This window comes from Bacillus sp. FSL L8-0199 (assembly GCF_038005705.1).
In the GTDB taxonomy this organism is placed as follows: domain Bacteria; phylum Bacillota; class Bacilli; order Bacillales; family Bacillaceae_G; genus Bacillus_A; species Bacillus_A cereus.
Map to the genome: position 1 here is coordinate 2,158,284 of NZ_JBBOTS010000001.1, position 461,373 is coordinate 2,619,656.

Here is a 461,373-nt window from a genome sequence, read left to right on the forward strand (position 1 = left end):
AATTTAAATATAGTTTTTAAAAATAATGCGTGGGGAATTGTTAGAAATGAATTGATTGCTAGAGCTAAAATTATATTAAATATTCATTTTTACTTATCAGGAATTCTTGAAACACCTCGCGTGTCTTATGCAGTCGCGAATAAGAAATTTATTATTTCCGAAAATAGTAATCCAGAAGATGAGGTAGAGTGGCCAGGAATTGTATTTACTCCGTACGAAAAAATAATTGAAAACGTAATGAAATATATAGAATTACCAGAAGAACGGAAAAGATTAGCGGAAAAAGCATATAATCATTTTGAAGCAAATGAAAGTTTAGGTACATTGAGCATGAGAGATGAATCAAAGTAATTGTACGAAACTCATACGAAAGTATGAGTTCTTTTTTGTTTATCATACTATTTTATGAAACAAGTTAACTCTTTATATTGTGTTTTGTATAGAAATTTCTGATAATATATAAGTTGAACTTGAAAACAAAGGGGAGAAATAATCATGAAACTAGTCGTTATTAACGGTACACCAAGAAAATTTGGTAGAACTCGCGTGGTGGCAAAATATATTGCGGATCAATTTGAAGGAGAATTATATGATTTAGCAATTGAGGAGTTACCTTTATACAATGGAGAAGAGTCGCAACGTGATTTAGAGGCAGTAAAAAAATTAAAAACGTTAGTGAAAGCTGCGGATGGGGTTGTATTATGTACACCAGAATATCATAATGCGATGAGCGGTGCGCTGAAAAACTCTTTAGATTACTTAAGTAGTAGTGAATTTATTCATAAACCAGTTGCGTTGTTAGCGGTTGCTGGTGGCGGTAAAGGTGGAATAAATGCATTAAACAGCATGCGAACGGTCGCTAGAGGTGTTTATGCAAATGCAATTCCAAAACAAGTTGTGCTTGATGGATTACATGTGCAAGATGGTGAACTTGGGGAAGATGCAAAACCATTAATTCATGATGTAGTTAAAGAATTGAAAGCATATATGAGCGTATATAAAGAGGTGAAAAAACAACTAGGAGTGGAATGATATGTCCTCACTTTATCATGATTCTCGCTTGTATTACATTCTAGGAGCCAATAGTCTATCTGCTATTGGTTCCGGAATTGTTATGATAACGATTCCTTGGCTGTTAATTAAAGAGAGTGGAGGAGAGACAACATTTGGTTATGTTTCTATCATTGCAACCCTCATTATGTTTTTATTAACACCATTCATTGGGCAAAGTATTGATCGTTTTTCAAGAAAATCTTTATTGCTATGTAACGAAGGAATCGGAATAGCCGTAATCGGAATAATGGTTATATGGGGATTTGCTGGGCAACCTTATCATTCTATTCACTATATTCTTATTTATATAGCCGGATCATTCTACTATTTATTATTTTATCCTACAATATTTGCGTTCAACCAAGAGATATTTCAAGCAGAACATTATAAAAGTTTAAGTGGAACGATGGAAATACAAGGACAGTTAACACAAGTTATTTCTGGAGCGGCCGCGAGCTTCTTAATTGAAATTGTATCTTTGAAGTGGATTTTGTTAGTAGACATGTTAACTTTTGCTGGAGCATTTTTTCTTTTCTTATGTATACCGTACGTAAAGAAAAAAGAAGTGAAAAGAAAAATAACATTTAAGAAGCAATTGTTTGAAGGAATTCACTTTATGAAAAAACGTCCTAAGCTCTTTTGGTTCTTACTGGCCACTTATATGCCGTTTATAGGTGTTATGATGGCAAATTATTTAATACCAGTTTATATTTCGGATATACTTAAAGCCAATGCCTCTGTATACGCAATAGAGGGAATGATGTACGGTGTCGGAGCGGTTGTTGCAGGAATCTGTATTCCACTCATAATGAAATATGTAAAAACAGAAGTTTCAATCGTTATGACGATGTTCATTTATGTAATTTCAATTACCGCAATGATTATTGAACCTTCCGTAATTTTCTTATATTGACTTGCAATTTTTCAAGCAGTTGGAAATGCGGGTACAAGAGTGGCGAGAAATGTATTGATGATGGAGGAAATTCCAAACGAAGTAATGGGACGTGTAGACAGCTTATTTCGCCTAATTGGTACTGGAATACGAATTGTATTATTAATGCTGTTTACAGCGGGTGTATCTAAAGCCGGAGTAATGCTTCCATTTTACGTATTAAGCTGCATATTGATCTTCTCATTAGGAATCGCTATTTATTATGTACTATCACAACGTAAAGTAGCGGCGAATGTTTCTAATAAATCAATCGTTTAAAAAACACTTCTGCCGCCCTTTCTTTTTCTGTATAATAAAAAGAAAGGGAGTGCAAACTTATTTATGAACAAATGGATCTTTCTTATCATTTTATTATTACCGCCACTATATATCATTTATATGACGTTTAGAATGAACAAAGTTGCTCGTGAAAAGTTGAGCTATCACTCTCCGTACGTTCTTATACTGGGTGCAAAGTTATTTGGAGATAGACCGTCTTTATCTCTTCAAAATCGTTTGGATGTAGCGTTGGAGTATTTATTTTCCCATCCTGAAGCGAAAATAATTGTTTCAGGTGGTCAAGGAGAAGATGAAGATATACCGGAAGCTCACAGCATGAGAAACTATTTAATGGTACACGGTATAGATGAGAGTCGTATTTTAATAGAAGATCAATCTACAAATACGTATGAAAACTTAAAGTTTAGTATGGATTTATATAATGTGAAACATGCGGTAGTTGTAAGTAATACGTATCATTTATATCGAACGAAAATAATTGCAAAGCGTTTAGGCATGAAGATGGAGGCACTAGCTGCTGAAACACCAATTCGTTCTAAGAGAAAAATGTATGTTCGCGAATATGCTGCTATTATGAAAACAATATTGTTCGACCGTTAGAGCTCAAATGTGAGCTCTTTTTTTATTTAAAAGCGTATCATTTGAAATGAATGCCATATTCCATCAAAATAAAGGAAACAACAGTAAAGGAGTTGTATTTGTGATTCAATTTAATCATGTGTCAAAATCGTATGAAGATGGCACGAAAGCAGTGGATTCATTGCATTTAGAAATTAAAAAGGGAGAATTTTTTGTTCTTATCGGTCCGAGTGGTTGCGGGAAAACCACGACAATGAAGATGATTAATCGTTTAATCGAAACGACTGAAGGATCGATTTTAATCGATGGAAAAGATATTCAACAATATAATATAAACGAATTACGTTGGGATATAGGATACGTGTTGCAACAGATTGCTTTGTTTCCTCATATGACAATCGCTGAAAATATTGCAGTTGTTCCTGAAATGAGGCAATGGAGCAAAAAAGAAATTAAAGCACGCGTCGATGACTTGTTACATATGGTTGGATTAGAGCCGGATATATATCGAGATCGTATGCCTGATGAATTGTCAGGAGGACAAAAACAACGTGTCGGTGTCGTGCGAGCATTAGCCGCAAACCCGAAAATCGTTCTTATGGATGAACCATTTAGTGCGTTAGATCCATTAAGTAGGGAACAGCTTCAGAAGGATATTGTACAGTTGCAAAAAAAGATTCAAAAAACAATCGTGTTCGTAACACATGATATGCAAGAAGCATTATCACTTGGAGATCGCATTTGTATTATGAAAGAAGGAAAAGTTGTTCAACTAGATACACCAGAAGGAATTATACATAATCCGAAAAATGAATTTGTAGAGGAGTTCATTGGAAATCATGGGCGAACTTGGTATGAGGGGAAAAGTGTAGCAGATGTATTGCCACTTGATCAAAGTGTGCAATTAGAAGGGCAGGCGCTATCATTACATTCTTCCTTACAAGAAGCACTAGTTCGTGTGCGTGATGAAGAGGTCGTTCCAGTTGAAGAAAACGGTCAATATATTGGAGCGTTAACAAGTCGTCATATTGTCAATTACATTGTTGAACAAATGAAGGAAAGAGGCTAAACAGTGACTAATTTTATACAAACGTTCCAAGAACGAAAAATAGAATTACTAACTGCATTAAGTGAGCATTTACAAATATCGCTTATTTCATTATTTTTTGCAGTAATTATAGCAGTGCCACTTGGCATCTTATTAACAAGAAAAGAACGAATGGCTGAATTTATAATAGGAACTTCTGCAGTAATGCAGACAGTGCCATCACTTGCATTGCTTGGACTCTTAATTCCGTTAGTAGGAATCGGAAAACTTCCAGCGATTATCGCATTAGTTGTGTATGCACTATTACCTATTTTACGAAATACATATACAGGAATAAGGGAATTAGATGAATCTCTAATAGAAGCCGCGAAAGCTATGGGGATGAATAGTTGGAGAAGGTTGTGGAAGGTAGAACTTCCTCTTGCATTGCCTATTATTATGGCCGGTATTCGTACAGCGATGGTATTAATTGTTGGAACGGCTACATTAGCAGCTCTCATTGGTGCTGGTGGGCTCGGTAAGCTTATATTATTAGGTATAGATCGAAATGATCATGCACTTATCATTTTAGGGGCCGTACCAGCCGCGTTACTCGCTTTATTCTTTGATATAGTACTTCGCATACTTGAACGACCGAAACGCTCTTCTAAGCGTGTTATATTGACGATATGTATTGTTTGTATAATGATTGCTTCTCCATTTCTTTGGAGTACAGAAAAGAAAGATATTGTTATTGCGGGCAAACTTGGATCAGAACCTGAAATTTTAATTCAAATGTATAAGCAGCTTATTGAACAAGATACAGATTTACACGTACAATTAAAACCAGGTCTTGGGAAAACAGCATTTGTATTTGAAGCGTTGAAATCAGGGGAAGTAGATATATACCCAGAATTTTCAGGAACAGCTTTATCTACTTTCGTGAAAGAAGAACCAAAGAGTACAAATCGTGATGAAGTATATGAGCAGGCTCGCGTTGGAATGGAAAAGAAATATAATATGATTATGTTGAAGCCAATGGAGTATAACAATACATATGCACTAGCCATGCCGAAAAAAATAGCAGATCAAAAGAATATAAATACAATTTCTGATTTAGGGAATGTTGCGCAGGAAGCCAAAGTAGGATTTACATTGGAATTTGCTGATCGTGAAGATGGTTATAAAGGAATGCAAAAATTATATAACTATAAGTTCTCAAATGTTAAAACGATGGAGCCGAAGCTGCGTTATAGCGCAATTGAATCTGGAGATGTTAACGTAATTGATGCATATTCAACAGATAGTGAATTGGAGCAATACGGACTGAAAGTGCTAAAAGATGATAAAGGGTTATTCCCACCTTATCAAGGAGCACCATTATTAAGAAAAGAAACGTTACAGAAATATCCTGAACTTGAAAAGGTATTAAATAAATTATCTGGAAAGATTACAGATGAAGAAATGCGAAAAATGAATTATGAAGTTAACGTAAATGGTAAAAGTAGTGAAGAAGTCGCAAAACAATTTTTACAAAAAGAGAATTTACTTCGTTAAATTTACAAGAAATATACAAATTTATATGTTTGAAATGACCGTTCATTACAAAATGAGCGGTTTTTTTGTGCATACTTATACATTTTTTCAAAAAAGTATTCCATTTTTGCTCATTTTCTTTTAGAATAAGTAATGTTTTCCTGAAAAAATATAAGAGAAACGTCTATTAGAGAAAAAGGTGACTTTAATAGTTGAACGAACATAACACCTAGAATGACAGATGGGGTGGTACAAATAGAAAAGAAGTTAGGATTTTTTCCATTAATCGCATTAGTAGTTGGAACAATGGTTGGTGGCGGTGTTTTTAGTTTACCGCATGATTTAGCAGTAGGAGCAAACAGTGGTGCAATAATAATTGGCTGGTGTATTACAGCGATGGGAATGATTCCCCTTGCGCTCGTATATCAAACGTTAGCAAGACAAAAACCGGAACTTGAAGGTGGAATTTATAGTTATGCACGTGCTGGTTTTGGTGAATATATTGGATTTAATAGTGCTTGGGGATATTGGCTAGCAGGAATCTTAGGTAATGTCGCAACAATTATGTTACTGTTTAGTACATTAGGTTATTTCTTTCCAATTTTCAAAGGAGGAAATAATGTTGCGTCTATCGTTGGGGCATCACTTTTATTATGGACACTTCATTTTCTAATTTTATTTGGGATCCGTGAAGCTTCTATTATGAATGTTATCGCAACAATAGGGAAGTTAGTTCCAATCGTTTTATTTATTGTTGTAATGGTAACAGCCTTTCGCTGGGACACATTTACACATGATTTTTGGGGAGAAGGAACGATCTCACTTTCCGCTATACTTGGTCAAGTGAAAAATACAATGCTTGTAACACTTTGGGTTTTCATTGGAGTTGAAGGAGCGGTTGTATTATCTGGAAGAGCGAAGAATAGTCGAGATGTTGGTAAGGCAACAGTATTGGGACTTATTTTAGTAATGTCCATTTATATTTTAATTTCTGTCCTGTCAATGGGAGCTATGACAAGAGGCGAACTTTCTGTGTTAGAAACTCCGTCAATGGGACATGTATTAGAGCACGTTGTTGGCCCATGGGGTGCAGTTGCGATTAACATCGGATTAGTTGCTTCACTTGTCGGTACATTAATTGGCTGGTTTTTACTTGTTTCTGAAATTTCTCATGTAGCAGGAAAAGATGGCGTATTTCCGAAAGTCTTTACGAAAACAAATAAAAAGCAAACACCGCACATGGCATTATGGATTTCAAATGGTGTTGCCCAAATTATATTTATCATCGTTTTGTTTTCGGAATCGACATATCAAATTATGTATTTCATTGCATCAACATCAATTTTATTACCATATTTATTATCAGCGTTATTCCAATTTAAATTAGTCATTACAAACGAGCTAAAAGACGCAAAATTAAAAAACGGAGCGTTGGCTTTAATTGCTTCTATTTACTCTGTATGGCTTCTTTATGCAGCTGGTTTAAAGAATTTACTACTCGTTTCAATTGTGTATGGAATTGGAATTATTGTTTATACGTTTGCAAGAAAAGAACAAGGGAACCGTTGCTTTGTAGGTGCAGAGAAATATGTGATGTGGGCAATTATTGTTGCGGCTATCACATCCATATATATGTTATTAACTGGAAATATAAAAATGTAAAAAGTCCTTTTCATTTAAAGGGCTTTTTTCTTTGTTTAGAGAATATTTACTACATAAGATATTCAGGAGGGATGAGAATGGAAAAAAAAGAACAGTTGTCTAGAATAATTGATTTAGCTAGTGAGTTAAGGAAAGTATTAGTGCAAGAATCTTTTTTTAATCATCATCCTGAACTGAGAGGAGTCATTGAAAATTTAGCAAGTTCTGTTGAAAATTTGGCGGAATTACAAATAAGTAAAGATGAAAACGCTGAAGATCGATTACGTTACGTACTTGCGAAAATGAAAATTGCTCATAATGCAATTTTACAAGAGAAAAAAGCATTTCCTTCTCATTAATATAAGTTTTTATTTTGAACCTGGCGGATAACGTCAGGTTTTTTATTTCTAGTTTTTCGTTTCTTTCATACACTAAGAATAGTATGAAAAAAGAAGGTGACTAAGGTGAAATTACATAAAGCTCTTCAGCCAAGTTTTATAAAACGAATGTACTATATGAGATTTTTAGGGAAATTTACAAAAGCTGAGAAAGAGAAGAGTGGAGAGAATTTCTTTGTACAATGCTTATCGCCAATACCATTCACTTTACAGGAACAATTTACAAATGAACCATATGTATTTGAAGGGTTATGTAGCAATAAAAAGAATGAAAAAATCTTTTCGGAATTAAAGAAGAGGAAATTAGAAAAGCAACTAGTAATGTTTCGTCTTTATTATGAAAGAGGAAATGTATACGTGGAGTTAATATGTACAGAAGAACCGAAAGAAATAGCAAGCAGCTATAAAATGATTCCGGCACCTAAAGTTACAAATAATAAAAAAAGAGAATCTTTAGAACGAAAACTTAGCAACGGTTATTTATCATTTCTTATGCCAAAATTTCCGAAAGACTTTGAGCCTCCCGAATTATTGTGGCACGATGGAAGACTTTACGGAAACATATCCCTAAAGTCATCAATTAGCTCAATCGCCTATTTTGAACAGAAACGTGAATGTAAATATATAAACTGCAGTGACTGGACGAAGTATGTAGAAATAGCGGTAGAAGATCAATTATATTTTGTAAGTGATTATGTGTATGAGCAATTAAAAAAACGAATGCATGAAGAAGGTAAGCTAGTTGAAGTAGAGGATATAAAAGTACAAAAAGATGAATGGGAATGGGATGAGCGTGAATCGTCTTTTTTACAGTATGTACAAAGTATGGTGCATAATAAAGGGTTATATTTGGATGAAACGGATATTTATAATTTCCATATAAGTGTAAAAACAAATATGTTAACGATTCTTGGTGGTATACCGGGCGTTGGGAAATCACGGTTTGTGCAAACTTATGCAGAAGCATTAGGGTTACAGTATGGGGAAGAGTTGGTTTGGATTCCGATTTCGCCATCGTATCAAGAACCACATGATTTACTTGGTTACCTTCATCCAAATGGTACTTTTATTGAAAGTGAAACGAAGTTAGTTAGAACGTTAATGAAGGCGAAAGAAAATCCCAATCAATTGTATATAATCGTTTTTGATGAAATGAACATGTCTTATATTGAGCATTGGTTTACTCCGTTTCTATCTGTTCTTGAACTTGAAACAAAAAATCGTATTTTAAACTTGTATGAGGGTGTACAGGACATAGAGAATTCAATTCCATCAACAATTGAAATTGGAGAAAATATTATATTTGTAGGTACTGTGAATTTTGATGAAACAACAAAAGAGCTCTCTGATCGATTATTAGATCGAACGAACCTAATAACGTTACAGAAAATTCCGTTTTGTGAGATGGACATGGAACAGGGGAAAGTCGTATTACATCCACCTTTGAAAGTAACAGCGGGAGAATTTCGGATAAATTGGATGAGAAATAAAGCGATGATTGAAGTGTTTTCTGAAGAAGAATTAGAGCTATTAGATAAGTTGCATGTCGTATTGTCATCACATGACGCGTCTAAGGGAATTTCTTTCCGATGTGCAAATGCAATTGCGACTTATTTGCAAAACATACCGTTCCAAAATAATCATACCTATATGATCAGTAGAGAAGAGGGGTTTGATTTACAAATAAAGCAGCGTGTATTGACGAAAATCAGAGGGACCGAAATGATGGTTGGGCCTTTACTTTCTGAAGAAGCAAAAAGGGGGGCGACCTTAGTACCTCTTTTGCAATCTGCACTTGCAAACAGAGTATCTACATTTGAACACTCTTTAGCATATATACGAGAAAAACGTAGAGAACTGGAGCTGTATGGATATGCAAAATGAAGGGCGTTACGAAACAAAAATCGTTGATACGAATGAAACGCTCCCTTTTGTATTAAAGTTAATCATTGGAAATGAGGGGAAAGGAGATTATATTTTATTAAATCGTCTTTGTACATCTACTACAGCATTAGTTCAATGTATTTATAAAGTACAAGAATTAAAACCAATAAGATTGCAGTACAATTATGAAATTCCAATGAATATTACTTTTATATGGAATAAAGTATATGAGGGACAGAAAAATATAAAAGAGGCTCAATATGAAATAAATGAAAAAAAACAAAGAGTATTAATATATGAACATGGGAAAACAGAATTCTTTTATCCATGGCGCTGTGGTTTATACCATTTTGAAGTGCGTATAGAAGATACAACGTATTATGGCGCATTTCAAATCGTACCGAAAAACTTTTTTGATGATCAATTTGAAATGATTCAAGACTATGTGAAGTCAATTTTAAATGAGTTGATTTTGGATAGAGGTTACTATAAAAAGACCTTCTCTGCACTTAGCGATATTGAGGATTCTTCTTATTTAGTGTTACTTAGAAAGTTACCCCAAAAAATGAAAATGATAAAGCAAATCTTTAAGAAAATAGAATCAAGCTCAAAATTTATAAATGAATATAAATGGGAAGGAAAAGAGCGAAGGCCAACAAGAAAAGGAACTATAGTGGCAGAACGAAAACCTTATGCCAAACATTATAATCGTAAGTTTATGGAACAAAAAAATAGTAAGGAAAATGCATTTCTTAAATATAAAGCGATGCAATTTTATCATTATTTAATTGAAGCAAAAAGTTTTTTACGTCAAACAATTGAAATCTTAGAAAGAGAAAAAAAGAAAAAATCAGAAGAGTTTCAAGCCGTAAAAACGATTATACAAACAATTGAGCGTAATGGATCGGTAACTGATAGAGAGAAGCAAAAATATAAAAATATACATTTACTAAAAGAAGCCGATTTACGAAAGAGCTCAATGAAAATACAAGAATATAAAATATTGGCGCATATTGTGCATGAAAATGTACAATACTTTCAAATGTTAATGCATTCTTCGTTTTGGAGGGAAGTTACTGAAACAAGTAACATGAACTTACATGATTTACCGATACCACATCAACAATTACTACATCATTTAGAAGTACTCCCGCAATATACGGATCAATCTCCATCGTTATTATTTGTTTATAAGCCAACGTTTTTAGTGTATGAATATTACGCTTTTTTTATCGTTATTTCAATTTTAGAGCAAATTGGTTTTGAAGCTAGAAACTCTATCCGTGAACAAATACAAGAACATTTTTATGTAGATGGATTACAAGATGGAACGACAGTAGTTTTAGAACGAGATGATATAAAGGTGCATGTTGCATTTAATGACTTAATTGAAACACATCCTCTTATTGCATTAAGTAAAGGTAGTAATTTTTACAATGGTGAGGATACGAAGAAGCCAGATATTCGCTTAGACTGTTATGTAAAAGAAGATGGGAAATACGTATATAAATCTTCTATTATTATTGAAGTGAAGTATAGTCCAATGTACAATATTTTTCAGCACGTCGGAAATACGAAAGCAACTGAGCAAATGTATAAGTACTGGTCTATAAAGTATGTAGAAGAACAGGATGGAAAGCGAGTCTATTATCGAAGGTCAATTTATGAAGTCATTTGTGTATATCCAGGAAGCCATATGCATAGTAAAAAAATTGAGTCTGGATGCGGCGTTTTCTTGCAGTTATATCCATATAAGACGAAACAAGGGGAAGAGAAATTAGCTGGAAAACATGGGATGATACAAATTTTTGAAAAATGGTTAAAAAGCATTAAGAAGTAAAAGAAATCCTTTTTCATAAAGGATTTCTTTAGATTAAGAAGAATTATATGCTGTATGGAAAGAAACATAATGTAATTTAGATTTGAAAAGTGCTACAAATGTGTTATTAAAAGGAATGTGAGCGCGGGATAAAAGTCGATTAAATTGGAATCTAATTCATTTTGCAGAATATAATAAGTCATAAATATTTTTAGTTGCATACGAAGATTTGTTCTTATATGATAGATAGTGAAAGCGTTATCAAAAACAGAGCGGCGATGGGAAAGGCGGTTAAATATGTTCCAGCGTGTTCAAACAAAGGAAGAACATTTTGGGTTCGAGCAACTATGGGGAGATTTTTGTGAAGAAAGAAACTTAATGTTCGTAGAACGTAATTTAAATCCATCACGATTTTTATTAATAGAAGATGAACATCCTATTGGTACAGTAGAATGTATTAAGTATACGATACCTGAACAATCAAATTCTGAGTTTTTCTATCCGTTTTCTAAAAATGATTTAGTAAAAGATTTGAAGAATGTGTATGAAATAGGTAAGTTAAGTATTTCGAAAACGTCTCGTGGGAGAGGACATTTCAAAAGGCTAACAGCTATTTTATTTATACATGCGTTAGAAACAAAAGCTGAATGGTACATTGCAGCAGTAACAAAAAGAATGTATATGTATTTACTTACACTTGGTTTTCCAATTGAGCCAATAGATAATCCATTTCAGTTTCATGATACTTTACAAGGTGTACCAGTAAGAATTCATGCTCGAAAAGGGGTTACGCATTTGTATTCTTTAAAAGAATTTCGTGATGTGATTCAAGGGAATGCTCATGCACAGGCATTAATTGCAGAATACAGTAAAAATATTATGTTAACGAAATAAAGCGAAGTGAATATGTATAATAAAGAGAATAATATTTGTATAGGATATAACTCTTCATTAAAAAAGACCCTTATTATTTTAATAAGGGTCTAAAAATTATAATCCAAATATACTAAAAATCATTTTGCGGCGCTTCGGTTTCTTTTCTCGTTCATATGTTGGTTTTGAATCAGGAGTAATATAAATGGGTTCTTCTTTCGTTAGGGCAGCTTCTAACTTTTGAATTCGCTCTAACATTTCCTCCATTTCACGACGGTGTTGTAAAAGTTGGTACGTGACGACATCATTTGCCTTATCTTGCATTTGTTCTTCCATTCGATCAAGTCTTCTCGTAATAGTGTTTAATTGATCAGCTAATTGCTCAAAATCATTCGATGATATGTTTTGAACAATTGTATTAACTTGAGTTTTTAATTCCTCAACTTCATTTGAGGAAGCCTTTTGAGTAGATTGAGAATTTTGAGATTGCTCTATTTGAAATCGATGGTGTTCTAACATTTGATCGACATCCTCTTGTGTGAAAATAAAGTGGCCATATTTGTTTTTCTCTATCGTAAGATTTAATTGTTGTGCGATCCGGACAACAGCCTTTGGGCTAACACCTAATTTCTTTGCGATAAATGGTGTTTTATATTCCAAAATAATCCCTCCTATATATATCCTGTTGAATGATTTCGAGCTATGAAGTAAGTTCCCTTCTAGTGCGACAAAAGAAGTGTGGAATCGGCAAAGAAAGTGTTTTTTCACGAAATTGAGTTGAGAAGAATAGTTCGTTTAAATAAAAATGTTTTATCGTAACATTTAGAATAATTTGACGAGTGTAAATGAATTAGATTATCATAATGATAAATATCTTTTTTATGTATGCATATAATATATAAAAAGGTGGTTGCTAATGTAGAATTTTGTTAGAGTATTAGAATGCTTACTTCACTTGAATAAAATTAAGTAGGAGGTGGCTTCCTTGCTTACAATGTAAGTAAGGAAAAGTATTTGGACATATATAGTATAAGTATAGTGATTGTTTTAATTGCTTTAACGGCATTTTTCGTTGCAGCAGAATTTGCAATTGTTAAAGTGAGAAGTTCACGAATTGACTATTTAATTGCAGAAGGAAATAATCGTGCAAAATCGGTCAAAACAGTCATTACAAACTTAGACGAATATTTATCTGCTTGTCAGCTAGGAATTACTGTTACAGCTTTAGGAATTGGGTGGTTTGGTAAACCTGCGTTAAAGCAAATGTTTGATACGCTTTTTGCAAATTGGAATATCTCTACTCAACTAGCAGACATTTTTGCTGTGATTTTAGTGTTTTTGTTAATTACTTTTTTGCATGTTGTAATAGGTGAATTGGCCCCAAAAACATTTGCAATTCAAAAATCTGAACAAGTGAGTTTACTTGTTTCTAAGCCGTTAATTTTCTTTTATCGTATTGCATTCCCATTCATTTGGCTATTAAATGGTTCAGCTCGAATCATTACGAAGCTGCTAGGGCTAAAACCGCCGAAGGGACATGATGAGGTTCATTCAGAAGAAGAATTACGGTTGTTAGTTTCAGAAAGTTATAGAAATGGTGAGATTAATCAATCTGAATATAAATATGTGAATAAAATTTTTGAATTTGATGATCGGATTGCAAAAGAAATAATGGTACCTCGAACTGAAATGAATATTATAAGTAAAGAGATGTCTGCTGAAGAAGCTCTGCAAAAAATGTCTCGTGAAAAATATACAAGGTATCCAGTTGTTGATGGCGACAAAGACCACGTAATAGGTTTTGTGAATTTTAAAGATATTTTTACTGAATTTGTACAACATAAAGCTGTTAATAAGAAGACAGTAGAGCAATATATGAGACCAATTATTTTAGTTATCGATTCTATTCCAATTCATGATTTGTTTTTGAAAATGCAAAAAGAAAGAACACATATTGCTATATTGATAGATGAATATGGTGGAACATCTGGACTTGTTACTGTTGAAGATATTCTGGAAGAAATTGTTGGAGATATTCAGGATGAGTTTGATACGGATGAGCAGCCAGAAATTCAAAAGGTTAGTGAAACGAAGACGATACTAGAGGGAAAAGTACTTGTTAGTGAAGTAAATACGTTATTTGGTTTAGGGATTGATGATGATGGTGTTGATACAATCGGTGGTTGGATTTTAACGAAGAATATAGAGATTGCTGAAGAGGATTCCATTGAAATTGAAAATTATAAGTTTTGTGTGAAAGAATTAGATGGACATTATATAAAAAGATTAGAAGTTACAAAGATAGTAGAATCGATTGTTATTTTAGAAGATGAAAAACAAATTTCGTTACAAGAGCAAATTAGCTCGTAAACTCTGCTATATAGCAGAGTTTTTTTGAGCATAATGTTTTTTGAGGGATAGGAGCTATGATACAATGACATAAGTCAAACCTTTCACTAGGTGAAGTATTGTTGTATACATATATTTGGAAGGAGAAGAAGTATGAAAAAGCATTTATATATAAATGGAGACTGGAAATCTGTAAACACGTATAAACCATTGTACGCACCATATTCTGAAGAAACATTAGCGGAAATTGCACAAGGAACGGAAGAAGATGTAAAAGAGGCTGTTACTGCTGCAAAAAATGCAATGACAAAAATGAATACATTATCTGCATATGATCGTGCGACTATTTTAGAGAAAGTTGCACAAAAAATGGATGAAAGAAGAGAAGAATTTGCAGAGATTATTGCAAAAGAAGCTGCAAAACCAATACGTGCTGCAAGGGGAGAAGTAGATCGTACTGTTCAAACGTACAAATTTGCAGCTGAAGAAGCGAAGCGTATATATGGTGAGACATTGCCATTAGACGCCGCACCTGGTGCGGATGGGCGTATCGCATATACAATCCGAAAGCCGATTGGGGTTATAGGGGCTATTACACCATTTAATTTCCCATTAAATTTAGTAGCGCATAAAGTTGGACCAGCAATTGCTGCCGGAAATACAGTTGTATTAAAGCCAGCTGATCAAACGCCATTATCATCTTATGCATTAGTTGAGTTATTTGAAGAGGCAGGATTGCCAAATGGAGCTTTAAATATCATTTCTGGCCCTGGCTCCACGGTTGGTGAGGCCATCGTCAAAAATGATTACGTTGCTTCTATTACTTTTACCGGAAGTCCAAAAGTTGGAATTGGAATAAAACAAAAGGCTGGGCTAAAACGAGTTACGTTGGAACTAGGATCAAATGCTGCTGTTATCATTGATGAAGATGTAGAGTTAACAGATGAAATAATTGAACGTGTAAAATGGGGAGCATTTGTTAATAATGGACAAGTTTGTATTTCCGTACAACGTGTTTTTGTACATGAAACGAAAATGCATGAATTTCTTTCGAAGCTGAAGAAAGCGATGGAATCAGTTGTTGTTGGTGATCCACTGCTTGAGGAAACGGATGTATCAGCTTTAATTTCAAAAAAAGATGTAGAGCGAATTGATATGTGGGTTCAAGAAGCAATTAAGGAAGGAGCAACTGTTTTATGCGGTGGTAAAAAGCGCGATGCAAGAATTTTTGAACCGACTGTATTAACAAATGTTCCAGATCATGTATCTGTGCAGTGCCAAGAAGTATTCGGCCCACTCATGACAGTAAATACATTTAAAGAATTTGATGAAGCGATTGAACAAGTAAATAATTCGCGTTACGGCTTACAGGCAGGTGTATTTACAAATAATTTAGTTAAAGCAATGCGTGCAATTGATGAGCTAGAGGTTGGTGGTGTCATGATTAATGATATACCAACGTTCAGAGTAGATCATATGCCTTATGGTGGTGTGAAAGAAAGTGGTACGGGGCGTGAAGGAATTAAATATGCAATAGAAGAAATGACAGAAATGAAATTAGTATGTATTAAAAAATAAAATAGAAAAACTTAAAACTTGCACTAAAAAACGAGTAGGAAATGTTTACGATTCCATACTCGTTTTTTACGCTTCTAGTAACTATTTAATTAAGTGTAACTTTTACTTCATTTCTTGTTTGAAAATAGTATCTTCTACATAAATTTGTTCTTTATCTACAGCAGTAGCATGAGTTAATACTAAACCGATTGGTGTTTTTGTATCTTTATTTTGAACAATTGTAAAAGGAACATTTTTTTCGTTTGCTAATTTAATGTATTTTGATAAATGTGGGTAAGCAATGCCACCATTTAGGAGGAGTTGTAATGATTGAGAAGGGCGCATGCTACCCGCCACTTCAGAGTATACATTACTTTGCATTACTTGACCGATCGTTAAAGCGATTTCCACACGCTCACGTAATGTAGTTAAATACATATTACGTTCTTCTGGTTTGTTTTGCTTTTGGCCGTAAATGCCTTCTTGGAGATAATCTTCCACATTTTTATTTACCATATTTTTCACACCTTTCATTTTCTATTGTACGCAAGAATTAAAAATGATGCAAAAAAAGTCGTTTTGACTACGGAAATAATGAAAATATGTGAAGGAAAAAGGGGATTTGCATACAATTAGTTAAATAAGAAAGAAAAAATAATTTTATCAACAGAAATTAACAAAATGTGACAAAAATCTATTAACGAATCGTATTTTTTGTGTTAATATTCAAAATATAAAGGGTATTCGTCGTATGGAAATGGAGGGAATGGAGGTTTTTCCAATCGATAAGGATATTAAAGAAATATTTTGTTCACACTTGAAAAACAATAGGCACCAATTCGTAGAGAACTGGAAAAACAAAATGATAATTTCCGAAAAAGATCCATTTAAACTAGAAGTAGTTCAAAATGGAGAGGATTTACTAGAGTTAATTATCGAACTTACTATGGAAGATAAAGATATAAATTATCTTCAACCGTTATGTGAGAAAATTGCTATTGAACGTGCTGGAGCAGATGCGAATATTGGAGATTTTGTTTATAACGCAAACGTGGGAAGAAATGAACTTTTCGAAGCGATGTGTGAATTAGATGTTAGTGCTCGTGAATTGAAACCAATTATGGCAAAAATACATACTTGTTTTGACAAATTAATTTATTATACCGTTTTAAAATACTCGGAAATTATATCGAAGAATTTAGAGGAAAAACAGCAATATATTAACGAAACACATAAAGAAAGACTGACGATTTTAGGACAAATGTCAGCTAGTTTTGTACATGAATTTCGTAATCCGCTTACTTCCATTATGGGGTTTGTCAAATTATTAAAGGCAGATCATCCGAGTTTATCGTATTTAGATATTATTTCGCATGAATTAGATCAATTAAATTTTCGTATTTCGCAATTTTTACTCGTATCAAAAAAAGAAATGTGGAATGAATCGGAACGGTTTTGGCTTAATGACTTGTTTCAAGACATTATACAATTTTTATATCCGAGTTTGGTCAATGCGAATGTTTTGATTGAAAAGAATTTACCGTATCCAATTCCGCTTGTTGGTTATCGAAGTGAAGTGAGACAAGTATTTTTAAACATATTAATGAATTCAATTGATGCTCTTGAATCAATGAAAGAAGAACGAAAAATTATCATTGATGTATTTGAAGAAGATCAAGCTATTCGAATTGTGATAAAAAATAATGGACCAATGATTCCAGCTGAAAATGTAGAAACGATTTTTGAACCATTTGTAACTACTAAAAAGTTAGGAACTGGTATTGGATTATTTGTATGTAAACAAATTGTGGAAAAACATAATGGATCCATTATGTGTCGATCAGATAACGATTGGACAGAATTTCAAATTGCATTTCAAAAATAAACAGTCTACACCAAATGAATGGTGTAGACTGTTTTAATTTGTGAGTATAACGGCTTCTAATTTAGGATCTTTAGTTGAATAACCTACTATTGAAATTGTATAAATAACATTTGGTTCAACATTGAATTTCGGTATAGTCAATAAAACGTTTTTATTATCTGCGAGTGAAATTTCAATATCTGCTGTACCAGGGCTAACTTGCAAAAAATCTGTTATTTGTTTAAAGAGTACATTTTCAAATAAATGATCTCCATCTTTTAAATCTACATTTACAACAGGGGTATCTGGAGAGAAATGTGCAAACCGTATTTTTGCTTGACCAGCTGGTAAATGTGTATTATCAAGTATAGGCTGTAATTGTAGGTGATTATCACTATTTATTGCAGCAAGAGTGTAAGTATGATTTCCCATTATTGGTACCAACGCTGAAAAGATTGGAGTTTCATTTCCGACAGGAACAATGTCTATACGGTATTTACCTTGCACTAATGATAAATAAGGGCTGAATTGCTTAAATGAAATATTTTTAATAACCTTTTGTCCGTTTACTAAAATGTCAACTGCTGGTATATTTGGATCGGCATGAAAAATTCTTATATGTGACGGTAAAGCAGCTTCTTGTGAGTCTCTTGTTTCATACGCCTGTACAAGTTTTGATAGTGCATCGTAATATTTCATATATAATTCTATATATTTTTTAGGATTACGAAACTGATAGTAACGTGCGAGCTGTTCGTATTGCGTAACTTCTTGTCCATATTTTTCGATTTCAGATTGAGACATGAACATTCCTCCTTTGTCATCATTAAAACTATATGCGAAGCAAGAAAGCGGTTATGCAAAAAAAAAGATTTTATAAGGGGAAAATTAAAAATTGACAACAAATATGTTGTCATAAAGAGGTGCTGGTGCTTACGAGAATTTCGTAGAGTAAAGCAGTACATATGACTGCACGAAAGTAAAATAAATTCCAAATTGAAAGTGTATTTCAATTAACATATTGAATACATGTCCAAAAATCGCTAGAAAACTAGGGATTTTTTTAATTATAGGCAAATACACATACAAAGTGATAATTGTCCTACATAAATTATAAAGGAAAGATAGTTTGAATCTGAGGAAAGGGGTGCCACTTCGGGATAGAGATATCCTGATAGTAATTGTGATGTGAATGAAGTTATGAAAAGGTTTTGTGTTATAGGCTGTAGGATGAATTTGTAAACTTCATTTTTCTATTTATTTTAGCAATTGACAGTATTAACCCATAAGAGAGCGTCATGACGAACTGATTAGTGTGGTTAATCGGTTCTTTTTTTATAGTTTAAAAATGAAAAGTTTACATATTAAATATGAATCTGAATTGATTAGTAAGGTGGGGTGTCGAAATTTGTTTTAAAATATGCAATTTAAAGTAGGATAATAGGAAGGAGTTTAACGGGAGTTCCGTCGAAGTGTACAGAATGTCGGTATTTAAGGACAGCTGGCATTATGCTATAAAAACATTTGGTGATGCAGTCATTTCATATAAAAGGGAGGGTTATTTGGGCGTATAGAAAAGGGTTGGTCTTCGTTTTATAGTTCTGAATTTTCTGTTTTATAAATATTTTTAAGCACTCATTTGTATATTTTATAATAGTTTTTTGATAAATTCACTGCTTTTGCAGAGGATTCTTTTTTATGAAAGAAACGTCAATTTTCTTCATATATATATACAAATTGGAGAAATGGGGGAGCGCTATGCGCGATTACTTAATTAAACCACTTGTTGGTCAGCCGTATCCAATGATTTCACATGGAAAAGGTGTTTATTTGTATGATCAAAATGGCAATAAATATTTTGATGGTTCGTCAGGAGCAATTACGGCAGGTATTGGGCATGGCGTAAAGGAGATTGCAGACGTTATTAAAAAGCAAGCTGAGGAGATTGCTTTCGTTTATAGATCACAGTTTACGAGTGAACCAGCTGAAAAATTAGCGAAGAAGTTAAGTGATTTAAGTGTAGGAGATTTGAACTGGAGTTTTTTTGTAAATAGTGGTACGGAAGCGAATGAAACAGCTATGAAAATTGCAATTCAGCATTTTCAAGAGCGAGGTATTCAAGGGAAACATAAAATTTTATCAAGATGGATGAGTTATCACGGTATTACGATGGGTGCTTTATCGATGTCTGGTCACCCACTACGTAGACAACGTTTCGTATCTATTTTGGAAGATTATCCGACTATACCAGCTCCATATTGTTTCAGATGTCCTGTTCAAAAGGTATATCCAACTTGTCAGCTGGCATGTGCGACTGAACTAGAAAGATCAATTGAAAGAATTGGTGCAGAGCATATTGCTGCTTTTATTGCTGAGCCGGTTATTGGAGCAGCTGGAGGCGCGGTTGTTCCGCCGAAAGACTATTATAAAGTCATTAAAGATATTTGTAATCATTACGATATTTTATTTATTGCGGATGAAGTAATGACTGGGCTTGGTCGTACTGGAGCATGGTTTGCGATGGAGCATTGGGGCGTAGAGCCGGATATTATGACACTTGGTAAAGGATTAGGAGCGGGATATACACCGATGGCAGCTACAGTTGTAAGTGATCGTGTTATGGAACCAATATTACGCGGATCACGTTCAGTAATGAGTGGTCATACGTTAAGTGCAAATCCATTGTCTGCAGCAACGGCTTTAGCTGTTATTGAATATATGGAGAAACATAATCTCCCTGAAAAAACAGCAGAAAAGGGAGATTATTTAATAAAGGGCTTGCAGAAAGTTCAGCAACAATCGACAATCATTGCTGATGTGCGCGGAAAAGGGTTGCTAATCGGAGTAGAATTGCAACCGTTTACAAAAGCGTCGGAGCTTATTTCAGTTGCAGCTAAAAACGGCCTGCTTTTATATCAAGCAGTTTCAGGGCAAGCAGGAAAAGAAGATAGTGCACTGCTTGTAGCACCGCCAATGACAACTACATATTCCGAGTTAGATGAATTACTTTCAATTTTCTCTAAAAGTGTGGAAGAGATGATGCAAAAAGGAGGGCATAGTATCGCATGACAACTATTACAAATACATTCGGTAAATTAAAAGAAATTGAGGAAGTAATTTCTTTGTTCCATGATGATATGACATTAATGTTTGGGGGATTTGGAGGGATTGGATCCCCTCCATCTTTAATACAGGCAATTTTAGAAAAAGGCGTTACAAATTTAAATTTGATTGGAAATGACACTGGATTTCCTGATGTAGGTATCGGTCGTCTTGTTACAAATGAAAGAGTTAAATCACTAATTACTTCTCACATTGGCTCCAATCCAAATGCAGGAAGGCAACTAAACGAGGGAAGATTACAAATTGAGTTTTCTCCCCAGGGAACATTAGCAGAGCGCATTCGCGCTGGTGGCGTTGGTCTTGGTGGTGTTTTAGTTGATGTTGGTGTTGATACAATTGTGGAAGAGGGAAAACGAACAGTTGAAATGAATGGTAAGACCTATTTAGTTGAAACAGCATTAACTGCTGAAGTTTCAATTGTATATGCAAAGAAGGCAGATCCGTTTGGTAACCTTGTATTTGACAAAAGTGCACGAAATATGAATCCTCATGTAGCTATGGCTGGGGATATAACAATTGTAGAAGCAGAAGAAATAGTCCCGCTTGGAAATTTAGATCCAGAGGAAATTGTCGTTCCAGGTGTTTTCGTAAATTATATTGTACCGTCGGAAGGAGTGAACTGGAGATGGGTATGGGCGTAGAAGTGAGGGATAAGATTGCTAGGCGTGCGGCGAAAGAAATACAAAATGGTATGATTGTAAATTTAGGTATTGGCATACCATCGCTTGTACCAAATCATTTGCCTGACGATATAAATGTTATGTTTCATGCGGAAAATGGAATCGTGGGCATGGGACCAACGCCAAGTAAAGGGAATGAAGACGAAAATTTGTGTAATGCAGCAGGTTTACCAACTTCTCTTATAACAGGAGCGAGTTATTTCGATAGCTGCACAGCGTTTGGGATGATTCGAAAAGGTTTGCTAGACATAACGATTCTTGGTTCATTACAAGTAAGTGAAAATGGTGATTTAGCAAACTGGATTGTACCTGGAAAACGTGTTCCAGGTATTGGTGGAGCAATGGATTTAGCACAAAAAGCGAAGCGGGTCGTTGTTGTGATGAATCATGTTGATAAGTACGGAAATGCAAAAATTGTTTCAGAGTGTACATTGCCATTAACTTCAAAGAAATGTGTAGATTTAATTATTACTGATATGGCAGTCATGGAGGTAACTCCGAGTGGACTTATATTACAAGAATTAATGAGCCCATACACAGTAGAAGATGTAAAACGACATACAGAAGCTGATTTTCAAATTAGTTCTAACTTACTAGTAATTGAATGAAGGGAGATGTAATATATGGAGCAATTAAAAAAGCAAGTTTGTGATTATATTGAGAGCCATGAAGAGGAAAGTGTGAAATTTTTAAAACGATTAATTCAAGAAAAGAGCGTATCTGGTGATGAAAGCGGTGCGCAGGCAATTGTGATTGAAAAATTACGTGAATTAGGTTTAGATCTCGATATATGGGAGCCCTCCTTTTCTAAAATGAAAGATCACCCTTATTTTGTATCACCCCGTACAAGTTTTTTGAATAGCCCAAATATTGTAGCGACTTTAAAAGGAAGTGGCGACGGGAAATCTATGATATTAAATGGGCATATTGATGTAGTTCCAGAAGGGGATGTGAATCAGTGGGAACATCACCCTTATAGCGGTGAGAAAATAGGGAATCGTATATATGGCCGTGGAACGACGGATATGAAGGGCGGAAATGTCGCACTTATGCTTGCGATGGAAGCGATCATTGAATCTAGCATTGAATTAAAAGGAGACATCTATTTTCAAAGTGTAATAGAAGAGGAAAGTGGCGGAGCAGGGACATTAGCAACTATATTACGAGGATATAAGGCAGATGGTGTCATTATTCCAGAGCCTACTAATATGAAGTTTTTCCCGAAACAACAAGGTTCCATGTGGTTTCGTCTACGTGTAAAAGGGAAAGCTGCACACGGTGGAACGCGCTATGAAGGGGTTAGTGCAATTGAAAAAAGTATGTTTGTTATAGAACATGTAAGAAAGCTAGAGGAGAAAAGAAATAGTCGAATTATAGATCCGTTATTTAAAGAAATTCCGATTCCAATTCCAATTAACATTGGGAAAATTGAAGGAGGGAGTTGGCCAAGTTCTGTTCCCGATGAATTAATTTTAGAAGGAAGATGCGGTGTTGCGCCGAATGAGACTATAGAGGCGGCAAAAGAAGAGTTTGAGAATTGGATTGCTGAATTAAATGATGTGGACAATTGGTTTGTTGAAAATCCAGTAGAAGTAGAATGGTTTGGAGCGAGATGGGTTCCTGGTGAACTAGAAGAGAATCATGAACTCATTACAACACTTCATCATAACTTTGTTGAAATCGAAGGGAACGAACCAATTATTGAAGCATCTCCGTGGGGGACTGATGGAGGTTTATTTACACAAATTGCAAACGTACCAACAATAGTCTTTGGTCCAGGAGAGACGAAAGTAGCACACTATCCAAACGAATATATAGAAGTTGATAAAATGATAGCTGCCGCAAAAATTATTGCATGTACATTACTAGATTGGTGTGAGGTGAAAAAATGAAATACTATGAATCTTTTAGAGAACAGACGAATTGTTATACAGTAGAAGGCGTTTTAGATTATTTTAATAAGCGTATTCGGGTAGATCACTATACAGGAAATGTTGAAAGTATTATACAGACAATTGACGAACTAGCAGAGAAACATTCTTTCACTAAATGCATTATTAAAGGAAAGGGAGAGCATGTTTCAACATGGCTCTCTTTCGGTTTTTTGTTGGAAGCAACGATACCTCATTATTTTCAAGGACACGATGCATACTTTTTCGTGAAATATAATAATGATGAAAGACGAAATAGTATGCATTGGACTGAGGAAGATACTATATTAAGCGGTGTAAAAGGAAAAGAAATAAAAGAAAAAGTAGTTCCAGAGGAATTTTTGCTGAGAAAAGCGACTGAAGAAGATGCAGAAGAATTAGCAACTGTATTCGGAAAAGTGTTTGAAGTGTATCCGACACCTTTAAATGAAGCGAGTTATGTATTACAGACGATGAAAGAAGACGATACAATTTACTACGTATATGAATTTGAGGGGAAAATTATTAGTACAGCATCTGCAGAAATGAACATAAAGGAAGGGAATGCAGAATTAACGAATTGTGCTACTTTACCTGAATATCGTAAACATGGATTTATGAAAAGTTTACTAATTAAATTAGAGGAAGAACTTCGAGAAAGATCTATTTTCTGCTCCTATACAATTGCTCGATCGCTTTCTTTCGGAATGAATGCTGCCTTTCATCAATTAGGCTATACGTATACAGGAAGACTGGCAAATAATTGCTACATTTTCGATAAGTTGGAAGATATGAATATATGGGTGAAAGATCTATCTAGCTATTCGAAAGCAGTAAAACTTCCGCTTCAAAATTTGGCTGTAAAGCAAAACAGTTAGGCGGAGCTGGGTGTTTGAAAAAGCCGTACTAATTAGAGTTTCGAGTTATCTAATGAAAATATAAAATTGATTAAAATTATAGAACGGAATCGTCATGCTTACAATCGCACATAGGTGTGCCGAAAATTCGGCATGTAATTGCTGGATTTTCGGCAAGAGGGGGGATGACATTGCTAGCAGTTTCGACACAAGAAGTCATTGAAGCGATTTTGGGCAGTATTGATGAGGCTATACACGCTGTAGATGAAAATGGAATTACAATATTTTATAATTCTGTAGCTGCAAAACACGATGGATCGAAGATTGAAAAAGTGTTAGGGAAACATCTGTTAGAAGCGTTCCCGTCTTTATCAAGGGAAACGAGTACATTGATGAAAGTACTAGATACAAAAAAACCTATCGTACATCAGGTACAACATTATCAAAATTTAAATGGTGAAGATGTTTGTACAGTAAATACGACGTTACCTATTTTTATAGATGGGAATATTGCTGGGGCTGTTGAAATTGCAAAGGATTACTCTACAATTCAAAAACTTACTGACACAATTGTTGACTTACAGTCGAAAATAAAGCGATCATCTAGAAAAAAAGTGATTAAAAAGCACGCTGCATTTGAGACGATAGTGACAAATGATACGCGGTTTAAACAGACGAAAGAGTTAGCACAAAAAGTAGCACCAACAGACGCGAATGTTTTAATATATGGTGAAACAGGAACAGGAAAAGAACTGTTTGTACAAGCAATTCATGAAGCTTCTAAAAGAAAAAACAAGCCATTTATTGCACAAAACTGTGCAGCTTTACCAGAGTCGCTATTAGAAAGTTTATTGTTTGGAACGACAAAAGGAAGCTATACGGGAGCGATTGAAAGAGCTGGGCTATTTGAACTTGTTGATGGTGGTACATTATTTTTAGATGAACTGAATTCAATGCCTCTTGATTTGCAGGCAAAAATGTTACGAGTGTTAGAAGATGGAGTCATTAGAAGAATTGGTGATAATAAGACGAGAAAAGTAGATGTTCGTGTTATTACCGCAATGAACCAGCCTCCAGAAATATGTTTACGAGAGAATAAAATTCGCACTGATTTATATTATCGCTTAAACGTATTTTCATTATATATCCCACCGCTTCGTGAAAGAACTGAGGATGTACTATTATTAGCATCTTATTTTTTGAAAGAATATAATAAAAGTTATAAAAAAGGTGTACTTCAAATTGATGAGGAAGCGAAAGATAGACTGCAAGCTTATCAGTGGCCTGGAAATGTCCGGGAGTTAAAACATACGATTGAACATGCTGTTATTATTGCAGAAGGGAATACATTAACAGCCAATTGTTTACCACGTACATTTCGGAAAGAAAAGTTTTCGAAGAAGAAGGGTATAATGCCACTTAGAGAAGCACTTCATCAAACAGAAAAAGAATTAATAGATCAAGCGTTGATTGAAACGGAAGGGAATATACTACAAGCCGCAAAAATGTTGGGTATCCCTCGTCAAACGCTTCAATATAAACTGAGCAAGTACGACAAAACCGCCGAATAATCGGCGGTTTTTGTGTGTTTGCACCAATAAAAGAGCGTTTACATATATAAAAAGTAATGAATATGATGTTAAGTATTGATTTCATACAACGCTTAAAAATATTTTTTTGCTTATGTAATAGGGTTCTCCGCACATTTACTTATCAACAATGCAAAGTTGGCATAACTATTGCTTATATAAAGGATGAGCGTATAAAAAGGGGGAATAGCAATGTTACATGATGTATACAAACCAAATCGTCACTGGAAGGATATCGAATTATGGAAAGATGTTACTGAAGAGCAATGGAATGATTGGGTTTGGCAATTAACGAATACGATCAAAACGTTAGATGACTTAAGAAAAGTGATTAACTTAACACCTGAAGAAGAAGAGGGCGTTAAAATTTCAACGAAAACGATCCCGTTAAACATTACACCGTACTATGCTTGGCTAATGAATCCTGATGATCCACGCTGTCCGATTCGGATGCAATCAGTACCGATTTCGGAAGAGTTATATAAAACAAAATATGATTTAGAAGACCCACTTCACGAAGACGAAGATTCACCAGTTCCAGGGCTAACACATCGTTATCCGGACCGTGTACTATTCTTAGTAACAAATCAATGTTCTATGTATTGTCGTTACTGTACACGTCGTCGTTTTAGTGGACAAATTGGAATGGGTGTACCGAAGAAACAATTAGATGATGCAATTGCTTATATTCGTGAAACGCCACAAGTACGAGATGTATTAATCTCCGGTGGTGACGGACTTCTAATTAACGATAAAATTTTAGAATATGTATTAAAAAATTTACGAGAGATTCCGCATGTTGAGATTATTCGTATCGGAACGAGAGCACCAGTAGTATTCCCGCAACGTATTACAGAAAACTTATGTAACATTATTAAAAAATACCATCCAGTATGGTTAAATACACATTTCAATACATCTATTGAAATTACTGAAGAATCGAAAAAGGCATGTGAAATGTTAGCGAATGCTGGTGTTCCAGTCGGAAACCAAGCAGTAATTTTAGCTGGTATTAACGACAGCGTTCCAATTATGAAAAAACTTATGCATGACTTAGTAAAAATCCGTGTACGTCCATACTACATTTATCAATGTGACTTATCTGAAGGTATCGGTCACTTCCGTGCACCAGTATCTAAAGGTCTTGAAATTATTGAAGGTTTACGTGGACACACATCTGGTTATGCTGTTCCGACATTCGTTGTTGATGCGCCAGGTGGAGGCGGTAAAATTGCACTTCAGCCAAACTATTTAATCTCACAAAGTGCAGATAAAGTTGTACTTCGTAACTTTGAAGGTGTTATTACGACGTATCCAGAGCCAGAGAGCTATATTCCAGGAAGAGCGGAAGGATACTTTAAAGAGATTTATCCGAACTATGAAGAAAAACGTTCAGATGTTGGTATCGCAGGTCTTATGAGCGATAAGAAATTTAACCTCGTTCCAGACGACTTACAGCGTATGAACCGTCGTAAAGACTACGAAGATAATGATACTCATGCATCTTTAAAAGATAAACGTGATAAGCGCGATCAATTAAAAGATAAAAAATATCAAGCACAAATGGCTAAATTAGAAGAAAACGACAAAAAAACTGAGGGTGATGCAGTATGAATTGTATGTGGTGTGACAGTACAGAAGCGAAAGAAAGCTTGAATACTGTATATTGGGAATTACCAGATGGTACGAAAGCCATTGAAATCCAAGAGACACCATGTATTTCTTGTTCCTCGTGCGGGATGGACTATCAATCAGACCATACAGTAAAAGAAATTGAAGATCAATTATTCTTAATTTACACGAAAGATTTACCAAAACAACTAACATATGAAGAATTAATGGGAAGACCGCGTCTATTAAAAAGAAATTATTTCGACTTTTAACCAGCTTTTATGCTGGTTTTTTTCTTTTTTGCCTTGTATAATGTACCCAAGTTAGAAAGGTAGGGAATATTTTTGAAAAAGACATTTTACCATTATATGATGAAGCATCGTGCAGCTTTATTTAGAAATGAAATTTCAGATTTAGCAGAGGCGATGTATGATGATTTAAGTTTTCCGAAGCAATCTGAAGACTATGATGAAATTAGTTTATACTTAGAGTTGAGCGGAATGCTAGAAAGTATGTCTATATTTGATGAAGCCTGGGATTTATACATACAAGATAGATAAAAACTATTTGAAAACATACAGAATACATTACTTTATTTAAAGTGAAGTATTCTGTATGTTTTTTTATTATGAAATTTGTTGATTTGAAGCTAGTCTAGTTACTAGCTTTTGTTTGAGTGTAATGTAAATTTTATAAGATTATATTTTTTATTGAAAAAATTTATGAATATAAGCTTCTGTGATAAGCGTTTTTATGTAGGTTGCATATACTGATATCAAAATCACGACGTCAAAAAAAGGAGAGATAGAGATGGCAAGAAAAAAACAACCTAAATACAACGTAGGGGACATAGTCGTGATTACGCTATATGGAACCGTTGGGAAAATCACAAATATGAAGGTTTTAGATGGAGTTTATGTATACGAAGTCAATAATCACGATGGCTTTTACGTAGAGCAAACATTGCAGCACGTTACAGAGCAAGATATGAAAAAGGGCGATACGGAGTGGATTGAATTAAATTATAATTTCACGTTTGGTGATCTTGTGCAAGTAACTGGATATGATAAAGATGTTTTCCGTATTGTTGGTTTTCGTACAGAAGTATGGAGATATAAGAATGACGCATGGGAAGATACAATTTATGAATTGTCACGGATTACGGATGGTGAATGGTTAGAAGCGGATGAATCAGATTTAACGTTACTCGCCAATGCTCAAACGGCAAATACAATTTTGAAGAAAATGAAACAAGATAAAGCAGGTATGAATAAATTGGATTTAGGAAAGTTAAAGTCAATTAACAACTCGAAAAAAGTGAGTGTTAAGACGAATCGTCAAGAAATCATTGATGGATTACTTGACATTTATAACGATTATCAATTATTGTTCGATACATTTAAAGATGAAGAATATAAAATTGTAATGGATGTTGTTCATAATTATTTAGTTAAATTGACAGAGAAAAAATAGTTAACTAGAAAGAGAGAATAAATTGAACAACAACATATGCAGTATAAGGTATGCCTACAACTATTAAAAAAATAAAAAGCCACTTTATAAGAGAGTCTGCCCATTGATCTTCATGCATGAACTCTTCTTTTGTTTGTCCTACTTCATATTGATTTTCCATTATTATTTCCCCCTTTGAATAGCTTGTACTACAATCGTATGCATCTCGTCCAAAGCTTATGACTTATAAAAAAATAAAATCTATTTTTCTAATCTCATATACATAATTTTGAGATTTTTTCATAAAACAGAAATAAAGGAGTGATGCTCATGAAGGAAATTGAAGTCGTGATTGATACGGAAGAGATTGCGGAGTTTTTTTATGAGCAACTAATTGAAAGAGGGTACGTCCCAAAACGAGAAGAAATTGAAGATCTCGCAGATATTACATTTGAGTATTTATTAGAGAAATGCATGATTGATGAAGTTTTTGATGAAGAGGATGAATGAAAGTAACGACGGGCATAACTCGTCGTTTTTTACTCTTTACAAACCTGTCACAAATATAGTCAATAATTATTGGTATAATGAAAAGGAAATTTTACTCAAGAGGTGAAGGAATGTTCAAAAAAATTATTGATTCTTTATTAGGAAAGAAAAAATATCGTTCGTATTCAAGTAGTGATTATCGTCGTAGAGGGCGCTCGTATTCAAGTAGCGATTATAAACGACGTTCATCTGGTTATGGACATCAACATTATAAAAGAAAACGTAAAAGCCGTAGCTTCTTTTCAAGTAGCTGATGAAATGGCGTCGTGTACTAGCATTATTTGATAGACCACTGCGAAAAAATACAATTGTTGCAGAGCGTTATAAAATTGAATCAGTAATTGGAATGGGCAGTTATGGGGTTACATATGTCGTTAATGATTTGCAAATAAATAGATATAAAGTCTTAAAACAATTAAGACAAAGTAAACAAAGATATGAGTCTGGTAGAAAATCATTTGAACAAGAGAAAATGATTTTACAAACATTAAATCATCATGCAATTCCTAGTCTATATGATCATTTCATATGGGAGAAAAAGAGCTTCTTTGTGATGGAGTACATGCCTGGTAAAAATTTTGAAGATTATATTTTCATAGATGGGTATGTATATACAGAACGTGAAGTTTTTGAGATTTTATATGAAATATTAGAAATTGTATCGGTGTTTCATAGTGAAGGCATTATTCACCGAGATTTACGCATTCCAAACATATTAATGAAAGAAAATCAAATTAGTATTATTGATTTTGGATTGGCTAAATGGAAAGGTGAGGATGATGAGCGAGCTACAATTTACGAAGGTGAACAAGCTTTGATGCGAGAAGTTCAATTTCGTAGCGACTTTTATGCGCTCGGTCATTTCTCATTATTTTTATTATATGCAGGATATGAATCTAATGAAAAACAGGAAAAACCATGGTACGAAGAATTAACTTTGGAACATTATAATCGCGAAATGCTTATGCGAATGTTACAAATAAAAACGCCGTACTATGAGAATGTACAAGATTTAAAACAAGATGTAGCTTCTGCTTTAGAAAGGATGGAGACTCCATGTTTCAAAAGTTTTTAGCAAGCGTTGGTATTGGAAGTGCAAAGGTAGATACTGTTCTTGAAAAAGATGAGTATATTGTTGGGGAAGAAATAGTTGGAAAGGTTCATATAACTGGAGGTTCAGTTAGCCAACAAATTGAAAGCATTTACTTAACATTATCGACGTCGTATGTACGAGAAGTGGATGATAAAAAAGTAACAGCAACATATGATTTAGAGCGAGTACGCTTAACCGAACCTTTTTCTGTAGAACCGAATGAAACAGTTGACATTCCATTTTCTTTTCCAATGCCAATTGAAGCACCACTTACACTTGGTATGAAAACGGTTTGGATTCATACAGGTCTTGATATTAAACGTAGTATAGACCCAAGTGACCGCGACTACGTTCAAGTGTTACCTAATGCATTATTAAGTAGTGTTTTAGATAGTGTAAATGAATTAGGGTTTAAAGCACGTCATATAGAATGTGAAGAATTACCGCACCGATTACGTAAACAAGTTCCATTCGCACAAGAATTTGAGTTTATTCCGGTTTCTGGAGAGTACTACGGCAGATTAGATGAATTAGAATTATTAATTTTGCCACGTGCATACGACCGATTAGAAATAATTATGGAAGTAGATAGAAAATCACGTGGATTAGCTGGTTTATTCGCTGAGGCACTTGATCTTGATGAGAAGGTTATTCGTTTCACTGTAACAAGAGAAGATATCCCTGAGATGAAGCAAAAAATTAATAATTATATTTTTTAATAAACTATGCATAAAAAAGAAATGGAGAGGAAAACTAAAACAACCGCTCCATTTTTTTGCATAGTGAGGTTATGTATGTGAAACGATATCGACATTTATACTTGCTAAGTTTTACGTTACTCATTTGTTTTGTCGTATTATCACTTTCGTATCATACCGCTTGTATTGAGAACTTTGACAATATAGTCGCACATTTTATTCAAAGCTTTCGAAACGATTATTTGACGACCTATTTTACTTGGGTGTCTTTTATCGGTTCCAAAAGAATATATTTTCCATTACTCATTATTCTTGTAATGTATTTTCTCGTTAGAAAAAAGTTGCTTAGTGCGTTGCTTCTAACAATTAATTACTACGGATCACGTTATTTAAACAGTATGCTTAAACTATGGTACGAACGAGCAAGACCTGATGTCACCCAGCTTGTTACTGCAACTGGATATAGTTTTCCGAGCGGTCATACGATGAATGCTACTGCTTTTTTAGGATTTATTGCATACGTCACAATTACTGAAGAGCGTATTTCGTTGCATAAAAAATTGTTAATTATTCTTATAGCAAGCTTTGTTGTATTATCTATTTCAGTTAGCCGAATATATCTTGGCGTGCACTATCCATCTGACATATTAGCAGGATGGGCAGCTGGTGGTAGCTGGCTCGTTTTATGTGTTATATTCCATAAAACGTTCATAAAAAAAGAACCTATGTCATAATAGGTTCTTTTTTCATTGGCTCAACATGAATGTGTGCATGGTAAATTCCAAACTTTTTGCGAAGCATAGCTTCGATGTTGTCGGTAATACAGTGACTTTCTCCAACATCCATGCGAGCATCTACTTCAATTGTAATATCAACGTACGTTTGATTCCCGTACATACGTGCTCGAATATCTACAATGTTTTCCACACCGCCAATATGCTCAATAGCATCAGCGTATTCTTCCATTTTATCAGGATCAATTCCATCTGTAAGCATATGAGAAGATTCTACGAAAATCTCCCATGCAGTTTTACAAATAATAAGACCGACAATTAAAGCGGCAATAGGGTCTAAAATAGGCATTTGGAACTGAGAACCGACAATACCTACTACAGTACCAATACTTACGAGTGCATCTGATAAATTATCCTTTGCAGCGGCTTCTAATGATTTACTTTTTGTTCGTGCTGCAATTTTTTTCGTATACAAATACACGCAATACATAACGACAGCAGAAAATAAAGCAACCCATGCAGCGAGTACATTAGGCGCTGCTTGTTTCGGATTTAAGAAAGATTGAATGGCACTAATAACAACTTCTAATCCGACTGTTGCCATAATGAAGGACGCAACAAGTGATGCGATTTGTTCAGCCCGCGAATGCCCATACGGATGATCTGGGTCACGAGGTTTACGAGATATTTTTAGACCAATTAATATCGCTAAAGAAGCACCGATATCCGTTAAGTTATTTAAACCGTCAGCACGTAATGCGCTAGAGAGGGTAATATAACTGATGATGATTTTCATAGAGGATAAAAATATGTAGGCCATAATGCTGACAATAGCGCCTTTATCAGCTTCTTTATGAGAAAGAGTATCCATTTTAATCACTCACCTTTCTTTAAAGGAATTTCTTTCTATAAATAGAGTATCAAACGAAAGTCGTGTGGGTCTATACAAACATTGTTGACGTTTTATAGCTTTTTAAGAAGGGGATAACAAAGTTTCGTGAAGGAAAAATATGTTGAAAAGTACAAAGTCAGGGTGTAAACCGAATTGGAGTTTATTTACTAAAGAGAGAGGAGGGGAGATGGATCAAGAAACGAATACTTTTCTTACTACATATTATTCTTATCATGACAAGGTGTAATTCATTAAACGAGGAAAAACGTCAAAAGATAATTATGAAAGCAGATGAAAGCCCTCTGAAAAATATTTTCCAGAGGGCTTTCATCTTAGTATGCTTCTAAAAACTCAGTAACTTGCTCTTCAGTTTTTGCATTAGCACTATGTAAGTGGCCTAGCTTCTCACCGTTTTGGTATACAAGTAAACTTGGAATACCCATTACTTGATACTCTTCAGCGATACTTGGAAACTCATCTTTATTAATAGAATACCATTCAAATTTATTGAACTCTTCCATTACATCTCCGATAAAGTTGTCCATACGTACGCAATCTGGGCACCATGTAGTAAAGAACTTAACAACTACTGGCTCCTCGCTTGCGATGATGTCTTTGAATTCTTGTTCTGTTTTAATTTCTTTCATAAGTAAAACTCCTTTCAATATCACACGAATTTATATGCAAAATTCGTATTTGCAAACATGTTGCAAACTTATTATTTGTTTTTTAGTTTTGTAGTTCGTTCACACTTATAAAATTGTATGTAACATGACTGCGCTACTAAGTGTGAAAATAACGGAACCTCACTTTTCTTTATAAGCTTTTTCCAGGATTGTGTCAAACTTTTGAATTTTATACAGAAATTAAAGAAGCCCAAACTTTGATTAAGTATGGGCAGAGTGACTAAAATTAATCGCTTATTAATTTCGAATAAATATTTAAATCGATAAGCTTTTCAGCTAATTTTTCGCTCTTTCTCAGAGTACCTTCAAAAGTAAAGTTTAATTTTTCTAATACTTTTATGGAATTTACATTTGCAGGTTCAACTTTTACAAAAATTGAATCAGGTTAGAAATTATATGGTTGTAATGGGAATTGAGGGATATGAATAAAAAAATTGTATCCCGCATTAACGGGCAGTAAGACCCCCACTGATTAAAGTTTCACTTTATTAGGGATTTGCCTTAAACATTTATTACAGTCAAGAATATTTATAATAATATGAACTAAAAAAGGTCCAATTTTTGTAATGTTGGAGGGGAGTATTGTGGACATAACTCAAAGCGTGGCAAGAATAGTGGTTAATGGGAAAGACCTTTCTTTCACTTCAGTTCAAACCTCTGCATGGAATCATGGACCTGTAAATGATTTAATCGTTACGACGAATCAGAGAGTGAATGAGCTTTATCAATTCATGTGGTCACAAGTACCGGTTACGATGTCGGTATATTTTCTTCAAGGGGCGGATTTACTTAGATTCGTTAGGGTTGCTGGAATTGATGAGCGTGTAAACGGAGAATATGTATATCATTTCATTTGGTAATAAGAAGAATTAAAAGTAGTCTAGCAGCTACTTTTTTATTTTATCATTTGAATATAAGCGAGCGAACTAGCATTATAGTACCAATGAAATAAAGAATCATAATATAATGTGTAACAAATTATACGGAAGTGAGTTGAAAATTATGTTTTATTCATATATTAATTCTGAAGCTGGCATGCGACCAGCGTATGGTACGTCTATAACGTATAGTGGAGCACAAAGTACAGTTCAAGCTATTCAACAAGCATTGCAAATGCAACAACAAATGCAGCAGCAAGGAGTACAACCATATTACTCATCCGTAGAGTATTTTTATCCAGTACATCATGTTACACCGTACGGAAGTTCTTTTCTTACTATTCCATATGGAACTATATACAACTTATAACTAGTAAGGAATGAAGTGGTTTATATAAATAAGGGTGCAGATTAATAGCGCCCTTATGAATAAGAAAAATAGCTAGTCCAAACCTTATAAATCAATCTTACATAATATGTAGTAATAAGTTTGAAAGGGGAATTAGTATGTCTTGTTATTACTACTGTAAGTATTGTAAGGAGTATAAAAAGAAGCATCATGATTGTTGTAAGAACATTAGTAAGTGTCATGATAATAAGGACAATCTTGTTAGAGCATCGGCATTTAGAGCTAGAAATACTGTGAATCAAAATGTTCCTGCTAATACTTTTGTGAAAGTGTTATTTCAAAATGAACAATTTGATTTAGCGAATGAGTATAATCCAGCAACATCTATTTTTACGCCGAAGACTAAAGGAGTATATTCTATTATTGGAACGATTGGTTTCTTTCCAAATGATCCAACTTTAAATTATAGAGCGCGTGTAGAAATTCGTGTGAATGGAAACGCAGCGATAGCTATAGATAATGACTTTTTTGGTCCAATAAGTTTTGGAAATGTCGTAAGTGTTTCGACGATTGTTCAATTGAATGCAGGGGATGAAGTTGAGATTTATGCACAAAGTAGTATAGATGGGGTTTTAAGTCCTTTAGAAGATGGGGCACATTTTGAAGCAGCAAGATTTCCTTCTCCAATTAAATAAAACAGATCATCAAATGTTTTTTAGTAGGTTTAGTTAATCCCCTTACCAAATGGTGGGGGATTATTATTGTTTTTCTAAAATATATAAGTAAACAGGTTAAGTATAGTTTAATTTGTAAGGGTTTCAATCTTCTTCAGATAATAAACAGAATAATAAGTAACATGCTTGTGAAAACTCATTGTTAGTAAGTTTACTAGTTTTCTTATAGAACAAGAAAGACGGAATACATAAAAGATCGTATCGTTACGTTTTTTCTTTACTATATAGAAATTATATATTGAACATAGATTTGTGTAGGGAATCCTAATACACTGAAAAGAATAACATAAAGGCGATTACACTATATAAAAACAAAATCAATCCTAAGATGAGTAGTATTGGATGCAACTTGAACATATTTGACCTCCTTGAGTATATAAAGAATTTTAATATATTGTTGGTCAATTTAGAAGGGGGACGGTTGCATAAAAAAAGAGCATACATAAAAAGTATGCTCCAAAGAAAGATAGGTTTTATGAGTGGATAATCTCCATACGATAATATATGTTCTATTAATAAAAACGTGTAAAAAATCAATGAATTATCAATGGAATATCATAAAATGAGTAATTTTAATTTAGGAATGCAGTTATTTTCTTTCTCAGTTATCTTTAGGTAACAAAGTTGTGAAAATCGTGCATTATGCGGACTAACAACGGGATAACGATCGTACTTCAGTTACATATTTCTTAAAGTCTGGATATTGCGTGATAGTTTGACATTTAGGGGTGCATAGTTGATTAATTATAGACACATTTGTAATTACTTCGTTACAAGGACCGAAAAATGTAACTTTTAGTTTTGAATTTGGTGGGATTTTAAACACGATAGGTTTTTTTTCCATGAAATCAGCTCCTAATATTGAGTGTTATAATTTAAAGGATATAGAGTCGTATTAGTATAATATGAAATTTCAGTTGATTTGCTTATAATAAAGAATTTTATAGTAGTAAAAGTGATTAAAGATGTAAAGGGGAAATTGAGAATGCGAAATAAAATGTTTAATTAATATAATCAATAAATACGAAAATGAATAATATAATTAATGCATTTTTTAGTTTGTTACATATTATGTTAGTAAGAATGGTATAAGGAGGTAGTATAAAGTAGTGGAAGAAAATGTACAAGCTCAGCTTTCGCCACCGTGGATCACATATTTTAATGAATTAAAAAATTCAATAGGTGCTGATCCAACTGTTACAGTTGGGCCACTTATTCCTGTTGGTGGTAATTATATTATTTTAGTGCATGCGTTAAGCAACGAAAAAGCGAGGGCATTAGCAACGCTTTTAAAATCTTTTGTACAATTTGGGAATGTAAGTGTGACAGTTATTGTAACGAATAATGAGAATGAAATTGTAAATCCATTTCCTTGTCCACTAGATGCATTTGAAATAGCTCATTTATTTCAAGTAGCACTAGAAAATAATCCTTATTTTGAACAAGTTGTGGTACAGCCTCAGTTCCCTGGCGGACCGAATGTTGTCTTTCCGGTTTTCGCTGCGGAAGTCATTCAGTTTTTCAATGACGACATTTCTAACTTATGTCAAACGTTTACAGGTGTTGCTGGCAATGTATTTCGTGATGTAATGAATGATGAGATTTGTAGTATACCAATTCTATTTTCCACAAGTTGTGTTATGAGTAGTGAAAATCAAGAATTGCAAAATACAGATTTAGCACCAAAGTTGTTTTATTAAACTGTAAAAAGGCATTTTCATTAATAGAAAATGTCTTTTTTATGCACCAATAGTGTTCAGGTTGGAAAATTGTGATTTAAAAGGAGTAAACTTCAATTAATTAAAATTTTTCTAAATCTCAAATTTCATGTAGAGGTAGTAATTTTGACTTAAGAATATATAGAAAATGAGGGATGAAATTTTTTAGTTGAAAGGAAATTGATACTGAAAGTTATAACTTAATAATATAGGGATTTTTTCTAATATATGTAAAAATGATTGATAGGACGAGATTACATAATAAATGAATAGTAGGGTGTATTTCGAATATTTTATGTGGCAAACATGTTAAAACTAATAGAAATATTTCTGAAAGAGAATATATTTTGAAAAACGGTAAAGATTCTTTTTACTTATATTATAGATAGCTAGTTTTAGAGAGCTGAGGCTTACAATAAAACTAGCTATGAATAGGACATTCAAAAGGAGCTGGAATGTATGGGGTATATTGTAGACATTTCAAAATGGAATGGAACTATCAATTGGGATATTGCAGCATCACAGCTAGATTTAGTGATTGCTAGAGTTCAAGATGGCTCTAATACGGTGGATTTTATGTATCAAAATTATGTTAGTGAAATGAAAAAGCATAGTATCCCATTCGGTAATTATGCTTTTTGCCGTTTTATATCTATTGCTGATGCAAAGAAAGAGGCACAAGATTTTTGGAATCGTGGTGATCAATCTGCTAAGTTTTGGGTAGCGGACGTAGAAGTTCAAACGATGGTAGATATGCAAGGCGGGACACAGGCATTTATTGATGAATTACGCCGTTTAGGTGCGGAAAAAGTAGGATTATATGTAGGGCATCACACGTATCTATCATTTGGAGCACGTAATATTGAAGCTGATTTCGTATGGATCCCTCGTTATGGAGGGAATAAGCCAGCATATCCATGCGATATGTGGCAATATACGGATTCAGGGAATGTTCCTGGGATTGGGAAATGTGATCTGAATCGATTAGTAGGAAATAAGTCACTTTCTTGGTTTATAAATTCGAACAAAGCAAATCAATCTAACATAGTGTATACACAGCAAACGAATGGCATTGGTATTGCAGTTTCGAAATATCCTGATGGATATGGAATAAATTTATATGAAAACCCCATGAATCCCCAATTTACAGGTACACTCACTCAGAAAATTCCATATTTAATCTTAGCAGGTTATTGGGGAGGCGGTGAGCAAGATATGATTTGTTTAGGGAACGATAAGCAGTGGGTATATTTAAAACATTTTAATGTGAAATGGTTTTATGCAACTTCAAAATATCCTGTCGGTTACGGAGTAAATTATTATGAAGAGCCTGAATGTATGAATTATAAAGGAAACATAGATGGATCGACATCTTTTCGAGTGTGGGGTAGAGTGGGAAATGCGGTAGATATCGGGCAGAATAGTTGGATACCTGAAAAACATGTAATTATTAAGCAACTATAGAAGCTATATTTTTTTGAGAATTATATAAAGAGTCTTCTTACTATGCATAGTAAGAAGACTCTTTATATTTAAAAATGAAAATACATGATACATAGTCAACTCATATGAAATGAATTACATGTAGAAAACACACTGTTTTCACAATGACTGTGTATAGTTAATTTGCATAATGATAAAAGTGAGGTATTTGAATTGAAAAAGAAGAAAATATTTATTGGAACAATTATTTCATGCATGATGCTAGCATTATCTGCATGTGGTTCCTCAGACAACGTAGTAACATCAAAAGTAGGAAATGTTACAGAGAAAGAATTAAGTAAAGAATTACGACAACAATATGGAGAAAGTACTTTATATCAAATGATGTTAAGTAAGGCATTGCTAGATAAATATAAAGTTTCAGATGAGGAAGCAAAAAAGAAAGTAGAAGAAGCAAAAGATAAAATGGGTGAAAACTTTAAAGCGACTTTAGAACAACTTGGGTTGAAAAATGAAGATGAATTAAAAGAAAAAATGAAGCCAGAAATTGCATTTGAGAAAGCGATTAAAGCAACAGTTACAGATAAAGATGTGAAAGATAACTATAAACCAGAAATGAAAGTAAGTCACATTTTAGTGAAAGATGAAAAAACGGCTAAAGAAATAAAGGAGAAAGTAAATAATGGTGAAGATTTTGCTGCCTTAGCAAAACAGTATTCAGAAGATACTGGTTCAAAGGAACAGGGCGGGGAAATATCTGGTTTTGCCCCTGGGCAAACAGTGAAAGAATTTGAGGAAGCTGCGTATAAATTAGATGCAGGCCAAGTAAGTGAGCCGGTTAAAACAACTTACGGTTACCATATTATTAAAGTGACGGATAAAAAAGAATTGAAGCCATTTGATGAAGTAAAGGATAAAATACGTAAAGATATAGAACAACAAAGACTACAAGATACGACAGGTAAATGGAAACAACAAGTAGTCAATGATTTATTGAAAGATGCTGATATTAAAGTGAATAATAAAGAATTTAAAGATACATTTAAATTTCTAGAAAAGAAATAATGACTGTAATCATAATTAGAAAAGGGAACTCATATAGAGTTCCCTTTTCTAATTAGTGTGTGAGTTATAAATAGATAGTAAGACAATACAATATTACATTTAAATATTAAGAATTACAATGGAAAATTATGGATTATAATTATTTCAACGAAAGTGAATATTCTACGGTTTTCATTATGCAAGTTTATTACATATATTTACTCTTTAATAATGGATATCGAACATAATTTAAAAAATAATACATATAATGTTTTTGAATAAATATTTAACATGGATAATTAGTAAAAAGCTGAGCATTCGATTGGAAAGGATGTTCTTTTTCATATGAAAATTTTAGGATAAAGAATGAATCGTTTTAAACGCGTCATTTACCACATCAATAAATTAAGGTGGTGGAGAATATATGAAAGTAATCTTTCAAGGAGAGGGCGGCGCGAAAATTTTTGAGTCATATGATGAAAATGTAAGTGATTTATTAGCTATATTAAAAGAAACGAAAGGGATTAAAATCGGGATGGTTGAGTATAAAGTGTTAAAGTACGAACTTAATTATTTTCGTCATCCGAAAAAAGCGGATACAGAGAGAGAGTTATATATAATAGTACAACCTAAGTATATGTAATAAAATATAATAATAAAAATCATTGATTCAGTTTTGTAAAGTTCCATAGAGTATGTAAGAAAAGAGAGTGTTGTAAATGCTCTCTTTTCTTATGCTTTGTGAGTTCGTTCATCATAGTATATGTTTTCAGTTATAGATGGTTAATAAACGATAAAAATTTAAAACCTTTTCGTTTAGGCAGGGATTTTATATTTGAGTAAATAAATATACTATGAAGTATTTTTTATACGAATACTGGAGGAGTATAAAATGAGTTTAGCAAGTTACATAGGCTGTAATGTAGAAATTCCGTTAACGGATCCGGATTCTAATAATCTAATTGTTTTTGGACCGTGTTTTTCAGATGAAAGTATGCTTGAAATTGTAAAAGATTATCAATTCTAAACAAATTACACATATGAGGTTTCAACTAGTTGGGGAATTGAACTTGTCGAGTGGCAAAATGTAAAGGAAAAAAAGAAGCGAAAGAAAAACTTTTAACTTTATGCAAGATTATGGAAGGTTATTTGGAAGATGGAGACTATTTCGAATTATTTAGTTGTTGGGTTGGTGATGAAGATAAGGAACGAGTAGGGGAATTGAACTTAAAAATAAATCATTTTAATATAGATGAATTATGTATTCCAGAAAGAACATTAGTTAGGATAGAAAAATAAGCTTTGAAATATTTTTTAGAAAAGGGCGATTTCACTTTGGGTGAAGTCGCCTTTTAGTTGTTATATGCATGTTATATAAGAAATGAGAAGTTTATTTGATAAAGGAAAAAAGTATGGAGATAAATAAAATTATGTTTTTTGTTAAGAAATAATAAGTATGGCTCTTCTCAAAAGAACGTAAGTTCGTGTATAATAAGAACGAATGTTCTTTTGAGAGGTAACCTAATTATAGTTTAGAAGTAAATCCGAGTTTAGTAAGTATTAAAAATAACTAAGGGATAGTATGGCTAAATAAATGTATAAATGATCAAGGAGATAAAAAATGAACGATGTAAAGATACAAAAAGAAGAAAGAGAGTGGGTTCTGTTTACAGTAATGTCCGAACAACTTTTAAATATGAGAAAGATTATTGGAGAGAAATTAAAAGTACAAAAACCGCTTTTAACAAATGAAGCAAAAGAGAGAATTTCTGATAAATTATTAACGTCATTATTGTCTGAGAAAGAAATATTGGTAACATATTTTGAAGATGGTTACATACTAACAAGCTACATGACTGTTGTACATATCAATCCGGTAAAACAAATTGTAATTTGTACAGACGCCTTTTATAAAACTTACGTATTTAACGCTATGGATATTATTGAAATAACGTAAAAGAAGCTGAATATTAAATGGCAGCTTCTTTTATTTCTGGTTTATGAGACAAATAATACAAGAAAAAGCAGCTAGCTTCGTGCTAGCTGCTGAGCCCCAGGGAAAGGGAGAAAAAGATAGGGTACTCCAAAATCAACAAGAGCTGTCAAACAGCCTGATTATAGTATAGACAAATTAAAATTTTCTATACAGAAAGTTGAACATAAGATTAGGCTGTACCCACTTGGTTTTGATCTGCAAGGTCAGAATCAAATGTATTGGTCGCGCTAACACCGCTAAAAGTATTAACAACAAAACCAACGTTTGATGCGCCGGAACCATTATAAGCTTTCGTATTTTCTTTCGGAGATACGTTGTAGAAATCACCTAAGTTAAATGATCCATTGCTATTTTGTACAACTAAATTTCCTACAACTGATGGCATAATTTTCACCTGCTTTATAATAAGTTGTTAACATTACTATATGGAGTTATAGTCCAGATGGTTCATACAATAAAAATTGTGGAATAGTAAAACGTTTGGAGCATGGATTTCAATAAAAGTGTGTTAAAATTAATATAATAAAGTTGAGTAATTTTTTAAAAAAATTTGTATAATTGATATATATGAAAATAAAGGAGGCAAAATGTAATGAAAGATATTATGAAAAAAGTTGATTTAACAGATGCCAAATCAAGTAATCTTGTTGCACTAATTTATAGTAATGAAGTTATATTAGTTGAAGACGCATTTTGTCCAAATGAAATAAAATTAAAGTTTAATGAAATTGCAATTTTATCTGCAATTAAAACAGCCCATATTGCGAAAGTGTCTATTAGGAAAGAACTTGAAGCGCTTTTTCATGATACGGGTGTTATATTAGTGAAACAAAATGTTGATTATGGTAGTAGCCAATCTATTACCATGCATTTTGAGCAATTTAAAAAATTGCAAGATGAGATTGAACATTTAAATAAAACTATATAATAAAGCAGCTAAATAAAGGTTCTATCATAAAGATGGAATGTGTTGTGTTGAAAAAGTGGTTTAAAAATTATTTGGGTGAATCGCATTGTAAACATAAATATATTTTTATTAAGATGCAGGATAATGAGGATTTTAAAAAAGGTATATTAGGTGTAGTTTATATTTACCAGTGTGAGAAATGTGGAAAAGAGAAGCTGAAATGTAAAAACAATAATGAAATAAACAATGAATTTTTAGATATATAGCAAAAAGTAACCATGATGGTTACTTTTTTTGCTTATGTATGCAATATCAAAACCATTACTAAAGTATGAGTTGAGTTGATACTATAGTAAATCGCTGAATAAAAATGAAGAGAGTAAGATATAGGGAAGGAGGATGAGAGAAATGAAGCGAAAAGAAATTAGTAAATCTGTAATTATTACAGGTGTGACACAAGGGTTAGGACGTGCGATGGTTGATCGATTTCATGAATTAGGGTGGAACATATATGGTTGTGGACGTTCAAAAGATAAAATTGAAGAACTAAAAAAACAGTACAGTAAAATACATGATTTCCAAGTAATTGATGTTTCAGATTCTCAGCAAGTTAACAATTGGGCAAATTATATACTTAATAGACATACGGCTCCCAATCTGATAATAAATAATGCATCGATTGTAAATCAAAATGCACAACTTTGGAAAATTACGGCTCAAGAATTCGAAAGTGTAATGAATGTAAACGTGAATGGTGTAGTAAATGTAATAAGAGCGTTTGTTCCCGCAATGGTATCTAGGAAAGAAGGAATTATCATTAATATGAGTTCTAGTTGGGGGAGAGAAGGTGAAGCTGAGCTTGCGCCATATTGTGCCTCGAAATTTGCAATTGAAGGTATCACTAAATCTATGGCCCTGGAATTACCCCATGGCATGGCTGTAGTTGCTTTAGATCCTGGAGGGAGTATTAGTACTCCAATGCTGAAGTCATGTGCGCCACAATATATAAATGAATCGCCTACACCTGAAACTTGGTCACATAAAGCGATTGAATATATATTGAATATAACAATAGATAAAAATGGAGATTCATTGACATGCCCAGCATGCGTATAAAAAGCACCTTTAAGGTGCTTTTTATATTAGTAGCACATTATATCATTCACAAAATTACATCTGAAAAATAAAATAAAAGATTAAGGGTGAGATTTGTTTGTTTTGAAAGCTTTAGAAAATATTTGAATAGGTGATAAAAATGAATCCAAGCAGTTTAAAAGTGACAGGGGCATGGTTTCAAGTAGGGGGGAATCTTACAGCTGCTATTGGAACGACAAGAGGATTTATTGGAGAAGAGAAAGTTGAATCGGAACTTGTTATTGTAGGAAGCTCATTACAAGCCCTCGGGTATATATTACAAATCATTGCGAGCAATTATGATGATGGGGAAGAAAAAAGAGAGAATCAAAGTAAATTACTTGATCAAATAGGAATTGAGTTATTAGCATTAGGAAATATATCAAATGTAATAGGAATATATTTTAATATAAATGAACAATTGAAAGAGAATGATTATCTTATCATTACAGGGAACAGTTTACAATCGATTGGTGCTTTTTTAGGAGTAGAAGCAGCTTTGGTGGATATAAATGTATTACAGAAAATTATTATACTGGGTAACTCCATGCAAAGTTTAGGAGCTGGATTACAAGCGTATCAAGGTGTTTTAAATGTATTGAAAGATGAGAAAGAAAATAAAGATAGTATTTTTGATAAGAAGGATGAGAGAATCATTGCACTCATTGGTATTTGGATACAAGCGATAGGAACGTTAATTTCCGCAATTGGAATAACTGCAATAGAGGAAGAAAATAGGCTAGAAAACAATGAAAAGTCTGAAATACTTATATAAATAGAAGGGGATACATTGATTTTAGAGGCAGGTTAAGATTAAAATGGTAGTAGGTTTTTTTGCGTATATTTTGAAAAGTGATATATAAAATATAAAATAAGGAGTTTTCAAGGGATGATGTATTTATTAGCAATTTTTCTTCCACCTGTTGCTGTATTATTTTGTGGAAAACCAATTCAGGCAATCATAAATTTCATATTAACATTAATATTTTGGGTTCCAGGAGTTATACACGCAATTCTTGTAGTGCATGATAAAAAAGCTGATCGGCGTTTGAAAAAACAAATTCAAGCATATGATGAAATTAATAAGAGAAATCGAAGATAATTCATCTGCCAAATGTTTTTAAAAGAAAGGAGGATTAACCTCCTTTCTTTTTTAGTGGGTGTTAAGTTTAAATTTTTGTGTGGCGGAAAGAATTTTTAATGTAAGTATTATGATAATAACTTTTAGATTGTGCATGTAATAGGCCAGTATAAATGCTTTCTGGTACATTAAAGAAATCATACATACCATGCTTTAATTGGATTCGCAAAATCATAGAAAAAGGATTATAACCAACAGCAACTATATTTTTTGAGGTAACCGGAGATAGCTTCATTATTATGCAACTCCTTATTTTTCATTTTTAATAATTCTTTGTAGGAAACGGTATTGTGGTGTTGAAATCTTTATAATTAAAGAGGTATTATACCAATATTAAATATATTAAATATTGGTTATACGTAATTATAAGTAAGTTCACACGAAGTTCATATCGATATGCTATTTTTATTTCACCTTTGATTTATTAATAAGAAAATATTGACCATTTGAAAAAAAGGTATATTATTTATACGAGGTAATAAAAATTCACTTCTTTCATTATTATGCTAAAAGGGGCAGCATTATTAGAAAATTAGAAGTGAAAATAGTATGTATAAGAGCCATTCTAAAATTTGTAATCTGTGAATTGGGAAAATATTGAATGCTCCAGGTCAATACACTTTCTTGCCTAAACGTATTTACGAAAGTGACCTCAATATTTTTAATTAAATCAACGGGAGAATTGAAAGGCAGGAGAAAGTAACATGTCAGAAAATTATCGTTCTCGCGAGGAGCGACGACAAGTTAAAAAGAAAAAACAACCAGCTTCTAAAACACAAAAACCAAAAGGTAAAACATCATTTTTCCGCAAGTTTTTAATTACTTGTTTATTACTTGGTATTGTAGGTTTAGTGGCGGGGGTTGCTACCTTTTTCGTAATGATTAAGGACGCACCAAAACTGGAAAAAGCAAAACTTGTTAATCCGTTATCCTCAAAAATTTATGATAAAAACGGGGATTTGGTATATGAATATGGAAAAGAAAAAAGGACGAATGTTACGTATGATCAAATACCTAAATTAGTAGAAAATGCATTTTTAGCGACAGAAGATTCACGTTTTTATGAGCATAGCGGAGTAGACTTTAAAGGTACTGCCCGTGCTGTTTTAGTGAGTCTTAAAGGAGATTATGGCTCTCAAGGTGGAAGTACGATAACGCAGCAAGTTATTAAAAACTACTTCTTATCTATGGATAAAACACCAAAGCGTAAGGCGCAAGAAATATATTTAGCTTATAAGCTAGAACAACAGTATTCAAAACATGAAATATTAGAGATGTACTTAAATAAAATTAACTTAGGTAATCGTTCATATGGTATCGCAACAGCAGCACAAAACTACTATGGTAAAGAATTGAAGGACTTAACATTACCAGAAGTTGCGATGCTTGCAGGTTTACCGAAAGCACCGAATAACTATGATCCAACGAAAAAAGAAAATGTTCAAAAAGCAACAGAAAGAAGAAATGTTGTTCTAAACTTAATGAATCGACATGGATATATAACAAAACAGGAAATGGAAGAAGCGATAAAAGTTGACGTAGAAAAGGGACTCAAGCCTGCAGCTCAACTACAAACAATGCCATACCCTGCATTTATGGATGCAGTTGTGAAAGAAGTAGAAAAAGAATTACCAGATGCTAATATCGGTTCTGACGGTTTAGAAATTTATACAACGTTAGATCCGAAAGCACAGAAACTTGCTGATAATATTTTAAATAATAATATCATTGATTATCCGAACGATAAATTCCAAGGTGCATTCACATTTATGGATACGAAAACAGGAGAAGTTCGTGCTATAGGTAGTGGCCGTGGAGAAAATAAAGCTGTATTTAAAGGGCATAATATGGCAATTGAATTAGATCGTGCAGCTGGTTCAACGATGAAGCCGATTTTCGACTACGCTCCTGCAATTGAATATTTAAAATGGGCTACGTACCATCAAATTGATGACTCTCCATTTAAGTATTCAACGGGACAAGAAGTACGAAATGCAGATAGAAGTCATATGGGTCCAATTACAATGCGTGAAGCATTAAAAATGTCGCGTAATATTCCTGCAATTAAAACTGCAAAAGAAGTAGGGATTAGTAAATCGAAAGAATTCTCTGAGAAACTAGGTATTACATTTAATACAGCACCGACAGAATCGACAGCGATTGGTACAAATGAAGTATCGCCAACTGAAATAGCGGGTGCTTATGCGGCATTTGGTAATGAAGGTAAATATACGAAACCGCATTTTGTTAAGAAAGTCGTTTATCCAGACGGTAAGTCACAAAGTTTTGGACAAAAACCAAAACAAGTTATGACAGATTCTACCGCATACATGATTACTGATATGCTTCGTTCTGTAGTTACATCAGGTACTGGTACATCGGCAAATGTAGGCTCTTTAGATGTAGCTGGTAAAACGGGTACGACAAACTATTCATCAAAGCAATTAGCTCAATATAAAATTCCAGAAAGTGCAACTCGTGATAGTTGGTTCGCTGGATATACACCGCAATATACGATGGCAGTATGGACTGGGTATATGAAAGATGGTAAAGACGAGTATATTAGTAGTAAAAATACGAAAATTGCACAGTTGATCTTTAAAGAAATGATGAGCGAAATGGCTACAGATAAATCACGCTTTAAAATGCCAAGTAGCGTTATTCAAGAAGGTAGTGAGCTACGTATAAAAGGTGAAAAACGTGATTCATCGCCAAATACTAGCGTACCGGATACAACGGAGCAACCAAAACAAGATCAACAGCAAAAAACTGAAGAAGAGAAAAAGCAAGAAGAATTAAAGAAACAAGAAGAACTGAAAAAACAAGAAGAACAAAAGAAACAAGAGGAACTTAAGAAGCAAGAAGAACAAAAGAAACAAGAAGAGCAAAAGAAACAAGAAGAACAAAATAATGGAAATGGCCAAGGAACGACACCTCCAGTAAATAATGGAGGAGGCCAAGGAAATACGACACCTCCAGCAAATAATGGAGGAGGTCAAGGAAATACGACACCTCCAGCAAATAATGGAGGAGGTCAAGGAAATACGACACCTCCAGCAAATAACGGAGGAGGTCAAGGAAATACGACACCTCCAGCAAATAATGGAGGAGGTCAAGGAAATACAACTCCACCAGCGACCACACAACCAGAGACTGGCGGTAATGCAGGAGAGGCCCCTGCTAATAATGGGCAATAAGAAAAATTTATAAAAAATATTAAAAAGCACTTAAGATTTGTGAAAATTACAATCTTAAGTGCTTTTTTCATTTAAATGTAGTAGCTATGAAATGATGTGTTTTAAATGTTAAACGTACCATAAAAATTTTGAAAATAAATTGATGGGAAATGATAAAAGACTTGAGCTTGAGGTAGTGGAGCGTAGCTAGGATGATAAAAGGTAGTGCTACTTGGATGGGCACCATGATGCCAAAATGAAGGGGTAACTTGACCGGGAATTTGATATTGCTGCCAAGTTGCGGGAAGTTCAATTCCTACATCGGAGCTAGCTGTATGAACTGCAGGAACATGTATCCCAGGAGTCGAAGGAACTACGGCAGTTACTCTTAATAATACCCACATAAAATATTCACTCCTAAGTTGTGTTAATAAATTAGTATATTCTTTTCACACGTATAAAGGTACATATATAGGACTTTCGTTTAAAACATGCGTACAAAGTCTTAAGACTAATGTAAGCTGATGGTGGACTATTTAATATGAAAAGATACGTCTATTTGCGGAGGGAAAAGAGATAAAAAAAATATACAATGAGGGTGTTAATCGTAATATTTTACGAGTGTATGGAGGTATTTTTATGGAACGATTATGGACGAAATCATTTATTCAAATGACTTTCGCAATGTTATTTTTATTTACAGGATTTTATTTACTTGTTCCAACGCTCCCGCTCTTTATTAAAGAGATAGGTGGCAATGAATCGCAAGTTGGACTTATGATGGGGATGTTTACAATAGCTGCTGTTGTAATACGACCGATTATTGGAGGAATGTTAGATCAATATGGTAGAAGATCCTTTATTATTTTCGGACTCATCTTTTTTGGCTTAACGATGTACTCCTATAATATAGCATCGACTATTGTCCTTTTAGCTGTTTTACGTGTTATTCACGGAGTAACATGGGCTGTTTCTACAACAGCTGTTGGAACAGCAATAACGGATATTATTCCAGATTCACGCCGCGGTGAAGGTATGGGTTGGTACGGGATGGCGATGACAATTGCAATGGCGATCGGACCTATGATTGGATTATGGGTTGTGCAAAATTATTCATTTGATGGTCTATTTTTATTAGCGACGTTGTTATCTTTTATGGCAGTCGTATTATCATTAATAACGAAGATGCCATTTACGCCACAAAAAGAAAAAGGGAAGATGCAGCTATTTGAGAAATCCATATTAACAATCACGATTGTAGTATTCTTTTTATCGTTTGCATATGGAGGAATAACAACCTTTTTACCGTTATTTGCATCATCAATTCATGTGAATCCGGGAACTTTCTTTCTTGTATATGCAATTGCATTAACAATTGTAAGACCAATTTCAGGGAAACTATTAGATAAGTATGGAGAAGTATTCATTATACTTCCAGCATTATGTATTACTATTTTAGCTATAGTTGTTTTAACTATTTCAAATGGTTTGATAGGTGTAATTATCGCAGCAACATTATACGGTATTGGATTTGGTTCAGCACAGCCAGCTTTGCAAGCGGCAATGCTTACAATTGTCGATCCGAGTAAAAGAGGAGTTGCAAATGCTTCATTTTTTACAGCGTTTGATTTAGGAATCGGGTTAGGTGCTATTTTACTTGGAGTTGTTTCACAAATGTTTGGTTATCGTATTTTATTTTCAGGGAGTGCAATTTCAGCATTGATAGCCTTAATTATTTTCGTCTTTTTTGTAAAACAACGATTAGGAAAAAAAGAGTTTGCGTAAACTGGAGGAATAAAGATGAGAATTTCAATTGATCGTAAGGCTCTGCAATGGTTCCAGGAAGAATTACGTATAAAGCACGGTGAATCTGTACGTTTTACTGTAAGGTACGGAGGGAATAGTTCAATTCAGCCCGGATATTCTTTAGGGGTTGTTGCTGAGAAACCCGATGGCGAAATAGTGTCAGTTGAGAAGGAAGGTATTATATTTTTTGTAGATTCTGATGATCTTTGGTATTTTCAAAACTATGATTTATTTGTAAGTTATCATGAGGAAATGGAAGAAATTCAATTTAATTATGTAAAATAATAACTTTATTAAAAATGAATAAGTTTTATATAAAAATTATATTTAAGAGATATTGAAATAAATATCATATAGTAACGAGCTGTATTTATGTACAGCTCGTTTTTTCTATTTCTCAAATAAAATTAGAATAATTGTATATTTGGCGGTGTTATATGAAAAATCTTTATATCTTGTTTTTAAAAATACGCAAAGAAGTCTATCCTTTCTTTATAAAATATAAGAATTATTTTCAAAAAATTGTATTGTTACAGTAAGAAAAGTGTAGGAAACTTATCATTATAAAATAAATTGAAATCTTCTAAAAACTCTGATACATTGAAATAGAAATGTAGTTTCACAATATTGTAAAGGCTTACAGTTATGTGCACGAAGATCTATTAGGATTGGAGGAAATAATGATGAAAGCTGAAGAAAAATTTTCCCCGGGATTAGATGGTATAGTGGCAGCGGAGACGAAAATCTCGTTTCTTGACACAGTAAAAGGTGAAATTGTAATTCAAGGGTATGACTTAATCGAACTCTCAAAAACAAAAGAGTATTTAGACATTGTGCACCTTTTATTGGAGGAACATCTACCGAATGAAGATGAAAAAGCAACACTTGAAAAGAAATTAAAAGAAGAATATGCAGTACCAGAAGGTGTATTCAACGTACTAAAGGCATTGCCTAAAGAGACGCATCCCATGGATGGATTACGTACAGGTGTGTCAGCGTTAGCTGGTTACGATAATGATATCGAAAACCGCTCGTTAGAAGTGAATAAAAGCCGAGGGTATAAGCTGTTAAGTAAAGTGCCAAACATTGTAGCAAATAGCTATCATATTTTAAATAATGAGGAGCCAATTGAACCTCTTAAAGAATTATCTTATAGTGCGAATTTCTTCTATATGTTAACTGGTAAAAAACCAACTGAACTTGAGGAAAAGATCTTTGATCGTTCCCTTGTTTTATATAGTGAGCATGAAATGCCAAACTCTACATTTACAGCTCGCGTTATTGCATCAACACAATCAGATTTATACGGTGCTCTAACAGGTGCAGTTGCATCTTTAAAAGGAAGTTTACATGGCGGTGCAAATGAAGCGGTTATGTACATGCTTTTAGAAGCTGGTAATGTTGAGAAATTTGAAGAGTTATTACAGAAGAAACTATATAACAAAGAAAAAATTATGGGCTTTGGACACCGTGTTTATATGAAGAAGATGGATCCAAGAGCACTTATGATGAAGGAAGCTTTAAAACAGTTATGTGATGTAAAAGGTGATTATACACTATATGAAATGTGTGAAGCTGGAGAAAAGATTATGGAAAAAGAAAAAGGAATTTATCCAAATCTTGATTATTATGCAGCTCCAGTATATTGGATGCTAGGTATTCCAATTCAACTTTACACACCAATCTTCTTTAGCTCTAGAACAGTGGGGTTATGTGCGCACGTTATTGAGCAACATGCAAATAATCGTTTGTTCCGTCCACGTGTAAATTATATTGGCGAGCGACATGTACTTAGTAAATAAGAACAACTGGGGAGTTGTTAGCGCCGCCCGCCAGATGGGTGTTTGACCGACACCCATCATTAATAATAACGAATTTTCGACAGAAAGGGAAGAATAGCATGATTAAAACAAATGAAATTAAGCAAAAAGATGCATTATTAGAAGAGATTACCGATTATGTATTAAATAAAGAGGTTACTAGTGCAGAAGCATTCAGTACAGCTCGTTACGTATTACTTGATACACTTGGATGTGGAATTTTAGCACTGCAATATCCAGAATGTACGAAATTACTAGGACCAGTTGTGCCAGGAACAATCGTGCCAAATGGTACACGTGTACCAGGTACGTCTTATGTACTAGATCCAGTAAAAGGTGCATTTAATATCGGATGTATGATCCGTTGGTTAGACTATAACGATACTTGGCTTGCAGCAGAGTGGGGACATCCATCTGATAACCTAGGCGGAATTTTAGCAGTTGCAGATTATATTAGCCGTGTTCGTATTTCAGAAGGAAAAGAAGCTTTAAAAGTACGTGAAGTATTAGAAATGATGATTAAAGCACATGAAATTCAAGGCGTGCTTGCTTTAGAAAACAGCTTAAACAGAGTTGGTCTTGACCATGTATTATATGTAAAAGTAGCAACAACTGCAGTAGTTGCGAAAATGCTTGGCGGAACACGTGAAGAAATCTTTAATGCATTATCACATGCGTGGATTGATAATTCTAGTCTTCGTACATATCGTCATGCTCCAAATACGGGCTCACGTAAATCATGGGCTGCAGGTGACGCAACGAGCCGCGGTGTTCATCTTGCAATGACTGCTCTAAAAGGTGAAATGGGTTATTCAACAGCATTATCTGCGCCAGGATGGGGATTCCAAGATGTATTATTCAATAAACAAGAATTAAAATTAGCAAGACCACTAGAGTCATATGTAATGGAAAATGTATTATTTAAAGTGTCATATCCAGCAGAATTCCATGCACAAACGGCTGCAGAATGTGCAGTGAAGTTGCATCCGGAAATTAAAGAGAGATTAGATGAAATTGACCGTATTACAATTACAACTCATGAATCAGCAATTCGTATTATTGATAAAGAAGGTCCATTAAATAACCCAGCTGATCGTGATCATTGCTTACAATACATTACGGCAATTGGTTTATTAAAAGGAGATATCGTTGCAGACGATTATGAAGATGCAGTAGCAAACGATCCACGTGTAGATGAATTACGTAATAAGATGGTTGTTGTTGAAAACAAACAGTACAGTTTAGATTACCTTGACCCGAACAAGCGCTCAATCGCCAACGCTGTTCAAGTTCACTTTAAAGATGGCACAGTAACAGAAAATGTGGAATGTGAATATCCACTTGGTCACCGCTTCCGTAGAGACGAAGCAATTCCAAAAGTTGTTCAAAAATTCACTGCAAATATGGCAGGTCATTATTCTAGTAAGCAACAAGAACAAATTCATGAAGTTTGTTTAAATGAAGAAAAACTAGAAAATATGAATGTAAACGAATTTGTAGATCTATTCTTAATTTAATAATAGGGGGAATTTAGAATGGCTTGGGTTGTGAAAAAGCAGTCAACACAAGAGGAGCTTGCGAATCGATTCCGAGCTTTAGTAGAAGCAAATGAAATTTTGCAAATTCCAGGTGCTCATGATGCAATGGCGGCTTTAGTTGCAAAAAATACAGGTTTTTCAGCTCTTTATTTATCAGGAGCTGCTTATACTGCAAGTAAAGGCTTACCAGATTTAGGTATCGTGACGTCTACTGAAGTGGCTGAGAGAGCAAGAGATTTAGTAAGAGCTACAGACTTACCTGTTCTTGTTGACATTGATACAGGATTTGGTGGTGTACTAAATGTGGCGAGAACAGCTGTAGAAATGATGGAAGCGAAAGTAGCAGCTGTCCAAATTGAAGATCAGCAATTACCAAAAAAATGTGGACATTTAAATGGTAAGAAACTTGTTACTACAGAAGAATTGGTTCAAAAAATTAAAGCGATTAAAGAAGTTGCACCGAGCTTATACATTGTGGCACGTACTGATGCTCGCGGCGTTGAAGGATTAGATGAAGCAATTGAAAGAGCAAATGCATATGTAAAAGCAGGTGCAGACGCAATTTTCCCTGAAGCGCTTCAATCAGAGGAAGAATTCCGTCTATTTAATAGTAAGATAAATGCACCTTTGCTTGCGAATATGACTGAATTCGGAAAAACTCCATATTATAGTGCAGAGGAATTTGCGAATATGGGCTTCCAAATGGTTATTTATCCTGTAACTTCACTTCGCGTTGCAGCGAAAGCGTATGAAAATGTGTTTGCTTTAATTAAAGAAACAGGTTCTCAAAAAGATGCACTTTCTAGTATGCAAACGAGAAGTGAATTATACGAAACAATTTCATATCATGACTTTGAAGAGTTAGATACTGGTATTGCAAAAACAGTATTATCAGAAGATCAATAGATAAAGCAGCGAAGGCGATGAAAATACATCTTTGGCAAAATAAAATGCTTGATGTGAAAAATCATCGCCTTCTATTTTCAAAAAAGATATTCCACTCATCGTAGACGAGCATAAGCAAAAAGCTATGAAAGCCGAATGATAGGGGGATACATATGGAGAAAACGAAGTTACCATGGGATGAATTTTTTTCACTCAAAAAAGATATAAATCATACTTACTTTACACCAGAAGATTTTTCAGGTGATGAAGATTTAATCGCAAAAACGACAGAACAATTTGTTAAACAAGAAATTGTTCCACAAATGGAGAATATTGAACAACATAACTATAAAGTTTCTCGTCAATTATTTGAGAAAGCTGGGGAACTTGGATTATTAGGCATTGAGGTACCAGAAGATTATGGCGGGTTCGAGTTAGGAAAGGCTGTCTCAGGTCTTGTAGCAGAGAAAATGGGTTACGCTGGTGCGTTTAGCGTTTCTTTTAATATACACGCTGGTGTCGGTACATTGCCTTACATATATTATGGAACGAAAGAGCAAAAAGAAAAATATTTACCGAAAATCGCATCGGGAGAATGGATTGGGGCTTATGCTTTAACGGAGCCAAATGCTGGTTCGGATGCATTAAGCGCAAAAACAAGCGCCGTATTAAATGAAGAGGGAACAGCTTGGAAGTTAAATGGTGAGAAGCAATGGATTACAAATGCTCATATGGCAGATGTATACGTTGTTTTTGCGAAGACAAATAAAGGAATGACAGCGTTTATTGTCGAAAGAACATGTGAAGGTGTATCTATTGGATTAGAAGAAAAGAAAATGGGGATTAAAGGTTCTTCAACAGCGACTCTTATTTTAGAAGATGTTGTCATCCCTGCTGAAAATGTTTTAGGGGAAGTTGGGAAAGGGCATCACGTAGCTCTTAATATTCTTAACTTTGCTAGACTTAAACTTGCTTTTGGAAATATTGGAACAGCAAAACAAGCAATTGGTTTGTCGGTTCAATATGGAAAAGAGCGAAAACAGTTCCAAACGGAATTAGTAGACTTTACGATGATTCAAGAGAAGATTGCAAATATGATCATTGCTACATATGGAGCCGAAAGTGCAGCTTATCGTACAGCAGGTGTAATTGATGAAGCAATTCATGAGAGCGATGAGGATCTTATGAAGAAAATGTCCCAATTTGCAATTGAATGTGCACTGAATAAAGTAAATGCTTCTGAAACACTTGCTTATATCGTAGATGAAGCTGTACAAATTCATGGTGGTTACGGTTATATGCAAGAATATAAGGTAGAACGATTATATCGTGATGCTAGAATTAGTCGTATTTTTGAAGGAACGAACGAAATTAATAGATTAACAGTTGCTAAAATGTTAATGAAGCAAATCGAACAATTAGAAGATACTGAAGTAGAAAGTGATGTAGCAAATGTCGAAAGAAACCATCGTTACATTTTATTAGCGAAAAAATTGTTGAAACAATCTTTGAAAACGCTCTCTAAAACTCCGGGTCTAAAAATTGACCAAGAACAAGAATATTCACGTGTAATTTCAAATATGTTGACGGACGTGTACGTCATGGAATCAGCGTTTTTACGTACGAGAAAAGCGGTAAGTAAAAATGGTGAGGAAAAAGAACGTACGAAGCAATTAATAACGGATGTTATTTGTGAAGAAGGATACCGTAAAGTAGAAGAAGCGGCGATTTCTGTACTTTCAGCAGCTGTCACAGAAGAACAAGATAGACATGTGATTTTAGCTGAAATCCGTCAATTATTAGTGCCTGTATACACGAACGTATTTACGAAGAAGAGAGAAATTGCGAAAGCTATTATAAATCGTGGGAAATATATTGTGTAAATAGGAGGAAAGCGATATGAAAAAGATTGGTTTTATCGGTTTAGGTAACATGGGGCTTCCAATGTCAAAAAATCTAGTTAAATCAGGTTACACAGTATATGGCGTGGACTTAAATAAAGAGGCGGAAGCGTCCTTTGAAAAAGAAGGCGGAATTATCGGTCTATCAATCTCAAAACTAGCAGAAACATGTGATGTAGTTTTTACAAGTTTACCTTCACCTCGCGCTGTTGAAGCGGTATATTTTGGAGCAGAAGGATTATTTGAAAATGGTCACTCGAATGTAGTTTTCATTGATACAAGTACGGTATCGCCGCAGTTAAACAAACAGTTAGAGGAAGCTGCAAAGGAAAGGAAAGTAGACTTTTTAGCAGCACCTGTGAGCGGTGGTGTAATCGGAGCCGAAAACCGCACATTAACGTTTATGGTTGGTGGATCAAAAGAGGTATATGAGAAAACGGAATCTATCATGGGCGTACTAGGTGCGAACATTTTCCACGTTAGTGAGCAGATTGATAGTGGTACAACTGTTAAGTTAATTAATAACTTATTAATTGGTTTTTATACAGCTGGTGTGAGTGAAGCTTTAACATTAGCGAAAAAGAACAATATGGATTTAGATAAAATGTTTGATATTTTAAATGTAAGTTACGGTCAAAGTAGAATTTATGAACGTAATTATAAAAGTTTTATAGCACCTGAAAACTACGAGCCAGGATTTACTGTGAATTTATTGAAGAAAGATTTAGGATTTGCAGTTGACTTAGCTAAGGAAAGCGAACTCCATTTACCGGTAAGCGAAATGTTATTAAACGTATATGACGAAGCGAGTCAAGCTGGATATGGTGAAAACGATATGGCTGCTTTATATAAGAAAGTTAGCGAGCAATTAATTTCTAATCAAAAATAAATTATACAAAGGAGAGAATACAATGATTACAACTGAAATTAAACGAGTAAAAAATCACATTAACGGTGAGTGGGTTGAATCGACAGGTACGGAAGTAGAAGCAGTGCCAAATCCAGCGACTGGGAAAATTATCGCTTACGTTCCACTATCTCCAAAAGAAGATGTCGAAAAAGCTGTTGAAGCGGCAAAAGCAGCATTTGAAACATGGTCTAAAGTACCAGTTCCGAATCGTTCAAGAAATTTATATAAATATTTACAGCTATTACAAGAAAACAAAGATGAGCTTGCAAAAATCATTACGCTAGAAAATGGTAAGACGCTAACGGATGCAACAGGTGAAGTACAGCGTGGTATTGAAGCGGTAGAACTTGCAACATCTACGCCAAATTTAATGATGGGTCAAGCACTTCCGAATATCGCTAGCGGAATTGATGGATCGATTTGGCGCTACCCAATCGGAGTTGTTGCTGGTATTACGCCGTTTAACTTCCCGATGATGATTCCGTTATGGATGTTCCCACTTGCAATTGCTTGCGGTAATACATTCGTATTAAAAACATCTGAAAGAACGCCACTTTTAGCGGAGCGACTTGTAGAGTTATTCTATGAAGCTGGTTTTCCAAAAGGAGTATTAAATTTAGTACAAGGCGGAAAAGATGTTGTAAATAGCATTTTAGAAAATAAAGATATTCAAGCTGTTTCATTCGTTGGATCTGAGCCGGTAGCTCGTTACGTTTATGAAACTGGTACGAAACACGGGAAACGTGTACAAGCGTTAGCTGGTGCGAAAAACCATGCGATTGTAATGCCAGATTGCAATCTTGAGAAAACAGTACAAGGTGTAATTGGATCTGCATTCGCAAGTAGTGGAGAGCGCTGCATGGCATGTTCAGTAGTAGCAGTAGTAGATGAAATTGCTGATGAATTCATTGATGTATTAGTAGCAGAAACGAAAAAATTAAAAGTAGGCGATGGTTTTAACGAAGAGAACTATGTTGGACCATTAATCCGTGAATCTCATAAAGAGCGCGTTTTAGGCTATATTAATAGCGGTGTAGCAGATGGGGCAACTTTATTAGTAGATGGCCGTAAAATTAAGGAAGAAGTTGGAGAAGGTTACTTTGTAGGTGCAACAATCTTTGATGGCGTGAATCAAGAAATGAAAATTTGGCAAGATGAGATTTTTGCTCCAGTATTAAGCATTGTACGAGTTAAAGATTTAGAAGAAGGTATTAAACTAACAAATCAATCTAAATTTGCAAATGGTGCAGTTATTTATACGTCAAACGGTAAACATGCACAAACGTTCCGTGATAATATCGATGCTGGTATGATCGGTGTAAACGTAAATGTTCCAGCACCAATGGCATTCTTCGCATTTGCAGGAAACAAAGCGTCATTCTTTGGTGATTTAGGTACAAATGGTACAGATGGCGTTCAATTCTATACACGTAAAAAAGTTGTAACTGAGCGCTGGTTTTAATATAAAATAAACAGCCAAATTAGTTATTAAATGAAAACCACCACTATTAATAGTGGTGGTTTTCATCTTGTTAATTACTTTTTTCAAAAGCAAGTTTAATACCAAAACCAATTAAGACGACTCCCGTTAACCCTTGAATATAACGTTGCGTCTTCGGTTTTTTCATAAAAGCACTAATTTTATCAATTAAAAATATATAAAAAGCGAACCAAATGGCTGTTAAAACGAGGTAAGTAAGGCCCATTACGAGTAGTTGGATAAACGTATTATGATTTGGATTTAAAAATTGCGGTAAAAACGTTAAAAAGAATACTGCAACTTTAGGGTTTAATAAATTTGTAAGAAATCCTTGGCGAAAGCAAGAAGTATGTTCGTTTTCATTATTCAAAGATAGATCATTTGTATCTAAGTTTTCTTTGTTTCTTACTGCTAAAAGGGCTTTAATACCGATATATATTAAATAGAGAGCCCCAACGTACTTGAAAATAGAAAATAAAAGAGCTGACTTTACAATAAGTGCAGAAAGACCAATTACAGCAGCTAAAGTATGAATTAATAGTGCAATACATGTACCAAACACTGTTTTCACTCCACCGACTTTACCAGCAACCAATGTATTTTTCGTAGCCATTGCTGTATCTGGACCAGGTAAAATGATAAGGCAAATAGACATAATGATGAAAAGAAGATAATTTTCTATCATAGCCGCCCCTCCTTTTTATTTTTAGAATATTTGATTAAAATCAGTGTAGCACAAAAATGGATTTAATAAAATTAAATTTTATTAAAAAGCATTAAATAAAAAGGCTATATAGTAGCTGTAATTACAGCTACTATATAGCCTCGATTTTATACCGCTATTTGCGGGTAGTAAGATTTTTACCGCACAAGATTTAGCTGAAGCAAAGAAGTTAGGTGGGGGATGAACGAAACACCCCCTCATGACAGTTTCATTTTATGCATTAAGTAAGTTAAAGAAACGATTCACATCTTCTTCTGAAACGTCACTTAACTGTTTATATTTATAATTCGGATTTTGATCTTTATCAACGACAACGGAGCGTACTCCTTCGAAGAAATCTTCATGTCTCATGAAATTTTTAGCAAGTATAAGGTCCGTAGCGAAACATTCTTTAACGGATTTATCTTTTCCATCAATAAACTGTTTTAATGTTACTTTTAGTGAAATAGGGGATTTTGATAACAGTGTTTCTTTCGTTTTTAGAGCAAAGGAACTTTCATCTTTCTCCAATGAATGGATGATTTCTTCAATTGTATCGAAAGCAAAATGTGAATTGATTACTTCTATTGAAGGAGCAAGCTCGCTTTCTAAGTTTGGAGCAGTTGCAAATGTACGAATAACTTCTTTTAAATTAGTATGTACATCATCTTCTTTATGCCAATTTACACTTTCAAGTTCAGTAAGAAACTTTGGTAATGAATCAGATGTCATAAAGTAATCAGCAGCATTAATAAATAATACGTCAGAAGCTTTTAAAATAGATGCTGTTAAAGCAACGAATCGTCCTGTATATCCAGGCGCTTTATTTAAGAAATATGCAGCTCCGACGTCTGGGAAGAAGCCGATATTCATCTCTGGCATTGCCCATTTCGTACGCTCAGTTACAATGCGATACTTCGCACCATTTGTAAGACCGACACCACCGCCCATTACAATTCCATCTAAACAAGCAATAATCGGTTTTGTATATTGATAAATATATGTATCAATTTCATACTCTTCTTCAAAAAAACGTTCTGCATGTTGCAATGCCACTTCATTGGAACGCGCTTCATAAAGAGTTTTAATGTCGCCGCCTGCACAAAAACCTTTTGTGCCAGCTCCTTTTAACACGATAAGTGCAATACGCTCATCGTGTTCCCACTCTTTAAGTTTTTGTCCGATAGGTTGTAACATGTCATAAGATAAAGAATTAAGTGCTTTTGGACGGTTTAAAGTAATTGTTGCAACGCCGTTTTCACTAACAGAAAATAAAACGTGTTCAGTCATAATGCATCCTCCCTTACATATCTTCTTATTCTTAATTCTTGATATGTACTGAAATGTCCTTTATAAATTTCGTCAAAAGTTGACGGTAAATATTAATTTGGTCACCGCATATTTTGACGAGTTATCTTTGCAGGATTTCAGAGACTGAGGGGGAATATTACAACATTACTGTAAGTGTAATTATTTGAAGTTATAATGATAAAAGCGCTATTATATAGGTGTGAATTGTTCATTATCAATTCTAAAAAGAGTGTTTGAAGAAAAAATGAATCGTACAATTGTAATAAAAAATTTTACACTGAATTAGAAATAGAGAAAGGAGAAATCGGAATGCCAGGACCTTTACTATTGTCGGTTATTATTTTGTCTTCTTTAATGATAGGAATAACGCAGTATTTTCATCATACAGATACGACAGAAGAAGTGAAGGATAAAGTACGTCTCGTATTTCCGATTTTTATAATATCTATTTCATTCTGTATTTTATTAAATAAAGATGGGTACATTGTCGCAGTGTTCTCATTTTTCGTCGCAATCGTTTTAATTACCGTTTTATATTATGTAATGAAAGACTTTATACAAAAATAAAGATGTCACAATAGGCATTTTTATTTTGGGAAAAATATAAAATTTCACATACCGTATTTTATATAAAATACATAAAACATATAACAATAGAAAAGTGTGTACTTTGCTGTGTATGTACTTGTCAATCTTGCATAGCCACTATACTATTAAAATGTAGAGATTATAAAAAGGGGTTGTATCTATCATGAAATTTGAGATGCACACAAAAATTATTTCAAATGAAAAAGAAGTAAGATTACATATTGAAGAAAATATATTTCAATTAATATTGGATGGTTATCACTTATTTACAGTTCAAGAAATATTGCCTTTATATAAATCAAATGAAGAAAGAATTGGAAGTGCAACGATATTAAAGCTAGAGTGGGAGAACGGAAAAACTATAATAAACTATCAACTCGTTTCACTAAAATCAGTAAATTAAAAGGAGTAGAAAAATATGAAGTTATTTCATACAGCGGATTGGCATTTAGGTAAGCTTGTTCATGGCGTGTATATGACTGAAGACCAAAAGATTGTATTAGATCAGTTTGTACAGGCTGTTGAAGAAGAAAAACCTGATGCTGTAATTATTGCAGGGGATTTATATGATCGAGCAATTCCACCTACAGAAGCAGTAGACTTATTAAATGATGTGCTGCAAAAAATAGTTATTGATTTACAAACACCAGTTATTGCAGTAGCTGGTAATCATGATAGTCCGGATCGTATCCATTTTGGAAGTAGTTTAATGAAAAAACAGGGCTTGCATATTGCAGGTCAATTTCAATTCCCGTATGAACCTGTTGTACTAAATGATGAATATGGAGAGGTTCACTTCCATCTAATACCGTATGCAGACCCAAGCATAGTGAGGCACGTGTTGAAAAATGAAGACGTACGTTCTCATGATGATGCGATGCGCATTTTTATGAATGAGCTCTCTGAAACGATGGATAAAGAAGCTAGACATGTATTTGTTGGACATGCATTTGTAACTTCTTCAGGAGAAGCGGAGGAGAATACAAGTGATGCAGAACGACCACTTTCAATTGGTGGTGCTGAATATGTAAATAGTCATTATTTTGATAAGTTTCATTACACAGCGCTTGGACATTTACATCAAGCGCATTTCGTACGTAATGAGACGATTCGATATTCAGGTTCACCACTTGCCTATTCAATTTCTGAAGAGAAACATAAAAAAGGTTATTACATTGTAGAACTGAATGAAACTGGTGAAGTAGCAATTGAAAAAAGGTTACTTTCACCACGTCGTAAAATGCGAACAGTAGAAGTGAAAATAGATGAATTATTACAGCACCCAGTAAGTGAAGATTACGTATTTGTAAAATTATTAGACGAAAACCCTGTCTTACAGCCAATGGAGAAAATACGATCTGTATATCCAAATGCAATGCACGTTGAAAGAGCGATGCAAAGACGAGAACTCACAGATACAAATGAAGTAACTGTTTCAAGACATAAAACGGATGATTTATCTCTTTTAAAGGCTTTCTATAAAGAAATGAAAGGGTTAGATTTATCAGAAGAGAAAGAACGCCTATTTATAGATGTATTACAAACAGTGCAAGAACGGGAAGGTGAACGAGGATGAGACCGATTCAGCTTATTATGACAGCATTCGGGCCATATAAACAGAAAGAAATAATCGATTTTGAAGATCTTGGAGAACATCGTATTTTCGCTATTTCTGGGAATACAGGAGCTGGAAAAACAACGATTTTTGATGCGATTTGTTATGTGTTATATGGTGAGGCTAGTGGAGAAGAACGTAGTGATACGAGCATGCTTCGAAGTCAATTTGCTGATGATAATGTTTATACAAGTGTTGAACTAACCTTTCAATTAAAAGGGAAACGCTATGAAATAAAACGACAACTTGGACATAAAAAACAAGGGAATAAGACCATTACAGGACATGCAGTAGAATTATATGAAGTTATTGATGGAGAAAACGTTCCAGCCGTCGATCGTTTTCATGTAACAGACGTAAACAAAAAAGTGGAAGATTTAATTGGGTTAAGTAAACATCAATTTAGCCAAATTGTTATGTTACCCCAAGGGGAATTCCGAAAATTATTAACATCTGAGACGGAAAACAAAGAAGAGATTTTACGTCGTATTTTTAAAACGGATCGTTATAAGTTAATGCGTGAGTTACTTGACCAAAAACGAAAACAATGGAAAGACGTCTTACAAGAAAAGCAGAAAGAGCGAGAGTTATACTTCCGTAATGTTTTTAAATTACCAATCCGTGATGGAGCATTATTAGAGACATTAGTGGCACAAGAACATGTAAATACGCATCAAGTAGTAGAAGCGTTAGAACAAGAAACAACCGTGTATAAGGCAGAGGTTGAGCAATTACAAGTAGAACAAGATGTTCAAACGAAGCAATTAAAGGATGCAGAAACACGTTTTCATGCAGCAAAATCTGTAAATGAGAAATTTATAGATTTACAACAAAAGAATGAGAAATATAACACTTTACAAGAGAACCGTGCAGCAATTGAAAGGAAAGAAAAATTCTTTAAACGTGCGGAACAAGCAAAGCACTTATTACCATTTGAACAATGGTATGAAGAAGCGATGGAAAATGAGCAGAAAGCTGAAAGTTTGTTAAAACAGATAATCGTCAAACAAGAACAGATAATGAATAGCTTTGAACTTGCTCAGGAGAAGTATGAAGTAGTAAAGAATAAAGAAGCTGAACGAGAAGATGCTAAAAAACTTGTTCAAAGATTAGAAGAGTTACAAGCGATCATTGAATCATTAGCTGAGAGAAAGTTGAATTTACAAAATGCCGAAATTCAAATAGGGAAATTAAAAGAAAGTATGCAAAAGTTGGATCAACAACTAGAAGAGCATACAAACCAAAAACAGAGAATGTCTGATGAATTGCAGCAATTAGAACAAGCACTTGAGCAATATGTAGCTAAAGTGGAAGAACTAACGAATATGCGAGAAGATGCAAAAGTTTTAAAACAAGCATATGATGTTTGGCAAGAAAAACAAAAATTCGAGCAAGAAAAAGAAGCGGCAAATAATAAAATGCAAGTGGCAGTTCGTGCATATGAAAACATAGAGCGCCGCTGGTTAAGTGAACAAGCTGGTATATTAGCTCTTCATTTACATGACGGTGAATCTTGTCCGGTATGTGGTAGTACGAATCATCCACAAAAAGCTACAGAGCAAAGTAATGCGATCGATGAAAAAGAGTTAAACGATTTAAGAGATAAGAAGAACATTGCTGAAAAATTCCATGTGCAAGTAGAGGAGAAATGGAATTTCTATCGACTACAATATGAACAAGTGATAGAAGAAGTTGTGAAGCGCGGCTACAATTCGGAAAAATTAGCTGAAACATATAGTGCACTTGTTCAAAAAGGAAAACAATTAGCTGCAGATGTTAATACGTTAAAAGCAAGTGAAGAAACACGTAAGCAGATTGCTGCGAACATGAAAAGCGTAGAAGAAAAAATAGAAGAACTTCAGAAACAAAAACGAGAAGTGGAAACAATGCAGCACCGTACAGAAATGGAGTGTATGCAACTTCGTACGTCATATGAACATGATAAACGAAATATTCCAGAAAACTTACAAACAGTACAAGCTTGGGAAGCACAGTTTAATCAAGCTATGCAGGAACTTAGGTTAATGGAGGACGAATGGAAGAAAGTGCAGGAAGCGTATCAGCATTGGCAAAATGAAAATATACGTATTCAAGCTGAACAAAAAGGTGCTTCTAATCAATTTGAAAGTGCAAAATTAAAGAAAGAAGAGACTTTCGCACGCTTTATGAAAGAGCTAGAACAAAGTGGGTTTACAGATCAATTCACGTATAAAGAAGCCAAATTAAGCGATGCCGAGATGGAGATATTACAAAAAGAAATTCAAGGTTATTATTCATCGCTTGAAGTACTTGCAAAACAAATTGAAGAGTTAAACTCAGAATTAAAAGATAAAGAGTATATGGATATTACATCTTTAGGTGAACACATAAAAGATCTAGAAATTAATCTCGATATAATTAAAGAAAAACGTCAACGTGCGCAAAATGCGGTAACATATATTTCTGATTTACATGAAAACATTAGACGTATTGACGAACAAATTCACGAGGAAGAAAAAGCCTTCCAAGAACTTGTTGATTTATATGAAGTAATGAAAGGTGATAACGAAAGTCGTATATCATTTGAACGTTACATCTTAATTGAGTATTTAGAACAAATTGTTCAAATCGCAAACGAACGACTACGTAAATTATCAAATGGACAATTTTATTTAAAACGAAGTGAGCGAGTTGAAAAAAGAAACCGCCAAAGTGGATTAGGTTTAGATGTGTACGATGCATACACTGGCCAAACGCGCGATGTAAAAACATTATCCGGCGGAGAGAAATTTAACGCATCACTTTGCTTAGCGCTAGGAATGGCAGATGTCATTCAAGCATATGAAGGTGGTATTTCTATCGAAACGATGTTCATCGATGAAGGGTTCGGTTCATTAGATGAAGAATCATTAACGAAAGCAGTAGATGCCTTAATTGACTTACAAAAATCAGGCCGATTTATCGGTGTCATCTCACACGTTCAAGAGCTGAAAAACGCAATGCCAGCTGTATTAGAAGTAACGAAGCAGAAGGATGGATGTAGTCAGACTAGGTTTGTGGTGAAGTAAGCTTAGAAAATGGAGTAGGGAATCTATCGATACTTTTAGTGTCATATGTATGAATCATAAAACGTCGTCTCTTCATATTGGAGGCGACGTTTTATTTTATAAAATATCTATGAATTATCTGTAGAAGGCGGCGTATTCTCCAAACGATTATAAGCTTTAAAAGCTGAAATTGCCGATATAACCCCGCCTACTAAAAATAAAGTCGATCCTCCAACTAAGATGATACGACTGACATATGTTTCCCGTGCTTCTTCGACTTCTTCTTGTAACGCTGTAGGCATATGAATCCTCCCTTTATAAAAGTTGTTTTATAAATAGTATATACAAACGCCTAAAATGTGTTAAAATAACTGATGATTTTATGCAGTGGGTAATTAGATGAGTAGGATGCGAGTGGCTAAGTAAATCTTCATCACAAATTTATGTGAACTTCACATAGAGCACATATTAACATTGTATTATGTATATGTACCAAATAAATAAATAAAGTGAATGTAAGTTCTGTTTTCAAAAATTTAAAATCCTTTTATTTCTATATGAAAGTTTTAATCAAGGGTTTTAAAAAATTTGGAAATAGATCTTATGAATATGGAATTCATATAAAAGGGGAATGTCTTATGACAACATATACGAGTGAAATGAGAAAAACTTTAGTTTCAGAAGAAGATGTAGATATTTTAAAAATTATGGCGCATCCAATCCGACTGCAAATTGTAAATGAATTAAGTACGAGAAAAACTTGTAATGTAACACAATTAACAGAGTTACTGAATATTCCGCAATCTACTGTTTCACAACATTTATCAAAAATGAAGGGTAAAGTGTTACGAGCAGAGAGAAGAGGTTTAGAAATTTATTATCATATTAACAATTTAAAAGCGAGTAAGATTGTTAATGTTTTAGGGTATATAAACTAGTGAAATATTTTTATATAAAATAGCCCCTGCTGTTGAGCAGGGGCTATTTTGTGGTGTTTTATGTATTTGTATTTAAAACTTTATAGTTTTTATGGTTTACAATTGTTCGATCAAATTCAAAAGTACCACCGCTTACATTTGTAATTTCAACTAAGACCGATTCAGTATAAAGTTTTAATACAGATCCTGTAATCTTTAAATTATTTCGTTGAAAAAGTATAGTATCCCCTACGTTTGCTTTCATAGTACCTCCTCATTAAAGACAGAAATATTTTTTTATTATATATATTAAACCACGGATAGATATATTAGTGAATATTTAGTTTTATTTATTGGAAAAAAATTTGTTCTCTAATAGAAGAGTATAAAGTACTCCTATGTTAAAAGTTATATTTTATTTAAGTTTATCCCGCTATTTGTTGGGCAGTAAGACCCCCGCCTCAAAATTCAGTGGAAGCAAAGAAGTTAGGCGAGGGCCCTGTTGCCCGTAAAAGCCCGATTGGTGAGGGCTGATTAAAGTTTCACTTTTTAAAAAAGGGTTCAAAAACAAATGTAAATCGAGCTTATACAAAAACTACTTATTAAATAACTGTTACGTATTTAATAAGTAGTTTTTGTATTTCATCCTTCGTTTTTTGTAACTGATTCTACGTTTTTGACGCTCTACCTTGTAAGTGCTTACATAAACAAAAACATCTTATACAATGAAGGTGTCAAATCAAAAGAGGTGACCAAAATGAACATAAAAAAAGTAAATTTAGCGAATAGCATTGAAATAGAAAGAGGAGGCGGAAAGGTATGAAAAAATCACCTGTTAATCCATGGCTTGTTGTCCTTGGCACAGTTATAGTACAAATGGGGCTTGGGACGATATATACATGGAGTTTATTCAATCAGCCTTTAGTTAGTAAATATGGTTGGAGTCTTAACGCTGTTGCGATAACTTTCTCAATTACTAGTCTTTCTTTAGCATTTTCAACTTTATTTGCGAGTAAATTGCAAGAAAAATGGGGACTTCGTAAACTTATTATGATAGCTGGATTAGCATTAGGACTAGGATTAATACTTAGTTCACAAGCATCCTCACTAATATTACTTTATGTACTAGCGGGAGTTGTTGTAGGTTATGCAGATGGTACAGCATATATCACTTCACTATCAAATTTAATAAAGTGGTTTCCAGAGCGTAAAGGTTTAATTGCTGGTATTTCTGTCTCTGCATATGGTTCAGGTAGCTTAATCTTTAAATACGTTAACGCACAGTTGATTGAATCAGTTGGTGTATCCCAAGCATTTATATACTGGGGTTTAATTGTTACAGCTATGATTGTAATTGGTGCTTGTTTAATCCATCAAGCTGCAGATCAAGGAGCAGTTCATGAAACAAAAACTGAGGAATACACAACGAAAGAAATGTTAGGCACAAAACAAGTATACTTATTATTTATCATGTTATTTACATCATGTATGAGTGGCTTATACTTAATTGGTATGGTAAAAGACATTGGTGTTCAACTTGTAGGACTTAGCGCAGCAACAGCAGCTAATGCGGTGGCTATGGTTGCAATCTTCAATACATTAGGTCGTATCATTTTAGGACCGTTATCGGATAAAATTGGGCGTTTAAAAATCGTTACTGGTACTTTTGTTGTTATGGCGAGTTCAGTCTTAGTTCTAAGTTTTGTAGATTTAAATTATGGTATTTACTTCGTATGTGTAGCAAGTGTAGCGTTTTGCTTTGGTGGAAATATCACTATTTTCCCAGCTATTGTTGGTGATTTCTTCGGTATGAAAAACCATAGTAAGAACTACGGAATTGTGTATCAAGGATTTGGATTTGGGGCGCTTGCAGGTTCCTTTATCGGTGCACTTCTAGGTGGATTCAAACCAACGTTCATGGTAATAGGTGTATTATGTGTCGTGTCATTCATTATCGCAATTTTAATTCAAGCACCTAAACAGAAAAAAGAAAAAGAAGAAGAGTATCGTAGCGTAGCATAAGTATACAAATCTTCTATAACACTATGATTACGAAAAAGCATCCTATTCTATTAATTAGGATGCTTTTTTATGAGTTATTTTAACAAGGTTAAATTACTTTTGGGATTTTTATAGATGTAAAAGTGAGTGGAATACCCATTTGGAATATAATAAATTGATACATCGTATTCGAAATATATATTAAATCTTAAATGATAAAGAAGACATTCATTAGTATTTGTAAGATATATTTTCAGAAAAATATTGAGAAAATATATACTTGAGTTTTTCATAAAGCATTGTAAATGAACGTATCTCTAGTTTAGTTTCTTCAATTTTAAAAAGAGGACTTTGAATTTTATTTATAATATAAGTACTTTTAATGCGTTTACATATGATTTTATTAAGAAGCATTAAAATGGTTTATCTGAAAAATAAAAAAAGATTGACAAGTTTATTGAGAAACATTATCATTTCGGTGTAAGATGGTAAATGAAAAACATTATCAATAAAATGAATTTTAAAGTAATGCGCACTTGACCAATTAGTTTAGTAAGTGTATTATTTTTTACAACACAACTGATAATGAAAATCAATATCATCGGTGTTGCTTAATGAAATTAATGTTTATGTGAAAGGATAGAGAAAATGAACTTAGGGGAATTTGATGGGAAAACAGTTTTAGTAACAGGTGCAGCACAAGGCATAGGCAGTGTCGTTGCCAAAATGTTTTTAGAAAGAGGAGCCACAGTTATTGCGGTTGATCAAAATGAAGAGGGGTTAAATGTACTCTTAAATCAAAATGAATTAAACAATACACGTATGAAAACGTTTCGTTTAGATGTGAGTGATAGCGCCGCTGTTGAAGACATGGTAAATCATATTGCAAATGAAATAGCGCCAATAGATATTTTAATAAATGTTGCAGGGGTTTTACGTATGGGACCAATTCATTCGTTAAGTGATGAAGATTGGAATAAAACATTCTCTGTAAATACTACAGGGGTTTTCAATATGTCCCGAGCGGTAAGTAAAAATATGATGTTAAGAAAATCGGGGGCAATTGTTACAGTCGGTTCAAATGCGGCAAATACGCCAAGAATGGAGATGGCTGCGTATGCTGCGTCAAAGGCCGCAACGACGATGTTTATGAAATGTTTAGGACTAGAGCTTGCGGCATACAATATACGCTGCAACTTAGTTTCTCCAGGTTCTACTGAAACTGAGATGCAAAGATTACTATGGGCTGATGAGAATGGAGCTAAAAATATAATTGCTGGTTCTCAAAATACATATAGACTCGGAATTCCATTACAAAAAATTGCACAACCTTCAGAAGTTGCTGAAGCAGTGTTATTTTTAGCCTCAGATAGAGCAAGTCATATTACAATGCACAATTTATGTGTTGATGGCGGCGCTACGTTAGGAGTTTAATAAAAATTCAGGAGGTTATTATATTATGAATGAACATATAGCTGTAAAGGAATTGTCAGAAAAACTTTTAGAAGATTATAAGACTGAATCTTCATTCTTTTTCGCTTCACCAACTCGAACGATATTAGCAGAAGGAGAGTTTACTACAGTAAAGCATCGTGAAATTGAAAGTTTCCCAGAGCTTGTGCAAGCAGAATTACGTAATGCGAAACAAGCTGGAAATCCAAATCCTATCGTTGTGGGTGCTTTGCCATTTGATCGTAGAAAAGAAGTCCAACTCATCGTACCAGAATATAGCAGAATTTCTGAGCGTTTACAATTGGATACAACAAATCAGCTTGAAACAAATGAGAATGTAACATTTGAAATGACACCAATGCCAGACCCTGAAGTTTATATGAATGGTGTGAAGCAAGGAATTGAAAAAATACAGGACGGTGATTTAAAGAAAATCGTTCTATCCAGATCGTTAGATGTTAAATCTTCCGAAAAGATTGATAAGCAAAAACTTCTGCGAGAATTAGCAGAGCATAATAAGCATGGTTATACATTTGCTGTAAATTTACCGAAAGATGAAAAAGAGAACAGTAAGACGCTAATTGGAGCAAGCCCTGAATTACTTGTTTCACGTAATGGTATGCAAGTTATTTCTAACCCGTTAGCTGGTTCAAGGCCACGTAGTGAGGACCCAGTAGAAGATAAAAGAAGAGCAGAGGAATTACTTTCTTCGCCAAAAGATTTACATGAACATGCGGTAGTAGTTGAAGCGGTTGCCGCTGCACTTCGTCCGTATTGTCATACATTACATGTTCCAGAAAAGCCATCAGTTATTCATAGTGAAGCGATGTGGCATTTGTCTACAGAAGTGAAAGGTGAACTGAAGGATCCAAATACTTCTTCTTTACAATTAGCAATTGCCCTTCATCCTACGCCAGCAGTTTGCGGAACTCCGATGGAAAAAGCAAGAGAGGCTATACAGCATATTGAGCCATTTGACCGCGAGTTCTTTACAGGAATGCTAGGATGGAGCGATTTAAATGGAGATGGAGAATGGATTGTTACAATTCGTTGTGCTGAAGTACAAGAAAATACACTGCGTTTATATGCAGGAGCTGGGGTTGTTGCTGAGTCAAAACCAGAAGATGAGTTAGCAGAAACATCAGCTAAGTTCCAAACAATGCTAAAAGCTTTAGGGTTAAGAGATAGTTCACTTAATGAAAAATAGGGGGAAGAAAGAATGCTAGTAGGTTATACAGAATGGCCAAAAGAATTTGCCGATCGTTACCGAGAAGCAGGATGTTGGCTTGGTGAAACATTTGGAGGAGTGTTAAGAGAGCGGGCTGAGAAATATGGAGATCAAATCGCGGTTGTAAGTGGTAAGAAGCATATAACATATAGTGAACTTAATAAAAAGGTAGATCGTTTAGCAGCAGGTTTACTCAATTTAGGAATAAAGAAAGAGGACAGAGTTGTAATCCAGTTACCTAACATTATCGAGTTTTTCGAAATATGTTTTGCACTATTTCGAATTGGAGCGCTTCCTGTCTTTGCACTGCCTTCACATCGAAGTAGTGAAATTAGTTATTTTTGTGAGTTTGGCGAGGCGAGCGCTTACGTTATTTCAGATAAGGCTCTCGGTTTTAATTATCGAAAACTAGCAAGAGAAGTGAAAGAGAAAGTGCCAACTTTACAACATGTAATTGTAGTGGGAGAAGAAGAAGAGTTTGTGAACATAAATGATCTGTATATGGATCCCGTCTCATTACCAGAAGTTCAGCCAAGTGATGTTGCATTTCTCCAATTATCAGGAGGCACAACAGGTCTTTCTAAATTAATTCCTAGAACGCATGATGACTATATTTATAGTTTGCGTGTTAGCGCTGAAATTTGTAATTTGAATGCAGAAAGCGTCTATATGGCAGTTCTTCCAGTAGCACACAATTACCCAATGAGTTCTCCAGGGACATTTGGAACTTTCTATGCGGGTGGAAAAGTGGTATTGGCAACTGGTGGTAGTCCAGATGAGGCCTTTGCTCTTATCGAAAAAGAAAAAGTTACAATTACAGCGCTCGTTCCGCCATTAGCAATGATTTGGCTTGATGCTGCATCTTCTCGTAATGCCGATCTATCAAGCCTAGAGGTTATTCAAGTAGGTGGTGCTAAGTTTAGTGCTGAGGTTGCAAGACGTATACGCCCTACATTTGGATGTACGTTACAGCAAGTATTCGGTATGGCGGAAGGATTAGTGAACTATACAAGATTAGATGATCCGGAAGAAATTATTACTTATACACAAGGTAGACCAATGTCTGCACTCGATGAAGTGCGAGTTGTTGATGAAAATGACAACGATGTACAACCGGGCGAAGTAGGTAGTTTATTAACACGAGGTCCATATACAATTCGTGGTTACTATAAAGCCGAAGAGCATAATGCACGATCATTTACAAAGGATGGGTTTTATCGCACAGGTGATCTTGTAAAAGTAAATGAACAAGGATACATCATTGTAGAAGGAAGAGATAAAGATCAAATTAACCGTGGTGGTGAGAAAGTTGCCGCGGAAGAAGTTGAAAATCATCTATTAGCACACGATGCGGTCCATGACGTAGCAATTGTATCTATGCCTGACGATTATTTAGGTGAACGCACCTGTGCTTTTGTTATAGCTCGCGGACAAGTTCCGGCAGTAAGTGAATTAAAAATGTTTTTAAGAGAACGTGGTATAGCGGCTTATAAAATTCCAGATCGAATTGAATTTATTGAATCATTCCCGCAAACAGGAGTCGGAAAAGTCAGCAAAAAGGAACTACGTAAAGTCATTGCTGAAAAACTTATTACAGTAAAACAATAATAAAAACCGGAAGGAAGTGATTAGATGGCTATCCCATCTATTTCAGTATATAAAATGCCAATTGAATCAGAACTACCAAAAAATAAAGTGAATTGGACACCAGATTCGAAACGTGCAGTGCTTTTAATTCATGACATGCAAGAATATTTTCTTGATGCATATAGCGATAAAGAATCCCCAAAAGTAGAACTTATTTCAAATATTAAAATGATAAGAGAAAAATGTAAGGAACTTGGTATACCAGTTGTTTATACAGCACAACCTGGTGGGCAAACGTTAGAACAACGAGGTTTATTACAAGACTTTTGGGGTGACGGTATACCTGCTGGACCAGATAAAAAGAAAATTGTTGATGAACTTACTCCTGATGAGGATGATATATTCCTCACAAAATGGAGATATAGTGCATTTAAAAAGACAAATCTATTAGAAATTTTAAATGAACAAGGAAAAGATCAACTCATTATTTGCGGTATTTATGCGCATATTGGCTGTCTTTTAACAGCTTGTGAAGCATTTATGGATGGTATAGAGCCGTTCTTTGTAGCAGATGCAGTTGCTGATTTTTCACTAGAGCATCATAAACAAGCATTGGAGTATGCATCTAATAGATGTGCAGTAACGACATCAACAAACCTACTGTTAAACGATTTACAAAGTGTAAAAGATGATGAGAGTGAAGGAATCACTATACAGGAAGTGCATGAACTAGTTGCACAACTACTTCGTGAGCCAGTAGAGAGTATTGATATTGATGAGGACTTATTAAATAGAGGGCTTGATTCGGTCAGAATTATGAGTTTAGTAGAGAAGTGGCGTCGTGAAGGGAAAGAAATCACTTTTGCAGATTTAGCAGAACGTCCAACTGTTGCAGGTTGGTACAGTTTACTATCTTCACAAACAGCACAGGTGCTGTAACAAATAGACTACATAATAAAGGGGTAGTAAAGAATGCCTAACAGTCAAAAGATTCGTCATTCGTTATCATCTGCGCAGTCTGGTATGTGGTTTGCGCAACAATTAGATCCGCTTAATCCAATTTACAATACTGGGGAATATGTAGAAATAAACGGAAATATTCATCAAGAAATTTTCGAATTAGCTGTACGTAAAGTTGTAATGGAAGCAGAAGCACTTCATGTTCGCTTCGAGGAGGATGAATTTGGCCCATGGCAAGTTATTGAAGAATCACAGTTTCATATGCATTTTATTGACGTTCGTAAAGAAGAAAACCCTGAAGAAGCTGCTAAAGTATGGATGAAAAATGATTTATCTATGCCAGTCGATTTGAAAAAAGATACATTATTTACTGAAGCACTTATTCAAGTTGAAAATAATCGTTTCTTTTGGTATCAGCGCATCCATCACATTGTGATGGATGGCTATGGATTTTCACTTCTTAGCCAAAAAGTAGCGAATGAGTATACATCACTTATAGAAGAAACAAACAAGAATGAAAAGCCATTTGATTCTCTTACAAAAGTCGTGCAAGAAGATATTGAGTATCGTGAGTCTAAAAAATTTCAGGAAGATCGTACTTTTTGGTTAGAAAAATTTGCGGATGAACCAGAAGTTGTAAGCTTGGCAGAGCGAGCACCGAGAACATCAAATGGATTTTCACGAGAAACAGCTTATTTATCTAGTTCTAGCACGAAAACTTTATTAGAAGATATCAATATTTCGTTAACAAGTTGGCCGGAATTCATTGTCGCTGTAACAAGTATTTATATGCATAAGTTAACAGGTGCACATGATATTGTTTTAGGTTTACCGATGATGGGACGTCTAGGTTCGGTATCTATTCATACACCAAGTATGGTAATGAATTTAGTGCCACTTCGTATTACAGTAACTCCAAATATAACTCTTGCGGAATTATTGCAACAAGTTTCTAAAGAAATCCGAGATGTACGTCGCCATTATAAATACCGTCATGAGGAATTAAGAAGAGACTTAAAGTTACTAGGTGAAAATCAAAGGTTGTTTGGACCGTTAGTGAATGTTATGCCTTTTGATTACGGGCTAAATTTTGCTGGAAATCGTGGTATTAAGCATAATTTATCAGCAGGACCTGTCGATGATTTATCAATAAATGTATATAAACGTTTTGATCAAAATGAGCTAATGATTCATTTTGATGCAAATCCTGAAGTATATAATGGCGCGGAGCTAGCATTGCATAAAGAAAGATTTATGAATCTATTTGAATTAGTAGTAAATAATTATGAGAAAAACGAGTCGATTGGAAAAATAAACATTACTCTGCCTGAAGAAAATCATAAAGTTTTATTGGAATGGAATGAAACGAAGGAAGACGATGAGTTAATCAGTCTGCCTATATCATTTGAAAAACAAGTGCAAAAAAATCCCAATAAACTAGCCATTACTTGTGACGGTGTAAACCTTACGTATAAAGAGCTAAATGAACGAGCGAATGAACTAGCACATTATTTAGTAGAAGAAGGAATACGACCAAACCAGTTTGTAGCTTTAGTATTCCCTAGATCAATAGAAATGGTAGTTAGTATGCTAGCAGTCTTAAAGGCTGGTGCAGCGTATTTACCAATAGATCCAGAATACCCAGCAGAAAGAATTAATTATATAGTAAATGATGCAAAACCAGTTTGTATCATAACACATTCATCTGTTTCATCTAAGTTAGTTATAGAAAATGATATGAAAAAAATTGTATTAGATGAAGAAGAAACGAAACTAGCGTTATATACATATTCTCGTATGAATATAGCATGTAAGAATGATGTATCACTTTTAAACCCAGCCTATACAATATATACTTCAGGCTCAACAGGAAACCCAAAAGGTGTAATTGTTCCTATGAGAGGTTTAAGTAACTTTTTAATGGCTATGCAACAAAAGTTTTCATTAAATGAAAATGATCATTTATTAGCAGTTACAACGTTTGCATTTGATATTTCTGCTCTAGAAATTTATTTACCTCTTATTAGTGGTGCAAGTTTAACAATTGCGCAAAAAGAAGACATACAAGAGCCTTCTGCATTAACGACACTTTTACATGAAGAAAGAGTGGCCATTATGCAGGCTACACCGACGCTTTGGCAGGCGTTAGTAACTGATTATCCAGAGAAGCTACAAGGGCTAAACATACTAGTTGGTGGTGAAGCTCTTTCAGCGCATTTAGCAAATAAATTAAAAGAATTAGGTTGCTCAATAACTAATTTATATGGACCAACTGAAACGACGATTTGGTCTACTTTCATGAACATTGATGAAGGTGAAAAGGGTATACCTCCTATTGGAAAGCCAATTTGCAATACAGAAGTGTATGTATTGGATGCAGGGTTACAACCAGTTCCACCTGGAGTTATTGGGGAATTATATATTGCAGGGGAAGGACTTGCAAGCGGATATTTAGGAAAACCTGAGTTAACAGCTGAACGGTTTGTTGCAAATCCTTATGGAGAATCAGGGAAGCGCATGTACCGTACAGGAGATCTTGTGAAATGGCGTAGTGATGGTGCGTTAGAGTACATTAGTCGCGCAGATCATCAAATTAAAATTCGTGGATTCCGAATTGAATTAGCTGAAATTGAAACGGTATTACAACGACATGAAAATATTCAACAAGCGGTAGTAATAGTACGAGAAGATCGTCCAAATGATAAACGCATCATTGCGTATATCGTTGCAGAAGAAAAGGAACCGATTAATCTTTCAGAAATTCGTTCTTATGTTTCAGAAAGTTTAGCGAATTATATGATACCATCGGCATTTGTTGTGCTAGAAGAATTACCATTAACGCCAAATGGTAAGGTTGACAGAAAGAAATTACCTGCTCCTGATTTTAATGGAATGAACAATGAGAGAGTTGCTAGAAATCCGAAAGAAGAAATATTATGTGATTTATTTGCAGAAGTACTTGGTGTTTCTCGAATTAGCATTGATGATAATTTCTTTGAAATGGGTGGACATTCACTTCTCGCATCTCGTTTAATGGCAAGAATTCGTGAAACGTTAAGTGTGGAATTAGGAATCGGGAAACTATTTGAATCACCAACTGTTGCCGAACTGGCGAAACAATTAAACGATGCAAAAAGTGCAAGACCAGCTATTCAGAAAGCAAGTAGGCCAAATGAAGTTCCACTTTCATTTGCACAGCGCAGGTTATGGTTCTTAAATTGTTTAGAAGGTCCAAGTCCTACTTATAATATTCCGCTAGTCATTCGTATGAATGGAATATTGAATCGGGAAGCATTACAAGGTGCTTTTTATGATGTAGTTGAGAAACATGAAACACTTAGAACAATTTTCCCTAACGTATTAGGTAGTTCTTATCAGAAAATTTTAGATATGGAAAACTTAAATCTAGAAATGGTTATAACTAATACATGTAAAGATGAATTAGAAAGTGTACTTTCAGAGGCGGTAAGGTATAGTTTTAACCTCGATTTTGAGCCGGCAGTTCGTTTGCAACTTTTTACAGTGAGTGAAAACGAACATGTATTATTAATTCTATTACATCATATTGTAGGTGATGGCTGGTCATTACAGCCGTTAACGAGAGACTTTACAGCGGCGTATAAAGCGCGATGTCAAGGTGACAGAGTTCAGCTGGAGTCACTTCCCGTTCAATACGCAGATTATGCACTTTGGCAACAGCAATTGCTAGGTGATGAAACGACACCAGAGAGTCTTATTTCAACACAATTAGATTTTTGGAAAGAAGAACTTAAAGGTTTACCAGACCAAATGGAGTTACCTACAGATTTCCAGCGTCCAATTGAGACGAGTTACCGCGGGGAAACAATTCATTTTCATATAGATGAAGGTATGCATAGTAGGTTAGTAGAGCTTGCACGTGAAAATGGAGCTAGTTTGTTTATGGTATTGCAAGCAGGGCTTAGTGCACTATTTACAAGATTAGGTGCAGGCACTGATATACCAATTGGAAGTCCGATTGCTGGAAGAAATGATGATGTACTCTCTGACATAGTCGGCTTATTTGTAAATACATTAGTGTTACGTACAAATACATCAGGAGATCCAAGTTTTAAAGAATTATTGAATAGAGTAAAGCAGACAAATCTTGCAGCTTATGAAAATCAAGATGTTCCATTTGAACGACTCGTTGAAGTGTTAAACCCAGTGCGTACTCGAAACAGCCACCCGTTGTTTCAAGTTATGTTAGCTTTCCAAAATACGCCAGAAGCAATCTTTGATGCCCCGGATATAGAAGCGAGCCTTGAAATTCAAAGCGTCGGTTCTGCAAAATTTGACTTAACATTTGAAATTAGTGAGAGTAACGGGGGTGACGGTACTCCGAACGGTTTACATGGATTACTAGAGTTTAGTACCGATTTATATAAACGTGAAACGGTTCAAAAACTAATAGAAAGATTTATTTTGTTATTAGATGATGCAGCGAAACATCCGGATCGATCAATTGGCACATTAGAAATATTAACTGTAGCAGAGAAAAATACAGTGTTAGAAAAGTGGAATGGTGGTTTTCAAATTGCACCAGAAATGACATTGCCACAATTATTTGAAAAGCAGGCTCATATAAATCCAAATTCTATTGCTGTTGTCTTTGAAGATAAGAAATTAACTTATGAAGAGTTAAATAGAAAAGCAAATAAAATAGCTCGATTCCTAATAGCAAAAGGGATTGGTCCTGATCAACTCGTTGCTTTAGCGATGCCAAGATCATTAAACATGGTTGTAAGCTTATTAGCTGTTCTTAAAGCTGGTGCTGGATACCTTCCGTTAGATCCAGATTACCCAGCAGACCGTATTTCATTTATGCTACACGATGCGAAACCATCATGTGTTTTAACGAATTCAGAAGTGGAAATTGAATGTAATGAGGCACTAAAAGTTTTAATTGATAATGTAAAAGTAATAGCAGAAGTTGAGAAATATAGTGAAGACAATATTGATGAAGTGGAACGCATTAAGCCATTATCTCCATCACATATTGCTTACGTTATTTATACGTCAGGGTCAACGGGTAGACCGAAAGGCGTTATGATACCTCATCAAAATGTAGTAAGACTTTTAGGAGCAACTGATCATTGGTTCCAGTTTGACGAAAACGATGTTTGGACGATGTTCCATTCATATGCTTTTGATTTCTCGGTTTGGGAAATTTGGGGACCTTTATTATATGGAGGGCGTTTAGTTGTAGTGCCACATACTGTAAGTCGCTCGCCGAAAGAATTTTTACAGCTTCTTGTTAAAGAAAAGGTTACGGTTTTAAACCAAACTCCATCAGCGTTCTATCAATTGATGCAAGCAGATCGTGAAAATGAAGAGATTGGTCAAAAATTATCTTTACGATATGTTGTTTTTGGAGGAGAAGCACTTGAGCTAAGTCGCTTAGAAGGTTGGTATAGTCGACATCCTCATAACGCACCAAAGCTTATTAATATGTACGGTATTACGGAGACGACAGTACATGTTAGTTATATTGAAATAGATGAAACTATCGTCTCTTTACGAGCAAATAGTTTAATTGGGTGCAGTATACCTGACCTTAAAGTGTATGTGTTAGACAACTATTTACAACCAGTGCCACCTGGAGTAGTTGGAGAAATGTATGTTGCAGGTGCAGGGCTTGCGCGTGGATATTTAGGAAGAGCAGGATTAACGGCTGAACGCTTTATCGCAGATCCATTTGGCAAGCCAGGTACAAGAATGTATCGTACAGGAGACTTAGCTCGCTGGCGTAAAGATGGGACGCTAGATTATATAGGACGTGCAGATCATCAAATCAAAATTCGTGGGTTCCGAATTGAATTAGGAGAAATAGAAGCAGTCATAATGAAGCACCCTAAAGTTGAGCAAGTAGCCGTTATTGTACGTGAAGATCAACCAGGGGATAAACGGTTAGTTTCTTATATCGTTGCATCAAATAATGAAGCGATTGATACGAATGAAATGCGTCAGTTTGCTAGTGGTAGTTTACCAGATTATATGGTTCCATACGCTTTTGTAGTAGTAAATGAGTTACCTTTAACTCCAAACGGTAAATTAGATAGAAAGACATTGCCAGCTCCAGAATTTATTGCATCATCTTCTAGTCGTGGTCCAAGAACACCGCAAGAAGAAATGTTATGTGACTTGTTTACAGAAGTGCTAAGTGTACCTCAAATTGGAATTGATGACGGATTCTTTGATCTTGGTGGCCATTCACTCCTTGCAGTGCAACTTATGAGCCGCATGAAAGAGGCGCTTGGAGTGGAACTAAATATTGGCACTTTATTTGCAGCACCGACTGTTGCAGGGTTAGCTGAAAGACTTGAGATGGGGAATGGTCAAAGTGCATTTGATGTGTTGCTTCCATTACGAGCAAGCGGGGATCAATTACCACTATTTTGTGTACATCCAGCTGGTGGATTAAGTTGGTGCTATGCAGGACTTATGAAATCTTTAGGAACAGATTATCCAATCTATGGTGTACAAGCACGAGGTATTGCTAAAAATGAAGAACTTCCAAAAAGTTTAGAGGAGATGGCGGCGGATTACTTGAAACATGTTCGTGAAGTACAGCCTCATGGACCATATCGTTTATTAGGTTGGTCGCTTGGAGGAAATGTTGTGCATGCAATGGCGGCGCAATTACAAAATGAAGGGGAAGAAGTAGAATTACTCGTTATGCTTGACTCTTATCCTGGACACTTCTTACCGAATACGGAAGCGCCTACTGAAGAGGAAGCGTTAATCGCATTACTTGCTTTAGGCGGATATGACCCAGATAACATGGATGGTAAACCACTTACAATGGAAAGTGCAGTTGAAATCCTTCGTAAAGATGGAAGTGCATTAGCAAGTCTTGAAGAAGAGACTATATTGAACTTGAAAGAAACATATGTAAATTCAGTAGGGTTGTTAGGGAAATATGTACCGAAAGTTTATAACGGAGATATCTTATTCTTTAGATCTACTGTTATACCAGACTGGTTTGATCCTATTTCTCCAAATACGTGGCTAAATTATTTAGATGGGCAAATTGTGCAGCACGATATTGATTGTAGACATAAAGATCTATGTCAGCCAGGTCCACTTACGGAAATTGGACAAGTATTAGCGAAATATTTGCAGAATAAGAAAGGGGTAAGTAGAGTATGACGAATCCATTTGAAAATGATAATTACACATATAAAGTATTAATAAATGAGGAGGGCCAGTATTCTCTCTGGCCTGCTTTTCTCGATGTACCTATTGGCTGGAATGTCGTATATGAAGAAGCTAGTAGGCAGAGCTGCTTAGAATATGTTGAATATAACTGGAAAGATTTGAATCCACAAGGTAATCAAGTTCGCGAAAAAACATTAGTAGGAAAACGATAATGAAAGAAAAACTAAATCCAAAAGTAGTTGTAAGTATCGTTTATATAACTGCGATGTTTATGGCTGCGATGGACGCAACGATTGTAAATGTAGCACTGCAAACGATAAGTAGAGAACTACAAGTACCTCCATCTGCAATGGGGACGGTGAATGTTGGATATTTAGTTAGTTTAGCTGTTTTCCTTCCGATTTCTGGTTGGTTAGGAGATCGTTTTGGTACGAAAAGAGTATTTTTAATTGCTCTTTTCGTATTTACAATTGCATCTGCTTTATGCGGAATGGCTAACGATATTACTTCATTGAATATTTTCCGTATTATTCAAGGTGCTGGCGGAGGGCTTTTAACACCGGTCGGAATGGCGATGTTATTTCGAACATTTTCACCAGAGGAAAGACCGAAGATTTCCCGGTTCATTATACTTCCAATTGCTGTAGCACCAGCAATTGGTCCTATCATCGGTGGTTTCTTTGTAGATCAAATGTCTTGGCGTTGGGCATTTTATATTAATCTACCGTTTGGAATCGTTGCATTGCTATTTGGACTTCTATTTTTAGCAGAACATGTTGAAAAATCAGCTGGTCGCTTTGATTCGCTCGGCTTTATTTTATCAGCACCAGGATTTGCGATGCTCATATATGCACTCAGCCAGGGACCATCAAAAGGGTGGATTTCTCCAGAAATTATGAGTACTGGGATAGCTGGGGTTGTATTCATTACATTGTTTATAATTGTAGAACTGAAAGTAAAGCAACCGATGTTAGATTTACGCTTATTAAAAGAACCAGTCTTTAGAAAGATGAGCATTATATCATTATTTTCATCAGCTGGTTTATTAGGAATGTTATTTGTTTTTCCTCTTATGTATCAAAATGTGATAGGAGTTTCTGCACTGGAATCAGGACTTACGACATTTCCAGAGGCGATTGGATTAATGATTTCTTCACAAATTGTACCATGGTCATATAAGAAATTAGGAGCTCGAAAGGTAATTTCTATTGGATTAATATGTACGGCGGTTATATTTGTTTTATTGAGTTTTGTAAATCACGATACGAATCCGTGGCAAATCCGGGCATTATTGTTTGGTATCGGTATTTTCTTAGGTCAATCTGTCGGTGCGGTTCAATTTTCTGCCTTTAACAATATCACGCCGCCTTCTATGGGGAGAGCGACTACTATATTCAATGTGCAAAATCGACTAGGTTCAGCAATAGGAGTAGCGGTTTTAGCTAGTATACTAGCTGGTTTTGGAGGTAATAACGTTCAATCCGATTTTTTACCATATCAAGCAGCATTAATTGGGTCAGCAATATTTTTGCTCATAGCACTACTATTTTCTTTACGTATTTCCGATAAAGAGGTAATGTCAAAGAAGAAAGAAAAAACATTATCTGTATCAGAAAAAGAGAAAGTACTTGTCAATGAATAACAATATACGTATGCTTTTTTATGAAAATTGATATTCGTTGAATAAAGGAGAGTTTACATGATAGAAAGTAAAGTTGTAGATTCTATTCCAACTTTGAATGAGAATGATTGTCAAATATGGTGGGCAAGAATTTCGGATTTACAATCATGGCATTACAATTTACTAAATGATATAGAGCGAGAGAAAGCAAATTCGTATCATCATTCGGCAGATCGAGCTCGTTTTATAATAGGTTGCGTAATAAGTAGATTAGTTCTCGGCAAGATACTTTCTATGTCACCAGTCCAAGTACCAATTGATCGAATGTGCTCAGTATGTAAATTGCAGCATGGAAGACCACAATTACCAGAAGGTAGGCCGCAATTATCCGTTTCGCATTCAGGTGAGTGGGTTGTCGTTGCATTTACAAAATCTGCACCTGTTGGCATAGATGTAGAACAAATGAATCCAAGTATAGATGTTATGAAAATGGCAGAAGGTGTATTAACAGACATTGAAATAGCGCAAGTTATGAAACTGCCAAATGAACAGAAAATAGAAGGTTTTTTAACATATTGGACTCGAAAAGAAGCGGTGCTGAAAGCGACAGGTGAAGGACTAATGATTCCACCAGTACATATTACAGTATCAGCTCCAAATGATCCTCCAAACTTGTTGGTTTTTAAGGATAGACAAGAGTTAGCAAGTAATACAATGATGGAAGATGTAAGGCCTAGTTTAGATTATAGGGCTTCTGTTGCAATATTCAGTAAGGAAGTGACTGAAATTACGCAATTAGACGCGGCAGCACTTTTAAATCTTAAATAAAAAAATTACAGAAGAGGTGTTCCTCATGTTAGTAGCGGAAAATAGAAAGAATGAATTCACTTATAATGTACAAGCAATTAAAAATATTTTATTTTCTGGAGATACATCATCCATTCATGCTTTAGAAAAGCTTTTAAATGATACAGTTCAGTTTGATGTTCTTGAACAAGAGGCACTTGGTAGACAGTACATTCCGAAAGAAGCAAAGAATTTCTTTGATAAAGATGGAACATTTCTTTACCGTGTATCTAATGTTAGTTATAAAGGAAAGGTGTTATCTGAAAATCTAATTTTTGCAGACACTTCGTTTTTACCGGACGCAATAAAGAGTGAATTAGAGAGTGGAAATATTCCTGTTGAAAAGCTTATAGAAAAGATGGAAGTAAGAAGAAACGTATTATATGAAGGATATCAGCCATCTGGAAATATTATTGAATTGTTTGATGGATGTTCTGTTACAGCGAATGTGTATCCAACTAGAAAGTATCAATTTGTAAGTAACTGCAAATGTGTATTTTATATTTGTGAAGTGTATCATGCAGAGAATATAAAGCAATTGCTTAAATAAAAACAAGAAACCAGCCTATAAAATGGCTGGTTTCTTGTTTTTATTTAACAGCTTCTTTTAATTCTTTACCTGCTTTAAATGCAGGAACTTTACCAGCGGCGATTTGAATTTCTTCGCCAGTTTGCGGATTACGTCCTGTACGAGCAGATCTTTCGCGTACTTCAAAAGTTCCAAACCCGATTAGTTGAACTTTATCTCCAGATTGTAATGCATTAGCAATTGTGTCAAATACGGATTGTACAGCTGCAGAAGCGTCCTTTTGAGAAATATCAGCTGATTGAGCTACGTTTTTAATTAATTCTGTTTTGTTCATGTTTTCACCTCATAAAAAAATTTTTGGAATGAATGTTTTAGTATAATAGATAGTAAAGATAAAGCTATCACTATGATTAGAAAGAATACTATATAATTATGTTAATTTCGTTGCAAGAGACTGAATCCCTTCTATTATTTAGGGATTAATTAAGAATCGATGCATATAAAAAGCTTTAATATGAGGATGAGGGGGAGTATACGAATGATTTTTCGTGAAAAAAATGAGAAGGAAAGTATTTTAATTAGTCAACATGATCATGGTTTTTTAGCTGGAGAGATTGCAAAGCATATAAAAGAAGACTTTTTTGAAGATAAAACATATTTAAAAGAAACAGTTGATGCAATATATGAGCATGACAGAGGATGGATAGAGCTTGATAAAGTACCAATTTTGAATGATGCTAAAAATATTCCATATACATTTATGGATTGTCCAAGCCCATTACGTTTTGTTTTTTATACGATTGGATTGAATGAAATTGAAAATTCTAATCCATACGGGGCATTGCTTTGTAGTAAACATTTTTTATCATTTCCACTAAACGAGGAAGATGAAGAGATGATGTCATTTTATAAACATGAATTAGAACGACAAAAAAGAATTTTGAAAACGTTAACAAAGGAACAGTTTGCGATGTTCGATAAGCATTATAGATTATTAAAGTTTTGTGATGAACTTTCTTTATACGTATGTATGAATAAGCCTGGTGTCAAAAAGAAAGATGAAATTGATTTATTTAAAGATGGTTTTGAAGGAACAGAAATGTTTAATAGTAAAGAGGAGAAACTTATTCAAGCTGAATGGGTGGACGAGGAAACAATTCGGATTACACCATTTCCATTTCAAACGGAATTTTATACGTATGTAAAATATAAAACGATAAATAAGCATGAAATGAAAGAAAAAGGGATTGCAAAGGCTGATAGAGAATCAGAAATGAAGAAACAAGCCATTCGTTTCATACAATAAGGAGGTAATATAAATTGAAAGATTATATATTAAAACAGTGTGATTACCATGCTTGGGCTAATACTAGATTATTCAATCGATTAAAAGAGTTACCAAACTATGAGAAAATTTTTAATGAGCAGATACAGAGTGTATTCCCATCCATTAAGGATACTTTTGTGCATATTTATATTACAGATCAAGTGTGGTTACATATATTGCATGGTAAAAGTATGAATGAAGCAATACAAGACCGAGAAGATTTACGAAAACAAATTGAAACTAAATCGTTACATGAATTAGAAAAAATGTTTGAAAACATGGCAAATCAATATAAAGAGTTTTTAATTACAATACAAGATGTGAATGCTGTATTTGTTATTGAGAATCCATATGTAGGGAAATTAGAAACTTCGATTTTAGAATTAGTGCAACATGTTGTAAATCATGGTACATATCATAGAGGAAATATAACAGCGATGATCCGTCAACTTGGTCATTCGTCGACAATGATGGATTTTGTACTGTATTTACATATGGTTAAAAAGCAGGGAGAGTAATATAGTTTGTAAGAAGGAGAGGCTTTAATTGTAGAAGTCTCTCCTTCTATTTTATCCGGCATTAATGGTAGATCGACCGATTAAAATTTTACTTTATTTATTAAGAAGCTTTATTTTCTTGTAATTGCTTAGCGTATTGTACAGCCTTATATGCATTGACTCTACCGTTTTTCCAGTACGTACCTGTACCACTAATTTTATCAGTAGTAGACTCAATAATTTGGCGGATTTGTGTATTGCTATATCCTTGATTTGCTAAAAGAGCTGCGACTCCTGCAACATGAGGTGTTGCCATAGATGTACCACTTAATGATTGATACGTACTTCCTTTATATGTTGAATATATATTTGAACCTGGTGCTGCAACATCTACCCAGCTACCATAAGTAGAGAATGAAGATTTTCTATCTGATTGATCTGTAGAAGCAACTGCAATTACTTCGCTGTAATAAGCAGGGTAATTAGCTTTTGTATTTCCAGCATTTCCAGCAGCTGCAACTATAACAGAGCCTTTATTCCATGCATATTGAACGGCTTGTTGTAATGCAGTACCACCATTTGGAGCTCCTAAACTTAAACTAATTACTTTTGCACCCGAATCAGCAGCTTCTCGAATACCTTGCGCTACAGCATCAAGAGTACCACTTCCTTGATTATCTAATACGCGGACAGCATAAATTGAAGTTTGTGGGGCAACACCAGCAATTCCGACGCTGTTATTCGTAAGTGCTCCAGTAATTCCAGCGCAATGTGTACCATGACCATTACCATCATCAGATGTATTGTCGTTATCAACATAATCATGCCCGTAAATTACTTTCGAAGCCAGATCAGGGTGTGAGCCTTGAACTCCTGTATCAATAATAGCTACTTTCACACCAGGATCACTTCGTTGGCTATCCCAAGCTTGTGGAGCTTGAATCTTTTGTAACCCGTATTGATTATTAAAATATGGGTCGTTTGGAGTCCAAAAGGCGTGAACGTAATAATTCGGTTCTGCATATTCCACATCTGGATTATTTTTATAGCTCTTTATTTTTTCTTTTACAGTACCTTTTGAAAATTGTACGACTTCAAAACCTAACTTATCATCTTTAGATAAGACATTAGCTCCGACAGATTTATGAAAAGATTGCACATTACTTAAAGATGCATTTTGTTTGAACTTAACGATTAATTGGTTAGGAACGTAATCAGTAGATGATGTTTCAGCGCTTGAAGTATTCGTGTTAAAGAAGAAACCACCAATAATAAATGATAAAACAGATAGGAAAACGATGATTTTGTTTTTCAAAAGATTTTTCCTCCCTTTTCTTGGATGAGTTTTTCAGTGACACCTTAATGTCGCATTCCTTTTCAACTATATAGTTAGACCATACGATTTATGACATTTATGTGAAAAACTTTTGAAGGAATAAAAAGGAGTAAATATTGATATAAATATATTTTTAATGATAGTAATTAAGTAAAAGAGGGGATGAAAAAAGGAACGCTCATCATGTATGAGTCATTCCTTTTTTCATAGATTAACTTGCCTGTTTTTTATTATTTTCTTTCAATTTCTCTGCTTGTAAAAAGCGATTCGTTTCAGCAACAACAATACTACTTAATCCAATTAGACCAATCAAGTTTGGAATTGCCATAAGTCCATTTGCAATATCAGCAAATGTCCATACGATTCCTAGCTTTAAATTAGCACCAATTGCAATCATAACAATAAAGATTGCTTTATAATATTTAACTGCACTTTCTCCGAATAAATAAGCTACACATTTTTCTCCATAATACGACCAGCCTAAAATAGTAGAGTAGGCAAATAAAATAATTGCGATACCGAGAATCATACTACCAGCAGTACCAAATACAGATTGGAATGCAAATGTTGTAGCTTCAACGCCAGTTTTACCAGATCTCCAAGCACCTGTAGTAATTAATACTAGTCCTGTAATTGTACATACAATAAACGTATCTAGAAAAGTACCAGTCATTGAAACTAAAGCTTGCTTTGCAGGCGAATCAGTTTTTGCCGCCGCCGCGGCAATAGGGGCACTCCCTAAACCAGCTTCGTTCGCAAATACACCACGCGCCATTCCGATTTGAATAGCTGATGCAACTGTTGCCCCAATAAAACCACCAGCAGCTGCTGTACCATTAAATGCACCAGAAAAAATAAGTGAAAATGCTTCTGGAATTTGGTCGTAGTGATAGAAAATAATTATAAGACCAGCAATTATATAAAAGAAAGCTTTAATAGGAACGACATATCCCGTCACTTTCCCAATTTTTTTTACACCGCCTAAAATAACAATTGCGATTAAAAATGACATTACTATACCAGTTAAAGCAGGAGGGAAAGAGAAATTAATTCGCATTGCCTCTGCAACTGAGTTAGATTGCACCATATTACCAATACCGAAAGAAGCAGTTGTGCCGAATATAGCGAATAATACTGCCAGCCATTTCTTACCTAAACCACGCTCTAAATAATACATTGGTCCACCTGAATATTCACCATTTTCATTACTAACACGGTATTTTACTGCAAGTATTGCCTCGGCATACTTTGTTGCCATACCGAATAAAGCGGTAATCCACATCCAAAATATTGCACCAGGACCACCAATTGTAACAGCTGTTGCAACACCGGCTATATTTCCCATACCAATCGTTGCGGCCATAGCTGTCATGAGTGCTTGGAAGTGACTAATATCTCCAGAAGAAGAGGTATCTTCTGATTTTTTAAATGCTAGTTTGTGAGCGTATAATAGTTTACTAAACTGTAAACCTTTTAAACGCACTGTGAGAATGATACCTGTTCCAACGAGTAGCAACAAAGTTGGTAATCCCCACACGTATTGATTCATTTGTTCTAATACTTTACTTACTGTCTCCATCTTTATTCTCCTTTATTTAGAAAAAATAAAAACCACTTCAAGTAAATGAAATGGTCTCTGGAGAAACAAGGGATAGAAAAATAAACCGATACAAATCGGCATTTTCTTTCGCTTGTCTCTGTCCTTTTACCTGAGAGATTATCCGCTATATTAGCGGATTTGCTCCTTCGGTGCTCGTTTTCCTCCGCGCTCTATGAAAGCGAGAGGGAGTCTCTCCAGAGATTCGTCCCCATGCAGTTCTACTTGTAACCAAGACCTGAGAGTTTCAAAGCTGGTATAACAACTTTTTGCCCCGTCGGTAGATCAATAGACCTTCTCCTGAATGGTTCATCCGAATTATAAAATTTATAAACACATTGATTGTAAATCAATAAAAACATTATAGACATACAAATTGTGAATTGCAATCATTTTTTATTTTAAAATAGTAAATAGTTTTATTTTTTTGTAAGTCCTAATTTATCTTCAACTTCATTTAAAGTAGATAAAGCGATGACAATATGTTGATCCGCAAGTCCTAAAGCTTGTTTTGTTTTTTCAATAGTTTCATCGGTTGGAGTAGAGTTATTTGCTCCGTCTATAATTAAATTTGCTGCATTTTTCATGAAATTTGATGCGGATTTAAACTGAGTTGTGAATTGAATTAGTTGTTTTTGTATATCTATATCTGCTATATTTTCTTCAATTTTAAGCGTGTCTATTTCGTTCATAATTGTTTCGTACTGCTTGGAAACAGCACTCATTGTAACTAATAGTTTATTTCGATCTACTGAATCTCCATTCGTGTTAATCTCTTCCCAGGCAGGTAACCAATCTTTTTCGATGATGTCATTATAATGAGTAGTCAATTCATTAATTTTAGGTTGTAATTTAGTTTTGAAAGTTTTTGTATCCGCTGTTTCTACAGTTGCTTTTTCGTTGTTATTTTTAACATTAGTAACATAGAAAATCGTACCGAAAATGATGAAAATAGAAATAACAACTGTCCATTTAGTAAAAAGTAATTTCTGCAATATGTAACGCCTCCAAAATTTAAAAACTTATAATTATAATATATAACAATAATGTTGTTTAAAGTAGAGAAAATAGGTTAGAAATAATTAAAATTATTTCTTCTCTATACATAAATAATTAAAGTTAGTAAAATGATGAAAGTTATATGCGAGAAAAGAGGGTTTTTAGTGAAAATGAATAGAAGAAAACTGGTTTTAAGTATTTCAATGGCTATGTTATTAGTTGGTTTAATTGCATTCATATTTATGAATAAAGAATCTAAAATTAAAGATTTTCCAGTGCCAATGTCAGCAATCCATATTAACGATGATAAGGAAGAGGACTATCAATATATAAGTGTAATGCCAATTACAAAGGCGAGTGGATGGGAGAACTTAGGGGAAAATGGGCATACTGTTAGTTTTAAAAAAGGGGAGCGGAAGGTAGCAGTAGTACATTATCCGGGAGAAATTACGTATTATTTATTTGAGAAAAAGATGAATAAGGGAGATTAGCTAAAGATGTAATTCATTAAGAGTTACATCTTTTTTTATTCTGAATCATTTGAAATTAAATTCGATAGATGTTTTGATAGATGTAGTGATAAATATGATTAGTTCTATATGTCTATAAAAAGTATTAGGGTGATTATAAAAATATTATGTGAACTAATTATTGTGAGAAGAAGATAAATTATATGCTAAAGGGGGAATTAAAAATGCTACTAAAAACAATCTACTGTAAGGTGGAAGAAGAGAAAAAGGAATTGTTTTCAAATGCGCAAGGAAAATGGCGTGATATACGGCACCTAGATGGTTTTCATGGACAATTTGGTGGATGGTATGAAGATGAGGCATGTGTATTTACTTTATGGGAAGATAGAAGTACATATCAATCATTTATGAATGGTGCTCACGATACAATTTATTTAAATAGTAATCAAGAGGATACGTTTCTTGCATGTGAAATTGAATTATTTCAAACGTTGTATGATATAACTGATACGCATTTGAAAGACCTTGTTACAGAAGGATCATTCGTAAGAGTTGCTATATGTGATGTAAAGATGGAAAAGGAAAATCATTTTTTACATAAGCAAGAAACAATTTGGAATAAAGGAATGGAAAAAGCAAAAGGAATGTTAGGTGGAGTAGTTGGGAAGTCTTTAAAAAATGAAAATCGTTACATAGTGTTAACGTATTGGAAAGATGAAAAGACACATCAACATTATGTGGAAGAGATTTTCACAGATTTATATAAATTAGCTAATATTCATGAAGAGATAGAAGAGATAAAAGGAAAACAAGCTGTATGTAAGGAAGAATGGCTTGTATATTAAACGCTGAAAAAGTGCATAAATGAATGTATAATAAAGATATTTTCTTATAAACAAGTAATTAATAGAAGACGTTATATACCCTTTCATGTTAATATATTTAAGTTATAATAGGAGGCTTACCCTTTTGTATTGTACGGTAGAAGCAGTGTGAGCTTGAAATTTTTTTTAGAAAAGGATGTGCCTAATTTGCGTATCAATAAATTTATTAGTGAAGCTGGAAAAGCGTCTCGACGTGGAGCGGATAAACTAATTAATGAGAGAAGAGTAATTATTAACGGTAAGGTTGCAAAAATTGGTGACCAAGTGAACCCAGGTGATGATGTACGAGTAAATGGAGAGCAGCTTCGAATTGCTCGAGATCACGTATATATCGCTTTAAATAAACCAGTAGGTATTACATGTACGAGTGAAAAATCAGTAAAAGGTAATATTATTGATTTAGTGAATCATCCTTTACGAATTAGCCACATTGGACGTCTTGATAAAGACTCTGACGGTTTAATTTTGTTAACGAATGATGGCGATATTGTTAATGAGATTTTACGTGCTGAAAACAAACATGAGAAAGAATATATCGTTTCAGTAGATAAGCCAATTACACCTGATTTCTTAGAGAAAATGGCAGCGGGTGTTAAAATTTTAGGAACAAAAACGCTTCCTTGTGAGATTACACAGTTATCAAAATATGAGTTCCAAATTATTTTAACACAAGGGCTAAATCGCCAAATTCGCCGTATGTGTGAAGCTTTAGGTTATCAAGTATACACGTTAAAACGTACGAGAATTATGAATATCGAATTGAATAATTTACCAGTTGGGCAGTGGAGAGATTTAACGAAGAAAGAGAAAAGACGTCTATTCGCAGACTTAAATTACGAACCACAAGATTGGTAAAATTGTGAAGTGAAACCAAAAAAATTTGGTTTCGCTTTTTTAAATTAAATAAATAATTTTTTTAAACACTTGCAAAAATAAAATGAATAAGATATATTAAATAACAATAAATGGATGTTTTACAAAAAGCAAAGAAAAGGACACGAGTTATTTTACCCGGTTATACAGAGAAGGAAGGAAAGCTGAGAACTTCCTAACGCAGAAAAATAACTTACCACCTTAGAGCTGCACTAGGGAAATGAAGTATCTAGTGCCGTGTATGCGACGTTATCGCAAAAGAAGCCATTATGTTTTTTTGTGATGGGAATCTGGGTGGAACCACGGATATAAGCATATTCGTCCCTATATTTAGGGATGAATATGCTTTTTTGCATTCAATTTCATAATAAGCGAAGAAAAGGACACGAGCTATTTTACCCGGTTATACAGAGAAGGAAGGAAAGCTGAGAACTTCCTAACGCAGAAAAATAACTTACCACCTTAGAGCTGCACTAGGGAAATGAAGTATCTAGTGCCGTGTAAACGACGTTACCGTAAATGAAGCCATTGTATATTTACAATGGGAATCTGGGTGGAACCACGGGTAAAAGCACGCTCGTCCCTATTTTAGGGATGAGTGTGCTTTTTATTATGAAATGGAGAGATGAAAAATGAAAGAACAAATGATTGAAATTAAATTTCCAGATGGTAGCGTTAAAGAATTTGTAAATGGAGTTACTTTAGAAGAAATTGCTGGATCCATTAGCAGTAGTTTGAAAAAGAAAGCAGTCGCGGGGAAAGTAAATGATGGATTATATGATTTACGCCGAGATATTGAAGAAAATGCGGAAGTGGAAATCATTACTATAGATTCAAATGAAGGGGTAGAAATTGCAAGACACTCCGCGGCACATATTTTAGCGCAAGCTGTAAAAAGATTGTATGGTGATATAAATCTTGGAGTAGGACCTGTTATTGAAAATGGATTTTATTATGATATGGATCTTCCAAGTAGTGTAAACATAGAAGATTTACGAAAAATCGAAAAAGAAATGAAAAAGATCATAAATGAAAATATAAAGATAGAACGAGTTGAGGTTTCTCGAGAAGAAGCAGCTAAACTGTTTCAAGAAATGAACGACCGCTTGAAATTAGAACTTTTAGAAGCAATTCCTAGTGGGGAAAGTGTAACACTATATAAACAAGGTGAATTTGTAGATTTATGTAGAGGACCACATTTACCATCTACAGGTTATTTGAAAGCATTTCAATTAACTCACGTTTCCGGTGCATATTGGCGAGGTGATAGTAATAACCAAGTGCTTCAGCGCATATATGGTGTTGCATTCTCTTCTCAAAAAGAATTAGAAGAGTATTTACATTTCGTTGAAGAAGCAGCAAAAAGAAATCATCGTAAGTTAGGCAGTGAGCTTGAGTTATTTATGTTTTCTGAAGAGGCTCCGGGAATGCCGTTTTATTTACCGAAAGGACAAATGATTCGTAACGAATTGGAAGCATTTTTAAGAGAAATTCAAAAAGAGTATAAGTATCAAGAAGTACGCACTCCGTTCATGATGAACCAAGAAGTATGGGAGAGATCAGGGCACTGGGGACATTATAAAGATAATATGTATTTCTCTGAAGTAGATAATAAAAGTTTTGCATTAAAACCGATGAACTGCCCAGGGCACATGCTTATGTTTAAAAATAAATTGCATTCTTATCGTGAATTACCGATTCGTATGTGTGAATTTGGTCAAGTACATCGTCATGAATTTAGTGGTGCGTTAAACGGATTATTAAGAGTACGTACTTTCTGCCAAGATGATGCACATTTATTTGTAACTCCAAAACAAATTGAAGATGAAATTAAATCAGTAATGGCGCAAATTGATTACGTATATAAAACTTTTGGATTCGAATATGAAGTAGAGCTTTCTACTCGTCCAGAAGATTCAATGGGTGATGATAAATTATGGGAGCAAGCAGAAGCGGCATTAGAAAATGTATTACAATCGCTAAATTATAAATATAGACTAAATGAAGGTGACGGTGCATTTTACGGGCCGAAAATTGATTTTCATATTAAAGATGCTTTAAATAGAAGCCACCAGTGCGGAACAATCCAGCTTGATTTCCAAATGCCAGAGAAATTTGATTTGAATTATATAGATGAAAATAATGAAAAGAAAAGACCAGTTGTTATTCACAGAGCAGTTTTAGGGTCATTAGATCGCTTCTTAGCAATATTAATTGAGCACTTTGGAGGTGCGTTCCCGGCATGGGTGGCACCAGTTCAAGTGAAAGTAATTCCAGTTTCAAATGCAGTACATGAACAATATGCCAATGAGATTGCACATAAATTAGCACAAGCTGGAGTTCGTGTTGAACAAGATGCACGAGATGAAAAATTAGGATATAAAATAAGAGAAGCACAAATGCAAAAAGTACCGTATGTTCTTGTTATTGGGGATAAGGAAATGGAAAACGGAGCTGTAAATGTACGTAAATATGGGGAAGAGAAGTCAGAAGTTATTGCGCTAGATGTATTTGTGGCAAGTATTGAAGAAGAAATAAAGAATAGAAAATATTGATTGTAAAGAAAACACACTATTAGCAATTAGTGTGTTTTCGTTTTTATCTTACAAAAATGTAAGGTAAATGTAAGCGAAATCGAGGGAACGAGTTGTAGAAAAATGAGAATATGGAGTAGGAAATAGGTTCATGTTAAGGGTGTAACTCTTATTGAATGAATAATTAAAAAAATCTTAAGAATTCACATGGCAAAATAATAAGAAATATGTGAGAAATTAATTTTATACAAAAGGGATGGAGTGAAAGAGATGTCAACAAATGTAGTTACTGTAGAAAGTGTAGAAAAAACGTATGGGAAAAGAAATGAGAATCAGTCAAAAGCATTAAGGGGTGTATCGTTAAGTATTAAAGAAGGAGAATTTGTCGGGATCATGGGACCTTCTGGGTCTGGCAAAACGACTTTACTTAATGTGATAAGTACACTTGACCAAGCGACAGGTGGTAGTGTGACGATAGCTGGTACAAATATTACTTCTATGAAGGGCAATGCGTTATCTGATTTTCGCTCTCAAAAATTAGGTTTCATTTTTCAAGATTTTAATCTTCTAGAAAACTTATCAATTTATGAAAATATAGCTTTACCACTTTCTTTGCAAGGCGTACCGTCAAGTGAGATTACTGGAAAGGTAAATGACGTTGCCAAGAAATTAGGTATCACCGAAATTTTAACAAAATATCCGACGGCTGTTTCTGGAGGACAAAAGCAAAGAACAGCGGCGGCAAGAGCTTTAGTACATAATCCAGCAATTGTATTAGCAGATGAACCGACAGGTGCGCTTGATAGTAAAAACGCAAAAAGTTTATTAGAAGCGATGCAAGATTTACATGAAAATCACAATGTAAGTATTTTGATGGTTACACACGATGCATTTAGTGCAAGTTATTGTGAGCGTATTTTATTTATTCAAGATGGTCTTCTTTATAAAGAATTAAATCGTCAAGGCACTCGAGAGAATTTCTATCAAGACATTTTAGGTGTGCTCGCTCATATGGGCTCAGCTGCTGAGTCTAAGTAGGGGGGGCGAAACTATGTTATTTAAATTATCACGTCATAGTATGAAAAAGATGTTAAAAGATTATATGGTTTTACTTATTGGCCTCGTTATTAGTATTAGTATTTTCTACATGTTCCAAACGATGGCGATGAATAGTGAATTTACGAAAGATAATAGTCTAATTAGTAGTATTAGACTCGTCTTTTGGGTAGGTGCAATACTATTATCTTTCATTACTGTATTTTATATTATATATGCCAACTCTTTCTTGCTCACATTAAGAAGAAAAGAACTCGGTATGTACATGATGCTTGGTGCAAAAAAGAAAAAAGTAGCACAGTTATTATTTATTGAAACATTCGGTATGGGTATTGTCAGTATTATTATCGGTATTTTAGTAGGGATGTTACTTGCAAGTGTAGCAGGAAACTTTTTAATGAATGGAATGGAAATTTCAGCAAAAGGTAGTTATGCATCTGTATACACACCAGCAATTTTAGTCACAGCTATTTTCTTCTTAATACTATTTTTCATTACTGGCTTAATGAACAGTGTCCGATTGTTACGTAAAACTGAACTAGAGTTAATTCGTGAAGATGAAACACTAGATGAAGTGAAGAAAAGTAAAACTCGCATTATAATAATGACAGTACTTGGTGTATTACTAGTAAGTACAGGGTACTATTTTATGATTAATGTAAAAATATATGCTGAATTAGGTTTTATTATAGCAACCATCGTTACAACACTTGGAACATATTTCATCTTTAGTTCATTACTCCCATTTTTTGTGATGAAAATTAAAGGAAATAAAAAACGAAATGAAACGGGCTTAAATAGTTTTACATACGCACAGCTACGCTTTCGAGTTAATAGTTTATCAAGAGTATTAGGTACTGTAGCTATGTTAATTGCATTAGGCGCAGGTGCGATGACTGCAGGTATGGCTTTCCAAAAAAATGTAGGTATTATGACAGACCTTTCTCGTGTATATGATGTTGCAATTCATGATCCAAACGAACAAGATACAGCAGCATTAAAAGAAATGGAAATTGTTGAAGAAAGCAAGTACAAGTATAAAGTAGATGGGGAAGCGGTGTATTACTTACGTAACGACTTAGTAGCGAAGCCACCACTAATTTCCGAACGCTTTGATACGAAAACTTTAAAAGAACCTGCGCGTAAACGGGTGGCTGAACCTTTAACTGAACCCGTATATTCTGCTTTGGAAGCTCCTGAAGTAGCGAATAAGCTTCCTCGTATGCCAAAAGATTGGGAAGATGCTATTGTAAGAGAAATACAACTTACACATAATCAATTTAACGGAAAACCAGTAAGAATTGCAGATGAAGAGCATTATAAAGGGATTCAAGGAACAGAACATACTGTAACATTAGCAAAAGTAGATGATATGAAAAAATATAAACCGTTATTGATCGAAATAGATAAGAGACAAAAAGCACAAATTGAAAAAGCAACAGGTGAAAAGGTAGACTTATTTACGAAAATGACAATTTATCAGTTTATGAACAGCTTCATGAGCGGAACGATGTTTATGGGATTTTTCCTCGGAATTGCCTTTTTAGCAATGATGGCAAGTTCCCTTATGTTCAAAATATTAACAGGTGCTTCTCGCGACGTACGCCGTTATGAAATGTTACGAAAAATTGGTGTGAGACGTAGTATGTTAACGAAAAGTATATATAAAGAAATTTCATATTTATTTATCTTCCCAGCGATCATTGGCATTTCTCACGTTTTAGTAGGGCTTAACTTATTCAGCTTTATATTAGTTGACCCGTTTGTGAAAGTGTGGGTGCCAATAGGAATCTTCTTAGTCATTTATTTCATGTATTACTGGATAACTGTTCAACTTTATAAAGGTATGGTAATGCCGAAAGAAGAAGTAGCTAAATAGTTTATGAAAAGAGTCCTTTTGTTGAAAGCAAGGGCTCTTTTCTATGTGTTTTTATAAAAATGTGTATGCGAGATGTTTTCAAATCTTTCTGTAATGAATATAACTTGTTAGACGTAATTCGTTATAACGTTGGATTATCACATTCTCAAACTGTCTTATTAGAAAAGGATTTAAAAAATCCATTGCCTACTAAGGTGATTGAAATGAAGCTACCGTTTTATTTCTTTATAGGGAAATATGACTATAACACTTCATTGCATGCAGCAAAAACATATTTTGATAAGATAGAAGCAGATCAAAAACAATTTATTACTTTTGAGAAATCAGCTCATTATCCACAATTTGAAGAGAAAGAAAAATTCTATAAGTGGATGTGCGATACATTCATAAAATAAAGTATATCCGAACTTTAGAGAATTGAAATAGTTAGCGAGATGTATAAAGATTTTTAGATGCATAGTATTAACTGAAGCGAAATTAAATAAAAAGACTCTTGATAAAAAATAAGAGTCTTAAGTACAACCAACTATGGATGACTTTTCTTTTTATAGAGAGATACAAAAATAAAAAAGATAGCTGAAGACAAATTGTTTTCAGCTATCTTTTTTCGTTTAAAGTGGAGGTAGATCAATCTTACCTTCTTCAAATAATTCTTTTATCATATGCTTCGTATAACCAGCGGCTTGACCAAATGTGATTTTTGCTGGCATTGGTGCTTCGTTAGCATCTACAACTACATCAATAATACACGGTTTATTTTGTTTTACTGCATTTTCGAAAGCGGGAAGGAGTTCATCTAAATTCTCAACACGGTATCCAATACCTCCACACGCCTCTGCATATTTTGCGAAATCTGGGTTCGTTAAGTCTGTTTCGAATTCGATATTACCCATGACTTCTTGCTCGAATTTAATCATCGCAATTTTATTATTGTTTAATACGACGACAACGATTGGTAATTTATATTTTACAGCTGTTACGAAGTCATTCATCGTCATTCCAAATCCACCATCACCACAAACTGCAAATACTTGTTTATCCGGGAAAGCAATTTTTCCAGCAAGTGCACCAGGTAAACCGCAGCCAAGTGTTGCGAGCCAGCTAGAAATGATAAATTGTTGGTTTGTCATACGGAAGTGTCTTGCGGTCCATACTGTTACATTTCCAACATCGACTGATAGAATTGCGTCATCATGTGCTACTTGCTGCAGAGCATGCATAACGCGTTGTGGTTTAATTGGAATGGAAGAGTCTTCTTCTTGATCGTGTAATTTATCTTCCCACTTTTTCATCATTTCTTGGTGCTGTTCTAAGAAGGAATGATCTGTGTGTTCTTCAACATTTTCAATTAACCATCGTAATGTTTTATCAGCATCACCAGCTAAACCAATATCTGTCGCATAACGTTTCCCAATTTGGGCAGGATCTGTATCGATATGAATTGTTTTTGCTTTTTCAGGTAAGAAGCCGGTGAACGGATAAGAAGTACCGACCATAATTAAAGTATCTGCATGCTTCATTGCTTCATAAGAAGGTTTCGTTCCAATTAATCCTAATCCACCGATACAAAGAGGATGCTCATCAGGAATAATTCCTTTAGCAGGTAATGTAAGTACGATTGGAGCACCAATATGTTCTGCTAATGCAAGTAAAGATTCTCTCGCATGTTTTGTTCCTTTTCCAGCTAAAATCACAGGCTTTTTCGCTTCATTTATTGCGAGTTTCGCTGCATCTAAATCTTCTTTTTGTGGAAATAATTCAGGCAAAGTAAAAGAAGTATTTGTAACACGGGCACCATTTTTCACTTCGAATTTTGGGACATCATCTGGAATAGTAAGAACGGATACACCTTTTTTCGTATAAGCCATTCGAATTGCTTGATTCACTACGGCAGGTAGTTGCTCTGCTGACATAATACGCTGGTTATAAACCGCAACATCATCAAACATTCTTTCTAAATTTACTTCTTGGAAAAAGTCCGTTCCAAGTAAATCGGTTTCTACTTGACCTGAAATTGCTAGAACAGGGGCTTTATCGAGTTTCGCATCATATAAACCATTTAATAAATGAATAGCACCAGGTCCTGCAATTGCCATACAAACGCCAAGTTTTCCTGTTAATTTCGCATAGGCGGCCGCTGCTAATGCACCAGCTTCTTCATGGCGAACTTGAATGAATTTAATTTTATCTTGTTTTTTTCTTAAAGCTTCAATGATAGAATTGATGGAATCTCCAGGCATACCGTATATGTGTTCTACTCCCCAATCAATTAATAAATCAACTAATGCTTCACCTGCTGTTTTCCCAAACATAATTGTTCCTCCTTATAATAGGTAGATAACATTATGTTTTGAATAAAAAGGAAAAATATACAAGTAAGAAATTTATCTAGTTATTTGTAATCCAAGAATCAGTGTGGGAGGAACAAAAGTTTCACTTTAGCAACTTTAATGATGACCAGCGAATAAAGTGAACAATGTTATTAGTAAAAAACCACTAGTTGCCCACATTAGAAATGTAAGGAAAGAGAGCTGTTTCTTAGCTTTCCAAAGCATTTCATGAATTGTGACATATCCAAGTGAACCAATAGCACTTCCCATAATGAGGCCTTGCAGGTGAAGAGCTTTTCCTTCCATCAAAATGCCAAAAACTGTGCCAGTACCGAGAATAAGAGAAAGTAATAAAGTCGTTAATAAAAAGGAAATATATTTATGTTTTGTAAAAAGAAATGGAATAATTAAAGCTAATCCTTCTGGAATATGGTGAACGACGATTGCTATTAAAAAGGGAATGGCAGAGTCATTATGATTTATAAAAGCTGTACCTAACGCAAATCCACTAGGTATATTATGAATAAATATAGCGAAAGAGAGAAAAAGGAAGGTTTGCCATGCTTGTTGATCTTTTTTATGTATCATTGGATGGTGACAATAGTTATCTAATAAGCTCATAACTAAAATACCGATAGCTATACCAAGTATAGGCCCAATCATTTCGTAGCTTGAAAATGTTTCAGGAATAATTTCAAGTGATAATAATCCGAATAAAATACCACCACATAATGCGTATAAACGCTGCATCTTTTCTTCAATGAGTTGGCGTGTTGCTACTCCAACAGCACCTCCTAATAGTAATCCACCGAACGAAAAAAATGTTACAATCATTGGAATCCATAAACGTTCCATAGTATCACACTCCGATTCTATTCCCTTATTTTTAGCTTACGAAAAGGAAAGTTAGATTAGTCCAAGTAATTGTGTTTGATTATAGAGAAAAAAGTAGTGATTCGTTATAATTTATATATTAATTTTAAGTGAGAAAATGAAAAGGGGAATTGGTTATGCAACAAATTAAAAAAATAGGAAACTCATTTTGGTATATGACACCTGTTTCTGAAACAGATAGACCTATCTTAGGAATGGTCGTTGGACAAGAAAAAACGTTAATGATTGATGCAGGAAATTCAGAAGAACATGCACAATTATTTTTAGAAATGTTAAAAGAACAAAATGTATCGAATCCTGATTTTGTAGCATTAACGCATTGGCATTGGGATCATATTTTTGGATTATCTGTATTACAGAATGCATTAACTATTTCGCACGCTGAAACGAAAAAAGAAATGCAGGCAATAGTATCTTATGAATGGACAGATGAAGCGTTGGACGCACGCGTAAAAGAGGGTACTGAAATTGCATTTTGTGCGGATTGTATCAAGAAAGAGTTTGAAGAAAAAGCGAGAAATATTAACATTATTCCTCCAACCTTAACGTTCCAGGATCAAATGGAATTAGACCTTGGTGAAGTGACATGCGTGTTAAAACATGTGGGCGGAGATCATGCGCATGATTCAGTTGTTATGTATATAAAAGAAGAAAAGATATTGTTTGTAGGAGATTGTATATATGCAGATATTTTTTCTTCAAAGTGGAACTATACGACGAAAAGAACGTTTAAATTGATAGATGAATTAGAGAAATTTGATGCTGAGACATATATTCTTTCTCATGGGACAGCTATAAATCGAGACGAGTTTTTACAAGAAATTCATTTGATAAAAACAGTAGGAACATATACAGAAGCTCATAAAGGCGATGAAGAGAAGATAAAGGCAGCGTATAAACAAGAGCTAGATAGAGAATTAAATGCAGATGAGTTAGAAACAATAACGTATTTTGTCAATGGTTATGAAATGAATAATCTGTAAGACACTACATTAATCAAATATAATTAAATTGCACAAAAAGAGTATTGAAATTTAATTCAATACTCTTTTTAATAGTTAAATATCTAGTTACAACCAATTTCTAAAATTGGGGCTCGTTATCTGAAGTTATATCACTTTATAGGGGTTCAGATAGAAGCTTTCTTTGCTAATTCAGTAATATATTCAAAGAAAACATCATGTTTTACATCATAAACGACATTTACAGGTCGTCCATCAGTAGTTTCTTCTGTACGTCCTTGGCTTGGTCCGTATGTATGAACGATACTATTAATCGTTTCAGTTTTTGCAAGGCTAGTGTTTCCGACAAAAGCGGTAGTTAGTACATCCCATAAATAGTAAGTAGAGTTCGTTGAGAAGTGAACGAGAGGAGGGACCATTGCATAGCATTGACCAAGGAAATCCATACCAATATACTTTCGCTCTTTTGCCCACTGCTCACGTATGTTTATAGTTAACGGAACTTGGTTTGTACTTTCTAGTGTCACTAAGTCGATTTTAATTTTTGCATCCCATACACGAGCTACTGCTTCAGGATCCCAAAACGAATTCCACTCAGCTGTTCCATCATGCTCTGGTTCATGTACATTGCCAGCTTTAAGAAATGTACCACCCATCCAAACAAGGCGTTCAATTTGATCTTCGATTATGGGAGCTTCATATAATGCACGAGCAAGGTCAGTTAGGGGCCCAGTAAATAATAAAGTTGTTTTTCCTTCCGTTTGTAGAAGCGTTTCTATTAAATGATGATGCGCGGGTTTTGCCACCACGGGTGTTACAACTTTTCCAGACTCATTTAAAATTGGTAGAGCATCTACATAAAATGCATGCATCCGCCAGTCTTTCGGAAACGGGTTTTGCCCGCGAGAGTTTGAAGCGGCTACGGCAATATTACCTTTGCCGAAGCGATCGATAATTTTACGACTGGCAGACATTGCGGGTTCTAAATAGCAGTCTGCTGGGATAACAGATACACCCGTAAGTTCAATGTTTTCCATTTGAAGTAATAAAAATAATGAAATTAAATCATCTACGCCGCCATCATGATTGAAGTACACTTTTTTCTTCATTGTAATCTCCATCCTATATGATTTAGTTAGAAATTAAATATGAATTGAGGAAAAGTCATCAATAATTTCCACCACTTCAATTTCTCCATTAATCAGTAGCTCAGGAAGCTCATTTCTAATATTTCCTTTCCAATACTCTCTAGCTTGTTCGATTTTTTGAGAAAAAGGAATTCCATCTTCTTTCGGTAAAAGATTCCCGTCACCTTCAAAAGAACTTCCAATCACTCGTAGTTTAACAATCTGTAAAACTTCTCGATTGTAAGAATCAAATAGCGCTCTCCATTTCAAAGCATCCTCATAGCTTTTAGCAGCATATAAGCAAGATAACCTGGAAGGGTATTCAGGGAATTCTTGTAGTCTAACCATTTCTACAATTGTTTCTCTAACTGCTCTAATTGTTTGATCCATATAACTCATAACTACTTTAGTATTTTCATTATTTATATGTAATTCGTTATTTTTATAGTGTTTATTTAAAATTTGTATGCCATCTTCACCACTAGCATTTAATTGTTCTCTTTCAAAAAAGAAGTGATATAGAGTATTGTGTTGATTTTTGTTAAAAGGAATGATTTGTCCGATATGCATTTTTTTCCTTGTTACGATGTGATATGCGTAAAATTCTGCTTCATTCATGGTTATCCTCCTAGTAATAGTGTAATGCAATGTTAAATTTAGTAATTCAACATTGCGATATATATAACCTCTATAAGTAAAAGTGAGAATTTGAGTAGAAAGGAAAAATATGAAAACGCTTTAAATTTGTTCACAAAATGTTCACTTACGAAGGGGTTTCCAATGTCGATATAATGACAAAGACTCAAAGAGAAAGGATGATGAAATTTGCCAACAACAAGAAAGGAAAACCTCCAATTTGGCATGATGATGTGCCTTGGGATGGTTATCGTAATGACGTTTTACAATTTACTAATGAATGAAACAGGAGGACCAATTTATATTAAAGAGATTGCATTAGAACTATTAATTGGCTTTATTATTGCACTATTAATTGAAATATGTATCGTTGGACCTTGTGCGAAAAAAATTGTATTCATATTGCCATTTGATAAATCTAAAAAAATAAATATTATCGTTGCAATGGCGACAACTATGGTAATTGGAATGGTGTTCTTTATGTCATTTTTCGGTATGGCTATGATGTATTTACATGGTGGACTACAAGGAGATTCATTTGTTTCCATTTATTTTTCGATTTTTATTAAAAATTTCATAATGGCATATCCATTACAATTAATTATTATGGGACCGCTTGTACGTTTCTTATTTGCAAAGTTTGTTATGAAAAAGAAATCTTTTAATGTAGCGTAATTTTCATTTTTAAAACATTATATATAAATAATGAAAAACACATCTCGCATTTTTGAGGTGTGTTTTTGTTCATTCCAAGTTATTTTCATAGTGATGTGACATTTGTCCTTTTGCCATTATAGGATGATGGTTTTTAATTAAGTCAGAAATAAAGGATGAGGAGATGATTTTTTGAAAGGTATTCTATTTGCTATTTTTGCGGGGATATTTATAACACTTCAAGGTACCTTTAATGCGAAACTTAGTTCACATATCGGTATATGGTCGACGAGTATTATAACCCATTTAATTGGATTCATTATTGCAACAACTGTATTTTTATTAAAGAAAGAGGAGAAAGTAACAAATTTAAAGAGTGTGAAAAAAATATATTTAGCAGCTGGTGCATTTGGTGGATTCATTATTTGTGCAGAAACTATGGCGATATATTCATTAGGAGTTACATTGACAGCTGGCACACTAATGGTTGCTCAATTGTTAACGGCAACAGTTATTGAAATGAAAGGACTGTTTCATATAAAAAAGATACAGATGGAGAGATATCATATTGTGGGAACGATAGTAATGATTATAGGTATTGTTGTATTTAATATGTAAATGAAAGGAGAAATGAATATGGAGAATAGATCAGGTTTAATTACGCATTATTTGAAAACCAATAAAACGCTCGAGGTTTTTTCAGAAATAGATACAGCTTATTTTCAATTAAATCACTTTGAAAAAGGCGAGCTTATTTGCAATATAGATGACGAAATGGATCGTTTATATTTTGTTGTTAAAGGTAAAGCAAAAGTTTACACGATTACACCTGAAGGGAAGAAACTAATCCTTCGCTTTATCAATCCATTGGCCATTGTTGGTGATATTGAATTAATTCAAAATAGCAAAGCACATAATGTCGTTGAAGCTTGTTCAGATGTTGTAGCAATCTCTATTTCTAATACGGTTATTAGAAACAAGTTATTACATGATCCTATATTTATGAAGTTCTTGCTTGAAAACATTGCGAACACATTAAAAATATCGACTCGTTTTACTGCTCTTAATTTACTTTATCCTGTAGAAGTACGTGTAGCTAGTTATTTACTTTCAATTTCAACAGATAGTAACGGGAATATGTATAAAGAGGATTTGGATGCAACTTCGGTAACGAGTATTGCGGATTTTATAGGGGTAAGTTATAGGCACGTAATACGGGTATTACAAAAATTTTATAATGAAAAATTAATTGAAAAGAGTAATGGAGTTATTGTAATTAAAGATTTTTCTAGAATGAAGGAAGTCGCTAAAGATAATATATATGAGCAATGAAAGGGAGAGGAAGATTTTGATTGGATTTAGTTTAGCTACATTAGCAGGAATATTAATTAGCTTACAATCTGTTTTTAATGCAAAAGTAAATGAAAATGTAGGACAGTGGTTAACGACTACATGTGTCCTTGGAATAGGTCTCATTAGTTCTATTCTATTTTATATCATTACAGAAAACAGTATTAACATTAAAGTGTATACTACAAATTATTTGTTTTATGTAAGTGGACTGTTTGGCATCGGGTTAATTATTTGTATAATGGGTGCAATAAAGAGCTTAGGTCCAGCATATACGGTGCTAATTAGTCTTATTACTCAATTGGTTGTTGCGTTATGCATTGATACATTCGGATTATTTGGAATGGAGAGTGTTCCATTACAAGTAAATAAATTAGTTGGTATAGTTTTATTAATTGTGGGAGTAGGAATTTTTAAAAATCTATTTTTGAATAAGAAAGCTATTCATATAAATGAGGATAGTGTCTAAAGGATACAAAGGGAGAAAGTGTGAATGGTCAGAACTTATACATTTAGATAGTAATAAGTGAGCGATGAGGAGAGAGGGTAAATGAATCAGTTAATGTTGCAAGATGGTGTACACTATTTGAAAATCAATGGGGTATTGCATTGGTGTAAAGTTGCAGGGGCAGCTCATAATACAGTTCCTCTCATTATTGTACATGGTGGTCCAGGTGGCAATCATTATGTATTCGAAAGAACACTTGGGTTGAGGTTAGAAGAAAATATGACTGTTGTTTATTATGAACAAAGAGGATGTGGTAGAAGTGAGGCACCACAAGATGACGGTGAGTACTCAATCAATACTCTAGTCGAAGATTTAGAGGAATTAAGAAAGCAATTACATGTAGAGAAGATAAATTTGTTAGGATATTCTTTTGGTGGACAACTTTGTTTAGAGTATGCTTTGAAATATCCGAAAAATGTTGAACAAATGGTATTACAAGCACCATCGTTAGATGATTTAAATGATATGTATACTGTGCAGATAGAAGGTTTTCTACAAGTAACGAAAGGAGAAATGAAAGAAGAAATATTGATAATAAGTAAGTCAGAAATTCCTTTAAAAGAAAGGTATAATCAAGTTTGGAGTATAGTTGATACAAAAGCTGTAGATCGATTATTATTTAAAAATGAAGAATTTGCAAAGCTAAATCGGAGTCTTTGGGAGGAAAGTCAGTTAAGTAATACAGGGAAGATGAGCAAAGTTATTTTTGGAACAAAATCATCTTTACCGCTTATTGAGCGTATTAAAGGTTTAGAAATTGATACGTGTGTCATAGTTGGAGCGCATGACTATAACACGGGTGTAGGAATGAGTTATAGAATAACGAGACAATTGAAAAATGGTAAACTTGTTATATTTGAAAATAGTGGACATTTCCCAGATATCGAGGAGACGGATAAAGTATGTGAAACAATTATTGAGTTTTTGGAATAAAAGGGGGATATTAAGGTCGAACCGAATTAATAGAGTTGAATTGGTTATTGGGATATTAAATCATGTAATATGCTAATTGTTTACTTGTAATTGAGGAAGAATCAATTAGTGTATTTGGAAAATAAGTAAAAAAGACCTCGTAAGGTGGAGGTCTTCTTGATTTATTATTTAATATTTTGAACTTATATGAACTGAAGTAGAAGAGTATGATAAGCAATTTCAGGGAACGAGAATATAACCGAATATAAAATATTACTAAACGTATATAACTAATGAATACAATGTCTTTTTCAGTTATTAAGTTGTAAATCATTTTATGATAAAATCTTTTACATAATTTAATAAAGGGGTAGTATTCAATGGGTTATTTCTCAAATGGTTTATTAGTTTTGTTTGTGCTAATCGTATGCAGTTGTATATTTTTTGGTTGATAATATAATGAGAGTCTTATATAAAAGAAGTTATCTTAAGTGAGATAACTTCTTTTTATTTTATATTGAGAAGGAATTCTATCTTTCTTATTGAAGTTTGTTCTAGTTATTTTTACATCGATCAGATTTGTGTAAAGGGAATTTTATGAAATATAAACAAGCCAGAGAATAGGGAGTATTTACATGGAAAATAGTATACGCTACACAAGTGAACATCCTACAGATTTTAATGGATCATTATCCTTATACGAATCTTTAGGATGGAATTCTCTTAAATTAACGGTTAACGAGTTAGAACGAATGTGTAAGCAAAGTTGGTATGCAATTTATGTTTTTGATGATAAGAGGTTAGTAGGGATGGGGCGTGTCATATCAGATGGAGTAATAACAGGCGTTATTTGTGGAGTTGGTGTATTGCCAAAATATCAGTCTAGTGGCATCGGAAAAGAAATAGTGAAACGATTAATCCAGCACTGTGAACAAAACAAGGTTATTCCACAACTTATGTGTGTAGAAAAATTGCAATCTTACTATGAATCTATAGGGTTTGAAGCATTCTCTATTGGGATGACAAAACATATTATAAGATAGAGGTGCTTTATCCCGCTATTTGCCGGGTAGTAAAACCCCCACGGATTAAAGTTTCACTTTATATTTTCAGTTTACTCATACATATTTTCAAACTTCAACATAAAGGAGAATGGCTGTATGGAAATCGCTAAAGGGATAGAAATGTTACAACTTGAATTTCAAGAATTTGTTATTCATCCAATTCTTTTATGGGATGATGAAATGGTAGTATTAATAGATACGGGTTTCCCAGGACAAATTGAAGATATACAAGTAGAGATGGAAAAGGTTGGGGTATCATTTGATAAGTTAAAAGTCGTGATTTTGACGCATCAGGATATTGATCATATAGGTAGTCTTCCGGAGTTGTTGCAGCGCTGTCGAAGTAATATTAAAGTTTATGCGTACGAACTAGATAAGCCATATATCGAGGGGGATTTACCTTTATTGAAGGACGGAAATGTAGAGAACCGACCAAAAGGAAAAGTGAGTGATACTGTGATTGATGGGCAAGAACTTCCGTATTGCGGTGGAATACTAATTCTTCATACTCCAGGGCATACTCCGGGTCATATTAGTTTATATTTGAAACAAAGTAAAATTCTTATTGCAGGAGACTCTATGTATAGTGTGAATGGGATGTTAGGAGGAATTCACGCCCCAACAACTATAAATATTAAGGAAGCAAAGAAGTCTTTGAAGAAGTATTTAAATTTACATATTGAATCTGTAGTTTGTTACCATGGGGGATTTAGTAAGGGGAATATAAATGTTCAACTTCAAAATTTGTAAAAGTTAAAGTGAAATTTTTTGTTAAACAGCATTGAAGTATAATCTGATTATTAGTATATAAATAAATTATAAAAGAGCATGTTTGAAAAAATTCAAACATGCTCTTTTATTAAAGCAAATCAGTTTAATATGAATGATCTAATCCGTTCCAATAAAAAGAAACGATTTCTTGTGCTAATTCATCTATATTTGCAAGAATAGGATTGTGATTTTCATCTTTAAAATTCCCAATTGATAATAAAGATACGAAAGCATGAGCCGCAAATTTAGCGTTTCCTTTCGGAATTTCTCCGATGTGCATCGCGTTATCGAGTGCTTTTTCTAGTACTTCATACATATTATCTTCAGCATTTTTTAATTGCTTCAATTGCTCTTTAGATAACGACAGTTTTGCATCTTTCATAAAATTTTTCATATCAATATCCATCGTTGCGTGTAAGTAAACTTTAGCGAAGTCTAATAATCTTTCTTCTAAAGTTTTGTTTGTAGAGAGTATTTGAGACATATTCTCACGTATACGTACCATCATTTCGATCATAGTAGCGGTAAATAAATCGGCTTTTGTTGAATAGTAATAGTAGACAGTTGCTTTCGTAACGTCACAAACTTTTGCGACCTCATCCATAGAAACGACTTGATAATTTTGTGTAAGAAATAAGCGGGTTGCTACTTCTAAAATGGTTTCTTTTGTAGATTTTGTATTTTTATTTTGACGCGGCCTTCCGAGAGGACGTTGTTTTTGTTCCAAATCCATTCGCTCCTGACATTTATGATTGAGATAATTATAACATAATTTTCAATCACCCTTGATTAATTAACCGACCAGTATATATAATTAATAATGGAGGGAAAAAGGAAGGTGGGTTTTTTATGAAAAAGCACCCGTTACATATGTTAGGGAGGCTTGTAGCAGGGAGAAATACGCAATGGATCACTTTATCGGTGTGGGTTCTTATTACATTATTACTTTCATTTACGTTACCACAAGTAAACAGTACGAAAGAACCGAATCCGAAAAATTTACCTGAAACAGCTATGTCACAGCAAGCGGAAGCGCTTATGAAAAAAGAATTTCCGAATAATGCAGGGAATCCGCTGTTAGTAGTATGGTATAGAGATGGTGGATTACAGTCACAGGATTATAAACTCATACAAGACGTTTATAAAGAGTTAAAAGCTAGTCCTTTAAAAGAACAATCAACGTTACCACCATTTGATACAATTCCAGAGCAAGTATTATCAAAAAGTGCATCAAAAGATGGTACATCATTTGTTACACCGGTATTCTTTAATAAATCTGCTGGTACGGATATATTAAAAGGAAATCTTGAAGAGTTTAGAAAAATAGTGAATAGTAAGGTGGATGAAGATCCATTTAAACAAAAAATAAGTGAATCTGGTTTACATGTTCGATTATCTGGACCTGTAGGTATTCAAACGGATGCAGTTAGTTTATTTAGTCAAGCAGATGTGAAATTGTTAGTGGCTACTGTATTATTAGTCTTGGTCCTATTAATTTTACTTTACCGTTCGCCAATTTTAGCAATTTTACCTATACTTGTTGTTGGCTTTGCATACGGCATCATTAGTCCTACACTCGGTTTTTTAGCTGATCACGGATGGATTAAAGTGGATGCCCAAGCGATATCAATTATGACAGTATTATTGTTTGGTGCTGGAACGGACTATTGTCTATTTTTAATTTCGAGATATAGAGAGTACTTGTTAGAAGAAGAAAGTAAATATAAAGCATTGCAACTTGCGATTAAAGCTTCTGGCGGTGCAATAATAATGAGTGCGTTAACTGTTGTACTTGGATTAGGAACATTATTACTTGCTCATTATGGTGCCTTTCATCGATTTGCAGTACCATTTAGTGTTGCTGTATTTATAATGGGAATCGCAGCTTTAACGATTTTACCAGCACTATTATTAATTTTCGGTAGAATTGCATTTTTCCCGTTTATACCGAGAACAACTTCAATGAATGAGGAGTTTGCAAGAAAGAAAAAGAGGGCTGTAAAAGTTGAAAAATCAAAAGGCTCCTTTAGTAAAAAACTTGGAGATGTAGTAGTCCGAAGACCGTGGACAATAATTATGCTAACTGTGTTTGTATTAGGTGGATTGGCTTCGTTCGTACCACGTATTCAATACACATATGACTTATTAGAATCGTTTCCAAAGGATATGCCTTCTCGTGAAGGGTTTACGTTAATTAGTGATCATTTCTCAGCTGGTGAACTAGCACCAGTAAAAGTGGTTGTTGATACGAAAGGAAAAGAGCTTCCTATTAAACAAGAACTAGAGAAATTTTCTTTCGTAAATACAGTGAAAGAGCCAAAAGAGGGAAAAGAAAATAAGCAAATACAAATGTATGAAGTTTCTTTAGCGGAAAATCCATACTCAATTGAAGCGTTAGATCAAATTCCTAAATTGAAAAGTAATGTAGAAAAAGTATTAAAAGATGCTGGGATTAGTAATGCTGAAGAGCAATTGTGGATTGGTGGAGAAACAGCTTCATTATATGATACAAAGCAAATTACTGAACGTGATGAATCAGTAATTATTCCAGTAATGATTAGCATTATCGCTTTACTATTACTTGTTTATTTACGATCGGTTGTTGCGATGATTTATTTAATTGTAACTGTCGTTTTATCATTCTTCTCAGCGTTAGGAGCAGGATGGATATTACTTCATTACGGTATGGGATCGCCGGCCATTCAAGGTGCGATACCGTTGTACGCATTCGTATTTTTAGTTGCTTTAGGTGAAGATTATAATATCTTTATGGTTTCAGAAATATGGAAAAACAGAAAGACACAAAATCACTTGGATGCAGTAAAAAATGGTGTAATACAAACAGGTAGTGTTATTACATCGGCAGGTTTAATTTTAGCAGGAACTTTTGCAGTGTTAGGCACACTTCCAATTCAAGTATTAGTTCAATTTGGCATTGTAACTGCAATTGGCGTATTACTAGATACGTTTATCGTAAGACCGTTACTTGTACCCGCAATTACAGTTGTGTTAGGCCGATTTGCTTTTTGGCCAGGTAAACTTTCAAGAAAGAGTGAAGAAATACAAAAGGTGGATGCCTAGTTAAAAAAGCCAAGGATATTTTCCTTGGCTTTTTTCAATGTAGTTAATTAATTTTTCGAAGTCAAATCATCAGCTGCAGCGTGATCAGCATCTTCAATTGTTGTTTCGGGCATTCCGTATAAGCCGTTCATTGCTTGTTCTTCGATAGTAAGGTTTGCAGTATTATTATTTTGAATAGATGTAGTGTTTTCAGTAACATTTTCTTTTTTATTCATATTTTTGTTATTCATGTATGTATCCTCCAAATTTTATTTGATTTATCTATAGTATGTGGATGGATTTCCAGAAATATGTGAATTGATTCTTACATATGTTATATAATTAAATAAATAATTAGGGTGAATTGTAAACTGTTAGGAGTGAACAATTATGGTGAAAGCAAGGGAATTAGCCTTCTAAAATAAAAAGAAAATTTTAGGAGGCTATTAGAATGAAGTTTCATGTAATTGATAGAGAAGATTGGAATAGAGAGCAGTATTTTGAGCATTATTTAAAGTTGAAATGTACATTTAGTATGACTGTTAATGTTGATATCACGATGTTATTAGAGGAAGTATATAAAAAGGGAATAAAATTTTATCCCGTTTTTATATATTTAATTTCTAGAGTAGTAAATAATCATAAAAAATTTCGAACATGTTTTAACGATGAAGGAGTTTTAGGCTATTGGGAGGAAATGATACCGAGTTATACGATCTTTCATAATGATGATAAGTCTTTTTCAAGTATATGGACGGATTATTCAAGGGATTTCCGCACTTTCTATAAGAATTATGAAGACGATATGAGATGCTATGCTAGTGTTCATGGTTTTTTCACGAAAGAAAATATTCCGCCTAATGTATTTCCAATTTCTAGTATACCTTGGACTAGTTTTACTGGATTTAATCTTAATATTAATAATGATGAAAATTTTCTAATGCCAATTATAACTTGTGGGAAATATTTTAACGAAGGAAACAAGGTTATGCTACCAGTTTCATTGCAAGTACATCATTCGGTTTGTGATGGATATGATGCGAGTCAATTTATAGAAGATTTACAGCAGTTAAGTAATACTTGCAACGAGTGGCTTAAGTAATATCTAATTTTTAATTATATAAAGTGAAACTTTAATCAGTGGGGTGTCAGCCCCCGCTGATTATTAGCCCGACCCCCACCTAACTTCTTTGCTTTCGCTGAATTTTGAGGTGGGGGTCTTACTGCCTGGAAAATAGCGGGATAAAATTGAAAATGAATAAAAGAAGAGAACATGTTTACATTACATGGTCTCTTCTTTTATTCATTAATACTAAGTGATTGTGGAAAATATAGGGTGATTTGTAGTTTAATAGAAAAGAGAGTGATTAGTATTAATTTTCTTTGTTTTTAAAAGAATAAGGATATAAATGTTTTAACAGGGGGGGGAATAAAGTGAAATTCATAAGCATTGAAAAAGATGAGATCTTAATTGGGGATATGGCAAAATTGTATTGTAAAGTATTTGAGAAAACAAATTTCAATGAAATGATCGAACGAATGAATAGGCATATAGAATATACAGGTTTTAAAGGTATAGTAGCAATAAATGATGAAAATGAAGTAGTTGGCTTTACTTATGGTTATCGCTCAATGGAGGGACAGTACTATAATCAATTAATGAGAGAAGCGTTACATCTAGAGCAAGTAGACGAATGGTTACAAGATTGTTTTGAATTTGTAGAGTTAGCAGTTCACCCACAATATCAAAATGAAGGTCTTGGAACGAAATTACATAATAAATTACTAGAAGGGCTTTCAAATAGAACGAGTGTTTTAACAACACAAGTAAACAATGAAAAAGCACGTTCGTTATATGAAAGATTAGATTGGGTAAATGTATTGGAGTCATTTCATCCAAGTACAAATGATACTCCATATGTAATAATGGGAAAAGCATTAAAAATAAAAGTGAATTGATAATTATAGCATTCACAACAGTTGTCGGTTTGTAATAATGAAGGGGAAAACAGCAATGATATCTATAGAAAAAGCTACAATTTTAGATGCTGAGAAATTAACAGAAATAATGAAAAGAACATTTGATGCAGAAGCAAAACAATGGCTATATGGACAAGATGATGTCATTGATTATAACATTCAACCACCAGGATATTCTTCAGTTGAAATGATGGAATATTCCATTGAAGAATTGGATTCTTTCAAAGTTGTAATGGATAAAGAAATAATTGGAGGGATAATAGTTACGATTTCTGGTAAGTCGTACGGTCGAATTGATCGTATTTTTGTAGATCCTGTTTATCAAGGAAAAGGAATTGGATCACATGTTATGAAATTAATAGAAAAGGAATATCCAAACATAAAGATTTGGGATCTCGAAACATCTAGTAGACAAATTAATAATCATCACTTTTATAAAAAGATGGGCTACCAAATGATTTTTGAATCGGAAGATGAGTATTGTTACGTGAAAAGAATAAAAACAAGCTCAAACAAAGCGAGTGTAGTTACAAATAAAGATATGAAAAATAGTCAATACGAAAACTGTAATTTAGCAAATACAGGGTATTATCAAGTGAATTTAAAAAACAGTTCATTTGTTGGTAGCAATATAATGAATACGAATATGAGTAATTGCAATGTAAGTCAATCAAAGTTTAGAAATATAAATTTTAGAAGGTCATCATATGCAGATTTAAATCTTTCTGGCAGTAAATTTAATTTGGTGACTTTAGGTGGAGTACAATTCAAAAATACAAGTCTCGGAGATGAGAAGGAACCTATTTTATTCGATAAATGTGACTTGGAAGGTAGCACCATAAGTAACAGTAATCTGAAAAATATTGAAATAGAAAATTGTAATATAGTCGGGATGAAACTAAATGGTATTCCAATTGAAAATTTACTTGATTTATATAACGAGGTGAAAAGTTAACCAAATCCATATTTGTTAATCTTTTTGGAAAATAAGTGTTATATCGAAATAATTATGTAAAAATGACATAAAGAAATACGAGTGAGAAGGTCATTCATACATGTTTCTAGAATACACACAAACAAATATATTGTTATTTATATGGAGGAGAGAAAGATGGGGATCAACGTTAGAGCAGTAGAAATACAAGATGCTAGAGCAATTCATCGTATATGTATACAGGATGACGTTTTACCGTATATGGTTTTCCTACCTAGCATACGTGTAGAAGCTATGGAAAATAGAATTCGAAATTTAGCACAAAATCAATTTGAATTTGTTGCAGAATATGATGGAGAAGTTGTTGGGTTTGTAGGTTTAACACAAAGTCCGGGCCGAAGATCTCATTCAGGCGATCTATTCATTGGGGTAGACAGTGAATATCATAATAAAGGAATTGGGAAAGCACTTCTTACGAAGATGCTTGATCTAACTGATAATTGGTTAATGTTAGAGAGAGTAGAACTAGGTGTGTTAGAAACGAATCCAAAAGCAAAAGCTTTATATGAAAAATTTGGATTTGTAGAAGAGGGAGTAAAGATAGGGAATTTGAAAGCTCACGGAAAGTTTATTAATGAAATTATGATGAGTCGTTTTAGACCGAATGGTTTAATTGTACATAATTAATAGTTAAAAGCATGACAGTATACTGTCATGCTTTTTCATTAGAATTTGGCTGTAATAAAAATAATACTAAACCAATAAAAATAACTGTAATTCCTAGTCCTTGTTGTAAAGAAATAGTCTCATGTAATATAAAGTACGCTAGCATACAAGTGCCAATTGTTTCACCTAAAATACTCATTGAAATTACAGTAGCACTCATCCATTTTAATAACCAATTAAAAATGGTTTGTCCTAAAATTGTAGCAATGAAAGCTAATCCAATAAAGCACAACCAAGTTTGTGTAGAGTAATGGATGAAAGATTCTTGTTGCATGAAAGCAAATATGCTAAGAAAGCCAGCACTACTTCCATAACTAATTACCGAATAGGGTATAAGTGACAAATCTTTACGAACGTGTTGGCTAATGAAAAAATAAGCAGTAATGATACCGGCAGCGATAAATGCTAAAATATCTCCATATAAAGCTTCTCCACTAATTTTGAAATCTTGCCAGCCAATGATGATACTACCTGAAATAGCGATGAGGCAACCAATAACCGCTCCTTTCGTAAATCTCTCCTTAAATAAAAAATAACCACCAATCATTGAGAACAAAGGTTGTAACGTTACGATAACTGTAGAGCTTGCTACAGAAGTATATTGTAATGATTCAAACCATAGTACATAATGTGCAGCTAAAAATAGCCCAGATACGAATCCAAGTGCCCATTGTTTTTTCGGTAAAGTTATTAGCTCATTTCGACTATTTTTATTAAATAGTAATAACGGTAACAGGATTAGTGTGGCAAAGAATAATCGGTAAAAAGCAATGATTGTCGCAGGAGCATCTGCCAATTTTACAAAAATTGCTGAAGTTGATAAGGCGAATACACCAAAAAATAAGATGCAATATGAAAGAATAGGTGATTTCAAAGTTTGTCCCTCCGATAGAATGTTTATTATAATAAACTTAATGCGATATAATGTACAAAAGTAAGTATATAAGTCCCTGAGATAATAGGAAAGGATTATTTGCCTTTGTTTAGTATGTCAGCACAAAGACAATGAAATATGCATTATGATGGACGAAAGGAAGTTTTACTATGATACATGATAGGCTTGGACAAACAGTATTAAGTTATCGTAAGAAAAATAATATGACAATTCGTGAATTCGCTGAGTATGCAGGGATTAGTACATCACTAATTAGCCAAATTGAAAGAGGACATGCTAATCCTTCTTTAAATGTTTTGGAGTTAATTGCAAAAGCATTAAATGTACCGCTGTTTACACTTTTTATTAATGATATTGATACAGATTCGCTCATTTCTAAGAAAAAAGATCGAAAAAAAGTATATCGGGAAAACAATGATCACATTGTATATGATGTATTAACACCTGATTTTATGAAAGCACATATTGAAATGTTAATGATGGATTTAAATAAACAAGCAAACACAACAGAAAGCCATTATTCCCATGAAGATAAGGAAGAGATTGCTGTTATTATGAAAGGGGAAGTGTACGTGGAATTGGAGGGAAAAGAATATTTTTTAGAAGAAGGCGATGTTGTACGTATTCCACCGAATGTGAAGCATCGATTTTTGAATAAAAGTGATGAATCGAATCACATTTTATTTGTACTGACACCATCTTTAGGATGAAAATATAGTGATTTTTATTAGGGGAGAAAGAAAATGGAAAACAAAAGTATTTTAAAAGGCGGCCTTTCAATTATTTCTCAATGCAAAAAAGAAACAAATGATATTTGGCATGCGCATTTTGGAGCAGCTACAATTGCTAGTTATTTTAATCATATAAAGAGAGCTCCAAATTATAAAGATATAACATTAGAAAAATTCCGGTATGTTATTCATTCTTAATGAACGTCAATAATCTGTAAAAGGAAGCTTAATCTAGTTTCTTTTTTTGTTAGTAGTATATTATTTTTTCAAATATGTAAGATTTTACATGCGTATTTTACTTTTACTAATTATGTAAGTAGGCTATACTGAAATACATACATTTTATTTTTGGAGAGATGTAAAACGACATGGAACTAGCGAAATTAGAAAAAGTAATTGAAATAAAAAAAGAAGAACTTTTATATTTAGTATCGGATTATGGAATTCAACATGAAAAAGTATTGGCATTGAGTCAAGAACTAGACAAATTAATCAATTACTTTATGTTTTTAAAATAAAGAGAACTATGACGTGGTTTGTATATGTTATAGTTCTTTTTTATTAGGTAATTTGAAAATATATTCAAATATATTGTCTAATTTCTTACAGAATGCGCAACTTGCTAGTCGAATATAAGGACTTTTGGTTATAATAAAAAGGAATTATTAATTGTATCGGTTAGGAGCGCAGCACATATGAAAACAGTTGTTGTTATCGGTGGAGGTATAACGGGACTTTCTACTATGTTTTATTTAGAAAAATTAAAAAAGGATTATAATATCGATTTAAATTTAATTCTTATTGAGAAAGAAGAGTATTTAGGTGGAAAAATCCATAGTGTGGAAGAAAAGGATTTCATTATGGAGTCAGGAGCGGATTCAATCGTTGCTCGTAATGAATATGTTATGCCACTTGTAAAAGATTTAAATTTAGAAGATGAAATGGTATATAATGAAACGGGTATTTCTTACATATATTCTGAAAACATGTTACATCCGATTCCTTCTGATACTATATTTGGGATACCGATGAGCGCCCGGTCGTTGTTTAGCAGTACACTAGTCTCAACGAAAGGGAAAATCGTAGCTTTAAAAGATTTCATAACGAAAAATAAAGAGTTTACGAAAGATACATCACTTGCTCTATTTTTAGAAAGTTTCTTAGGGAAAGAGTTAGTGGAAAGACAAATTGCTCCTGTGCTTTCAGGCGTATATTCTGGTAAATTGAATGAGCTTACAATGGCATCTACATTACCATATTTACTAGATTATAAAAATAAGTATGGAAGTATTATTAAAGGTTTTGAAGAGAATAAAAAACAATTTCAATCAGCAGGAAATAAAAAATTCGTATCATTTAAAGGTGGACTATCTACGATAATTAATCGCTTAGAAGAAGTGCTGACTGAAACTGTCGTAAAAAAAGGTGCTATAACGACGGCTGTAAGTAAACAAGAAAATCGATATGAGATTTCTTTTGTAAATCATGAAACAATACAAGCTGATTATGTTGTTTTAGCAGCTCCACATGATATAGCACAAACTTTATTACAGTCTAATGAGTTAAATGAGCAGTTTAATACATTTAAAAACTCATCTCTTATAAGTATTTACTTAGGATTTGACATACTAGATGAACAACTACCAGCTGACGGCACAGGGTTTATTGTAACGGAAAACAGTGATTTACATTGTGATGCTTGTACATGGACAAGTCGAAAGTGGAAACATACATCGGGTAAACAAAAATTATTAGTAAGAATGTTTTATAAGAGCACCAATCCGGTATATGAAACAATCAAAAATTATAGTGAAGAAGAATTAGTACGAGTAGCTTTATATGATATTGAAAAGAGTCTTGGAATTAAAGGTGAACCAGAAGTAGTCGAAGTTACAAATTGGAAAGATTTAATGCCGAAATATCATTTAGAACATAATCAAGCGGTTCAAACATTGCAAGAAAAAATGACGAATCTTTATCCAAATGTATATTTAGCTGGTGCCTCATATTACGGTGTCGGAATTGGTGCGTGTATTGGAAATGGAAAGAATATAGCCAATGAAATAATGGCTATATTAAATAAATAATACTGTAGAATAAATAAAAACTGTCTCTTCAGCAAAATGGAGGAACAGTTTTTATTTATTTTATTTGAATGGAAATTTTGTTGTTTTTTACATTTTTTTCTTTTATTGTTAATGTTATTTCTCCAGACTCTTTAAATGAATACGGTGATAGTTGATAAATATCTTTTATATCATGTTTTTCCTGTAATTTATTTACCGGTATTGATACGATATTTGGCTTCCATGTTTCTTGTTTTCCTGAAGGATATTCTATAAGTATTACCGGATTTTTTAACTGTATTGTTTTCCAAGAGATGAAATATAGTTGTACTTCTGTATCTTTTTTTAATAATTCTTCGGAGAAATAACCGAATTCGCCTACATTACCGAAAACAGTATAGTTTTGATTTTTTAATTTAATATCTAAATAACCAGGTTGATATGTTACTGCATGATAAGTTCCATATGAAAGTGAGAGTATGGCAGCGATTAAAATACCGATTGAAAATGTCGTAAAGCTATTGCCTTTAAAGCTAGTCATCATGAATGAGTTTGGTGTGAATTTCTTTGCGAATAAAAAAATAAGTAATATGAGTAAGAGGGATAAGCCGATGAATATATACATAGGAAATTTTCACCTCCACAATAAAATAATATATTAACTATATTTTACCATAAATGTATGGGGTAGGTTGGTTGTTTAGAAGGAGAAAATGAAGAAACAATTTCTTTACAGTTCTTGATAATTTAAAATTCGATTTATGGAAATTATAGCGTGATGTTTGAGGTGCAATCAGAAGGTATCTAATTCGTGTATATAGAATTAAGAGAGAATGTGCCATTAGAAATGTTTGATTTATGGAACAATAAGGACTTTACTAATTATACATATTTTTTCTGATATAATGAATGAGTAGAGAGAAAGGAGTGATCCTATGGCATTTCCTATATTAGAAACAGAACGCTTACGTTTAGTTGAAATAGAACAATCTTATTGTCAAAAAATATATGAAATCTTTTCATTGGATGAAGTGACGTGTTACTACGGTATGAATTCTTTTACGGAGTTTGGACAAGCTTCACGTATGATCGAATCTTTTTCAAAAAATTACTTTGAGAAAAAGGCAATACGATGGGGAATTGTGTTAAAAGAAACGAACGTTTTAATAGGAACAATTGGACTAAACAATTTACAATTATGGAGTAAACGATCTGAGATTGGATATGATCTGCATCCTCGCTATTGGGGAAATGGTTATGCTTCAGAAGCAGCTGGAGAAATTATTGATTATGGATTTAAAGATTTAGGTTTGTTTAGAATTGGAGCTATTACATATCCTGAAAATGTTACTTCTTGTAGAATGTTATCTAAAATTGGCTTCCAAAAGGAAGGGCTATTGCGCGGATATATTCATCAAGGAAATAAGCAACACGATGCATTATTGTATTCTATAGTGCGAACTGATGTTGAGGACATAAATTTATAATAAAAAAACCTCTTAATTAAAAGAGGTTTTTTTTATTATAAATTAACCTAATTTAGGTAATAAACGTTCTCCGCTTTTCATGCTACTTTTACATAAAGGGCATTTAGGCTCTTCTTCAAATGAAAAGTTCTTTCTCATCCATCCTAAACAATCCTCTGATTCACATTCCCAAACAGGGGTTTGTTCTGGTGGTACTTCTGCTACATCGTTCTTTCGATTGCGATACATGTAACCACTCCTTTTATGTAAAAAATTTTAGTTATATATTAAAAAGGTTGTTAACCTTGCTGGTAACAACCTTTTTATTGTTTGAATTATAGCTTTACAACGTTTTTAGCTTGAGGTCCGCGGTTACCTTCTTCAACTTCAAAGCTAACTTCTTGACCTTCGTCAAGAGACTTGAAGCCGTCACCAGTGATAGCTGAGAAGTGAACGAATACATCGTTACCGTCTGCAACTTCGATGAAACCGAAACCTTTTTCGCTGTTAAACCATTTTACTTTACCTGTTAATGTCATGGTAATGCCTCCTAAAAGTAGAAAAATTACAATATGATCGGCCTTATTTGAATGAAAATAAAATTTCACATATTATCAAAAACCCATAAGGGGTACAAACTGTCCCTGATTGATACTTGATAATATGCAAAGAAAATATAGTGTTAAATTGACCTTAATTACTATCTTACAACAAATGGTGGGAAATAGCAAGTGCTGGTAATGCCACTGAGTAATCTGGGTGATAATAGTAAAGGCACAAAGGCACCTCTTTTATTTATATATTATTCCTAATTTGGATTTATGCAAAATCATGTAAGAAAAACTTAGAGTAAATATTAATAATGTATTTTTTGTGGTAAAATATGGTTGTTTACTGTTGGTAGTTAAATATTATAAAAGGAGAAAAGAAAGTGAAAAATAATTCATTTTTAATAATTGAAGCAGCAAAAGCAGGGAGAAAAAAGGTCCATCCAGTCTTTGCTGTAATATTAGCCATTATATTTTTGACTTTAGGCGAACTTTTTATGTTATTTATGTTATTTTTACCGAAAGCTGAAACGATATTCATGAAAGGTATTTATGACAATGTTAGAATGGTGTTAACGTTTGGCGGAGCTATATTTATTTTATTTATATGGGTTCGTTTTGTAGAAAAAAGACCTTTTTCATCCATTGGCTTTTGGAAAGAGAAATGGATGAGAAAGTATTTAAAAGGTGCGTTAATAGGGTTTTTATTTATTTCAACGCCAGTTATTTTACTATTATTAATGGGGAGTGTGAAATTGCAAGTACAACATATTACCTCAACAGTGATAGTAGGAATAGTAGGATCTCTAGTTGCCTTTTTAATACAAGGGGCAACGGAAGAAATTATTGTACGAGGTTGGTTATTCCCGGTTCTTTCTGTTAGAAGTCGTATATGGGTTGGAATAATTGTAACTTCATTTTTATTTGGATTTCTTCATCTACTTAATCCGGGAATTACAATATTATCTATATCGAATATAATATTAGTGGGTGTTTTCGCAGCTTTATATGTATTGAAAGAAGACGGTCTGTGGGGAATATGTGCATGGCACTCAATTTGGAACTGGGCTCAATATAATGTATATGGTTTTGCAGTTAGTGGCACAACTGTATATTCTACTCCAATTTTTAAGTCTATAACAAATGGACCAGAAACATTGCATGGAGGCACGTTCGGAATTGAAGGTAGTATCATTACAACAATCATGCTCACTATTGCTTCAATTGTTTTATGGAGAAAGTTATGGGGAAGAAAAGTGAAACAACGAAATTTTAGTTAATGAAAGAGGAAGAAACTATGGGGATAATAGCATTTGAGGGAGCAAGCGCTGTTGGTAAAAGTACCACGTGCCGTGAATTAGAAAAGAATTATGGTGCTTATATAATACCTGAAGTGAATTCTTTATTTGAAAGGCCAAAAAATGAACATAGAACATGGTATTTTGAAAAACAAGTTGAGCGCTGGAATATAGCTGTTCAGAAGTCAAAGCAATATGAATTAGTAATACTCGATGGCGATATATATCAGCCACTTAGTTATAATTGGTGTTTTCATTTTGATATATTTAATCAGCCATTATCTTTAATAGAAAATTTTTATAAAGAAAAGATGATAAATAGGGAAATTGGTTTTCCAGATCAATATTTTTATTTATATACGAACGATGAAGAACTTAGAAAGCGGAAAGTATCTGATGAGACGAAAAGAAGAAGAAACTTCGAAAAACATTTACATATATCAAAATCGTTTCAACGTTATTATGAAAATTTAAATACTGTTACAGATGGGTATTGTAAATTAATTGAGGCGAAAAGTGTAAGAAATAATGAATTAGAAATAGTGAAAAACTCAAAAAAATTGAACGTGTGTGAAGAAAGACGTTTTGATGTTTCGAAGTTAGATGTTATTACGAAGTGGTTAAAAGAAAATCGTGCATAAAGTAAAAACAACGAGTGTTGTAGAACGCAATCGTTGTTTTTTTTGTTTCTTTATAAATATAAAGGAAAAATTTGTAGAATATTTTCATTATTTAACAGAATAATCTTTTAATTTCAAAGGAAAAGAAATACAATATGAGGAAGTATATATAAATAATATGATAGGGGATGGGATGCGATATTTTGAATGAAGTAACAGTTTTTATATAAGAAATAATTAGGTAGTCAGAACGGAGATATTTGGGAGGAAACAAGCGAGATGAAAACATTTTTGAAAATAATAGGTGTTATAGCTGGTATGGCGGTAATTGGAGTAGGTTTAACATATGGTATGCTGCATTATTTAAATAATAGTAAACCAGCTGCGAAAAAGGCATCACCAGCTGCTCCAGCAGTAGAAGTATTAGCTGATAGTAACGTAAAAGCAGAAGATGCAAAGCTTTTAGAAAATGGAAATTATTCATTGCCGAATAGTGGTTTTAATAAAAATTTTAAATGGACAGATGAGAACATACAGACAGCATTACATGAAATGGCACATCAAAAAGCGAAAGCTGATCAAAAGTGGGGCTATATTTTTATTACACAAGAGCGGATTGAAAGCTTAATTGATATTGTAAAGAGTAATAATCTTGTGCAGGGAAGTACATATGTAGAAATTTTAGAACGATGGAAACAAGGAAAATATGAAAAAGTTGATGGGGATCATAATAAGATTTGGAAATTACAAAGTGGGAATTTAGGAGAAGGAAAAGGAGTAATGTCGGAAGCTGAGCAAAAAGAATTAATTAATCAAGTGTTTATGAACAAAGGTACATATTCAGGTAGTAAATTAATTGCAGGTGGGGGACAGACTAATAAATAGTATACTAATTAATGAAAGAGAGTAATTGCTTATTAGGCAATTACTCTTTTTCTATGTACATCTTAATATTTTAGTCTCGTTCAAGTAAGGAAAGAAACGACTGTAACACCGGGGAAATCCATCTAGATTTATGATAGATTACATGACTTTGAATAACTGTTGGAGTTTCGATAGGCTGAAAACATAGTTGTTCTTTTTGACAACTTTCTTGTACAACAATATAAGGAAGAATTGAAATGCCTAACTTACACATAACGGATTGTTTAATTACTTCAACATTGGAAGTTTCAAATGTTTTAGCTGGAATATTTCCACTTTGACGTAAAAAACAATCTACCATTGGCCTATAGCCGCAGCTTTGTTCTGTAAAAATGAACTGGGTGTCCTGTAATAACTGGAATGGATTTGTATGTGCAGAGGAATAAGCTGGTAAAATCCATCCAAATGTTTCATTACTAAAAGTACGCGTAATAAAATCATTATGTTCTATACTTTCTCCAATTATGAAGACAACGTCTGTTTCTCCTTCACGTAATTTTTGTAATGCTTGTTCATTTGTGTTTGTTTCAAGTACGATATTTACTTTTGGATTTTTCTGTTTGTAAGTACGTAATAATTGTGGTAATCGGTATACCGCTAATGATTCATTAGATGTAATACTTAATGTACCTTCTAAATAATCTGTATTTTGGGGGATTTCTTGCGCTTTTTCATATATTGAAAGTAATTCTAATGCATAAGGATGAAATTGATGACCTGCTTTTGTAAGTAGCACTTTTTTCCCTAACCGATCGAAAAGAGGAATATGTAAATCGTTCTCTAAAGCTTTCATATGTGCTGTAACAGTAGATTGCGCATAACCTAGCGCATGCGCAGCCTTAGAAAAATTACCATACTTCACAATGGCGCAAAATGTTTTAACATGTCTCATTTCCATAAGCGATCCCTCTTTTATTATCATGATTTGTGAATGATTATATCATGTATTTTAATTTTCCAAATGATTAAATTCTGTATAAAATGAAATTGTAGAAATATTCATTCAGGTGATATTGGAGGAGAAAAGATGAAAAAAAAGGGCTATCATGTAGCTGTTGTTGGGGCTACAGGTGCGGTAGGGCAAAAAATTATTGAACTGTTAGAGAATGAAATGAAGTTTAATATAGTTGAAGTTACATTGCTTTCGTCAAAACGATCCGCTGGTAAGAAAGTAAGATTCAAAGGACGAGAGATAATTATAAAAGAGGCAAAAACAACTAGCTTTGAAGGTGTAGATATTGCCTTTTTTAGCGCTGGGGGAGAAGTATCTAGACAATTTGTAACTCATGCAGTTTCTAGTGGTGCGATTGTAATTGATAACACAAGTGAGTACCGAATGGCACAAGGTGTACCGCTCGTTGTTCCGGAAGTGAATGCGCATACTTTAAAGCAGCATAAAGGTATCATTGCAGTTCCAAATTGTTCAGCATTACAGATGGTAACAGCACTTCAGCCGATTCGAAAATCATTCGGTTTAGAAAGAATTATCGTTTCAACATATCAAGCTGTATCGGGTTCTGGCATTCATGCGATTCATGAATTACAAGAGCAGGCTAAGTCTATGCTTGCTGGTGAAGAAGTGAAAAGTAATATATTACCGGCGAAAAAAGATAAAAAACATTACCCAATAGCGTTTAATGTACTGCCTCAAGTAGATATATTTACAGACAATGATTTTACTTTTGAAGAAGTAAAAATGATTCAAGAAACGAAGAAAATATTAGAAGATGAAAACCTGAAAATGGCAGCTACTTGTGTACGTGTTCCAGTTGTATCAGGACATTCAGAATCAGTTTATATAGAACTGGAAAAAGAAGCAACCGTTGCGGAAATTAAGGAAGTATTAATGGATGCACCAGGTGTTATTTTGCAGGATAACCCTAGTAAACAGCTGTATCCAATGCCATTATATGCAGAAGGGAAAATAGATACATTTGTCGGAAGAATACGTAAAGATCCTGATATGCCAAACGGATTCCACCTCTGGATTGTTTCCGATAACCTATTAAAAGGTGCGGCTTGGAATTCAGTTCAAATCGCAGAGACTTTAGTAGAAAAGGGAATACTTTAATCTAGTTTGAAAAACCGGGGAATCGATAATGATTTTCCGGTTTTTATCCCGCTATTTGCTGGGCAGTAAGACCCCCACTGATTAAAGCTTCACTTTATTTAATAATTGTTTTCTTTATTTCGCCCAACTTTAATTTAAATTAGTCGTTATTGAATTTTTATAAATATCTACTTTATGTGCAGTGAAGCGTAAGGTTTTGGATTCTGCATGAATTGTTAGGTTAATAATAATCGATAACGGCATTTCGACCGTTTTCACAATATCTTCTATAGCAATATACTCATTTTCTGCTTCGTTATAATAAACAACAGAACGAATTACTGCCTCGTTATTTTCAATGTCAATTTCACACATCATAGGGAACTTTTCACCATTATGTAAGAATAGTTCGCCTAGTACGATTGAACCGTTTAGCTCCTCTGTAAAATTAGTAGTTGCTGCTAGTTTTACCCATGTTTCGTCATGTTCTTCGTTTTCCTCTTCATCTATTGCCCATTCCCAAATGGGGTTTTGTTTTAGGTCTTCAATAGTTAATTCATCAATTGGTTTGCAATTGCTCATACATAAATTCTCCTTTTGCTTTGATAAATAAGTTTCTTAGTTTCATGAATTAGATGATTGCTTATAAGTGGGGACAATGTATTGTTTTTGTTTATTGGATGTCAAATCACTTTATTTTGGAACTCTATTATTACCATAATCTTAACAAGGCAATTATCAGTTAGCAAATAATCATTAGTTGAGAGTTTTGATGAGGTCTGATGTGAAGGAAAGATAGTGAAAAACAACAGGAATGAATAAAAGTTCTTTAGTACTATGTGGTATAATATGGTAGTGTAAAGAGTGCGTTTATACAGGAGGGATTACCAATGCTAAAAGTTATGTTACCATTTGTTCTTATCTTTTTTCTTGTTATTGCGATGTATATTGCTTATCAAAAGAGAAAAAAATCTGGGATAAAAGGATTGAAAAGTGCGTTAACTTCTATTTGCTTCTTTTCACTCGCAATTTTAAATATGTTTGCATATTGGTTTCACTTTGGCGGTGCTTTTACTTGGTTATTTTCAATTGTATTATTGCTAGTTGGTGCATATTTTACTAAATATATTCCAATATCTAAAAAGGTACATTAAAATCTATAAGAGTTTAATATAATGTTTACTTTGTTTTGAAAAGAGATTATTCTACTAGATCGTTGTGAAACGGTTTCATAGGATAATCTCTTTTTTTAGTTTTGGAAAGAACTTACTGTGCTTTTTAGTTGTTCAATAAATTCTTGAGTTGCAGCACACATATATTTATCTTTTCTATAAATTAACCCTATTTCAATTGTTGGAGTAGGGTTTTCTATTTTAATAGCTTGAATGTTATTATTTTGTAAAAAGTCTATATATGGTTTGGGTAACACTGTAATTCCCATTCCTTTGGAAACCATTTGGATTAAAGATTCCATCGTGCTAATTTCTAAAATTGGTCTTGGTTTAAAGTTGAATTTTTGACAATGAGATGTAATTAGTTCGGTTAAAAAGAAATTTTTAGGTAAAAGAATTAAAGGATAGTTCTGTAATTCAGCAATAGATACATGATTACGTTCAGCTAATCGATGACCAGTGGGCACGACTAATGTAAGATCGCTTTTGTATAGAGGGATAGAGATAATCTCTTTATCTTGCACCGGGAGAAATGTAATTCCAATATCTAGTTCGTTTTGTAATAATTTTTCACGGATATCTCCTGTGCGAAGCCCTAATACAGAAAGCTCTATATTGGGATATAAATTATTGAAATTTAAAATAGTTAGTGGTAGTAAATAATTTACGACGGTTAACAAAGCCCCTATTGTTAAGGAACCTTGCTGTAATCCGTTTAGGTCTTGAATAGCTGAACGAGCTTGTTCAACTTCATGAAAAATGGTTTTACTATGTGATAATAAAATCTTTCCTGCTTCAGTTAAAGATATTTTTTTACCAATTCGATCGAAAAGTGGCATTCCTAGTTCATGCTCTAATGCACGTATTTGTTGACTTAGAGAAGGCTGTGAAATATTTAATTTCTCAGCTGCTTTTGTGAAATGTAATTCTTTTGAAACAGCTAAAAAGTATTCAAGTTGTCGTAATTCGATTGGAATCACCTCAAGTATAATAATAGGTTATACCTATCATTATTATATAAATAATTGAATTGAACAATGATTTTAGAGGTTTTATAATCATCTTTATATAACAGAGAGGGTTGTAAAAATTAATTGAGAGAAAATACATGTAACACCTTTAAAGGAGGAAATAGAATGGCTAATGAATATCAATTATTATCTTTAAATATAGGGTTACCAAAAGAGGTTACATACGGCGGAAAGGTAGTTCATACAGGCATAAATAAGAAACAAGTAAAGGAACCGGTATATTTATCCTTTGTAAAATTTAATGGGGATGGACAAGCTGACTTAGTTCATCATGGAGGAGTAGATAAAGCAGTTTGTGTTTATACTGGTGATCACTATCCATACTGGGAAAAAGAATTGAATCAAGATCTTGTATATGGGGCTTTCGGAGAAAATATAACAGTTAGTGGTATGAGCGAAGAGGATGTTTGTATTGGTGATACGTTTGAGCTAGGACAGGCAATCGTACAGGTAACACAACCAAGGCAACCTTGTTTTAAATTAGCAAAAAAATATAATATTCCAAAGTTACCACTATATTTTCAAGAAACAGGATATACAGGATTTTATTTTCGTGTATTAAAAGAAGGATGGGTATCATCAGTCGACACCTTAAAAAGACTACAGTCTGATCCAAAAGGTGTTTCAGTAGCATTCGCTAACCGTATTATGCATAAGGAAAAACAAAATATTGAAGGGGTAAAAAGGATATTAGAAGTAAATGCACTTTCAAATAGTTGGAGAAAGTCTTTTGAAAAGCGTATAAGTGGAGAAGAAATTAATACGAAGGAAAGACTTGAAGGGATAAAAGAATAAAAATATTTTATTATAAATAGTGTATTTCTATTAGTAAAAGCTAATTAGAAAGCGCTATTTTTATAAAATAAACTAATTAATATCCGAAAATCTTAATATTTTTTTATTCGACTTATTTTCAAATAGTCGAAACATAAAATTAATTAGACTTTTTTTTTATGTTTTATGATAGTATATTGATTGGTAAGACCTCTATTTTTAAGAGTAGGTCATATAAGTATATCTAATTTAATGGAATTTAACATTTGGAGGTACAACATGGGGAATGTTGAAAAATTGGCAAGTCTTCTAATAGAAGAACCGAAAAGAGAGCAGTTATTTCCTTTATTTGAAGAAGTGTTGGGAATTACAACTCAAACATTGAATGATTTTTCGGATAAAGGATATTGGGATGATACATATAAAGCTTTATCATTTTTACAAGAAGATAAAGTGATTGCAAATGTTGCGGCATTTTCACTCCCATTATTAATTAATGGTGAAAAAATAAATGCGGCGGGTATTCAATCAGTAATGACACACCCTAATTTCCGTAGACAAGGGCTAATGACACAATTAATGAGTAAAATGATAGAAGAAATCGATAAGAAATGTGAATGTGCATTATTGTTTACGGAAAAACCTGAACTATATACAACATTTGGATTTAAAGTTGTGCAGGAATATTTGATGACTATACCATATGATAAAAATATTAATAATAACGATTCACTACTTAAAAAGTTAGATTTCTATAATATAGAGAATAGACAGTTAATACATGAAACTATTGATAGTAGCCAAAGACTTTCAAATAGTTTTTCAACTTTAAACTTCCATCCTTCATTTTATTTGAATATGTATGATTCGGAATGGAATGAGAAATTGTATTATTCAGAGAAACTAGATGCTTTAATCGTTTATGAAGTAGACAATGAAAAGTTGAAATTATTTGGAGTATTTGCGCCAGTACTTCCGGTTTTAGATGAATTATGTGGAGAAATCAATGAAAGGTTTACGGAAATCGAATTTTATTTTTCTCCGGATCAATTAGGGATTGAGGATGTACAGTTTACAGAATTACAGTCTAGCAAGTATTTAATGGTTCGAAGTGATAAAGAGTTAGATTTTAAAGGTTATAAATTTCCAGTATTAGCGGAGTTTTAAATGTCTATATAAATGCTTTATTATGGAGGAGCTATGAATATATCGTATATACCAGAACGTATTGAGCAACTCACTATAATGAATGTACCTGAATACTATAAAATTAATGATAATCATGCGTTTATTGTCCGTTCGAAAGCAGAAACCGATTTTTGGCTTAAAACACATTATGGTTTTGAAGTCATGAATGGTCATGTATTTTATAATGAGATGATGACAGACTTTCAAGCTGAAGTTCAGTTACGTATGAATCCAAATTCAAAATTCGATCAATCAGGTCTTTTTGTTATGATTTCGGAGAACTGTTGGCTAAAAACATCTTTAGAATATATCCCTGAAGGGCCATCTCACTTAGGTGCTGTCGTAACGAATAATGGATATTCTGACTGGTCAACGCAAGATTATCCAACTGAAGCAGCTAAGCAACAACTGCGTTTTCGAATTATTCGAAAACGCGGTGATTATACAATATATGTGAAAAAGAACCATCAATGGGAACAAATAAGAATCGCTCATTTAATGGAGGATATAGGGAATGAGCCTATTAAAATAGGTTTTTACACGTGTAGTCCTTCTAAAAATAAGGGATTTGAGACTGAGTTTTTAAATTTTACAATTGAAGAAATATAGATGAAAAAACCGTATTCTTTTCATTAAGAATGCGGTTTTTGTATTTACATAATATAAAGCACATTTATTGACCAGAAAGTCATTAATACTTATCATTTAATAATGTTAAATATTAATTTGCATAATATAATAAAAGTAATGAAGAAATTACAAAAAATATCACTTAAATAAGGAGGGATATGAATTATTCGGTGGTAATTTCATGGGAAAAGGAGATTATGTATGAAATCATTTCGTAAGTTATTACAGTATTTAAAACCATACATGTTCTTCGCTATTATTGGACCGCTATTTATGGTACTTGAGGTTGCGATGGACTTAATTCAACCGACTATTATGCAACATATCATTGATGTTGGGATTGCAAATCGGGATTTAAATTATGTAATAAAAATGGGGCTTCTTATGATAGGAGCAGCAGCACTCGGTTTAGTTGGAGGGCTTGGGTGTATGATATATTCTACAAAAGCAGCTGTTAATTTCGCTACTGACATACGAAAAGATGTGTTTGCGAAAATAGAAACATTTTCTAGTAATAATCGTGATTCATTTGGAACAGGTAAATTATTAACGATCGTGACGAATGATATCACTTCCATTCAATCAGCAATGACAATGACATTACGTGTTCTCGTTCGTGGTCCGCTGTTATTTATGGGAAGTATAATTATTGTTTTTGTAACAGCAAGAGAGTTATTTCCGATATTACTTGTAGTTGTTCCGATTTTATTACTTGCGATTATTTTAATTGCAAGCAAAGCAAGTGGTACATTTAAAAAGGTGCAAGAGGCATTGGACAAAGTGAATACAAAGTTACAAGAAAATTTATCTGGTGTACGTGTTATAAAAGCGTATGTAAGACAAAAATATGAAATCGCTCAATTTGGAAGTGTAAATACAAATTTAACGAAGATAAATATTCGAGCTGTGCAACTTATTTCTTTAATGATGCCAATCATTATGCTAGTTGTAAGTGGCGGGATTGTCGCAACATTATGGATTGGTGGAGAAAAAGTATTCAATGGAACGCTTCAAGTAGGAGCGATTTTGGCATTTATTAATTACTTGAATATCATTTTAATGTCACTTATGTCGATTAGCATGGTATTTATTCAAATTGCGCGAGCTTTTCCATCTGCGGATCGTGTACAGCAAGTGTTAAATACCGAGATTGATATTATAAGCGAAGCGAATGCAATCGAACCTGAGAAAATCGAGGGGAATATCGAATTTAAAAATGTTAGTTATAGCTATACGAAAAATAATGAATACGTTTTAAAAGATATTTCGTTTAGCATACAAAAAGGTGAAAAAGTAGGGATTATTGGATCAACTGGAAGTGGTAAATCTAGCTTAGCGAAACTGTTACCACGTCTATATGATGTGGATCAAGGTGAAATATGTATAGATGGAATAGATGTTAAAACATATGATTTGCAAAAACTCCGTGCTTCAATAGGGTTTGTACCTCAGAAGGCCTTGTTGTTCTCAGGTAGTATAGAAGAGAATTTACGTTATGGTAAAGAAAATGCAACACATGATGAGCTGGAAGTAGCAGCTGCATCAGCTTGTGCGACTGAGTTTATTAATAAGCTGGAAGAATCTTATCAATATAATTTAACACAAGGTGCGACAAATCTATCAGGTGGACAAAAACAACGTGTATCAATTGCAAGGGCACTTGTGAGAAAACCACCGATTCTCATATTAGATGATTCTACATCAGCAGTTGATGCAAAATCAGAGGCTACTATTCAAACAGCTTTAAAAACAAAATATAAAGGCACAACGACTTTATTAATCGCGTCCAAAATTTCTTCCATAATGGATGCGGATAAAATACTTGTATTAGATAATGGTGAATTAGTTGGCAATGGTACACATGAACAATTGTTAGAACGAAGTGAGGTTTATCAGGAAATTTATCTTTCCCAAGGTGGTAATTTGCATAAAGAAGGTGGGGAAGAACATGCGTAATTTTCAAGGGCAATTTGCTAATAAAGGTGGACGAAACACACCAAAGATGGGAAAAGCTAAAAATGCCCAAGGAACTGTAATGCGGATATGGAACTATATGGGCTATCAAAAAGCTGCTCTAATGTTTGTTATATTTCTAGTCGTTGTTACTACTTTACTTGGATTATTAGGTCCCTATTTTATGGGAGTCATTATAGATCAATATATTGTACCGAAAGATTTAAGTGGTACAGCAAGAATGTGTATGTTACTTATCGCGATTTACGGTGTAACTGTACTTTTAACATGGTTACAAACATTTGTCATGATTAACGTTGCATTAAAAACAATTCAAAAAATACGACAAGATATTTTTGAGAAAATCCAAACGCTTTCTTTACGGTTCTTTGATGTGCGTTCTCAAGGTGATTTAATGAGCCGTGTGACAAATGATATAGATAATTTGAACCAAGCTTTGACACAAAGTGTTGTACAAATTATTTCATCAGCGCTAACTTTTATAGGTGTAACGATTGCGATGTTCGCCTTAAATTGGATTTTAGCAATTGTAACTTTAATTACAGTACCTATTATGTTTTACGTTACAAAAAAACTAGTTGCATATAGTGGTAAAAACTTTGCGAAGCGTCAAAAAGATTTAGGTGAATTAAATGGATTTATTGAGGAAGCAATTACAGGTGCGGATGTTACGACGTTGTACGGAAAAGAAAAAGAAACTGTACAAAATTTCAATAAAATTAATGAACAGCTAAGAGTTTCAGCTACGAAGGCTGATACATTTTCAGCTTTTATTTTTCCAAGTATGAACTTTATTAATAACTTAGGTATGGGGCTTGTCATTGGGACTGGATCAGTTATGGTCTTAAACGGAATGACAACAGTAGGTGTTATTGCGGCTTTTATTAATTATTCTCGTCAATTCTCAAGACCGTTAAGTCAATTTGCGACTTTAATGAATACAATTCAAGCGGCAGTTGCTGGTGGAGAACGTGTTTTTGAGATTATGGATGAGGTACCAGAAATTCAAAATAAAAAAGACGCATTTGTTGTACAAAATTTACAAGGGCATGTTGCACTTGAGAATGTTTCATTTGGCTATGCAGAGAATAAAACGATTTTAAAAGAAGTGAGTCTTAAAGCGCAGCCAGGAGAGACAATTGCTTTAGTTGGTCCGACTGGATCAGGGAAAACAACAATCATTAATTTGTTAACTCGCTTTTACGATATACAGCAAGGACAAATTCATATTGATGAAAAAGATATAAAAGATTATGATATTAATTCTTTACGAAGTAAAATAGGAGTAGTTTTACAGGATACGTATTTATTTGCTGGTTCGATTATGGATAATATCCGTTATGGACGCTTAGATGCTACTGATGAAGAAGTTATCACTGCAGCTAAGGCAGCATCTGCACATTCTTTTATTAAGCATTTGCCAAATCAATATGAAACAGAAATTGCTTCAGAAGGATCGAATTTAAGTCAAGGGCAAAAACAACTTCTTGCGATTGCACGAGCAATTTTAGCAGATGCAGATATATTAATTCTAGATGAAGCGACATCTAATATTGACACAAGAACAGAATTACAAATACAAGCAGGACTAAATAATTTAATGAGAGGTCGCACAAGTTTTGTGATTGCTCATCGACTTAAAACAATTGAAAAAGCAGATCAAATCCTTGTTATAAAGGATGGAAGAATTTTAGAAAGAGGGAATCATGAATCTCTCATGGAAGATAAAGGATTCTACTTTGATTTGTATACGAGCCAGTTTAAAATATAGTAAAAGCATTGATATGTTGCGGTTTCTCTTGAGAGGAGAAACCGCATTTTTTTATATTTGTAAATATTATTCTAATGGTCTTTCAATACATAGTTTAACAGCATCCGCCTGCATTCCAGGTAAAACATGTGAATAGCGATTTAATATTATGAACATATCTTTATGACAGAAGTGTTCACTTGCAGTCTTTAGATGTATATCTTGTTTCAAAAGTAGTATAGCATGTGTATAACGTAAAGCATAAAATCGAACTTTAAAATTAAATAAAAAGAGGGCTGTTAAAAGCGCTCTGAGACAAACTATATATTTAGAGAGGAATCAAGATAATATATGGATATTGTTTGAGAATGTTGTAGGTTTTAATTAAAAATAAAGCACACATATAAGTGTGCTTTTATGAACGCTTTAGATTTGTATGACTATATAGTCAACATACAATAAAATATGCTTGTTTGATATAAATGTGTGTCAAATCTATAAAAATATTTTTTAGTGTGTATAAGGAACATTAAATGTTAGTTAGCCAAGTCTTTTGTTTTTATCCCGCATTAACGGGCAACCCAATTGGTGAGGGCTAATAATCATGGGGGGATGAACTAAAACCCAATGATTAAAGTTTCACTTTATTAACGAATTTGTGCAACTGTTAACGCTGCAGAACGAATATCTACTGTACCTATTACTTCAACGGGGACAATTTGAATTAAATCACCTGGGTTTAAGTTAATTAGAATGACGCCACTTGATACATCGACTTCACCAGTTCCAATAATATTAGAACGGACTGCGGTTCCGGATCCTGCAATAACATTAGTCGATGAATTTAATGTCAAGAAAAAGCGTGCTGCTTCTGGGGCTACTGGAACGTTATCAAGACTAATCGTTAATGTATAGCTAATTTGATAAATACCAGCTACTTGAATTTTAATACCAGTTCCAGTACTAATTGTATCATTGATTACAGGGACAGTAATGTTAGGATTTGGGCCTGTACTAGGTAATAGTAGTGGTGTAAATAATGTTGCAAATTGAGGTGAAGTAGCATTGAAGGCAAAACCTAGGGCAGGTAGTGTACTAGGTGCTTGTGCTTCACAATTAAAATTAGTGAATTTACGAATGGATGAGCGCATATTTTCACTCCTTTCTTGTATTTAGATTTCGTGAGTATTAACTTCACGTTTTGGACAAGCATAATACAATATATGAAAATTTATAGTAGATAGTGCACAAGCGTTACTATTATGGATAAAGCTATGAATAATAAATACAATATCGAAAAAGCAGTTAGCTAATTTAGCTAACTGCTTAGTAGGTTCTCCAAGAGCAAATAGGCGAAAAAATATTGTGCTATATAAAAGATCACTATAGATAAGTGCTCTTTTTGAGAGTGAGTATAAATTTCTATTATTCTATTTAGTATATGCACTTGTATTATGTAGTTGCTACTAAAATTGATGTAAATTTTTAAAATTAGAGGTTTCTTTTAATGAAACCTCTAAAAAGACAACTAAAGTTACGTTATAGTAAATTCAATTGCGATAGGAGTGCCTCCATCTAGGACTGCTCCTCCTACAATAGTAGCAGCTGTAGTAGTCACACCAGTAATAGTATCACCTGTTTGAATAACACCATTAATATAAAGGGTTAAAAAGGCATAAGAAGCAGGGAATGTTGTTACAGCACCAGTGTCATCAGTGAAGTCTGTGTTAGCAAAAGTTAAATCTGCTCCAGCAGCAGTTCCTGTTGCTGCTGTGCTTACAAATCGTCTTCCAGCTATAAAAGGTTTAACGATAGGCATTTATGTTCACCCCTTTTTGAAAATTAACTCGGACAAGTGTTTTGAAAGTTTTGTCCTGTATCGTATAATATGCTGTGCTTCTACTAAGAGATACGGCTTGTATACTAGTAAATAAGTATAATTATTATGCGTTTTATAAGTTAGGTTCTTATAAGTAATTAAGTGGTTAAGGTTGGATTTTGTATATGGTATGTTTATGTAAAAAAAGAGAGCTCTTTTAGAAAGAGCTCTTAATCAAATTATTATCTTAGTGTTGGAGGGAGACTGGCGGCCTCAGTGACAGATGGTAAAAATAATTTCCGTGGTATTGTAATAAATTCAAGCGCAATTTGCTTTGGATAAAAAAGTATTTGAGTTAAATCTAGAGCATGTATTAATAGTATCATGAAGCTTGTAAGAATGATAAAACTACCCCAAAAGAAACTTTTTGAAGTGTTGCGAAAATCTTTTATTAAAGAAAAGAATGAAAAAAATGCGGTAACAATGAGAATGAAAAATTTATACTTATCAGCCATTGTAATCCTCCTAAAGAACAGTAATTTATATTATACCGTATTTTTCAATATTATTATAAAAAGATTTTAAAGTGAATAATAAAAAAAAATAAAGCCATAACTTAAAACATTAGTTTAGGTTCTATTGTTTGAATTCTTTGTTTTAGAAGGTATATAATCTGAATTTGAAAATTTTCCAAATGAATTACCATTTTTTATTTCTGATCCAACATCAAGTGCTGAATGAAATGGTATGAAAGATTATAGGCTAGTGATACGAGATTAAATAAGAGGAATTTGCGTGCAGCAAGAGTTCTAGCTCAGATTTCTACTAGAGAAAAGTATTTAGTTGGAGTTGGTATGATAATAAAAAACGGATAGATGTCGAAACTAAATATTCATGACATTAAGGACAAAGATCAGGAAATATAATTTGGTATTCTGGGAATAACCGGAGATCCGTAGTTAAGGTTGCATAGTATTTGTATTTTTTTTCTAATTTTTCAATTGTTGTTAAGTGATGAGAACCTAATCCACGTCGTACACTATGTTGAGAAAGAGTCGGCCCAATTTGTAATTTTCGTTTTTTCATTGGATCGTTCCATGGACTGTAAAAAAATTTAAAAATAAAAGCAGGTTCCATGTAAATGCTATAAGGATAATGCGAACCATGTCTCCCGACTCTATAGTTCCCGTGCGAATTATTGTGAATTAATCTACCGTTAAGATATAGTTGATTTGGATTAGGTTGAATTATTATGCCGTGATAACGTTGTTTAACAAGCGGAGAACTATATCTTGGATTAGTGTAGCCATAAGTCGGTTCATCAATCATCATAATCATTCTTATTGAAAACATATTGCCGCCCATAGTGCTAAGTGATTTAAAAAATTGTTCTTTATTATAACAGCACAGGAATTCTGTCGTATTCAATACCATTTTCCATCCTGTAATTTCTCTTTCAATTTCCATAACTTCTTGATCAACTAAATAAGCATCAAATTCGAGTGATTTTGAGTTTCGTATTTCCCAATTAGGAGCGAATGTTTTACAGATTTCAACTGAACGATCAGTGGATCCACGATTAATAAGAATGCCATGATCAAATAGCTTTGTATGGTGCATTAACCACCATGGAAGTAAATATTCTTCATTGTAAAAATGAGAAATTAAAGTAGTCTTAATCAAAATCACCTCCGTATTTAACCTGCTTCTTATTTAATATGATATGGAAGGAAACCTATTGTTAGAAGGTTTCCTCTTAAAAGTTTTAAACCACATAGGGTATGTGGATGGATTAGTATATAAAGTAGTCTGATTTTTATTTTTTGAATATAAAAAAAGACACTCAATTGAGTGTCAATATAGTATTGCTCTCGCGTATAGGATTGGAGATGTTCCTCAAATACATATTGAGATGGTCTGTAAAGAAGAAACAATCTTCATCTTTAATGTAACATCGACATGGGTGAGTGTAAATTGATAATATATATACGGAAAATTTAGTATAGATGTTTTCTACTATGGATATAGTAAAATTTATTTTTATTACTTAATCACTATCGTAATATTTATCAATTGAGTATTTAGATTGTTTATTATAAAAACAATGAATCATTTTTTTAATCAATTCGTATAATTGTAAGAGAGGCACCTGTTGATCCGCCTCCAACTAAATTCACGACGGATAATATACCAAATAATTGTAGTGAGATTGTATTACCAGCATTTAAATTAGTAATTAAGTTATTACTATAATTTGAAGTGGATAAAGCGGGAGAAAAAATAGAGCCAGGAATTGGCGTAGAAGCGTTTAATAGTAGTCTAGTTCCAGCAAGTAGAGCGGTTGTCGTATTAACTTGATAGGTTAAATGATATCTTCCAGTTACAGGAATTGTAAATACGTCATTTGAAGCGTTAACTGTAAAATTACCGAGACTTTGGTTATTTGCCAGTGGAATGTTTGTTCCTCCTAATACGACTGAAACAGAACCACCTGATGTATTATTAGCGAACATAGAGTTTGTTGTAACGATTGAACCAGTACTCCCGGTAGGTCCAGTACTTCCGGTAGGTCCAGTACTTCCGGTAGGCCCAGTACTCCCGGTAGGTCCAGTACTTCCGATAGGCCCAGTACTTCCGGTAGGTCCAGTACTTCCAGTAGATCCAGTATTCCCGGTAGGCCCCGTAAGCCTGTAAGGGAAAATAATGTCAAGAGCCATTGACATTAGTTCCTTTTTTCTAATTTCATTATTATCTTGAATATAAATCACCTCATCTTTTTAAATAAGAATGTTATAGATTTACTACTTTTTAAATAGAATGATCAATTTATTATATTAATAATAGTGGCTATAGCAACGGTAAAATGTGTAATACATGTAATAATTATTATGAGAAGAAAAGAGAATAGTTATAAAGTTATTCTTTAATGATAAGGTCTAAATGATATGTATGAGTTAAAAAACATGTGGAATGAGGTATTAACTTGAAACGCAATGACAAATTATCATTGAATAAGGGGATGATAGGACCAGAAAATATTGGACCTACATTTCCGATTCTTCCACCAATTTATATTCCAACCGGAGCAACAGGACCAACTGGAATAACGGGACCGACCGGAGCGACAGGGATAACAGGAGCAACCGGAATAACGGGAGCAACCGGAGTAACAGGACCGACTGGAATAACGGGACCGACCGGAATAACAGGAGCAACCGGAATAACGGGAGCAACCGGAGTAACAGGACCGACTGGAATAACAGGACCGACTGGAATAACAGGACCGACTGGAATAACAGGACCGACTGGAGTAACAGGACCGACCGGAGCAACGGGACCAATTGGAATAACGGGACCAATCGGAATAACGGGGCCGCCCGGAATAACAGGAGCAACCGGAATAACAGGACCGACCGGAGCAACAGGACCAATTGGAATAACCGGGCTAACCGGAATAACGGGACCAACCGGAGAAACGGGGCCGTCCGGAGCAACAGGAGCAACCGGAATAATGGGACCAACTGGAGTAACCGGGCTAACCGGAGCAACGGGACCAACTGGAATAACGGGATCGCCCGGAATAACGGGACCAACCGGAGCAACAGGCCCGACCGGAGCAACAGGCCCAACCGGAATAACAGGCCCAACCGGAGCAACGGGACCGACCGGAGCAACAGGCCCGACTGGAATAACGGGGCCGACCGGAGAAACGGGGCCAACCGGAATAACAGGCCCAACCGGAGAAACAGGCTCGACAGGAGAAACAGGCCCAACCGGAATAACAGGCCCAACCGGAGAAACGGGGCCGACCGGAGCAACAGGCCCTACTGGGGGTATTGGTCCTATCACAACAACCAATTTGTTATATTATACTTTTGCAGATGGAGAGAAACTTATATATACAGATGCCGATGGGATACCTCAATATGGTACAACGAATATATTATCGCCTAGTGAAGTTTCATATATTAATTTATTTATTAATGGAATAATGCAACCACAGCCATTATATGAGGTGAGTACTGGTAAATTAACTTTATTGGATACTCAACCTCCATCGCAAGGATCTTCAATTATATTACAATTTATCATTATTAATTAAAAGGACAGATCCTTAATGAAAAGGAATCTGTCTTTTTTGTTCTACATTAAAGTAGTTAAATTTAAGTGATGAAACATTCAATCTTTGATATCTTAAATAGTTGAATGGTAGAGGGTTTTATTTCTTTTCATAGTTTATTGGAGTGAATTATAGAATGAATTTTCTGACATAATGTATGAGAGTCTCTATAATACAAACGGCTTCATGTTTAAAAAGAGAACACAATCTTAGTAAAGAAATAATGTATATTTATATAAAAAAATGGCACTGTTAATTGTTGAGTATATTCAAATTAATATGTGTATTTAAACCTAAGAGATAAACGTGGAAAAATAAAATAAACCCGTAAGTTTAGGTATTTAATCTAAGCAGTCAATTATTAAAAACATATAATTAATATGTGAGTCATGAACATAATTAAATAGCGTTTGTAAGTTTAATTATATTTCATGTTTCCTATTTTAAGTCAATATATAACATATTTTTTTACAACTTTATGATCCTTATAATAGGAAAAACTCAAATATAAAACAAGTAAGGAGGACATAAATGACAAACAATAATTGTTTTGGTCATAACCACTGCAATAATCCGATTGTTTTCACTCCAGATTGCTGTAACAATCCACAAACAGTTCCAATTACTAGTGAGCAATTAGGTAGATTAATTACTTTACTAAACTCTTTAATAGCGGCTATTGCAGCGTTTTTTGCAAATCCAAGTGATGCAAACAGATTAGCTTTACTCAATTTGTTTACTCAACTATTGAACTTACTAAATGAATTAGCACCTTCCCCAGAAGGGAATTTCTTAAAACAATTAATTCAAAGTATTATTAATTTACTACAATCTCCTAACCCAAATCTAAGTCAATTACTTTCTTTATTACAACAATTCTACAGTGCTCTTGCACCATTCTTCTTCTCTTTAATTATTGACCCTGCAAGTTTACAACTTTTATTAAACTTATTAACTCAATTAATTGGTGCTACTCCAGGAGGCGGAGCAACAGGTCCAACAGGTCCAACAGGTCCAGGAGGCGGAGCAACAGGTCCAACAGGTCCAACAGGTCCAGGAGGCGGAGCGACAGGTCCAACAGGCCCAACAGGAGCGACAGGTCCAGCAGGTACTGGTGGAGCAACAGGTTTAACAGGAGCAACAGGTTTAACAGGAGCAACAGGCTTAACAGGAGCGACAGGCCCAACGGGAGCAACAGGTTTAACAGGAGCAACAGGTTTAACAGGAGCAACAGGCTTAACAGGAGCGACAGGTCCAACAGGAGCAACAGGTCCAACAGGAGCAACAGGTTTAACAGGAGCAACAGGTTTAACAGGAGCAACTGGTGCAACTGGTGGCGGAGCTATTATTCCATTTGCTTCAGGTACAACACCATCTGCGTTAGTTAACGCGTTAATAGCTAATACAGGAACTCTTCTTGGATTTGGATTTAGTCAGCCTGGTGTAGCTTTAACTGGTGGAACAAGTATCACATTAGCATTAGGTGTAGGTGATTATGCATTTGTAGCACCACGCGCAGGGGTTATTACGTCATTAGCTGGTTTCTTTAGTGCAACAGCTGCATTAGCTCCATTATCACCTGTTCAAGTGCAAATACAAATATTAACTGCACCTGCAGCAAGCAATACGTTTACAGTACAAGGCGCACCTCTTTTATTAACACCAGCATTTGCCGCAATAGCGATTGGTTCTACAGCATCAGGAATCATACCTGAAGCTATTCCAGTAGCAGCTGGGGATAAAATACTGTTATATGTTTCATTAACAGCAGCAAGTCCAATAGCTGCAGTTGCTGGATTTGTAAGTGCAGGTATTAATATCGTTTAATTTGTTACAATGTTTAGTAGGAAATTAAACAGGGGTTTGTATATAGTCCTTCCTAATAAATTTAGGAAGGACTATATTTTTTGAGGAAATAAGTAATAAATCAATTGAATAATTACTCTTTATTAAGTTCGTATAAAAAAGTATAATTTACCCTTTCTCATTTAAGGCATAAGTTATGTAACTTTAAAAATTTCCGATCAGCAAAAAAAGATGAATTCTTTTAAAAAAGAATTCATCCATAAAATAAACTATTTATTTTTATTGCAGTTACATCCTTTTTTCTTTACATAGCCTTGCTCGGCTAAGTCTCTTTGCGATTGGGAATTGGAAGATTGAGAATTGGAAGATTGAGAGGATGCTGAAGAGCTACTATTTTTATTATAAGAGTAGTTTTTTCGATAGTTATAATTACTCATAGTACTATCACCTCCAATTTAATATATAAATATTATATGTATGTACACTATCAATTGTTACTATTTTTAATAGGAAGAGAAGATACAATAAAAAAATCTCCTCGGTATTTTCCTAGGAGATAAACTGTGTTTTTTTGAAAATTTACAAATTAATAGCCCCAGTAAAGAGGAAAGTAATAAGAATCTTGGTGATGCGGATTATGTTGTTGAGCGAGGGGCTGGGTTGGATAATTTTTCGTTTCACGGTTTTGATTGCAGTTTGCCGGAGGACCAATTACAGTAGTTGATTGAATAGGGGAAACCGCTTGTTTCCATTGTTGTTCATTGAGGCAGTAAGTATGGGCCATCATATGAGCCGGAGTTAATCTTAAAATATCAGAACCGAAAATAACTTCTGGCGCTGGGGCATTGAAAATAGCTAATAAATGAGTATTATCTGCTGTAGCAATTTCATAATGCCACCACGCTTGTGGAATGTTGGCAACTTGCCCCGGTTTTATCGGTAAGTTTAAAATTTGATTCGTAAATGGATTAAGTAAAGAAACAACAGCAGACCCTGAAATACAATAAACAAGTTCAGCTGCATTTTGATGAATATGTGGTTCTACAACATTTCCTGTACTTAAATAAATATCTAATAAAGAAGTATTTTCTAAAGTATTTAATTGTTTAATACCGAGTACATTTATATAATTTTGGGCATCTTTCCGAAAAAAATTACTTTTATTTACATCATAAGTAAAATTGGTTGAGGGAGAGGTATAGTCGATGTTGGCAGTCAATTGTATTACCCGCCTTTCTATAGGGAAGTTAGGTTACAAAATTAGGATATGAGTCTAGTCTTTGTTTTGTGCTGTTGTCGGCAGCTTAATAAATTCACTTATTTCATAAAGAATAAGGTGTTAATACTAAACTATATTCGTATTCCCATTCATACTTTGGATTGATGGAAAAAAGTAATGAAAATGTTAATTTAAAAGTACATCAATCATTTATAAGGAGTGAATGTTCATGTCATTTAGTGAAATGATTAGAAATGAAGTACTCAGCTGGGCGGGTGTTTCTGAAAAACCGCATCGATTTGGTGGTATTGAAATAAATTATGGTAAGAAAGAACTTGGCCATCTTCATGGTGATAAATTAGCTGATTTACCATTTCCGAAGTTAAAGCGAGATGAATTAGTGAAGCAAGGATTGGTAAAACCACATCACGTATTACCTGAATCAGGATGGATCAGTTATTATATAAAGAGTGAAGAGGATATTCCATTTGCAATTGAGTTATTTCGTATGCAATATGACCGAATTAAAAAGTAATGAAATAAAGTAGGGTAATAAAAATTTATTTTCATGTCACATCCCTCCTTAATCGTTCGTCTTGTATGTAGAACGATAAGGAGGGATTTTATTATGAATACATTTGATGTAGCAATTATTGGCGGTGGGCTTGCTGGATTAACAGCATCTATATATTTAGCGAAAGCTGGAAAGAAAGTGATTGTATTAGAAAAATCCAGTCAATTCGGTGGCCGAGGGATGACTATAAATAAAAATGGAATCTGCATGAATCTTGGTGCACATGCTTTATATAGAGGCGGAGCAGCGTTTATAACTTTTAATGAGCTCGGTTTGAATCTTCCAGGTGGAATACCATCTACAAAAGCACATGGAATATGGAAAGGGGATATATTCACCATCCCAACAGATTTTCGCTCAATTTTATCAACACCACTACTTTCGTGGTCTGCAAAAGTACAATTCTCACGTCTTATGATTCGTTTAGGAAATTTAGATGTAGGAGAAGTTCCGAAAATGAGTCTAACTACATGGGCAGAAAATGAAATAAAAGATCCAATGGTTCGCAATATATTTTATGCGCTATGCCGGACAACAACATATACGTTTGCTCCTACAATACAATTAGCATCATCTGTACTAAAGCAAATACAGCTTTCTATAAAAGCAGGAGTGCTTTATGTAGATGGTGGTTGGGAGACGATAATAACAAAATTAAGAGATTTAGCGAATGATGTCGGGGTAAAATTTTTGGCTAAAAAGCATGTTTTGGAAATAGAGCATTATGAAGATAAACAAAGAATACATTGTGTTGATGATGAGGTTTTTGAAGTAGGTACAGTCATCGTGACGACTCCGCCAAAAGAGGCTTGTAAAATAATAAAAGGTGCAGAAGGAACAAGTTTGCATAGATGGAGTGAACAATCGGTACCGGTTACTGTTGCTGCATTAGATATTGGCTTGAGACAATTACCCAATCCTACACATCAATTTGTATTAGGATTAGATCAACCTATATTTTTCACAAATCAATCGAGAGCAGCTAAATTAAGTGAAGATGGATCAATTGCAGTGAGTCTAATTAAGTACCATAATCCTATGCTAGAGATGAATCATATTCATGAAGATAAAGAACAGTTGGAAAGTACGATGGAGTTGTTACATCCAAATTGGAAAAGAGAAGTTGTTGCACAGCAATATTTACCGAAAATAACAGTAGTACATGATTTTCCTCATATTGACCGTGTTGAAAAAGCGGGTCCTAATATACCTGAAATGCCAGGTGTTTATGTTGCAGGAGATTGGGCAGGGCATGATGAAGTATTAGCTGATGCTGCGGTAGCAAGCGGGAAACGTGCAGCGTTACACATTTTAAAGCAATATGAAAGTGAGGCAGTTCATCATGGAAACGGAGCAGTTATATGAAGCGTATCAACTATTATTATTTTCGTTAGCATACAGAATCCTTGGGAGTGTTATGGATGCTGAGGATATCGTTCAGGATGTATTTATCTCGCTAAATAATATAGAAGATCCTCAATCTATAGAAAATATGAAAGCATATTTATGTAAGATGGCGACAAATCGTTCTATTGATAAATTACGATCGGCAGCGCATAAACGTAACGTGTATGTAGGGATGTGGTTGCCAGAGCCAATTGTAGAAGAGAGTGATGAGCCATCAAAGTCATTTATAATGAAAGAATCCCTTTCCACCGCATATTTATTACTTTTACAACAATTATCTGAGGTAGAAAGGATTGTTTTCATATTAAGAGAGGTTTTCAGTTATGAATACGAAGAAATAGCTTCAATTGTTGATAAGAGTAGTGTGAACTGCAGGAAGATCTTTCAACGTGCACGAAAAAGCATGTTGGAGAAACCGAAGCAATCAAAATTAAGCACGGAGAAAATGGCTTCTTATGTTGAAAAGTTTGTATCATCATTACAGTGTGGGGATGCGGAAGGTATGTTAGAAGTATTAAAAACAGATGCTATACTCAAAGCTGATGGTGGTGGTAAAGTTACGACTGCGATTAACCCGATTTATTCTGCGGATCGAATTATACGTTTGTTCTTTGGGATTGCACAACGATTGACAGAAGAGTACACTGTTGATTTCAAAATGGTCAATGGTATACCAGGAGTTATAGTTACAATAAATAATAAAGTAACTTATGTTCTTTCGTTTGCATTTGAGGATGAGAAAATTTCAAATATTTATATGATGGTTAACCCTGAAAAACTTATGTATTTAAATGTAAAAATATAAAAAAGCGCATTTCTTCAGAAATGCGTTTTTTATTATTTTTCTAACATTTCAAGAGGTACATCTTTTTCGCCAGCTACCTCAAATTTAATTTCCCCGTCTTCTTCATAAATACGTGTAATAATCGGTATAGTAATCATTAATTTTTTATGCTGCTTTCGTTTTCGAGCAGCATCTAAGCTAATCACGTTCATTTGTAAGCATCCTTTCTTCTGGAAATATATAAACAAAGAAAATGCGTCCGAAAAGGGCGCTTAATTGAATTTGAAATACCGATTCATTTAAATGGGGTTTATATAATTTAATAACTGCAATTTTAATATGAAATAATATGAATGGAATAATTGCACGTAGAAATTAACTTTACCAAAAAACGAAACAATATGCTATAAAAAAATTCAAATCTTTGTCATATAACAGGAAAAAGGTTTTTGTTTCGCATATAATGAAAGTAGACGGGCAGCAAGAGCTTTTTCATCATATTGCTTTGGAAAGGCGATGAAAAAAATGGATACGTTAGATTCATTATTATTTCAACTTGAACAATATGGAGAAGAGCATGATCGAAATAAAAAAACAAGGGAAGAAAAATTACGGAATATTACTCGTGAGATGGGGCAATTTTTATCAATTTTAGTAAAAGGGTGTAGCGCAAAAAACATTTTAGAAATCGGAACTTCTAATGGCTATTCTACATTGTGGTTAGCTAATGCGGTAGAAGAAACAAATGGAAATGTAACAACTGTAGAGCTTTCTTCAGAACGAGTTGGAGAGGCACTTGTCAATTTTGAAAAGGCAAACCTTTTACAAAGGATTGATGTTCATAATCAAGAAGCAGGGGCATTTTTAGATGCGCAATTAGATCATTCATTTGATTTTATTTTCCTAGATTCAGAGCGTACGCAATACATGTGGTGGCTTGAGCATATAAAACGCATTTTACAACCAAAGGGTTTTCTTGTTGTTGATAACGCAACCTCTCATGCAAATGAATTAGCCGAGTTTAGAAAAATGATAGAAGAAGATGAAATGTTTGAAACGGTTTTATTGGCATTTCAAAATGGAGCATTTGTAGCGCATAAGAAGAAATAGGGTATAGCGTAATATAATTATCACATTGAAAAAGGGTGTATGTCAAAAGATTGAGTACAGTAGGATAGGAGAACATAATTTATAGTAACATACGAAGAATCCGCCTTCAGCATGTCGTTCTCTAGGTCTTAAGTCTGAGGAAAATTATGTTGATTACAGGTATACTTATAGTAAGAAACAGGGAATGACTGCATAAACAGGCATTTCTAAAAAAATCGATTTCAAGCAGTCAGAATGTATATGAAATACGATATAATTGATGAAATATAGTGCATATAAATTCGCACATATAAATAAAGGAGCGATTTTGTTGACTGAACTCGAGAAAAAAGAACCTGTATCGATCGTGAAAGATAATAATGTAGAAGTAGTGGTTGATACAGTTATAAAAGATGCAGAATTAGAGGAACTGAATAAAGAAGCTGATCTTTATGTACAAAAGTTAAATAGCGAGCAAAATACAGATTTATCAAAAGTATTGTCTCAGCTAGGAGATTTAGGAGATAAAGAGCAACAAGCAGCAGGACAAACGTTGTCAGCATTAAAACGTCCTGTAACAGCGATGATGAATGGAAAAAACGAAGAAATTCCAAATACATTGTTAGAATTACGAAAAGTGGTATCAGAGCTTGATCCCAATTCACTTAAAGCAAGTGGTATGAAGAAAATTATGTTTAAAGTATTCAAGAAAAACCCACTTGAAACATACGTGCATAAATATCAATCTATAGATAAGCAAATTGAGGAGATTATAAGATCCCTTCTAATTGGTCGTGACAACTTACAAGAAGATACAGTTGGTCTTGAAATGCTTAAAGAGCAATCGCATGATAAAATTCACGCTCTTGATAAGCAAGTATACTTAGGGAGAAAACTTGCTGGCATGCTGGAAGCTGAGAAACAAAATCCAGAACGTCAAAGAGATATTCCATTAATTAACGATGCGTTAGAAAAGATACTTGTACGTACACGTAATATGCAGCAAGCGAAAAGTGTTTTATTACAATCTATCGCATCTGTAGACATTATTAAGAAAAATAATGAAAAGTTAACAGAGGCAATTCGTAATGCAATTACGATGACGCAAAACGTTGTAACGGTTTCAGCTGCTATTCAGTTAGCGTTAACAAATCAACGGAAAACAATCGATGCAGTGAATGCGACAAATGAAGCAATTGAATCGATGGTATTAAGTAATTCTCAAGCGTTAAAACAAAATACAGAAGAAACGACAAAATTGCTTGAAAACCCTGCTATTAGCATGGATAAATTACGTGAATCATTCCAAAATGTGTTCGCTGCAATTGAAGCATCTGAAAAATCGTCAGAACGTATTATCGAGTCAAGTAAGAAGTTCGTTATTGAACTAGACACATTTAATGATGAGATGAAGCAGAAACTCATTCAGCGTCCAAGGAAATAACGGATTATTAGAGGAGGTGAACAAATGAGTTTCATTCAAACAGTATTATTACTACTCGGTACATTGCTTTTAATAGCATTTACTGTCGTTGTTTTAGTGGTATATTTCGGACGGAAGCTGTATTTTTCATGGACGAAGCCATATAAAAGAGCGCAAGATTCTTTAGACAAGTTATCAAACAAATCAATACCGTTTCTACAAGAATTTACACAACATCCACTGTTTTATCGTTGGATTCGCACTGAAGGAAAGAAAGAACAAAATACATTAAATACTCTATTTTGTGCATCAGGTCAACGTACGAGAGAACAAGTCTTCTCGATGTTACCGAAAGAAAAGCAGAAAAAAGTGCATGTAATGGCAAAAACTACGAAAAAGCTTACGAATGAAGATATTGATGTAGCTGCGATGAAAGTGAAAGATTTCTTAAGACAAGAAACACAGCAAACTGTAAAACCGACAGACTTATCATTTTACAAATTGTATTTTTATGACCGTTATCCAGACGCATTAAATACAATTCAAGCGTATAAACGCTCAATAAATCCTTCATTACAAAGAACGGTTGATGATATTACAATTTCAGTATTGAATGCACTTCCGTACTATCAAGAGCAACGCATGTTTGAACAACAACATAAACTTGAAACGTTCTTAATGAAAGATTTAACGGCCATGTTATCGTTGGTAGTACAATTACCACCTTCACAAAGACCAGAGAAGGAAGAAGAACTGAAAATCTACTTGGAAAATTTCCAAAAAGAAATGGAAGTAGTAGAGCGAGATATTCGCGACTCAATTGATCACGATTTAAATGTGAAGATGAGAGCAGCGACTGAGAAGTTTAAGAATAAATAGAAGAGATCGCCTAAAAAGTTGAATGTTTCAGCTTTTAGGCGTTTTTTTTGAATTGAGGGAGTGTAATCTTTTGTGAAATTGTATATACAAACGTTAATAAATGGTAAAATATAGAGTGTTTTTTTATACTTTGTGTAAACAATTATTATAAAAGGGGTATGATATTGTGCTATTTGAGTTAGTCATACTATTTGTAATTCTATTTTTATTTCTTGGCTACCCTATTAGTAAAGCTTGGGATAGTTTCCAATCGAAGAAGGAGAATTCCTCAAGTATACTAAAGTTCGAGCCGCAGGAAATATTATCAATGGGTTTGAGTTATTTTATCTTTGGTTTAGGTATTATGTGGAATGCAAATGATGTAAGAGCAGGAATACCATTACATAAATTTGAAAAGAACGGAATGATGTCTGATCAATATGCTTCTTTAGCCCATGACTACATTGCGATAGTAGTTCTCTTAGTTATTTTAGGTGGAGTTTCGTATTGGAGATTAACAACAGGATTAATAAAACTTTCACCAATATTTTATATTTTTTATAGTACTTTAATGATAGTAAACATTGTATATACATTCATCTATATTACCCATACAGGCTTTGCCTTTTATACGGAATTAGGAGGATTGAGATACATTCCAGTCTTTTGTATTCAAGTTGGAATGCTTGCCTTTAGTCTATTATTCTTAGCTAAATTAAGAAATACATTAGGTTATTTCATACAATCTCAGAATGAGAAAGATTATACGCAGAGCAACAGAATTATATTATTGCTGTATCGTATTTCTTTTGGATATCAAAAAATGGCTACAGTCTGGATGATAAGTTTATTTCCTGTCTTGTTAATTGTTCAATTTATTTTAATACTGTTTGGCCAAAAACCAGATAGTTTTATAAGAGTGTTTATGGAAACAAGTAGTTTTAATTATTCTAAGATTCCTGCCCCAAGTCCTCAAATTGTCTCCGGCGATGGGCATTATTTATGTACAGTTTCTGTGAAAGGCCATAAAAACATCGTTAAGCCATTACGAGCAGGAATTAGGCATGGGGAAAGAATTACAGTTAATCGACAGTTATTAATTGCGAACGCTTTTGAAAATGTAATTGAGGAGCGGGTACCAAAATGTCATAAAGTTATTCGTAATTTTTATGATAAATACGGTTATCCGATTAGTAAACATATTAATACGAAATGGTCGGCTGATTTTGTTTATATTTTAATGAAGCCACTAGAATGGTTCTTCTTATTTGTACTTTACACAGTAGATAAAAACCCTGAGAATAGAATTCATATTCAATATAGTGAACTACGAAAATAAAAGTAAGAGCCCGCATTCAAAAAAATGGGGGCTTTTACTTTTATTTTGCTTGAATAGTAGATTTACTAGAAGCCACACTTTCATTATGCAATCGATCAACTGCAGTTACGACATACGTATACGTTTCTCCAGAAATAACTGTTTTATCTACATAAATTTCTCCAAGTTTTGTTTTTCTTACAGTAGTAAGTAAATTTTTCGGATTTTGTATATCCACTTCATTTTTCCCATTCGCGCGGTAAATAGCGTAATAAGCAGAATCATTATCTCTATTGTCAATGATACCGATTGCAATACCTTCATCTCTTGGAATGGCGCCTTTTAAAGTCGGTTGTTTTGGTGGATCATGATCAAGCCAAGGCATAGGCGGGATTAATGCAGGATATTTATATATGTCTTTTGAGAGTCTATCTTTAACTCCAAGTGGATTGTTATTAATATCTTTTAAGCTAAAATGCATACTACCTTTTATTTCAGGATATAGCCGGTTTAATGCAATTTGTCTTGGATATTCTTCTGGATCAGACCAAGCAGGGACGGAGTTATTATTAATTTTATAGGCCGCTTGACCGATGTATAGGTGAATCGGTTTGTTATTTGTTTCTTTAACCCACCAATCTACTAATATGTCATATGCAGCTGGGGTGAAACCTATATTCCAATATATTTGCGGTGTAATGTAGTCAATATATCCTTTTTGTATCCACTCACGTGTGTCAGCATAAAGGTCATCATAGTTTCTTTGGCCTGCGGTTGTGTTAGAGCCAGTCGGATCGTCAGCTATATTTCTCCATACGCCGAACGGACTAATGCCAAACTTTACATATGATTTTTCTTGTTTTATAGCAGTATTTAAATCTTTTACAAGTTCATTTACATTGTTACGTCGCCAATCTTCTATATTTGTAAATCTACCGTTATTATATGTTTCGTACGTTTTCTGATCTGGAAATTCTTCACCGGCTACTTTATATGGATAAAAATAATCATCCATATGCAGCGCATCAATATCGTAATTTTGCACGATTTCTAAAGCACCTTCTGTTATAAATTTTTTCACTTCTGGAATACCGGGATTGTAATATAACTTTCCGCCATAAGAGACAACCCAATTGGGATGTTGCCTTGCAGGGTGATTATTCGATAATCGATTTATATCGGTGTGATTCATCGTTATTCGGTATGGGTTAATCCAAGCGTGGAATTCTATATTTCTTTTATGAGTTTCTTCAATCATAAATGCAAGCGGGTCATAACCAGGATCTTTTCCTTGTGTTCCTGTAATGTATTCAGACCAAGGACCGTAATTTGAAGGATAGAAAGCATCAGCGGTTGGTTTAATTTGTACAACAACTGCATTCATACCAGTGCTTTTTACATCGTCTAATAATCTTATAAATTCTTGTTTCTGTTTTTCAATGGGTAAGCCAGTTTTTGAGGGCCAATCAATATTCAGAACAGATGCAATCCATACAGCACGTAATTCATGTTTTTTGTATGCAGTATTTACTTCAGCATAAGTAGAGTGAGGGGGAATGAAAGAGAAAGGGATGAACAAGATGACGATACAACATATCATTAATAAACGTTTAACGATCATTTATACGCCTCCCTATCATATGATTATTTAAAATAATATAGGAGGCGAGGTTGACTTTGCAATAGAGAAAATTGCATATTGAAACATTAATTTAATAGGAAAAATATTTTTAATGAAATTTACTTTCATTATAACTAAATTCATTTACTACTTCATATGCTTGTTAGTAAAGTGAAACTTCCTTTCATTTGAAGGGTAATAAATTATAAGTATAGGAGGATTAATAAATGAAAGTTTTGTTCGTCTGTTCTGGAGGAATGTCCAGTGCAATTGTTGTAAACGCTTTAAAAAAAGAAGCGGAGAAAAATGGTGTGAACATGGAAGTGCATGCAATTGGAACGAATGAGGTAGAGGAAGAAGTAAAGAATGACTGGGATGTCGTAATGGTGGCACCTCAAATAAGACACCGATTTGACTCTGTAAAAAAATTTGCAGAGGAGGAATCTATTCCGTGTGGCATCATTCCACCGCAAGCGTACACGCCACTTGGAGGCCCGACTTTATTAAAAACTGTAAATGAATTAATTAGTTAGGGGGAAGCGTTATGAATAAGTTTGTCACGTTTCTTGATAAAAACTTATCTGGCCCGATGGCAAGGCTTTCTGAGCAGAGGCATCTACAAGCAATCCGTGATGGAGTTATTTCGGCGTTACCATTTATTATAGTAGGAAGCTTTTTTTTAATAGTAGCATTTCCACCACTGCCGAAAGATAGTTTCATATCGGTTTGGGCATTAAAGAATCAAACAAGTATATTGATACCATATCGTTTAACTATGTTTATTATGTCCTTATATATAGCATTTGGAATAGGATATAATTTAGCGAAAAGTTATAAATTAGATGCTTTATCAGGAGCACAGCTTGCGGTATGTTCACTACTTTTAACATTAACGCCTGAGTTAATTGATAAAAAAGGATTCATGCTTCCGATGACAAATCTTGGAGGTCATGGATTATTTGTGACGATGATCGTCTCTATTTTATCAGTTGAGATTTTAAGATTTTGTAAGAAGAATAACGTAACGATAAAAATGCCAGAACAAGTACCACCGTCAGTATCACGTTCATTTGAAGCACTTATACCTGCAGCATTCGTTATTATTATTATGAGTCTTATTACAGTCGTTTTTAAAGTTGATTTACATTACGTTGTAGATAAACTAGCCGCACCGTTAGTAAAAGCTGGTGATAGTTACTTTGGCGTTATTATACCTGTATTTTTAATTACGTTTTTCTGGTCTTTCGGGATACACGGAGTATCAGTTGTAGGTACTGTGGCAAGGCCACTTTGGGATGTGTATTTAGGAAAGAACGGTGAAGCTGTAGCAAGTGGAGCGAGTCATTTTCCGTTTATTGCACCAGAACCGTTTTATCAATGGTTTATTTGGATTGGTGGTTCGGGTGCAACGTTAGGGCTTGTGTTAGCTATGATTGTATTTGGTCGATCAAAATATTCGAAAGCATTATCGAGAACATGTATTGTCCCTGGGATTTTTAATATAAATGAACCGGTTATATTCGGTTTGCCGATCGTATTAAATCCAATTTTAATTATTCCTTTCGTCATTACACCGTTAGTAACAGCTACTATAGCGTATGCTGCAACCGCAATGGGATTTGTAACACCAACGCATATTATGCCGCCATGGACATTACCTGCTCCAATCGGTGCATATTTAGCAACAGGTGGAGATTGGCGTGCGATTGTATTAGTTTTTATAAATATAGCAATATCGTTCCTTATTTATTTACCATTCTTTAAAATGTACGACAAAAATATGCTTGAAATTGAAAAGAATGGTGACGGAGAGTCGGTTAATCCTTAATCTGCATGCTGTTATTTTGAGTGATAGACTTTTTGTCTATCACTTCTTTCACATTAAAATTAGAAAGGGGGAAATTGAATGAATATAAAATTTAGTTATAAAGGTGTGTTTTTATTATTATTTGGAGTGATTTGTGCAAATTTACTTTTTGTCCCTTTATTAGGCATGCTAAATTTATCACAAATGCATAGTATCTGGCTCGTTACAAGTATTGCGGCAAGCGTTTTGCTTACGGTAGTTGTTTCTTTCATTGATGGATCGTTTGCATCGAAAGCTCAGTTGTTTTTTAGATTTATATTGTTTTCGATTGGTTGTACGTTGGTTACTTACATGATTGTTTTTTAGTAAATAGGAGGTCATGCACGTTATGTATATTGCAGGGGTAATGTCTGGTACTTCATTAGATGGAATAGATGTAGCGCTCGTTCATATAGAAGGAAGTGGTGTAGATTCTAAAATCGAACTCATCCATTTTACTACTGTTCCATTTTGTAATGATATGAAAAATGAGATCCAACAAGCGTTATCAATTGAAACTTCGAATGTCCAACTTATATGTAGCTTGAATTTTAAACTTGGTTTATGCTTCGCCAATGCTGTAAAGGAAGTTTGTAAAGAGGCCAATTTTCCTTTGAGACAATTAGATTTAATAGGCTCTCACGGACAAACGATTTATCATCAGTCAAAGCAAGAAGAGAATATTATTTCTTCAACATTGCAAATTGGGGAACCAGCAGTAATAGCATATGAAACAAACACGACGGTTATCTCGAATTTCCGAACGATGGACATGGCGGCAGGGGGACAAGGTGCACCACTTGTACCATATTCAGAGGTTATTTTATATCGGCATCAAACTAAAAATAGACTACTACAAAATATTGGCGGGATTGGTAATGTTACAGTTGTTCCAAGTAAACGAAGTAAAGAGAGTGTTATTGCTTTCGATACTGGACCAGGCAACATGGTAATCGATGAAGTATGTCAAAGATTATTTCATGTACCATATGATCAAAATGGTTGGATTGCAAAGGAGGGGGTAGTTGTAGATGAAATTTTAACATACTGCATGAACCATCCATTTTTGAACATGAAACCACCAAAATCAACAGGTAGAGAACAGTTTGGAGAAGCGTTTGTGACTGAATTATTGAATCGATTTAAAAAGCATAGTAAAGAAAATATATTGGCAACTGTCACGATGTTTACAGCATGTTCAATTGTTCATCATTATAAGGCGTTTATTTTGCCGTATTATGAAATTGATGAGGTGATTTTAGGTGGTGGTGGAAGTTATAATAATACACTTGTTGAAATGTTACGGAATGGATTAAGAGAAGAGAAATGTAGCATATGTATACAAGAAGATATTGGTCATTCTTCAGCAGCGAAAGAAGCAATTGCATTTGCTATTTTAGCAAACGAAACGTATCATCGTAATCCGAGTAATGTGCCGAGCGCAACAGGTGCTAAGAATTCCGTAATTTTAGGGAATATAACATTCCCTCCATACGCAGATGAAAATGAGGCGAACATATGAAGTATATGATTGGAGTAGATGGCGGGGGAACGAAGACCGAGGCAATTGCATTTGATCAAGATGGAAATGAAGTTGTAAGAGGTACGAGCAGATTTGGAAATGTATTAATAGATTTTGATCAGGCACTTTTGCATATTATGGAAGCAATTAATCAATGCCAGAAGAGTTTAATAAATGAGCATTGCGTTTGTATTTGTTTAGGGTTAGCTGGTATAAGCGGAGCGAATACAAATGAATTAACATTACGTTTAAAAAAGAAATACGGAACAAAAATTGAAATTTTTAATGATGCAATGATCGCGCATGCAGCTGCTTTAAAAGGTAAGGAGGGAATATTAACTATAGGTGGTACAGGTGCAATTTGTATAGGAAAGAAAGGGGAAGTATATCAGTATAGCGGTGGATGGGGACATATTTTAGGAGATGAGGGGAGCGGATATTGGATTGCATTACAAGCTTTAAAGAAAATGGCAATTCAGTTCGATCAAGGAATCAGTCTTTGTCCATTGAGTTTGAACATTCAAAGGCAGTTTCAACTTTTGACACCGTCTCATATAAAAAGCTTAGTATATACTTCTTCTAAAGATAAAATTGCAGCAATCGCGCCATTAGTTATTCAGGAAGCGAGAAATGGCAATGATGATGCGCATGAAATTATGATGCAAGCTGGAAAGGAATTGGCAAGGATTACAGTAAGTGTTTATAACAAGTTGAACTTTAAGCACTCAACGCCAATTGCAGTAAGTGGCAGTATATTGCGTTTAGTTCCTGAAATATTTGCTGTATTTAAGAAATGCTGTGAAGATAGTATGAAAGAAATTACATTCGTATCACAAGCAGAAATGGCAGTGAAAGGAACATATTATTTAATGAGGGATATATATTTTTAAAAATAGTGTATGAGAATTTTTGTATGATTTGTAAAAATATGATGTTAAAATGTATAAAGGGATGTATGTTAAAAACGTACAATATACGTAGTAATTGAATATTGTATATGTAATCCCATGTAGAAAGTGAATGATTACATGATTAATAGTATGCAGTTTTTGTATTTGGTGGCTTCTTATTTAATTGGAAACATATTGACCGCTTATATAGTAACAAAATTGAGACATAACGTTGATATTAGGGATGAAGGAAGCGGAAATCCTGGCGCAAGAAATATGGGGCGCGTATATGGAAAAGGGTATTTCATCGCTACATTTTTAGGTGATGCGATTAAAGGGGCAATCGTTGTTGCTGTAGCAAAATCTCTTTTTGAAGATCCTACATTCGTAATGTTAACATTATTGGCCGTTATTATTGGACATATTTATCCAGTTTTATTTAAAGGCAAGGGCGGTAAAGGTATTTCAACATTTATAGGAGGACTAATCGCATTTGATTATTTGATAGCGCTTACCCTCTTAGGCATTTTTATTGTATTTTATTTAATATTTAAAGGGTTTACGAAGCCAGGACTAATTACAATTGCTTGTTTACCAATTTGTATGATTCTTTATTCTTATTCTATTGTTACCACTATATTAAGTGGAATGATTATTGTACTTATTCTATATGTGAATCGAGAATAAAATGAATGTTTAATAAGTGGGGATAATCTCCACTTATCATTTTTTATTAAATAGATAAAGGAGATAAGGCATGGGGTTAATTTATAAAGTTGCTGATCAAGATTGGGAATTTGAAAGTATACATAAATTAAATTATAAAACTTTTGTGGAAGAGATACCACAACATGAAGAAACGAAAGACCGGTTTCGTATAGATCGGTTTCATAAAGAAAATACATATTTAATTTGTTTAGATGAGGATAGATTAGTAGGTATGGTCGCAGTGCGGGGAAAACGACCATTCTCGTTAGATTATAAAATCTCAAATTTAGATGTTTATTTGCAAGAGCATGGAGAAAAAATGTATGAAATTCGTTTACTTTCAGTAGAACGTGAATATAGAAATGGAAGAGCGTTGTTAGGATTAATTCGTTTTCTACATCGTTATTTGCTTCTAAATGGATATGAATTAGCACTCATTTCTGCAACAACACGTGAACTAGCTTTATATGAGCAAATGGGATTCAAATCTTTCCATACGTTAGTTGGTACAGAAGAAGCAGCCTTCCAGCCAATGTATGTTACCCCTGCTATGTTTGAAGAGTCGAGTGTTGGGGGGATTATGACGAAAGAATATACGTTTTTACCTGGTCCAGTAGATATTGAAGAGAACGTTCGAAAGGCATTTTCTACGCGGCCTATTTCGCATCGCTCTAAGTCATTTCAAGTGATGATGGGCAATGTGAAAAAACAGTTACTTTACATGACAAAAGCAAAACATGTACAGCTTATGTTAGGAACAGGGACGTTAGCAAATGATGCGATTGCTTTACAGTTACGCTCTTTAAAAGGGAAAGGACTAGTATTAACAAATGGGGAATTTGGTAATAGATTAGTTGGACATGCAAAACGAGCACGGTTACATTTTGATACTTATAAAAAAGAAATGGGAGAGCCGTTTATTTATAACGAATTAGAAGAAATAATAACAACTGGAAATTATGAATGGATTTGGTTTGTTCATCATGAAACATCTACTGGAATGTTAAACGATTTAAACGAGCTAAATACTCTTTGTAACGAGAATCAAATGAAACTATGTGTAGATTGCATAAGCTCAATTGGAGCAATACCATTAGACTTGAAGGATGTGTATTTTGCAAGTGGTGTTAGCGGTAAAGCGATTAAATCATATACAGGAATTTCTTTCGTTTTTCATAACCACATTGTAAAAATAAACGAGGCTGTGCCGGCCTATATGGACATTGGTATGTATGAAGAAAATGAAAGCATTCCATACTCACAATCATGGAATTTAATTTATGCATTGCAAGAAGCGTTGAAGAGATTTGAAGATGAAAAGGCATTTGTAAAAATTAAAGAGACATTCGATTATGTTGAAGAAGTTATTACTGATATGGGTTTAAAGCTTGTTTCACCTAAAAAACATGCCGGGCCAATTATACTTACTATTGTATTGAGCGAAGATCATTCTTCTAAAGTAGTAGGCGATGCATTAGCATTACAAGGATACATCGTTCATTATGAGTCATCTTATTTACAAAAGAATAATTGGATTCAAATTGCATGTTTAAATCATTATAAAGAACGTGATATGAAGAGAATGTTAAATTGTTTGCAAATGTGTTTATTTCAGAGTGGGGTACATATATAAAGACTTTTTCTTTTCGTATAAAGGAGCTACGACTTACGAAAACTTAGAAATAGAACAGTGGAAGAGGTGTCAGTATGATAACTAGAAAACTACGATTACATATAGACGATATTAAAAAAGCTCACAAAATTCTAGATAGAAATGCTCGTAAAACGCCATTAGTAAAATCTTTTTACTTGACTAGTAAAACGGGCGGAGAAATTCATTTGAAATTAGAAAATATGCAATTAACGGGTTCGTTTAAATTCCGTGGCGCATTTAATAAAATGTCGCGGCTCACGGATCAAGAAAAAGAAAGAGGTGTAATTGCATGTTCAGCAGGTAATCATGCACAAGGAGTTGCATTATCTGCTCATTTACTCGGTATTAAGAGTAAAATTGTTATGCCAATTTCTGCACCGCAGGCGAAAGTTGAAGCAACAAAAGGATATGGATCTGAAGTGATTTTACATGGTGAAACCTTTGATGATGCAAAGGCAAAATGTGAAGAAATTATAAAGGAAACAGGTGAAACATACTTACATCCATATGATGATGTAGAGGTAATGGCTGGTCAAGGTACAATTGGATTAGACATTCTTGATGATATGTGGGATGTAGATACTGTCATTGTACCAATAGGTGGAGGCGGAATTATTTCTGGTATTTCTGTAGCATTGAAATCTTTTAATCCATCCATTAATATAATTGGTGTCCAAGCAGATAATGTTCATGGAATGAAGGCATCTTACGATAAAGGCGCAATCGTAGAACATTATGAGGCGCCTACTATTGCAGATGGTTGCGCAGTTAAAATACCAGGAGAATTAACATTTGAAATTGTAAAAGAATTAGTAGATGATATTGTAACTGTATCAGAAAAAGAGCTGGAAGTAGCGATGAAAGATTTATTACAACGTGGGAAAGCTGTTGTAGAAGGTGCAGGTGCATTAGCAACTGCTGCACTTCTTGCAGGAAAAGTTGATAGCTATATAAAAGGAAAAAAAGTAGTAGCGGTTATATCTGGTGGGAACGTAGACTTACAGCGCATATCAAGTGTATGTGAGCACTTTTTTGTCGCTAATGAAGTGAAATAGTTTTATAAAAGAAGAGCTAAGAGAAATAGTCTTAGCTCTTACTTTTTGCCTACTGTTTACTGTAAGTAGCAATAAACTTGCAAAATTTGCTGTTTAAAAATTATTTTATTTAAGCGCCTATTTTTACACATATCTTTAATGTTACAATAATTATTTCAATATTGTCGAAATGTAAGCAGAAATTTAATATAATAGTTTTAATGTGCTAATGAGCGGTGAGGAGGGCAGGTCATGAATAAAGAAGAACAGGTCATGAACGGTTTCAGGGAATTATATAATAAGCTGGTTTGGCTTAATAAAGATAAGATGGAAGAAGGTCTTAAAGGTTTTAAGTCTTCTGAAGTCCACTGCATTGAATATATTGAAAACAATGCAGATTCTAACGTGACGCAACTCGCAGAGGCTTTTTATGTGACTCGCGGTGCTATAAGTAGAATGACTAAGAAGCTCATACAAAAAGGCCTTGTTGAAAGCTACCAAAAGTCAGAAAATAAGAAAGAAATTTATTTTAGGCTTACCGAACAAGGGAAAGAAATTTATAAAATCCATGAAGATCTGCACAAAGAGTTTCAAGAGCGGGATAAAGCTGTATTTGAACAAGTAACTGAAGAAGAATTCAACAGTATAATTAGCTTTGTGGAAAAGTATAGTAGACATTTGGATGTAGAAATAAAGAAACAAGGTATACATATTAAATCGTAAAACATTTTAAGAATAAATGGCAGCCTTACTCTAATATGAGAATAGGCTGCTTTTTTATCATTTCATGTTTGTTGACTAATCAACAAAACGGAGTTATCATTTTGTTGACAAAGCAACAAAACATTTTAAGGAGAGAAGTTAAATGTCTATATTTAGATCACAAAATGAAAGGGAAACTGAAAAAAGCATAGATAAACATGCTTTACTATTCGGACTTATTTCTGTATTTCTTTGTGGTATAGGTTTCAGTATCATCATGCCTGTAGTCCCATTCTTAGTACAGACATATACAAGTAATCCGGAAGAACAAGCATTAGTTGTTACACTACTAACTTCCGTATATGCGGCCTGCGTGTTTTTAGCTGCTCCAGCACTCGGGGTTTTAAGCGATAAGTATGGCCGTCGTCCATTACTTTTAATATGCTTATTTGGTTCTGCAATTGGGTACTTAGTTTTTGGCATAGGAGGAGCTTTATGGGTATTATTTGCTGGACGGATAATAGAAGGTATAACAGGTGGGAGCATAAGTACTATCTTCGCATATTTTGCAGACATCATTCCGAAAGAGCAGAGAACGAAATACTTTGGATGGGTGAGTGCAGTTGTAGGTGCGGGAACTATTATTGGACCAACTCTTGGGGGCTTACTTGCAAAGTTTGGTCATTCTGTACCTTTATACTTTGGAGCGTTCATAACTTTATTAAATGTTTTATATGGTATGAAATACATGCCTGAGAGTCTTGACAAAAATAACAGGTTAAAAGAGATTACTTTTGTAAGGTTAAATCCTTTTGCACAGCTAGCAAATATACTTTCCATGAAAAATTTAAAATGGTTACTTGTCTCAGCGTTTTTACTTTGGATACCTAACGGATCTTTACAAGCAATTTTCACGCAATTTACAATGGATACTTTCAGTTGGAAACCTGCATTAATCGGACTTATGTTTTCAATTTTGGGCTTTCAAGATATTGTTTCACAAAGTTTTATAATGCCAAAGCTTTTAATCAAGCTTAGTGATAAACAAATGGCAATTCTTGGGATGGTTTCGGAGATTATAGGATACAGTTTTATTGCAGCATCAGCTGTATTTTCACTCTCTCCACTACTTATCGTTGGAATGCTAATGTTTGGTTTTGGGGATTCAATTTTCGGTCCTTCATTCAACGGGATGCTTTCAAAGTCTGTCAGTTCTAATGAACAAGGAAGGATTCAAGGTGGAAGCCAATCTATTCAAGCTTTAGCAAGAATGATTGGTCCGATTATTGGAGGACAAATCTATGTATCACTTGGTCATGCCGCACCTGCTTTTATGGGTATGATTCTTATAGTAGCGGCAATGTCAGTTTTGTATAAGGGAATGCATGCAACTGTATAACAGATAGATATAAGAACAAATAAAAGGGAGTCAGAACTTAGGGACAAGTGCTGATTCCCGATTTGTTTACGGTTTGAGAGCTAAGAGAAATGCTTTTGTTTAGGAATTTATTCTGCTATGCTCTCATGGTGAAGGGTAATATTCAGTGAGGTGGAACTATCATTAATTACAGTTAGCTTTATTTGAAAGTAAAAAGGTAGGTAAATGACTAGATAATTTCATTATGCTTGTGCTGAAGTAAATAATGACTCCATCTTTACTTTGCTCTTTTCTCGAATTTCAGCATCTGCGGTATGCTTATAGGGACAAAAATTATAAACCGAGAAGACAAATAGTCCCCCATTACCCTGAAGTATAATGGGGGAAGTTTCTTGCTGGGATTCTGAAAAATTTAGAAAAAACTTTCTCAACATTGTTTGAGAAAAGAGTGAAACGAATGTTCTAAATTTTATGATAAGATGAAAATAAAAAAAAAGAGCAAAAAGACCCACGGCGTTACAGTAGTGCGGTAACACCACTGTAACGTTTTACCCTAGCGAATGTAGGTAAAACTTTCCATGAGTCAGCTTCAAGTATATCATACTTCAAATAGTTTTAAATCCATATGGATCGTTTTCTTGTTGAGAAAATCAGGGGCTGTGTCTTGTGTTCTATTTAGGGGGATACGGATGAGGGCTTTGATGAATGAACTGAATAACACGATTCAGTCAAAAAATATGAGTACAAGAAAGTTAGCGAAAGATACAGGTATTAGTAGAACAACAATTACAAATGGTCTGTCCTTTGCAACTGGAGAAATGAAATTTGATGTTTTTGAAAAATTGGTTCGTCATGTGTATAAAAGTCCCATAGAACAAACAAGAAGGATTAAAGATTTTATTTTAAAGTGTGGAACTAGCTTGAATGTAAGAAAAGCATTGAGTTATTGCCAGGTAGCAGGAGAATACGATCTTATAGATATGTTAATCGAAAAGTTCAAAGCGGAAACAGAAGACCCAGACTTAAAGAAGCTTCAAAAAGATGTACGTAAATATTTAAATGTATACAATCTATATAATCATCGGAATATGAATCGAAAAAAAGGACAAAGTCTTCTGGAGGAAATATACAAAACGCGTGTTTCATCAGATTTGGAGTGTCAGGTATTATTAAATACATTACTAATGGCAGCAGAATATGATAATCAAAGGTATAGTGCTATGTCATCATACGCGGACGCGGCAGAAGCTTATGTCGCTAAGATGGATAACGGTTATATTAAAGATTGTTTACGCATGCAGCATATGGAACGAATTGCGTACACTCAGTTGCATGCCAATGAAATTGATAGCTGTAGAGCTACGTGCCATGCGATTATAAATTCCGAATTGAATTTTACAGTAGTAAAAGCTACAGCATATTGTTGTTTAGGTGAAAGTTATATTTTTGAGAATCCATTAATGGCAGAAAAATATATCTTGAAAGCTATTCAATGCCTTGAAGGTATAAGTTCACCGAAAGGAACTCAAAAATACAACTCTTTTAAAACGACTCTTGCCTTTTTATATATTGAGTTCGGATTTAATTTAGATAATATTGATTTTGATTTTATTAGTGATGGTGATCTTGCTTATTATGAGTGTTTATATGGTGATAAGCAAAATGGTTATAGAATTTTTGAAAGGTTAAAAGATCAAGGTCTATCTGCTTTCCAAATGTACTATCTTTCTAGAATTGAAAATGATACAATTATCGCGAGGGAATCTTTAGAAAAATTTGAAAAAACGGGAAGTATAATATATGCGCAACTTCCGAAGCGCATTTTAATAACTGAAGGAGTGTTGTAAAATGAAAAGAATTTTAGTCACTACATTATGCGCACTTGCGTTATCAATTGGGGTTATCGGTGCTGGTGCAGATCAGACTAAAGATTTAGGTAAAGAAAAAGCTACTGTACATACTAAAGAAGTACAATTAATGATGGTCGATCCCGGTGGGATGTAATATAAATGAATAGTTAAAAAGACGCTACTTATAGTAGCGTCTTTCGTCTTTTATAGGCGTGTCACGTTTTTGGGAGTTCCGGAAAAATTATACCAATTGATACATATTTCACAAATCGGTAAGGATGAAGGGGAGGAAATAAGGTGAAAAAAGAGACGGCCAAACAAGAAACAAAACGCTTAATTAGGGAGTTGTTCGGAGCTGAAAAAGTAAGTTGTGATATGAATTATCTAATGGAGGAGTTGTATAAGCAAGGACAGATTACTCCAGAGCAGTACAAACAAATTACAGCTATATTGCAACAAAAAAAGGAATAGCATCTGGCTAATCCTTTTTTACTTATTGCTGCTTTCTTTGTAGGAGTTGTCTTAATAAAACATTAGCAATTTCAGCTTGCTCATCCGTAATTTCTACCCCATCAGAATGAAGTCTGCCTTGATCTAAAAAGTCTTTTACATTAAAGTTAAGACCGTTTGGATTTTCTGTTCTTCCTAAGATGAAGTCTGTAGTAGTATCAAATATGTCTGCTAGCTGTACAAGAACCTCAGCGTTTGGTTTTCTTTTATTTGTCTCATATCCACTATACGTAGAATCGTTTTTACCAATACGATCTGCGACTTCTTGCATTGTCCAACCACGTCTATTTCGTAAGAATTTTAATTGAGCTCCTATATCCATACTTTTTACCCCCGTTAAATTCTTTTTTATATTTTTCATCGATTTTATTTTTTATAAATTTTATAAAAATATATAAAACGTTTTTTATTTTTTTGTTGTTATCTATATATAAGATAACACTTTATTGGACAATTACACAATGGTAAATACACGCATATTGCAAGTAAAAATAGGTAGGTGTTTATGAAAAAGTTGAAAAATCACTTTACTTACTTGCAAAACGCCAGTATAATAAAAATCATTAAAGGTTGTCTGGAGGTGAACATATGAAAAGAACTTGGTTAGCCGATTTACGTGGTAAAAAACGTATGTCACAGGCGGCTCTAGCAGATAAGGTTGGTGTAACCCCTGGACATATTGCAGATTTAGAGACTGGTAGACGCGATCCGGGAGGAAAATTAGCCTTGCAAATCGCAATTGTACTCGGGTTCCCTATGGAACATTTTTATTTACCTATCTACTTGCAAAACGCCAGTAAAAAAGAAATTAGACAATCGTTTGAACTGGGATTTCCACCAGAAGAAGAATTTTTAGAGCATTATCCTCATTACGTAGAAAAAACTGTAGGGGGCTGAGGAGTGTGGGGAAAAAGACATCCGGCTTATACATCCGTAACGAGTACTACGGTACAGAGAAAAAGGAAGTTCTATTTCAAGAAGTTTACGAAAAATATTTAGGTGTTAAAGTAACGGTCACAAGAAAGAAAAAAACAGAAGTAAAGGCAAGTTAAATTATTGAAAGGAGGTGATACACATGCAACGGTACGTGACTTATGCGACTCGGTTAGTAAAAGCAAAAGACGTAAAAGCTGTATGTTGCGAAAGTAAAAATTACTTCAAGAATGGCTCAGAAGAACAAGCGGTAAACATCATGTTAAAGCTAACAGAAAGGAGTGGACGTGTTGGCCAACATTAACGAGATTTTCGTGGAAGGTTTCCAATCACATACGAATAGTCATTTCAATTTAGGAAATGGGCTAAATGTAATTACTGGACCATCTGATAGTGGTAAAACATCCATAATACGAGCGGTTCGCTGGGTAGCATTTAACGAACCTCAAGGTGAGGCTTTTGTAAACGAATCAGTTGGACAGGCTACTGTAGCGATTCACATGGATAACGGCATTATTATTTCAAAGCACCGTAGAAAAGGAAAAACATCGTACAGAATCCAAACGGATCCTGGAGATGCGGGGAGTGTATTTGAGAAGTCAGAGGTACCGGAAGAAGTAAAACAATTGCTCGGTATCACAAAGCAAACATTTGGGGATTTTGTTACTGCTTTAAACTTTGCATTTCAGCTTGAAGCACCTTTCTTAATAAGTGAGACACCATCATCGGGTGCGAAAGTTCTAGGTAAGCTAGCAGGAACAGAAGCTGTCGATCTCGCGGTAAAAAGTGTTTCAAAAGATACATACGCAGCAAGGCAAGAGAGGTTACTAGCTGAAAAAGAAATTGAGAGATTAGCAGGTAACTTACTCGAGTACTTGGATGTGGATGATAAAGTACAGCAATTAAAAACAGCTGAAAGTTTGATGGAACATGCAGAAGAATTGCATAAAAAGAAAGAGGTACTGCAGCAACTACAAACTCAACAACAGATAGCGTTTGAAAAATTCCGTGTAGCGTTTGTTGAGGATGAGAGACTCTCAAAAGTGCCGGTTCTTATACAAATATTTGAAGAAACAGAAAAAGACCAGCAGCGTCTGCAAACACTACTGGACTTACAAAAAAGATACGAGTCACTGTCCACCGCCAAGAAGACATTGACTGAAACATTAAAACAATTTGATGGATTAGTAGAAGTAAGTAACTTATTACAAGATTCTACTAAATCCGAAGAAATATATTCTTTGCTTTCTATCTTATCACAAAACTATAAGAAGTATAGTCAAGTATTACAAGAAGCTCAATTACAGGTCGAGAGGTTAACTGTAATTGAAAACATTAATGTAGCTGTGATTGAAGAGGAAGTAAAGAAAACGGTTGAGTTAAAGAAACTCTATGTACAACATAGCGTGGTTAAACAAGGCTACGAAAAAACAAGTAAGGATGTAGAAAGATTATCTGTACCTGGTAATGCGTCAGATCAACTACAAGAATGCGAAACAAGTATTACACAACTAAGTCAAATAAGTGTGCTCTTACAAAAATACCAGAATATACACAATTATTATATGAGCTGGACAAGTCGTGCGGAACATTTAAATGTTCCGAGAGAAGTGGTAATACAGATTGCAAATGCTGAGAACAATGTCACTCATTTAGCTGAATTAAAAGAGTTGTTACGAAACTATATGATCTGGCATCAAAGAGTACGTCATAGTACAAGCACATTGGAACTATATGAAAAGCACATTGAAAATTACACAAAGGAATTGGAAGAGACATGGAACGAGGCTGGTGGAGTTTGTCCGCTATGCGAATCGCCGATGTCTTTTGAACATTCTCATTGAGAGGTGATTAGTGGTGATTGATACAGAAAAAATGAGCGATTTTTTACAAACAGCTGAGAGGCTGAATAATTCATTAATGGAAATTAATGAGATTATTGAAGCTTTTGACGATACATCTAATGTTTTAAAAGTCTCACTATTTCATAAAAAATTTAATGAGAATTTATTAGTGAGTGAATCAGAAAGTATAGGAGAAAAAACTATTGATTTTGCTATCCGACCAACTGTGTTGGCCTGCTTAAGAGATCAAAAGAAGTTTCTTGAATCAGAGCTACAAAATTTACTATCAAAACAACTTGAAGGGGGAAATGAGTAATGGAATTAAAACAACGTATTGAAATTGCAAAAGCAAATTTAAAGAAAGCAGAAACAGCAAAAATCCAAGCAGAGGCGGAAAAGTCTTCAGCTGAAAAGCAATTAACGGAAATCGCTGAACAAATGGCGCAGTACGGGGTAACGCCCGAAACGATCCAGGAAGAAATCAATAAGCTTGATACATCAGTTAAAGAAAACCTGGAGCATGTAGAACGACTCATCCCGCAGGTATAAGGAGGCTATTTTTATGTGCGAGCTTCTAAAAGCAAGAGCGGATATCCGTCAGGCAAGCGATAAATTGAAAATGAAAATCGGTCAACGTGATTTGTTAGTTAAGCAACAAAAAAGCGCAGAAGCAAGAAAAGCAAAAGCTGAGGAGCAACTTGGGGAGTTTGATTTAGTACAAATTCTTCTTCAAAAGACAAGTGATTATGCAAGGCAGCAAGCAAAACGTCGTATAGAAGAAATTGTTACGTCAGCTCTTACAGTTGTTTTCGATAAAGACTACAGATTCGAAATTGAAATTGCCGTAAAAGGTAATCAACCAGTAGCAGAGTATTGGTTACAGTCTGAAGATGTAAGAACGCAATTAAAGCCACCTGATTATGATCGCGGCGGTGGTGTAGCGGACGTAGTTAGTCTAGCGCTCAGATTGGCCGTAGGGGAGATTAGTGGTGTAAGAGGCCCATTATTCTTAGATGAGGTTGGAAAGCACGTGAGTCAAGAATATGCTCCGAACGTGGCGTACTTCTTGAAGGAATACAGTACAAAATTTAAACGTCAAATCATTTTAATTACGCACAGTACTCACTTGGCTGAGATAGGTGACGTAGCACTTGGTGTGACTCAAAAACAAGGAAAAAGCGTAGTAACTGCTTTATAGAAAGGGAGATATGGATATGTGTATGAAATGCGAAATTAAAAATGCATTAAAAGGTGCATTAGCTAACGCTGCAGGTTTAAAAATTACTGAGGAAGTTATCGGGAAAGCAACGGAAGCTCAGTTAAAAAAATTACAAGCTGCGGATGAAGCGGAGAAAGCTATTAAAAAACAGCTGCAAGCTGAATATAAAGCTGAGATTGCTCCTATTCGTGAAAAGTATGTAAAACGAACTGAGGAACTATTAAAACCAGTTTTTGAACGTCATGACACTGCTTGTATAGAAATTCAAAATGCTTTAGGTATTAAAGAAGATGACGATGTATCAATAGATCTTGGAACAGGTGAAATTACAAAAGAAGTTATAGAAGAAAAAGAATCAAGCAACCTTCACTAATGCACCGTATTGTTGATGGCGGTATTACCTTAGATACGACGTTACGAAGAGCACGAAAAAGCAGAGGTGAGAGTATGAAGTTTCTATATTTCGGTGATCCACATATAAGAGGTACCAATCCTCGTAACCGTAAGGATAACTACAAAGAGTCATTAATTGCAAAATTACGTGAGATTTTTGCTTTAGCTAAATATAAAGGTGTGACAGCAATTATTCAACCTGGAGATACGTTTGATAGACCTGAGGTTACGACAAGTGTGTTACTAGAGTTTGCAAAGGTACTGAAAGAAAGTCCAGTTCCGATCTATACGACAGCCGGTAATCATGATATTTACGGGTACAATCTTGCAACGTATGAACGAACAAGCCTTAGAGTACTGGAGTTAATCGTCCCGCAGCTTACAGTCATTAATGATCCTGGACAAGCGCATATGTTTCACCAAGACGGTAATCACGTCCAGTTAACATTTACACCGTACAGTGATCAAATTGATAAAGCTGGTTATGGTTATTCACCAGAAGTTACTGAAGATTATGAGTTAACTAAAATACATGTAGCTCACGGTATGTTACTTGACCATGATCCACCTTTTGATCGGTATACAAAAGTGCAAGATGTAAAAACAGATGCGGATTTGGTTTTGTGTGGACATGACCATACAGGTTTCGGTATTTATAATCGTTCGGATGGAAAAGTATTTGCGAATATCGGTAGTATCACACGTTTATCGGCTTCAGAAGCTGAGATTAATAGACCGATACAAGTACTTCTTATTGATGTAAAATCACCAGGAGTTTTTGACTTAGAACGGATTCCACTTCAAAGTGCAAAACCTGGTGAAGAAGTACTTGACCGAAGTCGTATTGAAGCAGAAAAGAAACGTGCCTACGCCATGGAGGAGTTCGCTTCATTAATTCAAACGGAAACAGGAGAAGATGTGCTAGTCGATATTAATACGATTGTTGAGAGTATTGCTGAGACAGAAAGTATTAATCCTGATGTAGTAGAAATAGCGTTAACGAAAATCGCAGAAGCGAAGGAGGGGTTACGAGCGTGATTGTTACTAAACCGCAATTTGATGAAAACGAATTAGGTGAAGGCACACCGGTGCAATTGTGTATTTCTAGTAAAAAAGAGAAAGACTGTAAAACAAATTGGAACGGTATTGTAGTTGGTTTTACTCCCCTAAAGTTAAAGGTTGCTGGCTACACACCTAAGTGGGCTTTAGATATCGAAATTGTAGAAATCAGTATTGACCAGGTTTTAAAAGAAAAAGTATCAATTGAAAAATTGGTTCGACCGATACGTTGTACAAATCCTGGGGAGGTTTCAATAAATGACTGAATTAAATAATCAAATTCGTAGCCTACAAGAAGTCCATGGGAAAGAAAAGTTACTTGCTGCCGCAACCGAAATTTTAGGCAAGAAAGTACCGACTGACTACGTTCGAGTATTAGATCCACTTGAGTTACAAGCATCCTTACAACAAATCGATGCTGCAGTACAGGATGTTCTTGAAAAAGGTAAGGCGCGTGAAGAAGCTTACGGTGAAAAAATTAAGTTACTAAAACAAAAAACTAAACTTGATACACAGGTCAAGTTAAAAGAAGCTGAAGCTTTTATGGCAATACAGCATGAAGGTAAAAGCCAATATGTAATTATTGATAATCAGAAAGTTATTTTAGGAAATGATAAAATGCGTGATGCTTATCGCCGTCAATATTCAAAGAGTGAAAGAGAAGAACTATCTACCGTTGAGGCGGAATTAAATGCAATAGATATTGGTCTATCTGCAGCGAAAGATGCTTGGGAAACAGCAAAAGAATCAGCTGATCTTGTAAAGGCAAAAGCTTACGTACAAGCAAATCTATTGAAGTTTTTGGCGTAGGAGGTTGCTATGGATCCAAAACAAACAGCGATGAGGAATAAACAGCGTGAACGTCAACAACGTGGAGATGACTTCCAAGCTGAAATCAGAAGAAGCTGGAGGCATGTTCCGAATGTATGGCGCATGAGAATAGCTGATGGTGCAGGTGCAACCCGTCCAGGCGATGAGATTGTACTAACATCTGAAGTAAATATATTAGCGGAAATGAAACGTACAGAGAGTCGTAGATTTTCACTAGATTATATGAGACCGAATCAGATTATCGGTTTACGAGACTTTGATCAAATTATTGAAAAGAATTTAGGTTTAGTGTTTATAAGTTTTCTAAACGAAAGCAAGAGGCTCGACGAGGCTTACGCATTCAGACTTATTACAGCTCTTATCCATATGAAAAAACGAAACGTGAACCATATAAAACTTGAAGAATTTCAAAGTCAGACGGTTCCCTGTGTACCACTTCCAAGACTTACATACCACGAACCTTCTTACGATCTATCGGGGGTGCTCACTTGCTACAAATCTTTGTAAAACACAACATCCGAATAAGAGGTGCTAGTACACCTCTTAAGGCAGCAATTACTAAGGCGCTAACATTTGATAATCCAGCGTATTTGAAAGCAAAAAAACAACGTAGACCAACATGGGGCGTACAAGCAAAACTTGAATTGTTTGTATATGACAGAGGCGATATTGTTACGCCTCGAGGGTTCTTGTCAAAGCTGGAAGAGGTACTGAAAAACTTAGGCTACGACCCAAGTAAAGTTATTACCTCACAGATTTCATATGGCCGAGATGTTAGTTTCGGGGAATGGAATGACGGGTTTGTATTAAAAGAGGATCAGACACCGATGGTTGAAGCACTTATGCAAGAAAACGGAATAGGTGTAGCACCGGCTGGTTCAGGTAAAACCGTAATGGGCATGCGCTACATTTACGAAAAGGGTAAAGCAGCATTATGGCTTACGCATACAAAAGACTTAATGTATCAATCCGCAAAGCGAGCTAAGGCTACAATGCCTGGTATCGGTCGTATCGGCTTTTTCGGTGACGGTGTACATGATTGGGGAGACGGTAAACTAATTGTTGCTACAGTACAAACCTTGCAGCGAAATCCACAAATAATCGATGCACTAAATGATTTTATCGGGACGGTAGTAGTGGATGAAGTCCATCACTTTCCGGCAATACAATTCATTGAAACAGCTGGGAAGTTAACAGCTGAAAATGTGATCGGTCTCACCGCAACACCTTCCCGAAAAGATGGATTAGAAATCTATATGTACAACGGTGTAGGTCCAAAAGTGTATGAGATTAGCAGAGACGGAATGTATGAAGCTGGGAGACTGGTAAAACCGACAGTGAAATTCGTATATACCGAGTTCAATTACGAGACGGCAAGTAACCGTAACGAGATTAATAGTGTGGATGCTGGTGGAGAAGATCTTGATTACACAGATCTAATAAGGCACCTCATTTCCGATAAAAAGCGTGCGAAGTTAGTTGCTGAGAATATTGTTGAGTCTGCAAGTTTAGGGCCATCCATTGTTATAACAGAATCAGTTCGTTACTGTTTCGTACTTGAAGAACTCGTAAAACGAATGGCAAAAGCAAGATTCAGTATCGATGTTAGAACCGCTGTAGTACACGGAGGTATTAGTCGTTATACCTGGAGAAAAGCAAAAAGCGAAAAACATGCACAACAGCTTATCAATAGTGGTCATGCGGTAGATAAAAAGCAAGGTAAGTACGGTTGGCAGGTAAAGGTTGCTCAGTATTCAGAAAAAGAAATTCGCGAATGGCAAGTGACAAAGCAGCAACGTAAAGACATTTTAGAGGCTTGCGACCGAAAAGAAGTAGACATTTTATTTGCTACTCAGTTAGCTCGTGAAGGACTGGACATGCAGCATTTAGCAGTTGGTCACATGGTAATGCCGAAACGTGGTGATTCACGGGAGAGCAATAGCGGCTCATCGGTAGAGCAAGAAATTGGACGTATTATGCGTCCTGATCGAAACAATCCGGATAAAGAGGCATACTGGTTCGATTACGTTGACTACAATGTTGGAGTATTTAAGGACCAATATCACAGCCGTAGGAAGGTATACAGCCGAATTGGATTGACGGTACCGAGAAAGCCGAAAACAGAACGTGATACAGTAGCCAGTTTCTTAAATGATATGCCTTGGTGAAAGGGGTGATAACGATGGGTAAGTACGAATATGTAGGTGCACTTTATGAAATTACAGAATTGATTGCTTCAGCGAAAGAGGTGAAGTAAGTGGATCCAGTAGATAAAGAACAGGCAGAGAAAACATTCCAGGTAATTGTAGATACAGCTAGTAAAGTTTGGAATGCTATGAAGACTGTAGTTCAAGGTATTGGTGAGGGGTTAATAGCGACAGTAAGGGAAGCACAACCATTTTTAGCAGAGGTTCAACGACTTGAAACGAAACGCGCGAAACGTAGAAGACAAGTAACCTATCGAAAAAAGAAAAGCCAAGCAAAACGAAAAGCATGGAAAAAACATGGCCTACAAGGGCGCAGGAGGAAAAAATAATGACACAAGAGACAAATCAAAATGAAGTAGTGGTACAAAATAACGCGGTGGCGAAAAGAAACGATGGAAGCAATTATATAACAGCTATTTTAGAAGAAACAAAGCAAGGGTTTGTTGAAGCGAATAACGGTCTCGATATGGATTTCGTCCGTATGGGCGAGTGGTTAACAGTTACCAAGAAAGGTAACTTTATTGAGAAAGACGATGAGAATGTATCGTATGGTGACAATATTGATGTAGTAATTGGATACGGTGAGCAACGTTGGTCTGTATGGGGATTAGAAGAATCACCGGAGGCTGGACAATTAATTGTAGCTGAGAGAACAAAAGAAGAAGCAGAGATAGTGTTAAATCAGTGGCTAGCTGAGAACCCGCAAGCACAAGAAAGATACGAGTTAGACGCTATTCAGCTTCGTTATATGGCATCAGTGGTACCAGTATCAACGTTAAGTCCTGACGATTTCCCACGTATCTACTTAATGAGCTTCAGCCCAACAGACACAATCATTTTCGGTCGTTTTGCGATGAATGTATACACAGGGAAATATAAAGCTTTAGAAATCCCGTCAAAACTTGGGGTAAACAGAATTGTTACACGTCTTGTAACAGCTGAAAGAAAGAGCCGTACAAATGCTAGTAATCAATGGATTGGTATCGACTTCCAGCCTGTAGGTGTATTTAAACCAGAAGATTACGGAATTAACGTAGAAGAAACAGAACAAGCAGAAAAAGCTTCAGAATAATTAAGGAGGGCGTCTACAAATGGCAAAAAAGAAAGACAAAACAAGTGAGTATCAATATGTAGACGCATGGTACAGCAATCAGAACGGTAGAAGCATTCCGTGGAAACGAATCCCTTCCTCTGAAGTGAAGCAATTCCAAACGGGAGAGGCATTCAATTTCAATTGTTTTGCTACAGTTCAACGATTTGCGAACGACACAAAAGTAAAGGGGGAGGCATTTATTGCTCCCCTATATTTTGACCTTGACCATGCGGAAGACCCATCAGTCAGCCAAAAGGATGCAATAAAGCTGGTGGAATTTTTTACGAAAGAAATGGACATTCGTGAATCGGATATGTGGATTTACTTTTCTGGATCAAAAGGGTTCCACATCTTAATAAGCTCCGATGCGCTCGGTATTGAACCGAGAAACGACCTTCATAAAATCTTCAAACATATGGCTGGGTACTTAGTACATAGACTAGGACTCACGTCACTAGACCTTGTGGTGTATACAGAAAAGCGGATGATTCGTTTACCGAACAGTATGCATCAAAAAACAAACCTATTTAAAACAGAAATTAGTGTAAATGAGTTAAACAAATTAACACTGGAAGAAATTAAAGATTTAGCGAAATCACCAAGACATGCTGACGATCTGCTTTATACGGCAGAAGAACGTAAAAAGGCAATGAAATACAGACCTCGTACAGGGTATTTACTAATAAATAAGACAGAAGAATATGAACAAGCTGCAGCAACGAGTGCTCGTAAGTATGCGAAAGAAGAATTCCAGTTTAAGAAAGATAAACCACCGGCATGTGTAGTTGATATTTTAAATGGTGGATGGAAAAAAGACGGTGACCGAAACCAGGCAACAGTACAGCTTGCATGTTACTTCAAAGACGCTGGCTACACGAGAGAAGAAACAATGAAAGAGCTGGAAGACTGGGTGCTTAAATTTACATCTGAGGATAACGAGTATGGTAAGCAACAACGTGTTGCGAATACGAGAAGTGTTATCGATGCGGTATACAGCGGTGATAACACATACAAATTTGGTTGCGCGTTTATTCGTTCACTACATGGCGAAAAGAAACCAGGAAGCAAAGATTATGAACGTGTAGCTTGTGCTGGTGATATGTGTCATTGCATTAAGAAGAATGCTGAGGAAGAAGAAAATGCAAAGTTACTTCATTTAGCAGAGACAGGCAATGCGGATCTTACTGGAAAGCTTGTAAAAACACGTGTCATGGTTGCAGGGAAAAAGCATACGCCTTACATCATTCCGAAAAACATTGAGTACCATTGCTGGGGCAGAGAAAGTTGTAAAAAGGTACATTGCCCTCTATACGACATCCATACACATACAGGATATAAAGACCTGGGCGTAAGTGATCGGGAAGTTATTCAAATGACAGGTGTAGGTGACGATAATATAAAAGGCATTTTACGAGAAATATCAGGCATTCCAAATTGTCCGAAATACAATACCGATATTTTAGAAAACATGAACGTTGAAGAGTTGCTTGTAATCCCGATGGCTGAAGAAGATGACGAAAAGCAAGAGCAGCATAAAGGGAATTATGTACTACGAAAAGTGTACGCCGTAAATGGACTAAACGTAAGTGAGAATAAGTACTACGAATTAACAGGTTATGTATACCCACATCCAAAGAATCAGGAGTCAACACTACTTGTAAAGAGTGCGGTACCGCTTCAGGATGTGGTTGAAAGTTTTGAGCTAAATGAACAAGTGAAAGAAGATTTAGCAACATTTCAGCCAGCAGATTATACAGCAGAATCAATTGAACAGAAACTAGGAGCAATTTGTAACGATTTAACGTACAACGTAACACACATCGTAGAACGTGATGAGACATTACTTGCAGTATTGCTAACACTTCATAGTGTTTTACGTTTTAAAGTACCGTGGGATTTAAATCCGTTACGTGGTTGGGTGGAATTAAAAATAGTAGGTGACACAGGTACTGGTAAGTCCGCCCTCATTGAAAAAGTAATGAAATATGCAGGACTTGGAACACGAGTGAATGCAGAAAGTACGTCTCGTACAGGTCTAACGTACAAGATGGAACAGTCAGGTGCTCAAGGTGCATGGTACATCGTTTGGGGTGCGTGGCCGTTAGCTGATAAAGAAATGATTTGGATTGATGAAGATACAGGTATTACGAAAGATGATTATGGTGAAATGACACTTGCTCGTTCTGACGGAAAGCTGGAAGTAAAACGAGCTGTAACAGCTGAAACACCTTGTAGAGTACGTGCCATCATGTCAGGGAACGTACCGAAAGGGAAACGACTCGCTGATTACTCTCAAGGCGCAGAAAGTTTAAAAGATATTTTCAATAACGAGGATATACGTCGTTTTGACTTTGCAGTTTTTATGAGAGCGAGTGATGTGGATCCTGAGTTGTACAACCAAACGCTTGCTACGTATCCATCGATTATACAGAAGGATACTTTGAAAAATAACATCTTATATGCTTGGTCACGTAAGCCGGAGGACGTGCTATTTACAGACGGTACGATTGATAAAGTACTGGAAGTTGCGACAGACCTTGCGAAAGTATATGGAAATGCGAATGACATACCACTTGTTTCTCCTTCAGATCAGCGGAATAAAGTAGCTCGTTTAGCAGTAGCGCTTGCAGCACTTACACATTCAGTTGATGAATCAGGTGAAAGAATTCAAGTTTGGCCGGGACACGTTGAGTTTATTGGGGAGTATTTAAAAGCTTTATACAATGCTCCAGGTTGCGGCTTAAATTACTATGCTCGTTTAGCAATAAAAGAGGAAGAAATGACAGAAGAAAGATACCAGAAGTTTACGGCAGATCTTAAGAAAATCGATACGTTAACAGGCGAAATGAAATTCTACGAGTTTATCAAACTGTTCGCTCAGCAGAAGTATTTACGACTTGGTGATGTTGAGGCGATGCTGTCTATCGATAAAGAAGAAGCGAAAGCAATCGTAAATCAATTAGCGAAAATGAGGATGATCCTTTTAACAAGTGGTGGCTATCGAAAAACGCCACGCTTTAATGCATACATTGCGTATTGCATGAAGAAAGGACTCTTTGACCATATACAAGATGAGTACTACTAATTATATGGACAAGCACTACAAATATGACTGGAAGTGAAAATATGAAACTCGGAAGTTTATTTGGAAGACCTAAAACATTAGCAAGTAGTAAAAAACAGGTACCGGTAAAAGAATCAAAACTAGCGGTTGAAATGGAAAAAAAGAAAAAGCCGGGACAATTCGATATTGTTTGGCCAAAAGTGGAACCGCAGCAAGTGAAAGATTATAAAGCGATTCTTACAGTCTCAGAGTTAAAGAAATACTTAGAACGTTGTATACAAACAGGTAAAGTAGGATTCGACTGGGAGACTGCAGCAAGTAAAGAAATTAGAGTGCATTATAAAAAGGCGTTTGAAGATATAGAAGAAGCACGTACTACAGGGATTATCGATGATAAAGAAGCGGAAAGCCGAAGTGAGAGCTTAGAAAAAGCGTATTTAAAAACACCATTGGATCCGTGGAAAGGTGAAATTTGTACGGTATCGCTGTCAGCGGCGGCACACGAGTCAAGAGTTGTTCCAATCTCACATAAAGTTGGCCAAGTATTTGAACCAAGTATGGATAGAGATGAAGCTAGGAAATTAGTTCTAGATTTGCTTGATGAATTCCTATTTAAAAATGAAAAGGTATTAAAGATTGCGGTCAATTTGTCTTTTGAAACGAAATATGCAGCGAAGTACGGTAAATACATTTTAGGAAAAGTAGCAGATCCATTGATTATGTGGGTACGGTGTTTACAGATCGCAGCACCTCAAAAGATTAATAACCCGAAAAAACCTACAAGCGGATGGGGTTTAAAACCAGCTACGAAACACATTTTTGGTGTAACGATGAACGACTTTTCAGCCCTTTTAAAGAAATACAAGGTCAATTTCTTTGACGAAATTGATGCGAGTAAAGGTGAAGGGTTGCTTTACTCAGCTGAAGACTCGGATTATGCTGTGCAGCATTACGAATATTGGTCTCAAATTGCAGCTCAAATTCCGCGATATGCGGAATGGCTTCATAAGATTGAAATGCCATTCACACGTGTTATCGGCCTTATGGAATATTGGGGGATGAATTGGGATCCAAACCTTGCAACGCAAAAGAAACAAGAAGCAGAAATTATGCAAGAGCAAGCGGCTGAACGTATTAAACAAATCGCGAAAGAAACGTTCAATGTTGATATAAATACCGGTAAATCAGGTAAGACAAACGAAGTAAAAAGTTTAATGTTTGATTACTTAAAAATACCGGTAGCAAAGTATGGAAAAACAGGTGCGAGTCTTGATCAAGAGGCACTTATCGATATGGCATTTATGCTTGAGAATAAGTTAAACGATATCGATGAAGAAAAGTACCTCAGCATATCGTTGCCTGAAAATTGGGAAAGTATTGATCCTGACAAGGACCCTACCTTAGATAAGTTAGAGCGTGGAGCGATTCGTATCGCAAAACGTGAACCACATCCTTATAAGGAACAAGCGTTGGAGGTTATCGATCAGCTGAAGAAAATCCAAAAATACACGACATTACTTTCTTCGCACATCATAGGACGTGAAAAGTACTTGAACTTTATGAGTGGACGGATCCATGCAGGGTACAGTCCATTTACAGAAACAGGACGCTTAAACAGCTTTAATCCGAACGGACAAAACGTACCGAGACCAGATAATGATGAGTTTAAGATAAGAAACTTCTTTGTACCTAAACCAGGAAAGATATTATTCTTCATTGACTTCTCAGGGTTCGAGCTTCGCTTAATGGCATGGAAATCAGGCGATGGGGTCATGATTGAGTTATTTAACACAGGTGGCGATATGCACCGTAGAACCGCATCTGTAATGACTGGAAAACCTGAAGATGAAATTGTAAAGAAAGAACGTACGGATGCAAAGGCAGGAAACTTCGGAATCTCTTATGGCGGTACGGAACACGCTCTACAGTTCACATTTAAAACGAAATACATGATTCGTAAAACATTAGATGAATGTGCGCAGATCGTGAATGCCGTTAAAACAGCGTACAAACGCATACCAGAGTATCAACGCAAGATTGTTTTAGAAGCACGGGAGCAAGGTTATGTTCAAACGATTTATGGATATATGAGGTTACTGCCTGGTATTAACAGCGCGAATAGAAGAGATCGTGGATCAGCTGAGAGACAAGCAGCGAATACACCAGTGCAAGGAAGTGCCGCTGACATTATGAAGAAAGTACAAAATGAAATTTATGAATCTATTGGTAAACAAGAAGGTGTACTTGCTCATGGTAGTGTCGATATGATTGCACAAATTCACGATGAAATCATTTTTGAAATAGATGATGATCCAGAGATTGTAGTGGCAGCAGAAAAACAAATTAAACAAGTTATGGAGCAACCTCCAGTACCAGGATTTCCAGTCCCGATTGAGGCAGAAGGAAGTGTAGGTTATCGATGGGGCGAGAAAATGAGTGTTGAGTCCTGGCTTAAACAAAGGGAGGAATAGCATGTGGGAAGAGGAGAGGGACCGCGTAAATCGATGTTTACAAAGCGTCACGCAACAGTATTACCACGTGTAAAACCAGCAAGAATTGTGGGAAGCATTGCTGGAGAACCGTACAACATGGTTTGGGTAGTAAGTTCATTAAGAAAAGATAAAAAGACTGGTGTGTTAGACCCAGCACCACAGGATCCGTACGCAGAATTACTATTCAGCAGTTGCTTTAAAAAATGGAGGGAAGATGATGAACGCCTTGAACCGCCAACAACGCCGGGCGAATGAACGTGAGAGAAAGAAAACAAGGGAGCGGCAAAGTTTTCATAGAGGTGAAGTGCAGCAAGTATCCCTCTTATCGTATAAAGATGGCCGAACATTAGCATTACGAGCGGTAAAAGAAGTGTTAGGTTTGGGGCCAGTACGTTTAGAGCGTATACAGAAGCGATTGGAAGAATTAGAAAACGAGAATTTTAATGAACTATTTTTAGAGCATTTAAGAAAATAAAAAGCTGTAGAAAGGAAGTGCAGTTGTGGGTGGTAGACAGCAAGGAAAGGGGTACGAAAATCGGAAAAGTGATCGGAAGATGGAAAGATTAAAACGTGAAATGAGTAAGCAAAAAAGAAAAGTAGCAAAAGGTGAGCCACGAAAGGCGGTAGTGTACTTGGACAGTTCAGAGCAACAGTTAAAAGATGTGATGCAAGAAAATCGTGATTTGCAGTTAAAAATTGATTTATACAAGTCTCAGGTGAAAGTAAAAGATAATTACGCAAAACGTGTATTGAAAGAAAATAACGAATTACGTGAGAAGAATAAAAGTTTACGAAAGAAATTCCTTGCATTAGTAGTTTCCTATATGATCGCAGCGACAATCGTAAGTTTAGTAGTACTAGGATGAGTATCTTGTATGCTGTGAAATTTGTTGTGGGTAACAAAGCATAGGTAGATTTAGTCACCGCAGATAATAAAATACAAGCGATGAAAATTATAAGAGAAGAACGACCGAGCTGTTATATCGATTGGGTAAAGGAGGAGTTATAGTGCGTCAATTAAACGGTAATAAGGTTTTCAAAGATGATAATGAGTTCTGGAAAGAAGTGTACTACTACATGGAAGAGCACAATTGTTATAAGGATGAGGCTGTAAAAGCAGTAGAAGAGCAATTCAATAATAAGAATGAGAAAAGAGTAAAAATTATTGAAGCTGTAAAAGAAAAGTTGATTTGTGCAGGAATACCTGAAAAGGACTCTTTAAAATTCGCAGAAACTGCACCTTTTGTTAATTCCTTAACTGGTGCTAGTGTAGAGAGAATGGTGAGAAGTTTTATAGATTTGTTTAAAAAAGGGGAGCGTGCAAAACAATGAACATCATTCATTTATTCCAGCTTCAAAAAGACCTTGATAACAAGATTGTTGAAAAACGTGGTTTACAAAACGTTCCATTGTTTCAAGAAAAGAAATTATCATTTCGTGATGAACTAAGTGAATTGCTTCATATGTGGCGCGGTCATAAGTTCTGGAGTGAAAATAACAAGCCGATTACAAAAGGTGTACGTAACAAAGGTCAAATGATGGAAGAAGATAAGGTGTACTACAATCCGTTATTAGACGAATTTATTGATGCACTTCACTTTGCTTTATCGATTGGATTAGAACGTGAATGGAATAAATATATCGATGCCTTTGTAGTACGTAATAGCAAAGGAAATACAAAAACGGAAATTATCGATGTGTTTAACGATTTATATGAAAACAAATTATGGACTGCAGCACACTACATGACCTTGATGAATGACTTGGCGTACTTAGGTGCAGCACTTGGATTTTCGGCTATTGAAATTTACAACGCATATATCGAAAAAAATAAAATCAATCATGATCGTCAGGCATCCGGGTACTAAAAGGAGGCGAAATGGTGGCAAGATATACGTTATGGAAGAAAGAAGAAGTGGCGTATTTGGAACAGTATTGGGGAATATACAGCATCAAGCATATGGCAATAAAATTTGGACGTTCAGTAGATGCTGTAAAAATAAAAGCGCAACGCTTAGGTTTAGGTGACGCAAGACTACATTTTGACGGTATTACTATTTTACAGCTTTCTGAGGTTATAGGTGTCGATTATAACTGTATAAAAAGCTGGAGCAAACGTTTCGGATTTCCTATCAAGCTCAAATTGTTTTCATCAGAGCAGAAAGTAAAAGTTGTATATTACCGTGATTTATGGAAGTGGTTAAAAACATATAAACACGTGGTGGATTTTTCTAGAATTGAACCAGGTATTTTTGGTCCTGAACCAGACTGGATGTCAGAGAAGCGTAATGCAGACCTAGTAGCAAAAAAGAAACGTGGAAAACCCTGGAGCGAAGACGATGATTTGTTGCTTAAAAGCTTAGTAAATGCACACTGTTACACATATCCAGAAATTGCAATGCGGTTACAACGTACTGAGGGATCTGTGAAACGTAGACTAATGGAGTTGAAAATTAAATCTAGACCTGTACGTATAGATAATCATACAAAATATACAAAGCAAGAAGTAAAACAAATTGTGGATTTATATGATCGAGGTTACAGCATCGATGTAATTGCAGAGAGGTTAGGAAAAAGTGCATTAGGTGTTCGTGGGAAGATGGAAAGAATGGGGTATAGGTTTAAAGGGAAGGTTCCGATACTACCTAAAGATATTTTTTGTGCAATAGAAAGGTTTAGCGAATAGGGATTTGGTGATGAGGGGGAAGTTAGAACAAAAATAAACGAACTAACTTCATGTCTAATATACATTTTAAGCGTCAAAAAGAATTATTCAAAAGTAATGAATTACATGATGTCTTTAAAAAAATTTTTGCTCACGAATCTCGCAGACTTCATCTGGTAGTGGAACGACAGAAATTAACTTGTCAGCTATTCTCACTGGGAAAGAAAAAGTTTTTCTAGAAGTAATTATTTCCAAGGTGTTTTCACCAATATTTACATTACTGATGTCATTGAAGTAAAAAAATAAATGACCTCTTAAAGAAGTATATGGAGGAATATCTACAATTGGTTGTAACCATGTGTCATCTATTGGGAAATAAAAACTTTGCTCTTCTCCTCCATAAAAAGTTACATTATTTTTTTTTCGCTTAGTGGAATTTGTAGTGACGTGATACTCAGAGTTAGGTCTACAATAGGAAGTAAATTCAAAGCTATTATTTAATGTGAATTCGATTATAGAAATAGGTAAAGCACTCTTGTTAGTAATAGTAACATCCATAATGACTCTAAAATCGCTCTGCCAATATAAGTCAGGTGTTTCAGTGTCAATTCTATCAGGTTTTAAAATAAAAGCGGTATGTAAACCCCTTGGCTGACTGCATGTAATATTTGCACGATTCCTCCAAAAATTTGCAAACGTAATAAAAAAAGTTGCTATAGATATTAGAAATGCTGCAATTGGAATTATGTTAGATTTTAAAAATTCGATCATAATTACCTCCTTTTATTATCATTATACGATATGTATATTGGTGAGACAATTAACTTACTGAAAATCTTTATTTAAGAGAAAGAGGAAGTGGTAATGGTTGATACGGAAGTACTTTCATAATTATCTAGAAAGGAGTATCCGATACTATGAAACCAGTAAAGGCGAAATGTGAAGCATGTGAGCATGTGTTTCGTGTCCAGATGCTCGTAGCGCGATTACCGAACCGTGTGGACAAGCACTACTTCATTTGTTCAAACTGTAAAACGGAATTTGTAAGTTATTATTCGAACCGTGAAATGAGACAGCTGCAGAAAGAAATTTCGAAATTATACAACGGTTTCCGTAAATGTTATACAAAGGACCAGGCAAAAGTGATTCAGGCAAAAATCGATAAAAAAGATTTAGAGTTTAAGTGGCTATCAGATAAATTACGAACGGAAATTGAAAATAATTTACCAAATTAAAGGGGGATGAAGTTATATGGATATACCTAAACAATTGATGATTGGTAGTGTACCGTACGATGTGGAAGTCGTAAAAGGATGGCTTGAAGAAAGAGAAAACGGAGAAGTAAGAATTGCAGAAGTAACGTATCACGAACAACAAATCAAGATTTCGGACAATGTAGCGAAACATGAAGGGCAAATGAAAAACGTACTTCATGAGGCTATTCACGCAATGCTTTATGAATACGGACTAGATCGTTTAAATAAAGAAGCAAACGTAAACGCATTAACTACAGTCTTTTTCGACTTTATTAAAAATAACATCCGTGGTGGTATCTCCAGCTTTGTAGGTCATCAATACTTAGTGCTTACGTCACCTGAGAAACAAGTAGCGAAAGAGGAGCAACATGGATTTTCATTTATCAATACAGCAGGAGAACTTGTGGACGTGGTTAATCAGCACCCACCAGAAGTAGATGTATCGGCATTAGGTGCTGCAATGGCAAAGGCGGAAGTTCATAAGACTGTGGATCTAGGTGTTACGCATGAACAGATTCAGGAATCGGCTGTTAAGATGGTCACTGATAAGCAGACTCGTAAACTGCCAATTGTAGAAGTAAATCGTAGCTCGTTTCCTATGGAAGAGATAGCAAAAATCACGAAAAAAGAAGAGGCGGATCCGACTCATTGGAAAACAGGTATTAAGTATGATGACGAAGGTAAACCGAGATATCGTACACGCTATGAGTGCTGCATGTGTGGGAATCGCGGGAATCAATATGAGTATCAAGAGAATAAATTTACAAAATGCCATAACTGTAACGCGAAACTCAAGATAGTGCAGGCAACGAAAAATGGATTCCCTGAGCGCGACGCATTCGGTAATTTTTACGTGGCTAATGAAGAATACAGCGTTATTTTGGATGGTGAGTAAAGATGAAGAATATACCTACAAAAAACATAAGTGAAGAACTGGAGACACGTGAAGGTGTCACAACAGTGCAAGTAAGTCCCCATGAAAAAATTGAAGTAGCCGGTATTAGGGTTGAGGGTCCGGCTGTGATTCTTATTAATAAGGATAGGAGTGGTTGGATGGAAATTATATGTGATTATCCGATTTGGACAACGTGGTTTATCTGCGTAGTATTCTTTGGTTTAGCAAGCGTTATAGAAGCTGTTAAAAAGTAAGGAAAAGGAGCTGAAGTGAAATGAAATCAACAGGTATCATTCGTAATATTGATCCATTAGGACGAATTGTAGTTCCAATGGAATTACGCCGTACATTAGGTATCCAGGTAAAGGATCCTATGGAGATTTTCGTAGATGGTGAATCTATTATTCTACAAAAATATAATCCTAATAACTCTTGCCAAATTACAGGCGAGGTTTCAGAAGAAAATATTGAACTAGCTGGCGGTAAACTCGTGCTAAGTCCTGAAGGGGTCGATCAGGTATTAGCGGAACTCGAAGCACGTTTGAAGGGGTGATAAAATGAGCGAACCTAATAAGCAATATACAAATATCGAACTGGAAATGATTTTGGATAACTTTGTAAAGGCGTTACCTATGCAAATGCGTATGCAGCGTGAAATGTCTAAAGTATATAAAGCACGTTTCGATGCACTTGTTTCAGAAGGTTTTACTGAACAACAAGCACTAGAAATTGTAAAGTCACGAGGTATAGAGTGAAAGGTTCGGAAGCAATTTTACGAGTGATGCACCAGGTAGGAGGAGAAATCCCGGCTACGCAGTTTGATACGTGGCTAGGACAACTCTCTCAGTTAGGTCTACTGGAGCAAGTCACGAAAGATAATGAGCATGTTTATTATTACCGGCTTACGGATAACGCAAGACAGTTTTTAGCGAAGAAGGGTGTTATTTAGTTCTTAACTTGTTGAAGTGTGGATAAGAAATGTTTGAAAGCCTCTTGCATTTCTCTAACATCTTTATACCTTTCTTCTCTGTTAGGATTAGTGCCTTTGTCAAAAAATGCTTTGAATTGCTCGTTAGTAAAAGCACCCATTGTTGTTCGACCTGTAAATATAAAGTAAATGAGTCTTGTTAATGCGTATATCTCGTGATGAATTTTATAGTTAGAAAATCCATCAAACGCCAGTTGTGGATCATTAAAAGCGCCTTTCATTTCCGTAAATTGATTAGTCAGTTGACTTTCTTCTAGTTTTATCAAACCAAAATCAGATACTTTAATAATCTCTGCTCCATCATAAATCTTTATTAATATGTTAGATGGGCTGATATCTCTATGTAAAACATTTTTACTATGGATATATGTAAAGGCTTTAAATATTTGCTGAATTAAATTGATTCTTTTGGAGAAATCTAGTGTATTGTTTCTCTTTGAAATATAAGTATACAGAGATTCATCGGCATATTCCATTATATATTGATGGTTCTCCTTATCAAACTTAAAAACTTCAAGAACGTAAGGGGATTTTAGTTTGCGCATTTCTACAAATTCAGTGCAAAATCTTTGATACTCTGCCTCTGTTAAATTACTATTTGCTTTTTTTACGGCGAAAAAACAATTGTAAAATGTATCTTTATATTTAAAAACTTTTGCATAAGAACCTTCACCTATTATTTTTAGCTGAAATGGGATTGTAGTATTTGCTCTTGTTATGGAAATTCCGTTTTGTAATTCGAATATTTGTCCCATTCTGATTACCTTTATTTCATTGAATTCAGGGGGGATGGAACTACCACCACTTGTTTTTAAAAATGATTTGCACTGTTCGACTATTTCTTTGTAATAAGGGCAAAAATCAAAAGCAGCTTCAGTATTTATTAAATAGGACTGGAGTTTGACTATATCATGGATATCTCTAAAAAGTTCTCTACTTTCATGCGCTGTATAGTATCCAGTATGTAGTCTACTGTTTAAGTAATCAAATAGTTCAGTAAACTCAGCGTGGTAAAATGAAAAAATTTCTTTTAATGGAGAAGGCATCTTCTGATAAAACCCGCTATATTTGTTTAAGTTTCGTTCACCTCTTTGTTGAATAATGTCGTCAAGCGTATTGTGTAGAAATATATTAACATTTTCTGTAAGATTGACCATGTTTCGTTACTCCTTCTTGTAAGCTAAATGATTTTATTTTAATAATAACAGAAAAGATGAATATCCGGTTGTTATAATGTTTAACTTTAATCAAATAATTTAGGGATGGTAAAAGGAGGTACGTAAGTGAATTATTTAGATCATATTCCACAATTAGTATTACAAGTACCGGCTACCATTTTAAAAGATGCCCTGTATATTGAACAACAACTGAGATTCGTAGAACGTGTGGCGGCAAGGAGTAAGGAACATGACATCTGAGAAAATAAGGGATTTACAAATAGATGGTGTGGACGTTCCGTTTTATGATGGATTAGAAAATGTATGTATTCTTTAGTAAATATATGGGGATTAACCTTCCAAAACCTATGTTTTTTATATATTATTAAATATAGCAATTTAATAATTTGTGGAGTAATACTATCATCGGGAGTGGAATAAAGTGGATGAGAATAGAAAAGATATAATGGAATACTATGATGAATGGCATAGGGAGCAAGACACAGATATAAAGTGGTATCGTAAAATATTGCAAAAAAGATGGTTAAAAAAAATCGGAAAAGGTAATTTGATGGCAATTTCTTTTTTGGTTTTTTTGGTAAGTATCACTTGTTATTTTTATAAAACAGAGAGCAAGGCTTATGCCACTTTGAATGCTAAATTTCGTGGCTGGGAATCTGACTTGACTTTTGCTTCTTTGAAATTGGAATCTAATAACTATGTTTTTGGTGTGGATAAAGATCCAGCGGTTTTAAAAAATATGGTACCTATGTATATAGATATTAACGGGGATAAAATATTAGTTCAAAAAGAGTCTTTAATAATACATGCACAATTTATTATGTCAGATAGTCCGCTCAGAATGAATACACCTTGGCCTATAGCAAAAGGGGATTTATCTTTTATGCCTGTGAGAAATCCTATGGGTGTATTTGGTGATGAAAAAGCATTTTTAGGTCGTGTACATTTAGAAAAAGTATATATGGGAACAAAACAAGAACCAAATCAAGTGCTATTGGAACATTCTGGAGGGTCATCAGTCAAGTTAAATTTATCTCCGTCAATTTATGAAAAAAAATTAAATTTTAAAGTATTTATTAATGGTGAACGCAAGGTGATTCCTGATAATAAAATTACTTTGATACCATATAAAGAAAATGAAGAAAAAGAATCTATCAAATTTATTGTAAATAATTTTGTAGATTTTGGATTTGATCATCATACAGGAATAGAAAACTCTGAAGTATCTAATTTTTATATTGAATCCTCTAATACTTTTCTAAAAACAAATACAGATGACGTAGCTGTATTAAATATCATGAAGTCTGCCAATCCTCAAAAAATTGATGTACCCAAGAGTCGTGTCTTGGGTAACGGTAATATGAATTCTACTCTTAGCTTTGATGGTAAGTCTTTTGCAGCAGATGTTACAGGTGTTTTTAATGAAATGACTATTGCGGAAAAAAGTGTATTCCCGAATATTTGGCAGTGGGCTAGGGATAATGCAATTACTATTTTGACCACAATATTAACTGCTGCTATAACTGCATTTTTAGGAAGAGAATCACTGTATAGTAAGAAAAAATGAGAGTTTTAGATGAATTTATATAAAATAGTCATTTTTTAATTCATGGAGCCAAAATGGATTTAACATTAGGAAAAGGGAAAATAGAAAAACTATTGGTTTGTTTAGAACACTTTGAGGATTTCTTTATGCGTGGCTTTATGAAAAAATTGCCTGCTTATAAATCACAGCTACAGCTTTTTACACGAAAATAAAAATATATAAAAGAAAAGTTTTTAGGAGGGGGTCTAATACACTACAGTACTTAAAAAAGAAAAACAAAATAAAAAAGACCCCCCTAAAAAAATATACCTTATATATATAATATAAATATAAAACTAATAATTATTTATTATATATATAGTATTATTTATTAATAGTTATATAGTATGTAATACTATTAATGGTTTAAGGTTTTTGTTTTAGGGGTTTGATTTTCTGAGTCAGGAGGTTCGGAGATGACCGGAATTGATGGCTATGTTTCAAAGAAGACAATACAACTATGGCTGGAGAATTACGAGTCACTGGCTGTAGGTGATCGGTTCCCTGATGCACCGCCTAGCTTTACTGGACCTGGTACACTGGACGGGAAAGGTGATGGACGGTTGAATAAGATTGTGCTGGATCAGGCGATTAAACAATTACCGAAGAACATGAAATATATAGTGCTTGCTCGGTATGTGTACAAGATTCCTAGAAGGAATACATTACGGACTATGAATATCACTGCAAAATTGTATTACGCACGCTGTAAACAAGCCGTGGACATATTACACATGACTATTAACGGTGATATGGCAGGTATGGGAAGTTTAATAAAAAAGTTGTACGAGGCTTGACAAGGTGGGTTCATAGTAGGTACAATTTATGTTAGGATGGTGAAATTGTGTCCTACTCCAATACTAAATAATACGCATAGCCATGAGGCCCGTCATTAGGGTATCATGGCTATTTTTATGCACGTTGGATTTGGCTGAATGTGGTGTATATAGTAAGTAGGAAATAGGAGAAACTGTACAGCATACTATGAACTGTAGGCAACGCGAAAGAGAAACCTTAGGGTAATTTCGCCAGTCGCTCTCTCCTGAAGAAGACGGCCCTTTGAAACTCAGGGGGTCATGATCCAATGTTCAGTTAGTTAATAAGGTGAAGCTTATGCATTAATTCAAGTGATTGAAGCTGTGTGTATGGCTTACAAACGTTGATATAACAAAGGTGTATAATAATTGTATATTGGTTACGTATTGAAAAAAGAAAGAATCATTGATATCAATGGATTTCGCTTCTATGCAGTTTACATAACCAATGTTATAGGCAGTCATTTTTAATACAATATTCATCGTTATTCAAAATAGACATTTTAGATTATTAAACATTTGGTTTTGTTTTAATCCCCCGGGGGAGGTCAAATCTGGTGAGGGGCTGGCAGGCGCTCGTAACGTTCCGTCAGAATTTTGAAACTCGGGTAGTAGGATTTTAGTGAAAATTTAAAAGAATGCGTAATTTCTATGGTATAATTAACAAGACTTAACTTACATTTTCTGTAGGAAATGAGATGGGAGGAAGAAGCATGAATACATACGAAGAGAAATATGCAAAAACAAAAGAGAAGCAGTTAGCTTTGTGGAAAGAAATGGTTCATAGGGCATTTGGTGAAAACCAAAATGATTTAATTAAAATTACTGACCGCAACCAGATAATTGAAATTTTAAATGCGGTTGGTACAGATGAAGCGGATAATCATACCTTTTTACCTACAAGTGGTGGCCTAGATTTACATGGAGCCACAGCATCATATGAAGAAGGTCGTATAGAGTTAACATTTGAAGGCCGTACTACATATATAGTAAACCCCGACTCATTGACTTTTCACCAAGTAGGGGAAGACCCTGAATGGTGGTATTTTAGACTAAATACTAAGCCTTTTAAAGCTAGTGGTGTCTATGAAGAAACAACTCCAGTGGAACAAGTATTTGAATCAGAACTTGATAAGGAAGTATCATGGTCTATGAGCTATTATGGAGAAGAAGTTTTAGAACTTGAAGCTGGTGTGTATGTAGATTATGCTGTTCGGGAGATCGGCCATCTAGGTTACGATGAGTATGGAAATTCAATTCCACTTCCTGATAGTGCACGTACTGTACATAGAGGGATTAATGGCGGTTCTTATGCTATTTTTTCTAAATATTCACTATACAATCGAGTTAGTTCAACGTATGATGCTAGACACAATAAAGTAAGTGATGATGAATTCCGAGTTTATATTAACAATATAGTAAATGCATTAAATAAAAAATAAACGCTATGTTATGAAAATATACGAGTTTCAAGGCAGTCGATATTAAATCGATTGCCTTTTTCTATTTCACGAAGAAAGGAGAGCGAAATGATGGCGAAGTTAGACGAGTTAAAACAGAAACTTACGGCTAAACAAATTCAAGCGGCGTACTTGCTTGTAGAAAATGAGTTGATGGAATCGAATAACGAAGAAAAAAGAACCCAAGACGAAATGGCGAACGAGCTTGGTATAAATCGGACAACGCTTTGGGAGTGGCGAACTAAGAACCAGGACTTCATCGCATTCAAGAGTGAGGTGGCCGATAGTTTTCTCGCAGAGAAGCGCGAGCAGGTATACAGCAAGTTAATGCAGTTAATTTTAGGGCCGCAACCGAGTGTAAAAGCTATGCAATTGTATATGCAGCGATTCGGTTTACTGACTGATAAGAAAGTAATCGAGGGTGATCTAGGAAATGCAACCCGTACAAATGCGGAAATCGAAGAACAGCTTCAGAAATTAAAAAAATTGACAGGCGAGTAAAAGGAGGGCGGGCTACATGGCATATATAGACGGTAAATGGTTAGCCCGTCAAGAACGTCAGGAACGTATTAATCTTGTAGCAGAAAGGGCGAAGAAATTACAGGAGCTGTACGAAACTGGTGAGGTTACAGAATATTACATGGATACACTACTTGCTGACATCGATGAGTTAGAAAAGTTAAAAAGGGTGCACCGTGGAGAACATGACATGCTGTACTTCATGTATGAGTATTTCTCTGAAGAAGGGAATCCAGGGAATCCGGATAACTTAATCCCTGCCGGAGTAACGATGGATGATGCTGCAGAATTTCACCAAACGTTATGTGGGCTTTTAGATGACATCACAACAGGTAGGGAGAAAAAGAAAAAAGTGGCCTGGAGTGTAGGACGTGGTCATGCAAAAACCGCTTATCTGAGTAACGGTTATTTGTGTCATCAAGTCGTGTATCGATTAAAGCAGTATATTGTTTTGATTTCTGAAACATCCGATGTAGCCGGTGACTTTATATCCTGGGCGCGTGATCAGTTAAAGTACAACGAGAAACTACGTGAAGATTTCGGTATCTTACTTCACGAACAAAAAAGCAGAAATGAAGTAGATAACGATAAAGAGTTCGTGACTTTAACAAACACGAAAGTCGAAGCAAAAGGTATAGGGACGCAGGTACGTGGTTTACGACACGGTTCGAAACGTGTACAGCTCTATATTTTGGATGACTTAGAAAGTAAAGAAAACACTGCGACGGTTGACTTAATTGCGAAAAATAAGCGTTGGTTCAAGGAAGAATTGCTTCCAGGTTTGAGTCGTCAAGAAGGTGCTTGTATTTATATGGGTACCATCGTTTGTTACGACAGTTTATTGCATCACGTGATTAAAAATCGTCGTGATTTCGTATCCAGGTCATTCCCGGCAATTTTGAAATGGTCAGAGCGTGAAGAGTTATGGCAAGAATGGCGTGAGATTCGTCAAGTGGATGAAGAGGGCGCTTCTGATAAAGCTCGTGAATTTTACGAACAAAACAAAGAAGAAATGCTTCGGGGAACAAAAACATTATGGCCATCACACTTCCCTTACATCGATTTGATGGAAATTAGGGAGGATGACGGAACAAAAGCGTTTAACCAGGAGTATCTATGTAACCCGACTGATGAGGAAAGACAGATATTTAAACCTAAATATTTCACGTACTGTACTGAAGATGATTTAAAAGATAAAAAACTTTTGTATTACGGTGCGGTTGATTTCGCGATGGGTAAAGAAAAAGGTGACTATAGTGTAGTAGTCACACTTGCGAAAAACGTTGAAACAGGAACTTGTTACGTTATCGATATTTTTATGGAGCGTGTCCATCCAAATACGTTGTTAGAAAAGGCTGTAGAATACACGCTGGAATATCAATACGAAGCACTTGCGGTAGAGGCGCAACAAGCCCAGGAATGGTTTGCGGAGAAGGTTGGAGAGGAATTGCAGAAAAAAGGATATCCTTCATCGACTCGTTTAAAACAAATTAAGCAGCGTACACGAAAAGCACTACGTATTGAGTCGTTATTACCAGATATACAGAGCGGTAAATTACGTTTTATGAAACATTTACGTGCTTTATTGGAGCAATTTGAAATGTATCCGATGCACCCACACGATGACGGTCCGGATGCGGTTCAAATGGCTTTTTCTATCGCATATAAACGTGCAAGACGTAAAGCAGGCACTACAGGGAATTCAAGATATTGAGAAAGGAGGGGCTTGAATGAGAGTACAAGGTGACCGGAATTTTATGAATCCAGTGGAAATTGTAATGCCAGTCCGTACCGCACTCGGCGATTCTGAGTGGACACGCATTATGTCCGAGGTTCGCTTGTATGAGCGTTATGAAGGAGACTTAAACGTATGGTCTGATTATAAAAAACCAGACAATCTCGACTACGAACCTACGAAAATACAACTTGATTATCCTCAAAAAATCGTAAACATGATTGCAGCGTGGCAATTTGAAAAAGAACCGAAAGTCACAGTTCCTCCTGATGTGATAGACGATCCAGCTCTTATGATTCAATCAGGATATGAACCTAGTGAGGAGCAACAAGCAGAAAACAGTAGAGCGAAAGCAAAGGAGCGGTTATTAACATGGGTTTGGGATGACAACCGAATGCATGAGAAGCTATTAGCAGCAGCAAAAGACAGGGCTATTTCAAAAACAGGTGTGTATGCTCGGATTCATTATGATAAACGTCGCGGTGAATTTAAGATTATTTGGCATCCATCAACAGAAGTTATCGCAAAGTATAGCGACTGGGATATAGATCAGCTGGAAGAGATTCATTTTATTGCATGGCTTGATGAAGAACAAACGAAAATGTGGAAGTTATCATATTACTTAGTTTGGCATGAAGAAGCGGATGAGTATGACTGTGAAATTGAAGAGGCTGTCTACAATGGCGATTTAGAAAAGCAAGAGGATAGGGTTGAGCGTTCATCAATGGGTATTGATTTTATTCCAGTTGTACCGGTGCCGACTGAAAAGCTCAGTAAGCGGACTACAGGCTATAGTGAGCTTGAAAAAACGATTAAGCTTTCTGACGAAATCGACAAAAAGATGTCTGATTACTCGGATGCGCTACGTTTTGAAATGTTCGCTATTACGTTGCTAACGAATGTAGACGAGGATCCAAAGAATCCACTTCAAGTTGCACCAGGTGCGAAATGGGATTTAGGTGATGGTGCGGAAGATACCGGTGAACCAAGTGCTAAGAAATTGGAGAGTGGATTTAGATTTAAAGAAACTATCGAAGCGTATCTGGACCGATTGCAAAAACGCCTACATGAAAAAGCAGAAGTACCAATGGTGAATACGGCTGATATGAATACAGGTGGTATAAATGACATGGCCGTGCAGCTTTTATTCAGTAATATCATTTCAAAAACACAACGCTCATGGGTGATATGGCAATCACGCCTCCAAACCTTAAATGAGTATATTTTGCGTTATATGAAAGCGAGGCAGGATGACCCAAAATTCAAATACGATAAAGAGATGTTAGCAAAAGTAGATAACTATTATGCTAGTAAGGTTATTTTCGGTTTACCGTTACCACAAGATCAAAAAGCACTTATCGAACAGTTAGGCGATGAAATTTCAAACGAAATCGAATCAATTAAAGGTGCGATTACGAGAAGTGGTAAAGAAAATGCGGAACAGAAATTCATGGAGATTATGCAAGAACGAATGTTGAAACGACAGTCTCAGGATCCGTATAACGAAAAGTAATACTTGCCTTACGAAATGGCGCTATAAACTTTCGGAAATTATAGCCGACAGGCTCAAAATGGAGGATTTGCAAATGGAATACGTAAAACAAGCTACAGCATTAAAATTTTTTGTAGGACAAGTACAAAAAACACCTAAGTTCCCACTTCGATTAGACCTACAGTTTTTCTCCGATGGTGGCGGTTCTGGGGATGATCCAGACAAAAAGCCTGGGGGTACTGACGATCTGTCAAAAACTTTTACGCAAGAAGAACTAGATGAAATTGTTAAGAAGCGCTTAGAACGTGAACGTGGTAAATCCGCTGAGAAATACGGTGATTACGATAATGTGAAAGCGAAACTAGCCGAATACGAAAAAGCTGAGGAAGAGCGTAAAAAGCAAGAAATGACGGAAATTGAACGTTTGCAGGTTGAAAAAGAAGAAGCTGACAAAAAGGCACTAGAAGCTTCCGAAGCAGCGCAAAGAGTACAAGAAAAAGCAAATACACGTATTCTAAATACGGAAATTAAGAGTATTGCACGTGCTTTAGATGCAAATGATTCAGGTGACGTATTGGCGCTTTTAGATAAGTCGACTATTCAACTTGATGAGAATGGTAATTATCAAGGAGTTGAAGAGGCTGTTAATGCGCTAAAGGAAAGTAAACCTTGGATGTTCAAGAAAGTTGTGGGGGCAGATGCAGCTGGTGGCGCGAATCCAGGAACAAATCCGAGAGCGAATGAAATTCTTGCTTTAGAAAAAGAGCTGGAAGAAGCAAAAGCAAAAGCGTTAAAAGATTCAAAATTTGCGGGCGAAGTAACACGTATTTATAACAAGTTGTTAGAAGCAAAATCGAAGAAATAACGGATCGTTGATTATAAGTCAGCGGTTTTTTAATTTAAAAAATTTGAGGAGGCTACAAATATGCCAGTACCAACTACGTACGAATTTCAACAACAAGTAAGACAAATGCAAGCGAATGTGGATTTAATTCTCACGAAAGCACCAGTTCTTTTCGGGTTAATTGGTGTAGGAGACACTTTAACACAAACTAAATTTGAATGGCAGAACGACTATTTAAACTCTGATACAGGTATTGTAAAAACTGCCGCAGCTGTTGGGGATACGGACCTAGTTTTAGAAAAAGGTGAGGCTCGTAAATTCACTGAAAATGCTCTGGTACAAAACGGCTTAGAAGTGCTACGTGTAGTAAGTGTTGATGAAAATGCCGATAAAATCACTGTGCAACGTGGTTACGATAGTACGAAAGCGGAGGCAATTACAGCTGGTGGTGAATTAAAAGTCATCGCAAGACCGAGACCAGAAGGTGAAGATGCTTTCCGTAAGAATGAGATCAATGACCGTTTGGTGTCACATAACTTCTCACAAATCTTTTCAAGATACGCATCTGTTTCACGTACACAACAACAAGTGAACACATATGGCGTATCAAACGAATTAGATTATCAAGTAAACCTGCGTTTACAAGAGATGATTCGTGAAGCTAACACTTCTCTAATCTATGGTCGTAGAAATGTTGGCTCTCCAACACAACCACGTACTACAGGTGGTTTATTTGCATTTGCGGGTATTGAAGGTTCTCATAAGCAAGACTTTAAAGGGAATGAAATTGCGGCAAAACCTTTAAATGACGCTGTAGAACAAGTATTTACTCGAGGCGGTTCAGCAAATACGATTCTATGTGGACCGAATATCGCACGACAAATCACAAAACTTGGTGGCGATACAATTCGTACTACGCGTCAAGATACTGCGGCAGGTTACCAAATCTTATCGTTTGTATCGGATTTACCAGGTGGAGCGATTTCTAGTGTGGTAGTTGATTTAAATATGCCTAAAGATCGTGCGTTACTTCTTGATACAGAAAAAGTAAAGGCCCGTTACTTAACTCCAATTTATGATCAAGATGCTACACCAAATGGTGCTGATTACTTCTCTCGTGTCATTCGTGGGGAATTTGGATTTGAAGTTAAGAATGCGAAAGAGTCTATCGCTGTTCTTGAAAATATCTCTAAAACAATGGCTTAAAAGGTAGCGTGTATGCTACCTTTTTGTATTTTGAAAGGAGTTTTATGCATGTCTATTTCTGAAAATCAAGCACAACGTTTAAACAGATCGATGCCGATTGCGAAAGACACATCACTTGGCAATATTATTAAAGGTCTTGAAGAAAAAGTAGCTCTAATACCCAAAAAGGTTGATAAACAACCAGATAGTACAGCGACTGACGTAGCGGGTGTAGTAAAAGACTTAAACGCCCTTATTGCAAAGTTAAAAGCTGCAGGAATCATGACGCCTTAACAGAATACAGTGACGGAGGTGACGCCAAATGAAGGTGTCGGAAAGGCTGGAGAGTCGGTTAGCAAAAGTTCCAAAAGTAACTCCGGAAGACATCGGAAATTGGCTAGCTGAAGCCGAAGCTGAGTCAGAGTTAACTGAAAAAGTAAATGCAAATGCTATTTTTTATCTTGCGCTATCATTTGCTTATGAATCGATTGCAGCAGACGCAGCACGTTTTTTTTCGTATACAGATGGTGAGGAGTCGGTTGATAAATCGATGGTCTTTGCTAACTATAAGAAATTATCAGCAGATGCGCTTAAAAAATATAGAAAATATAGACGTGGAAAAGGTACTCACCAAACATTTGCTAAGCGAGCAGATGGGAGATGATTACATGAGCGATTCTCAAAAAGAAATGGATGAAGTACTTGATGCCATTTCCGAAGAATTTAAAGAGGAGCATGAAAAACAAGTTTCTGATACTGTAAAGGCCATTATCCTAATACGTTTGTTTTTAGTTGATTTATTGAATGACTATCAAAAGGATGGAATCGTGAAGCGTAGTAGATTAAATGCGTTATTACGAGACCTTACTTTATACGAAAAAGAATTTCGTAAACAAGCAGAGCGGTCATTCCATACATTGATTGAAAACACGTCGAAATGGACCACATCAAAATTATCAGAAGCAGGTTTGGACGTGAAATCTATAACTGCAGTAAATAAGCAAATTATTCAAGGGGTTATAAAAAGACCTGGTGAAGATGGTTTAGTTCTGTCTGATCGTGTATGGAATTTATCTGGAGATATGAGAGATCGATTAAGTAGTGTCATTCGTCCATCTGTATTAAGGGGCGAGAGCATTACAATGATTTCTCAAAAGATAAAGGACGTACACGACAATGAGAAATGGAAGGTTGAGCGTGTAGCAGTTTCTGAGAGTACTAACACATACCGAGCAGCTACTATACAGAATGGATTAGAAAGTGAAATTGTGACAGGTTATCAAATTATTGATAATGGTCACCGTCACAGATATCATTCAAAGCACACGTGTTACAAGCTAGCGAGACGCGATGCGTACGGTTTAGGGGCTGGAAAGTATCCGAAAAATATTCCGGAAAGCCTTATGAATCAATTAATAAGCCCACATCCACAATGTTCGTCACGGCTGAACTACTTAATAAGCGAGGAGGTGTAGCAATTGCTTACTGAAGATGACATTAAAGAGATTCGCGAAAATCGTGAAATGATTGAGCAGGGACGTAGAGAACCGGTGATTTTATACATTAAAGGGGTTTCTGAAAAGGATCCAATTACAGGAGAAGAAATCCAAGGTGACCCCCGAAAAGAAACTGTTCAATTAGTTTGGAAGAAATTCACGTCAGTGGAAAAGACGAAGTTCGCTGATCTCGATGTTAAAAAAGGGGAGGCGCTTGTTACATTTCCTCTTAATGTGGACTTAGAGAACATTGAAAAAATTGAACGTAAAGGTGTTTTTTACGTTATCGAACTTATCGATGAACGAGGGCTTGGTGGCGTAAACCGTCGTGAGGTCATTGTAAAGAGGGTGATTTGATGAGAATCAGAGTTGTTGTTAAAGGAAAATCAAATGTGTTAAAAGCAAATAATCCCAATAGATACAAAACACCAATTGAGCAAACGGTAGAAAAACATACACGCTTACAAGCTAATCAAGCCTCTAATCGAGCACCGATATTACACGGTCCTTTATCTGAAAGTATTCCTGCAAGTGTAAAGATAGTAGTCGGTGCGAGAATTATTGGTACGTATGGATCTCCTCTTATTTACGCGGCGGTACAAGAATTTACGCACAAAACCAAAAAAGGTTTTATGCGTAAAACAGCATTTGAAGGTGAGCAACCATTTGTTGAGGATATAAACAAAACTGTTCAACGTGTAGCAAAGGGGCATTAATTATGTTGAATGATGTAATGTATTCATTAAAAAAGTTGCTAGATGTTTTTGCGCCTACTACATGGATATACGATGGTGTTTCTGTATCAGGAAAAGACAAACCCTTCATAACCATTGAGGATTTGTCAGGAACAATTAGCAGGTTTTCAAAGGAGAATTTTTCGCGTAATCATCTGATTCAAGTTGGTGTGTATGCAGATAAAGTTTTTGATAGGAACGATTTGCAAGATAGAATAATTAACCGATTCGAAAAGGGTTCAATTGACTTGTACGATACAAGTAAAAAGAATCCAGAACGAATCGGTTTTTTTAATGCAAAAGTAAAGGATTTTGAACCACTGTCTCAAAAAGACGTTGAGATTTTAACAGCGAAACATTTGAGTTTTATTACTATAACAATCAGAAATTAGAGGGGGACTAAAAATGGCAGAAGTGAAAAAAAGTAATGCACCTGAGTTTAAAGGTGCCGAAACACTTTACTTGATTGACATTCCGCAACCTGATGGGAAAACTACAAAAACAGTCCGATTTTTTAACCAAACGTCAGGTTCACGGTCAATTGAGGCTGGAGAAATCGAGTTGAAAACGAAAGATAAGAGTGGATCTGATTACGGTGACGTAACACAATCCGCTAGTATTGAAGGGATTTGTACTGAAGGTGACGAGGGACTTGATTATGTAGAAGAAGCAATTCTTAATAAAGTTTTAGTAAGAATTCATGAAGTTAACCTACGTAGCGCAACCGCTTCTGAGTTTAAAGTTAAATCAGGAACATACATGTTGAATAGTTTGGAACTTTCTCATGAAAATGAGGAGTACTCAAAGTATTCTATTGGCTTAAAATTAAATGGAAAAATTTCTAAAGGGACGCTTAATAAAGTACCTAATGGCGCGCCAACTGGTGACGTAGCTACTCCTGAAGCGTAATAGTAAGTCTATTTACTATTAATTAAGAATGTTTATGGGGGTGGAGATTTTTGGATATATCTAAAATCGAAAAAATTGCAGTCGCATCTTCAATTCTTTCAACATTCGGAGAGGATGCATTGGCTCCTCACGTTGATTTAAATCGTTTATCAGAATTATGTGAGGAATCGACTCGAAATTCAACAGCGAGACAATGTGGTGAAGCGACAGTTAGTGTTTTAAATAAGATTATTGATAGCTTGTCAGAGGAGGGTGAACAATGAAGCTAGATCAACAAGAGCAAGCGGTTATTATAGGCAATACAATTATGATGCTTGGTGGGCATGAAGAGGTAACTAATTATGTCGATCCTAAGAAGTTGGCCAAAGTAAGTGATATTCACAATGAGCTATACGATAATACAACCCCGCGTGAGCGAAGAGAAGCAATGATTAGTTTGCTTAATAAAACAATGGATGAATTTGTGGGAAATAAATAATTGAGATCTGAATAAGCGTTCATATAGACGCTTTTTTATTTTGAACAAAAAATAATTGGAGGTAATTATTATGGCTGAAAAATCATATACGCGTTTCGTAATTAATGGTAAAGAACAAGAACTGAAATTCTGTTTACAAGCACTGAGGTTATTAGATGAAAACGGTGGGCCGATGCAATTCGTTTCCCAAACCATGCAGGGCGGAATTACTAATTTCACGGATGTGGTTTATTACGCACTGATTCATACAAATGAGGGAATCACGTATGAAGCTGTACAGAAAGAGATTGAAAATATGTTTAATGCTGAAAAACTAGACCTTGATGAAATTCTAAAGTACAACAAAGCAGTTGTGCTAAATAGTTTTTTCTTCCAGAAGACAGTGAAGAAACTTCTAGGGACAATGACAGCGGAACAACAGAAATCGTTCGAGAACCTGTACGCATAAATATTGATGAATTGCAAGGTGAGTGTTTTCGTTTTTTTAATATGACCACCTTGCAATCTTGGCGTATTAGTCTCAAGGAATATCACCTTATGTTGAACGGATATAAGGAACAACTACTTGATAAGTACGAGTTTGCAAGTGTACAAGCTTTGTTTAATCGAAATGCTCAAAGTGACAAAATCAAGTCATTAGCGGATATATACACACGTCCAGAAAGTGTTCGTGATATTGAAAAACAAGCAAATGAACGGAAAGAAGTAGTTGAAAAAATTCAAAGGAACGAATCGTTCTTTGATCAAATAGAATCGATGATTAGAAGTCAAATAAAAGAAGAGGAAGGGTAGGTGAGGTGAATGGGCCAGAACAAGGTAGAAACTCAGGTGATTGCGGATATATCTAATTTAATAAGTAACCTTGGACAAGCTACACAAGCATGGAATACATTTTTTCAACAGATTAGTAGACCACCTCCTATACCACCGGCTCCACAACCGCCGTCACCTCCACCATTACCGCCAGCGCCACCAGCACCACCGCCTCCTGATTATTCAGGGTGGCGTGCTAGATTTCAAGAAGTAGGTAATCAAGCAATTGAAATGGGCCGACGTGTACAGCAAACAGGGCAAACAATGCAAAATGCATTTGGTCCTGCAGCTGCAGCGTCGGCTTTTGCTTTAGGGAGTATGATTCAAAAGTCACGAGAATTTGAATCACAAACTCGTAAAGCGGCGGTTTTAACTGCAGGTGACTACGGTCAAGTAAAGAAAGCGATTCTTGATATGGCAAAGGATTCTGTGTATTCAACAGGGCAGGTAGCAGCGGCTTTTGCTGAAATGGGTGCGAAAGGTTTTGATTCGGCTCAGGCAACGTCCGCATTACCTGGTGTGTTGAGTGCAGCGGCTGCGTCAGGCGAAGACCTGGGGATGGTTGCTGATACGATTACGTCAGCTTTAAACTCATTTGGTATGGAGGCAAGTCAAAGTACACATGTTGCTGATGTTCTAGCAACAGCCGCAAACGCAACAGCTGCAGGTGTAGGGGATATGCAATACGCTTTTAAATATGCGGCGGGTCCAGCAGCTCAATTAGGCATATCGATGGAAGAATTAGCGGCTTCTGTTGGTATTATGTCAAATAGCGGTATTAAAGGGGAGACCGCTGGTACAGCATTACGTGCATCTTTACTACGTTTAGTTAAACCGCCAAAAGCAGCGGCGAATGAGTTAAAACGACTTGGCGTATCTATTACGGATCAACAAGGTAATATGAAACCATTGTCTCAAATTATTGGAGAATTAAAAACGGGAATGGAAGGTATGACAAGTGCACAAAAAGGCGCGGCGTTAGCAACAATATTTGGGACAGAAGCTGTATCAGGTATGATGGCACTTGTAGCAGCGGGGCCTGAAAAGATTGATGCTTTAACACAATCCTTAGTGAACTCGGACGGTGCTTCTAAAAAAGCTGCGGACTCCATGCTTGAAGGATGGGCCGGAGCACTGACGAAAATGGAAGCCTCTATTGATGTTGCGGCACGTGCATTTACTGATGCATTAGCTCCTGCATTAATGGCCGTAGCTGGAGTAGTCGAAACCTTGGCAAACGCTTTTATGAAATTACCAGCTCCTGTGCAGACGGTGATTGCTTCCGTAGTAGCATTTACTACGGCTTTTTTAGTTGTAGCAACGGTAGCGGGTATTGTTATTAACGCAATTGGAGGAGCAATAATTACTATCGGCAAACTAATGCTTTGGATGTCAGGAACATCAAAAGCAGCAGTAATGCTTCGGGCTGCTTTATCAGCATTAAGAGCTGGATTTGCTTTATTGTTAGGACCGGTTGGTGCGGTTATTGCAATTCTAAGCTTAGTGGGGGTAGCGCTAGTCCAATTATACAAACATAATGAGACTTTCCGAAATGCTGTGAATAATGCGTGGGAATCAATAAAAAATGGGACAGTAGCAGCCGTTGAGGCTATGAAAGCTGCTTTTGATTCTTTAGGTTCTTATCTCGGGACAATACCGGAAAAATTTTCAGCAATGGGTACAGCAATTAGCGCAGCGTTAGAGGCAGGGTTAATTAAAGCCGGACAGGTGTTTTCTGGTTTTGCAACAGCTGTAGAGATTTCGCTAGCTGTAATAAAAGCGAAATTTAGTGAATTTGGTCAGGGGATAAGTGGTGCGTTTAGTTCAGCGATTTCAGGACTTAGTTCAGCATTTGCTGGAATTGGATTAGCTCTTTCTCCAGTGTTTAATTTTATCAAAATGTCTTTTTCCTCAATAGGAAATACGATAGCCACTTTAACTCCATTAATTGTACGTTTAGGCTTATCGTTTTTAGGTGTTTCAGGCCCTGTAGGGTGGGTAATCGCTATTGTAGCTTCTTTAGGTGCTACTATATTTAAATTGATAAATACAAATGATCAAGTGAAGTCTGCTTTTATGTCGGCTTGGCAGTCTATACAATCGATTTTTAGTTCTGTGATGTCTGCGATTTTGCCGGTTGTTCAGTCAATAGCTCAGGGGATTACACAAGCATTTGCACCACTAGCTCCTGAATTTGCGAAAACGGGACAAGTTATAGCAGAAAGTTTCGCCACACTTGGACCTGCTCTTTCTGAGTTAGGTACGGCTTTTGGTGAGTTAGGTTCTACAATAGCTAGTTTGTTTAGTGAAGTAGTACAAGCTGTAGTACCGATAGCACTCGACTTATTCCGTTTGTTTGGAGAAACAATCCAAGCCGTAGTACCTTTAGCGTCTGATTTATTTAAACTTTTTGGTCAAGTAATACAAGAAGTAATGCCTATGATTACTGAATTAATTCAGATGTTTGCTGATACGACAATAGAAATTATGCCAGTGATAACGGAGGCTATACAACAAGTAGCTCAAATATTTACTGAGCTAGCAACTACAGTTTTACCGATATTCGCTCAAGCTTTTCAAACGGCATTCCCTATCATATTACAAGTAATCCAGGCGGCGTTTAGCATAGCAGGAATGTTGATTCAAGGATTCGGAGAGATCCTATCCATCATAGCAACGTCAGTGATTCCAATCATCCTTCAGGCGGTACAAGCGGTCTTCCCAGTAATAGCTGGGATTATAGCTGCTGCGATTTCCGTTGCGATTCCTATTATTCAATTATTAGGCCAGGTAATCTCTATCATAGCGACTACAGTTATTCCTTTAATTTTGCAAATAGTCCAGACGGTTTTCCCGGTAATAGTTTCTATAATTCAAGCTGCGATTCCTGTAGCCACTGCGATACTTGAAGGTCTAGCAACAATAATAAAAGGCGTAGTGATCCCGGCGATTCAATTTATTTTGTCGATTGTCCAGGCGGTTTTCCCCGCTATTATGGGCGTAATAACCTCTGCTATTGGGATAATCACCAACATAATAAAGCTTTTCACTTCAGTTTTAAAAGGAGATTGGAGTGGGGCGTGGAATGCGGTGAAAGGCATTACGTCGAGTGTGATGTCATTAATCGGAAATATCATCCAAGGGGCAATAAATTTAATTTCCGCGGTCGTGACTGGTGGACTAAATTTAGTGAAATCTATTTTTTCTAGTGTTCTATCAGCGATAGGTTCTCTAGTAAGCTCAATTTTCTCGGGGATAGGCTCGGTTATTTCATCTGTTATGAATGCAGCAGGTAGCATCATTTCCTCAATTTGGAATGCGGCTAAGTCAGCGACATCTAACATCCTAAATTCTATCTATAACACAGTGACTCAAATTTTTGGCAATGTAAAGTCATTCCTAAGCGGAATCGATTTAGGAAGCATAGGGAAAAATATGATGCAGGGGCTTTTAAACGGTATAAGTTCTATGGCTGGGGCTATTTGGGACAAAATTACGGACATCGGAAATGGAATTAAAGATAAAATTTCAGGACTTTTATCGATTCACTCACCGAGTCGTTGGTTCAGGGATTTCATTGGTGTCAATATGATGAAAGGGTGGATTAATGGTATTGATGCAATGAAAGGCGCTGTACAAAGAACAACCGAACAAATGACTGAATGGATGAAACCTGAAGCTCTACAAGTAGAGACTGTATACGGAATGCCAAGAGGACTTGGTGCGTACCAGACAGCTAAACCACAAGCAAGCTCAGGAAATGCGGATTCCGGAACTGCTTCAAATTCTACAGCTAGTGAAAGACAACCCGCGTATATTAATATACAGCTTGGTAGACAAGAGTTTAATAGGTTCGTTGATGATATTACTGGAGAGCAAGAAGCTGTAAAAAAACGGAAAGATGTATTTTAAAGGAGGGCGGTAGATTGTTAGTTTTTAATGGGATTAATCTAGAAGAATATTTCGAGCAAAAATACGAAAAAGGATTTTTTATGGTTAACGATATAAGAGGGCGCGGAATTTTAAGTGACGAAATTAATGAGTTAACGGTACCTCACCGCCCAGGTTCATATTTTTTAAGTAAAAGGACTCCCAAGAGAGTATTAGAAGTAGATTTCTCTCTTAAGGGAGTCTCTCTTTTTGAACTAAGGAAACGGATAGATGAATTGAATGGTTTATTAGATACAGAAGAACCTGTAAAAATTACCTTCACAGACGAACCAGATATTATGTATTACGGGATTAAGGAATCTGTAGAGGAGACTTTAGAAAAATCTAATATTCATCAAGCAACTATTACACTAATATGTCCAATGCCGTATAAGTTAGGGAATGAGAAAACGGTTGACTTTGAAAATGACGGTCGAGGGTTAATAGCCAACATTCAAAATAAAGGCAGTGCGGAGTCAGAACCTATCATCGAAATTGAAGTTGAAAACCCTTCTACATTTTTAGATGTTCGGAATAAGAGCGTATATCTTCCAAACAAAGAAGATTATTTTCGGATTGGTTACCCGTTACAAGTAAACCAACTTCCAGTAGAGTGGAAACAACGTGTAATGTGGGATGAAATGTCTACTACAGTAGGATGGACAAGTGTATCACAGTTTGAAAACACTAAAGGTGGAGGTACATTCAAATCTAATGGACATCAATTTTATGTAGAAGATTATGGTGATCAGAATTACAAAGGGAATCATGGAGCGATTGCTAAAAAAAGTATTCCTAGCGGACCATTACAAGATTTTATAATGGATGCTTATGTAAGGTTCAACTGCAGTAGTTATGTACAAATGGGACAAGTAGAAGTGGCCCTACTGGATGAGACTAGTAAACCTGTAGTTCGATTGTCGCTAAACGATGTATATTGGGAGGCTGAAGAAACTTTTGGTGTTGCTAAGATTGCCTATCCAGGGCATCCAGCTGAACAAATGATGATCCATACGCGCGGTATGTATCCTTGGACGTGGAATAATTTTTACGGAAAGTTATGTGTTTACCGTATTGGGAATGAATGGGAGTTTTATATTGCGAAATTTGCGTACGGTACTGAGATTGATGATGCTGGAGCAAAAGCTCGTTGGGTAGACAAAGATGGGATTTTGATGAATAAAATTGCACAGGTGCAAATTTCTATCTGTCAATGGTGGAATAATAATCCGGCTGTACTTATGACAGTTGATGATATTAAGATTTGGAAAGTTAACCAAAATACAAGTAATAATCCTCCATATATTGTTGGAAAAGGAGATAAAGTGCAAATCGATACAGCTAAAAGTCTAGTTAGTATTAATGGTTCAAGTGCAATTAATCTGAAGGAATTATTCAGTGATTATCCTAAAATTACTAAGGGCCAGAATAAACTTGAAATTATGCCAGCAAATATCGGAACAGCAAAAGTTAAATATAGGGAGCGATTTCGATGAGAACACCAAGCGGATTACTTCATGTTGTTGATTTCAAAACAGATCAAATTCTATCCGCTATTCAACCAAAGGACTACTGGGAAGATAAGCGTCATTGGGAAATCAAGAATAACATTGATATGCTAGAGTTCAAAATTTTTGACGGTACTCCACATGCAATTACATTACAACAGCAGAACTTGGTTTTAAAGGAAGTACGTGATGGTCGAATTGTTCCGTATGTTATTAATAATGAAGTAGAAAAAGATTCAAAGGATAGATCATTAACTGTACACTCTTCCGGTGCCTGGGTTCAAATCGCCAAAGATGGGATTATTAAACCTCAACGTATAGAGAGCGAAACAGTTAATACGTTTATTGATATCGCTCTTGCCGATTCAAAATGGCAACGTGGAATAACGGATTATTCTTCGTTCCACACGATGACTATCGATGAATTCATCGATCCCCTTACTTTTTTAAAGAAAATTGCAGCTTTGTTTGAATTGGAAATCCAATATCGAGTTGAAGTATCTGGTTCTCAAATTACTGGATGGTACGTCGATATGATAAATAAACGAGGGAGAGAAACAGGGAAGGAAGTAACCCTGGGAAAAGACTTAGTAGGCATTAGACGCATTGAGCATTCCAGGGATATTTGTACCGCCTTAGTCGGATTTGTACGAGGTGAAGGTGATGAAATTATCACGGTTGAGAGCATCAATAACGGACTTGTTTATATTACAGATAGTGATGCCTTTCAACGTTGGAATGCACATGGTAAACATAAATTTGGTTTTTACACTCCAGAAACAGAAGACCAAAATATGACACCAAAACGATTAATGACTTTGATGAAGACGGAATTAAAGAAGCGTGTCAATACTTCAGTTTCGTATGAAGTAGAGGCACAATCAATCGGTCGCATTTTCGGACTAGCACATGAACTAATCAATGAAGGCGATACAATCCGAATCAAAGATACAGGCTTCACACCTAAGTTATACCTTGAAGCAAGGGCAATCGCTGGTGATGAATCATTTACGGATCCTTCACAAGATAAATATATATTTGGTGACTATCATGAAATTACCGATCCGAATGAAGAAATGCGAAAACTATATAATAAAATGCGTGCTTGGTTAGAGGGGAAGGCTAACAAGGAACTGTTAGAACAACTAGAAAAGTTGGCCGAAGAAGCAAAGAAAGAATCGGGAAAAGCTGTAAAGGAATCGCAAGAGGCTAAAGATATATCAGAGCAACTAAAAAAAAATATTGAAAATAATATGGTTAATATTATAGAAGGTAAAGAACCACCAACTACTGATCTTAAGCCAAACAAAACGCTATGGCGTGATATAAGTGCCGGGAAACCAGGTATTTTAAAAATCTGGACAGGTACAGCTTGGGAGTCAGTTGTTCCGGATACGGCTCCATTACAAAAAAATATAAAGGATGCCCAAGCAGAAATTGATACCTTAAAAGAGACAATTGAAGATATACCTGATAAGACTTGGTTAAATCAGCAACTTGAAGGAAAGGCCAATAAAGAAGGTGTTTATACAAAAGATTGGGTAGACGAAAATCTTATTGGAAAGCAAGTGTACGAAACAAACCGTAAAGGTGATATAAAAGTATTAAATGAAACAAAAACGACTGCTGAACGCACAGCTGAAGAAATTAAAAATAAAGCAGAGAAAACGGAGATAACAACTCTAAACGATAATCTTAAACTAGTAAGTCAAACTGCTAATACTGCTAAACAGACAGCTGAATCTAACACTAACACCATTACAGAATTAAAAACTACTGTAAATAATATTTCTGTAGGTTCAATCAATTTAGCTAGCGGTTCAGAAACAGGGTTAAATAAACAGAACATGACTGGAACCTGGTCAGACAGTAAACAAATGACTTTATCGGATAAGGTCAACTATAGAAATAAAATTTTTACTATCTCATTTTTGTTTACTGGTAAAATAACAAAATTCAATACAAATGCTTGGTTTGGCGTAGAAACAGCAATAACGTATGCAGATGGAGAGCAAGAATGGCAATCTGTACGTGCTGAATCGCAATTAAAGATTAATGTAGATTATAAAGACGAACCACTATCAGTTACATTTAGAACAAAAGATAAAGATGTAACTCAAGTTAAATTCTATTACTCTGGGCGCAATATTGATGGGAATTTAAACTCACACCATGCAAAATTTGAAGAAGGTAACATACGAACTACATGGCAACTATCTAACGATGAAGTTACTTCTAAAGCAGATTTTACCCAAACAACTAATGAAATTCAACAAACAGTAAATACGAACTCAAAAACAATCTCGAAAGTACAACAAGATCAAGGTACAATGCAAACAACTCTAAATGAAGTGAAGCAGACCACAAATTCGAATTCTCTTAATATTAAAACGCTAACAGAAACACAAACAAATCAAGGAAAGCTCATTCAAGAAAACAAGAATGAAATTACACAAACAAAAGACTCATTAAGTTCAAAGATTTCGGAAAAGCAAATGAAAGCTTATGTAGGGGCACTTGGTAGTATAAATCAATTCTTCAATACAGAGTTTAAGAAAAAAACAGTTGATGCTAATGGCAATATAACAAATGAGGTTGCTAGTACAGATAAATGGACAGTAGCAGGAGTTGTATCAGGTGCTACAGTAACACCAGTAACAGACAGACGCCATGACGGTTATAACTCGGTCAGAATTGCAAATGCGGGGGTTGCAGCAAATAGCTGGACTGGTATTGCTCAAAGTATTGGAGCCTCACAAAATAGCGGTGACTACGTATTGTCTGCATGGGTTTATGTAGTAGATAAAAACTTATTAGACCAAGGAGCGTGCGTTAAGCTTCAATTCTTTAATGGTTCAACCGCATTAGGTTATGAGCAAACTGAAATAAAAGAGTTATTAGTTAATGGCTCCTGGATACTAGTTAGTGTAACCATTAAAGCTCCTGACGTTCCTGTAACTCGTTTGCAAGGAGATATATGGGTACGCCGTAATGGCACAATGTGGGTATCTCAACCGCAGCTACAGCAAGGAAAAGAAGCATCTGTATACATGCCAAATCCAAAAGACATTACCAACTATAAAGAATTGGTTGACTTAGTGGCAGATAAGGTTGCGAAAAGTGATTTTGATACAGTAACTACCAACATGCAGACAGAAATTAAGCAGAATACCGAGGAAATAGGTTTTCGTGCTAAAGCGACTGAAGTGTATTCAAAGACGGATGCGGACAAAAAATTTGCTTATGTTTTAGAAATGGAAGCGGCTTTTAGTTTAACAAATCAAAATATTAATTCTAGGGTTAAAAAAGGCGATGTTATATCCCAGATTAATCAATCAGCTGAGGAAATTCTAATTCAGGGGTCCAGAATTAATCTTATAGGATATGTAACAGCTGAGCATATCAAAGGGAAAGTTTTAGAAGGAGTAACACTTAAAACGAGTGGAAACAGATTTGTTGAAATAAATAAGCAAGACATGAAGATTTTCGATGCAGATAAGCCACGTGGCTATATAGGATTTATGGAAACAAATGATGGAAGTATTCAACCTTCACTCGTCCTTGGTTCTGACAATATTAAATACAGGGGTACAGGATCGTTTTATATTTATCAAGTCATGCCGCGAATTAATGGAGTCGATCAACCTTCTAAAGCATATGCAAAATTTGGGATTTCTAAAGGGGAAAATGCAGAAGGAACTAATATTTGGTCAAACTATATTCAAATGCATAATGACGGTGGACATCTGAGCGTATATTCAGATGGACAATTTCGTTTTCAAAACTTGAATAATATTATTTTTGAATCTGAAGGATGGGCTCCAGGATATGGTTACTTCTCTGTAACTACAACTGAGCCGCATATTTTTACAAATAACGCGGGGCAGTTTACTTTCAAAAGAAAAGGCAGTGACTATAAAATACATTTCGTAAACGGCGCCACCGATCATGATTTAATCATGGGTAATGCAATGATAAGGTCAAGTTTTGTACAAGGTTATAACAATGGCTTGCAGATTAAAGATATGATGGGTCAAGGATGGAAAGATATAGAATTAAGAACACTACGAGCGCAAGAAAATATAAATGCTAATGGCCAAATGTGGGCGAAAGCATTTAATCCTACATCAGCTAGAAATATGAAAGAAAATATAAAAGATATTCCTTTTTCAGCTCTTGATAAAATCATGAGTTTAGCTATCAAACAGTATAACTTCAAGGACGATATGTATGATCTGTATCAAATGCGTGTGAACAAGCCGGAAGAACAAACAGAACCATATACAACAAAAGAAATTGAAACATATTTTGGCATGATTGCAGACGATACGGATGCTATATTTACAGATAAAGAGAAACGGGCCATTAATTTATATAATACTGTTTCTATTTTTATTGTAGCTTTTCAACAACAGTATCGTGAATTTATCCAGTTAACAGAACAGGTTAAAAAGAATACTGAAGAGCTAAATGTAGTTAAAGAAGAAAATAAACAATTAAAAGAGCAGGTTAATATACTTACAATTAATGTGTCCACATTAACAGATTTAGTTCAAAAATTAATAAGTGAGAAACCAGAGCAGCCATAAGCTGGTCTTTTTTTATTGCCTAAAAGGGGTGGTCGAAGTGGAGGGGTTACAAGATGTACGAAGTGATGTTCAAGAAATCAAGCAAGATATTAAGGACATTCGCTTAGAGATTAAAAGTTTAGAAATGCGGACAACAGGTAACGAGAAAGACATTATCAATATCAACAAACAGCTAGATAAAATCAGCGCCAATACTACCTGGATCTTGCGACTTATAGTTGGTGGAATTGTTGGTGGTATTCTCACTTTCTTAATGAAAGGAGGTGGTATGTAATGTTTGAAATTACTGTAATGATTGGAATTGTAGTTGGTCTTTCACAGATTGGAAAAGCAATTGGATTACAAACAAAATATGTTCCGTTACTAAATTTAACGCTTGGCATTGTGCTAGGCGTTTTATTTTTGGGCGGAGATATCAAAACAAATGTATTTCAAGGAATCATTATCGGACTGTCAGCAAGTGGATTATTTGACCACACAAAAATTATGAAAAAGGAAGTTGATGCTAAATGAAAAAGACAATGAAACATATTACTTCGTTCCTTATGATTCTAGTACTTGCTGGTTCTTTTGCTACAAGTGCTTTTGCTGATAGAACGCTTATTATTCCTGATTTACCGAAACAACCATACCGATATGGTGTAGGTGCTTATGAGGGCGTTGTAGCACATTCTACAGCAACTCCAGAAGCTCCAGCTATTAACATTCAAAAATATGAGTCTCGAACATGGAGAAATGCATTTGTTCACTATGCAGTCGATTGGGACGAAACAATACAAATTGCTGATACAAAATACATTGCTTATGGTGGCGGTCCCGCTGCTAATAAACGATTTGTACATGTAGAGTTATGCGAAACAGCGGACTATACAAAATTCAAACGCAGTTATGACAAATACGTTAAGTTACTAGCTGAAATCTTACGTGACCGTGGGTTATCTGTAGAAAAAGGATTATGGACACATAGCGATGTAACTCATTACCTTGGCGGTACGGATCATGAAGATCCAATTGATTACTTAAAGTCTCATGGCGTTTCAGAAGCTCAATTTAGAGCAGACGTACAACGAGCATACAATAATTCTAGCGTGGATGTTTCTGTCCCTGAAAAGCCATCTAAACCAGCAGAAGTACCCACGGCAGTAACGGACGGTATCGCCTATATTGAAGGTTACAATGTTAACTTACGTAAAGGACCAGGTACAAGCTATTCTAAGATTCGTCAGTTAAACAAACCAGAATCGTATATTGTGTGGGCTGAAAAGGATGGCTGGTTAGATCTTGGTGGAGATCAGTGGATTAAGAATGATTCATCTTATGTGAAGTTTAATAAGAAAAGCACAGTAGATTCTTCTATTGTTGGAAAGCGCGTTGTTTCAAAAGTTAACAATCTACGTTTCTATAACGCTCCATCTTGGCAGGATAAAGATGTGGCTGGTTCTGTAGATGCAGGATTAGGATTTACAATTGACGCGAAAGTAAATGTAAATGGTTCACTGCAATATAAAGTACACAATAGCAAAGGAAAAACATACTATGTAACAGCAAGTGAAGCCTATGTGTATGTGAGGTAAGATGAGAGAGGGATTCCCGCATCTGTGGAATCCCTCTTTTTTTTATTGTAAATAAATTTAAAGTGCATCTGTACTTATTTGTTTCAATATCTCTTTAGCGGTTTCAACATCAGCAAACATTGGCGCAAAATTTAAACTTCCGGGATTTTCTGTGAAATATCCTGCTAATTGTTTCAACTTAGGTTTTACATCTTCGTATGGTAAATGTTTCTCAACATCGTAATACTCTATCTCACCAAAACGTGCTTTGTAATATGATAATTTTTGTATTTCCATATATGCGTACTTAAAACCCAAATCATCTGATATTGTCGCTTTTGCTAAATCATTTAATAAATAATAGCCAATCATTTGTAAATTGTCTTTTTGTTTCAGAGATTTGTCTTTTGTTGTTTTAAAGTCATAAAGAACACCATCAATATATACGTCTGCATCAGCTCCACTAACTAAAAGTGAAGACACTCCAAAATTAGGATTAAATATTACGTTACTCTTTTCATTGATAATCTCTGGGATCATAAAATTCTCTTCAAACAACTTTAACAAATTATCTAGTTCGTTAATTATCTCGTCTGGGCTATTTTCGATGATAAAGAAGTTACGATGGATAGTTTCTTTATTAATCCTAGTTCGAAATACCTGCTCTAACTTAGCTAGCTTTACAGATATTTCGTATAAATCGGAAATTAATATTGAACTATCATTAATAAACAATAACACTTTTTCTATCCATAAATCTAAAATTTCATATGGAATATCAATGTATTTGTTTAATTTTTTAAAGCCTTTATAAGCCACCAAATCTCTAATTACAGTCTCGTCTTTTAAAAATTGAGCAATTCTAAATCGAGCTAAATAGTCAAAAGCTGTTCCGACTAAACTTGCATTAGATATATTAGATAAATTATATGGCACATGCATGTTATATTCTTCAGAGAAGGGTAACTTTCCACTTAATGTATAGTAATCTTCCTTCTTGGGCTCGACATGTAGAAGTATGTCTTTAAACTCTTTATCTTTTTTATTTTTAGCATCTAATTTACTGGTTAACGACATCCTATATCCCTCTTTCTTTTGTTTTTATAAAATTCAAATGCAAACATATTAAATTTTAACATATCAATTCATTTATATTTTAAAAAATAAATTTACAGTAAAAAACCACCATGCACAAGGTGTTACTAATTTCAATAGAAAGGAGGGGAATTTATTTATGTAAAAAATTCCTTTTTTGATATAATTGAATGGAAGGGAAATAACGAATTGCGAACATTCGTTTGTATTATGATCTTAAGAATGATAAAATAGGAGGAAGTAATTCATGAAAAATGATGTGATTGAATATGTTGAATTTTCAAAGTTGGATGTAAAAGATTCTTTTTTTAAAAGTTTAATAGAGGATTATAGTGGATTTGAAAAGTGGTTTGAAAAGAAAACTATTCAAGGTGAGAATGCATATATTCTAAAAGAAAACGAATTGCAGGGGTTTTTATATCTAAAGGAAGAAATTGAGGCTGATGATACTATTACTCCAAAATTTGAAGAGAAGAGACGTCTTAAAATAGGTACTTTTAAAATAGATGCACATGGGACGGTTTTAGGAGAACGATTCATTGGTTTAATTTTAAAGAGGATGATTGAAGAAAATTATTTAGAATGTTATGTAACGGTTTTTGAAAAACAAAAATCCTTGATTAAGCTATTTGAGAAATTTGGATTCCGTTTTTGGGGAACGAAAAATAACGGTGAATTAGTATATGTAAAATCACTAGAGGTGAAAGATCATTTTCATCTAGATTTTCCACGCATTAAAATAGAAAATAATAATAAATTTTTGCTTGGCATTCTTCCAACATATCATACAAAATTATTTCCTTTATCTAAGCTTGAAACTGAGATAAACCATAAAATAGAAGATTTGTCTTTCACAAACACAGTTGAAAAGGTTTATTTAACAAAGATGTTTGGGGTTGAAAATATTAAGTCAGGAGATATGCTTATTATTTATAGAACCGCCGAAAGTGGGAAATGGGCTAGATGGAGTTCGGTTGTTACATCAGTCTGTACAGTGATAGAGAGAAAGCATGTTAGAGATTTTAGTACGGTAGAAGATTTTATTAAATACTGTGGAAAAGGAACAATATTTAGTAGAGAAGAGTTGGAGAGTTTTTGGAGACGTGGAAATTATCCTCATATTATTAAAATGCTTTACAATATAGCATTCCCTAAACGTATTATTAGGCATGATTTGCTTGAAAAAGGTTTAATTAATGATGGATATGCAGGCTTTATGCCATTAACAAACTTACAATTTGAGAAGATTTTAGAATTAGGTGAGGTAAATGAAAGTTTTATTATCAATTAAACCAGAGTTCGTAGAGGAAATTATTTTAGGAAACAAGAAATTTGAGTATAGAAAAAATATTTTTAAGCGGAAGGGTATTTCTTCTGTAGTTGTGTACGCAACTAAACCATGCGGAAAAGTAGTAGGAGAGTTTGAAATAGAAGATATAATAATAGATAATCCTGATAATATATGGAAAAAAACGAAAAATCACTCGGGTATAACAAAAAGCTATTTTAATCATTACTTTGCGGGAAGACAAAAGGGAGTTGCTATCCAAATCAAAGAGTTTAAAAAATATGAAGAACCCCTAGATTTAATTGATTTCGATAGCAATTTAAAAGCAGCACCCCAATCATTTTGCTATACGAATGGAGGCATCTAGGAATGGAATATATCTTTTTGTCAGGTATACATGGAGTGGGAAAATCTACTTTGGTAACAAAGCTGCAAAAAGAAATAGAGATTAAATCTTTTTCTGTTAGTGATTTGATTAGAAAAGCTGGTAATAATATAAATACATCTGACAAGAATACAAATGGAATTTCACGAAATCAAGAATTGTGGAAAACTGAATTAAACAAGATAGAACAGGATGGTTTTATCTTGTTGTTAGATGGACATTTTTGCTTGTTAGATTCTGATAGTAATGTTACCATGTTACCTTTCTCGACTTTTGAAGACACTAATATGATTAAAATTATTCTTATAAAGAATAAGCCTCAAGTAATTAGAGAAAGATTACTAAAACGGGATAATAATGAATACTCAATTGATCTTTTAGAGGAATTTCAGAATTCTGAAATTCGACAAGCGATTAAGTATTCTGAAGAAAGGCATATTGAGTTATTTATTTACGATGAAACTGAACCTTTCCAAGAGTTAATAAATTTTGTTAGAAGTTAAAGCTGTATCATTAGAGGTGGTTGAAACTATGTTACATAATTTGAAAATAAATAAAGTGTTTTTTACACCTGTTCTAGAACAAATTAAAACTTTTGAAATCCGAAAAAATGATCGAGACTTTCATATAGGTGATAAAGTTATTTTAAATGAATGGGATGATGAAAAGCAGCAATATACAGGGCGTAATGTTAAAGTGAAAATCTTATATATTACTGATTATGAACAAAAGGATAATTATGTAGTCTTTGGTTTCGAAACGATTTAGAAATTTAGAAATATTTCTTTAATAAATTCTAACAAGAAGTTATTTATAGCTATCTTGTTAGAATTGTTAAATTTTTTAGGAAAAGGATATTGAAACAATTCGCTATTAAGCGTGTATGCAAAAGTACACATTTTACTCGAATTTTAACTTGGTTAAAACAGCCACGAATTAATTAAATTCGATGAAATCATAGGAAAACGTTGTCAGTTGAAACTTAGATTTAACACATTATATGAAATGCAAAGGAACTATAATCAGGATATCTTCCGCACAAAAATCCTCATATGGGAACATATTCAGTATATAACAAGGAATATGTGTATTATCTAAACAAAGAATGCTAACAAGTTTGCAAACGAACTTATTAACACTTATACGAAATAGACATAAATTATCGCTGATATGTCACCTTCAATAATAGCCATAATCAATTAAAATAAACTAATAAGAAATGCTTATAAAAACATTCTCAGTATTAATAGTATACTGCTTGAAAAATAACTTATTATATTGCTAGAAAGGGAGTGGCAACATGGCAAGAAGTGAACTTTTAAAAGACTTAGTTACTGGGCAGAAAACACTTGAAAATATTCTCCTAAGATTAAAAGTTATATTATCAGATCTTGATAACGAAGTAATAATGAATTGGATTCAAGGGGAGTTACAGGGATATGATGCGACGGGGGATATTCCTGCGTATAGAATAGTAAAAGGGGAACCAATGGGCACGTTTATTGTAAATTATTCAACTAAATACACAAATTCTCAAGTCCCATTGGAAGCATTGATACCCCAAGAAAAAATCGATCAATTTATTACAATACATGTAAAAGATGGTATTAACACACTTCAGGAAGTAATTGATAAAGGGAATGATGCGAATTATGGAAGAGTTGTACCAACGGCTGTTTGTCACGCTATATCAACTGAAGATTTACAAATTGGTAGCATAAGTATAAAATGTCCCTCAAATAAAATCAGTAAGATAGTTGCTAATGTAAAAACAAAACTTGTAGATGTAATTTTAGAATTAGAAAAACAATACGATAATTTGGACGAGATGGATATAAAATCTCAAGTGGATGAAGATACTTCTAAAAAGCAACAGGTTATTTTTAACATTGAGCAAATAATTTTTGATGAATCTATAAAAATGGGAGATAAAAATAAAGTTAAAGGATCTAGGTTAGGGAATTTGTTTGGAGGACGAAAATGAGTATAAACATTGGAGACAATAATAAAATAAAAAATTCTTCAATTGGACATCAACATAATACACCAGGTGAAGACGTTAATAAAAAATTCTATGAGAGACATCCTTGGATTTCTGGTATGCTCGTGTCGCTCATTGTAGCAATTATTATGTTATTTCCTTTTTGGGACAATGTAAAAGAATGGTTAAAATAGAGATACATAACAGAAAAGAATCGGTTTTTATATGCCGATTCTTTTTTATTTTGCTATTCCCACTCTACTAAAGTACGTTTCTTACAACCCCCACAGTCAAAGTATCCAGATCCCTTTGTAACTCTAATCTTATGACTACAGTTAGGGCATTGTACTTCTTGCTTTTCAAAGGCTGCGTATATAAATCCTAATGAAAAGAGAAAAAGGGGAATTGCAAATAGTAAACCGATTATAGTAATACCTAAAATAACAGAAAAAATGATACCTAAAATGCCGAAAAACAATGAAGTTTTACGGCCAAATTTCTCTTTAACGGAACTCTTTTTTTGATTCACTTCAATGATGTAAGTATTACCGTCCGCAGTAGTTTTTGTCTCCATATTTCTCCTCCTTAAATACTTCTAGTTAATTAAATCAGAGTATTATGAAATATCTATCTAAACAAAAACAGTACATTTATTTTATGTACTGTACAACGTCCTCAATACGGTATGTTTTATCCATACCTTTTTCTTCAGCTAGTTGATTTAGAGCGTCCAGGATTGACTTTAATGTATCAAAACGTACAAGACCAACCTCACCATTCACTAGATTACTAATAGTGGCTGGGCGTACCTTAGACTCTACGGATAACTTGTTTTTCGTAATCCCGATTTCCTCCATCGTTTCTCCTAAAGTGAATACCATAGAACTCATGGTAATACCTCCGTTCATTCCGATCATTTATTACTTTACATTTTACACAATTTACATATCAAAGTAAAACTTTTTCCGGTGTACTATTGACGTATGACTCCTATAGTTATATATTATTACTAATAAAGTTTTACTCCTAAAGTACTACTTTTGTGTAAATATGAAGGGTGGAACAGTATAGATGCAAAAAATAAGCAATTACTTCGGTTTAGAAACAAAATCTGATTGTATTTGGTTTTATGGTTTTTATACTGTAGCTTCGGTTTTATTCCTTATCAATATGCTTATAGCTCATGTGCTATAAGCTCTTTCTTTAACTAAATATCGGACAACCTCCAGCCTCGTGAATATCCTCATTCGAAAAAACAGATATACACGAGGTCTAGTTTCCTATTGTCTTTTTTAGGTAACTAAGAGGAGGATCCACACGAGGAATGACCTAACACTCGTTAAACTTGAACAGGTTAGCTAAGCCAACGTCAGAAAGTTAAGCGTCCTAACGAATAACGTTTCCTTGTTTGCGTTGTTAGGAGTCTAGGCGAGTACGGCCATTAACGGTACGGCGGTTGCTTGGCGTGTTACGGCACGGGTAGCAGCTGATAATGAAAGAATTATAGGTTACGAGTAATGAAGGATACGCCAGTAGTGCATTTTCTTTCCTGATTCTTTCTGCAGATAGGACAAGCTTTATCTGTAAAAAGTCAGCTGTGTAAGAGATTACAGCGTTTAAACAGGGTGTTACTATACGGATTCCTTAACCCGATAGACCATGATTGACAGAACGTCTACTTTACGACGCTTTTTATTTTTGAAGCGTTGTAAGGTAGACATTCTCTGCCCTAGCCGTTGTCCTGTACCCTCATCCCATGATTGTCTGCCGAAAGCAAAAGTCAAGTGTAAAAGGAAAAATAAAGATAAATAAAGATAAAAACGTATTAAGGCTGGAGGGGGAGGAATTACTCCTCGATGGTCCAAATCTCCTCGATTGGTTTACCGAGTTCTTGAGCTATCCTATATGCCGTATCAAAGCGCGGTGTTGTACGATTCTTAACAAGTGAACTTAAAGTGGAGTCATCAATACCAATGCGTTTAGCAAAATCACCTTGTTTAATTTCTAATTCTGCAAAAATGACTTTTAAACGACATTTAAACTTCATAAATAATCACCTCAAAACAACAATTTCTACAATGAAGGACTAAATCCTTTGAAAGTAGTACAGGCATTCAGGTGAAAAAATTTGTTTGGACACGCAAAAATTAGTATTTAAGTCATATACCTATATCAATACCACATCAAGACCACGAGGAATACCGAGTGGAATTAAGGACATCAAAAGGGGAAAGGTGAGGAACATTGAGACCTGGATATAAGTATTTAAATCGCATGCCATTGTATCCGTCACAAACGTTGTTTAATATGCAAGCAGAGGCTGATGATTATGATGAAGTGCAATGTGTGTATGGTCACATAGCAAAGCACAATATGCTACAACATCCAAACTATATGGATATTATTGATTTATTTGGGGAAGAAGAGCCTTATGGCCCGTATAACGAGATAGGGATTCAGAAAAGGATTGATGCGTACCTAAATGATTGTAAAAAGTGGAGGGATAAGGAATGAGGTGGCAATATGATTACTTAAACGACACACCGTATTTGTATCCTTCTAAAGAGCTGAAAAGCCTGTATAAGGAGTCCAGGGGTAAAGGTGAAGTAAACTCTATTCTAAAACATATGGAAAGACACGAGGTATCTAACAACAAAGAGTACCGCGGTTACTACAGCTTATCTAACGATATTATGGAAGATCTATATGGGGAAGAGGAAGAAATTCTTGAATGGGATAAAATGGTTAATCAGTATCAACCGATTCTCACGTCAAAAGGATTACAACTAAAAAGAAAGAGGGATTCGATATGACACTTGCTGGGGAAGTTGTATTGATTTGGACAGCGACAGGATTGTCTGTAGCGGCGATGAAGGCGGCTGAGAAAATGGGGATGAGTGTTCCACATTGGCTTCCACGTATGACGATGTATACAACTCTTACCGGCTCGTTTTTGTATCTTCTACGTTATGTGCTAATGGTGTTTCTTTGAAGGAATGGAACCTAGAATCATGGGAGATTTTGTTATATAAGAAAAACAACTTGTATGTAAATCTTCCAGTAAAGAGCAACTATATCCTTTAAGGATATATAAGGAGTGAACCCCTATGCTTGAATTGTTATTAATACCTGCAGTTTCGCTCGGGTACGCTTTACTAAATGATAGTTTAAAAGGTAAAGAGGATGATAGAAAGAAGATACAAGTATTCTTTGAAGTAAGTGGGATTGCAATTAGGAAGGATGAAAAATTACATTATCCGGTTTTTCTCGAAAGAAAAGAAGATGATCGTAGTACTACTTATGTATATAAACTTCCGTTAGGGATGCCATCTAAATTAATACAAAAGGTTGAGGATGTTGTAAGTGAAGGATTAAATAAGCCTGTACGTATCAAATACGATAACTACAAGATAATGATTCGGGTATTCAGTAAACGTATCCCGAAAAAGTGGTGTTGGAATGAAGGGTTAGTAAAAAAAGGTGAATGGCAAGTACCGATGGGGCAAAGCCTCGAGAAGTTAATTTATCATGACTTTGATAAAACTCCTCATATGGTACTAGGTGGTCTTACACGAATGGGGAAAACAGTATTTATGAAAGTACTACTTACTACTTTGATTGAGGCGAACCCTGAAAATGCTCACGTATATTTAATTGATTTAAAGGAAAAGGGATTAGAATTTAGTGAGTTTAGCGGCTTAAAGCAGGTGGTGGAAGTGGCTGACTCTGTAGAAAAAGCACATTATGTACTAAAACAAATAATGAGAAAAATCGAAGAGCGTGGAAAATTCATGAAGGAAAATGGTTACAAAAATATTGTTGAAACAAAGGAAAAAGATCGGTATTTCGTTATTGTTGACGAAGGTGCCGTGCTTGCTCCAGCCAAAGGATTACCACGTCATGTTAATAAGATCCGAGAAGAGTGTCAGTACATGCTTAGTTATATAGCGACTGTATCGGGCGGCTTAGGATTTCGTTTGATTTTAGCCACACAGTATCCTACAGTCACATCAATTCCATCAGTAGTAAAGCAGATGTCTGATGCGAAGTTAGGTTTTCGGCTACCAACATATAAGGCATCTGAGGTTGTTCTTGATGAATCGGGACTAGAAACATTGCCGTCCTTACCTGGTAGAGCTATTTATAAAACTGATCGACTAACTGAGCTGCAGGTACCGTTTATTAGCGATGAAATGATGTGGGAACATCTAAAACAATACGAGGTGAAAAAAGATGAACATCCAGACACATATCAAAATAAACCGTCAGATGACGATTCTGACCTCGATTAGAAAACTGAAATTCGCAACACGTAGGCATCTAATGGCAGTGCACGATATGGGAGGGATTCGTAACGCGAATCGTATTTTAAAAGACCTCAGTCCTTATGTAAATAACGCAGTGTATCAAAAAGAATACGTGTATTACTTAAATAAAAAGGGCCGTGAACTGTTCGACGATACAGAGAAGATTGTACCAAATAGTCGACTAGCACACAGCTTAATGAGAAATGAAGCGTGGCTCTACCTGTTTTGTCCCGACGACTGGCAGATAGAAACACCTATACGTTATAAAGTAGATGATAAAAAGAAGACAATTATTCCTGATGTGAAGTTCAGGGATGAAGAAGGTACACTAAATGCTGTAGAGATAGATCGTACGCAAATGATGAATGTGAACGCTGAAAAGATGAGCAGGTACAGGGATTTTTCACTATACTACAAAAATAAATATAACGGAAAAGTACCACTTATTCATTTCTTTACTGTGACAGAATACAGACAAAAAAAGCTGGAGCAGCTTGCAGCTAAATATGATATCTATGCAAAAGTTTATGTGGTTTCAGGTGTTTAATTCTTAAAATTGAGGTGGTTTGTCATGAATGAATCGACAAAAGAATTGAATACAATTTTACGTAAGTATGAGGTAAGCGGACCTCAACTTGCTTATTGGTTGTATCTAACGCTTGAAAGAATGAAAGAAGATTACCGCGATAATTATTTAGAAGAACTTGGTGACGAGAGAATGGCACAGGTGGATGCGTTAGTTGATGAACTAAATGGTGTGGTTAATGAATACTGGCACCTAATTAAATGAATCTACAGCTAAAAAAACTTAGAACCCTAACAGTAATAATACTTATATACTATTACTAATAATATACTCTATATATAATATAATTATTAGTTTTATATTTATATTATATATATAAGGTATATATTTTATAGAGGGGGTTCTTTTTCTTTTTTTGTTTTTATTAGATGTTGTTGTGTATTGTTTACCCCCTCCTAAATTTTTGAGATTTATATATTTTTATTTTGACGACTGTAGAAAGTCGTCTTTTTGTTTTGGTAATAGATTGCCATATGACTCCAGGAGTTATATAATGGTGTCATAATCATGATGGATGTGGGAGGGGGATATTAGTTGAAATATGCTGTATATGTACGTGTATCCACTGATAAAGATGAGCAAGTTTCGTCGATTCAAAATCAGATTGAAATCTGTAGATACTGGATTGAAAAAAATGGATTCGAGTGGGATGAAAATTCAATTTATAAAGATGAAGCTGTTTCTGGAACAGCATGGCTAGAAAGACGTGCGATGCAGTTGATCTTGGGGAAAGCTCGTAAAAAAGAATTAGATACTGTTGTTTTTAAATCTATTCATCGACTGGGAAGAGATTTGAGGGACGCATTAGAAATCAAGGAGATACTGTTAGGGCATGGTGTCCGACTGGTGACGATTGAAGAAGGTTATGACAGTTATTATGAAGGGAAAAATGATTTGAAGTTTGAGATGTATGCAATGTTTGCATCCCAATTACCTAAGACATTATCCGTTTCTATATCAGCAGCGCTAGCGGCTAAGGTAAGAAGGGGGGAGTACACTGGTGGAACAGTTCCATATGGTTATAAAATTGTAGATAAGAAATATGTGATTAATCAGGAAGAAGCTGAAATTGTTCGGGAAATGTATGAATTATATGACAATGGATTAGGCTATTTGAGAATTTCTAATGCACTAAATGATGTTGGTAAGTATAAGAGATCTGGGGAATTGTGGACTTATTCGGCTGTGAAGCTAATAATTACGAATCCTATGTATAAAGGTGATTATGTAATGGGGAGGTCTACAGAGGTAAAAGTAGACGGAAGAAAAAAGCGGATTCAAGAGCCTAGAGAAAAGTGGGTAGTATTTGAAAATCATCATCCGGCTATAATTGAACGTCCGTTATGGGATAAAATAAATAACCCAAAAATAAATAAAAAGATAAAGCGGCGTGTAGCAGTAACGAATGAATTAAGAGGAATAGCACGTTGTATTCATTGTGGTTCACCGTTTGTTCTACACACTTACAAATACAAAAACAAAGAAGGTGAAGAGCTTAATTATGGTTATTTAACGTGCGGCACGTATAAGTTGACTGGTGGGCGTGGTTGCGTCAAACACTCCGGACTAAGGTATGAAAGATTGCGTTCTCTTGTGTTGCGAAAATTAAAGGAAAAAGAGAGAGATTTGGAAAAAGTATTTAAATTGAATGATAAAGATAAACATCAAGAAAAGCAGAAGAAATTAAGAAAAGAAAAGAAAGAATTAGAGATAAAAAGAGAGCGTTTATTAGATTTGTATTTAGATGGTGGATCTATCGATAAAGAAACTTTTACCAAACGAGATGCTAACTTTGCGAAAAATATAAAAGAAAAAGAGTTAGAAATTTTAAAATTGGATGACGTGAAAGCGTTGATAGTCGAGCAGCAGAAGGTAAAAGATGCATTTAAGTTGCTAGAGGATTCTGAAAATCTATATCCGGTTTTTAAGAAATTAATTGCACGAATAGACATAAGCCAAAATGGGGCGGTAGATATCCGATATAGATTTGAAGAATAGTAGTTTAATTTTTGTCTATATTGGCTGTCCGCATCTGCGTGTCTCATAACGTATTTATGCGCTACAGCGATTGCTAAAACATCATCTAATAAGCCAATCCCAATAATAGCAGCTATATCTGGAATGAAATCGATTGTTAATACGTAATAAGATAAAGCGGCTAATATTATGAATTTCGCCTTAGTAGGTAATTCTTTCTTTTTCATTGTGTAGAATAAAATAATACTTTCATATACGCTAGATTTACCGAGGTTTACAGAGCTTTTTTTGAACTTTTTCCAAAGTGTCTGTTTCTCCATATAAACACTCCTTTTACAAAAACATAGATTTTTTAAAAGGATGGACAAAGAAGTGAGAGATTAATCAATTTTATTTTTTTTCTTAATTATATATTTCCATAAAAATAGGGGATTACCTGTTTAAAATAATATAATGTGGATTATACAATGATTCACAGTGTTCCGTTACAGAGTATATATATTGTAAGGTGTATGTGGATGATTTAGTTATTATTATGCATTTTATAAGCGGTATGGGGGAAGAAAAATGAAAATAATAGAACTACCAATTGAATTCGAATTTAACGGGCAAAAACAATGTGTTTATCCAAGTTTAATTATAGTACATAATGAATTAACATTAGTCGATACAGGATATACAAGTTTTTTACCTTTAATTGAAAATGCAATATTAAAACATGGATATGAGATGAAAAACTTAAAAAATATAATTATTACTCATTATGATGATGATCATCTAGGGGCTTTATATGATTTCAAAGTGAAATATCCTCACATTAATATTATTGCTAGTGAAATTGAATCTAACTATATTCGTGGTGATATAAAATCAGAGAGGTTAGTTCAAGCTGAAGAAATGTTAGAACGTATGCCAAATGAAGAAAAAGAATTTGGTAAATGGTTTATACAACAGTTAAAAAATATAAAACATATTTCCGTCGATGAAAAAGTGCATGATGGTCAAATGATTTTGAATAATGAATGTCAAATAGTAGCGACGCCAGGACATACTTCGGGGCATATTTCATTATATTTTCCGAATTTAGATTGTGTAATTACGGGAGATGCGGCTGTTCAAGAGAATCGTGAGTTAGTAATAGCTAATCCGGATTTTTGCTTAGATATAGAAAAAGCGGAAGAGTCATTAAATAAGATTAAAAGTCTTAAAGCAGCAGAGTATTATTGCTACCATGGAGGAAAACTTACTGTATAAAATAATGAAAACCGGTCTTTCCTAAATCGAAAAGATCGGTTTTTTAGTTCATATATTTTGCGATTTCAACTAAATTAGTAACATTATATTTCGGTAAAATTGAAATATATATGTAAAGAAGAATATATAATTTGAGCAAGAGTATAGGGGGGAGAAAATGGGTTCGTTATTTGATATAATAGCAGATATCATTTTATTTTATCCTCGAAATGACATGAAATTGAAACACCATATCGCAAAATTAAGTGAATTAGAGTGGTTTCGAAATCTACATGAAGATCCGAAGTATACAAGTTTAATTTGGAGTAATAGAAAAATTAAAAAGCATATTTTGACTTCTATAAATATGGAAACATTAATAAAATCCGAGAAAAACCAAAAAGAATTTGTCCATCTAGTACACGATGAATATAAAAAAAGAAGATAAGAATTTTTTTATTTTTCATATTTAGTGAAACAAATGGTACAATGAAAGCTAATGTGAAAAATAAGGAAAAGAAGTGGTCTATTTGAAAAACTTTTTAGAATTAGGAATTAGTGAAACTTTTAATCATACATTACGTGAAAATGGAATTACAGAAGCAACACCAATTCAAGAGAAGGCAATTCCTGTTATTATGTCAGGTAAAGATATTATTGGGCAGGCGAAAACAGGAACGGGTAAAACGTTAGCATTCGTGTTACCGATTTTAGAAAAAATCGATCCAGAGTCTAGTGATGTTCAGGCTTTAATTGTTGCACCAACAAGGGAGCTAGCACTGCAAATTACAGCTGAAATTAAAAAAATGCTTGTTCAAAGAGAAGATATTAATGTACTAGCGATTTATGGTGGACAAGATGTAGCGCAACAGTTAAGAAAATTAAAAGGTAATACACATATTGTTGTAGCGACACCGGGGCGATTATTAGATCATATACGACGTGAAACAATTGATTTAAGTAATCTTTCAACGATTGTATTAGATGAAGCGGATCAAATGCTTTATTTTGGTTTCTTATATGATATTGAAGATATTTTAGATGAGACACCTGATAGTAAACAAACGATGTTATTCTCAGCAACGATGCCAAAAGATATTAAAAAATTGGCGAAGCGTTATATGGACGAGCCGCAAATGATTCAAGTACAAAGTGAAGAAGTAACGGTAGATACAATTGAGCAGCGTGTCATTGAGACGACAGATCGTGCAAAGCCAGATGCACTTCGTTTTGTTATGGATCGTGATCAGCCATTTTTAGCTGTTATTTTCTGCCGTACAAAGCTTAGAGTAAGTAAACTTTATGATAATTTAAAAGGACTAGGTTATAATTGTGCTGAACTTCATGGTGATATACCTCAAGCGAAACGTGAAAGAGTTATGAAGAGTTTCCGCGAAGCTAAAATTCAGTACTTAATCGCAACGGATGTAGCAGCTCGTGGACTTGATGTAGATGGTGTAACGCACGTATTTAACTTTGATATCCCTGAAGATGTAGAAAGTTATATTCACCGCATTGGCCGAACAGGACGTGCAGGTGGATCAGGTCTTGCAATTACGTTCGTTGCAGCGAAAGATGAAAAACATTTAGAAGAAATTGAAAAAACGCTTGGTGCACCACTGCAAAGAGAAATAATCGAACAACCGAAGATAAAACGTGTAGATGAAAATGGAAAACCGGTACCAAAGCCGGCTCCGAAGAAATCAGGTCAAAATCGTCAAAGAGATAGCCGCGAAGGTTCAAGAAGTGAATCAAGACGTGATTCAAGAAATAGTTCTAGAAATGAAAATAACCGATCATTTAATAAACCAAGTAATAAAAAAGGTAGTACAAAGCAAGGTCAGCAAAGACGTGGTCGTTAAATAGTTATAATTGTAAAAGAGTCGCAAAATATTGTGGCTCTTTTTTTGTTTGTATACAACAAGGATGATGGCAAGAAAAAACAAAAATTTCATTCACCGTATTTGAAATTTATAAAGGAAATTTTATAGTCCAAAACCAGTAGAGCAAGGGTATTACTACCATGTTGTCATTCAAGAACAAGTGCAACTTATGCATGAAAAATATTTAAGCGGAAAAATCGAGAGAAAGCAATTTGTAACATATTCAAACGGTACGGGAATGTTATGCAGTAGCAAAAGAGAACGGAACTTATTATGTCTACTATTTCGGCAGAACACTTTGGTTGAAAGAAAAGGTATTAAAGTGAGCGAGTATTTTCATTACACGTTCCGCAATTATCGAAAGGGAACAAGAGAAGTTTATGAAGGATTAAACTCGTATTGGTTTACGATCGTTGGAAACTGGAAAACTAATTTGTTAGTTTTGATCAATGAGGAAATCGAGAAGCACCACTGCCATCCTTATGGGGAAATTGCTTATGACGATGAAGGTAATGTAGTGATAATATGCGAAATAAGAAAAAAGGACTAGCAGTCGTACCTGCCGTCCTTTAATAGGAGAAAAAGTAATCTTGTTTAGAACTACGCATAAACAGAAAATCTGCTTGTAATTAGTTTTACCCTAAATATACATGTCTATACAAAAAAGGGATAAGTAAAAGATACTTATCCCCGGAAGGGAAATCCCAAGCACCAAAATGGCTCGTATTGGTCTGCAGGTTCAAAAGTAGTATATGTAAAACGAAAAATCTCATACAAAAAGCAGACAACGATTTTGGTTGTCTGCCAGTGAGTTCAATGAGTTAGCTAATTGTGATAATTTGCATCCCCATTGCGAGAAGAGTGAAGCTGCTAGTTCAAACAGCTTGTTGGTATTATTTTCGATTTCTTAAAAAATATACAGAGAAAGCAGATAAGTGAAGAACCTACCTGCTTTTGCTGTAACAAAAGAAAGAGGTATTAGCCGTGGACACGGCGGCTTGAAAATAGTATGTATTTTTATTTGAAAAATATTCACGGGGTGAAGAAACGTGGAATGTTTGATAAAGGTGTTTGTGAAATTAATCAGCTAATTAGTAAAACAAAATAGTTATTTGGAAGAAAAGGAAAATGAATATGAGATGAATTGAAGCTGTTGAAGAATTACTTGAAGTGATGAAAGAATGCTTTTGGAACGGAACATCTTTAAAGGGTGAAGCTAATGATTTTAATATTGTATCTTGGCTGATTGAAGAAGCGACGCGTAAAACAAAATAAAGATTTCATTTTGTAGCAATGGAGAATAGATATGTGTACTTATTGGGGGAAAGTAGATAAAGAGTTCTTTAAGAGGCAAGAACCGGAACAAAATAAAAGTGCGGCTAGCAAAAGCTAACTGCTCAATACAAGGAGATACAGAGAAGACTACTTTAAATGAATGTTGGCATACAGCCCACATTCAGTATTGACCGAATATTTATTTTAAATTCAATTTATTTAAAGTAAACATCCCAACAGATAAAATGGTTGCGCCTGCTACAGAACCTAGCCAGTCTCTCCAGCCTAATGTATTTAAAGATGCATCTGTTAAATCCGTAATTAAGAAGATAGCAAACATTAATACACCAAATGCTAAGCATCCCCAAAATGTTTGCAAATATTTAATAATCTTCTTTCGGAACTTGCTCATATAAATCACCCTTATTAATAATTTATATTTTTATAAATAAATTATCACATATACAAAAATTAAAAGTGCGAAATATGCAATATTACATATTGGAACTCAACAAAATACTCCATTGATAAGTACATAGATCGAACGGAGGCATCGTTCTTTTCCTAAAATGAAAGGTGACGATAAGAAACATGAGATACGTTTTAAACAAATTGAGCGGACGTTAAAAAATAAAAATTTATAAAGGAAATAGAAAGTATGGTGTTGTATATGTACGATAATAGGAAACTTTTTGCAAACTAAACATATAATTTTAATAGACCGACAGTCGGTCTGATGGGAAGGAGAACTTGAATGCGAATTGTAAAGGAGTATGAGGAGCGTAGAAAGGAAATTTTAGAAACAGCTGAGCGTTTGTTTCTTACGAAAGGTTTTACGAAAACAACCGTGAATGATATTTTAAAAGAAATTGGTATAGCAAAGGGGACGTTTTATCATTATTTTAAGTCGAAGGAGGAAGTAATGGATGAAATCATTATGAGGATTATTAAAGAGGATGTCACTAAGGCGAAAAGGATTGTCTCCAATCCCGATATCCCCGTTTTAGATAAGTTATTTAAAATTTTAATGGAACAATCACCAAAATCAGGAGATGTCAAAGAAAAAATGATTGAACAATTCCATCAACCAAATAATGCAGAAATGCATCAGAAAAGTTTAGTGCAATCCATTATACATTTATCTCCTGTATTAACGGAAGTTTTAGAGCAAGGAATAGAAGAAGGCATATTTTCTACTCCATACCCACAAGAAACAATTGAATTATTACTCTCTTCAGCACAAGTCATATTTGATGATGGTTTATTCCAGTGGAAACCGGAAGAAATGATGAGAAGAGCTAAGGCTTATATTAAAATGATGGAAGTATCTGTTGGAGCGAAAGAAGGGTCCTTTAATTATATGATCGAGGTTTTAATGAAACAGAAATAGCTTTTTTCTGTTTGGGTGTTATAGACCGGCAGTCGGTCTAGACTAAATGAAGGATGTGATGAAGATGCCAGCAAGTATTCAATCTTCCTTGAAAGATTTTCACTTAATGGTAAGTGGTCAAATTATTACTATTTTAGGTTCAACACTATTACGTTTTGCACTGTCTTTATATGTGCTAGATATAACAGGACGTGCCGATATATTTGCAGGGTTATATGCCATAACGAGTATCCCGTTTTTGTTAGCTCCTCTTGGCGGAGCGATAGCAGATCGTTTCAACCGCCGTAATGTAATGGTCATTTTGGATTTTATAAACGCTGCTATTGTATTAAGTTTTATAGTTTTGTTATTAACTGAATCGGTATATATTTTATGGATTGGAACAATTATGTTTTTACTAGCAGTTGTTAGTGCAATGTACGCACCAGTTGTTATGGCAAGTATTCCGCAATTAGTTCCAGAGAAAAAGTTAGAACAAGCAAACGGTATCATAAATGGTGTGCAAGCATTATCTAATATAGTTGCTCCTGTATTAGGAGGAATATTATATGGCATAATTGGTTTGAAAATGCTCGTAATAACAAGTTGTCTTGCTTTCTTTTTATCTGCGATTTTAGAAATGTTTATTACAATACCATTTATAAAAAGAATACAGGAAGGCCATATCGTACCTACAATTGTAAAAGATATGAAAGAAGGTTTTCTTTATGTTTTAAAGCAACCTTTTATTTTGAAGGCTATGTTACTTGCAGCTTTACTAAACTTAATTTTGACACCGTTATTTGTTGTTGGAGGACCTATTATGTTACGAGTAACTATGCAGAGTAGCGATACGATGTATGGAATTGGAATGGGATTAATTGATTTCGCAACCATATTAGGGGCATTGTCAATCGGTTTCTTTGCTAAAAAGTTACAGATGAAAACATTATATAATTGGATGCTTATCATAGCTTTATTAGTAATGCCAGTGGCACTATCAGTTACACCGTTTATTCTTAATTTAGGATACTATCCACCATTTATCCTCTTTATACTTTCTTCTCTTCTAATCGCAATGATTATGACAATTGTATCCATCTATGTGATTACTGTAGTCCAAAAGAAAACACCAAATGAAAATCTAGGAAAAGTGATGGCAATTATAGCAGCGGTATCTCAATGTATGGCACCAATTGGGCAAGTCGTATATGGTTTTATGTTCGAAGGATTCAGTACGAAAATTTATTTACCTATATTTGCTATTAGTTTTATAATGACAATAATAGCTATATTGACGAAGAAAATATTAAGAAATGAAGGGAACTAGCTTCATATGCTTAGAGTATTAGCGAAACCCAACCCTAATCAATTCTTCATCATTTATTTCAATTACGAATCTATATTCTTTGTCTAATAGCCAGTAATAAAAACTGACTGCATCAACGTCAACTAGTGATTGGAATACTTTATCAAGATTTGTACTTACTACAGGGATTTCATAGTTATCCCATATTATAAAAATCTGTTCGTCAAAATCTAGTTGGTTTGCTCTAATAAGGGAAATTAGTTGTTCTTTGTTCGAAGCTATGAATTGATTATCTATCTGTTCCCAATCTATTCTTCCCGAGACAGTTATAGGAAATGAATTCATTAAAATAGTAGCAATCTGCTGGCTTTTTTCTTGGGAGAAAATGAGAGTTTCGTTTCCTAGGGATTCAAGGCATTCACTAAACAAAGGGTTTGTGTCATTGTTGTTTTTGGTTTTCAGTGCTCTTAACTTTTGTCGCAATTTCCATTGTCTTGACGATCTATCATCCATTTTTAACATTCCTTATACAATTATTTAAGAATGAGTATAGCATATAAGGGAAGTCTTTATGAAAAGGAACTTTTTAAATATAAATTAAACAAAAGCGTTATTTGAAAAAAAAGCCTTTTAAGGAAAGATAAGAGGCCATCAAAAAATATAACAACATGAAAATTTTATATTATGTATATACAATTTAAAGAGTTAGTGGAAATAATAAAATGTATAAAATTCTTATAAAAAAGCCCTAGGATTAGGGGATCTAGGGCTTCCTCTGTTGGTATATCTCACACGACATTATAAAAAGAAAAGAACTTAATGAAGATAACACATGAATGTTTCGTAAATGTATCAAAAAAGTGAACAAAAGCGTTATTTTATTAGAAAAGTATGATTATATGAAATATCATGCATGAAAGAAGAGGCGTTAGCAAAAATATCCATTAACGAAATCAGCTTTATTTTTCAGCAAAGTAACCTTCTTAAGTGACTCATATTGTAAAGGTAGCAGCGAAAACAGAAAGAGTTCTTTTTATGGCGGACGGAGAAGTTGTTAGTGAAATACAACTAGGCAAGTTTAGGAATGATGATTTAAAAGCGCGAGAAGAGAAGTTGTTAAAATGGTTAGCTGTACTCGGATTTTAAAGACAAAAACTCCTATTGAATATAGGAGTTTTTTCTTTGTTTGAAAGTTCAAAAAGATATATAATAATTTTCTAACTATTAATTCGTGGAGGGGTGTTAATGAAAAATGAAACGTTAGACACACAAGAAGACATTTTAAAAATGCTTGATTCATTATTAAGACCTGCAGAACCATATTGGAATGAGTTTTATGAGAATAGAGAAAAGGATGTTCCGTTTTTTGAAAATGTTCCAGATGAGAATCTAGTTTCGTATATACAAAAAGAGAGAGTTTCAAAAGGGAAAGTATTAGAACTTGGATGTGGTCCAGGTAGAAATGCCATTTATTTAGCGACTCAAGGACTTGATGTAACAGCAGTGGATTTATCTGTAGAAGGCATTAATTGGGCTAAAGAAAGGGCATTGGCAAAAGAGGTAGAAATTCATTTTATTTGTGATTCAATTTTTAATTTAGAGGTTCAAAACGAATTTGATTTTGTATATGATTCGGGCTGTTTGCATCACATTCCACCGCATAGAAGAATAAATTATGTGGATTTAATTAAAAATTCATTAAAATCGGGTGGTTATTTCGGATTAACATGTTTTGCGGCAGGCGATTTAGATGAGCGAAATGGATCGGAAATAACAGATTGGGACGTATATAGAGGGTGGAGTCTACAAGGTGGTCTTGCATACTCGGAAGAAAAGTTAAGAGAGATATTTAAAGAATTTGAGGTAATTGAGATTAGAAGGATGAAACAAATGAAACAACCGAAAGAAATGTTTGGAGAATCATTTCTTTGGACAGCATTATTTAAGAAGAAATAATAAAGTAGATAATTGACAAACTCATCGTTTTTATAGACAATATATTAAAAGGAACATACGTTTGTTTTTTGGTGGCGTATGTTTTACATAAATACATAGCAAGGGGCTGTCTCCATATGAGTAACGCAAATCAAAAAATTACTACGTTTTTAATGTTTGAGGGCAAAGCTGAGGAAGCGATGAATTTTTATACGTCGCTATTTGATCAATCAGAAATTGTAAGTATTTCTCGCTACGATGAAAATGGACCTGGTAAAGAGGGAACTGTAATTCATGCAACTTTTACGCTAAATGGCCAAGAGTTTATGTGTATTGATAGTTATGTAAATCATAATTTCACATTCACTCCAGCTATGTCTCTTTATGTAACTTGTGAGACAGAAGAAGAAATTGAAATGGTCTTTCATAAATTAGCGCAGGATGGAGCGATTCTTATGCCTTTAGGTTCTTATCCGTTTAGTAAAAAGTTTGGCTGGTTAAATGATAAGTATGGTGTATCTTGGCAGTTAACTCTTGCTGAATAAAAAAAGAAAAAGCGTAGCTTATTTGTTTAATGGATTTAGTTAAAAGCTTGAAAAATGAAATAACATAAAAAAGCGTTCCAACTGTCAACAGATTTGGAATGCTTTTTTTATGTGGAAGTGAGTTGTTTAAAACTTACTAATTCTACGATTATTTTAAATGAATGGAATGGATGTATAATTTTTTGTCTTTTTAGAATTTTTAGCGATTATTAGCGTTTATCTGTTAATATAAATATAGACAACTATGTATGAACTATCAGGCGGGTTAATAGAAAAAGGAAAGCATAAATAGTTAATAAGTTTACACTTAAAATGCAACTAGATCGTTAGGAGGAATAATTGTAATGGATACTACACAACAAAACAGTAATGCATGGGATAAGAAGGTGGAAGAAGGTTCTAGATACACGCAGTCTGTAAGTAGCGAGATTATTGAGAAAAGCAAATCAGGTGAATGGGAGATTACAGTCACTACGGAAAAATCAGTTCCTAGAGAATGGTTTCCAAAGTCATTAGATGGATTAAAGATACTTTGCTTAGCATCAGGTGGCGGACAACAAGCACCAGTTCTATCTGCTGCTGGAGCAGATGTAACAGTTACTGATATATCTAAGAAGCAATTGGAACAAGATGAAAAGGTAGCAAAACGGGATGGTTTAACTTTAAAAACCGTACAAGGAGATATGTCAGACCTTAGTGATTTTGAGGAAGAATATTTTGATATTGTTGTAAATCCTGTGTCTAATTTGTTTGTAAAAGATGTTCATCTTGTATGGAATGAAGTTTCTAGGGTTTTAAAGAATAAAGGTGTTCTTATTGCTGGATTTACAAATCCGTTACTATGGATTTTTGATGATAACCAAGAGCAAAAAGGTATTCTGGATGTTAAACATTCAATTCCTTCATCAACATTGGATTATTTACCAGAGGATGAAGTTCAAGATTACATCGATTCAAATCAAACAATAGAATATGCGCATACTTTAGAAGACCAAATCCAAGGTCAAATTGAAGCTGGTTTTGCTATAACAGGTTTTTATGAGGATGATTTTGGTGGAACAAGGATATTAGATAAGCATATTAAAACATTTATTGCGACAAAAGCTATAAAGTTAAAGATGGATTAAGAATTTTTGCTTGTCACACGGGGCGTTAGTCGAAGAAGGCTCTTAAAATAGAAAAGGATGGTGCTTTCCATCCTTTTCCTTATGTATTTTGAGTGTCGAAACTATTCTCAAAACAAGCTTTACACTACTAGTTGTATAATTAGGTTATGCTTTTATATTAAGAATTTTGCTGACCGAATCTTTTCCCGAGTTTAGCTAACAATTCAGGTTGATCGCTTTGGTTCATTATAACTTCAATAAAGATAAGTTGATTCTTATTAAAAGTTATATTTGTTAAGACTTCTGCTAATTCTGCTTCATTTTCTACTTTAAATGTTAGACTTTTTTCTTCGGATCCAAATACCATTGATAGTTTATTGTAATCCCACATCTGTATGTCATTATAAAGTTGGTTTTGGCCGTGAATGGCACGTTCAACAGTGTATCCGTTGTTATTGATTAAAAATATAATCGGTTTTAAATTTTGACGTAGTATAGTTGATAACTCTTGGGCAGTTACTTGGAAAGAACCATCACCAATAATTAAAATGTTGCGCCGTGATAAATTGGCGAGCTGTGTACCAAGTAGAGCGGGCAGTGTATATCCGATAGATCCCCATAACGGTTGACCTACATATGCAGTGTTATTAGGTAGAGGGATAGCGGCACTACCAAAGAAAGGTGTTCCTTGCTCTACAATTAAGACGTCGTTTTCTTGTAAGAAATGGTACATTTGCTGCCAAAAACGTTTTTGTGTGACCATTTGTGCTTTTGGATTGAACTCTTCAGTAAAAGGTGATGATTCTAAAATAAATGGCTTAATTTCAAGGGTATCTTTATTACGATGCTCAATTGAATCACTTAAATGTTGTAAAACATCCTGCATTACAACTGGACCGTATTTTTTATCTATAATTTTCACAGTATAGGGATGGATTTCTATAACTTGTTCTTTTGTAAAACCTTGTGTGAAGCCGCCTGTAATAGTATCAGTTAACTTCACACCAATACTAATAATACAATCAGATTCATCAATTCTTTTTCGCAAGTACGGAGAACTTACATCACCAGTATAAACACCTATAAATTGAGGGTGTTTTTCTGGGAATATTCCTTTTCCCATACTTAACGTCGCGATGGGAAAACCAGTTTTTTCTACGAATTGATGTAAATTTTCTTTAGCGTGAAATCGATCTACTTCAAAATCAGCTAAAATAACAGGTTTTTTGGCGTTTTTTATTTTTGAAGTGGCATGTAGAAGCATTTTATCCAACGCTTCTTTATTACTTAAAATCGGTTTATATAAAATTGGTTCTGTAGGTTTATTAATTGGTTTATTATACACATCAATCGGCAAATTAATATGAACAGGGCGTTTTTCATTCCAACATGCACGTAAAACACGGTCAATTTCCTCAACAGCATGCTCAGGTGTTACATTTGTTTGTGCCACAGTGATTTCTCGATACATATTGGAAAAGTGGTCGAACTTTCCATCGCCTAACATATGATGAACGATTGCTCCATTTTCCATTACTTTTGTTGGTGGCGTACCCGTGATTTTTATAACTGGTACGTTTTCTGCATATGAGCCAGCAATGCCGTTAATGGCGCTTAATTCTCCGACACCGAAAGTAGTAATAAGAGCAGCGATTCCTTTTATGCGAGCGTACCCATCTGCTGCATATGCAGCATTTAATTCATTACAATTGCCAATCCATTTTAAACTTTTATGTGCTATCACATCATCTAAAAAGGCAAGATTATAATCACCAGGAACCCCAAATATATGTTCAATTCCTAATTCGTGTAGTCTATCCAATAAATATGTACTTACAGTATATTGTTTTTTCAAATGAATCATCTCCTAATTATGCAATGAATGTTTCAATAGACTAAAGAAGTTCTAATGCGTTGATTAAAATATTCATTACTAGATTGTGGTATAATTTACATACAGGGGGAAAGTAGATGACACAACATAAAGAAGAACAGATGAATGAGGCATTAGCATTATTTTATTTTGCATATAAAACATTTACTGAAAAGCCAGATGAAATTATAAAAGAATATGGCATTCAACGAGTACATCATCGAATTTTATTTTTTATCGCACGTTTTCCAGGGATAAGTGTAAATGAGTTATTATCACTATTAGAAATAAGTAAACAAGCTCTCCACGGGCCGCTACGTCAACTTGTGGAAAAGGGCTTAATTGAGAGTAATGAAGCTATGCATGATCGACGTGTGAAACAGTTGTCTTTAACAGAAAAAGGTACAGATTTAGAGAAAAAACTGAGTGATGTACAAAGACAACAAATGGGTGCTATTTTTTCAAAATTTGGTGAATCATGTGAGGACAATTGGCACCAAGTTATGAATGAAATGGCAAATAGCCGATCAGGTTTTGATGCTTGGATATCGAAACGGGAAATACCAGTCGATCAAAAATAATGAAAAAGCTTCTGTTTTTATCGTTTGAAAAAGAACAAATTTTATCCATACATTTGGCAACTATCGATTGGTCATAGAGTGAATGGATAAAAAGATACATTACTAGATACTTTATACGTGTACGTAATGGAACAATAAAATTCACATTTCCGAAAGGGGAATTATAATGATAAAACTTGTACTTATTCGTCACGGACAAAGTTTATGGAATCTTGAAAATCGCTTTACTGGATGGACAGATGTTGATCTATCAGAGAATGGATTAAGTGAAGCGAGAGAAGCAGGAGCAATATTAAAGAAAAACGGATATACTTTTGATGTGGCTTATACATCTGTATTAAAACGCGCAATTCGGACGTTATGGATTGTACTTCATGAGATGGATCTTACTTGGGTCCCAATACATAAATCTTGGAAGCTAAATGAAAGACATTATGGTGCATTGCAAGGGTTGAATAAAGATGAAACTGCTCAAAAATATGGTGAGGAGCAAGTTCATATTTGGAGAAGAAGTGTTGATGTAAGACCACCGGCTCTTACTGAAGACGATCCTCGATATGAAGCGACCGATCCAAGATATAAAACACTCAAAAAAGGTGAATTTCCATTAACTGAATGTTTAGAGGATACGGAGAAGAGAGTACTTGCTTATTGGCATTCAGAAATTGCGCCGACATTAAAAAGTGGTAATAAAGTAATTATTTCATCACACGGTAACACAATTCGCTCGCTAGTAAAATATTTAGACAACCTTTCAAGTGATGGTGTAGTTTCATTAAATATTCCAACTAGCATTCCGCTTGTTTATGAATTAGACGAAAACTTACGTCCGATTCGTCATTATTATTTAAGTATGGATGGAGAAGTACCTGAAGGGGAAATTCCGAAACATATTTCTTTTTAATACGAAAATTTGAAATGAATGCTTGTCTACATATACAATATAGACTCATGGTAAAGTGAAATTTTAATCAGTGGGGTCTTACTGCTCACAAATAGCAGGATAAAAGACGTGGTACCTTCTAATATATATGCGATGTAGCTAATTTTAGAAGCTTGTCCACGTCTTTTGTCATAAAGAGAGTAGCTTGCGCATGTAATGATATCGTGAGTAGTTTTTGAATGGAGGGTGATGTGATTAATGATCTCTAACATTCGAATTGGCTTATTTGTTTTAGCGATTGTCTTTGTAGTCCTTGTTTTCTTTTATTGGAAAAATGAAGAGTTGTACGAGGAGAAGAAGCAACGTATTAGAAAGACTTGGTATGGTTTGTTTATCATATCTGTCACCGTGTATTTCATGATAAAAGGAATCGATTTAACCCTCTGGAAAAATCTTTTAATGTTTACTGCAATGGTTATTTTTGTTGATATTGCGTTCATTTTAACGCCTAATATTTCAGAAATATGGGGTGCAAAATTTAGCGATATTGGCAAGACAGTTCAATCCATAAAACGATCATTAATTGCATCTAAAGCAAGAGGAGAAATATACACGACAATTATTCAAAATGTTAATCCAGCAGTATTCGGTACGATGGAATGGCATACGGAAGAGGAATATACAAAGAGCTTAAATGCATTTTTAGATTCATATGGGGAAAAGATTGGCGCGAAAATTGTTGTTTTTGAAGCTGCGAAGGAATTAAATACAAACTTTCGTGGTATTCGCTCACAATTTAGTATTATCGTCCCGTTAGAACATATCGAGCAATTGAATGAGCAGAAAGCGGTGCAAGTAGAAAATGTCGGGATTATACCAGCAAAAATAGTAAGTGACGTTTTCATTGTTATTGATGGAAAGAAAAATAACCTGCAAGATCGGGATTTTGAAAATGTATATAATTTAACAATACATCATAGTTATTTTAGTAAATAAGGACAGAATCTTTTTCTGTCCTTTTCTTCTATACATAAATTAAAAACAAAATCCGACAAAGTTGAATAAAATTGGACAATCATTCCTACACTAGCATGTAGAGGTGATTGTAGTGGTAAAAGATTATGACAATGATTTTTTTAAAGAAGATAACGAAGATACAACAGATTTCTCTTTAATAAAAGGGGATACGTTGCAGCAAGTAGAAGAATTAGAAGAAGAATTAAAAAGAAAATCATAAGTGTACACTCTTTCTACATTTGCTATATAATATAAATAAAAGGTTGTATCTTTTTGAAAAGGGGGAGAAGAGATGGCTGAAGTCAATGTACAAAAGTCTTCGTTTTTTAAAGAAAAAAAAGAAGAATCCAATACAGATTTCTCTCTTGTGAAAGGTGCATTAACGGAGAATATAAATCGGTTAGAGAAACTGATGAATAATAGTAGTTCAAAATATATACAGGTGAAAAAAACAAAAGAAAATGCATAGAGCATTTTCTTTTGTTTTTTTATTTAATAGTAAACTTATCTTTTACTTTTTCAGGTAAATCTGCTTTCTGAATCTCTTCATAGGACTTTACTTCAATTGATGATATTTCATTTTTGCTATTATCATCTTGATCTACATAAAGGCGTAAAAACGCGTCTTCATTTAATTTATGGTTGTTTTCTTTTTTTGTACTTCTAAATGTAATTTGTTTTTTGACACCATCTTCATCATATGCGGGCAGCGTATAGTTTCGTAAGTTTCTACCATCTACTTTTTCGATAGTTCCTTCGCCTTTTATCTGCATGTAATATACATCCTTACCAATTCTATTTAGTGACGCTCTCTCACAGCCAATAGTAAAACTAAAAAATAATAAACATAGTGTAATAATTGCTAAAAACTTTTTCATTTTCTTTATCTCCTTTAATGTGTTTCTTTAAAAAGTATACGACTATTATTAAATGAGAAAAATCGATATAGCTTACAACGCCCTTACAATATTGTAAGAGTGTTGTACATAAAATGAACAATAAAAGTTAAAAGAAAGGTAAAATAATGAATCATGGTATAATGATAAAAGACTTACATACTATTTTTTCATTTTGAGAGGAGCTTGAAAAATGTATTCTACTTTAGAACAATTAACAAAGCACCCTGTATTTTATCATTTTGCAGAAATTTCAAAGATTCCTAGAGGATCAGGTAATGAAAAGGAAATTAGTGATTATTTAGTGGGCTTTGCAAAAGAGCGTAACTTGGAAGTCATTCAAGATGAAGCATTAAATGTTATTATTAAAAAAGAAGCAACAGCTGGTTATGAAAATGTACCAGCTATTATTATTCAAGGTCATATGGATATGGTTTGCGAAAAAAATCAAGCAACAGTACATGATTTTGAAAAAGATCCAATTGAATTACGAATCATTGGGGACATGTTATATGCAAATCAAACAACTCTAGGTGCTGATAATGGTATTGCAGTTGCGTATGCATTAGCTTTATTAGATTCAAAAGAAATTCCGCATCCAGCACTTGAAGTCGTTATCACTACTGAAGAAGAAACGACAATGGGCGGGGCTTTTGCTATTGATCCAAATCATTTTGAAGGAAAGATATTTATAAATATTGATTCTGAAGAAGATCATAAATTACTTGTAAGTAGTGCAGGTGGTGCGAAAGCTGTTGAAACAATTCCCGTAATTTGGGATGAAACGCCAGCGAATATGGATGCATACCGTCTATATGTTGGTGGTCTAAAAGGCGGCCATTCTGGTATGGAAATTGATAAGCAACGCGGTAATGCGAACAAAGTATTAGGACGAGTATTACGTGATTTATCAGTACATACGGAGTTTTACATAAGTGAAGTTCACGGCGGATTAAAAACGAATGCAATTCCGCGTGAAAGTGTAGCTACAATTTTAATTCGTACAGAAGATGTAGGACAAGTAGAAGAAAAACTAGAATCATGGACACGTGTATTACAAGAAGAAATGCGTGCTGTTGATCCAGATGTTCATGTTACACTGACAAAATTGGATGAAAAAGTTGAAAAAGTATTTGCTAAAGAGACACAAAAGCAGCTTATTTCATCATTATTCTTAATTCCGAATGGCATTCAAAGTATGAGCATGGATATTAAAGGTCTTGTAGAAAGCTCAACAAATTTAGGCGTTATTGAAACGTTGCAAGATGAAATTAAATTACGTAACGAAGTGCGAAGTTCTGTAAGTAGTTTAAAACAACATGTTGCAGAAGAAATCAAATATATTGCTGAATTAGTTGGTGCTACATTTGAAATAGAGTCAGAGTATCCAGAATGGCCATACAATCCAAACTCACAAATTCGTAATTTATTTGAAAAAGTACATCAAGAAAAATACAATAAAGAAATTGAAATCTTCGCTGTACATGCGGGGATTGAGTGTAGCGCATTCGTTCAAAAGATGCCTGAATTAGATGCAATTTCATTCGGACCAGACATTTTCAACGTCCACACTCCAGATGAACATATCAGTATTTCTTCTGTAGTGAATAACTGGGGATTCTTCATTGATGTAATGAAGGGTACGAAAGAATTAGCTAAGTAATAACGACGAAATAAAAAGGAGTCTATAAAAATTTATAGGCTCCTTTTTTGTATTGGAATTTATCCCGCTATTTGCCGGGCAGCCCGATTGGTTTAACTAATAATCAGTGGGGGATGAATAAAACCACTACTGATTAAAGATTCACTTTATGAGAAGTCATTTTTCGTTAGTATGTAATATTAAGCTTGAACAATTAATAAGGATGAATTGTTGATGTTTTTTTAGTACTGATGAAGGGGTGGAGAAATGAAGGAAAGAAAGCATTTTATTGTTTGTATGTTTTTATTGTTTTTCACATTTAGTTTTATTGGTGTTCAGAAAATAATAGCAGAAGAAGTTGAATTTTCAGGGACAACAGCTCCATTGAATGTAAATGTTAGAGAGGCAAAAAGTTTAAATGCAAATATTGTAGATGTGATTCCCGGAAATACAACAGTATCTTTTAAAGGATGGGAGTATGGTGAAGCGGTTAAAGATTACTGGACAGGAAATTTAGATAATCGTTGGTTTTATTATTTAAAAGATGGAAAAAAAGTATATGTAACGTCAGCGTATATTAATGGAAATCCTCCAAATACATCAATAGATCGTAAATTATCTGTACCTAACATATTACAAGAAAGGTCAAATTGGTGTTGGGCAGGCACTTCGGTTTCAGTTTTAAATTATTTTGGAAAAACTCCTTCACAAGATCAGTACGTTAGGTATGTTAAGGGTGGATCATATAATAATCCTGCAACTTCACGTGAAATACAATATGGATTATCCGGATATGGGGTTAGCTCAGCTATAAGTTCTGGAGCAAAATCGTATGATTGGTTCAAAAGTCAAATTAATAGTAATCAGCCGATGATTGCACTCATTATGTGGCAAAAAGGAGCTAACATCGGACACTTTTTAGTACTTGATGGATTTTATAAAGGGACAAATGGAACAGATTATATAACATACATGGACCCTTGGTATGGTGATCATTATAATCATAATTTCAGTACGTTCCATAACAATAATAATTTTTGGTGGAGTGAAACTGTTTATAATATCCATGCAAACTAATAATATTAAAAGCGGGGGTTCATAAATGGGAAAACTACTTAAGCTTGTGATACTGTGCATGTGCTTAATGACCGTTATTATTTTCGCTAGTAAAATTAGTTATGCATCAAAAAATAAAAGTGAATCAGTACAATCGATCGCATTAAAAGATTATCAATATAGTAAGGGAAGTTCTTCTGAAAATTTAAGTTTTGAAAAAATAACAACATCCCCATTTTCGTTACCAATCTATGAAACAATTCCAGCACAGCAAATTTTAAATAGCTCTGAATTTAAGAATTTACTATTACCAACAAATGAAAAGCTGTGGTTTATTATGAAGGGTGAGCAGCCAGAAGGACTAATTGTTGCGAATGATACTGAACCGATTCGAACGGGCGGAGAAAATAGAAGTAAAGATTTATATGGATTATATAAAGCAATAAAAAATAATACAAATGAAACAAAAGATATTAGTTATTTCGAATTTGAAGGGCAAGGAATATTGGTAGTAAATCAAAATAATGATCAAGAAATATACCTTAGTAAAGGTGCCGCTGCCATATTAAAACTTCCTGCTGGTCAAAAAGTATTGAGCAGTGAAGTAATACAGAAAATGAAAGAGAGAATTGTAACTGGTTTTGAATAGTGGTAATGTCTGATTTTTTTTTGTTTATACAAGGTTGAATAGGGAACAGGATCAATGGTAGCATTAGGGCATCTTTACTGTTTGAAACCTAATAGTGTATATAAAAAGGTTAGAGAAGTTAATTCTCTAACCTTTTTATATTAATGTCTGAAATTTAAAAAGTGATGGAGTAAACCAAATAATAAAAGTTTGTTTGCTCTTCTATTTTTATTTGCAATTTAAACTCGTTATATTCCGCTATCTATTGTACAACCTTTTTACATAGCTGAATTTTTTTATTTGAAAATAAGGGTGCATCTATAAAACCATAATGATAAACTAAAATACCTAATTCCACTCTAGAATTAATATGCCATTTTTCTTTAATATGATTAATTATCGTTGAAATTCTTCGAGGGGTAACATATATTTTTTTGGAAATTTCTGCATCCGTATATCCTTTTGCTACATAAATAGCCACTTCTAACTCTCTTTCGGTCAACATTCTTTTCATAAAATACGCTCCTTCGAAATTATTTATATAAATATCAAAAGAAACTATTAAAAGAAATAAAGGTGAAAAATCATATTTATTTTAATCCGGCTATTTGCGGGTAGTAAGACTCCCACCTCAAAATCTAGATGTGGCAAAGAAGTCGGACTCCCTGTAAACGCCTGCCTGGGATGGACTAATAATCAGTGGGGGTGAATAAAACGCACATTGATTATTAGTGAACCATATTTTAATAATTTCTCGTATTGTGGTACAAGTTTGTAAAAGAAACTATAAATCCATATAATTAGTAATTGTAACTATATCAATTTTACATTACATTAAAAGTTGGAAAATATTCTTATACTCATAAAGTGTTACATTTGAGGGAGGAAAGATGGAATTCTACAATCTTGGTATTATTATTAAAGAACTTAGAAAGAAAAAAAACATGTCACAATCTGAATTATGTCATGGAATATGTTCACAAAGTCAAATTAGTAAGATAGAAAAAGGTATTATTTATCCATCTAGCATATTGTTGTATCAATTATCTGAAAGACTTGGTATTGATCCAAATTATATATTCGCACTAACCAAAAATAAAAAAATAAAATATATTGAAAATGTAAAATGTGTAATGAGAGATTGTGTAAAACAAAAACAATATAATGAGCTTTACGAAATAGTAAAAAAAGAGAAAAATGATGATAATTTCCAATCAAAAGAAGATAAACAATTTCTATTATGGCATGAAGCGATTGCTATATATTATGTAAATGGAGCAACAAGTAATGCTTTTGACATTTTAAATAGAGCACTAAAACAAACCTTAAGTAGTACTAACTTTTTATCAGAAAAAGAAATAAGCATAATGAATTCAATTGCTATAATACATGCAGAAAATGAAGAGTATGAGAAAAGTATAAATATATTAAAACAAAGTTTAATTAATTTTAATAAGATAGAATTTCCTAGAGAAAAAGAAATCAAATTAAGACTCATTCATACGTTAACAAAATGTTTACACCTTGCAAATCAATATGAAGAAGCAATAAAGTATAGTGAAATAGGCATAAAATTAGCCATAAATATGAATACTTTATACTTATTAGGTGAATTGTTTTTTGAAAAAGGTGCAATTTTATTGAAAGTTCAGCACTCTAATGAAGTTGGTTTAACAGACATAAAAAAAGCATTATTTATATTTGAACTAACTGAAAGAAAACAATATATAAAAATGATCAAGGAAAAATATATTAAAAATCAAGAATAAACAAGAAAGAATTTTAACATAAACTATTCCTAATTGTTATTTATTTCTAAAAAAAGTACTGTAATACGAACTATTCCTAATTGTTGTTTATTGCTAAAATGAATACCGTAATATTAGATAAATATAAAGGGTGGCATTTTATGAAATCAAGAGGAATTACTCGTAAAGCAGATAGTATGGGGCGTATTGTTATTCCAATGGAAATAAGACGGAGTTTAGGAATTGTAGAAAAAGATTCTCTTGAAATGTTTATAGAAGAGGATCAGATTATTTTACGAAAATATCAATCTCCAAGAGCTTGTGCACTTACAGGAGATATTTCAGACAGCAATATTTCGTTAGCGAATGGGAAGATTATTGTAAGTCCAAACGGGATGGAACTGTTAATAAAGAAGTTACAGCAATATCTTTTAAAGTAAAAGGTAAGTAAGAACTTTAAAATAGAATATACTTGGAAAAAGTCCTCTATCATTTAGGGGGCTTTTTTATTGTTATCAATAAAATTGAGGGGCCGTAGTTGGTTCAATGGAATACGAATTACCTTGTAAATAGTCTGACTATTTTTTATAAAAAAACTATTCATTTACATTTTTTGGTTTCGTGTTATATTTTTAGTGTTAACATAGTTGTATTGAAAATTCTGATTTTAAAATTAGGAAAACTTTAGAAAATGAAATACTCTTACTTGAATTGAAAATCATATAAACATAGTTTGAAAGTAAAGTATGAAAATGAATCAGATTTTTAAATTAAATTTGTCAATTCAATAGAGGTTCGTGGGGGAAATGTAACTAAGAAGAAATCTCTTATACTCCATGTTTTTTATTTGTAAATCGGTAATTCTAATAGCTCTGACGAAAAGTAAAGGGGTAAAAAAGAAGTGGATAGTTTGTTTAATAGAAGATAGGGTGTAAAAAATAAAACAACGGAGGTTTTATAATGAATAAAGGAATACTGCAGATTACAGAAATTGAAGAAATTACTATTCCGAATCTATTGAAGGATAAAATGAAGAATCTGATAGACAATGAATTAAAAACTCATAATCCTTATACTTGTGATCAAGAAATAGTAGCATATTTTTCAAAAGAGTGGCTTAATTGTTTGATTGACTATTCAAAGAAAACCCCGAATTCAGACATGAAAAATCTACTACACATGATAAAAATAGCGAATTGTGGTGGGAACGTACCGCCTATCCTTATTAAAAATACTCCATGTGATCCTATGGAAACACTATTAACTGGGGAAAATCGCAGAGGTTTTAATTATGGTGAAGACGAACACGATAGAATGAAAAAATATTTTTATGCAGAATGGGTCACATGGCTTTTTGCCACACTTTTTAATTATGATGCTTTAATTCACCCATCCGAACATGCTGGGAAAAATAGATTTCATCTCATTTCTCCTTTAAATAACGATGAAGTTTTGCGAAATGTCGGTGCAAGCACCGGTGGCGGGAACTTTTATCAACATAACGATGCCACAGTGTATACAGATATGAAAGAAAAATCAGATATTGAAGCAAGATTGAATACATTCAATACGAATTTAGAAATTGTATCAAATAGACTTAATAAATCTGTGGAACGAATAGTGTCTGAAATTACTTGTGGAAAATTTACTAGAGTTGATGCTCTTTTATTAAAAGGAGTGTTAAATTTAAAAACTCAAACTCATATTGGAACGCCAAAATTACTTCAAAAGCATCTTGAAGAAAATCACTTCAGTAAAGATGACATATTGGCAATAAGTAAAATGCCTATTGCTCATATAGCAGGAATGGCGGATGGTGAAATATCTGGATTTGTAGGGGAAATAAACCAAATTATATTTTTGGATGATAATGGCGATATTATTGCAACTTGTTTAAATGGAGCAGAAAATAGATTGATTTATGTGGGAGAAAGTGAAGAAGAAAAATTGAAATTTGACATGTTTTTAGAACTCTTACGAACAACGCCTACTTATAAGGTTCCACTTACATCTGAAGATTTATTACTTATACCAAATTCTTACTATGGTAAACAAACAAATGTAACTCATGGTAGGGAAAGGTTATCTGAGGAAGAATATAAAATCCCGATTGGAAATAATAAATACGGAAGAAGAATTGTTTGCAGGCAATACGTTTCCAGCCGATTACGTGATCAGAAAGAAAGTTACTTTAAAGATTTAATTAACTAGTTTAAAGAGAGGAGGGCTGATGGGGAGGTTTGGGGTATAATAGCTCAAGTCTTCCCATATTCTTTGTATGGATTTTACTATTGAATTACTCATATTACTATTTTTAGTAGCTGTATTAGCAGGATGGGTAGACACGATTGCTGGAGGCGGTGGTATGATAACTATCCCGATAATGTTATTAGTAGGTATGTCTCCTTCTGTAGCGATAGCAACTAATAAACTGCAAGGGAGTAGCGGAACTCTCATGGCAACAGTGTTTTTTATTAAGAAGAAAGAGATTAATCTTAAAGAAATGCGTTTGTCCATCTTAATGACCTTTTTTGGATCAGTTTTGGGTGGATGGCTTGTTTTACAGATACGAGCAGAATATCTAATTATGATATTACCTTTTTTACTTGTTTTTATTGGGATTTATTTTCTATTATCTCCAAATATAGCAAACGAAGATCGACCGAGAAAAATAAGTATGTTGTTGTTTGCGTTAACAGTGGCTCCGTTACTGGGATTTTATGATGGTTTCTTCGGCCCAGGAACAGGTAGTTTAATTGCTTTAGCGTTCATTCTTTTATGTGGATATAGTGCTACACGGGCGACTGCAAATGCTAAGATTTTGAACTTTACAAGTAATTTCGCTGCTTTGTTGTATTTTATTATTTTTGGCCAAATCGATTGGACAATTGGATTGATTATGATGCTTGGTCAAATTATAGGGTCATATATTGGGGCGAAGATGGTGCTTACAAAAGGGACGGCATTAATACGACCAATAGTGGTTATTGTTTGCTTTGTCATGGCAATTAAAATTTTTTTACAAAATATGAACTAAATGTAATCAATATATTATTTGTATCAAAGTTAAAGTGTTTTCATGTTCTTATTGCAGTATTACACTGTTTAAGATGTGTTCAAAATTACACAATTTGACTAGTGTAATGTATTGCGTTATGCTTTTTCTAGTATAAAAGAAAGGCTTGAAGATAATGATTCGTCGTTTGAGAAAGCTAAAAAATGTAGCAGTCGTAGTAAGCTTCTAAGTAAATAGCAATATATATAATACTTAGAAGCGAGGAATAAAGCTATGAAGTATCCATTATTTAATCATTGGTCAGAAACAAAGTATATAAAAGATATAGTAACAAATCCACTCATTGAAGTAGGAGAGTACTCCTATTATTCAGGCTATTATAGTCATCAAAATTTTGAAGATGGATGTGTAAGGTATTTGTGGGGAGATGCTAAGTCCCAAGCACTTTTCAATCCAATTGAACAGATGGGATGGCACCTTGATAAACTCATTATTGGGAATTATGTTTGCATTGCAAGTGGAGTAGTCATTTTAATGGGTGGTAACCATAATCATCACTCAGAATGGATTACAGTATATCCATTCGCTGAGCAAATTAAACAATCATATGAACCTAAGGGCAATACAGTCATTAAAAGTGATGCTTGGATTGGAATGAATGCTATAATAATGCCTGGCGTTACTATTGGTGAAGGTGCAATTGTTGCTGCAGGATCTGTAGTAAGTAAAGATGTTCCGCCGTATACAATAGTTGGTGGAAATCCTGCTAAGGAAATAAAGAAACGATTCACTGATACAGAAATAAACATGTTAATGGAAATGCGTTGGTTTGATTGGGATAGGAAATTGATTGAGAAGGCAATTCCGCTGTTATCTAGTCCATCCATCGAACCATTATTTACTTTTTATAAAAATGAAGTGAAAAATAAATAAATTAGTTAGAAAAACTACATCCAGTATAGGGTGTAGTTTTTTATTTTTTGTAAATGTGGAACAAATGTATTATTTAGATTGTCTATTAATTGTAATCCTAAAAAATATGAAAGTGTGAATCATTTTGAAAAATATAAGGGGATTAAAAATAAGGATATGTGTGGAAATACAAAGTATTAGCGCACCTAAAAGTGTCGGATGAGATGGTCTATATGAAAGCGATTCTAACGTTTTATATGTATATACAATTTGAGAACACTGTCTATTTTTTTTGCGGGATTATGTTAGAATAACGCTTTTTTTTAGTACAAAGAAATTGGAGGTAACTGAAGTGAAAGGTATGTTTTGCAAGAGAGTTATTGCAATAGTAACAGTGCTTACAATATTTTGTAGCATGGTCGTTACAATTGGAAAAGCAGCAGCGGAAACAGATCCTGCTATAGACGTTGAAGCAGGATCAGCAATTTTAATAGAAGCAAATTCCGGAAAAATTTTATATGAAAAAAATGCAGATGAATCATTGGCAATTGCTAGTATGACAAAAATGATGAGCGAATACTTAGTTCATGAAGCGGTGGATAAAGGAAAACTTAAATGGGATCAAAAAGTTAAAATCTCTGAATATGCACATAAGATTTCGCAAGATCGTTCACTATCAAATGTTCCATTAGAAAATGGTGGCTCTTATACGGTAAAAGAGTTATATGAGGCAATGGCAATTTACTCTGCAAATGGTGCAACAATTGCTTTAGTTGAACAGATTGCTGGTAAAGAGGTCAATTTTGTAAAAATGATGAACGATAAGTCAAAAGAGTTTGGTATGAAAGACTATAAGTTTGTAAACTCTACCGGCTTAACAAATCAAGATTTAAAAGGATATCATCTAGAAGGGACAACTCTAGACGAGAAAAATAAAATGTCTGCAAGGGATTGTGCAATTTTAGCACAACGTCTTATTCAAGATTTTCCCCAAATATTAAATACAGCAAAAATTCCTAAAAAAACATTCCAAGAGGGTGGTAAATATCCAATTGATATGGCGAACTTTAATTGGATGTTAAAAGGCTTAATTAAGCAATATGAAGGTGTAGATGGTTTGAAAACAGGAACGACTCCAGAAGCGGGAGATTGTTTCACTGGTACAGTAGAAAGAAATGGTATGCGCCTAATTTCTGTAGTGATAAAAGCAAAATCTCATACGGCACGTTTTGATGAAACAAAGAAATTATACGATTATGGATTTGCGAATTTTGAAGTGAAGAATGTCTATGGAAAAGATTCAGTAGTAAAAGGGCATGAAACAGTTCGAGTAGCAAATGCAAAAGAAAAAGATGTAGTAGTTCAAATGAAACAAGTTGTTTCGCTTCCAATGCCGAAGGGCAACAAAGACATTTATAAAAAAGAATTTAAAGTATCGAATACGGAACAAGAAGCGCCTATTAAAAAAGGTGTAACAATTAGTAAAATGATTATCTCGTCTAAAGATAATACAGATCCTGGGTTCTTATCAGGTAATTCATTACAAATAGACCTTGTAACAAAATCTGATGTGGAACAAGCAAATTGGCTTACACGTTTTATACGTAAAACAGGATCTTTTTTTAGTGGTATGTGGGATAGTGCGATTGATATAGTAAAAAGCTAATTTTATAGGATACAACTAAATGTTTCACTTTATAAAAATTTAATAAAATCTTTTCTTTGTATTAAATATTTTGTTTTAAATTATGTATATAAAGAAATGGAGGTCAAATTAACTTTGTACGGCTTATATTAGGAATTTAAAGAAAGAATATGTACAATTCTCCCACTACATTCTTATAGTGGCCTTTATGAACAGCAAAATTTACAATTTACAAGGAGAACATTTTATGAGTAAGAGAATAAAAGAATTAGATTCCATACGAGGGTTAGCGGCACTTACTGTGGTATTTGGACATTTTTGTTTAATGCTACCATCGTTGCCTAATTCTATTAAATTTTCCCCACTTAGGTTTTTATGGGCGGGTGGGGAAGCTGTTATCGTTTTTTATGTACTAAGTGGTTTTGTGTTATCTATGGCACTTTATCATTCAAAAACAAATTATTGGGGATATTTAATTAAGAGATTTGTAAGAATCTATATTCCTTATTATTTTTGGATAATCGTTACCTTTGTTTTATTTATTTTATTTTCGTCGTATGAAGTGGTAGGACTACGGGATTGGTTCTATGATAGGTGGCAAGGGTCTATAACAAAATTAGATATTTTAAACCACTTTGTGCTTCTTAATAACTTTTTTACGGAAAATTATAATCCAGTTATTTGGTCATTGGCTCAAGAAATGCGTATATCTATTGTGTTTCCTTTGTTATTCCTTCTTTTTTATAAACTGAATTGGAAGAAAACGATACTATTTGCTTTGAGCTTTTCTTTAATTAGTGTTGTTCTTAATATGTTGCATATTGGGAAAGCTGAAGGATTTTATAATGGTTATGCTGATACACTGCATTTTACATCTATGTTTATGGTTGGAATGTTACTTTTTAAGTATCAGGAAAAACTTATCTACTCATATAGGAATATGAAAAAAATTAAAAAAGGATTTCTTATTGCATTAGGGGTTATTCTATATTTATATTCCATTTTAATTTATGGTTTTTCCCGTAATGATACAACTTTCTTATTAAAAGATTGGGGTGTCGTAATGGGGGTTAGTATATTTATTATAATGGCTATGAGTAACCTAAAAGTAAAAGTATTTTTAAATAAGAGTGTATTTGTATACTTAGGAGAAATTTCATACAGTATCTATTTGTGTCATTTTCCAATCATGATGATACTATTTAAACTATTGTATACAAAGATACCTATCTTTTTCCTTCTTACTTTGTGCATTGCAATGACAATACTTTTTTCTATAGTTTCGTATCATTTAATCGAAAAGAAATGTATCAACTGGGCAAAACAAAGAACAACAAATTTTTTGAAAAAAAGTATAATTCCTAGCGGGATTTTATTTCTTTAGTAAATATACGAATATGACCGATTCCTTAGTATACTTGGGAATCGGTCAATTTTGGATTCTAAATGTAAATATAGTAAAGTCGAATATAATTGAAATCGAAAAACACTTAGAAATAACAATTACGCTGTGAGCTATTGTATAGTATAGATATGTTTAAAAATAAAGGGGGAATACATATGTGGAAGCGATTTGTAGCAATTGGTGATAGTTTTACAGAGGGGATAGGGGATGAAGTTGAGGGAATTGCATTAAAAAGCTGGGTAGATCATTTTGTTCAACTGTGTGAAAACGATATAGAATATGCCAATTTTGCAAAGCGTGGGTTAGTAACTAAAGAAATTCGCTCGCAGCAATTGGAAAAGGCGTTAACTTTTAATCCAGATTTGGTTAGTCTCATTGCAGGGGCAAACGATGTTTTAAAAGGCCGTTGGAATCATGATGCATATAAGAATGATATGGAATTTATGATAGATACATTAAGTAAAGCAGGGGCTGATATTATTATAGCAAACCTTCCAGATTTTACAGTTAGGCTTCCTTTTGCTTCTGAAAAAAAACAAGTAATAAAAGAACAATTATTAGAGGCAAATGAAGTTATACATTCACTGAGCAGAGAGTATAAGCTTCATCATGTTGATTTTTGGAATCATCATTTAGTTAATGACAATACGCTTTGGTCTAAGGATTTAATTCATCCAAACTCAAAAGGATATGTAAAAGTTGCGGAATTGATTTTTAGTAGTTTACCTGTACAGAAGACAAAATAATAGTTTGCAATGTAACGAATATGATATTAAGTGTATGAAGCTATGTTTTTTAGTAAATGGAAAGAACTAAACATTTAGCAAACAAAGCGTTTCTACGATATATTTCTACAGTAATGCACAAATACAGAATCACAAAGCAAGATCACTTATGGAAATAGGTGGTCTTTAAATGTTTTTATAACTAAATTAGTATATGCTGTATTACTAACAGTTTCGTACTACATAAAAATTAAGTTCTCTTATAGAAAAACTGATTTTATATTATCTTAAAATATAATAACATGTTCAAATGATATTTTGGGTATGTATCCTAATTGTGAATGATGTGTAATTTTTTTGAAGTATAAATATCCAATAAATAAAATAGGTAGTAGGTGCAGAAGTATTAATACTATATTATTTAATTCTTGTTATGAGTACATTAGTGATTGGTAATATTATATTTTTATTATCAACTTTAGTTATTGGAATTAATTTGCATAGAAAATATGTAGGATAAGAAAAAATAAATATACTTTATTATATATTTATTTTTTTGTTTAGTAGGATTAATAGTTTCTATAAACTATTATATTAATAAAATTAAAAAACTTAATTCTTGATATCCTTATGGCTAAAGCCATCTATAAAATGACAATATAACTAAATAATTGTTTGGTATGATTTGTGGATTTAGCTTTTTATCCGAATTTTCTGATTCAAATATTTCAACTTTATGAATATAGTAGGTGAAATATTTGTGTGATAGTATTTGAGATAGAAAAAAGCCAACTTTAAAAAGGATGTGAATTGAATGTGCAAACAACTGTAAAGGGTTATATTAAGGCAACGTTTAGCTGTTATTAGTGTAAGGTAAAGATATATTTTGTAACAGTTGATATAAAAATGAAGAAATAGGTACGTTTTTGTTTGTCTGACTATTTTAAATATATGAAAAACAAGACTGGTTTGAGTTTTGACGAAGTTAAATTCTAGGTGAGATGTCAATAATGATTAATTAGGTTTAATAAAGAGGTACCTTATACGCAAAAGCGTTTATATTAGTAACCTAAGGAGCTTGCTTTTATGAAAACTACTGATTCAAAAGGCCTATTAGGAAATAGGGTTTATTTACAAGTTTTCTCTGCCTATTCATTGCTTATGCTTGGTGTTTTTATTGATATGTTAGCGATTATGACTATAGTTGGGTTTGAATGGGAAGTAGATCCTACTATGATTGGATTGATTCCTGTTGCATATGCACTTCCTGGAATTATTTTTGGCTCATGGGCAGGTGTTATTGCAGATCGTTTTAGAAAAATTCCAATTATGATGTTCTGTAATCTAATGGTTGGTCTAATAACAATTGCTCTTTTATTTGTACAAGATATCCACTGGCTCTTAGTGGCATTAATGATTCGTTCCATTTTTATTGTTTTCTATTATCCTGCACAGCAAACACTAACAAGACAGATTGTATCCCCGGACTTGCTTACTAAAGCAGTAAGTATCAACGGAATAGTAGAGCAGGGTACAAAGATAGTAGGCCCACTTATAGGGGGCATGTTGTTGAGCTGGTTTCAACCAGAGTTCTGCCTCATTATAAGAGCTATAAGTTGTTTATTAGCTACTTTAGTTTTGATACCCACAATAAAATTTAAAGAAACTATATCGAAAAAATTTGTTGAAAAGCAAAAACAAAGTACTTGGACCGCTTGGGTACAAGGGTGGGGTTATGTGTTATCTAATCGGATAATATTATCAACCATGATTTTCGTTACAATAGCCATGGCGGTATTACAATTAGTAGACTCACAATTCCCAACTTTATTTAAGAGCTTATTCCCACATGATAAAAGTAAAATGGGATATATCATTTCTATTATTGGTCTTGGCGGAATACTTGGTGCATTACTAACTCAGAAATTAAAACAATTTCAATATGGCTGGGTAGTATGCGGAGGTATGGTTTTAATGGGAATTGGTTTTGGGGGGATTGGTTTGATAACGCCCGGTACGGTCTTCGTTTTAGCCTATTTAATTAGTTTTATCGCTGGTATCGGAAGTGGGTTGATGCTTGTATCTAATCAAGTCATTTTACAAATAGAATCGGATCAAGATCAAGTAGGAAGAGTATTTGGTATACAAAGCAGTTTAACAAACGCAGTTCTAATTATTTCTCCTGCTATGAGTGGTCCATTAGTGCATTTGTTTGGAGTAACTCAACTCTATGTTTATGGAGGGATTGGGCTTGTTATTATTGGAGTAATTGGAGTTTCACTGCAGAAATATTTATGGGCTAAACATAAACACGAACCTATAAGAGCAAATAATTTTTGAAGGGAAGATTTTTATGACCAATGAGGAATGTTATCCATTAAGCCATCCGCAGCGAAGAATATGGTATACAGAAGTTATTCATTCTGATAAAGGAATATGTAATTTAAGATTTTTATTTAAACTTCATCGGAAAATGAATTATTCAAAATTAAACCAAGTTGTGAATCGCGTTATCAGTGAAAATGACGGTCTGTGCATTAGGTTAAAAGAAAATGAGCATCAGGAACCGAAACAATATTTTATTAAACATGAAGAACAAGAATTTGAGTTTTTTGATTTCAGTAATGTGGAGAATACAAATTTGCTTGAGGAATGGATTGAGCAGAAAACAAAAGAAACGTTTACATTATTTAATTCAAATTTATACTATTTCGCTTTAATAAAATTAAACGATAATGAATGTGCAGTCTTTGGAAATGTTCATCATATTATTATGGATGGTTTATCAATTCAAATATTTACTGAGCAGATTGCAAAATATTATTATGACATGCATAACGAGAATGAGGAAGGCGAAATTAAAAATTCATATGTTCAATTTCTGACTAATGAACAAACATATTTGAATAGTAGTCGTTTTCAAAAAGATCAAAAATTCTGGTTAGAGGAATTTAAAACACTGCCATCTGCGACTGGATTGAAGCCTTATAATACGTACCAAGTTAGTACCAAGGCATCACGTGAGACGTTTATATTAACGGAGCATTTGAAGAGAAAGATAGAGAAATTTTCTGAAGATTACAAAATTAGTTTATACACTTTTTTTGTTGCTGCTTTCTCGTTGTCCATGTATCGGTGGACCTCATCGCTTGATATTGGTTTAGGAATGGCTTACGGCAATCGTATGACTAAAATGGAGCGAAAATTGATTGGAATGATGGTGAGTACAGTTCCTTTAAGAATGGATATTGATCCGGAAGAAGAAGTACTTTCATTTATTAGTAGGGTATCCAGAAAACAAAGCAAATTATTGAGACACCAGAAATATCCATTTGATTTGTTATTAAAGCAGATTAATAAAGAGAATAATAGTAATGTGAGACTTTTCGGAACTACGATTGATTATAGGGATCGTGATGAAAGTGGTGACTCACTATGGATTCCAAACCATGAAGAGGTGCAAGATTTTGCAGTGCATATTGAAAATCTAATTGATATTGACTCTTTACATGTACATATTGATTATCGTGAGGAGCTATTTTCTAAGGAAGAGATAAAACGTTTTTTTAACGTGATGTTAGCGATAATGGAAAACACTTTTGAAAAACCAAAGCAGAAGGTAGCTGAAATCGAAATCATTTCTGATGAAGATAAAAGAAGAAGTTTAGTTGAGTTCAACAATCCTAAGCTGGATTTCCCATCTCAAGTAACTATTCATGAAATGTTCGAACGGCAAGCGATGATTTATCCAAATGCTATTGCAGTTACGTATGAAAAAGAAAAAATTACTTATAAGGAGCTTAATGAACGTGCAAACCAGTTAGCTCATTATCTGCAGAAAAAAGGAGTAGGACCTGATACTTTAGTTGGACTGTGCGTTGAACGTTCCCACGAGATGATTGTAGGTATTTTAGGGATTTTGAAGGCTGGTGGGGCTTATGTCCCACTTGATCCAACATATCCAGAGCAACGACTTCAATATATTTTAGAAGATGCTAGCATTCAGTTATTCGTAACGCAAGAAAGTTTAAAAGAATTGAACTGGTTACCAGAAAATGTTGAGTCGATTTGCCTGGATCGTGATCAAGATGAGATTGGGAAAGAAAGTAAGACTTTGCCGGTTTCTAGTGTCGGTCCCCAAAATCTGGCATATGTAATCTATACTTCGGGATCAACGGGAAATCCAAAGGGCGTTATGATAGAGCATCACAATGTCATTCGGTTATTTAAATCGACGGATTGTTGGTATCAGTTTAATGAAAAAGATACTTGGACGCTTTTTCATTCGTATGCATTTGATTTCTCAGTATGGGAAATTTGGGGAGCGTTATTATATGGTGGGAAATTAGTTGTTGTTCCGTACTGGATTAGTCGATCACCTAAGGATTTTTATCAATTATTGGTGGAGGAAGAAGTCACAGTTCTAAATCAGACACCTTCCGCATTTCGACAATTAATACAAGTGTGTGAACAAGAAGATAAGAATAAAAATTTGCAGCTGCGTTATGTCATATTTGGCGGAGAAGCGTTAGAACCTACTAGCTTGTTACCGTGGTTTCAAAGGTATGGGGAGAAAAACCCACAGTTAATTAATATGTATGGAATTACAGAAACCACAGTTCATGTTACATATTATCCAATTACTTTAGATGATGTGCAGCATGCTTCAAGAAGTAATATTGGAAAGCGGATTCCCGATTTAGAAGTGTATATACTAGACGCTTATCAACAACCTGTTCCTATAGGTGTTGATGGTGAACTTTATATTGGCGGGGCGGGGCTTGCACGTGGGTATTTAAATAGACCTGAATTAACAGCAGAGCGTTTTATATCTCATCCATTTAGTAGTGATCTGAAAGCAAGATTATACCGGACAGGAGACTTAGCGAGGTATTTGCCAGATGGGAATCTAGATTATCGTGGAAGAATTGATCATCAGGTTAAAATACGTGGTTTCCGAATTGAGATTGGGGAAATTGAGTCTACTTTACATACATATGCATATGTAAAAGAGGCAGTTGTAATTGTAAGAGAAGATCAGCCAGGCGATAAACGATTAGTAGCATATGTTGTAGGAGATGGAAATGTAGATGCGTGGAGAGAGTATCTTAAAGCGAAACTACCAAGTTATATGGTTCCTTCGGGATTTGTGGCGATGGAAGCTATTCCACTTACAGCTAACGGTAAAGTTGATCGTGAGGCCTTACCTATGCCGGAGGAAAAGCAGATTAATAGTGAATGTGTTGGCCCTCGGAATAGTAACGAACAGATACTAACTACCATTTGGAAGAGAGTATTAGGTGTTAAAAAGGTGGGAATCTATGATAATTTCTTTGAAATTGGTGGCGACTCGATTCTCAGTATTCAAATCATATCTCAAGCAAGTCAAGTGGGGTTAAAACTTACTCCAAAGCAAATGTTTGAATGCCCAACTATCGCTGAGTTGGCACAAGTGGCTATAGAAACGCAGGGAGTACAAGCGGAGCAGGGAATTGTGATAGGTGATGTGCCTCTTACTCCAATTCAGTGCTGGTTCTTCGAGCAAGAACATGCACATCCAGAGCATTGGAATCAATCAATGCTTTTAAGAGTAAAAGAAAGATTGGATGTGAAGTTACTAGAGGGAGCGATATTAAATTTACTGAAACATCATGATGCTTTACGTTTCCGGTACGAACAGTTACCAAACGGAACGTGGAGGCAGAGAAATGAAGGGACTGATGAGCTGTCAGTACTCCATGTTGTAAAACGGAATCAAGTTAATGAAAAAGAGTGGAATAAAATAATACAAGAAGAGATGAACATTAATCAAGCTAGTTTCAATTTAATTACTGGTCCGTTAATGAAAGTAGTGTACTTTGAAGATAACTTGACTGAAAATGATCGAATATTCTGGGTGATACATCATTTAGTAGTAGATGGAGTGTCATGGAGGATTCTATTGGAAGATTTACAGGTGGTATATAACCAGATGAAACAAGGTCAAGAAATTCGCTTACCTGCGAAAAGTACATCTTTTAAAGAGTGGTCTGAACGACTCCAGACGTACAGTAATTCGGGTATTTTAAAAGAAATACAAAATTATTGGAATGAACAAGTAGAAAAAGAAACGATGAAAATTCCAATGGACTATCCAATACAAGGAACGACAGAAGAATCGATTGATCAAGTAACGAGGACTTTAGGAATAGAAGAAACACAAGCATTGTTTCACGAAGTTCTAGTCACTCATAAGACAAGGATTGATGAGGTACTATTAACGGCATTAGGACAAGCTATCGTCGATTGTACAAATCAGCAAACCGTTTCTATTCATCTAGAAGGACACGGAAGAGAAGAGATGATTGAAGGTATTGATTTATCAAGGACAGTGGGCTGGTTCACGAGTATTTATCCCGTTCATCTCAATTTTCAAGGAACTCAGACACCTATTGAAGGGTTAAAGGCAGTCAAAGAGCAATTGCGTCGAATCCCAAATCGCGGAGTTGACTATGGTATTTTACGTTACTTGAATAAAGGATTACTTCCGTTTTATCAGCAAAAGCCTTCAATAAGCTTTAACTATTTGGGCCAATTTGATCAGGTGTTTTCAAGGGACTCTTTGTTTATGCAAGAGACAGGATTTACATTTTTAGATCATGCTCCAGATTCCAAACCATCTCATCTAATTGATGTTATCGGAATGGTGAAAGATGAAAAGTTACATTTTATTTGGATGTATAGTAGGGAACAGTTTTCTAAATTAAAAATTCAAGTGATAGCAGATGGTATGTTGAGGCATCTTCGTCACCTTATAAATAAACCAACAACAGAGTCTGCTTTTACGGTATCAGATTTTGCTGATGCAGAGGATCTTACGGAAGAAAGCTTGAGCAAAGTATTACTTAAATTAACAAAGAAGAGGGTGTAAAAATGGGAGACGTTATTGATATATATGGTTTATCACCTTTGCAAAAAGGAATACTGTTTCATACTTTATACGATCAAGATGATGAACATTCTTTTTCCTATATTGTACAAGTAGGTTTCTTGCTCGGGGGGCAATTGGATGTTGATACTTTTGAAAAGGCTTGGGAATATGTTATTAATCGACATGAGGTTTTACGTTCAGTATTTGTATGGGAGGAAGTAGAAAAGCCACTACAAGCGGTTTACCAACGTCTTCCTTTTACTATTCATCAAGAGGATTGGAGCACCCATCCACATGAGGAAAGGGCGAAGAAATTAAAACAGTTTTTGAATGTAGATCGTAGAAAAGGATTTTTATTGGATGAAGCACCATTGATGAGAGTCACTGCGATTAAAGAAGCAAAAGAGAAAACGAGAATTATTTGGACACATCATCATATTTTGCTAGATGGATGGAGTGTGTCATTGGTCTTTAGTGAAGTGATGGAAGTTTATCTCAAGATGATAAAGGGAGAATTGTTGAATTTCCCTAAATCTCTTCCTTATAAAAAATATATTCAATGGATAAATAAACAAGATCAAAGTCAAGCAGAGGAATTTTGGAAAGAAGAATTAAAAGGGTTCTATGCACCTACTCCATTAGCAATGGAAAGAAAGGATCAAGGACAAGAGAAGGGTTATGGAGAATGTGCTTATCAAGTATCTGAGGAACTTACTGAGAGTTTACAAGAGTGGGTACGAAATAGTCGATTAACGTTGAATACGTTAGTACAAGGTGCATGGGCTTATTTGATGAGTAGGTATAGCGGTGACAGTGACGTCGTATTTGGCGTAACTAGCGCTGGACGTCCTACTGATTTAATAGGAGCAGAGAATATGGTGGGGCTATTTATTAACACATTACCTACCAGAATTCGATTAACGGATAATACATCAGTAGTAGATTGGCTTCGTAAAATACAAATGAAAGAAATGGAACGAAGACAGTATGAGTATAATTCGTTGATAGATATTCAAGGCTGGAGTGAGGTTCCGCGAAATTGCTCCTTATTTCATACCTTGTATGTGTTTGAAAATTATCCAATTCAAGGTGAGAGAAATGATGATTTAAGATTACTAGATGTTACAAGCACGGAACAAACAAATTATCCTTTAACACTCATTGTAATGCCCGGTAAGAAAATTACTTTAAAGTTGATGTATGATCGAAGCTATTTTAATGAAGAAGCAATAAATCGGATTCAGAATCACTTATTGCAAATATTAATTCAGATGACGAAGAGCCTAGATTCAAAACTATTTGAAATTACTCATTTAACAGAAGAAGAACAAATACAGTTACTAGAGGAATGGAATCATACTCAATTTAATTATTCGGCTGAAGGCATGATTCATACGATGTTTGAGGAGCAAGTTAAAAAAACACCGGAAGCAATCGCGGCTAGTTACGAAAATGAACAAATTACCTATAAAGAGTTGGAGAAGCGTGCAAATCAGCTAGCTCATTATTTACAAAAGCATGGTGTAGGCCCAGAGTCTCTAGTTGGGGTATATATGGAACGTTCATTACAAATGATGATAGCGTTATTAGGTATTCTAAAATCAGGAGCAGCGTACGTTCCACTTGACCCTACTTATCCAGAGAGTCGACTTCGATATATATTAGAGGATGCTGGAATCGAAGTACTAGTGACGGAAGAGAATTCTAAAAATTTGTTTGTATCTGAAAATATAGAAACAATTTGTATGAATAAAGATTACACTGCAATTGAAAAAGAAGAATCAACCCCATGTATAAGTGGTGTAACAGGAGAAAATTTAGCGTATGTTATGTATACTTCAGGATCTACAGGGAATCCAAAGGGAGTAATGATTGAGCATCATTCAGTAATTAATTATCTAGAATGGATGCAACATAAATATCCGCTTTCTGAAAAGGATGTGGTCTTGCAGAAAACGCCATTCTCATTTGATGTCTCTGTTTGGGAATTGTTTTGGGGCATTCACGTTGGTGCAAGTGTATCTTTCCTACCTCCAGGTGGAGAAAAAGATCCTTCTATTATAGCTGAAGTGATTAAACAACATCAGGTTACTATAGTTCAATTTGTACCTTCGATGTTATCTGTTTTCTTAGACCACTTCAATCATATTGAATTGAACATGAATTGCTCGTCCGTACGCCATGTATTTTCTGGTGGAGAAGAACTAAGTTCAGGGTTGGTTAGACGATTTCAACAGAAATGGAATTATAGTGGACAAGTGAAATTAACCAACTTTTATGGGCCAACTGAAGCCACTATTTATGTGAATGCATTTGATATTCAGCCTAATCAAGAATTTGTTTCTATTGGGCAGCCAATACAGAACACGCAATTATATGTATTAGACCAAAATCAACGCTTGCAATCAATAGGAATTGAGGGTGAGTTATATATTGGTGGTGCTGGTTTAGCACGTGGATACTTAAATCGTCCGAATCTTACTGCTGAAAAATTCGTTTCGCATCCATATCGATTTGGGGAACGACTATATCGAACAGGAGATTCAGTAAGATATTTAACTGATGGGAATTTAGAATTTATAGGTAGAATGGACCACCAAGTCAAAATGCGTGGTTTTAGGATTGAATTAGGAGAAATTGAAGCGACTTTAGAAAAATGTTCGTTTATTAAAGAGGCTGTCGTATTAGTTAGAGAAGATCGTCCAGGTGATCAACGATTGGTTGCATATGTAATAAGCGATGGAAATACCGAGGAGTGGAGAGAGTATTTACAAAAACAATTACCGAATCATATGATTCCAGCGCACTTTATAGAGTTAGAACACTTCCCGCTTACTCCAAATGGGAAAATTGACCGAAAGGCCTTGCCAGCACCTGATGAGCAAGCTATTGAAGATTTAAATGTGCTACCTCGGACGCCATCGGAAGAGCTTATCGCCTCGGTTTGGAGTCAAGTGTTAGGAACAGAAAATATTGGCATTCAGGATTCCTTCTTTGAACGTGGTGGGCACTCACTACTTGCTACTCAAATTGTCTCTCGATTGCAAGAACTGTTCCAAATTAAAATTCCATTACGTGAACTTTTCAAGCACGATACAGTGGAAGCATTGGCAAAACGGGTGGATCAGTTACGAAAAGAAGATAAAAAACGAGAGGTTGCTCCCCTTGTACCTATGACACGAGAAGAAATTATCCCACTTTCCTATGCGCAGAAACGTCTATGGTTTATTGATCAATTAATGCCAAATAGTGCTATGTACAATATCCATGCAGCGTGTCGCTTAACAGGTGAATGGTCAATTGAAGCATTGGAGGCCGGATGGAATCAATTGTTGGAGCGTCATGAATCATTAAGGACGATAATTCTAGAACAAGAGGGTGAACCTTTTCAACAAGTTCAATCTCATGTATTCAGACATATTCCTCAAACGAATCTAACAGATCTTTCTTTGGAAGATAGGGAAAGAGAAATGAAACGGCTCATTCAAAACGAGGCGGAGGAACCATTTCATTTTGGACAAGGTCCTCTAATTCGAACACGAATATTGAAAGTGGACAAGGAAGAATGGATTCTCATTTGTACGATGCATCATATTATTTCAGATGGATGGTCAATGGGAATCTTACTTGAAGAATGGATGGCTTTTTATGAAGGCGCATTAAGCGGCAAACCGGCAGAATTGAAGGAGTTATCTATCCAATATGCAGATTTTGTTATGTGGCAGAAGGAATGGCAAAAAGAAGAGAATTTGAATCAGCACCTTCAATATTGGAAGGAAGAATTGTCTGGGGAACTACCGGTTTTACAACTACCGATGGATCGTCCTCGACCTGCAGTTCAAACCCATCGTGGTGCAAGTCAGTCCTTAATAGTGGCGAATTCCTTACAGGAAAAGCTCAAAGATTTAAGTTTGCAAGAAGGATGCACTTTATTTATGACATTGATGGCAGCGTATCAAAGCTTCCTTTCTCGTTATACAGGACAGGACGACATTATAGTTGGAAGCCCAATCGCTAATCGAAATGTGAAAGAGATTGAGGGATTAATAGGATTTTTTGCAAACACGTTAGTTTATCGAGCTGATTTCAGTGAAAATCCGACGTTCCAAGAACTTTTATCGCAGATAAGAAAAAAAGCACTAAAAGCATACGAGTATCAGGACATCCCATTTGAGAAAGTGGTAGAATCCGTAAAACCTGAACGGAATACAAGTCATTCACCAATATTCCAAACTATGTTTACTTTACAGAATACGAAACAAGAGTTTCTTCAGCTATCTGAAAGACAAATGGAACTCATGGAAAGCCATGTTTCTGTTGCCAAATTTGATTTGAGTTTATTTGCTTCTGAGACGGAAGAAGGATTATCACTAACCTTTGAATATAATACTGATTTGTTTAATGATACAACCATTGAACGTATGGTAAATCATTTTGAACATTGGCTAAATCAAATTGCCTCTTATCCAAAATGTTTATTATCAGAATTGAATATGTTATCGAAAGTGGAATATAAGCAACTACTAGTGGAATGGAATGAATCAGCCGTTATAGATATAGAAGATAGCACGATCCATACAATGTTTGAAGAACAAGTGGAAAAAACACCAGAAGCAATTGCAGTAGTGTGCGAAGATGAAGAACTAACATATCGAGAGTTGGACGAACGCTCGAATCAGTTGGCACATTATTTACAAAAAAATGGTGTAACATGCGAAACATTGGTTGGGATTTGCGTTACACGTTCATCCGAGATGATTGTCGGTCTCTTAGGAATTATGAAGGCGGGAGGAGCATATGTCCCAATTGATCCAGCGTATCCGGAAAGTCGACTGCAGTACATTTTAGAAGATGCTCAAATAAAGGTACTGGTGACACAGGAAAAGTTACAACAAAAAATGGTTATACCTACATTCGTCAACGTCATTTGTATTGATCGTAATCGAGCAGAAATAGAACAAGAAGTTACTACGGTATGCACGAGTGAAGTGACGGGCGATAACTTAGCCTATATTATCTATACTTCAGGTTCCACTGGAAATCCAAAGGGAGTAATGATTGAGCACAGGAATACAGTAACAATGATTCATTGGGCGCATCATACGTATTCTCGAAAGGAATTAGCGGGAGTATTAGCTTCAACTTCACTATCTTTTGATTTATCCGTTTTTGAAGTATTTGTTCCCTTAACGATGGGTGGTAAGGTGATTGTCGCTGAAAATGCTCTACATCTAGACAAGTTGTCTACCAAAGGTGTGACTTTGGTTAATACTGTGCCATCGGCAGCAAAGGAACTGGTTCGAGCAAAAACAATTCCTTCTTCAGTAAAGGTAATGAATTTGGCTGGAGAACCGTTACCATATCCGCTTGTTCAAGATTTATACGAGAGAAGTACGATTGAGAAGGTGTTCAACTTATATGGACCGTCTGAAGATACTACGTATTCCACGTATATGGAATTAGAAAAGGGTGTCATGCATAGGGTACCACCAATTGGTAAACCAATCTTCAATACAGAAGTATATGTATTGAGTGCTGAACAAAAAATGGTTCCAATTGGTGTAGTTGGTGAGTTGTACATTGGTGGATCAGGGTTAGCACGTGGATATTTAAAACGCCCTGACTTAACGAAAAATCGATTTATACCGCATCCGTTTAAAGAAGACGAGCGAGTATACCGGACTGGAGATCTAGTAAGGTATTTGCCGGATGGAAATTTGGAGTATGTTGGACGAATTGATCATCAGGTGAAAATTCGTGGGTTCCGGATTGAACTAGGAGAAATCGAAGCGGTATTACAAAAGCATACATTAGTTAACGAAGCTATTGTGATGGTGCGGGAAGATTATCCTGGCGATCCACGTTTGATTGCCTATGTTGTAGGAGACGGGGATGCTCAAAAGTGGCGTGATTATCTCAAGGACCAACTACCAAATTATATGATTCCATCCTATTTTGTTGGATTAAATGCATTTCCACTCACTCCTAATGGAAAAATTGATAGGAAGGTTTTACCAGCACCAGAGAAGCAGGAGATAGCGAGTTGTTATATTGCTCCTCGTACGTCTACGGAAAAAACAATTGTTTCGATATGGCATGAAGTTTTAGGCATGGAAAACATCGGAATTCAAGATTCGTTTTTTGAAATTGGTGGACATTCATTACTTGCTACGCAAGCCGTTTCTAATCTTAAAGAGGCTTTTGGAATCGAGATACCATTGCATGATTTATTTATGTTTCATACGGTGCAGCAATTGGCAGAACAGATTGATCAATTGCTCGATAACAAAAATCAAGAAATGCAGAATGATAGTAAGGAGAATGTAAGCCTTCAAGATTATATTCAAAAAGAAGCAGAAGTGAGTAATGATGAAGAATTACTGGAACTGCTTAAGCAATTAGAAGAGTTATCAGAGGAAGAAGCACAAGGGATATTTGAGAGTAATTTGATTGAGGAAGGGGTAAAAAAATGAGAAGTGATTTACTTGCAAAGCTGAGTTCACTTTCTCCTGAGAAGAGAGCATGGCTTCAGAAGCAAATGCAAAAAAAGGAGAATAAAGAAGCACTCCCGTTGTCTTATGCACAACAACGTTTGTGGTTTATGGACAGATTTAACCCAAACAGTTCTTTATATAATATTCCAACAGTATGGCATCTAAAAGGAAATTGGATACCTGAAGCATTAGAGAAGGGATTCAATCGACTCATTGAACGTCATGAATCATTACGAACTGTTTTTAAAGAAATAGGAGAACAGCCTGTGCAACAAATTGTCGAATTCCTTCCTAGAGCATTACCTGTAAGGGATTACTCTCAACTTCCTCTAGAAGTAAAAGAAAAAGAGGTAGATAGTTTAATTGCGAGAGAAGCGCAAGAACCATTTGATTTAATGAATGGTCCTTTAATTCGTAATCAGCTTGTTCAATTAGAGAAGGATGAATGGTTATTACTGTGTACGATGCATCATATTATTTCTGATGCTTGGTCCATTGGTATATTCATGAATGAATTCCTTGCTTTCTATGAAGAAGAAACGGGCGGAAATCCTGCTAAATTAAGTTCATTATCTATTCAATATGCAGACTTTGCGAAGTGGCAAAAGGAGTGGTTGCAAGGTGATGTGCTAAATCGTCAGCTTACGTATTGGCAGAAAGAATTGTCTGGTGAGCTTCCTATCTTACAACTGCCAGTGGATCGACCTCGACCGGTTAAGCAGACTTACTCTGGGGCTGCGCATCATGTGATTTTTCCTTATAAATTGCTCAGTCAATTGAAGGATATAAGTCGACAAGAAGGATCTACTTTATTTATGACTTTAATGGCCGCATACCAGAGCTTTCTTGCTCGTTATACGGGACAAAAAGATATTCTAGTTGGTAGCCCGATTGCAAATCGGAACCATAAGGGAGTAGAAGGATTAATTGGTTTCTTTGTTAATACGTTGGTTTATCGATCAGATTTGAGTGGCACCCCTACTTTTCGGGAGATTTTGAACCAAACAAAGAAAAAGGCGTTAAAAGCTTACGAATATCAAGATATACCATTTGAAAAAGTGGTAGAAGCTGTGCAACCTGAACGAAGCATGAGTCATTCCCCTATATTTCAGACCATGTTTACGCTACAGAATATAAAACAAGAACGACTAGATTTGCCTGATAGAAGTATTGAAATGGTAGAAAGTAATATGTCTATTGCTAAATTTGATTTGAGCTTAACTGCCTATGAAGTGGAAGAAGGTCTATTCGTCTCATTTGAATACAACACGGATTTATTTGATAGTAGTACCATTGCACGTATGGCAGGACATTTTGAGAACTGGCTAAATGAAATCACGTATCATCCAGATGAATCATATACAAAGCTGTCAATGTTATCGGATACTGAGCAAAAACAACTCCTAGAAGAATGGAATGATACGGACGTAGTTTATGGTCATGATTGTATGATTCATGAGCTATTTGAGCAGCAAGTTGCACGGACACCTGATGCAGTGGCGGTAGTTTATGAGGGTGGAAAGCTAACGTATCAAGAACTAAATGAAAAATCGAATCAATTGGCACATTTTCTACAAAAACGAGGTATCGGACCTGAATCATTGGTTGGTATATGTATTGAACGTTCTCCTGATATGATTATCGGTCTCTTTGGGATTTTGAAGGCAGGTGGGGCTTATGTCCCACTGGACCCAAGTTATCCTGAAAACCGCCTGAGATATATTTTGGAGAATTCACAAATTCAAGTGCTGTTAACAAAAGGGGCACTACAGGACTGGTTACCTAAAGATATTCAAGCAATTTGTTTAGACCGGGATCAAGTGATGATTTCTAAAGAGAGTAATTTAGCTCCGGTAAGTGGAGTAACAGCAAATAACTTAGCCTATATTATATACACTTCGGGTTCGACGGGAAATCCAAAGGGGGTAATGATTGAACATCATTCCGTTATCAACCGCCTACAGTGGATGCAGAAAAAATACCCATTGTCCGAGGAGGATACAATCCTACAAAAGACACCGTTTTCGTTCGATGTTTCTGTCTGGGAATTATTTTGGTGGTCATTTGTAGGAGCACGTGTTTGTTTACTTCCACCAGGAGGAGAGAAAGATCCTGCGGTGATTGAGGAGTATATTGAACGATATCGCGTGTCCACCATGCACTTTGTTCCGTCGATGTTATCTACTTTCTTAGATTATATGGAACTATATAATTCGAAAAGGGATGTATCGTCTTTAATTCAAGTTTTTACTAGTGGAGAAGCGTTAAACACTGAGCATGTTCGCCGGTTTAAGGGGATCTTTTACAATGTTCAGCAAACAAAGTTAATTAACTTGTATGGTCCTACTGAAGCGACTGTGGATGTGACTTATTACGATTGTGATTTAGAAAAAGAAGCAATGATTATTCCGATTGGTCGTCCGATTGATAATACAGAGTTGTATGTGTTAGATCAATATCAACAAGTGGTCCCGATTGGTGTGGCAGGGGAACTTTACCTTGGAGGAGTAGGATTGGCACGTGGCTACTTCAATCGACCGGATTTAACTACTGAACGTTTTATTCCGCATCCTTTTAAGGACGGGGAACGATTATATCGAACGGGTGACTTGGTGAGATATATGAATGATCGTAACTTAGAATATATTGGAAGAATAGATAACCAAGTTAAAATTAGAGGATTCCGAATTGAATTGGGAGAAATTGAAGCAGCTTTACATGATCACTCATCTGTAAAAGAGGCAGTCGTGTTGGTGAAGGAAGATCGACCAGGAGATAAGCAGTTAGTAGCTTATGTAGTGGGGGAAGGGGATACTGGAGAGTGGCGTGAATATCTTAAGAAGCAATTACCACATTATATGGTTCCGGCATACTTTTTCCAAATTGAAGGTATGCCACTCACTCCAAATGGTAAAGTGAATCGGAAAGCATTATTGGAATTAGAAGAACAGTTCATAAGTGAAGATATTACTTCATCACGAACACCAGTGGAGGAGCTCATCGTTTCCGTTTGGAGCCAAGTGTTAGGAATGAAAAATATTAGTGTTCAGGATTCCTTTTTTGAAATCGGTGGTCATTCACTACTAGCTACTCAAGTAGTGTCACGTTTACAGGGAATTTTTCAAATCGAATTACCAGTACGTGAACTATTTGAATATACAACGGTGGAGTCACTGGCAAAGCGATTAGAACAGTTACGTAAAGGAGATAAAAAACGAGAGATTCCGCCACTAATACCAATGAAACGAGGAGAAGCTATTCCACTATCTTATGCCCAACAACGTTTATGGTTTATTGATCAATTTACACCTAATAGTGCCCTTTACAATATGCCAATGGTATGCCGTCTTACAGGGAATTGGCTACTTGAAGCATTGGAAACGGGATGGAATCAACTAATAGAACGTCATGAATCACTGCGGACGGTCTTTCAAGAAGTGAATGGTCAACCCGTACAGCAAATTGAACCGTATGCTTTTCAATCAATTCCGAAAACGGATTTAACTATGCTTTCTTCTGAAGATCAAGAAGAAGAAGTTAAACGTTTAATTCAACAAGAAACAGAAGTGCCATTTGATTTAACAGAGGGTCCATTAATCAGGACAAGTATTTTGCACGTGGGAGAGGAAGAATGGATACTCCTTTGTACTCTACATCATATCATTTCAGATGGATGGTCAATGGGAATCCTACTTGAAGAATGGATGGCATTTTATGAGAAAGCAACGAATGGAAAGGTAGCGGAACTTGAACCATTACCGGTTCAATATGCCGACTTTGCTCAGTGGCAAAAAGGATGGCTAAAGGAGGAGGTGCTTGATCAACAACTCCAATATTGGAGGGAAGAATTGTCTGGGGAGCTTCCTGTACTCCAACTTCCTGTGGATCGCCCGCGTCCCGCAATACAAACTCATCACGGGTCGACATACACTCTGGTTCTGCCAAGCACGCTACATGATAAATTGAATGAACTTAGTCGAAAAGAAGGGGCTACGCTCTTCATGACGCTTTTAGCTGCATATCAAAGTTTTCTATCTCGTTATACGGGACAAGAAGATATTCTGGTCGGAAGCCCAATTGCGAATCGGAATTATAGAGAAATTGAAGGACTAATTGGTTTCTTCGTTAACACGCTAGTTTATCGAGCTAATTTGAGTGGTAGACCGACATTTCAAGATGTACTGTATCAGGTTCGTCAAAAGGCATTGAAGGCGTATGAATATCAAGATATTCCATTTGAAAAAATTGTAGAAGTTGTGCAACCGGAGCGAAGTACAAGTCATTCGCCAATCTTCCAGACTATGTTCATCTTGCAAAATATGAAACAAGAGTTACCGGTGTTATCGAGTAGAAGTATTGAAATGATAGAAAGCCATAGTCCAATTGCAAAGTTTGATTTAAGTGTAATGGCAGTTGAGACGGAAGAGGGATTACTTTTTACTTTTGAGTACAATAAGGATTTATTCAATGCTACTACTATTGAACGGATGGCAGGACACTTTGAGAAATGGCTACATGAAGTTTCTCATCACCCACAAAATCCGTTGCATGACCTGAGCATGCTATCAGAAACCGAGCGTACTTTGTTATTAGAAACATGGAATGACACTGTAATGGAAATGTCTCATCAGGGTCTTATTTGCGACAAAGTTGAGGAGCAAGTAGCAAGGCGTCCTGATGCGATTGCGATAGTTGATCAAACAAAACAGTGGACTTATGGTGAATTGGATACACAAGCAAATCAGTTGGCAAATGTTTTACAGCGAAAGGGAGTAGCCCCAGAGTCAGTGGTAGGGGTTTATCTTCCGAGGTCAGCTGAGCTGATGGTAAGTTTACTAGGCATTTTAAAAGCTGGTGGAGCTTATGTCGTTTTAGATCCGTTGTATCCAAAATCAAGGTTAGAATACATGATTGAAGATGCAGGAATTCAATTTGTAGTGACGGCGGAAGGACAAGAAGGACATTTCGCACACGTCGAAATGGTGAGGTTAGAAGAATTAACGGTGGAAAGCGTAATCGCACCTACACGTCAAATAAATCCAGAGAACTTAGCCTATATTGTTTATACCTCTGGTTCTACAGGAAAACCGAAGGGTGTAATGGTTGAATATCGCTCATTAATGAATATGGTTTCTTGGCATCAGGAAGTTTATCATATTTCAGCAGAGGATCGTGCGACTCAGATTGCAGGGGTTGCTTTTGATTCGGCTGTCCAGGAGATCTGGCCGTATCTAACTGCTGGCGCAGCACTCTACTTGTCAACAGAGGAACTGAGAATTAATCCAGAAGCACTAAGGGACTGGCTCATTGATTCACGAATAACAGCTAGCTTTGCACCTACGCCTATTCTGGAAAGACTCTTGAAATTATCTTGGCCAGATAAAACGGATCTTCGTTTTATCATTACTGGTGGGGATCAATTAACGCAGTATCCATCTAACGATATTCCTTTTGCGGTAATTAATCAGTATGGTCCATCGGAGAATACCGTTGTTACCACAGATTGTTATGTACCTGTAGGAGTGACAACAGGTACGCCATCGATTGGTCGACCGATTGCGAATACAGAAGTTTATGTGTTAGATTCTCATCTTCAGCTAGTACCAATTGGTGTAATTGGAGATCTCTATATCGGAGGGAAGAGTCTTGCACGTGGATATGCTAATCGTCCGGATCTTACAAAGGAAAAATTTATTCCACATCCTTTCAAGTCAGGAGAACGTCTCTATTATACAGGAGACAAAGCAAGTTATCTTTCTGATGGTAATCTCCAGTTCCATGGACGTATAGATGACCAAGTGAAAATTCGTGGTTTCCGGATTGAATTGGGAGAAATAGAAGCTGTTTTGCAGGCGCATTCTTCTGTGAAAGAAGCTGTTGTATTGGTGCGAGAGGATAATCAAGGTGATAAGAGATTAGTAGCTTATGTAGTTGGTGAAGGAAGTGTCCATGAATGGCGAGAACATCTACAAACACATTTACCTAATTACATGGTTCCAACAAACTTTATTGAGATGGAATTTTTACCACTTACACCGAATGGAAAACTTGATTTGAAGGCATTGCCTATACTTAGTGAACAATTCGCTGAAAATACTGTATACCCAAGAACTCCGCTGGAAGAACTTATTGCTTCAGTGTGGAGTCAAGTGCTAGGAATAAGAGACATTGATGTTCAGGATTCTTTCTTTGAGCTCGGTGGTCACTCTCTACTTGCTACACAAGTGGTCTCACGCTTACAGGAAGTCTTTCAAATCAAATTGCCAGTACGTGAACTGTTCGAATATTCAACGGTCGAGGCATTATCGAAACGAATAGATCAGTTACGTAAGGGGAGCGAAAAACGAGAAATTCCACCATTGATGCCGATGGAACGAGGGGGAAATATTCCACTGTCTTATGCCCAACAGCGCTTATGGTTTATTGATCAATTTGCACCTAATAGTGCACTTTATAATATGCCGATGGTATGCCGGCTTACAGGGAATTGGTTACCTGAGGCATTGGAGTTGGGATGGAATCAGTTGATAGAGCGTCATGAATCTTTGCGGACTGTATTTTATGAAGAGGATGGCCATCCTGTGCAGCAGATTCAACCGTACGTTTTCCGTCCGCTTCTACAAATGGACTTAACTAAGCTTTCATTAGAGGAGCGAGAAAGAAAGTTGGAGCAATGGATTCAAACTGAAGTCGAATCTCCATTTGATTTAGAACAAGGGCCATTATTCCGTGGGAAACTCATAAGAATTTCAGAAGAAGAATGGGTTCTTCTGTGTAATATGCATCATATTATCTCGGATGGGTGGTCGATGGAAATCTTGCTTCAAGAATGGATGGCATTTTATGAGAATGCGATTGGTGAAAAACAAGCAGAGCTGGAACCACTACCAGTTCAATATGCCGATTTTGCTCAGTGGCAAAGAGACTGGTTGAAAGATGAAGTACTATATCAACAACTTGCATATTGGAAGGAAGAATTATCTGGTGAGTTACCAGTCTTAATGTTGCCAATGGATCGTCCGCGTCCGCCAGTGCAAAGCCACCATGGATTAACTCATAATGTTTTGTTGTCACGCTCATTACTGGATAAATTAAACGAACTAAGTCGTCAAGAAGGGGCCACACTTTTCATGACCTTATTGGCATCGTATCAAAGTTTCCTTGCTCGTTATACGGGACAAACGGATATTATTGTTGGCAGCCCAATTGCAAATCGAAATTATCGAGAAATTGAGGGGCTGATTGGTTTCTTTGTCAACACCTTGGTTTATCGAGCTGATTTAAGTAATGCACCGGCATTTCAAGAGTTGTTATCTCAAGTACGGATAAAAGCATTGAAGGCGTATGAGTATCAAGATGTTCCGTTTGAGAAAATTGTAGAGGTTATCCAACCTGAACGAAATACAAGCCATTCTCCGATTTTCCAAACCATGTTTACTTTGCAAAATACGGGACAGAAGCTACCAGAACTACATGGAAGAAATATAGAAGTAATGGAAAGTAATGCTCCGATCGCTAAGTTTGATTTAAGTTTAACTGCTGCAGAAGTGGAAGAGGGTTTATTACTTACTTTTGTTTATAGAACTGATTTATTTGACAGCTTAACTATTGAATCCATGGCTGAACATTTTGGGAACTGGTTGAATGTAATCGTAGAGAATCCTGATAAATCATTAGCTAAGTTGCCTATATTATCAGGATTACAGCAAAAACAGTTGGAAGAGTGGAATAATGGTGCTGTAGCATATCCACAGGAAAGTACAATTCATCAACTGTTTGAAGAGCAAGTAAATCGTACACCTGATGCGGTGGCAGTGGTAGATGAAAAACAGCAGTTAACGTATCGAGAGCTGAATGAAAAAGCTAATCAATTGGCCCACTATCTTCAGCAATGCGGAATTGGGAATGAATCATTGGTTGGACTTTGCTTTGAGCGTTCAATTGAGATGGTTGTTAGTATTATGGGGATTTGGAAGGCTGGAGCAGCCTATGTTCCATTAGACCCATCATATCCAGAAAGTCGCCTACGATATATTTTGGAGGACACTGGAATTCAAGTATTAGTTACGAACGAGTCATTGGAAGATTGGATACCTAAAGAAATCAAGATAGTTTGTCTAGATCGGGATCAAGCAATGATTTCCCAAGAAAGCATTCTTTCACCAAAATGCGAAGTAACAGGAGAAAACTTAGCGTATGTTATCTATACTTCAGGATCAACGGGAAATCCAAAGGGTGTCTTGATACAGCATCATTCTGTACTAAACTTGTCGCATGGTTTACAAAAAGAGGTTTTCAAACATGAGATACCATCTAACATGCATGTCGGTTTAAATGCGTCAATTGCCTTTGATGCATCTATTCAGCAATTACAAATGCTGTTATATGGTTCAAGTTTGTATATTATTCCGAATGAAGTACGAAGTGATCCGGAGCAGTTTGTAGCTTATATTAGGGAGAACAAGTTAGAAATCTTTGATATAACACCTTCATTACTTCAATTACTTTTAGATGTCGGATTGTTAGAAACGTGCGATGGCGTTCATGTTCCAAGTAAGGTACTGGTTGGTGGCGAAGCGATTATGCCTTCATTATGGGAACAGCTAGTAGAGACTGATAAAATGGAGTTTTATAATGTATATGGTCCTACAGAATGTACGGTTGATGCAACCTGCTATCATATTAAAAAAGATAGTAAGAGAGTAACAATTGGGCGTCCGTTGCCGAACGTTCAAACTTATGTATTAGATAGAAATAGGTTGCCAGTTCCAGTTGGTGTGATGGGGGAACTTTATATCGGAGGAGCAGGTCTAGCAAGGGGGTACTTGAATCGTCCAGAGTTAACATCCGAACGATTTATTTCACATCCATTCAAAGAAGACGAGAGGTTATATAGAACGGGTGATCTTGTGAGATATCTTCCTGATGGTAATATAGAATACTTAGGAAGAATGGATAATCAAGTGAAGATTAGAGGATTTCGAATTGAACTTGGAGAGATTGAGTCGACCTTACAGGAGCATTACTTAGTAAAAGAGGCAGTTGTAATGGTTAGGGAAAATCAGTCGGGAGATAAGAGGCTGGTAGCTTATGTAGTGGGCGAAGGCAGTTTAGAAGAATGGCGAGAGTATCTTAAAACAAAACTGCCAATCCATATGATACCTTCCTACTTTGTCGAAATGAAAGAATTACCGCTAACCATAAATGGAAAGATTGATCGGAAATCGCTGTCTATACCAGATTATCAAGGAACACAAGAAGGATACGTGGCCCCAAGAAATGAACGTGAACATAAGCTTTCTATCATTTGGGAACGTGTGCTAGGTTCAAAACGTATTGGTATGAATGATAACTTCTTTGAAACTGGTGGAGATTCAATTCTTAGCATTCAGATTGTCTCGCGCGCGAAGCAAGTTGGTTTACAATTGACACCAAAACAAATATTTGAACACCAAACGATTGCTGAGTTGGCGCAAGTAGTCAAAGAGGAACAAGGTGTACAAGCTGAACAGGGAATTATAACTGGAGAGACGATACTTACACCTATTCAGCAAAGGTTTTTTGCACAAAATCATCCTAACCCACATCATTGGAATCAATCCATGTTCTTTAGAACGAAAGAGAAATTGGACATAGGATCACTGGAAAAGGCGGCAGGTAACCTTCTACTTCATCATGATGCTCTGCGTTTAAGATATGAACGTTTACCTAATGGAGTTTGGAAACAGTGGAATGAAGGAATAGAAGAACAATTGATGCTTACTGTCATTTCATTAGACGAAGTGCCGGAAGCTGATTGGCATCAGGTTATTCAAAAAGAGATTAATGTTGCACAAGAAAGTTTGAATTTACATGATGGTCCGCTAATGAGAATGGTGTATTTTGATGAAGGTGAGCACGCTGGCCGATTATTTTGGACAATTCATCATTTAGCCGTGGATGGTGTTTCTTGGCGAATTTTATTGGAAGATTTGCAAACAGCATATACGCAAGTAGTCCAAGAGCAGAAAATTCAATTACCTATGAAGAGTACATCTTTTAAAGAATGGTCGGAGAAATTACATCATTACGCTGAAACTGGACTATCAAAAGAAGTGCTACATTACTGGGAGGAGCAGGCTGAACAAGACGTAGTTAAATTGCCGGTAGATGGTATTATAAGTAATCCAGTAAGCGCAGTAACTGAGGAAATTACTGTGGTGTTAAATGAGAATGAGACCCGTATGTTATTGCAAGAGACTTTAAGCACTCACCGTGTCCAAATCAATGAAGTATTATTAGCAGCATTAGTACAAGCTACGGCAGCATGTACGGGGCAGCCGATATTGAGCGTAGATTTAGAGGGACATGGTCGAGAAGAGATTATTGAAGATGTTGATTTATCGAGAACTGTGGGATGGTTTACAAGTATTTACCCAGTTCATTTAAATATTACTAGTGCTAATACGCCAATTGAAGCATTAAAAGCAGTTAAAGAACAAGTTCGCAAAATTCCTAATAAGGGTGTTGATTATGGGGTGTTGCGTTACATGAACGCAACAATGTGTGAGCAATTAAGCTCCCAATATACACCGTCTATTAGTTTTAACTATCTTGGACAATTTGACCAAATGTTTTCTAGCGATGCAATGTTTATTCCGGAGAACGAATTTAAGCGTTTAGATCATGCAGCCGGTTCCAAGCGATCGCATGTAATTGATGTAATTGGGGTTGTAACGGATGGAAAACTTCAGTTCACTTGGGTATACAATGTTGGACAATTTGCCAAATCAACGATTCAAAGTATTGCACAGAATATGCTATATCAACTGAGTACATTGATTCAATTTTCAGATAGAGAATCTGCACTGACCATTTCGGATTTTGCAATGGCTAATCTTAGCCAAGAAGGTTTGACAAATGTACTAAACAAAATGCATCGCGGAAAGAACAATCAGATTACTGATTTATATCCACTATCACCTTTGCAAGAAGGTATGATTTTCCACACATTGCATGACCAAGGGGATGAACATGTTGCACCGTATATAGTGCAATTGAGTTTTATGATTCGAGGAAAAATGAATATTCCTACATTTGAGCAGGCGTGGAAATCTATAATTCAGCGGCATGAAATTTTTCGTACAGCATTTGTATGGGACGAAATTGAAGAACCTGTACAAGTGGTGTATGAAAATATCCCATTTAAAGTGAACAAAGAAGACTGGCGTACAATGACAAGTGAAGAGATAGAGGAAAAAAGAAAAGTCTTTTTGGCATTAGATCGAAAACAAGCCTTCCAATTTGATGAAGCACCATTGATGCGGGTAACAGTCATTCAAGAAGGTGAGGAAGAATATCGGATTGTTTGGACCCATCACCATATTTTACTGGATGGATGGAGTTTACCATTAGTATTTAATGAATTACTTACAGTCTATCAGAAGAGAATGAATGGAGAAGCTGTGAAGTTACCTAAGTCCTCACCATATAAGAAATATATCCAATGGTTAAGAGAGCAAGATAAGGAGCAGGCGGAACAATTCTGGAGAGAGAAGCTAAAAGGTTTTACTGCGCCAACTTTGCTGGGCTTAGAAAGTAAAGAGGAAGAAAAAGGTTACACAGAGAAGGTTACGTATTTATCAGAAGAGCAGACTCAAGCGTTACAAGGATGGGCGAAACGCAATAAACTTACTTTGAGTACAGTAATTCAAGGTGCATGGGCATATCTCATGAGCCGATATAGTGGAGAAAATGACATTGTTTTTGGTGTAACAAGCTCAGGGCGTTCTACGGAGATTATTGATGTTGAAAACATCGTAGGTCCTTTCATTACAACGTCACCGACGCGAATTCAATTGGTGGATGATATAAAATTAATAGATTGGTTGCAGAAGATACAAGAGGAAGAGATAGAAAGAAGACAATATGAGTATGCTTCTTTGACAGAGATTCAGGGGTGGAGTGAAGTTCCTAGAGGAATACCGCTGTTCAATAGTTTATATGTGTTTGAAAATTATCCAGTGAAAGAGGAGTCTTCAGAAAATCTGGAAATTGGTGAATTGGAAGGGGTAGAACAAACCCACTACCCATTAGGGTTAGCTGTAGTTCCAGGAATCCAGTTATCGTTAAAGTTAATGTATGACCGTAGTAAGTTTAATAGAGTAACCATTGAACGAATGCTGGGTCATTTACACCAAGTGTTAATGCAAATGCTCAAAAACATTGATCAAAATCTATCGGAGCTAGTATATATTACGGAAGCTGAACAAAGAAAGCTATTGGAAGAATGGAATAATAATACTATATCCTATCCACGTGAGAATGCAATCCATCAACTATTCGAAGAGCAAGTAAATCGTACGCCTGACGCGTTGGCAGTGGTAGATGAAAAACAGCAACTAACATATCGAGAGCTGAATGAAAGAGCTAATCAATTAGCCCATCATTTACAGAAATGTGGAATTGGGACAGAGTCATTAGTTGGCCTTTGCTTTGAGCGTTCAGTTGAGATGGTTGTTGGTCTCATGGGAATTTGGAAGGCTGGAGCAGCCTATGTTCCATTAGATCCATCGAATCCGGAAAGCCGCCTACAATATATTGTAGAAGACACAGGAATTAAAGTGTTAGTTACAAATGAAGTATTACTAGGCTGGATACCTAAAGACATTAAGACAGTTTGCCTAGATAGGGACCAAGCGATGCTTTCTCAAGAAAGCAAACTTTCACCAATATGTGAGGTAACAGGGGAAAACTTAGCGTATGTTATCTACACTTCTGGTTCGACAGGGAATCCAAAGGGGGCTTTAGTACAGCATCATTCTGTAATAAACCTATCATATGGTTTACAAAAAGAAGTTTTCTCACATGAGATACCTAGTAATATGCGCGTTGGTTTGAATGCATCAATTGCCTTTGATGTATCTATTCAGCAATTACAAATGCTGCTTTATGGTTCAAGTTTATATATTATTCCAAGTGAAGTTCGCACTAATCCAGAACAATTTGTGTCCTATATTAGGGAGAATAAATTGGAAATGTTTGATATGACACCTTCATTACTTCAATTACTAATAGATGGAGGATTGCTAGAAATAAGTGCTGATGTTCATGTACCAAGCAAGATATTGGTCGGTGGTGAAGCAATCATGCCGTCATTATGGGAACAGCTAGTAGAGACTGAAAAGATTGATTTTTATAACGTATACGGTCCTACAGAATGTACGGTTGATGCAACATGCTATCATATCAAAAAAGATAGTAAGAGAGTAACAATTGGACGTCCGTTGCCGAACGTTCAAACTTATGTATTGGATAAAAATTTGTTACCTGTTCCAGTTGGTGTAACAGGTGAGCTATACATTGGGGGTGCAGGTATAGCGAGAGGATACTTGAATCGCCCAGAATTAACAGCAGAGCGATTCATCCGTCATCCATTTAATGAAGAAGAGCGTTTATATCGTACGGGAGATTTGGTTCGTTATTTACCTGATGGTAATTTAGATTACTTGAGAAGAATTGATAATCAAGTAAAAATTAGGGGCTTTCGTATTGAGCTTGAAGAGATTGAAGCGAGTATAGAGAGGCATCCACTGGTAAAAGAAGCAGTAGTTTTGGTAACAGAGGATAAATTAGGAGAGCAGAGATTGGTTGCTTATGTAGTTGGAGATGGTAGTATGCATGAGTGGCGTGAGTATCTCAAGACACAAGTACCAAATTATATGGTTCCCGCACACTTTATTAAGGTAGACGAGATTCCTCTTACAACGAATGGCAAAGTTGATCGAAAGGCATTGAACAATTTAACTATTCATAGAGAAAATAACTTCTCTACACCAATCATTCCAAGGGATGAAATTGAATATCAGTTGATTAAAATCTGGCAGGATGTGTTACAGATAGAAGATGTCTATGTAAATGATGATTTCTTTAATAGAGGAGGACACTCTCTCCTTGTAATTAAATTAGTTTCAAAAATTAAGGAGAAGTTTGGAAAAGAGATTAAGGTGTCTACATTGATTAAGAATCCAACATTGGAAGGAATCGCATGCCTTATTCGTGATAAGCATGATATGACGAAATCAGTAGCAGCGCTAGTTCCACTACAAGAATCAGAAAAAAGCCCTTTCTTCTGTGTTCATCCGTTTATGGGGAATGTATTTTGTTACATTCAACTAGCAAGATTACTTAAGAACCATTGTTCATTTTATGGTTTACAGAATCCTCTTATAGAAAAGGGAGAAATTGATGAATTGACCTTGCCGGAACTAATTCAACTTTACATTGAAGAAATCAAACGTGTTCAGCCAGAAGGCCCATATCGTCTTGGAGGATGGTCTTTAGGCGGTGCAATTGCTTATGAAATCGCAACTGTACTAAAGAATCAAGGTGAGGAAGTTGAGTTGTTGATACTAATGGATACTAAAGTACCTTCAAAGCAGGACTATAAAACGAGTGAGGATATGCTCTCATATATATCTGAACATTTCATTCCTAGAGATCTTACTGAGCAGGGGGAAGGCCTCTTCCATGAACAAGATATGCTTGTAGAGCGACTAATTATGGAGGGAGTACTCCCGCCTGATGCAGATCTTATGAATTTGAAGCAAGTTATCAATGCTCATAGGAAATGCCTGAACTTAATGGCAGAGCATGATTTAATACCATACTTTGGAGAAGTTATCTACTTTAGTGCTGAGGAAGGAAAAGAGTTGTTTACAGATTGGGGACCTTTATTAAATGGAAGAGTAAATAAGTATTCTGTCCCTGGATCACATGAGGAAATAGTAGACTTCCCCGCAGTTGAAAAGATAGCTAAGTACCTATTAAATGAATTTGAAGGGATAAAAGAAACATCCCTTTCATTAACTGAAAAGTAGAGAATGCAAAAGATGCAACGCTATGAACGAAAAGGGCAGCCCAATAACTGCAAATAAAGCGTAGGCAATAATGAATATATCAAGAGTATTACTTTTTAAGAGGATAATGGAAAATTTACTTGATAGAGACATAGAAACCTATATGAGTTGCTCATAGAATGATGTAAATGCTCTCTATTTTTTGTAATAGAAACTAATGCTTTGATGATATTACTGAGGAAAGGTGCATATTTTCATTGATATGTAAATATGCACCTTTTCTATTGTATTTGCAATTTAATAAAGTTAATTTGAATTTATGTAATGCACATATATGAAGCCATCTTTTAAAAAAGGAAGTGATTTATCATACACATTCAAGCTGTGAAAATACCAAAGAATATTGAAAGTCATTTGTTTAAGCAACTTAGTAACTTGGTTTCAAATGAGAAGAAAGAACGAATGAAGCGTTTATTAAACTCATGCGACGTTAATAGGACACTGATAGGGGATTTACTAATCCGATCTCTAATCTGCCAAAAGTATAAAATTAATAATGAAGAAATTAGATTTAAATATAATGAGTATGGAAAACCTTTTGTTGAAAATTTTTCTGACTTTCATTTTAATCTGTCACATTCAGGAGAATGGGTGGTTTGTACTACTGCTAATTTTAATGTGGGTATTGATATAGAAAAGGTTTCAGAGATAGAGGCTCTTAAATTAGCAAAAGAATTTTTTTCAGCGGATGAATTTTATGATATATCTAATATGAATTCTGATGAACAAATTAATTATTTTTATGATTTATGGACATTAAAAGAAAGCTATATAAAAACGATTGGAAAAGGGCTTTATACCCCATTAAATTCATTCTCTATAAAAAAAGAATCACGAGCTTTAATTTTATACAAGAATATACCTAAAAACTTTTACTTTAAACAATATAACATTGATCCAAATTATAAGTTATCTGCTTGTGCAACAAGGGATGAATTTCCGCAAGAGATAATAATTAAAGACATTTATGCAATTTTCCAAAATATATACAAATTTGAAAGTAAGGAGAAAATCAATGCAGAAGACTAAACTTTTTTGCTTTCCACATGCTGGGGGATCTGCGTTTAGTTACGCAAAATGGAAAAATCACTTTAATCCATATATTGAGGTAGTCCCGATAGAGTTAGCTGGTAGAGGATATAGAATTGAAGAAAACTTGTACCAAAGTATGGAAGAGGCAGTAAATGATGTCTACAATAAAATAGTTATGCAGATAGATGATTCGCCCTACATTCTATTCGGGCATAGCATGGGAAGTTTGATCGCCTATGAAGTAGCCAGAAAAATAAAAGATTCTAAAAACGTATCGCCTGAATTTCTTGTTTTGTCCGGTAGAAATCATCCAAATAGTAAAATAAAAAATATCCGACATAATCTTTCTAATGAGCAATTTAAAAGAGAAGTTATTGCAATGGGAGGTACACCATCTGGGGTACTGCAATCAGAAGAATTAATGGAGATTTTCCTCCCTATTCTAAGAGCAGATTTTAAAATCGTTGAGACGTATATTCATGACAAAAATACACAACCATGTGATATTGATTTTCTTATATTTAATGGGGAAAATGATGAATTTACTACATATGATCAAGTAATAAAATGGGAACGATACACAAGTAAAACGTGTACTTTTCATTCTTTTGAAGGTAATCATTTCTTTCTAAATGAAAATATTGAAGAAATAGCAAATAGTATTATAAGAAAGTTAGATTCTAAAAGATTTTCAAATAGTTTTTAGAGTTTTATAAGTATGCTCATAGCTAAAAATATTAAAGGGTTTGAAGTATACACTTCTTGTGCAGATATGCATGGCAAAAAGACAATCGAGTACATTCGGTGGTCTTTTTCTATTTTCATGGAGTTTGTGGCGAAATGGTAGACTTGCTAGATTGTGGATCTAGTATTCCGTTGAATGTGCGGGTTCAAGTCCTGTCATTCCGACCACGAGGGGGTATAATTTAAGGGCAAAATAGGGGCCTCCAGAACCTCTGACCATAATTGTATAAACGTAGCGAACATTTCCTATCTACAGGTCTATTTATGTACCAAAGGGATACATTCGGTACATATTTAATACAGCGCATTGGTGAAGCGGCCAAACACATCGCCCTTTTACGGCGACAACCGCGGGTTCGATTCCCGCCATCCACTTATACTTGTTCATTAAAAGGTTTCACAAACAATATGTAATACGTTATGGGTACTTACATAAATTTATTGATTTTCAGTTAAAAAAGTATTGTGCGATTACACACGTTATGTTACATTAATGTTACTAATTTGTTACATTTTATTATAAATGTTTCGTTTTTGTTTCTTGTTATTTCCGTAATGTTACAAAAAACTATAAATGTTGTTATGTGTATAGGAGTGTGTGTAGTAAAAAGTCTGAGTTGAAAGTACGTGCACACTTTAAATTTCCTTTCTGTCTGAATGAAGAAGACTACCAACTAATTAAGGGCTTTAAAGTAACCACTTTAAATAAAATGTGCTTCCTTTCCCACACACAATTGAGTACATATTTAAAGTACAGCCTAATTGCTACACAGACTCTTGTACATATAAACATTAAGGTGAAATAGAGATAAGAATTCATTACATAAAAAGCATTACCAAGCTAAACTTACAAAATATCATCTGTGCATTTTGATGAAATGTTAAAATGCCTAGATGATATTTTTTTTGAAGAATTCTTGGATATGTTTATGAATAACAATTCCTAATACTTAATGATTCTCTACTACTAAAACATCCGATAATTTATGTAATTAGATTTACAGGGTGTATGTACATTCACTTATATAGGGAAAATGAGGTTTTTCATATGAAGTATAGTTATAAAGTGTTTATATTTATTTGGACAATTATTTTATTGTTTTTTCTACTTTATTATGGTTACAGTGAAATTTCCGAAAACGAGCAAGTGCCAGTCATAACAATCAAACAATAAAAATAAGAGATACTACAAAAGCAAAATATAATAAAAATAGATACCTGAAAATGTTTAAGAACAGGAACAATTACATGCATAAACACCCTTACGATTTCCATGCATACCCCACGTCATTTGGGCAATAGGGGAAAAGTATTATTATTTGGCGTGCGCAATCTTCCATCACTAGTAGAAACGGAAAGTTCTGTATCCCTGCTGAAGGAGGAAGATGTCTACCTGCCAGGGGTCGGATCTATTCAGCATCTAGAAATATTGGAATTAAAAGTGTAGAAAACAAATGGTGAAAAGGGAACATATCTTGTGTTTCCTTTTTTATTCTTGTAGATAAGTCTGGGGAGAAAACGGGGATTTCTGCACGTAACATAGATCTCACCGGTATACTAATTGTGTTTTACGTATAGCTGGGAGTTGGTTTGATGGTATTTGCAATGGATGTGAGATTCTGTCATTCTTTTCATGAAATTGAATCATTAGACATTCCAAATATATTGTTTCCGAGTCAGTGCAGAAAATTGTATCAAGTGATTGGAGTCGGCATTCAAGAAGAATTCCGCAATCCCTATGTCATTATAAAAGAGCAACATGGTTCCGTTACATTCCGATTACCAGAAGAATTATCAACATGGGTGCAGAACAAATTATTACTTGTTAAAGGGAGCTAGTTTGTTTCCATACTGCATTTCAGTTAGCCATGCGAAGTTTTGTGCCATTTTTTGATCTCGGATATAAAAAGAATAGTCTGTCAGGTTAGGTGAGGTGAGGAGATGCCACCTTTGACTTTCACATCATACGTAGGATGTGGTGTAACTTGAATCAATTCAGATTTATGATTCTGAATAAACATTCTAACCTTTTCAAACTTGTTAATTACGGGCTGTATCTCCATTTTAAACCGATCATAGGGATATATTTTATTTTTATGGTAATACCTATCCAGTTCAATCAACTCTGACACTGCTGTATCAAATTCACTCTTTACTTCAGGATTTACTTTTTGCAACCATTCTTTTGCATAAGGGCGGAATGAAGATTTATAAAACAAATTCATATCAAAACGAGCTAATGTGAGTGGCTTTCCTTTTTCTTTTTGTTCTTTCATATAGGTAAATAATTGTTCAAGTTCCTCAGCTTTCCATACAGAGTATAAGGATTATTTCATCGCTTCTGTAGCGGTTGAGTTATCAAAATTTTGCTGAACAGCTGCTGCTTCCCAAAGCCCTGTTTCAAATGCAATCACATCATATTCCAGATGTAACAGCTTGGGAGGAAGTGCTGGAAGACGGGACTCCTAAGAAAGCAAAAAAACTAGGTGTGAAATAATCAGTTATTTGTGATGGTGGATTCTCCTAGGTGGAGGATTCGCCGTTTTTTATTATATGTTATGTTGTGGTTTTTATATAAAGCATATTGAAAAGATGGATTAAATCTTCTGGAATGATGTCTCCATAATTAATCACTTGTACAATAACCTTTCAATTATCACTAAATCCATTCATATCAACAAGTTGTCCCATATATCCCTTTGTAGCAATATCTTTTAAAGTACGCTAAAAAATACCCTTTATTTTATCTTTATCTTATCTTTACCTTATCTTTAAATTTTTATATTAAACTTGAAACCTTAAAGTATTGATATATGAGTCTAAAAGGGTGGGAGATAGATGTTCATTACATAGTTTATATATAACCAATTACCTTTGAAAAATTGCATTTCTTATACGAGGAGGAATATATGAAGGATACAAGTAAAAAACAAATTATAAAAGTGTTCCTTATTAGTATTTTAGGCTTAGGAACAATACTTGGAATGCTATATTTTAATCATAAAACCAATATTCAACAAAATAAAGCGCTAGCCACCGAAAAACGTGTATTGCAATATGAGTCTACCTTAAAAAAAGAATTAGAAAAATATAATTTAGGAGAGAAAACACCAATTTTATTAGGAATTATGTATCAAGAGAGTAGAGGTGAGGGAAACGACCCTATGCAGTCATCCGAATCACTTGGATTAAAGCCAAATGAAATTCAAGAGACAAGCTTGAGCATTAAACAAGGGGTAAAGCACTTTGCTAAAATGTACAAATATGGAACGGAAAAAGATGTTAGCATGGATACAATTATTCAAAGCTATAATATGGGGCCAGGTTATATTGATTTTGTTGCTAGTCAAGAAGTTAAACAACACTCGGAGGATTCAGCCAAAAAGTTTTCTAAGATGAAAGTTGATCAAAATCCAGCGATGTATACTTGTGGTGGAAATAAAAATAATTTTAGGTATCCATATTGTTATGGTGATTTCACATATGCCACAAAGGTAAATGAAAAAACAAAACTTATTGAAGAACTTCTTCGAAATGTACATAGCTCTTCTAAATAAGTTGCAGAATGAAATATAATGATACCGTCAGTTAATAATAATAATAGCTAAGAAAAAACTACTTCCTTTCTTAATTCACATAATTTTCAAAAATAAATCCTATGGATGTTAATATTTGTTATATAATATATTTGTCAAAGCATTACCCCTAAAGTTTCTACAGTCAATCTGTAAGATAGTTTGTTTGGCTCGTATATTCACCTTAAACTAAAAAGAACTTGTAGAGAGTCCTACAAGTTCTTTTTGTTTTAAGGGTTAAATGTGGATTTCAAATATAGTTGCAATTTTTTGAGGGGGAAAAGTAAATGTTTATAAAAACAGAAAGATTATTAATACGGAAATTTGAGTTCAAAGATTGGCAAGCTGTTCATGAGTATACATCAGATATCAATGTTATGAAATACATACCTGAAGGGGTTTTTACTGAAGAAAATACAAGAAACTTTGTGAATGAAAACATTGGTGAAAACGCTAAGAACTTTCCTGTAGTATTAATTGATAAAGATATTCTGATTGGTCATATAGTTTTTCATAAATATTTTGGTGAGCATACATATGAGATTGGTTGGGTGTTCAATCCTAAATATTTCAATAAAGGATATGCTTCTGAAGCAGCACAAGCTACATTGGAATATGGCTTTAAGGAAATGAAATTACATAGGATTATAGCTACATGTCAACCACAAAATACCCCATCATATCGAGTAATGGAGAAGATTGGAATGAGAAGAGAAGGCTATTTCAGGAAGTGTATACCACATGGGAATGAATGGTGGGATGAATATTATTACGCTATTTTAGAAGAAGAGTAGTGTTTCAGAATGCATCATTTAAATTGACACTCTTATTCCTAAATAGGCAAGTTGACTATCTTTATTGGGGATTCTTGCTACTAAAGGCGAAGTTTATTTTCAGTATCGCTGACGTGCAAAACTTTGTATAATCTGATCTTATCTCTAAATCACAACTGTTACCCCATCACCATCAAGTTAAAGTTTCGTTTTATTTTGCTAACTTGATGGTGATGTGACGTAACCTTAATTATTTAAAAATTTTAAAAAGGCCCCTTAGTCATGTTAAAGGGACCTTGATCACGCAAATGATCTGTAAACCAATTCATTTTTGATATACAGATCATTTGTATAATAATTTTTATAAATAATTGCTAAATAGTGAATTTACATAAATGCTTTTAGTAGTTCTTGAATTAATGGGATTGCTCCACCTATAAATTTTAAAACTGCCATTGCGATTTCCATATTATTCTCTCCTCTTTTTCGTATTAAGATGTAATAAATCTTTATAACCTTATTATAGTAAGCGCTTACAATTATAACAATACATTTTCGTATGCAATATTGCATATTTATACATTAGATCTCTATTATTCATTTTTTAATGGTACTATAGCGAGGTGAGAGTCTTTAAGGGTTCTGCTTAATAGGAGGAAATATGGAAAGAGTGCAAGCGATTTACAGTAATCAAAAATTTAAGAGTTGGGTTAAACAGGTATTAGCTGTAGGAGGAGTAATAGGGTGCTGTTATTTGGTGTTATATGTTTTCTGTTTCTTAGTTATCATGTAAATAGTATACAACTAAACTAGTAGAGTCTTGCCTAGAAAGGTAAGGCTCTTTTATTGTAGTACCTGGAGATGAGCAAACTACATACAATATCTCTCAGGTTTTTCAGATCACTTTGTACGGTTTCTTGTTTAGAACACTAATTCCTATCATTGAAAACAGAATTCTATGGATAAAAAATATGTTTTTACTAGATACATATTAAAAAGACAAGCATAAATTATATTAGATTTTGACAAAGTCTTTTTGATTTCGAAAAGGATTTAAATCTTACTTATAGATTTGATTCCTTTTTATATAATATAATCCTTATATTGATACGTAAATATAATACAGTAATAATGATTTAAAAGCAAGAATTTTAGTAGCGGTACATTCACACATCCATCAACTTAAGATTTTAAAGTAGCTCTTAAACAAAAAAATTCTTTTTTTAATTAATTAATAGTAAACAAGAAAGATTGGCAAATTAACAACTAAAGAGATTTATTCAGGTAAAATCTATCAAAAGGTCCTTTACAAAATTTATACATAATTCAATTACAAAATAATGTAAAAATTATGCATTTTTGTAAAATAAATTCATTGACACTTGTGTATATAAGTAACTATACTCGTTACATCAAATTGAATGCGTGATAATACGATTTTATTATTATTACAAACATGTAAATATAAAAATAGAAAATTTCAATTTGATAAATACAATGGTAGAGGTGTTTATTTTAATGAAGCACAAATTAATTGCAACAGGTATCCTTGCAGGAGCTATATTATCCTATTCTTCTAATATTTTAGCAGATACTCATAAATTCCCTGATGTTCCTACATGGGCTGATAAATCCGTTAACTATTTAGTTGATAAACAGGTATTAAATGGTTATCCAGATGGAACTTTTGGTTCAAATGACTCCTTAGACAGAGCTTCGGCTACAAAGATTATGACAAAAGTTTTAGGTATACAAATTGATCCTAATGCAAAACCATCTTTTACAGATTCACAAAATCACTGGGCTACTCCTTATATTGCTGCTGCTGAAAAAGCTGGTATTGTTAAAGGTGAAGGTAATGGAATCTTTAATCCATCCGGAAAAGTAACTCGTGCTGCTATGGCTACCATGCTAGTAAATGCATATAAACTACAAAGCACAGCAAATCATAACGAGCAGGTTAGATTTGAAGATTTAAAAGGGCATTGGGGAGAAAAACATGCCAATATTTTAATAGATTTAAAAATTTCTAATGGTACCGAGAACGGTTGGCAACCAAATAGATTTATAACACGTGCTGAAGCTGCTCAACTTACTGCAAAAACAGATATGTTACAACAAAATTTAAACGATGAAAAAGAGGTTATTACTGCTACCTCATATGAAGATTTAAATTTAACAGTGGCTTCGAAAATTACAGCTCAAGAGATTGATAGTTTTATTGCAAAATATCATTCAGATAGTCCCTTAGTTGGACATGGACAAGATTTTATCAATGCGCAAAATCAATATGGCGTGAGTGCTCATTATTTAGCGGCGCATGCGATTTTAGAATCTGGATACGGAAAATCAGAAATCGCATATCAAAAACATAATTTATTCGGTCTACGTGCATATGATGGAGATCCGTTTAAATATGCGAAATATTTACCAAGCTACGGCGATAGCATTGCTTATAATGCTAATTATGTACGAGAAAGATATTTGGAAGAAAATGGTATATATTATAACGGGCCAACATTAACTGGCATGAATGTGAAATATGCATCAGATAAAGGCTGGGCTAAGAAAATTGCAGGCATTATGGAACGTATTAAACCGTTTCGTGTAGAAGACTATACATATGCAAAAAAATTATCAAAGAATCCTGAAACATTAGATGTCGAAGCGTTATCAAATGAAATTCCGTATAAAATGTATGCAGACGGTTCAAGCACAAATGTTGTATCATCAGCTACTTACTACCAGGTACCTTATCCATTTAATTTGAAAATTAAAAGTAGACCAGATGTAGCTGTCGAGGAAAATAAAGTTGGTACAGTAACTCCTGGAACAACCATCTTTATTTATCGTGAAGATCCAAATGGATGGGTAGAATTCTCTTTTGAAGCTAATGGAGAAAAATATTGGACATTAAAAAATAAATTAAGTATGTAATTAAAAAGATCTATTGCACTAGTTTTAAAAGTATGGGATTGGACAATTGATTCTCTAGATTGGAAATACAGTAAATTACCCGTTGATGTAGCAGCTGCAAAGATTATTCAAAATGTCTTAGCAGGTGCGACATCCGCATGCTTTTTCGGGAAAATGTTGCGCAAAGTAGGTTCATTTTCAGCACTATCTCCTGGTTCATCGTAATCTTCAATGATGTAATCATTTCCATTTTTTATGACTGTCACACGGATTGGAAGTAAATGTCCTGCTTGAGGAACTGTCTGTGTTTCGCGGTTATATCCTTGCATGAGGGAATGGAGGTAGACATACATTTTTTCATCCTTCATTTCAGTTCCATAGATTATACGCGTCTCAAATTGTTTTTCTGTATGATTTAATTTGTCTTGATCCCAGGCAATGATACTTTCTGAAATAAGGGAATCTAGTTTGCTGTTTAGCGGAATGTCCGTTACATCCTTTGGATTATTTTGGACCGAATCACACCCTGTTGTAATGAAAACGAGTATGACAATACTTACGGTAATCATTATCTTTCTCAAAATCTTATTTTCATATGTTAATGCAAAACGTCTGCTCATTAATTCACTCCATTTCTCTTCGTGCCAATCAACCATTGACATAAATCATTTATATGACAATAGTAAAACCGATTTCATACTAGAAACTTATTCTATCCAAGGAAATATATTGCATTATATAATACATACTATACCATTCTTATACATAACGGGAGAGACTCTATGAGAAAAGTTATCATGTATTGCGGAATCTTTATTATGATTCTTTTAAGCGGTTGTGTCCGATTCGGAAAAGATACTACAGATACCATTTATCTCATTCCAGAAGCATACGAAGGAGACCTTTTGGTTCTATATAATGTTCCAGGAGCTGAGTTGTTGCCAGAAGAAGATGAGTTTCGTGTCGTTACTTTTTCTACAGACGGGACCGCAGTGACATCAACAGTTAATATGAAATATGGAGAAGTCAATGACACATATTACACAGTTAACAAGGAAGGTAAGCGTACTAAACTTGACGAAAGCTGTATACGCGTTGGTTCAAATGGAAGCACTACTGAAAACATTGGTAAAGAAAATGAGCATACATTCTCATACGCGAAATTGAAAGTAACAACTAGTGCATGCTCACAAAACTTTTCATCCTATGGCAGAGAAGTTCTAGAAAATCAAGAACACCCTGCAGAGAATAAGCTGAGGGACTTACTGGCTCATGTAAAAGAGAAGTATATGAAAGTGAAGGGCTAAATTTTAAAATTCTAAAAAGGGTGAATGGATGATGTTAGGGATAGGGTTGATTGTATTAAGTATTTTACTTGTCAGCATTGTATTTTTACCATGATGCTTTATTCCAAGTGAGACAGAAAACATGTAGTATTTTTATTCGTAATCATCCAAAAAAGAAAGAGGGATATTTGTTACAATCACGGCATTGTAGAAGAAATAGAATAAAAGAGGAAAATATATACTGTTACAAATTAATATTCCATGTGTTTTTTGAACATACATTACTTATCTTTAATGTATATATTGAATATATGAATATATTGTGTTATGATGTGAATTAGAAACTCGCGTGTTTCAAATACAACATTTTTATCTTTTTGATGACCTCTTATCTTTCCGTAAGAGGTCCTTTTTTTATCCCTCCGTATTGTATAGCCGCTAAAATACTATGAAAAGATACTAGAGACTACTACACTGTGATATCCTCTAGTATTTTTTCTTTATCTATATTATCTATTGTTAGGTAAACGACGAATTAGTACTTTTTGTATAATTTTCACAAAATAACTTTGAATCATTATTTATTTCAATATAAAGTAATGAAAGGACATATTTGACTATCGTCTTTAATTTTTCCGACAGCAAGCAAAGTTAGCATGTTTAATGCATAATCAGACGCCTGTAAATGAGCATTACTATTTAAATTTTTACCAGAGAGTAATTTAGTTATTAGTAGAAAAAGGAAGGGGCCTATTTGGCTCCTTCCTTTTTCTCATACATACATAACGCTTGTTGACAACTTATGAAATAATAGCATTCATCGCTATTAAAATATAACATTAAAAGCAATTAATTAGATATGTAATTTTGCATATATTGTACTATTTCATGAATAGGAACAAAACTATTTATTCCTTTCTGTATGGAGACAAATAGATTTAGGTTTACTTAGGGTAAGAAGACCTGATCATTGATTGCTGGTTAAACCATATTTCTACGTATTTGAAACAAATTATTTCACTGAATTGTATGTTAAAGAGAGTGCGGGATTTATGAAATGTAGATTATTCCTTGATTTCTTACTCGTGATTTTACTTGGACATCGGAAAAGAAGTTACGTTATATACGATTTCAAAAGGGGATATTATTCAGTGCATCCAAAGATGCACTCCGTTTCCTGTTTCCTATCCTACTAAATTACCATTCCAAGCAAATTTCTTCTCTTTCAAACAATTCATCCATTGAATAAAGATAATTCGGCCATACGTATCGGAGGACATGAAACTTTCTTAATACCATTTGGAATATATTTCAATATACTTCCGATACTATAACAGATCGAAAATTTCTTTATTGGAGGTATATAATGGCATATCCATTTCGTAACTTAGTATTTGAAGGTGGCGGGGTAAAGGGAAGCGCTTATATAGGTGCCATCCGTGCACTAAATGAAGAAGGGATTTTACCAGAAATACAACGATTTGGAGGGACTTCAGCAGGAGCGATTACTGCATTACTTTTAGGTCTTTCCATTCCATTCGCAGATCTTGTAAAAATCCACAAAGACATGAATTTCAAAGCGTTTAAAGATGATGATTTTTCGATTGTACAAGATAACATTCGTTTGTTTTTTGATGGTTTTGGTATCTATAAAGGGGATTTCTTCACTGAGTGGGTAGGAAAGATCGTTGAAAAGTGGACAGGGAGTAAGGACACAACTTTTCAGCAGTTGTATGACAAAACAGGAAAAGACGTGTTTTTCCAAGGAACGAACGTTTCTACACACCAGCTTCGTACGTTTTCTCGCGAAACGACACCTGATGTCCCGTTAGTAGTTGCTGTGCGGATTTCGATGTCCATCCCATTCTTTTTTAAATCTGTGGAATGGGATAAAGATTATTATGTAGACGGAGGTGTACTCGATAACTACCCAATTCGTTTATTTGATCGGAAAAGTTTTGTGAATAAAGAAGAACACTTCACGACCACAGATACGATTGACGAGGTTAATAAACTGATAAGCAATATAGAGGATCATTCTACACTAAGAAGCTTACACACGAAATACAATGCATCTTTCTTTGATCCTACAGATGAAATTGTCTACAACAAAGAAACACTTGGTTTCCGTTTAGAATCTCAGGCGGAGGTTGCCATGTTAAAACATATCGCAACCTCAACAGAACATCATATTGGCCATTCTCTTATTCATTTTGCATGGAATTTGTCTCAAACCATGATCAAAGGTCATGAGAGCGGAAAAACCACCAAAGAAGATGCTGCCCGCACTGTATTTATTAATACATTCTTTACGTCGTCGTTTAATTTTGATATCACAGAAGAAGAAAAGAAAACACTCATGAATTCAGGTTATACTTCTACTAAAGACTATCTACATCAGTTTAATACGTCTGAAGTAAAATTGTTTAATCGACCATAAAGCCGAGTGCAATGCACTTGGCTTTTTTTAATCGTCCTGTAAATTCTTTTTTTAGTAGCTAATAAAAATTTAGATAGACTATGCATAGAACAAGAGAGAGGAGATAACAGAAAGTAATAAATATAAGTTTTGATGACTTCTTATTTTGTAAAACTAGGGTGTAGAAAGGGTGAAACAGGTGGAAGAAAAACGAATTATGATTTATACAATTTTTTGGCTAACACAGTACAAAAGAGAACCTTAAAACGGTGGATAGGAATGTATCAAAAAATGAATAGAGTAGCAAGGCGGATTTATTGTGGAAGTAGGGATTTTCCTTTTTCTTTCTACTGATAATAAAGCGTTATGTAGACTGGGGATGTATAAGGTATTCATTGCTATTCCTTCAAAATGCTGATGTTACATCACATTAAAATAACCTCTAATTTAAGTATTGAAATTCTCTAAATCTCTATGTATTATATTCTTGTATTTTCTCACTTTGCGAAGCCTAGAAAACATCATCATTTCTGAAAGAACTCGAACTCTAGCCGGTTCTTTGAATTTACTTGAACTTATTTTTGAATCATTGTATTATATTTTCGAGTCTTACTCATATAAATCATTATCAGGAGAATCTGCAAATTTGCAGGTTCTTTTTTATTTTATTGAAAGTAAAATTTTAGCCAGTCGTTTATTTTCATATTGTTGGTTTTTATACGTGTTTGGTAAAAAATCAATGTGTTGCAAAAAAATACTATGCTGAAATCTAGTTCGGTATAGCAATGTGCATATAAAAGATCTCACTTTGCTATATCCCCTAAAAAGAGTCATAAAAATCTATATTTTTTTAATTCAGTTGCATACTACAAAACTTCTTTTAAAAGAAATGTATGTACATACACATTATATTTTGTTCTATAACTCTCTAACTTTTGTTCACGATAGTCTGTTAAGTACAGGATTATTGGCGGGTGGTGCAATAGGTGCAGAAGATGTGAAAACAAATGAAAAAGTACAAGTTGCTGTTGCAGGTAAAGAGGGAAATATGACGTATAAAGAAATTGATAAAGCAGAATCTCCATTGTTATTTGGAATGTATCCTTTATGTTAAGATCCTAATAAGAAGTTAGTTTTTTTTGATAATTAATATTTATACAAAATGTATAATTAATATACTAAAACGTTTTTAAATTTTATTAATGTATTCCTTTTCATCTGAATGAATTATTTATTGCAACAGGTTTCCCGTTCAAAACAAGATGTTCAAACAAAAGACAATATAAGTATCTTTATAATGATTTTTCAATATAATCAATGTGTTTATGAAAGGAACTCTGTGTTATTTTTGCTTTTTTACTAACTAATACAGCTTCAAACAAAGGACACAATTGCTACATACTAAGTATAATTTATTACCTATTCAAAATTCTGTCTATTCAATCTTTCTAAAAATAAAAAAAGATTAAACTTATAAATATACAAGTTATAATGAGGGCGTCGAGACACAATTTATTACCTCTAGAGAAAATATCAAACCTCGTTTTGGATTAAAAATTCTAAACAACTTGCCAGTAATTTTTTAAAATTGGACATACTGATATGATTACTATACGGAGGATAGCGGATTAGAAGGGAAGTTTATTCAACTCAATAAAGAAAGCGTTATCAAACAAAACTTGTTTTGAATCGATCATTCTAATAACTTAGATTCAACTACAGCTAAAAATAATAAATTATGGGGGTGCTTATATGAACATGAATGTAGCATCTATTAAAGAAAAAAAGATTGTTAAATACAAAAGTTGTTTTGATGTGATTGGGCCCATAATGATAGGCCCTTCAAGTTCACATACTGCAGGTGCTTTGGCTATTGGAACAGTTGCTAATAAATTATTTCAAGGTCTTCCCAAAAAAGTTGTGGTAAAGTATTATGAATCATTTGCTGAAACCCATAAAGGTCACGGAACTGATTTTGCAATTATTGCTGGTATATTAGGCTTAGCTGCTGATGACAGCAAAGTGCCAGATGCTATTAAAATAGCAGAGTCTAAGGGAATTGACATTACCTTTATTGAACAATTGGGTAATAGTCCTGCTGGTCATCCAAATACGGCAGATGTATATGCAGAGGATGAAAGTCGAAGTATTAGAGTAATGGGTATTTCGGTCGGTGGTGGGTTGATTGAAGTCAAAAATGTTGAAATTGATGGATTTAGCTTAAATCTGCAGGGGCCATTGCCAGTTGTTATTGCGATTTCAGAAAGAGCTGACTTTGAATTTGTTTTACGCAGGATCTTTAAACAATATGATGTGGAAATTAACAACTTTCATAGTTTGGAAGATAAAACAAAATATTTATATGCATTCGCTTTGGATTCGATATTGCCAGGTAATGCTCAGAAGGAATTAGGAGATTTAAGCAATATAGCTAATCTTATTATTCTTTAGTCACATTAAGGAGTGAAAAATATGCATATGGCCATAAAAGAAATTGTGGATGCAGCTAATAAAAGCCAAAAGCAAATTTATGAATTAGCAATCGAACAGGAAATCAAACAAACTAAAACTTCTTATGAAGAAGTATGGAGTAAAATGGAACGAAATTTAGCGACTATGCAACATGCAATAAATAAAAGTATCGAGGGCGACGGTGTATTTTCTCCAACAGGTTTGACCGGAGGGGATGCTGTAAAAATTAAAAACTATCGAGAAAATAGGAAAACTCTTTCTGGAGATTTGATGGTGTTAGGGATTCAAAGTGCTATCGGTGTTAATGAAGTAAATGCTGCATTAGGAGCTATTTGTGCAACTCCAACAGCAGGTGCGAGTGGGACGATTCCGGGAGTCCTATTTAGTATTAAAGATACGTTGCAGTTAAGTCATGAAGATATGATTCATTTTCTATTCACTTCAGCGTTATTTGGAACGATAGTCGCAAACAACGCTTGTATTTCAGGAGCGTATGGAGGATGTCAAGCTGAAGTAGGAAGTGCCTCAGCGATGGCGGCTGCAGCTGCGGTAGAAGCTGCGGGTGGAACGCCACAGCAATCTTCTGAAGCTTTTTCGATTGCATTACAAAATTTACTCGGTTTAGTTTGTGATCCGGTCGCTGGTTTGGTAGAAATTCCTTGTGTAAAGAGAAACGCCATTGGAACGGCAAATGCTTTAGCAGCAGCGGACATCGCATTAGCCGGCGTAAACAATCTCATCAATGCTGACGAAGTGATTGAAGCCATGTATAGAGTTGGAAGACAGATGCCTCGCGAATTAAGAGAGACAGGTTTAGGTGGTATTGCAGCTACACCTACAGGAATTTCCATTAAAAATAAAATCTTTGGGGAGAAACAATCAAATCAATAAGTTATCGAGTATATTGTGAAGTTTTTAACAATTTTTACTCAATTGTTCGCCTAAGGATGTCTGTATATTGGGGGAGTTATCAATAAAATATACTACTATATAATTAAAATATTTTATAAGTGGTAACAAACCCTTCAGGTTGATGCTTCGCTAATTTTTTGATTTTTATTAACCTAGAAGGGGGATATTCGTTGTGGGGCACTATATAAGCTATTCATTTTTCAAGAACGGTCTATATTCCTATATCTTAAAAAGAGAATTAAGAATAGGACACAAGGAGGAATTATTATATGGATGGGAATACTGCAAAAAACATAGAATTTCAAGCTGATAACACTGCAGTAAAAAATGAGAAATATCTAGACCCTAAAAAGTGGCATAAACAGGATACTACCTGGGCATTGAGCCTTTTTGGAACAGCAATTGGAGCAGGAGTACTCTTTTTACCGATTAATGCAGGTTCAGGTGGTTTATTATCATTGCTGTTAATTACCATACTTGCATATCCTGTTATGTATTATTCACATAGGGCGCTTGCTAAAATGATTTACGCTTCGAACTCTGCCGATGAGGGGATTACAGGTACAATAAGAGAGTATTTTGGAAATAAGGCAAGTATCATTTTTAATATTGTATATTTTGTCTCCATTTATACGATCGTGCTGATGTACTCGGTCGCACTTACAAATACCGCTAGTAGCTTTATCGTGCATCAATTGCACATGTCGGAGCCTCCAAGGTCCATTTTATCGCTTGTTTTAGTACTCGGTCTTATCGCTATACTAAATTTTGGTCAAGATATAACTGTAAAGATCATGAGCATGCTAGTGTATCCTTTTATAGCTTCTCTACTTTTTATCGCAATATCTTTGATTCCACAGTGGAATACGTCAATGCTTAGTTTTTCAAGTGTTTCTACTGCTTCAACAGGAACAGGATATTTAGGAACGATATGGATGATACTTCCAATCATAGTATTCTCGTTTAATCATTCGCCTATGATTTCGTCATTTGTTATGAAACAGAGAGCTACGTATGGAATAGATGCTACTGATGCTAAATGTGCTCAAATACAAAAAGTTTGTTATATTATGACATTCGCAGTTGTTATGTTCTTTGTTTGGAGCAGTACCTTAAGTTTAACTCCAAATGATCTTAAGGTGGCAAAAGAACAGAACTTGTCAATCCTATCATATCTTGCTAATGAGCTTAATTCGCCAGTAATCACTATTGCAGCTCCTATCATTGCATTTGTGGCTATTACAAAGTCTTTCCTTGGTCATTATATAGGAGCGTATGAGGTAATGCGTGACATGATTATCAAGTCCAGTAAAAAACGTGGGAAAGATATAGGAGAAAAAACAGTTAAGACAATGATTCTTACTTTTGTCGTATTAACATGCTGGTATGTTGCTTATACAAATCCAAGTATTCTTGGAATCATTGATGCCCTTAGCGGTCCGCTAGTTGCTGCTATCTTATGTATACTACCAATGTATGCAATCCATAAAGTAGCAGTACTTGCTAAATACAAAGGGAAATCTAGCAATGTATTTGTCATTATTATAGGTATTCTTACTGTCCTAGCAAGTATTAAGTCATTATTCTAATCCACTATTGTTAGTATCGATGCAAAAACCGTGGGATATGGAAAAAAGAAAGATTCTTATCGGAACTGAATTCTATATTGTTAAACTAAAGAAATCATGGTTTTGGACAAACTCCTCACATTGGAGAGTTTGTCTTTTTTTATCATTTTAGCCAAGAAGACCCCTTCCTCAAGGAACGCAAAATAAGTAGGTGGGAGATGAATTGGCTAAAATGATAAACTGGTGACCCCGTATGTAGAAGTAAAAAAGGGGGAAACTATTGTATAATTATCGATAATTTAGGGGGCGCCAAATGAAACATAATAAAGAAGTAACACTTGGGGATTACGTTGAATTTTCATATCGTAAAAATCATAATTTGAAATTAATGGGATTTGTGGTGAATGTTTTACAAAATACAATTGTTGTAGATATTGCGGAAAGAATGGATATCGAGGTAGATGATTTTAGGCAAGTTGTAAAGCATGGTTATTATAATAAAGTGGTTCATAAGCAAATAAAGAATAGTGTTTCATAAAAAGTGCTCCTATATATAAATTTAGGAGCACTTTTTATGGAGAGAATTTTCGCAAAGATTTTTTTGTCTGAGGTATAAAATTTTCATATAAAAATACGTTTTGAAGATATTTTCTTATTTGTTAATTAATAATTTTTTCAATCTTTATAGCTGTTATGGATTTAAAATATTATTCATAAAAATTTCACATAATTTTATTAAAAAGAAAAATACTAATACTTGTTTTAATACTTTACTTCGAGTCATTAAAACAAATTTACTAACTACGAAACAAGGAGGCATCACTGTGGACATTCGTGAAGGATTAATTCCAACAGCTTTAGGTACAGCAGTGACAGCAGCAGGTTATGCTCTTAAACAAACTCGTGGAACTAATAAAATGATTGCAAATACAGTATTTGGTTTTGGTTTAGCACACGTCGTTTTAGGTGTAATCGATCTTGTTGAACATCGTCGTTAGAACGAAAGGCAAGCATTGATATATGCTTGCCTTTTTGGGAGTACATTTATTATTCATTTTTCAAAATATGTTTGTATGACGTAATCATTATCAATGTAATTAAATAGTTACACTACAAGAAAATTAGAAAGTAAAACTGTGAGCATTGAATTTTATGAAATGAGATGGTGATGGAATGGAATTTTCTTCTGAAAGTAATACGTATCATGCTGGTGACATTGTTTATATTTTTTACCGAAATCCTCATACTCAAGACGTAGCTAACATACAAGCTGCAGCAGTTGTAAATAATCCTGAAAGACCTAATGAATTAGCACTATTTCTTTACGAAACGTATTATCCACTAACAAATGAGATGGCTATATATGCTACCGAAGATGAAGCAAACCAAGCTTACACTTACTATTATGGTGATATTTCAGAGGGGATGTTAGAATGAATAAGCCATTTATGCCTAAGCTCGTATATTTTGAACCGAAAGCATTAGATTATCCTTTGGGGAAAGAGCTGTTTGAGAAGTTTTCAAAGATGGATGTTGAAATTCGACATACTACTTCCCATAATCAAGTAAGAGATTTGCCAGGGGATAACGATTTTCAAAAGTATCGAGTAGCAAAATCCACGCTGGTTGTTGGTGTTAGAAAAACACTGAAATTCGATACTTCCAAGCCTTCAGCAGAGTATGCAATTCCTTTTGCAACGGGATGTATGGGACATTGTCATTATTGTTATTTACAAACAACGATGGGAAGTAAGCCTTATATACGAACGTATGTAAATGTTGAAGAAATTTTAGATGCTGCTGATAAATACATGAAAGAGCGTGCACCTGAAGTAACAAGATTTGAAGCGTCGTGTACTTCAGATATTGTAGGAATCGATTATTTAACGCATACCCTTAAACGGGCCATTGAGCATTTTGGAGAATCTGAATATGGGAAATTGAGATTTGTTACGAAATTCCACCATGTAGATCATTTACTTGATGCTAAACATAATGGAAAAACAAGATTTCGCTTTAGTGTAAACGCTGATTATGTGATTAAAAACTTTGAACCAGGAACTTCTCCCTTAGCTAAACGAATTGAGGCAGCAGGAAAAGTAGCTAGAGCTGGATATCCTCTTGGTTTCATTGTAGCTCCTATTTACCTGCATGAAGGCTGGAAGGAAGGATACTATCATATGTTTGAACGCCTAAATGCTGAATTACCTCTTGATGCACGGGATGATATTACATTTGAATTTATTCAACATCGTTTTACAAAGCCAGCTAAGAGAGTAATTGAAAAAAACTACCCGATGACAAAACTAGAATTAGATGAAGAGAAAAGAAGGTATAAATGGGGGAAATATGGAATCGGAAAATACATTTATCAAAAAGAAGAAGAAGAGGATATAAAAAACTATCTGTATTCCTATATGAAACAGTTCTTTCCTAATGCAAAACTAGAATATTTTACATAAAAGAAACGAAAAAAATTCATTACATTATCAATCTAAAAAATTACTCACTCAAAAAAGTGATATTGGTCAACAATTCGCTAATAAATCATTTGAAAAATTTATATACGAAAGTCTTTTATGTAAAAATATGTTTCATTATGAACTGAATCCCAACAGTTAAACAGAAAAATACAGCGGTTGTATGAATATAAGTCCGGTATTGTACCGGGCTCATTCTTTTTAACGTTGCATCAATTCTTTTGTGAACATATTAATTTGAACATGTTTAAAAACGAACCATCTTTTGACAATGGTATTAGCGCTTTAGAAAGAACTTTCATAAAAAATGGTACTAATAATCCCTCCAAGTATTACTCCCATAGTAGAACCTAATAACAAAAATCTAATTGTTTAATTAGTAATTCTAATCTACCATTTTTTGCTGTACTATCAACTAAAGAAACAGTAAATGGTTGTTGAAACATATTAGAAAATCGAGCAATTAAAGACATAATATTATATTTAGCAAAAGCCGATGCAACTAAAGCTAATTTCGCTCCAACAAGTTGAACTCCATATCCTAAAACTTCTATAGAAGTCATAAGCATTAAAAATAAAAAGATACAAATTACTTTAAAAGTAATAAACTCCATAATCATACCCCTTAAGTTTCTATAAATACATAACTCAATAATTATATTAAAAATATTCAATATTTTCATTAAAATATAAATCGATTTCTATTTTATAATCAAAAACTATACTCTTTTATTTTGAATGATGGCATCACCTTTTATTAGAATTGTCCCTTGGTTTAGCAAATGTTTTTTTGTAAATAATATATTTGTTAAACCATTAATTAAGGGGGACTAGTATGCCGCAGGATCGAAAAGAAGAAGTGCAAAACGATACATATGAAGGAAAAGAGGTTATGCCAGATAATCCACAATATTTACCGCGTCACGTGCAAATGGAGCTGCCTCCCGAATTTTCTATAAATCCTCTTTTTGCCCGCAAAGGAGAATCAGTCGTTCCGCGCTTTCACATGCCTGATGAAGGCATGTTACCAGAAACAGCGTATCAAATCGTCCATGATGAAATGACTCTTGATGGCAATGCACGCTTGAATCTTGCAACATTCGTTAGTACATGGATGGAACCTACCGCAGAGCACTTATATGCTAAATCATTTGATAAGAACATAATTGATAAGGACGAATATCCACAGACAGCTGAAATTGAGGAGCGGTGTGTCCGCATTTTAGCCAACCTCTGGCATTCCCCCAGCCCCCTTACAACTATGGGCGTTTCAACAACTGGATCGTCGGAAGCCTGTATGCTCGGGGGGCTTGCGTTAAAGAGACGCTGGCAAAATGCACGAAAAAGAGAGGGTAAGCCGGTGGATCGGCCTAATATTGTGTTTAGTTCTGCTGTTCAAGTCGTTTGGGAAAAATTTGCGAACTATTGGGAGGTTGAACCACGCTATGTGAAGGTTAGCCCTGAGCATCCCCGATTAGATCCTCAAGGGGTCCTTGCAGCCGTGGATGAAAATACGATTGGTGTGGTACCGATTCTCGGTGAGACTTATACTGGACTTTACGAACCGGTTGCCGCCATTGCAAAAGCGTTGGACGATTTACAGGAGAGGACGGGACTCGACATTCCTATGCATGTAGATGCGGCTTCGGGCGGATTTATAGCACCGTTTCTTCAACCAGATTTAGTCTGGGATTTTCAGTTGTCGAGGGTGAAGTCCATCAATGTATCGGGACATAAATATGGATTAGTCTATCCTGGCTTGGGTTGGATAATTTGGCGGGAAGCTGATGATCTCCCCGATGATTTAATCTTCCGCGTCTCCTATTTAGGCGGAAACATGCCGACTTTTGCCCTGAATTTTTCACGTCCTGGCGCACAAGTGCTCCTACAATATTACAATTACCTGCGTTTGGGGAAAAGTGGGTACTATGATGTCCAAAGGGCTTCTCAGAAGGTCGCTCTTTTTCTTAGCAAGGCAATTCAGGAGATGGAACCGTTCGAACTTTTGTCCGATGGTTCGGATATTCCGGTTTTCGCTTGGCAACTGAAAAAAGGTTACACATTAAACTGGAACCTTTATGATTTATCTCGACAATTGCGTGTGTTCGGCTGGCAAGTACCCGCATATCCATTGCCTCCAGACCTAGAAGCAGTGACGATTATGCGCGTTGTGGTTCGAAACGGGTTTTCTATGGATCTCGCGCATTTATTTTTGAGGAACCTCAAACAGGCCGTTGCCTTTCTGGATTCCTTGGATGGACCTATGCCACATGATACGAAATGTGATAATGGGTTTCATCACTAATTGGGGAGCAGCTCTCGTCGTCGTTAAGTTGAGCTCAACACTCATAACTTTTCGAGCTATCGACTGGGAAGAGGTACAGAAAAGCTGATGGTTTCAACCAAGGGATACATGATGATAGGTGATGAACAAATTGATGCCTGAGGGCTTTACAATATCAAATCATACGCCCAGTTTTCAGAAATCTATTGGCTTTTCTTCTGGTTTCGAAAGACACAATTCAAATCTGTTGAAGAGTTAAAGAAATTTGTAGCTAGTATTTCCTTTTGGGAGGTACCATTACCTGCTTTAGGAGTTACTCCACCATTACATTGGATTTTATCGGATAAATGGGGTGAATCTCTTGTATTAGAATCGACAAGGAGTAGTGACTAATAGTCCTGAGTTTAATTGGCATTTACAAAATTTAAGACAATATATAGGTCTTAAATCGCAGCCATGCGAGGGGGATATACCATTAAGTACTTTTGGACAAGGTTCAGGTTCAATGGGACTTAATGGAGATTTCACCCCACCATCAAGGTTTATACGAGCAGCGTATGGTAAATAAAATATTCAGGGTATAGATAACGAAGAAGAGGGTATATCGGTCATTTTTCGTATTTTGTAAAATTGTGAGGTTCCAAAAGGAGGAGTAATAACGGAAGAAGATACATTAGATAATACTATTTATACAAGCGCAACGTGCATGGAGTCTGGTACATATTATTATCATATCTATGATTGTAGATAAATTATTGCCCTTCGATATTAGTAACAGGATAGCTGCTTAACGATAAAAATGAATTTGCCAATTTTCTTGCAAAATGTAACGGGTGCTCTACCGATTGGATATGAATATACATAATTAAGGGATTCATGTATAACCAGTGATTATGTAAAGCACTGACAATAATTCCTTGTTGTACAATTGATTTCATAAATGCAGGGATCTCTTCTTGTAGAACCGCGATTTCTCCTAAATTTAATGCATTGCCATTTTGATCCAACGATTCAAAACTTACTCCGACGGGAACTACATAGGCACTTCGTTTTCCTTGAACCAGGACCTTAAAATTGCGGTGAAAAGACACCGAACAACCACCTTGATTTATTTTACTCTTTCCTTTAAGAATTGCAGCAAATTGATCAGAAATGAAATTTAAATTAGACATAAGTTCAATTCCTTTCCCGTGCTAAATTTATCCATTTAGAAATTTAATTTAAAAAATGTAGTTCCTTCTTTTAAAGAAAAGAACTACTTATAAACAACTTTTCTCTAAAATAAACAGGCTGATATGTGTAATTTGTACCCTGTTTATTTTAGAAGAAATATAAATGTTATTTCCCAACAAACATAACTTAATGAATCCTTTCTATATATCATTATAAAAAATTCATAAAGTAGGCAATTGTACATCTTTATTTTATGTAGGTTAGATAAATATGTGCCTTAATAAGTCTGTGCTTTCTTTATGAAATTCTTATTGGTAATTAATACAACAATAAATTTAATATATTTTAATGATTGTATAGGGTAAAACTTAAGTTGTTTTTTCATTGAGACTATTCGTTTTTTCCATATTTCATATGGGAGTAAAGCACAAATTATTAATCCTATTGTTCCTAAAAGTAGCTTTGTTAATTGAGCATCAACAAAATGTCTACTGTTATAACCGTAATGTTGGACAGCGACAATGGATGGAGGTTCTTCTGCTACGCTATATTTAGGAGGAAAGGTTATAAATTCACCGTCTACATTATCCCATGAAGATCGTTATTTACTGAACGCTTGGGTGGTAACAGCAAACCAAAAACAAAAAATAAAGATGACAATTGATGGGAGAAAAATAGATACCAAAACATCAGATGAATTTGATGCGAACATTTCAACGAATTTATGAATTATTAAAAATAGAACAAATACATGATTTTTATCCCGTTAGTTAGAAAATTGAGATTATTTTTAAAAACTAGAAATTCTTATTTCATATTCATGATTTGCACAATATCAAACGAGAGTGATGTGGATTCCAAATTTACGGAATTCTTATCACTCTTTTTTAGTTTTTTGTAAATATGGAACAATATCATTACTTTCACTGTCTATTAAGCGTTAAAACATTTTTTATTAAATAAATTAAGAAAGGAATCATCATTTTTAACTAAGGGAGAAGATTGAATTGAAAAAATTATGGATGCTGCTTTTCGTTTGTTTTGCGGTTATGTTGGTAGGATGTAATAAAAACGAACCGCCAAAACAAGCATTTGAAGAATATATCAATTTATGGAATGATAGAAAATTTACAAATATGTATGATCATTTATCAGATCATGCAAAAAAATCAATTTCTAAAAAAGAATTCACAGAAAAATATCAAAAAATCTATGAGGGGATTGGAGCTAAGAATTTAAAAGTTAAAATGAAAGGAGAGAATACGAAAGATAAAGAGCTTTTTCTTTTTGAAGTTAAGATGGATACGGATGTAGGATCAGTTTCATTCATCCATGAAGCAAAACTTGTGAAAGATAAAGAGTCTTGGAAAATAGATTGGACACCAGACTTCATTTTTCCAGGAATGAAAAAAGATTACAAAGTACGTATGCAAATAGAGCAAGGAAAACGTGGAGAAATATATGATCGAAATGGAAAAGGGCTTGCAACGAATGGTAAAGCGACTGAGGTTGGAATTATTCCAGAGAAACTAGGCGAAACAGCAGCGCAAACGAAAGAAATAGTAGCACAATTACTTGATATGTCTACAGAAGAGGTTGAACAAAAGCTCACAGCGAAATGGATAAAACCAGACTCCTTTGTACCAATTGGTATTTTAAAAGAAGGAACCAGACAGAATGATTATATTGAATTAGAAGGAGTTTCATCTCGTCCAGTAAATATTCGTACGTATCCATTAGGTGAAGCAGCGGCACACTTAACTGGATATATAGGAAAGGTGAATGCGGAGGAGTTAAAATCACTTCAAAAACAAGGTTATCAAGCAGATGATTTAGTAGGTAAGACCGGTTTAGAGAAAGTGTTAGAAAATAAATTGCGTGGTGAAAAGGGTGGACGCGTATTTATAGAAGATGAGAAGGGGAAAGAGATTAAAAACGTAGCAAAAAAAGAATCAAAAGAGGGAGAAACTGTTACGTTAACAATTGATGCTGCAATTCAAGAAAAAATCTTTAATGAGATGAAAACTGAAGCAGGGTCTAGTGCAGCGGTCAATCCTAAAACAGGTGAAACAATCGCACTTGTAAGTAGCCCTGCTTATAATCCAAATATAATAGTTAGAGGAGCATCGAAAGCCCAACGAGAAGTATGGAGTAACGACTCGAAACTACCAATGACGAATCGCTTTACACAAGCATTTGTACCAGGTTCCGTATTTAAAACGATCACAGGTGCAATTGGTTTGGAAACAAACACAATAAATCCGAAGGAAGAATTTAAAATTCAAGGATTGAAGTGGACAAAAGATTCGTCTTGGGGAAATTACTATGTAACGCGTGTAAAGGATGCAAGTCCAATTGATTTTGACAAGGCAATGAAGTACTCTGATAATATTTATTTTGCTCAACAAGCTTTGAAAATGGGAAAAGATCAGTATGTAAATGAATTTAAAAAGTACGGATTTCATGAAAAATTACCAATCGAATACGAATTTCCTATTTCAATTATTGCAAAAGATGGGATAAAAAATGATATTCAACTAGCAGACACGGGTTATGGACAAGGACAAGTATTAATGACGCCACTTCATTTAGCATTAACATATGCACCGATTGTGAATGAAGGGAATATTCCGTCGCCACATCTTTTAAAAGAAGCAAAAGTAGCAGGGAATTGGAAAGAAAATGTGGTTTCTAAAAAGAATCAAGAGATATTAAAGAGCGCATTAATTAAAGTCATTAATGACCCTGATGGCGCAGGAAGAATTGCAAAGGTTGATGGTGTAACGCTTGCTGGTAAAACTGGTACAGCAGAACTGAAAGAGTCGAAAGAAGCAGACGGAAAAGAACTGGGATGGTTCGCAGCTTTCGATGCAAATGCGCCAGACATGATTGTTACAATGATGATTGAAGATGTAAAAGGAAGAGGAGGAAGTAACGTTCCAGGTGAAAAAGTAAAACATGTATTTCAGAAATAATACTTAATTATATGGTGAATTTTTTGACTAAATTTATTACATGTTTGCTTAACTCAAAGATATAAATTGGGGAAAATATAGAACAATTAAATTTCAAAAAAGCATTCTCGATTAGAAAGAATGCTTTTTTGCTGTGATTCTAGAAAAGTTGACATTGTTAATGGCAAATAGAAGGAGATAGCAAATTGAAATGGACAAGTGGAGTGTTACGTTAAATTCAAAAAACAGATTTTCATGAGTAGAATTTTATCATTGTATGCTTTACTTGTTTTTTAGTAGTATTATTCTGCTTGAAAAAAGATAAACAATGGAACAAATGAAACTTGTATCTTGTCTATATATTGAAACCATAATAAAAGTGAGGGCAGTTTTTATGTTTATTCAAATAAGTTTGAGGTGTGGAAATGGAACAGACGTTTATTGAAAAGTGTAATCATGATGAGCTGGACTATGTTATAAAAGACTATTGGCAAGATGTATGGAATTATTCATTTATTATTACGAAAGATCCACACTTATCAGATGATATCACGCAAGATGTATTTATAAAGGTGTTTAAAAATTGGAATTCATTTCGAAAGGAGTCATCTATTAAAACGTGGATATTAAAAATCACAAGAAATACGGCAATAAACTATTTGAAATCCTCTTATTTTAAAAGGATATCTTTAATAGGATTTTTTAGTGACGATAAGCAATCCCTGTCAGCAGAACAAGAATTTTTTAAGCAAGAAGAAATGAATGATGTGTGGAAGGTTGTATTAGAACTACCTAAAAAGCACCGTGAAATAATTATATTGGACGCAAAATATGAATTATCTTATGAAGAAATGGCTGAAACATTAGGAGTATCCATTGGAACTGTAAAATCGAGATTAAGTAGAGCGAGAAGTAAGGTTTCAAAATTAATAGGGGAGGGTAGTAGTGATGAACAATAAACAAAATCCTGACTGGTATAGAAAAATAAAAAAAGGGCCAATGGAGAATCGTAAAGATGAAGAAGAATTTATTTCTAAAATAAAGCAGTCTATATATGAAAATAATGAAGTGGATTTTGTAAAACATAAAAGACCATTTCGTAAAAAAGCATTACCTATTGTAGTTGTGTTGGTTTGTACAATGTTATTTTTCATTGTTCAACAACCTTGGCTTGATGATAATAAATCACCGGTACAAAGTAGTACTCAAATTAAGCCTAAAACAAAAGATGAGTCTGCTCAAGATCCATCATTAAAACAATTTATGAATGAACTATATCAAAGTACGAACTCAAAAAATGAAAATGACCTGTACAAAGCGTTAAATGATGAAGTTCTATTTAAAGGGAAGAGTTATAAGAAGGATGAACTGAAGTTTGATGAAGATATTTTTCATGAGTTGCAAGTCGCCCTTACAATGGGAGGAGAGTTTGCAAAAGATACAAAGCAAGTATATAAAGTACCAAGTGGATTGACAGAAAGTAACCAACCAAACCAAGCGCATTTTATATATGCAACTGTTACTGGAAATAAAACGAAAATTTTAGCTGAACCAAAGCGAGAATCACAAGTTTTATATGAAGTATCTAATGAAATGGTAAAAGCTTGGATTCCAGAAAAAGTGCAGAATGATGGATATATAAAAATATCGACAATTAACGGTAATACTGGATATGTACAGAAAGAGTATGTTTTAACTGATATTAAATATTCATTTATGTTTGAAAAGAATAATGAAGGTATATGGAAAATAATAAATATAAATTCTATATGGTAAAAGAGGAAGGTTCACTTAAATGAACCTTCCTCTTTATTTTTATTTTCTTTTTGAAGAGTATTCCAGTACTCTAAAATTTCTGATGTAACGAGAGCGGCAATGTTTTTTTCTGAATTACTACCAGGGATAACGACAGAAACGGCAATTTGTGGATCTTCCGTAGGAGCATACGCAATGAAAAGAGAGTGATTTATCATTCTTGCTTGCTCATTTGGAAAACCTGTAATACCTGTTTTACCTGCGACGTCAAAGGGCAACTTTTTAATTTCCTCTATATTTTGACTCATCCCACCTTGCACGACACTCCAAAAGTTCATCGGGTAACGATTTGAACTTTCTAAAATGGGTTTAAACTTTTTGGTTTCCTTACCATCTTGACCAATAATCGCACTTACGATTTGAGGTTTATATTTGTCGCCTTTACTTGCCAAAGTTGCTGCATATTGAGCGAGTTGAAGAGGAGTATGCACTTCATTTCCTCCCCAAGAGGCATTTAATAAAGCTGAAATCCCATTTTCAAATTTATTAGATGGATGGAATTCATATTGTCCGTCTTCTTCAAAGGGTAAATCAATCCCAGTTTTAGAACGTAGGCCGAATTGCATTAAATAATCTGTCCATATATGTGCCACTTTTTCTATATTTCCATTATTTTGGTTGAATAAGGGGAGAGCTACTTTTGCTGTCATAAATGTGTTAGATGAATTAATGATAGCCTGCCTCGGTGTAATCTCCCCTGTTGGTGTTCCTGGCGCATTCGTAATGTTATTTTGATTATCATACTGAAAAGTACCTTTATCTAAATAAGTATCTTCTGGTTGGAAAAGCTTTTCATTTAATCCAATTAAAATAGTGAGTGGTTTTATAGTAGAAGCCATATTTACATAAGATTCACCATACTTTAATTTTTGAATTGCTTTATTTTGCGAAAGAGATTTAATGTTTTCTTTTCTAGAAGATACATGTGTATTTAATATATTTGGATCAAAAACTACCGAGTTGGCCATAGTTAAAATTGCGCCAGTTTTTGCATCGCTCACTATAGCATAACCAGCTTTAGCATCAGGTGTTTTCTTAATTTGAGATTTTAATGCTTCTTCTGCCTTTTGCTGCAACTCAGAGTCTAAAGCTAGCCGCACATCTTTTCCTTTTTGTACTTTTTGAATGTTCCATAAGAACTTTTTATTATTCAATTTAAAAATAAGAGTTTTGCCTGGTTTTCCTTTTAAATCATTTTCATATTGCAGCTCAATCCCGCTTTTTCCAACAGCCATATGCTTGGACTTAAGGTCATTTTCTACATACCCAATTACTTGTGAACCAATTTCGTGTTTAGGGTAATATCGAATCCATTCATCTTTAATTATTACATTATTGGGTTTGTTTTTGTTTATGAATGCAAGTTCATTCTCATTTACATCAGAGTATAACGGTATATCATTCATAGTCTTCTTTTTACAAGATTGTTGTAATTGAGATTTTATGTTCTCTGTAGAAATATCATGTTGAAACTCGCTTGAAAATTGGTTGAAAAAAGCTAATGTGTTTGATGTATCTTGTTTCGATAGCTTTTCATCATTAGAAGTGCAATATAGAGACTTAACTTTCTTATTTGTAGCTAGCATTACACCATTTTTATCAAAAATCTTTCCTCTTTCAGCTGAAGAAGTTGCGATAGTAATTGAAATGAAGTTGATTTTTAATAAAATTAGTAAAATCAAACCTACAATAGAAAGAACCGCAAAAAATCTCCATCTTCTTGTATGTAACATATAACCCTCCCTTATGTAGCCTATTTCATCTTATATTTAATTATTTTTTTTGTAAATGTGGAACAACTTTATTGTTTAGGTTGTCTATTAAGTATTACAGCATGAAGAAAGGAATAATTAGCATGAAAATTTACTAGCAAGTCTATATGTAAGTTTAATAAGAGTTATTATACAGTTTAGCACTTCTAATGCAAGCGGCAAAAAATAGAGAGAAAACAAGAAGGGAGAGTTACTAATTCCATAGCTAAACGAAAAGGAATAGATGCTTACAAGGAATAAGCAAAAGATTGAGGCGATATTTATAACCGATTATCGGTATCTAATATATAAGGGATGTTTTTAGTATTTGTAGCAATTCCTGAAAGGATTAAATGGAGGATTTATGAAAGGACAAAAAGGCAAGAAGCAGAAGACATATATATCTATTCGATTAAATATAATGTTCCTTTGCATATTTGTACTATTCTCAGCTATTATTATGCAGCTAGGAAAGGTACAAATCGTTGAGGGAGAGGCTTATAAGAACCAAGTGGAAAGTAGTCAAAATGCAATAACTAGTATTCCAGTTCCACGTGGACAAATTTTAGATCGAGAAGGGAAAACAGTTGTTAATAATAAATCTCTTCGCACAATTACGTATACAAGGGTGAAGGGAATTACGAGTGAAGATATTTTAAAAACAGCAAAAGACTTGGCGAAAGTACTTGAAATGCCTGAACAAGATATAAATAAATTAACAGATATCGATAAAAAAGATTTTTGGATGCAGTTGAATTCGAAACGTGCGGAGACAAAGATTACTAAAAAAGATATAGAAAAGTTTAAAGAAAAGGGTATAGAGGGAAAAGAGTTAGATAAAAAAATAGAAGACTTAAGAAGAGGTCGTGTTACAGAGGTAGAATTAGCAGAATTAACAGCACAAGATTTAAAGGTGTTAGCTATTAAAAGTAAAATGAGTTCAGGTTATCAACTAACACCACAAATCATTAAAAAAGATGTAACAGATGAAGAGTATGCGCGGATAAGCGAAAATCTTGCGAATCTTCCAGGAGTAGATGCAACTGTTGATTGGGAACGTAATTATGTAAACGGTAATTTATTTCGTTCTGTATTAGGAAATATTACGAGTAGTGAAGAAGGATTACCGAAAGAAAATTTAGATTCTTATTTAGTACGTGGATATAACCGTAATGATCGTGTTGGAAAAAGTTATATTGAACAACGATATGAAGATGTATTACACGGCACAAAAGAAGAAGTGAAAAATATTACTGATAAATCAGGAAACATTGTTAGCACAGAAATAATCTCTAAAGGAAAAAGTGGTAATAGTTTAACATTAACGATTGATATGGAATTACAAAAGAAAGTGGAAGAAAGTATAGAGAAAAACTTGAGAGCTTTTAAGAGTTCAGAGCCACTGCTCGATCGAGCTTTTGTTGTCATGACGAATCCAAATAACGGACAAATTTTATCAATGGCAGGCAAAAAGATTGTAGAAAAAGAAGGAAGAATAGAGGTTGAGGATTTGGCATTAGGTAACATGACAACTTCGTATGAGCTAGGGTCAGCTGTAAAAGGTGCTACTTTATTAACTGGATATGAGACAGGGGCAATACATCCAGGAGATCAATTTTATGACGCGCCGATGAAATTTAAAGGTACACAAGCTAAGAAATCGTGGAATGTATCCGGATTTGGTAATATTAATGATTTACGGGCTTTACAAGTATCTTCGAATGTATACATGTTCCAGACAGCTTTAAAAATTGCGGGAGTCAATTACGTACCAAATGGCTCATTGGATATTAAACAAGGAGCATTTGATACGATGCGCTATTATTTCAAGCAATTTGGTTTAGGTGTCCCAACAGGTATTGATTTACCGAATGAAATAATTGGACAAACGAGAAAAGTAGATAGTCAACCTGGTTTTTTACTAGATTTTTCTATCGGTCAGTATGATACGTATACGCCGTTGCAATTAGCGCAATATATTTCAACGATTGCGAATGGTGGTTATAGAATGCAACCTCAAATTGTACAAGAAATACGAGAACAATCAATAAAAGAAGAGGTTGGCAAAGTTATACGTTCCATAGAGACTGTCGTATTAAATCGAATTGATATGAAGAAAGAACATATTGATCGTATAAAAGAAGGGTTTAGATGGGTATTCCAAGAAGGTGATGGAACTGGCGTGAAATATTTCAAAAACGCGCCATATAAACCAGCAGGAAAGACAGGAACAGCCCAAACTGTATATGGTGGAGATGACCCGATTGGTAGAAATGCAAAAGGAGAACGTATGGAATGTTATAACTTAACGTTAGTTGGATATGCTCCATATGATAATCCAGAAGTAGCATTTTCCGTAGTAGTTCCATGGCTTCATGATGATAAAAATGGAATTAATTCTATAATTGGAAAGGAAGTATTAGATGTATACTTTGATTTGAAACAGCAACGTATACATGGTGAATCTACTAGTACAGGTGGTTCCAAGCAAAATTAGAATACTTTTCTCAGGGAAGAGAACCTGTTTATATAAAGCTATTTATAAGTAAAAAAATGAAATGTGAAATAAGAGATAGTGGCGATCATAGCTACTATCTCTTATTTTGTTAATAATTCTCATACTAGCTATAAATTTTTTCAGTTTATGGAACAAATTTGGTTCGGTGATTGTCTATTATGTGTACGTATAAAAAGGTACTAAAAATTTGGAAGGAATGATGATTTTGAAAAATAAGAGGATGCTAAAAATAGGAATATGCGTTGGTATATTAGGTTTAAGTATTACAAGCCTAGAAGCTTTTACAGGAGAGTCACTGCAAGTTGAAGCGAAAGAAAAGACTGGACAAGTGAAACATAAAAATCAGGCAACGCATAAAGAGTTCTCTCAACTTGAGAAAAAATTTGATGCTCGATTAGGTGTATATGCGATTGATACTGGTACAAATCAAACAATCTCTTATCGACCTAACGAAAGATTTGCCTTCGCATCAACTTACAAGGCTTTAGCCGCGGGAGTATTACTACAGCAAAACTCAATTGATTCATTAAATGAAGTAATCACATATACGAAAGAAGACTTAGTGGATTATTCACCTGTTACAGAGAAATATGTAGATACTGGAATGAAACTAGGAGAAATTGCTGAGGCTGCTGTTCGTTCAAGTGATAATACTGCAGGGAACATTTTATTTAATAAAATAGGCGGACCGAAAGGATATGAAAAAGCGCTTAGGCATATGGGGGATCGGATTACTATGTCTGATCGCTTTGAAACAGAATTAAACGAAGCTATTCCAGGAGACATTCGTGACACTAGTACAGCGAAAGCTATTGCTACGAATCTTAAAGCTTTTACGGTCGGAAATGCACTTCCAGCTGAAAAACGTAAAATTCTTAAAGAGTGGATGAAAGGAAATGCTACAGGGGACAAACTTATTCGTGCAGGCGTACCAACTGACTGGGTAGTTGGAGATAAATCAGGTGCTGGTAGTTACGGGACAAGAAATGATATTGCTGTCGTTTGGCCTCCAAATAGAGAACCAATTATCATCGTAATTTTATCTAGTAAAGATGAGAAAGAGGCAACCTATGATAATCAACTCATTGCAGAGGCAACTAAAGTTATAGTTAAGGCTCTTAGGTAATAGTATTTTAGTTTTCGCATTTTTAACATGAAAGTATTAAAAGTATAAAGTTAGAAAACGACTCTTTTCTTGTGATAAGAGTCGTTTTTGTATTCTTATTATTAAAAAGGTAAAAGTAAAAATATAACGAATATATATGACATATCTCATACGAAATTTCATGTACTGCATTATTTTATTAATTTAAATAAATTTCAAGAAAGTATAATATAATTCAGTTAGCATATAGAAGTGTTTGATGAGAATGTAAAGGAGAAAATATGAAAAAGAAAATTAATAGAATTGTAATGATTATTTGTATATTAGTAGGTTTTACAATCTTTTTATATTTACAGAACAATTTAATAAGTATAACTGAGGTTAAAATAACCTCTAGTAAAATACCATCCTCTTTTAAAGGGTATAAAATTCTACAAATTTCAGACTTACACAATAAAAAATTTGGCGATAATCAAGATGTGTTAATTCAAAAAATAAAAAGTATAGACCCAGATATTATTGCGATTACGGGTGATTTAATTGACAGTAAATCATACGATGCAGAAGTGAGTATGCAATTAATACAAGAAATGGTAAAGAAGTATCCTGTATATTTTGTGACAGGAAACCATGAACAATGGTCTGGAAAGTATAACAGTTTAGAAAAAGAGTTGAAGAAATATGGTGTCAATGTTTTAAGAAATGAACATGTAGGCATTCGAAAGGGTGAGCAAGAAATAAACTTGCTAGGTATTGATGATCCAGAGTTTATTACTGGAAACCGTGATGAAGGAAATATTATAATAGATGAAATTAAAAAAGCAAAAATTGAAATGCAGCCAGATAGATATAATGTATTATTATCCCATAGGCCTGAATTTATAAAGGAATATACGAATGAGAGGTTGGATTTGGTTTTATCGGGACATGCTCATGGAGGGCAAGTTAGATTGCCATTTATCGGTGGATTAGTTGCTCCAAATCAAGGTGTTTTACCTAAATATACAGCAGGTTTATATGTAGAACAAAATACATCAATGGTAGTGAGTAGAGGATTAGGAAATAGTATCATTCCGCAAAGAATTTTGAATAGGCCAGAGATTGTAGTCGTGCAGTTAAATTAAGCTGTACGATTTTTTTATACAAAAGTGAGTAAAGAGATTTTATGTATTTTGCAGGAGTTAACATTACAATTTTGTTAAAAATTTTCTACGTTACATAAAGTAACAAAATTTGACCCTGATTGTTTGTTATAGTGTAAATAATCAAAAAACTTAAAATTTGTCGAGTGAAAATTGTGATAAGTAATTCATGTAAAAAACTTAAAGGGGTGTACACATGCATAAAGAATATGAAATTGAAGAATACACGGCGATTGAGGAACAAATACATTATTATTGTAAATCTTTATTAGTAAGTCATCCTGATCAAATAATAAAGTATTTAGAAAAAAGGTTAGAAACATATGCAGAAACATTACAATATGCACATTTATATCCTGACACAGTTATTTTACCGTTACAGCAATTAGTTATTGAATATTCTTTAGATGTTGCTAGAATTCGGAAGTATATGAATTTAAAAACGTAAAGTGAAATTTATAGTTTAAATGAAACAGAGTCGACTTTAGGAAATGAAATTCTAATGTCGACTCTGTTTCATTGTTTAATATCGTTGATTGAACATACATACTAAGCAATGAAGTTTGACATATAATTAAGCAAGGGTAAAATAAAAGTGAGTACTCACTCATTTTATTGAAAAAGGAGGATGAAACGTGCAACAACCTTCAATTATTTTACGGACTGTATCAAAAAGTTTTGGAAAAAAAGAAGTGTTACACAATCTTTCATTGCAAGTTGAAAAAGCAGAAATTTTTGGTTTTGTTGGACCTTCTGGATCGGGGAAAACAACGCTCATTAAAATGATTGCAGGTATTAATGAGGCAACGAAAGGTGAAGTGCTTGTTAATAATACTAATATGCCTAATTTAAATGAAATGAAAAGAATTGGTTATATGGCCCAGGCGGATGCATTATACGAAGAATTGTCAGCATATGAAAATGCAGATTTTATAGCAACGATGTATGGACTAAAGGGAAAACGTAAAAAGACAAGAATTGCAGAGGTTTTTGAACTTGTACAATTGTCACAGTATATGAAAAAGCAAGTACAACAATTTTCAGGTGGAATGAAAAAACGCTTATCATTAGCAATAGCGCTCCTTCACGAACCAGAAATATTAATTTTAGATGAGCCTACAGTGGGGATAGATCCGCTTCTTAGAAAAACGATTTGGGAAAAATTTTATGATCTTAAAAAGAAAGGCACAACGATTATTGTAACGACGCACATTATGGATGAAGCTGAATTTTGTGAGCGTCTAGGGTTAATTAGAGAAGGGAAACTAGTTGCGGTTGGAACAACTGAAGAATTGAAAAAACGCGTGTCATCTGGACGGATTGAAGATGTCTTTTTGCTAGAAGAGGTGGTGCCATCATGAGAGTTACTGGTGTAATTATACGTATTATTCGTCAATTTTTTCGAGATAAGCGTTCGTTAGCAATGATGTTTGGAGCACCGATGTTATTACTTTGGCTTTTGTCACTAGTGTTTACACAGAAAGACTATGTACCGCAAATTGCTGTTGTTGATATGCCCGCTCAAATAGTAAAAATGATGAAAAATCAAGAAGCGTCAATTTATGAATACAGTAAGGAAAAGGCGATTTCTGAGTTAAAAAAACAAAAGGTAGATGCAGTATTTCGTATAGAGAATGGAAAAATGAAACTTCTGTTGGAAGGTAGTGATTCGTCAAAAAATCGTGCTGTACTTCAAGTATTGCAAAAAAGCACAGAGAAGAATGATGTATCGATTATGAAACCTGAAGTAAATTATTTACATGGCTCTAAAGAATTTACGATGTTTGATGGGCTTGGTCCTGTATTAATTGGTTTCTTTACATTTTTCTTTGTATTTATATTATCAGGTGTATCTTTTGTAAGAGAACGTTTAAGTGGTACGCTAGAAAGGTTATTATCCACCCCAGTAAGAAGATGGGAAATAGTCGCAGGTTATATTATTGGTTTTGGAATCTTTGCCTTTATACAATCCATTATTATCGTAAGCTTTTCCGTTTATATTTTAGATTTATACGTAGCTGGCTCCATATGGCTAACGCTACTTATTACATGTATGCTCTCTTTAACTGCACTAACATTAGGTACGTTTTTATCGGCATACGCAAATAATGAATTTCAAATGATTCAATTTATACCGCTTGTCATTGTGCCACAAATATTCTTTTCTGGATTGTTTCCAATGGAATCTATGAATAAGTGGCTCCAAATGTTAGGGAAAGCATTTCCACTCACATACGGCGCTGACGCAATGAGACAAGTGATGATTCGGAATCAAGGGTTTACAGAGATTGCATTAGATCTTACTGTATTATTACTTTTTTCAATATTATTTGCAGTAGGAAATGTATTTGCTTTAAAGAAACATCGCAAAATATAATAATGACAAAAAGGAGCTTTATAAATGCAGAAGGATTGGCTGGAGGAATTAATAGCTGCAACTAATACGGATAAACGAAATGAACGTCAAATGCGAATATTAGAGGCAGCTGTTGATATGTTTGGAGAAAAAGGATACGCTTCAACTTCAACAAGTGAAATTGCAAAGCGTGCTGGTGTAGCGGAAGGAACAATCTTCCGCTACTATAAGACGAAAAAAGATTTATTGTTAGCAGTCGTCATGCCAACTTTAACTAAGTTCGCTGCACCATTTTTCGTACAAACCTTCGCAAAGGAAATATTTAAATCGGAGTATGAATCATACGAAGGGTTTCTAAGAGTTGTGATTTATAATAGATTTGAATTTGCAAAAAAGCATTTTCCAATGATAAAAATATTAATTCAAGAAGTGCCATTTCAGCCAGAACTAAAAAATGAAATACAACATTTAGTAGAAACAGAGTTATTTTCACATTTTAAAAAGTTGATTGTAAAGTTTCAAGAAGACGGGGAAATTATTGAAATGCCGCCATCTTCAGTATTAAGACTTACTTTATCAGCTGTATTAGGTTTATTATTAACAAGATTTTTATTATTACCTGAAGAAAAATGGGATGATGATTTGGAAATTGAAAATACGATTCAATTTATACTGTACGGATTAACGCCACGAAATTAATCGTCGAAGTATGAATTACATATGTTACATTTAAGCAAAATAATAAATCGCCTTTAAAAAGGCGATTTATATTTGTTATATTTTTGATAAATAAGTACTTGTTTACGAAAAACATTCTAGATTAACGTACTTCTTTGTCTCTTCTTCTAAGACCTAATAATCCTGCTAGTCCTAATAAACCGAGCCAAGCCCAATTATTATTTCTATCACGATTATCATTTAAATCATTTGTCGTATTTACATTTCGAGTTCTCACATCATTATTAACTCTGTCTAAATTATTGTCATTAACTCGAGTTGAAATATCAGTGTTATTAACTCTATTCATATGATTTCCATCGTATTCAGCTTGGGCAGATGTACCTAAAAACATAATAGATAGTGCTAAAACACTTAAAATAGATGATAATTTTTTCTTCATAAATTTCCCCTCCTTTCTTACGTATTACATTCTCCAACTCTTTTGTGCATTATTCATTTGTGATAGTATCAAACCATGATTTTAAAGCGAACATCTTTACGTCGTAGAGCTAAATAACTGTTAAAATGGCATTGAATATGTGCATTAAAATATTAAATAAAACAAACTTTGATTACGATACTAAACTTAGTACAATTTATATAGTACGGACTAGTACAAAGGAGGTAATGAAATGCGACAATTTGCAAAACCAACAATTGTTGTGAGTAAATGTTTAGAATTTGATGCTTGTCGTTATAATGGAGAGATGATTCCAGATGTAACAATACGAAATTTGCAGCCATTTGTTACATTTATACCTGTTTGTCCAGAAGTGGAGATTGGATTGGGAACTCCTCGTGAAACGATACGAATTGTAGAAGAAAATGGTGAGAACAGACTTGTGCAACCGTCGACACGAGAAGATGTAACTGAAAAAATGGAGCAGTTTTCAAATGACTTTTTACAAACGATACCTGATGTGGATGGTTTTATTTTAAAGAATCGTTCGCCAAGTTGTGGTACGCGTGATGTGAAAATTTATTCTGGTTTTGAAAAAGCGCCAGCAAAGGGAAAAGGATCGGGCTTATTTGGCGGAGCAGTAGTAAAAAATTTTTCGCATCTTCCTATTGAAGAGGAAGGCAGATTGTCGAATTTTATTATTAGAGAGCATTTCTTTACAAGACTATTTACAATCGCATATTACAAAATGATTAAACATAATAAAAATATGAAAGACCTTGTATCGTTTCAGTCGGACAATAAATATTTATTTATGGCATATAATCAAGTGAAACAAAAGGAATTAGGGCGTATAATTGCAAATCACAAAAATGAAAAGATTGAAGTTGTATTTGAAAACTATGAGAAGACTTTATATGAATTATTTATGCGTACACCCCGCTATACATCGAATGTAAATGTATGTGAACATATTTTTGGATATTTTAAAACAAAATTGAAAAAACAAGAAAAAGATCATTTTTTAGATCTGATACAAAAATATAAAGAAAAGAAAAGCCCGCTTAGTAGTATACTTGCAATTTTAAAATCATGGGCTCTTCGATTTGATGAAAAGTATTTATTACGACAAACATATTTCGAACCATACCCTGAAGCTTTAGTAGAGATTTCAGATTCGGGTAAAGGTAGAGATTATTAAACAATAAATTACATATTTCGACAAGAAAACTCCTATGTTGTTGTAGAACAATGTAGGAATTTTTTTGTGCATTAGTACAGAATCTGTTTTAAAATTAAGTTATGACAGAATTGTAGCAATTGTCTAACTAATATTCTTGTCTTTTAAGTTGTTATGTTTGTAGTAGAAACTCGCACGCTGTCGAAACTCAATATTCGATAAGGGGTGTGTAGCGGAATGGAATTTACTCTAACTCGCGAAAAACAAATGATTAAAGAAATGGTACGTGACTTTGCTGAAAAGGAAATCGCACCGAAAGCTGTATATTATGACAAAACTGCAGAGTTTCCATATGAAACATTTCAAAAAATGGGCGAACTAGGATTATTAGGCATCCCATTCCCAGAAGAGTATGGAGGTTCAGGTGGCGATACTGTATCGTATGCGTTAGCAGTTGAAGAAATTGGTCGCGCTTGTGGTGGCACTGGTTTAAGCTATGCTGCAACAATTTCATTAGGTGCTTCTCCAATTTATTATTTCGGTACAGAAGAACAAAAACAAAAGTATTTAGTTCCAATGGCGTCAGGTAAAACATTAGGTGCCTTCGGATTAACGGAGCCGAATGCTGGATCAGATGCAGGTGGTACTCAAACGAAAGCGGTACTAGATGGCGATGAGTATGTAATCAGTGGTGAGAAGTGTTGGATTACAAACGCAGAGTATGCAAATACCATTATTGTAACCGCTGTCAACGGTGTTGAAGAGAATGGTAGAAAACGCATTTCAGCATTTATCGTACCTACTACTAGTGAAGGATTAACGATTTCTAGTCCTTACGATAAAATGGGCGTTCGCGCTTCTAATACTTGTGAAATCGTACTTGATGGTGTTCGTGTACCGAAAGAAAATATTCTTGGTGATGTAAATAAAGGTTTTAAACAATTTTTATATACACTTGATGGAGGACGTATTTCAATCGCAGCATTGGCAGTTGGTATTGCGCAATCAGCCTTTGAACGTGCATTGCAATATGCGAAAGAACGTCAACAATTTGGAAAGTCAATCTCTAATTTCCAAGCGATTCAATTTAAATTAGCTGATATGGCGACTGAAGTAGAGCTAGCACGCAATTTAGTACATAAAGCAGCTTGGTTAAAAGATAACGATAAACCTTTCGGTAAAGAAGCGGCAATGGCAAAACTATTTGCATCGGAAGCGGCAAGCCGTATTGCAAATCAAGCAGTACAGATTCATGGTGGATATGGCTATATGCGTGAATATGAAGTTGAACGACATATTCGTGATGCGAAACTATTAGAAATTGGTGAAGGAACTTCTGAAATTCAACGTCTCGTAATTGCTAGACATTTAGGATGTAGATAAAAGGGAGGAATCACTATGTTTCAAAAAATATTAATTGCGAATCGCGGGGAAATCGCTGTTCGTATTATGAAAACTTGTCAAAAACTTGGCATTCGCACTGTTGCTATTTATTCTGAAGCAGATGAAAATGCCCTTCATGTGAAAATGGCAAATGAAGCTTACTTAGTAGGTGGACCGCGTGTCCAAGAAAGCTATTTAAACCTTGAAAAAATTATTGAAATAGCTAAGAAGACAAATGCAGAAGCAATTCATCCGGGTTATGGTTTATTATCAGAGAATCCGTCTTTTCCGGTTCGCTGCAAAGAAGAAGGAATCGTATTTATCGGTCCTTCAGAAGAAATCATTACGAAGATGGGAAGTAAAATCGAATCACGTATCGCAATGCAAGCAGCAGATGTCCCAGTAGTCCCAGGTATTACTACAAATATTGAAACTGCTGAAGAAGCAATTGAAATTGCAAAACAAATTGGTTATCCATTAATGCTTAAGGCATCCGCAGGCGGCGGAGGCATTGGTATGCAGTTGATGGAAACTGAGCAAACGCTCACCAAAGCGTTTGAAAGTAATAAAACGAGAGCGCAAAACTTCTTCGGTAACGGAGAAATGTATTTAGAGCGATATATAGCAGACGCGCATCATATTGAAATTCAGCTTTTAGCAGATACACATGGTAACACAGTGTATTTATGGGAGCGTGAATGTTCGGTACAGCGCCGAAATCAAAAAGTAATCGAAGAAGCACCTTCACCATTTTTAGATGAAGGTACACGAAAGGCGATGGGAGAAGTTGCTGTACAAGCTGCCAAAGCACTTGGTTATACAAATGCAGGTACAGTTGAGTTTCTTGTAGATGATCAGAAGAACTTCTATTTCTTAGAGATGAATACGAGATTACAAGTAGAGCATCCAGTGACAGAAGAAATTACGGGATTAGACCTTGTAGAACAACAACTTCTGATTGCAAGTGGAGAGAAACTATCATTTACTCAGGATGATGTAAAACGTAGTGGTCATGCCATTGAAGCTCGTATTTATGCAGAGGATCCGAAAACATTCTTCCCGTCACCTGGGAAAATTACAGATTTAACATTACCGTCAAATGTACGGATTGATCACTTCTTAGAAAATCATGTAACGATTACACCTTTCTATGATCCAATGATTGCGAAAGTCATTGCACATGGCGAGACTCGTGAAGAAGCAATTTCAAAATTACATGATGCTCTAGAGGAATTAAAAGTAGAAGGTATTAAAACGAACACACCAATGCTACTGCAAGTTTTGGAAGACGAAGTGTTCAAAGAGGGTATTTATACAACAGGCTTTGTAACGAAACAACTCGTTAAAAAATAAGATTTAACAATATTAAGGGGGAAAAAATGATGACGAAAGTATACGCATCGATGGCAGGAAACGTTTGGAAGATTGTTGTAGGAGTAGGAGATACAGTAGAGGAAGAGCAGGATGTCGTCATTTTGGAATCTATGAAAATGGAAATTCCAATCATTTCAGAAGAAGCTGGCACGGTTATGAAAATTAATGTGCAAGAAGGCGATTTTGTAAATGAAGGAGATGTATTATTAGAAATTGAATAGGGAGATATAGGGGGAAGCGAATTGAAACTACCTAATTTTGCTGTCATTAAAGAAGTCGGGCCACGTGATGGCTTACAAAATGAAAAAAAGATTGTTGGCACAAAAGATAAAGTAAAATGGATTCAACTACTTACAGAAGCAGGATTGTCGTATGTTGAAGTTTCCTCATTCGTTCACCCAAAATGGGTCCCTGCATTAGCGGATGCAAATGATGTATTTTCTGAGCTGAAAAGGGATCCAAATGTTACATATGCTGCGCTTGTTCCGAATCAAAATGGTTTGGAACGAGCTTTTTTGCAAAATGTAGATGAGGTGAATGTTTTTTTATCAGCAAGTGAATCTCATAATAAAAGTAATATTAATAAATCGATTAAAGAAGCATTAGTTGTAATTGAAGATATAACAAAACAGGCATTATTCGAAGGGAAAAAGGTAAGAGGCTATGTTTCTACTGTATTTGGATGTCCTTATGAAGGGGATATAAGTCTCGCAGCAGTTGACGAATTATGTAATCAACTATTTTCATACGGCATTTATGAAGTTTCTCTTGGGGATACAATCGGTGTAGCGAATCCATTACAAGTAGAACAAGTATTAGAACACCTATTAAAGAAGTATGATGCTTCGCAGTTTGCAATGCATTTTCATAATACGTATGGAATGGCTCTAGCGAATGTAGTTAAATCATTAGAATACGGTATTACAACGTTTGATAGTTCTTGTGGTGGACTCGGGGGCTGCCCTTATGCACCAGGAGCATCAGGTAATGTTGCCACTGATGACCTAGTACATATGCTCCATAAATTAGGAGTCCAAACGAATATAGACGAAGAAAAGTTATTGAGAGCTAGTCAATTTATTCAAAGTAAGTTGAATATCCAATTACCGAGTCATGTGTATAGAGCGCTTCAACATAAAACGATAAGTAGGTGAGTAGATGCTACAATTACAAAACATTTCCGTTGATTATGTAACACCTCACGTAGTAAAGATTTCGTTAAATCGTGCAAGACAAGCAAACTCATTATCTTTGGCATTATTAGATGAATTACAAACGATATTAACTCAAATAAGTGAAGATTCAAACGCACGTGTAGTTATTTTGACTGGTGCTGGTGAAAAAGCATTTTGTGCTGGTGCAGATTTAAAAGAGCGTGCCGGTATGAATGAAGAACAAGTTCGCCATGCTGTTAGTATGATTCGTACTACTATGAAGATGGTTGAACAATTACCACAGCCAGTTATTGCTGCTATAAATGGAATTGCACTTGGTGGTGGTACGGAATTAAGTTTAGCTTGTGATTTTAGAATTGCTGCTGAATCTGCAAGTCTTGGTCTTACTGAAACGACACTTGCAATTATACCAGGAGCAGGTGGTACACAGCGCTTACCGAGATTAATTGGTGCTGGTAGAGCGAAAGAATTAATTTATACAGGTAGACGTATTTCAGCGCAAGAAGCAAAAGAATACGGTTTAGTAGAATTTGTTGTACCAGCTAATTTACTTGAAGAGAAAGCGATTGAAATAGCAGAGAAAATTGCTAGTAATGGACCTATTGCTGTTCGATTAGCAAAAGAGGCAATTTCAAATGGTATTCAAGTTGATTTACATACCGGATTACAAATGGAAAAACAAGCGTATGAAGGTGTAATCCATACGAAAGATCGCATAGAAGGATTACAGGCATTCAAAGAAAAACGCAAACCGATGTATAAGGGGGAGTAAATATGTTAGACCAAAAACAACAATCTAATTCATTTGAAGAACGAGTTGAAACAATTAAACAAGGCGGGGCACCGAAATATCATGAGCAAAATAAAGCAAAAGGAAAATTATTCGTTCGAGACCGTTTAGCGCTTCTATTTGATAATGGCGAATATGTAGAAGATGCATTATTTGCTAACTGTGAACAAACAGGCTTACCTGCGGATGGCGTTGTAACGGCAACGGGTAAAATACATGGTCGTACTGCGTGTGTAATGGCCAATGATTCTACTGTAAAAGCTGGATCATGGGGATCACGCACAGTTGAAAAGATTTTACGTATTCAAGAAACAGCTGAAAAACTACGTGTTCCGTTATTTTATTTAGTTGACTCTGCTGGAGCGCGTATTACAGATCAAGTAGAAATGTTCCCAGGGCGCCGCGGTGCAGGAAGAATCTTCTATAATCAAGTGAAGTTATCAGGTAAAGTTCCTCAAGTATGCTTGTTATTTGGACCTTCTGCAGCTGGTGGTGCGTATATTCCAGCCTTTTGTGACGTTGTAATGATGGTAGAGGGAAATGCATCTATGTATTTAGGATCTCCTCGTATGGCTGAGATGGTTATCGGTGAGAAGGTAACTTTAGAAGAGATGGGCGGAGCTCGTATGCATTGCTCTGTATCAGGATGCGGAGATGTTTTATGTAAGACGGAAGAAGATGCGATTACACAAGCAAGACAATACATTTCATATTTTCCAAACAACTATTTAGAAAAGACTCCATTGGTTACACCTCAAGAACCGAAACAATTCGATAAAACGTTAGAACAAATCATTCCAGAAAATCAAAATGCTCCTTTCAATATGAAAGATCTCATTAATAGAGTTATTGATGAAGGTTCATTCTATGAAGTAAAAAAATTATTTGCTCAAGAGCTAATTACAGGCTTAGCACGTATTGATGGTAAGCCAGTTGGTATTATTGCAAATCAGCCGCGTATGAAAGGCGGCGTATTATTCCACGATTCAGCTGATAAAGCTGCTAAGTTTATTAATTTATGCGATGCATATCATATTCCATTATTATTCCTTGCGGATGTACCAGGATTTATGATTGGTACAAAAGTAGAGCGTGCCGGTATTATTCGCCACGGTGCAAAAATGATTTCTGCAATGAGTGAAGCAACTGTACCGAAGATTTCTATCGTTGTTCGTAAAGCATATGGCGCTGGTTTATATGCGATGGCAGGTCCAGCATTTGAACCAGATTGCTGTCTGGCATTACCGACAGCTTCTATTGCGGTAATGGGTCCAGAAGCTGCGGTTAATGCTGTATATGCAAATAAAATTGCAGCTTTACCAGAAGAAGAGCGTGCTAGCTTCATTGCTGAAAAACGTGAAGAGTATAAGAAAGATATTGATATATACCACTTAGCATCAGAGATGGTGATTGATGGTATTGTTCATCCAAACAATTTACGTGAAGAGTTAAAAGGACGTTTCGAAATGTATATGAGCAAATATCAAGTATTCACAGATCGTAAACATCCTGTATATCCAGTTTAAAAGCCCTATTTAGGGCTTTCTTGCTCAAAAAGTTAAGGAGGGGAAAACATTGAAACAAGCAGTTTGGTTTCCAACAGAAGAGTACAAGGAAAAAACACGTTTATATGGTTGGATGAAATCATTGGGATATGAAGACTATGAAATTTTTTATAATAAATCTATTGAGGAAACAGCTTGGTTTTGGGGAGAGGCAGAAAAAGCAGTAGGCTATCAATGGATGAAACCTTATACAGAAGTGTTAGATTTAGAAAATGGTACACCGTTTGCACAGTGGTATAATGGCGGAACATGTAACGTTGTAGAATCAGCTTTATCCCGCTGGCTTGCGGATGAAGAGACGAGAATACAGCCAGCACTTCAGTACGAAGGGGAAAATGGAACTTCAAAATCATTTACATATGAAGAGCTTGACAACTGGGTAAGCCGTGTTGCAAATGGTTTGAAACACGCGGGTATTGAGAAAGGTGACCGTGTAACAATTTATATGCCGATGATTCCAGAAACAGTTGTTGCGATGCTAGCTGTAATGAAAATCGGAGCAATTATTTCACCAATATTCTCAGGCTTTGCGTCTGATGCAGTTATGACACGTGTGCAAGCGGCAGGTTCAAAAATGATTATTACCGCAGATGGATTTTCACGCCGCGGTAAAATTGTTTCTTTAAAAGATGAAGTAGATAAAGCTTGTGAACATTGCCCAACTGTTGAAAAAGTTGTTATCGTTCGTCATGCAGGAAATGATTTTACACCACATAACTATGACTTTTCGTGGAGTACGCTAGAAAAAGAAAAACCATTCATACATGCAGAGGAAATGCAAAGTGATGATCCATTAATGCTCATTTATACATCAGGAACGACTGGTAAGCCGAAAGGAACAGTACACACGCATGCAGGATTTCCTTTGAAAGCAGCTTTTGATGCAGGATTTGGAATGAATATTAAACAAGGTGATCGTGTATTATGGGTAACTGATATGGGCTGGATGATGGGGCCGTTTCTATTATTCGGTTCACTCATTAATGGAGCAACGATGGTTATGTACGAAGGTGTTCCAGACTTCCCAGAAGCAGACCGGTTATGGGAGACAGTTGATAGATATGAGATTACTCATTTAGGTATTTCGCCAACGTTAATCCGAGCATTAATGGCAAAAGGTGATGAGTATGTCAATAAACATTCTTTAAAGAGTTTGGAAGTATTCGCATCAACAGGAGAACCTTGGAATCCTGATCCATGGATGTGGTTATTTGAAACAGTTGGAAAAGGAAATGTCCCAATCTGTAACTACTCAGGTGGAACTGAAATCTCTGGTGGGATTTTCGGTAATGTTCTTATTAAGCCAATAGCACCGATTAGTTTTAACGCATCTTTACCAGGAATGGCAGCTGTCGTACTGGATGATCAAGGTAAACCAATTCGAGATGAAGTCGGAGAATTATGCTTAGAGAAACCTTGGGTAGGTATGACGAAAAGCTTCTGGGAAGATGATGAACGTTACATAAACACATATTGGTCGCGTTTTGAAAATAAATGGGTCCACGGTGACTGGGTCATTTACGATGGTGAACAATATATCATCACAGGGCGTTCAGACGATACGTTAAATATTGCAGGTAAACGTATTGGACCTGCTGAATATGAATCTATTCTTGTGAAACATAACGATGTAATCGAAGCTGCTGCAATTGGTATACCTGACGAAGTAAAAGGTGAAGTTTGTCATTGTTTTGTAGTATTAAGAGACCATGTAACATTCACAGGAGAATTAAAGAAAGAATTAATGAGTTTAGTAAACTCTCATATTGGAAAAGCGTTGTGTCCTAAAGACATCCACGTTGTAGAAGATTTACCGAAAACACGTAATTCTAAAGTAATGCGCCGTGTTATTAAAGCAGCTTACTTAGGAAAAGAATTAGGTGATTTGTCTTCACTTGTAAATCCTGAAGTAGTTCCGTTTATTCAGGGGTTACAGTCTAGTAAATTATAAAATTAGAAAGGAGCTCTATATAAATAGAGCTCCTTTTTTATGTTTATAAAAAAAGAAGAAGTGAAGTTGATGAAGATGAAAAATTCTACTATTGGTGTTAAGTATGTTTTTTGTTTTAATCAAAATACGATATTATGGAATGTCTATTCAATGGAGAAATACTAATTTACAACAACAAGGTGATGACAAAGCGCGACTGCTTATATGCCGGTTTAAACCTTTATATATTACATCCTAGTATTTATCTCGCTATTTGCCGGGCAGTAATGCCCCCACCTAAAAATTCAGCGAAAGCAAGGAAGTAGGTGAGGGATCAACTTTCCGGAAAAGCCTGATTGATTCCAAAAGACATATTTTTTTCTTTACGTTGACATTAAAAATATTACCAATTTTTTCTTTTACAATGGCAACAAATAAAGAAACATTTACAACGACACTTATTTCGTTTAGAACTCCAATCATCATCACGATGACACTTTTCTTTAGATTTCCACCAATCATCATTACAATGTTTTTCCTGAGAACTCCAATCGTCATCACAATGACACTTTTCTTTAGATTTCCACCAATCATCATTACAATGCTTTTTCTGAGAACTCCAATCATCATCACAATGATGCTTTTCTTTAGATTTCCACCAATCATCACAACAATGCTTTTTCTGAGAACTCCAGCAATCATTTTTCCAGGACATTTATTTCTACCTCCTTTCAATAGTGTTCATATTATTCTATGTTTTAATAAAAAAATGGCTTGTTTATTAACCTACTATTTTATCTTTATATGATAGAGTGTCTTCTACTCGATATAGAATTCATACAAACTATGCTAATTTTTAAGAGAAAGTGGAGAGAACTACTACTAGTTATGGTATTTTTCAATAAACATTTATTGAAGAAAATGTTCTGATTACAAATAATATCTTATTTTCGAGTACGCTTTTTAAATGTATATTTCACAATGAAAAATGGGAAATCCACAAATAAAGTCTATGTATATGTGAGTTAATGGGAAAATCTAGTGTGTTTTTAAGGGGCGTCTTATTAAAAGAAAAAGATTTGTTTTAGAAAGTGGTGTCTAAACATTAAATGGAGTAGGACTAAATTCACGGCCGCTCATTAAACAAGATTTTAATTAGGAGAAGTCTGTTTTTATAATGAATAATGAAAAGAAGGTTTGGTACAATTGTTTGTTTTTTTCTTTTTATGTGTTTGCCTCGTACCCTTTTAAGCTAGTGGACATACTTTACTAATAGAAAGGATTAGGGGGTGAGGTATTGGGTTCTCGATTTAATAATTGTAAAAAGAAGTGTACATGTAAACAAGATGATTGTTGGGAAGTATTCGAAGAGTGTAAAAAAGAACAGCATGAGAAATGTGATAATTCTTGTGTACAAGGAATTAGAGATGAACTTAAGAAATTAATTAATCGAACAGTTCAAATTAATACAGAGGGACGTACTTATGTAGGTACTGTTTCGTCTGTAAGTTGTGATGTAGTTAGGCTTGCGGCTATTCCTGGATCGGTTGGAGTAATTATTTCCATTTGTAAAATTGAAGCAATTTTCCCACCTGTTACAACGGTTACTGCTGACTTTGATTTTAATGGTATTGATGTAGCAAACAAGGCATAATTATGCTGCTTTTTTGTAAAGCCATTCACATGAATGGCTTTATTTTAATTTCATATAAAAGGAGAATATATTCTTTATATAGAAATAAGTTTGAGGTTATAAAGTATGATGTACGAAAGGAGCATGGAAGTGATTAAACTAAAAACCTTTAAAAAATCTGATTTTAAACAATTAATAAATTGGATTAATTCCGAAGAATTTCTAATACAATGGTCAGGAAATGCATTCACATTCCCTTTAGACGAACAGCAATTAGAGAAGTATATAGAAAGTGCAAATACACTCGCTTTCAAAGTGGTAGATGAAGAGACTTCAGACGTTATTGGTCATATTTCGCTTGGGCAAATAGATAATATTAATAAGTCCGCTAGAATTGGAAAAGTATTAGTTGGTAATACGAAGATGAGGGGACGTTCTATAGGAAAACATATGATGAAAGCAGTACTTCATATTGCTTTTGACGAATTAAAACTACATAGAGTAACTCTTGGTGTGTATGATTTTAATATATCGGCCATTTCATGTTACGAAAAAATAGGGTTTGTAAAAGAAGGCTTATTAAGAGAGTCAAAAAGAGTAGGAGAAACGTATTGGAATTTATGGGAAATGAGTATGTTAGAATATGAATGGAAGAAGTAGCAACGATAGTAATTTATAATTATATTATGTTAACAAAAGGGGCTTGGTGGGTATAGTGAATAATAAAACAAAAATAATTTCAATTGCAGCTGTTTCGGGGGAGAGCTAGTATGTTAAAACTGACAAAGAAACCATTTTTGAAAAAGGCCCACCTGCATTGTTTCTGAGGAATAAGAGGGTGAGCCCTAATTAAACGAAACTGAATGAATCTGTAAAAATTGTAACTAAAGTATGCATCAACAAGGTATTAAAAGGGATGAATAGTAACCTTTATAGATTATTCCATATATAGCAAAACTGGTTAGCTTCTGATTTAAGCGCTACTAAATGATTATTATTAATAGAGTTATTCGTATACATTCTGTTCTTTTGGATGTTAAGTACCGTATAATTCACATCGTTTCGTTCATTTGAAAATGTTGATTCATTTAATAGTGTAAGTGTCGAGTTAATGTTGTACTTATCAATTCGCTCTTTTTTTCCTTTGAAAAACAGTTTGATAAGATGTGGCTCATTATTAATGAATAAGCCAAGTTCAGGTGATGAACGGACGATTAAATCATCTGATTTCCAATGTGATTTACCTGGATCAAACCAAGAGATGTCTTTATTTTTAATGAATTTTTTGTATTGCTTTATGACATCAATGTAGTTTTGTTTTTTTTTCTGATCAACCGTTTGTACTAATGTTTCGAAATATTCAAAAGATAGTTTGTTTTGATGAAATTTAATAACAGTTTCTCGTAATTGTTTCCAGTAATCAAAAGCTGGTTGATATTCAGGTTGGGATTTTAGATTTTTTATAAAGGTTGTTTTAGCTGTACTACCTTTCAGTGTGAAGTCTAAAAATTGTGTAAGCCCTACTTTAATTTCTGTCATATTATATCCCCTTCCAAACATTATTCATTTAATAATAGACGAAAAATCCGACATTTTTAAAGAAATGAGCTAGATGCTAGAAAATCCAATATCCATGCACAATAGATACGGGAAAGCCAATCCGTAAGTATAAATGATGGACCATTCAATTGAAGATAAATTAGGTAATAGGATTTTACCAGGTGATAGGTTATTAATATAATCAGATAGTGAGCTGATTTTAAAAGATAACAATATAGATTATTTAGCTTGGATTTGAGAAAAAAAGTACATGGGAATAAAGAGGGATATAGGGAAATGGGCCCTCATCAAAAAATATAAGTTGGTATCAGTATACCGTAGAGAATGAGTGTATAGAACATACAAGTAAAAGTATTGGCAAGCACACTTAAAATAAGCCGTATAAAAAGTTAATCATTGTGTGCTTTGATAATATAGCGTCAGCGAAATAAATAGTGTGAAGGAGAGCTATCTTAACAAGTGTTTCATGTAACGTTCATATACTTTAATTTTATTATTAATCAAACTTGAATATTATAGAAACGGATAATGAGGTATGGGTGGTGCTCTTTTTTATTGAATAAAATGGGTTGATTTTTCGGATTTTCATTACAATATAACAAATAAAATTTAAATTTTATTTGTTGTTAAGAAAAGGTGAGAAGAAAATAAAAAAAGAGGGCTAATGCCCTCTTTTCTTATTAATTTGGTAATTAATCACAGATTGGTATCCCAAGCACTCTTAGAGCTAATGCTACTTGAAGGGAAATCTCTAATCTAGCAATTTCAATACCAGCTACTGAAAGAACTAAAAAAGGTTGTCCGTTTACAAATACAACGCAACTATCCATAGTTAAACCTCCTTTCTAGTAATCTACTATAGTATATGAATAGAACTTTAAAGTGTAATAGTTAAATTGTTGGATTTAATAGAATTAATAGATTAACCCATTTAAACTAAACAAACGAATACAACGAAAGGAAAGGGAGATGGATGTATGCCTCAAAAAACATAGGTTTTAAGACATGTAATCGTACATGAAATCCATCATATTGGTCAGCTATCTATATGGGCGAGGGAGTTAAACTTGCAACCAGTTTCAGCAAATTTGATTGGACGAGGATGATAGAATTAAAAACCGACTTGCATCTCAAGCGCAAGTCGGTTTTTATATATAAGAAGATTTCTTAATTGAAATCCTCGGATTTTTTCTGACGTATATGTAAAAACATTAAGGTGGTAATGATTAAGAAAATCATTATAGTTTGTATAATTAAGTTTTTAAACTGAAGCAATATTGTCCAAGATGTAAGGGTGTCTTTAAAAGCTTGGAGTGCAGAGTACGAGGAAGGATCAAAACCATACTGTAGCAACTTTTTTGTTTCAATAAATGAGATGTTTTCTTCATCTGCATCTAATATTACTGAAATTAGTCTAGTATCTCCTAGTTTTGCTGTACTGACAAAACTATAATTACCGTTAGTTGAAAAACTAGTTTGTAAGCCATCAACACCTTGAAGTTTAATGTTTTCATTAAGGGAATATATCATTTTATTCGTATTGAAAACTTGGGAATCTTTGAAGGTAAATTGGTAAGAGGTTAGTTTCGTAATATTCAATACATCTGGAAAATCTTTTACTAATCGTGCTGCTAGTTTAGCTGCATCTATTGCTGTTGTAGTTGATTGTTTATTTGTATCATTATTAATTCCAGTAGAGTTTAGAAATGGAGATGGTTGTAATAACTTTAGTTCTTTTGCTTTTTTATTCATTAATATTGTAAAGTTATCTTCATTTCCAGCAATGTGTTCTGCTAGAGCGAGTGCAGAACGATTATTCCCTGCCAGTAGCAATGCATGAAGTAAATCACGAACCGTTGTTTTATCATTCGATGTTACTTGTATAGGGCTTGTTTCTACTCGGAAAACTTCGTTACTTATTTGTACGAAGTCATCTAACTGTATTTTTCTATCATTTAGTTGCTCCAATACGATATATTCTGTCATTAATTTAGATAAAGCAGCTGATTGTACCGGAGTTTCTTCATTTTTTTTATAAACAATTTCACCTGAATTAGCATTTATTAAAATAGCTGATTTAGCTTGAATAATGGGACCATTTACATAAAGATAAAAATATAAAACGATAAGTGCAGTAATAAAAAAAGATAATAATAAAATAGCGAATTTCTTTAAGAATTGCATAAGCGATCCTCCTATTATGACATCAATACTAGTATTGTAAAAAGGAATGCTTAATTAGGAAGAAAGAAAAGGTAAAGAATTTCTAAAGAATTATAAAGGATTATTAAATTTTGGGTGTTAATGGAAAAAGTTCAATTTCTTATATGATAAGAAATTGAACTTTTTATTTATAATATTAACATTTGTATGGGAGTAGTTTTACAGTGAATGTTGTTTTTTCATCATCACTATATACTTCAATTGTTCCTTTATGCAATTCGACTATACTTTTTGCAATAGCTAATCCAAGTCCAGATCCACCAGTGTTTGTAGAGCGAGATTTCTCAACGCGATAAAAACGTTCAAAAATATGAGGTAAATCCGTACTAGGAATAGGTTGTCCGTAATTTGTTATATCAATTGTAATCATATTATTGCTTTCATAAGCAGTAAGGTCAATATAGCGACCTTCGCTTCCATAAGCGATAGCGTTTATAATAAGATTTTCAAACACACGCACTAATTTTTCACCATCAGCTAATACCATGAGCTTTTGAGATGGGAAAGAAGGTCGACATTCTATATTTGCTTCTTGAAATTGTATACGGAATTGAACAGTTAATTGCCCAAGTAACTCTACTATGTCAATAGGGACAGAATACAAGCTTAACTCTTTATTTTGAACACGTGTATATTCGAACAAGTCATTCATTAATGCATTAAGACGAGTTACTTTATCGTAAATGACTTGAATATAGTATCGCAATTCTACTTCATCTCTATAATTATCATGATGGATTAAATTTACGTATCCAACTATAGAAGTAAGGGGAGTGCGTAAGTCATGTGATACATTTGTAATAAGTTCACTTTTTGCTTGTTCCGCTTGTCTTTCTTCATCAATGGAGACTTTTAATTGTTCAACAATTTCATTGACCCCGATTGCTAATTCTTCTAGATAATTATGATTTACAATAGAAACTTTATGATTGAAGTTTCCATTTGCAATATAACGAATTTCTTCTATCATTTTTTTAATACAAGTTTCATAATAAAGTTTTTTCTCGTGACGATAAAAAATGTAAAGATAGGATGAAAAAATAGAAAATAAAAACAAATACGATACAATCATCATCCATAACGATTCTTTAATCCCTTTATACTTTTCATAACCAAAAATTCGAATGAATTCTTTACCAAGTTCAGTTAGAGTAAGTGAACTCTCAATTACACTCGTAACGAGGCGATAAATAATTAACTCAGTAATAGGCGTGAGTGTGATAGCTAATAAGAGCCAAAAAATAAGTTTCCATTTAGGGATATCTTTTAATATATCAAATGCTTCATTTCTCAATTTTATAGCCAACTCCCCAAACAGTGTGAATAAATTTTTCTCCATTTATTACTGTTTCAAGTTTATCCCGTAAGTTGCTAATATGAACCATTACAGTCTTATTTGAACCGTAACCATCTTCATTCCAAACGCGTTCGAAAATTTCTTCTGAACTAAATACTCTTCCTGTATTACTTGCAAGTAAATATAAAATATCGAACTCAATAGAGGTTAATTTAATATACTCTCCATTTACTTTAACAGTATGATTATGTTTGTGTATTTCAACAGAGCGAATACGAATAATACCATCTTCATTCTTTTGCGAAGTAGCGTTTTGGAAAGAGGATCTTCGTAATAAAGCTTTCACTCTTGCTACTAATTCTAATGGATTGAATGGCTTGATCATATAATCATCGGCACCTGTCATAAGACCTAATATTTTATCCATATCTTCTGCTTTTGCACTAAGCATTAGAATTGGTACAGTATTATTTTCACGCACTTCCTGACAAACTTCTAATCCGTTTCGCTTTGGCATCATAATATCCAAAATCATAAGGTCAACTTCATATGTAGAAACCTTTTGCAATGCTTCATCGCCATCATAAGCTTTATAAATGTTATAGCCTTCATTTCGCAAATAAACAGCAAGTAATTCAACAATTTCTTTATCATCATCAATAATTAATATGTTTTTATTCATTGTGTAGTTCCTTTCCTTACAAATCATCAACATTACTATAATATCAAACATTTATGTACTTGTAGCGATGATTCTGTATAAAATTTCATGTAACGTATTAAAAAGGAGTAAAAAGATTAATAACGAATATAAAATAACGAGAATATTTAGATCCTACATTATAATGAAAGTTAGTTATAAGGGGGATTTTCTATGTTATGTAATGATATATATTCATTTACTCCAACTGGAAAAATAGAAAATGATATTAAAGCTTTTCTACTAAAATATAATAAAGAGTTTACATATAAACATTCAATTCGTGTGGCAAATGAGGCAAAAAAGATTGCAGAAAAGTTTCACGTAGATAAAGAAAAAGCAGCAATTGCAGGATATTTACATGATATTAGTGGCATTTTTCCGAACGAGGAGCGGATTGCAGTTGCTGAAGAATGTGGTGTAGAAATAGTGGAAGCAGAAAGAAAGTTTCCTATGATCATTCATCAAAAACTATCGAGAGTAATCGCAAAAGAAATATTTAAAGTAGAAGATGAAGAGATTTTAAATGCAATTTGTTGCCACACAACGTTGCGTAAACATGCAACGAAGATGGATTTAGTATTATTTGTTGCAGATAAAATAGAATGGGATCAAAAAGGGACACCGCCATATTTAATAGAAATAAAAAAAGGATTGGAAAAATCTTTGGAAAAAGCAGCTTTTGTATATATTTCATATTTGTGGGAAAGGAAAGATACATTGAAAGTTATACATCCGTGGCTAGAAGAAGCATACTGGGATTTAAAAGGAATTGTACAGTAGAAAGGACAAGGAAATGCAATTAAAAGAATATATGAATCAAACATTTCCAGGAGTTACATTAGTACCCTACTTATATTCTTAGTGGGAAAATCATTTACATTTTGATTTTGGAAAAGATAAATATCAAATTGTAGAAGGAACCGACAATTTAAATACGGAATACTTTTCTCAACTATATACATATAATAAATTCTTATTTGAAGACATATTTTCAAAAGAAGATGTAGTGTTTGTAGTGACAAATGTTTATAGATTTAAAAAGGAAAATATATAAACTCCACAGAAAATAAATGTATACAATAAATATATTAGGAAAAGAGATTTAAGATTTCATATAAGATAAGAAACGTTACCGTTTTTATTTGAAGATGAAGAAGCAGCTTTATACCGCATTAACGGGCAGCCCGATTGAATCAGTTAGGATGAACAAAACCCCCACTGATTAAAGTTTCACTTTATATTGTACATATCAATTTTCTTTAAAATGTCTTGCGGAACATATTAAATATGAATCGCTTATACAAGCTGCTAATCATGAGGATTTCTCTGATTTATATCCTCGATTTGGACGAAAAAAAGAAATTTCTTATCCAGATGTATTTCTCATAAATGCAACGAAAGATATTGTCATGTTTATGTATGATGATAGAGGAAGTGAAGTAATTGCGAAGAATAAAGAAATAATACGAGATTTATATAAGAAATATAAAGAATGGATTCTAGATTATGGATGAGAAAGTATAGATAACTTATTTAAATGACAATAGAGGAAGTGAAGTGTGTAATGAAACGTATTGCAATTGTCTCTGCATGGGAACCAGAACTGACGTATTTGCATCAACATTATCCAAGTGAACGTGTTGAAAAAAGAGCAGCTTGGGAATTTCATTTTCATACTATTAATGAGCTGGAAATTATATCAGTTGTTACTGGTGTTGGTAAAGTAAGCTGCGCTAGTTGTGTACAATTGTTAATTAGTGAGTTTCAGCCAGATGAGTTGTTTATGACAGGAATATGCGGAAGTTTATCAAACAAGGTGAAAAACGGTCATATTGTAGTCGCACTAAACGCAATACAACATGATGTTACTGCTGCTGGTTCAGGAGAAGATGTTTTTAATTTATATAACGGTAGAACAGCACCTATTGAAACAACAAAATCACTTGTAAGAAGAATAAAAAAAATACGATCGTATGATCCGATACATTTCGGTACATTTTTATCAGGAGATCAACGTATTCGTAGTTCGGAAATGAGATATTTACTCCATACCGTATATGGAGCATTGGCAGTTGATCAAGAAGTAGCAGCTTTCGCCTATGTATGCCAAATAAATAAAAAACCATTTCTCTGTTTAAAAGCTGCTTCAGATCAAGCAAATGATAAAACGAAAGAAGAACAAAAAATCTTTAAAATGCTAGCATGTGAAAGAGCATGTGAGCATTTAATTGCTTTTTTACGTGTTTATGAGGTTAATGTAGTAAATAATAGATAGTTTGTTATAAAACAAATCAATAGTGAGTTATATGTAGGGAAATGTCCGCTCATTTCAAATTAAGAGCTGAAATTTATAATAGATGGAATATATTATATGGGTACACGTTGAGTTTAATATAAGCAGTTGGAGGGCAATTTTATATGATTCAATATAAAAGGTGTAGTGAAGTAAATATTGATTTAGTATATGAAGCTTTTAAAGATGGATTTTCAGATTACATTATTAAGATGGAGGTTTCAAATGAGGATTTTATACAACGTTTTTTGGGACCAGAAGGTAATTTGCTAGAACATTCTTTTCTTGCTTTAGAAGAAGGAAAATCTGTTGGCGTAATACTAGGTGGCATAAAGGATTATGAAAGTATAAAGACTATGCGCTGCGGAACATTAGCGGTTCATCCTAATTACCGCGGTATTGGTGTGAGTCAAAAATTATTTGAACTGCATAAAGAAGAGGCGATTCAACATGGATGTAAGCAACTTTTTCTCGAAGTCATTGTAGGAAACGACCGAGCGATTCATTTTTATAATAAGCTGGGCTATGAAAAAGTGTACGATCTTTTTTATTATAATTTAAATGATTTGACTAAAATAATGAATAAAGATTGTAAAGATATTGAAGTAAAACAATTAGAATTTCCAACTTTTAAAGATGGAATTCAGAAATGGTTAAACTTCCATATAAATTGGCAAAATGATATTGATTATATTAAAAAAACAAATAATGTATTTTATGGTGTATATGTCGATAATGACTTAAAAGGCTCTCTATGCGTAAATGAACAAGGTAAAATTAGTTTTATTTTCGTAGACAAAGGTTATAGAAATATTGGTGTTGGGATGAAATTATTACAAGTAGCAAGAGAAGAATTAAATTTATCAAGTTTATCAATTGGGTTTCCTAACAATAATTTATTGGAGGGTTTTTTAAAGAAATGTGGATTTGAAAAGAATTCTTTAGCGCAATATGAAATGTATTTATTACTCTAAGAGCGGAAAGATTTATTCTTTTCGTTTTTTATTTAGCCGTTATGTTGGTAAATGCTCCGCAATTATAATTTGTAATGAGAGGGATTTTGTTTATCCTTAAGTTATTTTTTAAATTTTCAATTTTATGCTAATAATTTTCTTTGTATAATATTCTAATTTTATGTAGAATAGATACGATGGGAGGGGATGAAATGAATAATGGATTAAAGTTTAAGATTTTTGAATTGCATTGTCTCGTTCAAAAGACTTATTCTGATATTAAAATAGCATGTGATATTGCTATTTATCAAGAAAACACTTCTAAATATTTAATTTCATTAGGATTTTTAAATAAATCATATATGACTTATATAGAAGCAAAAAGATTCTATCGCGAAAATGAAGAGCTTGTAAGTGTAGAATTTGATAATTTCTTTGATATGTATGATAAATTAGAAAATGAATTAAAACAAGTTATTTCAACTGAAGATAAAAATCCTTCATTGCTACATAGCAGACTTGATCAGTTTCAGCAGAAAGTTGAAAATATAAATGACCTAATAAAAGTATTGCAAAATGCTCGTTAATGAATGCTTTTTTCTTTTTTGTATAGAAATTATGTATTAAAAACATTTTAGGGATATTACATATTGAAGAGGTGGCTTTTGTAGATTACAAAAGTCATCTTTTTATGTTAGGAATAGATTGTATACATTTTAGCAGTTTCATATAAATAATAGAAATTTATACGAGGTAAATATCATGGGAAATAAAAAAGAAATAGCTATAGTTGCATTAACAACAGGATTCGTTTTAACAAGTGTAACACCATATGGAGTAGGTCATGCAGAGGAACCTGGTCAAATGCAAGTTGAAATTCAAGAGGATTCGTTCCGTACAGGTGATCTTACACAACCATCAAAAAAGGCGCCAGAGAATGTAGTGAAAGATGCACTTAAGGAAAATACGGAGCATGCTTTGTCTCCAAAACAAGTTAGTGCAGAAACAGGAGTAGATTACAAGGTTCTTCAAAAACGTGGTTCTTATGATGGAACTACACTTGTGCGCATGCAACAAATATATGAAGGAAAAGAAGTGTATGGCCACCAGTTAACTGCTCACGTAGATAAAAAAGGTATTATTAAAAGCATTTCAGGAGCTAGCGCACAAAATTTAACACAAGAAGATTTAAAGAAACCTATTAATTTATCAAAAGAAGAAGCGAAACAATATATTTATAAAAAGTACGGAAACGACATTAAATTTATTTCTGAACCAGAAGTTAAGGCGGTTATTTTTGTTGATGAAAATCATGGGCAGGCTAGCAATGCATATCAAGTTACATTTGCTGCTACAACACCAAATTATGTATCTGGAACTTATTTAGTGAATGCTCATAATGGCGATATATTAAAAGATATGGTACAAGAATCAAGTTTGAAAATAAGTGAAGAGTATGTTGAATCCGTTAAGGAAAATAAAACTAGCAATTTCACATCATTAACTGGAACAGGAAAAGATGATTTAGGTGTAACTCGTACATTTGGTATTGCTAAACAGACCAGTGGGAATTATGCGCTTGCTGATTACACAAGAGGGCAAGGAATTGAGACATATGATGTAAATTATAGAGATATTACAAATGAAGAAAGTTATTATCCTGGCATACTAGCAACTAGCGCTTCAACAACATTTAATGATCCAAAGGCGGTAAGCGCTCATTTCTTAGCAACAAAGGTATATGATTTTTATAAAGAAAAATATAAGCGTAATAGTTTTGATAATAAAGGAAAAAAAGTAGTTTCAGTGGTACATGCATGGGATTCTGGAGGAACAAATGATCCTGAAAATTGGGAGAATGCATTTAGTACTAATATTAATAACATTAGTATGCTTTTATATGGAGATCCTATGGTAAAAGCGTTCGATATAGCCGGTCATGAATTTACACATGCAGTTACATCAAGTGAATCTAACCTTGAATTTTCAGGAGAATCTGGGGCAATTAACGAGGCATTATCGGATATTATGGGAACGGCTATAGAGAAATACATAAATAATGGGGAATTTAACTGGACAATAGGAGAACAAACTGGATCGACTTTTCGTAATATGAAAAATCCAACTGCAATTAATTTTTCAGAAGGACTACCGTATCCTGATGATTATAGTAAATATAATGATTTAAATGGAGAGGATTATGGAGGCGTACATTTTAATTCAAGTATTATTAATAAAGTTGCGTATTTAATTGCACAAGGTGGTACTCATAACGGTGTAAATGTAAATGGTATTGGTGAAGATAAAATGTTTGATATTTTCTATTATGCAAATACTGATGAATTAAACATGACTTCTGATTTCTCTGAATTGAAATTGGCATGCCTTAAAGTCGCAGCTAATAAATATGGAACGAACTCAATTGAAGTTCAAGCAGTCCAAAATGCTTTTGATGCTGCAAAAATTACCGGAACAGTGAAAGAAAACGAAAAAACAGCAGAAAATCAAGCTCCAGAGTTAACTGTGCCGTTTACCATTACACTACGTGTAGGTGATACGTTTGATCCAATGAGAAATGTAAAAGCTGTTGATAAAGAAGATGGTGATTTAACAAATAAAGTAAAGCATAAAGGCGATGTAGATACTTCAAAACCAGGTACATACATTGTGGAATACTTGGTCGTTGATTCCCAAGGGAGAATTACAACGGCTACACAGACTGTAATTGTAGAGGGAAATGAAGAAATATTAGATTTAGAACCTAAATTAACAGTGCCTGTTAGAGCGACAATTCATGTAGGAGATTCATTCGATCCAATGATAAAAGTAAAAGCTATTGATAAAGAAGACGGTGATCTTACTTCTAAAGTAAAAGTTGATGGTGGAGTAGATACATCTAAAGTCGGTACTTACGTATTAACGTACACGGTTACAGATTCTAAAGGTCATGAAGTAACGGCGAAACAAACTGTAACGGTCAAAGTTAGAGAAGAAGTTAAAAATGATAAACCAATACTAAAAGTACCTGCTACAACTTCAATTACTGAGGGTGATCAATTTGATCCGTTGGTAGGGGTATCAGCTACTGATAAAGAGGACGGTGACCTTACTTCTAAAGTAGCGTATGAAGGAACTATAGATACAACTAAAGCTGGTACTTATGAAATAATATATAGTGTTAGAGATTCCATGGGTAATGAGGTAAATACAATACAAAAAGTATTAGTGAAAGATAAAGAAACTAGCAAAGCTAATGGCCTTACTAATAAGGCAAATAAGAGTAATATCTCTAACAACAGTAATAGCGATAAAAAAGAATATACATATAAGGAGCTTCCAAAGACGGGTGTAAGTACAACTAACAGTGCAGCAATCGGCATATTGATGATTATTACAGGCACAGTACTCACTTTTGTTCGCAAATTTAGAAAGATACAAAAATAATAGTAGGGATCATTTGTTTTAAGAAAAGAGTTCATTATCCAGAAGAAATAAAATAGTTGTGTATCATGAACCGATTACATAAAGTTATTTAGATCGTTACATTAGAGAATTTTTAGGACATGAGTTCGGTATTATACTGGACTCATGTTACTAAATTTGTTGAAGAAGGATAATAGTAAATATAGAGTATATTTATGAATTAAAATATTTAAGAGGTGAAAATGGTGGTGATAAAACAAGACGAAATTAAGGTAGTTGTCGGAGCTGGAGCGTTTAATAATAATCCAGGCTGGATTCAAACACAAGAAGATGAACTTAACTTACTAGATAAAGCTACGTGGGAAGAAAGATTTGAATACAACTCTATTTCAGCTATTTTAGCTGAGCATGTATGGGAACACCTTACTTTTGAAGAAGGTGTAAGAGCAGCTGAAATCTGTTATGAATTTTTAAAAGCATCTGGTCATATTCGGTGTGGAGTCCCTGATGCATTCTTCCAGGATGAGGCATATCAAAATATAGTTCAAATAGGGGGCCCCGGTCCGAAAGATCATCCAGCAGCAAGTCATAAAATCGTTCATAATTATAAAACATTAACGAAAATGTTTAAAACTGCTGGATTCAAGGTAGTTTTACTTGAATATTGTGATGAAAATGGTCAGTTTTATTACAACGAATGGGATGCAAACGACGGTGTTATTTTCCGTTCGAAAAGGTATGATTCTAGAAATAAAGGCGATAAACTTGGTTTTCCATCGCTAATTGTCGATGCGATTAAGCGCTAATCATTCAACAAAAACAGGAGTTAATCCTATGATTTCATAAGTCGCAAATGCGGCTTTTTTATTTGTACGTAAATCTATATTTAATTTTCAATACTATATAACTCGATTTAGAAAATATTTAAGTTTTTCTCAGCGTCATTCACTTTAAATTAACACTTCGTTGACATAGATATTTATTTTATATTTATATTCGTGTAAAATGAAATGAGAACATATATTCTATGTAAGGAGGCAATCAAAATGATAGCTGAAATTGGGAAACTAAATGATGGATATATTGTAAAATTTGAACGCCAATTTCCATATACGGCAGAAGAAGTTTGGTCTGTATTAACAGAAAACAGTAAGCTGAAAAAATGGATGTCCAATTTACAGATTGAAAGCCTTAAAACGGGTGGAATAATAAAGTTCGATATGATGAACGGTTCGTTCATAAACATTGATATTTTAGAGTGTCAAGTAAACTCAGTACTTGAATTTACTTGGGATAAAGACCGTGTCCGATTTGAAATACATAAAGAGGAAAATTGTACTCTTTTATTCCTTAAAGAGTACATTCATGAATTAACAGATCATACACCAAGGGATTTAGCTGGTTGGCATATTTGTTTAAATCTTTTTTCTTCTGTTTTAGAAGGAGAAGAGAAAGAATTTTCTAAAGATGAATGGCAACAGTGGTTTGGAATATATAAAGATAAGGTTCTTGAAGTAAGAGGGTAATCACTTTAAAGGTTATATTCATTGTGTAATTATTATATTGCAAATATGCTTTTAATGAGAAATAAGAATAGAGGTTCATATGAAGGTAAATCAATTGATTGCTAGTCGCAATCGGATCAATAAGTGAATTTTTATAACCTAAAGAAGGAAGAGGATATAAAAGTAAATAAAGAAAGATAATTCAAACGTTATAAACAGTTGACCCTCACACAATGTCATTGTTTAAGATAAAGTTGAGCTTCAAAGTAGATGTAACTTATAGGAGGAAATTATGTTTAAAATAGGGGATTTTTCAAAACTATCTTCCATTAGTATACGAATGTTGAGACACTACGATAAAGTGGAATTACTACAACCAGTAAAAGTCGATGAGCAGAGTGGATATCGATTTTATTCAGCAGACCAATTAAAAAAAGTAAATCAAATTCAAACGTTAAAAGCTATGGGGTTTAATATTGCTACCATCAAAGAAATAATAGAATGCGATAATATAGATACCATAAAAGAGCAATTTTTTAATCGTAGTGCTCAAATTAAAGAAGACATGAATAACCTCCAAAAACAATTACGTCTCCTCGAAGACTCAATGAAAATGATGAGAGAGGATGTTGTTGAGATGAATTATCATGTTTCAATAAAAGAAATTCCAGAAAGAACTGTAGCTAGTGTTAGAAAGATTATTCCATCGTATAATTGCGAAGGTGATTTATGGAGTATATTGATGCAAGAAATTCAAATGAAAAATATTAGTATTGCCCATTCGAGTTATAGTATTGCGGTTTTCCATGATCGTGAATACAAAGAAAATGATGTAGATATAGAAATACAGCTAAGTATTCTTGGTAAGCACGAAAATACAAAAGACGTTACATTTAAAAAGATTGAATCAATTCATGTAGCTTCCATAACGGTTAATGGAAGTTATGAACAGATGACAGCTGTAAATGAAGCTGCGGCAAAATGGATTGAGGCAGAGGGTTACAAATTAGTAGGCCCGATGTTTAATATTTATCATGTGAGCCCAGCGATGGAAGCGGATCCTAATAAGTGGGTTACAGAAGTTTGTTATCCAATAAACAAATAAGTAATAAAAAAGGCATGTTTTATGCCTTTTTTATTTTATTAATATCTCAAAATATGTACTTTTCCCTCTTTACAGTTTTCGTATCGGACTATATAAGGCAATAAAGACTTCAATTAATTTAGTAAAAGCAGCTAAAGCAAATATAAATACAGGATTGTAGGCTGAAATAATTCCACCTACTAATGCGCCTAATGGCATAGCTAATCGTGTAAGTACACGAGAAAAACCTAAAACACGTCCTTGCAAATTGGATGGAACAGTTTCCTGGCGAATTGATGTAACAATCGTATTCCATGTGATATTACATGTCATCGCGATTCCGAAAGCAATTCCGGGAGCAAGCCAATATGTACTCCACAAAGCAAATGTTAACCCAAGCGCTCCTAAAAATAGGAGTAAAGGAATAAGTACACCACGTCGAAATTTCTTTTCTAAAGGAACGGCAATTAAGCTTCCTAAAAGCCCACCTATTCCTATTAAAGTATAATTATAGCCACTTTGTGCGGAGGTAAGATTTAATGTCGATAATAAATAATACATAAGTACACCTAAAACAGCACTTGCTCCAAAGTTACCTACCATAGCTTGAAGTGACAAAGCTATATTTAACCGATCATTTTTGAGCCATTTAAATCCATCAAACAAATCATTTAGTACATTTTGCAATGTTTTTTTATCAGTATTCTTTTTATTTAAGTTTTTCATAGAAGGTAATATAATCACAGCAATTAATGTAGCAATAAATGAAAGAACATTAATCCAAAGTACTTGAAAGCCGCCAATAAAAGATATGAAAAGCCCAGCTATGATTGGACCAAACAAACTAGCCAATTGATTAACCATTTGATATAAAGAATTAGCCTTCGTTAATGATGCACCTGCGATGTGTGGAATGACTGTAACTGTTGTTACATCAAAAAGCATGGACATAACTGCTAAGATAAAAGTAATTACGTATAAATGCCAGACTTCTAATATATGTAATGCATGTAAAATTGGTACGAGACTTACTAAAATAATATTGGTGATATCCGCCATCCAAAGTAACTTTTTTCGATCATATCGATCAACTAGTACACCAACTAAAGGGCCAAATAAAACGATTGGCAATACGTTAACAGCAAATAAAGAACTCATAATTACAGCTGAACCAGTTAATTGATATGCAATCCAAGGCAGTGCAAAAGTATATAGTGAATCCCCGATTCGTGAAATGAGTAAACCAAAAATAAAAATCTTGTATTCTTTTGAAAAAATTGTCTTGACAGTTAATCTTCGTTCTTGTACAAATTTCACAATTGTATGAACCACCTTTAGTAAAGAGGAATTTGAAAATAATCCGTCCAATACGTATTAAATATAGAATTCTGTAAGAAGTTGTTGAATCCTACCTTTATAAGCTTAATTTTATATAAAAGTGTAGGGAATAGAAATTAGGGCGGCTTTTATTGGATGAGGCGGAATGATTCGAGAACAAAAAGGATTGCTAGATAAAGAGTTAATCTTACGACCTTTTCCACAACTTTTGTTTTAGCAGAACTAATAAAAGAGAATCCTATATTACTTCAGCAATGTTTAAATTAGCAACAAAAGCCACTGTAATAAGGGGCTTTTGTCTTAAATAATTTAATGATATGTGTACCCTCCATCTGGAAATAATACATTACCCGTAGTAAAACTATTTTGCATTAAATATAGAACAGTATGTGCAATTTCATTATTATGGCCAGGCCTTTTTACAAGAGAAAGAGATTTATAAGATTCATAAGCATTATCAAGAAATACCACCTAAAGTAGAATATAGCTTAACTGAACATGGAAAAACAGTCAGTACTGTTTTGGATAGTATGTGTAGTTGGGGAAGAAGACATTTAGAACATATAGTTAAAGGTAAACTATAAAATTGTTATGTAAACTTAATGTACTGCGAAGTGAAATGTTGTTTTAATAATTTTTATTTTATAACATATAATTAAACAGTGTTGCAGGTTATATTACATATTTAATTTATTTTTACAAAAGGGAAGTTATAAGGTGAATGAATTAGAGTACAAAAGCTTTTATGATAGATAGAGTAGGAAGATTAAATGGATGGGATTTTAGTAAAATAAAATGTGAAACTGTAGGAGATATATGGGACTTTTATGGGGAAGTGAAAAAAAGATGTAAACCATCAGCCACTCTACTTGATGTTGGTACAGGCGGAGGGGAAAATATACTTAATATAGCATCTTCGGCTAAATTGTTAATTGGAATTGATAATTCTAACGGCATGATTGAAACGGCACATTCTAACTTGAAAAAATCAGGTGTACAAAATGTTGAGTTTCTTCAAATGGGTTCTGAAGCTTTAACGTTTCAGAGTGCCCATTTTGATATCGCTTCTAGTTGTCACGCACCGTTTCTAGCATCTGAGTTAGCAAAAGTAATGAAACAAGGTGCTTTTTTCTTAACGCAACAAGTAAGTGAGAATGATAAATTAAACCTGAAAGAAGCATTTGGCAGAGGACAATGCTTAGGTGAACGAGATGGCACTTTAAAAGAAAAGTATATGGATGAACTTATTAGTGCAGGATTTGATCTCGTGCAAGTACGTGAATATGATGTTACTGATTATTACAATACGCCTGAAGATCTCATTTTCTTATTAAAACATACGCCTATTATTCCTAGATTTGGAGAAGAGGAAGAGGATTTTACTATTTTACAAAAGTTCATTGACACGAATAGTTCTGAAAAAGGGATTCATACAAATTCAAAAAGATTTATGATTATCGCTGTTAAATTATAATATATTTTAGCGTAAAAGCTGCTTTTCATTTAAAGAAAAGCAGCTTTTTGTGTGGAAAAGAATACAGGAAATACTTGAAAATAATAGAAATAAATAAAGTGTAAATTGAAAAATCGAAATATAGAGGATGAATGTTTTGAAACGTTACTATATTAACAATGAAAAATTAAACGTACATATTACTGAATGGGGGAATAATGATAAACCTGTTATTTTTTGTTTACATGGATTAGGAAGTACGAGTTTAAGTTTTATAGAAATTGCTGAGGAATTAAAAGAAGAGTATAGATTTATCTCCGTTGATGCACCTGGACATGGTAAAACACCGCCCTTTGAAAGAACGGAAGATTATGAGATGCACAATTTAGCAAATTGGTTAAATGAATTGAGAATCGAACACTTTTATTTTCTATCACATTCATGGGGAAGTTTTGTAGCGTTATTTTATTTGTTACATCATCCAGAAAAAGTACAAGGAAGTATTCTTATTGATGGTGGATATCAAACAAAAAGGCTTCAAGAAGAAACGTTGGAAGAAGAAATTGCTTATTATAAAAAGGACTTTGATGAATACGTTTTTAATAATTGGGACGAATTTTTCAAAAGTGAAAAAGAAGCTTATACTAGGTGGTCTTCATTGTTAGAAGTTGCTGTAAAGGACCTAGGGGTCGAAATGGATAATAAAGTATGGTGGCATGCCAGGGGGAATACAGCTAGTAATATAATAAGAGGTATGCATAAAGATGAAACGATAGATATATATGAGAAGCTGCCGGCTAATATTGTATTACTTCGAGCTACAGTTCCACAAGTTTGGGCGGATTATAGAGATAAGACAGTAAATGTTTTCAAAGAGAAAACTGACAGTATAGTAAAAGTAATTCCTGATACTACCCACATGTTGCACTGGGATAAACCAGAAATTGTTATAGCAGAAATAAAAAATAATTGGAGCTAACATATTCATACTAAAGTTGTAGTTTCTATATGAAAAATCCATCCTTCTGTTTGATTTTATCTATTTATAAGTGTAATACAATACGAATAGATAATAAGAAATGAGGGGGAATGTAAAGTGATTACACATATATCAGATATAAAACTACAAACGGTTTCCATAGAAGGGGTAAAACAAGTTTATAAGGACATATTATCTTTTCCAATAAAAAAAGAAACAGCATCTTTCATTCAATTTGAAGTAACACCTTATACAACAATTAGTTTTCAAGAAGTGTATGAACCAATTGCACCTGCACATTTTGCTTTTGAAATCCCATATTCAAAATTTCATGAAACAGCAAGATGGCTTGAGGAGTCTGGATTACTCATTGCAAAATGGAAAGATGGTCATATAATTGATGAAGAGGAGGGTCGATTCAATTTATACTTTAAAGACGGAGATGGAAATCTACTCGAAATTATCGCGCATAGTTATGTTAAAGAAGATGTATTAGTACCGCAGTCACCTTTAAACATTTTATATGTAAGGGAAATTGGTCTTCCTGTTAAAAGTGTACCTATTTTTAGGGAATGGCTGAAATCAAATCTAAATATGAAAACGATGGAAGACGGGGATATTTTTAACTTTGTAGTTGGTGGCACTGCTTATGTCGTCGCAACTTGGTGGCAGCGACCTTGGATTCCAATCGCGATGAAAGCTCTATCACCGAAAGTACACGTTTCTTTCGGAACACCAGACGTCGCATTTTTACAGCGAATCCAAAATAACTTTAAGAAAAATGGTGTATCATTTGAATGTAAATGTAATGAAGTATCATTTATTGAGCAAGGATATACATTTTCAATTGTGCATACATCAGAGTTTCATTCTGATATTCCTAAACAATTAAACTTACCGCTTTCTATTTAAGGATGAAAAGCGGTAAGTTTTTTGTATATTCGTGAAGAAGGTTTTAACTAGGGTTATAGTGAATTTAAAGAGAAGTACAAGGTGTTATTTTAATTTATGTTAAGGGGAGAAATGAAGTGGTTTTAGGTAATCCGATTGCAAAAGGGAATACAGCAGAAATTTATTTAACTGATGATAAGGTTGTAAAATTATTTAAAGATTACCTCCCAGATACAGAGTCTATGAATGAAGCAAAAAAACAAAAATATGCTTATTCATGCGGGCTACCAGTTCCAAACGTATTTGAAGTGACAAAGATACACGATAGACAGGCAATTATTATGGAATACGTAAAAGGGGACAGTGTTGGTGATCTCCTACTTAATAATTTAAATGAGGCAGAGCGTTATATCGGACTTTGTGTTAATGAGCAAAAAAAGATCCATGCTATACGTGTGAATACAGATGAAATGGAGTTAATGAGGAAAAGGTTAGAGCGTCAAATTAAATCTGTACATAAATTGGATGAAAGCAAAAAGAAGAATATATTACAAAAATTAGATTCTATTACATTTGATTTTAGGCTATGTCATGGAGATTTCCATCCATTTAATTTGATTTTGAGTAAGGAAGAGAAAGTGAAAGTTATAGACTGGGTAGATGCAAGTTCAGGTGATATTCGCGCAGATGTATTTCGAACATACTTGTTGTACTCACAATCTTCGGTAGAATTAGCTGAGATGTATTTACATATATATTGCAGTCGTACCGGCTTATCAAGAGATGAAGTTTTTCAATGGGCTCCTATTATTATTGCAGCTAGATTTTCTGAAAAAGTATCACCGCAAAATGAAGTGTATTTGAAAAGATTATTGAATCAGTATTTATAAGTCATAAAAAAGGCTGTCAGCAAATTAATAAATGCTGTTGTTTAACCAAAGTTTCCTTGTAGTTAAACAACAGCACTCTTAAATATTGATATAGGTATACTTATTTTCGATCTTCATCCTATAAAGGTTCATAATCCGTACTTGTTCCTCCGTTAATTCTTCTTTATCCCAATACATATGCATTAAGCTATATTCAAAAATCTCCTTTAATTTAATAAATAATGGAAACTTGTCTATCATCTCTTTTGGTAGTTCATTTTCCTCTTGGTAGCCTTCAAATAGTGCTTCTGTAATAGAATGTTCATAGTCAACGATATTCCCATTTCCAGCAAATGAATATTCTATCGCACTATAAATAGGCACTGCTAAATCGAATAGGTAAAAATGTTTTTGGAATGAATCCAAGAGAATATCAACTTAACAAAATGTCTATTCAATCATTTCTTAAACTAAATTTAAATAAAGAAGGGGCGTTTAATATGAATATTTCTAGAAAAATAGAGGTTGAACAGTTGCGAAATAGGAAGAGTGAGCTATTTGATAAAGAGGTACTTAACATATTAAATGGTCAAGTTATGTATGAAGAATTTAAAAATAAAAAGCTAATGGGTGATTCTGATTATGCACCATTTAATGAGGCGATGTGTGTGAACCCTGCTACTACACAAGTTTTTGATGAGGACTTTATTAAAACAAGAGCGGAAGGACATAACAGTTCAGTAGAAAGTTATACAAAAAAGGTCATAAATCCATTAAAAAATCTTTTTACGAAAAAGTATAAATGCATTGTTTTATGGTTTGGTGAAGATATGTTTTGCCAAATGAATCTACTTACTATTTTTTCATATCTAGAACAGTCTTGCTATGAAGGGAAAGTATACTTAAATAGTTTCAGGGAGGATGAATTTAAAGTAAATCAAATTGAACTTGAATTGGGGGATTATTCTACTATATACAATGAAGTATTAGTAAACCATAAAAAGACTTATCATAAAGTACCACCTGTAATGTATCAAGCTATAGATTTATATTTAGAAATGCTAAAAGAAGATAATATCGTAATGAAATTCATCTCTAAAAATAAAGGTTTATCAAATCAAGAATTATTAACAAAGTTGTTTTATCTTTTTCCAACAATCGGATATGGTGATTCTCAGTACATAAAATTGATAAATAAAATAAAGAAGGAAGCTGAACCTAAAATATAGGAACAGCTTCCTTCTTACAATTGTTCAAGTGACTCTAATTCGTCCTCTACAAATAACATTAGTTCTTTAATCGTTTCTCCAGAAAAATCAAAACTAATGCCAGCCGCTTCATATATTGCCGGTAAAGATTTAGAGCTACCTAATGATAAAGCTTTTTTATAATTTTCTATTGCTTGATTAGGATTTTGTTTATATTGTTTATACATTTGCAACGCCCCAAGTTGTGCGATAGCATATTCGATGTAATAGAATGGTAATTCAAATATGTGTAGTACAGGTAACCAGCCAGTTGCAATCCAATTTTCATACCCTTCAATATTTACGACGTTCGATTGGTATGTTTTATGTAATTCTAAATACTTTTCATTTCTTTCTTTAGCGGTATGATTAGGATTTTCATACATCCAATGTTGAAATTGATCAACGATAAGCATTTGTGGTAAGTACTTAACAATATCTTTAAAGAAATCTAATTTTGCTTTTATAAATTCTTCTGTATTCTCATAAAATGTATCCCAATACTCCATCGAAAATAATTCCATTGTCATGCTAGCGAGCTCAGCTGATTCAGAAGGGATTTCTAAATATTTTTGTAGCTCTAGCTGATTCATACACTCATTATGAATACTATGACCCATTTCATGAAGGAAAGTAGTAACGTCATAATGTGTATGATTGAGATTCATGAAAATAAAAGATAGTTGCGAAGCAGGTAAGTATTCACAAAATCCTCCAGGTCCTTTTCCTTTACGACTTTCTAAATCTAAGCAATTATTTTTATGCATACGGCTTAATAATGCAGAAAATTCCGGGTCTAGTTTGTGTAAAATGCGAGAACTTTTTTCGACTAAATCACTCGCATCTTCGATAGGTTTTAATACTTTTTGATTTGGTGCGGTTGCTTTTAAATCCCATGGACGAAGACTATCTACTTGAAGTTCAGATTTTTTCTCATTAAACATTTTATCGATAAGTGGTACTACGTATTCACGAATAGATTCAGCGAGCTCATAGCAATCATCAGGTGTATAATCAAATCGTTCATATTTCTTAAACATGTAATCACGATAATTATCTAATTGAATGTTTTGCGCCTTTTGGTGACGGATTGCAATTAATTCATTTAATATCTGTTGTAATTTATTTTCAACAGATAAAAACTTTTCGGAAATGAGCGTTTTTGCTTTTTTTCGTATATGACGATCCGGATCTTGTAAGTAAGACTGTAGTTCAGTAATTGTTTTCTCTTCACCGTCCCATAGTGCAGTTAAACCACCTGTAATTTCGAAGTACTCTGTTACTAGTTTGTCTTCAGTTATCTCTAAATCAATGTTCTTTTCACAAAATAATGTTTGCGCATTCTTAATTTTTTTGTCTAGTAAGCTATACGTTTTTGGATCAAGTTCCATCCGAAAAGGTGACTCTAAATATTTATTATCAAATGAATTTTGATAACGTTTCAAAAGAGGTCGTACATATTGTTGATCATATTCAAAAGTATCTTTTATTTTTTTATTATTTGTATTACATTGAAAGGCGATATAGTGTGATCTTAATTGTTCTTCGATTTCCCAAATGACTGTAGATTGTTTTTTTAACCAGTTTTCAAGCTCTAGCTTTGAAGAAATCTCTTTATTTAATAAAGTAGAAAGAGTTTTTTCTAATTCTAGAACGTTACTAATATCAATTGTATTTAAGCGCTGCATGACATATCCCTCACTTTTTATTCATTCATGGAGATATTCTACTTATTAATTGTAATTTCCTTGTTAAGAGAAGAAAATGTGAAATAATGTTAAAATTTAAAGTGGTAGAAGGGATGTATTTCTGTTTGCTTAAGAATGAGGAATATTTTTAAGTCCTTGCATAAGGGGTGAAATAATGTATAAGTATTTACATATTTTTAATGATATAGAAAACATGATTCAACATGGAGAAATAAAAGAAGGAAAGAAATTACCGTCTATACGATCGCTTGTTACGCAATATGAATGCAATAAGGCGACAGTTATACGGGCACTACATGAATTAGAAAAGCGTCATATTATTTATTCCGTCCCTCAAAGTGGATACTACGTTGTTCGAAAGTCAGGGAGTTTTGTAGAAAATGATGGGATAATTGATTTTGCTTCCTCAGCACCAGATCCAGATGTTTTTCCATATTTAGATTTTCAACATTGTATTAATAAAGCCATTGATACATATAAAAATGACTTGTTCGTATATGGGACGCCAAAAGGTTTACCGTCTTTAATTCCGGTCATTCAAAAACAATTAGGAAACTATCAAGTCTTCACTAAAGAAGAAAATATTTTTATAACGTCAGGTGTACAGCAGGCGCTAGCAATATTAACCTCAATACCATTTCCAAATGAAAATGAAACGATATTAATTGAACAACCAACATATCATCTATATATTGAATATCTAGAAATAAATAAAATCCCTGTAATCGGTATTAAACGTACGAATGAAGGGATTGACTTAAATGAATTGGAACGTATTTTTCGAACAGGTAAAATAAAATTCTTTTATACAATACCAAGATTTCATCATCCACTTGGAACTTCTTATTCTAAAGATGAGAAAGAAAAAATCGTATTATTGGCTAAGAAATATAATGTATTTATAGTGGAAGATGATTATTTAGCAGATTTAGAAACGGATTCGAAAGCTGATCCGTTATATAGCTTGAATCATGATAATCATGTCATATATTTGAAAAGTTATTCGAAGATCATTTTTCCAGGTTTACGAGTTGGTGTAGCAGTTATTCCACCGATTATTGCGAATGCTTTTTATACATATAAAAAGATTTTAGATATTGATAGCCCAATGATATCTCAAGCTGCTTTAGAAATTTATATAAAGAGTGGCATGTTTGAACGTCATAAAAATAAAATTAAATCTTCCTATCACGATAGATCTAAAAAATTAGCAGAAACACTAGAAAGAACTCATAGTGAAAACCCACTTTTATTCACATATAAAAAGCATAATACAATCGGAATTCATACTTGTTTAAAATTACATAAAACGAGTATTTCAGAAATGTTTTTCCAAAGACTAAGTGAAAAACAAATAAGTATTGATACAATTGATAAAAATTATGTGAGAGGTTTTCCGAAAGAAAGACTATTAAAGTTAAACGTATCGAATGTGAAGGAAGATAGGATGGAAGAAGGAATTCGTAAAATAATGGAGGAAATCAAACAATTGGAACATATAACCTTCCAATTTAAAAAAGAAAAAAATGAAAAAGGAGGTTTGTTGTAAGACGCAAAATAATTCTCTTGTTTGTGTGTATCGCTATAATAATTGGAGCTATCGTTCTAATTAATTATTATAAAAAAGATGATCAATGTATCACGATTGGTAAGTATTCAAGAGGCATTATCGTAGATCAAAATAACGAACCTATATCTAATGTGAAAATTTATGAAGATTCTATTGAAAATAAGGAACACAGTATTTCAAATGCAGAAGGTAAATTTGAAATACCAAATGGTGTTTGTGGTGAGATTGTATTACAATTAGTTACTCCAAATGGAGAAATCTATACGAAGAAATATGATAGCAATCATATACCGAAAGTGATAGAACTGAGTTATAACAAGTAGAAGAAAAGTGTTACGTTAATACTTTTTAGAGCACCTGATTGTTGAGTGCTCTTTTTGTTTAGGACATAATTGTTTTAAATGGAAATAAACTACCAATAGATGATATCTTTAAAGTATAGCATTTATTTTGAATGGGAGGGTGATGGAGTCTATGGGGATACGTATAGTCGATGATTTACAGCAATTATCGTTATTACTAATGTTTTTAAGTACATGTATATTTTACAGATATTTAAAAAAGGTAAGACGAGAGAGAAAATTGACTGGTTTTGAATGGACAATGTATTTTGTCACTCAATTTGCGACATTAATTTGGGCATTTACTTATTTTATTAAACACTTAGCTGAATCGTAATTTCTATTCATTTCAATTAATTTACTGTTATCTATTAGGAATATAAATATAGTCCGTATCTAAAACAATGACAACATCGCTCATGACGTCTTCTCGTAGTAACTTTGGGGTTTTTTCATAGTGATATCGTACACAAAATAAGCTTAGAAGATCTTCGTTAGATAACTCTTCATTTTTCACATTTATATACAGGACGCATTTAATGTTTTAAGGAATTAAGTCAAGGAATAATTACTCCTTTAAAAGTATTTGTCTCATATGAATAATGAACAAAACAAACAGATACTTGTCACATAGCCTACATATGTTTCGACACTAATATGGTAACAGAGCGCGGAGTAACATGTACGGGAATTTTTTATAGGTACAACGGGTTGTGTAAAGTGAGAAGGGGTGTTGCTCTTTCATTATGTACAAATCGTATATTATCTTTCTCAATGTACATATTAAGTAAAGTATTTAATATCACGTACATAAAAGGCGGGGGAATATGGATGGAAATAAGAAAAATGAAGAATTGAGTAAATTTAAGAAACAATGGTTTAATGAAGATAATCAACCAGTAGCTGGTATAGAGCTAGCTTTACCGCCTGATATAGGCAGCATGTTAGACTCGAAATCAGTTGATGATCAAAGTGGAGAAAGTAATAATGAATAAGTTTAATCTATACGCATCCATTTGGGTGCTTTTGTTTTTTTGACAATAGAAAATAGATCATCAAATTCTTATTGAAAAAAGATGGATCTAAATAGATCCATTTTCTATATATGTAAGTTTTAATTTTCACCAAAAAGTTTAAAGTGCATCTAGAATGCTAATAACATTTACCATTAAAGGATTGGGCTATTATGCATATTATTGTTGAAAGCATTATTTTAATTCTCACTGGGATTCTTGCATTAAAAATGACAGGTAGTAAATCTGTTAGCCAAATGACAAGAGCTGAAATCATCATAGTAGTATCAATTGCGCGTATTATTGTAGAGCCTGTATTAAGTAGGAAAGTAGTCCCATCTATATTTGCAGCTGTAATATTTGCAAGCGTACTTCTTATCATTCATTTCTTTGAACTGAAATCAAGGGAGGCGGAACAATTCCTAAATGGCAGTAGCTTTGTAATTGTTGAAAATGGAGAGATTATTAAAGCGAACTTGATGAAGGCAAAAATGTCTGAACAACAACTTTATATGCAATTAAGAGAAAAAGGAATACATGATTTAAAGATTTTGCAGCAAGTTACAGCTGAGCCGAATGGACGTATTGGTTATCAATTAATAGAGAAAGCTCAACCGATAACTTTAGAAATGTTAGAAAAAACATTAGATCAGCACAAAATAAAAAGATAATTTCTTATGTGAAATGCCAATATACAATTGAATTATTGGCATTTTTTATTTTTTCTAAATGTAAAAGTTAATATTTAGAATAGATATTCAGCCAATCTTTAAATTAGATATAGGCTTATTAATATGCTATATTCAATGGAGCTATAGTGACTGTGGTGAAAAAAGCAGCGTTAAAATGAATAGGTCTTTCATGTGATATTAAACATGAGATAAGAATAAGGAGATAAAAATAAAATGGAATTTTGGGAATCAAGTTTTATTGAGAAACAAACAATGTGGGGATTTGAACCTACAGAATCTGCAATTTTGACAAAAGATTTTTTTCTAGAAAAGAACATTAAGGACATATTAGTTCCCGGTATTGGATATGGTAGAAACGCAAAGGTATTTATCGAAAATAGTATAAATGTAACAGGTATTGAAATTTCGAAAACAGCGATCGATTTAGCAAGAGAAAACGGACTAGAAGATGTTAGTATGTATCACGGTACAGTAAACGAAATGCCTTTTGATAATAAACTGTATGATGGGATATTTAGTCATGCACTTCTTCATTTGTTGAATGGACAGGAAAGAGAGAAATTTATTGAAGATTGTTATAATCAGTTAAAACCAGGAGGATATATGGTTTTTACAACTGTTTCTAAAAAAGCTCCCATGTACGGAAAAAGAAAACAGTTGGATAAAGATTATTATGAGATAATGGAAGGTGTAAAAATGTTCTTCTATGATTCTGAATCTATAAAAAAAGATTTTAATCAATATGGATTAGTACAAGTTTCGGAAATTGATGAACCAAATAAGAACATAGTAAATAAACCTTCAATCAATTTCTTAATGATAAAATGTAAGAAAGAACGATAACTAAAAGTTATTAAGAATGATTAAAGATGTTTATATATTGATTATGCACAAATAAAAAGGACAAGCATATAATATAAATACCTTTTAACTTTAAGTAACCTTAACTTTCGTTAATAGGGTATCTCAAAATCCCCAAAAGAGCACTTGCGGAAACAAGTGCTCTTTTATTTTTTTGTTTCATAAATATTTATACTTGCAAATTTCGTGCAATAAAAATAAATCTGAGAGAAATAACCATATCTTTATTATACGATTATTTCTGAACTACAAACGTTATAGCATTTGTTTTTAATTGAATGTGTCTTTCATTACGAACTATATTATAAGCTAATTCTTTTATTTCAACTTTTACTTCTTTCCATCCTTTATAAATACTTTTTAATAGATGTATCATTTCATCAGTTGGGAGATTAATTTCAATTAAAGCTTCTAATTCTTCATTCGTTTTTAAAACAATTTCTTGTATGTTAGAGTTAATAATTAAACAATTAATACCGTCGTTTTTTGTCCCTTGTTTCATAGAATGGAGCACTTTTTTAAAATCTTCTTTTGATTTAACATGCTCTAAACTTGATACTGCAACGATATAATCATAAGCGTTAGAGTCAATATGATAGTTTTCAATTTCTGCTTGTTCTGTTTTTATAACCTCGAATACATCATGTTCTTTGCTATAAGTTTGTAGCTTTGTTAAAGCGGAATTAAGTAAATCAACACATGTAACAGTGCCGCTAGTATTTCTTAATTTTTGTGCAATTGGAATGCTATTTCTACCGACGCCAGAGCCAAGATCAAGTACTTGCAAGTTGTTTTGTCCTTCAAAGTGATCCATCAAGTCCATAACTGTTTTAACCGGTTTGTACAGCCAAGAGCCAATTTCAAATAGTTTATATTGTTCATAGCAAAGGTCGTGATATTTCTTTTCTTCTTGTCTTATGTAATCGATACGGTTCATATTGTTTCAGCCCCAATATTTTTATTGCAAAATTCATATGTAGGACAACCTTTTATATTTGTTTGAATTCGAAAAATACCACCAGCATGTGGATACTCTTTTAATTCGTCATCCGTCATTCTTGTTCTGGCTGTTGTAACATATAAATCTGTTAAATTAGGTCCTCCAAATGTACATGATGTTACATATAAAGCTGGAATTGGAATATTTAATATTTGTTCTCCAGTAGATGGATTCCATCTAGTTATTTTTGAACCTCCCCAATGTGCAATCCATAAACAACCTTCTTCGTCAATTGTCATACCATCAGGTAGACCATCATTTTCAGAGAAATTGATTACATCACTTGGATTATGAATGTCTCCAGTACGTATATTATATTGATAGCGAACCACTTTTTTAGTAGGTGTATCTATAAAGTAAAAGTATGTATGATCAGGTGACCAAGCAATTCCATTTGATGTATTTACATGTGAAACTTTTTTCTCTACACTTAAATTATGATGTAAACAATACAAGGAACCTGCAGCATTCATACCGTATGTATCTGTAGAACCTGCCCAGAAACGACCAGCTGGATCACATTTTCCATCATTGAAACGATTTTCTATTAAATGTGGTTCAGGGTCAAAAATATGTGTCAGTTTTTCGGTATTTACATTAATAGAATAAAAGCCTTTTTCCATAGCTAAGAGTAGTACATCCTCTAAATATGGAACAACACAGCCAATTTGTTGATTGAGTGCAATTACTCGGTTCGTATTAGCGGTAGGATTGTAGATGCATAATTTTCTCTCCATAATATCAACCCAATATAAAAGTTGCTTTTTTTCATTCCAACATGGTCCTTCAGCTAAACTTGCTTTAGCATCTAAAACTAATTCTATATTACTGAACAAGATGTTCACCTCGCGTTATAAGATATTAATATAATTCGATAAGAATAGAGGTAAACCTTTTAGTCAGAGGATATTAAGATTTATACTGTAGAAAAATGACCTTCTCACAAGTGATTAAAAAAGTGTATAAACAAGGAGAGGAAAATGCATATGATGTTTTATGAAATTGTTTGCTTTTCTTGTAAGAATATATTTCGTGTTTACGAAGGCAGTGAAAAATATAAGCGATTTAAAGAGAAACCAAACGGGGCATATTGTTGTGATGAGTGTAGTCATAAAATTCAATTAGAAGCGATAAAGAATTTTTTTAGGTAATTAAACTAAAATTCCGGAAGTCATAACTTAATTTTTATTTTAGAAGATTTTTTAAGAATAATGTCTAAATATAGAATGTAAATAAAGATGAAGTATACACAAAACAATTCGTTTAATCGATAAGTATATATTATGAAAATTGAGTTAGAAATAAAAACGGCAAGCTAGAATTCGCTTGCCGTTTTTTTTATAGTTTTGTATGTATTTGTATACCTTTTGCTTTTTCTTTTTCGTTCTTTACGCGTACAATTAAATTATAAGATCCAGATTTTGGTGCTTCAAAAGAAAGTAAACCTTCTTTTTGAGAAGTGACTTCTTCTTCGTAAATGACCTTATCGTCTTTAGTGATTTGTAATAAAATTGTACCCTCTTCAACGGTTGCATCAAAAGGAAATTGTACATTTCCTTGTTCAGTTTTGATCGTTTGTACATCGTAATACCCTTTCAGGGAGCCAATGTTTAAAGTTGTTTCGCCGTTTTTTTGAACCTTGGTGACTTTTACTGCTGTATTACCACATGCGCTTAATAATACAACAAGAGTTAGAATGAGAAATAAACGTAGTAATTTCATAGTGATCCCCTTTTTATCATTATAAAATTTTTCCAATGCGTAAATTAGTTTATCATTTTTTTATAAATAAATATATACATTAAAACTAAAAGTTGTTATTTAGTGATAATCTCTTATATACCATTTGGTTTCTATTAGTCTAAGAAACTTCAGTACATGTTGAATATTCGATTAATAAAATGTTATAGGAGTTAAATATTTTATCTTACTATTAGATTACTTGAATGAAAAGAAAACACCGAAAGTATATATAAAAGCAGGTACTTTCGGTGTTTTCTTTTTTACTATCGTGAATACATTTTCGGACATTCATCACCACTTGGTTCATAAAAACAATGGCTTTTAAACTGTCCTACAAATGGCTGATTATACCATTCAGGTGGACAAGCTCCAACTGGACGGAAATACCAAAGAGCCCATCGTGCAGGCCAGCGCCATTCACCTTGTAAAACTTTTCGTGCGATTTCTTTTTCTGATTCACGAGCGCGTTGGTAAAAATATCCATATTGTACTGCTTCAAATCCGCCGGGGCTTTGATATACAGCGTCTCGTACGGTACGGAGTTGTTTAAAATCTAAGCAATCACAAAATACACGGTTTACTACAACGCATCCAACTAACTCCTCACCTTGGCGACCTTCGCCCTCAGCTTCAGCACGAATTAAACGAGCTAGTAAATCAACATCACTTTCGTTGTATGGAATAAGGGGCATAGTGATACCACCTTTCTGTTATAGTAAAGAGTGTATGTTATAAAACAATCTGCGTGCTTTTTTACATAAAAATAACATTTAATTTTAAGAGGAGCTTGTATAAAAAAAGCTAATTAGTAATAGTAGATAAATATAAAAGGGAGAGGTATTATGTATCGAATTCATAAAGACCATATCATTTACTCAATGTCACCAGAGAATAAGCCGTGTATGGAAGTGGAAATTGGGAGCAGTCTTGTATTTGAAACATATGATTGCTTTGAAAATCAAATCGATTCTGAAGATATTGTGTTTCAAGAATTAGATTGGAATCGAATTAATCCAGCGACTGGACCTGTATATATTAAAGGAGCAGAACCTGGCGATATATTAGTTGTAACGATTGAAAAAATTAAAATTGCAGAGCAGGGCGTTTTAACTACAGGTGCAAACCTTGGTGTAATGGGGGATGAGTTAAATGAAAATACAGTGAAAATTGTCCCAATACATAACGAACATGTTTTGTTTTCAAGTGAACTACAAATCCCGATTAATCCAATGATTGGGGTAATTGGTACTGCACCGAAAGAAAAGAGCATTTCATGTGGCACACCGCATGATCACGGCGGGAATATGGACTGTAAAGAAATTAAAGAAGGAACAACATTACTACTACCAGTTAATGTCCCAGGAGCACTATTAACGTTAGGTGATTTACACGCAGCAATGGGTGATGGTGAAATTGGTGTTAGTGGTGTAGAGGTTGCTGGTGAGGTAACGGTAACAGTTCAAATTATAAAAGGAAAGAAATGGCCGTTACCAATGGCTATTCAAAAAGAAAAAATGATGACGATTGCTTCAGAGAAATTGTTAGATGATGCAGCAAGTCGTGCTGTACATAATATGGTGAAATTTTTACATGAAGAATTAGCAATGTCTAAAGCTGATGCAACTCTTTTATTATCGGCAGCAGGTAATTTAAAAGTTTGCCAAGTTGTGGATCCGTTGAAAACGGCGCGTATGGAATTAGGGATGGATTATGTGGAGAAACTAGGATTTACTTTTAGTAAATTTCATATTAAATAGATAAGGGACGAAAAAGGATACTTTTGTATAAAAGCATCCTTTTTTAATTTACGGATTTTGTGAAAAGGGGTAGTATTTATTTTATATAAGTATATTTGAGAATGTGGATTAAAAAGGAGTTCAATAATGGTCAAAATTATGATTGTAGAAGACGATATGAAAATTGCAGAACTATTATCAACACATGTCGCGAAATATGGTTATCAAGGAGTTATTGTATCGGACTTTCAAAATGTATTAGACATTTTTTTAGATGAACAACCAGAGTTAGTTTTATTAGATATTAATTTACCGAGTTTTGATGGGTACTTTTGGTGTCGTCAAATTCGCGGTGTTTCTACATGTCCGATACTATTCATTTCGGCCCGTGAAGGCACGATGGATCAAGTTATGGCGTTAGAAAATGGTGGCGATGATTTTATTCCGAAGCCTTTTCATTATGAAGTTGTAGTGGCGAAAATTCGTAGTCATTTAAGACGTGCATATGGAGATTATGCACCGAAACTAGAAGAGCGAATGATTGAGCAACAAGGCCTTTGTTTATATCCTGAAAGACTTGTATTGAAACTTAGAAACGAAGAGATTGATATAACGAGAAACGAAGCTATTTTATTAGAGACATTAATGAAAAATTATCCGCGTGTTGTGAGTAGAGAAGTGTTACTTAATAAATTATGGGATAGTGAATCTTATGTTGATGATAATACATTAAGTGTAAATACAACACGTGTGCGTAAAAAGTTACAAACGTTACATATAGAAGGTGCGATTGAAACGATTCGTAGTGTTGGATATAGATTGCATATTACTTGGGATACTGGTATAGAAAAATGATAAGGTTGTTTATACGTGATCATATACCACTTATTTGCTTTACTATAATTCAACTACTAGCTATATTTCTCGTATATTGGTTTGATGGGCATAATCATATTACAACGGCGTTATATGCAATGTTTCTAGGTGTTTTCTTTATAGGAAGTTATTTAGTGTTTCGTTATTTTACACATCGTTCTTTTTATGAGCGCTTAGCAAACCCGATGCAATCTTTGGATGAATCTGTTCAAAAATCTGATTTTGCAGCTGTATCGGCTGCTCTTCAAGAACTACTTGAGGTGCAATATCGACATTATCAAAATCAGCTGCAAATGCAAGAGAGAAAAAATAATGACCATTTAACCTTTATGAATCAGTGGATTCATCAAATGAAAACACCTTTATCTGTAATAGAATTAATTACACAGGATGAAGTAGATTCACGTTTTGAAAGTATAAATGAGGAAACTGATCGATTAAAAAAGGGATTAGAAATGGCTCTGTATGTCGCACGTTTAGAAGCATTTACACAAGATTTTTATGTAGAAAGAGTACAACTACATAAAATAGTGAATGATTCGGTACATGAGCATAAACGGTTCTTTATCCGGAATTTTGTATATCCAGAGCTTGAAATTGATAAGGACATTACTGTAGAAAGTGATGCGAAATGGTTACAATTTTTAATTGGGCAAATACTATCGAATGCGATTAAATATTCATCAGGTAGTAGAGAAAAGATTAAAGTGAAAGCTTGTAAGGAAGGTAATACCGTTATACTTGAAATTGCTGATAATGGCGTAGGTATACCGAAGCAAGATTTACCAAGAGTCTTCAAACCTTTCTTTACAGGAGAAAACGGTAGAGATTTTAAAGAATCAACAGGAATGGGGCTATATCTCGTATATGAAATTACGAAGCAATTAGGACATAGTGTAGAAATCCATTCAGAAGTTGATAAAGGTACGGTAGTACGAGTAATATTTTTTAATGTGTAAAAAGTGATCAAGGCTAAAGAACGTTGGAGATAAGTTTTTTAGCCTTGTTTTGTATTTTTTAAAAAGTTTTCATATGAATAAATGATACAAATTAGTAAAAATTAAAGATATGAGCACATGAAATTGTAAAAATAAACTTGAAGAAAAATAATTGCTTTTGAAGTACAAATAATAATATTTACGCATACAGTATTATCATGGTACAATATGGTTATTAATGACAGAAAGGAATGATGGGTGGACGATGATTAACTAATCTTATTTTTAAATGTTGAAATTCAATAAATTTCAATTTCTAAAAAATAGGATTAGTCTGCCCAATTTCCATAGAACGGTATTGCTATTTATGTTACGTAATAGCTTATTTGGGTGTAAATATTTTAACGACTAATCCTGCCAAATTTATTTGGGAGGATTTTTTTATTCTCCCTTAATGAAAGGGATCGGTATTATGAAAGAACTATTAAAATTAAATGATGTTTATGTTGAAATAAAAGAAAATATGTTGTTAGAGAAAATGAATGTGACAGTAAAACAAGGGGATGTTATCGGATTAATTGGTAAAAACGGTGCTGGTAAATCAACGTTACTTCAATTAATAAATGGAAAGATTGAGCCTTCAAAAGGGATTGTTGAATGGCAGCAAATGAATATGACAACCGCATATGTTGAGCAAGAAATAGAATCTTTTATTAGTAATGATGTAATTGCAAAAGAAGCAGAACTTCTTGCGAAATGGGGCGTGCCAACGAACGATTTTCATACTTTAAGTGGTGGTGAAAAGCTGAAAATTCGATTAGCAAAAGGATTTGCTGAAAATCCTAATGTCTTAATATTAGACGAACCGACAAATCATTTAGATGAGATCAGTACGGGATTTCTCATTAAACAAATAAAAAACATGAAAGGTACAGTTATCGTTGTATCACATGATCGATATTTTTTAGATGTTGTCGCAACAAAAATATGGTCAATTGAGGACAAAAAATTAATTGAGCATAGTGGTAATTATACGAGCTACATGAAAGCACGTGAGCAAAAAAGAAAGTCGCAGCAGCGTGAATATGAAAAGCAGCAAAAAAAGATAGAACAAGTAGAAACACATATAAAAGAATTGAGTTCATGGTCACAAAAGGCACACGCGCAGTCTACAAAACAAGAAGGTGTGAAAGAATTCTATCGTGTAAAAGCGAAGCGAATGGATGCACAAGTGAAGTCAAAACGAAAACGACTTGAAAAAGAGCTGGAGAAAACGAAAGTAGAACGTGTGAAAGAAGAGTATTCAGTTGAGTTTTCTATTCAAGCGAACAAAAAAGTAGGAAAACGCTTTTTAGAAGTAAAGCAATTAAAAAAAGACTTTCATGGGAAAGTATTATTTGAAAACGTTAATTTTACAATTCAGCACGGTGAGAAAGTTGCGATTGTTGGACCAAACGGTAGTGGGAAAACAACATTACTGAAGATGATTATGGGAATGGAAACTGCTGAAGGAGAAATATGGATTTCACCTTCAGCAAACATCGGCTATTTAACACAAGAAGTTTTTGATTTACCGCTTGATAAAACACCAGAAAATTTATTTTTTAAAGAGACGTTTGAAGAACGAGGAAAAGTCCAAAATTTAATGAAACATTTAGGATTCCAAGCGTCTCAATGGAAAGAGCCGATTGAGCATATGAGTATGGGAGAAAGAGTAAAGTGTAAGCTAATGGCTTATATTTTAGATGAAAAAGATGTACTCATTTTAGACGAACCGACGAATCACTTGGATCTACCTTCACGTGAACAACTTGAAAATACATTAGCTGAGTATAACGGAACATTAGTAATTGTATCTCACGATCGATATTTTCTGGAGAAAACAACTAACACAAAACTCGTGTTTTCAAACAATACGATACAAAAGCAGCTAGAAGAACCTACTAAAACAAGAGATGATATTGAAGAGCTACGTTTAACGTTAGAAACAGAGAGACAAGAAGTATTAGGGAAATTAAGCTTTTTAACTTCTAAAGACAAAGAATATAAAGCACTGGATGAACGGTTTATTGAACTTACGAAGCAGATTAAGGAGCTATAACGTAAGTAAGGGGGATTAACATGGGAGAAGAGAGATTCACTAAGTTATTTAAAATAGATTGTGGAGATATATACTTGCAAGAGTTTACGGTCAAAGATGCAGAGAGTATTTATAAAATAGCAAATCAACCGGAAATAGCAAAATTTTTACCAGACTGGAAATCAACGAAAGAACAAAGGGTGGATTGGATTGCAGATTATGAAATACCAGCAAACAAAGCATTTCTTGATGCAGTGAAAACTACGAATAACATAGATAATTATATGTTAAAGCTAGGAATATTTAAGAAAGCTACAAATGAACTCATTGGATGGTGCTGCACAGGTATGAAAGAAGAACTCCCTTCACCAAACAGAGAGGTAATGTATGCTATCTCAAATGAATATCAAAATCATGGCCATGCTACAAAAGCGACTAAAGGTTTAATTGACTATTTGTTTAAAGAAACAAATTTAAATGTCCTTAACGCAATTGCTTTAATTAACAATGTAGCATCAAATAAAGTTATTGAAAAATGCGGGTTTATTTATAAGAGCCAACAGAGGATAGAAAATCAAATATATAATCATTATATATTGAGAAAATCTGAGTGGATAAAAATATAACGTTTGGTAGTAAAAGACCGATAGCAATCGGTCTTTTCTCATTTATATAATAAAGATTTATTATACATTATATTTCCTACTACTATACAATTATTATAAGATAGTTATGCGTTAATTTTAGTTTGAAATAATTATGTTGTCAGTTTTTTTAGAAATCTTACAAGCGTGTAAGGTAAATGAAAGATGAATCAATATGAGCTGTAAGACAATTCATTTACACTTTATAGTGAGCAGTGGAAATGAAGGGAGAATATACATGGAAATTTTACATGCAAAAAGTATTAGTAAAGTATATAAAGGGAAAGTACCTTATAAAGCATTAGTAGATATTGATTTATCAATTCAAGAAGGTGAATTTGTAGGAATTATGGGTCCATCAGGTAGCGGAAAAACAACGTTATTAAATATGGTATCTACTATTGATTCTCCATCATCGGGAGAAATATTTATTAATGACACAAATCCTTTTCAATTATCATCAGAAGAATTAGCGTTATTCCGCAGAAAACAATTAGGATTTGTTTTTCAATCATTTAATCTTCTTAGCACACTTACTGTAAAAGAAAACATCGTATTGCCGATGACTTTAGATGGTGTTTCCGTGCAAGAAATGAACAAGCGATTGGAAGAGATTGCAGAGAAGTTAAATATTACAGATATATTGAATAAAAGAACGTTTGAAATATCAGGGGGACAAGCTCAAAGGACAGCAATCGCTCGTGCGATTGTTCATAAGCCGCAATTATTACTTGCAGATGAACCAACAGGGAACTTGGACTCTAAATCTTCAAATGATGTAATGGAGATGCTGGATACTCTAAATAAAGAAGAAAAAGCAACGATGATGTTAGTTACACATGATCCGTATGCAGCGAGCTTTTGCAGCCGAGTAATCTTTATTAAAGATGGTCAACTATATAACGAAATTTATTGTGGTGAAAGCAGACAAGCCTTTTATCAAAAGATTATGGATGTCCTTTCTTTGTTAGGAGGGAAAAGGCATGACTTTTCGTCAGTTCGCATTTAATAATATTTTTCGTAATAAGCGTACATATGCTGCCCATTTTTTAAGTAGTGCATTTTCTATTATGATTTTCTTTACGTATGCTCTTTTATTATTTCATCCTGATTTACAAGGTGAGTTGAAATCGACAAGTGCAACAATAAGTGCATTTGGTACATTGGGATTTTCAGTTTCGCAAGGATTGATTTTTGTATTTTCATTTTTCTTCATTTTATATTCAGTTAGTTCGTTTTTAAAAACGCGTAAGAAAGAATTTGGCGTTTTAATGATGCAAGGTATGTCAATGAGACAGCTTAAGAAATTATTATTAATTGAAAATATGTTGATTGGACTTGGTTCAATTTGTATAGGGATTTTCATTGGACTCATATTTTCTAAACTAGTCTTATTGATAAGTGCAAGTGTATTAATGATTAATAATGGTTTACCTTTTTATATACCAGTGCGGGCTGTATTATTAACAGTTATCACATTTCTTTTCTTGTTTTTAATTGTTTCATTATTTACATTTAAAATGATAAAAGTAACGGAACTTGTGGAACTTATTCGAGCAGAGGAAAAGCCAAAACCTGAACCGAAATCTTCAGTTTTATTATCGCTACTTTCTTTAATTAGTATAGGGTATGGATATTTTTCAGTATTTCGCTTCATACCAAGTACCAATTTTATTACGCTTGGAATAGGTGTGCTCCTAGTAATTATAGGAACGTACTTTTTATATACACAGTGTAGCGTGTATATATTGCGCCTTGCTAAAAGGAGAGAATCTTTCTTTTTAAAGAGAACAAATATATTAACATTTTCTGAATTAATTTACCGTATGAAAGATAATGCAACGATGTTTTTTATAGTATCTATTGTTTCAGCAGTTGCATTTACAGCAATTGGTACAACAGCCGCAATTGGAAATAGGGATTTGGTAAGGATGACAAATCCGTATACATTTTTGTATGGAAGTTTTGAAAATGACAAAGTATTGAATAAAAATCTTTCTATTATAAAAAAGCACCTTTCTGATGCTAATATTCCGTATCGAATGGCTTCATCTTCATATATATACACAGAAAATGGCGTAAATGTAATGAAGTTAAGTGAATACAACGATCTTGCTAAAGCACTAGGCTATCAACAAGAAACAATTGAAAAAGAAGATGAAATTTTATTAATTCCTGGAGTCGTATCACAAAAACAAGAATTTAAAAATGGCGAGTATAAAAAGAATATAGAAGTCATTCAAGGTGACTGGACAAAGACATTTCATGTGAAAAAAGCTGTAGAAAATTTAGTTTTACCACACGATTCTAGAACTATTTATATCGCTGTTCAAGATCAGGTATATGATGGAATGCCTCTTACTAGTGACCCAGTTAATAAAGAAATTCCATATCGTACTTACGGATTTGTTGTAGATGATTGGATAAAAACGAAAGAGATTTCCAATCAATTAAAGAGTATATTTGATAAAGATCTTAGGGACAGAGATTTCTACTTTGAAGCTTTAACATTAAACTTGTTGGAAGCAAAGCAAAAGAATGGTTTATTACTTATGGTAAGTATTTTAGTCGGAATCGTCTTCTTTACATTTGCTGCTAGTTTTATTTATTTCCGATTATATACAGATTTGGATCGCGATCAGCAGCAATATAAAATGATTTCGAAAATGGGATTAAGTAAAGGTGAGTTAAAAAAAGTTGTAACGAGACAGTTATTATTAATGTTCTTTTTACCAATTGTCGTTGCAGTGATTCATACTGTAGTCGCTTATATAGCATTACAGCAATTAGTCGATTTTTCTATCATAAATAGCTCTATCGTTATTTTAATTTCATTTATATGTATACAAGTTTTATATTTCTTTATAACCCGTTGGCGTTATCTGCAAAAGCTTTATAAGGTTATGGAGCAATAGAATTTATTAGCTTGTAAGACTACAATAAAGTATGTAGAAAAATGAACTGTATGATGAAAGGAAACGAGATGAAAAGAACTTTAACTATTTTTATGTTAACGATACTACTATTAATAAGTTTTAGTGCATGTTCTAAAAAGGAAAATCCATTTCCTGCAAACGGTGTATTAATTATTGGAGATGAAAATAATATTTCACCAATTATTAATCGTTATCAGGAAATTACGGAAGAAAATGAAGTGTTTTCTGTGAAAAAAGGGGAAGTTGGAAATGGAAATGTCTTAATTTTAAATGAATCTACAGCACAAGCATTGATTAAAGAAAAACTTTTTCGAAAACAAGATAATGGCTCCAATTATATTATAGATACGTTACCGAAATTTCCAAAAGAAGGGGCGCTATTATTTACAAGTGAAGACAATAAGACTATGAAAAGTATTAAAATAGGAGAGGAAGAGATTCCTGTTACATACGATAGTGATGCTTGGATAGGTAACAATCGTAAATATTCAACGGAATGGTATATGATTGTAGCAAAAAATAGTGTTTATAAAGAAATAAAGGCAAATGAAATGAAAATGCATCTTCTTCATTTGAAAAAATCACTAGGTGACGAAAAACCTAAAATGTCGACAGATAATACATTGGTTAATGAAAATGTCAAAGTAAAAAAGTTAATTAAAGGTTTGGAAGGAGAAGTATCTTTTCACTTTGTAACGATTGGCGAAAAACCTTAAAAAAGAGTTCGAAGTTGATAAAAATTTCATCAGCTTCGAACTCTTTTTAGTTTATAGACAAATCAATTATTATGCTTTACATTACTTCATTTAATCGAGTCTCACTCGTTTCTTCAATCGCATTTGAATTTTGAACTGAATTATTTTGTGCTTCTTTTTCTTTACGAGCCTTTTGTAGCATTTCAAGTATAATCCATAAAGGAACACCTTTATCCTTTAACATCTTCCATAAATCTAATTCATTAAATTTATGTTCAGGCTGTTTCATTTCTTTTTCGGATGAACGAATATCGAACTTGATAGGATCATTTACTTTCTTACTTTCAAGTTTAGTAGAAGAGATAGTATTATGCTCAAGAGTAGATGGAGTTATTTTAGTAGGTTGAGATAATGTATGAATATTTGATCCGATTTGCATGCTTTTTTCCTCCTTTTCAAGCAATGAGATTAGTTTTCTTATGGTTTTTAAATCTTTTTAACATGAGGAAACTATATTTAATTATAAATTCTAATAAACAGATTTACAAGTTGTATTGTAAAAAGTAAATGTTTATTTGAATTAATATTTATCAACATCTGTATATGTTTTCTATATATACAACGTATATAAAATACTTTACATTATGTTTAAGTTATTAAAGTATTCTGTTATTTTTTAAAAAAGAAAAATGTAAACGTTTTATTAGGGGGAGAAAGTATGGGGAAGTTATTTTTAAAAATATGTTTTTTCGCATTAGTGACCGTATGTTCATTCGCAGCGAAAATATCATACGCTGAAGAGAGGCAACAAAATAATTATCCTATCATATTGGTGAATGGATTTGCTGGATGGGGTAGAGAAGAAATGCTTGGCGTAAAATATTGGGGTGGTGTTCATGATATACAGGAAGATTTGAAACGCAATGGTTATACGGTACATACCGCAGCTGTTGGACCTGTTTCTAGTAACTGGGATCGTGCATGTGAATTGTATGCACAAATTAGCGGTGGGACAGTAGACTATGGTGCAGTACATGCTGAGAAACATGGACATAATCGTTTTGGCAGAACTTATAGTGGTTTTGCGCCGAATTGGAGTGAAACAAATAAAGTTCATTTAGTTGGACATAGCATGGGTGGACAAACGATTAGAACATTAGTACAGCTATTAAAAGAAGGTAGTTTTGAAGAAAAGAATTATGTAAAAAATCACCCAGACACCAAAATATCACCACTATTTGAAGGCGGAAAATCATATGTTCATAGTGTTACAACATTAGCAACCCCTCACAACGGTACAACACTTGCGGATGGTAGTCTTCTACTGCCGTTCGTTAAAGATTTACTCATTACAGCTGCAAGCTTTGGAGGAAACAATAATTTATCATTATATGATTTTAAATTGGATCAATGGGGTATAAAGAAAAATGCTGGAGAGTCCTTTTTCCAATATAGTAATCGTATTCTAAATAGTTCACTTTGGAAAAATACAAAAGATATAAGTCAATGGGATTTAAGTACAGATGGTGCAAAGGAGTTAAATAATTGGGTAAAGACGCAACCAGATGTGTATTACTTATCCTATAGTGGGCATGCATCACAAGCAGCACCTATAACAGGTTTACATTTGCCTCATATAACGATGAATAAAGTGTTAATGGGAAATGCATTTTTCTTAGGTTCTTATGCGAGATATGAAGAAAACCGTCCGTTAGTTGATACTTCTTGGTGGCAAAATGATGGTGTAGTAAATACAAATTCTATGATTGCACCCTCTTCTAATGTTGCTGTAAATAATAATGAGTCATTACAGATTGGAAAATGGAATCATATCGAAACGAAAGCGAATTGGGATCATCTCGATATGGTAGGATTAAGTGTTTCAGACTCATTAGGTTTTTCTAGCATTCAAGAGTTTTATAGAACAATTGCTGAAAAGCTATCACGTTTACCGAAATAGGTAATAATAAAGCGCTCTCGATGGAATTCGAGAGCGCTTTATATTATATTGAAAGAGGGATTTGGTAGAAAAATATGGGGGGATATTATGAAAATTCAAGTTGTATTATCAGGATACGGAACAGTAGGTAGAGAGTTTATAAAATTATTAAATGAAAAATATTCATATATATATGAAACATATGGGATTCAATTAGTTGTAAGTGGCGTATTAGGGAGAAATATTGCGATACATAATGAAGACGGCTTATCACTTCATCATTTATTGATGTATGGTGGCGGTACCGCTGCAATTGAAAAATATTTAGAGTATCATCCGAAGGAACGTGCAACAACTAGCATAAGTGGTACTGTATTGGTAGAATCAACAGTTACAAATCTTAAAGATGGAAATCCAGGGAAACAATATATGAAACAAGCGATTGAGAAACAGATGGATATAGTAGCAATTTCTAAAGGGGCGCTCGTTACAAACTGGAGAGAAATAAATGAAGCAGCAAGAGGCGCCAATGTACGAATTCGATATAGCGGTGCAACAGCCGCTGCACTACCGACCCTAGATATCGGACAATTTAGTTTAGCGGGTTGCAGTATTGAAAAAATAGAAGGAATATTAAATGGAACAACTAATTATATTCTTACGAAAATGTATGAGGAAGATATGACATTTGAAGAAGCATTGAAAGAAGCACAAGATAAAGGAATTGCTGAGACAAACCCTATATTAGATATAAGTGGTTCAGATAGTGCGTGTAAATTGTTACTTTTGACAAACAGCTTAATGGGAACAGAGAAAACACTTACTGATATACATATAAAAGGAATCGAGCACGTTACAAAACAGCAAATTAGAAATGCTAAGGAACAACATAAAATTATTAAATTAATAGCATCAACATATAAGGATGAGGGGGGCAATGTCAATTTAAATGTTGAACCGTGCGAAATAGAAAAAAATCATCCGTTAGCAAAAGTAAATGGGACCGAAAAAGGAATTACGTTCTTTACAGATACGATGGGACAAGTTACTACAATTGGTGGGGCTTCTAATCCACGAGGCGCTGCAGCTGCAGCTTTAAAAGATGTAATTAACTTATATCGAAAAGATTTGTAAGACCGTACCGCCTTTTATAAAAAATACATATGTCGTGGACCTTTTGAGAATGAAATAAATATGCAAAAATGATTGCAGGGGGTAAGGAATTGTTTAAGGATTTTAAAGTTGTTAAAGATCGTCCCGTTTATATTCAATTGAAAGATTATTTGAAGAAGATGATTATGAAAGGGCATTTGCTCGGGGATCAAAAAATCCCATCAACAAGGGAACTAAGTGAATTACTAAGTGTGAGTAGAAACACTGTACTCGCTGCTTATGCAGATTTAGAGCAAGAAGGACTCATTTATGCAGTTAAAGGAAAAGGGAACTTTGTTGCGAAGGTGGATATATCTAACACTTCGTCTGTTGAAATAGATTGGAAAAATAAACTTAATACAGTGACCGCATTAGCGGATGAATTAGATTTAATGAAACATGGTGTTCGTTGGGAAAAAGGAATGATTGTTTTTAATAGTATAGCCCCGGATGAGAAGCTATTTGATGTTGAAAATTTCAAAAGAGCTTTTCTTACTCGTATGTCCATTGAAGGAGACATCGTATTGAACTACGGATATGCAAAGGGATATAGACCGTTAATGAATTATTTACTTCATTACATGGAAATGAAAGGTGTAGACATTTCGAATAAAGATATTCTAATTACAAATGGATTTACAGAAGGATTGGATATTGTACTCTCTTCTTTATCAAAAAAATCCGGGCGTGTCATTTGTGAGAATCCAACTCACCACGCTGCACTTAAGCTTTTCCGTTTACATGGACTTGAAGTTCATGGGATTGATATGCATGAGGATGGTATTGATACGAATGAAGTTGAAAAAAGTTTGCGTGAAAAAGATTTTGATTTTGCTTATTTAATTCCTTCTTATCATAATCCAACTGGTATTGTTACGAGTTCAGAGAAAAGGACGGAATTGATGAGGTTATTCTCAAAATACAAGGTTCCTATTATAGAGGACGGATTTAATGAAGAATTACGTTATTCAGGTTCACATTTAGCTCCATTATTAACTTTTGCTGGAGCTGGCAATAATGTGATTTATATTAGTAGCTTTTCAAAGGTACTTTTCCCTGGTTTACGTGTAGGCTGGATTATTGCAGATAAAGAGCTGATTCATTATTTAGAAAGCGTAAAAAGAGCAAGAACGATCCACACATCTACGTTAGATCAAGCTGTTCTGTTTCAATATTTACATGAGGGATATTTTGAGAAATATTTAAAAAAGGCAAGATCTGTTTATAAGAAAAAATATGAGTTAGCTGTCGGGGCATGTAACCAGTACATTCATTTCAAAAGAATGACTGGAGATGGTGGACTTCATTTATTTATAGAACTAGAAGAGCATATGAATGCCCGCACACTTTTACAAAAGTGTTATGAGAAAGGCGTTACGTTTTCACCTGGAGATGTTTTTTACTCTGATGGAGAAGGAGCGAACACTTTCCGATTAGGGTTTTCGCGCTTGAAAGAAGAAGAAATAGTTCGGGGAATTAAAATAATTGGTGATACAATAAAAAATGAAATTTGGAGTTGAGAAAATGAAAATCGGTGTTATTATGGGCGGGGTATCGTCTGAAAAACAAGTTTCAATTATGACGGGGAATGAAATGATTGCTCATTTAGATAAAAATAAGTATGAAATAGTTCCAATTACATTAAATGAAAAAGTGGATTTAATTGAAAAAGCGAAAGACATTGACTTTGCGTTGCTCGCGTTACACGGAAAATACGGAGAAGATGGGACAGTTCAAGGAACACTGGAGAGTTTAGGAATTCCTTATAGCGGAAGTAATATGTTATCTAGCAGTATATGTATGGATAAAAATATTTCGAAAAAGATTTTACGTTATGAAGGTGTAGAAACACCAGATTGGATTGAACTTACAAAAATGGAGGATCTAAATCTTGATGAGTTAGATAAGTTAGGATTTCCATTAGTAGTAAAACCAAACTCTGGCGGATCGAGTGTCGGAGTGAAAATCGTTTATAATAAAAATGAATTGATCTCAATGCTAGAAACTGTATTCGAATGGGATTCTGAAGTAGTAATTGAGAAGTATATAAAAGGTGATGAAATTACATGTTCAATTCTGGATGGAAAACAGTTACCTATAGTTTCAATTCGACATGCAGCCGAGTTCTTTGACTACAATGCAAAATATGATGATACTAGTACAGTTGAGGAAGTTATCGAACTTCCAGCAGAAATTAATGAACGTGTAAATAAAGCGTCACTTGCTTGTTATAAAGCATTAAAATGTAGTGTTTATGCAAGAGTTGATATGATGGTGAAGGACGGAATTCCATATGTAATGGAAATTAATACATTACCAGGGATGACACAATCAAGTTTATTGCCAAAAAGTGCAGAAGCAGCGGGAATTAGTTATAGCAAACTATTAGATATGATTATTGAAACATCATTAAAAGTTAGAAAAGAAGAAGGGTTTTAAGGGAATTATATAACTAATTTTTTGACAGTTTCACGAAGTATGCTATGATGAATACATTATAAAAACAAAATATTTATCCACTAGGGGGGCCTTTTATAGGCTGAGATCAAATGTGATTTTGAGACTCTTAGTACCTGATCTGGTTAATGCCAGCGTAGGGAAGTGGGAAAGACGTTGCTATTTAATGAGTAAATAAATACTGTCAATTTCACTTTCTTTACGCCTGTAAAGAAAGTTTTTTTATTTTACAGCTTTAATAATTGTGGATAAATAGTTATATTTTATATATTATTGGAGGGATTTAAATGACTTTTTCACAATCATTACGTAAAGAAGTAGATTCAATTTGGGAAGCGAGTTTTAACCATCCTTTTGTAAAAAAACTTGGCGAAGGAACGTTAGATTTAGCTAGTTTTCGTTATTATGTGCTTCAAGATTCATATTATTTGAGCCATTTTGCTAGAGTACAAACTTTAGGAGCTGCAAAAGCTCTTGAATTAGAGACGACAGCTCGTATGGCACATCATGCTCAAAATACATATGAAGCAGAGTTATCTTTACATGAGAATTTTGCTAAAAAGCTAGGGATAACAAAAGAAGAAAAAGATAATTTTATTCCTGCGCCAACTGCATATGCGTATACTTCACATATGTATCGTGCTGCGTATGAAGGGCATTTAGGAGATATTATTGCAGCAATTTTACCTTGCTATTGGTTGTATTATGAAATTGGTGAACGCTTAAAAGAGTGCCAGCCGGAAGAGGCAATTTATAACGAATGGATTTCTGCTTATGGATCTGATTGGTTCCGTACGCTAGTTGAAGAACAAATTACACGGTTAGATACTATTGCTGAAAAAGTAACAGAGGCAGACCGCAAGCGTATGAAACAGCATTTTATTATTAGCAGTCAATATGAATATTCATTTTGGGAAATGGCTTATACATTAGAAAAGTGGCCAGTGGATACAGACGTAAAAGACGTAATTGGATAAAGAATAGAAGTAATGTTATAGATAGGTGTGGATCATACCTATCTATATATTTTTTCTTGTCAAATTTGTGTAAAGTCATTAGTGCTACGGATATGGCGAAATAGAATATCGATAAGTTAGCTAATTTAATTGTCTACGAATTAACTGGATAAATTTCTGCCACATTTATTTTACATTCAAAAAACGTAAAGATTGGTGGTATGAAGTTAAATAAGAAAAGAAACCGGCTCTGTTAATTGTAATGGATTTGCTTTTTCTTTACGGGAATTGCTAAATCATCATGGAATGCTGTTCATACAATATGCAAATATGCATATTGTATCTTTTTGAGTTCTTTATGTGTTAAAATTATATATAGAGATATGGGAATATAAAGAAGCAAAAGCAGGAATATCCAATGAATTTTGAGAGGTGTTATATGTTTACAAATAAGAAATTAATTCGATTTGGTTTATCGTTATTTGTATTTTTAGGGATAATTAATTTTACAATCAGCTATTTCCAAACATATCTTGAAACAGCAGCAGATATTAAATGGGTAATTCCAGAAATTTGGAAAACTATTTTGCTAGATGTTCCTCAAGGGATACTTGTTCTTTTAGGCGCAATTGCTTTATATGATTTCACAAAAGAGGCATCAAAAAAAGACGCATCAATCTAAATGTGTCTTTTTTCAATTAGCAATTTCATATAGAGATTTGCTGGAGAAATAGAATGAAAAGCCCTAATTAGGGCTTTTTTTGTTGGAATTTCTTAACCGTCATAGAAACTGGTCACTTGGAGGTGTTATAGCGAAAGCCATTTACAGTACAGAAAAATCTAAGCAGCAGACGGAAATATATAGGATATGGATCATAATTATTGAGAAATTAATTGAACTTAGTAAGTATGAAGATATGACGCTAGAATTCATATTTTTTAATTTTTATTTATCTCGCTATTTGCCGGGCAGTAAGCCCCCCACCTCAAAATTCAGCGGAAGCAAAGAAGTTAGGTAGGGGATGAACAAAACCCCACTGATTAAATTTTCACTTTATAAAAATGAGCCCATAGTAAAAATAGGTATATGAACAAGGTGCATCATCTAGTGATAAGTCATACTTTGTGGGTGTACGTATTGAACTTAGTTTATAGCGCTATTTCTACTTAGATGTAACGAACAGGAATATAGGGAAGTATTGATGAGGTTGTATTTTATAAACGGAGGTTATGAAAATGAATCAGTTTCAACAAGAACTACAAGCGTTAAGCCTTAATGATTACCGGTCTGGAAATATTGTCTATTGGGACCAGCAAAACCAATATCCGTATTACTATATTGAAGATGCTGCTCGTCGCTGTGGCGGTTGTGGTCGTTGTGGCGGTTGTGGTGGAGGTCGTTGTGGCGGCTTCCGTTGTGGTGGCTTCCGTTGTATTGGTTGCTTCGGTTGTTTTGGTTGTGGAGGTTGCGGAGGTTGTGGCGGCTGTGGTGGTTGCTCTAACTGTTTTGATGGTTTTACTGATACTACCGGTACTATTGTAACGTATGAATATTGATAACATCTATCTTGCTAGTTGCGGGTAGTAACATCCCCAAAAAAATTCAGTGAGAGCAAAGAGAAGTTAGGTGGCGGACTGCCCATAAAATCCCGATTGGTGAGAGCTGATTAAATTTTCACTTTATCAATTAAAAAACATTAGTTATATATGTACGTGCCGACAAAGAATATAGCCATTATTCATGGATATATTCAATCATTCAAGTAAAAGAGTAACAATAAGATATATAGATGTAATCAAGATGTGATGGATAAAGCAATGACTAGATTTAAAATCTAATCATTGTTTTTTTCTTATGGTTTTATCATTAAATATCTGTCTAGTTTGGGCATTGCTTCCTTCTAGCTAATGATTTTATTACAACCGTGTAAGGTTAATGTAATGTTAATCGATAGTAAAATAAGTTGCTTGAGTGTATTTTAAATAAGATTAAAAAGTACTGTTTATCTATAAAATAATTGGGTAAATAATATGTAATTAGGAAGTGTATGAATATGGTTGAACTAAAATCTATTTTCCATTCGTATAAACTAAAGAGAAAAATAGCTAAAGATTTATACGGAAAAAGAGATGAATTATCACTGTTATTAAATGAATTTAATAATATGAAATGTACAGTAACATCTGAAAAGAAGAAAAACAATATGTTATCTCGTTTGCAACTAATTTATGAAAATATGAAATTAGATAAGCAGTATCCTCTATCAGTTTCTTTTGATAGTAAATTATTGGAGCGATTAGAAAAAGAATCTCTACATACTATTGAGGATGGTGTAACATGTCTACATTTAATGTTAGATATGAATTATGAAAAAATAAAACAATATGGGTCGGGTACAAGTAGGTCATTCGTTCCATTATCGCAGTCTTCTATTTGTCTCGCTGATTGTATTTGTTTAACAGGATTTGTAGTAGGTTTACTAGGAGCAATTTCATTTGGAGCATTACTGTTATCTATATGTTCAGTCACATAACGCTTAATATTTGTAAAGAGAGCACCGATTTAAGGTGTTTTTTTAGTTTTTTGTAAATTTATTGTAAATGATAAGTACAATATACCAATTAAATTGTATAATTCAAATGTATTAAAATATAAATGTAAGGGGGCTGTATATGATAATTACTTTTAATTTTTAAAAGAGTCATTTTGATAATGTTTTGTTTAGATAAATAGTTTTTACTTTTCTTTTAAATACTTCGTTTAAATGAATTAGATTAAGTAATTATTGTTCTAGCTTTTTGATAATCAAGACAATCGAAGAAAGGAATCATTTTATGAAAAAATTAAGGCTGTTAACATTTGAAAATATAGTAGAACCCCTTTTAAATGAAGAGGTATCATTTATATACTTTCCTATTGAATGGCTGGACATCGTAGAGATACATTATAAGACGTTTTTATTAACGAGTAAGTTGAAACGTTTGAATAAAAGATTATATGATATGTTTTCGGATATATTGTTTATTCAGCATAATCCGTACGTATTAAATGAAAATATACCATGGATTGTATCAAAAGAACCTATTAAACAAGAGCAACTCGATTATATTTTTCAAAGTTGGTATGAGATTATTCATGATTGGAAGCCAAATAGATTAGTAGAACCACCAAAATATGAATGGCAATCCGATTTGATTTCTAATTTGCCAGTACTACATGATAATGAAACGTATTCTAAGTGGGTACCCGCTTTAATCTCACATATTTTTTGTGAGCGTCCTATATATTTAGAAAATACAAATGAAGAAGAAATCTATTTTTCTCCTCTTAGATCACAAAATATTTGTGAGGCGATGTCAGAGCCGATAAAAGATGAAAAAACACAAGATTTTTTCTCCTATGTATATCGATTCCAATGCATAACCCGTGGTGGTGAGAACGCTCCATTATTAAATATTTCAATAGGGATTCGGAGATTTTATCAAGAATATAATCATCCAGATATTCCTTTACTTTTAAGACGGAAACGAGGCATGATATTGATTTCTACCTCAGAGTTTGCGTCAAATAATAAAAAAATACGGTTTGTAAAACTAAAAATACAACAAGCTACAACCGGTATGAAATGGATTAAAATATTTAGAAATTTAAAAGATGATTTTCAAATAGGGGGAGAGGTGGATTTAGACCATATTCTCCAATATCCGAAAGATTATATTGTAGGGGAAAATAAAAGGGTGTTATTTCCATACAATGAGAGAATTTATAAAGTTCAAGGTACTAAAATAGAACCGGGTATAAAAGTAAAGGAAAGAGAGTATTTATTTAAAGAATTTCAGCGTAAATTCTCTTATTTCACAATACTTCCAGAATGTAAAAAGATAGCAACAAATAACAAAAATGAATTATTTCCTTTATTTGCACCAAAAGGATTAGAGACATTAACATTAGAAGTTTGGTCTGAAAATATAGTGCTGGAAATAGAACAAGCATTACTTGAGAGTCAAATTGTTTTGACTAAAGTTGGTGAAAATTCTTATGTTTTGAATACAGATTTTCCAGTGTTATTAAAGATTGTGAGATACAATATTGAAAAGGTGTTACAAAATCCATATAAAATGCAATATTGCCAAAAATATAAAACAAATCTTGTAGATGATGTTACGAAAGCTGTCTATGCTACCGCGGGCGAGCGCAGTGATGCGACATTAGCATTAATCGCATTGAAAAATTGTGATGGACGAGAAAAAATTGATCCAAAACAAATCATTAGAGAGGGATTTGCACGAGCAAACCGTATTTCAACATTTATTAATTTATTTATAGGCCAAAGTGTATCTCGTAAAACAATTGTAAATAGTGTTTTTAGTTTATTAGAGCAAAAAGGATTTTTGAAGCGTAGTTGGAATAAGATAAATTTACCTTGTATATATGTTAATTTATCAATTGAACGAATATCGAAATTTGATTTCTTACCTATTCTTTCAAAAATAAAAGGAAAAGAAATTTTATATAAATTATATGGGAATACAGAATGGCAAACGATTGATTACGTATTATTAAATATAAATAAACATAATGCATTTTTACCACAACCATCAAAGAGAAATGATATGGGAGCTCTTTTTAAACAATATGTTTCCGAAACATTAATGGAAATTGTACAATATGCAAAAGAACAAAATGAACAAGTTTTTTTCATTGTAGATGCAAATTTGAGAAGGTATTGGATAAAAGAGTTACAAAATAAAGAAATTAATACAGATATTTTACCTGAAATTGTTCCAGAGGTGTTAAAGGTTCCAAATTTAAATATTATTAGAATAAATACAGGTTTTGATGTACCAAGTTACGGTTTAATAGAATGTGATGATGCTTTAGATAGCATTGGCTTATATGCAGATCAAAAAGGGATGTATTATAGCACTGGTGAATATTCACTTAATTGTAGTGGGATTTTTCAGCGATATATACTTGAAATTCTACCATTAGGTGTAAAACCTGTAGAAAGGGATTATATCGCTAAAATGATACATTACATGTGCTGTAATTCTAGTATGCTTTCGAAAAAGAATGTACACATGACATATTCCATGCATATGGAAAAGGTAATAAAGAGTTATATTACTGACATAGATGCAAGAGAGTTTAAAGAATTTGATGATGAATTGGATGTAGATGTAGTAAAAGTAGAAAAGAAAGATTCAATTATTCTACTTTAAATACTAGTAAACAAATCCTGCTCGTTATATCGATCAGGATTTGTCATTTTTTTATGTAAATAAGGATATCCTTTGTCAAGTATCTTTTCGTTTACATATTTACTTTATGTGCAGACAGGATTAATATGTTTTTTAGAAATACAAAAACTATTTCATATGGAAAAACGATTTTTATTAATTGAAAAAATTTGAAAGGAATGGGGAATTGTGAAGAAATTAGATGTGCTCTTAATGCTACTGAGCGGCCTCTTTCCAATTGCAGGACTTACAAAGCAAATCCCTCTAGAACAATCTATATATATTGGAGGGCTTTTATTTTTTACTAGTTTCGGTAGTTATTTTGCTAAAAAGATGTATTCACGTATATGCAGTTGGATAGCGTATGCGCCATTTATAACATTACTGTTAGTTATTTGGCATCAGGATATTTCAACAAGCTCAATCATAGCAAATGCGAAAATTGCTGCATGTGTCGCGTTAATTCCATGTTTATTCCGTTTTCGTACATATGGACTTACTTTGGGCTTATTCTCATTATGGGCCGCTTTACTATGGGATATAAAAGAAGTACAGTCGTTAGTCATACTTGAACGCATAACGAGTTTAATGACAAGCCATTATGTATATATATTACTATTAATTGGAGGACTTGTAATAGGAGGATTACTTGCGATGTTCATTCACCGCAAAGAGAAAGATAATAATAAAGAAAATATAAATCTACTTGGACCAAAAAAGAAACGCAAAAGATTATCATTTAAGATTCGTCTTCCAAGATTACCGAAATTAAGGATGAAACTATTTAAGTTTGGTGGGAAAGAATCTAAAAGTAAAATGCCAGAAAAAATCCATGAGTATAAGTACGAAGAACCAGTTGCAACATATGAAATGACAGAGCAAATAGATCCATACAAAGAAAATGCAGTTCAAGGTCAAACAAGGATGGAACGCCGAAGAAATAGGTATAATGCATAATGAAGTTTAATAACCCCGTAATGACTTATCTTAATATTGATAAATCATTACGGTTTTTTTATGTAATGAAATGAAGGTTGCTATTGCGGAGGGGAATAGCATATTTTATAGATAGGAACTAAAATAAGGGGAGGATAAAATGCTTATCATTACATATATATCTGCTTGTATATTATTCTTAGTTAGCTTTTTACATGTATATTGGGCTTTCGGAGGTAATTGGGGGACAAATAGTGTTATTCCAACTAAATCAGGGGAAAAGGCGTTTACACCTCGCACCGGAATGACATTGTTCATTGCATTATTATTAAGTATGGCAGCAATAATTTTGTTGCAACAAGCAAATATTGTTCATTTTGCAGTTCCTAATGTTATTATTCAAGTCGGTTCCTGGATTTGTATGATTGTCTTTTCTATTAGAGTAATTGGTGAGTTTAACTATTTTGGTATCTTTAAACGACAAAAAGATACGCACTTTGCAAGAATGGATACGGGTTTATATATTCCACTTTGTGCATTTTTATCTTTATCTTTCTTATTAGCAATAATTTTGTGAGTGAATAATAGTAGTTTCTTTTCTCAACATATATGTAAACGTGAGAAATCTAAGAGTAAATAAAAAGGATGTAAGCGCCTTCTTGTCGAAATGTAAATTATTATGAAAGGCGGTGACACTATGAAGTATGTAAAAGTTAGTATGAATGGTGGAAGTGAACATAAATTCTCAATGACTTTAGATCGGTTTGAAGAACTTATTACTACAGAGAATGGGATATTAGAAAATAAATTAGTATGTATTGAAAATGTAATGATTAATCCTACTAATATATCTTCTGTAGTTGAAAAAATTGGTGTACCGGCTAAGTTTATGGAAGCTTAAAATGTTAGATAAAAAACATCCATTGGGGATGTTTTTTAATTTATAAATATGAAATTGTACAGTGAATATTTGATTAGATTTTTTAGCAATGACTATGCATATATTAAGTACCTGAACATGGTGCTTAATATATGCACGAAATAATAAGTACAAGCATATAGTATTAAGTAGGACAAGATCTTCGTGTCCTACTTAATACTCAGAAAAAACCTCTAATCACATAAGAGCATCCAATTGCAGGGTGCTCTTATTTTTTATGAAAATCTACTACGAGCCTTATTTTATAGTAGGATGCAATAATAAATAGCTATTTTGAAATAGTGTTTTTTAGCCTTTAATTTTAAATTTATCTTTAACGTTAATAAATATTAAAAATAATATGATAGCAGAAATTAAGTTAGATAAGTAGAAGTTTTGATGAAACAGTAGTTCAAAGATGACATCGGAAGTAACGAATAAGGCAATAGCAGGTAGTATGCAAATAAATATAAATCTCCAATTTTTTAAGTAATGTTTATAATTTGTAAGTACTTTATCCATAAATATAGCTCCTATATTTTTGTTTTTATATAATTATACATTTAGATACAAGGATTTTCAAAGTAAAAATATTTAGCAATTCAAAAATATAAGGAGAGCTTTTGTTGAAAATCCAGATTGCTGTAGTAATCTGGATTTAACTTTAAAGAACTATACTAAAATGATACACTATAATCTACGTTATTTTTGAATTGAATAGAGGGATTTGTGTGATAGATAAAATTAAAAATGCTGTAGAGGATATGTACGAAGATGAGGCTAAAGATTTACTTCAAAGTATTCTCATACAGTTAAACTTATTAGAAGAAAACTATACTGAAGATACAATTAAAAATTTGATGGATATTCCGAAACAATTAACAAGTAATCCTACTTATAAAAGGAATGTAAAAGAAAGTATGCACGTACATATTGCTTTTGATGATTCAACGGCTGGTTGCTTAAAATATATGTTAAGTCAAGAAGAATTATTTGAAGAGAGTGTTGTTGCTTTTTCGGAATTCTTTTCAATTGGACCGATATATAGGTTGCATACGAATGAGGGGCAACTAGCAAGACAGAAGTGGTTAATAAATAACTTAACAGCTTATGATAGTTATTTTGAAGAAGAATATTTATCAAGATTTATAGCAACTATAGAAGAACTACATACTATTCCTGTTGAAACGCCTATTACAATTTGGAAGGCTGATAATGCACATGAACATGTAGGCCTAAGTTTTGTAATGGCACAATTAAAGGATAAGAAAAACATTCGAGTTATTAATACGTCTGAAGCAAGTAGAGAAATATTAAAACAAGAGTATGATATTCGTGGAACGGGAGAATTACCACCTGAAAGTTTAGCTCTATTCCAAAAAAGTTTTATAAAGCTACCTTATTTAACTGAAGAGAAGCGCATGAAGTTTGAAAATGAGTGGGATAGATTATCGGAAAGCATAGAATGTTTAAGAGTGTGGAAAGAAAATGAAGTGCATTCTGTACAGGAAGATTATTTTGATCAATTTATAATTGAATGCGCGAAAAGTGTGGGTGCTGATCGAGAGTTCCTCAAAGCTCCTAGAGTAATTGGTGAAGCACTTGGTCTTGTTGAACAATTGGTTGGAGATACTTTCTTAGAATATCGTTTGAAACAATTAATTAAACAAGAAGTATTTGAATTTGAAGGTTCGTTAGATGAAATGCGTTTTTATAGTGTGAAGTTAAGGAAATAATAAACACATTCTATTTTTGAAAGGCTCGTATTTTTAATAATACGAGCTTTTTAAGTTGAATTTGGGCTATACATAAGCTTCCCAGAGAGGGCATATCACATATGAATGGTAAAGGTAATGAATGAAAAGAAGGTGATTTGTTAATATGTATAACCAACAAAATTATCCATATGATCAAGCGATGTATTATAATCCACATGACTACGGGTATGAACCTACAAATGAAGTGAGAGATATTGAACAAGAAGATTACAGACCAGATGATGCGGAAGATGCTCCAACGTCACCACCACCGTCACAGGCGCCGTCGTTACCGTCTACATTTGCTTCTCCGGCTCAATCAGGTAATATGAAATCATGGATGTGTAACTGTCTAGGAAGATGGGGCTATTTACGCTTACATCGTCCTGGTCCTTTCGGAAGGGTCTTATGGTTTTTTCCGACTGAAGTGAGAAGAAATGGAGTGTCAGGTTACACGTGGCAAGGTGGTCGTCGTCGTAAAGTAAGTTATCGCTATCAACAAATTAGTAATTTTATGTGCTTCGCATAAAGAGAAGTGGGAGAGTGAAACGATTTTACTCTCTCACTTTTTTATTTTTCAATATACGAAGTAAGATTTTGATTAAAAATTTACAATTTTCACGTTTTTATTAGAGTATAATGCATATGTTGGGTTGGTTTTCAAAAACAAATGAGAGTGAGGGAATACAATGTCAATGAAAAACAAAGTTGGGTTAAGCATAGAGGATGGCATTAATTTAGCTTCAGCTCAGTTTAAAGAAGATGCGTATGAAATTTATAAAGAATCGCGAAAAAAACAACCTATATTATTTGTAAACCAAGTTGAAATCGGTAAAGAATGGCTCATTACTAGATATGAAGATGCTCTGCCACTTTTAAAAGATAATCGTTTAAAAAAAGATTGGACAAATGTGTTTTCTCAAGATATAAAGAACATGTATCTTTCCGTTGATAATAGTGACCACTTAACAACACATATGTTAAATTCAGATCCACCTAACCACAGTCGTTTACGATCTTTAGTTCAAAAAGCTTTTACACCGAAGATGATTGCACAATTAGACAAAAGAATTGAGAGAATAGCAGATGATTTGATAAGTGATATAGAGCGAAAAGGTACATTAAATCTTGTGGATGATTATTCATTTCCATTACCGATTATTGTAATAAGTGAGATGCTCGGTATTCCAAAAGAAGATCAAGCGAAATTTAGAATTTGGTCTCATGCTGTTATTGCATCACCAGAAACACCTGAAGAAATAAAAGAGACCGAAAAACAACTATCTGAGTTTATTACATATCTTCAATATTTAGTTGATATTAAACGAAAAGAGCCAAAAGAAGACTTAGTGAGTGCTTTAATACTTGCAGAGAGTGAAGGACATAAACTTAGCGCTCGGGAACTATATTCAATGATAATGCTATTAATTGTAGCAGGACACGAGACGACAGTGAATTTAATTACAAATACGGTATTAGCACTTCTTGAAAATCCAAATCAATTACAGTTATTAAAAGATAATCCAAAACTAATTGATTCGGCTATTGAGGAAGGATTGCGTTATTATTCTCCAGTTGAGGTTACAACTGCAAGATGGGCAGCGGAACCTTTTCAAATTCACGACCAAACAATCGAAAAAGGAGATATGGTTGTCATTGCCTTAGCTTCTGCAAACCGTGATGAAACTGTATTTGAAAATCCAGAAATATTTGATATTACACGGGAGAACAACCGTCACATTGCCTTTGGTCATGGTAGCCATTTCTGCTTAGGCGCTCCACTTGCGAGGTTAGAAGCAAAGATTGCTATTACTACTTTGTTTAATCGAATGCCTGAACTACAAATAAAAGGCGATCGTGAAGAAATTAAATGGCAAGGTAACTATTTAATGCGTTCTTTAGAGGAATTGCCTTTAACTTTCTAGAATAGTTAAAAGGAGACATGCATACATCGAAAATGATTTACATAGAGTATGTATGTGTTATTTAAATTCGAAACGGAAGGGTGAAAACATCCCAATGATCAACTAATTCTATTTGTAAGAGATCTTCGTTAAAAAACGAAATATTCTTCTGAATAGGGTTAGTCTGTACATTTATAGAAAAGGGATGTATATCGCTCTGCGAATATATAGTCTTTTTATATGATTTGTGCTGCCTCCTGTTCAGAACATGAAATAGGAGGCTTTTTTATGTCGACAAATGTAGTAACGAAACAAAACAATGGGGTATCACAAGTATTAAAAAATCGGTTTGTTCAAGGGATTTTAGCATCAGCATTATTTTTACAAATAGGAATATGGGTTCGAAACTTTGCGGTATTACTATATGTAATGGAAATGACAAAAGGTGATGCTTTTGCTATTTCGATGATTTCAGTTGCTGAATTCGCTCCAATTTTTATTTTTTCATTTATTGGCGGTACTTTTGCTGATAGGTGGAAGCCAAAGAAGACAATGATATGGTGTGAAACGTTAAGTTCCATTTCAGTATTCGCTGTATTAATTACGCTTATGTTTGGAACGTGGAAAATTGTGTTTTTTGTGACACTCATCTCTGCAATCCTTTCACAGTTTTCACAACCATCTGGAATGAAGTTGTTTAAACAACATTTATCAACGGAACAAATTCAATTAGCAATGTCTATATATCAAACGATATTTGCAATATTTATGGTATTAGGACCAATACTAGGGACATTTATCTTTCATAGTTTTGGAATTTATATTTCAATCATCATAACAGGTATTTCGTTTTTACTTGCGGCAGTTGTATTGTTATTCCTTCCGAAAGATCTTGAAAACGACGTAGAAAAGAAGGATATCACTCTGTTGCAGGAGATGAAGGATGGTATTAAGTATGTCAAAAAGAAAAAAGCATTAACTTTGCTAGGGCTTTGTTTTATGGCTGCAGGACTAGGTATAGGATTAATTCAGCCATTAGGTATATTTATTGTGACTGAGCAGTTAGGATTATCAAAAGAGAGTTTACAGTGGCTACTAACAGTAAATGGTGCGGGAATGATTGTTGGCGGAGCATTAGCAATGGTATTTGCGAAAAACGTTGCTCCGCAAAAGATGTTAATTATCGGTATGCTTGGTCAAGCAATTGGTATTGGCATTATAGGATATTCTACAAATTTATGGGTGACACTTACAGCGCAGCTTTTTAGTGGTTTAGCTCTTCCTTGTATCCAAATTGGTATTAATACGCTTATTATTCAAAATAGCGATACCGATTTTATAGGTCGTGTAAATGGTATTTTAAGTCCGCTTTTTACCGGTTCAATGGTAGTAACGATGAGTATAGCTGGCTCATTAAAAGAGATGTTTTCATTAAGTATGATGTATGAAGGGACGGCTTTACTTTTTATAATTGGATTATTGTTTATTTTACCTATATACAATTTAAAGCCAGTAATAGCGGTAGAAAGTGAAATAAGTGGTAAAGGAAGTGCTATACAAAATGAATCCTAATCCAAATGTTAAATACCCTATTGAAGGCAATCAAAACGTTCAATTTATAAAAAATATAATAACAAAACCTAATATACTTGTTGGTGACTATTCTTATTATGATGCGAAAGATGGAGAAACATTTGAAGATCGAGTATTACATCATTATGAATTTCTTGGAGATCGCCTTACTATTGGAAAGTTTTGTTGTATTGCATCTGGAGTTAACTTTATTATGAACGGAGCCAATCATCGGATGGATGGATTTTCGGCATATCCATTTAATATATTTGGAAATGGGTGGGAGAAGTATACACCTAGTTTGTCTGATTTACCTTATAAAGGTGATACAGTTATAGGAAATGACGTTTGGATTGGTATGGATACAACAATTATGCCCGGAATAAAAATAGGGGATGGTGCAATCATTGCAGCTAAATCTGTTGTGACTAGAGACGTCGCACCATATACAATTGTTGGTGGAAACCCTGCAAATAAAATAAAAGAGAGATTTTCAAATGAAATAATTCAAGAATTATTGCAAATTCAATGGTGGCATTTTGATATTGAAAAAATAACTGGAAATATTGATGCTATTGTACGCGGAGATATTGAACCATTAAGAAAGCTAAAAAGGGAATGAAAAATGGATGACAAATAGTATCATACCTCCGAATTTTGTTAATGATAATAGAACAAGGAGGTGTGATACTATGGCACAAGACGTTTTATGTGAAGTAAACAACTGTAAATTTTGGGCGAACGGTAATAAATGTAGTGCAGAGGCAATTTACGTAGTAAGTCATAAAGGTAAACATGCATCTACAACGGAAGAAACAGATTGCAAAACATTCGATCCAGAAGTGTAAATTCTTTAAGGGTAGCCAAATCGTGGTTGCCCTTTTATTAATGATAGTATTGATAATAAATATCATTTTCATTCATTAATTTTAGCTTTTTTTGTTATTTTTTCATATTTTCTTCATAAGTGAAGTAATCCAACTCAATTCATGTTCAATTCGTGATTTACTAAATTCAATGACTTCAGTAATAAAGGGTGAGGTAACCTCTAAAGACTGAATAGCGGTAAGTTGATTATGTAGTACGTTTTGACGTACAGTCAAAATCTCTTTTCTAGCTTCATATTCAAGTTTTTCAAATAGCGCGATACGAACAAGAAATTCTGCATTATTTGTCGCAAGTTTTTCGGGAAACTCTCGTAACATTTCAGAAAAAATTTCTTCTCCTGTTTCTGTTATATCGTACATATTTCGGTTTGGTTTTCCAACTTGTTTATGTATTTTTTTCGTTATAGCACCCATATTTTCAAAGCGCCGAAGGGCAGGGTAAAGCATGTTGTGATTTAATTCAAAATTCTCACCTAAACGATTTTGAACATTTTTTTTGATTTCATATCCATGTTTTGGTCCGGTCGTTAATTCTGCTAGTAGTAAAATATCAACGTACATAAAAATCCCCCTTATATATTTCTCAAGTTCTCTAATGAAAAATCCCCTTTAGTATATGTTAAAATAACATATGATAGTTTATACAACTTTGAACTGCCGACCTATCACTTTTATTGTAAAAGAAAAGGGAGGAAAGAACTATGGCTTCACCTGAAAATGTTATTTTAGTTCATGAAATTTCAAAGCTGAAAACAAAAGAAGAATTATGGAATCCATATGAATGGTATCGTTTGATGAGGGATAATCACCCAGTTCATTATGATGAAGAGCAGGATGTATGGAATGTTTTTTTATATGATGATGTAAATCGTGTTTTATCAGATTATCGCTTATTTTCAAGTAGAAGGGAGCGCAGACAATTCTCAATCCCTCCTTTAGAAACTAGAATAAATATAAACTCTACAGATCCACCAGAACATCGCAATGTACGTTCCATTGTTTCTAAGGCATTTACTCCAAGAAGTTTAGAACAGTGGAAACCTCGAATACAGGCCATCGCAGATGAACTTGTACAACATATCGAAAAATGTAGTGAAGTTAATATCGTTGAACAGTTTGCTGCACCTTTACCTGTTACCGTTATTTCTGATTTATTAGGAGTCCCAACAACAGATCGTAAAAAAATTAAAGAATGGTCTGATATTTTATTTATGCCGTATAGTAAAGAAAAGTTTAATGATCTGGATGCTGAGAAAGGGATAGCATTAAATGAATTCAAAGCATACCTTCTACCGATTGTTCAGGAAAAGAGATATCATTTAACCGATGATATCATTTCTGATTTAATTCGAGCTGAATATGAAGGCGAAAGATTAACCGATGAAGAAATTGTAACCTTTTCATTAGGTTTACTAGCAGCTGGGAATGAAACCACTACAAATTTAATTATTAATAGCTTTTATTGCTTTTTAGTAGATTCACCTGGAATTTATGAAGAGTTAAGAAAAGAACCTAACTTAATTTCAAAAGCGATTGAGGAAGTATTACGCTATCGCTTTCCTGTTACATTAGCCCGGAGGATTACAGAGGATACAAATATATTTGGTTCTTTAATGAAAAAGGATCAGATGATTGTTGCGTGGGTTAGTGCAGCGAATTTAGACGAGAAAAAATTTTCACAAGCCTCTCAATTTAATGTACATCGAACAGGAAATGAAAAGCATTTAACCTTTGGGAAAGGTCCTCACTTTTGCTTAGGAGCACCACTTGCACGTTTAGAGGCTGAGATTGCATTAACTACCTTTATAAATACTTTTGAAAAAATAGAGCTATCTCCATCTTTCTGTTTAGAAAAATGTATATTGGAAAATGAACAAACATTAAAATACTTACCTATTCGTTTGAAAGCTAAATAAAAATCTTAACAAGGTGCATACATTTGCATCTTGTTTTTTGTTTCTCAATTGTGAGTTTTCGGTAATCACCTTAATATGGAATTGTATAAAACGTAGAGGAGGATTCTTATGTTGACTTGTAATGGAAGTAAATCATTTCAAAAGTTTATTAAAGGTGTTACAGATCTTATGGAAAACGGTTTATTTGAAGAAGAAATAGTGTGTGGCATTGAAAAGTTACTAGAAGAACTTTTAGAAAAGAAAACATGGCTTCCGTTAGATAAACAGAAGGCCAATTTGACTCAATATGCACGACATTTATTGTATGAAGATCCGCTCAAACGTTTTGAAGTACTAGCTCTCGTATGGAAAGATGGACAATCTACACCTTTACATGATCATGACGGCACATGGGGAGTAGAAGGCGTTTTTTCAGGAAGGATTATGGTGCAGAACTTTATACAAACGAAACAACTTGGAAATTCACTTGTTTATTTAACACATACAGGAAATCTTTATTTGGGAGAAGGAGAAACAGATAAAGTAATTCCACCAGCGGATTGTCATATTCTTGAAATTAGCAAAAATGAAAGCGTTATTACGATTCATGTCTATGGAAAACGGTTAGAAAAGTTTAAAGTATATATCCCAACTGAAGAAAAAAATGTGTACATGTGTGAGACAAAATACATTAGTTATAATTCATAGTTTAAAATCCAAAGCTTTTTTAAAAAGAAAAGCTTTGGATTTTATTTTTAATTATTTCTTGACCTGAAACGCTTTTCATAAATTATAAATAAGAAGTACCTCACGAGGATTGTATGAAAACGATACCTAATAATTAATTAGAACTCGTGTATTTATAGAAAGTGGTGAAGAAATAATGAAATTAATCGCAATTGATTTAGATGGAACTCTTCTTTCGGGGAATAAAATGATAAGTAAAGAAAATGCAGAAGCAATTCGAACATGTCAAGAAGCTGGCCATGTTGTAGCAATTTGTACAGGACGTTCTATTGTTGACATTGAGCGATTATTGTTAGAAGTTGATTTAGAGTGTCCAATCATTGCGGAAAATGGGGCTCTTATATATAAAGATAAAAAAATGATGAAGAGATATCCAATTCAAAATATGCAGGCACTTGAGATTGTAGAATATCTTGAAGAGAATGGTTTATATTATCAGCTCTATACTGATAAAGGTGTGTATGTACCGGATTATGGAGTAGAGAGTGTACGTAATGAAATTGAGTATGTAAAGAATTCAAAAGAAAATTTCGACTTGAAAGAGTTAGAAACAATCGCAGCATTATATCTTGAGCATACAGCGTTTCATAGTGCGGAAAGTTGTAAACCAATTGTAGAAACAGATATACATGTGCATAAACTATTACCATTTTCTTATGAAATTGAGAAATTAAAAAAACTCAAAGAAACATTTCTTCATAATACAGATTTAGCAATTACATCTTCATATTGGCACAATTTAGAGATTAATCATCGAGATGCTCAAAAAGGGAATGGATTATATACTTTAGCAGAACATCTTAATATTCCGGTTGAAAACACTGTAGCGATAGGTGATGGGCTAAACGATGTTTCTATGATGGAAAAAGCGAACATATCAATTGCAATGGGGAATGCAGTAGAAGAAATAAAAGCAATGTGTAAATACGAAACGTTATCAAATGAAGAACATGGTGTGGCACATGCTTTATATAAATATGTAATGTAATTAAAAAAGAAAAAAGAATCCAAGTGGATTCTTTTTTCTTTTTATTAGGGGTAAGGTATTCTATGAGATTCATAGAAGCCTTATTACATTTTATTATATAGAATATATTGGAATAAATGTTTATATTTTTCATAAAAATTGTGAATATTTTATGAACTTTATACTTATTGCATGTTTATACCGCTATTAGTAACGTGTATGACTCTCAAGTGAAAATTCAGTGAATGTAAGGAGGAATTCAAGTTACCTAGACAATAAGTGAGGCATCAACGAAATATATACTAATTAAAGGTATCTTCAGTATATATATTCTTTTCTTGTTTTTAGTGAAAAATAAAATTTGTTCGAATAATTATTCTACAGCTATATACCTACACTAGCTTTCTTCGTATAATGAAGAAGTATGAATTTTAGATTTGTATGAATTTTACATATTGAGGTGAAAAAGGAATGAATTCGCGGCTAATGGAACTTATTGATGTGAGTACAATAGAAACCATGGCAGAACAATTTTATCAATTAACTAACATATCACATCAACTTCTTGATGCTGAAAAAGAGTGTGTTTTTTCATTCGGAATGAATGAGATAAAAAAGAGTAAACTTCCAAAGATTGAAATCCCCATTTTCTTATACAATCAACATTTAGGATCTTTTGTTGTATGGTCCAAAAAAAGTGAAATTTTTAGTTGTCAAAAATACTTTGAAATGCTCTCAAGTTTAATTTTAGATGGCGCAATAAAAGTATTTCAAAGTAAAAATACAACGTTGCTTTCTCGGAAAGAGGAGGAACTACATACGATTTTACAAAACATGCCTGTTATGGTCGATGCGCTTGATTATAATGGAGATTTTGTTTTGTGGAATCGAGAATGTGAAATTGTAACAGGTTATACCGCTGAAGAAATAATTGGAAATCCCAATGCACTGCAATTATTGTATCCTGATTATAATTATCGCCATCAAATACAAAAGAAATTTTTAACTTGTGGAAAAAATTTCAGAGATTGGGAAATGCACTTAACATGTAAAAATGGTGAAGTCAAAACAATAATGTGGTCGAATATATCAGAACAGTTTCCTGTAACAGGATATAGTTATTGGGCTGTTGGTGTAGATATTACACATTTAAAAGCGATAGAAGAGCAGTTAAAACAACAAACATCTGAACTGGAATTAATTTTTAAAGCTTTACCAGATTTATGTTTCTTAACAGAAGATGACGGCACAATTATAGATTACAAGGCAGGATCTCCTACAAAGTTTTACGTACCCGCAGAAGCTTTTATGGGAAAAAAGTTTTACGAAGTATTACCATCTTCAGTAGCACAGCAGTTTCAGGAAGCCATTAATCAAGTGAAGGAAAAAGGAACGAATGTAATTGTAGAATATCCACTCACACTTAATGGAAGTATTGATTTCTTTGAGGCTAGGTGCTTACCATTATTACATGATAAAATTATGATTATTGTACGCGACATTACAGAGCGAAAAAAGACAGAAGAATTGCTAAATAAATCAGATACACTTGCAGCAATTGGTCAATTAGCAGCTGGCGTGGCTCATGAAGTAAGAAATCCTTTAACTGTAATTAAAGGTTTTATACAGTTATTCCAAATTAATAAAGAAGATCAAGAAAAATATTTTGATCTTATGCTTTCTGAAATTGAAAGGATAGAAGCAATCCTACAAGAATTTCTATCAATTGCCAAAACAGATGAGATAAACACAGAAAAGAAAAATATTTATCAAATTTTTAAAAATGTCGTATCGTTAATGAATACAAAAGCAATTATGACAAATATTCAAGTTGAACTATTTACAGATGACAAAGATATAATTATTGAATGCTCAGAAAATCAATTGAAACAAGTATTTATTAATATTTTGCAAAATTCAATCGAAGCTATGCCAAATGGTGGGGAAATTTCAATTCACATAAAAGAAATAAATGATGATGGTGTCATCATTCATGTAATAGATGAAGGAATAGGAATACCTGAAGAAAGAATTAAGAGATTAGGTGAACCTTTTTATAGTACGAAAGAAAAAGGGACTGGTATTGGATTAATGTTAAGTTATAAAATTATTGAAAGTCATCAAGGGACAATTAGTATCATGAGCGAGGTTGGTGTCGGGACAACAGTAACTATTTACTTACCGAAAGTACTAAGTAAACAATCTCTTTCTAATTGTGACGACAAATGTATAGTAATACGCAATAGTAGTAATTCTTAAATCAATTAATACCCAATAACAAAGCGATTAGTGAAAACTAAGCTTTTTGTTATTGGGTATTTTTTATATTTAATTTAGTAAACTTTACCTTTTCTTTACCTTTGTTTTAATTTCTATTAAGTTTTAAACACTATATTAATATTTGTACAAAGCAATGTATAGAAATTGTACATTACTTTTAATATAGAAATGTGATTATTATTTGGAATATTGTAAGGAGGAGATTATGACAAGGTGAAAAAGCAAGAGAAGAAAAGTGGTAGAGTAGTACCTCTCCGGTTAAATATTTTATTCCTTTGTGTATTTTTATTATTTTCTGGCATTATTATTCAGTTAGGGAAAGTGCAAATTTTTGATGGAGAAACATATAAAAATGAAGTAGAGAAGAGAGAAAATGCAACCGTGGGCCTTTCTGTACCACGTGGGAAAATATTTGATCGTGAAGGAAATCCAGTAGTTGATAATAAGTCTTTACGTGCGATTACATATACAAAGGTGAAAGGTGTAAAACAAGAAGAAATATTAAAATCAGCAAGACAACTTGCAGACATTATTGAAATGCCACAAGAAGATATAGATAAGTTAACGGAGACTGATAAGAAAGACTTTTGGATGCAATTAAATCCAGAACTTGCTCAAGACTTAGTATCAAAAAAAGAAATAGATAAGTTCCGAGATAAGGATATTACCGGAAAAGAGCTAGACAAAAAAATAGAAGATTTAAAAAGGAAACGCGTTACAGACAAAAACCTTCAAGAACTAACGGCTAAAGATATAGAAGTGTTAGCTATTAAAAGTAAAATGACCTCAGGTTTTCAAATGGCACCTCAAATTATTAAAAAGAACGTTAGTGAACAGGAATATGCGGTGATTAGTGAAAATTTAGCGAACCTTCCAGGAGTAGACGCATCAGTTGATTGGGAGAGAATCTATGTAAATGATGATCTATTCCGTTCTGTTCTTGGTAACGTTTCAAATGCTGATGAAGGATTGCCACGTGAACGATTAGATTATTATTTAGTGCGTGATTATAGCCGAAATGATAGGGTCGGCAAAAGTTATATCGAACAGCAATACGAAGATGTACTTCACGGTACAAAAAAAGAAGTAAGAAGCATTGCTGATAAACAAGGAAATACTATTAGAACGGAAACTGTTACTGAAGGGAAAAGCGGTAAAAATTTAACTTTAACAATAGATATGGAATTGCAAAAAAAAGTAGAGGAGAGCATAGAAAAAATATTAAAACAATATAAAGGATCAGAATCAATGTTAGACCGTGCTTTCGTAGTGATGATGAATCCTAAAAATGGCCAAGTATTATCAATGGCTGGGAAAAGGCTTGTAGAAAAAGACGGGAAAATGGAAGTAGAAGATTATGCTTTAGGCACGCTGACAAGTTCATATGAGCTTGGATCAACGGTTAAAGGTGCGACAGTGTTAACAGGGTTTGAAACAAATGCAATAACTCCTGGAACACATTTTTATGATGCACCTATGAAGTTTAAAGGAACTAAGGAAAAGAAGTCTTGGAAAAATTTTGGTGATATAGACGATCTAAGAGCGTTACAAGTTTCTTCAAACGTTTATATGTTTAATATAGCATTAAAAATTGCTGGTGTGGATTATGTGAAAAATAGTTCACTAGATATTAAACAAGAATATTTTGATAAAATGAGATATTATTTCAGGCAATTTGGACTAGGCGTACAAACTGGTATTGATTTACCGAATGAAACTGCAGGGCAAATTGGAAAAAAAGATAATCAGCCTGGTTTCTTATTAGATTATTCTATTGGGCAATATGATACGTATACACCACTTCAGCTTGCACAATATATTTCGACTATCGCAAATGGAGGATATCGAATGAAACCACAAATTGTTCAAGAGATTAGAGAACAAACCGTTCAAAAAGATGAGGTTGGTAAAGTAGTACAATCAATAGAACCCGTTGTTTTAAATAGAATCGATATGAAACAAGAATATATTAATCAAGTAAAAGAAGGATTTAGAAAAGTATTTCAAGAAGGAGATGGAACAGGAGTAAGAGCGTTCCAAAAAGCACCATATAAACCAGCTGGTAAAACAGGGACCGCACAAACTGTATATGGTGGAGAAAATGCAATTGGGCGAAATGCGAAAGGCGATCGTAGAGAATGTTATAACTTAACATTAGCTGGATATGCGCCATATGATGATCCAGAATTAGCATTTTCTGTTGTAGTACCGTGGGTTGAAAATGATAAATCGGGCATTAACTCCGATATTGGAAAAGAAGTTTTAGATGCTTATTTTGATTTGAAAAATAAGCGGTTAACTGGTGAAGCGCCAAAAACAGATGCCTCTAAAGAGAATTAAAATGTACGAAACGTCTCTAGCATTCCTGTAAACTAGAGGCGTTTTTATCTGGAGATAGATTAGAAATGAGGTATATATGAAGCTGTTTATTCTAAAATATTGGAGGAACATATGTAGCTACATATTAATTATAATAGGGATTATTTTTATTAATAAGTCCTTTTTATTTTGTATGGTAGAAGGAATTTCGATGCAACCTACTTTGAATGAAAAAGATTATATACTTGTTAATAAGGTAAACGTCTGTTTATCGTCTTTTCATCATGGAGATGTTGTCATTATAAAAAAAGAAGACGAGCCTACTTACTATGTGAAACGAATTATTGGATTATCGGGGGATAACATACAACTAAAAAAGGATGAGGTATTTATTAACGGTAAAAAGCGTGATGAGTCGTATATACATTTAGATATGTCACAAGTATCCAATCGTTTTTCAAATTTTAGAGAAATAAAAGTTCCTACGCATAAATTATTTGTGTTAGGTGATAATCGTAATCATAGTAAAGATAGTAGGAATACACTTGGACTTATTGATGAATCAAATATAATAGGTAAAGTAGAAATGGTATTTTATCCATTTGATCATATAAAATGGATAAAATAATTCTATTAACGATTCACATTTTATAAAATAAATCATATATTGATAGCATAGGACAAGCAGAAACGCTTGTTCTAACCTCACAGAACACTCCTTATCACGGTTAGGCATCTACATAGGTAGATGCTTTTTTTATGTTGATGACTGAAAATTATTTATCAATATAATGTAGTAAGCATATTAGGACTATTAGGGGAAGATTACTTGTACAAATAACAGTATGCTTAATTAAAACAATGAAATGTAAGGAGTGAGGAATAAGTGCTAAATATTTTAGTGGTTAATTTTCCAGCAGAGGGACATGTAAACCCTACATTAAATTTAGTAAAAGCCTTTACTGAACGAGGGGATAATGTACATTATATTACAACGGCAAACTTTAAGGATAGAATTGAAGATTTAGGAGCTACTGTACATACTCATCCGGATCTATTAAAAGAGATTTCTATTGATGCTGAAACCTCATCTGGGTTAAATGCTTTTTTTCATGTGCATGTTCAAACTTCTTTATATATATTAGAAATTACGAAACAATTATGTGAAAGTATAAATTTTGATTTCGTAATTTATGATATATTTGGCGCAGGAGAGTTAGTAAAGGAGTATTTACAAGTTCCAGGTGTAGTGTCCTCACCTATATTTTTAATTCCGCCAGAATTTTTGAAGACATTACCTTTTCATCCAAATGCAGATATGCCATTCCAACCAGAGGAAATCTCTGAAAAATTACTAAATCAGATGGAACATAAATTTGGAGTAAAACCAAAGAATAATCTTCAATTTATGAATAATAAGGGTGATGTTTGTCTCGTATACACAAGTCGTTATTTCCAACCTAATAGCGAATCGTTCGGAGAAAATAACATTTTTATTGGACCGAGTATTTCAAAGCGTAAAACAAATATAAAGTTTCCACTGGAATCACTTAAAGAAAAGAAAGTTATTTATATTTCAATGGGGACACTGCTTGAAGGACTCGAACCATTCTTTAATACTTGTATTGATACTTTTTCAGATTTTGATGGGATAGTTGTAATGGCAATTGGTGATAGAAATGATATTTCTAAAATTAAGAAAGCACCAGATAATTTTATAATTGCTCCATACGTACCTCAATCAGAAATATTAAATGAAGCAGATGTTTTTATTACACATGGCGGTATGAATAGCGTACACGATGCCATTCATTATAATGTCCCATTTGTAATAATACCGCATGATAAAGACCAGCCAATGATAGCGCAAAGATTAACTGAGCTTGAAGCGGCACATAGACTATTGAAAGAACATGTTAATGTGCACACTTTAAAAGAGGCCGTAACAGATGTTCTTTCAAATGAAAAGTATAAACATGGTATAAGAAAACTTAATGATAGCTTTATAGAATGTGGTGGTTCAAAAGAAGCAATTGCAGTTATTGAATCTCTTTTAAATAAAGTAAAACTTTAATTGGTGGGGCTTTACTGCCCGCAAATAGCGGGATAAATAGTCGTAACTATATACAAGCATAGAGGTTCTCACCTTTATGCTTGTATATTCTTATCCAGCAAATTGCACAGCAGTATTTGCATGTAAAAAAGCAGTATCAAAAACGGGAACAGTAAGATCATTTTGGGAGATGAGTAAAGGTATTTCAGTGCAGCCTAATAATATACCTTCAGCGCCGTTTTGAATTAATGATTTTGTAATTTGTAATAACTTTTCTTTAGATGTTTCTGAAATGATCCCTCTACTTAATTCATCTAATATGACATGGTGGATAAAAGTTCTTTCCTCGTCATTTGGGATAATTGTCTCAATGTTATATTTCGCTAATCGTGATTTATAGAAATCTTGCTCCATCGTTTGTTTTGTTCCTAATAGTCCGATACGTTTTATATTCTGTTCTACCATTTCTTTAGCACTTACATCACCAATGTGAAGAAGCGGGATAGATATTGCTTGTTCTACCTCCTCGGCAAATAGATGTACAGTATTTGAACACATTAATAAACATTCAGCCCCAGATTTTTCAACTTTTTTTGCAACTGTAACTAGTTCATTTTTCACTTCTTCATATTGATGGTTTTGTAATAAAGTAATTACTTCACCAAAGTCCATACTATATAAAATTAGCTTCGCATTTTGATCGTATTGAGAGAGTGTAAGTGTATTAATATGTTTATAGTATAATGATGTAGATTCCCAACTTAATCCTCCAATCAAACCAATAACTTTCATAATGCATTCCTCCCGAAACGATTTTGAATTTATTATTTCATAATTCCGATAAGAATACAATGATTTAAATGCACTATTTAATAAAAAATAAAAATAGTAAGAAAAATGTTGAAATTTACATTCTTTAGTGCCATAATACGAATTACAAATTAATACTTATCCAGAGAGGTGGAGGGAACGGCCCTAAGAAACCTCAGCAACCCCTATGCAATTTTATAGGAAGGTGCTAATTCCGCAGAGGACACGATGTGTTTTTTGAAAGATAAGAGGATTCTTGAACGTGAAAGAAAATGACCTCTTATGTAAGAGGTCATTTTTTTGTTGTATAGAAAGGGAGTGTCGATGCATAATTCATTTTTAAATTAAATATAGAGTAATAAAAGTTGACTAAGATGAGAGGGGAATTGTCATGAACAAATTATCAACAAAGTTAGTAGTAGCAATCGGTATTGGAGCAGCATTATACGGGATATTAGGACTTTGGGGATTTTCTATTGCACCGAATACATTTATTAAACCAGCATTAGCTATATTAACTGTTTTTGGAGCATTATTTGGTCCAGTGGCAGGACTGTTAATCGGACTTATCGGTCATACCGTAACAGATACGATTGCTGGATGGGGGATTTGGTGGGGCTGGGTTATTAGTTCAGGAATTATTGGTTTTTCAATGGGACTTATTCAAAAAAGAGTTGGTTTTAGTGTGAAAAACGGGTCGTTTAACAAGGGGGATATTTCTTATTTAGCAATTACTGGGCTAGTTGGTATTGTCATTGCTATTATATTTGCTGGGGCATTCGATATTATTGTGATGGGAGAACCATTTGACAAAATTGTTATACAAGTATTAGGAGCAACAATTTCCGATGTCATCGTTTTCTTAGTACTTGGATTGCCACTTACAATTAGTTTGGCGAAATCCAATAAGAAACATACACATTTAAAAATTGAAAAGTAGGGATGTTAACATGCAACCAATTATTTCGTTTGAACAATTCACCTTTCAATATGGGCATGCTGCGCAGCCTACTTTAAGTGATATTACCTTTCATATATACCCTGGGGAAAAAGTGCTAATTGCTGGACGAAGTGGTTCAGGAAAGTCGACATTAGCTCATTGTATAAATGGGCTAATCCCATTTTCTTACGAAGGGAATAGCACAGGTAACGTTTTAATTGCCGGTAAAGACCCGAGGGAAGGAAGTATTTTTGAACAAAGTAAACAGGTAGGAACAATTTTGCAAGATCAAGATGCTCAATTTATTGGTCTGACAGTAGAAGAAGATGTAGCTTTTTATTTAGAAAATGAATGTGTAAAGCAAGATGACATGAAAAAGATTGTTTCGGACTCATTAAGAAAGGTGAAGATGCATACGTTTCATAAACAAAGTCCACATGAATTATCAGGAGGTCAAAAGCAAACAGTTTCTCTTGCTGGTTTATTAACAACAAATGCGGATATATTATTGTTCGATGAACCGTTAGCTAATTTAGATCCACTAAGCGCCTTACATACGATAGAACTTATGAAAGATATACATGAACAATATAATAAAACGATTGTTATTATCGAACATAGAATAGAAGAAATTTTAAAACTGGATTTAGACAAAGTTATATTAATTGATGAAGGTAAAGTTATTGCGATAGGAACACCAAAAGAAATCTTAGCGTCAAATATATTACCACGTATCGGCTTAAGAGAGCCTATTTACATCGAAGCATTAAAGAGATTACATTTTGATAGTAATAATGACGTAATATATCCAATGGAAAACCTTCAAAAAGAAAAGGTAAGCAACGTTATAAAAGAGTGGATGGAGAAACAAGTCATATTAAAAGGGAATACTAAAAACAAGGAATTACTTAAAGTGGAGAATTTATCATTTTCATACCCTAATAAACAAAAAGTATTAGAAAATGTAAACCTTTCAATATATGAAGGAGAAATTGTGGCACTGTTAGGACATAATGGAGCAGGGAAATCAACATTAGCTCATAGTCTTATAGGCATAAACAAAATGAAAAATGGGAAAATCTTGTTAAAAGGTGAAGATATTAGTTCTTGGTCTATTCGTAAACGTGGGGAAATCATATCTTACGTGATGCAAAATCCAAATCATATGATTACACAGCCTACTGTTTTTGAAGAAGCTTCATTTACATTAACATTACATAATTTTTCTAAGGAAGAAATTAAGAATAAAGTAGAAGGAACTTTAAAAATTTGTGGTTTATATCCATTTCGTAATTGGCCAATTCAAGCGCTAAGCTATGGGCAAAAAAAGAGATTAACAATCGCATCTGTATTAACAACAAATCCTAAGCTTATCATATTAGATGAACCGACAGCGGGACAAGATTATTATCATTATAAACAATTTATGTCGTTTATTAAAAACCTAGCTAAAAAGGGTATTTCATTTGTTTTTATCACTCACGATATGAATCTCGTACTAGAATATGCAGACCGTGCAGTAGTTCTACATGAAGGTAAAGTTATTGCGGATAATACAGTGTCTAATGTATTTGGTGATCAAGAAACGTTTCAAAGAGCCAACTTAAGAGAGAGTTCTTTAACCAAGCTTGTTAAATTTAGTGGGATTGCATGTCCAGAAAAATTTATGGAGCTTTATTTAGACAGTAATAGGAGGGAGGAAGGTGCATAGTACATATTTTCATCGTATGGATGGGGTAGTGAAATTGTTTTTATTTATTTTTTGTATGACGCTTACTTTTTTGTTTTTTGATTTTCGGGTGTTGCTAATATTATTTATTATTGGGTGTATCGGACTTAGCGTTGCTAAAATTCCATTTCGTAAAATTTTAATTGTTTTTAGTGTTATATTTACATTTAGTTTATTAAACTCTGTCATGATTTTATTTATTACACCAACTCATGGATCTGAATTAACTGAATCATATACCGCGTTTTTACATGTTGGATATGCAACGATTACATATGAAACATTATTTTATGCAGCTACACTTTCATTAAAGTATTTTACGTTATTACCATTTACACTTCTTTTTATTTACACGACAGATCCAAGCGAATTTGTAAGTAGCTTAAGTAAACTTGGTATTCAGTATAAGATTACATATGCAATAAATATTGCACTACGTTATATTCCTGACATCCAGTCTGAGTATAAAATTATTAAACACGCGCAAGAAGCGAGAGGAGTGGCTTTTGAAAAAGGAGAAGCAAGTTTATGGGTTCGTATGAAGAACCGTGTTTTAATTTTCTGGCCACTGATCATTCATTCTCTAGAAAGAATAGATACGGTTTCAAATGCAATGGATTTAAGAGGATTTGGAAAGAAGGATAAACGTACATGGTTTTATACAAGTAAGGCGAAACGTGAAGATTTCATCGCTTTATTTGCTGGGGTTTTCATATTCATTGTTGCGGTATATTTAAAATTAAACGTATTTCAAAACTTTTGGTATCCATTTTAGAGCACTCTTACATGAGTGCTTTTACTTATTTTTATGTAGACATGCTCAAAAAAGGGATATACACATAATGTATAATACGAACCAGTTAAAATGATCAACTACCTATTAGTTTTCAAACCAAAAGGAGGAGAAAATATGAGTTACGGTGGTTCTTGTGGTTTTGGTGGAGGTTTCGCTTTATTAGTTGTGTTATTCATTCTATTAATAATTGTAGGATGCAGCTGCTGGGGCGGAGGATACTAATTTTTAATTAGTCTTCACAAATGTAAACTAAAAAAACATTGAAGATACTTATGTATCGAAACAAATAAAAAAGGAGCGACTATGCTCCTTTTTTATTTGTTTTAATGCGTATTCTTACTATATTTCGGGAACGTAATCGTTAAAGTCGTTCCTTTACTAACGATACTTCTGATTTTTAAACTTCCATGCATCGTCTCAATAATCTTAACAGCAACCATTGTACCTAAACCAGTTCCTTTTGTTTTTGTACTAAAATACGGTTCACCGAATCGATGTATTTGCTCCTGTGACATTCCAACTCCGCTATCTTCAATTCGTATTTCAACTTTACTATTATTGATAGATGAGGAAATACTTAAGGTACCACCATTAGGCATTGCTTCAATACTGTTTTTTATTAAGTTTAAAAAACATTGTTGAAAGTGCTGTTTATTACCAACAATGGTTGCCTCAGAAAAATCCTGTGTAATATGTATCGTATTCATATTACACAATGGCAATATCATATTAATAACTCGATTTAACTCTTGTTTTACTGAAATTTGATCTAATTTTTCTGGAGCAGGTTTGGCAAACGTTAAGTAATCATCGATAATTTCTTGGGCACGATTTAACTCTTCAAGTATATGTTTAATATATTCGTCTCTTGATTCAGGAGTTAAATTTTGTGTTTTTAAAAGCTGTGTAAATCCTTTTACAACCGTTAAGGGATTCCTTACTTCGTGCGATATACTTGCAGCGAGTTGGCTAACAATCTCCATTTTTTCCATTTTAATTAATTTTGAGCGCATTAATACAGCATCTTTAATAACTTCATTTATATAAACAATAAATAACATTAAAGTAGTCGGTAATACCATGAAATAAATAATATACAAATTATTCACTTCAAAATCTGATAAGGTTAATACAATTAAAGTTGTAAATATTGCTAGGAAAAAGGTTAAAAACATGGAAAAAGCTACTTTAAGTTTTCTATTATATGTATTAAATTTTGAAGATGCGAGTGCTGTAACGATGAACATTATTCCGTAAACAACAACTGTCAGCATGTTAAAGCCATAAAATAAAAATCTCGTAATTAATAAAATTGTAAACAATATGATACCGACAGGGAATCCACCATAAAGCGTACCTATTATGACCGGAATTTGTCTTAAATCATGAATACAACTTTCATCCATATAGATAGGGTATCGCATACATAAAATAAGCGGGATACTAGAACAAAGGGTAATCAGTAGTATTTTATATTTCTTTAAATAGTGCCGGCTATCATATATGAAATAAAAAACAAATATACTACATAAAATGTATAGAAGATTATTTAATACGTTTTGATTAATATAAACAAAGTCCATAATATTTGCCTCGTTATTCTGAATTTCCTTTTCATATGTATTATACATGATAACATGTGTTAAGCTGCACGAAACTTGTTAATAAAATTCACTTGTTTTCGCGGTATTTCTAGAAATAATATTTTATTTAACTGCTAGATTTAAAGCTGCTTTTACTATCCAATGCAATAGGAGTATGGAATTATTTAAAATACCATTATCTAGTGCTGATTTATACTATTCTTGAATGTGCATAACATTTAATTTCTGAAGTGCAATCATTCCTATGTTAGTTATAACATGGTGGGGCATGTTGCTACTATAAGAAACGTAGATATTCTTTTCTATACGTTTCATTTTAATTTCTAACCACTGAACCAGATAGTCTTTTAAAGCAAGCTTAGACGGCTCCACAAAAGTCCCTTTATTTAACTCCGTAATTTTTTTCGCCTTCTTTTTTGTCTTATAACCAGTAAACCACTTTTATCTTCTTTTTACTGTCTCTGGATCAGGACCGATATCAATAATGATGCAATATTTATTTCCTCTTTTTCGAATATGTCCTTTCACTTAAAACACTCCTTCATTTGTTTTGAATCATGTTGTATAAGTCTAGTTGTAATTTTGCTGCTATGAAAATTACATAGTTGGACATATCAGCGATGGATATATTTTACCATATATAAACTGAATTGATTATTTAATATATTAGTTGTTTTTTTACAAAAGTTAATTTTATAAAATGATTTTGTATATTTGAAGCAATATTTTTATTTAAAACACCTTATTTGGAATAGTACATCTTGTATATATCATATTTTGTACAATTAATATTTTCTTATTTTAGAAATGATTTTAATTTGGAGTGAGATATATGGAGAGGAAAAAGAAATGGGAAGGATTAAACTCTAAAAATCCATCTGCTGATTCACTGGATTCGAGTTTAATAGGACCGACATTGCCACCGATTTCTTCATTTACTCTACCAACGGGATTTGAATCTGCATTCAGAGCTTTCAAATCTACTGATCAGTCCGTTACTGCTAATACACTGTCTATAGTAACATTTGAAACTACACAATTCGATTTAAATGGTGAATATGATGGTGTATCAACATTTATACCGCAACAAGATGGAGTATATTTAATTATTACTACTATAATTTTTAGTCCTACTGATGATACTCTAAATTATGTGACGGAAGTATTTATAACAGTTAACAGTGCTTTAATAGCAGGAGATGATAGCTTTTTTGGTGGAAATACTGGGCTTTTAAATGCAGTAACAGTTTCTACCATTGTACAATTGAATGCAGGAGATATGGTGCAAGTCCAAGCCGGTAGTACCATAGATGGCGTTATTGCATCTCCGCTTCTTACAAATTTTCAAGCTGCGAGGTTTCCATTACCAGTTCCAAATACATTTTTCTTGTTAAATAATTTATCTGCAGATTGGAGTAAAAGGCCGTTTAGTAGAAAAACATAATTATGTTCATTTTAAAAATAGTGTGAAGAAAATGATGAATTTAAATTAATTTTGTCTATTAAGAATAAGAAAAGCCACTTAGATAAGTGGCTTTTCTTATTTTTAAATTATGGGATATACCTTAGAAGATATCACTCGAATGAATATTACTAAATTAGCAATAAGATACTCAGAGAGATTTAGTCGTGAAGCTAGTCAAATTCGTAATAAAAAAGAGCCATGAGTGGAAAGGTTCATAACTCTTTTTGTAAGGGTAATGATTTTATAGGTAATAATCATCATGAAACCCTAAAAATGTAAGTTGATTAATTTCTATAAAATTCGAATTTTATAGAAAAAAAGCGACTGACAACAGCTAACTGCTTAGCAGGTTCTTTAAGATAAAAAAGAAGAGAATATAGAGGTTCATTCTGATTGTTTGAAGGTAATGAAAGAAAGAATATCACATACTATCGATCTTAATAAAAACTATGTTTGTTTTTCATTTTATTCACAAATAGTTCCAGTTGCTATTCCTGTTGGAGCGAAACCTACTGGGACATTAGTGATAACAGTATTCGTGGCAATATCAATAACAGAAACAGTATTACTACCTTGATTTGTAACATAGGCACGAGTGCCATCAGGTATGATAGTTACCTGATCAGGGGATAAAGCAACAGGAATTGTATCAATCACAGTATTTGTCGCCACATTTATTACCGAAACATTATTGCTAACTTTATTTACAACGTAAATAAGATTTCCACCTGGTGTAATATCTATACCAACAGGTTCGGTACCTACGTTAATTGTATTAATTACGGAATTGGTAGCGGTGTTAATAACAGAAACAGTATTGCTGTTCTGATTCGTGACATACGCACGAGTGCCATCTAGTGTGAAAACGATTATTCTAGGGCGAATGCCAACAGGAATGGTAGCGGTAACTGTGTTAGTAGCAGTATTAATAACAGAAATTGTGTTACTTAATTCGTTTGCAACATATGCAAAGGCTCCGTTTGGAGAAACAGTTATTCCTTGCGGAGCGATACCAACAGGGATGGTAGTGATAACTGTATTAGTAGCAGCAGTAATAACTGAAACGTTATTACTTGCGTGGTTTCCAACATAAACAGTTGTGTTATTTGGAGAAACAGCTACGCCAATTGGATCAGCTCCAACGGGAATGGTAGCAATAACTGTATTAGTAGCAGTATCAATAACGGAAACGGTATCGGAAAAAATATTAGTAACATAAGCACGAGCCCCATTGGGTGAAACTGTTACTTCAAGAGGTGCATTATCTACAGTAATTGTAGCGACTACTGTATTTGTTGCGGTGTTAATCACTGATACTGTATCATCTGCAGGGTCATCGATTGCTCCTGCGTTAGTAACATATACAAGGAAATTACATCCAGGTCCAGGTGGTCCGGTTGGCCCAGTTGGTCCAGGTGGACACTCACAGTCTCCAGTCGGCCCAGGTGGTCCTTCCGGCCCCTGAATACCTTGCACACCTTGAGGTCCAGTCGGCCCTTCTAATCCTTCAGGCCCTTGAATGCCTTGCACACCTTGAGGTCCAGTCGGTCCTTCTAATCCTTCAGGCCCTTGAATGCCTTGCACACCCTGAGGTCCAGTTGGCCCTTCCGGTCCTTCCGGTCCTTGAATCCCTTGTATACCCTGAGGTCCAGTCGGTCCAGGTGGTCCAGGAACTCCCATTCCGGTTCCCGAACCAGTCGGCCCAGGTGGCCCTGGCGGTCCTTGAATGCCTTGCACACCTTGAGGTCCCTGAGGCCCTTCCGGCCCTTCCGGTCCCTGAATCCCTTCTACACCTTGAGGTCCTTCCGGTCCTTGAGGTCCTTCAGGCCCTTGAATGCCTTGCACACCTTGAGGGCCTTCCGGCCCTTCCGGTCCTTCAAGTCCCTGAATGCCTTGCACACCTTGAGACCCCTGAGCTCCTCTAGGTCCAGGAATTCCTCTAGGTCCTGTTGCTCCAGTCGGCCCTGGCGTTCCGATGTTACTCAATAACGAACTATTCAAGATTCCTTGTAAAATTAGGTTGAATGTTTGCTGTAATAAGGGGTCTGATATATTTGAACAACTGATAAGTGAAGACAAGCTTTGGAATAGAAATTGGAGTAACGCTGAGATTTGAGTGAGAGATGCAGTAGGTAAGGAATTGATTAATTGATTTATAGTTCTTATGACTAAATTTCTATTTGGTGTACTTGGTTGTACTGCTATTAATAAATTATTTAATGCCTGTAATGCAGATTGGAGTATTTCTATAGTTGTTGAATTTGGTGTTGTGAAAAAAGAAAGAATAGCTTGATTTAATTGGCTTATTATTTGTAATAATTCTTGTTGTTGAGAACTTGAGAGAAAAACAGGTGTACAGCAATTACTTTGATTACAAGGGGATATAGAAATAAAGCAGGGCTGCTGGAATTTATCACAAGGATTTGGTGAGTTTGATTTTTGATTATATCTCATAAGTAACCTCCTTTTTAAAAAATAAATGTTAGGTAAGTCTAGATAAATTATTTTAGCAACTATGTTTAAAATGTTTGTGGGTATATGTTTAATGTTTTTTTCTTCAAAGTATATGTAAACAAAATGGAGATGTTCTTAGGGGACGTATAATCAATGCTTAATTACTAATAAAGATTGTAATCATAGGAGGAGAAATGAAAGTTACAAAGTAAAATATACAAGCTATTAAATTTATCCCGCATTAACGGGTAGTAAGATCCCCACCTCAAAATTCAGCGGAAGCAAAGAAGTTAAGTGAGGGATCAACTGCCAATAAAAGCTCCATTGGTTCAACTAATAAAAAGTGGGGATAAACACCCCACCAATTATTAAAGTTTCACTTTATAAAATCAACAAAAGCGTTATTTTAGAAAAAAAGGTGACTCAGCAATTCTGTCAGCCGAGTCACCCAGTACTATCGATCCAAATAATATTTTTTTATATGTAGTTATAGCGGTTTCTTAGCGGCTAACCCAAAATGGCGGTCGAAGAACAAAGAATTTTATTTTAGAAAGTATTAGATTTTACTATGTTAATGCTATAACAGCAAGAGTTAAGCCCAATGTATTTAATGTATTAGAATATGGTCCTACATTAACAGTAAGAGTACTTGTTATACCTAAAGGTGTAGTGAAAATAGCGGGTGCTGATACAGAAGTGAATCCTGCAGTATATCCCAGAGAAGTACCAGAGCCAATGATTGGATTATTATTCAAATACATAGTGATACCTGCCGAATTACCTCCTGGTTGAATGATAACTTGCACTTCATAGATTGCCAAATAGGTTCTTCCACCTTCAAGTAAAACAGTTGTTGGTGGTGTGAATGAGATTGCCGTACCATTAGAATTTACCACGGTATCTAGTGGAATCGCAGAATTTACAGAAACTATTGATGGGGTAGTTTGAACAACATTTAAACTGTTAGCCGTGGGGGATGGACAAGTGCAAGGTTTGTGAATGTTAGAGTTATTATCATTTTGGTAATTCACAAATAATCAAGCTCCTTTGCGTAAGATAATTTTTTATCCTATATAAAACGTAGCTTTTTTGTATCTAAGTTATTTTTAATAAGTTTTTAAAGATAAGTCGAATATTGTTGGTCAGTCAACTCTTAAAAGTATTTGATACTCTGGGATTTTAAAATGCATCTGATAAATATATATGAATGTTTTTTTAAGGACATTACTGTAAGTTAGGAAACATAATAAAATAGTTATTTGGGCATAAAAAAGAGCACAATATATGTGCTCTTGGATAAGAAAGGTAGATTTCTATGAGTGGATGACTCCATACAATAATATATGCTTGTCCAGTTAAAAGGTGAAATGTTTTAATAAAATAGTTATTTGATAGAATTTTGATAAAAAGCGATGATCATTAATTCACTCCTTGACTCATGACAATTGCTTATGTATTGAAAAGTTATTCAGCTATTTGAAATATAGTTTCATTAGCTCTAGAGAATCCATATAGTTTCCTTGCGAACTTTAAAATACCTTCTTCGCTCTCTGTTAAAGTTTTAACATCGTTTTCAAAATAACGTCCTATCAGTTCTAATTCAGACAATTTTTTCTTTTCTTTATTAAGTGTAATTTGTTTTTCTTGAATCATATCTTCTTGTTTGTAAATGCAGATTTGAATGGAAATAACCATAGGTAGCATAAAAGCAAGTGCTAATAACAGACGACGTCTTAGTTTTTTATTCGTTTGTTGATTCTTATTAGGGTTAATTTGTTTTTTTGAGATTGATTGTTGTGGTGTTAAATTTGGGACACTCCCCATTTTAAAGCCTCCATTACTTATGTATAGAATTTAAATTGTTTAAAAGTATTATATATGTTAAATAGATAATTTTGAATCTATTTGGATAAAGGGGGGGATTAAATTTAAATAAAAACGTTATTTGAATAGAGAAGTCCTAGATTTAGGGGGTCTAGGGCTTCAAATCTGAGCATATCTCACACGGCATTATAAAGAGAAAAGAACGTACTGAAGATAACATATGAATGTTTCATAAATGTAATAAAAAAGCGCCCTATGACTAAAATGTATATTGAAAAAAAGTTCACATCATATTGTATGTATGTTTTTTATGATGGTGCAATTTTGAAACAAAAACGTTATTTGAATTATCAATGCGAGTTTTACATTATTAAAGGAGGGAGAAGGGGGGAATAGAAGTATAATTCTACTTTTCCCTAAGAATAAATAGATTTGATTAAGGTTGAGTTATATTCGTTGTGACACAACTTGCTTCGAAATTATTGTTAAATACAAGTGTACCTTCACCAGTAAATGGCACTCTAATAACTAGATTCTTACTATCATAATCAAATTCTGTTGATAGTGAACGTGATCCGTACTCAACGGAGGAGAATACAAGTTTACCGTTAGAAATATTATAAATAAGAGTTAAACAAAGTGGCTGAGTTAATCCTGTGATAATGCAAGACATTCTATTTAAACCTCCTATCTTCTTCCTTATTAATAGCGTATGCAAATAGTACAAGCTTTGGCACAGTAGAAGCGGATAGGGAATGATGTAAAGATAGAAACTTTTAATAAAAGTGCTATTTTAATCAAAAGGAAGAATGAACATTGAACGTAAAGGAGTACGTCGTTTATAAAAGTGAATCATCTCTATGGATTGGAACTATACAGGAGTACGCTGAGTATATGATCGTACTTCCTGCAACAGTTCGTTTTTATACAAGACCAGTGTATCAAAGTAGAATAGTAAGTCGGAAGAATGCTAGGAATTATATAACTGTTACGGAGGTGAGGAAGATTAATAAAAATTTCATTTTGTAGAGAAATGGTGTGATTAAGTATGGGCATTGAATACGGAATGTTTGTATTAAAAAAGAGCAGACTTTAACCTACACATAAAAGTGCTGGAATTGTTCTAAAGGAAGGAATATCTGAAATATAAATATAATTGAGGGGAGTGAAATAATAATGGAAACTAGTACTTTTTTAGGGCTGTTCTGGGGGTGGATGACGGTTATCGTATCGGGAATACTTTTCGTCCGTCCATCGGTGCTACGTGAGTTAAAAAAATTAGTGGTTGAAGACAGAGGGTTTGGTATTATGTATGGTTTTCTATCGATTTTCCTAGGATTAGGTACTGTAATTCTACATAATGTATGGGTATTCAACTGGAAGGGATTCCTAACGGTTATTGCATGGCTTGCATTATTAAAGGGAATTTACATAATTGCATATCCTGAACCCTCTAAGAAAACAGACTTTGAAGTAAGGATACTATCAACACGTATAGTACTCGCTATCATTGGTGCTTTGGCTTTATGGATGCTTATAGTAATCTATATAAAATAATCTTTTTTTAATAAATAAAAGAGCCTGATATGAGAGAAAAGGCCTTTTCAAAAATTGCAATAGTAGGAAAAAGAAATACTTATATTGTCATCACCCTGTACCATCCATTTTGTTTAAAATATGGGGAGTTAAACTCACACATTAGTACACAATTGGAAATATAATCAGTATGTAAAGAAAGAATATGTGAATTATTTAAACAAAAAGTGCTAACAAGTTTGCAAACGAACTTGCTAACACTTATACAAAATATACATAAATTATCGCTGATATGTCTTCCTCAATAATAGCCATAATAAATTAGAACACACTAGTACGAAACGCTCATAAAACCATTTTTAATTTACATGATAATAGTATAAACTCTATATTTCTTTTAATAATTTAGGGTTATATCTTTTCTGCATTAGATGCTTTTAACCACGCTTCGTAAAATGCTGTAACTGATGCATAACGTTCTGCACGATTTTTATTTACAGCACGATACGCTACCTCATATAATTCCTTACTTGCTTTCCATTTTATAAAAGAACGATCTTTTTCACCGCCTAAAAGTGAGAAAGCCATTGCTCCCATATTAAATACATTTGTTCTTTCATCAATTGTTGCGTTTAGTTCAAATTCCTCTGGTGACATAAAACGGGAGGAACCCCATAGCCGGCCCATTTTATTTATGTAAGGTTTCTTACTGTATAAATCTATATCACAAATTTTTGTTTCTTTTGTATTAAAATTATATAAAATACTACCGTCATAAAAATCTATTGCTACATAGTTTTTCTTTTCTACATAAGTATGGAAAGAAAAAATGGAATGTAAGGAATGAATTCGTTCTATAGCAGATAAATGCCTAAATTTATAAAATGGTGAGTTTGGATTTTTATATTTTTCAGGAGGTGGGAAACTCCAATGCGAATGAAGACATTCACCATCAAACCAATCGAAAATTAATACATATCCAGATTGAACTGGAAAATGATCAATTAGTCTTATGAGCGATTCATGCTTTAAATCTTCATAGATAGTAACTGAATTTTTTAGCCTTTTAATAGCATCACCCGTTGTTCCTTCATATGCAATTGTTTGTGCTCCTGCGTATTTGATAAATTTCTTGTGACCATCTTTTTCTACACCAAAACTTATATTACCTGAGTCTTGCTGGTCAAAAACTGCAAATACGGTCCCTAATTTAATAAGCCAATCAAAATTATGATATTCTTTTAATTGGAATGTTACACTATTTAACTGAATTTCGACGGAATTATCTTTCATAGCTTACCTCACATTTAATATAATTAAGTTGTACATTCCACTATTCGACATATTTTATGGAAATCCTATGCTAACAATATGAAATTTTATAAATATAATGATAAATACTTATAAAGAGGTGAATACAATGGATCAACAAATTGTTATTAAACCGTATCAAAAAGACTGGGTTGAAGAGTATATAAAAGAAAAAGAGAAATTCTGTTCCTTGTTAGGACAAGAAATAATTGCTGTTGAACATATAGGAAGCACAGCAGTAGAAGGATTAGGAGCTAAACCTCTTATTGATATGATGATTGGCGTAACAGAACTGCAAATAACTGAAAAGTGGATTGAAGTTCTATCGGAAATTGGATATGAGTATGTTCCAAAAGATGCAACCAATTGGCGTTTTTTTAGAAAAGGAAAGTGGAGAGCGGGTACTCATCATTTGCATGTTTATATTTATAATAGTGACGAATGGAGGAACAATATTTTATTTCGTGACTTTCTAATAAGCCATGAATGGGCACGTAAAGAATATAGAGAATTAAAAGAGATACTTGCTATTACATATGCTTTTGATCGTGTTTCATATACAAAGGCAAAAGCGCCGTTTATTCGAAAAATATTAGAATTGGCTAGAACTCAATGAATTTATAGATTCTTATCTAACTAGTTTTGAAACCTCTTCCTACACTTTTTATAGGGAGGGGATTTTTTGTTTTTTCATGACTAAATATATAATTTCTAATTATTGGAGGCAAACTATTTTATTTATTTTGATATTTCTAGTACATTGGAAATATTAAGGGGGAATTAAGCAATGAAAGCTATTGTACATCAATATAAAAAAGGATTAGAGGGAGTAGGATATAAATTTTCACCTAAGATAAGTCCTAGTGCAGGTGAAGTAAAAGTAAAGTTAAAAGCTGCCGGGTTAAATCATAGGGATTTATTTATTATAAATAATAGAAAAGAAATGGATCTACCATTAGTAATAGGGTCAGATGGATCAGGAATTGTTACAGAAATAGGAGAAGGAGTTTCAAATATTACACTACATACAGAAGTTATTATTAATCCTAGTATTGGATGGGAACATGCTACTGAAGTACCGGAGTTACCGGAAGTGCTAGGTGGGCCGAAAGATGGAACGTTTGCTGAATATGTAATTGTACCAGTTGAAAATGTTGTAGAAAAGCCGTCATATCTTACTTGGGAAGAATCAGGTGTTTTATCTTTATCCGCATTAACTGCATACAGAGCGCTTTTTACTAAAGGTAGATTGAAGCGCGGCGAACACGTTTTAATTCCGGGAATAGGCGGTGGTGTTGCTACATTTGCCATGTTATTCGCGAAAGCAATTGGCGCAAAAGTGAGTGTTACTTCAAGGGTAGAGAATAAAAGGGAACTTGCTGCGAAATATGGTGCAGATATTTCTTTTCATAGTGCCGGAAATTGGGGAGAGAGCTTACAAGGTGAAAAAGTAGATTTAATAATAGATAGTATAGGTCCAGCAACTTTTTTGAAATATTTTGATGTATTAAAACCAAACGGAAGAATCGTGAATTTTGGTGCAAGCTCAGGAGATAAAATTGAATTACCATTACGCGCGCTATTTTACAATCAAATTGATATTATGGGAACATCCATGGGTAGCCGTGAGGAATTTAATGAGATGATAAAGTTTATAGAAAAACATCAAATTAAACCAATTATTGATAAAGTTTACTCGTTAGAAGAAGCAATTCGAGCACTAAGCCGTATGGAACGTGGAGAACAATTCGGAAATATTGTACTTCAAATGAATTAAAAAATATGATTTTACAATTAGTATATTTAAATGAACATGTTATGTATTCCAAACATGAAAAAAATACGAATCGCCTTATTATAAAGGTTTACGAACTTTATACATAAATAGCGTATAAAATTTGTTTTATAATTGTCACATGAGCAATAGTAAAATGAGAATTAGATGAGAAAAGTTTAAGCCCATTTTCATAATGGTATTGTATACTGTGTAAATCAAGAACACTTGTAAGTAGGGAGAGAGTATTATGAATTACACAGTATTTCGGTGGTTTAATAATTTTGCTGATTCATCCAAACTATTTGATACGATAATGGTTGCTATTACAAATAGCGCTGCATACGTAGCCGTTCTATTTATGCTTATCTTATGGTTTAATAATGGAAAGAAAGAGAATGCAATTAGAAAACAATATACAGTTTTATATACGACGCTTTCGGTTATTATTGCATTAGTAGTAAATGTTCTTATACACGCAGTATATTACCATCCGCGTCCGTTCGTATCACATGATGTACACCAATTAGTGCCACACGCAGCAGATTCATCATTCGTTAGCGATCATTCTGTACTTGTATTTTCAATCGCCTTCGTATTTATTCTTAGAGGAGAAAAACTGAAATATATCGCGCTATTATGGGCAGTGCTAGTCGGTATATCACGTATGTACGTAGGTGTTCATTATCCTTTAGATATACTTGGTGCAGCATTCTTAACGCTTATTACGAGCGCTTTAGTAATGCAAAGTACACGTATGTTTGAACCAATAGCGAAACTTGTATTCAAAATGTATGCATTAGTAGCGAGACGAATTCCTTTCTTAGCGAAATATAATCATATCACGTAATTTTCTTATAAAAAGTTCCCCTTTGGACATCCAGAGGGGAACTTTTTTATAGGAAATACGAAAAGAGTGTAGAGTGCTCTGTAATCAAGTTGTACTGATTAATATTCTGAAATTTCACGCACCGTATTTAATATATATATAATAATGACACAAAATAACAACAGTTAGTTTCGTATTGTTTTAAAGGAATTAAAAAGAAAACTTCGAAACATATAGTATCGTAAACAAAAACTACAAATTATAAAACGCATCTTCGTACGAATCCATTCCAAAAGAGAGGAGATAAGTATGCAAAAACTTCAAACGAATAAAGGCGCTCGATATATGATGATTGCTTTTATTGTTTTGTTTCTTATTATGATTTTGCGTATAGTCTATATTCAGGCAGTAGGAGTCGTGCATAATGTAAATGTAAAGGACCTCGCGGATGAACAACATAATAAAAAAGGTGTTTTAGAAGCGAATCGTGGCACTATCTATGACCAAACGGGAAAGGTGTTAGTACAAGATTCTACAACGTATCGAGTTGTTGTGAATTTAAAAGGAAAAGATAAAGTGAAAAATAAAGATGAAACCGCACAACAATTAGCCGATGCGCTTGAAATTGATAAAGAAGAAGTATTAAAAAACTTTCATGAAGGGCGTACGCAAGTTGAAATTGGGAAAATTGGTCGGAACTTATCTAGGGAAAAGAAGGAAAAAATTAATGATTTAAAAATACCAGGTGTATCTTTTATGTCGGAAAAAGCAAGAGTGTATCCGAATGAAGACTTTGCATCCTATATACTGGGTTTTGCTAGACCAGATGATAAAGGGAATACGGAAGGGAAGTTTGGGCTTGAAAAGAGTTTGGATAAATATTTGCGCTCGACAAACGGGAATATAGAATATGTGGGTACACGAAGGGGGATTCCGCTTACAAATGATATAGGTAAAGTAGAACCTGCTAAAAATGGGAATAACGTGTATTTAACGCTTGATAAACAAATTAATAGCTTTTTAGAAGAAGCGATGAACAAAGCACAAGAGCATTATGATCCTTCTATGTTAATTGGCATTATTGCTGATCCAAAAACAGGAAAGGTTTTAGCGATGTCTAGTAAGCCTAGTTACAATCCTAATGTAGGTGATATCGAATACTTTTTAAATGATCCGATTGCAAATGCATATGAACCAGGTTCAACTATGAAAGTTTTTACGTTAGCAGCTGCCATTAATGAAGGTGTATATAACGGAAAAGAATATTTTCAGTCTGGAAAATATTCCGTTGGTTCCTCTGATATAAAAGATCATAATGGTGGATTTGGATGGGGATCAATTACATTTGATGAAGGTTTTGAAAGATCATCAAACGTAGCTTTTTCTATTTTAGAAGATCAGTTACTGAAACCAAATAAATTTAAGCAATATATGAATAAATTTGGATTCAATCAAAAAACAGGAATAGATTTACCTGGAGAAAGTAAAAATACTTTATTATTAAATACGCAAATTCAACAGGTTACAACTTCTTTCGGTCAAGGTTCTACAGTAACTCCGATTCAATTAATCCAAGCGGCTACTGCTATAGCAAATGACGGGAAAATGATGCAACCATATATCGTTGATAAAGTTGTAAATCCAACAAATAAAGAAGTTATTATGGAAAATCAACCGAAAGAAATTGGGAATCCGATAAAAAAAGAAACAGCGGACAAGGTTAGAAGCTTAATGGAGCGTGTTATAACATCTTCAAAAGGAACTGGTACAATGTATAAAGTGGATGGTTATCCAATTGGAGGTAAGACAGGAACAGCACAAATACCGAATCCTGAAAACGGCCGATATATGGAAGGGAAAGAGAATTACATTTTCTCCTTTTTAGGAATGGCTCCAATTGATGATCCGGAGTTAATCGTATACTTAGCTATTAAGCAGCCAAAGTTAAAAGGAGATGAGTATGGAGCTCAGCCTCTTGCTGAAATATTTAAACCTGTTATAAAAAACAGCCTTGAATATTTAAAGGTGAAACCGTATACAGAAAAACAAATAGCTGATGCAACGAAGCAATCTCAATTAAAAGTACAAAATTATGTAAATCAATCGATGGGTACAGCAGAGAAAAGTGTAGAAAAAGAGAAGCTACAGCCAATAATTTTAGGAGAAGGAAAAATAATAAAACAATATCCACAGTCTGGCGAGGTCATGAGTGAAGGGGATCGTATATTTTTATTAGGGAATAACGCACAAATGCCAAATGTAAAAGGTTGGTCCATGCGTGATGTTATGTATTTCTCTAAGCTTTTGAAATTAGATTTGAAAACTTCTGGTACAGGTTATGTAACGAGCCAAAGTATTGAAAAAGGACAAAATTTACAAGAAGGAGATACACTAGAACTAGAATTAGAACCGCCGTTACAACCGTTAACAGAGGCGAATACGAATTAATTCAAACTTGTTGAAGAACCTATATCCAATAGGTTCTTTTTTAAAAATTTATGAGTAATTTCACGCACCGTATTTTTTAGAAAAAATAATAAATAAAATACTTAACAGTTACTAAAACAAAAAAACTTACATATATTGAAATTAGAACGATTGTTCAATTTTTGTATTAAACGATGGAAGGAGTCTACATTGAATAAAAGACGATATGATAGTGATTTAGCCAAAGAAATAATAGGAGAAAAAGCGATAGAGTTATTTTCCTTAAAAGGGTATACAAAAACCTCCATTGATAACATTGCTAAAGCCTCTGGTTATAGTAAAGGACATATATATTATCATTATAAAAATAAAGAAGAATTATTTGTTTATTTAGCTAAAGACAGTATGAAAAACTGGCATGATAAATGGAAAATGGCAGAAAAACAGTATACAAACGCAACTGAAAAATTATATGGAATGGCTAAATTTGTACTTTATAATTACAAAACGCCGTTATTAAGAGCGGGGCAAGAACTTGCCTCTGATCCGAGCACGAATCCTTCTACAGTTCAACAACTTTATGGTTTAGCTGTTGTCCCTTTAAAGGCATATCAACAAATTTTAGATGAAGGTATAAAAAGTGGTGAGTTTTATATGAAAAATGTTGAGGGTTCATGCCTTTTATTAGGTTCATGGCTAGGTGGATTATGTCAATTCATTCATTCAATTGAAATGGAGAAATTAGAAGTTTTATTTGAAGAAGCTATTAAAATTTTTTTACTCTCTATTTCAAACAAATATATGTAGCGTGACACGCGAATTAGAACGATTGTTCAAATCCTTACACTCGTCCGTTTTCATTATATGTATAAACAACAGGAGGTTATTTATATGGATGAGCAAAGAGTCGCAATTATAACTGGCGGCGCTTCTGGTATTGGTAAAGCTTTAGCCATTCAATTAGCAAATAAAGATATATTTGTAATTATCGCTGATATTAATGAAGCCTGTGGCCAAAACCTTGTGAATAATATAAAAAATAATAATCAACTAGCTAGGTTCGAATATTTAGATGTTACTAACGCTGGATCCGTAGAAGAACTTATTATAAAAATAGTTAATGAGTTTGGTAGAATTGATTATATGTTTAATAATGCAGGAGTTGCTATGTATGGAGAAGTATACGATATGTCTTTGGATGATTGGAAACATATTATTGAAATAAATTTATTAGGAGTAATTTACGGAACACAATTGGCTTACCAATTCATGAAAAAACAAGGATTTGGTCATATCATTAATACTGCTTCTGCAACTGGTTTAGGACCAGCTCCCCTTTGTACCGCGTATGCAACAACCAAACATGCTATCGTAGGTTTAACAACTTCATTACATTATGAGGCGGAAGAATACGGTGTAAATGTAAGTGTGCTTTGTCCAACTTTTGTAGATACACCCATATTTAAAAAATCAATTGCAATTAATATGAATAAGAATCACATTATAAAACAACTAAAAACAAATAAGCCAATTTCAGCTGACAAGTTTGCTGAAATTGCACTGAAAGCTATTCATAAAAATAAATTAGTAATTTGTCCAATGCCATTAAAAAAAACGATGGACGTATTCTTTACTTTATTTCCTTATCTTCATAAAAAGCTAATGCGTTTCGTATGTCGAATTGGTCGTAAAGCAAAAATGACGGAAATATAAATATCTGATTATTTTTTATTTACAGTTAAAAATAATTGTGATAATATGGGAAAAATCAAATGCAGTGAAGAGAAGAGTAAATAAAATGAATTTTTCACAGAGAGCTCCATTTAGCTGAAAAGGAGTAAAAATTCTTTATTGAACCAAGCCTCTGAGCAGCGCATCGGAACCTATTATTAGGGGATGGTGTGACGGGAGCTCCCGTTATAGAGCTATGGTATAAGCATGAGTTAGAATGCAGTACCTGATAAGGTTAATATGGTGACATATTAACAAACTAGGGTGGCACCGCGATGATAAATCTCGTCCCTAAGATTAAAAGTCTTGGGGGTGGGATTTTTTTATTGTTTTAAAACAATTTGGAAAGCGGGGGCCAAAAATGAAAAACTTTCTTAAAGATTGGAAATATCCTTTATTACTACTGTCCGGTGTTGGTATTGCGAATTTAGGAGCATGGATTTACTTAATAGCATTGAATGTACTTGTCTATCATATGGGCGGATCAGCCTTAGCTGTTGCTACTTTATATGTAGTAAAACCATTAGCCACTTTATTTACAAACGCTTGGTCTGGGAGTATGATTGATCGTTTAAATAAACGGAAATTAATGATTCACCTCGATATATATCGTGCGTTATTTATCGCTATTTTACCTTTACTTCCGTCACTTTGGATTGTTTATGTATTTGTATTCTTTATAAGTATGGCCAGTGCAATTTATGAGCCAACTGCTATGACGTATATGACGAAATTAATTCCAGTAGAACAAAGACAACGTTTCAACTCATTACGTAGTTTAATAGGATCTGGTGCATTTTTAATTGGTCCAGCGATAGCAGGGGTTTTATTAATTGCGAGTACACCAGAGATTGCTATATATATAAATGCTATAGCATTTCTGTTATCAGGATTCATTACATTACTTTTACCTAATCTTGATAAGAAAGAAGCTTCGGATACAACAAGTAATACATTATCTCTTACAGTATTAAAAAAAGATTGGAACACTGTTATAAATTTTAGTAGAAAACATGTGTATGTCGTATGCGTGTACTTCTTATTTCAAAGTATGTTCGTATTAGCAACCGCTACTGATTCACTTGAACTATCGTTTGCGAAAGAGGTATTACTACTAACAGATAGTGAATATGGTTTTCTAGTTAGTATAGCTGGTGCAGGATTTATTTTAGGTGCCATAACAAATACAATTTTGTCAAAGAAATTAGCACCTTCACTTCTAATTGGAATAGGATCATTATTCATTGCAATTGGTTATTTAATTTATGCTTTTTCAAATGTATTTTTAATAGCTGCTATTGGATTCTTTATTTTATCTTTTTCAATGGCATATGCAAATACAGGATTTTATACATTTTACCAAAATAATATCCCTGTTCATATGATGGGACGGATTGGGAGTATATATGGGCTTGTGATTGCTGGCATCACCATTTTAATTACGATTTTGTTCGGAGTTGCAACTCAATTTATTTCTATACAACTTGTGGTTATTGTAGGCTCATTGGTAATGCTGCTTATAACTATCATATTGTGTGTATTTACTTTATTGCCCTCACATTCTAAAGTGCATTCCTCTGAGTCAATCAATTCAAAATAGTAATCTTGGTTTTGATTTACGGTATTCAATTGGAGGGTTTACCCTCCTATATATGGAAATATAAGAAGGGTGAACAATATTGATAAACGAGGGTGGTTTTTGTAATGAAAACAAAAGATCAAATAGACAGCATTGTAAAAGAAATGCATCAGCATATAGATTTCTCTGGGATAATTTTAGTAAAAGAAGAAAAAGGCTTAGTCTATGAAGAGGCGTTTGGTTACGCAAATCGCAATGAATGTATAAATAATACGCTACAAACAAGGTTCGGAATTGCCTCCGGTTGTAAAATATTCACTGCTATCGGTATCTGTCAACTTGTTGAGAAGGGGATAATTACTTTTCAAACAAAGTTAAAAGAGTGTTTACGTATAAACTTTCCAAACTTCAATGAAGATATTACAATACATCACCTTTTGACGCATAGTTCGGGTATTCCAGATTATTTTGATGAAAGTATTATGGATAACTTCGAAGATCTTTGGGAACAAACTCCTATGTATCTATTAAAAAATTTAAAAGACTTCTTACCATTATTCCAAAGCAGAAATATGATGTTTGCACCTGGAAGTAAGTTTCACTACAATAATGCAGGTTTTATCATACTGGGATTAATAATCGAAGAACAGACAGGATTTGAATTTACGGAATATATAGAAAAAAACATATTCAATCCAATTGGTATGAATGATTCTGGCTATTTTTCTTTAGATAGTTTACCAAGACACACAGCTTTAGGATATATAAAAGACGAAATTAACCAAAATTGGAGAACAAACGCCTACTCTATACCAATAAAAGGTGGTTCTGATGGTGGTGCTTTTATTACTGCGCCAGACATGCTGAAATTCTGGGAAGCGTTATTTAACTATGAAATCATAAGCCGAGAATATACAAACATGCTTTTAACTCCTCATATGCAAGTAAATAATAATCAGTCTTACGGCTATGGAATATGGATTGAAACAAGAGAAAACAAGATATTCAAATATCATGTAATGGGATATGATCCAGGAGTCAGTTTTCGCTCAGCCGTATATCCAGGCTTAGGTATTACAGTAGTTATTCCGTCAAATAAAGGAGCGGGTCCTGAAAAGATAATGAAAGAATTAGAAAACTCTTTTTCATAAGGTTAAAAGAGTTTATGAACGCATTAATAAATGCAAAAAAGACGTACTATTTATTTGTACGTCTTTTTTGCATAAACAATGCTTAAAACTGATGGGAAATCACATTCTATATTTTATAATTTTTATTAGCTAGTATATTTAAAGTATGGAATGAAAAGAAGCGAATATAATTTTCAAATGTAAACAAGTAAATAGGAGGACTCTAAATGGATATTCTATTTGTTATTCTACTTGTTGTTTTTATAATGATATTAATGCAAGGTAAAGAATATAAAGTGAATATTAATCGTATTTGGTTCATTCCGACTTTGCTGTGCTTTGCGACAATCCAGTCTATTATTCATATGGGACAATTAACTATATTGAAAGTATTACTATTCGTTGTAATGCTGGGGATTGGATTGGGTCTTGGAATGATTAGGGGAAAAGTTTTAACATTTCGATTAGATAGTGAAACAGGTCATGTATTACGAAAAGGAAATTGGTTAAGTACAACTATTCTACTTGCCATTCTAGGTACGAAGGTTTTGATTAAACAAAGTATGTTTTCTAGCAGTACTCACTATACATTAATGGTTGTAACAAATACCTTTTTATGTATCACATTAGGTACTGTAATTAGTAAACGATATTATATTTGGAAAAAATATAATGAATTAATACAAAAAACATGAAAGTATTCATCCATTGTTTAACAGCGCCGTGAACGGTAATACTAAATAACATTGAACTTTTACAACAAGGGATGATAATATGATATTCATTTATACAGATTTTGGCGGAACACATTCAACTTCACTTGCTGCAGCTTATCATTTAAATAAATTACCAACGGATCGCAAGTTAACGAAAGAAGAAATTTTGAATGTAGATTACTTTAATAAATTGAAAACAGAAGATATGGGCAAAATCATTTTTCATGGAATAGACGAAAATGGTAATCCGGTTTATACAATTGGATGTGGTGCATCAAAAGTCGTTGTACCTGCGATGAAACATTTAGGAGAGATTTTGCAAAAACATTATCAAAGTCATGAAAAGATTATTTTTTCTAATACATCACCAACAGTGCCTTTACCAATGACTTTCGGTGGTCTGTTTTCTAGAAGATTTCACATCGACTTCATCGGCGTACCGTTACTCGTATGGGGAGCGAAACTTTGCTGTGATAACGTACAAAGACTTGTTAGTTATACGAAAGAAGCTGGTCGATTGACAAATGATTATGTTGTAATTTTAGATAATGAAACCTTTAAATAATGTATAAAAAGAAGAAAATCGGGCAAATACTTCGGTTTTCTTCTTTTTTTCGTGAAAATGACAAAAAATATTCACATTTAATATCCATCTACTATAGCCAAAACAATAAAGTCCTGTTACCATTACAGGGATATTCTCTTTTCGTAACATAAATATATAGAAAAGTCAGAAAAGAGGAATTGAATTAAGGGAGGAACAACATGAAGCGTGTTGCTTGGATTACTGATAGTACAACTGCGAGTTTTAAAACAGAAGGAGATAACTTTGTTATTCCAATTGAAGTTATTATTGATGGTGTGTCGTACAAAGATTGTGAAGAAGGTGTGCGTGAGCGCGTCTATAATGCGTTAAACGAAGGTAAAACTGTCACTACATCACAACCTAACATAGGGGAAATGGTAGAGTTATTTTCGAAATGCAAAGAAGAATATGAAGAGGGATTTGCAGTTGCTATTAGCGGAAAAGTAAGTGGAACTTATCAAAACATGAAGTTAGCTGCAGACATGGCAGGTTTCCCATTAACGGTATTGGATAGTGAAACAACAAGTTATCCAATGGATGAACTAATTAGAAAAGCGAAATCGTTATACAATGATGGTATGACGTTACAAGATATACACAAAACATTAGTAGATGAAAAAAGAAGACCTTTCCACGTATTCCCGAAAAGTTTAAAAGGCCTTTACGCAAGTGGACGTGTAAAGGGAGTTCAATTTTTACTTGGAAGTTTATTAAGTGTCAACTTAATATTAGAAGTAAAAGGTGGAGAGCTTTTACTTGAAAAGAAAGTTCGCAAAATCCAAAAATGTCGAGAATACATTAAAAATGAACTCGAAAAAGAATTACCAAAAGTACTTCATATGTTCCATGCTAACGATAAAGATGGAGCTGAGGAATGGATTTCAGATATTAGAAAAGCATTCCCTGAAATGGACTTTAAACTATATCCATTACCAATTTCATTTGCGGTTCATGCAGGTGAAGGTACAATAGCAATTAGTTATTAAGAGGAAAACCCGTGAATAATTCACGGGTTTTTTATTTAATTAAATTGAAATTGGAGGCATATCACGTCGCCATCAAACAAAAAGGCTCATTTTATTGTTTTGAGGAGCAACCAATCCCTCAACTTGATTTGAAATTAAAAATATAAACCTTTGCCTACTGGCTGAACAGTTTCTAGAACAGTATCGACCATTTCTTCATTGATTAGGGTTCTTATAATCCAGGCTGAGAGATCTTGAGCAGCAAAACAGCCTGCAGCAGTCGAGATATTTCCTTCGTTTACGAAACTTTGTTCAATAACGTCTACATCAAATTCTTTAAGCTGTTCTACTACGGACGGATATGTAGTGGCTTTCTTACCTGTTAGTAATTTTTTAGCTCCTAGTAGTAATGAACCAGAACACATAGATCCTATTAATTGTCTTTGAGGATCTACATGAATGCTATTCAGATACTCTTGATTTTTATATAAATTTTGTACACCCTTACCACTTGCAAATATTACAGCGTCAGCAGACGGAATATCAGATATGCTTCCTGTCATGGGAATACGTAAGCCAGACATGGATATATGAGTTTTTCCCGTTCCTAATAGTTGAACGTCCCAATCAGAAATACCGCCAACTAAACGTACACGATTTAATAAATCCCATGGTAGAAAAACATCTATATCAGTAAAGTTATCAAAACAGACTATTGCAATTTTCATTTTCTAATCCCTCATTCCGTATGTATGTCCCCTAATTTAGAATATAAACTGCTCCTTTTTATGTTCTATATTAAGTTATAAATTCCTGTATATTCTATGCGATGGAAATTTAATTAAATAAAAGGATTATACACCTATAAAATATGTGGCATTCAAATATCCCATACATAACGTAAATAATGTTGTTTCGAAAGTTTAAAGGGTTTTTAAATATAAAAATAGAAATCTATATAAAAAAATATATAAATGGTAGTGATGCTATGAAAATAGGTAAATTTGGAGAATTAAATAACATAAGTATTGATACAATTAGACATTATATGGACCTGGGTCTCATTATTCCTGAAAAAAGGGGAGGGCATTATTTTTTTGATGAGTATTGTCAAATAGATTTAGAACTTATATTACATTACAAAGATCTAGGATTTAGCTTGAATGAAATTAAAGAACTATTTTTTTATAAAAATTTAGCGAAATCTATGAATTACGAAAATGATACTTTTTACCAATCTTTATTTAAATTGAAATATGACAAGATGGAACAGGAAATAGAGCTTTTGGGGAAGAGGCGGGATAAATTAAAGGAAGTGTTACAAGATTTATTATTAACAAATGAAACTTCAAATTCAATTATAGGGATAGATTTAAGCGTACTTCATTTACTTACATGTTCTAAGTGTAGCGAAAAACTAATTCTTCAAAATGGAATTATTACTAACAATCAAATTACTGAGGGGAAGCTAATTTGTAATTGTGGTGAAGAATATATTATTACTTCAGGAATTATAACTGCGGGTAAATTATTTAAAGTAAATGAGCAAACGTCACTTGAAGATACTATTTCGGATTATATTCATGAAACTGATAATGCGTATTTGGAAAATATGCATAGGGAAGGGGAATGGGCGAAAAAGAAACTAGTACATTTAAATTTAAATAACAAATTAATACTGGATTTAGGATCGGGACTTGGATTCTTTTTGAGAAACATTTATGAAGAACTGCCTGAAAATTGCCTATATATTGCAGTGGATCGAGATTTAAATAAACTTTTATTTTTAAAAGATGTATTAGCGAGAAGAAATCCGAAAAGAAACATTCTCTTTATCTGTGCTGATTTTTTGAATATCCCTATTCAGAATCAGTCAGTTGATATAGTAATTGATCATTCTGGTACGAGCAATTATAGTTTTGAGCATGAGGATTTTTTACTTCACGAATTAAATCCACTTTTTAAAACGGATTGTTATTTAGTAAGTTTATTTATTTTATTTAAAAATTTCAGCTCAAATAGCCAAATTACAAATAACTTTCGAGAAAATTTTACACTTTCAAAAGTAACGAAAGAAATCCAAAATCTACACTTTCAATCCATTGATGAAAGTACTTCAAATTATTTGACACGAGGAGGAAAGTACGAGGATTTCTTTGTTCAAGGAGAAGAAATTTATACATATTCATTTTTCGGAAAAAGATAAGGGCAATCCCGTCAAAAAAAGTCCGGTTTTATAACTGGACTTTTTTTGACGATTTATATTTATACTCTTTGCGATTAAAAGACAAAGAGTATGTTAATCTACATGTTTAGCACTCACATGACACTCTCTTGTCGATGTATGTCTAGTAAGAGAAAAGATAGCCAAACCTAAAGACAATAGAACTAGAGATCCACCAACCCAGGCCATATGAGCGACATTATGTACTTGTTTTAAGGCTATACCTCCAACTGCAGAGCCGAGCGAAATTCCTATTTGTAGAGCTGAATTATTAAAACTTTGCTGTATATCTGACGTTTCTGGAGCAGTTTGAATTAAATAAGTTTGTAGAGGTGGTGCAAGTCCCCAACTCAATGTAGCCCAAACTATCATAACGGGAATAAATAGGCTAATAGAAACTGTCGTGAATGGTAATATAAATAAGATTAGAGCAAATAAAGTAATAACTATCACTATACTTTTTGGAGCGCCTATTTTATCTGATAATCCACCGCCGAACGCTCCGCCACTTACTGCAGCTATACCAAACATTAAATAAAATATGCTAATCCAATAAGGGCTTAGTTGAAACTTTTCTTCTAAAAAAGGAGTAAAATAAGCATATAAAGTATAGTGTCCTGCTAACATAAACATGGTGGCTAGATGAGCAGCACCTAGTTTTGGACTACATACGGCTTTTAATTGGATAGATAAAGGAGTTCGGTTTTCCTCTCCAGGTATTTTCTCTAAAAATAATGAAATTAAGATAATAGATCCCAATGATAAAATAGCTATACATAAAAAAATAACTCTCCAGCCAAATGTGTTCGAAATTAATATGCCTAGTGGAACTCCTAAAACAAGTGAAGAGCTAATACCCATATAAATTAATCCTAATGCTTTTGCTTGGTAAGAGGGATTAACAATCTTAGCTGCAATTGTAAGGGAAAGTACGACAACTAAAGCAGTACTCATAGCAGTTAATATTCGTGCTATCATCATAAAAGTAAAGTTCGGACTAAAATAAGTAAGTATATTTCCAATTAGAAAAGTGTAAAGTGAAATAATATACAATTTTTTTCGTTCCACTTTACTTGTGAAAATCAATAATACAGGACCTGCTATAGCATAAGTAAAGGCGAAAATTGTAATTAATTGACCAGCGGAACTTAATGAAACATTAAAATCTTTAGCGATGTCTGGCAATATTCCTCCAACAATAAGCTCTACAAGACCTACTGCTATTGTTGCTAAAGCTAATATAAATACTTTGAAATTCATTTTTTTGTAATCCCTTCTCGTCATTATTTACCTTAGAACAAAAAAACTCCTGACTACAAACGCTATAATACGCATTTTGTAGTCAGGAGTTATTGGTTCCTGGTAGAGACCCCCAAGCCATATTCTTGGAGTTATACATGATTCTCATATGTAATTAATCAATGTAATAGAAGATACCATATTAATTTTTATATTTCAATAAAAAATTAGCATTCGTATATAAAAACCTAAGTCTTTTATAGCAATCATTTTATTTCTATTAGTGCAGAGAGACGTAAAAACCCACAGTTGATAAAAGATGGGGTTAGCCCCATCTTTTATTTATTTCTCCTTAAAACTTTTCAAATTGTACATATTGATATTGGGTTAACCCGAGACCTTACACTATATGTAATACGAAGAAAAGCGAGGGAAATGTTATGGGAAGTTTACGATTACATATAGTAAATAAAAAAAGCAACCAAGAACTTAGAAACATTTTTTTATATTCAATTGCAAAAACAGTATCAATATTTGGTAGCTCTATGTATAGTTTCGCGCTAGGATTATATGTTTTACAAATAACTGGATCTGCATTAAATTTCGCGATTACGCTCATATTAGGAACGATTCCAATGATTATTTTGAATCCCTTTGCTGGTGTAATTGCTGATAAGGTTGATAAAAAGAAACTAGTTATTTGTATGGATTTACTAAGTGGCTGCTTATTAATAGCTGTTTATATATTAAGCAGCTATTATGGATTAAACTTATTCATCATTTATACTACAACCTTTCTTATGACAGTGTTTACAACCTTTTTTGGAATAGGATTAGAGGCTGCAAAACCAAATATCGTCTCTAAAGAGAGGCTTATGAGTATTAATTCTATAAGTAAAATTATCGATTCTGTATCTTTAATTCTCGGCCCTATGTTAGGTGGTATCGTTTTTTCAGTATTTAATATTAAGACTTTTATCATTATAAACGGTATTTCTTTTATTCTTTCAGGGATAGCATTACTATTTATTCATTTTAAACTATTCGAGTACAACATAAATGAGGGAAATTCAAAAAGTGGAGTTAATTTTATTAAAGATATAAAAGAGGGGTTTTCTTATTTACTTGAAAAGGAAAGCTTAAAGAATACGTTTCATATTTTAATTTCGTTTAATTTCTTCTTAGGCTTTGCTGTAACTGTTCCATTGCCATACATTATTAACACAGTACTCAATCTTGGTTCTAAGCAATTTGGTATCATTCAAGGGACTTTTCCAGTAGGGATGATAATTGGTGCAATTGTAGTAAAAAAGATAACTGATCGTTTTTCTTACTCTTATCTTTTGAAAAAACTAAGTTCTATGTTGTCAGTTTTTATGATTATTTTAGGAATTCCAGTTTTATTCAAAAGTTTTGAAGTGAATGATTTAGTATTCGTTATTACGTATTGTGTTGTTATGATCTTTTTAGGGTTTATTATAGCGCTAATTGATATTCCTTTAATTTATTTCATGCAAAATGAGATTCCCGATGAATACAGGGGAAGGGTTCTCAGCATTGGATTAAGTATAGGTAAAATGATGCTCCCTATAGCAATGGCACTATCCGGTCTATTATTAAATTATATCCCAGCGTACACCATTCCAATTGTAGGGGGATTCTTATATTTCATAGTAATTAAAGTTTCATCAAATCGTTTCATATTAGAGGTTCATTCGAAAGATTATAGTGCTTAGTAGATTCTTAGATTATTTTTAGAATGGATACCGCTACCTCTTTCAAGCTAAGAAAAGCAAATACTATAAAACGAAATTTATAGTTTGTTAATTCCTATAGGCCTATTCTTTGTATTTGTTTTTGACTATATTCCGCAATCTGATGATTACTTACAGAATAAATACGGTGAACAATTTACAGTGTATAAACAGAAAACAAAAAAACTAATACCGTTTATTTGGTAAATCAGTTTCATAAATTATAAAAAGCGCAGGATCATCATCCTGCGCTTTTCTATCGTAATTCAGCTGTTTTTCTAATAACAATCTTATCAATATCATCTTCTTCATCACCATTAAATAACCCGCGTTCTTTTAAATACGCCTCAAAATATAAATCTGCTTCTGCACGTTCATCATATGGTTTTACAGATAGAACGAAACCTAATTTGTTTTGTTCTTCTAAATGAGAAGTGGAGATGTAAGCCGGTACATTATGGCGTAAAAAGAGTTCTTTAACCGGAATAATCATATCTTTCATTAATTTCGTTAGCATACCCATTTCAAACTCGAAATTAAAGCGATCTATACTAGATAAATCAGCGAATACTACACCGATAAAACCTGTATTAAATACTTCTTGATATTCTACATCTTCGTCATGGCCGCCGTAAAAATTCTTTTCGATTAAATAATTGACAAAATAAGAAACGCCATCACTTTGTTCAAATGGTTTCGTTGAAAGAACAAAGCCAATTTTCTTTTGTTTATGTAAATACACACATGACATGTATGCTGAAATGTTATGTTCTTTAAATAAAGCACTTGTTGCTCCAGAGAGACCATCTAATACGTGATGAACAATTTGAAGTTTTTTACGAGCGAAATAATAGGATTTCTTTTGTAACTCCAATGTATCAATAAAGACAGAGCCGATAAAGCCTGTATTTGAAATAATAGGTGCTTGCTTTTTTCTTCCTCTGCGCTTTAATGGAGCCATTGTTAAAATCATCCCTTCATGTACGTTTAAAATAAAAAGAACATTTGTTCGTATATTTATATTTTACTATTAAAACGCTATAAAGTAAAGGGTTTTTGATGAAAATATAACAAAAAAGACACCTTATAAAAGGTGCCTTAAACGCTGTAGGGAATAGGGTTTACCCTAACTATTTATATTATGATACAGAAACAATCTCTTCTGTATCTTCTACATCTAAATGACAGTCCATAGTACGAACATCTTGATCTTCATGACTTCCGAAATAAATAGTAATTTTCATATGTATCGCTCCTTTATTCTAGGAATACCTAAAATAATTACTAGTAATGTTAATATTTATTATATACCACTTTTTTCATTCCGACAACGTTATATCATTTTTAATTATTTTAAACTATAGAGCACAATTTAAAGAGGTACTTTTTATAGAAAAAGGTAAATTTCTAATATGTTATATTTAATATAGAAGAATTCGAGGAGTACTTTTTATGAAAAGGAGAACTATTGATGAATTATAAACAACTACTAATAGATAACTTTGCATTTAAAACTTCATATGTTGCGCAATTTGTGCCCGGAATGAGTATAAAAGAAACGCAAGATTATATTGCTGTTGATTGCGGATTACCTGCCGATACATTCAATATCATCACTCTACTAAACAATAATTTAACGGTAGGGATAGAGAAATTATATAAGGAGGTAGACTACTATAATCAAAAGAAATTTCCAATGAGTGTTTGGTTATGGGATGAAGAGCAAGAGCGGGATATAAAAAGCGAGTTAATTAAAATTGGTTTAAAAGAAGTGGAACAGAATATTGCGATGGTAGCAGACTTAAAAACAATTTCTCCAACAATAAACATGCCAGTAAGTTTTACAATTCAACAGGCATCTTCACCTGCACAAATAAAAAAATTTGGAGAAATGTTAGCTAATCTATTCGGCACATCAGAAGAAGGTATACATGTACAAGCATTCTATAATCAAATTTCTAATCTTGATTTATGGAACAGTGAAAATATGAAACTATTTTTAGGATTTTATGAAGGGGAAGTCGTAACTGTTGGTTCATTGATATGTTCAAAAGATAGTATTGGTATTTATGATATCGCAACTAAAGAGGAAATGAGAGGACGAGGATTCGGATCTACTATGTTCAATTTCCTTCTGCAAGAAGCACAAAAATTAAAAAATATGTATTGTGTGTTACAAGCTTCACCCGATGGAATCAACATTTATAAAAAATCGGGATTTCAAGCTATCGGCAAAATGACTGTATTGGAAAATCGACATTTAATTGAGTAAATCATTCAAGTTAAATCGTCTTTATATAGGAGCTTATAAATCGTTATGAAAAAGATATATCTCGTTACAATAATTTGTGCCTTTATAGTAATAAGTATCTTTGTTTTTCAGAAAATAAATGAACATAAGTATACTAAAGCTATTAATCAATCAAATCATATAAAAAATATCGCACATAGAGGTGCTTCTGCGTATGCACCTGAACATACAATAGCAGCATATCAATTAGGCCAACAAATGAATGGAGATTATATAGAAATTGATCTTCAAATGACAAAAGATGGACATTTAGTGGCTATGCATGATGAAACATTAAACCGTACAACGAATGGTACTGGGCTGGTAAAAGAGCATACATTAGAAGAAATAAAGCAACTAAATGCTGGCTCTCTTTTCAATGAAAAATATCCGAACTTAGCAAAGAAAGACTTTGAAGATGCTAAAGTTCCAACACTAGAAGAAATTATTGAAACGTTCGGGAATGGTGCAAACTATTATATTGAAACAAAATCACCAGATGAATACGCTGGTATGGAAGAGAAGCTATTAGAAATTATAAAGCACTACGAAATAAGTGATAACGTTATTATTCAATCATTTAGTGAAGAAAGTCTGCAAAAAATTCATAGTTTAGATGTTACTTTACCGCTAGTACAATTACTACCTTACAAAAAGGCAGTTCAATTAACTGAATTAGAGATAAAAAAGTATAAAACATATTGCATCGGTCTTGGGATGAACTATAAATATATTGATTCCGCTTATGTAAAGAGAATAAAGAAACACGGATTAGAAGTTCATCCATTTACTGTAGATAATGAAAAAGATATGAAAAAGTTACTTTTATGGGGCGTTGATGGGATGTTTACTAATGATCCGGATCGTTTACATTCAATATTATTGGATTTGAAAAGTCATGAATAAGAAGTGTTATTCATAAAGGAAAAATTTACACAACCTGTATATTAGGATTATCAATGCAAGAAGGCATGTAGCATATAAAAAGAAAATACCAAAAACCGCAACTGGAAGACTTAAGTTGTGGTTTTTTTATTGCTTCGATTTCAACTTACAAAGTTTGAAGCTAGAAGTGAAAACCTTTTTAGCTGAATTGGCTTCCTATGTATTTGTACTTCGTATCGTTGTAGGTATATGTACAACCCGTGAGACGAGTTTTGCATAGGATAATAGAAAAGGAGATGTTGCATATTGAAATACCACAATAGAAATGTAAGTAATCTGAATAAATTAGCGGATAATACGAAAGCTGCAGCTTTTAAGTGGTATCAGTACTGTATCGACAATGGAATTGAAGTATTAATTTATGAAACAATCCGAACGGTCGAGCAACAACGTGAATATGTTCGTAAAGGAGCATCACAAACGATGCGCTCATATCACTTAGTAGGACAGGCATTAGATTTCGTTCCAATTCAGTCGAATGGTACAGAAGATTGGAATGGCTATAATAAAGAACCGTGGGCATCAGCAATTCGTTATGCTAAACAAATTGGTTTTGAATGGGGCGGTGACTGGAAAGGATTTGTAGATAGCCCGCATTTGCAATATAACTACAAAGGATATGGAACGGATACTTTTGGAAAAGGTGCTCAAAACGTAGTGGCTCCTCCCACGTCGAATGATAGTGTAGGGATTGCTTATATTAACGGTAGTAATGTAAATTTACGAAAAGGACCTGGTACTGGATATGGCGTTATTCGTCAATTAGGGAAAGGAGAGTCCTACAAAGTATTTGGGCAATCAAATGGCTGGTTAAATCTCGGTGGCGATCAGTGGATTTTTAACGATCCATCATATATTCGTTATATGGGAGGAAATGTGCCAACACCTTCACAATCATCAAATGAGGGTATAGGTGTAGTTACTATAATCGCTGATGTATTACGTGTTCGTACCGGCCCAGGAACAAATTACGGCATTGTGAAAAACGTGTATCAAGGTGAAAAATATCAATCATTTGGATATAAAGATGGTTGGTATAATGTTGGTGGAAATCAATGGGTTTCTGGTGAATATGTTACGTTTGTAAAGTAAAAATAAGAGCCGTCCTGTTGGGCGGCATTTTATTTTAAATATTCATAGGGCGAGCACTCATGATATCATTCGTGATACATAGATTATAATTTTTCATTCTAATAATCAGAAAGTAATCAAAATGTAATTAATTTCAACTACGCTTTTTATATTTTTTTGATACACTGGCTACGAGGGGGATACCAATTAAGGTGGGTAAAAACCAAAACCATATTGGCGGAAGTAAATTTATAATGGGAATATGGATGCCGACATTTACTAAAAGTGCGGTGACTGCACCTATATAAGAACCTAACATACCTCTAATGTGGTGATGGAGCCAATTTTTCCAACGTTTTTTTCGTGCAAGGTATCCATAAATCGCAAATGAATAAGAGAAGATTGCTACATAAAATAAATATGCGATTTTATCCCAGTTTATAATGGATAATATAATGGCAGTAACGGTGATAACGACATAGGATGCGTGATATATTTCACCCCATTCCGTATGTTTACCTTTCTTCTTTTGAGCAACCATCGCTATTATCCCAGTTATTAAACATATCATTCCAAATAATATGTGGATGGTTAAAAGAATGTTGAAAATGCTCATCATAATTCCTCCCTTTTTATTTTTATAGTATTGCAGCATAGGAGAAAAGTTGAAACATATTGTTTATTCACTTTAATATATTGAAGTAAAGGTACTTCAAGAACAAGTTTAAACGGACAAATTTTTCTTGAGTTTAGTGAGACACGTATTACGTGAAATGAAGGAGAGACTTCCATGTTTACATCTATTACATATTTACAATCAGGGAATGACAAGCAACAAAAAGTATATGATGTTTTGAACAAACTAAATATTATGGAGGATTTAGCTTTATATAATCCCGTTCTTTGCGGGACAATCCCTATAAGAATTGATACTCCTCAATCTGACTTAGATATTGTAATGGAAGTATATAACTTTGATGTTTTTGAGCAGGAAATGAGATCTTTATATGGTTCTTATAGAGGGTTCAATATAAAAAAGAAAAAAATGAAAGGTACTGAATCGATAAAGGTGAATTTTGAATTCGAAGGTTTTGAATTTGAATTATTTGCTCAACCTAAGCCAGTGCGTAATCAAAATGCATATAGACATATGATAGTGGAGCACATGTTATTAATGCAGCATCCCCATATAAGGGAAGAAGTTATTCACTTAAAGGAACAAGGTTTAAAAACAGAACCTGCTTTTGCTCAAGTATTAAATATTGACGGAGATCCTTATGAAGAACTTATTTTATTAGGGCAGGAAATGAAATTGTGGTAAATAAGATACGTAAAAAAATCCTCCAAAAACAAAAGAGGATTTTTTTATGCTGTTAACTTCCGAATTAATTCACTGAGCAATTTAACCCCGTAAGTCATTTGTTCTGGAGAAGCATATCCATACGATAAACGAATGTACTGATCTGATTCTTCTTCATAAATACGTCCCGGGTTTAAAAGAATTCCTTTTGATAGTGCCTCTGAAAATAGTTTTTTCATCGGAATGTTATGTACAACCTTTAGCCATATAAAAACTCCACCACTAGGAATATCCCACGATGCAATATCTGCACAATATTTATTTAAAGCTCGTATCATTATTTGTCTTTGTTCTTTCAGGTGCATTCTTACGTTTGCTACATGTTCTTCATAAAAACCTTCATTTATCCATTCAGCAGCTACTCTTTGAGATAAAGAACTCGATCCATAGTCTGTTTGCATTTTTATATCTGACAATCTATCAATAACAGGTTCTGGTCCGATTATCCATCCAATTCTAAGTCCTGGGCTAAGTGTTTTAGAGAGACTACCAATATATAATACATGTTCATGTTTATCCATCGACTTTAAAGGAGCTGGAGGTGATTCATCAAGCCATAACTCCCGGTAAATATCATCCTCGATGATAGGCAATTTCTCTTTTTCACATATTTTTAATATTTCTTTTCTTCGCTCTTTGGACATCAATATCCCCGTTGGATTTTGAAAACAAGGGATTGAATATAAAATATTATTCTTTTGACTATATTTAATTCGTTTTAATAAGTCGTTAGGTAAAATACCGTGATAATCCATTGATATACCGGATAAATTTATATTTGCTGATTGAAAAACATGAAGTGAATATAAGTAAGAAGGTTGTTCAAGTAAAACAGTTGATTTTCTATGTAAAAGACCAATTGATATTAAATGTAATGCTTGGAGTGCACCAGACACTATTAATATAGAACCCGGTGATGCATGTATTCCAAATGATCTTACATATTTGCTTATTGCTTCACGTAACGGATAAAAACCTTTTTGTTCTTCGTATCCGAAATAATCTAATTCCTCACTGACGTTTTTTATTATAGATTGCATAGTTTCGAGCGGGAAAAGATGAGGTACAAGTTCACCTTTACTAAGATGGATAAGCGTTTTATTTGCTTCTGCTGCATTTATTTTTCGCACCATTAACTTACTTGGTTTATGAATACCTGTCTTTACATATTCACTCCAATCAGGCGGGGGATTAGTTGCTAATAATGACCATGTATTATTTGTTACAATTGTTCCTGCTCCGATTTGTCCTTGAATTAAACCATCTGCCATAAGTTCATCTAGCGCAGTTATTACAGTACTTCGATTTACATGAAATAATTTTGCTAACTGCCGCTGACTAGGGATTTTACTTCCAATTGGCCATTCTCCGTTTTCAATTTTTTCTTTCATATAGTCTATTATCTGCCGATATTTGGGCACTTTTTTATCGTTTGTCATATAAAAAACTCCCTCGTTTATTTAAAAGATTCAAAGTGGTTGGTTTTTCCGATAAATAACTGGTTGAAGACATTGTATCAACTATTAAATATGATGAAAAGAAATAATTGGTAATTTAAAAATGGTTGGTTTATTAGGGAGGGAGAGAAAACATGCATAATAAAAAATGGGATTTACGCATTATATGTGCTCACGCTTTTACAATTCTTATATGGGGAACTGCTTTTCCAGCAATTCGTATGGGGCTTGAATCTTATACGCCGGAACACCTTACTTTACTACGCTTATTAATCGCTTCATTTATACTTTTGTTATTTTCATTTATATACAAACTACGACTACCGGATTTAAAGGATATCCCAGCAATTTTTATATTTGGTGCTTTAGGGTTTACTATTTATCACATCGCATTAAATTACGGCGAAAAAACAGTCAATGCTGGATCTGCAAGTTTAATAATTTCAGTCACTCCAATAGTGACGGCAATTCTTGCTTTTGTTTTTTTGAATGAAAAAATGAAATTAAATGGCTGGATCGGTGGTGTAATGAGTTTTGCAGGAATTGCCTTAATTTCATTTAGCCAAGGCGACGCTATTCAATTAAATAGCGGGGGGTTATTTATATTATTAGCGGCGATTTCAGAAAGTCTATTTTTCGTTTTCCAAACATCTTACTTAAAAAAATACGGCTTCTTACCATTTACCATATATACAATTTTGTCTAGTACTATATGTATGCTTATTTTCTTACCCGGAGTTTATCAAGAAATACTAGCAGCTCCTCTTGAAGTTAACTTGAGCGTTATATATTTAGGTGTCTTTCCAACAGTACTCCCGTATATTGCATTGGCCTATATTATATCTCGTGCTGGTGCTTCTGAAGCAACAAGTTCTCTATATTTAACGCCAATAACTGCGTGTTTCATTGCTTGGATATGGTTAGGAGAAGTGCCAACTTTAGTTTCGATAATTGGCGGAGTGATTACTATACTTGGAATTGTGATTGCTCATATACCAGTATTAAGAAAAGAAAAACATGGGAATTTAGCAAATAATCAATCCGTATAATGTAATTCAATAATGACTTTAAGATACTTTTTTATATAGTTTCTTTCTTATGTTGATAAATATAATATTTTGTATTTCAGTTAAATATTGTATGTTACATTTTATGTAGTAAGCATTTTAAAAGGAGCTGACAACATAATGAATGGAAAAAGAAAAATTTTCACATGTATTTCTATTGTAGGAATCGGACTAGCTAGTTTTTCTAATTCTAGTTTCGCAGCAAGTGTAACGGACAATTCAGTACAAAATTCTATTCCCGTAGTTAATCAACAAGTAGCTGCTGCAAAGGAAATGAAACCATTTCCGCAGCAAGTTAATTATGCAGGTGTTATAAAACCGAATCATGTTACACAGGAAAGTTTAAATGCTTCTGTAAGAAGTTACTACGATAATTGGAAAAAGAAATATTTGAAAAATGATTTATCTTCTTTACCTGGTGGTTATTATGTAAAAGGAGAGATTACAGGTGATGCAGATGGGTTTAAGCCACTTGGAACTTCAGAAGGTCAAGGGTATGGGATGATAATTACAGTATTAATGGCTGGTTATGATTCGAATGCTCAAAAAATCTATGACGGTTTATTTAAAACAGCAAGAACTTTTAAAAGTTCTCAAAATCCTAATTTAATGGGATGGGTTGTCGCAGATAGTAAAAAAGCACAAGGTCATTTTGATTCTGCTACTGATGGAGATTTAGATATTGCGTATTCTCTTCTTCTTGCTCATAAGCAGTGGGGATCTAATGGAACAGTTAATTATTTGAAAGAAGCACAAGACATGATTACAAAAGGTATTAAAGCTAGTAATGTTACAAATAATAACCGACTAAATTTAGGAGATTGGGATTCTAAAAGTTCACTTGATACGAGACCATCTGATTGGATGATGTCACACCTTAGAGCATTTTATGAATTTACAGGTGATAAAACTTGGCTTACTGTTATTAATAATTTGTACGATGTTTATACGCAATTTAGTAATAAGTACTCTCCAAATACAGGACTTATTTCAGATTTCGTTGTAAAAAATCCACCACAACCCGCACCTAAAGACTTCTTAGAGGAGTCAGAATATACAAATGCATATTATTACAATGCTAGTCGGGTACCATTGAGAATTGTAATGGACTATGCGATGTACGGCGAGAAAAGAAGTAAAGTCATTTCTGATAAAGTTTCTTCGTGGATTCAAAATAAAACGAATGGAAATCCTTCTAAAATTGTGGATGGTTATCAATTAAATGGATCTAATATTGGTAGTTATTCAACTGCTGTATTTGTTTCACCGTTTATTGCTGCAAGTATAACAAGTAGCAATAATCAAAAGTGGGTAAATAGCGGTTGGGATTGGATGAAGAATAAGAGAGAAAGTTATTTTAGTGATAGTTATAATTTATTAACTATGTTATTCATTACAGGAAATTGGTGGAAACCTATACCTGATGATACAAAAATACAAAATCAAATAAATGATGCAATTTATGAAGGATACGATAATTAATTAAATTTGAGAATGGTTACTCAAGAAAGGAATTAGCATACGCTAGTTCCTTTTTAATATTTTGTAAAACATTATCCATTCTAAAATTTGCATAGATATACTTGCTTTTTTCATATACATAGTTACTAATGACTCGATTTTTTCGTGAGAGGAGCGTATTTCTTGGAAAAAGTATTATTTTTCGGAGACCCAGGTATTGATGACTCATTTGCCATTATGTATGGCTTACTGCATCCCGAAATTGAAATTGTCGGTATTGTAACTGGATACGGAAATGTTGAGCATATACATGCTGCACATAATGCAGCGTATATTTTACAGTTAGCAAATAGACAAGACATTCCTGTCATTAGTGGTGCAACAAAACCACTTACAGAAGAAATTACTACGTACTACCCTGAAATTCACGGAGCAGAAGGATTAGGTACCATCCATGTTCCAGAAAGCGTATTATCTATTCCAATATACAATTTTGGCAGTATTGCTGCGATTCTTATAAATTACGGAAAAGATTTAACGATTGTTGATGTAGGAAGATCTACCTCGTTAGCAATTGCTTTTAATTTGTGGAATGATTTAATGCTAAATGTAAAAGGAATCTATTTCATGGGTGGTGTTTTTTTAGAAGTAGGAAACGTTACGCCGTTAGCAGAGGCAAATGTGTATGGAGATCCTATAGCAAGTAAAATTGTTTTCCATCAAGCAAAGAATTTATTAATATTCCCTTTAAATGTAACAAACAAAGCTGTGTTAACACCAAATGTGTTTGACTATATTCAAGCTAATTCAAAGAATCCATTCCATACGATAATGAAACCAATGTATGATTACTATTTTTCTGCATACCAAAAACTTAATCCATCTATCGAAGGGCCATTGCTTCATGATGTGGTTGCTATAAGTGGATTAGTAAATCCAAACTTTTTTGAATTTGTACATCGTACAGTGAATGTTGATACATACGGAGATACGAAAGGACAAACATTTGCTGATTTTCGCCTTAGCTCTATATCTGAAGGAGCCCATATAGCATTAGAAATAGATGAACAAAGATTCATTCAAGATTTTATAAAAATTATGTTATAAGTTGTTGTCGAAAAAGGGAATTATTTCAATGCGTTGAATATAAACATACATCCTCTATATAAGGGAGCTTACAATATTGAATATCCAGTTAAAGGTTGTTACGAGAGAAAATTGGGAAGAAGCATTAAAACTACAAGTTAAAGAAAATCAGTTGAAATTTGTTCCACCCGTAGCAGTTTCGCTTGCTAAAGTATATATAAAACCAGATGGTGACAATGTAGAGTACATACCATTCGCTATATACCATGGTGACCTTATGGTTGGTTTTGTTATGCATGCTGTTGTAAGAGAGACATCGGATATGTATTGGATTAACGGATTTATTATTGATCAATCGCAGCAAGGTAATGGTTATGGAAAAGCAGCATTACGAGAAAGTATTAATATAATAAAAAATACTTTTAAATCGTGTAAAGAAATAAGATTAACAGTACATAAAGATAATCTCTCTGCAAAGAAATTATATGAACGATATGGTTTCATATCATTAGGACAAGAGTATGATGGTGAGCAAGTATATCGTTTATTTGTTTAACTATTAGGAAGTAAAGGTGTGAAATGAAATATGCAATTTACTGAAGTGAAAATTGAAGTGTTCATTCCTGAAGAATATATTGAAACATTAAGGGATGAATTAAATAAAATTGGAGCATGTAAAACGGGCGAATATGACCATTGCCTTTCCTATAGTTCAGTGAAAGGATATTGGAGACCTTTAGACGAGGCATCTCCTTTTAATGGAGAAATTGGGCGAATATGCGAAGGGCAAGAATGTAAAGTTGAAATAAAGTGTAAACGAGAAATTGTAAAAGATGCTCTTGAAGTTATTAATGATATTCATCCGTATGAAACACCTATGATTTATATTATACCAATACTAAATGACTATTTTGAGCAACTATACATTGAATAACTAGGAGGGATATCAATTGAAAAGTAAATTCCATCATATTGTACGAGCAGTCATGATAAAAAATGAAAAAATATTAGTTGCTGAATATATTGGCCATCATTATTTTTTACCTGGTGGCCATATTGAAATTGGAGAATCAGCAGAGAATGCATTAATAAGAGAGCTAAGGGAAGAACTTGGAGTAAACTGTAGTATACAACAATTTTTAGGAGTCATAGAAAATCAATGGCAAGATAAAGAAGTGCTTCATCATGAAATTAACCACATTTTTGAAGTAGAGTCACAAGATTTACATACGGACTTAACACCGAAATCTAGCGAGTCTCATTTAGCATTTCACTGGATAGATTATAATAAAGAAGCCTTAAATCATTATGAAATCATGCCAATGCCATTAGTGAAGGAATTACTAGAAAGAAAGTTAAGTGATGAACTACTAAATTGTTGGATAAGTAATTTTTAAATCACTCTATTTATAGTAAATAGGTCCATCGCAAGGATATAAAGAAAATAGGCTAAAAAACAAGGTACATCACCTAGTGTAAGTTCATATTTTGTTGATGTACGCATTTAGTCTATAGTCTTGTTTCTATTTTGTTTACAAAAATATATAAACTTTAACGTTTGGGCGAAATTTATATTTATAAATGGAGGGGTTCGTAATGAATCAGTTTCAACATGAATTACAAACATTAAACCTTAATGATTATCAAACTGGTAATGTTGTGTATTGGGATCAACAACAAAGTCAATATCCATATTATTACATCCAAGGCGATGCACGTCGTTGTGGCGGATGCGGAGGTTGTGGTGGACGCTGTGGCGGTTGTGGCGGCGGCAGATGTGGTGGTTGCGTAGGTTGTGCCGGATGTTTTGGTTGCTTTAATTGCTGGAACTGGTGGATCATTTAAGTATAGAAGATCAAAACTATTTTACATGAAAGAAAGGTGTAAATACTGTTTATACTTTTCTTTCATGCTGTAATTTTGTATTAGGATTAAGGAGGATTTATTTGTATACATACGAAAAGTTGACTTCTTGGGTAGAGAATATAAAAGAAAAAAATCATAGTTCTGCTACAGCACTTTGTATTATAAAAAATAATAAAGTCGTATTAGAGCATTATAGCGGTTATCACTCAAATACAGCGACTAATAAAAAAGTAACTGCATCTTCGCAATTCAACGTTGCTTCTGCTAGAAAAAGTTATTTAGGATTAATGATAGCGTATGCGCTTTACGAGGGGAAAATAAACTCTATTGATGATGAAGCGATAAAATATTTTAAAGACTTTGATCCTGCATTGCTTGGTAAAACAACGATAAGACATTTAGTAACACATTCGCACGGATTAGAAGAAATGAATGACGGGACAATTTTTCGTGAATTTGAACCGGGACAAGCATGGGCATATAGAGATATTAATGTAAGAATGATGACACGTCTTATTTATCAGCTATATAACAAAAGTTTTCCTGAATTGTTAAAGGAGCGTGTTTTTAAGCCTGCTAATTTTCAAGAAACAGGTTGGAGAGTTCAGCGAGATGAAAATTTAGTTGGCGTTGTTAATAATCCAAATGAAGACGCAATTAGTGAAATTGGTACGGTAGATGACGGTACTGAAAAAAATCTGTTTGTCTCAGCTAGAGAATTTGCTTATTGGGGCAATCTTCATTTAAATCAAGGTGTGATAAACGGTAAGCAAATTGTTCCAAAAGAAGTTATAAAAATCGCTACGAGTTTGCAGAGTCCAACATATGTAAATAAAGAGCTACCACAAAATGGCTTGTTTTGGTTCGTTCAAAATGAATCTGCACAATTAAGCGAACTTGGTGAACGTGTTCCAAAAGGGTCATATCAAATATTAGGGATTACTGGACCGACTATTTTAGTAATACCTGAATATAATGTAGTTGTTGCAAAAATGTATAACAAAAGATATAACTACGGCGGTGATAATTACTTATATTATTTACGTGAATTTAGTAATTTAGTCGCTGATACATTTAGTAACGGTAATAGGGCATAATTACTCCTATAACAAAAAGGAGTGATTGTAAGTGAAAGATAAAGTGAACAAAAATAAAAAACAAAATATAAAAGATGTAAATACAGAGCAAAATGCAATTTATAGCGATCCTAAAGATGCAGCTAATATGCAAACTGTACCGCAGCCGAAGGATTTTGATGAAATCGAATATTAATTTTTCATCCGACTATATGATGAATGAAAAATACGTCTTAAGTCTCATCACATATAAGAAATTATTTGATAACATATATACATAAGCATTTGAAAATGGCTTATCTTAACAAAGCTTTCTTTAGAAACATCTGATATAACCTGCAAAAGACACTTCTTTATGAAGTGTCTTTTTGTGTATATGAACTTAATTACCATTTTCCGTACAGTATCTTGCAATTTACGATGGATATACTAACTGTGAAAATCCATGTCAAGATAAAAGAAGGGGACAGTTAGTATGAAACAAAATTCTATAAATCCATTACTAATTGTTCTAGGTACAATCATTGTTCAAATTGGCCTTGGAACAATTTATACATGGAGTTTATTTAATCAACCCCTTGTAAGTAAGTTTGGATGGAATCTTAATTCAGTAGCGATAACTTTCTCTATAACAAGTTTTTCTTTATCATTCTCAACTTTATTTGCAGCAAAATTGCAGAAAAAATTAGGACTTCGGAAACTTATTGCTACTGCAGGAATTGTTTTAGGACTCGGCTTAATACTTAGTTCACAAGTTTCTTCCTTACCACTATTATATTTATTAGCTGGTGTTGTTGTTGGTTATGCGGATGGAACAGCTTATATTACATCACTATCTAATTTAATTAAATGGTTTCCAAATCGGAAAGGGCTTATTTCAGGTATATCTGTATCAGCGTATGGAATGGGCAGCTTAATCTTTAGATATATAAACGGAAATCTTATCGATAACCTTGGTGTATCACAAGCATTCTTATATTGGGGTATTATCGTGTTACTTTTAGTGTTAATCGGATCGTGCTTCTTACGTGAGGCAATTGTAAGTAATGCTGTAACTGAAACATTGCACAATGACTATACTCCGCGTGAAATGATGCGAACGAAACAAGTATATCTGCTATTTTTTATGTTATTCACCTCGTGTATGGGGGGGTTGTATTTAATCAGTATGGTAAAAGATATCGGTGTACAACTCGTTGGACTTAGCGCAGCAACCGCTGCAAACGCCGTTGCTATGATTGCAATTTTTAATACAGTAGGTAGAATTATTCTTGGGACGTTATCAGATAAAATCGGCCGAATGAAAATTGTCTCTGCAACGTTTATTATTATAGGATTGTCAGTCTTTACTTTAAGTTTTATTCCGCTAAATTACGGAATCTATTTTGCCTGTGTAGCAAGTGTCGCCTTTTGCTTCGGCGGTAATATAACTATATTCCCAGCTATTGTCGGAGATTTCTTTGGATTAAAAAACCATAGTACAAATTACGGGATTGTCTACCAAGGTTTCGGATTTGGTGCGCTTGCAGGATCATTTATTGGAGCGATACTCGGGGGATTTCAACCAACTTTCATTATAATCGGTGTTTTAAGTGTTATTTCCTTCATTATTTCAATATTAATCCGCCCACCAAATGTAGAAAAGAAAAAGGAACTAAAACATTTACATCGGAAAGTAGCTTGATACTAAAAAGAGTCCTAATATAGGGCTCTTTTTTATGTAGAGAGAATAGAGTTATTTAATTTAAAATGAAATGATTTGAGAAGCAATAAAGTTGTTTATTTCTTGATGAACTAAGTAGCAGATACGTAGAATATTCATATTGTTTTATAAAGGAACTAACATGTTGATAAAAAACATTTAGAAAATTACAGTTAACCAACTTTGTGATGGAACGTTCACTTCATTCATAGATCATTATTTTCTTATAAGTTTACAATGAAAGTAGTTGGCTTATATTGATTACAACCATAATTTCTTCTGTTGTGGCATTCGCTACAACAAATATTGATGACATTTTTATACTGCTTGTTTTATTTTCACAAGTAAGAACAGAAGTAATTAGGAAAGAAGGAAGAGCTGTCCGCGAAAAAGCTATGAGAAAAAAGCTTTATATTGTTATTGGACAATATGTAGGGTTTAGTATGATAATTTTTCTAAGTATCGTTGGGTCTTTAAGCTCTTTTTTCATTCCTGTTTCGTGGATTGGGTTATTAGGATTCGTGCCAATTTATATGGGGGTTAAAGGACTATTCTCGCTTCGTTCTAACAAAAGTAATGAAGTTATTGATAACACTTCCGATTCATTATTTAAAGTATCTGCGATTACATTAGCCAATGGAGCTGACAATATCTCAATTTATATACCAATGTTTGCTAGTCAAACTCTTGAAGCAAATATCGTTACATTAGTTATCTTTTTTTCCATGATAGCGATATGGTGTTTTATTAGCTACAAATTGATAAGAGCTCCTATTCTAGCTAAAGCACTTGAGAACAATTGTCATATTATTGTTCCAATTGTTCTAATTGGTTTAGGAATGTGCATTCTTTTTCGCAGTGATACAATTGGACTATTTCATTATTATTTAGAAAAACGGTTAAAAAGTATATAGAATTTGTTAACATTAGTATTTGGAATACAAATGCAATAAGGGCGAGGTTATTATTAATTTCAGTATTAATTGAATCAATTTTTATACTAAAACTGCAAGAACGTACTTTGGATAATCTTCCTAAGGTACGTTCTTTTTTATATCAGTAGCCTATTCTTATTAACTCCACCAATAGCAGTAAAGGCAAGACTTAACTAACTTATATATATTAAAAGGAGTTAATGGTAGAATGAATAGAAGACAGAAAATTCCTTTTATTAAAAATAGAGGAGGTACATATGAAAAAAGTTAATGTTACATACGCGATTTTGTACGATAAAACTAATGAAAAGATCTTAATGGTAAAAAACAAAGGGGAAAATGGTTCTTATTATACATTACCAGGTGGCGCAGTTAAACTAGGAGAAACATTAGAAGAAGCAGTAATTCGAGAAGTAAAAGAAGAAACAGGGTTACATATAAACGCAAACGGGATTTTTTCTATCAGTGAAGCTTTTTTCGAGGAAAGAGATCATCATGCAATTTTCTTTAATTTTCTAGGCGAAATAATCGGCGGGGAGACATATATATCAAGGCCAAAAGAAATCGAAGAGATTACTTGGATGGAATTACATAAAGCAGCACCGTATTTACGCATACCAGAACATTTACTATATTTATTACAAAAGAAAGAAACAGTACCTTATTTTTTTAATGGAACAATCGTTCATCAATCTTCATAAAAATATTATCTCATGTAAGGCGGGGAAAACATGGAGTTTATCGTTAATCACAAACAATTCACTTAAGCACTTTCAGAAGTCAACAAAGCAATATCAACAAAATCTTTAATCCCTATATTATCTGGTATAAAAATAACTGCAGATCAATCTGGAATTACTTTAATTGCAAGTAACTCGAATATTTTTATTGAAAAATTCATTCCTGTTTTAATTGAAGACGAAAAGATTGCAACTATTTTAAAGGCAGGAACTATTGTTGTACCTGCAAAGTATTTCATTGAAATAATAAAGAAAATGCCAAGTGATATAGCAATAAAAAGTAAGAATGAGCAAACTATTAAGATACAATCAGAAGAAATCACATTAAGTTTAAATGGATTTCCTGCAGATGAGTTTCCGAATGTACCCCTTATAGACAATCATGCAGAAATCAAGGTAGAGACAGAGCAATTGATTGAAGTATTTAAACAAACAGTCTTTGCGGTAGCAAAAAATGAATCTAGACCTGTTCTTACTGGGGTGCATATAGAGTTATCTAATAATAAGTTAATTTGTGCTGCAACTGACTCACATAGACTAGCGATACGCGAAACATTACTTTCCTCAGATGTAAAAGCAAATTGTATTGTACCAAGCGCAACCATTAGTGAACTTCTAAAATTAATGAACAGCAATTCGGAATTCGTATATATCTACCTTTCAGAGAGTCATATTATATTTACGCTCGGAACAACTACATTATATTCAAGACTAATTGAAGGGAAATATCCTAATATTTCTAACCTTATTCCAAATGATTTTAAAACGATTATTAACGTAGATAGAAAAAAGATATTACAAGGTGTAGACCGATCAAGTTTATTAGCAAGTGAATGGGCCAATAACAATGTTAACTTAGAAATCATAAACGAATCCACAATTAAAATTTCTTCAAACGCTTCTCAAATTGGGCAAATATCCGAAACGCAACAAATAGATGCAATTCAAGGTGAAAAACAATTAAATATATCTTTCGATGGGCGTTTTATGGTTGATGCTTTAAGAGCAATAAAAGAAGAAACGATTACTTTAAGCTTTGGCGGTTCTATGAGACCGATATTGATTGAAGCAGGAGAGCAATCTGCAGCAGTACATCTTATATCGCCAGTAAGAGCTTATTAAGGATAGAGGAAGGGATTAATAGACAAAGCAGCAATGGTAATCTGAAATACAAAGCAAAATAATAATAACCTGAATATAAAAGCCATAGATTAATCGATATGGGGTGAGTACGATGAAGAAAATAATTGTTTTACTCATGGGTATAGTTTTAATTATTTTTGCTTTTTATCAATACAACAAAAAAGACTATGCAGCTAAAAGTACTAACTTGTATGTAGAAAACTTTAAAGGGGAAAATGATTCAATAAAAATACAATCTGCTATTAATAAAGCAGAGTCTAGTAAAATTAAAACTGTATTGCTTGATGATAAAAAGTATAAAATCACGTCACCAATCATTGTTAAAAAAGGTGTGAAATTATTATTTGGTTACGGATCCCAATTTGTAGTTGAGGGAAACTTTAGAGTTTTAGAACTAGAGAAAAACGCATCCATTGAAGGAGCGTATATAACTATTGACGATCCTAAATTTAACTCTGAAGTTATTTATTTAGACGGTAAAAATAAATATTATAACACTTGGAACAAAACACAAATAAAAGATATAAATATTATCAATTGGACGGAAACGAATAAAGGTACCGGAATTTCTTTATACTCTGCTGGAAAAGAAAATGAAATTTCGTTTGTTAACTTCGAAAATATTAAAGTTGTAGGAATGGAAACTGGACTGAAATTAGTAGCGAAAAAACCGAGCACCGGACAAGCTTGGATAAATGCCAATCGTTTTATGAACTTTTCTTTAGAAGACTGTGTAAATATGATTTATATGGATAGTCAAGTAACTACGCCAAATGAAATTAGTGGGAATCAATTTACAAACCTTCAAATACAGCCTTCAAATAAAACAAAAAGCATTATACAGGTAAGTGGTCAACACAATGAATTTCATGGGATGGTGTGGGATTTAAATAAAATAAAACATGAAAACGAACTCATTGAACTGACTGATAAGAGTATGAATACAGTGGTTGAAATATCCAGTGTACCAGCAAATAGAGTATTAGATAGTGGGAGATCCAATATAGTGAAATAAGTTTAAATACAGAAAAAAGAGCGAATTCTTTATAAGAGGATTCGCTCTTTTTATATTTTAAAATTAAATTTTCTTCCACCAAGCGGATAAAGGATAGTCTGTAGATTTTAACGTAATAGATTCGCCAATTTGTGGCGTTGTAATTTTAACTCCTAAACGGTTAGCTTCTTTCGTAACACGTTCTATCGGCTCACTCCATTCGTGTAATGCTAACGTAAAAGCACCCCAATGAATCGGAAGAAGTAATTCTCCTTTAACATCAATATGAGCTTGTACCGTTTCTTCAGGCAACATATGAATAGCAGACCACCTCGGATCATATTGCCCGCATTCCATTAATGTAAGATCGAATGGACCGTATTTATCACCAATTTCCTTAAAGTGAGGGGCATAACCGCTATCACCACTAAAGAAAATTTTAGTCTCTTGACCAAGAATAAGCCATGAACACCATAATGAACGATCTCTATCTGTCATACCACGTCCAGAGAAATGCCTTGCAGGCGCACATACTAACTTAATATTATCAAACGTAATTTTGTCCCACCAATTATGCTCACTAATTTTACTAGGTGAAACACCCCATTTAATAAGATATTGTGCAACTCCAGTTGGAACATAAAAGTGTTTTGCGCGATTTTTTAACTGCATAATACTTTTGTAATTCAAATGATCATAGTGATTATGAGAAATGACAATCGCATCAATTTCTTGAAGGTCATCACGTTCTAAAGAAAAAGCACCACTATAGCGTTTACTATTAAACAAAGGAAATGGGGAAGAGGCATCTCCAAACATCGGGTCTAATAACAGTTTTTTACCTTCTATTTTCAAAAGAGAAGCAGAATGGCCAAACCATGTAACACTCTCTAACGCTTCATTATCTTTATTTGATAAAACAACAGGCAAATCCTTTATAGGACGCAGCTTTGATTTCATTTTAAAGTAATCCGTCATTAAACTTATAATATCTTTCGGTTTAAAACTCATATCAGTATGAATTTGATTTGTATATTTCTTATTCATTCGTTCTCCTTTTTACGATTAACAATATACGTATGTTGTTATTGTAGCTATTTGTAGTTTAAACGAAATCATTTTACCTTTCACCTTAAATGCAGTACATTTCATAAATTTGTTAAATTCATTATTCTTATATGCAAAATAAAAACCATGTAGCAGCAGATAAAATCAATATTAAGTAGATGTAAAATGTTTTAATTTAGTAAATTTCTTCTTATAAGCAACAAAGAACGTATGTTTCGTTATATGTTATAGAAGAAGATAAGTCTCAAATTATTAAAAGGAAGGAGAGGATGTAAGTGCAAATAGAGCGAAAAAAGAAATCAAAATGTAAACTATCAAAAGCTGAAATCATTCATATGTATGCAGAAGGGGAAAGTACTTCAGAAATCGCCATGCTTGCTAATGTGTCTGCAAGATATATTCGTATGGTTCTATCAGACAGCAACGTTCCAAGGCGCGCTATAGGGAGCTGGAAGAGAAAGTATGACATAACAGAAAATTATTTTAAAACGTGGTCAAATAATATGGCTTATATTTTAGGATTTATAGCAGCTGACGGCGTTATACAAAAAGAAAATCAATGCGTCAGTATATCACAAAAAGAAAGTTATATTTTAGAAGATATAAAAAAAGAACTAAAAACAAATCAGCCGCTATACCAAAACAAAAAAACAGGTGTATATATGCTAAATATTAATAGCAAAACAATAAAAGACGATCTTATGAACATACATGGAATCAGGCCGTGTAAATCATTTAACATCGAATTTCCTTTTGTACCAGAAGAATATTTGCATCACTTTGTTCGTGGGTATTTCGATGGGGATGGTCATGTTAATTCTCATAAATACTTTGTTAGCTTTGTTGGAGGATCATATAATTTTATGAATTCTTTTAAAGATATCCTTGAGAATAATAAATTCCAATTAAGTTTTGTTGACAAAGAAAAACAATATCGTATTTACCTAAGTGGTAAAAATAATGTTAATAAATTTTCACAGTGGATTTATAAAAATAAAGGTTTGCATTTAAAGCGTAAATACAATATTTTTCAAGAAAAAGAATAATTGTAATGATGATCGAATAATTCACAAACAAGTTCAATTATAAAATTAAAATTCACGATGAATTATTAATTAAAATCAAAGTAATTCCTAAAGCAAACAAATTATAAATATAGTTTAGTCAATTTCAAAGCAACTTGTTTAATTATTAAATTTAAACAAGTTGCTTTTTATTATGTTTTATTAATTATTATTTATACTAATCCAGCATCAACGAACTATTCACTAATAAATAAAGAAAAGGGAAGTATACCAAACTAAGCTAACTTATAATAAGTTTATTATTTTTTACTAGTAGACATAATATATATTATAGGCAGTTATAGAAACAAAGCGATATCGGGTATCAAAACCCAAGTAAACTATACTTAATGAGACGAAACAGAGATTTTTAGTGAGATTCACATGAAATCTTATATAAACAAATTTCTTCAGTTTTTATCGTTTTTATTTGTTATAAATTCAATCACAGCAAATCTTAATCAATAATCGCTTAAGAATTATCGAATCAAAAACATTTTTGATTCGATAAGAAATTTTTTATACAGAAAAATTATTGCTATACAAAATATAAATTATTATATTCATTTTATGTTTTACTTTATGAATTTGTTGCTATTTACACACGTTTTATAACTTTAGATTATTTGTTGCTATTTATGCTTGACTTTCATTACACTCATTGTTTTTTTATTCTAGTTAACATAACACTTATTTTTAAAATAAAAAAATCCTCCTCACCTTCAGGAAGATTTTTTATTTGCTATTATTTTATTTATATCTTCTAGTAACAATCCCAATTGTAAATGACATTGGAAAAATCTAGATTTAACAGCTCTTCCTTACGTATAAAGAAATTAGCAACCCCAGAATCGCCCCACATAATATTTAATGAATCGTCTGTATCAATTTGCAGCAATAATATGTCATGTTGCTGGTATTTTTCTTCCCATTCTCTCGGATCTGTCTGTGTGAAAAATGGATAACCACCAATTTTATGCCCTTGATCTTTACATAAATCATCATACAGTTCGCCTAATTCTGTATTATTTTCTTCATCAACAATTTCTTCCCAATCAATTTTATCACTAAAAATCATTTCAAATCGATAATCTCTTGGTGTTACTGGCTGATATGCCAACTCAAACTTTAGTTTTGCTGCTTCGGGTATGATAAAATTCTCTAAATCTAAAGTGTTTAAATAACTAAAATCAGTAATCACCTTAGTTAAATCCGCTGTGATTGTAGAATGATAAACAATTCGAAAGTCTTTTTGGCTTGTGGGATGATCAAAATCTGCTCCAAAAAGATCTTCTTCAGCACTTATGAAAAACTGTAACATTCCATGTTGAGGCATATGTTCAATGTTAGGTATTTCTTCAAGGTTTAACTGCGCAAGTAGCATCATAGGTTGTCCGTTTGAGTCTTTAGGATGCTCTTGATCTATAGGTAAATACGGATATCCACCAAATTTACTTTCAAAAAGCGTTGTCTCTGCTTGCGTTCCAGACACTTTAATATACGGTTTCACACTTTTTTCTAAAATACTACGATACTGTTCTAGTTCTTTCGGAATTTGAAGTTGATACGTATTCTTCATCACATTTGCCTCCCATTAGTAATGAATTGAAAATGCCTAACTTAATTATATAGTAAGCGATAGCTTAATTGAAAATCGTTAAAAATCCATTTTCACCCTCATTTTTTGCGCGCTTGGCGGACAAAGTAAATTATGCTCTAAAACCTTTTTATTAATAGTTCGAATTAAATCCGCTGCTTCTGCCGTATTTGTATTTTCTTTTAGTCTTTCTTTTAAATCGTCAATTTCTTTTGAAAGCTCAATCCACCTAGGCAAAACATGATTATTTGCTAAAGTTCTATAAAGTTGTTTTTCAGGATTGTAAGAAAGATCTTTATCGAGATTAAGAGGTTTACCTTTACCAGGTAAATTATCAAAAGCTCCTTTCTGTTCTGCTTGTTTAACGATAGAACTAATATGATCCTCGTACGTATACGACCAAACTTTCTCATCTTTTACTAAAATCTCTTGTTTTTTTAGTTTTTTATCTAGTTCTTCTTGATTCATAGCTTCTCTCTCCTTTTTATTTTTTAGTGTCGTTTTTGTAAATTCCAATGCCCTTAATCCTTCGAATAGCTTTTCTCGCCACCACACGCTATCATGACCGCCTTGAAACTCTTCATAAGTAATTTGGTATTCCTTTTCTTTTAAAGCTTTATACAGACGTCTATTAGCCGTTAAAAGAGGTTTGTTTTCAAGTTCTCCTACTGCTATGTAAGAATAGAGATGAGTCGCATTAGAATCTATTGATTAAATTTGATTTTCAATCCAAGGAATTGCATTTTCATAATCATCTTTTTTCCAATGTACGGATCCAGACATTGACAACACATTTCCGAAAACATGTGGATTTTGAAGTGTTGCATAAAAAGCTGCTAAGCCACCAAGACTGAAACCAGCAATTGTTGTATGTTTTGCTTCTTGATGCACACGATACTTCGCCTGAATCCACGGAAGTAATTCCTCCTTGAAAAATGCATTCATTTTATCATTATAAGTTAGCTCTTCTAATCGATCGACAGGATCTATAGCAACAGCAATACAAGATGGGATTTCATTTTTGTAAATTAAATAATTAAGTGTTTTTGCGATTGGAAGGTTATGAATGAATGAATGAATTCTCATCAAATACAATGAGAAGTTCTTGAAGATGTGAAGTGTGAGAATAATCATGAGGCGTATAAATATGAATTTTACGTGTGTTATTTAAAATCGAACTATAAAAAGAATATGTTTCAATCTTTCCGGATGGATAATCATTTGAAGGAAAACGACTGCTATACTGCACGTCCATACCTATTTTTAACACAGACGCTTTATTGGTACCTTCTCCATCACCTCTCTTTCTCCTTTGTAGTATTCTATATGTAGTTTTTTCATTAGAATCCCTATATAAAAGTAGTCGTAAGTTATGTGTTTAGAGAAGTTATTGATTAGAAAGATGATCAATTGCTTGAATAGAAAGTTCCAATGATTTTATTCTTCTTTCTAACAGTGTTCTTTGAGGACTCCCAAGCTTTGACTTAACATAAATCTTTTCAATTGATGGCAACAAACCAATTAGAACATTTCGAGCGTCTGCTAAATCCTCTTGGGTGTAATGATGGGTTTCTTGATTCCAAATACTTTCTAACATAGCTAAGCCGATACTAGCTGCTTTGAGTCTTTTTTTCACTAATGTAGTATTTGCACCTTTTTGAGTCATCTGAGATAGTGCATTTTCAAGTTTACGGATTGTTGACTGTAAAGACTGTATAGATTCTACTTTATCTACATTTGATACGTTTTCCATATTAAACCTGTCCCTTCTTCGTTTCTAAATTAGTTTTCTTGATATTTGATAATACCATTTAGAAGCGAATTTTACTCGAAATATTTGAGTTGGACATGAATTGAAAGGAAAACAGCTAACAAGCTTCTATCTCCTCCCTCTTACATATTCTATATGTACTTCTTTTTTCTCGTTAAAATACCTACATGGACAAGGTGTTAATATTGTATATTTTATGAACAAAAAACGTACAAGCAGCATCACTTGTACGTTTTAATTTTTATTCAGTAAGATAATAAAGTAATAGCTTACGGGTCTTTTCATAATTTATGAAATCTCTATATAAAATGGGATAATTCATAATCTCCTGTTCATTATTATTAAGCACGTAACTTAAAGTACCTGCTGTATGCATCCAATAATAATTTAAATCAGCGCTTATACAATCATCTTCTGTAAACGTATTATTAAAATCTTTTCTTATTTTTCGAATGTCACAATTCGGAAACGGTTTATACAGTGGACTAGGCATGTTCTGCAATTCATTAAAAATAACCTTTTTACCTACCCCCCTTTATTTCTCTAGCCAATTTAATAAGTTTTCATAATGATATTGAGCATCGATATACCCAAGATTATATAAATTAACGAGCTTTTCCTTATTTCTTTCTATTCCGCTTATAGGAAGCTGTACACTTGGTTGAATTACATAAAAATTATCTTTTTGTTCTTCTTGATTCATATAAGATATCGTCTCGTTATAAAAACGATAATGGTCTACTAAATTCTCTGCGATTTTCGGATATTTTCTATATAGAATTTTAGCTAGACCAGAAAATTTATTTCGCTGCTTCTCGTATCCTTCTGGCTTTGTCATAATTACAACGTTCTTTTCATAACCATCAGTTTGAGCTTTTAAAACTGGTATAGGATCTATAATTCCTCCATCTAGTAATTTTCGATTATTATATTCTACAGCAGGTGCTATAAACGGCACAGAGCTGGATGCACGGATGATTTTTAAAATATCATTTCCATGTTCTTTTTTATTATAATAAACAGCTTGTCCTGATTCGCAATCAGTCGTCCCTATAACAAATTGTTCATTACAGTTTAAGAAAGTTTGAAAATCAAATGGAACAATTTTATTAGGTACTTCATCAAATAAAAAGTCCATTCCAAATAATTCACGTTTTCGAATTAAATTTCGATAAGATATATACCTGTAATCTGATACTAGCTCTGTATTTACTTTCTTATTTCTCCCTTGTTGACGCGACAAATAGGTTGCTCCCATACAGGCTCCAGCTGATACGCCGACTACATACGGAAAGAATAAGTTCTTTTCCATGAAATATTCGAGTACACCTGCAGTATATAAACCTTTCATTCCTCCGCCCTCTAATACTAAACCGATATTCTTCATTCTATATCCCTCTGCTTCTTTTTTCTTAATTTCATATTATCATAAGATTTTAAGATGAGGTTATATAAACTAATTACAACAATAACCAGAAACTACTAAAGTAATGTGATAATATCTTTGTGAGTAACATGTTACAATATAAGTAATTCATTCCACATATATTAAAGGAGGAATTTAATATGGGTTTATTTAGCGGTATTTTAGGAAATGCATCAAATACGAGTTCTGAAAGTGTAGAACGTGATTTAGAGAAGATTATGCTAGACGATGAAAAAGTAGAGCATGCTTATAAATTAATTTGTGATCTAATCGTATTTACAAATCGTCGTCTTATATTAGTAGATAAACAAGGAGTAACTGGCAAAAAAACAGAATACCATTCTATTCCTTATAAAAGTATTACACAATATAGCATCGAAACGGCTGGGCATTTTGATTTAGATGCAGAACTTAAAATTTGGGTGTCTAGTATGGAGGAACCAATTACGAAAGAATTTAAAGGTGACGATAGTATTTTAAGCATTCAAAAAGCGCTAGTAACCTTTACGACAAAGTAGTGGTTTTTGTATCTTTATTCATTTTCAAAATTACTAACCCGAGTATTTTGGAAGAACATACATTATTTTTGTATATTTAATCTAAAATAACATAAAAAGGTAAAGCGTATTTTAAATGCTTTACCTTTCTTTTTTGTAATAAACAAGTGTAGTTTTATCATTTAATTTCTTTATTACTTCTGTTCTTTTATACCCCATTTTCTCGTATAGAAAACAATTTCTTTCTTCTTCTAAAATCGTAGCAAGTTCAAAACTTCGTGCTTCTGGAAACATTTCTTCGATTAAAATAAGTACCTTCTGAGCAATTCCTTTCCCTTGATAGATTGGATGAATAAACATTGGACTAATCCAAAATTTATAAGGTAGTTCTTTTTGGGATATACATATCGCTCCAACAAGTTTCGAATCTATTATCATCTTATAAAAATTACTGCTGGGATTATTTATTCTAAAAATAGTTTTTTCAATAGATTCATTTGCTGGATTTGTTTCATAGTCTTTATATTTATGTAATAAAGAGCTAAATGAGTCTATTTGCATTTGAAATATAACTTCTGCATCAGTTTCTGTCGCCTTCTCTAATATAATCTCCATGTTACCAATTTAGACGCTTTCTTAAAGAAGTAATATGAGCTGTATGGTGACGACCATGCCATGCGTATAGTCCTATTGCAACAGCAAGTTTTGTTTCACCAGTTTCAGGATGGTTAAATGTCTTTTCTAAATCTTCAATTTCTAGAGAATATAAAAGATTAACCCATCTTTTATGTAATGAATCTAGCATTACTAGTGAAACATCTACCGGTAATTTTGAATCAGGTAACTCTGCCCACTTCTCTTCTTTATACGGCTTAATAGTTGGATTCTTTTCTGTCAGTGCTAATTTAAAGCGTATGTAGCTATTCATATGGCTATCAACGACGTGATGAACTACTTGACGTACAGTCCAACCTCCAACGCGATATGGTGTATCTAACTGCTTCTGATCTAAATCTTTAATTGCCCTTGTTAGTTCATTAGGTAAATCTTCAATTTCTTGAATCCATGTATCAATCATTTCTTCAGTTATAGGACGTTTGTATGTAAATTGGCCAATTGGATAACGTAAATCATTCATGAATAAGTCCTCCTTATTATAAGTGTGAAGTATTTCTCCAAATATAGTGCACAAACTTCACATGTTCTCCATTTAATTCTACAGATGTTATATCTGATTCGTTTTGATAAGAAGAAAATCCGCTTTTTTCTAGTACAATTTGTGATGCGAGATTATTAGTCGTTGTTTTAGCATAAACTTCAGTAATTTCATTATTTTTCGCTACATCTAAAATTAATTTTACGGCTGCTGTTGCAACTCCTTTTTTAGTAAATTTTTCTCCGACACGATACCCGAGCGAACTAATTCGAGTTTCCGTATCTATATCTACTAAATTGATTCGCCCTACAATTTCTTTTTCTTCATTACGAATTAAATAAAAATAAGAATCTCCATCTGCCTGTTCTATTAATAAATCGTCTAGTAGTTTTTGGAAATATTCAAATTCAAAATATTTCGAGCCACGATTTGGTACCATTGTTTCAAAAAAAGATTTATTTGTAAGTTCAAACGTAAATAAATCCTTAGCATCTTGTTTCTTTAGTTGCTCTATGTATATTTCCATTCCGTATTCTCCTTCTTGATTTACTAACTGTTATACATTCTTTTTTAATCAATTATATTCCTGCTATTTCTTTCGATTAAGTAATACAGATAGTAGCACTTTCGGATGAAAGAGATGAAATGGACTACGAATTAAATTCATCACTCGTACTAACCGAATATAAACATCAGAATTACTTACGGATAGTCGATATATTTGCTTCGTATACCATAGTTGAAATTTTTGTTTTGTAGTTAATTCTCTCTTTAGTTGCGGGTGACGTGATATTTCTGTTGTTGTCATATCCCAAGGGGTTTCTATTATAGTAGCTGCCTTTTTATAAAATTGTTGTGTAAATGTTTTATCAAGTTGTTTTCTATCTTGCAAAAGTAATTGCAATTGGTGAGCCTCCATAGCAGCAACTGATACGCCTTGGCCGAAAACGGGATCAAAACGACATTGCGCATCTCCAACAACTAATAATCCTTCTGGTACATTATTCACTAAATCAAATCGCCGGCGTACTTGATAAGG

The 461,373-nt window shown here is 33.9% G+C and carries 443 protein-coding genes, 1 tRNA gene, 22 pseudogenes, 4 riboswitches and 3 other annotated features (2 of these 473 running past the window's edge); of the genes and pseudogenes, 363 read left to right on the forward strand and 103 right to left on the reverse strand.

Annotated features, from left to right (window positions below):
* The 11 genes and pseudogenes from NST86_RS11265 to NST86_RS11315 all read left to right on the forward strand — a co-directional run.
* On the forward strand, positions 1–351 hold the final stretch of the coding sequence (locus NST86_RS11265; protein WP_016117744.1) for a hypothetical protein. It extends 804 nt beyond the left edge of the window; the window shows 351 of its 1,155 coding nt (coding positions 805–1,155); the start codon falls outside the window, past its left edge; the stop codon is at positions 349–351.
* 144 nt (positions 352–495) lie between these two features.
* Complete coding sequence (locus NST86_RS11270) at positions 496–1,032, forward strand: NADPH-dependent FMN reductase (RefSeq protein WP_000780355.1); 537 nt, start codon at positions 496–498, stop codon at positions 1,030–1,032.
* Between the two features lies 1 nt (position 1,033).
* Positions 1,034–2,263: pseudogene (locus NST86_RS11275) on the forward strand (MFS transporter).
* 63 nt (positions 2,264–2,326) lie between these two features.
* Positions 2,327–2,884 (forward strand): YdcF family protein, encoded by a 558-nt coding sequence (locus tag NST86_RS11280; protein ID WP_001045711.1) that lies wholly within the window; start codon positions 2,327–2,329, stop codon positions 2,882–2,884.
* 100 nt (positions 2,885–2,984) lie between these two features.
* Positions 2,985–3,932: an ABC transporter ATP-binding protein gene (locus NST86_RS11285; RefSeq protein ID WP_000614082.1), complete on the forward strand. Its 948-nt coding sequence runs from the start codon at positions 2,985–2,987 to the stop codon at positions 3,930–3,932.
* A 3-nt stretch (positions 3,933–3,935) separates the two neighbouring features.
* Positions 3,936–5,447 (forward strand): ABC transporter permease/substrate-binding protein, encoded by a 1,512-nt coding sequence (locus NST86_RS11290; RefSeq protein ID WP_000181015.1) that lies wholly within the window; start codon positions 3,936–3,938, stop codon positions 5,445–5,447.
* A gap of 213 nt (positions 5,448–5,660) precedes the next feature.
* Positions 5,661–7,088 carry a basic amino acid/polyamine antiporter gene (locus NST86_RS11295; RefSeq protein ID WP_000129444.1) on the forward strand — a complete coding sequence of 476 codons (1,428 nt, stop codon included), beginning with the start codon at positions 5,661–5,663 and terminating at the stop codon, positions 7,086–7,088.
* Positions 7,089–7,165: 77 nt separating this feature from the next.
* The gene (locus NST86_RS11300) at positions 7,166–7,426 is read left to right on the forward strand and encodes a hypothetical protein (protein ID WP_000412089.1); all 261 of its coding nucleotides are present in this window, start codon (positions 7,166–7,168) and stop codon (positions 7,424–7,426) included.
* Positions 7,427–7,531: 105 nt separating this feature from the next.
* Positions 7,532–9,349, forward strand: coding sequence for an AAA family ATPase (locus tag NST86_RS11305; RefSeq protein WP_000766199.1), 1,818 nt, complete (start codon positions 7,532–7,534; stop codon positions 9,347–9,349).
* A complete protein-coding gene (locus tag NST86_RS11310; RefSeq protein WP_016117746.1) occupies positions 9,339–11,189 on the forward strand; it encodes a hypothetical protein in 1,851 nt (616 codons plus the stop codon). Before NST86_RS11305 ends, NST86_RS11310 begins: the two co-directional genes overlap by 11 nt.
* A 276-nt stretch (positions 11,190–11,465) precedes the next feature.
* Positions 11,466–12,062: a hypothetical protein gene (locus NST86_RS11315; RefSeq protein WP_000487794.1), complete on the forward strand. Its 597-nt coding sequence runs from the start codon at positions 11,466–11,468 to the stop codon at positions 12,060–12,062.
* 96 nt (positions 12,063–12,158) lie between these two features.
* Here NST86_RS11315 and racA read toward each other — a convergent pair whose 3' ends face one another.
* Positions 12,159–12,701, reverse strand: a complete 543-nt coding sequence (gene racA / locus NST86_RS11320; protein ID WP_000456022.1) for a chromosome-anchoring protein RacA — start codon at positions 12,699–12,701, stop codon at positions 12,159–12,161.
* A gap of 354 nt (positions 12,702–13,055) precedes the next feature.
* Between racA and NST86_RS11325 the strand changes: the two genes are divergently transcribed.
* Positions 13,056–14,411 (forward strand): hemolysin family protein, encoded by a 1,356-nt coding sequence (locus tag NST86_RS11325; protein WP_002098489.1) that lies wholly within the window; start codon positions 13,056–13,058, stop codon positions 14,409–14,411.
* Between the two features lie 132 nt (positions 14,412–14,543).
* Positions 14,544–15,968: an aldehyde dehydrogenase family protein gene (locus tag NST86_RS11330; RefSeq protein WP_000716457.1), complete on the forward strand. Its 1,425-nt coding sequence runs from the start codon at positions 14,544–14,546 to the stop codon at positions 15,966–15,968.
* Between the two features lie 102 nt (positions 15,969–16,070).
* Here NST86_RS11330 and NST86_RS11335 read toward each other — a convergent pair whose 3' ends face one another.
* Positions 16,071–16,463 carry a YueI family protein gene (locus NST86_RS11335; RefSeq protein WP_000247557.1) on the reverse strand — a complete coding sequence of 131 codons (393 nt, stop codon included), beginning with the start codon at positions 16,461–16,463 and terminating at the stop codon, positions 16,071–16,073.
* A gap of 235 nt (positions 16,464–16,698) precedes the next feature.
* On the opposite strand from NST86_RS11335, the gene NST86_RS11340 reads away from it, so the two are divergent.
* Positions 16,699–17,832 (forward strand): BA2291 family sporulation histidine kinase, encoded by a 1,134-nt coding sequence (locus NST86_RS11340; RefSeq protein ID WP_000425086.1) that lies wholly within the window; start codon positions 16,699–16,701, stop codon positions 17,830–17,832.
* A 33-nt stretch (positions 17,833–17,865) separates the two neighbouring features.
* Here NST86_RS11340 and NST86_RS11345 read toward each other — a convergent pair whose 3' ends face one another.
* Entirely contained in the window at positions 17,866–18,615 is a 750-nt protein-coding gene (locus NST86_RS11345) for a DUF4397 domain-containing protein (RefSeq protein ID WP_000083284.1), read from the reverse strand.
* 954 nt (positions 18,616–19,569) lie between these two features.
* Between NST86_RS11345 and NST86_RS11350 the strand changes: the two genes are divergently transcribed.
* The 10 genes from NST86_RS11350 to NST86_RS11395 all read left to right on the forward strand — a co-directional run bounded on the left by NST86_RS11350 (position 19,570) and on the right by NST86_RS11395 (position 29,054).
* Positions 19,570–20,880: an aspartate aminotransferase family protein gene (locus NST86_RS11350; RefSeq protein ID WP_001205897.1), complete on the forward strand. Its 1,311-nt coding sequence runs from the start codon at positions 19,570–19,572 to the stop codon at positions 20,878–20,880.
* Positions 20,877–21,575, forward strand: a complete 699-nt coding sequence (atoD, locus tag NST86_RS11355) for an acetate CoA-transferase subunit alpha (RefSeq protein ID WP_016117749.1) — start codon at positions 20,877–20,879, stop codon at positions 21,573–21,575. Before NST86_RS11350 ends, atoD begins: the two co-directional genes overlap by 4 nt.
* Entirely contained in the window at positions 21,560–22,222 is a 663-nt protein-coding gene (locus NST86_RS11360; RefSeq protein WP_000525278.1) for a CoA transferase subunit B, read from the forward strand. Before atoD ends, NST86_RS11360 begins: the two co-directional genes overlap by 16 nt.
* Positions 22,223–22,237: 15 nt before the next feature.
* Positions 22,238–23,506, forward strand: coding sequence for a peptidase (locus NST86_RS11365; protein WP_000436685.1), 1,269 nt, complete (start codon positions 22,238–22,240; stop codon positions 23,504–23,506).
* On the forward strand, positions 23,503–24,402 hold the full coding sequence (gene ablB, locus NST86_RS11370; RefSeq protein ID WP_000878596.1) for a putative beta-lysine N-acetyltransferase: 900 nt from the start codon (positions 23,503–23,505) through the stop codon (positions 24,400–24,402). Before NST86_RS11365 ends, ablB begins: the two co-directional genes overlap by 4 nt.
* Positions 24,403–24,566: 164 nt before the next feature.
* Positions 24,567–25,952 (forward strand): arginine utilization transcriptional regulator RocR, encoded by a 1,386-nt coding sequence (gene rocR / locus NST86_RS11375; RefSeq protein WP_011110073.1) that lies wholly within the window; start codon positions 24,567–24,569, stop codon positions 25,950–25,952.
* A gap of 210 nt (positions 25,953–26,162) precedes the next feature.
* Positions 26,163–27,584: a lysine 2,3-aminomutase gene (ablA, locus tag NST86_RS11380; RefSeq protein WP_000902142.1), complete on the forward strand. Its 1,422-nt coding sequence runs from the start codon at positions 26,163–26,165 to the stop codon at positions 27,582–27,584.
* A complete protein-coding gene (locus NST86_RS11385) occupies positions 27,581–27,853 on the forward strand; it encodes a YokU family protein (protein WP_000995763.1) in 273 nt (90 codons plus the stop codon). Before ablA ends, NST86_RS11385 begins: the two co-directional genes overlap by 4 nt.
* Before the next feature lie 72 nt (positions 27,854–27,925).
* Complete coding sequence (locus NST86_RS11390; RefSeq protein ID WP_016117750.1) at positions 27,926–28,141, forward strand: YozE family protein; 216 nt, start codon at positions 27,926–27,928, stop codon at positions 28,139–28,141.
* A gap of 250 nt (positions 28,142–28,391) precedes the next feature.
* A complete protein-coding gene (locus NST86_RS11395) occupies positions 28,392–29,054 on the forward strand; it encodes a hypothetical protein (protein ID WP_016117751.1) in 663 nt (220 codons plus the stop codon).
* Positions 29,055–29,058: 4 nt separating this feature from the next.
* Here NST86_RS11395 and NST86_RS11400 read toward each other — a convergent pair whose 3' ends face one another.
* Positions 29,059–29,214, reverse strand: a complete 156-nt coding sequence (locus NST86_RS11400) for a DUF3930 family protein (RefSeq protein WP_000431486.1) — start codon at positions 29,212–29,214, stop codon at positions 29,059–29,061.
* A gap of 149 nt (positions 29,215–29,363) precedes the next feature.
* Between NST86_RS11400 and NST86_RS11405 the strand changes: the two genes are divergently transcribed.
* From NST86_RS11405 to NST86_RS11425, 5 genes are all read left to right on the forward strand, one after another.
* Positions 29,364–29,543, forward strand: a complete 180-nt coding sequence (locus NST86_RS11405; protein ID WP_000658451.1) for a YozD family protein — start codon at positions 29,364–29,366, stop codon at positions 29,541–29,543.
* A 110-nt stretch (positions 29,544–29,653) separates the two neighbouring features.
* Positions 29,654–29,836 (forward strand): hypothetical protein, encoded by a 183-nt coding sequence (locus NST86_RS11410; protein ID WP_000473371.1) that lies wholly within the window; start codon positions 29,654–29,656, stop codon positions 29,834–29,836.
* Positions 29,836–30,657 carry a serine/threonine protein kinase gene (locus tag NST86_RS11415; protein WP_016117752.1) on the forward strand — a complete coding sequence of 274 codons (822 nt, stop codon included), beginning with the start codon at positions 29,836–29,838 and terminating at the stop codon, positions 30,655–30,657. The genes NST86_RS11410 and NST86_RS11415 overlap by 1 nt, the downstream gene beginning before the upstream one ends.
* Positions 30,639–31,394 carry a sporulation protein gene (locus tag NST86_RS11420; protein WP_000486631.1) on the forward strand — a complete coding sequence of 252 codons (756 nt, stop codon included), beginning with the start codon at positions 30,639–30,641 and terminating at the stop codon, positions 31,392–31,394. Before NST86_RS11415 ends, NST86_RS11420 begins: the two co-directional genes overlap by 19 nt.
* 77 nt (positions 31,395–31,471) lie before the next feature.
* Positions 31,472–32,107 (forward strand): phosphatase PAP2 family protein, encoded by a 636-nt coding sequence (locus tag NST86_RS11425; protein WP_000833370.1) that lies wholly within the window; start codon positions 31,472–31,474, stop codon positions 32,105–32,107.
* On the opposite strand, the gene NST86_RS11430 is transcribed toward NST86_RS11425, so the two are convergent.
* From NST86_RS11430 to NST86_RS11440, 3 genes and pseudogenes are all read right to left on the reverse strand, one after another.
* Positions 32,097–32,978, reverse strand: coding sequence for a cation diffusion facilitator family transporter (locus NST86_RS11430; RefSeq protein ID WP_000380385.1), 882 nt, complete (start codon positions 32,976–32,978; stop codon positions 32,097–32,099). The two genes, NST86_RS11425 and NST86_RS11430, sit on opposite strands and share 11 nt — an antisense overlap.
* A gap of 353 nt (positions 32,979–33,331) precedes the next feature.
* Positions 33,332–33,646: a thioredoxin family protein gene (locus tag NST86_RS11435; protein ID WP_000658787.1), complete on the reverse strand. Its 315-nt coding sequence runs from the start codon at positions 33,644–33,646 to the stop codon at positions 33,332–33,334.
* A 265-nt stretch (positions 33,647–33,911) separates the two neighbouring features.
* Positions 33,912–34,061 (reverse strand): annotated as a pseudogene (locus tag NST86_RS11440) (GNAT family N-acetyltransferase); the annotation flags it as partial.
* Between the two features lie 208 nt (positions 34,062–34,269).
* Here NST86_RS11440 and NST86_RS11445 point away from each other — a divergent pair.
* The 3 genes from NST86_RS11445 to NST86_RS11455 all read left to right on the forward strand — a co-directional run bounded on the left by NST86_RS11445 (position 34,270) and on the right by NST86_RS11455 (position 35,607).
* Positions 34,270–34,545, forward strand: coding sequence for a hypothetical protein (locus NST86_RS11445; protein ID WP_000355691.1), 276 nt, complete (start codon positions 34,270–34,272; stop codon positions 34,543–34,545).
* Positions 34,546–34,687: 142 nt separating this feature from the next.
* Positions 34,688–34,933, forward strand: coding sequence for a DUF3947 family protein (locus tag NST86_RS11450; RefSeq protein ID WP_000500112.1), 246 nt, complete (start codon positions 34,688–34,690; stop codon positions 34,931–34,933).
* Between the two features lie 137 nt (positions 34,934–35,070).
* Complete coding sequence (locus NST86_RS11455; RefSeq protein ID WP_227593366.1) at positions 35,071–35,607, forward strand: complement C1q domain-containing protein; 537 nt, start codon at positions 35,071–35,073, stop codon at positions 35,605–35,607.
* A 688-nt stretch (positions 35,608–36,295) separates the two neighbouring features.
* Here NST86_RS11455 and NST86_RS11460 read toward each other — a convergent pair.
* A complete protein-coding gene (locus NST86_RS11460) occupies positions 36,296–36,490 on the reverse strand; it encodes a hypothetical protein (protein ID WP_000412557.1) in 195 nt (64 codons plus the stop codon).
* A gap of 265 nt (positions 36,491–36,755) precedes the next feature.
* On the opposite strand from NST86_RS11460, the gene NST86_RS11465 reads away from it, so the two are divergent.
* From NST86_RS11465 to NST86_RS11490, 6 genes and pseudogenes are all read left to right on the forward strand, one after another.
* The gene (locus tag NST86_RS11465; RefSeq protein WP_193533212.1) at positions 36,756–37,346 is read left to right on the forward strand and encodes a hypothetical protein; all 591 of its coding nucleotides are present in this window, start codon (positions 36,756–36,758) and stop codon (positions 37,344–37,346) included.
* Between the two features lie 477 nt (positions 37,347–37,823).
* Complete coding sequence (locus tag NST86_RS11470) at positions 37,824–38,828, forward strand: glycoside hydrolase family 25 protein (protein ID WP_016117754.1); 1,005 nt, start codon at positions 37,824–37,826, stop codon at positions 38,826–38,828.
* Positions 38,829–39,020: 192 nt separating this feature from the next.
* Positions 39,021–39,872 carry a peptidylprolyl isomerase PrsA gene (locus NST86_RS11475; protein WP_061663299.1) on the forward strand — a complete coding sequence of 284 codons (852 nt, stop codon included), beginning with the start codon at positions 39,021–39,023 and terminating at the stop codon, positions 39,870–39,872.
* Between the two features lie 403 nt (positions 39,873–40,275).
* Positions 40,276–40,494 (forward strand): hypothetical protein, encoded by a 219-nt coding sequence (locus NST86_RS11480; RefSeq protein WP_340933737.1) that lies wholly within the window; start codon positions 40,276–40,278, stop codon positions 40,492–40,494.
* A gap of 249 nt (positions 40,495–40,743) precedes the next feature.
* Positions 40,744–41,150: pseudogene (locus tag NST86_RS11485) on the forward strand (hypothetical protein).
* A gap of 322 nt (positions 41,151–41,472) precedes the next feature.
* Positions 41,473–41,808 carry a YolD-like family protein gene (locus NST86_RS11490; RefSeq protein WP_016117757.1) on the forward strand — a complete coding sequence of 112 codons (336 nt, stop codon included), beginning with the start codon at positions 41,473–41,475 and terminating at the stop codon, positions 41,806–41,808.
* Positions 41,809–42,016: 208 nt separating this feature from the next.
* Here the strand turns inward: NST86_RS11490 and gerPF are convergent, their stop codons facing one another.
* Positions 42,017–42,232 (reverse strand): spore germination protein GerPF, encoded by a 216-nt coding sequence (gene gerPF, locus NST86_RS11495; RefSeq protein WP_001141569.1) that lies wholly within the window; start codon positions 42,230–42,232, stop codon positions 42,017–42,019.
* A 207-nt stretch (positions 42,233–42,439) separates the two neighbouring features.
* Between gerPF and NST86_RS11500 the strand changes: the two genes are divergently transcribed.
* The 5 genes from NST86_RS11500 to NST86_RS11520 all read left to right on the forward strand — a co-directional run bounded on the left by NST86_RS11500 (position 42,440) and on the right by NST86_RS11520 (position 44,990).
* Positions 42,440–42,775, forward strand: coding sequence for a hypothetical protein (locus NST86_RS11500; RefSeq protein WP_016117758.1), 336 nt, complete (start codon positions 42,440–42,442; stop codon positions 42,773–42,775).
* 44 nt (positions 42,776–42,819) lie between these two features.
* Entirely contained in the window at positions 42,820–43,020 is a 201-nt protein-coding gene (locus tag NST86_RS11505; protein ID WP_000915140.1) for a hypothetical protein, read from the forward strand.
* A 142-nt stretch (positions 43,021–43,162) separates the two neighbouring features.
* Complete coding sequence (locus NST86_RS11510) at positions 43,163–43,870, forward strand: SDR family oxidoreductase (RefSeq protein ID WP_016117759.1); 708 nt, start codon at positions 43,163–43,165, stop codon at positions 43,868–43,870.
* Positions 43,871–44,009: 139 nt separating this feature from the next.
* Positions 44,010–44,663 (forward strand): DUF6944 family repetitive protein, encoded by a 654-nt coding sequence (locus tag NST86_RS11515; RefSeq protein WP_001070041.1) that lies wholly within the window; start codon positions 44,010–44,012, stop codon positions 44,661–44,663.
* 114 nt (positions 44,664–44,777) lie between these two features.
* Positions 44,778–44,990, forward strand: a complete 213-nt coding sequence (locus NST86_RS11520; RefSeq protein ID WP_000990219.1) for a YqaE/Pmp3 family membrane protein — start codon at positions 44,778–44,780, stop codon at positions 44,988–44,990.
* Positions 44,991–45,057: 67 nt separating this feature from the next.
* Here NST86_RS11520 and NST86_RS11525 read toward each other — a convergent pair whose 3' ends face one another.
* Complete coding sequence (locus NST86_RS11525; RefSeq protein WP_000777843.1) at positions 45,058–45,264, reverse strand: KTSC domain-containing protein; 207 nt, start codon at positions 45,262–45,264, stop codon at positions 45,058–45,060.
* 469 nt (positions 45,265–45,733) lie between these two features.
* Here NST86_RS11525 and NST86_RS11530 point away from each other — a divergent pair, with 469 nt between their 5' ends.
* The gene (locus NST86_RS11530; RefSeq protein ID WP_001293945.1) at positions 45,734–48,226 is read left to right on the forward strand and encodes a PBP1A family penicillin-binding protein; all 2,493 of its coding nucleotides are present in this window, start codon (positions 45,734–45,736) and stop codon (positions 48,224–48,226) included.
* 101 nt (positions 48,227–48,327) lie between these two features.
* Here NST86_RS11530 and NST86_RS11535 read toward each other — a convergent pair whose 3' ends face one another.
* Positions 48,328–48,609, reverse strand: coding sequence for a hypothetical protein (locus tag NST86_RS11535; RefSeq protein WP_000270087.1), 282 nt, complete (start codon positions 48,607–48,609; stop codon positions 48,328–48,330).
* A 235-nt stretch (positions 48,610–48,844) separates the two neighbouring features.
* Here NST86_RS11535 and NST86_RS11540 point away from each other — a divergent pair, with 235 nt between their 5' ends.
* The 8 genes from NST86_RS11540 (at position 48,845) to NST86_RS11575 (ending at position 58,527) form a co-directional block, all read left to right on the forward strand.
* Complete coding sequence (locus NST86_RS11540; protein ID WP_016117762.1) at positions 48,845–49,990, forward strand: MFS transporter; 1,146 nt, start codon at positions 48,845–48,847, stop codon at positions 49,988–49,990.
* Positions 49,991–50,005: 15 nt separating this feature from the next.
* On the forward strand, positions 50,006–50,296 hold the full coding sequence (locus tag NST86_RS11545) for a HesB/YadR/YfhF family protein (protein WP_016117763.1): 291 nt from the start codon (positions 50,006–50,008) through the stop codon (positions 50,294–50,296).
* A gap of 395 nt (positions 50,297–50,691) precedes the next feature.
* Complete coding sequence (gene mmgD, locus NST86_RS11550; protein ID WP_001987369.1) at positions 50,692–51,813, forward strand: citrate synthase; 1,122 nt, start codon at positions 50,692–50,694, stop codon at positions 51,811–51,813.
* Positions 51,814–51,911: 98 nt separating this feature from the next.
* Positions 51,912–53,348 (forward strand): 2-methylcitrate dehydratase, encoded by a 1,437-nt coding sequence (gene prpD, locus NST86_RS11555; RefSeq protein ID WP_201145344.1) that lies wholly within the window; start codon positions 51,912–51,914, stop codon positions 53,346–53,348.
* 18 nt (positions 53,349–53,366) lie between these two features.
* On the forward strand, positions 53,367–54,275 hold the full coding sequence (gene prpB, locus NST86_RS11560; RefSeq protein ID WP_227593470.1) for a methylisocitrate lyase: 909 nt from the start codon (positions 53,367–53,369) through the stop codon (positions 54,273–54,275).
* 152 nt (positions 54,276–54,427) lie between these two features.
* Positions 54,428–56,137 (forward strand): acyl-CoA dehydrogenase family protein, encoded by a 1,710-nt coding sequence (locus tag NST86_RS11565; protein WP_227593469.1) that lies wholly within the window; start codon positions 54,428–54,430, stop codon positions 56,135–56,137.
* Positions 56,138–56,153: 16 nt separating this feature from the next.
* Positions 56,154–57,044, forward strand: coding sequence for an NAD(P)-dependent oxidoreductase (locus NST86_RS11570; protein WP_000719412.1), 891 nt, complete (start codon positions 56,154–56,156; stop codon positions 57,042–57,044).
* 22 nt (positions 57,045–57,066) lie between these two features.
* On the forward strand, positions 57,067–58,527 hold the full coding sequence (locus NST86_RS11575; protein ID WP_000633346.1) for a CoA-acylating methylmalonate-semialdehyde dehydrogenase: 1,461 nt from the start codon (positions 57,067–57,069) through the stop codon (positions 58,525–58,527).
* Between the two features lie 70 nt (positions 58,528–58,597).
* Here NST86_RS11575 and NST86_RS11580 read toward each other — a convergent pair whose 3' ends face one another.
* Positions 58,598–59,230, reverse strand: coding sequence for a LysE family translocator (locus NST86_RS11580; RefSeq protein ID WP_000572359.1), 633 nt, complete (start codon positions 59,228–59,230; stop codon positions 58,598–58,600).
* Positions 59,231–59,482: 252 nt separating this feature from the next.
* Positions 59,483–60,538: an enoyl-CoA hydratase/isomerase family protein gene (locus tag NST86_RS11585; protein WP_000134923.1), complete on the reverse strand. Its 1,056-nt coding sequence runs from the start codon at positions 60,536–60,538 to the stop codon at positions 59,483–59,485.
* 330 nt (positions 60,539–60,868) lie between these two features.
* On the opposite strand from NST86_RS11585, the gene NST86_RS11590 reads away from it, so the two are divergent.
* The 4 genes from NST86_RS11590 to NST86_RS11605 all read left to right on the forward strand — a co-directional run bounded on the left by NST86_RS11590 (position 60,869) and on the right by NST86_RS11605 (position 65,809).
* A complete protein-coding gene (locus NST86_RS11590; protein WP_001119409.1) occupies positions 60,869–61,126 on the forward strand; it encodes a hypothetical protein in 258 nt (85 codons plus the stop codon).
* Positions 61,127–61,310: 184 nt separating this feature from the next.
* Positions 61,311–61,550, forward strand: a complete 240-nt coding sequence (locus NST86_RS11595) for a DUF2584 family protein (RefSeq protein ID WP_000667345.1) — start codon at positions 61,311–61,313, stop codon at positions 61,548–61,550.
* Between the two features lie 15 nt (positions 61,551–61,565).
* Positions 61,566–62,723: an exonuclease SbcCD subunit D gene (locus tag NST86_RS11600; RefSeq protein WP_227593468.1), complete on the forward strand. Its 1,158-nt coding sequence runs from the start codon at positions 61,566–61,568 to the stop codon at positions 62,721–62,723.
* Positions 62,720–65,809, forward strand: a complete 3,090-nt coding sequence (locus NST86_RS11605; protein ID WP_016117766.1) for an AAA family ATPase — start codon at positions 62,720–62,722, stop codon at positions 65,807–65,809. The genes NST86_RS11600 and NST86_RS11605 overlap by 4 nt, the downstream gene beginning before the upstream one ends.
* A 107-nt stretch (positions 65,810–65,916) precedes the next feature.
* Here NST86_RS11605 and NST86_RS11610 read toward each other — a convergent pair whose 3' ends face one another.
* Positions 65,917–66,090, reverse strand: coding sequence for a hypothetical protein (locus NST86_RS11610; RefSeq protein WP_001141668.1), 174 nt, complete (start codon positions 66,088–66,090; stop codon positions 65,917–65,919).
* Between the two features lie 336 nt (positions 66,091–66,426).
* Between NST86_RS11610 and NST86_RS11615 the strand changes: the two genes are divergently transcribed.
* The gene (locus tag NST86_RS11615; RefSeq protein WP_000214801.1) at positions 66,427–66,726 is read left to right on the forward strand and encodes an ArsR/SmtB family transcription factor; all 300 of its coding nucleotides are present in this window, start codon (positions 66,427–66,429) and stop codon (positions 66,724–66,726) included.
* A gap of 58 nt (positions 66,727–66,784) precedes the next feature.
* Here the strand turns inward: NST86_RS11615 and NST86_RS11620 are convergent, their stop codons facing one another.
* Entirely contained in the window at positions 66,785–66,970 is a 186-nt protein-coding gene (locus tag NST86_RS11620; protein ID WP_000646793.1) for a YkvS family protein, read from the reverse strand.
* 554 nt (positions 66,971–67,524) lie between these two features.
* Between NST86_RS11620 and NST86_RS11625 the strand changes: the two genes are divergently transcribed.
* The 10 genes from NST86_RS11625 (at position 67,525) to NST86_RS11670 (ending at position 84,129) form a co-directional block, all read left to right on the forward strand.
* On the forward strand, positions 67,525–68,727 hold the full coding sequence (locus NST86_RS11625; protein ID WP_016117767.1) for an L-lactate MFS transporter: 1,203 nt from the start codon (positions 67,525–67,527) through the stop codon (positions 68,725–68,727).
* Positions 68,728–69,354: 627 nt separating this feature from the next.
* Positions 69,355–70,140 (forward strand): 2,3-dihydro-2,3-dihydroxybenzoate dehydrogenase, encoded by a 786-nt coding sequence (gene dhbA / locus NST86_RS11630; RefSeq protein WP_001048430.1) that lies wholly within the window; start codon positions 69,355–69,357, stop codon positions 70,138–70,140.
* 25 nt (positions 70,141–70,165) lie between these two features.
* Entirely contained in the window at positions 70,166–71,365 is a 1,200-nt protein-coding gene (gene dhbC / locus NST86_RS11635; RefSeq protein WP_016117768.1) for an isochorismate synthase DhbC, read from the forward strand.
* A 12-nt stretch (positions 71,366–71,377) separates the two neighbouring features.
* Entirely contained in the window at positions 71,378–72,994 is a 1,617-nt protein-coding gene (locus NST86_RS11640) for a (2,3-dihydroxybenzoyl)adenylate synthase (RefSeq protein WP_000960114.1), read from the forward strand.
* A gap of 24 nt (positions 72,995–73,018) precedes the next feature.
* Positions 73,019–73,912, forward strand: a complete 894-nt coding sequence (locus NST86_RS11645) for an isochorismatase family protein (protein WP_001007287.1) — start codon at positions 73,019–73,021, stop codon at positions 73,910–73,912.
* A 33-nt stretch (positions 73,913–73,945) separates the two neighbouring features.
* Positions 73,946–81,103, forward strand: a complete 7,158-nt coding sequence (locus NST86_RS11650; RefSeq protein ID WP_227593467.1) for an amino acid adenylation domain-containing protein — start codon at positions 73,946–73,948, stop codon at positions 81,101–81,103.
* Positions 81,100–81,324: an MbtH family protein gene (locus NST86_RS11655; protein WP_000184059.1), complete on the forward strand. Its 225-nt coding sequence runs from the start codon at positions 81,100–81,102 to the stop codon at positions 81,322–81,324. The genes NST86_RS11650 and NST86_RS11655 overlap by 4 nt, the downstream gene beginning before the upstream one ends.
* A complete protein-coding gene (locus NST86_RS11660; protein ID WP_000660200.1) occupies positions 81,324–82,754 on the forward strand; it encodes an MDR family MFS transporter in 1,431 nt (476 codons plus the stop codon). The genes NST86_RS11655 and NST86_RS11660 overlap by 1 nt, the downstream gene beginning before the upstream one ends.
* A gap of 57 nt (positions 82,755–82,811) precedes the next feature.
* Positions 82,812–83,561, forward strand: coding sequence for a 4'-phosphopantetheinyl transferase Sfp (gene sfp / locus NST86_RS11665; RefSeq protein ID WP_193533209.1), 750 nt, complete (start codon positions 82,812–82,814; stop codon positions 83,559–83,561).
* A gap of 25 nt (positions 83,562–83,586) precedes the next feature.
* A complete protein-coding gene (locus NST86_RS11670; protein WP_016117771.1) occupies positions 83,587–84,129 on the forward strand; it encodes a hypothetical protein in 543 nt (180 codons plus the stop codon).
* A 40-nt stretch (positions 84,130–84,169) separates the two neighbouring features.
* On the opposite strand, the gene NST86_RS11675 is transcribed toward NST86_RS11670, so the two are convergent.
* Entirely contained in the window at positions 84,170–84,442 is a 273-nt protein-coding gene (locus NST86_RS11675; RefSeq protein WP_001043905.1) for an HU family DNA-binding protein, read from the reverse strand.
* 204 nt (positions 84,443–84,646) lie between these two features.
* Here NST86_RS11675 and NST86_RS11680 point away from each other — a divergent pair, with 204 nt between their 5' ends.
* Both NST86_RS11680 and NST86_RS11685 read left to right on the forward strand, forming a co-directional pair.
* Positions 84,647–85,414, forward strand: a complete 768-nt coding sequence (locus NST86_RS11680; protein WP_193533208.1) for a DUF3891 family protein — start codon at positions 84,647–84,649, stop codon at positions 85,412–85,414.
* Between the two features lie 14 nt (positions 85,415–85,428).
* Positions 85,429–85,953 carry a DinB family protein gene (locus NST86_RS11685; protein ID WP_016117772.1) on the forward strand — a complete coding sequence of 175 codons (525 nt, stop codon included), beginning with the start codon at positions 85,429–85,431 and terminating at the stop codon, positions 85,951–85,953.
* A 100-nt stretch (positions 85,954–86,053) separates the two neighbouring features.
* On the opposite strand, the gene NST86_RS11690 is transcribed toward NST86_RS11685, so the two are convergent.
* The 3 genes from NST86_RS11690 to NST86_RS11700 all read right to left on the reverse strand — a co-directional run bounded on the left by NST86_RS11690 (position 86,054) and on the right by NST86_RS11700 (position 89,860).
* Positions 86,054–87,247 carry a S8 family peptidase gene (locus NST86_RS11690; protein WP_000790937.1) on the reverse strand — a complete coding sequence of 398 codons (1,194 nt, stop codon included), beginning with the start codon at positions 87,245–87,247 and terminating at the stop codon, positions 86,054–86,056.
* 232 nt (positions 87,248–87,479) lie between these two features.
* A complete protein-coding gene (locus NST86_RS11695) occupies positions 87,480–88,847 on the reverse strand; it encodes an alanine/glycine:cation symporter family protein (RefSeq protein WP_000451049.1) in 1,368 nt (455 codons plus the stop codon).
* 108 nt (positions 88,848–88,955) lie between these two features.
* Positions 88,956–89,076, reverse strand: a riboswitch (glycine riboswitch).
* Between the two features lie 208 nt (positions 89,077–89,284).
* Positions 89,285–89,860, reverse strand: coding sequence for a hypothetical protein (locus NST86_RS11700; RefSeq protein ID WP_016117773.1), 576 nt, complete (start codon positions 89,858–89,860; stop codon positions 89,285–89,287).
* Between the two features lie 132 nt (positions 89,861–89,992).
* Here NST86_RS11700 and NST86_RS11705 point away from each other — a divergent pair, with 132 nt between their 5' ends.
* The 7 genes and pseudogenes from NST86_RS11705 to NST86_RS11735 form a co-directional block, all read left to right on the forward strand.
* Positions 89,993–90,355 carry a hypothetical protein gene (locus tag NST86_RS11705; RefSeq protein WP_050569647.1) on the forward strand — a complete coding sequence of 121 codons (363 nt, stop codon included), beginning with the start codon at positions 89,993–89,995 and terminating at the stop codon, positions 90,353–90,355.
* Between the two features lie 203 nt (positions 90,356–90,558).
* Entirely contained in the window at positions 90,559–91,179 is a 621-nt protein-coding gene (locus tag NST86_RS11710; RefSeq protein WP_016117775.1) for a YdbC family protein, read from the forward strand.
* Between the two features lie 186 nt (positions 91,180–91,365).
* The gene (gene rluF / locus NST86_RS11715) at positions 91,366–92,073 is read left to right on the forward strand and encodes a 23S rRNA pseudouridine(2604) synthase RluF (protein WP_001222170.1); all 708 of its coding nucleotides are present in this window, start codon (positions 91,366–91,368) and stop codon (positions 92,071–92,073) included.
* Between the two features lie 122 nt (positions 92,074–92,195).
* Positions 92,196–92,420 (forward strand) — a binding site (T-box leader).
* A 36-nt stretch (positions 92,421–92,456) separates the two neighbouring features.
* Positions 92,457–92,679 (forward strand) — a binding site (T-box leader).
* Positions 92,680–92,723: 44 nt separating this feature from the next.
* Positions 92,724–94,646 (forward strand): threonine--tRNA ligase, encoded by a 1,923-nt coding sequence (gene thrS / locus NST86_RS11720; RefSeq protein ID WP_000663087.1) that lies wholly within the window; start codon positions 92,724–92,726, stop codon positions 94,644–94,646.
* A gap of 249 nt (positions 94,647–94,895) precedes the next feature.
* Positions 94,896–95,663, forward strand: coding sequence for an ABC transporter ATP-binding protein (locus NST86_RS11725; protein ID WP_000106426.1), 768 nt, complete (start codon positions 94,896–94,898; stop codon positions 95,661–95,663).
* Positions 95,664–95,676: 13 nt separating this feature from the next.
* Positions 95,677–97,560 carry an FtsX-like permease family protein gene (locus NST86_RS11730; protein ID WP_016117886.1) on the forward strand — a complete coding sequence of 628 codons (1,884 nt, stop codon included), beginning with the start codon at positions 95,677–95,679 and terminating at the stop codon, positions 97,558–97,560.
* A gap of 92 nt (positions 97,561–97,652) precedes the next feature.
* Positions 97,653–97,955, forward strand: a pseudogene (locus NST86_RS11735) (hypothetical protein); the annotation flags it as partial.
* A gap of 216 nt (positions 97,956–98,171) precedes the next feature.
* Here the strand turns inward: NST86_RS11735 and NST86_RS11740 are convergent.
* A complete protein-coding gene (locus NST86_RS11740) occupies positions 98,172–99,872 on the reverse strand; it encodes a pyruvate oxidase (protein ID WP_000467235.1) in 1,701 nt (566 codons plus the stop codon).
* 135 nt (positions 99,873–100,007) lie between these two features.
* Positions 100,008–100,745 carry a ZIP family metal transporter gene (locus NST86_RS11745; protein WP_000440633.1) on the reverse strand — a complete coding sequence of 246 codons (738 nt, stop codon included), beginning with the start codon at positions 100,743–100,745 and terminating at the stop codon, positions 100,008–100,010.
* Between the two features lie 155 nt (positions 100,746–100,900).
* On the opposite strand from NST86_RS11745, the gene NST86_RS11750 reads away from it, so the two are divergent.
* On the forward strand, positions 100,901–101,767 hold the full coding sequence (locus NST86_RS11750) for an MBL fold metallo-hydrolase (RefSeq protein ID WP_016117887.1): 867 nt from the start codon (positions 100,901–100,903) through the stop codon (positions 101,765–101,767).
* Positions 101,768–101,913: 146 nt separating this feature from the next.
* Here the strand turns inward: NST86_RS11750 and NST86_RS11755 are convergent, their stop codons facing one another.
* Positions 101,914–102,867: a nucleoside hydrolase gene (locus NST86_RS11755; protein WP_001999745.1), complete on the reverse strand. Its 954-nt coding sequence runs from the start codon at positions 102,865–102,867 to the stop codon at positions 101,914–101,916.
* Between the two features lie 21 nt (positions 102,868–102,888).
* Positions 102,889–103,491: a DUF2441 domain-containing protein gene (locus NST86_RS11760; RefSeq protein WP_001001048.1), complete on the reverse strand. Its 603-nt coding sequence runs from the start codon at positions 103,489–103,491 to the stop codon at positions 102,889–102,891.
* Positions 103,492–103,698: 207 nt separating this feature from the next.
* On the opposite strand from NST86_RS11760, the gene NST86_RS11765 reads away from it, so the two are divergent.
* The 7 genes from NST86_RS11765 (at position 103,699) to NST86_RS11795 (ending at position 108,747) form a co-directional block, all read left to right on the forward strand.
* Complete coding sequence (locus tag NST86_RS11765; RefSeq protein ID WP_002103059.1) at positions 103,699–104,184, forward strand: hypothetical protein; 486 nt, start codon at positions 103,699–103,701, stop codon at positions 104,182–104,184.
* Positions 104,185–104,355: 171 nt separating this feature from the next.
* Positions 104,356–104,781 carry a DMT family transporter gene (locus NST86_RS11770; RefSeq protein ID WP_000676256.1) on the forward strand — a complete coding sequence of 142 codons (426 nt, stop codon included), beginning with the start codon at positions 104,356–104,358 and terminating at the stop codon, positions 104,779–104,781.
* A gap of 18 nt (positions 104,782–104,799) precedes the next feature.
* Entirely contained in the window at positions 104,800–105,495 is a 696-nt protein-coding gene (locus tag NST86_RS11775) for a Crp/Fnr family transcriptional regulator (RefSeq protein ID WP_016117888.1), read from the forward strand.
* Positions 105,496–105,511: 16 nt separating this feature from the next.
* Entirely contained in the window at positions 105,512–105,982 is a 471-nt protein-coding gene (locus tag NST86_RS11780) for a DMT family transporter (RefSeq protein WP_000579029.1), read from the forward strand.
* 81 nt (positions 105,983–106,063) lie between these two features.
* Complete coding sequence (locus NST86_RS11785) at positions 106,064–106,954, forward strand: alpha/beta fold hydrolase (protein WP_001072688.1); 891 nt, start codon at positions 106,064–106,066, stop codon at positions 106,952–106,954.
* Between the two features lie 614 nt (positions 106,955–107,568).
* Positions 107,569–107,976 (forward strand): GNAT family N-acetyltransferase, encoded by a 408-nt coding sequence (locus NST86_RS11790; RefSeq protein ID WP_016117889.1) that lies wholly within the window; start codon positions 107,569–107,571, stop codon positions 107,974–107,976.
* Between the two features lie 117 nt (positions 107,977–108,093).
* Positions 108,094–108,747 (forward strand): MBL fold metallo-hydrolase, encoded by a 654-nt coding sequence (locus tag NST86_RS11795; RefSeq protein ID WP_016117890.1) that lies wholly within the window; start codon positions 108,094–108,096, stop codon positions 108,745–108,747.
* Between the two features lie 124 nt (positions 108,748–108,871).
* On the opposite strand, the gene NST86_RS11800 is transcribed toward NST86_RS11795, so the two are convergent.
* Positions 108,872–109,495, reverse strand: a complete 624-nt coding sequence (locus NST86_RS11800; RefSeq protein ID WP_016117891.1) for a TetR/AcrR family transcriptional regulator — start codon at positions 109,493–109,495, stop codon at positions 108,872–108,874.
* Positions 109,496–109,617: 122 nt separating this feature from the next.
* On the opposite strand from NST86_RS11800, the gene NST86_RS11805 reads away from it, so the two are divergent.
* Positions 109,618–111,849 (forward strand): MMPL family transporter, encoded by a 2,232-nt coding sequence (locus NST86_RS11805; protein ID WP_016117892.1) that lies wholly within the window; start codon positions 109,618–109,620, stop codon positions 111,847–111,849.
* 47 nt (positions 111,850–111,896) lie between these two features.
* Here NST86_RS11805 and NST86_RS11810 read toward each other — a convergent pair whose 3' ends face one another.
* The gene (locus NST86_RS11810) at positions 111,897–112,079 is read right to left on the reverse strand and encodes a DUF4021 domain-containing protein (RefSeq protein WP_001060657.1); all 183 of its coding nucleotides are present in this window, start codon (positions 112,077–112,079) and stop codon (positions 111,897–111,899) included.
* A gap of 200 nt (positions 112,080–112,279) precedes the next feature.
* Between NST86_RS11810 and catA the strand changes: the two genes are divergently transcribed.
* The 4 genes from catA to NST86_RS11830 all read left to right on the forward strand — a co-directional run bounded on the left by catA (position 112,280) and on the right by NST86_RS11830 (position 115,429).
* Positions 112,280–112,930 carry a type A chloramphenicol O-acetyltransferase gene (gene catA, locus NST86_RS11815; protein ID WP_193533206.1) on the forward strand — a complete coding sequence of 217 codons (651 nt, stop codon included), beginning with the start codon at positions 112,280–112,282 and terminating at the stop codon, positions 112,928–112,930.
* Between the two features lie 332 nt (positions 112,931–113,262).
* Entirely contained in the window at positions 113,263–113,787 is a 525-nt protein-coding gene (locus tag NST86_RS11820; protein ID WP_000668805.1) for a GNAT family N-acetyltransferase, read from the forward strand.
* Positions 113,788–113,824: 37 nt separating this feature from the next.
* Entirely contained in the window at positions 113,825–114,763 is a 939-nt protein-coding gene (locus tag NST86_RS11825; protein WP_033693986.1) for a GNAT family N-acetyltransferase, read from the forward strand.
* 156 nt (positions 114,764–114,919) lie between these two features.
* Complete coding sequence (locus tag NST86_RS11830) at positions 114,920–115,429, forward strand: GNAT family N-acetyltransferase (protein ID WP_193533205.1); 510 nt, start codon at positions 114,920–114,922, stop codon at positions 115,427–115,429.
* A gap of 25 nt (positions 115,430–115,454) precedes the next feature.
* On the opposite strand, the gene NST86_RS11835 is transcribed toward NST86_RS11830, so the two are convergent.
* On the reverse strand, positions 115,455–116,342 hold the full coding sequence (locus NST86_RS11835) for a DMT family transporter (protein WP_016117895.1): 888 nt from the start codon (positions 116,340–116,342) through the stop codon (positions 115,455–115,457).
* A gap of 170 nt (positions 116,343–116,512) precedes the next feature.
* Here NST86_RS11835 and NST86_RS11840 point away from each other — a divergent pair, with 170 nt between their 5' ends.
* The 4 genes from NST86_RS11840 (at position 116,513) to NST86_RS11855 (ending at position 119,181) form a co-directional block, all read left to right on the forward strand.
* Positions 116,513–117,073 carry a helix-turn-helix domain-containing protein gene (locus tag NST86_RS11840; protein ID WP_016117896.1) on the forward strand — a complete coding sequence of 187 codons (561 nt, stop codon included), beginning with the start codon at positions 116,513–116,515 and terminating at the stop codon, positions 117,071–117,073.
* A gap of 33 nt (positions 117,074–117,106) precedes the next feature.
* The gene (locus tag NST86_RS11845) at positions 117,107–117,292 is read left to right on the forward strand and encodes a hypothetical protein (protein ID WP_000428905.1); all 186 of its coding nucleotides are present in this window, start codon (positions 117,107–117,109) and stop codon (positions 117,290–117,292) included.
* Positions 117,293–117,462: 170 nt separating this feature from the next.
* Positions 117,463–117,612, forward strand: a complete 150-nt coding sequence (locus tag NST86_RS11850; protein ID WP_000417698.1) for an aspartyl-phosphate phosphatase Spo0E family protein — start codon at positions 117,463–117,465, stop codon at positions 117,610–117,612.
* Between the two features lie 177 nt (positions 117,613–117,789).
* Positions 117,790–119,181, forward strand: a complete 1,392-nt coding sequence (locus NST86_RS11855) for a protoporphyrinogen oxidase (protein WP_000860365.1) — start codon at positions 117,790–117,792, stop codon at positions 119,179–119,181.
* 55 nt (positions 119,182–119,236) lie between these two features.
* On the opposite strand, the gene NST86_RS11860 is transcribed toward NST86_RS11855, so the two are convergent.
* The gene (locus tag NST86_RS11860) at positions 119,237–119,785 is read right to left on the reverse strand and encodes a hypothetical protein (protein ID WP_016117897.1); all 549 of its coding nucleotides are present in this window, start codon (positions 119,783–119,785) and stop codon (positions 119,237–119,239) included.
* Positions 119,786–120,095: 310 nt separating this feature from the next.
* Here NST86_RS11860 and NST86_RS11865 point away from each other — a divergent pair, with 310 nt between their 5' ends.
* Positions 120,096–120,647, forward strand: coding sequence for a GNAT family N-acetyltransferase (locus tag NST86_RS11865; RefSeq protein WP_000885387.1), 552 nt, complete (start codon positions 120,096–120,098; stop codon positions 120,645–120,647).
* Between the two features lie 42 nt (positions 120,648–120,689).
* Here NST86_RS11865 and NST86_RS11870 read toward each other — a convergent pair whose 3' ends face one another.
* Together NST86_RS11870 and cspD are read right to left on the reverse strand one after the other, a co-directional pair.
* A complete protein-coding gene (locus tag NST86_RS11870; protein WP_000286203.1) occupies positions 120,690–120,875 on the reverse strand; it encodes a cold-shock protein in 186 nt (61 codons plus the stop codon).
* Between the two features lie 86 nt (positions 120,876–120,961).
* Positions 120,962–121,165, reverse strand: coding sequence for a cold-shock protein CspD (gene cspD, locus NST86_RS11875; RefSeq protein ID WP_000176366.1), 204 nt, complete (start codon positions 121,163–121,165; stop codon positions 120,962–120,964).
* A gap of 392 nt (positions 121,166–121,557) precedes the next feature.
* Here cspD and NST86_RS11880 point away from each other — a divergent pair, with 392 nt between their 5' ends.
* From NST86_RS11880 to NST86_RS11890, 3 genes are all read left to right on the forward strand, one after another.
* Positions 121,558–122,454, forward strand: a complete 897-nt coding sequence (locus NST86_RS11880) for a CPBP family intramembrane glutamic endopeptidase (protein WP_016117898.1) — start codon at positions 121,558–121,560, stop codon at positions 122,452–122,454.
* Entirely contained in the window at positions 122,454–123,113 is a 660-nt protein-coding gene (locus NST86_RS11885) for an AAA family ATPase (RefSeq protein ID WP_000656807.1), read from the forward strand. Before NST86_RS11880 ends, NST86_RS11885 begins: the two co-directional genes overlap by 1 nt.
* Before the next feature lie 258 nt (positions 123,114–123,371).
* Positions 123,372–123,977: a PRK06770 family protein gene (locus NST86_RS11890; RefSeq protein WP_016117899.1), complete on the forward strand. Its 606-nt coding sequence runs from the start codon at positions 123,372–123,374 to the stop codon at positions 123,975–123,977.
* A gap of 70 nt (positions 123,978–124,047) precedes the next feature.
* On the opposite strand, the gene NST86_RS11895 is transcribed toward NST86_RS11890, so the two are convergent.
* Positions 124,048–124,914: a LysR family transcriptional regulator gene (locus NST86_RS11895; RefSeq protein WP_000425900.1), complete on the reverse strand. Its 867-nt coding sequence runs from the start codon at positions 124,912–124,914 to the stop codon at positions 124,048–124,050.
* Between the two features lie 129 nt (positions 124,915–125,043).
* On the opposite strand from NST86_RS11895, the gene NST86_RS11900 reads away from it, so the two are divergent.
* Entirely contained in the window at positions 125,044–126,087 is a 1,044-nt protein-coding gene (locus NST86_RS11900; RefSeq protein ID WP_016117900.1) for an aspartate-semialdehyde dehydrogenase, read from the forward strand.
* A gap of 129 nt (positions 126,088–126,216) precedes the next feature.
* Here NST86_RS11900 and NST86_RS11905 read toward each other — a convergent pair whose 3' ends face one another.
* Positions 126,217–126,648, reverse strand: a complete 432-nt coding sequence (locus NST86_RS11905; protein WP_016117901.1) for a hypothetical protein — start codon at positions 126,646–126,648, stop codon at positions 126,217–126,219.
* A 308-nt stretch (positions 126,649–126,956) separates the two neighbouring features.
* Here NST86_RS11905 and NST86_RS11910 point away from each other — a divergent pair, with 308 nt between their 5' ends.
* The gene (locus NST86_RS11910) at positions 126,957–127,220 is read left to right on the forward strand and encodes a hypothetical protein (protein WP_000921858.1); all 264 of its coding nucleotides are present in this window, start codon (positions 126,957–126,959) and stop codon (positions 127,218–127,220) included.
* Positions 127,221–127,315: 95 nt separating this feature from the next.
* On the opposite strand, the gene NST86_RS11915 is transcribed toward NST86_RS11910, so the two are convergent.
* Positions 127,316–128,218: a LysR family transcriptional regulator gene (locus NST86_RS11915; protein WP_016117902.1), complete on the reverse strand. Its 903-nt coding sequence runs from the start codon at positions 128,216–128,218 to the stop codon at positions 127,316–127,318.
* 156 nt (positions 128,219–128,374) lie between these two features.
* Between NST86_RS11915 and NST86_RS11920 the strand changes: the two genes are divergently transcribed.
* The 5 genes from NST86_RS11920 to NST86_RS11940 all read left to right on the forward strand — a co-directional run bounded on the left by NST86_RS11920 (position 128,375) and on the right by NST86_RS11940 (position 134,606).
* A complete protein-coding gene (locus NST86_RS11920) occupies positions 128,375–129,064 on the forward strand; it encodes an MOSC domain-containing protein (RefSeq protein WP_001263003.1) in 690 nt (229 codons plus the stop codon).
* Positions 129,065–129,322: 258 nt separating this feature from the next.
* Entirely contained in the window at positions 129,323–130,210 is an 888-nt protein-coding gene (locus tag NST86_RS11925) for a GNAT family N-acetyltransferase (protein ID WP_016117903.1), read from the forward strand.
* A gap of 33 nt (positions 130,211–130,243) precedes the next feature.
* Positions 130,244–130,840 carry a DUF1349 domain-containing protein gene (locus NST86_RS11930; protein WP_016117904.1) on the forward strand — a complete coding sequence of 199 codons (597 nt, stop codon included), beginning with the start codon at positions 130,244–130,246 and terminating at the stop codon, positions 130,838–130,840.
* 222 nt (positions 130,841–131,062) lie between these two features.
* Positions 131,063–132,817 (forward strand): ABC transporter ATP-binding protein, encoded by a 1,755-nt coding sequence (locus NST86_RS11935; protein ID WP_016117905.1) that lies wholly within the window; start codon positions 131,063–131,065, stop codon positions 132,815–132,817.
* On the forward strand, positions 132,810–134,606 hold the full coding sequence (locus NST86_RS11940; RefSeq protein ID WP_016117906.1) for an ABC transporter ATP-binding protein: 1,797 nt from the start codon (positions 132,810–132,812) through the stop codon (positions 134,604–134,606). Before NST86_RS11935 ends, NST86_RS11940 begins: the two co-directional genes overlap by 8 nt.
* Before the next feature lie 626 nt (positions 134,607–135,232).
* Here NST86_RS11940 and exsF read toward each other — a convergent pair.
* From exsF to NST86_RS11965, 5 genes are all read right to left on the reverse strand, one after another.
* Positions 135,233–135,736: an exosporium protein ExsF gene (gene exsF / locus NST86_RS11945; protein WP_001257881.1), complete on the reverse strand. Its 504-nt coding sequence runs from the start codon at positions 135,734–135,736 to the stop codon at positions 135,233–135,235.
* 383 nt (positions 135,737–136,119) lie between these two features.
* Positions 136,120–136,404, reverse strand: a complete 285-nt coding sequence (locus NST86_RS11950; RefSeq protein WP_001123247.1) for a DUF4183 domain-containing protein — start codon at positions 136,402–136,404, stop codon at positions 136,120–136,122.
* A 242-nt stretch (positions 136,405–136,646) separates the two neighbouring features.
* Positions 136,647–136,919: a hypothetical protein gene (locus tag NST86_RS11955; protein WP_000774116.1), complete on the reverse strand. Its 273-nt coding sequence runs from the start codon at positions 136,917–136,919 to the stop codon at positions 136,647–136,649.
* Positions 136,920–137,304: 385 nt separating this feature from the next.
* On the reverse strand, positions 137,305–138,087 hold the full coding sequence (locus NST86_RS11960; protein ID WP_000598287.1) for a glycosyltransferase family 2 protein: 783 nt from the start codon (positions 138,085–138,087) through the stop codon (positions 137,305–137,307).
* 434 nt (positions 138,088–138,521) lie between these two features.
* Positions 138,522–139,172, reverse strand: coding sequence for a BclA C-terminal domain-containing protein (locus tag NST86_RS11965; protein WP_033693987.1), 651 nt, complete (start codon positions 139,170–139,172; stop codon positions 138,522–138,524).
* 215 nt (positions 139,173–139,387) lie between these two features.
* Between NST86_RS11965 and NST86_RS11970 the strand changes: the two genes are divergently transcribed.
* A complete protein-coding gene (locus NST86_RS11970) occupies positions 139,388–140,506 on the forward strand; it encodes a DUF4183 domain-containing protein (protein ID WP_086423399.1) in 1,119 nt (372 codons plus the stop codon).
* A gap of 549 nt (positions 140,507–141,055) precedes the next feature.
* The gene (locus tag NST86_RS11975; RefSeq protein ID WP_016117910.1) at positions 141,056–142,351 is read left to right on the forward strand and encodes an exosporium glycoprotein BclB-related protein; all 1,296 of its coding nucleotides are present in this window, start codon (positions 141,056–141,058) and stop codon (positions 142,349–142,351) included.
* A gap of 565 nt (positions 142,352–142,916) precedes the next feature.
* Here the strand turns inward: NST86_RS11975 and NST86_RS11980 are convergent.
* The gene (locus tag NST86_RS11980) at positions 142,917–143,549 is read right to left on the reverse strand and encodes a cupin domain-containing protein (RefSeq protein WP_000126321.1); all 633 of its coding nucleotides are present in this window, start codon (positions 143,547–143,549) and stop codon (positions 142,917–142,919) included.
* Positions 143,550–143,778: 229 nt separating this feature from the next.
* Between NST86_RS11980 and NST86_RS11985 the strand changes: the two genes are divergently transcribed.
* From NST86_RS11985 to NST86_RS11995, 3 genes are all read left to right on the forward strand, one after another.
* Complete coding sequence (locus NST86_RS11985; protein WP_000010317.1) at positions 143,779–144,084, forward strand: luciferase domain-containing protein; 306 nt, start codon at positions 143,779–143,781, stop codon at positions 144,082–144,084.
* A gap of 93 nt (positions 144,085–144,177) precedes the next feature.
* Positions 144,178–145,488 (forward strand): phytoene desaturase family protein, encoded by a 1,311-nt coding sequence (locus tag NST86_RS11990; protein WP_086423401.1) that lies wholly within the window; start codon positions 144,178–144,180, stop codon positions 145,486–145,488.
* Entirely contained in the window at positions 145,466–146,335 is an 870-nt protein-coding gene (locus NST86_RS11995; RefSeq protein ID WP_340933780.1) for a sigma-70 family RNA polymerase sigma factor, read from the forward strand. Before NST86_RS11990 ends, NST86_RS11995 begins: the two co-directional genes overlap by 23 nt.
* A 32-nt stretch (positions 146,336–146,367) precedes the next feature.
* Here the strand turns inward: NST86_RS11995 and NST86_RS12000 are convergent, their stop codons facing one another.
* Positions 146,368–146,526, reverse strand: coding sequence for a hypothetical protein (locus NST86_RS12000; protein ID WP_001100984.1), 159 nt, complete (start codon positions 146,524–146,526; stop codon positions 146,368–146,370).
* Positions 146,527–146,830: 304 nt separating this feature from the next.
* Between NST86_RS12000 and NST86_RS12005 the strand changes: the two genes are divergently transcribed.
* The 4 genes from NST86_RS12005 (at position 146,831) to NST86_RS12020 (ending at position 151,023) form a co-directional block, all read left to right on the forward strand.
* Positions 146,831–147,424, forward strand: a complete 594-nt coding sequence (locus tag NST86_RS12005; protein WP_016109961.1) for an O-methyltransferase — start codon at positions 146,831–146,833, stop codon at positions 147,422–147,424.
* A gap of 310 nt (positions 147,425–147,734) precedes the next feature.
* Positions 147,735–148,847, forward strand: a complete 1,113-nt coding sequence (locus NST86_RS12010) for a toxic anion resistance protein (protein ID WP_000137398.1) — start codon at positions 147,735–147,737, stop codon at positions 148,845–148,847.
* 24 nt (positions 148,848–148,871) lie between these two features.
* A complete protein-coding gene (locus NST86_RS12015) occupies positions 148,872–149,705 on the forward strand; it encodes a DUF3974 domain-containing protein (RefSeq protein WP_000008378.1) in 834 nt (277 codons plus the stop codon).
* A 166-nt stretch (positions 149,706–149,871) separates the two neighbouring features.
* On the forward strand, positions 149,872–151,023 hold the full coding sequence (locus NST86_RS12020; protein WP_016117914.1) for a DUF6688 domain-containing protein: 1,152 nt from the start codon (positions 149,872–149,874) through the stop codon (positions 151,021–151,023).
* Between the two features lie 40 nt (positions 151,024–151,063).
* On the opposite strand, the gene NST86_RS12025 is transcribed toward NST86_RS12020, so the two are convergent.
* Positions 151,064–152,623: a glycoside hydrolase family 10 protein gene (locus NST86_RS12025; RefSeq protein WP_000636011.1), complete on the reverse strand. Its 1,560-nt coding sequence runs from the start codon at positions 152,621–152,623 to the stop codon at positions 151,064–151,066.
* A 227-nt stretch (positions 152,624–152,850) separates the two neighbouring features.
* Here NST86_RS12025 and NST86_RS12030 point away from each other — a divergent pair, with 227 nt between their 5' ends.
* The 10 genes from NST86_RS12030 (at position 152,851) to NST86_RS12075 (ending at position 162,378) form a co-directional block, all read left to right on the forward strand.
* Complete coding sequence (locus tag NST86_RS12030) at positions 152,851–153,156, forward strand: PTS sugar transporter subunit IIB (RefSeq protein ID WP_000865905.1); 306 nt, start codon at positions 152,851–152,853, stop codon at positions 153,154–153,156.
* 11 nt (positions 153,157–153,167) lie between these two features.
* Positions 153,168–154,451, forward strand: coding sequence for a PTS sugar transporter subunit IIC (locus NST86_RS12035; RefSeq protein WP_001032289.1), 1,284 nt, complete (start codon positions 153,168–153,170; stop codon positions 154,449–154,451).
* 78 nt (positions 154,452–154,529) lie between these two features.
* Positions 154,530–154,796 (forward strand): hypothetical protein, encoded by a 267-nt coding sequence (locus NST86_RS12040; protein WP_001021966.1) that lies wholly within the window; start codon positions 154,530–154,532, stop codon positions 154,794–154,796.
* Between the two features lie 22 nt (positions 154,797–154,818).
* A complete protein-coding gene (gene anmK / locus NST86_RS12045; RefSeq protein ID WP_000274973.1) occupies positions 154,819–155,991 on the forward strand; it encodes an anhydro-N-acetylmuramic acid kinase AnmK in 1,173 nt (390 codons plus the stop codon).
* The gene (locus NST86_RS12050) at positions 155,988–156,881 is read left to right on the forward strand and encodes a BadF/BadG/BcrA/BcrD ATPase family protein (protein ID WP_000876614.1); all 894 of its coding nucleotides are present in this window, start codon (positions 155,988–155,990) and stop codon (positions 156,879–156,881) included. The genes anmK and NST86_RS12050 overlap by 4 nt, the downstream gene beginning before the upstream one ends.
* Before the next feature lie 138 nt (positions 156,882–157,019).
* Positions 157,020–157,568 (forward strand): glycerol-3-phosphate 1-O-acyltransferase PlsY, encoded by a 549-nt coding sequence (plsY, locus tag NST86_RS12055; protein WP_016117915.1) that lies wholly within the window; start codon positions 157,020–157,022, stop codon positions 157,566–157,568.
* Between the two features lie 70 nt (positions 157,569–157,638).
* On the forward strand, positions 157,639–159,222 hold the full coding sequence (locus tag NST86_RS12060; RefSeq protein WP_193533202.1) for an aminotransferase class V-fold PLP-dependent enzyme: 1,584 nt from the start codon (positions 157,639–157,641) through the stop codon (positions 159,220–159,222).
* A gap of 74 nt (positions 159,223–159,296) precedes the next feature.
* Positions 159,297–160,298, forward strand: coding sequence for a bifunctional threonine ammonia-lyase/L-serine ammonia-lyase TdcB (gene tdcB, locus NST86_RS12065; RefSeq protein ID WP_000632968.1), 1,002 nt, complete (start codon positions 159,297–159,299; stop codon positions 160,296–160,298).
* 231 nt (positions 160,299–160,529) lie between these two features.
* A complete protein-coding gene (locus NST86_RS12070) occupies positions 160,530–161,000 on the forward strand; it encodes a MarR family transcriptional regulator (protein ID WP_001030903.1) in 471 nt (156 codons plus the stop codon).
* Between the two features lie 142 nt (positions 161,001–161,142).
* Complete coding sequence (locus tag NST86_RS12075) at positions 161,143–162,378, forward strand: MFS transporter (protein ID WP_016117917.1); 1,236 nt, start codon at positions 161,143–161,145, stop codon at positions 162,376–162,378.
* A 221-nt stretch (positions 162,379–162,599) separates the two neighbouring features.
* Here the strand turns inward: NST86_RS12075 and NST86_RS34855 are convergent.
* Positions 162,600–162,668 (reverse strand): annotated as a pseudogene (locus tag NST86_RS34855) (YkvA family protein); the annotation flags it as partial.
* 378 nt (positions 162,669–163,046) lie between these two features.
* Between NST86_RS34855 and NST86_RS12080 the strand changes: the two are divergent.
* From NST86_RS12080 to NST86_RS12090, 3 genes are all read left to right on the forward strand, one after another.
* Complete coding sequence (locus NST86_RS12080; RefSeq protein WP_241667537.1) at positions 163,047–164,204, forward strand: AimR family lysis-lysogeny pheromone receptor; 1,158 nt, start codon at positions 163,047–163,049, stop codon at positions 164,202–164,204.
* A gap of 1 nt (position 164,205) precedes the next feature.
* The gene (locus NST86_RS12085; protein WP_176524318.1) at positions 164,206–164,361 is read left to right on the forward strand and encodes a hypothetical protein; all 156 of its coding nucleotides are present in this window, start codon (positions 164,206–164,208) and stop codon (positions 164,359–164,361) included.
* Positions 164,362–164,504: 143 nt separating this feature from the next.
* A complete protein-coding gene (locus tag NST86_RS12090; protein WP_000712297.1) occupies positions 164,505–164,678 on the forward strand; it encodes a hypothetical protein in 174 nt (57 codons plus the stop codon).
* A gap of 22 nt (positions 164,679–164,700) precedes the next feature.
* On the opposite strand, the gene NST86_RS12095 is transcribed toward NST86_RS12090, so the two are convergent.
* Positions 164,701–165,039: a helix-turn-helix domain-containing protein gene (locus NST86_RS12095; RefSeq protein WP_098430480.1), complete on the reverse strand. Its 339-nt coding sequence runs from the start codon at positions 165,037–165,039 to the stop codon at positions 164,701–164,703.
* 266 nt (positions 165,040–165,305) lie between these two features.
* Here NST86_RS12095 and NST86_RS12100 point away from each other — a divergent pair, with 266 nt between their 5' ends.
* The 23 genes from NST86_RS12100 (at position 165,306) to NST86_RS12210 (ending at position 182,538) form a co-directional block, all read left to right on the forward strand.
* Positions 165,306–165,614, forward strand: coding sequence for a helix-turn-helix transcriptional regulator (locus NST86_RS12100; protein WP_340933792.1), 309 nt, complete (start codon positions 165,306–165,308; stop codon positions 165,612–165,614).
* A gap of 5 nt (positions 165,615–165,619) precedes the next feature.
* Positions 165,620–165,769, forward strand: coding sequence for a hypothetical protein (locus NST86_RS12105; protein ID WP_170962309.1), 150 nt, complete (start codon positions 165,620–165,622; stop codon positions 165,767–165,769).
* Between the two features lie 23 nt (positions 165,770–165,792).
* On the forward strand, positions 165,793–165,954 hold the full coding sequence (locus tag NST86_RS12110) for a hypothetical protein (RefSeq protein WP_172452005.1): 162 nt from the start codon (positions 165,793–165,795) through the stop codon (positions 165,952–165,954).
* Positions 165,938–167,494 carry an AAA family ATPase gene (locus tag NST86_RS12115; protein WP_340933795.1) on the forward strand — a complete coding sequence of 519 codons (1,557 nt, stop codon included), beginning with the start codon at positions 165,938–165,940 and terminating at the stop codon, positions 167,492–167,494. Before NST86_RS12110 ends, NST86_RS12115 begins: the two co-directional genes overlap by 17 nt.
* A 13-nt stretch (positions 167,495–167,507) precedes the next feature.
* The gene (locus NST86_RS12120) at positions 167,508–167,810 is read left to right on the forward strand and encodes a hypothetical protein (RefSeq protein WP_098506996.1); all 303 of its coding nucleotides are present in this window, start codon (positions 167,508–167,510) and stop codon (positions 167,808–167,810) included.
* Positions 167,810–168,043: a hypothetical protein gene (locus tag NST86_RS12125; protein WP_000421150.1), complete on the forward strand. Its 234-nt coding sequence runs from the start codon at positions 167,810–167,812 to the stop codon at positions 168,041–168,043. The genes NST86_RS12120 and NST86_RS12125 overlap by 1 nt, the downstream gene beginning before the upstream one ends.
* Before the next feature lie 13 nt (positions 168,044–168,056).
* A complete protein-coding gene (locus tag NST86_RS12130; RefSeq protein ID WP_340933799.1) occupies positions 168,057–168,692 on the forward strand; it encodes a chromosome partitioning protein ParA in 636 nt (211 codons plus the stop codon).
* Positions 168,693–168,708: 16 nt separating this feature from the next.
* On the forward strand, positions 168,709–169,086 hold the full coding sequence (locus NST86_RS12135) for a hypothetical protein (protein ID WP_340933800.1): 378 nt from the start codon (positions 168,709–168,711) through the stop codon (positions 169,084–169,086).
* Positions 169,086–170,144: a metallophosphoesterase family protein gene (locus tag NST86_RS12140; protein WP_340933802.1), complete on the forward strand. Its 1,059-nt coding sequence runs from the start codon at positions 169,086–169,088 to the stop codon at positions 170,142–170,144. Before NST86_RS12135 ends, NST86_RS12140 begins: the two co-directional genes overlap by 1 nt.
* Positions 170,141–170,431, forward strand: coding sequence for a hypothetical protein (locus tag NST86_RS12145; protein ID WP_340933803.1), 291 nt, complete (start codon positions 170,141–170,143; stop codon positions 170,429–170,431). The genes NST86_RS12140 and NST86_RS12145 overlap by 4 nt, the downstream gene beginning before the upstream one ends.
* Positions 170,424–170,975, forward strand: a complete 552-nt coding sequence (locus NST86_RS12150; RefSeq protein WP_340933806.1) for a hypothetical protein — start codon at positions 170,424–170,426, stop codon at positions 170,973–170,975. The genes NST86_RS12145 and NST86_RS12150 overlap by 8 nt, the downstream gene beginning before the upstream one ends.
* Before the next feature lie 9 nt (positions 170,976–170,984).
* Positions 170,985–171,503 carry a hypothetical protein gene (locus NST86_RS12155; protein ID WP_340933809.1) on the forward strand — a complete coding sequence of 173 codons (519 nt, stop codon included), beginning with the start codon at positions 170,985–170,987 and terminating at the stop codon, positions 171,501–171,503.
* An 83-nt stretch (positions 171,504–171,586) separates the two neighbouring features.
* Entirely contained in the window at positions 171,587–173,164 is a 1,578-nt protein-coding gene (locus NST86_RS12160) for a DEAD/DEAH box helicase (RefSeq protein ID WP_340934841.1), read from the forward strand.
* 89 nt (positions 173,165–173,253) lie between these two features.
* On the forward strand, positions 173,254–173,532 hold the full coding sequence (locus NST86_RS12165) for a hypothetical protein (RefSeq protein WP_340933812.1): 279 nt from the start codon (positions 173,254–173,256) through the stop codon (positions 173,530–173,532).
* Positions 173,532–174,275, forward strand: a complete 744-nt coding sequence (locus NST86_RS12170; protein ID WP_340933814.1) for a hypothetical protein — start codon at positions 173,532–173,534, stop codon at positions 174,273–174,275. The genes NST86_RS12165 and NST86_RS12170 overlap by 1 nt, the downstream gene beginning before the upstream one ends.
* Positions 174,276–174,294: 19 nt before the next feature.
* A complete protein-coding gene (locus NST86_RS12175; RefSeq protein ID WP_340933815.1) occupies positions 174,295–177,381 on the forward strand; it encodes a DNA primase small subunit domain-containing protein in 3,087 nt (1,028 codons plus the stop codon).
* Between the two features lie 23 nt (positions 177,382–177,404).
* Entirely contained in the window at positions 177,405–179,831 is a 2,427-nt protein-coding gene (locus NST86_RS12180) for a bifunctional 3'-5' exonuclease/DNA polymerase (protein WP_340933818.1), read from the forward strand.
* Positions 179,832–179,834: 3 nt separating this feature from the next.
* Complete coding sequence (locus NST86_RS12185; RefSeq protein WP_340933821.1) at positions 179,835–180,107, forward strand: hypothetical protein; 273 nt, start codon at positions 179,835–179,837, stop codon at positions 180,105–180,107.
* Positions 180,070–180,327 carry a hypothetical protein gene (locus NST86_RS12190; RefSeq protein ID WP_033795564.1) on the forward strand — a complete coding sequence of 86 codons (258 nt, stop codon included), beginning with the start codon at positions 180,070–180,072 and terminating at the stop codon, positions 180,325–180,327. The genes NST86_RS12185 and NST86_RS12190 overlap by 38 nt, the downstream gene beginning before the upstream one ends.
* A gap of 25 nt (positions 180,328–180,352) precedes the next feature.
* On the forward strand, positions 180,353–180,718 hold the full coding sequence (locus NST86_RS12195) for a hypothetical protein (protein WP_131251731.1): 366 nt from the start codon (positions 180,353–180,355) through the stop codon (positions 180,716–180,718).
* 142 nt (positions 180,719–180,860) lie between these two features.
* Entirely contained in the window at positions 180,861–181,184 is a 324-nt protein-coding gene (locus tag NST86_RS12200) for a hypothetical protein (RefSeq protein ID WP_340933824.1), read from the forward strand.
* The gene (locus NST86_RS12205) at positions 181,181–181,720 is read left to right on the forward strand and encodes a dUTP diphosphatase (protein ID WP_340933826.1); all 540 of its coding nucleotides are present in this window, start codon (positions 181,181–181,183) and stop codon (positions 181,718–181,720) included. The genes NST86_RS12200 and NST86_RS12205 overlap by 4 nt, the downstream gene beginning before the upstream one ends.
* An 11-nt stretch (positions 181,721–181,731) precedes the next feature.
* The gene (locus tag NST86_RS12210) at positions 181,732–182,538 is read left to right on the forward strand and encodes a hypothetical protein (RefSeq protein ID WP_340933828.1); all 807 of its coding nucleotides are present in this window, start codon (positions 181,732–181,734) and stop codon (positions 182,536–182,538) included.
* A 114-nt stretch (positions 182,539–182,652) separates the two neighbouring features.
* Here NST86_RS12210 and NST86_RS12215 read toward each other — a convergent pair whose 3' ends face one another.
* A complete protein-coding gene (locus NST86_RS12215) occupies positions 182,653–183,288 on the reverse strand; it encodes a hypothetical protein (protein ID WP_340933830.1) in 636 nt (211 codons plus the stop codon).
* A gap of 146 nt (positions 183,289–183,434) precedes the next feature.
* Between NST86_RS12215 and NST86_RS12220 the strand changes: the two genes are divergently transcribed.
* The 6 genes and pseudogenes from NST86_RS12220 to NST86_RS12245 all read left to right on the forward strand — a co-directional run bounded on the left by NST86_RS12220 (position 183,435) and on the right by NST86_RS12245 (position 185,617).
* Positions 183,435–183,752 (forward strand): transglycosylase, encoded by a 318-nt coding sequence (locus NST86_RS12220; RefSeq protein WP_340933831.1) that lies wholly within the window; start codon positions 183,435–183,437, stop codon positions 183,750–183,752.
* 16 nt (positions 183,753–183,768) lie between these two features.
* Complete coding sequence (locus tag NST86_RS12225) at positions 183,769–184,668, forward strand: hypothetical protein (protein WP_340933833.1); 900 nt, start codon at positions 183,769–183,771, stop codon at positions 184,666–184,668.
* 2 nt (positions 184,669–184,670) lie between these two features.
* A pseudogene (locus NST86_RS12230) lies at positions 184,671–184,814 on the forward strand (BC1881 family protein); the annotation flags it as partial.
* 128 nt (positions 184,815–184,942) lie between these two features.
* Complete coding sequence (locus NST86_RS12235) at positions 184,943–185,221, forward strand: AbrB/MazE/SpoVT family DNA-binding domain-containing protein (RefSeq protein ID WP_061884037.1); 279 nt, start codon at positions 184,943–184,945, stop codon at positions 185,219–185,221.
* Positions 185,222–185,225: 4 nt separating this feature from the next.
* Positions 185,226–185,423: a hypothetical protein gene (locus tag NST86_RS12240; protein WP_001294615.1), complete on the forward strand. Its 198-nt coding sequence runs from the start codon at positions 185,226–185,228 to the stop codon at positions 185,421–185,423.
* A complete protein-coding gene (locus tag NST86_RS12245; protein ID WP_061884038.1) occupies positions 185,420–185,617 on the forward strand; it encodes a hypothetical protein in 198 nt (65 codons plus the stop codon). The genes NST86_RS12240 and NST86_RS12245 overlap by 4 nt, the downstream gene beginning before the upstream one ends.
* Here NST86_RS12245 and NST86_RS12250 read toward each other — a convergent pair.
* The gene (locus tag NST86_RS12250; RefSeq protein ID WP_061884039.1) at positions 185,614–186,813 is read right to left on the reverse strand and encodes a protein kinase domain-containing protein; all 1,200 of its coding nucleotides are present in this window, start codon (positions 186,811–186,813) and stop codon (positions 185,614–185,616) included. The genes NST86_RS12245 and NST86_RS12250 overlap by 4 nt on opposite strands.
* A gap of 126 nt (positions 186,814–186,939) precedes the next feature.
* Here NST86_RS12250 and NST86_RS12255 point away from each other — a divergent pair, with 126 nt between their 5' ends.
* From NST86_RS12255 to NST86_RS12385, 27 genes are all read left to right on the forward strand, one after another.
* The gene (locus NST86_RS12255; protein ID WP_340933840.1) at positions 186,940–187,074 is read left to right on the forward strand and encodes a hypothetical protein; all 135 of its coding nucleotides are present in this window, start codon (positions 186,940–186,942) and stop codon (positions 187,072–187,074) included.
* Between the two features lie 181 nt (positions 187,075–187,255).
* Entirely contained in the window at positions 187,256–188,401 is a 1,146-nt protein-coding gene (locus tag NST86_RS12260) for a hypothetical protein (RefSeq protein WP_340933842.1), read from the forward strand.
* A gap of 53 nt (positions 188,402–188,454) precedes the next feature.
* Complete coding sequence (locus NST86_RS12265) at positions 188,455–188,592, forward strand: hypothetical protein (RefSeq protein WP_340933845.1); 138 nt, start codon at positions 188,455–188,457, stop codon at positions 188,590–188,592.
* 243 nt (positions 188,593–188,835) lie between these two features.
* Positions 188,836–189,216, forward strand: coding sequence for a hypothetical protein (locus NST86_RS12270; protein ID WP_340933847.1), 381 nt, complete (start codon positions 188,836–188,838; stop codon positions 189,214–189,216).
* A 731-nt stretch (positions 189,217–189,947) separates the two neighbouring features.
* Entirely contained in the window at positions 189,948–190,676 is a 729-nt protein-coding gene (locus tag NST86_RS12275; protein WP_340933850.1) for a serine/threonine protein kinase, read from the forward strand.
* 87 nt (positions 190,677–190,763) lie between these two features.
* On the forward strand, positions 190,764–191,195 hold the full coding sequence (locus NST86_RS12280; RefSeq protein WP_003271424.1) for a phBC6A51 family helix-turn-helix protein: 432 nt from the start codon (positions 190,764–190,766) through the stop codon (positions 191,193–191,195).
* Positions 191,196–191,211: 16 nt separating this feature from the next.
* Positions 191,212–192,927, forward strand: coding sequence for a phage terminase large subunit (terL, locus tag NST86_RS12285; protein ID WP_340933854.1), 1,716 nt, complete (start codon positions 191,212–191,214; stop codon positions 192,925–192,927).
* A 16-nt stretch (positions 192,928–192,943) separates the two neighbouring features.
* Positions 192,944–194,461 carry a phage portal protein gene (locus NST86_RS12290; RefSeq protein ID WP_340933856.1) on the forward strand — a complete coding sequence of 506 codons (1,518 nt, stop codon included), beginning with the start codon at positions 192,944–192,946 and terminating at the stop codon, positions 194,459–194,461.
* 73 nt (positions 194,462–194,534) lie between these two features.
* Entirely contained in the window at positions 194,535–195,305 is a 771-nt protein-coding gene (locus tag NST86_RS12295; RefSeq protein ID WP_340933859.1) for a phage scaffolding protein, read from the forward strand.
* Positions 195,306–195,365: 60 nt separating this feature from the next.
* A complete protein-coding gene (locus NST86_RS12300; protein WP_340933862.1) occupies positions 195,366–196,490 on the forward strand; it encodes an SU10 major capsid protein in 1,125 nt (374 codons plus the stop codon).
* Positions 196,491–196,538: 48 nt separating this feature from the next.
* Entirely contained in the window at positions 196,539–196,763 is a 225-nt protein-coding gene (locus tag NST86_RS12305) for a head fiber protein (protein ID WP_025118133.1), read from the forward strand.
* A gap of 28 nt (positions 196,764–196,791) precedes the next feature.
* Positions 196,792–197,133 (forward strand): hypothetical protein, encoded by a 342-nt coding sequence (locus NST86_RS12310; protein WP_030025208.1) that lies wholly within the window; start codon positions 196,792–196,794, stop codon positions 197,131–197,133.
* Positions 197,134–197,137: 4 nt separating this feature from the next.
* Positions 197,138–197,944, forward strand: coding sequence for a hypothetical protein (locus NST86_RS12315; RefSeq protein ID WP_136983594.1), 807 nt, complete (start codon positions 197,138–197,140; stop codon positions 197,942–197,944).
* A gap of 3 nt (positions 197,945–197,947) precedes the next feature.
* A complete protein-coding gene (locus NST86_RS12320; protein WP_000954645.1) occupies positions 197,948–198,322 on the forward strand; it encodes a hypothetical protein in 375 nt (124 codons plus the stop codon).
* Positions 198,322–198,681 (forward strand): hypothetical protein, encoded by a 360-nt coding sequence (locus NST86_RS12325; protein WP_340933866.1) that lies wholly within the window; start codon positions 198,322–198,324, stop codon positions 198,679–198,681. Before NST86_RS12320 ends, NST86_RS12325 begins: the two co-directional genes overlap by 1 nt.
* 2 nt (positions 198,682–198,683) lie before the next feature.
* Entirely contained in the window at positions 198,684–199,091 is a 408-nt protein-coding gene (locus NST86_RS12330; RefSeq protein ID WP_061684689.1) for a hypothetical protein, read from the forward strand.
* A gap of 13 nt (positions 199,092–199,104) precedes the next feature.
* Positions 199,105–199,608, forward strand: coding sequence for a phage major tail protein, TP901-1 family (locus NST86_RS12335; RefSeq protein ID WP_000852563.1), 504 nt, complete (start codon positions 199,105–199,107; stop codon positions 199,606–199,608).
* Between the two features lie 50 nt (positions 199,609–199,658).
* A complete protein-coding gene (locus NST86_RS12340) occupies positions 199,659–199,871 on the forward strand; it encodes a hypothetical protein (protein WP_246962957.1) in 213 nt (70 codons plus the stop codon).
* Positions 199,868–200,086, forward strand: a complete 219-nt coding sequence (locus tag NST86_RS12345) for a hypothetical protein (RefSeq protein ID WP_097855792.1) — start codon at positions 199,868–199,870, stop codon at positions 200,084–200,086. The genes NST86_RS12340 and NST86_RS12345 overlap by 4 nt, the downstream gene beginning before the upstream one ends.
* A 70-nt stretch (positions 200,087–200,156) precedes the next feature.
* Positions 200,157–200,534 carry a tail assembly chaperone gene (locus tag NST86_RS12350; RefSeq protein ID WP_000818630.1) on the forward strand — a complete coding sequence of 126 codons (378 nt, stop codon included), beginning with the start codon at positions 200,157–200,159 and terminating at the stop codon, positions 200,532–200,534.
* 89 nt (positions 200,535–200,623) lie between these two features.
* Positions 200,624–200,878: a hypothetical protein gene (locus tag NST86_RS12355; RefSeq protein ID WP_000931846.1), complete on the forward strand. Its 255-nt coding sequence runs from the start codon at positions 200,624–200,626 to the stop codon at positions 200,876–200,878.
* 36 nt (positions 200,879–200,914) lie between these two features.
* Positions 200,915–204,811 carry a phage tail tape measure protein gene (locus NST86_RS12360; protein WP_445661333.1) on the forward strand — a complete coding sequence of 1,299 codons (3,897 nt, stop codon included), beginning with the start codon at positions 200,915–200,917 and terminating at the stop codon, positions 204,809–204,811.
* Positions 204,812–204,825: 14 nt separating this feature from the next.
* Positions 204,826–206,325, forward strand: coding sequence for a distal tail protein Dit (locus tag NST86_RS12365; RefSeq protein WP_130068026.1), 1,500 nt, complete (start codon positions 204,826–204,828; stop codon positions 206,323–206,325).
* A complete protein-coding gene (locus tag NST86_RS12370) occupies positions 206,322–210,926 on the forward strand; it encodes a phage tail spike protein (RefSeq protein ID WP_340933876.1) in 4,605 nt (1,534 codons plus the stop codon). Before NST86_RS12365 ends, NST86_RS12370 begins: the two co-directional genes overlap by 4 nt.
* A gap of 37 nt (positions 210,927–210,963) precedes the next feature.
* Positions 210,964–211,200 carry a hemolysin XhlA family protein gene (locus NST86_RS12375; RefSeq protein WP_016081457.1) on the forward strand — a complete coding sequence of 79 codons (237 nt, stop codon included), beginning with the start codon at positions 210,964–210,966 and terminating at the stop codon, positions 211,198–211,200.
* Positions 211,200–211,439 carry a holin gene (locus NST86_RS12380; RefSeq protein WP_131250943.1) on the forward strand — a complete coding sequence of 80 codons (240 nt, stop codon included), beginning with the start codon at positions 211,200–211,202 and terminating at the stop codon, positions 211,437–211,439. The genes NST86_RS12375 and NST86_RS12380 overlap by 1 nt, the downstream gene beginning before the upstream one ends.
* Positions 211,436–212,500: an N-acetylmuramoyl-L-alanine amidase gene (locus tag NST86_RS12385; RefSeq protein ID WP_340933882.1), complete on the forward strand. Its 1,065-nt coding sequence runs from the start codon at positions 211,436–211,438 to the stop codon at positions 212,498–212,500. The genes NST86_RS12380 and NST86_RS12385 overlap by 4 nt, the downstream gene beginning before the upstream one ends.
* A gap of 57 nt (positions 212,501–212,557) precedes the next feature.
* Here the strand turns inward: NST86_RS12385 and NST86_RS12390 are convergent, their stop codons facing one another.
* The gene (locus tag NST86_RS12390) at positions 212,558–213,556 is read right to left on the reverse strand and encodes a hypothetical protein (RefSeq protein ID WP_098828338.1); all 999 of its coding nucleotides are present in this window, start codon (positions 213,554–213,556) and stop codon (positions 212,558–212,560) included.
* A 265-nt stretch (positions 213,557–213,821) separates the two neighbouring features.
* Between NST86_RS12390 and NST86_RS12395 the strand changes: the two genes are divergently transcribed.
* The 6 genes from NST86_RS12395 to NST86_RS12420 all read left to right on the forward strand — a co-directional run bounded on the left by NST86_RS12395 (position 213,822) and on the right by NST86_RS12420 (position 217,422).
* A complete protein-coding gene (locus tag NST86_RS12395; protein ID WP_264647974.1) occupies positions 213,822–214,865 on the forward strand; it encodes a hypothetical protein in 1,044 nt (347 codons plus the stop codon).
* On the forward strand, positions 214,843–215,229 hold the full coding sequence (locus NST86_RS12400) for an ASCH domain-containing protein (protein ID WP_084064266.1): 387 nt from the start codon (positions 214,843–214,845) through the stop codon (positions 215,227–215,229). The genes NST86_RS12395 and NST86_RS12400 overlap by 23 nt, the downstream gene beginning before the upstream one ends.
* 2 nt (positions 215,230–215,231) lie before the next feature.
* On the forward strand, positions 215,232–215,750 hold the full coding sequence (locus NST86_RS12405; RefSeq protein WP_340933890.1) for an ATP-binding protein: 519 nt from the start codon (positions 215,232–215,234) through the stop codon (positions 215,748–215,750).
* A gap of 28 nt (positions 215,751–215,778) precedes the next feature.
* Positions 215,779–216,015: a DUF3850 domain-containing protein gene (locus NST86_RS12410; RefSeq protein WP_098828357.1), complete on the forward strand. Its 237-nt coding sequence runs from the start codon at positions 215,779–215,781 to the stop codon at positions 216,013–216,015.
* Positions 216,016–216,547: 532 nt separating this feature from the next.
* The gene (locus tag NST86_RS12415) at positions 216,548–217,231 is read left to right on the forward strand and encodes an AbiTii domain-containing protein (protein ID WP_340933891.1); all 684 of its coding nucleotides are present in this window, start codon (positions 216,548–216,550) and stop codon (positions 217,229–217,231) included.
* Positions 217,228–217,422: a hypothetical protein gene (locus tag NST86_RS12420; protein WP_098828342.1), complete on the forward strand. Its 195-nt coding sequence runs from the start codon at positions 217,228–217,230 to the stop codon at positions 217,420–217,422. Before NST86_RS12415 ends, NST86_RS12420 begins: the two co-directional genes overlap by 4 nt.
* A 53-nt stretch (positions 217,423–217,475) precedes the next feature.
* On the opposite strand, the gene NST86_RS12425 is transcribed toward NST86_RS12420, so the two are convergent.
* Both NST86_RS12425 and NST86_RS12430 read right to left on the reverse strand, forming a co-directional pair.
* On the reverse strand, positions 217,476–217,802 hold the full coding sequence (locus NST86_RS12425) for a hypothetical protein (protein WP_340933893.1): 327 nt from the start codon (positions 217,800–217,802) through the stop codon (positions 217,476–217,478).
* 76 nt (positions 217,803–217,878) lie between these two features.
* Positions 217,879–218,118 carry a helix-turn-helix domain-containing protein gene (locus NST86_RS12430; RefSeq protein WP_097877708.1) on the reverse strand — a complete coding sequence of 80 codons (240 nt, stop codon included), beginning with the start codon at positions 218,116–218,118 and terminating at the stop codon, positions 217,879–217,881.
* A gap of 181 nt (positions 218,119–218,299) precedes the next feature.
* On the opposite strand from NST86_RS12430, the gene NST86_RS12435 reads away from it, so the two are divergent.
* Positions 218,300–218,422 (forward strand): DUF3961 domain-containing protein, encoded by a 123-nt coding sequence (locus NST86_RS12435; RefSeq protein WP_141498014.1) that lies wholly within the window; start codon positions 218,300–218,302, stop codon positions 218,420–218,422.
* Between the two features lie 652 nt (positions 218,423–219,074).
* Here NST86_RS12435 and NST86_RS12440 read toward each other — a convergent pair.
* Positions 219,075–219,275 carry a helix-turn-helix transcriptional regulator gene (locus NST86_RS12440; RefSeq protein ID WP_088113019.1) on the reverse strand — a complete coding sequence of 67 codons (201 nt, stop codon included), beginning with the start codon at positions 219,273–219,275 and terminating at the stop codon, positions 219,075–219,077.
* A 197-nt stretch (positions 219,276–219,472) separates the two neighbouring features.
* Here NST86_RS12440 and NST86_RS12445 point away from each other — a divergent pair, with 197 nt between their 5' ends.
* The 7 genes from NST86_RS12445 (at position 219,473) to NST86_RS12475 (ending at position 224,119) form a co-directional block, all read left to right on the forward strand.
* A complete protein-coding gene (locus NST86_RS12445) occupies positions 219,473–219,742 on the forward strand; it encodes a hypothetical protein (protein ID WP_340933904.1) in 270 nt (89 codons plus the stop codon).
* The gene (locus NST86_RS12450) at positions 219,739–220,041 is read left to right on the forward strand and encodes a hypothetical protein (protein WP_264647979.1); all 303 of its coding nucleotides are present in this window, start codon (positions 219,739–219,741) and stop codon (positions 220,039–220,041) included. The genes NST86_RS12445 and NST86_RS12450 overlap by 4 nt, the downstream gene beginning before the upstream one ends.
* Positions 220,038–220,220: a hypothetical protein gene (locus NST86_RS12455; RefSeq protein WP_340933909.1), complete on the forward strand. Its 183-nt coding sequence runs from the start codon at positions 220,038–220,040 to the stop codon at positions 220,218–220,220. Before NST86_RS12450 ends, NST86_RS12455 begins: the two co-directional genes overlap by 4 nt.
* A 115-nt stretch (positions 220,221–220,335) precedes the next feature.
* The gene (locus tag NST86_RS12460) at positions 220,336–221,520 is read left to right on the forward strand and encodes an FtsK/SpoIIIE domain-containing protein (protein WP_340933912.1); all 1,185 of its coding nucleotides are present in this window, start codon (positions 220,336–220,338) and stop codon (positions 221,518–221,520) included.
* Positions 221,462–222,082 carry a replication-relaxation family protein gene (locus NST86_RS12465; RefSeq protein WP_340933914.1) on the forward strand — a complete coding sequence of 207 codons (621 nt, stop codon included), beginning with the start codon at positions 221,462–221,464 and terminating at the stop codon, positions 222,080–222,082. Before NST86_RS12460 ends, NST86_RS12465 begins: the two co-directional genes overlap by 59 nt.
* A 24-nt stretch (positions 222,083–222,106) precedes the next feature.
* On the forward strand, positions 222,107–222,325 hold the full coding sequence (locus tag NST86_RS12470; protein ID WP_340933917.1) for a hypothetical protein: 219 nt from the start codon (positions 222,107–222,109) through the stop codon (positions 222,323–222,325).
* 330 nt (positions 222,326–222,655) lie between these two features.
* Positions 222,656–224,119, forward strand: coding sequence for a recombinase family protein (locus NST86_RS12475; protein ID WP_340933919.1), 1,464 nt, complete (start codon positions 222,656–222,658; stop codon positions 224,117–224,119).
* Here NST86_RS12475 and NST86_RS12480 read toward each other — a convergent pair.
* Positions 224,113–224,418, reverse strand: a pseudogene (locus NST86_RS12480) (YkvA family protein); the annotation flags it as partial. The gene NST86_RS12475 and the pseudogene NST86_RS12480 sit on opposite strands and share 7 nt — an antisense overlap.
* A 247-nt stretch (positions 224,419–224,665) precedes the next feature.
* Here NST86_RS12480 and NST86_RS12485 point away from each other — a divergent pair.
* From NST86_RS12485 to NST86_RS12495, 3 genes are all read left to right on the forward strand, one after another.
* Positions 224,666–225,352: an MBL fold metallo-hydrolase gene (locus NST86_RS12485; protein ID WP_016117918.1), complete on the forward strand. Its 687-nt coding sequence runs from the start codon at positions 224,666–224,668 to the stop codon at positions 225,350–225,352.
* Positions 225,353–225,509: 157 nt separating this feature from the next.
* The gene (locus NST86_RS12490; protein WP_016117919.1) at positions 225,510–225,779 is read left to right on the forward strand and encodes a hypothetical protein; all 270 of its coding nucleotides are present in this window, start codon (positions 225,510–225,512) and stop codon (positions 225,777–225,779) included.
* A gap of 73 nt (positions 225,780–225,852) precedes the next feature.
* Positions 225,853–227,193, forward strand: coding sequence for a DEAD/DEAH box helicase (locus NST86_RS12495; protein WP_016117920.1), 1,341 nt, complete (start codon positions 225,853–225,855; stop codon positions 227,191–227,193).
* A 1,495-nt stretch (positions 227,194–228,688) separates the two neighbouring features.
* Here the strand turns inward: NST86_RS12495 and NST86_RS12500 are convergent.
* A complete protein-coding gene (locus tag NST86_RS12500; protein WP_000033153.1) occupies positions 228,689–228,901 on the reverse strand; it encodes a hypothetical protein in 213 nt (70 codons plus the stop codon).
* A gap of 342 nt (positions 228,902–229,243) precedes the next feature.
* On the opposite strand from NST86_RS12500, the gene NST86_RS12505 reads away from it, so the two are divergent.
* Together NST86_RS12505 and NST86_RS12510 are read left to right on the forward strand one after the other, a co-directional pair.
* Entirely contained in the window at positions 229,244–229,879 is a 636-nt protein-coding gene (locus NST86_RS12505) for a TetR/AcrR family transcriptional regulator (protein WP_016117921.1), read from the forward strand.
* A gap of 64 nt (positions 229,880–229,943) precedes the next feature.
* Positions 229,944–231,188: an MFS transporter gene (locus NST86_RS12510; protein ID WP_016117922.1), complete on the forward strand. Its 1,245-nt coding sequence runs from the start codon at positions 229,944–229,946 to the stop codon at positions 231,186–231,188.
* Between the two features lie 18 nt (positions 231,189–231,206).
* On the opposite strand, the gene NST86_RS12515 is transcribed toward NST86_RS12510, so the two are convergent.
* Positions 231,207–231,680: a CDI toxin immunity protein gene (locus tag NST86_RS12515; RefSeq protein WP_000342729.1), complete on the reverse strand. Its 474-nt coding sequence runs from the start codon at positions 231,678–231,680 to the stop codon at positions 231,207–231,209.
* Positions 231,681–232,154: 474 nt separating this feature from the next.
* On the opposite strand from NST86_RS12515, the pseudogene NST86_RS34860 reads away from it, so the two are divergent.
* The 4 genes and pseudogenes from NST86_RS34860 to NST86_RS12535 form a co-directional block, all read left to right on the forward strand.
* Positions 232,155–232,313: pseudogene (locus NST86_RS34860) on the forward strand (ABC transporter ATP-binding protein); the annotation flags it as partial.
* 99 nt (positions 232,314–232,412) lie between these two features.
* Positions 232,413–233,123, forward strand: a complete 711-nt coding sequence (locus NST86_RS12525) for a class I SAM-dependent methyltransferase (protein ID WP_227593173.1) — start codon at positions 232,413–232,415, stop codon at positions 233,121–233,123.
* Positions 233,124–233,239: 116 nt separating this feature from the next.
* Positions 233,240–233,647 (forward strand): VOC family protein, encoded by a 408-nt coding sequence (locus NST86_RS12530; RefSeq protein ID WP_000063588.1) that lies wholly within the window; start codon positions 233,240–233,242, stop codon positions 233,645–233,647.
* Positions 233,648–233,991: 344 nt separating this feature from the next.
* Positions 233,992–234,774, forward strand: a complete 783-nt coding sequence (locus NST86_RS12535) for a class I SAM-dependent methyltransferase (RefSeq protein WP_016117925.1) — start codon at positions 233,992–233,994, stop codon at positions 234,772–234,774.
* A gap of 157 nt (positions 234,775–234,931) precedes the next feature.
* On the opposite strand, the gene NST86_RS12540 is transcribed toward NST86_RS12535, so the two are convergent.
* Complete coding sequence (locus NST86_RS12540; RefSeq protein WP_340933929.1) at positions 234,932–236,617, reverse strand: alpha-keto acid decarboxylase family protein; 1,686 nt, start codon at positions 236,615–236,617, stop codon at positions 234,932–234,934.
* Positions 236,618–236,724: 107 nt separating this feature from the next.
* On the opposite strand from NST86_RS12540, the gene NST86_RS12545 reads away from it, so the two are divergent.
* The 5 genes from NST86_RS12545 to spoIISB all read left to right on the forward strand — a co-directional run bounded on the left by NST86_RS12545 (position 236,725) and on the right by spoIISB (position 239,576).
* Positions 236,725–237,207 carry a MarR family winged helix-turn-helix transcriptional regulator gene (locus NST86_RS12545; RefSeq protein WP_000191888.1) on the forward strand — a complete coding sequence of 161 codons (483 nt, stop codon included), beginning with the start codon at positions 236,725–236,727 and terminating at the stop codon, positions 237,205–237,207.
* 166 nt (positions 237,208–237,373) lie between these two features.
* Positions 237,374–238,111, forward strand: coding sequence for a 2,3-diphosphoglycerate-dependent phosphoglycerate mutase (gene gpmA, locus NST86_RS12550; protein ID WP_000594152.1), 738 nt, complete (start codon positions 237,374–237,376; stop codon positions 238,109–238,111).
* A 237-nt stretch (positions 238,112–238,348) separates the two neighbouring features.
* Entirely contained in the window at positions 238,349–239,086 is a 738-nt protein-coding gene (locus NST86_RS12555) for a type II toxin-antitoxin system SpoIISA family toxin (RefSeq protein WP_000624977.1), read from the forward strand.
* A 112-nt stretch (positions 239,087–239,198) separates the two neighbouring features.
* Positions 239,199–239,327 carry a hypothetical protein gene (locus NST86_RS12560; RefSeq protein ID WP_000237818.1) on the forward strand — a complete coding sequence of 43 codons (129 nt, stop codon included), beginning with the start codon at positions 239,199–239,201 and terminating at the stop codon, positions 239,325–239,327.
* A gap of 72 nt (positions 239,328–239,399) precedes the next feature.
* Positions 239,400–239,576 carry a stage II sporulation protein SB gene (gene spoIISB / locus NST86_RS12565; protein ID WP_000852627.1) on the forward strand — a complete coding sequence of 59 codons (177 nt, stop codon included), beginning with the start codon at positions 239,400–239,402 and terminating at the stop codon, positions 239,574–239,576.
* Between the two features lie 19 nt (positions 239,577–239,595).
* Here the strand turns inward: spoIISB and NST86_RS12570 are convergent, their stop codons facing one another.
* A complete protein-coding gene (locus NST86_RS12570) occupies positions 239,596–239,985 on the reverse strand; it encodes a YxeA family protein (RefSeq protein ID WP_000713864.1) in 390 nt (129 codons plus the stop codon).
* Positions 239,986–240,196: 211 nt separating this feature from the next.
* On the opposite strand from NST86_RS12570, the gene pepD reads away from it, so the two are divergent.
* The 3 genes from pepD to NST86_RS12585 all read left to right on the forward strand — a co-directional run bounded on the left by pepD (position 240,197) and on the right by NST86_RS12585 (position 243,350).
* Positions 240,197–241,666 (forward strand): beta-Ala-His dipeptidase, encoded by a 1,470-nt coding sequence (gene pepD / locus NST86_RS12575; RefSeq protein ID WP_000287545.1) that lies wholly within the window; start codon positions 240,197–240,199, stop codon positions 241,664–241,666.
* Positions 241,667–241,912: 246 nt separating this feature from the next.
* Complete coding sequence (locus NST86_RS12580; protein ID WP_340933933.1) at positions 241,913–242,722, forward strand: papain-like cysteine protease family protein; 810 nt, start codon at positions 241,913–241,915, stop codon at positions 242,720–242,722.
* 25 nt (positions 242,723–242,747) lie between these two features.
* Entirely contained in the window at positions 242,748–243,350 is a 603-nt protein-coding gene (locus tag NST86_RS12585) for a hypothetical protein (RefSeq protein WP_000517260.1), read from the forward strand.
* Positions 243,351–243,591: 241 nt separating this feature from the next.
* On the opposite strand, the gene NST86_RS12590 is transcribed toward NST86_RS12585, so the two are convergent.
* On the reverse strand, positions 243,592–243,843 hold the full coding sequence (locus NST86_RS12590; RefSeq protein ID WP_000827560.1) for a response regulator transcription factor: 252 nt from the start codon (positions 243,841–243,843) through the stop codon (positions 243,592–243,594).
* A gap of 376 nt (positions 243,844–244,219) precedes the next feature.
* On the opposite strand from NST86_RS12590, the gene NST86_RS12595 reads away from it, so the two are divergent.
* The 16 genes from NST86_RS12595 to NST86_RS12670 all read left to right on the forward strand — a co-directional run bounded on the left by NST86_RS12595 (position 244,220) and on the right by NST86_RS12670 (position 284,696).
* The gene (locus tag NST86_RS12595; RefSeq protein WP_000397983.1) at positions 244,220–245,098 is read left to right on the forward strand and encodes a helix-turn-helix domain-containing protein; all 879 of its coding nucleotides are present in this window, start codon (positions 244,220–244,222) and stop codon (positions 245,096–245,098) included.
* A 140-nt stretch (positions 245,099–245,238) separates the two neighbouring features.
* Positions 245,239–245,517 (forward strand): AbrB/MazE/SpoVT family DNA-binding domain-containing protein, encoded by a 279-nt coding sequence (locus tag NST86_RS12600; protein WP_000842216.1) that lies wholly within the window; start codon positions 245,239–245,241, stop codon positions 245,515–245,517.
* A gap of 520 nt (positions 245,518–246,037) precedes the next feature.
* Complete coding sequence (locus NST86_RS12605) at positions 246,038–247,288, forward strand: hypothetical protein (RefSeq protein ID WP_016117927.1); 1,251 nt, start codon at positions 246,038–246,040, stop codon at positions 247,286–247,288.
* 67 nt (positions 247,289–247,355) lie between these two features.
* Positions 247,356–248,114 (forward strand): TSUP family transporter, encoded by a 759-nt coding sequence (locus NST86_RS12610; protein WP_000347995.1) that lies wholly within the window; start codon positions 247,356–247,358, stop codon positions 248,112–248,114.
* Between the two features lie 252 nt (positions 248,115–248,366).
* A complete protein-coding gene (locus tag NST86_RS12615) occupies positions 248,367–249,026 on the forward strand; it encodes a CatB-related O-acetyltransferase (protein ID WP_000876939.1) in 660 nt (219 codons plus the stop codon).
* Positions 249,027–249,357: 331 nt separating this feature from the next.
* Complete coding sequence (locus NST86_RS12620) at positions 249,358–250,671, forward strand: D-alanyl-D-alanine carboxypeptidase family protein (protein WP_016117928.1); 1,314 nt, start codon at positions 249,358–249,360, stop codon at positions 250,669–250,671.
* A 187-nt stretch (positions 250,672–250,858) separates the two neighbouring features.
* Positions 250,859–252,034 (forward strand): acyltransferase family protein, encoded by a 1,176-nt coding sequence (locus NST86_RS12625; protein WP_001999762.1) that lies wholly within the window; start codon positions 250,859–250,861, stop codon positions 252,032–252,034.
* Between the two features lie 176 nt (positions 252,035–252,210).
* Positions 252,211–252,801 carry an SGNH/GDSL hydrolase family protein gene (locus NST86_RS12630; RefSeq protein ID WP_000265884.1) on the forward strand — a complete coding sequence of 197 codons (591 nt, stop codon included), beginning with the start codon at positions 252,211–252,213 and terminating at the stop codon, positions 252,799–252,801.
* A 1,065-nt stretch (positions 252,802–253,866) separates the two neighbouring features.
* The gene (locus tag NST86_RS12635; protein WP_016117929.1) at positions 253,867–255,120 is read left to right on the forward strand and encodes an MFS transporter; all 1,254 of its coding nucleotides are present in this window, start codon (positions 253,867–253,869) and stop codon (positions 255,118–255,120) included.
* A gap of 13 nt (positions 255,121–255,133) precedes the next feature.
* Positions 255,134–259,690 carry a non-ribosomal peptide synthetase gene (locus NST86_RS12640; protein ID WP_227593172.1) on the forward strand — a complete coding sequence of 1,519 codons (4,557 nt, stop codon included), beginning with the start codon at positions 255,134–255,136 and terminating at the stop codon, positions 259,688–259,690.
* 2 nt (positions 259,691–259,692) lie between these two features.
* Entirely contained in the window at positions 259,693–266,163 is a 6,471-nt protein-coding gene (locus NST86_RS12645; protein ID WP_061664169.1) for a non-ribosomal peptide synthetase, read from the forward strand.
* Positions 266,160–281,042, forward strand: coding sequence for a non-ribosomal peptide synthetase (locus NST86_RS12650; protein WP_227593171.1), 14,883 nt, complete (start codon positions 266,160–266,162; stop codon positions 281,040–281,042). Before NST86_RS12645 ends, NST86_RS12650 begins: the two co-directional genes overlap by 4 nt.
* Before the next feature lie 363 nt (positions 281,043–281,405).
* Positions 281,406–282,110 carry a 4'-phosphopantetheinyl transferase family protein gene (locus NST86_RS12655; protein WP_033693990.1) on the forward strand — a complete coding sequence of 235 codons (705 nt, stop codon included), beginning with the start codon at positions 281,406–281,408 and terminating at the stop codon, positions 282,108–282,110.
* Entirely contained in the window at positions 282,097–282,819 is a 723-nt protein-coding gene (locus NST86_RS12660) for a thioesterase II family protein (RefSeq protein ID WP_016117934.1), read from the forward strand. Before NST86_RS12655 ends, NST86_RS12660 begins: the two co-directional genes overlap by 14 nt.
* Before the next feature lie 347 nt (positions 282,820–283,166).
* Positions 283,167–283,226, forward strand: a tRNA-Lys gene (locus tag NST86_RS12665).
* Between the two features lie 1,224 nt (positions 283,227–284,450).
* Positions 284,451–284,696, forward strand: a complete 246-nt coding sequence (locus NST86_RS12670; protein ID WP_016117935.1) for a hypothetical protein — start codon at positions 284,451–284,453, stop codon at positions 284,694–284,696.
* Here NST86_RS12670 and NST86_RS12675 read toward each other — a convergent pair.
* A pseudogene (locus tag NST86_RS12675) lies at positions 284,697–285,295 on the reverse strand (erythromycin esterase family protein); the annotation flags it as partial.
* Between the two features lie 471 nt (positions 285,296–285,766).
* Here NST86_RS12675 and NST86_RS12685 point away from each other — a divergent pair.
* On the forward strand, positions 285,767–286,414 hold the full coding sequence (locus tag NST86_RS12685; protein ID WP_016117937.1) for a lysozyme family protein: 648 nt from the start codon (positions 285,767–285,769) through the stop codon (positions 286,412–286,414).
* Positions 286,415–286,719: 305 nt separating this feature from the next.
* The gene (locus tag NST86_RS12690; RefSeq protein WP_000470144.1) at positions 286,720–287,226 is read left to right on the forward strand and encodes a GNAT family N-acetyltransferase; all 507 of its coding nucleotides are present in this window, start codon (positions 286,720–286,722) and stop codon (positions 287,224–287,226) included.
* Positions 287,227–287,592: 366 nt separating this feature from the next.
* Here NST86_RS12690 and NST86_RS12695 read toward each other — a convergent pair whose 3' ends face one another.
* On the reverse strand, positions 287,593–287,778 hold the full coding sequence (locus NST86_RS12695) for a hypothetical protein (protein WP_001987408.1): 186 nt from the start codon (positions 287,776–287,778) through the stop codon (positions 287,593–287,595).
* A gap of 945 nt (positions 287,779–288,723) precedes the next feature.
* Between NST86_RS12695 and NST86_RS12700 the strand changes: the two genes are divergently transcribed.
* Both NST86_RS12700 and NST86_RS12705 read left to right on the forward strand, forming a co-directional pair.
* Positions 288,724–290,142, forward strand: a complete 1,419-nt coding sequence (locus NST86_RS12700; RefSeq protein WP_061663294.1) for an S-layer homology domain-containing protein — start codon at positions 288,724–288,726, stop codon at positions 290,140–290,142.
* 24 nt (positions 290,143–290,166) lie between these two features.
* A pseudogene (locus NST86_RS12705) lies at positions 290,167–290,280 on the forward strand (polysaccharide deacetylase); the annotation flags it as partial.
* Here the strand turns inward: NST86_RS12705 and NST86_RS12710 are convergent.
* Positions 290,268–290,741, reverse strand: a pseudogene (locus NST86_RS12710) (peptidase M56); the annotation flags it as partial. The pseudogenes NST86_RS12705 and NST86_RS12710 sit on opposite strands and share 13 nt — an antisense overlap.
* Before the next feature lie 162 nt (positions 290,742–290,903).
* Here NST86_RS12710 and NST86_RS12715 point away from each other — a divergent pair.
* From NST86_RS12715 to splB, 10 genes are all read left to right on the forward strand, one after another.
* Positions 290,904–291,428, forward strand: a complete 525-nt coding sequence (locus NST86_RS12715) for a DUF6843 domain-containing protein (protein WP_061663295.1) — start codon at positions 290,904–290,906, stop codon at positions 291,426–291,428.
* Positions 291,429–292,773: 1,345 nt separating this feature from the next.
* Positions 292,774–293,847 carry a patatin-like phospholipase family protein gene (locus tag NST86_RS12720; RefSeq protein WP_000331137.1) on the forward strand — a complete coding sequence of 358 codons (1,074 nt, stop codon included), beginning with the start codon at positions 292,774–292,776 and terminating at the stop codon, positions 293,845–293,847.
* An 868-nt stretch (positions 293,848–294,715) separates the two neighbouring features.
* The gene (locus tag NST86_RS12725) at positions 294,716–294,940 is read left to right on the forward strand and encodes a hypothetical protein (RefSeq protein ID WP_170950653.1); all 225 of its coding nucleotides are present in this window, start codon (positions 294,716–294,718) and stop codon (positions 294,938–294,940) included.
* Between the two features lie 638 nt (positions 294,941–295,578).
* A complete protein-coding gene (locus tag NST86_RS12730) occupies positions 295,579–296,277 on the forward strand; it encodes a serine dehydratase beta chain (RefSeq protein ID WP_001056999.1) in 699 nt (232 codons plus the stop codon).
* A gap of 21 nt (positions 296,278–296,298) precedes the next feature.
* Positions 296,299–297,189 carry an L-serine ammonia-lyase, iron-sulfur-dependent, subunit alpha gene (sdaAA, locus tag NST86_RS12735; RefSeq protein ID WP_061663513.1) on the forward strand — a complete coding sequence of 297 codons (891 nt, stop codon included), beginning with the start codon at positions 296,299–296,301 and terminating at the stop codon, positions 297,187–297,189.
* A gap of 290 nt (positions 297,190–297,479) precedes the next feature.
* On the forward strand, positions 297,480–298,799 hold the full coding sequence (locus NST86_RS12740; protein ID WP_000348955.1) for an aromatic amino acid transport family protein: 1,320 nt from the start codon (positions 297,480–297,482) through the stop codon (positions 298,797–298,799).
* Between the two features lie 292 nt (positions 298,800–299,091).
* Positions 299,092–299,316 (forward strand): DUF2187 domain-containing protein, encoded by a 225-nt coding sequence (locus NST86_RS12745; protein ID WP_000682213.1) that lies wholly within the window; start codon positions 299,092–299,094, stop codon positions 299,314–299,316.
* Between the two features lie 286 nt (positions 299,317–299,602).
* Complete coding sequence (locus NST86_RS12750) at positions 299,603–299,776, forward strand: hypothetical protein (RefSeq protein ID WP_000354585.1); 174 nt, start codon at positions 299,603–299,605, stop codon at positions 299,774–299,776.
* Positions 299,777–299,951: 175 nt separating this feature from the next.
* The gene (locus NST86_RS12755) at positions 299,952–300,215 is read left to right on the forward strand and encodes a transcriptional regulator SplA (protein ID WP_000396091.1); all 264 of its coding nucleotides are present in this window, start codon (positions 299,952–299,954) and stop codon (positions 300,213–300,215) included.
* Positions 300,212–301,240 carry a spore photoproduct lyase gene (gene splB, locus NST86_RS12760; protein WP_001039638.1) on the forward strand — a complete coding sequence of 343 codons (1,029 nt, stop codon included), beginning with the start codon at positions 300,212–300,214 and terminating at the stop codon, positions 301,238–301,240. The genes NST86_RS12755 and splB overlap by 4 nt, the downstream gene beginning before the upstream one ends.
* A 368-nt stretch (positions 301,241–301,608) precedes the next feature.
* Here splB and NST86_RS12765 read toward each other — a convergent pair whose 3' ends face one another.
* Positions 301,609–301,872 carry a lipid II flippase family protein gene (locus tag NST86_RS12765; protein WP_000394421.1) on the reverse strand — a complete coding sequence of 88 codons (264 nt, stop codon included), beginning with the start codon at positions 301,870–301,872 and terminating at the stop codon, positions 301,609–301,611.
* A 221-nt stretch (positions 301,873–302,093) separates the two neighbouring features.
* Here NST86_RS12765 and NST86_RS12770 point away from each other — a divergent pair, with 221 nt between their 5' ends.
* Entirely contained in the window at positions 302,094–303,563 is a 1,470-nt protein-coding gene (locus NST86_RS12770; protein ID WP_061663562.1) for a glutamate decarboxylase, read from the forward strand.
* A gap of 210 nt (positions 303,564–303,773) precedes the next feature.
* Positions 303,774–304,290 (forward strand): annotated as a pseudogene (locus tag NST86_RS12775) (linear amide C-N hydrolase); the annotation flags it as partial.
* A gap of 4 nt (positions 304,291–304,294) precedes the next feature.
* Here NST86_RS12775 and NST86_RS12780 read toward each other — a convergent pair.
* The gene (locus tag NST86_RS12780) at positions 304,295–304,714 is read right to left on the reverse strand and encodes a DUF1259 domain-containing protein (protein ID WP_000067579.1); all 420 of its coding nucleotides are present in this window, start codon (positions 304,712–304,714) and stop codon (positions 304,295–304,297) included.
* A gap of 383 nt (positions 304,715–305,097) precedes the next feature.
* Positions 305,098–305,241 (reverse strand): annotated as a pseudogene (locus NST86_RS12785) (cell division protein FtsW); the annotation flags it as partial.
* Here NST86_RS12785 and NST86_RS12790 point away from each other — a divergent pair.
* The 4 genes and pseudogenes from NST86_RS12790 to NST86_RS12805 all read left to right on the forward strand — a co-directional run.
* Positions 305,237–305,443 (forward strand): annotated as a pseudogene (locus NST86_RS12790) (phosphodiester glycosidase family protein); the annotation flags it as partial. The pseudogenes NST86_RS12785 and NST86_RS12790 overlap by 5 nt on opposite strands.
* Before the next feature lie 279 nt (positions 305,444–305,722).
* On the forward strand, positions 305,723–307,690 hold the full coding sequence (locus NST86_RS12795; protein WP_061663158.1) for a penicillin-binding transpeptidase domain-containing protein: 1,968 nt from the start codon (positions 305,723–305,725) through the stop codon (positions 307,688–307,690).
* A 404-nt stretch (positions 307,691–308,094) separates the two neighbouring features.
* The gene (locus tag NST86_RS12800) at positions 308,095–308,628 is read left to right on the forward strand and encodes an RNA polymerase sigma factor (RefSeq protein ID WP_000438327.1); all 534 of its coding nucleotides are present in this window, start codon (positions 308,095–308,097) and stop codon (positions 308,626–308,628) included.
* Positions 308,618–309,445 carry an SH3 domain-containing protein gene (locus tag NST86_RS12805; RefSeq protein ID WP_061663159.1) on the forward strand — a complete coding sequence of 276 codons (828 nt, stop codon included), beginning with the start codon at positions 308,618–308,620 and terminating at the stop codon, positions 309,443–309,445. The genes NST86_RS12800 and NST86_RS12805 overlap by 11 nt, the downstream gene beginning before the upstream one ends.
* 11 nt (positions 309,446–309,456) lie before the next feature.
* On the opposite strand, the gene NST86_RS12810 is transcribed toward NST86_RS12805, so the two are convergent.
* Entirely contained in the window at positions 309,457–311,217 is a 1,761-nt protein-coding gene (locus tag NST86_RS12810) for a peptidoglycan D,D-transpeptidase FtsI family protein (protein WP_061663160.1), read from the reverse strand.
* Between the two features lie 382 nt (positions 311,218–311,599).
* Between NST86_RS12810 and NST86_RS12815 the strand changes: the two genes are divergently transcribed.
* From NST86_RS12815 to NST86_RS12845, 7 genes are all read left to right on the forward strand, one after another.
* Positions 311,600–313,732, forward strand: a complete 2,133-nt coding sequence (locus NST86_RS12815) for a peptidoglycan D,D-transpeptidase FtsI family protein (protein WP_227593170.1) — start codon at positions 311,600–311,602, stop codon at positions 313,730–313,732.
* A 220-nt stretch (positions 313,733–313,952) separates the two neighbouring features.
* Positions 313,953–314,879, forward strand: coding sequence for a class A beta-lactamase Bla1 (gene bla, locus NST86_RS12820; protein ID WP_061663162.1), 927 nt, complete (start codon positions 313,953–313,955; stop codon positions 314,877–314,879).
* A gap of 260 nt (positions 314,880–315,139) precedes the next feature.
* Positions 315,140–315,982: a metallophosphoesterase gene (locus NST86_RS12825; protein ID WP_086423791.1), complete on the forward strand. Its 843-nt coding sequence runs from the start codon at positions 315,140–315,142 to the stop codon at positions 315,980–315,982.
* A 214-nt stretch (positions 315,983–316,196) separates the two neighbouring features.
* A complete protein-coding gene (locus tag NST86_RS12830; protein ID WP_016117950.1) occupies positions 316,197–316,448 on the forward strand; it encodes a hypothetical protein in 252 nt (83 codons plus the stop codon).
* Between the two features lie 187 nt (positions 316,449–316,635).
* The gene (locus tag NST86_RS12835) at positions 316,636–317,361 is read left to right on the forward strand and encodes an ABC transporter ATP-binding protein (protein WP_001187071.1); all 726 of its coding nucleotides are present in this window, start codon (positions 316,636–316,638) and stop codon (positions 317,359–317,361) included.
* Complete coding sequence (locus NST86_RS12840; RefSeq protein WP_061662946.1) at positions 317,358–318,377, forward strand: ABC transporter permease; 1,020 nt, start codon at positions 317,358–317,360, stop codon at positions 318,375–318,377. The genes NST86_RS12835 and NST86_RS12840 overlap by 4 nt, the downstream gene beginning before the upstream one ends.
* A gap of 24 nt (positions 318,378–318,401) precedes the next feature.
* Positions 318,402–319,055: a TetR/AcrR family transcriptional regulator gene (locus NST86_RS12845; protein ID WP_001168186.1), complete on the forward strand. Its 654-nt coding sequence runs from the start codon at positions 318,402–318,404 to the stop codon at positions 319,053–319,055.
* A gap of 121 nt (positions 319,056–319,176) precedes the next feature.
* On the opposite strand, the gene NST86_RS12850 is transcribed toward NST86_RS12845, so the two are convergent.
* Positions 319,177–319,476, reverse strand: coding sequence for a WGxxGxxG family protein (locus NST86_RS12850; protein WP_000728148.1), 300 nt, complete (start codon positions 319,474–319,476; stop codon positions 319,177–319,179).
* Between the two features lie 232 nt (positions 319,477–319,708).
* Between NST86_RS12850 and NST86_RS12855 the strand changes: the two genes are divergently transcribed.
* The 8 genes from NST86_RS12855 (at position 319,709) to NST86_RS12890 (ending at position 328,894) form a co-directional block, all read left to right on the forward strand.
* Positions 319,709–320,677, forward strand: coding sequence for a YbgA family protein (locus NST86_RS12855; RefSeq protein ID WP_061662947.1), 969 nt, complete (start codon positions 319,709–319,711; stop codon positions 320,675–320,677).
* A gap of 216 nt (positions 320,678–320,893) precedes the next feature.
* Positions 320,894–322,039: an acyl-CoA dehydrogenase gene (locus NST86_RS12860; RefSeq protein WP_000397282.1), complete on the forward strand. Its 1,146-nt coding sequence runs from the start codon at positions 320,894–320,896 to the stop codon at positions 322,037–322,039.
* 15 nt (positions 322,040–322,054) lie between these two features.
* Positions 322,055–323,392, forward strand: a complete 1,338-nt coding sequence (locus NST86_RS12865; protein WP_000486742.1) for an acetyl-CoA carboxylase biotin carboxylase subunit — start codon at positions 322,055–322,057, stop codon at positions 323,390–323,392.
* A 26-nt stretch (positions 323,393–323,418) separates the two neighbouring features.
* Entirely contained in the window at positions 323,419–323,634 is a 216-nt protein-coding gene (locus NST86_RS12870; protein WP_001987345.1) for an acetyl-CoA carboxylase biotin carboxyl carrier protein subunit, read from the forward strand.
* Between the two features lie 21 nt (positions 323,635–323,655).
* Positions 323,656–324,567 (forward strand): hydroxymethylglutaryl-CoA lyase, encoded by a 912-nt coding sequence (gene mvaB, locus NST86_RS12875; RefSeq protein ID WP_000775429.1) that lies wholly within the window; start codon positions 323,656–323,658, stop codon positions 324,565–324,567.
* A 4-nt stretch (positions 324,568–324,571) separates the two neighbouring features.
* Complete coding sequence (locus NST86_RS12880) at positions 324,572–325,360, forward strand: enoyl-CoA hydratase (protein WP_000939795.1); 789 nt, start codon at positions 324,572–324,574, stop codon at positions 325,358–325,360.
* Positions 325,361–325,362: 2 nt separating this feature from the next.
* Positions 325,363–326,904 (forward strand): acyl-CoA carboxylase subunit beta, encoded by a 1,542-nt coding sequence (locus NST86_RS12885; protein ID WP_000886744.1) that lies wholly within the window; start codon positions 325,363–325,365, stop codon positions 326,902–326,904.
* A gap of 49 nt (positions 326,905–326,953) precedes the next feature.
* Positions 326,954–328,894, forward strand: coding sequence for an AMP-binding protein (locus tag NST86_RS12890; protein ID WP_061662951.1), 1,941 nt, complete (start codon positions 326,954–326,956; stop codon positions 328,892–328,894).
* Positions 328,895–329,170: 276 nt separating this feature from the next.
* Here the strand turns inward: NST86_RS12890 and NST86_RS12895 are convergent, their stop codons facing one another.
* A complete protein-coding gene (locus NST86_RS12895) occupies positions 329,171–329,608 on the reverse strand; it encodes a hypothetical protein (RefSeq protein ID WP_170956753.1) in 438 nt (145 codons plus the stop codon).
* A gap of 562 nt (positions 329,609–330,170) precedes the next feature.
* Here NST86_RS12895 and NST86_RS12900 point away from each other — a divergent pair.
* Positions 330,171–330,527: a hypothetical protein gene (locus tag NST86_RS12900; protein WP_000535577.1), complete on the forward strand. Its 357-nt coding sequence runs from the start codon at positions 330,171–330,173 to the stop codon at positions 330,525–330,527.
* 105 nt (positions 330,528–330,632) lie between these two features.
* Entirely contained in the window at positions 330,633–331,166 is a 534-nt protein-coding gene (locus NST86_RS12905; RefSeq protein ID WP_000990089.1) for a GNAT family N-acetyltransferase, read from the forward strand.
* Positions 331,167–331,436: 270 nt separating this feature from the next.
* Here NST86_RS12905 and NST86_RS12910 read toward each other — a convergent pair whose 3' ends face one another.
* Positions 331,437–332,045 carry a hypothetical protein gene (locus NST86_RS12910; RefSeq protein ID WP_000136053.1) on the reverse strand — a complete coding sequence of 203 codons (609 nt, stop codon included), beginning with the start codon at positions 332,043–332,045 and terminating at the stop codon, positions 331,437–331,439.
* 713 nt (positions 332,046–332,758) lie between these two features.
* Positions 332,759–332,896: a DUF3956 domain-containing protein gene (locus tag NST86_RS12915; RefSeq protein WP_000376554.1), complete on the reverse strand. Its 138-nt coding sequence runs from the start codon at positions 332,894–332,896 to the stop codon at positions 332,759–332,761.
* Between the two features lie 165 nt (positions 332,897–333,061).
* On the opposite strand from NST86_RS12915, the pseudogene NST86_RS12920 reads away from it, so the two are divergent.
* Positions 333,062–333,172 (forward strand): annotated as a pseudogene (locus tag NST86_RS12920) (DinB family protein); the annotation flags it as partial.
* A gap of 61 nt (positions 333,173–333,233) precedes the next feature.
* Here the strand turns inward: NST86_RS12920 and NST86_RS12925 are convergent.
* From NST86_RS12925 to NST86_RS12935, 3 genes are all read right to left on the reverse strand, one after another.
* Positions 333,234–334,250 carry a D-alanyl-D-alanine carboxypeptidase family protein gene (locus NST86_RS12925; RefSeq protein WP_063264021.1) on the reverse strand — a complete coding sequence of 339 codons (1,017 nt, stop codon included), beginning with the start codon at positions 334,248–334,250 and terminating at the stop codon, positions 333,234–333,236.
* A 175-nt stretch (positions 334,251–334,425) separates the two neighbouring features.
* Positions 334,426–335,583, reverse strand: a complete 1,158-nt coding sequence (locus tag NST86_RS12930; RefSeq protein ID WP_001243309.1) for a sensor histidine kinase — start codon at positions 335,581–335,583, stop codon at positions 334,426–334,428.
* On the reverse strand, positions 335,573–336,268 hold the full coding sequence (locus NST86_RS12935; protein WP_001038807.1) for a response regulator transcription factor: 696 nt from the start codon (positions 336,266–336,268) through the stop codon (positions 335,573–335,575). Before NST86_RS12935 ends, NST86_RS12930 begins: the two co-directional genes overlap by 11 nt.
* Positions 336,269–336,460: 192 nt before the next feature.
* Between NST86_RS12935 and yqeK the strand changes: the two genes are divergently transcribed.
* From yqeK to NST86_RS12980, 9 genes and pseudogenes are all read left to right on the forward strand, one after another.
* Positions 336,461–337,069 carry a bis(5'-nucleosyl)-tetraphosphatase (symmetrical) YqeK gene (gene yqeK, locus NST86_RS12940; protein ID WP_340933952.1) on the forward strand — a complete coding sequence of 203 codons (609 nt, stop codon included), beginning with the start codon at positions 336,461–336,463 and terminating at the stop codon, positions 337,067–337,069.
* Positions 337,070–337,082: 13 nt separating this feature from the next.
* Positions 337,083–337,803, forward strand: a pseudogene (locus NST86_RS12945) (DUF3885 domain-containing protein).
* Positions 337,804–337,826: 23 nt separating this feature from the next.
* Positions 337,827–338,564, forward strand: a complete 738-nt coding sequence (mtnN, locus tag NST86_RS12950) for a 5'-methylthioadenosine/S-adenosylhomocysteine nucleosidase (RefSeq protein WP_061663607.1) — start codon at positions 337,827–337,829, stop codon at positions 338,562–338,564.
* A gap of 143 nt (positions 338,565–338,707) precedes the next feature.
* Positions 338,708–339,556, forward strand: coding sequence for a GNAT family N-acetyltransferase (locus tag NST86_RS12955; protein WP_000617072.1), 849 nt, complete (start codon positions 338,708–338,710; stop codon positions 339,554–339,556).
* A 191-nt stretch (positions 339,557–339,747) separates the two neighbouring features.
* Positions 339,748–340,122: a hypothetical protein gene (locus NST86_RS12960; protein WP_001059022.1), complete on the forward strand. Its 375-nt coding sequence runs from the start codon at positions 339,748–339,750 to the stop codon at positions 340,120–340,122.
* A gap of 175 nt (positions 340,123–340,297) precedes the next feature.
* Positions 340,298–342,979: a M4 family metallopeptidase gene (locus tag NST86_RS12965; protein WP_193533190.1), complete on the forward strand. Its 2,682-nt coding sequence runs from the start codon at positions 340,298–340,300 to the stop codon at positions 342,977–342,979.
* A 224-nt stretch (positions 342,980–343,203) separates the two neighbouring features.
* Entirely contained in the window at positions 343,204–343,764 is a 561-nt protein-coding gene (locus NST86_RS12970; RefSeq protein WP_033694090.1) for a class I SAM-dependent methyltransferase, read from the forward strand.
* A gap of 240 nt (positions 343,765–344,004) precedes the next feature.
* On the forward strand, positions 344,005–344,484 hold the full coding sequence (locus NST86_RS12975) for an SRPBCC family protein (RefSeq protein ID WP_016117963.1): 480 nt from the start codon (positions 344,005–344,007) through the stop codon (positions 344,482–344,484).
* 271 nt (positions 344,485–344,755) lie between these two features.
* Positions 344,756–345,568, forward strand: coding sequence for a MerR family transcriptional regulator (locus NST86_RS12980; protein ID WP_044797383.1), 813 nt, complete (start codon positions 344,756–344,758; stop codon positions 345,566–345,568).
* A gap of 69 nt (positions 345,569–345,637) precedes the next feature.
* Here the strand turns inward: NST86_RS12980 and NST86_RS12985 are convergent, their stop codons facing one another.
* Together NST86_RS12985 and NST86_RS12990 are read right to left on the reverse strand one after the other, a co-directional pair.
* Positions 345,638–346,864, reverse strand: a complete 1,227-nt coding sequence (locus NST86_RS12985; protein ID WP_193533189.1) for an MFS transporter — start codon at positions 346,862–346,864, stop codon at positions 345,638–345,640.
* Positions 346,865–347,194: 330 nt separating this feature from the next.
* Positions 347,195–347,338, reverse strand: a pseudogene (locus NST86_RS12990) (SDR family oxidoreductase); the annotation flags it as partial.
* Between NST86_RS12990 and NST86_RS12995 the strand changes: the two are divergent.
* From NST86_RS12995 to NST86_RS13015, 5 genes and pseudogenes are all read left to right on the forward strand, one after another.
* Positions 347,335–347,469 (forward strand): annotated as a pseudogene (locus NST86_RS12995) (winged helix-turn-helix transcriptional regulator); the annotation flags it as partial. The pseudogenes NST86_RS12990 and NST86_RS12995 overlap by 4 nt on opposite strands.
* Positions 347,470–347,602: 133 nt before the next feature.
* A pseudogene (locus NST86_RS13000) lies at positions 347,603–348,359 on the forward strand (class I SAM-dependent methyltransferase).
* Between the two features lie 136 nt (positions 348,360–348,495).
* Complete coding sequence (locus NST86_RS13005; RefSeq protein ID WP_061664631.1) at positions 348,496–349,317, forward strand: alpha/beta fold hydrolase; 822 nt, start codon at positions 348,496–348,498, stop codon at positions 349,315–349,317.
* Positions 349,318–349,434: 117 nt separating this feature from the next.
* Positions 349,435–350,229: a VOC family protein gene (locus NST86_RS13010; protein WP_016117970.1), complete on the forward strand. Its 795-nt coding sequence runs from the start codon at positions 349,435–349,437 to the stop codon at positions 350,227–350,229.
* A gap of 116 nt (positions 350,230–350,345) precedes the next feature.
* Positions 350,346–351,098 (forward strand): aminoglycoside phosphotransferase family protein, encoded by a 753-nt coding sequence (locus NST86_RS13015; RefSeq protein WP_000242838.1) that lies wholly within the window; start codon positions 350,346–350,348, stop codon positions 351,096–351,098.
* A 78-nt stretch (positions 351,099–351,176) separates the two neighbouring features.
* Here NST86_RS13015 and NST86_RS13020 read toward each other — a convergent pair whose 3' ends face one another.
* Positions 351,177–351,503, reverse strand: a complete 327-nt coding sequence (locus NST86_RS13020) for an aminoglycoside phosphotransferase (RefSeq protein WP_193533187.1) — start codon at positions 351,501–351,503, stop codon at positions 351,177–351,179.
* On the opposite strand from NST86_RS13020, the gene NST86_RS13025 reads away from it, so the two are divergent.
* Positions 351,494–352,306, forward strand: a complete 813-nt coding sequence (locus NST86_RS13025) for an AraC family transcriptional regulator (protein WP_137026215.1) — start codon at positions 351,494–351,496, stop codon at positions 352,304–352,306. The two genes, NST86_RS13020 and NST86_RS13025, sit on opposite strands and share 10 nt — an antisense overlap.
* A 14-nt stretch (positions 352,307–352,320) precedes the next feature.
* On the opposite strand, the gene NST86_RS13030 is transcribed toward NST86_RS13025, so the two are convergent.
* Positions 352,321–354,012, reverse strand: a complete 1,692-nt coding sequence (locus NST86_RS13030) for a M3 family oligoendopeptidase (RefSeq protein ID WP_227593168.1) — start codon at positions 354,010–354,012, stop codon at positions 352,321–352,323.
* 175 nt (positions 354,013–354,187) lie between these two features.
* Between NST86_RS13030 and NST86_RS13035 the strand changes: the two genes are divergently transcribed.
* The 6 genes from NST86_RS13035 (at position 354,188) to NST86_RS13060 (ending at position 358,492) form a co-directional block, all read left to right on the forward strand.
* Positions 354,188–355,582: an aminotransferase-like domain-containing protein gene (locus NST86_RS13035; protein ID WP_061664627.1), complete on the forward strand. Its 1,395-nt coding sequence runs from the start codon at positions 354,188–354,190 to the stop codon at positions 355,580–355,582.
* Positions 355,583–355,605: 23 nt separating this feature from the next.
* Entirely contained in the window at positions 355,606–355,926 is a 321-nt protein-coding gene (locus NST86_RS13040) for a carboxypeptidase regulatory-like domain-containing protein (protein ID WP_061664625.1), read from the forward strand.
* 151 nt (positions 355,927–356,077) lie between these two features.
* Positions 356,078–356,281: a hypothetical protein gene (locus tag NST86_RS13045; protein ID WP_016117977.1), complete on the forward strand. Its 204-nt coding sequence runs from the start codon at positions 356,078–356,080 to the stop codon at positions 356,279–356,281.
* A 490-nt stretch (positions 356,282–356,771) separates the two neighbouring features.
* A complete protein-coding gene (locus NST86_RS13050) occupies positions 356,772–356,939 on the forward strand; it encodes a hypothetical protein (RefSeq protein ID WP_000348947.1) in 168 nt (55 codons plus the stop codon).
* A 191-nt stretch (positions 356,940–357,130) separates the two neighbouring features.
* Positions 357,131–357,628, forward strand: coding sequence for a DUF421 domain-containing protein (locus NST86_RS13055; protein ID WP_000547582.1), 498 nt, complete (start codon positions 357,131–357,133; stop codon positions 357,626–357,628).
* Between the two features lie 234 nt (positions 357,629–357,862).
* The gene (locus NST86_RS13060) at positions 357,863–358,492 is read left to right on the forward strand and encodes a class I SAM-dependent methyltransferase (protein WP_016117978.1); all 630 of its coding nucleotides are present in this window, start codon (positions 357,863–357,865) and stop codon (positions 358,490–358,492) included.
* A 253-nt stretch (positions 358,493–358,745) separates the two neighbouring features.
* Here NST86_RS13060 and NST86_RS13065 read toward each other — a convergent pair whose 3' ends face one another.
* Together NST86_RS13065 and NST86_RS13070 are read right to left on the reverse strand one after the other, a co-directional pair.
* Positions 358,746–359,447 carry a class I SAM-dependent methyltransferase gene (locus NST86_RS13065; protein ID WP_001079461.1) on the reverse strand — a complete coding sequence of 234 codons (702 nt, stop codon included), beginning with the start codon at positions 359,445–359,447 and terminating at the stop codon, positions 358,746–358,748.
* Positions 359,444–360,346 carry an SMP-30/gluconolactonase/LRE family protein gene (locus NST86_RS13070; protein WP_000492422.1) on the reverse strand — a complete coding sequence of 301 codons (903 nt, stop codon included), beginning with the start codon at positions 360,344–360,346 and terminating at the stop codon, positions 359,444–359,446. Before NST86_RS13070 ends, NST86_RS13065 begins: the two co-directional genes overlap by 4 nt.
* Positions 360,347–360,490: 144 nt before the next feature.
* On the opposite strand from NST86_RS13070, the gene NST86_RS13075 reads away from it, so the two are divergent.
* Positions 360,491–360,661, forward strand: coding sequence for a DUF2197 domain-containing protein (locus NST86_RS13075; protein ID WP_000551047.1), 171 nt, complete (start codon positions 360,491–360,493; stop codon positions 360,659–360,661).
* 187 nt (positions 360,662–360,848) lie between these two features.
* On the opposite strand, the gene NST86_RS13080 is transcribed toward NST86_RS13075, so the two are convergent.
* Together NST86_RS13080 and NST86_RS13085 are read right to left on the reverse strand one after the other, a co-directional pair.
* The gene (locus NST86_RS13080) at positions 360,849–361,232 is read right to left on the reverse strand and encodes a BA_1872 family lipoprotein (protein ID WP_000771814.1); all 384 of its coding nucleotides are present in this window, start codon (positions 361,230–361,232) and stop codon (positions 360,849–360,851) included.
* 284 nt (positions 361,233–361,516) lie between these two features.
* Positions 361,517–361,945 carry a cell wall hydrolase gene (locus NST86_RS13085; RefSeq protein WP_001128398.1) on the reverse strand — a complete coding sequence of 143 codons (429 nt, stop codon included), beginning with the start codon at positions 361,943–361,945 and terminating at the stop codon, positions 361,517–361,519.
* A 150-nt stretch (positions 361,946–362,095) separates the two neighbouring features.
* Between NST86_RS13085 and NST86_RS13090 the strand changes: the two genes are divergently transcribed.
* The 8 genes from NST86_RS13090 (at position 362,096) to NST86_RS13125 (ending at position 371,179) form a co-directional block, all read left to right on the forward strand.
* A complete protein-coding gene (locus tag NST86_RS13090) occupies positions 362,096–363,010 on the forward strand; it encodes an acetamidase/formamidase family protein (RefSeq protein ID WP_016117979.1) in 915 nt (304 codons plus the stop codon).
* A gap of 126 nt (positions 363,011–363,136) precedes the next feature.
* Entirely contained in the window at positions 363,137–363,844 is a 708-nt protein-coding gene (locus NST86_RS13095; protein WP_000238990.1) for a response regulator transcription factor, read from the forward strand.
* Entirely contained in the window at positions 363,841–364,824 is a 984-nt protein-coding gene (locus NST86_RS13100) for a sensor histidine kinase (protein ID WP_061664621.1), read from the forward strand. Before NST86_RS13095 ends, NST86_RS13100 begins: the two co-directional genes overlap by 4 nt.
* A gap of 451 nt (positions 364,825–365,275) precedes the next feature.
* Positions 365,276–366,904 (forward strand): ribosomal protection-like ABC-F family protein, encoded by a 1,629-nt coding sequence (gene abc-f, locus NST86_RS13105; RefSeq protein ID WP_016117980.1) that lies wholly within the window; start codon positions 365,276–365,278, stop codon positions 366,902–366,904.
* Between the two features lie 20 nt (positions 366,905–366,924).
* On the forward strand, positions 366,925–367,509 hold the full coding sequence (locus NST86_RS13110; protein WP_000503530.1) for a GNAT family N-acetyltransferase: 585 nt from the start codon (positions 366,925–366,927) through the stop codon (positions 367,507–367,509).
* 256 nt (positions 367,510–367,765) lie between these two features.
* On the forward strand, positions 367,766–368,536 hold the full coding sequence (locus NST86_RS13115) for an ABC transporter ATP-binding protein (protein ID WP_000404273.1): 771 nt from the start codon (positions 367,766–367,768) through the stop codon (positions 368,534–368,536).
* Positions 368,511–370,442, forward strand: coding sequence for an ABC transporter permease (locus tag NST86_RS13120; protein ID WP_044797372.1), 1,932 nt, complete (start codon positions 368,511–368,513; stop codon positions 370,440–370,442). Before NST86_RS13115 ends, NST86_RS13120 begins: the two co-directional genes overlap by 26 nt.
* Before the next feature lie 50 nt (positions 370,443–370,492).
* Positions 370,493–371,179: a lipoprotein BA_5634 family protein gene (locus tag NST86_RS13125; protein WP_000975419.1), complete on the forward strand. Its 687-nt coding sequence runs from the start codon at positions 370,493–370,495 to the stop codon at positions 371,177–371,179.
* Between the two features lie 76 nt (positions 371,180–371,255).
* Here NST86_RS13125 and NST86_RS13130 read toward each other — a convergent pair whose 3' ends face one another.
* Positions 371,256–371,597 (reverse strand): DUF3914 domain-containing protein, encoded by a 342-nt coding sequence (locus tag NST86_RS13130; RefSeq protein ID WP_001165518.1) that lies wholly within the window; start codon positions 371,595–371,597, stop codon positions 371,256–371,258.
* Between the two features lie 279 nt (positions 371,598–371,876).
* Between NST86_RS13130 and NST86_RS13135 the strand changes: the two genes are divergently transcribed.
* The 12 genes from NST86_RS13135 (at position 371,877) to NST86_RS13190 (ending at position 384,740) form a co-directional block, all read left to right on the forward strand.
* On the forward strand, positions 371,877–373,118 hold the full coding sequence (locus NST86_RS13135; RefSeq protein WP_061662919.1) for an esterase/lipase family protein: 1,242 nt from the start codon (positions 371,877–371,879) through the stop codon (positions 373,116–373,118).
* Positions 373,119–373,205: 87 nt separating this feature from the next.
* Positions 373,206–374,231: a homoserine dehydrogenase gene (locus NST86_RS13140; RefSeq protein ID WP_061662918.1), complete on the forward strand. Its 1,026-nt coding sequence runs from the start codon at positions 373,206–373,208 to the stop codon at positions 374,229–374,231.
* 89 nt (positions 374,232–374,320) lie between these two features.
* Complete coding sequence (gene pdxR / locus NST86_RS13145; RefSeq protein WP_000471609.1) at positions 374,321–375,769, forward strand: MocR-like pyridoxine biosynthesis transcription factor PdxR; 1,449 nt, start codon at positions 374,321–374,323, stop codon at positions 375,767–375,769.
* A 4-nt stretch (positions 375,770–375,773) separates the two neighbouring features.
* Positions 375,774–376,688, forward strand: coding sequence for a D-alanine--D-alanine ligase (locus tag NST86_RS13150; RefSeq protein ID WP_001999863.1), 915 nt, complete (start codon positions 375,774–375,776; stop codon positions 376,686–376,688).
* 72 nt (positions 376,689–376,760) lie between these two features.
* Positions 376,761–376,866, forward strand: a riboswitch (TPP riboswitch).
* A 127-nt stretch (positions 376,867–376,993) separates the two neighbouring features.
* Complete coding sequence (tenA, locus tag NST86_RS13155) at positions 376,994–377,683, forward strand: thiaminase II (protein ID WP_000144508.1); 690 nt, start codon at positions 376,994–376,996, stop codon at positions 377,681–377,683.
* Between the two features lie 397 nt (positions 377,684–378,080).
* Entirely contained in the window at positions 378,081–378,344 is a 264-nt protein-coding gene (locus tag NST86_RS13160) for a DUF3937 family protein (protein WP_002101034.1), read from the forward strand.
* 554 nt (positions 378,345–378,898) lie between these two features.
* Positions 378,899–379,219 carry a heterocycloanthracin/sonorensin family bacteriocin gene (locus NST86_RS13165; protein ID WP_001071364.1) on the forward strand — a complete coding sequence of 107 codons (321 nt, stop codon included), beginning with the start codon at positions 378,899–378,901 and terminating at the stop codon, positions 379,217–379,219.
* Between the two features lie 491 nt (positions 379,220–379,710).
* Entirely contained in the window at positions 379,711–380,196 is a 486-nt protein-coding gene (locus tag NST86_RS13170) for a hypothetical protein (protein WP_001999865.1), read from the forward strand.
* Between the two features lie 301 nt (positions 380,197–380,497).
* Positions 380,498–382,885, forward strand: a complete 2,388-nt coding sequence (locus tag NST86_RS13175; protein ID WP_340933971.1) for an RNaseH domain-containing protein — start codon at positions 380,498–380,500, stop codon at positions 382,883–382,885.
* 207 nt (positions 382,886–383,092) lie between these two features.
* On the forward strand, positions 383,093–383,860 hold the full coding sequence (locus NST86_RS13180; RefSeq protein WP_000732185.1) for a DUF3959 family protein: 768 nt from the start codon (positions 383,093–383,095) through the stop codon (positions 383,858–383,860).
* Between the two features lie 139 nt (positions 383,861–383,999).
* Entirely contained in the window at positions 384,000–384,416 is a 417-nt protein-coding gene (locus NST86_RS13185) for a DUF3995 domain-containing protein (RefSeq protein ID WP_016117988.1), read from the forward strand.
* A gap of 120 nt (positions 384,417–384,536) precedes the next feature.
* Positions 384,537–384,740, forward strand: a complete 204-nt coding sequence (locus tag NST86_RS13190) for a hypothetical protein (protein WP_000878369.1) — start codon at positions 384,537–384,539, stop codon at positions 384,738–384,740.
* A 327-nt stretch (positions 384,741–385,067) separates the two neighbouring features.
* Here the strand turns inward: NST86_RS13190 and NST86_RS13195 are convergent, their stop codons facing one another.
* Positions 385,068–385,280, reverse strand: a complete 213-nt coding sequence (locus NST86_RS13195) for a hypothetical protein (RefSeq protein WP_000362070.1) — start codon at positions 385,278–385,280, stop codon at positions 385,068–385,070.
* A gap of 209 nt (positions 385,281–385,489) precedes the next feature.
* Here NST86_RS13195 and NST86_RS13200 point away from each other — a divergent pair, with 209 nt between their 5' ends.
* The 6 genes from NST86_RS13200 to NST86_RS13225 all read left to right on the forward strand — a co-directional run bounded on the left by NST86_RS13200 (position 385,490) and on the right by NST86_RS13225 (position 390,839).
* Positions 385,490–386,494 carry a DUF1835 domain-containing protein gene (locus NST86_RS13200; protein WP_016117989.1) on the forward strand — a complete coding sequence of 335 codons (1,005 nt, stop codon included), beginning with the start codon at positions 385,490–385,492 and terminating at the stop codon, positions 386,492–386,494.
* A 145-nt stretch (positions 386,495–386,639) separates the two neighbouring features.
* A complete protein-coding gene (locus tag NST86_RS13205; RefSeq protein WP_340933976.1) occupies positions 386,640–387,044 on the forward strand; it encodes a hypothetical protein in 405 nt (134 codons plus the stop codon).
* Positions 387,045–387,204: 160 nt separating this feature from the next.
* Positions 387,205–388,440: a cytochrome P450 family protein gene (locus NST86_RS13210; protein ID WP_016117990.1), complete on the forward strand. Its 1,236-nt coding sequence runs from the start codon at positions 387,205–387,207 to the stop codon at positions 388,438–388,440.
* A 267-nt stretch (positions 388,441–388,707) separates the two neighbouring features.
* Complete coding sequence (locus NST86_RS13215; RefSeq protein ID WP_000106395.1) at positions 388,708–389,991, forward strand: MFS transporter; 1,284 nt, start codon at positions 388,708–388,710, stop codon at positions 389,989–389,991.
* Positions 389,981–390,613, forward strand: coding sequence for a Vat family streptogramin A O-acetyltransferase (locus tag NST86_RS13220; RefSeq protein WP_001069249.1), 633 nt, complete (start codon positions 389,981–389,983; stop codon positions 390,611–390,613). The genes NST86_RS13215 and NST86_RS13220 overlap by 11 nt, the downstream gene beginning before the upstream one ends.
* Positions 390,614–390,683: 70 nt before the next feature.
* Positions 390,684–390,839, forward strand: coding sequence for a DUF1540 domain-containing protein (locus tag NST86_RS13225; RefSeq protein ID WP_000046095.1), 156 nt, complete (start codon positions 390,684–390,686; stop codon positions 390,837–390,839).
* Positions 390,840–390,941: 102 nt separating this feature from the next.
* On the opposite strand, the gene NST86_RS13230 is transcribed toward NST86_RS13225, so the two are convergent.
* A complete protein-coding gene (locus tag NST86_RS13230) occupies positions 390,942–391,439 on the reverse strand; it encodes a PadR family transcriptional regulator (RefSeq protein ID WP_000289121.1) in 498 nt (165 codons plus the stop codon).
* 140 nt (positions 391,440–391,579) lie between these two features.
* Between NST86_RS13230 and NST86_RS13235 the strand changes: the two genes are divergently transcribed.
* The 7 genes from NST86_RS13235 to NST86_RS13265 all read left to right on the forward strand — a co-directional run bounded on the left by NST86_RS13235 (position 391,580) and on the right by NST86_RS13265 (position 401,160).
* Positions 391,580–392,794 (forward strand): cytochrome P450, encoded by a 1,215-nt coding sequence (locus NST86_RS13235; RefSeq protein WP_061663121.1) that lies wholly within the window; start codon positions 391,580–391,582, stop codon positions 392,792–392,794.
* A 108-nt stretch (positions 392,795–392,902) separates the two neighbouring features.
* Entirely contained in the window at positions 392,903–393,481 is a 579-nt protein-coding gene (locus NST86_RS13240) for a cysteine dioxygenase family protein (RefSeq protein WP_000954437.1), read from the forward strand.
* Between the two features lie 175 nt (positions 393,482–393,656).
* Positions 393,657–394,508 (forward strand): Cof-type HAD-IIB family hydrolase, encoded by an 852-nt coding sequence (locus NST86_RS13245; RefSeq protein WP_000766387.1) that lies wholly within the window; start codon positions 393,657–393,659, stop codon positions 394,506–394,508.
* Positions 394,509–394,958: 450 nt separating this feature from the next.
* A complete protein-coding gene (locus tag NST86_RS13250; RefSeq protein WP_193533186.1) occupies positions 394,959–396,746 on the forward strand; it encodes an ATP-binding protein in 1,788 nt (595 codons plus the stop codon).
* Positions 396,747–396,980: 234 nt separating this feature from the next.
* Positions 396,981–399,107, forward strand: coding sequence for a peptidoglycan D,D-transpeptidase FtsI family protein (locus NST86_RS13255; protein WP_061663101.1), 2,127 nt, complete (start codon positions 396,981–396,983; stop codon positions 399,105–399,107).
* Positions 399,108–399,183: 76 nt separating this feature from the next.
* Positions 399,184–399,714: a signal peptidase I gene (gene lepB, locus NST86_RS13260; RefSeq protein WP_016117995.1), complete on the forward strand. Its 531-nt coding sequence runs from the start codon at positions 399,184–399,186 to the stop codon at positions 399,712–399,714.
* A gap of 258 nt (positions 399,715–399,972) precedes the next feature.
* Positions 399,973–401,160: a macrolide family glycosyltransferase gene (locus NST86_RS13265; RefSeq protein WP_061663100.1), complete on the forward strand. Its 1,188-nt coding sequence runs from the start codon at positions 399,973–399,975 to the stop codon at positions 401,158–401,160.
* A gap of 90 nt (positions 401,161–401,250) precedes the next feature.
* Here the strand turns inward: NST86_RS13265 and NST86_RS13270 are convergent, their stop codons facing one another.
* On the reverse strand, positions 401,251–401,931 hold the full coding sequence (locus NST86_RS13270; protein ID WP_000864371.1) for an aspartate/glutamate racemase family protein: 681 nt from the start codon (positions 401,929–401,931) through the stop codon (positions 401,251–401,253).
* Between the two features lie 153 nt (positions 401,932–402,084).
* Positions 402,085–402,200, forward strand: a riboswitch (SAM riboswitch).
* Positions 402,201–402,340: 140 nt separating this feature from the next.
* Between NST86_RS13270 and NST86_RS13275 the strand changes: the two genes are divergently transcribed.
* From NST86_RS13275 to NST86_RS13290, 4 genes are all read left to right on the forward strand, one after another.
* A complete protein-coding gene (locus NST86_RS13275) occupies positions 402,341–402,889 on the forward strand; it encodes an ECF-type riboflavin transporter substrate-binding protein (RefSeq protein WP_061663099.1) in 549 nt (182 codons plus the stop codon).
* 10 nt (positions 402,890–402,899) lie between these two features.
* Entirely contained in the window at positions 402,900–404,600 is a 1,701-nt protein-coding gene (locus NST86_RS13280) for an ABC transporter ATP-binding protein (RefSeq protein ID WP_061663098.1), read from the forward strand.
* Positions 404,593–405,393: an energy-coupling factor transporter transmembrane component T family protein gene (locus NST86_RS13285; protein ID WP_063264059.1), complete on the forward strand. Its 801-nt coding sequence runs from the start codon at positions 404,593–404,595 to the stop codon at positions 405,391–405,393. Before NST86_RS13280 ends, NST86_RS13285 begins: the two co-directional genes overlap by 8 nt.
* A 135-nt stretch (positions 405,394–405,528) precedes the next feature.
* Positions 405,529–405,636: a YjcZ family sporulation protein gene (locus tag NST86_RS13290; RefSeq protein ID WP_000120182.1), complete on the forward strand. Its 108-nt coding sequence runs from the start codon at positions 405,529–405,531 to the stop codon at positions 405,634–405,636.
* 101 nt (positions 405,637–405,737) lie between these two features.
* Here the strand turns inward: NST86_RS13290 and NST86_RS13295 are convergent, their stop codons facing one another.
* Together NST86_RS13295 and NST86_RS13300 are read right to left on the reverse strand one after the other, a co-directional pair.
* The gene (locus NST86_RS13295) at positions 405,738–406,997 is read right to left on the reverse strand and encodes a sensor histidine kinase (RefSeq protein WP_016118000.1); all 1,260 of its coding nucleotides are present in this window, start codon (positions 406,995–406,997) and stop codon (positions 405,738–405,740) included.
* A 126-nt stretch (positions 406,998–407,123) separates the two neighbouring features.
* Positions 407,124–407,546: pseudogene (locus NST86_RS13300) on the reverse strand (site-specific integrase); the annotation flags it as partial.
* A 304-nt stretch (positions 407,547–407,850) separates the two neighbouring features.
* On the opposite strand from NST86_RS13300, the gene NST86_RS13305 reads away from it, so the two are divergent.
* Complete coding sequence (locus NST86_RS13305; RefSeq protein WP_000440007.1) at positions 407,851–408,462, forward strand: exosporium leader peptide-containing protein; 612 nt, start codon at positions 407,851–407,853, stop codon at positions 408,460–408,462.
* Between the two features lie 486 nt (positions 408,463–408,948).
* Here the strand turns inward: NST86_RS13305 and NST86_RS13310 are convergent, their stop codons facing one another.
* The 4 genes from NST86_RS13310 to NST86_RS13325 all read right to left on the reverse strand — a co-directional run bounded on the left by NST86_RS13310 (position 408,949) and on the right by NST86_RS13325 (position 413,434).
* Positions 408,949–410,937 carry a YVTN family beta-propeller repeat protein gene (locus NST86_RS13310; protein WP_227593167.1) on the reverse strand — a complete coding sequence of 663 codons (1,989 nt, stop codon included), beginning with the start codon at positions 410,935–410,937 and terminating at the stop codon, positions 408,949–408,951.
* 566 nt (positions 410,938–411,503) lie between these two features.
* Entirely contained in the window at positions 411,504–411,968 is a 465-nt protein-coding gene (locus tag NST86_RS13315; protein WP_016118003.1) for a hypothetical protein, read from the reverse strand.
* A 433-nt stretch (positions 411,969–412,401) separates the two neighbouring features.
* Complete coding sequence (locus tag NST86_RS13320; RefSeq protein ID WP_000536031.1) at positions 412,402–412,761, reverse strand: cell division protein DivIVC; 360 nt, start codon at positions 412,759–412,761, stop codon at positions 412,402–412,404.
* A 436-nt stretch (positions 412,762–413,197) separates the two neighbouring features.
* Positions 413,198–413,434, reverse strand: a complete 237-nt coding sequence (locus NST86_RS13325; RefSeq protein WP_001277642.1) for a hypothetical protein — start codon at positions 413,432–413,434, stop codon at positions 413,198–413,200.
* 143 nt (positions 413,435–413,577) lie between these two features.
* Between NST86_RS13325 and NST86_RS13330 the strand changes: the two genes are divergently transcribed.
* Positions 413,578–413,790: a hypothetical protein gene (locus NST86_RS13330; protein ID WP_001101128.1), complete on the forward strand. Its 213-nt coding sequence runs from the start codon at positions 413,578–413,580 to the stop codon at positions 413,788–413,790.
* A 147-nt stretch (positions 413,791–413,937) separates the two neighbouring features.
* Entirely contained in the window at positions 413,938–414,318 is a 381-nt protein-coding gene (locus NST86_RS13335) for a hypothetical protein (RefSeq protein WP_061663258.1), read from the forward strand.
* Positions 414,319–414,708: 390 nt separating this feature from the next.
* On the opposite strand, the gene NST86_RS13340 is transcribed toward NST86_RS13335, so the two are convergent.
* Positions 414,709–415,590: a protein kinase domain-containing protein gene (locus NST86_RS13340; RefSeq protein WP_000654549.1), complete on the reverse strand. Its 882-nt coding sequence runs from the start codon at positions 415,588–415,590 to the stop codon at positions 414,709–414,711.
* Between the two features lie 127 nt (positions 415,591–415,717).
* On the opposite strand from NST86_RS13340, the gene NST86_RS13345 reads away from it, so the two are divergent.
* The 11 genes from NST86_RS13345 (at position 415,718) to NST86_RS13395 (ending at position 427,366) form a co-directional block, all read left to right on the forward strand.
* Complete coding sequence (locus NST86_RS13345; protein ID WP_000372688.1) at positions 415,718–416,224, forward strand: GrpB family protein; 507 nt, start codon at positions 415,718–415,720, stop codon at positions 416,222–416,224.
* Between the two features lie 171 nt (positions 416,225–416,395).
* On the forward strand, positions 416,396–417,385 hold the full coding sequence (locus tag NST86_RS13350) for a zinc-binding dehydrogenase (protein WP_016118005.1): 990 nt from the start codon (positions 416,396–416,398) through the stop codon (positions 417,383–417,385).
* 247 nt (positions 417,386–417,632) lie between these two features.
* Positions 417,633–418,232: an undecaprenyl-diphosphatase gene (locus tag NST86_RS13355; RefSeq protein WP_016118006.1), complete on the forward strand. Its 600-nt coding sequence runs from the start codon at positions 417,633–417,635 to the stop codon at positions 418,230–418,232.
* A gap of 288 nt (positions 418,233–418,520) precedes the next feature.
* Entirely contained in the window at positions 418,521–420,659 is a 2,139-nt protein-coding gene (locus NST86_RS13360) for a penicillin-binding protein (RefSeq protein WP_001170960.1), read from the forward strand.
* A 189-nt stretch (positions 420,660–420,848) separates the two neighbouring features.
* Positions 420,849–421,445 carry a TetR family transcriptional regulator C-terminal domain-containing protein gene (locus tag NST86_RS13365; RefSeq protein ID WP_001042683.1) on the forward strand — a complete coding sequence of 199 codons (597 nt, stop codon included), beginning with the start codon at positions 420,849–420,851 and terminating at the stop codon, positions 421,443–421,445.
* Positions 421,446–421,529: 84 nt separating this feature from the next.
* Complete coding sequence (locus NST86_RS13370; RefSeq protein WP_016118007.1) at positions 421,530–422,351, forward strand: SDR family NAD(P)-dependent oxidoreductase; 822 nt, start codon at positions 421,530–421,532, stop codon at positions 422,349–422,351.
* Positions 422,352–422,406: 55 nt separating this feature from the next.
* Positions 422,407–422,665: a binding site (T-box leader), on the forward strand.
* 65 nt (positions 422,666–422,730) lie between these two features.
* A complete protein-coding gene (locus NST86_RS13375; protein WP_086423229.1) occupies positions 422,731–423,969 on the forward strand; it encodes an MFS transporter in 1,239 nt (412 codons plus the stop codon).
* Between the two features lie 104 nt (positions 423,970–424,073).
* Positions 424,074–425,099 carry a serine hydrolase domain-containing protein gene (locus NST86_RS13380; protein WP_000849938.1) on the forward strand — a complete coding sequence of 342 codons (1,026 nt, stop codon included), beginning with the start codon at positions 424,074–424,076 and terminating at the stop codon, positions 425,097–425,099.
* A 206-nt stretch (positions 425,100–425,305) separates the two neighbouring features.
* A complete protein-coding gene (locus tag NST86_RS13385) occupies positions 425,306–425,773 on the forward strand; it encodes a DUF1453 family protein (RefSeq protein WP_000353195.1) in 468 nt (155 codons plus the stop codon).
* A 79-nt stretch (positions 425,774–425,852) separates the two neighbouring features.
* A complete protein-coding gene (locus NST86_RS13390) occupies positions 425,853–426,359 on the forward strand; it encodes a DUF3189 family protein (RefSeq protein WP_000576339.1) in 507 nt (168 codons plus the stop codon).
* Positions 426,360–426,559: 200 nt separating this feature from the next.
* Positions 426,560–427,366 (forward strand): DegV family protein, encoded by an 807-nt coding sequence (locus tag NST86_RS13395; protein ID WP_016118012.1) that lies wholly within the window; start codon positions 426,560–426,562, stop codon positions 427,364–427,366.
* A 134-nt stretch (positions 427,367–427,500) separates the two neighbouring features.
* Here the strand turns inward: NST86_RS13395 and NST86_RS13400 are convergent, their stop codons facing one another.
* Positions 427,501–428,073 carry a DJ-1/PfpI family protein gene (locus NST86_RS13400; protein ID WP_000684442.1) on the reverse strand — a complete coding sequence of 191 codons (573 nt, stop codon included), beginning with the start codon at positions 428,071–428,073 and terminating at the stop codon, positions 427,501–427,503.
* Positions 428,074–428,333: 260 nt separating this feature from the next.
* Between NST86_RS13400 and NST86_RS13405 the strand changes: the two genes are divergently transcribed.
* A complete protein-coding gene (locus NST86_RS13405; protein WP_033694093.1) occupies positions 428,334–429,551 on the forward strand; it encodes a methyltransferase domain-containing protein in 1,218 nt (405 codons plus the stop codon).
* Between the two features lie 93 nt (positions 429,552–429,644).
* Here the strand turns inward: NST86_RS13405 and NST86_RS13410 are convergent, their stop codons facing one another.
* Complete coding sequence (locus tag NST86_RS13410; protein ID WP_001009829.1) at positions 429,645–430,829, reverse strand: MFS transporter; 1,185 nt, start codon at positions 430,827–430,829, stop codon at positions 429,645–429,647.
* A 59-nt stretch (positions 430,830–430,888) separates the two neighbouring features.
* Positions 430,889–430,988, reverse strand: a riboswitch (purine riboswitch).
* Between the two features lie 260 nt (positions 430,989–431,248).
* Between NST86_RS13410 and NST86_RS13415 the strand changes: the two genes are divergently transcribed.
* Positions 431,249–432,544 carry an MFS transporter gene (locus NST86_RS13415; protein ID WP_000535187.1) on the forward strand — a complete coding sequence of 432 codons (1,296 nt, stop codon included), beginning with the start codon at positions 431,249–431,251 and terminating at the stop codon, positions 432,542–432,544.
* Between the two features lie 69 nt (positions 432,545–432,613).
* Positions 432,614–432,769: pseudogene (locus tag NST86_RS34865) on the forward strand (methyltransferase family protein); the annotation flags it as partial.
* Positions 432,770–432,818: 49 nt separating this feature from the next.
* Here NST86_RS34865 and NST86_RS13420 read toward each other — a convergent pair.
* Complete coding sequence (locus NST86_RS13420) at positions 432,819–433,523, reverse strand: hypothetical protein (RefSeq protein ID WP_086392468.1); 705 nt, start codon at positions 433,521–433,523, stop codon at positions 432,819–432,821.
* Positions 433,524–434,033: 510 nt separating this feature from the next.
* Here NST86_RS13420 and NST86_RS13425 point away from each other — a divergent pair.
* The 3 genes from NST86_RS13425 to NST86_RS13435 all read left to right on the forward strand — a co-directional run bounded on the left by NST86_RS13425 (position 434,034) and on the right by NST86_RS13435 (position 436,889).
* The gene (locus tag NST86_RS13425) at positions 434,034–434,834 is read left to right on the forward strand and encodes a GNAT family N-acetyltransferase (RefSeq protein ID WP_086423228.1); all 801 of its coding nucleotides are present in this window, start codon (positions 434,034–434,036) and stop codon (positions 434,832–434,834) included.
* 45 nt (positions 434,835–434,879) lie between these two features.
* Positions 434,880–435,758 (forward strand): glycerophosphodiester phosphodiesterase, encoded by an 879-nt coding sequence (locus NST86_RS13430; protein ID WP_016118016.1) that lies wholly within the window; start codon positions 434,880–434,882, stop codon positions 435,756–435,758.
* Positions 435,759–436,043: 285 nt separating this feature from the next.
* Complete coding sequence (locus NST86_RS13435; RefSeq protein WP_044797677.1) at positions 436,044–436,889, forward strand: SH3 domain-containing protein; 846 nt, start codon at positions 436,044–436,046, stop codon at positions 436,887–436,889.
* A 133-nt stretch (positions 436,890–437,022) separates the two neighbouring features.
* Here the strand turns inward: NST86_RS13435 and NST86_RS13440 are convergent, their stop codons facing one another.
* Positions 437,023–437,484 (reverse strand): hypothetical protein, encoded by a 462-nt coding sequence (locus tag NST86_RS13440; RefSeq protein WP_000021726.1) that lies wholly within the window; start codon positions 437,482–437,484, stop codon positions 437,023–437,025.
* Positions 437,485–437,658: 174 nt separating this feature from the next.
* Here NST86_RS13440 and NST86_RS13445 point away from each other — a divergent pair, with 174 nt between their 5' ends.
* Entirely contained in the window at positions 437,659–438,189 is a 531-nt protein-coding gene (locus NST86_RS13445; protein WP_000495176.1) for a DUF4269 domain-containing protein, read from the forward strand.
* Positions 438,190–438,233: 44 nt separating this feature from the next.
* Here the strand turns inward: NST86_RS13445 and pdxR (NST86_RS13450) are convergent, their stop codons facing one another.
* Positions 438,234–439,667 (reverse strand): MocR-like pyridoxine biosynthesis transcription factor PdxR, encoded by a 1,434-nt coding sequence (gene pdxR / locus NST86_RS13450; RefSeq protein WP_086423227.1) that lies wholly within the window; start codon positions 439,665–439,667, stop codon positions 438,234–438,236.
* Between the two features lie 152 nt (positions 439,668–439,819).
* On the opposite strand from pdxR (NST86_RS13450), the gene NST86_RS13455 reads away from it, so the two are divergent.
* The 14 genes from NST86_RS13455 (at position 439,820) to NST86_RS13520 (ending at position 451,776) form a co-directional block, all read left to right on the forward strand.
* Complete coding sequence (locus NST86_RS13455) at positions 439,820–440,734, forward strand: DMT family transporter (protein ID WP_061664609.1); 915 nt, start codon at positions 439,820–439,822, stop codon at positions 440,732–440,734.
* A gap of 138 nt (positions 440,735–440,872) precedes the next feature.
* Positions 440,873–442,234, forward strand: a complete 1,362-nt coding sequence (locus NST86_RS13460) for a glycosyl hydrolase family 8 (RefSeq protein ID WP_001013599.1) — start codon at positions 440,873–440,875, stop codon at positions 442,232–442,234.
* A gap of 162 nt (positions 442,235–442,396) precedes the next feature.
* On the forward strand, positions 442,397–443,320 hold the full coding sequence (locus NST86_RS13465) for a nucleoside hydrolase (protein WP_086423226.1): 924 nt from the start codon (positions 442,397–442,399) through the stop codon (positions 443,318–443,320).
* 76 nt (positions 443,321–443,396) lie between these two features.
* The gene (locus NST86_RS13470) at positions 443,397–443,855 is read left to right on the forward strand and encodes a GNAT family N-acetyltransferase (RefSeq protein WP_001025613.1); all 459 of its coding nucleotides are present in this window, start codon (positions 443,397–443,399) and stop codon (positions 443,853–443,855) included.
* Between the two features lie 30 nt (positions 443,856–443,885).
* Positions 443,886–444,233 (forward strand): divalent cation tolerance protein CutA, encoded by a 348-nt coding sequence (gene cutA, locus NST86_RS13475; protein ID WP_001160788.1) that lies wholly within the window; start codon positions 443,886–443,888, stop codon positions 444,231–444,233.
* Positions 444,234–444,249: 16 nt separating this feature from the next.
* Positions 444,250–444,696, forward strand: a complete 447-nt coding sequence (locus NST86_RS13480; protein ID WP_000836840.1) for an NUDIX domain-containing protein — start codon at positions 444,250–444,252, stop codon at positions 444,694–444,696.
* Positions 444,697–444,895: 199 nt separating this feature from the next.
* Positions 444,896–445,144, forward strand: a complete 249-nt coding sequence (locus NST86_RS13485; protein WP_001071345.1) for a heterocycloanthracin/sonorensin family bacteriocin — start codon at positions 444,896–444,898, stop codon at positions 445,142–445,144.
* Positions 445,145–445,245: 101 nt separating this feature from the next.
* Complete coding sequence (locus tag NST86_RS13490; protein ID WP_044797673.1) at positions 445,246–446,262, forward strand: serine hydrolase domain-containing protein; 1,017 nt, start codon at positions 445,246–445,248, stop codon at positions 446,260–446,262.
* Positions 446,263–446,293: 31 nt separating this feature from the next.
* Positions 446,294–446,437 (forward strand): hypothetical protein, encoded by a 144-nt coding sequence (locus NST86_RS13495; RefSeq protein ID WP_000653680.1) that lies wholly within the window; start codon positions 446,294–446,296, stop codon positions 446,435–446,437.
* A gap of 279 nt (positions 446,438–446,716) precedes the next feature.
* Positions 446,717–447,925, forward strand: a complete 1,209-nt coding sequence (locus tag NST86_RS13500) for an L-lactate MFS transporter (protein ID WP_086423225.1) — start codon at positions 446,717–446,719, stop codon at positions 447,923–447,925.
* A 275-nt stretch (positions 447,926–448,200) separates the two neighbouring features.
* Positions 448,201–448,857 (forward strand): cadmium resistance transporter, encoded by a 657-nt coding sequence (locus NST86_RS13505; RefSeq protein ID WP_086423224.1) that lies wholly within the window; start codon positions 448,201–448,203, stop codon positions 448,855–448,857.
* Positions 448,858–449,135: 278 nt separating this feature from the next.
* Positions 449,136–449,579: an NUDIX hydrolase gene (locus NST86_RS13510; RefSeq protein ID WP_063263992.1), complete on the forward strand. Its 444-nt coding sequence runs from the start codon at positions 449,136–449,138 to the stop codon at positions 449,577–449,579.
* Between the two features lie 90 nt (positions 449,580–449,669).
* Positions 449,670–450,740: a DNA polymerase III subunit beta gene (dnaN, locus tag NST86_RS13515; protein ID WP_227593174.1), complete on the forward strand. Its 1,071-nt coding sequence runs from the start codon at positions 449,670–449,672 to the stop codon at positions 450,738–450,740.
* A 112-nt stretch (positions 450,741–450,852) separates the two neighbouring features.
* Complete coding sequence (locus NST86_RS13520; RefSeq protein ID WP_000721088.1) at positions 450,853–451,776, forward strand: hypothetical protein; 924 nt, start codon at positions 450,853–450,855, stop codon at positions 451,774–451,776.
* 63 nt (positions 451,777–451,839) lie between these two features.
* Here NST86_RS13520 and NST86_RS13525 read toward each other — a convergent pair whose 3' ends face one another.
* The gene (locus tag NST86_RS13525) at positions 451,840–452,802 is read right to left on the reverse strand and encodes an MBL fold metallo-hydrolase (RefSeq protein WP_086423222.1); all 963 of its coding nucleotides are present in this window, start codon (positions 452,800–452,802) and stop codon (positions 451,840–451,842) included.
* Between the two features lie 296 nt (positions 452,803–453,098).
* Here NST86_RS13525 and NST86_RS13530 point away from each other — a divergent pair, with 296 nt between their 5' ends.
* Positions 453,099–453,869 (forward strand): LAGLIDADG family homing endonuclease, encoded by a 771-nt coding sequence (locus tag NST86_RS13530; protein ID WP_086423221.1) that lies wholly within the window; start codon positions 453,099–453,101, stop codon positions 453,867–453,869.
* Between the two features lie 781 nt (positions 453,870–454,650).
* Here NST86_RS13530 and NST86_RS13535 read toward each other — a convergent pair.
* From NST86_RS13535 to NST86_RS13560, 6 genes and pseudogenes are all read right to left on the reverse strand, one after another.
* Positions 454,651–455,466: a YwqG family protein gene (locus NST86_RS13535; RefSeq protein WP_000799812.1), complete on the reverse strand. Its 816-nt coding sequence runs from the start codon at positions 455,464–455,466 to the stop codon at positions 454,651–454,653.
* 78 nt (positions 455,467–455,544) lie between these two features.
* Complete coding sequence (locus tag NST86_RS13540) at positions 455,545–455,952, reverse strand: DnaJ family domain-containing protein (protein WP_016118025.1); 408 nt, start codon at positions 455,950–455,952, stop codon at positions 455,545–455,547.
* Between the two features lie 24 nt (positions 455,953–455,976).
* Positions 455,977–456,781 (reverse strand): annotated as a pseudogene (locus NST86_RS13545) (alpha/beta hydrolase); the annotation flags it as partial.
* A gap of 90 nt (positions 456,782–456,871) precedes the next feature.
* On the reverse strand, positions 456,872–457,237 hold the full coding sequence (locus tag NST86_RS13550) for a hypothetical protein (protein ID WP_000432685.1): 366 nt from the start codon (positions 457,235–457,237) through the stop codon (positions 456,872–456,874).
* Positions 457,238–457,496: 259 nt separating this feature from the next.
* Complete coding sequence (locus tag NST86_RS13555) at positions 457,497–457,748, reverse strand: YxiJ family protein (protein ID WP_001999909.1); 252 nt, start codon at positions 457,746–457,748, stop codon at positions 457,497–457,499.
* A gap of 42 nt (positions 457,749–457,790) precedes the next feature.
* Positions 457,791–458,642, reverse strand: coding sequence for a patatin-like phospholipase family protein (locus NST86_RS13560; protein ID WP_000789288.1), 852 nt, complete (start codon positions 458,640–458,642; stop codon positions 457,791–457,793).
* A 179-nt stretch (positions 458,643–458,821) separates the two neighbouring features.
* Here NST86_RS13560 and NST86_RS13565 point away from each other — a divergent pair, with 179 nt between their 5' ends.
* Positions 458,822–459,199 carry a PH domain-containing protein gene (locus NST86_RS13565; protein ID WP_086423219.1) on the forward strand — a complete coding sequence of 126 codons (378 nt, stop codon included), beginning with the start codon at positions 458,822–458,824 and terminating at the stop codon, positions 459,197–459,199.
* Between the two features lie 120 nt (positions 459,200–459,319).
* Here the strand turns inward: NST86_RS13565 and NST86_RS13570 are convergent, their stop codons facing one another.
* From NST86_RS13570 to NST86_RS13585, 4 genes are all read right to left on the reverse strand, one after another.
* Positions 459,320–459,793: a GNAT family N-acetyltransferase gene (locus NST86_RS13570; protein WP_000402627.1), complete on the reverse strand. Its 474-nt coding sequence runs from the start codon at positions 459,791–459,793 to the stop codon at positions 459,320–459,322.
* Position 459,794: 1 nt separating this feature from the next.
* Positions 459,795–460,316: a YfiT family bacillithiol transferase gene (locus NST86_RS13575; protein WP_000999082.1), complete on the reverse strand. Its 522-nt coding sequence runs from the start codon at positions 460,314–460,316 to the stop codon at positions 459,795–459,797.
* A 16-nt stretch (positions 460,317–460,332) separates the two neighbouring features.
* Positions 460,333–460,860, reverse strand: a complete 528-nt coding sequence (locus NST86_RS13580; RefSeq protein WP_000409244.1) for a GNAT family N-acetyltransferase — start codon at positions 460,858–460,860, stop codon at positions 460,333–460,335.
* A gap of 63 nt (positions 460,861–460,923) precedes the next feature.
* On the reverse strand, positions 460,924–461,373 hold the 3' portion of the coding sequence (locus tag NST86_RS13585) for an FAD-dependent oxidoreductase (RefSeq protein ID WP_000482054.1). 873 nt of this gene lie beyond the right edge of the window; only the last 450 of its 1,323 coding nucleotides appear in the window; its start codon lies off the right edge, out of view; its stop codon occupies positions 460,924–460,926.

Coding starts and splice junctions, on each gene's coding strand:
- NST86_RS11270 (WP_000780355.1), top strand. CDS start 496: ATGAAACTAGTCGTTATTAACGGTACACCAAGAAAATTTGGTAGAACT.
- NST86_RS11280 (WP_001045711.1), top strand. CDS start 2,327: ATGAACAAATGGATCTTTCTTATCATTTTATTATTACCGCCACTATAT.
- NST86_RS11295 (WP_000129444.1), top strand. CDS start 5,661: ATGACAGATGGGGTGGTACAAATAGAAAAGAAGTTAGGATTTTTTCCA.
- NST86_RS11300 (WP_000412089.1), top strand. CDS start 7,166: ATGGAAAAAAAAGAACAGTTGTCTAGAATAATTGATTTAGCTAGTGAG.
- NST86_RS11310 (WP_016117746.1), top strand. CDS start 9,339: ATGCAAAATGAAGGGCGTTACGAAACAAAAATCGTTGATACGAATGAA.
- NST86_RS11315 (WP_000487794.1), top strand. CDS start 11,466: ATGTTCCAGCGTGTTCAAACAAAGGAAGAACATTTTGGGTTCGAGCAA.
- NST86_RS11330 (WP_000716457.1), top strand. CDS start 14,544: ATGAAAAAGCATTTATATATAAATGGAGACTGGAAATCTGTAAACACG.
- NST86_RS11335 (WP_000247557.1), bottom strand. CDS start 16,463: ATGGTAAATAAAAATGTGGAAGATTATCTCCAAGAAGGCATTTACGGC.
- NST86_RS11340 (WP_000425086.1), top strand. CDS start 16,699: ATGGAAATGGAGGGAATGGAGGTTTTTCCAATCGATAAGGATATTAAA.
- NST86_RS11345 (WP_000083284.1), bottom strand. CDS start 18,615: ATGTCTCAATCTGAAATCGAAAAATATGGACAAGAAGTTACGCAATAC.
- NST86_RS11350 (WP_001205897.1), top strand. CDS start 19,570: ATGCGCGATTACTTAATTAAACCACTTGTTGGTCAGCCGTATCCAATG.
- atoD (WP_016117749.1), top strand. CDS start 20,877: ATGACAACTATTACAAATACATTCGGTAAATTAAAAGAAATTGAGGAA.
- NST86_RS11360 (WP_000525278.1), top strand. CDS start 21,560: ATGGGTATGGGCGTAGAAGTGAGGGATAAGATTGCTAGGCGTGCGGCG.
- NST86_RS11365 (WP_000436685.1), top strand. CDS start 22,238: ATGGAGCAATTAAAAAAGCAAGTTTGTGATTATATTGAGAGCCATGAA.
- ablB (WP_000878596.1), top strand. CDS start 23,503: ATGAAATACTATGAATCTTTTAGAGAACAGACGAATTGTTATACAGTA.
- rocR (WP_011110073.1), top strand. CDS start 24,567: ATGACATTGCTAGCAGTTTCGACACAAGAAGTCATTGAAGCGATTTTG.
- ablA (WP_000902142.1), top strand. CDS start 26,163: ATGTTACATGATGTATACAAACCAAATCGTCACTGGAAGGATATCGAA.
- NST86_RS11385 (WP_000995763.1), top strand. CDS start 27,581: ATGAATTGTATGTGGTGTGACAGTACAGAAGCGAAAGAAAGCTTGAAT.
- NST86_RS11395 (WP_016117751.1), top strand. CDS start 28,392: ATGGCAAGAAAAAAACAACCTAAATACAACGTAGGGGACATAGTCGTG.
- NST86_RS11400 (WP_000431486.1), bottom strand. CDS start 29,214: ATGGAAAATCAATATGAAGTAGGACAAACAAAAGAAGAGTTCATGCAT.
- NST86_RS11405 (WP_000658451.1), top strand. CDS start 29,364: ATGAAGGAAATTGAAGTCGTGATTGATACGGAAGAGATTGCGGAGTTT.
- NST86_RS11410 (WP_000473371.1), top strand. CDS start 29,654: ATGTTCAAAAAAATTATTGATTCTTTATTAGGAAAGAAAAAATATCGT.
- NST86_RS11415 (WP_016117752.1), top strand. CDS start 29,836: ATGAAATGGCGTCGTGTACTAGCATTATTTGATAGACCACTGCGAAAA.
- NST86_RS11420 (WP_000486631.1), top strand. CDS start 30,639: ATGTTTCAAAAGTTTTTAGCAAGCGTTGGTATTGGAAGTGCAAAGGTA.
- NST86_RS11430 (WP_000380385.1), bottom strand. CDS start 32,978: ATGGATACTCTTTCTCATAAAGAAGCTGATAAAGGCGCTATTGTCAGC.
- NST86_RS11435 (WP_000658787.1), bottom strand. CDS start 33,646: ATGAAAGAAATTAAAACAGAACAAGAATTCAAAGACATCATCGCAAGC.
- NST86_RS11450 (WP_000500112.1), top strand. CDS start 34,688: ATGTTTTATTCATATATTAATTCTGAAGCTGGCATGCGACCAGCGTAT.
- NST86_RS11455 (WP_227593366.1), top strand. CDS start 35,071: ATGTCTTGTTATTACTACTGTAAGTATTGTAAGGAGTATAAAAAGAAG.
- NST86_RS11460 (WP_000412557.1), bottom strand. CDS start 36,490: ATGGAAAAAAAACCTATCGTGTTTAAAATCCCACCAAATTCAAAACTA.
- NST86_RS11470 (WP_016117754.1), top strand. CDS start 37,824: ATGGGGTATATTGTAGACATTTCAAAATGGAATGGAACTATCAATTGG.
- NST86_RS11480 (WP_340933737.1), top strand. CDS start 40,276: ATGAAAGTAATCTTTCAAGGAGAGGGCGGCGCGAAAATTTTTGAGTCA.
- NST86_RS11490 (WP_016117757.1), top strand. CDS start 41,473: ATGAACGATGTAAAGATACAAAAAGAAGAAAGAGAGTGGGTTCTGTTT.
- gerPF (WP_001141569.1), bottom strand. CDS start 42,232: ATGCCATCAGTTGTAGGAAATTTAGTTGTACAAAATAGCAATGGATCA.
- NST86_RS11500 (WP_016117758.1), top strand. CDS start 42,440: ATGAAAGATATTATGAAAAAAGTTGATTTAACAGATGCCAAATCAAGT.
- NST86_RS11510 (WP_016117759.1), top strand. CDS start 43,163: ATGAAGCGAAAAGAAATTAGTAAATCTGTAATTATTACAGGTGTGACA.
- NST86_RS11515 (WP_001070041.1), top strand. CDS start 44,010: ATGAATCCAAGCAGTTTAAAAGTGACAGGGGCATGGTTTCAAGTAGGG.
- NST86_RS11520 (WP_000990219.1), top strand. CDS start 44,778: ATGATGTATTTATTAGCAATTTTTCTTCCACCTGTTGCTGTATTATTT.
- NST86_RS11525 (WP_000777843.1), bottom strand. CDS start 45,264: ATGAAGCTATCTCCGGTTACCTCAAAAAATATAGTTGCTGTTGGTTAT.
- NST86_RS11530 (WP_001293945.1), top strand. CDS start 45,734: ATGTCAGAAAATTATCGTTCTCGCGAGGAGCGACGACAAGTTAAAAAG.
- NST86_RS11535 (WP_000270087.1), bottom strand. CDS start 48,609: ATGTGGGTATTATTAAGAGTAACTGCCGTAGTTCCTTCGACTCCTGGG.
- NST86_RS11540 (WP_016117762.1), top strand. CDS start 48,845: ATGGAACGATTATGGACGAAATCATTTATTCAAATGACTTTCGCAATG.
- NST86_RS11545 (WP_016117763.1), top strand. CDS start 50,006: ATGAGAATTTCAATTGATCGTAAGGCTCTGCAATGGTTCCAGGAAGAA.
- mmgD (WP_001987369.1), top strand. CDS start 50,692: ATGATGAAAGCTGAAGAAAAATTTTCCCCGGGATTAGATGGTATAGTG.
- prpD (WP_201145344.1), top strand. CDS start 51,912: ATGATTAAAACAAATGAAATTAAGCAAAAAGATGCATTATTAGAAGAG.
- prpB (WP_227593470.1), top strand. CDS start 53,367: ATGGCTTGGGTTGTGAAAAAGCAGTCAACACAAGAGGAGCTTGCGAAT.
- NST86_RS11565 (WP_227593469.1), top strand. CDS start 54,428: ATGGAGAAAACGAAGTTACCATGGGATGAATTTTTTTCACTCAAAAAA.
- NST86_RS11570 (WP_000719412.1), top strand. CDS start 56,154: ATGAAAAAGATTGGTTTTATCGGTTTAGGTAACATGGGGCTTCCAATG.
- NST86_RS11575 (WP_000633346.1), top strand. CDS start 57,067: ATGATTACAACTGAAATTAAACGAGTAAAAAATCACATTAACGGTGAG.
- NST86_RS11580 (WP_000572359.1), bottom strand. CDS start 59,230: ATGATAGAAAATTATCTTCTTTTCATCATTATGTCTATTTGCCTTATC.
- NST86_RS11585 (WP_000134923.1), bottom strand. CDS start 60,538: ATGACTGAACACGTTTTATTTTCTGTTAGTGAAAACGGCGTTGCAACA.
- NST86_RS11590 (WP_001119409.1), top strand. CDS start 60,869: ATGCCAGGACCTTTACTATTGTCGGTTATTATTTTGTCTTCTTTAATG.
- NST86_RS11595 (WP_000667345.1), top strand. CDS start 61,311: ATGAAATTTGAGATGCACACAAAAATTATTTCAAATGAAAAAGAAGTA.
- NST86_RS11600 (WP_227593468.1), top strand. CDS start 61,566: ATGAAGTTATTTCATACAGCGGATTGGCATTTAGGTAAGCTTGTTCAT.
- NST86_RS11605 (WP_016117766.1), top strand. CDS start 62,720: ATGAGACCGATTCAGCTTATTATGACAGCATTCGGGCCATATAAACAG.
- NST86_RS11610 (WP_001141668.1), bottom strand. CDS start 66,090: ATGCCTACAGCGTTACAAGAAGAAGTCGAAGAAGCACGGGAAACATAT.
- NST86_RS11615 (WP_000214801.1), top strand. CDS start 66,427: ATGACAACATATACGAGTGAAATGAGAAAAACTTTAGTTTCAGAAGAA.
- NST86_RS11620 (WP_000646793.1), bottom strand. CDS start 66,970: ATGAAAGCAAACGTAGGGGATACTATACTTTTTCAACGAAATAATTTA.
- NST86_RS11625 (WP_016117767.1), top strand. CDS start 67,525: ATGAAAAAATCACCTGTTAATCCATGGCTTGTTGTCCTTGGCACAGTT.
- dhbA (WP_001048430.1), top strand. CDS start 69,355: ATGAACTTAGGGGAATTTGATGGGAAAACAGTTTTAGTAACAGGTGCA.
- dhbC (WP_016117768.1), top strand. CDS start 70,166: ATGAATGAACATATAGCTGTAAAGGAATTGTCAGAAAAACTTTTAGAA.
- NST86_RS11640 (WP_000960114.1), top strand. CDS start 71,378: ATGCTAGTAGGTTATACAGAATGGCCAAAAGAATTTGCCGATCGTTAC.
- NST86_RS11645 (WP_001007287.1), top strand. CDS start 73,019: ATGGCTATCCCATCTATTTCAGTATATAAAATGCCAATTGAATCAGAA.
- NST86_RS11650 (WP_227593467.1), top strand. CDS start 73,946: ATGCCTAACAGTCAAAAGATTCGTCATTCGTTATCATCTGCGCAGTCT.
- NST86_RS11655 (WP_000184059.1), top strand. CDS start 81,100: ATGACGAATCCATTTGAAAATGATAATTACACATATAAAGTATTAATA.
- NST86_RS11660 (WP_000660200.1), top strand. CDS start 81,324: ATGAAAGAAAAACTAAATCCAAAAGTAGTTGTAAGTATCGTTTATATA.
- sfp (WP_193533209.1), top strand. CDS start 82,812: ATGATAGAAAGTAAAGTTGTAGATTCTATTCCAACTTTGAATGAGAAT.
- NST86_RS11670 (WP_016117771.1), top strand. CDS start 83,587: ATGTTAGTAGCGGAAAATAGAAAGAATGAATTCACTTATAATGTACAA.
- NST86_RS11675 (WP_001043905.1), bottom strand. CDS start 84,442: ATGAACAAAACAGAATTAATTAAAAACGTAGCTCAATCAGCTGATATT.
- NST86_RS11680 (WP_193533208.1), top strand. CDS start 84,647: ATGATTTTTCGTGAAAAAAATGAGAAGGAAAGTATTTTAATTAGTCAA.
- NST86_RS11695 (WP_000451049.1), bottom strand. CDS start 88,847: ATGGAGACAGTAAGTAAAGTATTAGAACAAATGAATCAATACGTGTGG.
- NST86_RS11705 (WP_050569647.1), top strand. CDS start 89,993: ATGATGAAAGTTATATGCGAGAAAAGAGGGTTTTTAGTGAAAATGAAT.
- NST86_RS11710 (WP_016117775.1), top strand. CDS start 90,559: ATGCTACTAAAAACAATCTACTGTAAGGTGGAAGAAGAGAAAAAGGAA.
- thrS (WP_000663087.1), top strand. CDS start 92,724: ATGAAAGAACAAATGATTGAAATTAAATTTCCAGATGGTAGCGTTAAA.
- NST86_RS11725 (WP_000106426.1), top strand. CDS start 94,896: ATGTCAACAAATGTAGTTACTGTAGAAAGTGTAGAAAAAACGTATGGG.
- NST86_RS11730 (WP_016117886.1), top strand. CDS start 95,677: ATGTTATTTAAATTATCACGTCATAGTATGAAAAAGATGTTAAAAGAT.
- NST86_RS11740 (WP_000467235.1), bottom strand. CDS start 99,872: ATGTTTGGGAAAACAGCAGGTGAAGCATTAGTTGATTTATTAATTGAT.
- NST86_RS11745 (WP_000440633.1), bottom strand. CDS start 100,745: ATGGAACGTTTATGGATTCCAATGATTGTAACATTTTTTTCGTTCGGT.
- NST86_RS11750 (WP_016117887.1), top strand. CDS start 100,901: ATGCAACAAATTAAAAAAATAGGAAACTCATTTTGGTATATGACACCT.
- NST86_RS11755 (WP_001999745.1), bottom strand. CDS start 102,867: ATGGAGATTACAATGAAGAAAAAAGTGTACTTCAATCATGATGGCGGC.
- NST86_RS11760 (WP_001001048.1), bottom strand. CDS start 103,491: ATGAATGAAGCAGAATTTTACGCATATCACATCGTAACAAGGAAAAAA.
- NST86_RS11775 (WP_016117888.1), top strand. CDS start 104,800: ATGGAGAATAGATCAGGTTTAATTACGCATTATTTGAAAACCAATAAA.
- NST86_RS11785 (WP_001072688.1), top strand. CDS start 106,064: ATGAATCAGTTAATGTTGCAAGATGGTGTACACTATTTGAAAATCAAT.
- NST86_RS11790 (WP_016117889.1), top strand. CDS start 107,569: ATGGAAAATAGTATACGCTACACAAGTGAACATCCTACAGATTTTAAT.
- NST86_RS11795 (WP_016117890.1), top strand. CDS start 108,094: ATGGAAATCGCTAAAGGGATAGAAATGTTACAACTTGAATTTCAAGAA.
- NST86_RS11805 (WP_016117892.1), top strand. CDS start 109,618: ATGAAAAAGCACCCGTTACATATGTTAGGGAGGCTTGTAGCAGGGAGA.
- NST86_RS11810 (WP_001060657.1), bottom strand. CDS start 112,079: ATGAATAACAAAAATATGAATAAAAAAGAAAATGTTACTGAAAACACT.
- catA (WP_193533206.1), top strand. CDS start 112,280: ATGAAGTTTCATGTAATTGATAGAGAAGATTGGAATAGAGAGCAGTAT.
- NST86_RS11825 (WP_033693986.1), top strand. CDS start 113,825: ATGAAGGGGAAAACAGCAATGATATCTATAGAAAAAGCTACAATTTTA.
- NST86_RS11830 (WP_193533205.1), top strand. CDS start 114,920: ATGGGGATCAACGTTAGAGCAGTAGAAATACAAGATGCTAGAGCAATT.
- NST86_RS11840 (WP_016117896.1), top strand. CDS start 116,513: ATGATACATGATAGGCTTGGACAAACAGTATTAAGTTATCGTAAGAAA.
- NST86_RS11845 (WP_000428905.1), top strand. CDS start 117,107: ATGGAAAACAAAAGTATTTTAAAAGGCGGCCTTTCAATTATTTCTCAA.
- NST86_RS11850 (WP_000417698.1), top strand. CDS start 117,463: ATGGAACTAGCGAAATTAGAAAAAGTAATTGAAATAAAAAAAGAAGAA.
- NST86_RS11855 (WP_000860365.1), top strand. CDS start 117,790: ATGAAAACAGTTGTTGTTATCGGTGGAGGTATAACGGGACTTTCTACT.
- NST86_RS11860 (WP_016117897.1), bottom strand. CDS start 119,785: ATGTATATATTCATCGGCTTATCCCTCTTACTCATATTACTTATTTTT.
- NST86_RS11865 (WP_000885387.1), top strand. CDS start 120,096: ATGGCATTTCCTATATTAGAAACAGAACGCTTACGTTTAGTTGAAATA.
- NST86_RS11870 (WP_000286203.1), bottom strand. CDS start 120,875: ATGTATCGCAATCGAAAGAACGATGTAGCAGAAGTACCACCAGAACAA.
- cspD (WP_000176366.1), bottom strand. CDS start 121,165: ATGACATTAACAGGTAAAGTAAAATGGTTTAACAGCGAAAAAGGTTTC.
- NST86_RS11885 (WP_000656807.1), top strand. CDS start 122,454: ATGAAAGAGGAAGAAACTATGGGGATAATAGCATTTGAGGGAGCAAGC.
- NST86_RS11890 (WP_016117899.1), top strand. CDS start 123,372: ATGAAAACATTTTTGAAAATAATAGGTGTTATAGCTGGTATGGCGGTA.
- NST86_RS11895 (WP_000425900.1), bottom strand. CDS start 124,914: ATGGAAATGAGACATGTTAAAACATTTTGCGCCATTGTGAAGTATGGT.
- NST86_RS11900 (WP_016117900.1), top strand. CDS start 125,044: ATGAAAAAAAAGGGCTATCATGTAGCTGTTGTTGGGGCTACAGGTGCG.
- NST86_RS11905 (WP_016117901.1), bottom strand. CDS start 126,648: ATGAGCAATTGCAAACCAATTGATGAATTAACTATTGAAGACCTAAAA.
- NST86_RS11910 (WP_000921858.1), top strand. CDS start 126,957: ATGCTAAAAGTTATGTTACCATTTGTTCTTATCTTTTTTCTTGTTATT.
- NST86_RS11920 (WP_001263003.1), top strand. CDS start 128,375: ATGGCTAATGAATATCAATTATTATCTTTAAATATAGGGTTACCAAAA.
- NST86_RS11925 (WP_016117903.1), top strand. CDS start 129,323: ATGGGGAATGTTGAAAAATTGGCAAGTCTTCTAATAGAAGAACCGAAA.
- NST86_RS11930 (WP_016117904.1), top strand. CDS start 130,244: ATGAATATATCGTATATACCAGAACGTATTGAGCAACTCACTATAATG.
- NST86_RS11935 (WP_016117905.1), top strand. CDS start 131,063: ATGAAATCATTTCGTAAGTTATTACAGTATTTAAAACCATACATGTTC.
- NST86_RS11940 (WP_016117906.1), top strand. CDS start 132,810: ATGCGTAATTTTCAAGGGCAATTTGCTAATAAAGGTGGACGAAACACA.
- exsF (WP_001257881.1), bottom strand. CDS start 135,736: ATGCGCTCATCCATTCGTAAATTCACTAATTTTAATTGTGAAGCACAA.
- NST86_RS11950 (WP_001123247.1), bottom strand. CDS start 136,404: ATGCCTATCGTTAAACCTTTTATAGCTGGAAGACGATTTGTAAGCACA.
- NST86_RS11955 (WP_000774116.1), bottom strand. CDS start 136,919: ATGGCTGATAAGTATAAATTTTTCATTCTCATTGTTACCGCATTTTTT.
- NST86_RS11975 (WP_016117910.1), top strand. CDS start 141,056: ATGACAAACAATAATTGTTTTGGTCATAACCACTGCAATAATCCGATT.
- NST86_RS11985 (WP_000010317.1), top strand. CDS start 143,779: ATGTCATTTAGTGAAATGATTAGAAATGAAGTACTCAGCTGGGCGGGT.
- NST86_RS11990 (WP_086423401.1), top strand. CDS start 144,178: ATGAATACATTTGATGTAGCAATTATTGGCGGTGGGCTTGCTGGATTA.
- NST86_RS11995 (WP_340933780.1), top strand. CDS start 145,466: ATGGAAACGGAGCAGTTATATGAAGCGTATCAACTATTATTATTTTCG.
- NST86_RS12000 (WP_001100984.1), bottom strand. CDS start 146,526: ATGAACGTGATTAGCTTAGATGCTGCTCGAAAACGAAAGCAGCATAAA.
- NST86_RS12005 (WP_016109961.1), top strand. CDS start 146,831: ATGAAAAAAATGGATACGTTAGATTCATTATTATTTCAACTTGAACAA.
- NST86_RS12015 (WP_000008378.1), top strand. CDS start 148,872: ATGAGTTTCATTCAAACAGTATTATTACTACTCGGTACATTGCTTTTA.
- NST86_RS12025 (WP_000636011.1), bottom strand. CDS start 152,623: ATGATCGTTAAACGTTTATTAATGATATGTTGTATCGTCATCTTGTTC.
- NST86_RS12030 (WP_000865905.1), top strand. CDS start 152,851: ATGAAAGTTTTGTTCGTCTGTTCTGGAGGAATGTCCAGTGCAATTGTT.
- NST86_RS12035 (WP_001032289.1), top strand. CDS start 153,168: ATGAATAAGTTTGTCACGTTTCTTGATAAAAACTTATCTGGCCCGATG.
- NST86_RS12040 (WP_001021966.1), top strand. CDS start 154,530: ATGAATATAAAATTTAGTTATAAAGGTGTGTTTTTATTATTATTTGGA.
- anmK (WP_000274973.1), top strand. CDS start 154,819: ATGTATATTGCAGGGGTAATGTCTGGTACTTCATTAGATGGAATAGAT.
- NST86_RS12050 (WP_000876614.1), top strand. CDS start 155,988: ATGAAGTATATGATTGGAGTAGATGGCGGGGGAACGAAGACCGAGGCA.
- plsY (WP_016117915.1), top strand. CDS start 157,020: ATGATTAATAGTATGCAGTTTTTGTATTTGGTGGCTTCTTATTTAATT.
- NST86_RS12060 (WP_193533202.1), top strand. CDS start 157,639: ATGGGGTTAATTTATAAAGTTGCTGATCAAGATTGGGAATTTGAAAGT.
- tdcB (WP_000632968.1), top strand. CDS start 159,297: ATGATAACTAGAAAACTACGATTACATATAGACGATATTAAAAAAGCT.
- NST86_RS12070 (WP_001030903.1), top strand. CDS start 160,530: ATGAATAAAGAAGAACAGGTCATGAACGGTTTCAGGGAATTATATAAT.
- NST86_RS12075 (WP_016117917.1), top strand. CDS start 161,143: ATGTCTATATTTAGATCACAAAATGAAAGGGAAACTGAAAAAAGCATA.
- NST86_RS12080 (WP_241667537.1), top strand. CDS start 163,047: ATGAGGGCTTTGATGAATGAACTGAATAACACGATTCAGTCAAAAAAT.
- NST86_RS12085 (WP_176524318.1), top strand. CDS start 164,206: ATGAAAAGAATTTTAGTCACTACATTATGCGCACTTGCGTTATCAATT.
- NST86_RS12095 (WP_098430480.1), bottom strand. CDS start 165,039: ATGGATATAGGAGCTCAATTAAAATTCTTACGAAATAGACGTGGTTGG.
- NST86_RS12100 (WP_340933792.1), top strand. CDS start 165,306: ATGAAAAGAACTTGGTTAGCCGATTTACGTGGTAAAAAACGTATGTCA.
- NST86_RS12110 (WP_172452005.1), top strand. CDS start 165,793: ATGCAACGGTACGTGACTTATGCGACTCGGTTAGTAAAAGCAAAAGAC.
- NST86_RS12125 (WP_000421150.1), top strand. CDS start 167,810: ATGGAATTAAAACAACGTATTGAAATTGCAAAAGCAAATTTAAAGAAA.
- NST86_RS12130 (WP_340933799.1), top strand. CDS start 168,057: ATGTGCGAGCTTCTAAAAGCAAGAGCGGATATCCGTCAGGCAAGCGAT.
- NST86_RS12135 (WP_340933800.1), top strand. CDS start 168,709: ATGTGTATGAAATGCGAAATTAAAAATGCATTAAAAGGTGCATTAGCT.
- NST86_RS12140 (WP_340933802.1), top strand. CDS start 169,086: ATGCACCGTATTGTTGATGGCGGTATTACCTTAGATACGACGTTACGA.
- NST86_RS12150 (WP_340933806.1), top strand. CDS start 170,424: ATGACTGAATTAAATAATCAAATTCGTAGCCTACAAGAAGTCCATGGG.
- NST86_RS12155 (WP_340933809.1), top strand. CDS start 170,985: ATGGATCCAAAACAAACAGCGATGAGGAATAAACAGCGTGAACGTCAA.
- NST86_RS12170 (WP_340933814.1), top strand. CDS start 173,532: ATGACACAAGAGACAAATCAAAATGAAGTAGTGGTACAAAATAACGCG.
- NST86_RS12175 (WP_340933815.1), top strand. CDS start 174,295: ATGGCAAAAAAGAAAGACAAAACAAGTGAGTATCAATATGTAGACGCA.
- NST86_RS12180 (WP_340933818.1), top strand. CDS start 177,405: ATGACTGGAAGTGAAAATATGAAACTCGGAAGTTTATTTGGAAGACCT.
- NST86_RS12190 (WP_033795564.1), top strand. CDS start 180,070: ATGAACGCCTTGAACCGCCAACAACGCCGGGCGAATGAACGTGAGAGA.
- NST86_RS12205 (WP_340933826.1), top strand. CDS start 181,181: ATGAACATCATTCATTTATTCCAGCTTCAAAAAGACCTTGATAACAAG.
- NST86_RS12210 (WP_340933828.1), top strand. CDS start 181,732: ATGGTGGCAAGATATACGTTATGGAAGAAAGAAGAAGTGGCGTATTTG.
- NST86_RS12215 (WP_340933830.1), bottom strand. CDS start 183,288: ATGATCGAATTTTTAAAATCTAACATAATTCCAATTGCAGCATTTCTA.
- NST86_RS12220 (WP_340933831.1), top strand. CDS start 183,435: ATGAAACCAGTAAAGGCGAAATGTGAAGCATGTGAGCATGTGTTTCGT.
- NST86_RS12225 (WP_340933833.1), top strand. CDS start 183,769: ATGGATATACCTAAACAATTGATGATTGGTAGTGTACCGTACGATGTG.
- NST86_RS12235 (WP_061884037.1), top strand. CDS start 184,943: ATGAAATCAACAGGTATCATTCGTAATATTGATCCATTAGGACGAATT.
- NST86_RS12240 (WP_001294615.1), top strand. CDS start 185,226: ATGAGCGAACCTAATAAGCAATATACAAATATCGAACTGGAAATGATT.
- NST86_RS12250 (WP_061884039.1), bottom strand. CDS start 186,813: ATGGTCAATCTTACAGAAAATGTTAATATATTTCTACACAATACGCTT.
- NST86_RS12265 (WP_340933845.1), top strand. CDS start 188,455: ATGGATTTAACATTAGGAAAAGGGAAAATAGAAAAACTATTGGTTTGT.
- NST86_RS12270 (WP_340933847.1), top strand. CDS start 188,836: ATGACCGGAATTGATGGCTATGTTTCAAAGAAGACAATACAACTATGG.
- NST86_RS12275 (WP_340933850.1), top strand. CDS start 189,948: ATGAATACATACGAAGAGAAATATGCAAAAACAAAAGAGAAGCAGTTA.
- NST86_RS12280 (WP_003271424.1), top strand. CDS start 190,764: ATGATGGCGAAGTTAGACGAGTTAAAACAGAAACTTACGGCTAAACAA.
- terL (WP_340933854.1), top strand. CDS start 191,212: ATGGCATATATAGACGGTAAATGGTTAGCCCGTCAAGAACGTCAGGAA.
- NST86_RS12290 (WP_340933856.1), top strand. CDS start 192,944: ATGAGAGTACAAGGTGACCGGAATTTTATGAATCCAGTGGAAATTGTA.
- NST86_RS12295 (WP_340933859.1), top strand. CDS start 194,535: ATGGAATACGTAAAACAAGCTACAGCATTAAAATTTTTTGTAGGACAA.
- NST86_RS12300 (WP_340933862.1), top strand. CDS start 195,366: ATGCCAGTACCAACTACGTACGAATTTCAACAACAAGTAAGACAAATG.
- NST86_RS12305 (WP_025118133.1), top strand. CDS start 196,539: ATGTCTATTTCTGAAAATCAAGCACAACGTTTAAACAGATCGATGCCG.
- NST86_RS12310 (WP_030025208.1), top strand. CDS start 196,792: ATGAAGGTGTCGGAAAGGCTGGAGAGTCGGTTAGCAAAAGTTCCAAAA.
- NST86_RS12315 (WP_136983594.1), top strand. CDS start 197,138: ATGAGCGATTCTCAAAAAGAAATGGATGAAGTACTTGATGCCATTTCC.
- NST86_RS12325 (WP_340933866.1), top strand. CDS start 198,322: ATGAGAATCAGAGTTGTTGTTAAAGGAAAATCAAATGTGTTAAAAGCA.
- NST86_RS12330 (WP_061684689.1), top strand. CDS start 198,684: ATGTTGAATGATGTAATGTATTCATTAAAAAAGTTGCTAGATGTTTTT.
- NST86_RS12335 (WP_000852563.1), top strand. CDS start 199,105: ATGGCAGAAGTGAAAAAAAGTAATGCACCTGAGTTTAAAGGTGCCGAA.
- NST86_RS12345 (WP_097855792.1), top strand. CDS start 199,868: ATGAAGCTAGATCAACAAGAGCAAGCGGTTATTATAGGCAATACAATT.
- NST86_RS12350 (WP_000818630.1), top strand. CDS start 200,157: ATGGCTGAAAAATCATATACGCGTTTCGTAATTAATGGTAAAGAACAA.
- NST86_RS12355 (WP_000931846.1), top strand. CDS start 200,624: ATGTTGAACGGATATAAGGAACAACTACTTGATAAGTACGAGTTTGCA.
- NST86_RS12370 (WP_340933876.1), top strand. CDS start 206,322: ATGAGAACACCAAGCGGATTACTTCATGTTGTTGATTTCAAAACAGAT.
- NST86_RS12380 (WP_131250943.1), top strand. CDS start 211,200: ATGTTTGAAATTACTGTAATGATTGGAATTGTAGTTGGTCTTTCACAG.
- NST86_RS12385 (WP_340933882.1), top strand. CDS start 211,436: ATGAAAAAGACAATGAAACATATTACTTCGTTCCTTATGATTCTAGTA.
- NST86_RS12390 (WP_098828338.1), bottom strand. CDS start 213,556: ATGTCGTTAACCAGTAAATTAGATGCTAAAAATAAAAAAGATAAAGAG.
- NST86_RS12395 (WP_264647974.1), top strand. CDS start 213,822: ATGAAAAATGATGTGATTGAATATGTTGAATTTTCAAAGTTGGATGTA.
- NST86_RS12400 (WP_084064266.1), top strand. CDS start 214,843: ATGAAAGTTTTATTATCAATTAAACCAGAGTTCGTAGAGGAAATTATT.
- NST86_RS12405 (WP_340933890.1), top strand. CDS start 215,232: ATGGAATATATCTTTTTGTCAGGTATACATGGAGTGGGAAAATCTACT.
- NST86_RS12410 (WP_098828357.1), top strand. CDS start 215,779: ATGTTACATAATTTGAAAATAAATAAAGTGTTTTTTACACCTGTTCTA.
- NST86_RS12415 (WP_340933891.1), top strand. CDS start 216,548: ATGGCAAGAAGTGAACTTTTAAAAGACTTAGTTACTGGGCAGAAAACA.
- NST86_RS12420 (WP_098828342.1), top strand. CDS start 217,228: ATGAGTATAAACATTGGAGACAATAATAAAATAAAAAATTCTTCAATT.
- NST86_RS12425 (WP_340933893.1), bottom strand. CDS start 217,802: ATGGAGACAAAAACTACTGCGGACGGTAATACTTACATCATTGAAGTG.
- NST86_RS12430 (WP_097877708.1), bottom strand. CDS start 218,118: ATGAGTTCTATGGTATTCACTTTAGGAGAAACGATGGAGGAAATCGGG.
- NST86_RS12435 (WP_141498014.1), top strand. CDS start 218,300: ATGCAAAAAATAAGCAATTACTTCGGTTTAGAAACAAAATCTGATTGT.
- NST86_RS12440 (WP_088113019.1), bottom strand. CDS start 219,275: ATGAAGTTTAAATGTCGTTTAAAAGTCATTTTTGCAGAATTAGAAATT.
- NST86_RS12450 (WP_264647979.1), top strand. CDS start 219,739: ATGAGGTGGCAATATGATTACTTAAACGACACACCGTATTTGTATCCT.
- NST86_RS12455 (WP_340933909.1), top strand. CDS start 220,038: ATGACACTTGCTGGGGAAGTTGTATTGATTTGGACAGCGACAGGATTG.
- NST86_RS12460 (WP_340933912.1), top strand. CDS start 220,336: ATGCTTGAATTGTTATTAATACCTGCAGTTTCGCTCGGGTACGCTTTA.
- NST86_RS12465 (WP_340933914.1), top strand. CDS start 221,462: ATGAACATCCAGACACATATCAAAATAAACCGTCAGATGACGATTCTG.
- NST86_RS12470 (WP_340933917.1), top strand. CDS start 222,107: ATGAATGAATCGACAAAAGAATTGAATACAATTTTACGTAAGTATGAG.
- NST86_RS12485 (WP_016117918.1), top strand. CDS start 224,666: ATGAAAATAATAGAACTACCAATTGAATTCGAATTTAACGGGCAAAAA.
- NST86_RS12490 (WP_016117919.1), top strand. CDS start 225,510: ATGGGTTCGTTATTTGATATAATAGCAGATATCATTTTATTTTATCCT.
- NST86_RS12500 (WP_000033153.1), bottom strand. CDS start 228,901: ATGAGCAAGTTCCGAAAGAAGATTATTAAATATTTGCAAACATTTTGG.
- NST86_RS12505 (WP_016117921.1), top strand. CDS start 229,244: ATGCGAATTGTAAAGGAGTATGAGGAGCGTAGAAAGGAAATTTTAGAA.
- NST86_RS12510 (WP_016117922.1), top strand. CDS start 229,944: ATGCCAGCAAGTATTCAATCTTCCTTGAAAGATTTTCACTTAATGGTA.
- NST86_RS12515 (WP_000342729.1), bottom strand. CDS start 231,680: ATGGATGATAGATCGTCAAGACAATGGAAATTGCGACAAAAGTTAAGA.
- NST86_RS12525 (WP_227593173.1), top strand. CDS start 232,413: ATGAAAAATGAAACGTTAGACACACAAGAAGACATTTTAAAAATGCTT.
- NST86_RS12530 (WP_000063588.1), top strand. CDS start 233,240: ATGAGTAACGCAAATCAAAAAATTACTACGTTTTTAATGTTTGAGGGC.
- NST86_RS12535 (WP_016117925.1), top strand. CDS start 233,992: ATGGATACTACACAACAAAACAGTAATGCATGGGATAAGAAGGTGGAA.
- NST86_RS12540 (WP_340933929.1), bottom strand. CDS start 236,617: ATGATTCATTTGAAAAAACAATATACTGTAAGTACATATTTATTGGAT.
- NST86_RS12545 (WP_000191888.1), top strand. CDS start 236,725: ATGACACAACATAAAGAAGAACAGATGAATGAGGCATTAGCATTATTT.
- gpmA (WP_000594152.1), top strand. CDS start 237,374: ATGATAAAACTTGTACTTATTCGTCACGGACAAAGTTTATGGAATCTT.
- NST86_RS12555 (WP_000624977.1), top strand. CDS start 238,349: ATGATCTCTAACATTCGAATTGGCTTATTTGTTTTAGCGATTGTCTTT.
- spoIISB (WP_000852627.1), top strand. CDS start 239,400: ATGGCTGAAGTCAATGTACAAAAGTCTTCGTTTTTTAAAGAAAAAAAA.
- NST86_RS12570 (WP_000713864.1), bottom strand. CDS start 239,985: ATGAAAAAGTTTTTAGCAATTATTACACTATGTTTATTATTTTTTAGT.
- pepD (WP_000287545.1), top strand. CDS start 240,197: ATGTATTCTACTTTAGAACAATTAACAAAGCACCCTGTATTTTATCAT.
- NST86_RS12580 (WP_340933933.1), top strand. CDS start 241,913: ATGAAGGAAAGAAAGCATTTTATTGTTTGTATGTTTTTATTGTTTTTC.
- NST86_RS12585 (WP_000517260.1), top strand. CDS start 242,748: ATGGGAAAACTACTTAAGCTTGTGATACTGTGCATGTGCTTAATGACC.
- NST86_RS12590 (WP_000827560.1), bottom strand. CDS start 243,843: ATGAAAAGAATGTTGACCGAAAGAGAGTTAGAAGTGGCTATTTATGTA.
- NST86_RS12595 (WP_000397983.1), top strand. CDS start 244,220: ATGGAATTCTACAATCTTGGTATTATTATTAAAGAACTTAGAAAGAAA.
- NST86_RS12600 (WP_000842216.1), top strand. CDS start 245,239: ATGAAATCAAGAGGAATTACTCGTAAAGCAGATAGTATGGGGCGTATT.
- NST86_RS12605 (WP_016117927.1), top strand. CDS start 246,038: ATGAATAAAGGAATACTGCAGATTACAGAAATTGAAGAAATTACTATT.
- NST86_RS12610 (WP_000347995.1), top strand. CDS start 247,356: ATGGATTTTACTATTGAATTACTCATATTACTATTTTTAGTAGCTGTA.
- NST86_RS12615 (WP_000876939.1), top strand. CDS start 248,367: ATGAAGTATCCATTATTTAATCATTGGTCAGAAACAAAGTATATAAAA.
- NST86_RS12625 (WP_001999762.1), top strand. CDS start 250,859: ATGAACAGCAAAATTTACAATTTACAAGGAGAACATTTTATGAGTAAG.
- NST86_RS12630 (WP_000265884.1), top strand. CDS start 252,211: ATGTGGAAGCGATTTGTAGCAATTGGTGATAGTTTTACAGAGGGGATA.
- NST86_RS12635 (WP_016117929.1), top strand. CDS start 253,867: ATGAAAACTACTGATTCAAAAGGCCTATTAGGAAATAGGGTTTATTTA.
- NST86_RS12640 (WP_227593172.1), top strand. CDS start 255,134: ATGACCAATGAGGAATGTTATCCATTAAGCCATCCGCAGCGAAGAATA.
- NST86_RS12645 (WP_061664169.1), top strand. CDS start 259,693: ATGGGAGACGTTATTGATATATATGGTTTATCACCTTTGCAAAAAGGA.
- NST86_RS12650 (WP_227593171.1), top strand. CDS start 266,160: ATGAGAAGTGATTTACTTGCAAAGCTGAGTTCACTTTCTCCTGAGAAG.
- NST86_RS12660 (WP_016117934.1), top strand. CDS start 282,097: ATGCAGAAGACTAAACTTTTTTGCTTTCCACATGCTGGGGGATCTGCG.
- NST86_RS12670 (WP_016117935.1), top strand. CDS start 284,451: ATGGTATTTGCAATGGATGTGAGATTCTGTCATTCTTTTCATGAAATT.
- NST86_RS12685 (WP_016117937.1), top strand. CDS start 285,767: ATGAAGGATACAAGTAAAAAACAAATTATAAAAGTGTTCCTTATTAGT.
- NST86_RS12690 (WP_000470144.1), top strand. CDS start 286,720: ATGTTTATAAAAACAGAAAGATTATTAATACGGAAATTTGAGTTCAAA.
- NST86_RS12695 (WP_001987408.1), bottom strand. CDS start 287,778: ATGCAATATTGCATACGAAAATGTATTGTTATAATTGTAAGCGCTTAC.
- NST86_RS12700 (WP_061663294.1), top strand. CDS start 288,724: ATGAAGCACAAATTAATTGCAACAGGTATCCTTGCAGGAGCTATATTA.
- NST86_RS12715 (WP_061663295.1), top strand. CDS start 290,904: ATGAGAAAAGTTATCATGTATTGCGGAATCTTTATTATGATTCTTTTA.
- NST86_RS12720 (WP_000331137.1), top strand. CDS start 292,774: ATGGCATATCCATTTCGTAACTTAGTATTTGAAGGTGGCGGGGTAAAG.
- NST86_RS12725 (WP_170950653.1), top strand. CDS start 294,716: ATGTATGTACATACACATTATATTTTGTTCTATAACTCTCTAACTTTT.
- NST86_RS12730 (WP_001056999.1), top strand. CDS start 295,579: ATGAACATGAATGTAGCATCTATTAAAGAAAAAAAGATTGTTAAATAC.
- sdaAA (WP_061663513.1), top strand. CDS start 296,299: ATGCATATGGCCATAAAAGAAATTGTGGATGCAGCTAATAAAAGCCAA.
- NST86_RS12740 (WP_000348955.1), top strand. CDS start 297,480: ATGGATGGGAATACTGCAAAAAACATAGAATTTCAAGCTGATAACACT.
- NST86_RS12745 (WP_000682213.1), top strand. CDS start 299,092: ATGAAACATAATAAAGAAGTAACACTTGGGGATTACGTTGAATTTTCA.
- NST86_RS12755 (WP_000396091.1), top strand. CDS start 299,952: ATGGAATTTTCTTCTGAAAGTAATACGTATCATGCTGGTGACATTGTT.
- splB (WP_001039638.1), top strand. CDS start 300,212: ATGAATAAGCCATTTATGCCTAAGCTCGTATATTTTGAACCGAAAGCA.
- NST86_RS12765 (WP_000394421.1), bottom strand. CDS start 301,872: ATGGAGTTTATTACTTTTAAAGTAATTTGTATCTTTTTATTTTTAATG.
- NST86_RS12770 (WP_061663562.1), top strand. CDS start 302,094: ATGCCGCAGGATCGAAAAGAAGAAGTGCAAAACGATACATATGAAGGA.
- NST86_RS12780 (WP_000067579.1), bottom strand. CDS start 304,714: ATGTCTAATTTAAATTTCATTTCTGATCAATTTGCTGCAATTCTTAAA.
- NST86_RS12800 (WP_000438327.1), top strand. CDS start 308,095: ATGGAACAGACGTTTATTGAAAAGTGTAATCATGATGAGCTGGACTAT.
- NST86_RS12805 (WP_061663159.1), top strand. CDS start 308,618: ATGAACAATAAACAAAATCCTGACTGGTATAGAAAAATAAAAAAAGGG.
- NST86_RS12810 (WP_061663160.1), bottom strand. CDS start 311,217: ATGTTACATACAAGAAGATGGAGATTTTTTGCGGTTCTTTCTATTGTA.
- NST86_RS12815 (WP_227593170.1), top strand. CDS start 311,600: ATGAAAGGACAAAAAGGCAAGAAGCAGAAGACATATATATCTATTCGA.
- bla (WP_061663162.1), top strand. CDS start 313,953: ATGATTTTGAAAAATAAGAGGATGCTAAAAATAGGAATATGCGTTGGT.
- NST86_RS12825 (WP_086423791.1), top strand. CDS start 315,140: ATGAAAAAGAAAATTAATAGAATTGTAATGATTATTTGTATATTAGTA.
- NST86_RS12830 (WP_016117950.1), top strand. CDS start 316,197: ATGCATAAAGAATATGAAATTGAAGAATACACGGCGATTGAGGAACAA.
- NST86_RS12840 (WP_061662946.1), top strand. CDS start 317,358: ATGAGAGTTACTGGTGTAATTATACGTATTATTCGTCAATTTTTTCGA.
- NST86_RS12845 (WP_001168186.1), top strand. CDS start 318,402: ATGCAGAAGGATTGGCTGGAGGAATTAATAGCTGCAACTAATACGGAT.
- NST86_RS12850 (WP_000728148.1), bottom strand. CDS start 319,476: ATGAAGAAAAAATTATCATCTATTTTAAGTGTTTTAGCACTATCTATT.
- NST86_RS12855 (WP_061662947.1), top strand. CDS start 319,709: ATGCGACAATTTGCAAAACCAACAATTGTTGTGAGTAAATGTTTAGAA.
- NST86_RS12860 (WP_000397282.1), top strand. CDS start 320,894: ATGGAATTTACTCTAACTCGCGAAAAACAAATGATTAAAGAAATGGTA.
- NST86_RS12865 (WP_000486742.1), top strand. CDS start 322,055: ATGTTTCAAAAAATATTAATTGCGAATCGCGGGGAAATCGCTGTTCGT.
- NST86_RS12870 (WP_001987345.1), top strand. CDS start 323,419: ATGATGACGAAAGTATACGCATCGATGGCAGGAAACGTTTGGAAGATT.
- NST86_RS12880 (WP_000939795.1), top strand. CDS start 324,572: ATGCTACAATTACAAAACATTTCCGTTGATTATGTAACACCTCACGTA.
- NST86_RS12885 (WP_000886744.1), top strand. CDS start 325,363: ATGTTAGACCAAAAACAACAATCTAATTCATTTGAAGAACGAGTTGAA.
- NST86_RS12905 (WP_000990089.1), top strand. CDS start 330,633: ATGATGTACGAAAGGAGCATGGAAGTGATTAAACTAAAAACCTTTAAA.
- NST86_RS12910 (WP_000136053.1), bottom strand. CDS start 332,045: ATGACAGAAATTAAAGTAGGGCTTACACAATTTTTAGACTTCACACTG.
- NST86_RS12915 (WP_000376554.1), bottom strand. CDS start 332,896: ATGGATAGTTGCGTTGTATTTGTAAACGGACAACCTTTTTTAGTTCTT.
- NST86_RS12925 (WP_063264021.1), bottom strand. CDS start 334,250: ATGCAATTCTTAAAGAAATTCGCTATTTTATTATTATCTTTTTTTATT.
- NST86_RS12935 (WP_001038807.1), bottom strand. CDS start 336,268: ATGAATAAAAACATATTAATTATTGATGATGATAAAGAAATTGTTGAA.
- yqeK (WP_340933952.1), top strand. CDS start 336,461: ATGTTATGTAATGATATATATTCATTTACTCCAACTGGAAAAATAGAA.
- mtnN (WP_061663607.1), top strand. CDS start 337,827: ATGACAATAGAGGAAGTGAAGTGTGTAATGAAACGTATTGCAATTGTC.
- NST86_RS12955 (WP_000617072.1), top strand. CDS start 338,708: ATGATTCAATATAAAAGGTGTAGTGAAGTAAATATTGATTTAGTATAT.
- NST86_RS12960 (WP_001059022.1), top strand. CDS start 339,748: ATGAATAATGGATTAAAGTTTAAGATTTTTGAATTGCATTGTCTCGTT.
- NST86_RS12965 (WP_193533190.1), top strand. CDS start 340,298: ATGGGAAATAAAAAAGAAATAGCTATAGTTGCATTAACAACAGGATTC.
- NST86_RS12975 (WP_016117963.1), top strand. CDS start 344,005: ATGATAGCTGAAATTGGGAAACTAAATGATGGATATATTGTAAAATTT.
- NST86_RS12980 (WP_044797383.1), top strand. CDS start 344,756: ATGTTTAAAATAGGGGATTTTTCAAAACTATCTTCCATTAGTATACGA.
- NST86_RS13025 (WP_137026215.1), top strand. CDS start 351,494: ATGAATCCAAGAGAATATCAACTTAACAAAATGTCTATTCAATCATTT.
- NST86_RS13030 (WP_227593168.1), bottom strand. CDS start 354,012: ATGCAGCGCTTAAATACAATTGATATTAGTAACGTTCTAGAATTAGAA.
- NST86_RS13035 (WP_061664627.1), top strand. CDS start 354,188: ATGTATAAGTATTTACATATTTTTAATGATATAGAAAACATGATTCAA.
- NST86_RS13045 (WP_016117977.1), top strand. CDS start 356,078: ATGGGGATACGTATAGTCGATGATTTACAGCAATTATCGTTATTACTA.
- NST86_RS13050 (WP_000348947.1), top strand. CDS start 356,772: ATGGATGGAAATAAGAAAAATGAAGAATTGAGTAAATTTAAGAAACAA.
- NST86_RS13055 (WP_000547582.1), top strand. CDS start 357,131: ATGCATATTATTGTTGAAAGCATTATTTTAATTCTCACTGGGATTCTT.
- NST86_RS13060 (WP_016117978.1), top strand. CDS start 357,863: ATGGAATTTTGGGAATCAAGTTTTATTGAGAAACAAACAATGTGGGGA.
- NST86_RS13065 (WP_001079461.1), bottom strand. CDS start 359,447: ATGAACCGTATCGATTACATAAGACAAGAAGAAAAGAAATATCACGAC.
- NST86_RS13075 (WP_000551047.1), top strand. CDS start 360,491: ATGCATATGATGTTTTATGAAATTGTTTGCTTTTCTTGTAAGAATATA.
- NST86_RS13080 (WP_000771814.1), bottom strand. CDS start 361,232: ATGAAATTACTACGTTTATTTCTCATTCTAACTCTTGTTGTATTATTA.
- NST86_RS13085 (WP_001128398.1), bottom strand. CDS start 361,945: ATGCCCCTTATTCCATACAACGAAAGTGATGTTGATTTACTAGCTCGT.
- NST86_RS13090 (WP_016117979.1), top strand. CDS start 362,096: ATGTATCGAATTCATAAAGACCATATCATTTACTCAATGTCACCAGAG.
- NST86_RS13095 (WP_000238990.1), top strand. CDS start 363,137: ATGGTCAAAATTATGATTGTAGAAGACGATATGAAAATTGCAGAACTA.
- NST86_RS13100 (WP_061664621.1), top strand. CDS start 363,841: ATGATAAGGTTGTTTATACGTGATCATATACCACTTATTTGCTTTACT.
- abc-f (WP_016117980.1), top strand. CDS start 365,276: ATGAAAGAACTATTAAAATTAAATGATGTTTATGTTGAAATAAAAGAA.
- NST86_RS13110 (WP_000503530.1), top strand. CDS start 366,925: ATGGGAGAAGAGAGATTCACTAAGTTATTTAAAATAGATTGTGGAGAT.
- NST86_RS13115 (WP_000404273.1), top strand. CDS start 367,766: ATGGAAATTTTACATGCAAAAAGTATTAGTAAAGTATATAAAGGGAAA.
- NST86_RS13120 (WP_044797372.1), top strand. CDS start 368,511: ATGACTTTTCGTCAGTTCGCATTTAATAATATTTTTCGTAATAAGCGT.
- NST86_RS13125 (WP_000975419.1), top strand. CDS start 370,493: ATGATGAAAGGAAACGAGATGAAAAGAACTTTAACTATTTTTATGTTA.
- NST86_RS13130 (WP_001165518.1), bottom strand. CDS start 371,597: ATGCAAATCGGATCAAATATTCATACATTATCTCAACCTACTAAAATA.
- NST86_RS13135 (WP_061662919.1), top strand. CDS start 371,877: ATGGGGAAGTTATTTTTAAAAATATGTTTTTTCGCATTAGTGACCGTA.
- NST86_RS13140 (WP_061662918.1), top strand. CDS start 373,206: ATGAAAATTCAAGTTGTATTATCAGGATACGGAACAGTAGGTAGAGAG.
- NST86_RS13150 (WP_001999863.1), top strand. CDS start 375,774: ATGAAAATCGGTGTTATTATGGGCGGGGTATCGTCTGAAAAACAAGTT.
- tenA (WP_000144508.1), top strand. CDS start 376,994: ATGACTTTTTCACAATCATTACGTAAAGAAGTAGATTCAATTTGGGAA.
- NST86_RS13160 (WP_002101034.1), top strand. CDS start 378,081: ATGAATTTTGAGAGGTGTTATATGTTTACAAATAAGAAATTAATTCGA.
- NST86_RS13165 (WP_001071364.1), top strand. CDS start 378,899: ATGAATCAGTTTCAACAAGAACTACAAGCGTTAAGCCTTAATGATTAC.
- NST86_RS13170 (WP_001999865.1), top strand. CDS start 379,711: ATGAATATGGTTGAACTAAAATCTATTTTCCATTCGTATAAACTAAAG.
- NST86_RS13175 (WP_340933971.1), top strand. CDS start 380,498: ATGAAAAAATTAAGGCTGTTAACATTTGAAAATATAGTAGAACCCCTT.
- NST86_RS13185 (WP_016117988.1), top strand. CDS start 384,000: ATGCTTATCATTACATATATATCTGCTTGTATATTATTCTTAGTTAGC.
- NST86_RS13190 (WP_000878369.1), top strand. CDS start 384,537: ATGAAGTATGTAAAAGTTAGTATGAATGGTGGAAGTGAACATAAATTC.
- NST86_RS13195 (WP_000362070.1), bottom strand. CDS start 385,280: ATGGATAAAGTACTTACAAATTATAAACATTACTTAAAAAATTGGAGA.
- NST86_RS13205 (WP_340933976.1), top strand. CDS start 386,640: ATGTATAACCAACAAAATTATCCATATGATCAAGCGATGTATTATAAT.
- NST86_RS13210 (WP_016117990.1), top strand. CDS start 387,205: ATGTCAATGAAAAACAAAGTTGGGTTAAGCATAGAGGATGGCATTAAT.
- NST86_RS13215 (WP_000106395.1), top strand. CDS start 388,708: ATGTCGACAAATGTAGTAACGAAACAAAACAATGGGGTATCACAAGTA.
- NST86_RS13220 (WP_001069249.1), top strand. CDS start 389,981: ATGAATCCTAATCCAAATGTTAAATACCCTATTGAAGGCAATCAAAAC.
- NST86_RS13225 (WP_000046095.1), top strand. CDS start 390,684: ATGGCACAAGACGTTTTATGTGAAGTAAACAACTGTAAATTTTGGGCG.
- NST86_RS13230 (WP_000289121.1), bottom strand. CDS start 391,439: ATGTACGTTGATATTTTACTACTAGCAGAATTAACGACCGGACCAAAA.
- NST86_RS13235 (WP_061663121.1), top strand. CDS start 391,580: ATGGCTTCACCTGAAAATGTTATTTTAGTTCATGAAATTTCAAAGCTG.
- NST86_RS13240 (WP_000954437.1), top strand. CDS start 392,903: ATGTTGACTTGTAATGGAAGTAAATCATTTCAAAAGTTTATTAAAGGT.
- NST86_RS13245 (WP_000766387.1), top strand. CDS start 393,657: ATGAAATTAATCGCAATTGATTTAGATGGAACTCTTCTTTCGGGGAAT.
- NST86_RS13250 (WP_193533186.1), top strand. CDS start 394,959: ATGAATTCGCGGCTAATGGAACTTATTGATGTGAGTACAATAGAAACC.
- lepB (WP_016117995.1), top strand. CDS start 399,184: ATGAAGCTGTTTATTCTAAAATATTGGAGGAACATATGTAGCTACATA.
- NST86_RS13270 (WP_000864371.1), bottom strand. CDS start 401,931: ATGAAAGTTATTGGTTTGATTGGAGGATTAAGTTGGGAATCTACATCA.
- NST86_RS13275 (WP_061663099.1), top strand. CDS start 402,341: ATGAACAAATTATCAACAAAGTTAGTAGTAGCAATCGGTATTGGAGCA.
- NST86_RS13280 (WP_061663098.1), top strand. CDS start 402,900: ATGCAACCAATTATTTCGTTTGAACAATTCACCTTTCAATATGGGCAT.
- NST86_RS13290 (WP_000120182.1), top strand. CDS start 405,529: ATGAGTTACGGTGGTTCTTGTGGTTTTGGTGGAGGTTTCGCTTTATTA.
- NST86_RS13295 (WP_016118000.1), bottom strand. CDS start 406,997: ATGGACTTTGTTTATATTAATCAAAACGTATTAAATAATCTTCTATAC.
- NST86_RS13305 (WP_000440007.1), top strand. CDS start 407,851: ATGGAGAGGAAAAAGAAATGGGAAGGATTAAACTCTAAAAATCCATCT.
- NST86_RS13310 (WP_227593167.1), bottom strand. CDS start 410,937: ATGAGATATAATCAAAAATCAAACTCACCAAATCCTTGTGATAAATTC.
- NST86_RS13320 (WP_000536031.1), bottom strand. CDS start 412,761: ATGGGGAGTGTCCCAAATTTAACACCACAACAATCAATCTCAAAAAAA.
- NST86_RS13325 (WP_001277642.1), bottom strand. CDS start 413,434: ATGTCTTGCATTATCACAGGATTAACTCAGCCACTTTGTTTAACTCTT.
- NST86_RS13335 (WP_061663258.1), top strand. CDS start 413,938: ATGGAAACTAGTACTTTTTTAGGGCTGTTCTGGGGGTGGATGACGGTT.
- NST86_RS13340 (WP_000654549.1), bottom strand. CDS start 415,590: ATGAAAGATAATTCCGTCGAAATTCAGTTAAATAGTGTAACATTCCAA.
- NST86_RS13345 (WP_000372688.1), top strand. CDS start 415,718: ATGGATCAACAAATTGTTATTAAACCGTATCAAAAAGACTGGGTTGAA.
- NST86_RS13350 (WP_016118005.1), top strand. CDS start 416,396: ATGAAAGCTATTGTACATCAATATAAAAAAGGATTAGAGGGAGTAGGA.
- NST86_RS13355 (WP_016118006.1), top strand. CDS start 417,633: ATGAATTACACAGTATTTCGGTGGTTTAATAATTTTGCTGATTCATCC.
- NST86_RS13360 (WP_001170960.1), top strand. CDS start 418,521: ATGCAAAAACTTCAAACGAATAAAGGCGCTCGATATATGATGATTGCT.
- NST86_RS13370 (WP_016118007.1), top strand. CDS start 421,530: ATGGATGAGCAAAGAGTCGCAATTATAACTGGCGGCGCTTCTGGTATT.
- NST86_RS13375 (WP_086423229.1), top strand. CDS start 422,731: ATGAAAAACTTTCTTAAAGATTGGAAATATCCTTTATTACTACTGTCC.
- NST86_RS13380 (WP_000849938.1), top strand. CDS start 424,074: ATGAAAACAAAAGATCAAATAGACAGCATTGTAAAAGAAATGCATCAG.
- NST86_RS13385 (WP_000353195.1), top strand. CDS start 425,306: ATGGATATTCTATTTGTTATTCTACTTGTTGTTTTTATAATGATATTA.
- NST86_RS13390 (WP_000576339.1), top strand. CDS start 425,853: ATGATATTCATTTATACAGATTTTGGCGGAACACATTCAACTTCACTT.
- NST86_RS13395 (WP_016118012.1), top strand. CDS start 426,560: ATGAAGCGTGTTGCTTGGATTACTGATAGTACAACTGCGAGTTTTAAA.
- NST86_RS13400 (WP_000684442.1), bottom strand. CDS start 428,073: ATGAAAATTGCAATAGTCTGTTTTGATAACTTTACTGATATAGATGTT.
- NST86_RS13405 (WP_033694093.1), top strand. CDS start 428,334: ATGAAAATAGGTAAATTTGGAGAATTAAATAACATAAGTATTGATACA.
- NST86_RS13410 (WP_001009829.1), bottom strand. CDS start 430,829: ATGAATTTCAAAGTATTTATATTAGCTTTAGCAACAATAGCAGTAGGT.
- NST86_RS13415 (WP_000535187.1), top strand. CDS start 431,249: ATGGGAAGTTTACGATTACATATAGTAAATAAAAAAAGCAACCAAGAA.
- NST86_RS13420 (WP_086392468.1), bottom strand. CDS start 433,523: ATGGCTCCATTAAAGCGCAGAGGAAGAAAAAAGCAAGCACCTATTATT.
- NST86_RS13425 (WP_086423228.1), top strand. CDS start 434,034: ATGAATTATAAACAACTACTAATAGATAACTTTGCATTTAAAACTTCA.
- NST86_RS13430 (WP_016118016.1), top strand. CDS start 434,880: ATGAAAAAGATATATCTCGTTACAATAATTTGTGCCTTTATAGTAATA.
- NST86_RS13440 (WP_000021726.1), bottom strand. CDS start 437,484: ATGAGCATTTTCAACATTCTTTTAACCATCCACATATTATTTGGAATG.
- NST86_RS13445 (WP_000495176.1), top strand. CDS start 437,659: ATGTTTACATCTATTACATATTTACAATCAGGGAATGACAAGCAACAA.
- pdxR (WP_086423227.1), bottom strand. CDS start 439,667: ATGACAAACGATAAAAAAGTGCCCAAATATCGGCAGATAATAGACTAT.
- NST86_RS13455 (WP_061664609.1), top strand. CDS start 439,820: ATGCATAATAAAAAATGGGATTTACGCATTATATGTGCTCACGCTTTT.
- NST86_RS13460 (WP_001013599.1), top strand. CDS start 440,873: ATGAATGGAAAAAGAAAAATTTTCACATGTATTTCTATTGTAGGAATC.
- cutA (WP_001160788.1), top strand. CDS start 443,886: ATGCAATTTACTGAAGTGAAAATTGAAGTGTTCATTCCTGAAGAATAT.
- NST86_RS13485 (WP_001071345.1), top strand. CDS start 444,896: ATGAATCAGTTTCAACATGAATTACAAACATTAAACCTTAATGATTAT.
- NST86_RS13500 (WP_086423225.1), top strand. CDS start 446,717: ATGAAACAAAATTCTATAAATCCATTACTAATTGTTCTAGGTACAATC.
- NST86_RS13510 (WP_063263992.1), top strand. CDS start 449,136: ATGAAAAAAGTTAATGTTACATACGCGATTTTGTACGATAAAACTAAT.
- NST86_RS13520 (WP_000721088.1), top strand. CDS start 450,853: ATGAAGAAAATAATTGTTTTACTCATGGGTATAGTTTTAATTATTTTT.
- NST86_RS13525 (WP_086423222.1), bottom strand. CDS start 452,802: ATGAATAAGAAATATACAAATCAAATTCATACTGATATGAGTTTTAAA.
- NST86_RS13535 (WP_000799812.1), bottom strand. CDS start 455,466: ATGAAGAATACGTATCAACTTCAAATTCCGAAAGAACTAGAACAGTAT.
- NST86_RS13540 (WP_016118025.1), bottom strand. CDS start 455,952: ATGAATCAAGAAGAACTAGATAAAAAACTAAAAAAACAAGAGATTTTA.
- NST86_RS13550 (WP_000432685.1), bottom strand. CDS start 457,237: ATGGAAAACGTATCAAATGTAGATAAAGTAGAATCTATACAGTCTTTA.
- NST86_RS13555 (WP_001999909.1), bottom strand. CDS start 457,748: ATGCCTAGTCCACTGTATAAACCGTTTCCGAATTGTGACATTCGAAAA.
- NST86_RS13560 (WP_000789288.1), bottom strand. CDS start 458,642: ATGAAGAATATCGGTTTAGTATTAGAGGGCGGAGGAATGAAAGGTTTA.
- NST86_RS13565 (WP_086423219.1), top strand. CDS start 458,822: ATGGGTTTATTTAGCGGTATTTTAGGAAATGCATCAAATACGAGTTCT.
- NST86_RS13570 (WP_000402627.1), bottom strand. CDS start 459,793: ATGGAGATTATATTAGAGAAGGCGACAGAAACTGATGCAGAAGTTATA.
- NST86_RS13575 (WP_000999082.1), bottom strand. CDS start 460,316: ATGAATGATTTACGTTATCCAATTGGCCAATTTACATACAAACGTCCT.
- NST86_RS13580 (WP_000409244.1), bottom strand. CDS start 460,860: ATGGAAATATACATAGAGCAACTAAAGAAACAAGATGCTAAGGATTTA.